This is a genomic window from Mycobacterium sp. B14F4, assembly GCF_039871645.1.
GTDB lineage: Bacteria > Actinomycetota > Actinomycetes > Mycobacteriales > Mycobacteriaceae > Mycobacterium.
On the sequence record NZ_JBDPMF010000005.1, the window covers coordinates 112,911 to 483,027 of the forward strand.

A 370,117-nucleotide genomic window follows, 5' to 3' on the forward strand; every position below is an offset into this window, starting at 1 on the left:
GTACCGGCCACTAGGCGGTTCTGCCCGCCACCGATCGCTCGGATCGCAGGTCTGTGACGTATCGGTGAGTGCGCCTCACGCCAGCGGCTGGCCATCCTTGGTCAGGACGTGCCACTCGCCGCCGAAAAGGTCCAGCCCCTGCCCCTTGGCGTCCGTGTCGATCATGTCACCCGCGTACCGGTACAGCGGTTGACCGCGATAGGTCACCTGGCTGTTGCCGTCGCGACGCGAAACGATATCTGCGGCAGCGACATTGATTCCGATGGCGCCCGCCGGATCGCCTTTGGCCAGTACCGGCAGCCAGGTGTCGGCGCAAGCGTCGTAACAGCTGGGGTCGTTGAGCGCGTCGTTCGAGAACACATACAGGGTGCGCCCGCTGGCGTCGACGACGATCTCGCCGAGGTCAGGACGGTCGTCGATGGCCAACGAGACATCGCCTACCGGCGGGATCCCGTCGTTCGACGGCACCGGGTTCGGCGTGGTGGACGCGTCGGTTCGCAGTGGACCCGTCGTGGTGGTGGTCGCGGTCGTCGACGTGCTGGAAGCGTTGTTGGCGAACGCGGCACAGCCGGTCAGCGCTGCGGTGCTCAGCGCGAACAACGACGTCACCACCGCGACCCGACGCTGCAGGCGCGCGGTTTCCGGATGGTTGAGCGTGGGCATATTGATCTTGTTGCCGACAGCCGAACGGCTCAAACGCCCGGCCGGGCCTACCCGTTCACGGTCGACCAGTCGTATGACGCCGAACACGCAGTCCTGGGCGGACGAGGACCAGCGTAGCGACGATCAGCAGGCCAGCAAGCCAGCCCAGACCGGCCAGCAGCGGCCCGGCCTGGTCGAAGTCCGCGGTGAGCCCGGTGTCGAAGAGGACCCGCGTCCAGCCGTACCCGGGCAACAGCTGCGCCCAAGATTCGGGTTCGGGACGCAGCATCGGGCTCTGGGCGATGCCCAGATCGAGGAACGGTACCAGGAAGGCCATGAACACCCCGGCGACCCGGCCGAACAGCGGTCCGATGATCACGCCCACCAACGCATAGGTCATCCCCAGCAGCAGGTTGGCGCCGGCGTAGCCGACCCACTGCCGCGCGTCGAAAACCGTTGCGGTGACGGCAAGCGCGGCCACACTGACCACGACCACGGCGACAGCCACGACACCGAGTCGTGCCGCCACCACCGTCCGAGCGGGATAGCCGGCCAGCCGCAGGCGCGCGTCACCGCCCGCGGCGTCGACGACCACGAACATGCCCGCGAGCGCAGCCAGGGAAGCAATCGCGATCGGTGTCATGGTGCCGGCGTGCACCTCCGGGAACCAGTACGCGGTTTGCACCGTGCCGCCACCCTCGGTCACGCCGAGAACGAGCTCCCGCGCGGGCGTCGTGGCCTCGGCCAACAGCACGAACAGCACCGGCACAACCGCCAGAAGGACCAGTAGCTCTGGGTTGCGGCGCAGATCGACGAATCCCAACCGCAGAGCGGTGGTCAATCTGCCCCGTGCTCGTCGACCGCTGCCGGCGGTGCGTGAGCTCGCGGCCAGTACCACTCCTGCGGCCACGACGGCACCCACCACCCAGATCAGCGCGATCCCGAGATCACCCGGCCGCCCGGCATGGTGCGACGGCAGATCGACCATCCACAAGGTGACGAAATGGGTCGGGAAGAATCGCGCCAACACCATCGTGCCGCCGCTGCCTCCGGGGCCGAAGAACACGTCGACCATCCAGATGAAGAGGATCACCACCGCCCCGTTGACCGGGTTGCGCACCGCAACACCGACGAGCGCACCAATCGCCATGTAGATGAGCGCGAACATGACTGTGCCGGCGATCACTCGACCCGGACTCTCGATACCGGTCCGGAGCGCCAGTGCGATCAACGCCACCGCCGAAGCCAGTCCGGCCAGCAGTAATCCCGTGCTCGCCCGGGCCGAGATAAGCCGGCTCCGAGATAGGCCGGCCAGCAGCATCCGCGTGTCCGCGGCGCGGGCCGAGCGGATCTGGAAATACATCGCCAGACCGGACAGGAAACCGGCCGCCCAGCCCGCGGTCGTGGTCTCCAGCGCCGGCCCGATCTGCCCGCCGATCAGTTCCATCGCATCTGCCAGCGACTCCGCCGCGAACACAACGAAAACCAGCGGCACGAGAACGAGGACGACCAAGTTCACCGGGTTGCGCACATAGTCGGCGACGAAGCACCGCGTCAGCAGGAGCGTCGGGCGCCACTGCTCATGGACAGCGGTGGTCATCGCGGAACTGCCTGGTCGTCACACAGTTGCCCGTCGCACAGCTGCACGACCCGGTCGAAGCGGTGCTCGTCGGCGACGAAGTGACTGATGATCAACACCGACTTCGCCGCGTCGCGGCGCTGGCTCACCAGCTCCCAGAACCTCAAGTAGGTGTCCCAGTCGAATCCGGCATAGGGCTCGTCGAGCAACAACACCTGCGGATCGGCGAGCATCGCCAGCGTGAGGTTCAGCTTGGCAAGGGTGCCCCCGGACAGCCGGTCGGCCCTGGTATCCGCGTACCGCTCGAATCCCAATGCGGCGTACAGGTCTCGCCGGGCGCGACGTTCGGCCTCGTGCGTCATTCGGTAGGCGCGCGCGAACAACTCGATGTGCTCGTCGCATGTCAGCCGCTCGTAGACCACCGGTTGCTGCGGGCAATATCCGAGAACACCCGCGCGTGTGACCGTGCCGGAGTCGGGCGCGAGTTCGCCCACGAGGATCTTCATCATCGTCGACTTGCCCGAGCCGTTCTCTCCCACCAATCCGACGACCTCGCCCGGGCCCAACGTCAAGTCGATGCCACGCAATACCGGCTGCCGGTGCGAGAGTGGCCACATCCCCCTGCGGAACGACTTCTCGATGCCCTCCGCCGACAGCACCGCCGCGGATTCAGCCGGCGCCTTCGTAGCCGCTGCTGAGTAATTGGGTTTCATCACGGCCGCCCTCCTCGCTCGACTTGGTAGCTGCGACGCATGACTGCGCGTAACGTTGCCGCGCGGGGTTGTGTGCCGCCTAGAGGATCAGTGCGGCCCTGCCTCCACACGACGCTTGAGGTTGAGCAATTGTCGTCGCTGCATGCCGAAGTGGATCGGGCGCCAGACGTACCGGATCATCAGTGCACCCGCGAGACTCTCGTACCACGACCGGACACGAGCGATGAGGCGGGTGCTCGTCGCGTCGATCGGCTCGAGAACGAAGACCCAGCTGAACGAGCCAGAATCCTCTCCGAGGACCAGTGCCCGCTCCGGCTCGACCGCCCGAACGATGAAACCGTCCTCTGCCGTCGGTGTCCACGGGAGGATGTCTCCCACCTCGATGTGTTGGAACTCGGGGAGGATCCGTTCCGCGCTCGGCACGCCGCCATTATCGAGCCCGTCGTAGCTGTATACGCCGGCCCGCCGGCAGCCCGCCTGTACCAACCAGGGCCAGATCTCGGCGGGGCGTGCGTGAATGGTCACGCCATGGGTCTGTTGCACCTTGGCAGGCACCAACTCATCGCCCGGAAGCCACCGGTCGGCCTCGTCGCACAGGGGCCGAACCGGGCGCCGCGACAGGACGCCGGTCGCCATCACTGCTCCGAGCCTGATCGCATCGGGGAGGCGACTGACGAAGGAGGTGTCCCCTTTCAGCCAGCGCAATCCGATGTCCCAATTCTCCCGCGGCGACGCGGGCTGTCCAGGGATGACGCTGCGCTCCAGCCGTGAAGGAACGTCGCGCTTGCGAGCGTTGCTGATCTCCGACATTTCGCCTACTCCTCCGCGTCGGGGGATCACTTCCCACAGCCGTACCAAGCGTTCCTCATCCGACCACCCCCACACCGCCGGGCCTAGTGCCGGAACGCCTCGAATGCGGGGACTTACGTCACTCAGGCCGCTGTCCGGCCGCACTGCAGACTCGACGCGAATCAGACCGTGAGGCCGTCGGCGACCCGCGGTACCCGGTCGGCGTCGGCGTTGTCCAACACCATCGCCGCGACCCGATCCCGATGCTGCTCGGCGCTGCCCAGCAGCACAGCATCCGTGGCCGCGCGCTTGTAGTAGAGGTGGGCCTGATGCTCCCAGGTGAAGCCGATTCCGCCGTGCACCTGAATGGTGTCGTTGGCGACATGGCTCAGCGCGGCCGAACACACCGCTTGTGCGATGCTGGTCGCCAACGCCGGGTCGTCGGACCCGTCGATCAACGCCCAGATCGCGTGATAGGCAGTCGATCTGGCGTGCTCGACATCGACGAGCAGGTCCGCGAGCCGATGCTTGACCGCCTGGAAGGATCCGATCGGCCGGCCGAACTGCAGCCGCGACTTCGCGTACTCGACCGAGAGGTCCAGCAGATGCTGCGCGGCCCCGACCTGTTCGACAGCCAGCAGTGCCGCACCGACCTGCAGCGCGTGCTCGAGGACCCGCGGGGTTTCGTCGGGTCCGGCGATCAGGGTCGCAGGGGCGTCGGAGAACGTGACGTTCGCCTCGGGCCGGGTCAGGTCGAGGGTGGCCAGCGCCGTGCGCTGCACCCCATCGGCGCCGGCGTCGAGCGCGTACAGGCCGACGCCGTCCGCTCCACGCGCGGCGACCAGTAGGACGTCGACGACGCCGCCGTCGACCACCTGAGTCACTGTGCCCGACAACGTGTCCGGCGCGGCCGTCACCGTGACCGCGTCCAGTTCGAGGGTCCCGGCCCGGTCGGTCACCGCGACGGCCGCGGTGCGCCGCCCCTCGACGAGGTCGCCGAGCAACTCGTCGCGCGCGGCACTGGACGGGGCGGCCACCAGCGCGGGGATGGCGAGGTAGACCGTGCCGAACAGTGGCCCGCACGCCAGCCGTGCGCCGAGTTCCTCAATGGCGACGGCTTGATCGACCAGGGTGCCGCCGACGCCGCCGTCGCTTTCGGGCACCGACAGGCCCAGCACGCCGAGTTCGCCGCCGAGCCGCGCCCAGACCTTCGGGTCGAAGGGCGGGTCGGACTCCATCAGCTGGCGGATCTTGTCCTCCGCGAAGTGCTCGGCGCCGAATTTGCGCACCGCGTCGCGCAATTGGGCCTGTTCGTCGGTGAACCTGAACTCAGCCTGGACTTCGGGCTGGTCCGCACGCTTCTCAGCCACGGGGAATCTCCTTCCACGGCATGCCGGTGTCAGCGCGCAGGTCGCCGGGTAGTCCGAGAATGCGTTCGCCGAGGATGTTGCGCATCACCTCGGACGTGCCACCTTCGATGGTGTTGGCGCGGCTGCGCAGGAAGCGCTGCTGGACCGGGCCCTGCCAGTCCCGCTCGCCGGTGGCTGCCCCCTGCTGGTACCCGTGATATAGAAGTCCTTCTGGCCCAAGGAAATCCATGCACCACTGATAGATGTGCTGGTTGAGTTCGGCCCCGACCAGTTTGCCGATCGAGCCTTCCGGGCCCGGGCCGCCGACCGTCGCAGCTGCGCGGGAGCGTTCTGACGTTAGCCGTTGCGCCTCCGAGCGCAGCCACAACTGCGCCAGCCGGTCGCGCAGCACCGGTGTCTGGCGCTCCGGACGCGACGCCCACAGCCCGGTGGCGTCGGCGATGGTGCCCGCGCCCCGTCTGCTGCCGCTGCCGCCGAGTGCGGTGCGTTCGTTCATCAGGGTGGTCATCGCCACGGCCCAGCCGTTGCCGACGTCGCCGAGTCGGTGCTTGTCGGGGATGCGGGCGTCGGTGAAGTACACCTCGTTGAACTCGGCCTGGCCGGTCATCTGGCGCAGCGGCTTGGTCTCGACTCCGGCGCCGTGCATGTCGATGACGAAGTAGGTGAGGCCCTTGTGCTTGGGCACGTCCGGATCGGTGCGCGCCAGCAGCAGCCCCCAGCGCGCCCGGTGCGCCAGGCTGGTCCAGACCTTCTGGCCGTTGACGACCCAGTCCTCGCCGTCGCGCTTCGCCGTGGTGGCCAGCCCGGCGAGGTCGGAGCCGGCACCGGGCTCGGAGAACAGCTGACACCACAGATCCTCGGTGGTGGCCAGGGGACGCAGCCACTGGCGCTTCACGTCCTCGGTCTGGGCGTGCTCACGAATGGTCGGCGCGGCCATGCCGTATCCCATCGGGTTCAGCCCGAGCGGCACCGGCCCGCCTGCACCCTGCAGGACGCGGTCGGCGACCGCCTGCAGGCCGCGCGACACACCCAGGCCGCCGAGGCCCTCGGGAAAGTGCACCCACGACAGGCCGGCGTCGTAACAGGCGCCGAGAAACTCCTGGACCGGCACCGTCTTCGGGTCGTGCTCGGCGACGACCCCGCGCGCCAGTTCGGCGACCCTCTCGGCATCAGCGTCATTGCTCATGCCAGTCACGATAGAAACTCGACACCCGTCGAGAAACACCGGGATATCAATCGGGCCGATTCGTTACCGAATGGCCAGACTTACCGGCGATTCGCCCCGAGGTCCCATGTGGTGGTCTCGGCGACCGAACGGCGCGCCCCAGCCGGAAGAGCGGTCGCACCGCGGGGCGCCGGACCGAGACGGATCAGCACTTGCGGATAGGCCGCCCCGTCGAACGCCTCGCATGCGAGCGCCAGCCGGTGCCGCGCGTCGCGCAACGGCTCGGTCAGCGGACAGCATGCCAATCCGAGCGCCGTGGCCGACAACAGCAGGTGGCTCATCGCCTCTCCCGCGCGCACCTGCGAGATCTCGTCGTCGACGTCGGTGGCGAGCACTAACAAGACGCCGTCTCCGGCGCCGGACTGATCGTGGGCATCGGCTCCGTAGCGCAACTCGATCCGGCCGTCTTCGAGCCGACTCCAGCGGATCCTGGGCACGACGCTCATCTGCACCCCGAAGCGTTCCGCGCGAACAAGGAGAAGCTCGAGCGTCGCCGACGGCGGCTGCCCGGGGCCGTAGCTGCGCCGATCCGATCGGCGCCGCGGAATCGCCTCGGCCAGTTCGATTGTCGCGTCGCTCGGCGCGCGATCGATCAACTCGAAAGACGCAAGGTGGCCGCGGCCATCGCCCTCCGGGAATCGGCGAATACGTGGCTGCCATCCGGCCGCCTCGAGCGCGACCGCGCAGTGATCCAGGACGGCGCCGCAGCTCAGCAGGACGTCGCGCCGGTCGGACTGGGTGTCACCGAGGCGCCGACTCCAATCTGCGTCGAGGTGGAGACCGGCGGCGTCGACCTGCCAGTGCCAGGGCTGGGAGTTCTGCGCCGACGGCGCCCCCGCGGCGACCTCCAACGCCGCTTCGAGCGTGGCGGTGTCGGGGATTGCGTTCGGCATCCGCCTCACCTCCGCGTTGGTGGACCGTCGAATGGCGATCGTACTGTCGGCTGTGATTTGGCGAGGTCGTCAGGCGTGGCATCGGCACGCTGCCGCCTCTTGAGCGGGCCCGGGCTCGGACGGCGCCGGTGTGGTGTCCGGTCGCCAGTCGAACGGGAAATGTTTGCTCGAGCCGCCCCGGTGTTCGTGGGACCAGTCGAATCCCACGGCGTGATCCCGTTCGACGACTCCCCAAGTGGCCACCTGGCCAGGGCCGACCTCGGCTCCGGGGGCATTGCTCGTGGTGACGCGTCGATCGGGGTCGGAGGTGGGGCCGGTCAGCGCGGCGACGCGCAGATCCACCTTGCCGGGGATTTCGGCACGCCAGTACGTCAGGTCCTCGGCGGCTTCGAAGGTGATGGGGGCGTGCTCGATCCCCCGCAAGTCGCCGATGAGGCTGGCGAACTGGGCCGGCCAGCCGCCTTCTCTGCCGGTGAAGATCCGTTCCAGGGCGTCGCGCTGTGCGGGGTCGGCGGCTGCGTCGATGTAGAACATCAGCGACATCATGGCGTTGGGGTCGCCGACCCACATGTTGCCGGTGAACTCGCCGAGTGAGATCACGTTGAGCCCGGCCAGGTCGACGTCGGCGTAGTGGCCTTCTCGGATATGCCATGCCAGCGTGAAGAGGCAATCGCCGTGGGTGGGTTCCTGGGCGAAGCTACACGGGCATGGCAGCTTGCAGCTGCAGACGTCGAACCAGTCCCCGCGAAGGTGCCAGTCGGCGTTGGTCACATCGGTTGTCATCGCGTCCTCCTTTTGTAGATACCCCCTGGGGGTATAGGGTCGACTGTAGACCTTTGGCGCGCCCGAGCACAAGTACCCCTAGGGGGTATTGTCACTGTCATGGAACACCCACCGATACGGCATCCGTCCGTTGTTCGACCGGGTCGGCTGGTCCTGGCACTGCTGGCGGCAACGCTCAGCATCGTTACTGCGCTCGCATCGGGCTGCGCACCCGACAGACCTGCGCCCGCGCCGACGCCCCAGGAGCAGGAACCCGCCGCGGCGCGACTTGTGGGGCCGGCCGAGTTCGCCGCCGCCGTCGCCGAGCCCGATCGGGTGACGGTGAACGTGCACATCCCGTTCGAGGGCGATATCCCGGGGACGGACCTGTCGATTCCGTTCGATCAGATCGCCGCACACGCTGACCGACTGCCTGCCGATCGCGCAACGGGGCTGGCGATCTACTGCCGGTCAGGTCCGATGAGCACCACCGCGGCCGCCACGCTTCGCGACCTCGGCTATCAGGACATCGTCGAGTTGCGCGGCGGCATGCGCGCGTGGCAAGCCGACGGCCGTCCGCTGCTCGGTGTCTGAGCACTTCGCCGCCAAATCCAAGCTCCGGTGCGGTGATTCACTGCGGTCGGTAACGACGGCGTCTCAGTGCGACTGAGATGTGATGTCGCCTGCTCAATCTTCGGGTGCGCCCTGTCATCATCGTCCGAGTGGCACCAACCGCAGTGACAAGGACCGACAGCGGGCTGGCCGCTCGCCTTGCCGCGATCTCTTCGTTGGGCGCGGCCGCGATTCATTTCGCGGTGCTCCCGACGCACTGGCAGGAGTGGACACCAGCCGGCGTGTTCTTCGCGTCCATCGCGCTGTTTCAGTTGGTTTGGGCGTTCCTGGTTCCGGTTCGACCGACAGCGGCGTTGTTGGTTGCCGGAATTCTGGTCAATGCCGGGGCCGCCGGACTCTGGGTGGTGTCCCGGACGGCGGGCGCACCGTTCGGTCCGCACGCCGGCCAGGCCGAAGTGGTCGAGGCCGCCGGCATCTGTGCACTGCTGCTCGAGTGCTACGTCGTCATGGGCGCGGGCTGGATGTGGCATCGGGGGCGCCTGACGGCGTCGATCTCGGGCTTCGGCAACGCGATAGTGCTCCTCGGAGCGGGCGCCGTGGTTGCGGCGGCGTCGGCGGCGGGAATGGCGTCCGGCCTGCAACACGGCCAGCACGCACCGGCCGGCGCGGAAGCCGACCACCACGCGCCGATCGGCGGTCATGACCACGGACCACACGAGGTCCCGAAGCCGGTGGCGCCACTGGACATCCAGGTCGACCCCGCGCCAGCGCCGCGGGCCCCTGTCGACACCCCGCCTCCGGCCGCGGACACGTCACACGAGCCCGACGGCCATCACGGCCACGAGTGACCGTCGCGGACGGCCGAAACCTCTACCGCGGACGTGCGTTACTGGCCAGTTCGATCGCGTAGTGATTCACGAAGCTGCCCACCGGCGGATCACCGCGGCCGCACGTTCCGTCGGATTCGCCCGGACGCTTGATCCACAGGTAGGCGTCGGTGTGCGGACCCGCGGTCTGCGTGGTGGGCGCAACGCCCAGCGCCCGTCCGTCGGGGTTGCACCAGTACAACTCGCCGTCGGCCGCCCCGGCGCCGTTGCGAGACGTGTCGATCACGTAGTGCTTGCCGTTCGTGAGTCCCGAGATGGCTTCGCCGTAACCGATCTCCTCTTCGGTGGTGAAGAAGTTCGCGACGTTGAGGCTGAAGCCCCGCGCGCGCTCGACGCCGGCCTGATTGAGTCGGGCAGCCATCTCTTCGGCACTGTGCCAGCGCAAATGGCCGGCGTCGACGTAGACCGCCGCGGCCGGATTGCGGGTCAGGGTGTCGACGGCGTAGCGGATCAGGTCGAAGCGTTCCTGGCGCTGATCTCCGGAAAGGCAGTCGGCCATGGCGAGCGCGTCCGGTTCGACGATGATCGCCGCCCGCGATGCGCCCACGTCGGCGGCGATGCCGTCGATCCAGCCCCGATAGTCAGCGCCCGACGCGAAGCCACCCGCGGCGAAGCTGCCGCAGTCGCGATGCGGGATCCCGTAAAGGGTGAGCACCGGAATGGCGCCGGCCGCCGCCGCGTCGCCGACGTACTTCCCGACCGTCGCTGCGGACCCGCCGGGGGTGAGCCAGTACGCCTGCGGCGTGTTGGCGATCGCGGTCAGTTCGGGGCTCGGTGGGTCGGCGCTGTTCGCGGCGCGCATGGCCACCGATGCCGGGTTGACGTAAAACGGCGCGCCGACGAGCGGGTTCGCCTCGCTGGCCAGGCGAACCGCCGGCTCCGGACCCGTCGGGGCGGCCAGTAGTCCGGCGCACACGGCGACCGCGGTCAGGAGTGCGGCCAGCGCACGAGCAGGGGAGACAATCACTCGATGAACATAGCGGCTCGGCCGTCAGTGCCACGTGGTGGCGGCGTCGCCCAGGGCACGCAGGGCAGCCGATGAGGACAAGGCTCAGAACTGGCTCGAGGGGCTGGTGGCCTCCGACCGCTACGTCGAGGACGTATGGGCGGGATAACCGATGGTGCCCTCGGCGCTACTGGCTCGTGTTCAGGGGTGCCGCGTCGGCCATCCTTCGCAGCTCCTTGCGGTCGGCGTCAGCGCCGCCGATCGTTGGCAGGCTGAAGCTCGTATACATCACTCGCCGTTCGTGCTTCACGGGCGGCTGGGCCATATGCAGAGTGCATGAGCAGTGCACCGTGACATCGCCTGTTTCGGTCGCGAGGTCGACGATCGGTAGGTCGAGGCCCGGCTGAAGGCTGGGTGCGGGCCACACCAGGGCTCGCTGCGAGCCGGCGACGACGCGGAGCTGTCCCGACATGGCGTCGGCGCCGGTCACCGAGATCCCGACCGTGAGGCCGCAGCAGTCGTAGCTATGCCGGCCCAGAGAGCAGTCCTTGTGCCACGGAATGTCCGAAATCCCTTGGGTAACACCGATCGGCTTGAAGAGTGCCTCAAGTCGGTTGCCGTCCCATCCGCTGGCGACGTGACCGTCTCCCGTCAACGCGGCGATGCGGGTGAGACGTTCGTCGGTGACGAGATCGGCGGCGACCCGAGATTCCTTGTCGAATCGCTGCATCCGCACCAACGCGCGCGATCCGTCCTTGAGGCTGGCCCACCACGAGCGTCCGTCGCCGTCGGAGTAGCGCGGTGCGACGAGGTCCATTTCGCTCGAAACAGCGGCCATTTCCTCTTCGCTGTACAGGCCTTTGACGTGGAGGAAGCCGGCTTGTTCGAGGAACCAGGCCATTTCATCGGCTGGATCATCGGGCGTGAACGAGCGGCCGAGATTGAGCTGTCCGCCGTGACGATCCTTGAATTCGATAGCGCCGGTTCGATGCGGTGTCGTGCCGTCCAGCGAGGCCCGCAGAAGCAGCCACCAATTCAGGACGTCCGACAGGTGCCCGTCCATATCCAGGGAGCCGGTCGTCAACCAGCCCATCGGCGTGACTTTGTCGGCGACGAGCGCGGCGATCTGCTCGGCGTCGACCCGAAGAACGGTGCCCGCTGTCGGACCTTTTGAGACGGTGACGCGATCATCGTCGACGTCGAGCGACCAGCACTGGCCGTTGACATCGATGGTCAGCGGTCGCGGCCGCAATTCCTGCAGCGACGGACTGAGCCGGTCCTGCGCTTCGGCGAACAGGTGGGGCAGCGTGACGGTGAAGAGCTCGGCGGGCCCGGTTCCTGCGAGCTCGCCGTCGACCCGGATGCGCCTATCGACAGTCATGTCTGCAATCAGCGTAAGCGCCTCCTCGGCGCAATCCCACGATTCCGGCATACCGGCACGCGCGCGTTAGGGTGCTTCGGTCGGCCCCGGCGAACAGGCCGATGGAAGAGTTGAGCAATCGATGACCACAGCAGCAGAATCGTCGCCGCTCGAAGCGCGGGTCGGCCACTGGTACCAAATGGACGGCACCTACCTGGTGGGTCGCGAGAAGGTGCGCGAGTACGCCCGCGCAGTGCAGGACTATCACCCCGCGCACTGGGACGTCGCCGCCGCCGCTGCGCTGGGCTTTCCGGACGTGGTCGCACCGCTGACGTTCACGTCGACCCCGGGCATGACCTGCAATCGCCGCATGTTCGAAGAGATCGTCGTCGGCTACGACACCTACCTTCAGACCGAAGAGGTCTTCGAGCAGCACCGCCCGATCGTGGCGGGCGACGAACTGCGCGTCGACGTGGAGTTGACGTCCGTGCGCAGAACGGCGGGCCGCGATTTCATCACCGTGACCAACACCTTCACCGACGGGGCCGGCGAGCGGGTGCACACCTTGCACACCACTGTCGTCGGCGTGACCGCCGAGGATGTCGATCCGGCGATCAAGACGGCCGTGCAGAACGCGATGATGCACGATGTGGACTTCTCCGGGATCGGCTCGCTCGATGCCGCCTACCAGAAGACGGTGCGCCCCGAGGGCGAGGTCCGGATCGCCGAGGGGTGTGCGACCCGCACGCCGGGGACGCCCGCGTTCGACACCGTGAACGTCGGCGACGAGCTACCGGTGCACCACACCCGACTGTCTCGCGGCGACCTGGTGAACTACGCGGGCGTGGCCGGCGATGCGAACCCGATCCATTGGGACGAGGACATCGCCAAGCTGGCCGGGCTGCCCGACGTCATCGCCCACGGGATGCTCACCATGGGTCTGGGTGCCGGATTCCACTCCGCCTGGTCGGGCGACCCCGGGGCCGTGACCCGCTACGCGGTACGGCTGTCCGCGCCCGCGATCGTGTCGGCCAAGGAGGGCGCCGACATCGAGTTCAGCGGCCGGATCAAGTCACTCGACCCGGCGACCCGGACCGGCGTCGTGGTCGTCGCGGCGAAGTCCGACGGCAAGAAGATCTTCGGCCTGGCGACGCTGAACGTCCGCTTCCGCTGACCGTCAGGCCGATGCGCTCAGCATTTTGTCGGCGCGCTTCTCGGCCTTGCGGGCCTCGCGTTCGAGGCGGCGCTGCTTGGACTCCTCGAACTTCTGCGACGCCTCCTCGAGCTCCTCGACGAGCACGCCGAGATCGTCGCGCATCCGCGCGGCCTCGCCGGTGAAGTCCTCGCGCTCGAAGATCCGCCACTTCTTCAGCACCGGCATGACCACGTCATCGAGGTGGATGCGGGGGTCGTACACGCCGCCGACGGCGATGATGACGGCCTTACGCCGGAACTCCGGAACCGTGTAGCCGGGCATCTTGAAATTGCGCAACACGCGATGGACCGACGTCATGGCCTGGTTCGGGGCGATCTCCAGACCGGCCTCGGTGATGTCGCGGTAGAAGATCATGTGCAGGTTCTCGTCGGCCGAAACCCGTTGCAGCAGTTTATCGGCGATCGTTTCGTCGCACGCCCTGCCGGTGTTGCGGTGCGACACCCGGGTGGCCAGCTCCTGGAACGAGACGTAGACGACGGAGTCGAACAGGCTCTCGGCGAACAGATCACCCTGCTGGTTCTGGCCCGGGGAGAAGCCGCGGGTCATCTGCTCGATGCGCAACTGCTCCAGCTCGATCGGATCGACAGCGCGGGTGACCACCAGATAATCGCGAAGCGCGACACTGTGGCGGTTCTCCTCGGCGGTCCACCGGTTCACCCACTGGCCCCAGGCGCCGTCCATGCTGAAGTTCATCGCGATCTCGCGGTGATACGAGGGCAGGTTGTCCTCGGTCAGCAGGTTCTGCACCATCGCCACCTGGGCGACCTCCGACAGCTCAGACTGCTCGGGCTCCCAGTCCTGGCCGCCCAGCGCGTAGTAATTCTTGCCGTCGGACCAGGGGATGAAGTCATGGGGACGCCACTCCTTGAACATCGACAGGTGCCGGTTGAGCAGTCGCTCGGCCACCGGCTCGAGCTCGTGCAGCAGCTGCGCATCGGTCAGGTCCTGTGCCATGACCCCTCCTAGTTACCTGTGTCTATCGGTAGCACTAACAATACCTGTGTCATTCGGTTACACACAAGTCGGCGCGCCGCAGCGCCTGCCTTGAGGTCAGCCCTCGGCGATGCCGGCGAGCTTCTGGATGACGCGAATCTCGTCGGCGTCGTGGGGCCGTCCGTCGGGGTGAATCAGGTCGCTGAACCACGTCTCCGGTAGCTCGTTGTAGGGGTCCTGCCAGGAGTCCCACGGCAGATATGTCTGCGTTCGCCCGGCGACGAAGCCCCAGTTGTAGGCGCCGACATTGCGCCGCTTGGCCACCGGCAGGATCCCCTCCACGGTGCTGCCGAGATTGCGCGCCAGATACTCGGTGCACAGGATCGGCCGCCCCAGGGGAGCGAGTTCGTCGATACGAGCCTCGAATTCGGCGGGATCGCCGTAGCTGTGGAAGCTGATCACATCCGAGTGCTCGAGCTGCAGGCTGCAGATCTTGCTGCGGCTGGCCGGGTCTCGCCAGTGGCCCTGCCACACGCCGCTGGTCAACGGCTGCACCGGGTTGACGGCGCGAACCCACTTGAAGACGTGCGGGAGGAACGCGGCGACCAGTTCCTGCTTGTCGGCGTGTTCGACGTCGCGATAGTCCTTGGCGGGGTTGTCCGGTTCGTTCCACACGTCCCAGCCGAGAACGCGGGGATCGTCGCGGAAGAGGCCCACCACCCCGGTGACGTAGCTCTGCAGCACCCGCGTGTAGGCCGGATCCTCCAGCCGCGCGGCTCCCGGGCTCTGTACCCATCCGGAGTTGTGCACTCCCTTGATCGGCGGGCGCTGGCGACCGGCCCTGGCCCGCGGGTCCCAGCACGAGTCGAACAGGACGAAGAGCGGCTTGATGTTGTACTTCGCCGCGATGCCGACGAACTGAGTCAGCCGCTGGCTGAATCCCGCCCGGTCGGTCGCCCAGAGTTGATCGTGCAGGAACACCCGCATGGTGTTCATTCCGATCCGGCGGGCCACGCTGAGTTCGCCGTCGATGCGGCGCGGATCGTAGGTGCCCGCCTGGAACATCTCGATCTGGTTCACCGCGTTCGACGTCACATAGTTGGCGCCGATCAGCCAGCCCTGCGCCGCGTACCAGGCCTCGGCGCGATCGGCCGACCAGCGAGGCGTCGCGGCGGCAGCGGGAGCAACCTTGGTCAGCGCGGCGGCCGCTGCCAGGTACAGCGGCAGCTTGAGCGCGGTTCGCCGGTGCACTCAGGTGACCATAGTGTCCGCGGCCGAATTGTCGGCGCTTGTGTCTCATGCTGCAACGCAACAGCTTTCGAATCGTTATCCACTGGGGCTCATCACCGGGTGATTCATCCGGTGATTCACCCGGTGATCGGGACGGTCGGCGCGATCCGCCGCGATCACCTGCGCGCATGCGGCCCGCGGGTGCACACTCGCGTCTACCGCCGGCACATGATGGAGAGGTAGGCCGCGATGAGCACAGCGATTCCACCGCTGGATCTGGGTTGGCTGTTGCTCGAGTCGCCAGGAAGCACGACGCATGTCGGAGCGATGCTGCTGTTCAAGAAGCCGCCCGGCCACAGCTCACTGGTGCGCGAGACCGTGGAGGCCTACCGCGGCTGCCGGCCGCTGCCGCCCTTCAACTATGTGCCGGAGCTCATCGGCGCGGGCGCGCCGCACTTCCGTGAGGTCGACAGCTGGGATCCGCACTATCACGTCCAGCACCTCGCGCTGCCGGCTCGGAGTTCCTACGAAGATCTGCTGCGGCTCGTCGCGGACCTGCACGAGCCGATGCTCGACCGCCATCGCCCGCTGTTCCGGTGTTGGGTCATCGACGGGGTGCCCGGCGGCAGGTTCGCCATCTACACCAAGACCCACCACAGCATCATCGACGGAGTGTCCGGGCTCAAGAAGCTGTACGAGGGGCTCAGCCTGTCCGACGAGCCCGCCATCCCGGCGCCGGCCTTCGCCCTGCCGGTCCCGACGCCGGAGCCCCGGACGCCGCCACCCGCAATGCACCGGCTCACCGACGCGATCCACGGGGCCGTCGCGCAAGTGGGTGCGCTCAACCAGATCTCGCTCGGCGCACTGCGCAAGGCCCTGCGTTCGGCACTCGGATCGCATGTGGAGGGGAGCCTGCCGTTCGTGGCCGGCCACGCCCCGACGAACGTACCGCTGCGGCAAGCCCGCGGTTTCGCGACGATGTCACTGCCGTTGGAGGAGATGCACCAGATCGGCCACCAACACGGCGCCACGCTCAACGACGTCGCGGCCGCCGTCATCGACCACGGTCTGCACAACTATCTGCGGGAGGCGGGCCAGGCTTACCCACACGAGTTCATCGCGATGTGCCCGGTGTCGCTGCGCGGCGACGACGACAACGCCCTGGGCACGCGGGTTTCGGCGATCTTCGTGCGCCTCGGCGAGCCGGAGTCGTCGATTGCCGAACGGCTGGGTCAGGTGGTGCACTCGGTCACCACGGCCAAGAAGGAACTCGGCGCGATGTCGGCGGATGCGGCGATGACCTACGCCGTCGCCCTCGTCGCCCTGGCCGGCGCCGGCGCCTCGACTCACCTCGAGCGGGTCGGCCATCCGGCCTGCAACCTGGTCATCTCGAATGTTCCGGGTGCCAAGGAGACTCGCTACCTCAACGGCGCGGAGTTGACCGGGATCTTCCCGGTGTCAGCGCTGGCCGCGTCGATCGGCCTGAACGTGACGTTCAGCTCCTACCGCGATCACATGGACTTCGGGTTCGTCGCGAATGCGGCCGCGATCGGCGACGTGCATGCGCTCGCTGAACACACCCGCACGGCCTACGCGGAGCTCAAGGCGCAGACTCGGCAGCCGTCGCATCGATGACCCGCAGTTGACCTGAATCGCTGTTGAGGTTTTACCGTCGTGAGTCATGACCATCGTTGACTCACAACTGACTCCAGAAAGCACCACTCGTTTACGGGCCTCCGATGTCGGGCTGCTGCTGTTGCGCGTCGTGTTCGGCGGACTTCTGGCCGCGGCCGGCCTGCAGAAGCTTTTCGGCTGGTTCGGCGGGCAGGGTCTCGACGAGACCGGCATGTTGTTCGAGCAGATCGGTTACGGCCCAGGCATTTTCTTCGCTGCGGTCGCCGGTCTGCTCGAGGTGGCCGGCGGCCTGCTGCTGGCGCTGGGACTGTTCACCCCGCTGGCCTGTTCGATCGTCATCGGCGTGATGATCAACGCCGTGAGCGCGACCTGGTCGGGCGGGCTCTTCGGTCCGGCCGGCTATCAGCCGGCGCTGCTGTACGCCACCGCCGGTGCGGTCGTCGCCTTCACGGGCGCGGGTGTACTGGCACTGGACCATGGTCGGGTATGGCAGCGAAGTGGCGCGCGATGGGCCGTGGCCAGCATCGTGACCGGCATTCTGGCCGCCGTGACCGTCCTGCTTGTCAAAACGGTGGTCTAGCACCGGTTCCCGTGTGGCGTGGTCCGCCTACGATGCACTCACACGACGTCGGTGATCTGTCCGGCGACGTCCGCGCGCACCTGCTTGCCGCTGCGTTCGCCCTCGACGTTGATCAGCATGACCACGTTCGCGTCGAACGGCAGGTTCCGTTTGATGATGACGCTCTGGACCTGGCCGCCGTCGATCCCGCTTGCTGTCACGGCGTTCTCGATGGCGGTGACGATGGCGCTCGTGGGAACGTCACTGATCGCGAAGAGGTTCTGCTGCAACGCTTCGACGTCGTCGTCGTAGTCGACCGGACGGGACGGCCCGACGGCGCCTGCGGTGTAACTCCACTGATTGAGTTCGGAGGGCGCGCTAGGGTCGAGGGCCTGCAGAGTGAGCACGCCGGGGATGATCGTCACTTCGACCACCTGCATTGGCGCGGCGCCGACCTTCTCGGCGATCGCCGAGTAGGCCGTGTCGATGCCGTCCGCGGTGTAGAGGTCGGCTGACACCGCGTCGATGACCTGCTCGGTGCCCGACGTGACCACCTGCTCGGCCGCGTTGGTGGCGACCTCCCGGAGCTCGGTCACTTTCGCGCATCCGCTCAGTGCGGAGGCCGCAATCAGAGCAGCTGTCAGGGCAATGCGGACGCGGCTGGTGTTCATCGGTTCCTCTCCTGCCTCCGGTGTCCCGGGGCTCTTCGTCCCCGTGGTACGCAGGAGAGTGTGGTGGCGCGAACCCACTACCGATCACAACTACGGGTCGTGATCGCCGAGGCCGGGATCCCGGCCCGTGGCCGACATGCAACGAATCGAATACAAACTCACCTCGCCGGCCTGTCGTCGACCTATTCACGACAGTCACTTTGGTAACTTCGCGCCGTGCGGGTATCCCGGCGTGACGCGCTGCGCTACGCCACGGCGATGTCGGCACTGGTCGGCCTCGGTGCAGTAGTGGGTGAGCCGCCTCGGGCGGCGGCGGCCCCTCCCACGCTGATCGACTACGCCATGCGCCAGATTCCGGCGCAGGACATCCGGGCCGCCGGCCACGCCGGGGTGATCAACTACGTCTCGACGTCGCGGCCCGGCTCTTCGTTCGGCGCCAAGCCGATCACGCTGCCCTATGCGAAGTCGCTGAGCGCCGCCGGTTTGGTGATCGTCAGCAACTACCAGTACGGCAAGCCGGGCGGGACAGCGCCGTCGGACTTCACCCGCGGGTACGCCGGTGGCGTCGCAGACGCTCGCACGGCTTGGCACCTGCATACCGCCGCAGGTGGCGGCCGTAGTGCGCCGATCTTCTTCAGCGTTGACGACGACATCGACCGCGAGACATGGAACAACGTAGTGCGGCCCTGGTTCCGTGGAATCAATTCGGTGATCGGCGCGCAGCGCACCGGGATCTACGGGGGCATCAAGGCGTGCCAGTGGGCTGCGGCCGACGGCGTCATCGGCAGGTCACGCTCACCCGGTCGCGTCTGGGCCTGGCAGACCCGGTCATGGTCGGGTGGTCAGGTCTACCCGGCCGCAGTGCTGTACCAGCGCATCATCGACACCGCCTCGAATCCGGGACCGGTGGTCGGCGGCATCCGCGTTGACGTCAACGACGTGCTGGGCCAGGACTGCGGCCAGTGGAACTTCCATCCGTGACGGATGGGCGATTCAGCCGCGGGGCGTCGTGGTGATGTGCACGTGGTCGTAGTGACCGTAACCCGTCGCCTGCGGACCGCCTGGCGTGTAGTACGTGCCACGCCAGATCACATCCTGTAACCCGAATCGGGCCGCATTGGCCATCGCGAACGCGTGAATCTGGTCGCCGAGGGCGATGCCCTCGGGGCTATCGGGGTTGGGAATCATGATGTCGATCGCCAGGCCGCGAGGATGCCACGGCTTCGAGTCCGGCCGGACCCCGTCGATGCTGCCGATCTGGGGGAACCGCGCGCTGATGGCCCGGGCGGCCAGGACGGTGTTGGGCTGTAACCCGGCCTCGTTGGCGACGCCGACGGGCAGCGCCTCCGGGATGTCGACGCGGGCTGCTGCGAGGGATGAAGCCGGGTCGCCGGGAGGTTGGCCAGGCATCGCGGCGATCGCCTCCGGAGCGGGCGGACTCTGCGGCGGTGGCGGGACGGCGTTGTCGATCACCGCTTGCTGTTGCGGTGTCAACGCGGCGTACTGCGCTTCCGCCGCGGCGATCTTGCGCAGCAGGTCACTCCATTTGGCCTGTAATTCTGCGCGTACCGCGGCGGCCCGCTCGGCCGCGGCGCGGGCGTCGGCGGCCGATCTCTCAGAAGCCTGCGCGGCGGCGGTCGCGCGCCCACGCGTCGCGTGGAACGCCTTCATCTGATCGGCCGTCGTGGCGCCGACCACCCGCTGCAGTGACAGCTTGTCGATCAGCCGCTGCGGCGAGGGCGCCGTCAGCAGCGCCGCCATCTGACCGTCGCCGCCACTCATGTAGTCCATCGCCGCAAGCCGGTCGACCGCCGCCTGATACGGCGCAAGCTGGGAGTTCGCGACCGCGAGGGCTTCGAGGTCGGTGCGGTGGCGGTCTTCGGCCGCTGTCTGGGCAGCCAGTCGTGCGTCGGCGTCGCGTTGCGCGGCCGTGACGGCCTGGCGAGTCTGCACCGCCTGATTGGACAACTCGTTGAGCCTGGCCAGTGCGTCAGCCGCCGGGTCCGCCGTCACGCCGCTCATCGACAGAACCAGCACCAGGACAGCGGCGGCCGTACCGCACGCCGTTCGCCGAAGTGAACGGCGCACCCGGGTCATATGGATTGCCACGGCCCTCCGCTGCAGGGACCGAACTCGGCCCGGCTTCTACGTCCCGGACAGGTTACGAACTGGTCTCGACGATGTCCACCCGTCCCTGACGTATTGGGGACCGCCGAGTCTGCTCGCGCGACGGTAGCAGCGTGCACGGCGTGCGGACCACCCGTGGCCTTTACTTGGCAAGCGAACTCCCCGAAACAGCATGCGGGTCGTGGTGATGCCGGGTCGCAGCTCGGTCGCCGGAGCGGACATGTCTCGTGTGGCGTCGTGATGAGTTTCGTCCTGCGGTGCAGTCTGATCTCCATGGGCAAACTCATCTATGGCTTCAACGTGTCGGTGGACGGGTACATCGCCGACGCGAAAGGCAGCATCGACTGGTCCGATCCGAGCGAAGAACTGCACCAGTACTGGAACGACTTCGAGCGGGAGACCGCCCTGTCGTTCTACGGGCGGCGGCTCTACGAACTGATGTCCGCGTACTGGCCGACCGCCGACAAGACCCCCGACGCCACCCCTCTGATCGTCGACTTCGCCCACATCTGGCGCAACATGCCCAAGGTCGTGTTCTCGCGCACCCTGGAGTCCGTCGACTGGAACTCCCGCCTGGAACGCGGCGACGCGGTCGAGGTGGTAACGAAGCTGAAAGCCGAAACCGACGGCAGGCTGGAGGTGGCCGGCGCGACGCTGGCCGCACCGATCGTGCAGGCCGGACTGGTGGACGAGTACCGGATCGTGGTCGCGCCCACCGCCGTGGGCGGCGGCACCCCGTTCTTTCCAACACTGCCGTCATGGATCTCGCTGCGACTGTTGGAGAACCGCACCTTCCCGGGTGGCACGGTCCTGCTGCGCTACGAAGCCAAACACGACTAATCGAACACCCAGCCAGACGACTGCAGACGCACTACGAGCTACACAACTGGGCGCGCCACCCCATCCGCTGCTGCACGGCGTCCTGTTCGACCTCCACCAGCAGTCCGGCGAACTCTTAACCGCGAGACTCGCACACGAATATGACTGCGCTGCAGCGCCTTAACACAACTATCGATAAGACCGCGGCGAGGAACTGATACCAACTATTGCTTGGCCATGTTGGCGAAGCGGCTCAAATGCAGTTGATGCGCAACGGTGATGGTCTTCGTGGGACCGTTGCGGTGCTTGCCGAGGATCAGGTCGGCCTCGCCACCGCGCGGGTCGTCCCGCTCAAACGCATCCGGCCGGTGCAACAAAATTACCATGTCGGCATCTTGTTCGAGCGAGTTGTGAACTGCAATCCCTTGTGCCACAAAACAGCTCGTGCCAGGCACCGTTCCATCGTACACGTCGTGATAGCCGATGCTCGTGATCTCGACGACCTCATCCCAATGAACATCATTCGTGGCGAGGTCGTGGAGTTCCCGGTCCTCGAGGGCCGCGGCCGCACGATGCAGGCGATCACGGCTTGGCGGTACCTGCTTGGCAGCCATTGTGCGCTTCACCCGATCCCATACCTCGACCGGCACGGTATCCCTGCCCGCGCGGCGCCCCCGCGAAGTGAGCTCGGCCAAGACTTGCTTCGCCTTGACGCCACGGGCTCCATGCACGCCAACCTTCGTCAGGAAGACCCTCTGGTTGTCAGACCATTCGACATAGAGGAACCAGCGGTCGCGGTAGCCATCCTTACGGGTCCTTGCGATCCGGCTTTGCACACCCAGCCGTAGTAGTAGTTGCTGCACATCATCGACCAGCCGGCGACTTGTCGATGCATAGTAGATGCGGCCATCCTGCTGCTTCGCATCCCATCGCACGGATCCGTCCGTCGCCCACAAATGCCGTAGGAGCAACGCGATCTGATCATTCGGCAGTGCGAAAACCTTCTGCGGCACGAATTTCTCGTGGCTCCGCTTCCCGAAAAGCCCGAGCTTGTCCAGCCACGCCGCGATCGGGTTCCGCTTGCCTCGGGCAAGCCGGTACGGCGCCGGCAGCCGGAGCGTCGTCACCCGCGCCGCCGCATAGTCGTCGCGGATCGGCTGCCGCTGCACACACGACCCGTCGCCGATCATGTGCGCCAGCAGGATGACCTCGGAGTCGTCCATTCGCTGCGTCTGCACCGGCTCCGGCACCCAGCGCGGCACCGCCAGCCGGTCACCAACCTTCAACTCGCCCAAGGGCGTCCAGCCGTCGAACGTCATGAACGGGTGGTTGGCCGTCGCCTCCACCTCGCGACCCGACGCCAACCGCAGTTTGAACACTTCCTTGTGCCCGCTGTAGAACACATTCGTCATCGGCCGAGCGACCATGCGCTTGCGCTCATCGAGCGACCACACCAGCGGCGGCTCCCCCGTCCGCATCAGTTCGCCAAAGGTCACCTCGGCGCCGGTGTCCGCCCGCAGGATTCGCGTGTCGGCCGTGAGACAGCCTGACTCGCGAAGGTCCGACACCATCGGCTTCTTGTCGGTGCGCTGCTCCGGCCCGCGGTTCAACTGGCTGATCGCGACGACCGGCACGTCGAGTTCCTTGGCCATGAGTTTCAGGCTTCGCGAGAAGTCCGACACTTCTTGCTGTCGCGACTCGTACTTCTTGCCCGAGGTCATCAGCTGCATGTAGTCGACGACGATCAACCGCAGTCCCGCCTTCTGCGACAGCCGCCGGGCCTTCGCGCGGATCTCCATCATCGTCAGGTTCGGCGAATCGTCGATATACAGCGGCGCTTCGCTGATCTCGCTCATTCGCCGCGCCAACCGAGTCCAGTCGTCGTCGCTCATCCGGCCCGAACGCATGTCGGCGAGCTTGATCTTCGCCTCGGCCGACAACAGCCGCATCACGATCTCGGACTTACTCATTTCCAGCGAGAAGATGACGCTCGGCATCTGATGCCTGATCGAGCACGACCGCATGAAGTCCAGCCCGAGCGTCGAGTTATGTGTCGGCACCATGTCGCGTCCTGCGAGATACAGGTGCTCGGCGTTGGCGACCTCGACGCACCGCACCGGCACACTAGGGACCCGGCGCACCGACTCGATGCCCCACGCCGACTGGTGCCGTCCGCCGACCGTGGCGAGGGCCGGCACCCGCGTCGCACTGATCACGTCCACGCCGGGCCGCAGCGCTGTGGTGATCTGCACGCCCCGGCTCGTCGGCCACTGGTGGAACGCGTCGGCGACAAGCCTGCTGCCGTCCGTGAATTCGACCTCATAACAGGGTCTTCCGAGCATGATTTCGGTCGACGCCACGACCCGCGTCGGCTCCCCGTCGGCTCCGAGCAGGTGATCGCCCACCGAGACGTCGCCCATCGTCGTCCACCCGGTAGGTGTCGGCAGCGGCGTATCCAGCGCCAGCGCCTTACCGACACCGGGCCTGGCCGCGATGATGATCATCTGGCCGGCGTGCAGACCGTTGGTCACCTCGTCCAGCTCGACGAAGCCCGTCGGCACACCGCGCGCGATGCCACCCTGCGAGGCGATCGCATCGATCTCGTCCATCGTGGGCTGAAGGATCTCCTCCAGCACCACGAAGTCCTCGGCGGCGCGTCGCTCGGTGACGTCGTAGATCTCGGCCTGCGCCCGGTCGACGATCTCGTTGACGTCGGCGCCCTCGGCGCCCGCGTAGCCGTACTGCACGACGCGGGTGCCCGCCTCCACGAGCCGCCGCAGCAGCGCCTTCTCCGCGACGATGCCCGCATAGAACCCCGCGTTCGCGGCCGTCGGCACCGTCGAGATCAACGTGTGCAGATAGGGCGCCCCGCCGATACGGCGCAGCAGCCCGCGACGATCGAGTTCGGCGGCCACCGTCACCGCGTCGGCCGGCTCGCCCCTGCCGTAGAGGTCGAGGATCGCGTCGTAGACGTTCTGGTGCGCCGGGCGGTAGAAGTCGCCGGGACGCAGCCGCTCGAGCACGTCGGCGATGGCGTCCTTGCTCAGCAGCATGCCGCCGAGCACCGCCTGCTCAGCGGCTTGGTCCTGAGGGGGTTGCCGTCCGAAGTCCTCGCTCGGCGGCGGTGTATCCATGCCCGGATGGCCGAGGTCATCCACGACAGCCACGAAGCGTCTCACCCCCTCAGTTGTCTATCGAACGCCAGTTCGATAGACGCTACTCGCGACTGTAAGCCAGACCCCCGACAACCCGCGACCGCGACCTCGGATCTGCCCTGCGACGGCCAACGTTAGAGGTTGCTGGGCGGGACGCAAGCCGACCCTGTTCATAGACCTGTGGATGGGGTGTGGATAGGTCTGGACAGCCATGTTGAGTCGTTGGGGAGAACCTGTGCATGAACCACTTCGTCCATCCCATCACTGCAGATGGCAGCACCATAAGCCCATGGGAGCGTTGTGGATGAGAATTACCTCGGCGTGTCGGGCCGGGTTGCCAAGTCGGGCGTGTTGTGTTGCGGGCAGGGGCCGGGGAGGTTAACAGCTCGTTAGCTTCGCTGCTGTCTAAGTACTCCGCAAAGTTCGCCAGCGCGCAGAGCAACGGCCGGGTGAAGATCGATCATGGCTTCACCCGGCCGTATTTACGCTGTGGTTATTTCCCGGCGACGACTTCCAGCGACACCGAGGCGTCGATATCGGGATGCAGACGCACCGCGATGGCGTGCGTGCCGGTGCTCTTGATGTGCGCCTTCGGCAGCTGCACGGTCCGCTTGTCCAGGTTCGGGCCGCCGGCGCTCTTGATCGCCGCGACGACGTCAGACGTCGTCACCGAACCGAACAGCTTGCCGCTGTCCGCGGCCGCCTTCACCGGCAACTGCACGGGGCCGAGGCCCTCGATGGCGGCCTTCAGCTCGACCGCGTGTTCACGGCCCTTGACGGCCTTCTGCTCGCGGGCCCGGCGGATCTCCTCGGCCTGGCGCTCCGCACCGCGGGACGCCACGATGGCCATCCCCCTGGGCAGCAGGAAGTTTCGGCCGTAGCCGTCCTTGACCTCGACGATGTCGCCGGAGACGCCGAGGTGTTCGACGTCGGCGGTGAGAATCAGCTTCATTTCGGTGTCCTGCCTATCGCGTCGACGAGCTGAACGGCAGCAGCGCCACCTCGCGGGCGTTCTTGACCGCGATAGCGATGTCGCGCTGGTGCTGCACGCAGTTGCCGGTCACGCGGCGCGCGCGGATCTTGCCGCGCTCGCTGATGTAGGTGCGCAGCAACGCCGTGTCCTTGTAATCGATGATCTGCCCCTTGCCCTTCTTGGAGCAGAACACACACTTGCGAGTCTTGACCGGCTTCTCGGGGGCCGGCCGACGCTTGGTGCTCTTGGCCATGTGTCTTTCTCTTTCTTACTGATTGATGTGAGTCAGAAGGGTGGCTCGTCGTCGCTGCCGGAGAAGGAACCCGACGCCGGGGCGCTGCCCCACGGGTCGTCCTTCGGCTGCTCGGCCGGGCGCGACTGTCCGCCGCCGCCACCACCGAAACCGCCGCCGCCTCCGCCGCTGCGGCTCGCCTTGTTCACCTTGGCGGTGGCATAGCGCAGCGACGGTCCGATCTCGTCGACCTCGACCTCGAATACGGTGCGCTTCTCGCCCTCGCGGGTTTCGAACGACCGCTGCTTGAGCCGGCCCTGAACGATCACCCGCGAGCCGCGGGTGAGGCTCTCGGCGACATTCTCGGCCGCTTCGCGCCAGATGTTGCACCGCAGGAACAGTGCCTCGCCGTCCTTCCACTCCCCGCTCTGGCGGTCGTAGATGCGCGGCGTCGACGCCACGGTGAAATTGGCGACGGCCGCACCCGACGGCGTGAACCGCAGTTCGGGGTCAGCGGTCAGGTTTCCGACGACGGTGATGGTGGTGTCACCAGCCACGAGCTCCTCCTGGGGTTTGCGTGTCCGTGCTTGCGCGAAGCCTACGCAGCGGCTCCGACGCCTGACACCCTTTAGTGCTTGTCGGTCCGCATCACCTTGGTCCGCAGCACGGACTCGTTCAGGTTGAGCTGGCGGTCGAGTTCACTCACGGTCGCGGGCTCGGCTTTGACATCGACGACGGCGTAGATGCCCTCGCCGTGCTTGCGGATCTCGTAAGCCAGCCGGCGCCGGCCCCAGATGTCGACCTTGTCGACCGAGCCGCCGTCCTTGCGGATCACGTTGAGAAACGTCTCCAACGACGGAGCTACGGTGCGCTCGTCGAGAGTGGGGTCAAGAATGACCATGATTTCGTATGGACGCATAGAAACCTCATCACCTCCTACGGTCTGGGTCGGCCACGGTCGCTCCGTGGCAGGAGGGTTACCTGCGTCGGCAACCGGCCCAGGCTACAGGAACGCGCGCTGATCTGCGAAATCGCGCTGTTCGGCGGCTTCGAGTGTGCGCTTCGATACGGCTGCGACGGCGTGTCGCGTATGAAACCGCACAAACGACGTCACCCGCGGCTAGCGGGAGTCGGCGAACTCCGGTTCGTCCTGCGCCGCCGCCGCGTCGACCCGGATCCGGTCGCCGTCCGGGCGCAGCCAGTCGGGCAACCACCGCGGCGGCGCATCCGGCGCGCCGTCGAACACCCCGCCCGCGGGATCGTCGACGGTGCCGCCGGCGCGCACCAGATCTAGCTGGGGACGATAGATCTCGCGAATCACCAACGCACACAGCGCAACCACCGCGATGTCGCGCAGCAACACCGTGATCGTGAACGGCTGCTCGGGCAGCCCCTTGTTCGCCTCGCCGTACAGGTACAGCATGCGCGGCACCCACACCAGCGCGTCGATCGTCATCCACGCCAGCAGGATCCGCCGGTCCGGCAGCGCCAACACCGCCAGCGGCACCAGCCACAGCGAGAACTGGGGGCTCCACACCTTGTTCGTCAACAGGAACGCCGCGACGACCAGGAACGCGATCTGCGCCACCCGCGGCCTCTGCTTCGCCGTCAGTGCGATGTACGCGATTGCGACACAACACGATACGAACAGCAGCGCCGACACGGTGTTCAGCACGGTCGGCGGCTGCCAGAACCCGAGGTCGGTGTCGAAGCCCTGCCATCCGGTGAACGACTTGACGACGTTGTAGATCGAGTCCATGTCGTCGCCGCGACGGGTGTTGAGCCGGAAGAACTCCGACCACCCTCGCGGGAACAGCACCATGATCGGCAGGTTGACCACCAACCACGTCACCACTACGGCCGCCGCGGTCTTACCGACCTCCCGCAGCTTCCCGGTGCGCACGGCCAGCACCGCCAGCGGCGCCAACAGCAGCAGCGGATACAGCTTGGCCGCCACCCCGAGCCCGATCAGCGTCCCGGCCAGGACCGGCTTTCGCCGGGCCCACGCGAGCAACGCCCCGGTAGCGAAAGCCGTTGCCAGCGCGTCGAAGTTGGTGAAGATCTGGAAGATCACCAACGGTGACGCCGCCACCAGCGCGGCGTCCCACACCCGGCGCGAACCGGCCAGCAGCGAGGTCGCCCAGACTGTCGCCAGCCACGCCAGCGCCAGCCCGAGCGCGGCGATGTTGAAGAACATCACCACCTCGGCGATGATCGGCGCCGACACCAGCTTGGTCAGCGCCGTATAGGTCTTGGCCAACGACATCGACACGTACTGGTAGATCCCGGTGAGCACCGGATACTCCATGTAACGCACGGCGAGGTTGCCGTCGTACTGGATGCGCGGTTCGCCGTTGGCGTCCTTCTCCACCCAACTCGACTTGTACGGGAACTTGCCTTGGTTCAACAGTTCCGCGGTGTAGAGCGGCACCGTGTCGGAGTAACACAGCTGAAAATACGCCCGCTGGTTCTCCCAGTTTCCGACCCGCTGATCGGCGGTGCCCGTGCCGGTGGTCTGCAGGCACGCGGCCTTCGTCGAGTACCCCAGCGCCAGGAACACCAGCGCGATGATCAGCATCACCCGCAGCGGGGTGAGGAACCGCTGCCTGCCGATCAGCGCGTGCCTGCCGACGGGCCCGCCGATCGCATCGGCGAGCTGAGATCCGATCGCATCGGTGCGGCTGGGCAGGTCGCGATCGTCGAGACTGCGCCTGTCGTCGGCGAGCCGACCCGGCGACACGACAGGCCGGCTCGGCGGGTCCGTCGTCGGCTCGCCCGCGTCCTCGCCCCCCGGCCCGGTCACGGAGGCGGTAGCGGTGCGCCGGGCGGCGGCAACGGTGCGCCCGGAGGCGGTGGCGGCACCGCAACCGGACCCGGTGCGGGGCCGGCGGGCGCAGGCGCGGGCCCGGGCGGCCCGACGGGCACCGTCGTCGGCGGACCCCACGGGATCGTGATGCCGGGTGCCACCTCGATGGTCGGCTGGATCACCGTCTCCGACGGCGGCGCAACGGTTGTCGGCGTCGGCGGCGTCGACGGCGGAGCGGGCGCCTGCGGCACGCCGGCGTACCCGCCGATTTCCTCGGGCTTGGGGAACGACTCGTTTTCGGTGTCCTCGAGCGCGCCGTCCATCGTGGACTTCCAGATGTCCGACGGCAGCCCCGAGCCGTACACCGGCGAGCCCCACTGGTTCTCCAGCGGCTTAGTGCCCTCCGTGGTGCCCACCCAGACCGCCGTCGACAGCGACGGAGTGAAGCCCACCATCCACGCGTCCCGGTTGGCGCCGGTGTCACCGAGCTGGTTGGTGCCGGTCTTGGCGGCCGACGGCCGGCCACCGGCCAGCGCATGGCCGTTGGAGTAGGCGGCGATGGGCTGCATCGCGGCGGTCACGTTGTCGGCGACCTTCTTCTCGATACGCTGCTCGCCCGAATTGTCCTGCTGCGCCGCGTCGAAGAGCACCTCGCCCTGCGCATTGACCACCTTCTGGACGAAGTGCGGCTTGTGGTACACGCCCGACGCGGCCAGCGTCGCGTACGCCGACGCCATGTCGATGACGCGGGACTGATACTGCCCCAACACGATTCCGTTGTTCGGCGGACCGCCCTGACCGTCCTCGGAGAGCGTGTGCTCCACCCCGGGGAAGCTCTCGGCGATGCCGGCCTGATGCGCGGCCTCGGCGACATCCTCCGGTCCGTTGTCCAGCTTCAGCATCAGCCGGTAGTAGCTGGTGTTGAGCGAGCGCTTCAGCGCCTCGGCGATGTTGCAGGTGCCGCAGCCGCCGCCCTCGACGTTGTTGATCTTGATGCCGTTGACTTCCACCGGCGAGCTGTCCACCTGGGTGCCCAGCCCCATCCCCTGCTGCAGCGCGGCGACCAACGCGAACACCTTGAACGACGACCCGGTCGGCAGGCCGGCCTGGGCGAAATCGAAGCCGTTGGCGTCGGTCCCGCCGTAGTAGGCCTTGACGCCGCCGGTGCGCGGATCGATCGACACGATCGCGGTGCGCATATCGGGGTCCTGGCCGTCGAGGTACTCGGTGGCCGCCTCCTCCGCGGCCCGCTGCGCCTTCGGGTCGATCGTCGTGGTGATCTGCAAGCCCTCGGTGTTCAGCGTCTGCTCGTTGATGTCGAACAGCTCGAGCAATTCCTTCTGGACCTGCCGCTCGATGAGTCCGTTGGGGCCCGTCGTCTGGTTCTGCGACCGCGCGAGATCCGGCGGCACCGTGGCCGGGAACACCTGCGCGGCGCGCTCTTGCGGTGACAGCGCGCCGATTTCGACCATGCCGTCGAGCACCCAGTTCCACCGCGCGGTGGCGCCCTCGAGGTTGACCGCCGGGTCCAGGCCGGAGGGGCGCTGGATGAGCGCGGCCAGCAGCGCGCTCTCGGCGACGTTGAGCTGTTCGACCGGCTTGTTGAAGTACGCGTTCGACGCCGCCGCGATGCCGTAGGAGCCGCGGCCGAAGTAGATGATGTTCAGATACGACTGCAGCACTTGGTCTTTGGACCACTCACCGGACATCTTCGTCGAGATGACCAGCTCCTTGGCCTTACGGGTGATGCCGCCGAGACCGGACCTCTCGGAGCCGACCAGCGCGTTCTTGACGTACTGCTGGGTGATCGTCGACCCGCCCTGCAGGTCCTCGCCGGAGAGGTTGTTCATGATCGCGCGGGCGAAGCCGCTAAACGAGAACCCCGGGTTGGAGTAGAAGTCGCGGTCCTCAGCGGCCATCACCGCGTTGCGCGCCTGCACCGGGATCTGGTCGATGTTCACATCGATGCGATTGCCCTCGGGCGGAACGATTTTCGCCAGCTCGCTGCCGTCGCTCGCCAGGATGGTCGACACCTGGTTGGTGCGGATATCACCCGGCTGCGGCACATCCACGATCAGGTACGCCATCGCGAACGTGACGATCGGCAGCACGATGAACACCGCCGCGGCGATCAACGTGCCCCGGCGCACCCACTTCCAGTTGATCCCCTTGCCTACGCTGCGCCGCGGGCCCTGTGGGCCTTTCGGGCCGCTCGGTGGTCCACCGCTGGGCGGCCGGCGCGGGGGCGCGGGCGGCGGAGCCGGCGGCCTGGGCGGTGGCGTGCCGTCCAGTGCGGCCTTGACGACGTCCACCGGGTCGCGCAGATGCGCCGGGCGGGCCTCGCGGACCGGCGGCAGCACCGCGGTGTGCCGGTCGTCGGGCGGCGGCACCGGCCGGGGCGGGCGCGGTGCGCCGTCGGTGGGCGCGCGGTGGCGCCGGCCGCCGCCGGGCCTGGGTGGTGGCGCGCTCACGCCGTCCGCCCCGAGTCCTGAACGGACCTCGTTGGCTGACCGGTCGTGGCGCCCTTCGCTATTCACTGGCCGTGCGCGCACGATTGCGCGCGGGCTGGGTGCTCTTCGGTCTGCGCGTTCCCTTGGGTGGTGGGACCGCGCCGAGCACGTATGACTTGACCAGATGATTCCAGCTGCAGGTGCGGCATACCTCCACCACATGTACCGAGAACTCGTCGTATCGGGTCGCCAGCAGGACCAACTCCTCGGCGGTGCGGGCCGATCCGGATACCGCACCGAGATGATCGCCGAACACCCACGACACCAGGGTGAGCTGTTCCTTGCGGCAGATCGGGCACATCACCGAACTGGGCTTTCCGTGGAACTTCGCAGCGCGCAGCAGGTAGGGGTTGGCGTCGCACACCTCGGAGACGCCGGTGCGCCCCGAATAGACCTCCGCCAGCAGGGACCGTCGCCGAAGCGCGTAGTCCACCACCTGTCGCTGCAATCGCACGGAGACCAGAGTACGTCGGCGATCCGACCGCCGAGGCGCGACGGCTCCGCTGAGCCCGTCTCTAAGGTGTTTGATCACCGACGTTGGGCCACCCCCCGGAGCAGGAGAATCGATGTTGGACGGGCACGACTTCGCCCTCGACGGCGGTCCGGTCGATGAGCGGACGAGCCGGTTCACGCGCGAGCTCCCCGAACACTGGTGCTTCGACGGGCGGGCGTTCGGCGGATACACCTCGGCACTCGCACTCGCGGCGGTGTTCGCGCACAGCGGGCGCGCGGCCGCCGCCTCGCTGTCGGTGACCTTCGTCGAGGGCGGTGTCCCGGGCCCGCTCGAGATCGAGGCCCGCACCATCCGCGGTGGTCGGACGGCCGCGGCGGTCGAGGCGGTCATCGGCCAGCACGGCCGGACCATCCTGATCGCGAGCAGCTGGCTGGCCGACGGCTGGCTGGGTCCGCCGTCGGTGGACGCGCCGGTGCCGTTCGGCCGCTACGGCACGCCACTGCCCGACCCGGAGTCGGGCACGTCGCTGGACTGGATCGGCGAGACGTATCCGTCGCTGCGGTTCGCCCATCGCCGGGGCGTCGACTACCCGAGGGGCCTGACCGAATTCCAGGACCGCCGGCCGCAGGTAGCGCTGTGGGTCCGCATCGACGGCCGGGACAGCGGGGATCCGGCTGGCGACCCGCTCGAGCATCCGCAGATCGCCGACGTGCTGCACGCCGACGCGCATCTATTCGACGCCCCCGGCAAGGTCTCCGGGTTCGTCGACGCTTGGCTGCTGAGCCTCGACCTGAACCTGGTGTGGCAGCCCGGAGCGCACCTGCGGCCGTCGACCGCGTGGCGGCTGCTCGAAGCCGGCGGATCGGTCGGCAGCGGTGGTGTGACGGCGTACGGCTCGCTGCGGGGGCTCGACGGCGCACTCGTCGCGGTGCTGACATCGCAGGGGCTCATCCGCTGACGGGTCGTCCGAATCACCGATCGGCGGGGGAACTCTTACGATCATCGTCGTGGCAGCGAGCAGGTCCGGGCGGCAAACGGCGGGAACACGGGCGAAGGACAGCGACCGGAACGACACGTGCCAGATCCTCGACAGCGCGCTCGGCGAGGGCCAGCTGTCGATGACCGAACACGGGGAGCGGGTCAAGGCGGCCACCACCGCCACCACGCTGGGTGAGCTGCAGGCGCTGGTGTCGGATCTGCAGACCCGCAATGCGCCGGTGCAATTGCCGCATCTCAAGTCGGCGCGGCCGAAGCTGCCGACCGGAAGCGGCGGCCTGGGATTGCGGCTCGCGGTGGCCGGTGTGCTCGTGGTGCTCGGCATCGCGATCGGCTGGGGCCTGTACGGAAACACCCCCTCGCCGCTGAACTTCACCTCCGACCCGGGCGCCAAGTCCGACGGCATCGCCCCGGTGGTGCTGACCCCGCCCAAGCAGTTGCACTCACTCGGTGGCTTGACCGGGCTCATCGAGCAGATGAAGCAGCGCTTCGGCGACACCATGGGCTACCGGCTGGTGGTATATCCGGAATACGCGTCGCTGACCCGGCCGGATCCCACCGAGGAGCGCCGCGAACTGAACTACACCTACCGCGGCGGCTGGGACGATCCGAGCACGAGCTCCAAGACCAGCGACGCCACCGAGGTGGACCTGGTCAAGTTCGACGCCAAGGCCGTCGTCGGCGTGCTGCGCGGTGCACCCGAAACTCTGGGCATCAAACCCGAGGACGTGAGCAGCACCTACCTCAGCATCGACTCGAGCCGCGATCCGACGACGCCCGGCGCACTGTCGATCGACGTGTACGTGTCCAGTGACTACGGCAGCGGCTACATCGAGCTGGCCGGCGACGGCACCGTCAAGCAGATCAACTACCCCTCCTGACCGCGTGACGTTCGCGGGCGGGTAACCCTTTGTTCGCGCCGAATATATCGGCGCGATACTATGGTGCGAGGTGTCGAATCGCCGTAACGGATGAGCAAAGGGGGTGGCCTCGGTGTTGGAATTGGCCATCCTGGGACTTCTCCACGAATCGCCGATGCACGGCTACGAACTCCGCAAGCGGTTGACCGGGCTGCTCGGCGCCTTCCGGGCGTTTTCCTACGGCTCGCTCTACCCGGCGCTGCGGCGCATGCAGACCGACGGCCTCATCGTCGAGGACGCGGCGCCGGACGGCACCCCGAAGATGCGCCGCGCACGGCGCGTCTACCAGCTCACCGAGAAGGGCAAGCAGCGCTTCACCGAGCTGGTGGCCGACACCGGCCCCCAGAACTTCTCCGACGACGGATTCGGCGTCCACCTCGCCTTCTTCAACCGCACCCCGGCCGAGGCCCGGATGCGGATCTTGGAGGGGCGCCGTCGCCAGGTAGAGGAACGCCGTGAGGGCCTGCGCGAAGCAGTGGCGCGGGCGAGCAGCTCAATCGACCGGTACACCCGCCAGCTACATCAGCTCGGGTTGGAGTCCAGCGAGCGCGAAGTCAAGTGGCTCAACGAGCTGATAGCGGCGGAGCGGCTGAGCCAAGGGCGCTCAGACAATCCAGTGCAGCCGTAGGCATTACCGAATTCAAGTACGACAGGGATTACGAAGGGAAGAGCCGTCATGGCAGCTAATGCGGAGGTAAGGGTCGCGATTGTCGGTGTGGGCAACTGCGCATCCTCCCTTGTTCAAGGCGTGCAGTACTACCAGGACGCCGACGAGACAGCCACCGTTCCGGGGCTGATGCATGTGCGGCTCGGCCCGTACCACGTCCGCGACGTGAAGTTCGTCGCCGCGTTCGACGTCGACGCCAAGAAGGTCGGCTTCGACCTGTCCGAGGCGATCTACGCGTCGGAGAACAACACGATCAAGATCGCCGACGTGCCGCCGACCAACGTCACGGTGCAGCGCGGCCCGACGCTCGACGGCATCGGCAAGTACTACGCCGACACCATCGAGGTCTCCGACTCCGACCCGGTGGACGTCGTCGCGGCGCTCAAGGACGCCGAGGTCGACGTGCTGGTCTCCTACCTGCCGGTGGGCAGCGAGGAAGCCGACAAGTTCTACGCCCAGTGCGCGATCGACGCCGGCGTGGCCTTCGTCAACGCGCTGCCGGTGTTCATCGCGTCCGACCCGGTGTGGGCGAAGAAGTTCGAAGACGCGGGCGTGCCGATCGTCGGCGACGACATCAAGAGCCAGGTCGGCGCGACGATCACCCACCGCGTGATGGCCAAGCTGTTCGAGGACCGCGGCGTGCAACTCGACCGCACCATGCAGCTCAACGTCGGCGGCAACATGGACTTCCTCAACATGCTCGAGCGCGAGCGCCTCGAGTCGAAGAAGATCTCCAAGACCCAGGCAGTGACGAGCAACCTGCAGCGTGAGTTCAAGACCAAGGACGTGCACATCGGCCCGTCCGACCACGTCGGCTGGCTCGACGACCGCAAGTGGGCCTACGTGCGGCTCGAGGGCCGCGCGTTCGGTGACGTGCCGCTGAACCTGGAGTACAAGCTCGAGGTGTGGGACTCGCCGAACTCGGCGGGCGTGATCATCGACGCGGTGCGCGCGGCCAAGATCGCCAAGGACCGCGGCATCGGCGGCCCGGTGGTCGCGGCGTCGGCGTACCTGATGAAGAGCCCACCGCAGCAGCTGCCCGACGACATCGCACGCGCGCAGCTCGAGGACTTCATCGAGGGCTGACTTCGTCTCCGGACCGTTTTGTAGGGTCCTCTCGTGACGGAAATCTCGCCTGACGACGAACTGGCCGCGCTGTCGGAGTTCATCTTCCTCGAGGAGAACGCCCGGCAGGCCGGTCTCGAATCGGTGCCGGCGGTCGAGCGCATCGAGTCGGGCCCGATCAGTGCCCTGAAGTTCGGGGCGGGTTCGCCGCGCATCGTGTTCCTGCACGGCGGCGGCCAGAACGCCCACACGTGGGACACCGTGATCGTCGGGCTGGGTGAACCGGCGCTGGCCATCGACCTGCCCGGCCACGGCCGCTCGGCGTGGCGCGAGGACGGCGACTACGGTCCGAAGCTCAACGCGGTGACCGTCGAACCCGTGGTGCGCGCGCTGGCTCCCGACGCCGCCCTGGTGGTCGGGATGTCACTGGGCGGGCTGACGGCGTTGCGGCTCGCCGTGTCTGCCCCGGAATTGGTACGGCGGCTGGTGCTGGTCGACGTGACGCCGTCGGCGCCGGAGCGGCACACCGAGATGACCGAGGCGCAGAAGGGCACCGTCGCGCTGGTGGACGGGAACCGGACGTTCCCGTCGTTCGACGCCATGCTCGAGGTGACGGTCGCGGCGGCGCCGCACCGTGATCGGGAGTCGTTGCGGCGCGGCGTCTTCCACAACGCCAAGCGGCTCGACGACGGCAGCTGGACATGGCGGTACGACACCTTCCGTAAGGGCGAGGGCTTCTCCGGTTTTCAGGGCCTGTGGGACGACGTGCCCCGGCTCTCGGTGCCGACGACCCTGGTGCGCGGCGCCAACTCGTTCTTCGTCAACGATGATGACGCGGCCGAATTCGCCACGACGGCACCGGGATTCAAGGATGTACACATCGTCGAGGACTCTGGGCACTCGGTGCAGAGTGACCAGCCGCTCAAGCTGATCGAGATCCTGCGCGGAGTGCTCGCCGAGTAGGGGCGCGTGCCACGACTGTAACGTGGTGGCACGTTTGCGCGATCCTGAAGACCGGTGGGGTCGCGGTGCTCGCCGTCGGCGCCGGATCGGTACTCGCGGCCTGTGGCGGCGACGAGCAGCCCGCCGCGACCCCCTCGTCGTCGGCGGCTCCCGGCGGGACGCCGCCCGGTATGCGGTTCGCCTCGGTGGCGCCCAACCGTGAGGATGCGGTCGTCGTCCCCGACGGCTACCGGCAGGCGGTCGTCATCAGCTGGGGCGACCCAATCCTCGAAGGCGCACCGAAATTCGACGTCAACAATCAGACCGGCGCCGCACAGCGCGGCCAGTTCGGCTTCAACAACGACTTCGCCGGCCTGCTGCCGATCCCCGGCCAGCAGAACCGCTTCCTGCTGGTCACCAACTTCGAGTACGTCGACCCGATCTTCATGTTCCCCGGCTACGACAAGGACAATCCGACCCGCGAGCAGTTCGACGTCGAGATCGCCGCCGTCGGCATGGGTGTGGTCGAGGTCGAGCGCACGCCCCAAGGGCTCAAGCCGGTGATCGGCCGCTACAACCGCCGCATCACCGCCGACACCCCGATGACGCTGACCGGGCCCGCCGCAGGCACCGACCTCGTCAAGACGCTTGCCGACCCGAAGGGGCGCACCGTCGCGGGCACCTTCGCCAACTGTGCGGGCGGCGTGACTGCTTGGGGCACAGTGCTTTCCGGCGAGGAGAACTTTCAGGATTACTTCGGCGGCGCGGACGGCGCGCCCGCGCCCAGTCCCGTCGACGCCGACCGCCTCGACCGATACGGCGTCTCCCTCGAGCCCTCCGCGCTCAAGTGGGAGACCTTCGATCCGCGCTTCGATCTGGTGGCAACGCCCAACGAACCCAACCGCTTCGGCTACGTCGTCGAACTCAACCCGTGGGACCCTGACTCGACGCCCGTCAAGCACTCCGCGATGGGCCGGCTCAAGCACGAGGGCGCCAACATCTACATCACCGACGACGGCACCGTGGTCGCCTACACCGGCGACGACGAGCGCTTCGACTACATGTACAAATTCGTGTCGAGCAAGAAGATGCGCCCTGGCGGCCAGAACGGATCGGATCCGGCTGCGATGGCGCACAACATGACGCTGCTCGACGAGGGCACGCTGTACGTCGCCAAGCTCTCCAGCGACATCCCGGCCAACGAGATCGACGGCTCGGGCACGCTGCCGTCGAAGGGCTCGTTCACCGGCACCGGAACCTGGCTGCCGCTGCTGCGCTCCGGGCCGAACGGGCAAGCCGAGTCTCTGGTCGACGGCATCTCGCCGCAGGAGGTCGCCGTCTTCACCCGGATGGCCGCCGACAAGGCCGGCGCGACCAAGATGGACCGGCCCGAGGACTTCGAGGCCGACCCGACGACCGGCAAGGTCTACGTCGCGCTGACCAACAACTCCAAACGCGGCGCGGCCGGCGAGGCCCCGCCCGACGCGGCCAACCCCCGCAACGACAACAAGAGCGGCCAGGTCCTCGAGATCACTGACGACCACGCAGGCACCGACTTCACCTGGGACCTGCTGCTGGTGTGCGGCGACCCCGCGGCCGCCGACACCTACTTCGCGGGGTTCGACAAGACGAAGGTCAGCCCGATCTCGTGCCCGGACAACCTGGCCTTCGACAGCCACGGCAACCTGTGGATCTCGACCGACGGCAATGCGCTGGACTCCAACGACGGCTTGTTCGCGGTCGCGTTGGAGGGCCCGAACCGCGGTGAGACCAAGCAGTTCCTGACGGTTCCGGTCGGCGCCGAAACGTGCGGGCCCGTCATCACCGACGATCTGGTCACCGTGTGCGTACAGCATCCGGGCGAGAACGACGACAACAGCATCGATAATCCGCTGTCGCGCTGGCCCGAAGGCGGCAACGGCACCGCGCGGCCGTCGGTGGTGGCGGTGTGGAAGTCCGACGGGCGGATTGGCGCCTGACCGAACGGGGAATGACGCAGCAGTGAGCCAACCGATCCGCATCGGCGTGCAACTGCAGCCGCAGCATTCCCCGCAATACAGTCACATCCGCGACGCGGTACGCCGTTGTGAGGACATCGGCGTCGACGTCGCCTTCAACTGGGACCACTTCTTCCCGCTCTACGGCGACCCCGACGGCGCGCACTACGAATGCTGGACGATGCTGGGCGCCTGGGCCGAACAGACGTCGCGCATCGAGATCGGCGCGCTGGTGACGTGCAATTCGTATCGCAATCCCGAACTGCTCGCCGACATGGCCCGCACGGTCGACCACATCAGCGACGGCCGGCTCATCCTCGGCATCGGATCGGGCTGGAAGCAGAAGGACTACGACGAGTACGGCTACGAGTTCGGCACGGCGGGCAGCAGGCTGGACGACCTCGCCGCTGCGATGCCGCGCATCACGTCGCGGCTTGCCAAGCTGAACCCGCAACCGATCCGCGACATTCCGGTCCTCATCGGTGGCGGCGGCGAGCGCAAGACGCTGCGCCTGGTCGCCGAGTTCGGCGACATCTGGCACAGCTTCGCCGACAGCAGCGAATACCCGCGCAAGGCCGAGGTCCTCGCCTCGCACTGCGCCGACGTGGGCCGCGACCCCGGCGCCATCGAGCGGTCCGCCGGGGTGTCCGGCAAGACGCATGACGCACTGCTCGCCGAGGCCGACGCGCTGGCGGGCCTGGGCGTCACGATGCTGACCGTCGGCGTCAACGGACCGGCCTACGACCTGTCGGAAGCGGAGGCGTTGTGCCGCTGGCGCGACCGCCGTCAAACCGAAGACGGCTGAAGCTGCGTAACACCTACGGCTGGTGCGTGCGGCGTGAGACACTGTCGCCGCCATGCCCAAGAAGTATGGGGTCAAGGAAAAAGACCTCGTGGTCGCGCATGTTGTCAACCTGGTCCTGACCGGCAAACTTCGGTCCGGGGACCGGGTGGACCGCAACGAGATCGCGCACGAACTCGGGCTGTCCCGGGTGCCGATCCAAGAAGCCGTGGTGCAACTCGAGCACGACGGCATCCTGTCCACCCGCTATCACCGCGGCGCGTTCGTCGAACGGTTCGACGAGGCCGTCGTGCGCGAACACCACGAGCTCTACGGGGTGCTGACCGGGACGGCGGCGGCGCGGGCCGCGACCGCAGCGGATCGCGGCGTCATCGACCGGCTGACCACGCTTCTGGGCGTGATGCGCAACGCCAAGGACTCCCGGGCGTTCCAGGAGGCGGCGTGGCAGTACCGCGGCGTGATCAACGACGAATACGCCGGCCCCCGGTTGGCCGCGATGATCCGCGCCTCGCAATCGTTCATCCCCCGCCCGTTCTGGGTGGCATACCTGCGCAACAGCGACGAGATGCTGCCGATCTACGAGGCGGAGACCGCGGCGATCGAGCGTGGCGACGCCGACGCGGCGCGCGCGGCGTGCGTCGCACGCGCCGATGCGATGGGCCGCATCATGCTGGCCGAACTGGTGCGCCGTGGGGTGTTCCGCGCAGCCGGCGCTCCGTCCGTTGCGTTCTGATTGAGCACAACGCGGTGTAGTTGCGCCGCCGGTCGATACGTTGCAGGGATGACCCGGCTCACCAAGGCGGTCGTTGTAACCCTGACCCTGCTGCTGCTGGCCGCGATGTCGACGGCAGGTCCGGCGCACGCCGACGTCGACCAGTGCGCGCCGCCGGGGATCGAGAGCGCCAGCGCGCTGCCCACCAATCTGGCCGCTGCGGCCACGGGCCCCGACGAAGACAGGTACACGACCGCCGGCGTCGCACCCCTGTCGGCGATCGACGTCGATGCGCTGGGGCTCAGCACGCCCGGCACCCTGACCGTCGGCACCCTGTCCGATGCCCCGCCGAGCATCTGCATCGACTCCGCGGGCACGTTCACCGGTTTCGACAACGAGCTGCTGCGCGCGATCGCCGACAAGCTCGGACTGCAGATCAACTTCGTCGGCACCGAGTTCTCCGGGCTGCTTGCTCAGGTCGCCTCGCGCCGGTTCGACGTGGGCTCGTCGTCGATCACCACCACCGAGGCGCGGCGGCGCACCGTCGGGTTCACCAACGGCTACGACTTCGGCTACTTCTCGCTGGTGGTGCCGGCCGGCTCGCCGATCACCGGTTTCGACGAGCTCGCCGCCGGCCAGCGCATCGGCGTCGTGCAGGGCACGGTGCAGGAGTCCTATGTCATCGACACGCTGGGCTTGCAGCCGGTCAAGTTCCCCGACTACAACACCGTGTACGCGAGCCTGAAGACCCGGCAGATCGATGCGTGGGTGGCGCCGTCGCAGCAGGCGTCGGGCACCGTGCAGCCCGGCGATCCCGCCGAGATCATCGAAAACACCTTCAGTCTGGACAATTTCGTCGCCTGGGCGGTCGCCACCGACAACCGGCCGCTGATCGACGCGTTGAACTCCGGGCTGGACGCTGTGATCGCCGACGGCACCTGGGCACGGCTGTACTCCGACTGGGTGCCGCGCGCGCTGCCGCCCGGCTGGAAGCCCGGGTCCAAGACCGCACCGCCGCCGCAGCTACCCGACTTCAACGCGATCGCCGCGGAGAACCAGGGTGTCCCCGCACCACCGGCGCCACCGAAATCGACTCTGGCGCAACTGAAGGAGTCGTTCCTGGACTGGGAGCTGTACAAGCAGGCGATTCCCGACCTGCTGAAGACCGGGCTGCCCAACACGTTGATCCTGACCGTCAGCGCGGCCGTCATCGGGCTGCTGCTCGGCATGGTGCTGGCGGTCGCCGGCATCTCGCAGCGGCGATGGCTGCGCTGGCCGGCGCGGGTGTACACCGACATCTTCCGCGGGCTGCCGGAGGTGGTGATCATCCTGTTGATCGGCCTTGGCGTCGGCCCGGTGGTGGGTGGGCTCACCGGCAACAACCCCTACCCGCTGGGCATCGCCGCGCTCGGCCTGATGGCCGCGGCCTACGTCGGTGAGATCTTCCGATCGGGTATTCAGAGCGTCGAGTCCGGGCAGATGGAAGCGTCTCGGGCGCTGGGCTTTTCGTACACGACGTCGATGCGGCTGGTCATCGTGCCGCAGGGCGTGCGGCGCGTGCTGCCTGCACTGATGAACCAGTTCATCTCGCTGCTGAAGGCGTCGTCTCTGGTCTACTTCCTCGGACTGGTGGCCGACCAGCGTGAGCTGTTCCAGGTCGGCCGCGACCTCAACGCGCAGACCGGGAACCTGTCGCCGTTGGTCGCCGCGGGGCTGTTCTATCTGATGCTGACCGTGCCGCTCACCCACCTGGTCAACTACATCGACAACCGGTTGCGGCGCGGACGTCGTCCGACGCAGGAAGACCCGCTTCAGCTGTCCACGTCGCAGGAGATGATCTGATGGCGGATTTCGAGCCGGTGTCGTTGAGCGCCAGCGATATTCACTTGTCCTTCGGGCCGAATCCGGTGCTGCGCGGGGTGGACCTCGACGTGCCCGCGGGCACCACGACCGCCGTGATCGGCCCCTCGGGTTCCGGCAAGTCCACTCTGTTGCGGACGCTCAATCGCCTCCACGAGCCCGACCGCGGCGACATCCTGCTGGACGGCCGCTCGGTGCTCGCCGACAATCCCGACAAGCTGCGCCAGCGCATCGGGATGGTGTTCCAGAGCTTCAACCTGTTCCCGCACCGCAGCGTGCTGGATAACGTGACGCTCGCCCCGCGAAAGCTCAAGCGACTCGACGCCGACGCGGCCCGCGAGCTCGGGCTGGCCCAGCTCGACCGGGTCGGGTTGCGCAATAAGGCAGACGTGCGGCCCACGACGTTGTCCGGCGGCCAGCAGCAGCGGGTCGCGATCGCGCGGGCTTTGGCGATGGCGCCGCAGGTGATGTTCTTCGACGAAGCCACCTCGGCGCTCGACCCGGAACTCGTCAAGGGCATCCTCGCGCTGATCGCCGACCTCGGTGCGGACGGCATGACGATGGTGGTGGTCACCCATGAGATGGGCTTCGCCCGGTCGGCGGCGGATGCCGTGGTGTTCATGGATCACGGCGCGGTGGTCGAGTCGGGGCCTCCCGAGCGGATCTTCGACGCGGCCGAGACGGACCGGCTGCAGCGGTTCCTTTCGCAAGTTCTTTGAGATTTACGTGACCGTCATTCCAACCTGGCAGGAGCAGACAGGTTAGACTGACTGAATTATGGCGGACGCGGAACCGCACGTCGCTGAGTTGGCGGGGGAGCTCCAACGGGTGCTCTCCCGGGTGTTCTCCGTGCTGCGCCGAAGTGACACTCATCGCGCGGACACCGGCGACCTCACGCTGGCGCAGCTGTCGATCCTGCTGACGCTGCTGGAGCAGGGGCCGATCCGGATGACCGATCTGGCCGCCCACGAGCGCGTTCGAACCCCCACCACCACCGTCGCGATCCGCCGGCTCGAGAAGCTTGGGCTGGTCAAGCGGTCGCGCGACCCGTCGGACCTGCGCGCCGTGCTTGTCGAGATCACCCCCGAGGGGCTGGCCCAGCACCAGGAGGCGCTGGCCGCCAGGCGCGCTCACCTGGCCACTCTCCTGACCAAGCTCGGGCCCGAAGACCTCGAGACCCTGACCAAGGCGATCGGCCCGCTCGAGCGGATCGCCGAGTAACTAGCCCAGCCAGTCCAGCACCGCTGCGGCGGTCCACGACTGCTGCATACTGCCCAGCGGCTCGCCGGTGAAGGGTTCGTAGTACTCGGCGAACGCGCCGTCGCTGGCCTGGCGCAGGCCCTCCTGTCGCAGCTGCCGGGATCGTTCGGCCCAGCCCCGCCGGGCGAAGCACCAGGAGAACAGCCAGGTCATCACCGGCCACACCGGCCCGCGCCAGTATTCGCGCGGCCGGAAGTCCCGCGAGACCGGCGACGTCGAGGGGACGCAGGCGTACTTCAGGTCCGGATGCCCGCAGAACCGCGGACCCTCGAGCAGCTTCACCAGCGCCCGCTCCCTCTCGTGCGGAAGCCCGCCGCACAGCAACGGCGCGAACTGCGCGACCGTCTCGGTGGCCACCCACCTGCCCGCGCGTACGTCGTAATCCCTTGCCGCACCAGTCCGTTGGTCGGCGGCCTCGATGACGCCGCGGCGGAACCGCTTGCCCCATGCGTAGAGGTCGCGCACGTCGGCGTTCGGGCGGCCGTAGTCCTCGCCGATCTCGGCCAGGACGTCGCAGGCGACCGCGAGGATCGCCGAGACGAAGACGTCCTCGACCGCGAAGCTCATCACCTTGGGCAGCAGGTCGTCGTCGTAGCGCGCCGACTTCATCTCCTCGAGCAGCCACAGGTAGCGGTCGTACTCGGGGTCAGAGGGGCGCTGGCTGGCGTCGGTGACGATGGTGTTGTCCTCGCGCTGGTACTCCGGCACGTTGCCGGGGATCACGTTGGCGTAGGCGCTGTCCCAGCGCGGTGAGTTGTCCATGCCCGATTCCCAGCCGTGGTACAGGGTCACACGGCCGTGTTCGTTGGGGTCGCGGGCCTCGACGAGCCAGCGGTGCCAGCTCACCAGCTCATCCCAGCGGCGGTCGAGGAAGGCCTCGGCGACCGCGCGGGTGGACCGCCCGCGGGTGCACGCCTGGTCGAGGATGCGCTGCACCGCGATCGCGTGCACCGGCGGTTGGGTGATGCCGGAGGTGTGCCGGCTGCGCGGCGCGTGGACGGCGAGGGCCGAGGTGGCCCAGCGCGCGGGGCCCGGGAAGTAGCCGTCGACGCCGTTGGCGAAGACGATGTGCGGGATCATGCCGTTGGTCCACTGCGCCGACAGCAGCGTGTCGAGTTCGACGACGGCACGCTCGACGCTCAGCGGGGCCAGGCCGATGGCCACGAAGGCGGCGTCCCAGCTCCACATATGCGGGTAGAGCAGCGGCGCCGCGGTGGTCATGGTGCCCAGGTCGTTACCCCGCAGCAGGTACGCGGCGCGGGCTGCGAGCTGCGTCGGGGCGAACGTCGGATCGTGGGCCATCCGTTCAATAATGCGACGGGAGTGGTCGGCGTGCAGGTCGGTAGGGTGACCGACATGCCGACGGCGATGATCACGGGCGCGTCGAGGGGGCTCGGATCGGCGCTCGCGACGGCGCTGGCGCCGACGCACACGCTGTTCCTGGCCGGCAGGCCATCGGCGGAGTTGGATGCGGTCGCCGAGCGATTCGGGGCCACCACGTGGCCGATCGACCTCGCCGACGTGGACGCGATGGAAGCCGTCGTCGAGCCGATCGTGGAGCTGGACGTGTTGATCCACAACGCGGGCACCGCGTATCCGGCGCGCGTCGCCGAATCGACCGTCGACGAGTGGCGCGCCACCATGGCCATCAATGTCATTGGCGCCGTTGCGCTTACGCTCGCGCTGCTGCCGGCGCTTCGCACCGCGGGCGGTCACGTGCTGTTCGTCAACTCCGGTGCGGGGATCAACGCCTCACCGGGGCTGGCGTCGTACTCGGCGAGCAAGTCCGCGCTGCGGTCGTTCGCCGATTCGCTGCGGGCCGACGAACCGTCGCTGCGGGTCACGTCGGTGCATCCGGGCCGGATCGCCACCGAGATGCAGGAGGGTCTGGTCGCCTACGAGGGCGGCGAGTACGACCCGTCGCGATTCCTGAGCCCCGAGAGCGTGGCCAAGGTGATCGCCGACGCGGTGCACTCACCGCCGGACGCCCACGTCCACGAGGTCATCGTCCGCCCGCGCGGGTGAGTTGTGCGTGATTTCGTGCTCTGAGCGCTCGTTTTCACGCCCGAATCGCAAAAGTCAGAGGACGATGTTGACCAGGCGGCCCGCCACCACGATCACCTTCTTCGGCGTGGCGCCGTCGATGAAGGCCTGCACCTTCTCGTCGGCCAGCGCCGCGGCCTCCAGCGCGTCGGCCGTCGCGTCGGCGGCCACGGTCACCCGGCTGCGGACCTTGCCGTTGACCTGAACCGGATACTCGACGCTGTCCTCGACGAGGTACTGCTCATCGGCCACCGGGAACGGCCCGTGCGCCAGCGACGTGTCGTGGCCCAGCCGTCGCCACAGCTCCTCGGCCAGGTGCGGGGCCAGCGGCGCGACCATCAGCACCAGCGGCTCGAGCGCTGCACGCGCCGTCACGCCCTGCTTGGTCAGGTGGTTGGTGTACTCGATCAGCTTGGCCGCCGCGGTGTTGTTGCGCAGGTTCGTGTAGTCGTCGGATACGCCGGCGATGGTGCGGTGCAACAACTTCAGCGTCTCGGTGTCGAGCGCCTCGTGCTCCGAAACCCGCTCGCCTCCGGTGTCCTCGTCGACCACCAGCCGCCACACCCGCTGCAGGAACCGGTGCGCGCCGACGACATCCTTGGTGGCCCACGGCCGCGACGCCTCCAGCGGGCCCATCGACATCTCGTACACCCGAAGCGTGTCGGCGCCGTAGTTGTCGCAGATCTCGTCGGGTGACACCGAGTTTTTCAGGCTCTTGCCGATCTTGCCGAACTCCTGGAAGACCTCGGTCTCACCGTCGGCGCCGGCCCAGTAGAACTTGCCGTCACGTTCGGTCACCTCGGCGGCGGGCACGTAGGCGCCGCGTTCGTCGGTGTAGGCGAACGCCTGGATGTAACCCTGGTTCACCAGCCGCCGGTAGGGCTCGCGCGAGCTGATGTGGCCGAGGTCGTAAAGCACCTTGTGCCAGAACCGCGCGTACAGCAGGTGCAGCACCGCGTGCTCGACACCGCCGACGTAGAGGTCCACCCCGCCGGGATCGTCGGCGCCGTGTTCGGCGGGCCGCGGGCCCATCCAGTACGCCTCGTTCTCCTTGGCGCACAACGCTTCGGAGTTGTACGGGTCGGTGTAGCGCAGCTCGTACCAGGAGCTGCCCGCCCACTGCGGCATCACGTTGGTGTCGCGGGTGTACGACTGCAACCCGTCGCCGAGGTCCAGTTCCACGTTCACCCATGACGTCGCCTTGCCCAGCGGCGGTGACGGCTCGCTGTCGGCGTCGTCGGGGTCGAACAACACCGGCGAATAGTCGGGCACATCCGGCAGCTCGACCGGCAGCGCGGACTCCGGCAGCGGGTGAGCGCGGCCGTCGGCGTCGTAGACGATGGGAAACGGCTCGCCCCAGTATCTTTGGCGGGCGAACAGCCAGTCGCGCAGCTTGTACTCGACACGGGCCCGCCCGCGGCCGTCGGCCTCGAGGCGCGACGTGATGGCCTCCTTGGCCGCCGCGACCGTCATTCCGTTGAGGTAATCGGAATTGATGACCTCGCCGTCGCCGCTGTAGGCGCACTCGGTGATGTCACCGCCCGCCACGGTCGCCACGATGGGCAGGCCGAACTCGTGGGCGAACTCCCAGTCGCGCTGGTCGCCGCCTGGCACCGCCATGATCGCCCCGGTGCCGTAGCCCAGCAGCACGTAGTCGGCGATGAACACCGGAATACGTTGTCCGTTGGCGGGGTTGACCGCGTACGCCCCGAGGAACACACCGGTCTTGGTCTTGTTCTCCTGACGCTCCAGGTCCGATTTCGCCGCGATCGCCGCCCGGTAGGAGGCCACCGCGTCGGCGGGGGTGGCGGCGCCGTAGGTCCAGCGGCCGTCGACACCCGCGGGCCACTGGTCGGCGACCAACCGGTCGACCAACTCGTGCTCGGGCGCCAACACCATGTACGTCGCGCCGAACAGCGTGTCGGGGCGCGTGGTGAAGACCTCGATATCACCCTCGTCAGGTGGCGAACCTGCGCGAAACAGCACAGTGGCGCCGGTCGACCGGCCGATCCAGTTGCGCTGCATGGTCTTGACCTTCTCCGGCCAGTCCAGCAGCTCCAGGTCGTCGAGCAGTCGATCCGAGTACGCGGTGATGCGCATCATCCACTGCCGCAGCCGTTTCCGGAACACCGGGAAGTTTCCGCGCTCACTGCGACCGTCGGAGGTCACCTCTTCGTTGGCCAGCACGGTGCCTAGCCCAGGGCACCAGTTCACCAGCGAGTCGGCGCGGTACACGAGTCGATATCCGTCGACGATGTCGGTGCGTTCACCGGCCGACAGCGACGACCACGCCCTGCCGTCGTCCAAAGTCCGTACGCCGGAGTCGAACTCGGCCACCAGCTGAGCGATCGGCCGAGCCTTCTGCATCGACGGGTCGAACCAGGCGTTGTAGATCTGCAGAAAGATCCACTGTGTCCACTTGTAGTAGTCGACATCGGTCGTGGAGAAACTGCGGCGCGAGTCGTGGCCGAAGCCCAGCCTGCCCAACTGGCGTTTGAAGTTGACGATGTTGGCCTCGGTACGGATCCGCGGATGGGTGCCCGTCTGGATCGCGTACTGCTCGGCAGGCAGACCGAACGCATCGAATCCCAACGCGTGCAACACGTTACGCCCGGTCATCCGGAAGTAGCGGGCGTAGACGTCGGTGGCGATGTAGCCCAGCGGATGCCCGACGTGCAGCCCTTCGCCCGACGGGTACGGGAACATGTCCTGGACGAACATCTTGTCCGCGGGCACCCGCGTCCCGTCCGCGGGCGCCAGCGACCCGACCGGATTCGGCACGTCGAACGTGCCGGCCTGGGCCCACCGCTGCTGCCAGGCGCGCTCGATCTCTCCGGCCAGCTCCGCGGTGTAGCGGTGCTGCGGGGTGTCGGTGGTCGGCGCTTCTGTCACGTGAACAGGGTATAAGCACTGCGACGGCGCTCCTGCGCTAGCGGGTGCCACCCCGGCCCCGGCCACGGGTTGGTATCGGTTCCGTTGCGGGGAAGTCAGAACACGGTTGCAGCTCGATTCCAGCCCTGGTGACGCGTGTCCGCAGCTGGTTATGGTCGGCGCCTGACCAATCCCCCGTGCAGTTCGGAAGGACCGACGCTGATGATCGAGATCGCCCCGCGCTGGCGGATTCTGGCCGCGGGCGTGGCCACCGCGACAGCCGGCGTCCTCGGCTTCGCCGGCACGACCGCCTCAGCCGAGCCCCTCCCGCCGCAACCGCCGCAGCCCGCGCCTGCCACGGTCACCCAGACCGTCACGGTGGCACCCCGTGCGCTCACGGATGTGAATTCGGCCACCACCGTCGCGCCCGCCGGCGTAGCGCCCGCAGGCGTCTCCCCCGGTCTGGCGACACCCGGCGCCGTCACGGCAGCACCCGGCGCCGTCGCTGCAGCGCCCGGCGCGGCAGCCGCGCCTGCCGCCATCCCTGCGGTGCCCGCGATCCTGCCGGCCCGGTCCGGCACGCTCGCGGAGTTCTTCGAGTCGAAGGATGTCCAGCGCGAACCGCAGTCCAGCCGCGACTTCAAGGCGCTCAACATCGTGCTGCCGATGCCCCGCGGCTGGGCGCACATCCCCGACCCGAACGTGCCCGACGCCTTCGCGGTGATCGCCGACCGGGTCGGCGGCAACGGCTTGCACTCGTCGAACGCGCAGGTGGTGGTGTACAAGCTGATTGGCGACTTCGATCCGCGGGAGGCCATCAGCCACGGCTTCGTCGACAGCCAGCAGCTGCCCGCCTGGCGGTCCACCGACGCGTCGCTGACCGAAATCGGCGGCATGCCGTCGGCCCTGATCGAGGGCACCTACCGCGAGAACTCGATGACCCTGAACACCTCGCGGCGCCACGTCATCGCGACCGCAGGGCCGGACCGCTACCTGGTGTCGCTGGCGGTGACCACCAGCGTCGATCAGGTGGTGGCCGCCGCCGACGCCACCGACGCGATCGTCAACGGCTTCCGGGTCAGCGTTCCCACACCGCCGGGCGCGACTCCCCCAGCGGCACCCGGCCTTCCTGCCGCGCCGGCGCCCGCACCCGCGGCACCCGCAGTGCCCGCACCCCAGTCCCCTAGCAAGCTGGGGCCCCATTTGGGCCTACCGGGGTAGGCGTGTCCCCCGGGCGAAGCCTGGCGCCCGGGGGACGCCCGTTCGGGGTTCATCGCTGCGCCTCGTATCCTGGGTCGCATGCTCATCGCCGCGGTGCTCAGCCTGTGTGCGGCCGTCGCAACCGCGGCAATCGGGCTGTGGCTGCTGAGCCGCCCCCGCTCCGGTGATCCCGTGCAGGGCGTGCTGCGGTCGGTGGCCCCCACTCAACTGGCCGCCGCCGCGATGCTCGCCGCGGGCGGCGTCGTCGGCCTGACCGCCGCGCCCGGCACCGGCGTGCTGGTGCTCACGGTGTGCGTGCTCGGCGCCATCGGCACGGTGGCCGCGGGATGCTGGCAGAGCGCGAAGGCAGTGGCCCGCACGGAAGCCGCCGCGGGCACGGGCGGTTGCGGCAGCGCATGCGCCAGTTGCACGCTGCCCTGCAGCTGAGCCCTAGTTGCGGCTGATGTCGATCGGATGCGTCGCCAACAGCGACAGCGGCAACGGCTGACGGCGCAACACCCGCGACCACAGGTCGATCCGCGGTTCGAAGAGCACATCGGAAGGCAACGCCGACAACACGATCCAGTCGTCGCGCTCGATCTCGCCTTCGAGCTGACCGATGGTCCACCCGGAGTACCCCGCGAAGATCCGCACCCCCTCCACCACCGGGGCGATCGAATCGGGGTCGGCGTCGAGATCCACCATCACCATCCGGCCCTGGACGTGTCGCAGCCCGGGGGCGCCGGTCGCCTGCATCCCCGCGCGCAGGGTAGCCAGGCACAGCGCCGCGTCCCGTTTGACGGGACCACCGATGAACATGGTCTTGGGCTTGGCGGCGAGCTTCGCCCACTGCGGCAACACGTTGTACACCGCGGTCTCGCTCGGCCGGTTCAGCACCACCCCGAGGGTGCCGCCGTCGTTGTGCTCGACGATGTAGATGACACTGCGGCGGAACGTGGGTTCGAGCAGATCGGTGTTCGCGAGCAGCATCGTTCCGGCCCTGACCCGGGGCGTCGCGGGAGCGACTTCCCCTTTGCGGTCCTCAGGCTCCTCCGACTGCGCCACGTGTCCATCATGGCACCAGCAACAGTCATGATGGCGGACAAGCGCGGCCCGCCGTCATATTTGTACTGTGGGTTCGGTCCCGATCCGCTGCTGATGAGGAACGTGATCTTTCGTGGCCGACGCCCGCGCAGCCATCGCTGCATGGCACTCCGTGCGCGCGCTGCCGGAATTCTGGCGCCTGCTCGAATTGCGGGCGGTCAGCCAGTTCGGCGACGGCCTGTTCGCGGCGGGACTGGCCGGTGCCATCCTGTTCAACCCCGACCGCGCCGCCACGCCGTGGGCGATCGCCGGTTCGTTCGCGGTGCTGTACCTCCCCTACTCCCTGCTGGGTCCGTTCGCGGGGGCACTGCTGGACCGCTGGGACCGGCGCCTCGTGCTCATCGGCGCCAACGTCGGCCGGTTGCTGCTCGTGCTCGGCGTCGGCAGCCTCTTGGCCGCAGGCGCAGATGACATCGCAATCCTGTTGGGCGCGTTGATCGTCAACGGCTTCACCCGGTTCGTGTCCTCCGGCCTGTCGGCCGCGCTGCCCGACGTGGTGCCGCGCGACCGGGTGGTGGCCATGAACTCGGTGGCGACGGCGACGGGGGCGGCGGCGGCGTTCCTCGGCGCCATCTTCATGCTGCTGCCGCGCTTCGTGTTCGGCGACGACGACGCCGGTGCCGCGACGATCATCTTCCTGGTCACCGTCCCGGTCGCGATCGCGCTTGCGCTATCGGTGCGCTTCCCGCCCGACGTGCTCGGCCCGCATGAGAGCAAGCGGTCCATCCACGGCTCGGCGGCCTACGCCGTGGCCACCGGCTGGGCGCACGGCATCCGCACGGTCGCGGCCGTACCCACCGTCGCCGCGACGCTTGCCGGCCTGGCCGTGCACCGGATGGTGTTCGGCGTCAACTCGCTGCTGGTGTTGGTGATCGTGCGGCACAGCGAGGCGCACGTGGTCGCAGGGCTGGGCACCTCGGTGCTGTTCCTCAGTGCGGGAGGGCTCGGCGCCTTCCTCGCGACGATCGCGACGCCATCCGTGGTGCGCCGGTGGGGGCGCTACGGTGCGGCCAACGGTGCGCTGGCGTTCGCCGCGGTCGTCCAGTTGTGCGGCGCCACCCTGTATGTGCCGCTGATGATCGTGTGTGGTTTCCTGCTCGGCGCCGCGGGTCAGGTGGTCAAGCTGTGCGCCGACTCCGCGATGCAGATCGACGTGGACGACGCGCTGCGCGGACACGTCTTCACCGTCCAGGACGCGCTGTTCTGGATGTCGTTCATCCTCGCGATCGGGGTGGCCGCGGCGATCATCCCGCCCGACGGCCGCGAGCCCCTGCTGGCCGTCGCGGGCGTCGGCATCTATCTGATCGGCCTCGGCGTGCACGCCGGCATCGGACGCCCGCGGCGGCGTTAAGGTACCGGCATGGCTGACGCCGGGCCGATGGTGGCCGATCTGCGCGCCGAGAGCGACGACCTCGACGCGCTCGTCGCCGACCTGCCCGCGGCCCGCTGGACCGAGCCGACGCCCGCACCGGGCTGGACGATCGCCCACCAGATCGGGCACCTGCTGTGGACCGACCGCGTCGCGTTGACCGCCGTCACCGACGAGGCGGCGTTCGCCGCCCTGCTCGAGGAGGCGGCCAAGGACCCGACCGGTTTCGTCGATGCCGGCGCCGAGGAGCTGGCGGCCACCCCGCCCGACAAGCTGCTCGCCGAGTGGCGGCAGACCCGCGCGCGGTTGCACGACGAACTGCTCGCGGTCGCCGACGGGCGCAAGCTGCCGTGGTTCGGGCCGCCGATGAGCGCACCGTCGATGGCCACCGCCCGGCTGATGGAGACCTGGGCGCACGGCCTCGACGTCGCCGACGCGCTCGGCGTACGCCGGCCGGCCACCGCGCGGCTGCGCTCGATCGCGCATATCGGGGTGCGCACCCGCGACTTCGCATTCACCGTCAACGGCCGCCGGCCGCCGACGGAGCCCTTCCGCGTCGAACTGCGCGCACCCGACGGCGACACCTGGAGCTGGGGACCCGAGGACGCCACCCAGCGCGTCACGGGTTCGGCGGAGGACTTCTGCATGCTCGTCACGCAACGGCGGCGGCGGGCAGAGCTGGACACCCGGGCCGAGGGCGCCGACGCCGAGCAGTGGCTCGGCATCGCGCAGGCATTCGCGGGCCCGCCCGGCGCAGGGCGGGGTTAGAGCTCACCGGCCGCGTCGGCCAACCCGTCGCCGTCGCCGTCGGTCAGCTTCGTATCCCACCGGCCGTCGGCGTCGGCGTCGACGAAAGCCAGCCCGGGACTCAGCGCGCGATCGGCCAACCCGTCGCCGTCGCCGTCCACGAGGCGGTCATCGGCCTGCCCGTCGCCGTCGACATCGACCAGCGGTCCACCGGAGTGCTCAACGCCGTCCAGCCCGAACCAGCGCAATTGGCCGGCACGGTCCACGGTCACCGCCCAGGTGCCGGTGCCGTCGTCGGTGAAGTAGGCCGCGTCGGCCCCGGCGTGATCGCGCACCAGGTGCTCGGCGACACCGTCGGCGTCGAGGTCGGCCATCGCGTCGTCGACGAGGCCGTCGCCGTCGAAGTCGATGCCCACCGCGTCGAGCCCACCCTCGCCGTCGACGTCCACATCCGGCGGAGCGGTCCACATCGTGGCCGAGCCGTCACCGTCACTCAGGCAGTAGTCCATGCCCGATCAGACGCTGCGCGGACCCCTCGCGTTCCACCACTTCACCAACTCGTCGACGGCTTCCTCGCGGGACAGCGGGCCGCGGTCCAGCCGCAACTCCTTGAGGTGCTTCCACGCCTCGCCGACCTGCGGCCCGGCCGGGATGCCGAGGATCTCCATGATCTCGTTGCCATTGAGGTCCGGCCGGACCCGGGCAAGGTCCTCCTTCGCGGCCAGTTCGGCGATCCGCTCCTCGAGTTCGTCGTAGTTGGCCTGCAGCCGCGCGGCGCGGCGCATGTTGCGGGTGGTGCAGTCCGCCCGCACCAGCTTGTGCAGCCTCGACAGCAGCGGCCCGGCGTCGGTGACGTAGCGGCGCACCGCCGAGTCGGTCCACTTGCCGCCGCCGTAGCCGTGGAACCGCAGATGCAGATACACGAGCTGCGAGACGTCGTCGACCATCTGCTTGGAGTACTTCAGCGCCCGCATCCGCTTGCGGGTCATCTTCGCGCCGACCACCTCGTGGTGGTGGAAGCTCACGCCGCCGTTGGGCTCGTGCCTGCGGGTCGCCGGCTTGCCGACGTCGTGCAGCAGTGCGGCCCAGCGCAACACCAGGTCGGGCCCCGCGTCCTCGAGCGCGATCGCCTGCTCGAGCACGGTCAGCGAATGCCAGTACACGTCCTTGTGCTGATGGTGCTCGTCGATGGCCATCCGCATCGCGCCCACCTCGGGCAGCACCACCTCGCCAAGGCCGGTCTGCACCATCATGTCGATGCCGGCGACCGGGTCGGCGCCCAGCAGCAGCTTGTCCAGTTCGGCGGCGACCCGCTCGGCGGCGATGCGGCCCAGTTGCGGCGCCATCTCCACCAGCGCCGCGAGCACCCGCGGTGCGACGGAGAACTCCAGCTGCGAGACGAACCGCGCCGCGCGCAGCATGCGCAGCGGATCATCGCCGAACGACACCTCCGGTGCGGCGGGCGTGTCCAGCTCACGGGCGCGCAACGCCGCCAAACCGCCCAGCGGGTCGGCGAATTCGGCGGGTCCGTCGGCGCCGATGCGCACCGCCATCGCGTTGGCGGTGAAATCGCGCCGCACCAGGTCGTCGTGGAGGTTGTCGCCGAAGCGCACCTCGGGATGCCGCGACACCTGGTCATAGGTGTCGGCGCGGAACGTGGTGATCTCCAGTCGCTTGCCGTCCTTGCCGACGCCGAGGGTGCCGAAGTCGATGCCGGTGTCCCACAACGCGTCGGCCCACCCCCGCAGGAACTGCTGCATCTGCTCGGGGCGGGCGTCGGTGGTGAAGTCGAGATCCGCCGCGTCGGACAGCCGACCGAGCAACGCATCGCGCACACTGCCGCCGACGAGGAACAGCTCGTGTCCCGCTTCAGCGAACACGCGGCCGATATCGCGCAGCACGTCGCCGTGGCGGTTCAGCGCAACTTGCGCGGTGGCAAGCAGTTCGGCGTCGGTCGCGGATTCGGGCACGTTCCGACAGCCTAGTCAGGCGACGATCAAGCGGCCCCCGGGCCGCGATGAGGAGCCGGACCATCCGACTTCAGTCAGGCGACGATCAAGCGGCCCCCGGGCCGCGATGAGGAGCCGGAGGATCACACGAATGTGCAACGGCTCTGTCACGACCGGTGAGTGCGGGGGGAGCGAATGTCGGTGGCAGCTACTATCGCTTGGGTGTCGGACGGCGAACAGGCCAAACCACGACGGCGCCGCGGGCGACGTCGCGGCCGACGCGCGGCCGGTCCGCCGGAGGCCGCGGCCGAGCAGGGCAACCGTCCCGTACCGGGCCCGCATCACAACAACGGCGCCGCACCTGCCCATAAGGACACCAACGGCGGCCAGCCGAAGAAGTCCCGCCCCCGCCGCCCACCCGACCGGCTGCGCACGGTGCACGAGACCTCGGCGGGCGGGCTGGTCATCGACGGCATCGACGGGCCCAAGGACAGTCAGGTCGCCGCGCTGATCGGGCGCATCGACCGGCGCGGCCGGATGCTCTGGTCGCTGCCCAAGGGCCACATCGAGAAGGGTGAGACCGCCGAACAGACCGCCGTGCGCGAAGTCGCCGAGGAGACCGGCGTGCAGGGCAGCGTGCTCGCCGCGCTCGGCAGCATCGACTACTGGTTCGTCACCGAGGGCCGCCGGGTGCACAAGACCGTGCACCACTATCTGATGCGGTTCCTCGGCGGCGAGCTCTCCGACGAGGACCTCGAGGTCACCGAGGTGGCGTGGGTGCCCCTCAAGGAACTGCCGTCGCGGCTGGCCTACGCCGACGAACGCCGGCTCGCCGAGGTCGCCGGGGAACTCATCGACAAACTGCACTCCGACGGTGAGTCGGCGCTGCCGCCACTCCCCCGCTCGGCCCCGCGGCGTCGGCCCCAGACGCATTCGCACACCCGCCGTCGTCCTGACGGAACCGCACAACCGTCCCTGGAGGCCGAGCGGTGGGGGCAAACGGAGCCCGGCCGGCGGACGAACGGCTGCGGACAGGGCCCGTGACCTCTACCGGGGCGGAATCGCGCATACGCCCCGTCGCACTGCTGCGGCTGCTCGCCGCGCTGACCCTGCTGATGCTGACCGTTGTGCCGGTCGCCCTCCCCCGCGCCGCCGCCGGCCAGCCGGGTTCCACGCCCTTCCTGCAGGTGCGCATCGACCGCGTGACCCCCGACGTGGTGACCACCACCAGCGAGCCCATCGTCACGGTCACCGGCACCGTGCTCAACGTCGGCGACCGCCTGGTGCGCGACGTGGTGGTGCGGCTCGAGGACGCCGCGGCCGTCACCACGTCGGCGGGCTTGCGCAGCAACCTCGCCGGCAACGTCGACCAGTTCGAGCCTGTCGGCGACTTCGTCACCCTCGCCCCGGAACTGCCTCGGGGACAACAGGTCCCGTTCATCCTGTCCTACCCGCTGCGGTCGGCGGACCGGCCGTCGCTGAGCATCGAGCAGCCGGGCGTGTACCCGGTGATGGTCAACGTCAACGGCACCCCCGACTACGGCGAACCCGCCCGGCTCGACGACGCGCGCTTCCTGCTTCCGGTGCTCGGCGTGCCACCCGACCCGGCTTCCGACGCGGCGGACACGGTGAGCGCCGTCGAGGCGCCCGACATCTCCAAACCGGTGCAGACGACGCTGCTGTGGCCGATCGCCGACCGGCCCAGGCTCGCCGCGGGCGCTCCGGGGGGCACCACCCCGGTGCGGTTGATCGACGACGACCTCGCCGCCTCGCTGGCCACCGGCGGCCGCCTGGACACTCTGCTGTCCGCGGTCGAGTTCGCCACCAGCGCGCAGGTGGATCCCGACGGGCGGGTCAGGGCGGCGACCTGCCTGGCCGTCGACCCCGATCTGCTGGTCACCGTCAACGCCATGACCACCGGGTACGTCGTCAATGACGGACCCGACGCCGGCCGCGGCACCCCGACGCGGCCCGGCACCGGACATGACGCCGCCATCGCGTGGCTGAACCGGCTCAAGCTGCTGGCGGTCCGGATGTGCGTCGCGCCGACGATCTACGCTCAGGCCGACCTCGACGCGCTGCGCCGCGTCGGCGACCGCGGCCTGAGCGCGATCGCCACCATCACCGCGGGCGATATCGTCGACCAGATCCTCGGTGTCGCGTCGGTGCGGGGCGCCACGCTCGTCGGCGACGGCCCGCTCACCGGACCCGCCGTGCGACTGTTGTCCGACCAGCGACCCACGGTGGCCATCGCCGCCGCTCAACCGGAGGCCGACGACGGCTCGGGCACCCGCGGGCCCGACACCGCGCCGGTGCGCTACACCCCTCAACTCGTCGCCGCGCCGTTCGACCCGGCTGTCGGCGCGGCGCTGGCCGGTGCGGGCACCGATCCGGTCACGCCGTCGTATCTCGATCCCTCGCTCGAGATTCCACTGCACCACGACTCCGAGGTGGCACGCAGGCAGAACGCACTCGGGGCGCTGCTGTGGCGCGGTTTGGACCCCGACGTCGCGCCGCGCAGCCAGATCCTGATGCCGCCGATGGCGTGGAACCTGCGACCCGACGACGCGCGGGCGGTGTTCACCGCGGTGGCCACCGCGATCAACGCCGGGCTGGCCCAGCCCCGCCCGCTCACCACCGTCATCGCCGAAGGCAATGCCATAGCGCCGCAACAGGTTTCACCGATGCCCGGCGACGAGCTCGGTGATCCCGACGGCCGTATCGACGATGCGGTGGTGTCGGGCATATCCGCGGTGACCGGTCGGCTGTGGGGGCTGACCGCGGCGCTGACCACCGACGCCCGCACCGGCCTGTCCGGCTATTCCTACACCGCGCCGCTGCGCGAGGACATGCTGCGCGCGCTGAGCCAGTCGGTTCCGCCCGACGCGCGCAACGGTCTCGCGCAGCAGCGGCTGACGACCGTCGGCGACACCGTCGACGACCTGTTCGACGCGGTCACCGTGGTCAACCCCGGCGGCTCGTACACGCTGGCCACCGAGCGCAGCCCGCTGCCGCTCGCGCTGCGCAACGACCTTCCGGTGCCGATCCGCGTGCGGCTCAACGTCGAGGCGCCCCCCGGCATGACGGTGACCGACATGGGCGAGCTCGAACTGCCGCCGGGCTACCTGCCGCTGCGGGTTCCGGTCGAGGTGCACTTCACCCAGCGGTTCGCCGTCGACGTCGCGTTGCGCACCGCCGACGGGCTGCCGCTCGGCGAGCCCGTGCGGCTGTCGGTGCACTCGAACGCCTACGGCAAGGTGCTGTTCTTCATCACGCTGTCGGCGGGCGCGGTGCTGGTGCTCCTGGCCGGCCGTCGGTTGTGGCACCGCTTCCGCGGCCAGCCTGACCCGGCCGACCTCGACCGCCCCGATCCGCTCGAGGTCGCGCTGCACTACGACGACGACTCCGCCGACCCGCCGCTGAGCCCGGCCGGCCGCGACGGACCGACCGGCAGGCAGACGTGAGCACCGCCGGGCCGCGCGCGCCCCGCCAGCCACCGCCGCGGTTGCGCCGCGGGCCGGCACCGCGGCGGGGCGCCGGGCGGCCAGAACTGTCGGACTCCGCCGTCGTCTCCCGCTCCTGGGGCATGGCGGTCGCCACGCTGGTCAGCAGGCTCACCGGCTTCGCGCGCATCGTGTTGCTCGCGACGATCCTCGGCGCCGCGCTGTCCAGTGCCTTCTCGGTCGCCTACCAGTTGCCGAACCTGATCGCCGCGCTGGTGCTGGAGGCGACGTTCACCGCGATCTTCATCCCGGTCCTGGCGCGGGCCGAGCGCGACGATCCCGACAACGGCACCGCGTTCGTCCGCCGCCTCGTCACGCTGGCCACCACGCTGTTGCTGATCACCACCGTCCTGTCGGTGACCTCGGCGCCGCTGCTCGTCGACCTCATGCTCGGCGGGGACCCCGAGGTCAACCGTGACCTGACGACCGCGTTCGCCTTCCTGCTCTTGCCGCAGGTGCTGTTCTACGGGCTGTCGTCGGTGTTCATGGCGATCCTCAACACGCGCAACGTGTTCGGGCCGCCGGCGTGGGCGCCGGTGTGTAACAACCTGGTGGCCCTGGCCACGCTCGGCCTGTATGTCGTTGTGCCGGGCGAGCTCTCGCTCGACCCGGTGACGATGGGCAACGCGAAGCTGCTCGTGCTGGGCATCGGCATGACGCTGGGCACGGTGACCCAGGTGCTGGTGCTGCTGGTCGCGATCCGCAGGGAACGCATCAGCCTGCGGCCGCTGTGGGGCATCGATGACCGGATGAAGCAGTTCGGCGCGATGGCGGCGGCCATGGTGGCGTACGTGCTGATCAGCCAGATCGGCCTGATCATCGGCAACCGGATCGCCAGCGGCGCTGCGGCTTCCGGGCCGGCGATCTACAACTACACCTGGTTGGTGCTGCAGCTGCCGTTCGGCATGATCGGCGTGACGGTGCTGACGGTGGTGATGCCGCGGCTGAGCCGCAACGCCGCCGCCAACGACCAGCGCGCCGTGCTCGCCGACCTCTCGCTGGCCACCCGGCTGACGATGGTGACGCTGATCCCGATCGTGGCGATGATGACCGTCGGCGGGCCGGCGATCGGCAGCGCGCTGTTCGCCTACGGCAACTTCGGCGAGGTCGACGCCGGCTACCTCGGCATGGCGATCACCCTGTCGGCGTTCACGTTGGTCCCGTATGCCCTTGTGCTGCTTCAGCTTCGGGTGTTCTATGCCCGCGAGCAGCCGTGGACGCCGATCCTGCTGATCGTCGTGATCACCACGGTGAAGGTCGTCGCCTCGCTGATCGCGCCGCACCTCACCGACGACCCCGACCTGGTGGCCGGCTATCTCGGCACCGCCAACGGCCTCGGCTTCCTGGCCGGCGCGACGGTCGGCTACTTCCTGTTGCGGTCCAACCTCGACCCGCCCGACGGGCGGCTGATCAACCTGCAGGTGGTGCGCACGATCCTGGTCACCATCTCCGCGTCGCTGATCGCGGGCATGACCGCCCACGTCGCCGACCAGTTGCTCGGGCTGGAGGCGTTGACCCGCAACTGGGGCGGCGGCGGGTCGCTGCTGCGGTTGCTGGTGCTCGGGTTGATCATGGTGCCGATCATCGCGGGGGTGATGTTGGCCGCGAAGGTGCCCGACGCGCAGGACGCGCTGGCGTGGGTGCGACGGCGGCTAGGGCGGGGCCCCCGAGGGCGGGAGACGGTAGCCGCGAAGCGACAGACGGCGCCCGACCGGCCACGGGCGCGGAACACCCTCACGTACCCTGATCAGAGGAATTCGTTCGCGTCAGGGCGGCGTCACAGCCCGTCGACCGTCCGGCGTGGACCCCCTGGCTTCGTTGCCGGGGAGCCGATGCGGAAAGGACCAGCGGTGAGCGACGAACCCGCAGGCGGCGCCGCGCCGAGTCCCGACAGCACCGCCACCACCAAGATCCCGCTTCCGGGCGCCGACGAGGTGTCCGCCGACGACTTCCGGCCCGATGTTCCCGAGCCGGAGCACACCGTCGAGTTTCCCGCCGGAGCCGCCCAGCCGGCGACATCGGATACCGGGGCCGATTCCGGGGCCGGTTTCGAGGCCAACGGAACCGCCCGTATCCCGGTGTCGGGCCGGCCGCCCGCCGACTACGGCGGTGATCCCACCCGCGAGCCGCTGGCCTTCGATCCGCCCCGCGAACCGGCCATCGAGGCCGCCACCTCGGACGAGGACGTCCACCTGATCCCCGGCGCCGTGATCGGCGGCGGCCGGTACCGGCTGCTGGTCTTCCACGGCGGCCCGCCCTCCCTGCAGTTCTGGCAGGCGCTGGACACCGCGCTGGATCGGCAGGTCGGGTTGACGTTCGTCGACCCCGACAACACCCTGCCCGACGACGAGCTGCGCGACATCCTCGCGCGCACCCAGAAACTCGGCCGCATCGACATGCCCGGCATCGCCCGCGTGCTCGACGTCGCCAACACCGGCTCGGGCGGACTGGTGGTCTCGGAGTGGATCCGCGGCGGGTCGCTGGCCGAGGTGGCCGAGACGTCGCCGTCGCCCATCGGCGGGGCCAGGGCCATCCAGTCGCTGGCCGCGGCGGCCGAGGCCGCGCACCGCTCGGGCGTCGCACTGTCGATCGATCACCCCAGCCGTATCCGGGTCAGCATCGAGGGCGATGTCGCGCTGGCCTTCCCCGCGACCCTGACCGGTGCGACACCGGAGGACGACATCCGCGGCATCGGCGCGGCGCTGTACGCCCTGCTGGTCAACCGCTGGCCGCTGGAGGAGGCCGGGGTGCCCAGCGGGTTGGCGCAGGCCGAACTCGACGCCGCGAACCAGCCGATCGAACCGCGTGCCGTCGACCGGCACATCCCGTTCCAGATCTCGGCGGCCGCCGCCCGCGCCGTGCAGGAGGGCGGCGGCATCCGCAGTGCGCCGACCCTGCTGAACCTGCTGCAGCAGGCGACGGCCATCGCCGACCGCACCGAGCTGATCTCCCCCGTCGACGAGCCCGGGCCCGCCCCGGCGCGCCGCCGCGGCGGTGCCGACGAGGACCCGGACATGCTGGCCCGCCGCCGCAAGCAGCTGATGGTGGGGCTGGGCGTCGGCGGGGTGATCATCGTGGTCGCGCTGATCGCCTTGGCGACGGTGCTGAGCAGCATCTTCGGCGACGTCGGGGACGGTCTGGGCGGGGACGAACTGGGCCTCAACGCGCCGAGCACGTCCGAGTCGGCCGACGGTTCGGCGGGCAATGCCGTCAAACCGGTTCAGGCGACGGTGTTCTCGCCCGAAGGTGAGGCCGATGCGCCGGCGCTGGCCGGTCTGGCGATCGACGGCGACGACACCACGGTGTGGCCGATCGACACCTACACCGACCCCGAGCCCTTCCCGAACTTCAAGAACGGCGTCGGCCTGATCCTGCAGCTGCCGCAGCCCACCACCGTGGGTGAGGTCGACATCGACGTCAACAGCACCGGCACCGCGGTTGAGATCCGCTCGGCACAGACGCCGACCCCGTCGTCGCTGGACGACACCACAGTGCTGACTCCCGCCACGCAGCTGAAGCCCGGTGAGAACACGGTCAAGGTCGACGGCGCGGCGCCGACGTCGAACCTGCTGGTCTGGGTGTCGACGCTGGGCCAGGTGAACGGCGAGAGCCGCTCCGACGTCGCCGAGATCACGGTGAAGGCGGCGTCCTAGCGTCGGCGGTCCATCCCCAGCCGGACAAAGATGTGTCCGGACCCGCCCGCGGCGCGCCTTAGTGTTCGGCTGTGGGCAGCTTCGAGGCCGATCAACGGCGCAGTGACGCTGAGTTGCTCGCCGCGCACATCGCCGGGGACCGGTACGCCTTCGAGGAGCTGTTCTACCGCCATCACCGCCAGCTGTACCGGCTCGCCAGGATCACCAGCCGCAACCCCGAGGACGCCGCCGACGCGCTGCAGGACGCGATGCTCAAGGCGCACTGCAAGGCGCCCGCGTTCCGGCACGACTCCGCCGTCAGCAGCTGGCTACACCGCATCGTGGTGAACTCGTGTCTGGACCGGCTGCGGCGCAACAAGGTTCGGCCCACCGAGTCGCTGCCCGAATCCGACGTCTGCCCCATCGGAGACCCGGCGCCGCACGTCGACACCGCGATCGTCGTCGAGCGCGCGCTGATGCTGTTGCCCGTCGAGCAGCGCGCCGCGGTGGTGGCCGTCGACATGCAGGGCTACACCGTGGCCGAGACCGCGCGCATGCTCGGCGTGCCCGAAGGCACGGTCAAGAGCCGCTGCTCGAGGGCGCGGGCCCGGCTCGCCGAGGCGTTGGACTTCTTCGACCTCGGAGCCGCCGCCGGCCGTCGCGCCGACTGAGCGCGGAACCGTGCCGGCTTGGCGGCCGTCCAAGGCTTCGTGGTGGAAACTGGCTGACGATGGACCCCGGCACCGACGACGGCACCGACGGCGGCGCGGATCCGGCGATCGAGCGGGTCCGCCGTGAGTTGGCGTACCTCGGTCGCGACGCGGCGTCGGCACCCGACGTGCCCGCCGAGGTGACGGCGCGGATCGGCGCCGCGCTGCGGACCGCACCGGCCCATGGCATCCCGCGTCCCCGCATGCGCCGCGCACATCTGATCGGGCTCCTCGTCGGCCTGCTCGCGGTGGTGGTCGGGGTGATCGTCGCCGCATCGGTGCTCCTCCAGGAGTCGTCGTCCCGGTTCCCCGCGGGTCCCACGGCCGAGAAGATCACGGTGACCCGGCCCGCTGCGGCGTTCCCGCTGGCCGAACCGGACATCCTCGCCCTGCTCACCGCGCAGCCCGAGTACGGCCCGTTGTCGGACACCCAGCGGCGCGCCTCCTGCCTCCAGGGGCTGGGCTATCCCCCGGGCACGCCGGTGCTCGGTGCGCGGTGGCTGGCCGGCGACCGCGTGGTGCTGGTATTGCCAGGAAGGTCGCCCGAGATCCTCGCCGTGCTGCTGGTTGAGCCGCACTGCAACGCGGCACACAGCGGGCTAACGGCCGACACCGTGGTCAGGCGACCGTAGTCTGACGGGCAGCTTCCCCGGGAACACCGGGGCTTACGCTGGTGTTTGTATCCGTGCCGAGAGCAATCGGCAGAAAGGCGCTCATGACCACCACCTCACCGGTTCATGACCTGATCATCATCGGATCCGGCCCCGCTGGGTACACCGCCGCCATCTACGCCGCCCGGGCGCAGCTGTCGCCGCTGGTCTTCGAGGGCACCCAGTTCGGCGGTGCGCTGATGACCACCACGGAAGTGGAGAACTTCCCCGGTTTCCGCAACGGCATCACCGGCCCGGAACTCATGGACGAGATGCGCGAGCAGGCGCTGCGCTTCGGCGCGGACCTGCGGATGGAAGACGTCGACGCGGTCTCGCTCGACGGCCCGGTCAAGACCGTAACCGTCGGCGGCGAGACTCATCGGGCCCGCGCCGTCATCCTGGCGATGGGCGCCGCCGCCCGCCACCTCGGCGTGCCCGGCGAGGATGCCCTGCTCGGGATGGGCGTGAGCACCTGCGCCACCTGTGACGGTTTCTTCTTCCGCGACGAGGACATCATCGTGGTCGGCGGCGGCGACTCGGCCATGGAGGAAGCCACGTTCCTCACCCGCTTCGCCCGCAGCGTCACGCTGGTGCACCGTCGCGAGGAATTCCGCGCGTCGCGGATCATGCTGGAGCGCGCGCGGGCCAACGAGAAGATCACCTTCCTGCTCAACACCGAGGTTCTCGAGATCGAGGGCAGCCCCAAGGTGAGCGGAGTTCGGTTGCGCAACAAGCTCACCGGTGAGGAATCGAAGATGGCCGTCACCGGTGTCTTCGTCGCCGTCGGGCACGACCCGCGCTCCGACCTGGTGCGCGGCCAGCTCGACCTCGACTCCGACGGCTACGTCCAGGTGCGGTCCGGCACCACCAGCACATCGATCGAAGGCGTCTTCGCCGCAGGCGATCTCGTCGACCGCACCTACCGCCAGGCCATCACCGCGGCGGGCACCGGCTGTTCGGCGTCCATCGACGCCGAGCGCTGGCTTGCCGAAACCGGTGTCGGCCCAAGCGATGAAGAGATCACCGCCCCCGTCTGATAGGAGCATCACCATGGCCGACGCCACCGGCACCTCTGGCACCTCTACGGTCGCCGTGACCGACGACTCGTTCTCCGACGACGTGCTGTCCAGCAGCACACCGGTACTGGTCGACTTCTGGGCGACGTGGTGCGGTCCGTGCAAGATGATCGCTCCGGTGCTCGAGGAGATCGCCGCCGAGAAGGCCGGCCAGTTGACCGTCGCCAAACTCGACGTCGACGCCAACCCGGCCACGGCGCGCGACTTCCAGGTCGTCTCGATCCCCACCCTCATCGTGTTCAAGGACGGCGCGCCGGTGAAGCGCATCGTGGGCGCAAAAGGCAAGGCCGCGCTGCTGCGCGAGCTCAGCGACGTGGTCTAGGCGGGGTGCAGCCGCCCCGATTCGGCGGCCGGACACCGGCCTGGGGTTTTCTTGAATGGGCGGCGTGTCTGCGACAATCGTGCCAGCCTGTCAATATCGTCAGCGCCACCGCGCAGCTGACAAACCGTGACCGAAAGGCCGCATATGTCCAGTCTGCGTCGCGGTGACCGCGGGGGTGCGGTCACCGAGATCCGGGCTGCGCTGGCCGCGTTGGGGATGCTCGACAACCCGGACGAGGAGATCACCACCGGCAAGCACGTCGCCGTGGACGTGTTCGACAACGAACTCGACCACGCGGTACGCGCTTTCCAGCAGCACCGCGGATTGCTGGTCGACGGAATCGTCGGCGAGGCGACCTACCGTGCCCTGAAGGAGGCGTCGTACCGCCTGGGTGCCCGCACGCTGAGTCACCAGTTCGGCGCACCGATGTTCGGCGACGACGTGGCCACTCTGCAAGCGCGACTTCAGGATCTCGGTTTCTACACCGGCCTCGTCGACGGACACTTCGGTCTGACGACGCACAACGCCCTGATGTCCTACCAGCGCGAGTACGGCCTGTACCCCGACGGGATCTGTGGCCCAGAGACATTGCGCTCCTTGTACTTCTTGGGCTCACGCGTGACCGGTGGCTCGCCCCATGCGATCCGGGAAGAGGAACTGGTGCGCACCTCGGGCCCCCGGCTGTCCGGCAAGCGCATCATCATCGACCCGGGCCGCGGGGGCGACGACCACGGGCTGATCATGCAGGGTGTCGGCGGCCCGATCAGCGAGTCGGACATCCTGTGGGACTTGGCGAGTCGGCTCGAGGGCCGGATGACCGCGATCGGCATGGAGACGTTCCTGTCGCGCCCGGCGAACCGGGCACCGTCGGATGCCGAACGCGCCGCGACCGCCAACTCCGTCGGCGCCGACCTGATGATCAGCCTGCGGTGCGCCACCCAGCCCAGCCCGGCCGCCAACGGCGTCGCATCGTTTCACTTCGGCAACTCGCACGGCTCGGTATCCACGATCGGGCGCAACCTCGCCGACTTCATCCAGCGAGAAGTAGTGGCGCGCACCGGCTTACGCGACTGCCGCACCCATGGGCGAACCTGGGATCTGCTGCGCCTGACGCGGATGCCGACCGTGCAGGTCGACGTCGGCTACATCACCAATCCGCGCGACCGCGGCATGCTGGTGTCCACCCAGACCCGCGACTCGGTCGCCGAAGGCATCCTGGCCGCGGTGAAACGGCTCTATCTGCTCGGCAAGAACGACCGTCCCACAGGGACTTTCACGTTTGCCGAGCTGCTGGCGCACGAGCTGTCGGTCGAACAGGCCGGCCGGGTCAGTCCCTCTTAATCACCGATACCGGGCTCGCGCCTGCTCCCACCGGCTGCTGGAGCTGCGCGGCCTCCAGCAGTCGCTCGAGCGCCGCTTCCACGTCGGCCTTCCAGCCCAGTCCCTGCTCGAGCTCGAGCCGCAGCCGGGGGAAGTAGCGGTGCTGTGCCACCACGACGAACCCGGCATCGCGCAGCAGATCGACGTCGAGCACGCACTGCTCGACCGAGCAGTCCCCCAGCACCTCGACGACGGGCCGCAGCGCGGGCGTCATCACCGCCGGTGCGTGCAACTCGCTGACCTCCGCGGTGTGGCCGAACGCCTCCAGCGCGCGGGCGCCACGCCGGACCAGGTCGCCGACCACAGCGGCGATCAGGCTGCGCGGTATCCCCTCGGCATCCGCACCGGACTCCACCCCCAGCGACGTGAGTAGCACGGCGTCGGCACTGACCGGGCCGGTCGGAAAACGCTGCGCCCGGGGCACCGCTCCCGGCGGCGCGTAGAACGCGTATCCCAGGCAGGCTTCGTCACCGGTGAGCTCCGCGGGCTCGTCCCCGGCGCCCGCGGGGCACTGCACCGCGATCTGACCGCACGACCCCCACTCGAGCATGACCATCGACAGCCATGCTTCCTTCTCGAACTCGGGGTCGGACAGCTGGTCGTCGGCGGCCAAGGTGAGCGGATCGACCTCCCAGTACACGCACCGGCGGGCGTGCTTGGGCAGCTGCTCGAAGGCTTCGAGCCGCAGGGGCGTGATACGTGCCGTCACTAGACTCCCCGGGTCCTGCGCGATTCGGAAACGCGCGGTTGCCCCTCCAGGATAGAAGGCCGCGGCGTCGGCGGCCCCGTTTCCCCGTCCGGCGCGACGGTCCTCCGAGCGAGGTGCGAAACATGTTGCCACACAGCGGGATTCCTTCTGCATGCGCGCCGGGCCCGGTCAGGTGTCACAGTGACGTAATTCCCGTGTGTCGCCGGTCAGCGCTCGGCGGCGCTCATCAAGTCGACAATGCGCTGAAGGTCGTCGACCGACCCGAACTCCACCACGATCTTGCCTTTGCGTTTGCCGAGGCTCACGGTGACGCGGGTGTCGAACGCCGTCGAGAGTCGCTCAGCAACGTCCTGCAGGCCCGGCATGCTGATCGGCTTGCGCTTCGGGGCCGCGGGGGTCACCGGGCCCGCGTGGTTCGCCAGCGTCACGGCTTCCTCGGTGGCCCGCACGGACAGCCCCTCGGCCACGATCCGGGCGGCGAGTTCCTCCTGCTGCTCTGGGGTTCCCTCGAGCGACAACAGGGCGCGGGCGTGCCCGGCCGAGAGCACGCCGGCAGCGACGCGGCGCTGCACCGCGATGGGCAGGCGCAGCAGCCGGATCATGTTCGAGATCAACGGGCGCGAGCGGCCGATGCGGGCCGCCAGTTCGTCGTGGGTGACGCCGAATTCGTCGAGCAGCTGCTGGTACGCGGCCGCCTCTTCCAAGGGGTTCAGCTGGACGCGGTGGATGTTCTCGAGGAGGGCGTCGCGGAGCATGTTGTCGTCGCCGGTCTCCCGGACGATCGCCGGAATGGTGGCGAGGCCGGCCTCCTGGGCGGCGCGCCAACGCCGCTCCCCCATGACGAGTTGATAGCGCGGGGCACCCGGCTGAGCATCCGTCAGCGCGCGGACCACGATCGGCTGCATGAGGCCGAACTCGCGGATGGAGTGCACGAGTTCGGCGAGCGCCTCCTCGTCAAAGACCTGCCGCGGCTGACGCGGATTGGGCTCGATGGACGACGGGTCGATCTCCCGATAGACCGCCCCGACGGCGGAGGCGTCGGTCGGTCCGCCGATGACGACGTCGGCGGCCGCGTCGCCCAGACGGGGACCGATCGAGGACTGGTCGCCATCCGCGGGTCCGGTGGGGATCAGCGAGGCGAGCCCCCGGCCGAGGCCACTGCGCTTGCGTGCGGGTTGGGTCATGTCCGGTCTCCTGTTCGAGCAACCACTATTCGGCGTTCTGGCGCGGTCTGGGGTTCTTCGCGCAAGCTCTCATCGCCGCTCCGCAATCTCGCGGCTGGCATCGAGATAGCTCATCGCCCCGCGAGAGCCGGGGTCGTAGTCCAGGATCGTCATCCCGTAGCCGGGTGCCTCGGACACCTTGACGCTGCGCGGGATGACGGTGCGGAGCACCTTGTCCCCGAAGTGGCCTCGGACATCTGAGGCGACCTGGTCGGCCAGCTTGGTCCGACCGTCGTACATCGTGAGGATCACGGTCGACACGTCGAGCGCCGGGTTGAGATGAGCCTTGACCATCTCGATGGTGCGCATCAGCTGGCCCACCCCCTCCAGCGCGTAGTACTCGCACTGGATCGGGATCAGCACCTCGGGTGCCGCGACGAACGCGTTGATGGTCAGCAGGCCCAGTGACGGCGGGCAGTCGATGAAGACGTAGTCGAAGTTGTAGTCCTGCAGGCTCGCCAGCGCGGAGCGCAGCCGGCCCTCGCGCGCCACCATGCTGACCAACTCGATCTCAGCGCCGGCAAGGTCGATGGTGGCGGGCACGCAGTAGAGGCGCTCACTGTGCGGGCTGCGCTGCAGCGCGTCCCGCAGCGAGATCTCGCCGATCAGCACCTCATAGGAGGACGGGGTACCGGGACGGTGTTCGACGCCCAGCGCGGTGCTCGCGTTGCCCTGCGGATCCAGATCGATGACAAGAGTCTGTAGTCCCTGCAGTGCGAGGGCGGCCGCGACGTTGACCGCGGTGGTCGTCTTGCCGACGCCGCCCTTCTGGTTCGCGATCGTGAAGACGCGTTGCCGCTCCGGCCGCGGAAGCGTGCCCTTGGCCGCGGCGTGCAGCAACCGGACGGCGCGTTCGGCCTCCGCGCCGATCGGGGTGTCGAGGCCGACTGCCTCGGTCCATCCGCGGTCCGGCGCGGGCGTTTCGGTCCATGTTTCACGTGAAACGTCGGAGCCGGCCGCACCGGCCACCGGCTCAGGCGTCCCACCGGGGGCCGCGCTCATCCTCTTCTCCTGCCCGTCGAACGGTGCGCGACCGGCCTCTGCCGTCGTGCCACGACCACGGTCGCGGGAGGATCCAAGTAGTCCGCGCCACACCTCATCACCCTTACATCGGCCGCCCCGAGCGACGTCATCACACGCCGGTGGTCACGGATCTCTTCCTCGGCTCGCTCGCCCTTCATGGCGAACATGAGGCCATCGGCACGCAACAACGGCATGCTCCATCGCGTCAGCTTGTCCAGGGAGGCCACCGCCCTGGAAACGACCGCGTCCATCTCCCCCACCTGTTCTCTCACCGCCGGCTCCTCGGCTCGTCCGCGGACCACCGCCACCTCCAGGCCGAGCTCGTCGACCACCTCATGGAGAAAGTCGCTGCGGCGCAGAAGAGGCTCGATCAACGTCACCTTCAGGTCGGGCCGAACCATCGCCAACGGTATCCCGGGGAGTCCCGCCCCACTACCGATGTCGGCGACCCGGGCCGCCCGCGGCATCAGTTCGCCGACGGCGGCGCTGTTGAGTACGTGGCGGTCCCAGAGGCGATCGACCTCGCGCGGACCGATCAAGCCGCGCTCCACCCCGGCGCCGGCCAGGATCGACGCATACCGCTCCGCGTGCTCCAGATGAGAACCGAACAAGGCGCCGGCCGCCTTGGGCGTCGCCGGCGCCTCGCTGTGTTTCACGTGAAACATCCTCCGGGAACTCATGCCGGACGGACGCCGGCCAGACGAACTACACCGATGTAACTCAGTTCAGTCGGCCAGCACGACGACGCGGCGCGCAGGTTCCACACCCTCGCTCTCGCTGTGCACACCGTCGACAGCCGCCACCGCGTCGTGCACGATCTTGCGCTCGAACGGCGTCATGGGCGCGAGCTCTTCGCGCTCCCCGGTCTCCAGCACCCGGTGCGCGACCTTGTCGCCCAGCGCGGCCAACTCGTCGCGCCGCCGGCGGCGCCACCGCGCGATGTCCAGCATCAGCCGGCTGCGCTCGCCCGTCTTCTGATGCACCGCGAGCCGCGTCAGTTCCTGCAACGCGTCGAGCACCTCGCCCTTGCGCCCGACCAACTTGTTCAGGTCGCCGCCGCCGTCGATGCTGACGACCGCGCGGTCGCCCTCGACGTCGAGGTCGATGTCGCCGTCGAAGTCGAGGAGGTCCAACAGCTCCTCCAGATAGTCGCCCGCGATCTCGCCCTCCGCGACCAACCGCTCCTCCAGGTCGTCCTCGACGACCGTCGCGGTCCCCTGCTCCTCACCGCGCTCTGCGGTATCAGCGTCAGTCATGACTGCCTCTCTCATCCACGTGATCCACCCTTGCGGGTCAGCGTTTGCGTTTCTTCGGGCGCGCGCCCGGCCGGGGATTGGCTCCGGGGCGCGGGGTGCGGTTGTTCGCACCCGTCGTCGTCTTGCCGGGCCGAGCGCTCGCCGGTTTCTCCTCAACCGCACTGTCGCCGGTGTCGCCGTCGGTGCTCTCGGTGCCCGCGCTGTCGGTGATGTCCGGAGACGCCGGGGTGGACTTGCGGTCGCGCTTGGGCTTGGCGCCGGGCGCCGGGGCGTTCTTCGCCTGTCGCTCCTGAGCGGCGAGCTTCTTCGCCTCTTCTTCCTTCTCGATCTTGCCGAACACGTAGTGCTGCTGACCGAAGGTCCAGATGTTGTTCGCCAACCAGTACATGATCACGGCCAGCGGCAGGAACGGCCCGCCGACCACGACGCCGAGCGGGAAGACGTACAGCGCCAGCTTGTTCATCATCGCGGTCTGCGGATTGGCGGCGGCCTCGGGACTCTGCCGCGCCACCGACGCTCGGCTGTTGAAGTACGTCGCAATGCCCGCGAGGATCATGAACGGCACGCCCACCGCGATCACCGCGGCGCGGTTGAACTCCGTGAACGCCTCCAGGCCGTGCTGCTGGATCATCGTCGCGCCCAGCGGCGCACCGAACAGGTTGGCATCGAGGAAGTGTCCGACGTCGGTCGCGCTGAAGATGTAGTTGCCCAGCGAACGGTTCTCCTCCACCGACAACCCGAGCCGGCCGATACCGGTCTGGGTCCGGTTGAACGACATCAGCACGTGGTACAGCCCCAGGAAGACCGGGATCTGCGCCAGCATCGGCAGGCATCCGAGGATCGGGTTGAAGCCGTGCTCGCGCTGCAGCTTCTGCATCTCCAGCGCCATCCGCTGGCGGTCCTTGCCGTACTTCTTCTGCAGCGCCTTGATCTGCGGCTGCAACTCCTGCATCTGACGCGTCGTGCGGATCTGCCGGACGAACGGCTTGTAGAGCAGCGCGCGCAGGGTGAAGACGAGGAACATCACCGACAGCGCCCAGGCGAAGAAGTTGTCCGGACCCAGCAGGAAGCCGAACAGCTTGTACCAGACCCACATGATCGCCGACACCGGGTAATAGATGATGTCGAGGCTGAACCAGTTAAACACGCGTCTCGCTTCCTGATCGCAGTGCCGGGTCATCCCCGATCACGTCGGCCGGGGCCCGGTCGGCTTCGCCTGCGCGGGCGCATGATTCGTGCGCGTCGCCGGGGCGCTCCGGTATCGGGTCCCATCCTCCCTTATGCCATGGTCCACATTTCAGCAGCCGGATGACCGCCAGCCACCCACCGCGCACCAGCCCGTACTCGCTCAGCGCGTCGACGGCGTACTGACTGCACGTCGGGGTGAACCGGCACGTCGGCAACCGCAGTGGCGAGACGGTGTGCCGGTACAGCTGGATCAGATAGACGACACCGCGGACCGCGATCGCACCCGGCCGTCTCACCGGCCCGCCTCACTCTTCGGGCGCGTCCGACGCAGCGCGGTGCGCAGTTCCTGTTCCAGTCGCGCGGAGATCGCGTGCCGGCTACTCGGCAAGGCACGGATCACCACGCGGTCCGCCGGGTCCAATTCGTCGATCACCGTGAGCGCCACATGACGCAGCCGCCGGGCCACGCGGTGCCGTTGCACCGCGCTGCCCACCGATTTCGACACCACCAGACCGATCCGTGGCCCGTCGAACGTAGTCGCACGCGATGCGTGCACGACGAGGTCGGGCTGCACCGCCCGCACCCCTTTACTGACCGTGGCCCCGAACTCAGTCGACCGCGTCATCCGGTACCGCACCGGAAGCACCGCGCCAGACCCCGCCTCGAATCACGCAGTCAGCTTGCGACGGCCCTTGCCGCGGCGGTTGGACACGATCGCCCGGCCGGCCCGGGTCCGCATGCGCAGCCGGAACCCGTGCACGCGCGCGCGGCGCCGGTTGTTCGGCTGGAAGGTCCGCTTGCCCTTGGCCACGGCTGTCTCTCCTCTGCGTTTGGCACCCGCAGCCCGAACCGATCAACACGCAGATCGGTGGGACACGGTCGCCGTTGGTAAGCTCGTCCGTCTCGCTTGCTAGCCGGCGCGGTCTCCGGACGGTTCCGGGTCGCAGCCGTATCGCCTCTTGCGGGCGACTGTTCGAGGGTACTGACGAGATTTCGCTGGGTCAAACCTGCTCAGGCGACTGCGCAAACCGTAACAATCGCATCACCCGTCACGGACTCCGGAGGAGCAAAAATCTGCCCCCGCAGAATGTTGCAGAACGGTTGGCACCCGCTCGGAAAACTGTTAGCTTCTGCCAATGCCGATTCGATAACGAAACGGCGACGGACAACGAAGCGAGGATGCCCGACGTGTCGTGAGCCCACAGAACATCGAACCTGTGACGCGCTTCGGCCCGCGGCCTCCCCGCCGGTAGACAACAGAACGACGACGGCTGTCCCATTTCCACAACCTGTGGATAACTTTGTGGACAGATCGTCTTCGTCCCATTGGTCGTCCCTGGATTGGCCTCGAGGGGGTACTCGTCATTGACAGCTGACCCCGACCCACCGTTCGTGGCCGTTTGGAACACGGTCGTGGCCGAACTCAACCGCGGCCCCGAACCCGGCGGAGCTCTTAATGGCGGCAGCCACCTGCCAACCCTCACTCCCCAGCAAAGAGCCTGGTTGAAGCTGGTCAAACCCCTTGTCATCACCGAAGGGTTTGCTCTCCTGTCGGTTCCCTCGCCGTTCGTACAGAACGAGATCGAACGCCACCTACGCGAACCGATCATCTCGGCGTTGAGCCGTCAGCTCGGCCAGCGCGTCGAACTAGGTGTGCGTATCGCCGACCCCGGGACCGACGACACCGACGACGCTCTCAACGGTCTGTCCGCCGTGGCCACCCCGGCCGACGCCGACGAGGTCGACGAGGACCTCGAAGCCCGCGCCAGCGCCGAGGAGAGTTGGCCCACCTACTTCTCCAACCGGCCGCCCAACACGCTCACCGACGACGCCACCGCGGTCAACCTCAACCGGCGCTACACCTTCGACACGTTTGTCATCGGAGCGTCGAACCGGTTCGCTCACGCCGCGACGCTCGCGATTGCTGAGGCGCCGGCCCGGGCGTACAACCCGCTGTTCATCTGGGGCGAGTCCGGGCTCGGTAAAACCCACCTCTTGCACGCGGCAGGCAACTACGCACAACGGTTGTTTCCCGGGATGCGAGTCAAGTACGTCTCGACCGAGGAATTCACCAACGACTTCATCAACTCGCTGCGCGACGACCGTAAGGCGTCCTTCAAGCGCAGCTACCGCGACATCGACGTGCTGCTGGTCGACGACATCCAGTTCATCGAGGGCAAGGAAGGCATCCAGGAGGAGTTCTTCCACACCTTCAACACCCTGCACAACGCCAACAAGCAGATCGTCATCTCCTCGGACCGGCCGCCCAAACAGCTGGCCACCCTCGAAGACCGGCTGCGCACCCGCTTCGAGTGGGGGCTGATCACCGACGTACAGCCGCCCGAGCTCGAGACCCGGATCGCGATCCTGCGCAAGAAGGCGCAAATGGACCGGCTCGACGTGCCCGACGATGTGCTCGAGCTCATCGCCAGCAGCATCGAGCGCAACATCCGCGAACTCGAAGGCGCACTGATCCGGGTGACGGCGTTCGCCTCGCTGAACAAGACGTCCATCGACAAATCCCTGGCCGAGATCGTGCTGCGCGATCTCATCTCCGACGCCAGCACGATGCAGATCAGCACGGCGGCGATCATGGCCGCCACCGCCGAGTACTTCGAGACCAGTGTCGAGGAACTCCGCGGGCCGGGTAAGACCCGCGCGCTCGCGCAGTCGCGACAGATCGCGATGTACCTGTGCCGTGAGCTGACCGACCTGTCGCTGCCCAAGATCGGTCAGGCGTTCGGCCGGGACCACACGACGGTCATGTACGCGGAGAAGAAGATCCGCGGCGAAATGGCCGAACGTCGCGAGGTCTTCGATCACGTCAAGGAACTCACCACCCGGATCCGCCAGCGCGCCAAGCGCTGATTCGTCATTCCTCTTTCCGCCGCCGCGGCGCCCGACCGGGTCCGCCAACGGTCGGCTGCCAAAAAATTTCCGAAAAATCTTCTGCCTCGACTGCACCATTCGTCACACCGCCGGCTTGTGCACAGTGATGTGCAGAACCTGAGATCAACGGCAGAATGACTGAGGTTTTCCTGCACAACCGGCCGCCCGTCCCCAGCCTCCCCCACCCCGGCACTCGGTCATCCACAACTCACCCACACCCGTGCGCGGCGGTCAACTGCATCAACCCCCGTTCATCCCCAGCCTGCACAGGCCCTAATACTGTTGCTTGTAAATCTCCGAAGAATGTTCTTCGAAGAAGGGGCCTGGGGAAGCACCCACCCCCTCGCGACGCACGCCGTTCCCGAGCGCCGATGTCACCGGTATCGATTAGCTTTCAAGTTCTGACGGAAAGCTCTACGGTGATTCATCGACAGCCGTTACGGTCGTCGGGACGCATCGGGTCAGACGCGTGGTGAGACACCGGGAAGCCGCTGCTAAATGCTTGTTGTGGTAGTGATCGAAGGGACCCTATGGACGTGGCGACGACAACGGTTGGTGTCACCGATCTGAAGTTCCGGTTGGTCCGCGAGGACTTCGCCGATGCCGTGGCCTGGGTGGCGCGTAACCTGCCCAGCCGGCCGACGGTTCCGGTGCTGGCCGGCGTGTTGCTCACCGGATCCGACGACGGTCTGACGATCTCGGGATTCGACTACGAGGTGTCCGCCGAGGTGCAGGTACCCGCCGAGATCGCCTCCCCCGGCAGTGTTTTGGTGTCCGGGCGGTTGCTGTCCGACATCACCCGAGCGCTGCCGGCCAAGCCGGTCGACGTCAGCGTGGAGGGCACTCGCGTGTCCTTGACGTGCGGTAGCGCCCGGTTCTCGCTGCCGACGATGGCAGTGGAGGACTACCCGACGTTGCCCACGCTGCCGGATGAGACCGGCGTCGTCTCCGCGGAGTTGTTCTCGGAGGCGATCGGCCAGGTGGCCGTTGCCGCGGGCCGCGACGACACCCTGCCGATGCTGACCGGCATCCGCGTCGAAATCGCCGGGGAGAAGGTCGTTTTGGCGGCGACCGACAGGTTCCGCCTCGCGGTGCGCGAGCTGACGTGGTCGACCACCAGCGCCGGTATCGAGGCGGCGGTGCTGGTCCCGGCCAAGACCCTGGCCGAGGCGGCGAAGACGGGCACCGACGGTGGTGACGTGCATCTCGCGCTGGGGGCAGGCGCCGCGGTGGGCAAGGAGGGTCTGCTCGGTATCCGCAGCAACGGCAAACGCAGCACCACCCGGCTGTTGGACGCCGAGTTCCCGAAGTTCCGCCAGTTGCTGCCCACCGAGCACACCGCGGTCGCCACCATCGGCGTCGCGGAGCTCACCGAGGCGATCAAGCGTGTGGCACTCGTGGCCGACCGGGGCGCGCAGGTGCGGATGGAGTTCACCGAGGACGCGCTGCGGCTGTCTGCGGGTGCCGACGACGTCGGGCGTGCCGAGGAGGATCTACCGGTGGAGTTCGCCGGCGATCCGCTCACCATCGCGTTCAACCCCACCTACCTGACCGACGGCCTGGGTTCGCTGCATTCCGAGCGTGTGACGTTCGGTTTCACGACACCGAGCCGTCCTGCGGTGTTGCGCCCGGCAAGCGAAGATGATGGAAGTGTCGCTGCGACCGGGCCCTTCCCCGCCGCGCAGACCGACTACGTCTACCTGCTGATGCCGGTGCGGCTCCCCGGCTGACCGGCCCGACGCCACGGAAGGGGCGTATACATGCAACTGGGTCTGGTCGGCCTGGGAAAAATGGGCTTCAACATGCGCGAACGTCTGCGAGACGGCGGGCACGAAGTCATCGGATACGACCCGCGCCCGGAAGTGACCGACGTACCGACGCTGGCCGCGCTCGCCGATGCCCTGGATGCGCCACGTGTCGTGTGGGTGATGGTGCCGTCGGGCCCGATCACCCGCGAGACCATTACCAGCCTGGCCGGTGAGCTCAGTGCCGGTGACTTGGTGATCGACGGTGGAAACTCCCGCTACACCGAGGACGCGCCGCACGCGAAGTTGTTGAGCGACAAGGGAATCGCCTTCATCGACGCCGGCGTGTCGGGCGGTATCTGGGGCTTGAAGGAAGGTTACGGTCTGATGGTCGGCGGCAGCGACGCCGACGTCGACCGGGCCATGCCGATCTTCGACACCCTGCGCCCGCCGGGTCCGCGGGAGGATGGCTTCGTGCACGCAGGACCGGTCGGGGCGGGTCATTTCGCGAAGATGGTGCACAACGGCGTCGAGTACGCATTGATGACCGCCTACGCCGAAGGCTACGAACTCCTCGCCGCCGAGGATCTGGTGAAGGATCCGCAAGCGGTGTACCAGGCGTGGACCAACGGCACGGTGGTGAGGTCGTGGTTGCAGCAACTGCTTGCCAAGGCCCTCAAGGAAGACCCCGGATTCGAAGAGATCTCCGGCTACACCGAGGATTCCGGTGAGGGCCGCTGGACGGTGGAAGAGGCGATCCGGCTGCGGGTACCGGTGCCGGGCATCGCCGCGTCGTTGTTCGCGCGGTTCCTGTCGCGCCAGGACGACTCGCCCACCATGAAGGCGGTATCGGCTCTGCGCAACCAGTTCGGCGGTCACGCGGTCAAACGGATCAGCGAGTCGGGATAGGTAATGGGGTGTACGTTCGTCGCCTCGCGCTGACCGACTTCCGTTCCTGGCCGCGCGTCGAACTGGATCTCGAACCCGGCCGCACTGTGTTCGTCGGCTCCAACGGCATCGGTAAGACGAATATCATTGAGGCGCTGTGGTATTCGGCCACACTTGGGTCACACCGCGTCGCCACCGACGCACCGCTGATCCGCTCGGGCGCCGACCGCGCCGTGGTGTCGACCATCGTCGTCAGCGAGGGTCGCGAACTCGCGGTGGATCTCGAGATCACCGCCGGCCGTGCGAACAAGGCGCGGTTGAATCGCTCCCCCGTCCGGACGGCCAGAGAAATCCTCGGCGTGCTGCGCGCGGTGTTGTTCGCCCCGGAGGACCTGGCGCTGGTGCGCGGCGACCCAGGGGAACGCCGCCGCTATCTCGACGAACTGGCCACCACCCGGCGCCCGCAGGTCGCGGCGATCCGCGCGGACTACGACAAGGTGCTGCGCCAGCGGACAGCGCTGCTCAAGACCGCGTCGAGCGCCCGATCCCGCGGCGACAGAAGCGTTTTCGACACCCTTGACGTGTGGGACGGCCATCTCGCGGAGAAGGGCGCACGGCTGATCGCAGCGCGGGTCGAACTGGTCAACCAACTCGGTCCGGAGGTGGAGAAGGCCTACCAACTTCTGGCGCCGGCATCTCGGCCGGCGGCGATCCGCTACCGCAGCGGCGTCGAGGTGGTCGAAGCCGAAGCCGCCGCGGGCACGGGCAGCGCGGAACTGTTTGAGGCGGCGTTGCTGGATGTGTTGGCCCGCCGCCGCGACGCCGAACTCGAGCGAGGCGTCTGTCTGGTGGGCCCACACCGCGACGATCTGGAGCTGCAGCTCGGTGATCAGGTCGCGAAAGGCTTTGCCAGCCATGGCGAATCGTGGTCGATGGCGCTGTCGCTGCGGCTGGCGGCCTACGAGCTGCTGCGCACCGAGGGCACCGATCCGGTCCTGTTGCTCGACGACGTATTCGCCGAACTCGACACCGCGCGCAGGCAGGCGCTGGCGGCGGTGGCGGCGTCCGCCGAGCAGGTGCTGGTGACCGCCGCGGTGGCCGAAGACATCCCGGCGGACTGGGATGCGCGCCGCATCGGGGTGGCGATGCACGATGACGATTCCGGACGGGTCTCGGTGCTGCAGTGAGTGACGACAACGACAACGACGACGCCGTGCGCCCGCCGGAGCATCTGGCGCATCTCGAAGGGATGGACCTGGTGCGCCGCGCGCTCGAGGAGGCGCGCGGTGCGGCCCGCAGCCAGGGCAAGGACGTCGGACGGGGACGCCGGTCGATGCCGCGCAAGATCGCCAAGAGCAGTCGGCGGCGCTGGTCCGGTCCCGGCCCCGATTCACGCGACCCGCAGACCTTCGGCGCGGCGGCCAGCGCCCTGGCGCGCGACCGAGGCTGGTCGGGCCGGGTGTCGGAGGGCGCGGTGTTCGGTCGCTGGACGGAGGTCGTCGGTGAGGGAATCGCTGCGCACGCCATCCCGACATCGCTGAACGACGGCGTCCTGACGATCTCGGCGGAGTCCACGGCGTGGGCCACCCAGCTGCGCATGGTGCAGGCCCAGGTGTTGGCCAAGATCGCCGCGGCGGTGGGCGACGGCGTGGTCAGGTCGCTGAGGATCGTCGGCCCGGTGGCCCCGTCGTGGCGCAAGGGGCGCTATCACATCAGCGGCCGCGGGCCGCGGGACACCTACGGCTGAGAAGCCTGTTTCGCCTGTTGGCTGAGAGCCACGAGAACGCGGTGATCATAGTTCTCAAGCGTCCTCACGCACCTCGGATCGAGAAATTCCACAGGCGGCTCAAATAGGTGTGCAGAAACGCCGCCTCAGAATCGGTCCTGTGGGCCTCTCCCGGTAGGATGGGAGCAGATCCGCAGACGGTCGTCCACCGTCTAGCCAGCCTTCCCCGGCAAGAGACCAAGGAGACGCGTCCAACGTGGCTGCCCAAAAGAAGAATGCTCCCAAGGAGTACGGCGCCGATGCAATCACCATTCTCGAAGGTCTCGAAGCTGTCCGCAAACGCCCGGGCATGTACATCGGGTCCACCGGTGAGCGCGGCCTGCACCACCTGATCTGGGAGGTGGTCGACAACGCGATCGACGAGGCGATGGCCGGCTACGCCACCCGCGTCGACGTGCGCATTCTCGGCGACGGCAGTGTCGAGGTGACCGACGACGGCCGCGGTATCCCGGTCGAGACCCACAAGCAGGCGGGCATTCCCACCGTCGACGTGGTCATGACGCAGCTGCACGCCGGCGGCAAGTTCGGCGGCGAGAACAGCGGTTACGCGGTCAGCGGCGGTCTGCACGGCGTCGGCGTCTCGGTGGTCAACGCGCTGTCCTCGCGGGTCGAGGTGACGATCCTGCGCGACGGCTCCGAGTGGTTCCAGTACTACGACCGCTCGGTGCCCGGTGAGCTCAAGCAGGGCGGCAAGACCAAGAAGACCGGGACGACGGTCCGGTTCTGGGCCGACCCCGACATCTTCGAGACCACCGAGTACGACTTCGAGACCGTCGCTCGCCGCCTGCAGGAGCAGGCGTTCCTCAATAAGGGTCTGACCATCGAGCTGACGGACGAGCGGGTGACCGCCGAAGAAGTCGTCGACGAGGTGGTCAGCGATACCGCCGAGGCGCCGAAGAGCGCCGACGAGAAGGCCGCCGAGGCGTCGGGTCCGCACAAGGTCAAGCACCGCACCTTCCGCTACCCCGGCGGGCTGGTCGATTTCGTCAAGCACATCAACCGCACGAAGACGCCGATTCAGCAGAGCATCATCGATTTCGACGGCAAAGCCGCCGGACACGAGGTCGAGATTGCGATGCAGTGGAACGCCGGCTATTCCGAGTCGGTGCACACCTTCGCCAACACCATCAACACCCACGAGGGCGGCACCCACGAGGAGGGCTTCCGTGCGGCGCTGACCTCGGTGGTGAACAAGTACGCCAAAGACAAGAAACTGCTCAAGGACAAGGACCCCAACCTCACCGGCGACGACATCCGCGAGGGACTGGCCGCGGTCATCTCGGTCAAGGTCTCCGAGCCGCAGTTCGAGGGCCAGACCAAGACCAAGCTCGGCAACACCGAGGTGAAGTCGTTCGTGCAGAAGATCTGCAACGAGGAGCTCACGCACTGGTTCGACGCCAATCCTGCCGAGGCCAAGACCGTCGTCAACAAGGCGGTCTCGTCGGCGCAGGCACGGATCGCGGCGCGCAAGGCGCGTGAGTTGGTGAGGCGCAAGAGCGCCACCGACATCGGCGGGTTGCCCGGCAAACTGGCCGACTGCCGGTCCACCGATCCGCGCAAGTCCGAACTGTATGTGGTGGAGGGCGATTCGGCCGGCGGCTCGGCCAAGAGCGGCCGCGACTCGATGTTCCAGGCGATCCTGCCGCTGCGCGGCAAGATCATCAACGTCGAGAAAGCTCGCATCGACCGCGTGCTGAAGAACACCGAAGTCCAGGCGATCATCACCGCGCTGGGCACCGGCATCCACGACGAGTTCGACATCGCCAAGCTGCGTTATCACAAGATCGTGCTGATGGCCGACGCCGACGTCGACGGCCAGCACATCTCGACGCTGCTGCTGACGCTCTTGTTCCGGTTCATGAAGCCGCTCATCGAGAACGGCCACGTGTTCCTGGCGCAGCCGCCGCTGTACAAACTGAAGTGGCAGCGCAGCGAACCGGAGTTCGCGTATTCCGACCGCGAGCGCGACGGCCTGCTCGAGACCGGTCGCGCGGCAGGCAAGAAGATCAACGCCGAAGACGGCATACAGCGTTACAAGGGCCTCGGCGAGATGGACGCGAAGGAGCTGTGGGAGACCACCATGGACCCGTCCGTACGCGTGCTGCGCCAGATCACCCTCGACGATGCGGCCGCCGCCGACGAACTGTTCTCGATCCTGATGGGCGAGGACGTCGAGGCACGCCGCAGCTTCATCACCCGAAACGCCAAGGACGTTCGCTTCCTTGACGTTTAAGCCGAAGCTCACCCGAATACCAAAGGCTGAAATCATATGACTGACACCACGTTGCCGCCTGGCGACGAAGCCGGAGACCGCATCGAACCGGTCGACATCCAGCAGGAGATGCAGCGCAGCTACATCGACTACGCGATGAGCGTGATCGTCGGGCGTGCGCTGCCCGAGGTCCGCGACGGCCTCAAACCGGTGCACCGCCGGGTGCTCTACGCGATGTTCGACTCGGGTTTCCGTCCCGACCGCGGACATGCGAAATCCGCTCGCTCCGTTGCCGAGACGATGGGCAACTATCACCCGCACGGCGACGCGTCGATCTACGACACCCTGGTCCGCATGGCGCAGCCGTGGTCGCTGCGCTACCCGCTGGTCGACGGCCAGGGCAACTTCGGCTCCCCGGGCAACGACCCGCCGGCCGCCATGCGCTACTGCGTGACGGGTGACGCGCTGGTGCGGCTGCCGTTCGGGCAATCGGTCCGGATCGCGGACATCGTCCCCGGTGCCCGTCCCCACACCGACAACGTTGTCGATGCCAAAGTTCTGGACCGGCACGGTAATCCAGTCGCGGCCGATTGCCTCTTTCATTCAGGCGAGCACCAGACATATACCGTGCGCACTGTAGAGGGTTTTGAGGTCACCGGTACCGCGAATCACCCATTGCTGTGCCTCGTCGATGTACGCGGCGTCCCCACACTGTTGTGGAAGCTGATCGAAGAAATTCAGCCAGACGACCGAGTCGTCATACAGCGGACCGCCCCGGCGGAGTTCGGCCCCGCCGACTGGCACGACACCTTCGAGGCCCTCCTGTTGGGCGCCTTCATCAGCGAGGGATTCGTATCGGAACGACGCGCAGGGTTCAACAACCTCGACCGTGACTACTTCAACATGGTGGTCGCGGCGTACGACGCCGTCGTCGGCGGTCCGCGATACGTAGCCGAGCGCACGATCGTTTCCGGCTCGCGCCTGTTTGAACTCGACATTCACAATTTGGAGGCGTTGCGCCGGACACGCCTGGCTGACCTGGTTGGGCAGCGTTCGGCGGATAAAGCCGTGCCAGAGTGGCTTTGGCACGCCCATGCGGCTGTGAAGCGGGCGTTCCTGCAGGCACTGTTCGAGGGCGACGGCTCGTGCTCCTCGCTTCCGCGCAACACCGTGCAGATTTCCTATTCCACTCGCTCCGCGCGCCTCGCCAAAGATGTGCAGCAGATGCTGTTGGAGTTCGGCGTCATCTCACGTCGTTACCTGCACGCCACGGGTGAGCACAAAGTGGTCATCACCAATCGGGCTCATGCAGAAGCGTTCTCACGCCAGATTGGTTTCGGCGGTGCTAAGCAGTCAAAGTTGGCCGCCGTCCTGGCGGCCCTGCCCGTGCGAGCTGCGGGTCGAGACACCGACACTGTGCCCGGTCTTGCGGCATTCGTTCGTGGGCACAGCGGCGGTCGGTGGGCCGACAAAGAATGGCTGCGCAAGCACAACATCGACGGAATTTCGCGTTGGCAGCATTCCAGCGCGGAAATTCTCGAGCATATCGGCGATCCGGATGTCCGAGCCATCGCATCCGACCTGACTGACGGGCGCTTCTACTACGCACGCGTCGCGTCGATCACCGACGCGGGCGTGCAGCCCGTGTACAGCCTCAGAGTCAACACTGACGACCATTCGTTCATCACCAATGGATTCGTCAGCCACAACACCGAAGCACGGCTCACCCCGCTGGCCATGGAAATGCTTCGCGAAATCGACGAGGAGACAGTCGATTTCATCCCCAACTACGACGGCCGGGTGCAAGAGCCGACCGTGCTGCCGAGCCGGTTCCCCAACCTGCTCGCCAACGGCTCGGGCGGCATCGCCGTCGGCATGGCCACCAACATCCCGCCGCACAATCTGCGGGAGCTGGCCGAGGCTGTCTACTGGTGCCTGGAGAACCACGAGGCCGACGAAGAGGCGACCCTGGCCGCGGTCTGCGAACGGGTGAAGGGCCCCGACTTCCCCACCCACGGCTTGATCGTCGGCTCCCAGGGGATCAACGACGCGTACACCACCGGGCGGGGCTCCATCCGGATGCGCGGCGTCGTCGAGATCGAAGAGGACAGCCGCGGTCGCACCGGCATCGTGATCACCGAGTTGCCGTATCAGGTCAACCACGACAACTTCATCACCTCGATCGCCGAGCAGGTCCGCGACGGCAAGCTGGGCGGCATCGCCAACATCGAGGACCAGTCCAGCGACCGCGTCGGACTGCGAATCGTGGTGGAGCTCAAGCGCGACGCCGTCGCCAAGGTGGTGCTGAACAACCTCTACAAGCACACCCAGCTGCAGACCAGCTTCGGCGCCAACATGCTGTCGATCGTCGACGGGGTGCCGCGCACCCTGCGCCTCGATCAGATGATCCGCTACTACGTCGAACACCAGCTCGACGTCATCGTGCGGCGGACCCGCTACCGGCTGCGCAAGGCCAACGAGCGGGCCCACATCCTGCGCGGTCTGGTCAAGGCGCTGGACGCGCTCGACGAGGTGATCGCGTTGATCCGGGCGTCGGAGACCGTCGACGTCGCCCGCCAGGGCCTGATCGAGCTGCTCGACATCGACGACATCCAGGCCCAGGCGATCCTGGACATGCAGCTGCGCCGCCTGGCCGCCCTGGAACGGCAGCGCATCGTCGACGACCTGGCCAAGATCGAGGCCGAGATCGCCGACCTCGAGGACATCCTGGCCAAACCCGAGCGGCAGCGGGCCATCGTTCGCGACGAGCTCAAGGAAATCGCCGACAAGTACGGCGACGACCGTCGCACCCGGATCATCCCCGCCGACGGCGACGTGGCCGACGAGGACCTGATCGCCCGCGAAGAGGTGGTCGTGACGATCACCGAGACCGGCTACGCCAAGCGCACGAAGTCCGATCTGTACCGCAGCCAGAAGCGCGGCGGAAAGGGCGTGCAGGGCGCCGGCCTCAAGCAGGACGACATCGTCAACCACTTTTTCGTGTGCTCGACGCACGACTGGATACTGTTCTTCACCACGCAGGGGCGGGTCTACCGGGCCAAGGCCTACGACCTGCCGGAGGCGTCGCGCACCGCACGCGGCCAGCACGTCGCCAACCTGCTGGCCTTCCAGCCCGAGGAACGCATTGCTCAGGTCATCCAGATCAAGAGCTACGAGGACGCGCCGTATCTGGTGCTGGCCACCCGCAACGGCCTGGTCAAGAAGTCAAAGCTGACCGACTTCGACTCCAACCGCTCCGGCGGCATCGTGGCGGTCAACCTGCGCGACGGCGACGAACTCGTCGGCGCCGTGTTGTGCTCGGCGGACGACGACCTGCTGCTCGTGTCCGCCAAGGGCCAGTCCATCCGGTTCTCAGCTACCGACGAGGCGCTGCGCCCGATGGGTCGCGCCACCTCCGGTGTGCAGGGCATGCGCTTCAACACCGACGACGAGTTGCTGTCGCTGAACGTGGTGCGTGATAACACGTATCTGCTGGTCGCGACGTCTGGCGGCTACGCCAAGCGCACGGCGATCGAGGAGTACAGCCCGCAGGGCCGCGGCGGCAAAGGCATCCTGACGATCCAGTACGACAAACGCCGTGGCAGTCTGGTGGGTGCGTTGATCGTCGATGACGACACAGAGTTGTATGCCATCACCTCGGGTGGAGGCGTCATCCGGACGGCGGCTCGCCAGGTTCGCAAGGCCGGGCGGCAGACGAAGGGTGTTCGGTTGATGAACCTGGGCGAGGGCACCACACTGATTGCCATCGCGCGCAACGCGGAGGAAGGCGACAGCACCGACGAGGTCAACACCGACGTCGGCGAGTGAGGTCGGCGTCGTGACCAGGAGGAGTCGTAGGTGAGTTCACCGAACGAACCGGGATACCCGCGCGCCGGCGACGGTCCGGGCGACGCCAAGGGCTCGCCGCCCAGCCACGACACGAGTGCACTCGGAGGGTCCAGGCCGGGCGGGTCCGACTCGGGCGACGTCCCGCCCTGGCAGCGCGGACCGGCGGCGCGCGCGACCCAGCCGGGGCCGCGGCGGCCGGAGGCGCCACGACGGGGTCCCGCGCCACGCGGCGGGGAGAGTCCCGCTCCGCGCAGCGGGGACGACGGCGGCCACACCGCTGACCGGCTGGCCGACGATCGCGGTCCCAACCACTCCCCCGGCGTGGACGCCCGACTGAACCGCTTCATGGTGGGTGTCGGTGGGTCGGCGCCCACCGAGGAAGTGCCGGCCCGCGGGGAGCGCAGCGAGGCACCGCGCCAAGAGCCGCGCACCGAGGCCTACGCCAGCGAGCTGCCCGACCTGTCCGGACCGCTGCCGCGGCCACCGCAGCAGCAGCAGCGCAAGCCGGCCGAACGCCCGGCGACCGAACCGGCGAACCGCCCGGCACCCACCAGCCGCGTGCAGGTCGGGTCCCGCAACAAGGGACCGGTGCGGGCCACCATGCAGATCCGCCGGATCGACCCGTGGAGCACGCTGAAGGTCTCGCTGGTGCTGTCCGTCGCGATGTTCTTCGTGTGGATGATCGCCGTCGCCTTCCTGTACCTGGTGCTCGGCGGCATGGGGGTGTGGAGCAAGCTGAACAGCAATGTCGGCGACCTGCTCACCAGCGCCAGCGGCAGCTCCGGCGGCGAGTTGGTGTCCAGCGGCACCATTTTCGGCGGGGCGGCACTGATCGGCTTGGTCAACATCGTGTTACTGACGGCGATGGCCACCGTGGGCGTGTTCATCTACAACCTGACCACGGATCTGGTCGGCGGCGTGGAGGTCACGCTCGCCGATCGGGACTGACCTCATCAGGTTTGGGTCCGAGCCCACCATTGCGGTAATCTCGTCGCTCGGCCGTACCGGCGTTACGGGGCTATAGCTCAGGCGGTTAGAGCGCTTCGCTGATAACGAAGAGGTCGGAGGTTCGAGTCCTCCTAGCCCCACGGAAAGGTTCACACCATGAGGCTGGTGCTGCTGCTCGCGACGGCGATCGCGGCCTCGGCGGCCGTCACGGTCTGGCGGTCCCGCCACGCTGTCGAGGTGTGGCACGTGGCGCCCGATGCGCCGTCCTGATCCAGGGGCCTTAGCTCAGTTGGTAGAGCGCTACCTTTGCAAGGTAGATGTCAGGAGTTCGATTCTCCTAGGCTCCACACACCCCACTCGGACGGCACCGGCCGCCCTCTTCACGGCCTCGGCGTGACCTCCACGCTCGGCGGCAACGGCGAGGGCTCCGGTTGCGTCGAGCGCCGGATGATCGAGAAGGCCACCGCTCCCCCGGCCAGTGTCACCACACCCACCGCCGCGAGCAGAAGCGGCCGGCGCCGGCGCTTGGGCTTACGCGCGTCGGCGATGACCGAAGGCAGGTTCGCAAGGACCTCCTGAGCCACGGCGAGTTCCTGCGCGATGGCGCCCTGGGCTTCACCGATCTCCCTGGCGAGCCGGCCCTTGTCGAGGTTGTGCCGGAAGCGCGTCGCCGCCGACTGCACCCCGTGCACGCTGAGCCCCACCGCACCGCGGGTGACGTCCACCGGTCCGACGGCGGTGTACTTCAAGCCGCGGGACAGCCGCTGGCCGGGGGTCAACCCGATGTCCGTCTTCGAGCTCATGGCGTACCTCTTTCACGGCGTGGGTGGGATCGACAACAGCCTGCCATCTCTTGCAAGGCAACGGTGCCCGTTGGGCGGTGAAGGCGGCGTGGCACACTGGCATCCCGTGACGAGCCCCATTCAGACAGCGACCGCGACCCTGCACACCAACCGCGGCGACATCAAGATCGCACTCTTCGGAAACCATGCTCCCAAGACCGTCGCCAACTTCGTGGGACTGGCACAGGGCACCAAGGACTACAGCGGCGAGAACGCCTCGGGCGGTACCTCCGGCCCGTTCTACGACGGCGTCGTGTTCCACCGGATCATCGAGGGCTTCATGATCCAGGGCGGCGATCCGACGGGCACCGGCCGCGGCGGACCGGGCTACGAGTTCGCCGACGAGTTCCACCCTGAGTTGCAGTTCGATCGGCCCTACCTGCTGGCGATGGCCAACCGCGGTCCGGGCACCAACGGCTCGCAGTTCTTCATCACGGTGGGCCCGACGCCGCACCTGAACCGCAAGCACACCATCTTCGGTGAGGTCGTCGACCCCGAGTCGCAGAAGGTGGTCGACGCGATCGCCACGACGGCGACCGACCGCGGCGACCGGCCCACCGATCCGGTGGTCGTCGACTCCATCACGATCGCCTGACCGCGGCGGTCAGGAACCGGCGCCGGCGTAGCCCGCGTCGGTCAACGCGTCGAGCACGTGCAACGGATCGGTGCCCAGATCCCAACGGGTGAATACCAGTAACCGATCGTCGACGGTATCGATCTCGAGCAACCGGACTTTGCGGGCGAGCCTGCGGAACTCGGTGATGCGGATCAGCTTGACGTCCTCGCGGCGCAGCACCTGAGTGCCGAGCCAGCCCCGGGTGACGAGGCCGTCATCTCTGATTGCCAGCTTGGGCCGCGCGCGCCACGACACGCTTGCAAACAAGATCAATCCCACCGCGGCAACCCCCACTAGAACCCGCCCCGGAGGGTCTGTGATCAGGGTCACAGCGCCGACAGCCAAGATAAGTCCGGCTATGCCGGCGACGACGATGCCGGGAGTCGCCGGACTCCACTCAGTTTGCTGCACGCGTTCTTCACACCCCTCTACCGCCTCGAACGGGGTTATCCACAAGTGCTATCCCCAATGGGGATGAATCACATCCGTGTGATCCGATTACCGCAAGGTTGCTGAACGGGTAACGATCGGCGACCGAGTTGAATGCATACCCCTAGGTCTGTCCGCTCAGCGCCACCGCATCGTGAGCAACAGACCGGTGATCATGAAAGCAAAGGCGATCGCGTAGTTCCACGGACCCAGATCCGCCAGGAAGGGAATCGCCGAGGACGCCAGTTGGAAGACCAGCAACCACACCAGCCCGATCAGCATCAGGCTGATGAACAGTACGACGAACCAGGTGCTCGACGGGCCGGCCTTGACCTTGACCGGGGTCCGGCTCACCGGGTTGACGGTGAAGTCGTTCTTCTTGCGAACTTTGGACTTGGGCATGGTCACCTTCGAGAATCGGGGGCGTCTCAGCTGTGGCCGGGACAGCTCAGTGCGACGATGTACTTACGAGCCTAACGCAGGCGCGGCACAGGAGAGTAAGCCAATGGCGACGTCACGTCGGACAGCCTGGCGGTTCGGCGTGCCGGTGGTCTGCCTGCTCGCCGGACTGCTGTTGGCCACCACCCACGACGTGTCCGGCGGTGACGACATCCGCCGCAGCGACGCGCCGCGCCTGGTCGACCTGGTGCGCGAGACCCAGCAGTCGGTGGACCGGCTCAGCGTCGAGCGCGACCTGCTCTCGAACGACATCGACACCCACCACGGCGGCAGCCCCGGCGCCGACGCGGCGCTGGCCGCGATCACCAAGCGTTCGACGGCGCTCGCGTTCGAGGTCGGCCTCGAAGCGGTCCGCGGACCGGGGCTCGTCGTGACGCTCAACGACGCCCAGCGCGACGCCGAGGGCCGCTTCCCGCGCGACGCCTCCCCCGACGACCTGGTGGTCCACCAGCAGGACATCGACGCCGTGCTCAACGCGATGTGGAGCGCCGGCGCCGAGGGCATCCAGATGCAGGACCAGCGCATCATCGGCACGTCGGCCCCCCGCTGCGTCGGCAACACCCTGCTGCTCAACGGTCGCACCTACAGCCCGCCCTACGTGATCACCGCGGTCGGCGACGCGCGGGCCATGCAGGCCGCGTTGGCCGCGTCCCCCCTCGTCACGCTCTACCGCCAGTACGTGGTGCGGTTCGGGCTGGGCTACTCCGAAGAACCTCGTGCCGCGCTCGAACTGGTCGGGCACAGCGGACCGATCCGGATGAAGTTCGCCGAGCCGGCCGGACCGATCGGGTACTGATCGCGACCAGTAACCTGGGCTGATGCAGGTCTTGGTCGTCGACAACTACGACAGCTTCGTGTTCAACCTCGTCCAGTATCTGGGCCAGCTCGGGGTGCACGCGCAGGTCTGGCGTAACGACGACGAACGACTGGCCACCGACGAAGACATCGCCAGGGCCGCCGAGCAGTTCGACGGCGTGCTGCTGAGCCCCGGTCCGGGCACCCCGGAACGTGCGGGCGCGTCCATCCCGTTGGTGCACGCGTGCGCATCCGCCGCGACGCCGCTGCTGGGCGTGTGCCTGGGACACCAGGCCATCGGCGTGGCGTTCGGCGGGACGGTGGACCGGGCACCGGAGCTGCTGCACGGCAAGACCAGCGTGGTGCACCACTCGAACTCCGGTGTGCTGCAAGGCCTCCCAGATCCATTCACCGCGACCAGGTACCACTCGCTGACGATCCTGCCGGATACGGTGCCCGCCGAACTCGAGGTCATCGCCTGTACGGAGGGCGGCGTGATCATGGGCGTGCGCCACGTCGACCTGCCGATCCACGGTGTGCAGTTCCACCCGGAGTCGATCCTCACCGAGGGCGGTCACCGGATGCTGGCCAACTGGCTCGGCTACTGCGGCGCAGCGCCCGCCGAGGGGCTGGTGCGTCAACTCGAGGACGAGGTCGCGGGCGCCGTGCAGGCGGCTACGACGCGAAGCCCAGCGTGATCGTCGAGCCGAAGTTCACCGCGGCACCCGCCGACGGGATCTGCGTCACGACCGCGTTCGTGCGCTGACCGCTGTTCTGCACGTCGGCGCCCTTGTCGAGGAAACCGGTCCAGCCCAGCGCGCGCAGCCGCGGTTCGGCGTCGGTCCAGAACATGCCCCGCAGATCCGGCATGACGAATTGGTTGCAGCCCGACAGTTGAAGCTGGATCGGGGTGTCGATCGGCAACTCCTGGCCCCCAGGCGGGAGTGTGCCGAGCACCTGTCCGCAGGTTTTCGTGCTGTCGACCTGCACCGTCACTACATTGGGGAATCCTGACGCCGTGAGGATCTGCCGCGCTGGCGCCTCGGTCTGGCCCGTCACGTCCGGAAGCAGCCTGCTGTCGGGGCCCGTGCCCACAATGACGGTGATCTCGTTGGTGATGGCCGAGGTCTGGTTCGCCGGCGGGTTGGTGCCGATCACCTTGTCCTTGAGCTCCGGCGTTGACGGCGACGCCGACTGCCTGAACCGCTCGAAACCGGCCTCGGTGAGCCGCTGCGTGGCCTGGGTGTAGGTGAGGTTGCGGACGTCGGGCACCTCGCGCTGCTCGGGCCCCGTCGACACGTTCAAAGTCACCTCGTCGCCGGCCTCGGCCCAGGTCGCGGTTCCGGGTTCGGTGTTGATCACGTGATCGGGCGGCACGGCGGAGTCGGGCCGCTGCTGCGTGCGGATCTTGAACCCGCGGTTCTGCAGTTCGGCGATGGCGTCGGCGGACGCCTGCCCGCGCACGTCCGGCACCTGCACGCTGCGGGTGCCGTTGCCGAACATGTTGATGGCGACGGTGACGATGACCGTCAGCACGGCCAGCACCGCCACCGCGATCAGCCATCGGCCCACCGAACCCCGGCGCTCGCGGTCGGCGTAGGCGGGCTGCGGCCGCGGCATCGGATCGAGGGGCTCGGTGCGCTCATGGGACGGCGGGGCCGACAGCCACGAACTGCGCTCGGCGTCGGTGAACACCTTCGGGGCGTCGGGCTGCTCACCGCTGTGCACCCGGACCAGATCGGCGCGCATCTCGGCGGCGGTCTGATAGCGGTTGTCGGGGTTCTTGGCCAGCGACTTCAGCACGACGGCGTCGAGTTCGGGGGAGATGTCGGCGTGGCGCTGCGACGGCGGCACCGGATCCTCGCGGACATGCTGATATGCCACCGCGACGGGGGAGTCGCCGACGAAAGGCGGTTCGCCCGTGAGGATTTCGTAGAGCACGCAGCCCAGCGAGTAGACGTCGGAGCGGGCGTCGACCTTCTCGCCGCGCGCCTGCTCGGGCGACAGGTACTGCGCGGTGCCGATCACCGCGGCGGTCTGCGTGACACTGCTGGCGTCGGCCAGCGCGCGGGCGATGCCGAAGTCCATCACCTTCACCGCGCCGGTCTTGCTGATCATGATGTTGGCCGGTTTGACGTCGCGATGGATGATGCCGTGCTGGTGGCTGAAGTTCAGTGCCTGGCACGCGTCGGCGATCACCTCGATCGCCTTCTTCGACTCCATCGGCCCGTCGTTGTGCACGATGTCGCGCAGCGTCACCCCCTCGACGTACTCCATGACGATGTAGGGCAGCGGGCCGGTCGGCGTCTCGGCCTCGCCGGTGTCGTAGACGGCCACGATCGCGGGGTGGTTGAGCGCCGCGGCGTTCTGCGCCTCCCGGCGGAACCTCAGGTAAAAGCTGGGGTCGCGGGCCAGGTCGGCACGCAGCACCTTGATCGCGACGTCGCGGTGCAGGCGCAGATCGCGCGCCAGGTGAACTTCGGACATACCGCCGAAGCCGAGGATCTCACCGAGTTCGTACCGGTCGGACAGGTGCTGAGGGGTGGTCATCGCGGTTTCTGTTTCAAGGCCGGGTGTCGTGAGCCGTCCGGAACCGGCGCCCACGGCGTCACCTGCGTCGTTGCCGGCGACTCGATCGCTTGTAGTCGTATTACCCCGAATTCTCCCGCACCATGGCCGGCGCCCGGCGCTCCGGGCATCGCCCCCGGCGACTCGAACGGCGTCGTCTCGGTGATCGTGTTGGTGATCGTCGGCGGCGGAGCCTGGCGGTCCTGGCGGTCCTGGGCGTTGAGCACGATGAGGATGGCGATGACGATCGCCAGCGCTCCCAGCACGCCCGCGGCCCACAGCAGGGCGCGCTGACCCGAGGAGAACGTGCGCCGCGGCGGCGGCGGGCGGTGGCTGCCGGTCGCCGCGCGCGGCCGGGCCGCGGTCACCGGCGCGCGACCGGTCATATCGGCGGCCGCGCGCGCCTGGGTGGCCGACGGGACGGCGGCGGGGGCGGCCCGCCCGAGCGAGGGTGCGGCGTTCGGCCGCGGGGGTCGACGGCCGGACCGCACCGCGGCCACCGCGTCGGCGAACGGGCCGCCCGAGCGGTAGCGCATCCCGGGGTTCTTGACGAGGGTGATCTCGATCAGCTCGCGCACATTCGGCGGCAGGTCGGCAGGCAGCGGCGGCGGCGTCTCCTTGATGTGCTTCATCGCCACGGTGAGCGCACCGTCCCCGGTGAACGGCCGCTTGCCCGAAACCGATTCGTAGCCAACGACACCCAGTGAGTAGACGTCGCTGGCGGCGGTCGCGTCGTGGCCCAGCGCCTGCTCGGGTGCGATGTACTGGGCGGTGCCCATCACCATGCCGGTCTGGGTGACGGGCGCGGCGTCGACGGCCTTGGCGATGCCGAAGTCGGTGAGCTTGACCTGTCCGGTCGGCGTGATGAGGATGTTGCCCGGTTTGACGTCGCGGTGCACCAGACCCGCACTGTGGGCCACCTGCAGTGCGCGGCCGGTCTGTTCGAGCATGTCCAGCGCGTGCCGCAGCGACAGCCGCCCGGTTCGCTTGAGCACCGAGTTCAGCGGTTCGCCGTTCACCAGTTCCATCACCAGGTAGGCGGTGCGGCCCTCGCCGTCCATGTCGGTCTCGCCGTAGTCGTACACGCCGGCGATGCCGGGGTGGTTGAGCATGGCGACCGTGCGCGCCTCCGCGCGGAACCGCTCGACGAACTCGGGGTCGGTCGAGTACTCGGCCTTGAGGACCTTGATCGCGACGCGCCGGCCCAGCCGGGAGTCGACGCCTTCCCACACCTGGCCCATGCCGCCGGTGGCGATCAGCCGCTGCAGCCGGTAGCGGCCCGACAGCGTGACGCCCACGCGGGGACTCACGAGGCCCCCCGAAGCGCCGCGGCGATGGTGGCCCGTCCGATCGGTGCGGCGAGCGCGCCGCCTGTGGCCGACAGCCGATTGCCGCCGTTCTCGACCAGCACCGCGACCGCCACCTTGGGGGCCGAAGCGGGCGCGAAGGCGATGTACCAGGCATGCGGCGGGGTGTTGCGCGGGTCGGTGCCGTGCTCCGCTGTGCCGGTCTTGGATGCGATCTGCACGCCGGCGATGGCTCCCTTCTGCTGCGTCACCTGCTCGGCGGCGACCATCAGATCCGTCAGTGTATCGGCGACCTGCTGCGACACCGCCCGCCGCTCTTCGGCCGGAGCGGTCGTGGCGACCTCGGCCAGGTCGGGTCCCTTCAGGCTATCCACCAGATAGGGCCGCATCGCTACCCCTTTATTGGCAATGGTCGCGGCGACCATCGCGTTCTGCAGCGGGGTGAGCGCGACGTCCTTCTGCCCGATGCTCGACATCCCGAGCGCGGCGGCGTCCGGGATCGGGCCGACGGTCGACTCGGCCACCTGCAGCGGAATCATCGGGGGAGGAGTGTCGAGCCCGAACGACCGGGCCGTCGACCGCAGCGCTTCGGCGCCGGTGTCGATGCCCAGCTGGACGAACGCCGTGTTGCACGACTTGGCGAAGGCCTCCCGCAGCGAGGTGGTGGGGCCGCCGCCGCACGTCGACCCACCGAAGTTCTCCAGCGTTGCGGTGCTGTCCGGCAACGGAATTCGGGCCTGCGACGTCAACTGGGTGTCCATGTTGGCCCCGCGCTGAAGCGCCGCCGCGGTGGTGATGACCTTGAACGTCGAACCCGGCGGGTAGGCCTCGGAGATCGCCCGGTTCAGCAGCGGTGATTCGGGGTTGTCGCGCAGTGTCTGCCAGGCCGCCGACTGCGCCGCCATGTCGTGCGTGGCCAGCAGGTTGGGGTCGTAGGACGGCGACGACACCATCGCCAGGATCTTGCCCGTCGACGGTTCGAGCGCGACCACCGAGCCCTTGCAGGGGCCGTTGCAGCCGTCCTCCATCGCGTCCCAGGCCGCTTGCTGCACTTCGGGTTTGATCGTGGTGTCGACATTGCCGCCGCGCGGGTTGCGGCCGGTGAAGAAGTCGGCGAGCCGGCGGCCGAACAGCCGCTGATCGGAACCGTTGAGGACGGTGTCCTCGGCGCGTTCGAGCCCCGTGCTCGAGTACTGCAGCGAGTAGAAGCCGGTCACCGGGGCGTACGCAAGGGGATTGGGGTACACCCGGAGGAACCGGAAGCGGCCGTCGGTGGAGACCGAGTAGGCCAGCAGCTGGCCACCCGCCGAGATCTGGCCCCGCTGACGCGAGTACTCGTCGAGCAGCACCCGCTGGTTGCGCGGATCGGTGCGGTAGCCGTCGGCCGTGAACACCTGCGTCAGCGTGGCGTTGGCCAGCAGCAGCACGATCAAGGCCATGACCGTGACGGCGATGCGGCGCAGCGAGGTGTTCATACCTTCTCGATCACCTCGGTGCTGGCCGCCGCGATGGGCGTCGACGCCTGCGGGCCGGCGACGATCGGGCGGCGGGCGGCATGCGAGATCCGCATCAGGATCGCCAGCAGTAGGTAGTTGGCCAGCAGCGACGATCCGCCGTACGACATCCACGGCGTGGTGAGGCCGGTCAGCGGGATCAGTTTCGTGACGCCGCCGACGACGATGAACAGTTGCAGTGCCAGCGTCGAGGCCAGGCCTGCGGCCAGCAGCTTGCCGAAGCTGTCGCGCACGGCGATCGCGGTGCGCAGGCCGCGGATGATGACGATCGTGTAGAGCATCAGGACCGCGGCCAGGCCGACGAGTCCCAACTCCTCGCCGACGGCGGCGATGATGAAGTCCGTCGATGCCGCGGGCACGGTGCCGGGCTGGCCGTTGCCAAGGCCGGTGCCGAAGATGCCGCCCGTCGCGAAGCTGAACAGCGACTGCACCATCTGGTAGCCGGCGCCTTCGGGGTCGGCGAACGGGTCGAGCCAGGTCTGCACGCGGACCCGCACGTGATCGAACAGGTAATACGCCGCAACGCTTCCCGCCGCGAACAGCGCCAGGCCGATGATCACCCAGCTGAGCCGGTCCGTCGCCACGTACACCAGCACCAGGAACGACGCGTACAGCAGCAGCGACGTGCCGAGGTCCTTCTCGAAGATCATCACGCCGACCGAGGCGATCCACGCCGCGAGCAGCGGCGCGAGGTCGCGCGGGCGGGGCAGGTCCATGCCGAGCACATGCTTGCCGGCACTGGTGAACACGCTGCGTTTGGACACCAGCACCGCGGCGAAGAACACCAGCAGCAGGATCTTGGAGAACTCGGCGGGCTGAATCGAGAAGCCGGGCAACTCGATCCAGATCTTCGCGCCGTTCTGCTCCGACATCGACCGCGGCAGCACGGCAGGGATGGCCAGCAGGACCAGACCGGTGAAGCCGCACACGTAGCCGTAGCGCGCCAGCAGACGGTGGTCACGCAGGAAGATCACGACGAGCGAGAACCCGATGACGCCCAACAGCGTCCACAGCATCTGCTGGTTGGCGGTGCCGCCCAGTCCGTCCTGAGTCAGCTCGCCCTGGGCGAGGTCCAGGCGGTGAATCATGACCAGTCCCAACCCGTTCAGCAGGGCGACGACGGGCAGCAGCAGCGGGTCGGCGTAGGGCGCGAACCGTCGCACCGCGAGGTGGGCGCCGGCGAACAGCGCGAGGTAGGCGACGGTGTACTGGGCGAGATCCCAGTGGATGCCCTGCTCCTGGTTCGCCTCGACGAGCAGCAGGGCGACGGTGGTGATCACGGTGGCGAAGCCGAGCAGGAAGAGTTCGGCGTTACGCCGGTTGGGCAGCGGCGGCGTGACCGAGATTGCGGCCTGCGGCTGGGTTGTCATGCCTCGACTCCCGCTCGCCTTCGGGCCGTCATGACACTTCCCGGCAGTTGGTGCCCGGCTCGGGCGGCGGTGGCGGTAGCGCGGTCACCGTCGGGGGTGGCGGCGGCTTCGGCGACGGGCTGGGCGTCGGCGGGGCGGGCGACGGGGACGGCGTGGCGGTATCCGGCGGCGGCGGTGTGACGGTGCGCGGTGTCTCGGGCGCCGGGGTTGCGGTGCCGCCAGTGGCGGGCGGATTGTTCGGAACGCCAGGCGAATTGGTCGGCGCCGGGCTGTGCGGCACCGCGCTGGTGGCAGGCGGCGGGGCAGCTGGCGCGCAGACGGGTAGCACCGAATCGCGGGCGAGCTGGTGAATCTGGGCGATCGCCTCCTCGAGGGTGCCGCCGGGCAGGCCCGCGACGACCTGTGCGCGTTCCGAGGGCCGCATGTCGTTGACGCTGAGCATGCGGCAGCTGCGGTTGTTCCGGGGTTCGTCGGCCCCGATGAGCGACAACTCGTTTCGGTCGTTGAGGCAGCCGAGCCGATACGGTTCCTGCAGCGCTACACCGAGAAAGGAACCCTGAACACCCCGCATGATCGACACCGTGCCGTCGTGGGCGGTGACGTAGTAGTTGTTGCGGACGATCTCCCGAGCCACAGCGAGGCCGGCCACCACCACCAGAACTAGAACGGCGGCGGCGATGAACATTCGGCGCCGCGACCGAGGCGGGCGCGGCGGCTCCTCAGGTTCGGGCAGTGGGCGTTTGACCTCGTTGCGTTTCGGGTTGAACGCCGACGCCCGCCCCGCGGCGGTGTTGGGCGGCGGCTGATCGTCGTCGCCGGACACCGCCCCGGCCAGGATCGGCTGCGTCTGGCCGTAGTCGTAGTCGACGACGTCGGCGACCACCACGGTCACGTTGTCCGGTCCACCGCCGCGCAGCGCCAATTCGATGAGCCGGTCGGCGCTTTCGGCGACGTCGGAGATCTGCAGCGCTTCGAGAATGGTTTCGTGACTGACCGGGTCGGAGAGCCCGTCGGAGCACAGCAGATAGCGGTCGCCGGCGCGGGCCTCGCGCATGATCAGTGTCGGTTCCACCTCGTGCCCGGTCAGGGCGCGCATGATCAGCGAGCGCTGCGGGTGGCTGTGCGCCTCCTCGGCGGTGATCCGGCCCTCGTCGACGAGCGTCTGCACGAAGGTGTCGTCCTTGGTGATCTGGGTCAGCTCGCCGTCGCGCAGCAGATACCCGCGTGAGTCGCCGATGTGCACCAGGCCAAGGCGGTTGCCCGCGAACAGGATTGCGGTCAACGTGGTGCCCATGCCCTCGAGCTCCGGGTCGGCCTCCACATGCGTCGCGATCGCCGAGTTGCCCTCGCGGACGGCGGAATCCAGCTTGCTCAGCAGGTCGCCGCCGGGCTCGTCGTCGTCGAGGTGCGCCAGGGCGGCAATCACCAACTGGGAGGCGACCTCACCGGCCGCGTGCCCGCCCATCCCGTCGGCGAGCGCGAGCAACCGGGCGCCGGCGTAGACCGAGTCCTCGTTGTTCGCCCGGACCAGGCCGCGGTCGCTGCGCGCGGCGTATCGAAGCACAAGTGTCACGGGCGCAGCTCAATTACCGTTTTGCCGATTCGAACCGGCGTGCCCATCGGAACGCGTACCGCCGTCGTCACCTTCGCCCTGTCGAGGTATGTGCCGTTGGTCGATCCTAGGTCTTCGACGTACCACTCCGAACCTCGAGGCGACAGCCTGGCGTGCCGCGTGGAGGCGTAGTCGTCGGTGAGCACCAGCGTCGAGTCGTCGGCCCGACCGATCAGCACGGGCTGGCTGCCCAGCGTGATGCGGGTGCCTGCCAGGGCACCCTCGGTGACGATCAGGTGCCGCGCCACGTTGCGTCGGCCGCGGTTGGGTAGCAGCGATGCGCGCAGCGGCAGCCCCCGCCGCACCATGACCGCACCCGTCGGCGCGTAGAGGTCGGTCCGCAGGATCCGCAGCACCGACCAGATGAACAGCCACAGCAGCAAGAGGAAACCGACGCGCGTCAGTTGCAGTACCAACCCCTGCATCTGACGTCCTCTCCGTCCCCGTCCCGTTTTCCGTCGCGTCGGCACCGCACAGTCCGCCTCGGCACCGTCACGATACTTGGACGGTTACCGACGTGAGGGGGAAGCGAAGAGCTTCCCCGGCCACGGCCGGCCGCAGCGATCAGTGCACGCGGACGATGATCTCGGAGTGGCCCAGCCGGATCACGTCTCCGTCGGCGAGCTGCCACTCCTGCACCGGCGCATTGTTGACCGTGGTGCCGTTGGTGGAGTTGAGGTCGGACAGAAGCGCGACCTGACCGTCCCACCGGATCTCCAGGTGCCGCCGCGACACGCCGGTGTCGGGCAGGCGGAACTGCGCATCCTGGCCACGCCCGATCACGTTCGTGCCCTCGCGCAGCTGATACGTCCGGCCGCTGCCGTCATCGAGCTGAAGCGTGACGGTGGCCGCCCCGGCCGGGTAGTCGCCCTGGCCGTAATCGGCGTAGCCGCCCTGCTGGCCGTAGTCGTAGCCACCGCCCGCGGGCTCGGCGTATCCCGGCTCGGCGTAGCCGCCACCCGCCGGCGGCGGGGCGTCGGAGTAGCGGCCGTAGTCGGGCTGCGCTCCGTATCCCTGGTCCGGGCGGCCGTAGGACTGTGCGCCGTAGCCGCCCTGGTCCGGGTAACCGCCCTGGTCGGGATAGCCGCCCTGATCCGGGTAACCGGGCCGCGGCTCGGGCCTGCCGTAGCCGCCGTCCTCGTGCCGGCCCGGCGCGGGCGGACGGCCGTAGTCGTAATCACCCGCGGGGGCACCGCCGTAGCCCGGCTGGCCGCCGCCCTGGGGCGGACCGTAGCCGCCGGGGGCCTGGCGGTAGCCCTGGTCCGGCGGGTAGCCGCCGCCGGGAGGCGGTCCGTACCCGGCGGGCGGACGCTGCTCGTAGGACGGCGGCGGATAGCCGCCCTGGTCCGGGTAGCCGCCTTGGTCGGGGTAACCGCCCTGGCGCGGCGGGTAGCCCGGCTCGCCCTGTGGCGGGTAGCCCCCCTGCTCCGGTGGGGGATAGCCGCCCTGGTCCGGCGGGGGATAGCCGCCCTGGTCCTGCGGCGGGTACTGGCCGCGGTCGTCTTGACGGCCGTATCGGTCGTCGTAATATTCGTCGGCGGGCCGCCCCGGTCCTTGGCCGCCGCGGTAGCCGGGATTGTCGCTCATCGGTGGTACTCCTGATTCTGCGCTGGACGCACGTTCTCGAGGTGGTGGGGCGGGTTCGCCTGTGGTCGAGTCAGGATTGACCGCGCCACGCGCGCGAAACTGTCCGGTGTGCAGTTGGGGTGACTGCTCGAACCTGACGACCACATCACCATACGTTTGCCACCCCTGGTCATGGATGTATCCCTCCAAGTGCTTGGCAAAAGCGGTCGTCGTGAGGTCTGGGTCGGCGCTCACCTTCTTGTAGTCAGGCACACTGAGGGTAATGACGTAGTCGTTTGGGGCCAAAACTCGGCCGCCGTGCACGTCGCGCGTCCCGGTGTCGGCCTCCCGGCGCAACATCGCCTCGACCTCGGCCGGAACGATCGATCCGCCGAACATCCGGGCCGACGCGTCGCCGACGGTGGACTCGAGTTTGCGCTCGATGCGGTCGATCAGACCCATATCACCGCCCGCCTCACTCGTCGTTTCCGTCGACCGTGCTCGTGCGCACGCGAGCCAGCGTGTCGCACTGGCCACTTTGCTTATTGCATGGTATCGGCCCAGCACGCCGCTGCGGGACCAACAGAATTCTGAGAATCGAATTGCGACTGGTCAGGGTCCTGTTCGTGATGCTTCCGCCGCCTGGGATTGGCACTGGTGGGGGAGCCGGTACGGTTGGGGAACGGGGTGGCCAGCGTGATAGGCTCCCCCGGTCGTTGGGGCGAGTGGCGGAATGGCAGACGCGCTGGCTTCAGGTGCCAGTGTCCTTCGGGACGTGGGGGTTCAAGTCCCCCTTCGCCCACAAGAGAGCGGTTCGACGAATCGCAGCGCACAGAGGTCACGAACTCGAAAGAGGTCGTGACCTCTGTGCTTGGTGGTCGTTCCTCCGCGTGTGAAGAGTGCGGCCACACCCGGTGACGCGACGTTGAGTGCTTCGAGTTGGTGACGGGGTGCCGCTCGAGTCGCGGAGTGCATGCGCAGGTCGCCCGGTCAACAGTCGCAGCGAGAGCCATGACGGCAGTGTTGGAAAGAACGGGGTGCCGCCGCCCACGGCGGTGGGCGCGACCACGATCCGGTACTCGTCCAGGAGTCCGGCCTGCACGATCGGTGCGGCCAGCGTCGCGCCGGCCACCTCCACGCGCCAGCACGACAACGGGCTTGAAGACGAGTACGTGTCGGGTCTGGCCGCGGCGATCCGGTGGAGCTTCGATCGCGCCAAGCGGGGAAGCGTCGGTGTAGCCCCACAAAGTGCCTGTCGTCGGCACGCCTGAGCCGAATGGATTGTCGGCACGGTAGTTTTCTCGAGATGCGTCATGCATATCTTGTGCTCCTGTTGGCTGTCGCGCTGGTGTGCGCGGCGTGCGGTTCCACGGTGCAGGGGACGGCGGTCAAGTCGACCGGAGGCCCGACGGGCCCCGCGCTGAACTTCGACTCGCTCGATCCCGGTCGGTACCCGACGAAGCCCAGGGAGCCGCTCGGCGTGACCGGTGATCCCTTGGTCGGCGCGATTGTCGAGGCCCAGCGGATGGCCAACCACGTCATCGGCCCGTGGGAGGTCGACCCGGTGCTGACGGGATACTTCGCCTTCGGCGCCGTCGTGATGCCGGCGGCCGAGACGCTGGCGCTGATCGGGCCGATGGACCTGGCCGCGGCTGCGGGCAGGCACAGCATGGTCAACGCGTTCGCTTCCGCTCGTACGGAGGAGAACCGCCGGATCCTGCTCAACGCGGTGTTGCGGTTCAGCGACGAGGGCGCGGCGTCGGCGGCCGCCACCGACATGGGCGAGACCGCGATGCGGCAGCAGGGCGCCGACGGGCCGGCGCGCAAGCAGGAGATCCCCGGGCATCCCGAGGCGCAGGCGAACAGCTACACCACGGCCGACCGCAGCGCCGGACGGTGGAACGCGGTGCGGTCGTTCACCGCCCACGGCCCGTACGTCCTGATGCAGTTGGCCCAGTCGGCCGACGGGATGGACCAGGCCGCGCAACTCGTGGCCAAGAGCCTCGACCTGCAGGTGCCCGAGATCGACAAGTTCCGCGCCACCGACCCCAGCGAGTTCGCCGACATCAGCCTGGATCCGTCGGGTCTGCTCGCGCGCACCATTCCCCTGGAGCGCCGAGATCCGTCGTTCGCCAAGAACGCGACCTACGAGAAGCGCGGCGCACTGCACTTCCAGTCCGACGCGAACCGGTCGGCCAAGCTGTTCGACGACACCGGCGTCGACCTCGTCGCGATGGCGGACACGAACGTCTACGAGACACGCGACGCCGACGGCGCCAAGGGCGTCGCGGAGGGCTTCTACGCGGAGGTGTCGCCGACCGCCAAGCCCGCCACCGCGGTGCCGAACATGCCTGGCAGCCGCTGCCTGCAGTTGACCGACGGCGCGTTCTACTGCCTGGCCACCGCCGACCGCTACGCGCTGGAGGTGAGCGCGCCGACCCTGCTGGCCGCGCAGCAGATGACCGCCGCGCAATACATCATGCTGATGAGCCAGTAAGCACGCCGCGCAGCACCAGCTCGCTGAGATCCGTTGCGGCCGCGTCGATGTCGCGGACCCGTCGGACACATACCGCATACCACGCGCCGCCCGCGATCACGTCCAGGATCGTGTCGGCGTTGATGCCCTTGCGCGCGACGCCCGCGGCGACCGCGTCGCCGACCCGCTCGCCGAGTTGGCTGCGCGCGGTGGCCTCCAGCCGGTCGGAGAGCACCCGCCGCATCCGACGATCCGAGCGTAAGTCGTTGAGCAGACCGGGAATCGACTCGCGGACCGCCGCGTCGCCGTACATCGCGAGCGCACCCCGGCACAGCCGCCGGATCTCGGCGGCGAAGTCGTCGCACGGCGACTCGGGTCCCAGGTCGGGAAACAGTGCCTCGTGCACCAGGTGCGCCTTCGAACTCCAGCGGCGGTAGACCGCGGGCCTGCTGACTCCGGCGGTTGTCGCGATCAGGTCGATGGTGGTGGCGGCATAGCCCCGCTGGGTCAGCAGCCGCCGCGTCGCGGCCAGCACATCGGCATCGATCGACGGGTCGCGCCGCGAACCCTGGCGCCGGTGCCGCGCCGTCGTGGTGTCGGCCATTCGCCCGCCCCCTCGCCGATTTGTCGTTACAGTCTGTCACAACAAGTGGAAGAACGTGGAGGCCGCGATGACCGCCGAACTCAGCACTCCGCTCGCCGCACCCGGGCAGGACGGTCGCCACCTGTACACCTGCCCGCTGTGCGAGGCCATGTGCGGCTTGGAGATTCAGGTCGATAGGGGACGGGTGGCCCGCATCCGCGGCAACCGCGACGACACCTGGAGCCACGGCCACATCTGCCCGAAGGGCGCCACGCTCGGCGCGGTACACGAGGATCCCGACCGGATCCGGCGACCGATGGTCAAGGTCGACGGGCAGTGGCAGGAGGTCAGCTGGGACGCCGCCTTCCGGCGCTGCACCGAACTGCTGGCACCGGTGATCGAGAAGCACGGCATCGGAGCGGTCACCTGCTACACCGGAAACCCACTGGCGCACTCGTTCTCGCTCGGCCGCTACACCGGTGTGCTGCTGGGCATGTCCGGTATTCCGCTGTCGTATTCGCCCGGCACCGTGGACCAGTGGCCGAAGAACCTCTCGTCGCATCTGATGTACGGCGGATGGTGGACCTTCCCGGTGCCCGACATCGAACGCACCGACCTGCTCGTGGTGATGGGCGCCAATCCCGCCGCATCGCAGGGATCCCTGCTGGCCGCCCCGGACGTGATGGGCATCATCGACGCAATTCGCAAGCGCGGCAGGGTGATCGTCGTCGACCCCGTGTGCACCGCCACCGCGGCCAGGGCCGACGAATGGCTGCCGATCACCCCCGGGACCGACGCGGCGCTGCTGCTCGCGGTCACGCATACGTTGTTCGCCGAGGACCTGGTGTCGCTGGGCGAGCCGGCGCCGCACGTCGAGGGGCTTGACCGGATGCGCGAGGCGGCCGCCGACTGGTCACCGGAGCGGGTCGCCGGGGTGACCGGTATCGACGCCGAACGGATCCGGGCGTTGGCCCGAGAGCTGGCCGGCACCGGGCGCGCCGTCGTCTACGGCCGAATCGGGTTGTGCAACCAGGAGTTCGGCAGCCTGGCGAGCTGGCTCGTCGACGTCGTCAACATCCTCACCGGCCACTTCGACACCCCGGGCGGGTCGATGTTCCCGCGCGCGGCGGCCTGGTCGATGACGGTCCAGCCGATCCCCGGTCTGGAGGACGGCGCTCCGGACTTCGGCCGGTTCCGCACTCGCGTGCGCGGCGCCAAGGAGGTGCTCGGCCAGGTGCCGGTGTCGTGTCTTGCCGAGGAGATCGCGACGCCGGGGGAGGGCCAGATCAAGGCGCTGATCACCGTCGCGGGCAACCCGGTGCTGTCGACGCCGGCGGGCCACAAGCTCGACGAGGCGCTGCCGATGCTGGACGCGATGATCGCCGTCGACCTGTGGATCAACGAGACCACCCGGCACGCGGACGTGATCCTGCCCGCGCCGTCGCCGCTCGAACAGCCGCACCACGACGACCTGATTCTCAACTTCGCGATCAACAGCATCGCCAATTACTCGGCGCCGGTGTTCGAACCCGAGGACCGTGACCGGCCGCAGGAGTGGGAGATCCTGATCCGGCTGACCGGCCTGTGCACCGGCACACCCGCCGAGGACGTCGACGTCGCCGCCATCGACGACGGCTTCTTCGACTACCTGGCGTTCACCCAGGGCCTCGACGGCGCGGAGTTGCGGAAGCAATACGCACATGGTGGACCCGAGCGGATCCTCGACCTCACCCTGCGCACGGGCCCGTTCGGCGACCGCTACGGCGAGAACCCCGACGGCCTGACGCTGGAGAAGCTCAAGGCGCAGCCGAACGGCATCAACTTCGGGCCGATGGTGCCGCGGGTGCCGGACGTGCTGGGCACCGCCGACAAGAAGATCCGGCTCGCGCCGCAGTACCTGTTGGACGACCTGCCGCGGCTGGCCGGCAGGCTCGACCGCGCGCCCGAGGAGTTGGTGCTGGTCAGCCGGCGCCATCTGCGGTCCAACAACTCGTGGCTGCACAACGTCGCGCCGTTGATGAAGGGCGCGGACCTTGCGCACGCGAGGAGCATGAGCAACAGATGCACCCTGCTGATGCACACCGACGACGCGGTCAAGCGCGGCGTCGCGACGGGCGACCTCGTCACGGTGACGTCGGAGGGCGGCCGCATCGAGGTGCCAGTCGAGGTGACCGACGCGATCAAGCCCGGCGTGGTGTCCATGCCGCACGGGTGGGGCCACGGGCAACCGGGAACGCGGATGGCCGTCGCCAACGAGACGCCAGGCGTGAACACCAACATCCTGTCGCCCCCGATGTTCATCGACGAGCCGTCCGGCAACGGGGCGCTGAACGGTATCCCGGTGACGGTGACCGCGTCGGCGACCTGACAGTATTCGATCCGTGGGCAAGAACGAACGCGCAAAGATCGTCATGTCCGACGACGAGATCGCCGAATTCATCGAGCGCAGTCGCACCGCGACGATGGCGACCGTGCTGCCGGACGGCAGGCCGCACCTGGTTGCGATGTGGTACGCCGTGCTCGACGGCGAGATCTGGTTCGAGACGAAGGGCAAGTCGCAGAAGGCCGTGAACCTGCGCCGCGATCCGACGGTGACGGTGATGATCGAGGACGGCGACACCTACGACACCTTGCGCGGTGTCTCGATCGACGGCCGCGCCGAGATCGTCGACGACCCGGGAACCGTTCTGCGCGTGGGCATCAGCGTGTGGGAGCGCTACACCGGACCGTACTCCGACGACATGCGCCCGTTCGTCGACCAGATGATGAACAACCGTATCTGCGTGCGGGTGGTGCCGACCAGGACGCGCAGCTGGGACCACCGCAAGCTCGGCATGCCCGCCATGCCGGTGGGCGGCAGCACGGCGCAGTACCTGTCGAAGGAGGCGTGATGGACCCGGCCAACAAGCCGAAGCAACTGAACTCGCCGGTGATTTCGAAGATCATGAAGTACGCCGGCAAGGCGCACGTCTGGGTGTACCGGCGCTCGGGTGGCAAGATCGGCGCGAACTGGCGGGTGGGCGCCGGGTTCAAGAAGCCGGTGCCGACGCTGCTGCTCGAACACACCGGGCGCAAGTCGGGCCGCACGCTGGTCTCGCCGCTGGTGTTCATCCATGACGGTGAAGACGTGATCGTCGTGGCGTCCCAAGGCGGTCGGGACACCGATCCGCAGTGGTACCGCAACCTGGTCGCCAACCCCGACGCCCACATCGAGATCGGGGCGGACCGGCGCGCGGTGCGAGCTGTCACGGCGTCACCCGAGGAGAAGGCCCGGCTGTGGCCGAAGCTGGTCGAGGCCTATGCCGATTTCGACACCTACCAGGCCTGGGCCGACCGCGATATCCCGGTGGTGGTCCTCAAGCCGCGCTAATCATCCCCGACGTGATTGCCGATGAGATTCATGTCACAGTCCTGACGCGTTCGACTCCCCCCAAGGGCCGGGTAGCCCAGTAGACAGGTGCGCCTCAAGCGCCGACCCAAAACCCAGAAATGCCTTAGGGGGCAATGACGTATGACGACGACACAGACCGAAACCACGCTGCTCGCGCAACTGCGCACGATTCTCGACCTGACCCACACCGAGATCCAGGTCGCCGAGACCCGGGTCGCGCAGGCCAGGACCGATGCGGTGCGCCGGGAGCTGACCGAGAACGCGGAGAACGGGCGGATCCGTTCCGAGGCGATTCAGAAGGCGATCCGCGACCTTGGCGGATACCCCGACACGATCGGGCCGTTCCTCGGCCGCGCCGCCGCCGCGGTGAAGGCTCTGACCGAGCAGGCCCAGCCGTTCGACGAGGCGCTGCTGGGTGATCTGGCGCTGGAGGATCAGCTGCTGGACCGCGCCCGCTACATCAAGGCCCTCGCGGTCGCGGCCAAGAAGCCCGACGTGCAGGACCTCGCCGATCGCCTGATCACCGCGCACTCGGCGACGGTGAACTGGCTGACCACCGTGCTGGCCGAGGATGCGCTCGGCGGACCGGCCGCGCTGCAGCGCACCCCGCTGCAGGCCGCCGCGGGTACCGCGGTGAAGCTGGCGTACCTGCCGGGACAGTGGTCGGCGCAGTCGGTCGAGCGCATCGCCGAGCTGCTGCGCTCCGCCGGGCCGGCCGTCGAGGATCTGCGCCAGCGTGCCCAGCGCGCCAGCGAGATCACGCTCAAGGCGCTCAGCGCCTCGCGTGATGGTGCGCTGAAGCGGGCCGAGGATGTGGTCCGGCGCGAGGGTGCCGAAAACGCGGCCGACGCGCTGCACAGGGCCCGCGCCGAGGGTGGCGTCGTCGACGCCGACGAGCTGCCGATCGCGGGTTACGACGAGTTGAACCAGACCGAGGCGGTGGCCGCGGTCAAGGAGCTCGACGATCCGAGCGACATCCGCACGATCATCGCCTACGAGGAGATGCACAAGAACCGGCAGCGGCTGGTGTCGGCGGCGCAGACCCGCCTGGCCGACATCGCGCAGGAGGTCGTCGGCCTCAGCTAGCCCGATCTACCGGCAACACCCCGCGGCTTCGGCCGCGGGGTGTTCGCTTGTGCTGCTAGGGATGTGGCGGGTTGAAGCCGGGGTTGGCCAACGCGTTGGCGACGCCGCTGCCGATGGGGCCGTGCTGGTCGACCATGGTGGCGACGCCGGTGGCCACCCCGCCGTGGCTGTAGTGGGTCAACGCGGTCAGCCCGAGATACGGACCGTCGGGCAGGCGGGCGAGCGTCAACGTGTAGTCCGCGTTGATGTACTGCAGGCCGCTCGGACCGTAGTGGGTCAACGAGCTGACCATGTCGCCGGCCATCGCGGCGCGGGTGAACGGCGTGAGCTCGACGCCGGCGACCAGCGGCCGGATGTCGCGCACCCAGATGTGTTTGGGCCCCGAGTGCTGCCAGGCGGCCAGCCCGAAACCCGGTCCGGGGGTGTGGTCGTCCTTCCCGTAGGTCCACACCAGGGTGGTTAGGCCGCGGGGGATCGGGTCAGGCGTCGGCGGCACCGGCGGCATGGTGACCGGCGAGGTCCAGATCTCGTCGGCCGGATGGTCGCCGCGGCGCAGGAAAAGGGCCGTGGCCCTGGCGACGACCGTGTCCCCCTGCGTCATCACCGCGTCGATGAGTTTGAGGCGCCTGCCCGTGCGGGCGACGGTCGTCTCGACGCGCACCGGGGCCAGCGCGGCGGGGCGGAACAGGTCGACGGTGAGGCGGGAGGGTTGGAAGTCCGGATCGCCGCCATCGCGTTCGAGCACGTGGCCGAGCAGGCCGCCGGCGTAGTTGCCGCTGATCGTCTGACCCCACGGACCCCGCGCGATCGGCTCGGGCACGAATGAGTCGCCGTCGGGGGTGAAGAAGGCCGTCCGCGGTGAAGTCACCGCGCCGACGATAGCGGCCTAGCTCATCTAACGATTCGCCAGCCAGCGTTTGACGTCGGTGGACACCGGGTCGACGGCGTCGGCGAACTCGTCATGCCGCTCGACATAGCCCGCCACCATCTCGCAGACGGGCACGATGCGCAGTCCGGCGTCGCGGGTCTGCTGCAATGCCTCGCCGATGAGGATGGTCGCCAGCCCGCGGCCCTCGAAATCCCCGTCGACCTCGGTATGGATGAAGATCCGCTGCCCGTCGCGGTCGGCGAACTCGGTGAGACCGACCCTCTTTCCTTCGACGGTGATGGTGTAGCGGTCGGCCTCGGCGGCGACCTCGGTCGGGGCGCCGGTCTTGTCGGGGGTCATGGCTTCTCTATACCCCGCGGTTGGACCGGGGACGCAACGTCGTGTTCGGCAGGCGAGGGGCGGGCAGGCGGGAGATCGCACCGCGGTAGCCCCGCACCGCACCGAAGCGGTCGTCGCCGTCCTGCCACTGCTGTCGGTACCCGGCGATGTCGGTGTGGCTGCGGCCGACGAAGTTCCACCACATCACCAGCTCTTCACCGAACGGCTCCCCGCCGAGCACGAGCACGCGGGCGGGTACCTCCCCGCGGCTCTCGACCACCAACTCGTGGTGGCCGGCTGACTGGAAAGCCAGATCGGCTACACCGAGCGTGGTACCGCCCATCGCGACGTCACCGTCATCGAGCAGCACCCCGTGTTCGTACGCCGGGTCGACGTCGAAGACCAGGTGGGCGCGTGGCGCAAGGTCGACCTGAGCGCCCAACAGCGGCGTGAACGTGTGCACCGGTGAGCGCACTCCGGCCAGCTCACCGAGGAACACGCGCACCGTCGCGCCTTCGACGGGCCGCGGCGGCGGCGCGAAGTGCACGAAATCGCGCGCAGTGTCGCGAGCGGCGTCCGGGAGGGCCACCCACAACTGCACACCGTGCAGCACCGTCGTCGCCGGAGTCGACACCTCGGAGTGGCAGATGCCCGCTCCGGCGGTCATCAGGTTCAGTTCGCCGGGCCGCACCATGGCGTGCACCCCCGCGCTGTCGCGATGCTCAACCTCCCCGTCGAACAGCCAGCTGACCGTCTGCAACCCGGTGTGCGGATGTGGTGGCACATCCATCCCGGGGCCGGAACGAACGTCGTGTGGGCCGTAGTGGTCGGCGAAGCACCACGCCCCGATCAGAGAACGCGCCCGCTGGGGCAGCGTCCGTCGCACCCGGATGGCGCGCGGCCCACCCAACGGCACGTCGCGGGGGTGTAGGACACCAGCGAACGGGGTTGCCGCGCAGGCGACTTCGTCGGGCGCCGCTTCGGTGTTGCTCACCAGACCACAGTAGGCCTCAGCCCGTCATCGCCAAGCGGATCACCTCCAGGTCGTGGTCGTCGATCCTGAACACGCCGAAGCGGAACTTGTAGCCCCAGCGTGACTTGTCCTCGATGAAGTCCAGCCGATCGATCAGCGGGCGGATCGGCGTCTCGGTGCACTCGAGGAAGTCGACGTTGCGCCGCCACGGCTGGAACTCCGGCGACACGTCGACCTGGTACGGCTCGTCGTCGGCGATCTGCCCGATGGCCGTGAACGCCTGCAGCGGTGGGCCGTCGGGGTGGACCGTCCTCGGTGAGTAGAAGACGATCCAGTCGCCGCGCGCCATCTTGCGCAGCATGTTCGGCTTGCCGTGGTTCGCCTGCGTGAAGCGGCCGCGCACCCCGAGTGCGACGTGCTCGCGGCTCACAGTGTTCATCCAGTTGGTCATGACCGCACGCTAAGCGCGCGGGCCGACAGTCGGGCATCCGCTGCGCCGGGGCTGTGGATAACTAGCATCGGACGTCGTGAGTGACGAGCCGGTCCGCGACGATCACGCCGAACTGCTGCGCCGCCGCGCGCTCACCGAGGACACCGCCCGCCCGGACGCCGTGCAGCGCAGGCACGGCGCGAATGCCAGGACGGCGCGGGAGAACATCGCAGACCTCGTCGACGCGGGCTCTTTCGTCGAGTACGGCCGGTTCGCCATCGCCGCGCAGCGGCACCGCCGCGACCTCGCCGATCTGATCGCCCGGACACCGGCCGACGGGCTGATCGCCGGCACGGCGCGCATCAACGGCGACCTCTTCGGTGACGAGCGCAGCGCCTGCGCCGTGCTGTCCTACGACTACACGGTGCTCGCGGGCACCCAGGGCGCGCTCGGTCACCGCAAGAAGGATCGGTTGTTCGAGCTGATCGAACGGATGCGGCTGCCGACGGTGTTCTTCGCCGAGGGCGGCGGCGGCCGGCCCGGCGACACCGACATCCCGGTGGTGTCCGCGCTCGACGCCCGAGCCTTCAAGCTGTGGGCGGCGCTGTCGGGCGTGGTGCCCCGCATTGCGGTGGTCAAGGGCCGCTGCTTTGCGGGCAACGCGGTGATCGCGGGCTGCTCCGATCTGATCGTGGCGACCGAGGACACGTCGATCGGAATGGGCGGGCCCGCGATGATCGCCGGCGGTGGGCTCGGCGACGTGCCGCCCGACGAGGTCGGCCCCGTCGCGGTGCAGGCGCCCAACGGCGTGGTCGACGTGGTCGTCGCCGACGAGGCGGAAGCCGTCGCGGTGACGAAGAAGATGCTGGCCTACTTCCAGGGCTCGACAGCGCCCGCGCCGGCGGTCGACCAGAAGCGGTTGCGCACGATCGTTCCCGAACGTGCCCGGCGCGCCTACCAGGTCGCCCCGATCATCGAGACGCTCGCCGACGAGGGCTCGGTGACGTTCCTGCGCCCGAGGTTCGCGGCGGAAATGGTCACCGCGCTGGCGCGCGTCGGCGGTCGTGCAGTGGGCGTCATCGCGAACAACACGATGGTGATGGCCGGCGCGATCACGGCCGCGGCGGCCGACAAGGCGGCTCGCTTCCTGCAGTTGTGCGATGCGTTCGGGCTTCCGGTGGTCTCGCTCGTGGACTGCCCGGGGTACATGGTGGGCCCGGCCGCCGAGGCCGAGGCGCTGGTGCGGCGCGGCTCGCGGATGCTGGTCGCCGGCGCCGCTCTGGAGGTGCCGCTCGTCGCGGTCGTGCTGCGGCGCGGCTACGGGCTCGGTGCGCAGGCGATGACCGGCGGCAGCCTGCACGAGCCGGTGCTCACCGTCGCGTGGCCCGGCGCGCATCTCGGCCCGATGGGGCTGGAAGGCGCGGTCCGGCTGGGGATGCGCAAGGAACTCGACGCCATCCCCGACGCCGACGAACGCGAGGAGCGGGTCCGCCAGGCGACGGCTGCCGCGCAGGAGAATGCCAAGGCGCTCAACGCTGCCCAGCTCTTCGAGATCGACGACGTCATCGATCCGGCGGACACCCGGGACATCATCATCAACACATTGGCCGCGGCCACCGCGCACGCACCTCGCGGTGTGGGTCGACGGTTCGTCGACACCTGGTAGCCGCGGCGGATACTCGGGGGACGGTGCCGCCTGCGCCTCTCGGCGAGTGGTCGCTCGGGTGACGCATGACGAACTTGGATATCGCTGACATTGCTTCAATCGACGCGAAACTCCGCCTACTCGCAGCCTTGCGGCGGGTGGCGGCGGAGCATGCAGTGGTGCCGTCCATCGAACCTGTTGACCGTCTACTTGACGAACGGGCCGCTGCGGCCGCCAGATAACCCTTCGCATCTACGCAGCCCCTGGGTTTACGCTGGAATGTCGCGCTGCCACCAGGGTGTGCAGCGTTTCTACGTCACATCTGGAGGGGATTCTGGCTGAGGGCACGATGACTGACGAAGACTGGCACGCCACGGATCAGGGACGCGCCATTGATGCGTTCCTCAAGTACTCCATGAGCATTGCGCTGTCATGGGCCGGTAGCGAATTGGGCGGGCTTCTTACGGGAGTAATCGGGGTGATGGGGAAGTCAGTGCTCGATAACCCCGAACTCTGGCGCAAGCTCGGCAGAACGCAAGAGCAGATTGAGCGACTCCAGTCGCACGAGAAGTATATACGGATGCTTGACCCCAAATACGATCAAGCAGTGCGTAGTTCGATCCTCGTGATCGGAGCATGTAGCGCTATCGAGGCGTGCATCGAAGACATGTCAAAGGGGATCATCCGCCGCGATCCGTCGATACTGGACGGGACACGGTACGACGCCACCGCTGTCGCACAGAAGCACGTGTTGACCGATGCCGACGAGACCCTCGACAAGCAGTGGCGTCGTATCGAGAACACAGTCGATAAGGAGTTGTCGCTCTGCGAACGATTTGAAGCAATGCTGGCAGTGATTCACCGTGACGGCCCTGTGCCTCAGGTGATCGCGGACGACTTCAACACGGCATACGCGATTCGCAATGTGTGGGCGCACAACGCAGGCTATGCGGACGCCAACTTCATCGCCAAGGCTCCTCAGCTCGAGTTCCAGCTTGGCGACTTGGTGACTTTCGACGTGAAAGACGGTACGACAAGTCGCTACCTGTCAGTAGTGCTCACATACGGCATGATCGTCGCGAACCGCGACCGGGCGGCGCATGGTCTCGACCCGATCCCCATGGAAGGCAAGCCGGGAGAGACTGACTTCGGCCAAGCCTACAGGGGGTTGTACGCCTAGCCGTTGGTTTCCGATTGAGCCACCCGTGGCTCACGGTGGCCACCCGCGACCCGTCCCACTGGGGAGGAATGGGGGCAATAACTAGGCGGGCCGTCCAAGACTGTTGAGACGGGTCATGACGTGGAAGATTCCGTCAAGCGCGGCCGGCCTCACTCGGTTCGGCGGGGTCTGTCGGGCGCTTCTCGGTGCGGTCCCGCCATCGGCCATAATCATGACCACTCGACTCGGTCAATGCTGACGAACAAGCTGTGACCAGTACCGCCATGCGTGAACCGCGTGCCGACGCTGCTGGCCTCGACCGTCCATGAAAGGGCCCGGTAGGTGCCGTAGTCGAGTGTGACGACCGGAATGTCGCCGAGATCGCCGACCACCCAGTCGTAGCTGCCATCAGACATGAAACGAATGCCATTCGCGCGCATATCTTCCACGAACGGCGTGTTGGTGAAGGGCGCTTGGCAGTCAACCTCGATGGTGGTGATCTGGCACCGCGTCTTACCTGACTTGGTGATGATGTACACGTAGCCGCCATTCGGTTGCAGCGCCGTCACACGCGGCGGAGCAGGCGATGCGGTCGGCGGCGGCGGTGCTGGGCTCTGCGGTGCAGGCGGCGCCGCCGGAGGCGATGACCGGTTCTCAGCCTCGGAAGCGTCACCAAGCTGAAGTTGCACCCCCTCGCGCGCTTCCGACTCGGTGAAGTTGACCTCGCCGCGATGCGATGCCTCAACCTTGTAGAACTTCTTCCCGCCCGGAACATCGGTGACGCGAAAAGACCATGAACACCAGCCCTGTTCACCGTAACCAGCGCCTAGCGCCCCCTTCGCGAGAAGAGTCCCGTCCTCGTCTGAGACGGTCACGGCGGTACCGGGTCCGATGTCGCTGTAGCCACCGGTGCCGCGGCAGCCAGGACCGCCCGTCAGCCCGACGTCGCTGTAGACAGCCAGCGCGCCCTCGAGGGTAAACGGGCGCGACTTCAGGTAGTGGTTGATGCCGAAGTATCCGGCGACGCCGAGGAGAGCGAGCGCGAGAGCCGCGACGAAGCCGATAACAATTCCTCTGCGATACCACTGCTTCGGCGCGACGTCATCCGAAGGCCAGTTCGCAATCGGAGATGTTGCATCAGTTGGCGACTGCCAAGACTCTGTCATCGCTCGTTACCCGCCCCCATGCTCGTGATGTTAATCCGCACCGACGGCCGCCAGACCTGAGTTAGGGCAAACTAGTCGAGTGACCGCGGCTGTCCCATTCCCTCCGGCGCCGATGCTGGCAACCGCCGCCGCCAGGCGCGACGCGCTTAGAGACACCTTGCTGGCCTGCAACGGCATCCCGGCTTCGATGCGGAAAGCCCCTAGAGTCCACAACCTGCGCCACGCTAAGCCGGCGAGGCGGGTAGTTGTCTCCGCGGGTGGGGTTGGGAGAGGGCGTCTATGTTGCTCGGCTAAGGGGTCCTTGCGTCAACAGCTCCCACCGGCCAATGTCCATCGATGCGCCGGCTTCACCGCTTCGTCAACGCGAGGGCTGATGTCGGGGCCTACTTCGGTCGTCAGTTTGCGGGAAGTATTCGGCTAGTAAGGCAGCGATTTCGAGGAATCGGCGTCTGGTCGCCGGGGACAGGTCGTTGATCCCGTCGATGACACCGCCCGGTCGGAGGTGCCCGTCGTACGGCACCTCGACCACCTTCTGGCCTTGGCTCGAAAATTGTTGCGCCAGAATGGTACGCGTCCGCTTGTCGGCGTGGCCGTCGGAGTCGTTGAGGACGATGACCGTGCGCTGCAACAGACTCGTCAAGCCGCGGGCGGCCAACCAGTCCAACGTCTGACCGGCTACGGCGGCGCCGTCGACCCACGGCGACGACACCACGATCAGCGCGTCGAGGTCCCGCAATACCTCCTGGGTGACCGGCGAGTCCATCGTCGAACTGCAGTCGATGATCGAGATCGTGAAGTAGCGGTCGAGCCGTGACGTGGCTTCCCGGTAGATCGCGGGATCGAGCACGCGGCGCCGGGCCGGTGTCGCCTCCCCGGCGAGCACGAACAATCCGGCGGCGTTATTGCCCACCCGGCTGCGGATGTCGGCGAAGGTCTCCAGGTGTTGATCGGAGGCCAACTCCCAGTACGAGCCCTGCGCTCGGGGGTCCACGCGGCTGCCGAGCTTGCCGAACGCGGTGTCGGCATCGATGGCCACCACCCGGTCGTCCTGGCGGAGTTCGGCAAACACCGAGCCGATGCTCGCGGACACCGTCGTCTTGCCGACCCCACCCTTGCCCATGACGCCAACCTTGTAGTGGCCCCGCAGCATTGATTTGATCTTGGTTTCCAGCTCTGCCTGGCGAAGCTCGTCCGGACCTGGGCCCAGGTTGACCAGTCCGAACGTGGCGCGATACAGCGCCCGTCTCCAGCCCCGGCTCGGGCGTCTCTTGCGGACAGGGACAAGTTCGTCGGCCCGGATGCGCTCGGCGTAGGAACCGCTCGGCGGCTGCACCGGCCGGACCTCCGTGCCGCCCCCACCACTGGGCCGAGTGCTTGGCGGCGCCGCCGAACCCTGCTGCGGTGAATGAATCGGTTGTGGGGGGTGGGCCGGTGATGGGGCTGGGCGCGATGGAGGAGGTTGGCCCGGATCGTGCTGTGGCCGGGGTGGCTGCTTGCTCGGCGGCGGGCCCCAGTTGCTGGGAGGCAGCGGACCGGTGTCGCGGGGCGTCCCGGGTGGGGGACCGTACCGCGGAGGAGGTTGGCGGAAATCCTGCCGCGCATCCCGAGAAGCTAGTGGAGGTTCTGGTTCAAGCACGCGCGACGGCCAGAGTTCGGGACCCTCCTCGTCGGGTCGCGCCGAGTCAGAGGAGGTCAGGTCGTTAGGCGGTCGCGATGGCACCGGTTGGCTAGACGAAGCTATCGGCTCCGACTGGGACACAGCTTCGACGTCGCTTAGCTCGTCGGAAGCCATCCAACCAGGGTCATTCCGGAACTCGTCATCGCGGTCTGTCAAAGTTCTCCTCCGGTTGATGTGCGACCTGGTTCCTATGCAGTATCAATCACGAGGCCATACGCCTCCGTGGTGGACATCCTTGAGCAGTACGTAGCGAACGTGAGCGGCCACCATAGGTAGCGATCAATGTTTGGGGTCTCGTTTGCCCTACGAGGCCTAGATCCCGTGGCTCTTCATATTTTGCATACTCTGGGCGACATCGCCAATCCGCTAGTTTGCTAGCGGATTGGCCTTCGCCGCCGTTGTGCCCAGGGGATGCGGCGTACTGCAGCGGCAACTCCAACGGACGACCCTAACTGCGCCGCTGTATAAAGCCATCCGATCCGGGTTTAGGTACGAGGACCGATTCGGGAAATCACTGGTCGAAAAGCCTGCATGCTTCCTCAACGTGCTTGATTGTGTATCTCGGCGCAGCGCATTGACGAACGGCGCCGCCGTCGATTGTCCGGAACACTGGTCGCTAATCATCATCGGCCATTAGCTGAACTCACGGTCGATCAAGCGGCAAAGGATTGCCTGAATCGAGCGCGAACATTACGGAAAAAAAGTAGCTGCTTCAGCGCTGCGACTCGTCGCTCTCGACTCGTCTAGCTGAATGACCTGCGGATGGCTGTGGTGATCCCGATGGTGTTGTGGATCGCCGTGTACGACCTACTGCGCAATCTGCGGTTCTAGCTCCACGGCGTGACGGGACGCTCCCGCCGCACGCCGTCGACGGTGACGTCGACCCGCTCGTCGAAGAAGCAGATCCGGTCGCGCACCAACTCCGCGTCGTGCAGCGGGTCGTGGTAGGTCCACGCCACGTCGCTGGGCCCGTCGGGCACCGAGAAGTACGACGCGCGGCCCTTGTAGGCGCAGTAGCTGGCGGTGTCGCTGTGCTCTAACCGGACCTTGACGTCGTCGTAGGGCAGGTAGAACCGCACCGGCAGCATCGTCTCGAACAGCAGCTTGGGCCGCGAGGATTCGGCGAGCAGGGTGCCGTCGACCTCGATGCGAACCAGGCGGCTGCTGGACAAGACGTCGATCCGCTTGAACGGATCGCGCGGGTGGCTGACGATCGGTTCGTCCTCCTCGCGCCATTCGAACCCGTCGAAGTCCAGCACGACGTAGTCGGCGAGGTCCGGGTCGTCGGGCCGAAACGCCGCCGCGGCCGCGGTGTCCTCGCCGGCGATCACGTCGAACTCGGTGCCCCCGCAGGTATGGGCGCCGAACGGCACGCTCGGATCCAGCACCGGGCGGTCGTCGGCGTCGTCGTCACCGGACTCCGCGCCCGCCGGCATCAGATGGCCCGAGATCGCGGCGATCGGCACCGCATAGGCGGGCACGATGCGGCGCGGCTCCCAGACCAGCAGCGCATCCTGCGTGTCGGCGACCGCGTCCCCGGACAGGCAGACCCGAATGCGTTTGGCGGTGGGCTCGAACCGCAGCTCATCGAGATTCCCGCTGAACAGGTTCATCATCCTGACGGCCATTGCGGCCCTTCTTTCACTTGCGGGGCGGGCGCAGCACGTTCATCGCCAACCGCATTATCGGCGCGGGGACGCGATCCTTGGCCGAAAGCGCGGCATCGGCGGCGCGCCCGCGCAACGGGGTGCCGCGACCGAACATGCGGTTGATCGGGCCGCCGGTCGGTTCCAGGTCGAAGTGCAACGGCGGCTTGCCGTCCGCCGCGCCGAGCGCGTTCGAGATCACGACGCGCTGGATCTCGCTGGTGCCCTCGAAGATGGTGTACAGCTTGGCGTCGCGGTACCACTTCTCGACGGGGTGGTCCGTGATGTAGCCCCAGCCGCCCATGGTCTGGATCGCCCGCTCGGTGGCGCGCACCGCGACCTCGCTGGCGGCCAGCTTCGACATCGATCCCTCGCCGCGTTCGAAGGGCACGCCGCTGGCGGCCATCCACGAGGCACGCCAGGTGAGCAGCCGCGCACCGTCGAGCGCGGTGGCCAGATCGGCGAGCGGGAACGCGATGCCCTGGTTGTCGATGATCGGGGCGCCGAAGGCTTCCCGGCGGTTGGCGTACTCGGTGGCGTATTCCACTGCCGCCCTGGCGATTCCGAGGGCCTGCGCGGCGACCATCGGGCGGGTCTGCTCGAACGTGCCCAGCGTCGCCGAGCCGGAGTGCTTGCCGCCCTCGACGGCCTCGCGGGCCTTGGCGAGTTTGTGGTCGAGCTTCTCCTGCCCGCCGAGCAGGTTCGCCGCCGGGACGCGGACGTTGTCGAGCTTGAGTTCCGCGGTGTGCGACGCGCGGCAGCCGAGCTTGTCGAGTTTGCGAACCATCTCCAGGCCCGGTGTGCCGCCGGGCACGATGAACAGCGCCTGACCTTTGTGGCCGAGTTCCTCGTCGACGACGGCGTTGACGACGTGCACGTTGGCGATGCCGCCGTTGCCGATCCACATCTTGTGGCCGTCGATGATCCAGTCCGCGTCGTTACCCGTGCCGTCGCGGTGCGCGCGGGTGCGCAGGTTGCGCACGTCGCTGCCGCCCTCGGGCTCGGAGATCGCCAGCGCGGCGAGCTTGAGATCACCTGGTGTGCCGAAGCATTCGGGCGCCCATTCGAGCATCTGCTCGGGTGAGGCGGCCTGACCGATCGCGGACAGCGCCAGCGCCGGCATCACGATGGCGAGGCCGATCCCCGCGCAGCCCCAGAACAGCTCCTCCATGAACATCGGCAGCGACAGTCCGGTCGGGTCGCCGATGAGGTCGCGGTAGAACAGCGGACTGTAGAAACCCCGGGCAGCCGCTTCCTCCAACACCGGCCACGGGAACTCCTGGCGCTGGTCGTACTCGAGGGCCACCGGCCGGATGCACTGCTCGGCGAATTCGTGCGTTCGCTGTGCCAGGTCGTGCTGCGCGGCGGTGGGCGTGATGTCGAAGGCCACGTGTGTTCAGTAGCCGCGCACGGTCAGGTCGAAACACTTGTTCGCTGAAATGCGCGAGCCCCCGATGCCGGGCATCGGGGGCTCGCCTCACCCGGGGTTACTTCACGTCGACGTAGACGGTCTTGTTGATGACCCGGGTGGTGAGGTTGTCACCGACGCCCAAGCTGTCGGTCTGGGTGTAGGTCTGACCGGGGCGTACCGCAACGACGGTCGCCTGATGCAGCGGGGCGTTGCCGATCCGGTTGACGATCACGGTGTAGCCCTGCGATTGGAGCTGGTTGATGGTCTGCTGGGCATTACCCGGTCCGGACGGTGCGGCCTGAACCGGTGCGGCCAGCCCGACCACGGCGGCGGCCATGGCGCTAGCGGCGACGGTGGCGATCCCGAACTTCTTCATGGTGGAGCCTTCTTCTTTCTTGCGTCTCGTATCCGAGCCGTGGCTTGTGTCGCGGTTCGTAGCTGCAGCTGATCTTGTAAACCGTGCGGTAAAGGGTTTAATTCCGGTGGCAGAAATTGATTGCCGGTTGGCAGGAATCTGCCTGCGGGACAGCCGATTGCCCATGTTCGGGCCGCCGGATTGGCCCACCGCGGGCAGACTCGGAACGGTGAAGCTCGCCGGGCTGAGGCTGCGACAGCGCGACGGGGTGACGTGTGGTCCGACGGTCGCGGTGGTCGCCGGCGCGCTGCTCGACCCGCGTCAGGGTGCGGCGTTGACCGAGCCGCGGTCCGGGCCGGCGTGGTTCGCCGCCGAACAGGCGCGCCTGCACGCGGAGATCAACGTGGTGTGGCCGCGACGGCTGGGCACGACACCGTGGGGGATGAGGCGGGCGCTCACCGCACACGGCGAGCGGCTCGGGGTGCGCTATCGGTGGCGGCTGTTCCGCGGGCGCCGGGACCGGCTCGCGGATGTGCGGCGTGCAGTCGGTGGCGGCTGGCCCGTCGCGATGCTGCTCGGCCGGTTCCTCCCGCGGCATTGGGTGCTGATCGTCGCCGACGTCGATGCCGGTTTCGAGTGCTACGAGCCGTCGTCGGGTGACGTCCGGGTCGTCGGCCTCGACAGCGTCCGGCACTCCCGGGTGGGCGGCCTGGGATACCCCCGGCCATTCGCATTCGTGCTCCCATATTCGAACGTATGATCGAACAGTGGGCGAGCTGAAGGGGATCGGGTACAACGGCCAACCCGTGCAGCAGGCCTTCCGTCGGGTCGACCCGCCGGTCACCGTGCTCGTCGACCTGGCCGCGGTCTTCCCCCGCGAGCCTCACTCCACCGGCGGCTACAACCCGGCCGGCCTGCAGATGCACGCGGTCGTCGAGGGCCGGCTGACCTGCTGGGGCATCTGCGAGCAGGGCTATTGGTGGGGTTTGGTCACCTACGAGATCGCCTACGGCGCCCGGCGCAGGGCCGTGACCCACTGGATCCCGGCGTGGACGCTCAAACGCACGTCGGACTGACGCCTACGGTCCCTCGTGATCCCCAGGTAGCCGTGCCTACCAGACGCGTATCCAGTCGACGAGCATCTCCGCCGGATAGGTACCCGGCCGGGGATCGCCGCCACCCGAGCCGGCAACCGCAAGATTCAAGATTGGAAACAGCCGATAGCCCGGGTCGTTGAACGGCCAATCCGCGATGGAATGCGCCGGAACATTGAAGTATGGCTGCGCCCCGTCGACGTAGTCCTTCCAGAAACGCATACCGGCGTCATCCCATTGCACTCGCCACGTATGCCACGCGCTGTCGAACGTGAGCTTGTGGGTTGCCCATTGGCCTCCGTTCGCTCTTGTGTGGACCGTGGTTCCCGAAGCCCAGGTGCCGTTGCCGTACCACTCGAGGATGTCAACTTCGCCCTGAGCATCGCTGGACAGCCAGAAGGCGGGCCAGCAACCCGCGGTGAGGCAGTTGAGTTTGATCCGGGCTTCCCAGGTGGTGCCGATGCCGCCTTCAAACGGGCTATAAACCTTGCCGCTGTAGTAGGTAGCGCCGTCTTTTGCGGCGCGGATGACGAGATTGGACTTGCCGTCGAGGAACACATTTCGGCGATCGTCGCGATACTGCCCGACATTTTCCGGTAACTCCCAAAACGTCGGGTCCTGCATCGACTCCCGGGCGCGCGACACCGACCACTTCGACCGATCGGGGGCCGAGCCGGCCGGGCCATCGAAGTCGTCGTGGAAAAGGTAGGCTTCCTTACCCGCGTCACCGGGCGGCGCCGCGGGCGGTGGCACCCGATCCGCCGGGGCATCCCGTCGCGACGGGTAAGCCCCGGCCTCAGGGACGGGGATCGCGGCTGCGGCTGCCAGCGCGCCGATCCCAGTCATCAGCATCATGCGGCGACGATCCATCTCATGCACAGTTAGACATGAAAGCCGGAACGTCGGCGCCGGCGCAACTCGCTGGAGCGGTGCCCTGAGAACAGTGACGTATACGAGTGCTGAGCGCACTCCTGCGCCTATGGCGCCAAGTGTCCATACGGAGAAGCTCGGCCATCGTCTCCAGTGCGGCGTACGCCGCGAACTCGGCCTCTCAATCCGTCACGCCGCCCTCGCTCATGGCTAGCCGGCCGCCTCGCTGAGCCGTCGCTGGACTTCACCGGGCGAGATCCGCAGGCGCCTGGCCACGTCCTTTGCCTGCGGACCGCCCTCGGCCAGCAGCCGGCCGACCAGCCGACGGTCGAGCGCGGCCCGCTGCCGGTCCAGCTTGTCGAGCCTTTCGAGCAGCGCGTACAGGTCCGTGCGCGACAACTTCTCCAGCCGCAGCGCGGCCACTTCCTTATACGTATCCTTCACGGCGGTGAGCACTTCTACCACTTGATTCGAACGCATGTACGAAGGCTAGCGCGCACCCCCGACATCGCGCACTCACCGAAAACGCGCGCGGGAATGAATCGGACCACAGTCCGGTTGATTCGGACATGCCTGCCATCACCGCCGACACGCTGGTGCTGCCCCGGATCTGCGGCCCCGCGCCGACCGACGTCGAGCGGCCCGTCCGGTCCATCACCACCGGGCCCCGCGGCTTCGAAGGCGAGGGGTTCCCCGTCGTGCGCGCCTTCGCTGGGGTGCCCGCAGCCGAACTCGACCCCTTCGTCCACATGGACCAGATGGGCGAGGTCGAATACGGGCCGGGTGAGCCGAGGGGCACCGACTGGCATCCGCACCGCGGGTTCGAGACCGTCACCTACATGATCGACGGCCGGTTCGCCCACCAGGACTCCCACGGCGGCGGCGGCCTCATCACCGACGGCGCCACGCAGTGGATGACGGCCGGCTCGGGGATTCTGCACATCGAGACCCCGCCCGCCGAACTCGTGGAGAGCGGCGGCGTGTTCCACGGCATCCAGTTGTGGGTGAACCTGCCCCGCAAGGACAAGTTCGCCGCGCCGCGATACCAGGCCATCGAGGGCGAGCAGGTGAGGCTGTTGTCCTCCGCCGATGGCGGAGCGCTGCTGCGCGTCATCGCCGGCACCATCGACGGTCACGAGGGCCCGGGTGCCACGCACACCCCGATCACCTTGGCGCACGCGACTATTCAGCCCGGCGCCCGGCTGGAGACCCCATGGAACCGGGACTTCAATGCGCTGGTGTACGTGCTGTCCGGTCGGGGGACCGTCGGCGGGCGCCCCATCCATCAGGGTCAGCTCGCGGTGCTCGGAACCGGCGACCGGATCGCCGTCGGCGCGCGGGCGCATCAGGACGGTAACCGGCCCGCGCTCGAGGTGCTGCTGCTCGGCGGGCGGCCCATCCGCGAGCCGGTGTTCCAGTACGGGCCGTTCGTGATGAACAGCAAGACCGAGCTGATCGGTGCGCTCGAGGACTATCAGGCCGGCAAGTTCGGCACCGTCCCACCCAACGCGCTCATGCCGCACCGTTCCTAGCGGCATTGGGGGGCTTGGTCGCGTCGGCCTTCGGGTACAGCAGCTCCAGCTCGCCGAGATGGGCGGCGACGGTCACCAGCGGCAGCGCTGCAGGCACGGCCAGGTCGCCGTCAACCGCCTCGCTGCGCAGCGCGCGCACGAAGTCGTCGCTGATCGGCAGTGGCGAGCCGGAGCCGCTGCCGGTCACCTGATCGCACACGACGTCGGCGTGTGCCTCGACCACGGCCCGGGTCTGCGGATAGACCCCGAGTGGTGGAGGCACGACGTCGGCGATCAGCTCCGCGGCGGCGCGCAACCGGACCGCACGGTTGGCCGATCGGACCACCGGCGCCCGGACGTCGGTCGGCCCGCTGCTCTCCGAAAGATATTGCCGCACAGAATCATCCACGGTGCGAGACGCTTCCAAAGCGTCGTGACTGAGGGCGATGACCCGGTCGGTCGCGTCCTCGGAGGCGCCGCGGGTGACGCGCAGCACCGCGGCCCGCAGGAACGTCGCGCCGACCGCGAATGCGTCGTCGATCGCCTCGGAGACCCGGGATCTCGCCCCCCGCGGCCACAACAGCACCGACACCATGGTGCCCACGAGTGCGCCGACCGCGACGTCTTCGACGCGGATCAACCCGACGCTCCATCCCGTGGGCGCAATGAGGTTGAAGATGATCAGCACCATCATGGTGAAGGCGGCCTGGCCGGCGATGAACGAGGCCACCTCCGGTACGAACGCCGACCCGAATGCCACCACCGGCAGCAGCATCCACATGACGATCGGATCCACGCCCACCAACTCGATCAGGACGACGCCGAGCAGGAATCCGAGCGCAGTGCCTGCGACGGCACGGACCACCCGCGTGCCGGTGGTCAGCGCGCTGCTGCGCAACACCGACATCGCGCCCAGCACCACCCAGAAGCCGTGCTGCAGCGGGAAGAGATGGGTGACCGCGACCGCCAGCGCCAAGCCGAGTCCGGTGCGAAGGCTGTTGCGCAGCACCACCGCGCGGGTCGCGAGGAAACCGCGGGTGATCGCCGCGACGGCCGTCGTCTCCGGCATCACCCAGTCCGCGGTGCCGGTCTCGGGCAGCCGGCGGCCCAGCACCCGCGCCCACACCGGGCGGGCATCGGCCTCCGCCGCGTTGCGGATGATGCGGCCGGTGACACCGACGGTCGCCGAAAAGGTCCGACAGCCCAACAGCTTGCGGCCCACCGCAACGGCGTCGGCGTCGTCCGGCGAGGCGAGGATCTCGAGGATGTCCTCGCGGTAGCGACCCTGCGCGATCGCGCGCAACTCGGTCAGCGCGGCGTTGAGATCGGCGTTGCGCGGACCACGCGCCGAACGGTCCGACACCCGCAGCACCGCAGCGGAATCCCGCAGCACCCGGATCAACGGCTCCTTCATGTCGCCGAGCAGCCGGCCCGTGTCGTCGGTGATCCGGTCGGCCAGCCAGCCCAGATCGTCGACGACGCGCACCAGTGCGCGACTGCCCGCCGTCAGCGCGACGGGCCGGAAGTCGGCATTGAGGAACGTCGCCCACAACCGGTTCATCGCCCGGGTGGCGTCGCGGGCCGTCGCGGTACCCGCCAGAGCGTCGGCCAGCCGGATGCACACCCGGGCCGCGTCACCGCGCAGTTCGTCGTGGTGGCGCGGCGGCAGGACGAAGAGCGCGGCGGGCACGCACACCGCCAGCGCGATGAGCCAGCCGAGAAGCCGGTCGGGGATGGGACCGACCGGCGTACAGGCGGGCAGCACGAACGTCAGCAGCGTGGCGCGCTGGCCCGCCGCGATGATCTCGCTGAGCACGCCGGAGAACGTCACCACCACTCCGAGGACGAACATCACCGCGACGCTCACCCAGGGATGCGGCGAGACCAGCGTGCCGAGGGTGATCAGGACGACGCCGTTGATAGCCAGTCCGGCGTAGGCGAGCGCGCGGGCGGGCCGGTTGCCGGGGAAGTCCACCAGGATCAGCAGCGCGACGGAACCGAAGATGGTGAACAGCGGCGTCTGGGAGTCGCCCGCGACCGCGAAGCTCACCGCGGCGGCGACGGGAAGCACCACGGCCGCGCGCGCCGCGCGGCGCAAGGCGTCGAGTTCGGGGTCGCGCCGTCGGATCCGGTCGATGGTGCGGCGCCACAGCCGGACCATCTCAGTGCGCCAGGATCACGAGCACCAGCGCGCCGATGCCCGCCGGGCCGAGGACCGCGAGCAACGTGATCACGGCGAGCTCGCTGCCCGCGCTACCCACCGTTGGGAACCGACTCGAAACGGCCCGAGTCCAAGGCGTCTGTCAGCTGTCCGGTGATCCAGCGCAGTGCCGAGATGTCAAGGGGCAGGGTGGCCTGCTCGTAGCCGACCAACAGGTACACCGCCCACGCCGCGAACAGCTGGGCCTGCCGTTTGTGCTTGAGGATCTCGAAGGCCGACTCGTACATGATGTCGAAGCGTTGCTGATCGACCGCGGACTGCACCGCGTACACATGCGGATCCACCGAACTCCACACCCGGATCGCCGCCTCGGCCCCGAACGGAAGTTCCAGTCCGGTCTCGATCAGCGCGTCGATGCGCCTGCGTGGATCCGGTTCGGCCCGCAGCCCCTCGATCACCCGGACGGTGCGGACCTGCATCCAGTGCGCGACGAGTTCCTTGGTGTAGGCGGGCCAGTTCGGGAAGTAGTGGTAGAAGGACCCGGTCGTGACGCCCAGCCGGTTGCAGACCTCGGCCAGTTTCAGGCCGCCGTAGCCGCGGTCGGCCAGTACTTCGAGCCCCGTCTCGAAGTAGGCCTCACGCGATGCGACGCTCGCCATGGGACGGCACACTAGTTGCTCTGGACGCCCGTTCTCTACGGGAAACACCGGCCGAATCCCCTGATCGATTTGCTGAAACGAATCACAAGATCGGCCCGGCTGAGCCTGCGTCAGTCAGGTCCAGTGACGTGTGGCACAATTTGACCGTGCCGCATACGGCGAGTAGAGGTCCGGGCCGTCCCCCCGCAGCGAAGGCGGCCGAGACGCGGGAGCGCATCGTGCAAGCCGCTCGCGAGGTCTTCAGCGAACTCGGGTACGACGCTGCCACCTTCCAGGCGATCGCCATTCGCGCCGATCTGACGCGGCCGGCGATCAACCACTATTTCGCCAGCAAGCACGTGCTGTGGCGGGAGGTCGTCGAGCAGACAAACGCCGCGATCGTCAGCGCCGGCAGGGCGCGCGCCCAGAGCGAAACCAGTTTGCTCAGCCGATTGTCGGCATACTTCACGGCGGCCATGCAGGCCGAGTCCGAGGACCGTTCGGCCGCAGCGTTTCTCGTGACGTCGGTGCTGGAATCGCAACGGCACCCGGACCTCGGCGGCGACGAGCACGATTCGTTGAAGAACTCGCGGGAGTTCGTGGGCTGGGCGGTCAACGACGCGATCAGACGCGGCGAGCTCAGCACCGACACCGACGTCACGTCCCTGGTCGAGATGCTCGTGGCGGTGATGTGGGGGATGGGGTTCTACGCCGGTTTCGTCGGCACCCACGAAGAGCTCAAGGCCGTTGTGCACAATTTCGAGTTGCTGATGGCCAACAAGCTCTGGCAGTTGCGGGATTAGCCCGCCGGCGGGCTGGCCGCCGCACAGTTCGCACAGCTAAGTTATTCGATAGCATCGGTGGCGATGAGTTCGTTGCGCACACACGATGACACCTGGGACATCGCCACGAGCGTGGGAACGACCGCCGTGATGGTGGCCGCGGCCCGCGCCGGTGAGACCGAACGAGACGACGCGCTGATCCGCGACCCGTTCGCCAAGGTGCTGGTCGCCGGCGCCGGCGGCGGGGTGTGGGACATGATCCTCGACCGCGACTTCGGCGCCAAGGTCGCCGAGATCGATCCGGACGTCGCAGCGATCTTCGAGCACATGGGCAACTACCAGGCGGTGCGCACGCACTACTTCGACGAGTTCTTCGACGGGGCCGTCGCCGCGGGTATCCGCCAGGTCGTCATCCTGGCGTCGGGGCTGGACTCTCGCGCCTACCGCCTGCAGTGGCCCGAGGGCACGGCGGTGTACGAGATCGACCAGCCCAAGGTGCTCGAGTACAAGGCCGCGCGGCTGGCCGAGCACGGTGCGCAGCCGTCGGCGCAGCGCATCGCGGTGCCCGTCGACCTGCGCCACGACTGGCCGAAAGCGTTGCGCGAGGCCGGGTTCGACGCCGACGCCCCGACGGCGTGGCTGGCCGAGGGGCTGCTGATGTACCTGCCCGCCGAGGCCCAGGACCGGCTGTTCGAGCAGATCACCGCGCTCACCGCGCCGGGCAGCCGCGTCTGCGCCGAGACCGTCGGCGTGCGGGCCGACGAGCGTCGCGCCGAGATGCGCGCGCGGTTCGAGCGCATCGCCGCGCAGTTCGGTATGGAGGACACCCTCGACGTGGCCGAGCTGATGTACAACGACCCCGACCGCGCCGACGTCGCGCAGTGGCTGGATGCCCACGGGTGGCGAGCTCAGACCGTCACCTCGCGGCAGGAGATGCGCCGGCTGGGGCGATGGGTGTTGCCCGACGAGTACGCCGGCGACGACGGGTTCTCGTCGTTCGTCACGGCCGTCATGGGCTGACTCCGCGCGCAGGCCCGCACGCCCGCGGTAACAGGCCCTTCTGAATGACCCAACCGGTTGGTTAGGATCGGGTACTCCTGAGGTCAGAAAGGACCACCGACCATGACCACAGAATTCGCCGCGCCCGCGCCTGCCGCCGCCGACATCCCGAGCGTCGTCCGCCGGCTGCGGGACACCTTCGCCTCCGGCCGGACCCGCAGCATCGACTGGCGCAAACAGCAGTTGAAGGCGATGGAAAGGCTCGTCCTCGAGAACGAGCAGGCCATCGCCGCCGCCCTGGAGCAGGACCTCGGCCGCAAACCGTTCGAGGCGTGGCTCGCCGACATCGCCAGCGTGGCGGGTGAGGCAAAGGACGCCGCCAAGAACGTGGGCAAGTGGACCCGGCGGAAGTACCGGATGCTGGAGATGTCGCAGTTGCCCGGGCGCGGCTGGGTGGAGTACGAACCGTTCGGCACGGTGCTGATCATCGGCGCATGGAACTTCCCGTTCGCGTTGACCCTCGGGCCCGCCGTCGGCGCGATCGCCGCGGGCAACACGGTGGTGCTCAAGCCGTCCGAGGTGGCGCCGGCGTCGTCGGCGGTGATGGCCGAGCTGGTGCCGAAGTACCTGGACAGCGACGCGATCGCGGTCATCGAGGGAGACGGCGCGGTGAGCCAGGAGCTCATCGCCCAGGGCTTCGACTACCTGCTCTACACCGGTGGCACGGAAATCGGTCGCAGGGTGTACGAGGGCGCCGCCCCGCATCTGACGCCGGTCACCCTCGAACTCGGCGGCAAGAGCCCGGTGATCGTGTCCGCGGACGCCGACATCGACGTCGCCGCCAAGCGCATCGCCTGGACCAAGCTGATCAACTCCGGCCAGATCTGCATCGCGCCGGACTACGTGCTGGCCGACGCGAAGATCCGCGACCAGTTGGTCGACAAGATCAAGGCCGCGGTGGAGACCTTCGAGTCCAAGGACCCCGACGGTAAGCGCATCGTCAACGAGCGCCATTTCGGGCGGCTGACCTCCGCGCTGGCCGAGACCAAGGGCAAGGTCGTCATCGGCGGCGGCTCGGACGCCGCCAAGATCAGCATCCAGCCGACCGTGGTCGTCGACCCGGACCCCGCCGAGCCGCTGATGACCGACGAGATCTTCGGACCGATCCTGCCGATTGTCACCGTGCAATCCCTGGACGACGCAATCAATTTCGTCAACTCGCGGCCCAAGCCGCTGGCGGCCTACCTGTTCACCAAGACCAAGAGCATTCGCGAACGCGTCATCAAGGAGGTGCCCGCAGGCGGCATGGTGGTCAACCATCTGCTGTTCCACTTCGCGACGCACAAGCTGCCGTTCGGCGGCGTCGGCCCGTCGGGCATGGGCGCCTACCACGGCAAGTTCGGATTCGAGACGTTCAGCCACAAGAAGTCGGTGATGACCAAGACGACCCGACCCGACGTCGGCGCCTTCATCTATCCCCCGTATACAGAGAAGGCTTGGAAGCTGGCGCGCAAGCTGTTCTGATCTCACACCGCGCCAGGACCGCCGGACCCGGAGAAGAGGGAGAACACCAGTGCCAGGAGTGCAGGATCGCGTCATCGTCGTCACCGGGGCCGGAGGCGGACTCGGGCGTGAGTACGCCTTGACCCTCGCCAAAGAGGGCGCCAGCGTCGTCGTCAACGATCTCGGCGGTTCGCGTGACGGCACCGGCGCCGGCCACAACATGGCCGACCACGTCGTGCAGGAGATCCGCGATGCCGGGGGCCGAGCAGTCGCGAATTATGATTCCGTCGCCGAGCCGGAGGGCGCCGCGAACATCATCAAGACCGCGGTCGAGGAGTTCGGCAAGGTCGACGGCGTGGTCAGCAACGCGGGCATCCTGCGCGACGGCACCTTCCACAAGATGGAGTTCGCCAACTGGGACGCCGTGATCAAGGTGCACCTCTACGGCGGCTACAACGTGATCCGCGCGGCGTGGCCGCACTTCCGGGAGAACAACTTCGGCCGCGTCGTCGTGGCCACCTCGACCAGCGGCCTGTTCGGCAACTTCGGCCAGGCCAACTACAGCGCCGCCAAGCTGGGCCTGGTCGGGCTGATCAACACGCTGGCCCAGGAGGGCGCGAAGTACAATGTCAAGGCCAACGCCGTCGCGCCGATCGCGGCCACCCGGATGACCGAGGACATCCTGCCCAAGGAGGTCCTCGAGAAGCTGACACCGGAGTATGTGGCGCCGGTGGTCGCGCAGCTGTGCACCGAGGAGCTGCCCGAGACCGCGTCGATCTTCATCGTCGGCGGCGGCAAGGTGCAGCGCACCGCGCTGTTCCAGAACGAGGGGCTGACTTTCGACCACGTGCCGTCGGTCGACGAGGTCGCGGCCAAGTGGGGCGAGATCACCGACCTGTCGGCGGCCAAGCAGGCTACCTTCAGCCTCGGCTGACTTGATGAAGGCGCTTGTCGCGCAGGAGCTCTCCGGGCCAACCGGGCTATGCTTTACCGACGTGGAAGACCCTGCCGACGTGGTCGGCAGCGACGACGTGGTGGTCGTCGACGTCGGTGCCGCCGGGGTGAGCTTCCCGGACCTTCTGCTCCTGCGGGGCGAGTACCAACTGCGGCTGGAACCGCCGTTCATCGGTGGCATGGAGGTCGCCGGTGTGGTTCGCTCGGCGCCGGACGAGTCGGGATTCGTTGCCGGTCAACGGGTTACGGCCCTGTCGATGCTCGGCGGCTGGGCCGAACGGGTCGCCGTGCCGGTGGCCAACGTGATGGCCACCCCTGAGGAGTTGGACGACGCCGAGTCGGTGGCGCTGCTGGGCAACTACCAGACGATGTATTTCGCGCTGGCTCGTCGCGGTGCGCTGCGGCCGGGCGAGACGGTGCTGGTGCTGGGCTCGGCAGGTGGGGTGGGCACCGCGGCGATCCAGATCGCGAAGGCGTTGGGCGCGCACGTGATCGCGATGGTGCATCGGCCGCAGGCAAGAGACTTCGTCGAGTCGCTGGGTGCCGACGTGGTGCTGCCGCTGACCGACGGCTGGTTGCAGACGGTCAAGGACCACACCGACGGCCGCGGCGTCGACCTGGTGGTGGACCCGATCGGCGGCGAGACGTTCGACGACGCGGTCCGTGCGCTGGCCGTCGAGGGTCGCCTGTTGGTGATCGGCTTCGCGGCGGGCGGCATCCCGACCGTGAAGGTGAACCGGTTGCTGCTGCGCAACGTCGCGGTGATCGGCGTCGGCTACGGCGAGTTCGTCAACCGCACGCCGGGTGCGCAGTCGATGTTCGAGTTCGGCGTCGCGCAGTTGGTCAAGGCCGGTCTGCGCCCGCCTCCGCCGGTGCGCTTCCCGCTGTCCAAGGGCGCCGAGGCGTTGCAGACCCTGGCCGACGGCGGGGTCATGGGCAAGCTGGTGCTGGAGCCGTAGGTGCCACCGCGTGCGTTGGCGTTCGACACGTTCGGCACGGTCGTCGACTGGCGTTCCAGCATCATCCGCGAACTCGAGGAGTTCGGCCGGGCCCATGGCGTGCAACGGGATTGGGCGGCCATGGCCGACGACTGGCGGAAGGGATACCCGCCCGCGATGGACCGGGTGCGACGTGGCGAGCTGCCGTGGACCAAGCTCGACGATCTGCACCGGATGATCCTCGAGGAGATCCTCGGCGCGGCGGGCATCACGTCGATCTGCGTTAAGGAGGTCGACCACCTCAACCGCGCCTGGCACCGCCTGGATCCGTGGCCCGACGCCGTCGCGGGGCTGACGCGGCTGAAGTCGCGCTATGTCATCACGACGCTGTCGAACGGCAACGTCTCGCTGTTGACCAACATGGCCAAGCGGGCCGGCCTGCCGTGGGACTGCGTGATCTCGGCCGAGCTGTTCCGCCACTACAAGCCCGACCCGGAGGCGTACCTCGGCTGCGCCGATCTGCTCGACGTGGCGCCCGCCGAGCTGATGTTGGTGGCCGCCCACGCCAGCGACCTGCGGGGGGCCAAACGTGCGGGACTGATGACCGCATGGGTCGACCGGCCGCTGGAGTACGGGGCGGGTCGGCGGCGCCCGTCGAAGATCGAGGACGGTGAATTCGACGTGATGGCCCACGATTTCGGTGACCTGGCTGAGAAACTGGGCGCATGAGCACCAGCGAGGAGCCGAAGGCGGATCGCGCATGAGCACCAGCGAGGAGCCGAAGGCGGATCGCGCATGAGCAGCGGCGGAGTCGTCCTCGTGGCGCTGGCCATCGCGGTCGGCATCGTCGGCATCGTCGTGCCGGTCTTACCGGGCACCCTGCTGGTGTTCGGCGCGATCGCGGTGTGGGCGGTCGTGGAGAGCAACACGACGGCGTGGGTGACGCTGGGCGTGGTGAGCGTGCTGCTGGGCGCGACGCTGCTGATCAAGTACGCCTGGCCGGTGCGGCGGATGCGCGAGGCCGACGTGCGCACGCTGTCCCTGGTGGCCGGCGGCGTGCTCGGCATCATCGGGTTCTTCGTGATTCCGGTGATCGGCCTGGTGATCGGCTTCGTGCTGGGTGTCTATCTGGCCGAACTGGCCAAGCGGGGCGACCAACGGGTGGCCTGGACGTCGACGAAGCACGCGCTCAAGGGCGTCGCGCTGTCGGTGGGCGTGGAGATGGCCGGGGCGCTGCTCGCGACGGTCGTTTGGGTCATCGGGGTGTACCTGACGCAGTAGCTTGCAGGCATGGCCAAGCTGCGCTTCGGATACTTCATCGCACCCTTTCACCGCGCCGGCACCAACCCGACGCTCGCGCTGCAGCGCGATCTGGAGTTTGTCGAGCACCTCGACGCGCTCGGCTACGACGAGGCGTGGATCGGCGAACACCATTCGGCGGGCAGCGAGATCATCGCCTCGCCGGAGGTGTTCATCGCGGCCGCGGCGCAGCGCGCCAAGCGCATCCGCTTCGGCACGGGCGTGATCTCGCTGGCGTACCACAACCCGCTGTGGACCGCCGACCGGCTGATTCTGCTCGACCATCTGACCCACGGCCGCATCATCGGCGGCATGGGGCCCGGGTCGCTGCCCACCGACTCGGCGATGATCGGCCTGACCCCCACCGACACCCGCGAACTGCTCGAGACCAACCTCGACATCGTCGTCCGGTTGCTCGCCGGGGAGACCGTCAGCGCGAAGACTCCGACGCACGAATTGTTCGACGCGCGACTGCAACTCGCGCCCTACTCCGAAGGCGGCATCCCGCTGGCCGTCGCGGCGGTGGCGTCCCCGACCGGCGCCCGGCTCGCGGGCAAGCACGGCATCGGCCTGCTGTCGATCGGTGCGACGCTCGTCGTCGAGGGCTTCGACGCGCTCGCCCACCACTGGGGCATCGCCGAGGAACGCGCCGCGGCATTCGGCACCACCGTCGACCGCGGGAACTGGACGCTCGTGGGGCCGATGCACATCGCCGAGACCGACGAACAGGCGCGCGCCGACGTCCGCTTCGGAATCGAGCCGTGGTTCAACTACTTCCAGAAGGTGGCGGCGTTTCCGCAAATGACGATGCCCGGCGACCGCATCGACGACATGATCGACGTCATCAACGAGGCCGGCGCGGGCGTCATCGGCACACCGGAGCGGGCCAGGGCCCAGGTGCAGCGGTTGTGGGATCAGTCCGGCGGGTTCGGCTGCATGTTGCAGATGGGCCACGAGTGGGCCAACCCCGCGGCCACCAGGCGTTCGGCGGAACTCTTTGCCGCCGAGGTGATTCCGCACTTCCAGGGGCAGGCGCAGCCGACGCTCGACGCGGCGACGCGCGCCAGCGAGGTCCGCGAGGACTTGGCGGCCACGCAGATGAGCGCAATCGAGCACATGACCAAGAAGTACGAGCAGGAGAAGGGCTCCTGACCCGCTGGCTCTGCGGTCAGGGCGCAGAAGTGTGAGTGGTCACCGCCCGTAGCGCAGAGTCAATGGTTCTCAGCCCAGCAGCGCCGCGCGCAGCCGCGCCACCGCGTTGTCGGTGACACCAGACGCTTCGAGGTAGCCGCGGAGCGAGCCGAAGTTCTCCTCGATCGAGCGGCGCGCGGCGGAGAGGTACTCCTCGCGCACCCCGAGCACCGCGTCGGTCAGCCGGGCCTCGACGAAGGTGACTTCCTCGTCGGTCTCGGTCCGGTCGCGAACCGACCGCAGGATCTGCTCGCGCAGCTGCGGCACCGCGTCGTTGCTGCGCAGGAAGTCGGCCAGCACCGCGTCACGGTCCACCCCGACGGCTTCGAGCACCGTGGCCACCGTGAATCCGGTGCGGTCCTTGCCGGCGAAGCAGTGCGCGATCACCGGCCGCTCGTCGGCCAGCAGCGAAATCACCTGGCGCACAGCCCGTTGCGCGCCGCCCAGCGTGGGGAAGCGCTGGTACTCCTCGGTCATGAACCGGCCGGCGGCGACCGTGATGTCCTCGTCGTCGGGCTTCTCGGTCATCATCTTCTGGAAGGCCGACTCGTGCGGCGCCTCACCGTTGACGGCCTCGAGTTCGTGAAAGTGCAGCAGGTGCACCTGCACGCCCGCGGGCACCGCACCCGTGCCGTGACGTTCGACCTCGCGCGCCGAGCGGAGGTCGGCGACGTCGGTGATGCCCAGGCGTCGCAACACCTCGCGGCCCGCATCGTCGAGGCTGGTCAGCTCGCTGGACCGGAATAACCGCCCGGGCCGTACACCGGTCTCCTTCGCGACGTCACGGAAGTTCCATGCGCCCGACAGCACACCGACCCCGACGGTCATTGCGATGTCACCGCCGTACCCGATCGGCGGCACGCCGCCGCTGCGAAAGCGCTCTTCTCCCTACCGAGTTCGGCACGGGCGATGGTACGCATGTGCACCTCGTCTGGCCCGTCGAACAGTCGCATCGCGCGGTGCCAGCTGTAGAGGCGGGCCAGCGGCACGTCGTCACAGACGCCCATCGCGCCGTGCACCTGGATCGCGCGGTCGATCACGTTGCAGGCCATCTGCGGTGCGACGGCCTTGATCTGGGCGACCAGCACCTGGGCTTCCTTGCTCTTGTTGCCGTGCTCGTCGATGGTCCAAGCCGCCTTGTGGCACAGCAGCCGCGCCGCGTCGATCTCGTTGCGCGACTGCGCGATCTGCTGATGCACCACGCCCTGCTCGGCCAGCGGCTTGCCGAACGCGATGCGGGTCTGCACCCGGTCGATCATCAGCGCCATCGCCCGCTCGGCCGCGCCGATCGCGCGCATGCAGTGATGGATACGGCCCGGTCCCAGCCGCGCCTGGGCGATCGCGAAGCCGCTGCCCTCCTCGGCGAGCAGGTTCGACGACGGTACCCGCACGTTGTCGAACGTGATCTCGCAGTGCCCGTGCTGGTCCTGCCAGCCGAACACCGGCAGCGACCGTTCGATGGACACGCCGGGGGTGTCGACCGGCACCAGGATCATCGACTGCTGCTGGTGGCTGGCCGCCTCGGGGTTGGTGCGGCCCATCACGATCAGGATCTTGCAGCGCGGATCGGCCGCGCCGGTGATCCACCACTTGCGGCCGTTGATGACGTAGTCGTCCCCGTCACGCAGCATCGTCGTCTCGATGTTGCGGGCGTCGCTGGAGGCGACCGCGGGCTCGGTCATCGCGAACGCACTGCGGATCTCCCCGGCCAGCAGCGGCTCGAGCCACTGCTTGCGCTGCTGCTCGGTGGCGAACAGGTGCAGCGTCTCCATGTTGCCGGTGTCGGGGGCCGCGCAGTTCGTCACCTCGGGCGCGATCTCCATGCTCCAGCCGGTCAACTCCGCCAGCTGCGAGTACTCCAGGTTCGTCAGGCCGGACTCGGCGGGCAGGAACAGGTTCCACAGGCCCCGTTCCCTGGCCAGCTTCTTGAGGTCCTCGACGACCGGCGGGACGGTGTGGTCATCGGGTCCGGCCTTGGCGCGGTATTCCTCGTAACTCTTCTCCGCCGGGAAGACGAATTCCGTCATGAACGCGGTCAACCGCTCGTGGTATTCCTGCGCCTTGGCCGACATCGCGAAGTCCATGCCAGTCACGATATGACACCAGTCGAATCGGGGATTCGCGGGAGACGTTCAGTCCGTCGGGGAGCGGTGCGGGGTGGGGCTCTGCCCGGACTCCCACTTGGACTGCAGCGACCGGGTGACCGTCGTGCCCGCGGCATAGCGCACGTCGAAGGTCTGCGCGTCGGGCGCCTCCAGGGTGACGAGGTAACCGTCGTCGACGGTCTCCTTGTGCACCACCTTGCACGCCTGGCCGCCGCCTTCGCGGTCGACGGTGATGAGGTCGCCCGGCGCGACGTCGTCGATCAGGTCGTTCGAGATGTTCGACATGCCTCGACGTTAGCCGCACGCGACGGGGCCCTCTCCGCGAGTCGGCGGAGAGGGCCCCGGGCGCAGGTGCTCAGGGGTGGTAGCTCGGCTCGAGGTTCATCAGGTGGTCGATCCGGTTGTGGTGATGCGTGCCCGGCAGCGCCGACGGGGCGGGGTGCGCCTTGACGGTCGGGCTCGCCACGATGGCCGGATCGGGCTGCGAATAGGTGCCTGCGTTGGCGGCGCCGGCGAAACCGAGGGCGCCTGCGATGATCCCGGCGGAGATGACCGGCAGGGCGAAGAAGCGGGCGGTGCGGCGGGTGGCGTTGGCGTTCATTGCGAATCCTTCTGTGTGAGTTGGCTTTTCGTTCTGTCCGCCGGTGTGTTCCGGCGATGTATCAAGGATGCGGCACCGCGGCGGCGTTGTCTGTCGGCCGACCGGCCCTCGCGGCGGATGAACTGAGTGTCCCCCAATCGGGGGAAGCCGGCCGGCCGCTGTGCCAAGCTGACGGCGTGACCAGCCAGAAGGTGCGCGTGGTGGTGGGCGACGACCACCCGATGTTCCGCGAGGGCGTGGTCCGGGCGCTGGTGTCGAGCGGGCAGATCGACGTGGTCGCCGAGGCCGACGACGGGGTGACGGCGTTGGCGGCCATCCGGTCGCACGCGCCGCAGGTGGCGCTGCTCGACTACCGGATGCCGGGGATGGACGGCTCCGAGGTGGCGGCCGCCGTCGCGCGCGACGAACTCCCCACCCGGGTGCTGCTGGTGTCGGCGCACGACGAGTCGGCGATCGTGTACCAGGCGCTGCAGACCGGCGCGGCGGGCTTCCTGCCGAAGGAGTCCACCCGGTCGGAACTCGTCACCGCGGTCCTCGACTGCGCCAAGGGCCGCGACGTCGTCGCGCCGAGCCTCGCCGCGGGGTTGGCCGGCGAGATCCGCAGACGCGCCGAGCCCGATGGGCCGGTGCTGAGTCCGCGGGAACGCGAGGTGCTCAGGCTCATCGCATCGGGAAGCAGCATCCCGGCGATGGCCAAGGAGCTGTTCCTGGCGCCGTCGACGGTGAAGACCCACGTGCAGCGCCTCTACGAGAAGCTGGGCGTCAACGACCGCGGCGCCGCCGTCGCCGAGGCGATGCGCCGCAAGCTGCTGGACTGAGATGGCGGCGCTGGAGCGCATCGCGGCCGCCGTCGCCGCGGAACCCGTTCGGGTGACCGCGTTCTTGCGCCTGCCGCTGATCGCGTTGATCGGCGTGCTGGTGTGGATCTGGGAGGTCGACCATTGGCTGCCGGGGGTCTACGCGGTGGTGCTCGGGCTGTGGGCGGTCGCGGCGCTGATATGGATCGCGGTGGTGCTGCGCGGTCCCGTGCCGCGCTGGGCGGACTGGGCGTCGACAGGCGTCGACGTGCTGGTGATCGTGGTGCTGTGCCTGGTGTCCGGCGGCGCCACCGCGGCGCTGCTGCCGGTGTTCTTCCTGCTGCCGATCGCGGTGGCGTTCCAGGACCGCCCGACGCTGACCGCGATCCTCGGTGTCGGCGCCGCGCTGGGGTATCTCGCGGTGTGGATCGTGTACTCCAAACGCGACGACACGGTCGGCATGCCCAACGTGGTGTACACGCAGTTCGGTTTCCTGCTGTGGGCGGCGGCGGCGACGACGGCGCTGTGCCTGGTGCTGGTCAGGCGGCAGGCTCGCGTGCTGAAGTTGCAGCAGGTGCGACGGCAGCTGGTGTCCGAGGCGATGCAGGCCGACGAGCGGCACAACCGCGAGGTCGCCGAACACCTGCACGACGGACCGCTGCAGACGCTGCTGGCCGCACGCCTCGACCTCGGCGAGGTGCGCGAGCGCTCCGACGATCCCGCGCTCGCGTCGGTGCACGCCGCGCTGCAGCAGACCGCGGCGGCGCTGCGGTCCACCGTGACCGAACTGCACCCGCAGGTGCTGGCACAGCTCGGGCTGACACCGGCGCTCCGGGAGTTGTTGCGGCAGTTCGAGTCCCGTGGCGACTACGTCGTCGAGGCCGACCTCGAGGATGTCGGTAAGCCGGCCTCGCAGCAACTGCTCTACCGGGCGGCGCGGGAACTGCTCGCCAACATCGGTAAGCACGCCCGCGCGACGACGGTCCGGGTCGGGTTGTCGCGGCGCGGCGACCGCGTCGTGTTGACCGTCGGCGACGACGGCGCCGGATTCGACCCGGCGATCGTCGAGCAGTACGTCGCCGCCGGCCACATCGGGCTGGGGTCGCTGCTCGCGCGGTTCGACGCGATGGGCGGGTCCTTGCAGATCGACTCGCGCCCCGGCCACGGCACCCTGGTGACGGTCACCTCTCCACCGGAGACTTCTCGCGGCTAAGTGGTGAGGCCCCTGGCGATGACCAGGCGCTGGATCTGGTTGGTGCCCTCGAAGATCTGCGTGATCTTCGCTTCGCGCATGTAGCGCTCGACGCGGTAGTCGCGGGTGTAGCCGGCGCCGCCGAAGACCTGCACCGCGTCGGTCGTCACGTTCATCGCGGCGTCCGTCGCGACCAGCTTGGCGACGCTGGCCTGCTGCGAGTACGGCCGCCCGGCGTCGCGGCGGCGGGCCGCGTCTAGATACGTCGCCCGCGCGGTGGCGACGTCGGCGGCCATGTCGGCCAGCAGAAAACCCAACCCTTGGTGGTCGATGATCTTGCGGCCGAACGTCGTTCGCTCGTTGGCATACGCGACGGCCTCGTCCAGCGCGGCCTGCGCCAGCCCCGTCGCGACCGCGGCGATGCCCAACCGTCCGGAATCCAGCGCGGAGAACGCGATCTGCAGACCCTGGCCTTCGGCGCCGATCAGCCGGTCGGCGTCGAGATGCGCGTCCTCGTAGAACGCCGACGTCGTCGGGATCGCGTGCAGGCCCATCTTCTCCTCGGGCTTGCCGAAGCTCAGCCCGGCGAGATCGCCCGGCACCAGGAAGCACGAGATGCCGCGCGATCCTTCGCCCGTCCGCGCGAAGAGCGTGTAGAAGTCCGCGCGCCCGCCGTGGGTGATCCAGGACTTCGAGCCGTTGAGCACGTAACCGCCCTCGGCCTTGACCGCCGCGCAGCGCAGCGCCGCGGCGTCGGAACCGGCCTGCGGCTCGGACAGGCTGTAGGCGCCGATCTGCTCACCGGACAGCATCGACGGCAGCCACCGCTGCTTCTGCTCGTCGGTGCCGAACATCAGCAGCGGGTGCGACGACAGGCTGTGCACGCTGACCGCCACCGCGACGGCCGCCCAGCGCGCCGCGAGTTCCTCGAGCACCTGCAGGTAGACCTCGAACGGTTGGCCGCCGCCACCCCACTCCTCGGGTTGGGGCAGGCTCAGCAGCCCCGCCGAGCCGAGCTGTGCGAACAGACCCTCCGGATAGGTTTCGGCCTTCTCGTGTTCGTCGACGACCGGGTCGAGCAGTTTGTCGGCGATGTTGCGGGTGAGCGCGATGAGGTCCGCCGCCTCCTGGGACGGCAGCAGCCGGTCGACAGCCATCCGTTGGCCTCCTGTGGTTGTGCTGTTCGAAGTCACCATAGGCGTCCGCCGGCCCCCTCGGCCGGTCAGTCGCTCCGCCTCCACCAGCGGTTCAGTCGCCGCACCTCGCCGATGGGAAATCCGCGACCACCCGTACCGATATAGCTGTGACCGGCGGTCGCGGTTAGGGTGTCACGTCATGACGCAGACGAAGCCGGATGCCGCCACCGGTGCGGCTCCGACGGTCGGGGTAGTGCGCGAGTCCGGGGCCGACGAGCGCCGTGTCGCGCTGGTGCCGAAGGCGGTCGCGTCGCTGGTGGCCAGCGGCGTGGCGGTGGTGGTGGAATCCGGTGCCGGGGACCGCGCACTGCTTCCCGACGACTTGTACACCGAAGCGGGCGCGACGATCGGCGACGCCTGGGCGGCCGACGTGGTGGTCAAGGTGGCGCCGCCGAGCGCCGCCGAGGTCGCCAAGCTGACGTCGGGCCAGACGCTGGTCGGATTCCTGGCCCCCCGCAACGCCGACAATCAGATCGAGGCGCTCAAGCGGGCAGGCATACAAGCCTTCGCCGTCGAGGCGATCCCCCGGATCTCCCGTGCGCAGGTGATGGACGCGCTGTCCTCGCAGGCCAACGTCGCCGGCTACAAGTCGGTGATCCTGGCGGCGACGGAATCGACCCGCTTCTTCCCGATGCTGACCACCGCGGCGGGCACGGTGAAACCCGCGACGGTGCTGGTGCTCGGCGTCGGCGTGGCGGGTCTGCAGGCGCTGGCCACGGCCAAGCGGCTCGGCGCGCGCACCACCGGCTACGACGTCCGCCCCGAGGTCGCCGACCAGGTGCGCTCGGTGGGTGCGCAGTGGCTGGACCTGGGCATCGAGGCCGCCGGTGAGGGTGGCTACGCCCGTGAGCTGTCCGAAGAGGAACGCGCGCAACAGCAGAAGAAGCTCGAAGAGGCCATCACCGGTTTCGACGTCGTGATCACCACCGCGCTGGTGCCGGGCCGGCCCGCGCCGCGACTGGTGACCGCCGCGGCCGTGGAGGGCATGAAGCCCGGCAGCGTGGTCATCGACCTGGCCGGCGAGACCGGCGGCAACTGCGAGCTGACCGAGCCCGGCCAGACCGTCGTCAAGCACGGCGTCACGATCGCCTCGCCGCTGAACCTGCCCGCGACCATGCCCGAGCACGCCAGCGAGCTGTATTCGAAGAACATCACCTCGCTGCTGGACCTGCTGATCAGAGAAGGAGCCCTCATGCCGGATTTTGAGGACGAGGTGGTCCTGGGCTCCTGCGTGACCCGCACCGCGAACGGTGCCGAAGGCTAGAGGGGAAGACTGATGTACGACCAGTTGTTGGCCAACCTCGCGATCCTGGTGCTGTCCGGGTTCGTCGGGTTCGCCGTGATCTCCAAGGTGCCCAACACCTTGCACACGCCGCTGATGTCGGGCACCAACGCCATCCACGGCATCGTGGTGCTCGGCGCGCTCATCGTGCTGGGCAAGCTGCCCGCCGACGCGCACTGGGGCGTGCGGACCATCGCGTTCGTCGCGCTGGTGTTCGGCACGCTCAACGTGATCGGCGGCTTCCTGGTGACCGACCGCATGCTCGGCATGTTCAAGGGCCGCAAGCCCGAGAAGCTCGAGGCGGCCAAGAAGTGAACCACCTCGTCACCGTTCTCTACATCGTCGCGTTCGGGCTGTTCATTCTCGGCCTGTCCGGGCTGACCGGTCCCAGAACCGCGGTGCGCGGCAACTGGATCGCCGCCACCGGTATGGGCATCGCCGTCATCGCCACGTTGATCGCGGTGCGCGACACGGCGCCGATCAACTGGATCCTCATCGTGGTCGGTCTGGCGGTGGGCGTGATCCTCGGTGTGCCGCCGGCCAAGAAGACCAAGATGACGGCGATGCCGCAGCTGGTCGCGCTGTTCAACGGCGTCGGCGGTGGCACCGTCGCGCTCATCGCCTGGGCCGAGTTCATCGAGACCGACGGCTTCGCGCACTTCACTCCCGAGCAGCACCCGACCGTCGCGCTCGTCGTCGGGTCGCTGTTCGCCGCGATCATCGGTTCGGTGTCGTTCTGGGGTTCGCTGGTGGCGTTCCTCAAGCTGCAGGAGTCGATCCCCAAGAACGTCGACCGCCGACTCGTCGCCTCCGCCAGGGTGTTTCAGGCCGCCAACGTGCTGCTGCTACTCGGCGCCGTCGTCACCGCGGTCTTCATCGGGCTGAACGCCGGAGAGGGCAGTCCCGGCTGGATGATCGTGCTGGTGCTCGTGCTGGCGGGCGCGATGGGCCTGTTCGTGGTGTTCCCGATCGGCGGCGCCGACATGCCGGTGGTCATTTCGCTGCTCAACGCGCTCACCGGGTTGTCGGCCGCCGCAGCGGGGTTGGCGTTGAACAACACCGCGATGATCGTCGCGGGCATGATCGTCGGCGCGTCGGGTTCGATCCTGACCAACTTGATGGCCGTCGCGATGAACCGCTCGATCCCGGCGATCGTGTTCGGTTCCTTCGGCGGGGACTCGGCCGCGGCCGTGGGACCCGGCGGTGAGCAGGGCACCGTCAAGGCCACCAGCGCCGCCGACGCCGCGATCCAGATGGCCTACGCCGGTCAGGTGATCGTGGTGCCGGGTTACGGCCTGGCCGTCGCCCAGGCCCAGCACGCGGTCAAGGAGATGGGCGATCTGCTCGAGTCCAAGGGCGTGGAGGTCAAGTACGCCATCCACCCGGTGGCGGGCCGCATGCCCGGGCACATGAACGTGCTGCTGGCCGAGGCCGACGTCGAGTACGACGCGATGAAGGAAATGGACGACATCAACGGCGAATTCGGGCGCACCGACGTCACGTTGGTGATCGGCGCCAACGACGTCACCAACCCCGCAGCGCGCAACGACTCGTCCAGCCCCATCTACGGCATGCCGATCCTCAACGTCGACCAGTCCCGTTCGGTGATCGTGCTCAAGCGGTCGATGAGTTCGGGCTACGCCGGCATCGAGAACCCGCTGTTCTTCGCTGACCAGACCTCCATGCTGTTCGGCGACGCCAAGAAGTCCGTCGGCGACGTCATCGAAGAGCTCAAAGCGCTGTAACCCGCGATGCCCGAACGCCGTTCGCCAGTGGAGGTGCTGTTGGCGCGCGCGGGGGGGATCCGCGGGCTGGTCTACTCCGCGCTGCCGGTGGCCGTCTTCGCCGCGACGAACCCGGCGGCCGGTCTGCGCGCGGCGATCGCGGCCGCGGTAGGCGTGGCGGCGGTGATCCTGGTGTGGCAGCTGCTGCGGCGGGAGTCGGTGCGCCCCGCGCTGTTCGGTTTCGCGGGGGTGGCCGTGTGCGGCGCCTTCGCGTTGATCACGGGTCAGGCCAAGGACTTCTACCTGCCGGGGATCTGGATGTACCTGGCCCTGGCGATCGTGTTCACGACGTCGTTGGTGATCCGGCGGCCGCTGGTCGGCGTGGTGTGGGCGTGGATCACCGGTCGCGACGGTGCGTGGCGGCGGGTGCGACGGGTCCGCACGTCGTTCGACATCGCCACGGCGGTGATGGCGACGGCTTCGTGGTCGCGCTTCCTGGTGCAGTACCACCTCTACGACACCGACCAGGCGGGCCTGCTCGCGCTGGCGCGCGTCGCGATGGGCTGGCCCATCTTCCTGGTCATCTCGACCGCCATCTACCTGGCGATTCGGACCGCTGTGCGCGCACTACCGCGCGCAGCCTGACGCTCGGGGGACGCCGCCGCCGTTTGGTGCTCGCAAGCGGCGGGAAGCCTCGAATCAACGGGTGCGTCAATCAGGATGCCTCGACGAAACCCCAGTGTCGCGTTCGCGGGCCGGCGTATGTCCGTGAGCGCGGCACTGGCCCGTCGACGGTTGTGCCGCAATCCCCGCTTGAACTCCGTGAAGTCGGGAACATTGAAGGGGATCCGACGGAGGGGATGTCCTCGATGGCCGACCACATCGCCAGCTGCGCCTATCCCGCGGCGAGAAGGCGGCCGTGATGCTGGACTGGGGGCTCACGATCGTCGGGATCGCCTTGGTGCTCGTGGTCGTGCGCGACGTCTTCCACACCCTGTTCCACCCGATCGGCCACGGCAGCATCGCACCGCAGGTGATGAAGCTGGTGTGGCGGGTGCTGCGGCTGTTCCCGGCCGATCGCCGCATCGCGTCGCTGACCGGTCCGCTGGGCATGGTGGCGGTGATCGGGACCTGGGCCGTCGGGGCGGTGCTCGGGTGGGCGCTCATCTACCTCGCCCAGATGCCCGAAGGGTTCACCTACGGGTCGGAGATCGATCCCGCCGCGCGCAACCACCTGTTGGATTCGCTGTACTTCTCGCTGGTCACCATCGGAACCCTGGGCTTCGGCGATATCGTGCCCTCCTCGCCGTGGCTGCGGGTGGCCGTGCCGTTGGAGGCGCTGCTCGGCTTCATGCTCATCACGGCCGCCGTCTCGTGGGTGCTGCAGATCTACCCGGCGCTGCATCGACGCCGGGTTCTGGCCCTGGAACTCTCGAGCCTGCGGCAGGCGCGTGACGCCGTTTCGGGATGCGACATCGACGACCTACCCACCGATGTCCTCACCACCCTCACCGCCAGCGTGGTGGAGGCGCGCAACGACTTCACGCAGTACGGGGCGACCTACTACTTCCGCGACCTCGAGGCCGATGCGTCGCTGGCCGCCTCGCTCGCATACGCCGTCGAGCTCGGCGCCGAAGCCGAAGCGAGCTCGCAGCCTCAGACCCGGGTCACAGGGGCGATGCTGACCGCAGCCGTGGAGAGCCTGGTGCAGCTGCTCGACGACGAGTTCCTACACCTCGGCGGCGGCACCCAAGCCGTCATCGACGCCTACGCCGACGATCACGGGCACGGCCGGTAGTGGAGGGGCTCAGACCGGGGGATAAGCGGGTGGCGGATACACGCCGCGCAGGATCCACGCGAACCAGTTGATGCCGTATTCCAGCTCGTCGCTGGCGTCATAGTCCGGGTTCGGATCCATGTCATCACCTCTCGAATACGGCTGGTTCCGTTCGGAGTCTAGTACCCGCCGTCCCGTCGGCGACACCCTTCAGATTTAAACTTCCCAACCAGTTGATTGATCCCCCGGACGGCGTCCGGGCCTGCATATAGTGAGTCGCCATGTCCTCAGGAGAAGCCGCACCCAACGGGATGTCCCGTCGCGAGGAGCTGCTGGCCGTCGCCACCAAGCTCTTCGCCGCGCGCGGCTACCACGGCACCCGGATGGACGACGTCGCCGACGCGGTCGGCCTCAACAAGGCCACGGTGTACCACTACTACGCCAGCAAGTCGCTGATCCTCTACGACATCTACAAGGGCGCCGCCGACTTCACCGTCGACGCCCTGCACGACGATCCGTCGGCGTCGGCCCGCGAGACGATCTACCACTTCACCCGCCGGCTGCTGGTCGGCATCGCCAGCGACGTCGAGCGCGCGGCGGTGTACTTCCAGGAGGGGCCGTACATCACCGAGTGGTTCACCGAGGACCAGGTTGCCTACATCCGCGAGAAGGAGACCCAGGTCTACGAGCACGTCCGCGACGTCATCGACCGCGGCATCGCCGACGGTGAGTTCTACGAATGCGATTCGCACGTGCTCGCCCTCGGCTACATCGGGATGACGCTCGGCGCCTACCGATGGCTGCGTCCGCACGGCAGGCGCACCGCGCAGGAGATCGCCGTCGAGTTCAGCACGGCGCTGCTGCGCGGCTTGATCCGCGACGAGACCGTGCGCGCGGAATCACCCCTCGGCATCGACGTCGGCGAGGTGACCGGGGCGTCGCGTGACTGACGTGTTCCGCCTCGACGGCAAGGTCGCCGTCGTGACGGGCGGCGGTCGCGGCATCGGCGTGATGATGGCCCGCGGCCTGCTGCAGGCCGGCGCGCGGGTGTACCTGTCGGCCCGCAAGGAGGCCGAACTGGCCGGGGCGGTCGCCGAGCTGTCACCGCTGGGCGCGGTCGAGGCCATCCCGGCAGACCTCGGCACCGCCGAGGGCGTGGATACGCTCGCCGCGGCGCTGACCGAGCGCGAGGACGCGGTGCACGCGTTGTTCAACAACGCGGGCGCGAACTGGGGTGCCCCGTTCGACGAGTTCCCGGAGTCGGGGTTCGACCGGGTGTTCGACGTCAACGTCAAGGGTGTCTTCCTGCTCACCCGGGCGATGGTGCCGCTGCTGACGGCGGCCGCCACCGACGACGATCCCGCGCGGGTGATCAACACCGGCAGCATCGACGGCTTCCACACCCCCGAGCGTGGGCGCAACAACTTCTCCTACAGCGCCAGCAAGGCCGCCGTGCACATGCTGACCAAGCACCTCGCCACCGAACTGGCGCCGCGGATCCTGGTCAACGCGATCGCGCCCGGGCTGTTCGAGTCGCGGATGACCAAGGTGCTGCTGGCGCCGGGCGCCGACGCCGTCGGAAAGGCGTTGCCGCTCGGGCGGATCGGGGCCGCCGACGACATGGCGGGCATCGCGGTCTTCCTGGCCAGCCGGGCCAGCTCCTACATCACCGGCGCGGTGATCCCGGTCGACGGCGGGGTGAGCACCATCCGATGAAGTCGCATCTACTGTCCCGGCGAGATCTCGACTTCCTGCTCTACGAGTGGCTGCGCGTCGACGAGCTCACCGAGCGCGAGCGCTTCGCCGAGCACTCGCGCGACACCTTCGACGCCGTGCTCGACCTGTGCGAACAGCTGGCGACGCGGTACTTCGCCCCGCACAACAAGACCAGCGACGCCAACGAGCCCACCTTCGACGGCGAGAAGGTCACGCTGATCCCCGAGGTGAAGGAGGCGTGGGACGCCTTCGCCCGGGCCGACCTGCTCGCGATGTCGGCCGATCAGCGGCTGGGCGGAGCGCAGCTGCCGGTCACCGTCGCCGAGGCGGCCATCGCCTGGTTCTACGCCGCCAACATCAGCAGTTCCGGCTACCTCATGCTGACCATGGCCAACGCGAACCTGTTGTCGCGCTTCGGCTCCGAGGACCAGATCGCGACGTTCCTCGAACCGATGCTGAGCGGCCGGTTCTCCGGCACCATGGCGCTGTCGGAGACGCAGGCGGGCTCGTCGCTGGCCGACATCCTCACCCGCGCCGAACCCCAGGAGGACGGCACCTACCGATTGTTCGGGTCGAAGATGTGGATCTCCGGGGCCGAACACGAGCTGACCGACAACATCGTCAACCTGGTGCTCGCCAAGATCCCCGGCGGTCCCGCAGGGACCAAGGGCATCTCGCTGTTCATCGTGCCCAAATACCTGGTCGCCGACGACGGTTCGGTCGGTGAGCGCAACGACGTCGTGCTCGCCGGGCTGAATCACAAGATGGGGCAACGGGGGATCACCAACACGGTGCTCAACCTCGGCGAAGGCACCTTCACGCCGGGTGGAAAGGCCGGCGCCGTCGGCTACCTCGTCGGTGAACCGCACCGCGGGATCACCTACATGTTCACCATGATGAACGAGGCCCGGCTCGGCGTCGGGATGGGCGCCGTGGCGCTGGGCTACACGGGCTACCTCAAGTCCGTCGACTACGCCCGCGAGCGACCGCAGGGCCGCCCGATGACGGCCAAGGACCCGTCGGTCCCGCAGGTGCCCATCATCGAGCACGCCGATGTCAAGCGAATGTTGCTGGCGCAGAAGGCTTATGTCGAAGGGGGTCTGGCGCTGCTGCTGTACTGCGCCAGGCTGGTCGACGTCGGCCACAGCGCACAGTCCGACGAGGAGCGCGACACCACCGCGCTGCTGCTCGAAATGCTGACCCCGGTCGGCAAGAGCTGGCCCTCGCAGTGGTGCCTGGAGGCGAACAACCTCGCCATCCAGGTGCACGGCGGATACGGCTACACCCGCGAGTACGACGTCGAGCAGCACTACCGCGACAACCGGCTCAACCCGATCCACGAGGGCACGCACGGGATCCAGAGCCTGGATCTGCTCGGGCGCAAGGTGACCATGCGCGGCGGCGCCGGCCTTGCCGCGGTCGGCGCGGCGATCGCCGAGACCGTGGCGCAGGCCACGTCGATCGGCGGCGAAACCGCCGGGCAGGCAACTCAACTCGGCAAGGCGTGGCAGCGGCTGGTCGAGGTCACCGCTCAGATGTTCGCGTCCGGGGACATCGACGCCGCGATGGCCAACAGCGCCGTGTACCTCGAGGCTTTCGGGCACATCGTCGTCGCGTGGATGTGGCTGCAACAGGCGATCGCCGCGCACGGCCGCGAGGGGGACTTCTACGACGGCAAGCGGCAGGCGGCCCGCTTCTTCTTCCGCTACGAGCTGCCGAGGACCGCGCCGCAACTGGACCTGCTGGCGAGCCTGGACCGCACGACGCTCGAGATGCGCGACGGCTGGTTCTGACCCGCCTCTACTCGAACCGGATGACCTGCCGCACCGCCTTGCCGTCGGCGAGTTGGTCCATCGCCTCGTTGATCTCGTCGAGTGTGATCGTCGAGGACACCAGCGATTCGACCGGCAGTCGGCCCGCGCGCCACAGCCCGACGAAGTAGGGGATCTCCCGCGACGGCACGGCCGAGCCGAGGTAACTGCCGATCAGCGACCGGCCCTCGGCGACGAAACCCAACGGCGACAACGAGACTCGGGCATCCGGCCGCGGCAGGCCGACGGTCACCGTCCGCCCACCGGGCGCCGTCAACTCGACCGCCGTCTCCAGTGCCGCCGGATGCCCGACGGCCTCGATCACCACCGCGGCCTTGAGCCCGAGCTCGCGGGCCTCGTCGGGGGTGTGCGACTCGTGCACGCCCATCGCGCGGGCCCGCTCGAGTTTGTCGGGCAGCTGGTCGATGCCGACGACCCGGACGTCGTCGTGCGCCAGCGCGGTGAGCACGGCCGCCATTCCGACGCCGCCGAGGCCGACGACGGCCACCGTGTCGCCGGGCCTCGGGCGGCCGGCGTTGACGACCGCGCCACCGCCTGTCAACACCGCGCAGCCGAGCAGGGATGCGACGACCGCGGGCACATCCTCGGGCACCGGCACCACCGACCTCCGGTCGACGACCGCGTGGGTGGCGAACCCGGAGACGCCGAGGTGGTGGTGGATCGGGCGGCCGTCGCGGGACAGCCGACGCTCGCCGGTCATCAGCGTGCCTGCGCCGTTGGCGGCGCTGCCGGGTTCGCAGGGCGTCAGCCCGTCGGTGGCACACGCCGCGCAGCGTCCGCACCGCGGCAGGAACGTCATCACCACGCGTGACCCGACCGGAAGGTCGACTCCGGCGCCGACCTCCTCGACGACGCCGGCGGCCTCGTGTCCGAGCAGCATGGGCACCGGTCGCACCCGGTTGCCGTCGACCACCGACAGATCGGAGTGGCACAGCCCGGCGGCCTCGACGCGCACCAGCAGCTCGTCCGCACCGGGTGGCGCGAGGTCGAGCTCGCCGACCGTGAGCGGCTTCGACTCCGCGAACGGCCGGGCCCGGCCGATCTCTTCCAGCACAGCACCGCGAATCCTCATGACCACCAGCCTGCCGTGACTGGGAGACTGCTGCCATGACCAGAAGCCACGAAGAGTTCGCCGCAGGCGACTTTCCGGTGCACTGGCCGGTGTCGACCCGGTGGATGGACAACGACATGTTCGGCCACCTCAACAACTCGGTGTATTACGGGCTGTTCGACACGGCGATCAACGGCTGGATCAACACCACGTGCGGCATCGACCCGCTGGCGGTGTCGTGGCTCGGCGTGGTCGCCGAGTCGGGCTGCCGGTATCTGGCCGAGGTGCGTTTCCCCGACCCGCTGGTGGTCGGCCTGGCGGTGACGCGGCTGGGCACCTCGAGTGTCACCTACCGGCTGGGCATCTGGGCCGACGGCGGGCCGGTCGCGGCGCTCGGTCACTGGGTGCACGTCTACGTCGACCGCACCACGCGCAGGCCGGTCCCGATGCCCGACGTGATCCGCTCGCTGCTGGAGAAGGCGCGCGTCGACCATCTGGCGTAGTCGATATGCTCGTCCGATGCCGCTCGTGAGCAAGACCGTCGAGGTTGCGGCCTCGACTGACGCGATCATGGGAATCGTCGCCGACTTCGAGGCCTATCCCCAGTGGAACGAGGAGATCAAGGGCTGTTGGGTGCTGGCGCGCTACGACGACGGCCGGCCCAGCCAGTTGCGGCTCGACGTCGTGGTGCAGGGGATGGCGGGCACGTTCATCACCGCGGTCTACTACCCGGGCGAGAACCAGATCTTCACGGTGCTGCAGCAGGGTGACCACTTCGAGAAGCAGGAGCAGAAGTTCTCGGCGGTGCCGATCGGCGCGACGTCGCTGCTGACCGTCGACCTCGAGGTGGAGACCAAGCTGCCCATTCCGAAGCCGATGGTGAAGAAGGCGATCGGGGACACGCTGGACTACCTGGCCGACAACCTGAAGGCCCGCGCAGAGCAGTTGGCCACCAAGTGATTCACCGAAACTACGGTTTCTGACGGCTTTCAGCCTATTGCCGTCGTTTTCGTAGTCTCGCCGGCCGGACCGCAGCTCCAGAGGCCCGCCTGGTCGAGCCGCGCGATCAGGCGCCGCGCGCCGTCGGTGAACTCGCCCGCGGTCAGCCGCACGACCGTGTCGACGTCACGTCTGCGCAGTGCCTCGGTCAGCTCGCGGTGGCCGGCCACCGCCGCCACCCCCCACTGCGGGTCGCCGGCGTAGATCTGGCCGGGCAGATACCGCGCGACATGTAAGAGGAACCACGCCAGCTTGATGCGGCCGGTCGTCAGGTTGAACGCCCGGTGGAACGCGAACTCCGCCGCCGCGATCTGACCGGGGTCATGCTGCTCGACGGCGGCGGCCAGGTCGTCGTTGAGCCGGTCCAGCTCGTCGATCTCGGCGTCGGTGATGCGCTCGGTGGCCGTCGTCGCAAGCTCCTTGGCGATCGTCGCCTGCAGCCAGAAGATGTCTTCGACGTCGGCACGCGTCAGCGGCACCACCACGTGCCCGCGATGCGGTTCGAGCTGCACCATGCCCTCACCGCGCAGCGTTCGCAGCGCCTCCCGCACGGGTGTGATGCTCACCCCGAGCGCCGCCGCCGTCTCGTCGAGCCGGATGTAGGTGCCCGGCCGGAGCGTGCCGGTCATGATGTCGGCGCGCAACCGCGCGGCGACCTCGTCGGACAGCTGTTCGCGCCGTACGGCACGCCCCGGTCTGGCGCGCAGTCGAGACGGTGCGTTCACTGTGCTCTCCGGTCTGCTGGCAGGGGTTGTACCAGAGCCCGCCTAGGTCCTAGTGTGACCGGGGCAACTCCATGTTTGATCAAATGTCAAAGTCGCGCAACCCGTACGGATGGAGCAGCAGACCGTTGACTGGCCCTCTTACGCCGGACCCCACCGCTCAGCCGTATCTCGCCCGCAGGCAGAACTGGATCAACCAGCTGGCGCGGCACGCGTTCATGCAGCCCGACGACGTTGCGCTGCGGTTCCTCGGTCAGACCACGACCTGGCGCGAACTCGACGCGCGGGTCGGCAGCCTCGCGGGCGCGCTGAGCCGGCGCGGGGTGGCCTTCGGCGACCGCGTGCTGATCCTGATGCTCAACCGCACCGAATTCATCGAGTCGTTCCTGGCGGTCAACAGGCTCGGCGCCATCGCCGTCCCGGTGAACTTCCGGATGACCCCGCCCGAGATCGCCTTCCTGGTCGCCGACTGCCAGGCCAAGGTCCTCATCACCGAATCCGTGCTTGCCAACGTCGCGCGAGCGGTGCGCGATATCGACCACGCCCTGACCACCGTGATCGTCGCAGGCGATGCGACCGACCAGGGCGTCCTCGGCTACGACGACCTCATCGCCGAGGCCGGTGACCTGCCTGCGGCCCTCGAGATTCCAGACATCCCCAACGACTCGCCTGCGCTGATCATGTACACCTCGGGCACCACCGGAAAGCCCAAGGGCGCGGTGCTCACCCACACCAACATCGCGGGCCAGGCGCTGACGTTCCTGTTCACCAACGGCGCCGACATCAACCACGACGTCGGCTTCATCGGCGTGCCGCTGTTCCACATCGCCGGAATCGGCAACATGATCCCCGGCCTTCTGCTGGGCAGGCCGACGGTGCTCTACCCACTCGGCGCCTTCGATCCCCACGAGTTGCTCGACGTGCTCGAGGCCGAAAGAGTCACCGGCATCTTCCTGGTGCCCGCGCAATGGCAGGCGGTGTGCGCCGCGCAGCAGTCGCGTCCCCGGCGGCTGCGGCTGCGGGTGCTGTCCTGGGGCGCCGCACCGGCGTCGGACACGCTGCTGCGCCAGATGGCCGAAACCTTCCCGGGCACACAGATTCTCGCCGCGTTCGGCCAGACGGAGATGTCACCGGTGACGTGCATGCTGCTGGGTGAGGACGCGATCCGCAAGCTCGGCTCGGTGGGCAAGGTGATCCCGACGGTGGCAGCCCGCGTCGTCGACGAGAACATGACCGACGTGCCCGTCGGCCAGGTCGGCGAAATCGTCTACCGTGCGCCGACGCTGATGGCCGGCTACTGGAACAACCCGCAGGCCACCGCCGAGGCGTTCGCGGGCGGCTGGTTCCACTCCGGCGACCTCGTCCGCCAGGACGAGGAGGGCTACGTCTGGGTCGTCGACCGCAAGAAGGACATGATCATCTCCGGCGGCGAGAACATCTACTGCGCCGAGGTGGAGAACGCGCTGGCCGCCCATCCCGCCATCGCCGAGGTCGCGGTCATCGGCCGCCCCGACGAGAAGTGGGGTGAGGTGCCGGTCGCCGTCATCGCGCTCGGCGCAGGCGACCAGCGTGACCTCGAGCTCGCGGAGTTGGACGGATTCCTGACCGAACGACTGGCCCGGTACAAGCATCCGAAGGCCCTCGAGATCGTCGACGCGCTGCCGCGCAACCCGGCCGGCAAAGTGCTCAAAACGGAACTGCGTGCACGTTTCGGCGCCGAAAAATCGATTGACGCGCGCGAAAGTTCCACTCCCTCAACGGTTTCTGCTGCGGCGCAAGAGAATTAAGGACAGTGGGGCAATTTGCTAACGGTTACGCGCTCAATCCGGCGGATGCCATGCACTGCGGTCAGGGCATCGGGTACATTCCTGTGGTCCGTCTTACTACCCATGGGTAGTAAGACGCAGGTCACATTCGCCGGGTCGGGACAAGGAGGGCACGTGCGACAGGGGCTGCCGTTGCGCCACGACAGTCGCCGCCGCGCCGTGGGAGAACACCGGTGACCGCGCAGTCCGGCGTGACCGGCTACGTGCGCGATCAGGTCAGGCCCGGGCTCGAGGCAGTCGGTGGCTTCGTGCGCATGTGCGTGCTGACCGGAAAGGCGCTGTTCAAGCCGCCGTTCCAGTGGCGGGAGTTCATCCTGCAGAGCTGGTTTTTGATGCGGGTGGCGTTCCTGCCGACGCTGGCGGTGTCGATCCCGCTGACCGTGCTCCTGATCTTCACGCTCAACATCCTGCTGGCCGAGTTCGGCGCCGCCGACGTCTCGGGTGCGGGCGCGGCCATCGGCGCGGTGACGCAGCTGGGCCCGCTCGTCACCGTGCTCGTGGTGGCCGGGGCGGGATCGACGGCCATCTGCGCCGACCTCGGGGCGCGCACCATCCGCGAGGAGATCGACGCGCTCGAAGTGCTGGGCATCGACCCCATTCACCGCCTGGTGGTGCCCCGCGTCGTCGCGTCGACCTTCGTGGCGGTGCTGCTGAACGGCGCGGTGATCACCGTCGGCCTGGTCGGCGGCTTCATCTTCGGCGTGTACCTGCAGAACGTGTCGGCGGGCGCCTATGTCTCGACCCTCACGCTGATCACCGGCCTGCCCGAGGTGCTGATCTCGATCATCAAAGCCATGACGTTCGGGCTCATCGCGGGCCTGGTCGGGTGCTACCGCGGCTTGACCGTGTCCGGCGGCGCGAAGGGCGTGGGCACTGCGGTCAACGAGACCTTGGTGCTCGCCGTGATCGCCTTGTTCGCCGTCAACGTGGTGCTGACCACGATCGGTGTCCGGTTCGGAACGGGGAGCGGCTGACGTGTCCACAACTCAGGTCTTGAGGTCCCGGTTCCCGCGGGCATATCAACGCACCAAGGGGCTCGCGAACGCCCCCGGCCGCGGGCTGGACAGCATTGGCCACGTCGCCTGGTTCGTGGTCAACGCCGTCGGCTCGATCCCCCATGCGCTGCGGTACTACCGGAAGGAGACGCTGCGCCTGCTCGCCGAAATGGGCATGGGCACCGGCGCGATGGCGGTGATCGGTGGCACGGTCGCGATCGTCGGCTTCGTCACCCTGTCGGGCTCCTCGCTGGTCGCGATCCAAGGATTCGCCTCGCTGGGCAACATCGGGGTGGAGGCGTTCACCGGCTTCTTCGCCGCGCTGATCAACGTGCGCATCGCAGCGCCCGTCGTCGCCGGGCAGGCCCTGGCCGCCACCGTCGGGGCCGGCGCCACCGCGGAACTGGGCGCCATGCGCATCAGCGAGGAGATCGATGCGCTGGAGGTGATGGGCATCAAGTCGATCTCGTATCTGGTGTCCACCCGGATCATGGCCGCCTTCGTAGTGATCATCCCGCTGTACGCGATGGCGATCATTCTGTCGTTCCTGTCCGCACAGGTCACCACGACGTTGTTCTACGGCCAGTCGACCGGCACCTACGACCACTACTTTCGGACGTTCCTGCGGCCGGAGGATGTGTTCTGGTCCTTCGTGCAGGCGGTCATCATCTCGATCATCGTGATGCTCAACCACTGCTACTACGGCTACTTCGCCAGCGGCGGCCCGGTCGGCGTCGGCGAGGCCGTCGGCCGGTCGATGCGCGCCTCCCTGGTGGCGATCGTCTGTGTAGTCCTGTTCGCCTCGTTGGCGCTCTACGGCGTCGACCCGAACTTCAACCTGACGGTGTAGCGCCATGACCGCACCCCTGAACAATCCGCGCACCCCGCCCTACAAGCTGGCCGGGATCGTCCTGTCGCTCATCACGATCGTCGCGCTGGTCTTCGTGTACTTCCAGTTCCGCGGCGAGGTCCCGTGGATGCCGCGCGAGAAGCTCACGATGATCTCGGCCCGCTCCGGCCTGTCGATGGACCCGGGCGCCAAGGTCACCTACAACGGCGTCGAGATCGGGCAGGTGGGCACCGTCGACGCGGTCGACATCGGCGGCGAACCCAGAGCCAAGATCATCCTCGAGGTCGACCCCAAGTACCTCAACCTGATCCCGCAGAACGTCGACGCCAGCATCGACGCGACCACCGTCTTCGGCAACAAGTACGTCAACTTCTCAAGCCCGAAGGACCCGGCGAAGCAACGCATCTCGACCTCCGACGTGATCGACGTGACCTCGGTGACCACCGAGTTCAACACGCTGTTCGAGACGGTGGTGTCGGTGGCGGAGCAGGTCGACCCGATCAAGCTGAACCAGACGCTGGCCGCCACCGCCGAGGCGCTCGACGGGCTGGGCGACCGGTTCGGGGAGTCGATCATCGACGGCAACGAGATCCTCACCGACGTCAATGCCCGCATGCCGGAACTGCGCCGCGACAACAGGTTGTTGGCCGACCTCGGCGAGGTGTACGCCAACGCCGCACCCGACCTGTTCGACGGTCTGCAGAACGCGGTGACCACCGCGCGCACGCTCAACGAGCAACGGGCGAACCTGGATCAGGCCCTGGTGGCCTCGATCGGATTCAGCAACACCGGTGCCGACATCTTCAACCGCAGCGCCCCCTATCTGATCCGCGGTACCGAGGACCTACTGACGACGTCGAAGACACTGGACGAGTACAGTCCCGCGCTGTTCTGCACGATCCGCAACTATCACGACGTTGCGCCGAAGGTCGCCGCCGCGCTGGGCGGAAATGGGTACTCGCTGCGTGCGCACGCAGGGATCGTCGGATCGCCCAACCCGTACGTCTATCCCGACAACCTGCCGCGCGTGAACGCGAGGGGCGGCCCCGAGGGCAGGCCGGGCTGCTGGCAGCCGATCACCCGTGATCTGTGGCCCGCGCCGTACCTTGTGATGGACAGCGGTGCGTCGCTCGCCCCTTACAACCACTTCGAACTGGGTTCGCCGTTCGCCATCGAGTACGTCTGGGGCCGTCAAATCGGGGAGCACACGATCAACCCATGAAAATCACCGGTACCGCCATCAAGCTCGGCGCCTTCTCACTGGTGCTGCTGCTGTTCACCGCGATCATCATCGTGGTGTTCGGCCAGATGCGGTTCGACCGCACCACCGGGTACACGGCGATCTTCTCCGACGCCAGCGGCCTGCGTTCCGGCCAGTTCGTCCGCGCGTCTGGTGTCGAGGTCGGCAAGGTCTCCAACGTCTCCATCATCGAAGGCGGCTCGAAGGCCAAGGTCGAGTTCAAAGTCAACCGCTCGCTGCCGCTGTTCGAGGGCACCACGGCGTCGGTCCGCTACCTCAACCTCATCGGTGACCGCTACCTGGAGCTCAAGCGGGGTGACAGCGACAAGCGGATGCCCGGCGGCGGAACGATTCCCATCGAGCGCACCGAACCGGCACTCGATCTCGACGCGTTGATCGGCGGGTTCCGCCCGGTGTTCCGCGCGCTCGACCCCGAGAAGGTCAACACCATCGCCCAGTCGATCGTCACGATCTTCCAGGGCCAGGGCGGGACCATCAACGACATCCTGGACCAGACCGCGTCACTGACGTCGGCGCTGGCCGACCGCGATCAGGCGATCGGAGAGGTGATCCGCAATCTCAACACCGTGCTCGACACGACGGTCAAGCACCAGCAGCAGTTCGACGAGACCGTGCAGGACTTCGAGGCGTTGATCACCGGGCTGAAGAACCGGGCCGATCCCATCGCCACGTCGGTCGCCAGCATCAGCGACGCGGCGGGCACGATCGCCGATCTGCTGGCCGACAACCGGCCGCTGCTGCAGAGCACGATCAGCCACCTCGAGACGGTGCAGCAGCCGCTGGTCGACCAGCGCGACGACCTCAACGACTTGCTGACCCGGCTGCCCATCGCACTGAGGCATATCGGACGACTCGGCGTCTATGGCGACTTCTTCAACTTCTATGCCTGTGATATCTCACTGACTCTGAACGGCTTGCAACCCGGCGGCCCGGTGCGCACCGTCAAGCTCATCGACCAGCCATCGGGTAGGTGCACGCCGCAATGAGGACGCTCGAAGGTTCGAACCGGGTTCGCAACGGGTTGATGGGCATCGTCATCCTGGTCATCGTCATCGGCGTGGGTCAGAGCTTCGCCAGCGTGCCGATGCTGTTCGCGCAGCCGACGTATTACGCGCAGTTCGCCGACACCGGCGGCATCGGCGAGGGCGACAAGGTGCGCATCGCCGGCGTCGATGTCGGCGTGGTGAAGAGCATGGAGATCGACGGCGACAAGGTCGTCATCGGCTACTCGTTGGGCGGCACGCAGATCGGCACGGCCAGCCGGGCGGCCATCCGCACCGACACCATCCTCGGCCGGCGCAACCTCGAGATCGAACCGCGCGGCGACGATCCGCTGCGCGCCGACGGCATGCTGCCGCTGGGCCAGACCACCACGCCGTACCAGATCTACGACGCGTTCTTCGATGTGACGAAGGCGGCGTCGGAGTGGGACACCCAGACCGTCAAGCGCTCGCTGAATGTGTTGTCGGAGACCATCGATCAGACCTATCCGCACCTGAGCGCGGCGCTCGACGGCGTAGCCCGCTTCTCCGACACCATCGGCAAGCGCGACGACGAGATCAAGAAGCTCCTCAACAACGCCAACGAGATCGCGGGCATCCTCGGCAACCGCAGCGAGCAGATCAACAAGCTGCTGGTGAACGCGCAGACCCTGCTGGGCGCGATCAACGAGCGCAGTTACGCGGTGAGCCTGCTACTCGAACGCGTCGGCGCCTTCTCCGAACAGGTCAAGGGCTTCATCGATGACAATCCGAACCTGAATCGGGTGCTCGAGCAGCTGCGCGTCGTCAGCACGGTGCTCAAGGACCGCAAGTACGACCTGAATAACACCCTGGTTGATCTGAGTAGTTTCCTTGTGTCCCTCGGTGAAGCAGTGGCGGCCGGACCTTATTTCAAGACTTTGTTGGTCAACCTGTTGCCGGGCAACATCCTGCAGCCGTTCGTCGACGCCGCATTCAAGAAGCGCGGGATCGACGCGCAGAAGTTCTGGCGTGACGCGGGTCTGCCGGCTTTCCGGTTCCCGGACCCCAACGCCCAGGGCTTCGAAAACGGTGCTCCGCCTCCGGCACCGGCGGTCATCGAGGGCACGCCCGAGAACCCCGGACCCGGTGTGCTCAAGGGCTCGCCGTGCTCGTACACGCCACCGGCCGACGGCCTGCCGACGCCGGGTAATCCGCTGCCGTGTGCCGGCCTGTCGGTGGGACCGTTCGGTGGTCCGGCGTACCCGCCGCCGAACGTCGCGACGTCGGACCCGAACATCCACGGTCCGCAGCCATCGCCGGGGGTGCCAGCCGCGGCAATCCCGGGGCAGATCTCGCCGCCCGTGCCGGGCGCGGACATGCCGCTGCCCCCGGCGCCGCCGGGAGCCCGCACCGTCCCGGTCGGACCGCAACCGCCGCTGCCGCCCGACTTCACGCCGGGCATCGCCCCGCTGCCACCGGCGCTGCCGCCGCCACCCGCACCGGGCCCCGGCCCGCAACTGCCGCCGGCCCAGACACCGCCGCTACCCGGCAATCCGCCGTTCCTCCCGCCAGGGTCACAGCAGGGTTAGGGGGAAGAGCAGATGTCGACGATCTTCAACGTCCGAAACCTGAAGTCGCCCGGTGTTTCTCGGGCCACCGTCATCATCGGTGCGCTGATCGTGGTGCTGGTCTTGGTGGCTGCCTTCGTCGGGTGGAACCTCTACAAGAGGCTGACGACGAACACCGTGGTTGCCTACTTCACCGACACGCTGGCGCTGTATCCCGGCGACAAGGTGACGATCATGGGCGTGCGCGTCGGTGAGATCGACAAGATCGAGCCGGCCGGCGACCGGATGAAGGTGACCTTCAACTACGCCAACAAGTTCAAGGTGCCCGCCAACGCCACCGCGTCGATCCTGAACCCGAGCTTGGTGGCGTCGCGCAACATCCAACTGTCGCCGCCCTACACGGGCGGACCGGTGCTGGAGGACGACGCGGTGATCCCGATCGACCGCACCCAGGTGCCCGTCGAGTACGACGAGTTGCGCGACTCGATCAATCGGATCCTCACCGACCTGGGTCCGACGCCGGACCAGCCCCGGGGCCCGTTCGGCGACATCATCGACTCCGCGGCAGACGGATTCTCGGGCAAAGGCGAACAGCTCAACAAGACGCTGAACAACCTGTCCGAGGCGCTGTACGCGCTCAACGAGGGCCGCGACGACTTCTTCGGCGTGGTCAAGAGCCTGGCGCTGTTCGTCAACGCGCTGTACCAGAGCGATCAGCAGTTCGTCGCGCTGAACGACGACCTGGCCGAATTCACCAACGCGTTCACCAACACCGATCGCGAGGTCGCCAACGCACTGCAGGACCTGGACCAGTTGCTGTCCACCACGCGCGCCTTCCTCGACGAGAACGCCGAGGTGCTGACCACCGACGTCAACAATCTGGCGGAGGTGACCAACGCGATCCTGCAACCCGAACCGCGTAACGGACTGGAGACCGCGCTGCATGTGTTCCCTACCCTCGGCTCGAACGTCATGAACAGCGCGTCGCCGCTCGCTGCCGGGCCGGTCGCGCAGCCCGTGCTTGCGAACTTCGCTAACCCACTACAGTTCATCTGCAGCTCAATCCAGGCCGCCAGCCGACTGGGATATCAGGAGTCGGCGGAGATGTGCGCGCAGTACTTGGGGCCGATTCTCGACGCCATCAAGTTCAACTATCTTCCGTTCGGTGTGAACACCGCGTACACCGCCGAGGTTCTACCGAAACAGGTAGCCTACTCGGAGCCGAGACTTCAGCCGCCGCCCGGCTACAAGGACACGACGGTGCCCGGCATCTGGTCGCGCGACACCCTGTTCTCCCACGGCAATCACGAACCGGGCTGGGTCGCCGCGCCGGGCATGCAGGGCGTTGACGTGCAGCCCTTCACCGCGAACATGATGACGCCGGAGTGTCTGGCCGAACTGCTGGGCGGACCGAACTGCGTGATCCCCGGCGCGCCGCCGGCATTCGGCACGACCCGCAACGGCAACCTGCCCGGTCCGCCGAACGCGTTCGACGAGCGGAACCCGTTGCCACCGCCGTGGTATCCGCAGCCCGGACCTCCGCCGCCACCGGCGCCCGGCGTCATCCCGGGTGATCCGGGTGGCTCGGTGCTGTCTGCGCCCGTCGGACCGGGGCCCGGCCCCGCGCCAGCCCCGCCGGCCGCACCGGCAGGACCGCCGCTACCAGCCGAGGCAGGCCGCTGATGAAGAACAGAGGGCCGATGATGAGCGGTCGCAGGTGGGGCAGGATCGCACGCCGCACTGTCGCGCTCGGCGCGATCTCGCTGGTGCTGAGCTCGTGCGGCTCGTGGAAGGGCATCGCGAACGTGCCGCTGCCCGGCGGGCCGGGCGCCACCGGCGACAGGACCACCATCTATGTGCAGATCCCGGACACGCTGGCGCTCAACGTCAACAGCCGGGTCCGGGTGGCCGACGTTTACGTCGGCCGGGTGCGGGCGATCGAGCTGAAGAACTGGGTCGCGACCCTGACGCTGGATCTGCAGCCCGACATCGAGCTGCCTAAGAACGCGCTCGCGCGCATCGGCCAGACCAGCCTCCTGGGTTCGCAGCATGTCGAGCTCGAACCGCCGCCCGACCCCTCCTCGGAGCGTCTGCGCACCGGCGACACCATCCCGCTGCAGAACGCCTCGGCCTTCCCGACCACCGAGCGGGTACTGGCCAGCATCGCGTCCATCCTGCAGGGCGGCGGCGTGCAGAACCTCGAGGTCATCCAGACCGAGATCTACAACGTGCTCAACGGCCGGGCCGACCAGATCCGCGAGTTCCTCAACAAGCTCGACGTGTTCACCGACGAACTCAACCAGCAGCGCCAGGACATCACCCGCGCAATCGACGCCACGGATCGGCTGCTGAGCATCGTCGCCGAGCGCAACAACACGCTGGACCAGGTGCTCACCGAGTTCCCGCCGCTGATCAAGCATTTCGCCGAGACGCGCGACCTGTTCGCCGACGCCGTCGAGGCACTGGGCCGGATCAGCGTCGCCGCCGACAACGCGCTGGCACCAATCAGTGACGACCTCAACACCAACCTGGCCAACCTGCAGCGGCCGCTCAAGCAGCTGGGCCGGGCGGCGCCCTACCTGATCGGTGCGCTCAAACTGATGCTGACGGCGCCGTTCAACATCGAGAACGTGCCGAAGGTAGTGCGGGGCGATTATTTGAATGTGTCCATCAACCTGGACCTGACCCTCAGTACGGTCGATAACAACGAGTTGTCGGGCACAGGCCTATCGGGCATGCTGCGCGCCCTCGAGCAGGCATGGGGTCGCGACCCGGCGACGATGATTCCCGATGTCCGGTTCACGCCGAACCCGCACAACGCGCCGAACGGGCCGCTTGTGGAAAGGGGTGAGTGAGCAGTGCTGACGAGGTTCATCAAGATCCAGCTGGTGCTGTTCACCATCCTGACCGTGATCGCGCTCGTGGTGCTCGGCTGGTACTACTTGCGGATTCCGAGCCTCGTCGGGATCGGGCAGTACGAGCTGAAGGCGCAGCTGCCGCGCTCCGGCGGCCTGTATGCGACGGCCAACGTCACCTACCGCGGCACGCAGATCGGCAAGGTCACGTCCGTCGAGCCGACGGAGACGGGCGCACTGGCGGTGATGAGCATCGACGACCGCTACAAGATCCCGGCCGACGCGAGCGCCAACGTGCACTCGGTGTCGGCGATCGGTGAGCAGTATTTGGACTTGGTGTCGACCGGGGATCCCGGTCAGTACCTGTCCCCGGGGTCGACGATCACCGACAGCACGGTGCCCAGCGAGGTCGGGCCGGCGCTGGATGCCGCCAACAACGGCTTGGCGGTGTTGCCCAAGGAGAAGATCGACACGTTGCTGACCGAGACCTCGAACGCCGTGGGCGGCCTAGGGCCGGCGCTGCAGCGGCTCGTCGACTCGACGACCAACATCGCACAGGGCTTACAGGAGAACCTGCCGCAGGTCAATGACATCATCGAGAACGCGGGGCCAATCCTGCAGAGCCAGGCCGACTCCGGCGACAACATTGAGCAGTGGTCGCGCAATCTCAACGTGATCGCGGCGCAGGCGGCCGAGCAGGATGCGGCGCTGCGCAGCGGTCTGCAGCAGGCCGCTCCGACGGCGGATCAGGTCAACGCGGTGTTCAGCGGTGTGCGCGAATCGCTGCCGCAGACACTGGCGAACCTGGCGATCGTCTTCGACATGCTCAAGCGCTACAACAAGGGCGTCGAGCAGTCGCTGGTAATCCTGCCGCAGGGTGCGGCGATCGCCCAAGCCTCTACGGCGCCATTTCCGGGAGAGGCCCTGCAGCATTTCGGGCTTGGTCCCGTGTTGGTAGGTGTTGCGACGTCGCTCTTGACGCAGAACATCGTGCCGCCGGGATTCGGGCAAAGTCTTAATTCTGCCCCGCCATGCTTGACCGGCTTCTTGCCTGCATCGGAGTGGCGCTCGCCCGCAGACACCAGCATGGCGCCACTGCCGCGCGGTATGTACTGCAAGATTCCGAAGGACTACCAGGGCAATTCGGTTCGGGGTGCGCGTAACTATCCGTGTGCCGACGTGCCGGGCAAGCGCGCGGCGACGCCGACGGAATGCCGCAGTCCCGAGCCGTACGTGCCGTTGGGCACCAACCCCTGGTACGGCGACCCGAACCAGGTCCTGTCGTGCCCGGCGCCCGCGGCACGCTGCGACCAGGGCGTGAACCCGGGTCGCGGTGTGCTTCCGGCCCCGTCGGTGAACAACGGCAGGAACCCGCTGCCCGCCGACGAGTTGCCGCCACCGAACTCGACGGCGCCGATCAGCGACCCGCTCAGCCCGCCCGGGCAGGGCAGCGTCACCTGCAGTGGACAACAGCCCAACCCCTGCATCTACACTCCGGCACCGGGGCCTCCCGGCTCCACGGCGGTGTACAACCCACAAAGCGGCCAGGTGGTCGGCCCCGACGGCGTGAGGTACAACGTCAGCAACTCGATCAACCCAGGAGACGACGGATGGAAGGAGATGCTGGCACCGGCCAGCTGAACCCTGCCCCCGATGCTGATGAGACGCCCGACGAGTCGTTAGCAGTATCCCCACCCGAACCGGAAGAACCAACCCAGACCGAGGAATCGCCAGGTCCGTTCCGCCGCCCGTCGCGAATCGGCCGCGGCATGGCCGCCAGCGTGTGCGCACTGCTATCGCTGCTGGCCCTCGCCGGCGGCGTCGGCGGCTACTTCCTGCTGAAGGCCAACGCGGAGGCCGACACCTCCGCGCGCGCCGAGGCGGCCGCACTGCAGGCGGCCAAGGACTGCGTGGCGGCGACCCATGCGCCGGACACCGCGGCGATGACGCAGGCGCAGTCCAAGATCATTCAGTGCTCGACGGGTCAATTCGCGGTGCAGTCGACGCTCTACAGCGGTGTGCTGGCCGACGCCTACCAGGCCGCCGACGTCAAGGTGCAGGTCTCCGACATGCGGGCTGCGGTCGAGAAGCACAACGACGACGGATCGTTCGACGTGCTGGTGGCCGTGCGGGTGAAAGTCACCAACTCCGACATTGCCGACCAGGAACAGGGCTACCGGTTGCGGGTGCAGATGGCGCCGGACGAGGGTACCTACAAGGTCGCCAAGCTGGACCAGGTCACCTCGTGACGGCCGTGCTCGACACCTCGCCCGACACCGACGCCACCGACGTGGCCGTCGCGGAGCCGGTCGCGTCATGGCCGGCGCGCGCGGGTGCGTTCGCGATCGACGTGCTCGTCGGTGTGGCGGTCGTGGCGACGCTCGCGCTGGTGGCGCTGACGGCGCCGCAGGGCAGCCCGCTGTGGTGGGTCTACACCGCGGCGGCTGTGGCCGTGGTGCTGGCGATGGTGGTCAATCGCGTTGTGCTACCGACGAAATGGGGGTTCAGCCTGGGCCGGGCCGTGTTCGGCATCGCGGTGCGCACGCGCGACGGTGCGCCGGCCGGCTTGTGGCGGCTGTTGGCCCGCGACGCCGCTCACCTGCTCGACACCGCCGCGTTGTTCGTCGGCTGGCTATGGCCGCTGTGGGACCGGCGCCGCCGCACCTTCGCCGACCTGCTGCTGCGCACCGAGGTGCGCCCGGTCCCACGGCCCGCGCGCGACGTGCGCCGGTGGGCCGCGATCGCGATGGTGGTCGCGACGCTGATGTGCGCGGCGGCCATCGGCCTGAGCTACTGGGTGGTGTACCGGCATGAGCAGGCCGTCGAGTCCGCCCGCGAGCAGATCACCGAGCAGGGGCCGCGCATTGTCGAAGAGATGCTGAGCTATCAGAAAGACACGCTGCAGCAGGACTTCTCGCGGGCGCAAGAATTGACCACCGAGGGGTACCGGCCGCAGTTGATCGATCAGCAGCAGGCGGTGCAGCAGTCGGGCATCGGTTCCAACGCGTACTACGCGGTGAGCAGCGCGGTACTGTCGGCGACGCCGGACCGGGCGTCCATGCTGATGGCGATGCAGGGCCAGCGCGGTGCCGACGCCAAGGATTTGAAGTTCATCACCGCGACGGTGCGCGTGGACTTCGAGAAAGCCGCCGACGGCAGGTGGCTGGTCAGCAATCTCACCGTGCTGAAGAAGCCGATGATGAATGCGCAGGGCCAGTGAGCCCGCGGCGCAAGGTCGCGGCCGACGAGCCGGACTACTTCGAGGTGACGCCGAAGCCGCCGCGGCGGTGGGGGCTGCCGATCGTCGCGCTGGTGACGTCGTTGCTGCTGGCGGCCGGGATCGTGATCAGCAGCCTGATGCTGGTCAGCCACGAGCGCGACCGCAGTGCACAGGTGCGCGACGCGGCCGCACTCGGCTACGTCAGCGAGTTCATGATCAATTACACGTCCCTGGACCCGTTCAATGCCAATGCGTACGTGGACCGGATCCTGTCGCAGGGCACCGGTGACTTCGCCAAGATGTTCAAGGAGAAATCGCCGCAGATCCTGATTCAGGTCGCCCAGGCCGAGCCGACGTCCGGTGAGGTGGTGGCCGCCGGGGTGCAGCGCTGGAACGACAACGGCAGCGCCGACGTTCTGGTCGCGACGAAGGTGACCAGCAAGTCGCCCGACGGCAAGACCACGGTCGAGAGCGGAAATCGTTGGGTTGCAACGGCAATCATGGAAGGACAGCAGTGGAAGATCAGCCAGCTGATCCAGGTGATCTGACCACCGACGCGCAGACCTCCGAGGAAGCCGGGACCACGGCGCCCAAGCGGCGCTGGTTCTCGAGGCGTAGGAAAGTTGCTGCGCCGTTCGGGGATTCGGCCGCCGAGGAGACCGTCGAAGCGCCTGTCGAGGAGCCGGCGCCGGCGCGCCGTGTGCCCACCGGCAAGGCGGCGCGCGTCAAGACCGAAGAGCCGGAGGAGGCCGTCGACGAGCCGGTCGAGGCCGAAGAGCCGGTGGGGGTTGCAGAATCCGTCGCGGCCGAGCCCGAGCCCGAGCCGCTGCGGGAGGTGACGTTCGTACCGCACCGGCCCGCCGGGAAGCGGTTGATCGCGGCGGCCGCCGCGGCCGGTGTGCTGTTCGTCGGCGCCGCCGCGTTCGCCGGCGCGGCCCTGCAGCCGTACCTCGCCGAGCGGGCGGAGGTCGACACCAAACTCGACGTGGCCCGCACGGCCGCGAGCGCGATCTCCACGTTGTGGACGTACACGCCGGACAACATGGAGACCCTGCCCGACCGGTCTGCGGGCTTCCTCGGCGGCGACTTCGCCTACGAGTACCGCAAGTACATCGACGCGATCGTCGCGCCGAACAAGCAGGCGCAGGTGACGAACACGACGCAGGTGCTCGGCGCGGCGGTGGAGACACTCACGCCGTCGGAGGCCACCGCGCTGGTCTACACCAACTCGGTGGCCACCAGCCCGATGACGAAGAACATCCCGTCGCTGCGGTATCTGTCCTACCGGCTCACCATGGAGCGCCGGGACGCCAAGTGGCTGATCACCCGGATGTCGACCGTCACGTCGCTGGACCTGACGCCGCAGCTGTAGGTCCCTGGCGGTGCCCGTCGAATCCCCTGTCTCGCAACGGTTGACGGTCACCAGCCTGCTGCTGCTGACCTTCGCGACCGGACTGGTCGACGCGGTCAGCGTGCTGGAACTCGGCCACGTGTTCGTCGCCAACATGACGGGCAACGTCGTGTTCCTGGGGTTCTGGCTCGCCCCGCGCACGGTCGTCGACGTCACCGCCGCACTGGTCGCGTTCGTCAGTTTCGTGACCGGTGCCGTGCTCGGCGGTCGGCTGGCCCGCCATCTCGACACCGACGTCCGGCGGTGGCTGGTCGTCGCGCTCTCGTCGGAGGTGGTGATGCTGCTGACGCTGGCGATCCTGGCCGGAGCGGGGGTGCTCGACTACCGCGACAACAGCAAGCTGATCCTCATCGCGGGCCTTGCGGTCACCTTCGGGGTGCAGAACTCCACCGCGCGCCAGTTCGGTATCCAGGAGTTGTCCACCACGGTGCTGACCACGACGATCTCGGGCATCGGCTTCGACAGCAGGCTCGCCGGCGGCACCGGAGAGCGGGGCAGGCTGCGGGTCGGCATCGTCGCGACGCTGTGCGCGGGGGCGGCGGTCGGCGCGTCATTGACGCGATTCGCCGTCGCCCCGGTGATCGCGGTCGCCGCGGCGGTGGTGGCGGTCGGCGCGTCGCTCTTCTGGTTCGGCAGCAGGCCGGCGCACGGCTAGTCTGCCTGCATGCCGTCAGCACTCGTCACCGGGGCGTCACGGGGTATCGGTAGGGCGATCGTCGAACACCTCGCGGCGCGCGGGTGGTCGGTGATCGCGGGCGTGCGCACCCAGCAGGACGCCGACACCGTCACCGCGCTCAACCCGCAACTCATCTCCGCAGTGCTCCTCGACGTCACCGACGCCGACCACATCGCGGCGCTGCCCTCCTCGCTGCCAGCGCGGCTCGACGCCGTCGTCAACAACGCCGGCGTGGTCGTCGGCGGTGCCATGGAGACCGTGACACCCGACGAGTGGCGAAAGCAACTGGAGATCAACGTCATCGGCCAGCTGGCGGTCACGCAGGCGGTGTTGCCCCGGTTGCGCGAGTCCCGTGGCCGCATCGTGTTCATCTCCAGCGTCAACGGACGGCTGTCGATGCCGCTGATCGGTGCCTACGCGGCAAGCAAGTTCGCGCTCGAGGCTGCGGCCGACGCGATGCGAATGGAGCTGCGGCCGTGGCGGATTCCGGTTGTCATCGTCGAACCCGCACAGACCGACACCGACATGTGGCGTACCGCCGACACGATGGTCGACGACCTGGAGGCGGGGCTGAGAGCCGAGCACCGGCAGCTCTACGCCAAGCACATCGCCGGTTTCAGGAAGATGGTGCCGGTCTCCCAACGGCTCGCGGTGCCCACCGAGAAGGTGTGCAGCGTCGTCGAACAGGCCCTGACGGCGCGCCACCCCCGCGCGCGTTACGTCGTCGGCCTCGGGCCAAGGCTCCAGGCCGTCCTGCTGACCAACATGCCGACCACGGTCCGAGACCTGGTGCTGCGCAAGGTGTCCGGCCAGCCCTAGGATGCCGCCGTTCGTCAAGCGCAATGCGGCCGCGCCCGCCGGCTTCTTCGCCTGCGAAGCCGCAGGCCTGCGCTGGCTCTCGGCCGTGAGCGGCGGCGTGCCGTGCGCGGCCGTGCTGGCCGTCGACGCCACCAGCCTGACCCTCGGACGGCTCACGACCGCCGCCCCGACCCGCGCCGCCGCGCACGAGTTCGGCCGCCGGCTGGCCCGCACGCACGCCGCGGGCGCGGACGCGTTCGGTGCCCCGCCCGCGGGCTGGGCCGGCCCCGGTTTCTTCGGTCCCCTGCACCAGCCGCTGCCGATGTCGCTCACCGGTCACGGCCGGTGGGGCGCGTTCTACGCCCGTGAGCGGTTGGCGCCCATGGCCTCGCACGCGGCGGGCCGACTCGACGCGAGGACCCGTGTGGACGTCGAGGCCGTCACCGCCCGGTGCGAGGCCGGCGACTTCGACGACGGCGAACCGCCCGCCCGCCTGCACGGCGACCTGTGGAGCGGCAACGTGATGTGGACGCCCGAGGGGGCGGTCCTCATCGACCCGGCCGCGCACGGTGGCCACCGCGAAACCGACCTGGCGATGCTTGCGCTGTTCGGGTGCCCGTACCTCGACGCCGTGGTCGACGGCTATCAGGCGAAACGGCCGCTGCGGGAGGGCTGGCGTGCGCGCGTCGGCCTGCACCAGCTGTATCCGCTGCTGGCCCACGTCGCGCTGTTCGGTGGCGGCTATGCAGGTCAGACGGCTGCCGCCGCGCGCCGCGCGCTCGAGGCGTGAACGCGAACGATGACGCCGCCGACTCGGACGACGGAGCCTCAGGCGCCGCCGCTTAGTTGAACGCCAGCCAGCTGGGCAACGCGCGCTCGCGGGAGTCGCACAACACCTGACGGGTGTCGCACGACCCGCGCGGGACGCCGGCACCCGCCCACATGCCGCCCGTGTCGCGCCGCAGCACGATGGCCGACGAACCGCCGCCGTCGAGCAGCACGGCGGAGTCGCTGCCCAGGCCGCGGAACAGATCTTGGATCTGGTCCGGTGTGTAGCTGCCGCCTTGGAACACGTACATCTCGTCCTTGTCCTTGGCGTACGCGATGGCGGTGCGCGCGGCGCTGGGACCGCCGTCGTTGAGTTGGCCGGTGTCGCCCGGCGCCAGCAGCCCGATCCCGGCGACCGCGACGAAGCGCACGCCTTCGTCGAGCAGCCGCTGCACCACCGGAGAGGCCGCGTCGTAGTCGTCGGGACTCGATGGCGCCACCACGTACGGCGCCCCGGCCACGGGCAGGATCATCGTCGAGAGCGCTTTCCAGTGCTCGTTGCCGCCGGAGAGTCCCTGCTTGCCGGCGTAGGCCAGGGTGCCGGTGATCGCGGCGTTGGCGCGCCCCTGACCTCGGGTGCTGTCGACATAGGCGCCCAGCGGTGAACTGCATCCCGTCGACTTCCAGGACCCGCCCTTCTGACCCCGTACGTCGAAGAAGTTGGCGTTGATCGCGATCGTCGGCTGTCCCAGCGCCTGCCAGGCCTGCAGCGGGGTGAAGATCTCCGACGCCTGCCACAGGCCCTCGCCGGTGCGGGCCCGCGGATCGCGTTCGCAGCGGGCCTGAAACCCCCTGTGCGAGTCCACAAGCAGTCGCGGGGCCAGGCGACCGGACGCGGACTTGATGATCATCAGGTGTCCGCCGTTGTCCATCTCGTACCAGTTGCCGCCCGCGTTGAGCATCGGCGCGGGATGACCGCCGCCGAAGTTGTAGACGAGGTAGGACCCGCGGGTGCCGGCGATCGCATTGGCAAGCAACTCGCGCGCGCCCGCGGCGCGCACCGTCGGAACGCCTGCCGTGAACGACAGCACGGCACACAACAGCAGGGCCGCGGCGGACGCCGCGAACCTGCGGATGTTTGCGGTTGTGGTCGACACGGTTGCCCCTTCGCGGACACAGCGAGAACAACACCACAGTAATCACAGCAAACACACTGTCAACTTTGATAACAGCAGCATCACGCATTGATTTCGGCATCGACAACCCTTTTCGTCGCGCACGACTGCAGTTCGCCGAAATGGACGCGGCGCGAGTGTTACGTATAGAAGACATCGTTTTGGGAACAAGTCCTAGGCGCTTGTAACCGAAGAAGGAGAAACTATGTGGACCATCATCGTCGCCCTCATCGCGGGCATCATCCTGGGAGCGCTCGCGCGCCTGATCATGCCGGGTAAGCAGAACATCGGCGTCCTGATCACCATCGTCTTGGGCGCCGTCGGTGCCCTCCTCGGTTCCTGGATCTCCAACGAATTGTTCGGCACCGGTGACAAGATCTTCTCGCCGATTCCTTTCCTCATCGGACTCGTGGTGGCGATCGTGCTGATCGCGATCTACGTCGGTATTGCCGGGCGCCGCGGCACCCGCTCGCGGGGCCCCGGGGTCCGCTAGCTGCCGGGTGGGGCCAGCCGGTAAACGGCGTCGGCGTAGTCGTCGGTGATGTAGACGGCGCCGTCGGGGCCGGCCACCGCGGCCACCGGGCGGCCCCACCGGGACCCGTCGTCGGCCTGGAATCCGCCGACCAGTGTCTGCTGATCGCCGAGTCCGCCGTCGCGCCACTCGAAGAACGACACCTCCGGCGCGCGCGGCGGATCGGCGTTCCAGGACCCGTGCACGCCGACCAGGGCCCCCTGTGAATACGGTTCCGGCAGCACGCTGCTGGTGAAACTCAGCCCCAGCGGCGCGGCATGGGCGCCGAGGCTCTGCTCGATCGGCGGCAGTGCCGCACAATCCATTCGGCTCCCGTCGGCGTTGGTCTGCACGTCGCGGATCAGCGGCAGGTTGGCCGGTCCGCCATCGGGATTGCAGTAGGGCCAACCCAGTTCGCGCCCCGGCGTGAGTCGCGCCAGCTGTTCGGGCGGATGGTCGGTGACGTACTCCTCGATCACCTTGCCGTAGTCCGGACCCGGCCCCGGGTACGCGACGTTGTCGCGGCCGTTGTTGGCCGTCCACACAGAACCGTCCTGGGCGACGGCGAGGCCGGTGCCGTTGCGCACCCCCGTCGCGAACGGCTGTGGGGGACCGCCGCCGGGCGGCACCCGCATGATCGTCGCGCGCGGCGGGTCGGCATCCCGATCTTCGGCGGAGATGTTGCCCGTCGATCCGATCGAGAAGTAGACGCTGCCGTCCGGTCCCACGGCGACGCTCTTGAGCGCGTGGGCGTAACGGCCCTTCAAGTCGGGGCTCTTGGCGTCGGGTAGGCCGTCGGCGACTATGCGCGCGTTGGTGACTCGGCCGTCGGCGTAGTCGTAGGCGTCTATCTGGTCGCTCTGCGCGACGTATAGGGTGTCGCCCGAGAACGCCATCCCGTGCGGCTGGTTGAGCCCGTCGAGCAGCACCGACTGCTGCGCGCCCCCAGCCGTCGGCCTCAGCAGCACGATCTGACCGGTGCTCGGCAGTGAGACCAGCAGCGCGCCATCGGGTGTCCACGCCGCCAACCGCGCCGCGGGCAACCGCGCCCAGACCGACATCGTCCAGCCGGGCGGCACCATGGCCCGGCGCGGTTCGTCGAACGGCGCGGCGTTGCGATCGTCTGCCACGTCGACCGTGACCGGTGCCAGTGCCGCCGCGTCCGCCGTCGGCGCCGACGAGGTCGGCTGCGGACTCGGGGCGCGCGCAGGCTCGGGGTCGGTGGCGCAGCCCGCCAACAGGACAACCCCGGCGACGCTTCCGATTGTGTTACGCCACAGCCAAACTCGCATGCATCTCCCAGGCCAGGATCTCTGCGGGCGCGGCGGCCGTGACGCACTGGCCGCCCGAGCCGGTGAATCGCACGGCGTCACCCTCGTGCAGCGCGCCTACGCCTTCGAGTGTCACCTCGCCGCGGGCCACGAACAGGTGCACGTACGGCGCCTGCGGCAACTCGACGCTGTCGCCGGGCTGCATGCGGGCGCCGTGCAGCGCCGCGTGCCTGTTGCGGATGGTGATCGCGGTCTGATCGCTGTGCTGGGGCATGCCCGACGCGATGGTCACCAGCTTGCCGCGCAACAACTCGTCGTCGATCTCGAGCTGCTGGTAGCCCGGCTCGATGCCGGCTTCGTCGGGCACCACCCACATCTGGACGAAACGCACCGGCTCGTCGTGTGATTCGGAGCCGGTCAGCCGCCACGAGTCGTTCTTCTCCGAGTGCAGGATGCCGCGACCGGCCGACATGCGCTGGGCGAGACCGGGATAGATGACGCCGGAGTGGCCCGTCGAGTCCTGGTGGACGAGCGAACCGCGCAGCACCCAGGTCACGATCTCCATGTCGCGGTGCGGGTGGGTGTCAAATCCCGTCCCGGGTTTGACGATGTCGTCGTTGTTGACCAGCAGCAGGCCGTGGTGGGTGTTCTCGGGCTCGTAGTGGCTGCCGAACGAGAAGGAGTGCTTGGAGTCCAGCCAGGAGATCCTGGTCCTCGCGCGGTCGTCGGCGCGCCGGATGTCGATGGTGACTGGATCGATGCGCGATCCGCCTGCGTTTGTCGCTGGCGTCATGATGTGCCTCTCGGTCGGGGCCCAGCCTAGGTGGGGCTACTGGACGCGACAACATAGATGATGTGTCATGTATTCCATGTGGTTGACAAGCGAGGAACAACGGGTCTGGCGCCGGTACCTGACGATGACCGGCCGCCTGCAGACGGCGATGCACCGGCAGCTGCAGCAGGATTGTGAGCTCTCGCTGGCCGACTACGACGTGCTCGTCGCGCTCTCGGAGAAAGGAGCGCTGCGGATCAACGACCTCGCCGACGTGCTGGGCTGGGAACAGAGCCGGCTGTCACATCAGCTGCGGCGCATGCGCGGCCGCGGGCTGATCGTGCGCCACGGCAGCGGGGACGACCGGCGGGGGGCGTCGGTCGAGCTGACCGACGGCGGGGTCGCCGCCCTCAGGACCGCCGCGCCCGGGCACGTCGCGCTGGTACGCGAGGTGGTGTTCGACGGGCTCTCGCCCGCGCAGTTGAGCGCCTTCGACGCGGTGCTGTCGAGCGCGCTGGAGCGGCTGGCTACCAGTCCGCCTCGTCGTAGGTGATGACGCCGCGGATGTTCTTGCCGTCGATCATGTCCGCATAGCCGGAGTTGATGTCCTCGAGGCGGTAGGTCCTGGTGACCATGTCGTCGATGTTGAGCAGACCGGACTTGTAGAGGCCGATGAGTTTCGGCGTTTCGATGTGCGAGCTGCCGCCGCCGAAGATGTTGCCCTTCAACGTCTTCTGCAGCATCGTGAACAGGAAGAGGTTGAGCTTGACGTCGACGTCCATCATCGACCCCATCCCCGTGACCACGCAGGTGCCGGTCTTGGTGGTCAGCGTCAACGCCTCTTCGATGTACTCGCCCTTCATGTCACCGACCGCGATGATGGTCTTGTCGGCCATGACGCCGTGGGTGAGGTCGATGACGGGTGCGATGGCCTCGGCCATCGACGGGTAGACGTGGGTGGCGCCGAACTTGATCGCCTGGTCGCGCTTCCATTCGTTCGGGTCGATCGCGATGACGTTGCGGGCGCCGGAGATCACCGCGCCCTGCAGTGCGCTCATGCCGATGCCGCCGACGCCGACGATGACGACCGTCTCGCCGGGTGCGACCTCGGCGACGTTGGTGGCCGAGCCGAAGCCCGTCGGCACCGCGCAGCCCATGATGGCGGCGGTCTCGAACGGGATGTCCTTGTCGATCTTGACCACCGAGTCCTTGTGCACCGTCATGTACGGAGCGAAGGTGCCGAGCAGGTTCATCGGCGAGACCTCGGTGCCGCCGGCGTGCACGCGCGAGGTGCCGTCGGCGATCGCCTTGCCGCCGAGCAGCAACGCGCCGCGGTCGCACAGTGAGCGGTGGCCCTTCAGGCACGGCGGGCACTCGCCGCAGGCGGGGATGAACGCGAGGATGACGTGGTCGCCCTCCTGCAGGCCGGTGACGTTCCTGCCGACCTTGGTGATCACGCCTGCGCCCTCGTGACCGCCGAGTGCCGGCAGCGCGATCGGCGTGGCGCCGGTGGTCAGGTGGTAGTCGGAGTGGCACATGCCCGCCGCGTGCATGCGGATCTGCACCTCGTCGTCGACGGGGTCGCCGATCTCGATCTCGTCGATGCGGAACGGGGAGTTCAGCTCCCACAGCAGGGCGCCCTTGGTCTTCATGACCGGCGATCATAGAACACGTTCCAGAACAGGTGTCAACTAGCACCCTGGCCTGGTGATTTCCCGCCTACACCCCGTCTAGTGTCGGGTTGGCCGACGGTTATCCACAGATCGCGTCCGACAAGCCGACATTCGTCGTTCCGTATGCCACGGTCGATCAATGGGGGAATGGAACCGACCGTTCGTCGGCAGCGAAGCCCGTGCCGCCGGCACTGCCAGCGAGCGCGCTCTTCGGACCCGGCACGTCATGCTCTACCGAAACGTCTACCTGCCGAAGCACGTCCCGATCACCGCCGCCATCCGTGCGGAAGCCGCGTGGTTGTGGGCACGCCGCGAGGCCACCGTGGCAGGGCTTTCGGCCGCCGCGCTGCACGGGTCCAAGTGGATCGACGCCGAGCTTCCCGCCGAATTGATCCGTCCTGTCGGGTGCAAGGTCGACGGAATACGGATCCATCGCGACCGCCTCGGGGACGGCGAGATCAGCGTCGTCGGTGAAATCCCGGTCACCACGCCCGCGCGCACGGCCTACGACCTGGGTCGTCGGGACGGACTCGTGCAGGCCGTCGTCAGGCTCGACGCACTAGCGAACGCGACGGGGCTCAAACCCGCCGGCATCGTCGAACTGCTCGCCGATCATCGCGGCGTCCGCGGTCTCGAGCAGCTTCGGGTGGCGGTGGACCTGATGGACGGTGGGGCTGAGTCGCCGCAGGAGACCAGGACCCGATTGTTGTTGACAGCTGCCGGCTTCCCACGTCCGCGAACCCAGATCGTGGTCTGCGACGAGTTCGGGCACTTCGTCGGCCGCGTCGACATGGGCTGGCCCGACTGGAAGGTCGGGGTCGAGTACGACGGACCACAACACTGGGCCAGCCCAGCCGACCATGCGCGCACAATCGAGCGGATCGCCGATCTTGAAGACCAGGGCTGGACCGTCGTCCGCGTGAGTCGGGACATGCTCCGCTATCGCAGCGGCACTCTTCTGGCTCGAGTGCGCGATGCCATGCGCTCTGCCGGATGGCCCGACCACGCCAAGGTCGACCTCGGGTGTCGGCTTGACCGACGCTGGGAGGCGCAAAGCGTCGGTCAGCCCGCCACTCGGCCCCTCAGAGCGAGGCGGGCAGGCCGAACTTCTCGAACGACGTCATGTGGAACGCGACGACGTGCGTGATGCCGTCGGCGCCGACCTCGAGCACATGCATCTGGAACGGCTCGTGCACACCGGTCTGCCGGTTCAGCATGTACAGCGCGCCCGCGGGCTGACCGTTGGCCGTCGTTCGGACGAACCGCATATCGCCGGGGCCCTCGGCCGGGCAGTGCGTCTTCGACAGCAGCACGATGTTCTCCGGACCCTGGTACCAACCGTCGAACGGCGGCATCTCCCACACCGCATCGGCGGTGAACAACTCGACGAGCTTGTCGATGTCGTAGCTCTCGAACGCGTCGATGTAGCGGGTCAGCAGATCCTGCGCCTCGGGCGACTCCGGGCCCTTGACCTCGTCGTCCTCACTTGGACCGACGGCCTCCAGTTGCGCGCGCGCCCGCTGCAGCAGGCTGTTCACCGCCGCCGTCGACGTGCCGATCGCGTCGGCCACCTCGGCCGCCTTCCACTGCAGTACCTCGCGCAACACCAGCACCGCCCGCTGGCGCGCCGAGAGATGCTGCAGCGCGGCGACGAACGCCAGCCGCACCGACTCGCGCGAGCCGACGATGACCGAGGGGTCAGCCGGGTCGTCCGCCTGATCGGGCAGCGGCTCCAGCCACGGCACCTCGTCGCGGGAAGTGATGTCGTCGACCGGGTCCGAGCTCGGCGCGCCGAGCCCCGTCGGCAGCGGCCTGCGCTGCCTGCTCTCCAGCGCCGTCAGGCAGGTGTTGGTGGCGATCCGGTACAGCCACGTCCGCACCGAGGATTTGCCCTGGAAACCCTTGTACGACTTCCACGCGCGCAGATACGTTTCCTGCACCAGATCCTCGGCGTCGTGCAGGGAACCGGTCATCCGGTAGCAGTGCGAGAGCAGCTCACGGCGGTACTGCTGCGCATCGGCCAGGAAGGCGTCCTCGGCTCGCTTGTCGTCAAGTTCGTGGGCCAGCACCGTCACGCCGCCGATCTTAATCAGTGCATGTGACAACAGATAGTCTCCCTGAGTGGCCACAACCCGCAGCGAACACACCTTCGACGGTGTCGGTGGGGTGCGCATCGTCTACGACGTGTGGACCCCCGAGACCGAACCCCGCGGCGTGGTGGTGCTCTGCCACGGATACGCCGAGCACGCCCGACGTTACGACCATGTCGCCCAGCGGTTCGGCGAGGCGGGGCTGATCACCTACGCCCTCGATCTGCGCGGCCACGGCCGCTCCGGCGGCAAACGCGTGTTCCTGCGCCACATCGGCGAGTACACCGGCGATTACCGTACCCTCGTCGGCATCGCCGCCGACGATCACCCCGATCTGCCGCACATCGTCCTCGGTCACAGCATGGGCGGTGGCGTCGTGTTCGCCTACGGCGTCGAGCACCCCGGCGACTACACCGCGATGGTGCTGTCCGGGCCGGCCGTCTACGCGCACGACGCGGTGTCGTCGTTCATGATCGGCGTCGCCAAGGTCGTCGGCGGCGTCCTGCCGGGCCTGCCCGTCGAGGAACTGCCGACCGAGGCGGTCTCCCGCGACCCTGACGTCGTCGCCGCCTACATGGCCGACCCGATGGTGCATCACGGCAAGCTGCCCGCCGGCATCGCCAAGGCGCTGATCAAGGTCGGCGAGACCATGCCGCAGCGCGCCGGGTCGCTGACCGCGCCGCTGCTCGTGGTGCACGGCGAAAACGACAAGCTCATCCCCGTCGCGGGCAGTCACCATCTGCTGGAGTGCGTGGCCTCGACCGACGCGCATCTGAAGGTCTATCCCCAGCTCTACCACGAGGTGTTCAACGAGCCCGAGCGCGCGCTGGTGCTCGACGACGTCACCTCGTGGATCGAGGCCAAGCTTTGAGAACTGTTGCGGCGCTCCTGGTCTCGTTGCTGCTGCTGGCCGGGTGCTCGTCGAGCGACGAGCCTCGCTGGGTGGATGCCGACGTCAGCTTCGCAGCTGACGGGCTGACCATCTACGGCACCTACCGTTACCGGGAGGGAGCCGCGCCCGGACCCGCCGCGCTGCTGATCTCCGAGAGCGGCGCCACCGACCGCAACGGCGACAACGCCGTAGCCGGCCCAGTCGGCAACATGCGCCAACTGGCCGAACTGCTCTCCGACCGCGGCGTGGCCAGCCTGCGTTACGACAAGGTCGGCACCGGCAAGACCGGGCTCGGCCCGTTCGCGCAGCGGCCGACCGAGGTGGTCAGCGCCGTCTACACCGCGGGCGCGGCCGCGGCGCTGCGCCATCTGGCCGACCAGGCCGGTACCGACAAGGCCCGCGTGTCGGTGTACGCGCTCGGCGAGGGCTCGATCCACGCCATGTCGTTGGCCACCGCGTCCGACGCGCCGAAAGTGCACGCGCTGGGCCTGTTTCAGCCCTTGCCCGGCCGCTATCTGGACATCATCACCAACCGGGTGCGCGCCAACGCCGGCCCCGAGGCACTGTCGACCTGGCTGGCCGCCGTCGAGCAGGTCCGCACCATCGGCACCGTGCCGCCGAACCTGCCCGAGGGCCTCGGCGCGCTGCTGAACCAGGGCAACGTCCGCGCGGTGATCGAGGCCGACAAGATCGACCCGGTGGCGCTGGCCGCCAGGTTGCCCGCGGACATGCCCGTGCTGGTGACGTGTTCGGATGCCGACGCCCAGGCCAGTTGCGACGCGGTGCGACCGCTCGTCGACGCGCTCGAGCACACCGCGCCGACGCTGGTCGAACTCAAGGGCGTCAACCACGTGTTGCGCGACGACGCAAGTGACAACGTCGCCAACTACGCCTCCCAAGACCCGCTTTCTCCACAGGTCACCCAAGCGCTCGACCGCTTTGTCGCCAAGTAGCCCTAGTCTGGCCCGCATGAGTGACGACAAGATGCTGGCGCGGATCGCGGCCCTGCTGCGCCAGGCCGAGGGCACCGACAACCCGCACGAGGCCGACGCGTTCATGGCCGCCGCCCAGCGGCTCGCCACCGCGACGTCCATCGACCTCGCGGTCGCGCGTTCGCATTCCGATCAGCGCTCGAAGGCCCAGATGCCGGTTCAGCGCACCATCACCATCGGCACCGCGGGCGCCCGCGGCCTGCGCACCTACGTGCAACTGTTCACCGTGATCGCGCTCGCCAACGACGTGAAGTGCGATGTCGCGTCCAACTCCACCTTCGTCTACGCCTACGGCTTCGGCGAGGACATCGACTCCAGCCACGCGCTCTACGCCAGCCTGGTGACGCAGATGGTCAAGGCGTCGCAGGCCTACATCGCCTCGGGCGCGCACCGCCCGACGCCGACGATCACCGCGCGGATCAACTTCCAGCTGGCGTTCGGCGCGCGCATCGGGCAGCGGCTCGCGCAGGCCCGCGAGGAGGCGCTGCGCGACGCCACCAAGGGCGCCGGCAGCCAGCCGGGCACCGCTATCGCCCTGCGGGACAAGGAACTCGAGCTCAAGGATTTCTACCGAGAGACGTCACCGGCGCGCGGTACCTGGCGGGCCACCAGCGCGACGGCCGGCTACTCGTCGGCGGCGCGACGGGCCGGTGACCGCGCGGGCCGCAACGCCCGGCTGGGTCCCAGCCCCGAACTCGCGGGCGCCCGCGCTTCGCTGGAGAAGTGACCGCCAGGGACAGCCAGCGAGCGAAGGTCTACGCGGCCGAGGAGTTCGTCCGGACCCTGTTCGACCGGGCCGACGAACGCGGCAACCGCGTCGTCGAGTTCTTCGGCACCCAGCTGACCCTGCCGCCGGAAGGCCGGTTCGCGACGGTCGATTCGGTGCAGCGGTACGTCGGCGACGTGCTCGCCATGGCGGCGGTGCGGCACCGATGGCCGCAGCGCGGGCCGCTGACCGTGCGCCCCCGACGCGGGGTCACCGCAGCGCACTACGAGGTGCACGGCGACGAGGCGACCATCGCCGTACCCGAGCGCGGAAGCCGGTGGGCGCTGCGGGAGTTGGTGGTGCTGCACGAGATCGCCCACCACCTGTGCGACGCGTCGCCGCCGCACGGGCCGGAGTTCGTCGCCACGTTCTGCGAACTCGCCGACGCCGTGATGGGTGCCGAGGTCGGCCACGTGCTGCGCACCGTGTACGCCAAAGAAGGTGTGCGCTAAGGAGTTCCGGGTAATTCGGCGGTGATCTGGGCGACCGCCTTGTCGATGCGCTCGCGGTCGGCCTCAATGGACGCGGTCGCCGCCGCCGTCGCGTTCTGCAACGCCTCGTTGAGCCTCTGCTGCACCGTCTCCACACCCAGGCGCAGCAGGCCGTCCTCGATGACCGTCCCGGTCAGGTGGTGATGGCCGTTGAGCGTCACCTCGACGGTCTCGGACTCGTCTGTGGCCGTGAAGGTTTGGGTGTTCATCCGATGCAGCTGGTCGTCCATGATCGACTGCAGCCGCTGTGCTTGTTGCAGCACGGCGGCCACCTGCGGATGCATCTGCTCGCTCACTGCGAGTCCTTGCCGTCTCTGCCGCGCTCCTGATCGCGCCTGCGGCGCTGGCCGATGACGGCCTCGGTCCACGGCCGGTCCTCGGTGTAGAGGTCCTCATCGGGCGCCAACCGCGGATCCCGGCGCTTCTCCTTGCCCTGCTGCGCCCCGGCGCCGTGGCCCATCGGCGCCATGCCCGCTCCCATCCCGCCCATGGCCGAACCACCCGCCGGGCCGGGAGCCGCCCCTGCGCCTGTCGGAGCCGTCGGCGCCGGGCCGACGGTCTCCGCCTTCACCGCCGCCGACATCGGCGTCGACGGCAGCCCGCCGCCGCCACCACCGGCGCCGCCGCCCGACCAGCCACCACCGGACGCCGCGGCGGGCCGCAGGCTGGGATCGGTCGGCAACTTCGGCGTCGGGGTCGACGGCGCGCCCCCGGGCACCCCGCCCGGCAACCCACCCCCGCTGCCGCCCGACGGTGCGCCGGCACCCGACGGCGCACCCCCGCCGGACGGGGCGCCCGCGCCCGCGGGAGTGCCGGCACCGGTCTGCGGTGCCCGCAGCGACTGCGCCGTCTTGTCGGCCATCGCGGACGGATCACCGGTGGGCTGGCCGCCACCTTCGCCCGCGCCGCCGCCTCCCGGCGATGGAGCGGAACCGGACGACGGCGAGAACGGCGGCGCGTCCACCTGCACCGGATCGAAGGTGGCGTTGTCGGCGTACTCCGCGCGCACCTCGTCGGAGCGGCGCTGAAGTTCCGCCATCTCCTCGGAGATTCGCGTCATCTCGTTCTGCGTCGCGACCGCGTTGCCCGGACTGACCAGCGCCGCCAGCTCCTGCATGCGGGCCTCGAGGAACTTGTACCGCGTGTAGATGTTGGTGTGCTCGGCCAGTGCTGCCGTGTGCGAGGCCTGTACCCGCACGGCGGCCTGCGAGAGGCGTTGCCATGCCGCCGAGAGGTCGGCCAGCCAGTCGCTGAACTTGTTCATCCGGTCGCGCGCCGCGTCGGCCGCATCGCCTTCCCAATTCGTCACCTTCGGCGGGGCGGCGTGGGCCTGCGCACTGGTTGCGGCCAGGCCCCAGTGCACCTCCGCGACGTCCAGCGAGGCGCCGTGATCGCCGGCGCTCAACAACTGCTGGGTGGTGTTGACATCGCTGTAGTCGCCCGCGCTGAGCGCCTGCATGGCGGGCGGGCCCTCGGGCAGCGGCGGCATCGGCGTGGCGGGCACGGGCACCGAAACGGCGTCGAGATCGGCTGCCCTACCGGGGTCGTCGAAGTTCTCGGCGTACTTCCTGTCGACGTCGTCGTAGGACTTGGCCGCGGTGCGCAGCATCTCGGCGGTGCGCTTGTTCTCGGCCTCCGCCCACTTCTGGTACTGCTCTAGAACGCGGGCGTTCTCGTTGAGGTTGGCCGCGGCGCTCTTGGCCACCTGCAGTTCGTCGGGCGCGACGACCCGAACCGACGGCGAGAACCACGGATTGCCCTCCATGCCGGTGGCCAGGCCGTCCAATTCCGCTGTGACGACGCCCAATCCGTTTCCCATGGCTACCCCTCCAACACCATCTGGTAACGGCTTTCCTCGCGCGGGTTGATCAACCGGATCGGCAACTGCCGGTGGCGCGGTGTGTCGATGAAGTTGTCGCGCAACACGACCCGGCCGATGCCGGGATGCGGACCCAGGTAGGTGGTGGCATGGGGCCACGAGACCTTGGCCACCTGCCCGATCCGCGCGTTGACGTACTGCGCGAACTCGTTGAACTGGGGCAGCAGCGTGATGACGGCCCCCGCCGCCGCCGACCGCACGATGAACTGGGTGAACAGCCGCGCGTCACCGAGGTTGATGCTGACGTCGACGTCGTCGAACGGCATGTACACCGGATAGCGGTCCGCCGTCTCGCCGACCATCACCCCGGCCGAACCGATCGGCAGTTCGTAGTGGCGGTCGGTGACCGGGCTGATGCCGTGCAACGCCGCACGCTGTCCGCCGAACAGACACGAAAAGCCGCGCGGTGTGGTCGGATTCGCCAGGGTGGTCAACAGAACCGTCGCCGTCGGCGCCGCGCCTGGCCGAATACGCACGCGGGTGATGGTGTGGTCCGCGCGCGCCGACCACCACACGTCGGGACCCCCGGGCGCGCAGTACGCGGAGGTGAAGGTGCTGCGCCCCTTGATCGCCGACCACGTCTCGCGTTCGAAGCTGATCTCGGTCGCGCGATCGAGATCGTCGAAGCTGCGCATCGGCCTGGCGTCGATCCCGTTGCCCGCCAACTGGTCGGCGATGCGTGTCGTGGAGGCCACCAGATACCGCGCCAGTCCCGCGACGCCCGCCTCCCGGCGCTGCGACGACTTGCGGGTGTCTTCCGGGTCGGCCCGCAGCACGATCCACGTGCGCCGGTTCGCCGGAGCCGGGTACGGACCGACCACCTGCTCGTAAAGCGACACCAACGTCGCGGGCGCGGTCTTGCCCACCCGGTAGCCCGCCGACACCACGTCGGCCTCCAGGTCGGGGCAGTGCGCCGCGACCAGTTGCTCGACGAGGCGGGTGTGGACCACGTCGTCGGTGAAGGCCTCGCCGTTGACGATCACCGTCGGGGTGAAGGGTCGCGGCACCAATTCGATCGCCGAGACCAGGTAGTCGTCCTGCCACCGCACGGCGACGTGGTCACCCGGCAGCACCGTCGCCCCGACGGCGGGTTCGGAGGGTCGTTGCGGTTCCCTGCGGTGGCGCCTGCGCCAGGCGAACACCGCGGCCACCCAGCCGGTGGCCCGCCTTCCGCGGACGGTCAGCACCGATCCCAGCGCGATGAGCACGGCAAGCGTGATGCCGAGCCACAGCAGGTGCAGCCGGGCGAACAGCACGATGGCCGCCGGGATCAGCGCGGCCGCCCAGATGGCGTGACCGGTCGTGAAGCGCAGGCCCAAGACGCCGAGGAGCCGTTTCATCTGCGCCTCAGCGCCCGTCGTGCCAACGCGCCCAGCCCCAGCAGCGCCGCGAGGCCGGCGCCGGTGAGCACCACGGCCGTGATCGGGCCCCGGTCCGGGGGCGGGATGTAGGCAGGCGGCGGGATCTCCTTGACCGTGTACGGCGCGCGCACCGGGCCGGCGGGCACGTCCCAGGTCAGCGCCGCGACGGGGTCGATGACACCCGCACCGACGTAGTTGTCGACGCCGCCGCCGGGGTGCCGGGCCGTCGCGGTGATCCGGTTGATGATCTGCGCCGGGCTGAGCGCGGGGAAGCGTTGTTTGAGCAGGGCCGCAAGGCCGGAGGCGTAGGCCGCGGCGAACGACGTGCCGCTGATCGGGATCAGGCCGTCCTCGCCTTGCAGGGCGTTGACCGGGTTGCCGTCGTAGCCGAGCGCGACCATGTTCTCGGCGGGTGCCGCGGCGCCGACCCACGGTCCGGACATCGAGAAGTTGCTCGGCTGTCCGTTCTGGCCGATGCCGCCGACGGTGAGCACCAAAGGCGAGTACCACGCCGGGCTGACGATGGTCTGCACTTCCTGCCATCCGCGCGGGTCGGCGGGCACCGCAGCGTCCGGCGGCGGGTTCTGGCTACAGTCCTGGCCGGTGTTGCCCGCCGCGACCACGATGACCGCACCCTTGACGTTGACCGCGTAGTTGATCGCCGCGCCGAGGCCGGTCTCGTTGATCGGGCGGGTGACCTTGTAACAGGCCGCCTCGCTGATGTTGATGACCGCCGCGCCGAGGTTGGCCGCGTGCACGACGGCGCGGGCCAGGCTGCGTAGTGAGCCGGCGGTCTGCGTGGTGTTCGGGTCGTTGGGGTCCTGCCGGGCTCCGACCGGCTGGAACGCCTCCGACGTCTGGCGCAGCGACAGGATGCGGGCGTTGGGCGCGACGCCGACGAACCCGTCCGTGGGTGCCGGCCGGCCGGCGATGATCGACGCGGTCAGCGTGCCGTGGGCGTCGCAGTCGGACATGCCGTTGCCCGCCTGGTCGACGAAGTCACCGCCGGGTTCGGCGAGCACCCGCGCCGAACCCTGGACCCCGGTGTCGATCACCGCGACGGTCACGCCGGTACCGGTCGCGAACTTCTGCGCCTCGGCGAGCCGCAGATAGTCGTTGGCCCACGGTCGGTCGGCGAAGTTGGAGTTCGGGAACACCATCGGCGCCGAGCAGACTCGGCGCAGTTCCATCGGCTGGTCGGGTCCGGTCTGGTCCGGCGGAACGGCCGCGGGATCGATCGCCGGGGGCTCGATCGCCCCGGCGGGCGGAGCGCTGAACAGCGCCAGCAGCAGGGCCGCCAGCAGCACTGTGGCGCGCTGGAAGATGCGCTGCACGCGCTACGCACCTCCCCGGCGAACAGTGTGCTGCACGGGCCGCAGCAAACTCCGCGTCGGCCACTGGGCGGCGCGTATTGTCACGTCAAGCCGATCGGCCGAATGCACGCAGCCAATCTTAAGGGTCGGTCGGGGGCACCGATTCCGCTATTCCGTCACCACGGCCGAAGCTCGCCGGCTTCTCGCAGGTCATCCGTGTGGGCCGGGGGGTGGGTGCGCGGTGAGCTCCGATCGGGTCGATGGTCGCGCGCGGATGGCGCCACGGCCCGGTCAGGGCGGATGTCGAGGTGGATCACCGGCTTCGCGACCGATCACTTGTGCGGACCCGGTCCCCCGACCCCGACGCGGCCAGCGACGACGACCGGGCCGCGGTGCGACGGCCGGGACTCCGGGTGCGGGAGCCCCGGGCGCGGTGGCGGGCAACGTCGTGCGCTCTTGCTGCGCGGCGTGACGGCCGTGCGGTCAGTAGGGTCGCCGTCATGGCACGCAAGTACGCCACGGCCGACGTCGTCGACCGGCGCGGGCTGCTCGACTTCGTCCGGCCGCGACATCGCATGCTGCTCACGACCTTTCGTGCCGACGGCTCGCTGCAGAGCTCACCGGTGACCGGCGGCGTCGACGACGAGGGCCGCATCGTGATCGCGAGCTACCCGCAGCGGGCCAAGTCGGCCAACCTGCGCCGCGACGCGCGCGCCAGCGTCGTCGTCCTCTCCGACGAGTTCGACGGGCCGTACGTGCAGGTCGACGGCGACGCCGAGGTGATCGACCTGCCCGACGCCGTCGAACCCCTGGTCGACTACTTCCGGGCCGTCGCAGGCGAGCACCCCGACTGGGACGAGTACCGCCGGGCGATGGACGACCAGGGCAAGTGCCTGATCCGGATCACCCCACGCCGCTGGGGCCCCGTCGCGACGGGTGGATTTCCCGCGACGAGTCGGCAATAGCGGTGTCGAGCCCGTCGAGGTCCAGCGTCATGCTGCCGGCCGGGTCGGCCCGGAACTTCCCGCTGCCCGCGGCGTTGGCCAGCTCACCGGTGCCCGACGCGATCCGCACGTCCGCGCTGGCGACCCCGTCGCGGTAGAAGCCGTCGTGCAGCAGCACCAGGCTGCCGGTGCTGCCGCCGACAGTCCCCGCGATGTGCTCGATGCCGACGAACAGGGCGCTGCGGTCCGGTGCGTAGGCCAGCAGCCACTTCGTCGTCGAGGTGCCCTGGATGTCGCCCTCGTAGCGTTTGGCGACCAACGCCTCGGTCAGCTTGGTGGAATCATTGCCGTCCTCGAACGGCGTCTCGTCCCAGCTGCCGATCGAAAACGTCGCCTCGATATGTCTACTCATGAGGGACGGATACCCCATCGGCGCGGCTCTGTCCCGCTGTGATAGTCAAGTGCAGGACGGCCGCGTTGCGTCCGATAGCACGTCAAACTATAGTCTGGACACATGTCCAGAGGGTTCGGAGTTGTTGCGTGACACGATTTATCCAGCCCAAACGCCCTGGATGTGGCCGTCTCTGCGCATTGTCGTGAGCTGAGCATGCGCATCGCCTTGTTGTCGTACCGGAGCAAGACCCACTGCGGGGGTCAGGGTGTCTACGTCCGCTATCTCAGCCGCGGACTGGTTGAACTGGGTCATGACGTGGAGGTGTTCTCCGGTCAGCCCTACCCGGAGGGGCTCGATCCGCGGGTCCGGCTCACCGAGGTGCCCAGCCTGGACCTCTACCGCGAGCCGGATCCGTTCCGCATTCCGTGGCCCAGCGAGATCAAGAGCCGGATCGACCTGCTGGAGTTGCTGACCACCTGGACGGCCGGCTTCCCGGAGCCCAAGACGTTCAGCCTGCGCGCCGCCCGCATCATGGCCGCGCGCCGCGACGAGTTCGACGTGGTGCACGACAACCAGTGCCTGGGCACCGGCCTGCGCAAGATCGCCGATCTCGGGTTGCCGGTGGTGGCGACGGTGCACCACCCGATCACCCGGGACAAGGTGCTCGACGTCGCCGCGGCGAAGTGGTGGCGCAAGCCGCTGGTGCGCCGCTGGTACGGCTTCGCGGAGATGCAGAAGCAGGTCGCCTGCGACATCCCCGAACTCCTCACGGTCTCGTCGACCTCGGCTGCCGACATCTCGGAGGACTTCGGGGTCGCACCCGGTCAATTGCACGTCGTGCCGCTGGGGGTGGACACCGCGATGTTCAAGCCCGCCGAGCGCCGGGTGCGCAACCGCATCATCGCGATTGCCAGCGCCGACGTGCCGCTCAAGGGCGTCAGCCACCTGCTGCACGCGGTCGCGCGGCTGCGCGTCGAGCGCGACCTCGAACTGCAGCTGGTCGCCAGGCTCGAACCCAACGGCCCGACCGAGAAGCTCATCGCCGAGCTGGGCATCTCCGACATCGTGCACAGCTCGAGCGGCCTGACCGACGGCGAGCTGGCCGACCTGCTCGCCTCGGCCGAGGTCGCCTGCATCCCTTCGCTTTACGAGGGCTTCTCGCTGCCCGCCGTGGAGGCGATGGCCAGCGGCACCCCGATCGTGGCCAGCCGCGCGGGCGCGCTGCCCGAGGTGGTCGGCGCCGACGGTGAATGTGCCCGGCTGGTGCGGCCGGCCGACGTCGACGAGCTCACCACCGTGCTCGGTGAGCTTCTGGACTCGCCGCGGGAGCTGGCCCGCCTCGGCGCGAACGGCCGCAAGCGCGCACTCGAGGTCTTCAGCTGGCAGTCCGTCGCGGCGCAGACGGTCGCGGTCTACGAGCGGGCGCGGGATCGGGTCGGCGCATGCTGACCGTGGACTTCGACCGGCTCGGTGTGGGTACGGGCACGAAGGTCATCGACGTGGGATGTGGCGCGGGCCGGCACAGCTTCGAGGCGTACCGCCGCGGTGCCGACGTCATCGCGTTCGACCAGAACGCCGCCGACCTCAACGACGTCGACGAGATCCTCAGCGCGATGCGCGAACAGGGCGAGGTGCCGTTGTCGGCCAAGGCCGAGGTGGTCAAGGGCGACGCTCTCCATTTGCCCTATGCCGACGGCACTTTCGACTGCGTGATCGCTTCGGAGATCCTCGAGCACGTCCCGGCCGACGACGAGGTGATCGCCGAACTGGTGCGCGTGCTCAAGCCGGGCGGCGCGCTGGCGATCACCGTGCCGCGGTGGCTGCCCGAAAAGGTGTGCTGGGTGCTGTCCGACTCCTACCACGCCAACGAGGGTGGCCATGTGCGGATCTACCACGCCGACCGCCTGCGCGACAAAGTCCTGGCCCATGGGCTTCGGCTGACGCACACCCACCACGCGCACGCGCTGCACTCGCCGTACTGGTGGCTGAAATGCGCGGTGGGAACCGAGAACTCGGATTCGGTAGCGGTCAAGGCGTACCACCGACTGCTGGTGTGGGACATGATGAGCCGGCCCTGGCTGACCCGCACGGCCGAATCGATGCTCAACCCCGTGATCGGCAAGAGCGTCGCGTTGTACTTCTCCAAGCCGGTGGTCGTCGGTGCCGACTCCTGACCTGCCCGCCGTGCCCGGCGTCCTGACGCCCGACGAGTGCCGCCAGACCGCGAAGTCGATCTCCGCCACGCAGGAATCGTCCGGCGCCATCCCGTGGTTCGAGGGCGGCCACACCGATCCGTGGGACCACATCGAGAACGCGATGGCGCTGACTGCGGCCGGACTGCTGGAACCGGCGCGCGCGGCGTTCGAGTGGTCGCGCACCACGCAGCGGCCCGACGGCTCGTGGCCCATCCAGTTCCGCAACGGCGTCATCGAGGATGCCAACAGCGACAGCAACTTCTGCGCCTACATCGCCACCGGTGTGTGGCACCACGTGCTGATCACCGGCGACCGCCGGTTCGCCGCGACCATGTGGCCCGTCGTCACCAAGGCCGTCGACTTCGTGCTCGACATGCAGCTCGCCGGCGGTGAGATCGCCTGGGCCAGAAGCGCTTCAGGACTCGAGCCGGAGGCGCTGATGACGGGTTGCGCCAGCATATACCACAGCTTGCGCTGTGCGCTGGCGCTCGCGGACTACTTCGACGATCCCCAGCCCGAGTGGGAGGTCGCCGTGGGCAGGCTCGGCCACGCGATCGCCGACCACCCGGACGCCTTCGCGGTCAAGGACCGTTGGTCGATGGAGTGGTACTACCCGGTGCTCGGCGGTGCCGTCCACGGCGCGGCGGCCCATGAGCGCATCAACGAGCGGTGGGACGACTTCGTCGTGCCCGGCCTTGGCATCCGCTGTGTCGACGACCGGCCGTGGGTGACCGGCGCGGAGACCTGTGAACTGGTGATGGCACTCGATGCGATGGGCGAAACCGCCCGCGCCCGTGAGCAGTTCGCGGCCATGCACCATCTGCGTGAGCAGGACGGCTCCTACTGGACGGGCCTGGTGTTCGCCGACGGTAAGCGCTGGCCGGAGGAACGGACCACCTGGACCGGTGCGGCGATGATCCTGGCCGCCGACGCGCTGTCGCGCACGACGCACGCCAGCGGCATCTTCCGGGGTACCGAACTTCCCCGCGGGCTGGAAGGCGAGTACGACTGCGAATGCGCCACCAGCGACCGCTGACCGGCCGCTAGATCGGCTGCCCGACGGCGCCGCCGGTGCGCTCCAGCACCCGCATCGACCCGGTGGCCGACACCTCGCGGAAGTCGCCGGTGTCCAGCGCGCGGCGGTAGATGTGAAACGGCGCCTGCCCGCCCTCGTCCGGGTTGGGGAAGACGTCGTGGATGATCAGCGCGCCGCCGATTTCGACCCACTTCGCCCAGCCGTCGAAGTCGCGTTGCGCGGCCTCCTCGGTGTGACCGCCGTCGATGAACAACAGCCGCAACGGAGTTCGCCAACCACGGGCCACCACCGGCGATCGGCCGACGACAGCGACGACGTGATCGTCGAACCCCGCGGCGTCGAGTGTGCGCCGGGCGGTCGGCAGCGTGTCGAACAGTCCGGTGACGGCGTCGACCATCGACTCGTCGTGGTATTCCCAGCCTGCCTGATGTTCTTCGGAGCCGTGGTGGTGGTCGACGGTGTAAACCACGCCGCCGGTCTGCTGGGCGGCGGCGCCGAGCAGGACGGTGGACTTGCCGCAGTAGGTACCGATCTCGACGCCGATGCCGTCGGCGAGGTACTTCACCGCTGCGTCGAACAGGGCGCGGCCCTCGTCGGCGGGCATGAATCCGGTGACCTGCTCGGCCAGGGCGAAGAGTTCTTCGGTGGTGCTCATCGTGGTCCAACCTACTCGGCGGCCAACCGGCCGGTCGTTGCTGGTCCCGGGTCGTTGTAGTAGCGTCCGGACATGTGTCCGACGCGGCTCTGGAGTCGACTCGGCGCCGACTGACCGCCAAGCAGGCCGACACCGTCGATCGCCTGGGCAGGGCCGCGGTCGAACTCCTGCGCCGCGAGGGTTTCGCCGGGCTGACCGTGCGGCGGGTGGCCGCCGAGGCCGGGGTCGGCGCGGCCACCGCCTACACCTACTTCTCGTCGAAGGAACACCTTGTCGCGGAGGTGTTCTGGCGCAGACTGGCCGGATCGCCCGTCGCCGCCCATGAGTCACCCGACCCGGCCGTGCGGGTCATCGATGTGCTTCGCCACATCGCGCTGCTGGTTGCCGACGAGCCGGAGTTCGCAGGCGCGGTGACCACGGCGCTGCTGGGCCGCGACCCCGACGTAGAGGTGCTGCGGTTGCGGATCGGTCGGGACATCCGCGACCGGTTGGCCGCTGCGCTGGGCGCCGACGTCGACGCCGACGTGATCGACTCGCTCGAGATGCTGTACTCGGGTGCGCTGGTGCGGGCCGGGATGGGGTACGCGTCCTACCTCGAGATCGCGGAGCGACTGGAGAAGTCGGCGCGGCTGATCCTGGGGTGACGGACGCTAGCGCGGGCCGAGCATCGCCTTCGAGGCCGTCACCGCCGGCTCGATGACGCCGCGCACGTCGCGGCCGTCCTCGACGAACAGTGCGGTCAGCTCGCGCAACCCACCCAGCAGGATCAGCGCCAGCGGCCGGGTTACCGGCGGCAGCTGGGCCCGAGCGAAGCCAGGGCTGGCGCTGAGGTCGACCAGCATGTCGGTGAGGTTGTCCATCGCCAGCCGGTGCAGTGGCCGGGCGACGGCGCCGAGCGCGGGTGCCTCCCGGATCCAGGTCAGGGTGATCGCGGGCCGCGCCGCGATGTGGTCGACGTAGGCGGTGACGGCGTTGCGGATCTGCTCCTGCCAGTCCCCGTCGGGGTCGACCGCACCACGGATGTTGGCGATCAGGTTGTCGTTGTTGCGCCGCAACAGCTCGATCAGGCATTCCTCTTTGCTCGCGAACTGTTCGTAGAAGGTCCGCTTGGAGGTGCGGGCGTGCCGGACGATGTCGGCGACGGTGGTGTCGCGGTAGCCGCGTTCGTTGACGGACGCGGACAGGCCGTCGAGCAGCCGATCGCGGAACACCTCGTCGGCGTCGGCGGAGGCCGCGCCGCTGTTCAGCGCTGCTGTCATCTCGCCCCCTCCGAACCCTTGCGCCCAACTGGTACCAACCGGTACCGTACTACACACACTCACGGTACACCGTAGTACCAGGGAACTGGTTGGGAGCGTCATGAGCGATGGGGCCACGCGCGAAGCGCAGGGGACAACCGTCATCGAGGGGGCAGGACCGCCCGTGCGTCCGATCACGGTGCCGCCGCGGCCGCCGATCCCCAAGGCGCTGCTGGGCGTCTCGTTCTCCATCTCGCGCCGGTGGACGGTCGCGCAGATCGCACGTCGCTACGGCTCGGTGTTCACGTTGAACCTGCCGGTGTTCGGGCCCACCGTCGTCGCCGCGGACCCGCGGCTTGCCAAGCAGTTGTTCATGGCCAACACCGACGACGTCGGCAACATCCAGCCGAACCTGTCGCGGGTGCTGGGACCCGGATCGGTGTTCGCGCTCGACGGAGCAGAGCACCGCCGCAGGCGCCGTCTGCTGACACCGCCCTTCCACGGCAAGAGCATCAAGAACTACGAGACGATCTTCGAAGAGGAGACACTGCGCGAATCGGCGAACTGGCCGGAGGGCCAGGCGTTTCCGACGCTCGAACCGATGATGCGCATCACGCTCTATGCGATCCTGCGCGCGGTGTTCGGCGCCGACGGTGAGCAGCTCGACGAGCTGCGGCGCATCATCCCGCCGTGGGTGACGCTGGGTTCGCGGGTGGCGACGCTGCCGACTCCGTCGCGGACCTACGGCCGTTTCAGCCCGTGGGGCCGGCTGGCCGAATACCGCAGGCAGTACGACGCGGTCATCGACAAGCTGATCGACCGGGTCGCGGCCGATCCGAATTTCGAGAACCGCGACGACGTGCTGGCACTGTTGTTACGCAGCACCTACGAGGATGGAACCGCCATGTCCCGCGGGGACATCGGGGACGAGCTGCTGACCCTGCTGGCAGCGGGTCACGAAACGACGGCGTCGACCCTGGCGTGGGCGTTCGAACGGATCACGCGCCATCCGCAGGTGCTGGCCAAGCTGGTCGACGAGGTCGCCAGCGACGACAACGAGTACCGTCAGGCCACCATCCTCGAGGTCCAACGAGCGCGCACCGTCATCGACTTCGCGGGCAGGCACGTCTACTCACCGACGTTCGAGCTGGGCGAATGGGTTATCCCGCAGGGCTATTCGATCCTGGCCAGCATCTCGTTGATGCACGACCGAACCGAGGAGTTCCCTGACCCGGAGCGCTTCGACCCTCAGCGTTACCTCGGAACGCGGCCGCCGACGTTTGCGTTCATCCCGTTCGGCGGCGGTACCCGGCGCTGCGTCGGGGCGGCCTTCGCAGGAGTGGAGATGGACATCGTGCTGCGAACCGTGCTGCGCCACTTCGAGATCGGTACGACCTCGGCGCCCGCGGAGAAAGTGCATTCCCGCGGCGTCGCCTACACCCCCAAAGACGGCGGGCGCATGGTGGTCCACCGCCGCGAGACCCCATTGGGCTAGGAGGAATTGATGACCGACGCCGCAGTCACCCAGTCGGAGGCTCCGTCGACGTCCGGCAAGATGCCGCCGGCGGTGCCGTTGCCAAAACCCGTTCAGCTGATCCTGATGGCGGGCTTCCGCCGCCGGTTCCTGCAGACCGCGATGAAGCGGTACGGGCAGGTCTTCGCCATCAACGTGCCGTTCTTCGGGCGCAGCGTCGTGGTCGCCGACCCGGCGCTGCTGCGGCAGGTGTACCTGGCGAGCACCGATGACCTGATGAACGTGCAGCCGAACCTGAGCAGGATCTTCGGTCCGGGTTCGGTGTTCGCGCTCGACGGTGCCGAGCACCGCAAGCGGCGCAAGCTGCTCGCCCCGCCTTTCCACGGCCAGAGCATCAAGAACTACGAGAAGGTGATCGAGGAGGAGACCCTCCGCGAGATCGCCACCTGGCCGGAGGGCACCGAGTTCGCGACGCTCGAACCGATGAACAAAATCACGCTGAACGTCATCCTGCGCACCGTGTTCGGGGCCGACGGCGCCGAACTGGATTACCTGCGCGAGATCATTCCACCGTGGGCCAAGCTCGGTTCGCGGATGGCGACGCTGCCGGAGCCGCCGTTTCCCACCGGCCGCTTCAGCCCGTGGGGACGGCTGGCCGACTTCCGCCGCAACTTCGACCGCACGGTGTTCACGCTGATCGACAAGGCCCGGGCCGACCCCGGGCTCGACGAGCGCACCGACATCCTGGCGCTGCTGCTGCGCAGCACGTACGAGGACGGCACACCGATGTCACGTCAGGACGTCTCCGACGAGTTGCTCACGCTGCTCGGCGCCGGTCACGAGACCACCGCGTCGACGCTGGGCTGGGCGTTCGAACGGTTGCGCCGCCACCCCGAGGTGCTGGCCAGGCTGGTGGAGGAGAACGAGACCGACGGCAACGAATACCGTCGGGCGTTCATCTCCGAACTGCAGCGCAACCGGACGGTCATCGACTTCTCCGGCCGCCACGTCGCCGCGCCGCACTTCGACCTCGGGCAGTGGCGGATACCGCACGGCTACACCGTGATGGTGGCGCTGGCCAACATGCACGCCAACCCCGACGTATTCCCCGACCCGGAGCGCTTCGACCCGGACCGGTTCCTGGGCAAGCGCCCGCCGACCGCATGGGTGCCGTTCGGGGGCGGCACCCGTCGATGCATCGGGTCCGCCTTCGCCGAGGTCGAGATGGACGTCGTGCTGCGAACCGTGCTGAGCCACTTCGTGATCGAGACCGACAACGCCCCCGACGAGAAGGTGCACTTCCGCGGGATCGCGTTCACGCCGAAAGACGGCGGCCGCATCGTCGTGCACCGCCGCGCGGCGGCCGCCTAGCGTTCCGCGCCGAGACACGGTTTCTGACGGCTTTCGGCCGATTCTCGTCAGAAACCGTAGTCTCGTGGCCGCCGCGGAGCTACTGCGCGGCGGTCTCCCGCTTGGGCAGCTTCCAGCCCGGGCGAGGGAAGTGGCACGTGTAGCCGGCGGGGAAGCGCTCCAGGTAGTCCTGGTGTTCAGGCTCGGCTTCCCAGAAGTCGCCGGCCGGCGTCACCTCGGTGACGACCTTGCCCGGCCACAGACCCGAGGCGTCCACGTCGGCGATCGTGTCGAGCGCGACGCGCCTCTGCTCGTCGTCGACGTAGAAGATCGCCGAGCGGTAGCTGGTTCCGACGTCGTTGCCCTGACGGTTCTTCGTCGTCGGGTCGTGGATCTGGAAGAAGAACTCCAGCAGTGCCCGGTAGTCGGTTTGCGCCGGGTCGTAGACGATCTCGATCGCCTCGGCGTGGCCCGGGTGGTTGCGGTAGGTGGCGTTGGCGTTCTCGCCGCCGGTGTAGCCGACGCGCGTGGACACCACGCCGGGCTGCTTGCGGATCAGATCCTGCATGCCCCAGAAGCAGCCACCCGCGAGGATCGCGGTCTGGTATTCGCTCATGCCTGTGCCTCCTGGTCGAACAGCGTCCTGTACTGACCGTAGCCCTCGGTCTCGAGGTCCCCGAGGTGGATGAACCTCAGCGAAGCGGAGTTGATGCAGTAGCGCAAGCCGCCTTCCGAACGGGGTCCGTCGGTGAATACGTGGCCGAGGTGGCTGTCGCCGTGCGCCGACCGCACTTCGGTGCGGATCATCAGGTGCGAGAAGTCGCGCTTCTCGACGACATTCGCCGGCTCGATGGGCCGGGTGAAGCTCGGCCAGCCGGTGCCGCTGTCGAACTTTTCCGTCGAGGCGAACAACGGCTCGCCGGACACCACGTCGACATAGATGCCGGGCTCGTGGTTGTCCCAGTACTCACCGGTGAACGGGCGCTCGGTGCCGTTCTTCTGCGTCACGTGGTACTGCTCCGGTGACAACGCGTTCACCGCAGCCGGATTCTTGTTGTATTGCTGCGTCATAGTGCCTGTATAACGGCGGGTGTAACGCCGCTGTTCCACGCGAAGATGACGAATGTGTGATGCGTGCGTTCATCGTCACCCTGGCCTGTGTCGGCGTCACCGGTTGGTCCGCGCCGGTGGCGGCGGCGGAGTCGGTGGTCCTGCCCGAGCGCCCCGGCCCGCCCGGCGTCGTCTTCACCGACAACCCCGCGATCGTCGACCCGCATCCCTTGGCGGCCGACTCGTTCAGCCGTGCTGCCGACGACCGGACGATCGCGATTAACTTCATCACCGGAACGCCGGCGTGCTACGGCGTGCACGCAGCCGTGCAGGAGACGGCGCAGACCGTGACCGTCGAACTGCGCGGCGGCACCGTGCCGGAGGCGGTGGGCGAGGCGTGCATCATGATCGCGGTCGCGGGCACGCTCGACGTGGCGCTGCAGAGCGCCCTTGGCGCCCGTCAGGTGGTGAGCGCGTACTGACCCTCGCCTGGCGCTCGACATGGCCAATGGAACGTGTTCTAGTTCTGGGTGTGACGGGTAGCACCTTCAGCCGCGACGAACTCGCCGCGGCATTCGAGAAGTTCGAGGCAACGGTGGACCGCGCCGCCCAGACCCGCGACTGGGATCCGTGGGTTGAGCAGTACACACCCGACGTCACCTACGTCGAGCACGCCGCGGGCACGATGCGTGGGCGCGAAGAGGTGCGCTCGTGGATCTGGAAGACGATGGAGACGTTTCCGGGTAGCTACATGACGTCGTTCCCGTCGCTGTGGACGGTGATCGACGAGCCGACCGGACGGGTGCTCTGCGAGCTCGACAACCCGATGCGCGACCCCGGCGACGGCACGATCATCAGTGCCACCAACATCTCGATCGTCACCTATGCCGGAGATGGGCTGTGGCGCCGTCAGGAGGACATCTACAACCCGCTGCGGTTCGTCAAGGCGACGGTGAAGTGGTGCCGCAAGGCCGCCGAACTCGGCACGCTGCCACCCGAGGCGGAGGCCTGGATGAAGCAGTTCGCGAAATGACCAAGCTCGTCATCGGGGCCAACGGGTTCCTCGGCTCGCACGTCACCCGGCTGCTGGTCGGCGACGGGCACGACGTGCGCGCGATGGTGCGACCGAACGCTAACACCATGGGCATCGAGGATCTGGATGTCGAGCGGTTACACGGGGACATCTGGGACGACGACACCCTGCGCGCGGCGATGTCCGGTGTCGAGGACGTCTACTACTGCGTGGTCGACGCCCGGGGGTGGTTGCGCGACCCCGCGCCGCTGTTCCGCACCAACGTCGAGGGCACCCGCAACGTGGTGGAGATCGCGAAGAATGCCGGCCTGCGGCGCTTCGTCTACACCAGCAGCTACGTCACCGTCGGCCGCCGCCGCGGTCACGTGGCCACCGAGGACGACGTCGTGTCCGAGCGCGGTCTCACGCCGTACGTGCGGTCGCGGGTGCAGGCCGAGAAACTGGTCCTGCAGTACGCCCGTGAGCAGGGCCTGCCCGCGGTGGCGATGTGCGTGTCGACCACCTACGGCAGCGGTGACTGGGGCCGCACGCCGCACGGGGCGATCATCGCCGGAGCGGTGTTCGGCAAGATCCCGTTCGTGATGGGCGGCATCGAACTCGAGGCGGTCGGTGTGGACGACGCGGCCCGTGCGATGATCCTGGCCGCCGAGCACGGCCGCATCGGCGAGCGATACCTGGTCTCGGAGAAGATGATCAGCAACGCCGAGGTGGTGACCATCGCCGCCGAGGCCGCCGGCATGCCGCCACCCAGCAGGACGATTCCGCTGTCGGTGGCCTACGCGATGGCAGGCGTCGGCAGCGTCAAGGCCAAGCTGCGCGGCACCGACGAGCGGCTGTCGCTCAACTCGCTGCGGCTGATGCGGGCGGAGGCGCCGGTGGACTGCACGAAGGCCCGCCGCGAATTGCACTGGGAGCCCAAGCCGGTCGAGGAGTCCATCCGCGAGGCGGCCCGGTTCTGGGCGGGTCTGCGCGACGCGAGGCGCAAGAGCAAAGCGGGCTAACCTCGATCGCGTGAACAACAGACTGCAGGTCGAGTTGTCCGGCGCGCCGCAGACGATGCTCGCGACCCTCTACGCCAAGGCGCTCGACGCCGACCTGCCCCGGCCCATTCTTGGTGACCGGTTCGCCCGCGACGTCGTCGACCGCATCGACTACGACTGGTCGAAGACGTCGATCACGGCGGCCAATTCGCCGTCGGTGACCACCCGCAGCGCGCACTTCGACACCTGGGCTCGACAGTTCCTGGCCGTGCATCCCGATGCGGTGGTGCTGCACCTCGGCTGCGGGCTCGACGCGCGGGTGTTCCGGATCGATCCCGGTCCCGGCGTCGAATGGTACGACGTCGACTATCCCGACGCCGCCGCCCTGCGCAGCCGGCTCTACCCGGCGCGGGATCACTACCGCGTCGTCGCCGCGTCCGTCACCGATCCGGCTTGGATGAGCGAAGTACTCACGGACCGGCCGGTTCTGATGATCGCCGAAGGCCTCACCATGTACCTGACCGAAGGCGACGGGATCGCACTGCTGCGCCGCATCGTCGAGGTGTTCCCTTCGGGGGAGCTGCACTTCGACGCGTTCAACCGGCTGGGTATCCGCTCGCAGTGGATGAACGCCGTTGTCCGGCGCGCGGGCGCGACGCTGTCCTGGGGGATCGACGGACCCGACGACATCGTCGACGCGGTGCCCGGAGTCCGGCTGCTCGCCTGGTCGTCGGCTTTCGACTCGCCGACGTTCGGTGACGTCGCCTGGTACTACCGGCTCATGGCGCGGGTGATGTCGGTGGCCCCCGCGCTGCGTTACATGGCGCAGTATCACCGCTACGCATTCTGAGTCAGTGACGAGACTGAAGTCACGCAGGCGATACGACTGGAATCTGTTGCACAACTTCAGTTTCGGCGCTGCGAAGCGCTAGACGGCCTTCAGTTCGGCGATCACCTCGGCGTAGAGCCGGGCCTTGATAGCTCCGAACACCGCGCCCGCCTTGCCTGCCAGCGCCTCACCGCGGGCGATCGCCGCGTCGAGCACGTCGCCCTCGCCTGCGGTCGCCGTCACGATCCCGGCCGCTCGCGCGTCCTCACCGCCGTACCGGCGGGCCGTCGTCATCGCCTCGTGCGCGGTGGCGATCGGCAGCCGGGATCGGATGAGCGCGTTCATCCCCGCGGTGAACGGGATACCGAGATCGACCTCCGGCAGGCAGAAGTATCCGCGGTCGCCGCGCATGACGATCTGGTCGTGCGCCAGGGCCAGCATCGCGCCCGCCGCGAACGCATGCCCCTGCAGGGCCGCGACGATGGGCGCCGGGAACGCCAGCACCCGCGCGAACAATGCGTGCACCTCGGCCAGGTTCGCCTCGGCGGCATCGGGGTTGGCGGCCATGAAGTCCAGGTCGAGCCCGTTGGAATAGAACTTGCCGACGCCGGTGGTCACGACGGCCCTGGGCCCGTCAGCGGCTTCCACTTCGTCGAGCGCGGCGTTGATCGCGGTCAACCGGTCGGGATGAAACCGGTTCTCGTCGTCACCGAGCGTCAGGACGAAAACCGCGCCGCGTCGGTCCATGGTCGCCGCCGAGGCGGCTGGTTGTTGCAGGTCGGCCATCAGGCGATTACACCACTCCGCGGTGCTGCCAGAATCGGTCGGTGCCCACGATCAACGGCGCCGTCTCACACTGGTTCGCCGGGCAGCCGCCGCTGCGACCCGGGCTGCCCGGCGACCGCGACGCCGACGTGTGCGTCGTCGGCGCCGGCTACACCGGGCTGTGGACCGCCTACTACCTCGCCAAGGCCGACCCGTCGCTGCGCATCGTGGTGCTCGAGGCGCGGTTCGCCGGCTTCGGCGCGTCGGGTCGCAACGGCGGCTGGCTGTCCGGGCTGGTGCCCGGCGACCGGCGCCGGATGGCGAAACTCCACGGCCGCGACCGCGTGCTGGCCTGGCAGCAGGCGCTCACCGACAGCGTCGACGAGGTCATCGACGTCGCGGACCGCGAGACCATCGACGCCGGCATCGTCAAGGGCGGGACTCTGCACATCGCCCGCAACCGTGCGCAGGCCGCGCGGCTGGCCACCGAGGTCGACGAGGAAAGGTCCTGGCAGGTCGACGGTATCGCGCCACTGACCAATCTCGAAGTGGCCGAACGCATCCGGCTCGACGGCGTGGCGGCGGCCTACCACAACCCACACTGCGCGCGAGTCCAGCCCGCCGGATTGGTTCGTGGCCTGGCCGACGCCGCCGAGCGGCTCGGGGTGACCATCTACGAGCAGACCCGGGTCACCGCGATCGGGCAGGGACGCGCGCGGACCCCGGCCGGGTCGGTCACCGCCCCCGTCGTGCTGTGCGCCACCGAAGGCTTCACCGCCGCGCTGCCCGGTCTTCGTCGACGCTGGCTGCCCATGAACAGCTCGATGATCGCGACCGACCCACTGCCCCAACACGTCTGGGACTCGATCGGCTGGCGCCGTCGCGAAACCCTCGGCGACACCGCGCACGGCTTCTTCTACGCACAACGCACAGTCGACGACCGCATCGCGATCGGCGGCCGCAGCGTGCCGTACCGGTACGGGTCGAGAACCGACCGCGACGGGGCCGTGCCGCAGCGCACCATCGCCCACCTCACCGCGGTGCTGCACTCGGTCCTGCCACAGGTTCGTGATGTGCCGATCGCGCACGGCTGGTGCGGGGTGCTCGCGGTGCCGCGGGACTGGGAGGCAATCGTGTCCTACGACAGGACAACGGGTTTGGGGTGGGCCGGCGGCTACGTCGGGCACGGCGTCACCGCCGCCAACCTGGCGGGGCGCACGCTGGCCGACCTGGTGCTCGACCGGCGCAGTCCGCTGACCGAGCTGCCGTGGGTCGGGCACCGGTCGCGCAACTGGGTGCCCGAGCCGCTGCGCTGGCTGGGTGTGCGGGGAATGTACCTGGCCTATAAGGCGGCAGACCGGCACGAGTCGCGCGGCCGCGCGACCACATCACCGATCGCGGTGCTGGCCGACAAGGTCGCCGGCCGACCGCACTAGACCCGATTGTCGGACTCCTCAGCGCGGCTCGTGCCTCGCCGCTTGATCGTCGTCCGACTGGACCTGATTGTCGGACTCCTCAGCGCGGCTCGTGCCTCGCCGCTTGATCGTCGTCCGACTGGACCTGATTGTCGGACTCCTCAACGCGGCTCGTGCCTCGCCGCTTGATCGTCGTCCGACTGGACCTGATTGTCGGACTCCTCAACGCGGCTCGTGCCTCGCCGCTTGATCGTCGTCCGACTAGACCCGACCCGCCTCGGCCTTCTCCTTCAGCCGCTCCAGCGTCCGGCGGATGTGTTCGGTGTTCGCCGCCGTGCGGTCCTTCACCCCGGTCGCCCAGCCCGCGGGCACCCGGAACCACCCGGGGCGCCGGTCCCATGTGCTCTCGGTGACGCGGCACGACCGGTCACCGGCCGCGGTGATGTCATAGCGCCAATGCGCGACGGGGATCACCGCGCTACGCACGTCGAAGGCGAAGGTGCGGCCGGGTTCGGCGGCGGTGACGGTGCACATCGTGCTCCACGTCCGCGACTTGTTGCGATTGTGACCCTTGAACACCGCACCGGGCCGGGCGGCGTCGCCCTTGCGCCACTCCATGGCGTCGGCCTCCTCGGCCAGCGACGCCAACGTGGGCAGGTCGGTGATCAGGCGGTACACCGTGTCGGGGTCGGCGTCGATGGTGATCTCCGCCTGCGCGGTGGCGGGTCCGGGTTCGCTCATGGGCCGATCGTAGGTCGGCGGCGGGGGAAGAATGGCGGGTCTGGACATGTTGCGCTTAACAGCACCCCCGGCGTCAGGAGAACGAGATGGCCAACCGCCCAGTACTCGAGCCCACCGCGGCGCATCCCATCACCGTCGAGCCGACGGGCCGACGCGTCACCGTCCGCGTGCACGGTGAAGTCGTCGCCGAGACCGACAACGCGTTGACCCTGCAGGAATCCACGTACCCGGCCGTGCAGTACATCCCGCGCGCCGACGTGGTGACTGAGCGGCTGCGACCGAGCGGCACGGCGACGTACTGCCCGTACAAGGGCGACGCCACCTACTACCACGTCGCCACCGCCGCGGGTCAGACCGTCGAAGACGTGATCTGGAGCTACGAGACGCCGTATCCCGCGGTCGGCGGGATCGCCGGCCACGTCGCGTTCTATCCCGATAAGGCGGACATCACCGTCGCCTAGCCTGAAGCGGTGAGCGTCTCGGTCAGCGTCGTCTTCGACGGACCCGTCAGCCCGGGACTGACCTTGTCGCCGCTGCGGCGCGGCCGCCGCGATCCGTGCTACCACGACGCACCCGACGGCGCGATCTGGCGTACCAGCCTGATGCGCAGCGGACCGGTCACCGCGCGCATCACCAAGTCCGCCCCCGACACCGTCGAGTGCGAGGCGTGGGGAAGCGGCGCAACGGAATTCGTCGAGACGTTGCCCGCGCAGGTCGGCGCCTTCGACGACAGCACGGGCTTCGAGCCCGACGAGCCGACGATCGCGACCGCGCACCGGCGCGTGCGGCATCTGCGGCTGGGCCGGACCGACCGCGTGCTCGAGGCGCTCATCCCCGCCGTGCTCGAACAGCGGGTGTACGGCAAGGACGCCCGGCGCGCGTGGTATCTGCTCGTCACCAAATACGGTGCGCCCGCGCCCGGTCCGGCGCCCGCGCACATGCGCGTCCCACCGCCGGGCGAGGTGTGGCGGCGCATCCCGTCGTGGGAGTTTCACCTGGCCAACGTCGACCCCGGCCGGGCCCGCACGGTGGTGATCTGCGCCCAGCGCGCGGAGTCCCTGGAGCGGCTCGGCGCACGCTCGCCCGCGGCCGCCCGCGCGGCGATGATGTCGCTGCCGGGGGTGGGCGAGTGGACCGCCGCGGAAACTGCACAGCGGGCGTGGGGCGACGCCGACGCGCTGTCGGTCGGCGACTATCACCTGGCGAAGATGGTCGGCTGGAGTCTGCTCGGACATCCGATCGACGATCCGGCGATGGTGGAACTTCTCGAACCGCTGCGGCCACACCGGCACCGCGCGGTGCGCCTGCTCGAAGTCAGTGGGCTCGCCGTGCTGCCCCGGTTCGGTGCGCGCCAGGCGATACCCGATCTTTCCGATTTGTGACGTGCGCCGACCGGCGGTTATCTCCCGGAGCCAGCGGGTAGTCGGACGGGCGACACCGATTTGTGTGCAAAGGAGCTTTTGATGTCTGAGTTCACCGTTCCGGGCATGACCGACAAAGACGCCGCCCAAGTCGCCGAGATCCTGCAGAAGCAGTTGAGCCGGTACAACGACCTGCACCTGACCCTCAAGCACGTGCACTGGAACGTGGTCGGCCCGAACTTCATCGGCGTGCACGAGATGATCGATCCGCAGGTGGAACTCGTGCGCGGCTACGCCGACGAGGTCGCCGAGCGCATCGCCACCCTCGGCTTCTCGCCCAAGGGCACGCCCGGCGCCATCCAGTCGGACCGGACCTGGGACGACTACTCGCTCGAGCGCGACACCGTGCAGGCGCACCTGGCGGCGCTGGACCTGGTCTATGACGGGGTGGTCGCCGACACCCGCAAGAACATCGAGGAGACCGAGGAGCCGGATCCGGTGACGCAGGACATGCTCATCGGGCATGCCGCCGAGCTGGAGAAGTTCCAGTGGTTCGTGCGCGCGCACCTGGAGAACTCCGGCGGCCAACTGGCCAGCAAGGGCGCCAAGACGGAGAAGGGCGCCGCCGACAAGGCGCGGTAGCTACACCGGTACTCCCTGCTGCTCGCCGACTGCGCGGTCGTCGACCGGATTGCACCGGCCGACGATCAGCGGATCGGTCTTGGTGAACGGGAAGTCCGGGAGATCGTCGACGTGCACGTCGAACGTCGCGGCGAGCACCTCACGGGAGTACGCGCTGGTCGACGCCCGGTAGCCGATGTCGCCCGGCATGGGTTGGTCGAAGAAGATCGCGAAGTGGATGTCGGGCGCGTCGACGACCTCGATGTGGTGCGGGTAGGCGCGCGGGATGAAGTAGACGTCGCCCTCGTTGAGGTAGTACGTCTCCAGTGAGCCGTCCGGATCCATCACCGTCATTCGGCCGCGGCCCTTGTGCACGTAGCCCATCTCGGCGGTGATGGGGTGCCAGTGGGGTTCGCGCATCCCGTCCTCGCGGATGCGCAGCGAGTACATCGACAGGTCCTTGAGCGCCGGCCAGTACTGCGCACGCGCCAGTCGCGCCGACCCGACCGCGATTCCGATCGCCGGGCTCTGCGCTTCGATGGCGAACTTATGCGGATCGTCGAAGCGGGCCGTCGACGCGACATCGGGCGGCCCGGCCCGGCGCGCGAGCTTGCGGTCCGTGGTGTCCCGGCGGATCCCGGCGAAATCGGACGCGGGCAGATCGTAGGTGTTGCCGAGCACCGCGTCGGTCATCGCGCCGAAAGACGCTGCCAGCCCGAAGTCCTCGGGTCGCTCGCTGCGAAACGCGAGGACGAACTCGGCCGGTTCCTCGCCGATGTTCTCGATGTGGTGCAGGGAACCGGAGTCGATGTGGAACATCTCGCCGGCACTGACGGTGAAGCTGGAGAACTTGCTGTAGCTGTCGAGCACCGACACCAGCGAGGTGCCCGAGATGCAGTAGGTGAGCTCGTTGCAGTTGGCGTGCCAGTGCGGCGTGCGCATCGCGCCGGGGTTGATGACGATTCGCTTGATCGACAGCCCGGACAGGATGGGCAGGCTGTCGGCGGTCACCCGCGTGATCGAACCGAGGTCGTTCTGCTCGACGACCTCGCCGTCGGTCAACGAGGTGGCGTGGCGGCTCTGAGTGGACTTCATGGCCGAAGCATGCGCCCCGGGCGGGACCGACGCGCGGATATCGGGCGCATCAACGACGAAGGGCCAGAGCCGTCAACAAGGTCCCGCGATGGCGACCACCCAAAGGTGTGCGGGAAAGCTCGGTTCAGCGGTAGGCGGTCAGTCGCGCGAGGATGGCCACTTCGCCGCCGGGGCCGCCAGCCTGGGCCTCCGCGACACCGGTGCTGCGGCCCACCCGCAGAGCCGTGCCGACATAACGGGATTCGGCCCCGCTGTGGAACGGCCGCAGAAAGTTGACGCGCAGGGACGACGTCTGCAGCGGCCGATCGGACCGGCCGGCGTTGACCGCGGCCGACGCCACGAGTTCGAGCGCCATTGCCGACACGCCGCCGTGCACGATGCCGATGAGGTTGTTCAGCACCGGGTCCTCGTCCTGCAGCAGGACGGCGGCCGAACCACCGCTCTCCGCGACGCGCACCGCCATCCGGTCGGTGAGCGTTCCCGGCGGCATGGGCCCGGTCGGTCCGTCCGGAAACGGCGCGAGGTGACCGGGGGCGCGAATGTAGAACGAGCGCACCGTCGCGGTGGCCAGCAGCGAGTCGCGATGCCGAAGTTCGCACAGGGCCAGCGCGACGTCACTCTTCCGGCCGAAGGGCCGGGCCGTCGCGAGTACCGGCACGTCGGGTGCGGTCGCGATGACATCGGCGGCGCCCGGATCGAGTTCGAGTGACAACTCGCTGGACACCGTCCACTCGTCGGCCTCGCGGCGATGGTGGTTGACCAGGCCGCCGACGTGGTCGACGAGCATCGCGAGGGGGGCGATGGTCGCTGCGCCGGTCAGCGGGTTGGTCATCTCGCCGGCGGGGATGGTCGCCACGCACCCGTGCGGCCCGTCGTCGGACGTGACGATGCCGAACCGGCCGAGTGGGGTGTTCAGCGGATGCGACATCGCCCTACAGCGTGACGGCCGAACGGCAGCCCTATACCCCGCGGGGGTAGACGTTGCCGAAGGCCCGGCGTCAGCTCTGACCGTCGGCTCGGGGCCCACGCTTCGGCGCTCCGCGATTTTCGATGGACTCCTCGTCGGGCATCCGCTCGCGAAGGCTGTCGTAGATCGGCGGCGATCCCACTGCGTACGCGGCGAGCACGGCGGCGGCCGTGGCCGCCATCATCGGCACGAGCACCTCGGTCGTGGCAGTCATCTCGGTGACGAGAACCATCGCCGTCACCGGTGCGCGCACGGTGGCCCCGAAGAACGCCGCCATCCCGACGAGCGCCATCGGAACCGCCAACTGAGTGGCGTCTTCGGGCCAGACGGCGTCGAAGGCTCCGACGAACAGCAGTCCCCACAGCGCCCCGACGGCCAGCAGCGGGGCGAACAGCCCGCCCGGCACGGCGGCCGAGTACGACAGCGGGCCGGCGATGAACCGAACCGCAAGGAATCCGAGGACGACGGTGAGGACGATGCTCTGCCCGCCCAGGATGCGTTGCGTCAGCGGGTCCCCACCGCCGACCGCGAGCGGGTACACGAACATCGCGGCCCCGATGACGGCGCCGATGATCGCGGCCTTCGCCGCGGGAGGGATCCGGCTGATCGCCGCCACGTGGTCGAGGAACCACAACACCAGCCCGTTGTAGGCCGCACCCAGGCATCCGGTCAGCAGTCCGAAGACGACGAACAGAGGCAGCCACGCCAGCGCCGGGGCGCCGATGGGTTCGACGTCGAAGTCGGCGTGGTTCCCGAGAATCAGCCGTGCGCAGGCCACCCCGGTGGCAGCGGCGAGAAGTGTCGCGAGGACGGTCTTCACCCGGAACGACTTCGTGACCTCCTCGAGGGTGAAGAGGGTGCCACCGATCGGCGCGTTGAACGCCACCGCCAGGCCGGCGCCGCCCAACGCCGTCTGCATCATCCTGACCTCGGGGTCGGGCAACCGGGCCCGCCGGGCGGCTTCGGCACCGATCGCCGCGCCCATGTGCACCGTCGGACCCTCGCGGCCCAACACCAGCCCGGATCCGATGCTGAGCAAGCCACCGACGAACTTCGCCGGGAGCAGTCGGATGAGAGGTGGCCGGGCCTCCTGCAGGAAAACCGCCTCGACATGCTGGATACCGCTGCCTGCGGCCAGCGGCTCCCATCGCACGATCAGCGAGGCGAGGGTCGCGCCGCCGGCGGCGGCGGCCATCGGAACCAGCCAGCCGGGCCCCGGTAGATCGTGCGCCCAGTCGACGAAGTCGAGACGCAGATCGTCCGCGGTCTGCAGGCACCAGCGGAACGCGCCGCCGATGAACCCGATGAGCACACCGGCCGCGATCGCCGTGAGGCAGATGTGCAGCGAACCCCGCATCGAATCGTCGGGTTGCTCGGGAACCGCCGGCGGCGACGTCATCGTCTGGCGGCGGCCGACCTGTGTGGACGGCGGTCCTCGATGCCGGGAGGGTGCACGGGCAAGCGTTCTCCTTCACTGCCAGACCGGGGTCCCAGTCTCGCAGATCGGCCGCTCGGACATCGGAGTAGCTTTGGAAGAGTTATCCAGTCGAGGCCGGCTAACAGCCCGAGGTGTCGTCTTAGCAAATAGCGAGAAGCGAATGGCAGCAAGTGTGACGTGTCACGCACTCGACTCGGCCGGCTGCGAGCAGGCCGAATCGCCGACGCCGTTAGGAGTATTGCCAGCTGGCAGGGCCCATAGCGCGTCTACGCCCGGCCGGCCGGGGCGGGTCTAGTTAGGTTCCACTAAGTTGGCATGTCACCCGGTGTTTGTCATATCGTTTTCTCCACTTGAGGCGAGTGGAAAAAGGCCGGCGTTCGATGCTGCACAAAGGCACCTCTGCATGGCCGGGCCGGCGCACTGCCGCTGTCGGCGGCCGGCAGGCGAAAGCCTCCCAAGACGTGCGGGAAAAGGGTAGGTGGGAATGACGCCCCAGATTCAAGGGCTGTCTTGCTCCTCGCGTGCGCAGGGGCTGTACAACCCCGCGTTCGAGCACGACGCGTGCGGCGTGGCCATGGTGGCCGACATGCACGGCCGTCGCAGCCGCGACATCGTGGACAAGGCCATCACCGCCCTGGTCAACCTCGAACACCGCGGCGCCCAGGGCGCCGAACCGAACACCGGCGACGGTGCGGGCATCCTGCTCCAGGTCCCCGACGAGTTCCTGCGCGCCGTGGTCGACTTCGACCTGCCCGAACCGGGCAGCTACGCCACCGGCATCGCGTTCCTGCCGCAGTCGTCCAAGGACGCGGCCACCGCGTGCGAGGCCGTCGAGAAGATCGCCGAGGCCGAGGGGCTGGAGGTGCTGGGCTGGCGCGAGGTGCCCACCGACGAGTCGTCGCTCGGAGCGCTGGCCCGCGATGCCATGCCGACCTTCCGCCAGGTGTTCCTCGCCGGCGCCTCCGGCATGGATCTCGAGCGCCGCGCCTACGTGGTGCGTAAGCGCGCCGAGCACGAGCTCGGCACCAAGGGTCCCGGCCAGGACGGCCCCGGCCGCGAAACCGTCTACTTCCCAAGCCTTTCCGGCCAGACCTTCGTCTACAAGGGCATGCTGACCACGCCCCAGCTCAAGGCGTTCTACCTCGACCTGCAGGATGACCGGCTGACCAGTGCGTTGGGCATCGTGCACTCCCGGTTCTCGACCAACACGTTCCCGTCGTGGCCGCTGGCCCACCCGTTCCGGCGCATCGCCCACAACGGCGAGATCAACACCGTCACCGGCAACGAGAACTGGATGCGGGCGCGGGAAGCACTGATCAACACCGACGTCTTCGGCGGTCAGGATCTGGACAAGATCACCCCGGTCTGCACGCCGGGCGCCTCGGACACCGCCCGGTTCGACGAGGTGCTCGAACTGCTGCACCTCGGCGGGCGCAGCCTGCCGCACGCCGTGCTGATGATGATCCCCGAGGCCTGGGAGCGCAACGAGTCGATGGACCCGGCGCGGCGGGCGTTCTACCAGTACCACGCGTCGCTGATGGAGCCGTGGGACGGTCCGGCGTCGATGACGTTCACCGACGGCACCGTGATCGGCGCGGTGCTCGATCGCAACGGCCTTCGCCCGTCGCGGATCTGGGTGACCGAGGACGGTCTGGTCGTGATGGCGTCGGAGGCCGGCGTGCTCGATCTCGACCCCTCGACCGTCGTGAAGAGGATGCGGCTGCAACCCGGCCGCATGTTCCTGGTCGACACCTCGAAGGGCCGCATCGTCGAGGACGAGGAGATCAAGGCCGAGCTCGCCGCCGAGCACCCGTATCAGGAGTGGCTCGACGCCGGCCTGTTCCACCTCGACGAGCTGCCGCCCGGCGACTACGTGCGGATGCCGCACCACCGGGTGGTGTTGCGCCAGCAGATCTTCGGCTACACCTACGAGGAGCTCAACCTGCTGGTGGCCCCGATGGCGCGCACCGGTGCCGAGGCACTCGGCTCGATGGGCACCGACACTCCGATCGCAGTGCTCTCGGCGCGGCCGCGGATGCTCTACGACTACTTCCAGCAGCTGTTCGCCCAGGTGACCAACCCGCCGCTGGACGCCATCCGCGAAGAGGTGGTGACCAGCCTGCAGGGCACCGTCGGCCCCGAGGGCGACCTGCTCAACCCGACGCCCGAGTCGTGCCGGCAGATCACGCTCTCGAACCCGATCCTGCGCAACGCCGAGCTGTCGAAGCTCATCTGCGTCGACCCCGACCACGAGATCCGCGGGCACAAGCACGAAATGCGCGCGGCGGTGATCCGCTGCCTGTATCCGGTCAACCGGGGCGGGCAGGGCCTGCGGGAAGCGCTCGACAACGTGCGGGCCAAGGTGTCGACGGCGATCCGCGACGGCGCGCGCATCATCGTGCTGTCCGACCGCGAGTCCAACGAGCAGATGGCGCCGATTCCGTCGCTGTTGTCGGTCGCCGCGGTGCATCACCACCTGGTCCGCGAACGCACCCGCACCAAGGTCGGGCTGGTCGTCGAAGCCGGTGACGCCCGCGAGGTGCACCACATGGCCTGCCTCGTCGGTTTCGGCGTGGCCGCGATCAACCCCTACATGGCGTTCGAGTCGATCGAGGACATGGTCGACCGTGGCGTGATCACCGGCATCAGCAGCGATGCGGCCAAGGCCAACTACGTCAAGGCGGCAGGCAAGGGCGTGCTGAAGGTGATGTCCAAGATGGGCATCTCGACGCTGGCGTCCTACACCGGCGCGCAGCTGTTCCAGGCCATCGGCATCAGCCAGCATGTGCTCGACGAGTATTTCACCGGGCTGACCTGTCCCGTCGGCGGCATCGAACTCGACGACATCGCCGACGACGTCGCCGCCCGGCACTCTCTGGCTTACCTGGACCGCCCCGACGAGTGGGCGCACCGTGAGCTCGAGGTGGGCGGCGAGTACCAGTGGCGCCGCGAGGGCGAATACCACCTGTTCAACCCGGACACGGTGTTCAAGCTGCAGCACTCCACCCGCACCGGCCAGTACGAGGTCTTCAAGGAGTACACCCAGCTCGTCGACGACCAGAGCGAGCGGATGGCCTCGCTGCGCGGCCTGCTGAAGTTCCGTGACGGCGTGCGTCCGCCCGTTCCGCTCGAGGAGGTGGAGCCGGCCAGCGAGATCGTCAAGCGGTTCTCCACCGGCGCGATGAGCTACGGCTCCATCTCGGCCGAGGCACACGAGACCCTGGCCATCGCGATGAACCGCCTTGGCGGACGGTCGAACTCGGGTGAGGGCGGCGAAGCCGTCAAGCGCTTCGAGCGCGACGACAACGGCGACTGGCGGCGCAGCGCCATCAAGCAGGTGGCCTCCGGCCGCTTCGGGGTGACCAGCCACTACCTGTCCAACTGCACCGACATCCAGATCAAGATGGCCCAGGGGGCGAAACCCGGTGAGGGTGGCCAACTCCCGGGGGCCAAGGTCTATCCGTGGGTGGCCGAGGTGCGACACTCGACCCCGGGTGTCGGCCTGATCTCCCCGCCGCCGCACCACGACATCTACTCGATCGAGGATCTCGCGCAGCTGATCCACGACCTGAAGAACTCCAACCCGCAGGCCCGGGTGCACGTCAAGCTGGTCTCCGAGAACGGAGTGGGCACCGTGGCCGCGGGTGTGTCGAAGGCACACGCCGACGTGGTACTGATCTCCGGGCACGACGGCGGCACCGGCGCCACCCCGCTGACCTCGATGAAGCACGCCGGGGCACCGTGGGAGCTCGGGCTGGCCGAGACGCAGCAGACGTTGCTGCTCAACGGACTTCGCGACCGGATCGTGGTGCAGGTCGACGGTCAGCTCAAGACCGGACGCGACGTCGTCATCGCCGCGTTGCTCGGCGCGGAGGAGTTCGGCTTCGCCACCGCGCCGCTCGTGGTGTCGGGCTGCATCATGATGCGGGTCTGCCACCTCGACACCTGCCCCGTCGGCGTGGCGACGCAGAACCCGGTGCTGCGGGAGCGCTTCAACGGCAAGCCGGAATTCGTCGAGAACTTCTTCATGTTCATTGCCGAAGAAGTGCGGGAAATGATGGCGCAGTTGGGCTTCCGCACCGTCAACGAGATGGTCGGCCAGGTCGGCTCGCTGGACACCACCAAGGCGGCCGAGCACTGGAAGGCTTACAAGCTCGACCTGACGCCCGTGCTGTACGAGCCCGAGTCGGCGTTCATGAACCAGGACCTGTACTGCAGTTCGCGTCAGGACCACGGTCTGGACAAGGCGCTCGACCAGCAGCTGATCGTGATGTGCCGCGAAGCCCTGGATTCCGGTTCACCCGTGCGGTTCTCCACGACCATCGCGAACGTGAACCGCACGGTGGGCACCATGCTCGGCCACGAGGTCACCAAGGCCTATGGCGGACAGGGGCTCCCCGACGGGACCATCGACATCACGTTCGACGGCTCGGCGGGCAACAGCTTCGGTGCCTTCCTTCCCCACGGCATCACGCTGCGGGTGTACGGCGATGCCAACGACTACGTCGGCAAGGGCCTGTCGGGCGGCCGCATCGTGGTGCGCCCGTCGGACAACGCACCGGTCGACTACGTCGCCGAGGACAACATCATCGCGGGCAACGTGATCCTGTTCGGCGCGACCAGCGGCCAGGCGTTCATCCGCGGTCAGGTCGGGGAGCGGTTCGCGGTGCGCAACTCGGGCGCGCACGCGGTCGTCGAGGGTGTGGGCGACCACGGCTGTGAGTACATGACCGGCGGCAAGATCGCGATCCTCGGACCGACGGGCCGCAACTTCGCCGCCGGGATGTCCGGCGGGATCGCCTACGTCTACGACCCGAACGGCGAACTGCCTGCCAATCTCAACGCCGAGATGGTGGACCTCGAAGACCTCGACGACGAGGACAGTGAGGACGTGGCATGGCTGCACGACATGATCCGTGCCCATGTCGACGCCACGGATTCCGCTGTCGGACAGCGCATTTTGAACGACTGGAAGACGAATTTGAAGCACTTCACCAAGGTGATGCCCCGCGATTACAAGCGGGTGCTCGAAGCGATCGCCGAGGCCGAACGCACGGGCCAGGACGTCGATGAAGCGATCATGGCGGCCGCCAGTGGCTGATCCGCGCGGCTTCCTCAAGTTCACACATCGCGAGACCCCGCAGCGGCGGCCCGTCCCGCTGCGCCTGCGCGACTGGAAAGAGGTCTACGAGGACTTCCCGGTCGAGACCTTGCGCGAGCAGGCGACCCGCTGCATGGACTGCGGTATCCCGTTCTGCCACAACGGCTGTCCGCTGGGCAATCTGATCCCCGAGTGGAACGACCTGGTGCGCGCCGACCGTTGGCGCGACGCCATCGAGCGCCTGCACGCCACGAACAACTTCCCGGAGTTCACCGGGCGACTGTGCCCCGCGCCGTGTGAGGGCTCGTGCGTGCTCGGCATCAACCAGGATCCGGTCACGATCAAGCAGATCGAGGTCGAGATCATCGACCGGGCCTTCGACGAGGGCTGGGTGGTGCCGCTGCCGCCGGATGTCAAGACCGGCAAGAAGGTCGCCGTGGTCGGCTCCGGGCCCGCCGGGCTGGCCGCGGCCCAGCAACTCACCAGGGCCGGGCACGAGGTCACGGTGTTCGAGCGCGACGACCGCATCGGTGGCCTGCTGCGCTACGGCATCCCCGAGTTCAAGATGGAGAAGCGCCACATCGACCGTCGTCTCGAGCAGATGGCGGCCGAGGGCACCGAGTTCCGCGCGAGTGTCAACGTCGGGGTCGACATCACCGCCCAGCAGCTGCGGGCCGAGTTCGACGCGGTGGTGCTCGCCGGCGGCGCGACCGAGGCGCGCGACCTGCCGATTCCGGGCCGCGACCTGGACGGCATCCACCAGGCGATGGAATACCTGCCGTGGGCCAACCGCGTGCAGTTCGGCGATCCCGTGACCGACGCCGAGGGCCTGCCGCCGATCCATGCCAAGGGCAAGAAGGTCATCATCATCGGCGGCGGCGACACCGGCGCCGACTGCCTCGGCACGGTACACCGCCAAGGCTGCGAGAGCGTGCACCAGTTCGAGATCATGCCGCGGCCGCCCGAGACGCGCGCGGACTCGACGCCGTGGCCGGTCTATCCGCTGATGTTCCGGGTGTCCTCGGCACACGAGGAAGGCGGCGAGCGCGTCTACTCGGTCAACACCGAGGAGTTCATCGGCCAAGACGGCCGGGTCACCGGTCTGCGCGGTCACGAGGTCAAGATGAACGCGGGCAAGTTCGAGAAGGTCGAGGGCACCGAGTTCGAGATGGACGCCGACCTGGTACTGCTGGCGATGGGGTTCACCGGACCCGAACGCGAAGGCCTGCTCACCGATCTCGGCGTCGAGATCAACGAGCGGGGCAACGTCGCGCGCAACGCCGAGTTCGCCTCTTCGGTGCCCGGCGTCTTCGTGGCCGGCGACACGGGTCGCGGGCAGTCGCTGATCGTCTGGGCGATCGCCGAGGGCCGCGCCGCCGCCGCCGGCGTCGACCGCTACCTGATGGGCCATTCCGCCCTTCCTGCGCCGATCAAACCGACCGCCGTCCCGCAGCGATGAGCGCTCGCGCGAAGAGCATCCAGCGGCGATGAGCGCTCGCGCGAAGAGCGTCGAGAAGCGTTAGTTGCGTCGGCAACGTTAAGTTGCCGCCCTCAACGGCGTGTCTACGTCACCGGGCAACCGGCGGACACGAGACTGGCGCCGATGATCGGCCGCTACCGAAGCTCGGCCGCCGGGGTCGAATTGAACCGGCGGCACTTCATCGCGGCCCTATCCGCCGTCACGCTGGGCGCCGTCGGGGTGACGCGCTGCAGCACCAGCGGTCAGCCCCAGGTGGCAGGTGTGGCCGCCGAGGCGCCGAAACCGCCGTCGGGCACCGCGGCCGGGCTGCTGCCGCCACCGCCGGAATCGGCTCGAATCCCCGTGCCCCCCGGCGTGCTGAGCAGCCTGCCGGGCGGGGGTGACCTGCTGGCGCTGACCGTCGACGATGGCGTGAGCAGCGACGTCGTGCGGGCCTACACCCAGTTCGCCAAGGACACCGGCATCCGCCTGACGTACTTCGTCAACGGGGTCTACGGGTCGTGGACCGACCACGTCGACCTGCTGCGCCCGCTGGTCGACGACGGCCGGATCCAGTTGGCCAACCACACCTGGACCCACCCCAACCTGACCGAGCTGCCGTTGGTCGACGTCGCCGAGCAGTTCCGGCGCAATCACGAGTTCCTGTGGAACACCTACGGCGTCGACCCGCGGCCGTACTTCCGGCCGCCGTACGGGGCGCACAACGCCCACGTCGACAAGGTGGCAAGCGAGCTGGGCTACACCGTCAACACACTGTGGTCGGGGACACTGGAGGATCACGTGTTGATCCCGGCGGCCGATGTCGTCCGGATGGCCGATCGCTATTTCCACCCGCAGACCATCGTGATCGGCCACCTCAACCACCTGCCGGTCACCGAGGTGTACGGGCAGTTGGTGGACATCATCCGGGCGCGCCGACTACGCACAGTGACCCTCGACGACGTGTTTCACAGGCCCTCAACCTGAGTCCCATCTGTCACAGTAGTAACAGTTAAAACTCTGGAAACAATTTCGGCGTGCCTACGTTAGTTTGCCCAAAGCTGGGTATCTAATGACTACCTAAGGACGCTGCGGTAAGGTTAGCCCCCGGTCAGCAATCGGTATCGACGCAGGAGTAAGTACCGTGTACCTCAACCCGCTATCACGTTCACGGGTGAGTCGAATCGCCTGGTCACTGTTCCGACACCCTCTGAAGAGCCGCGAGTTTCCCGCCAAGGCGGAGCGGCTGATCACTCCGGACGAGCTTCGGCTGTTCGGGGTGTAGCGAACTCCCGGCCGCCCATGAGCGGCGCGCGAACGGCGAGCGACGCTGTGTTTGCCGAATCGTTATATTTTCGTGATCGTCTGACCAATTTGCTAGCTCAATAATCCCGACGCCGTGATCTCGTTCGCGAGCGGCTCCAACACCGCGGGGTCGTACGGCGGCGGTAGATAGACGATCGCCAGGTCGAGCCCCTCCTCGCCGAGCGCGGCGGCTTCAGAGACGACCTTGCTGTAGTCGTGGTCCTGGCCCAACCGCACGTGTGCCGACAGCATGATCTCCTTCGGATCGCGGCCGACGTCGGCGCAGTGCGCGGCGAGCACGTCGCGCTTGCGCGCGAACTCCTGGGGCGGTCCGCCGACGAAGTTCCAGTGTTGCGCGTAACGGGCGGTGATCCGCAGCGTCCGCTTCTCGCCGCTGCCGCCGATGCAGATGGGCGGGTGCGGCCGCTGCGGGCCCTTCGGCTCGTTGCGGGCGTCCTTGAGTCGGTAGTACGTGCCGTCGAACGACGTCGTCTCCTGGCTCAGCAGGCGGGTGAGGATTTCACACGCCTCCTCGAAACGGTCGAACCGCTCCGTGATGCTGCCGAGTTCGATGCCGTACGCACCGGATTCCTCTTCGTTCCAGCCGGCGCCGATGCCGAGCTCGAGCCTGCCACCCGACACGATGTCCAGTGAGGCGGCCATGTTCGCAAGCACGGCTGGGTGCCGATAGTGGATACCGGTGACGAGTACTCCGACCCGCAACCGCTTGGTGGCCTGCGCCAGCGCGGTCAAGGTCGTCCAGCCTTCGAGGCAGGGTCCGGTCGAGTCGGAGAAGATCGGATAGAAGTGGTCGAACGTCCAGCCCGATTCGTAGACCTCGATGTCATCGGCCGCCTGCCACACGGCGAGCATGTCGGACCAGGTGGTGTTCTGCGGTGACGTCTTGAAAGCGAATCGCACTGAATCGAGCCTAGTCCTGTGTAGCTGCCGAGCATTTGTGATGCGGGGCGTTTCCGCGACAGCGGATGTCGGGTTCCGGCAGTTGTCCCCAATGGCGAATGGATCCACAGGCGGGCGTTGTCGGGCGGGTGACGCGTCCTGCACGTCATGATCAGCGACTATCTTCGCTCGTATGTTCGAAGGATTGGTCAACGCGGCCGGCTCCGCCAGGGATGCCGCGGCGGTGGGGGCGTGGGCGCGCGTCGAGAACGCCGCCTGCGCGCGGCGGCTCGCGGCGGCCGCCGATGTGCTCGACCGGGCCTACGCCGCCGACGGGTCGGCCGAGCGGGAGCAGTGGATCCTGGACAACCACGCCGCGGTCACCGCCGAGATCGCCCCCGCCCAGAACGTGTCGCTGGGGATGGCGGCGGCGCAGTTGGAGGTCGCGGTCGCGCTGCGTGATCGCCTCCCGCGGGTCAACGCTGTGTTCCTGACCGGGGCCATCACCTACCGCATGGTCACCGCGATCGTGACGCGGACCTGGCTGATCCAAGACCCGCAGGTGCTGGCCCAGGTCGACGAGCAGGTCGCCGCCCACGTGTCCGACTGGACGACGCTGTCGGTGGAGCGACTGCACGCCGCGATCGACTTCTGGGTCGACCGCTTCGACCCGGCCGCGGTGCGCCGCGCGCAAACGTCGTCTCGGGAACGCTGCATCGAGATCCACAACCCCAAAGACGGCTCCGGACTGGCCTCGATCGAAGGCTACGTCTACGCCCACGATGGCGACCTCATCGATCAACGCCTCGATGCGATGGCTGCCACCGTGTGCGAGGACGACCCCCGCACCGTCGAACAGCGCCGCTCCGATGCCATGACCGCGGTGTTCACCGGCACCCAGAGTCTGGCGTGCGCGTGCGGGTCAGACGAGTGCCCGGCCGCCGGTACCACCGCGACCGCTGTAGTCGTCCACGTGGTGGCCACCGAAGACACCCTGTCCGACCCGACTCCGGTTCGGCTCGACGGGTATCACCCACCCGAGCCCGACGACCAACCCGCCGGCCCCGCCACCAGCGGGCCGGGCTACGTCATCGACAGCGGGGCGGTCATGCCGGCGCCGGTGGTGGCCGACAAGCTGGGCACCGCCCAACGCCAACCGGTGATCCATCCCGGTGACGCTCCGCCGGAGAAGCGGCGCATCCCCTCGGCGGTGTTGGCGTCGTTCATCCGGTGTCGCGACCTGACCTGCCGCTTCCCGGGCTGCGGCAAACCGGCCACCCACTGCGATATCGACCACACCATCCCGTATCCGCGCGGGGCGACCCAAGCGTCGAACCTGAAATGCCTGTGCCGCAGACATCACTTGTTCAAGACGTTCTGGAGGTGGCGCGACTTTCAGCATCCCGACGGAACAGTCGATTGGATCGCACCAAGCGGGCAGAGATATACGACGTATCCCGGCAGCAGACTGTTGTTCCCGACGCTGTGCCGACCCACCGCACCCGCGGTCATCGACCACTCGGTCGAGGTGCTCGACGACACCGTGCGCTGCCTGAAGATGCCGCGCCGCAAACGAACCCGAGCCCAAAACCGCGCCCACGCCATCGCCGCCGAACGCAAACACAACCAACCCCACGCCGACCAACGCCTCGCCGAACACAACCAACCCCCACCCTTCTGAGGGCTGATCACAATCTAATCCGCTTCGCCGAACTCGTTGAACCAGTAGGCGAGCTTGCCGCGACGGCTCACCGCACGCAGTCGGCGCTCGGCCATGGCCCGGGTCTTGGCAGTGGTCACGATGAGCAGTTCGTCCCCGATCGCGATCCGGGTGTCGGGCTGTGGGACGAAGGTGCGCCCGTTGCGAATGATCAGGGTGATGACGCTCGGATCGGGCAGGCGCAGTTCGAGCACAGTGACGTTGTGCAGTCGCGACGGCGCCTGGACCGTCATCGTCAACAACTCGGCGTCGAGAACGTCGAGCGGCGCGGATTCCACCTGGATCTCGCGGGTGGCCTCCTTGGGGATGAGGCCCAGACGGTGCGCGACCGTGCGCAGGCTGGGGCCTTGTATCAGCGTGAAGACCACCACGAGAAGGAACACGATGTTGAGTAGGCGGGTGCTGTCGGGGACCCCGGCGACGATCGGGAAGGTCGCCAGCACGATGGGCACGGCGCCGCGCAGCCCGGCCCAGGACACGAAGATCTGTTCGCGCCACGGCAGGCGGAAACCGGCCAGCGAGACGGCGACCGACAGCGGCCTTGCGATCAACAGCAGTACGAGCCCGATGACGATGGCGGGGACCACCTCGGCGGCGAGGTCGGCGGGATCGACGAGCAGCCCGAGAAGGACGAACAGACCGATCTGCGCGAGCCAGCCGAGCCCTTCGGCGAACGACCGGGTGGCTGAGCGGTGCGGCAGTCCGCTGTTGGCGAGCACCACCGCGGCCAGATACGCGGCGAGGAAGCCGCTGGCGTGTGCGCTGCCCGCCGCGGCGAACGCGACCATGCCGAGGCCGAACGTCGCCAGTGGATACAGTCCCGAGGCCGGAAGGGCGATGCGGCGCAACGCGACCGAGCCCAGGAAGCCGCACCCTATTCCGATCACCGCTCCGACGGCCAGCTCGTAGACGACTGTCAACAGCGTGTGCACGGGCGCCAGTTCCAGCGGCGTCACGCTGAAAAGCAGCACCAGGATGACAGCCGGGGCGTCGTTGAAACCGGACTCGGCCTCCAGCAGTCCCGCGACCCGCCGCGGCAGCGGCACGACACGCAGCACCGAGAAGACCGCGGCTGCGTCGGTGGACGACACGACGGCACCCAGCAACAGAGCCAACTGCCAGTCCATCCCGAGCAACAGGTGTGCGCCCGCCGCGGTCACCACCATGCTGACCGCGACGCCAAGGATGGCCAACGCGCCGGCCGGTGCCAGCATCCGGCGGATGTCGGAGAACCGCGTCGTCAGACCACCTTCGACGAGGATGACCGCCAGTGCCACCGTGCCCAGGTATTCGGCCAGCCTGTAGTCGTCGAACTGCAGTCCCAGCCCGTCCTCGCCGACGATGACACCCACCCCGAGGAACAGCAGCAGGCTGGGCAGACCGACCCGGCTGGCCGCGCGGGTGGCGACGATGCTGGCCAGCAGCACCAGCCCCCCGCCGAGCAGCACCAGATACAGCTGCTCCAAGGTCATTTCATCCCCGATCAGGCCCGCCTGGCTGGTGTGAGGTGCAGTAAACACCTATCGCGCGCGCCGAGTCGGCGGTCCTGCTCGAGAGTCGCGCACGACGTGGTCCGCATGGGTCAGTATGGGTGCGTGTTCCGGCGCAGGAAGAGGTCTTCGGCGGCACCGGCTCCCGCCGACGATCGACCGGTGATGCGCGTGGGCATCGCGGGAGCCGGAGCTGTCGGCCGCTCGGTCGCCCAGGAGCTGCTCGACTACGGACACAAGGTCCTGCTCATCGAGCACGACGTCCGTCATTACGAGCCGAGCACGGTGCCGCGCGCGGAGTGGCTGCTGGCCGACGCGTGCGAGCTGTCCGCGCTCGAGGAGTCCGGTCTGCAGATGTGCGATGTGGTGATCGCCGCGACCGGAGACGACAAGGTCAACCTTGCCGCGTCGCTGTTGGCGAAGACGGAGTTCGGAGTCTCGCGGGTGGTGGCCAGGGTCAACGACCTGCGCAACGAGTGGCTGTTCACCGAGGGGTGGGGTGTCGACGTTGCGGTGTCGGCGCCGAGCGCGATGGTCGCCGCGATCGAGGGAGCCATCGACATCGGCCATGTCGTGCGGTTGATGCAGCTGCGCCAGGGTCAGGTGAGTTTGGCGAAATTGACTCTGCCGGAGGGGGATTCGCTAGTTGGCCAACGGATGCGGGATCTGCCGCTGCTGCAGAACACCGCGCTGGCGATCATCATTCGCGACAGCGGGATCGTGCTGCCGCAGCCCGACGACGTGCTGGAGGCGGGCGACGAGATGCTGTTCTTGACGGGCGGCGTGCAAGGCGAGGTGGCCGCGCTCGTCGACGGCGTCATCAGGCCCCTCGATGACCGGGCTCGCCCCGCCCGCTGACTGATCAGGGCGAATACGAATTCTGGATGTTCTCATCTATCTGATAAACTTTTCAATTGATTGATCGAAAGAAACAGCAATTCTTCAGGAGATCCGTGGAGGCGCAGCCGCTGTACAAGCTCAAGGGCGAGTTCTTCAAGACCCTGGGCCATCCGGCCCGCGTCCGGATCCTGGAGCTGCTGGCCGAGCGGGACCGGTCCGTGGGTGAACTGCTACCCGAGGTCGGCCTGGAATCGTCGAACCTCTCGCAGCAATTGGGAGTGCTGCGCCGCGCCGGGGTGGTGACCGCCCGCAAGGACGGCAACAGCGTCATCTACTCGATTGCCTCGTCGGACATCGCCCAACTGCTCGCGGTGGCGCGCAAGGTGCTGACCACGGTGCTCAGTGACCGTGTTGCCGTACTGGCGGATCTTCGGGCCGGGGATGAGACATGAGCTGGATCGGCAAGATACGCCGTGTCGGCCGCGTTGTGCGGCGGGCCGAAGGCGCACCCGAGGTGGCGATGAAACCCCCTGCCGGCGTCCGGGGCTCGCTGCAGATCCGCCATGTCGACGCTGGTTCGTGCAACGGCTGCGAGGTGGAGATCGGCGGTGCTTTCGGTCCGGTGTATGACGCCGAGCAGTACGGGGCGCGACTGGTCGCCTCTCCCCGGCACGCGGACGCACTGCTGGTCACCGGTGTGGTCACTCACAACATGGCTGAGCCTCTGCGCAACACCGTCGCGGCGACACCGCAGCCCAGGATCGTGATCGTCTGCGGCGACTGCGCGCTGCACCGAGGCGAATTCGCCGACGCCTACGGCGTGGCCGGCGCGGTCGGCGACATGGTGCAGGTCGACGTCGAGATACCGGGTTGCCCACCTTCCCCCGACCAGATCGTCAACGCGCTGCGGTCGGTGACCGGGAAGTGACCGTCACGCTTGCCGCCCCTTCGGAGGCTGAGCAAAAGGCTTTGTCCCGCGACCGTTTCGGTGCCATCGCGGGGCTGACCACCGCGGGTATCGGCGCAGTCGGGGTGTGGCTGGGCCTGGTCGGCATCTTCGGCGAGTCACGGCCCGTGAGCATCGGCTGGTTGTTGCCCCTGTCCGGGGTGCAGTTGGACCTGGATCCGCTCGGCGGGTTCTTCATGGCGCTGACCGGGGCGGTAGCGGTGCCGGTCGGTGTCTACGCAGTCGGCTATGCCCGCCATCTGAGCCGGACACCCGCGGCGGTGCTGCCGTTGTTGGTCGCGGCCATGCTGTTGGTGCCCGCGGCCGCATCGGTGACGACATTCCTATTGGCCTGGGAGCTGATGGCGATTTCGTCGCTGGTGCTCGTGCTCGCCGACCACACCCGGCCCGACGTGCGGTCTGCGGCACTGGTTTACGCGGTGATGACGCAACTCGGTTTCATCGCGATCCTGGTCGGGCTCATGGTGTTGTCGGCCGCGGGCGGCGCCGACCGCTTCGCCGACCTGACCGACGTGCCCGACGGTGTGCGGACGTTGGTCTTCGTGTTGACACTTGCCGGGTTCGGCTCGAAGGCGGGCCTGGTGCCGCTGCACGCGTGGCTGCCGCGGGCTCACCCGGAGGCGCCGAGCCCGGTGTCGGCTCTGATGAGCGCCGCGATGGTCAACCTCGGCATCTACGGCATCGTGCGCATCGATCTGCAGTTGCTCGGCCCGGGCCCGCGCTGGTGGGGGCTGGCGCTGCTCGTGGTCGGCGGGGTGTCGGCGCTGTACGGCGTGCTGCAGGCTTCCGTGGCGACGAATCTCAAACGCCTGCTCGCCTATTCGACGACGGAGAACATGGGGTTGATCACCCTCGCGCTGGGCGCCGCGACACTCTTCGCGAACACCGGCGCGTCGGCACCCGCAACCATCGCGATGGCGGCAGCGGCGCTACACCTCGTCGGCCACGCCGGGTTCAAGTGCCTGGGTTTTCTGGCCGCGGGATCGGTGCTGGCGGCCACTGGGCGCAGCGACCTCGATCGGCTCGGCGGGCTGGCCCGGCGAATGCCCGCCACCACGACGCTGTTCGGGGTGGCCGCCCTCGGCGCGTCTGGGTTGCCGCTCGGCGCGGGCTTCGTCAGCGAATGGTTGTTGGTCCAGTCGCTGATCCATGCCGCCCCGGGCAACGACACGATGGTGTCGTTGACGGCGCCGCTGGCGGTGGGGGTGGTCGCGCTGACCGCAGGGCTGGGGGTGGCGGCGATGGTCAAGGCGTTCGGCATCGGATTCTTGGCCCGCTCCCGATCCGAATCTGCTTACGCGGCGAGGGAATCCTCTCGCACCATGGTTGCGGGGATGACGGCTGCCGCCGTCGCTTGCCTGCTGATCGCGGTGACTCCGCAGGTGGTGGCGCCCGCGCTGCGCCGGGTGCTCTCCACACTGCCGGGCACGGCGGCCGTCGACTTCGCCGATTTCGGTGCTGTAGTTCGGCTGCCGGGTGTACCAGGATCGATCGCGCCGGGCGTGATCGCGGCCGTGCTCGTGACCGCGGTACTGGCCGCAGTGGTGCTGAGCCGATGGCGATCGCGGCGCCGTCCCCCCGCCGAGGAGCTGCCGCTGTGGGCATGCGGCGCCGACAACCTGACCCCCCGGATGCAGTACACCGCGACATCGTTCGCCGAGCCCCTGCAGCGGGTGTTCGACGACGTCCTGCGTCCCGATACGGACATCGAGGTCACACCCTTCGCCGAATCGCAGTACATGGTCGAGGCAGTGAGATACCGCAGCCGGATGGTCGATGCCCTCGAGGAACGGCTGTACACCCCGGTGGTGCGGGCTGTGGCCGCCGTGGCCAACCTGCTGCGCCGAGCACACACGGGCAGCGTGCACCTTTACCTGGCCTACGGTGCAGCGGGCGTGCTGATCGTGCTGGTGGTGGCCCAGTGGACGTGATGTCCTACCTCGCGGGCGCGGCCCAGCTCGCCACGGTCACCATCGGTGCACCGCTGGTGGTCGGGCTGATGCGGCAGGTGCGGGCGCGATGGGAGGGACGTGCCGGCGGCGGAATGCTGCAACCCTGGCGGGACCTACGTAAACAGCTTGGCAAGCAACAGATCACACCGCGCGGCACCACGGTCGTGTTCTCCGCCGCCCCGGCCGTGCTCGCCGGTACGACCTTGATGATCGCCGCGATCGCACCGGTGGTGGCGACCGGGTCACCACTCGATTTCAGTGCCGACCTGTTCGCCGTCGTCGGGCTGTTGTTTATGGGCACTGTCGCGCTCACGCTCGCGGGGATCGACACCGGCACCTCGTTCGGCGGAATGGGCGCCAGCCGCGAGATAACCATCGCTGCTCTGGTCGAGCCGACGATCTTGCTCGCGGTCTTCGCGCTGTCGATCCCCGCCGGGTCAGCGAATCTCGGTGCGCTGGTGGCCAACACGATGGAGCACCCCGCCCACGTAGCATCCCTGGCGGGCGTGCTGGCGTTCGTCGCGCTGGTCATCGTGATCATCGCTGAGACGGGTCGGCTGCCGGTGGACAACCCCGCGACCCACCTCGAGCTGACCATGGTGCACGAAGCGATGATTCTCGAATATGCCGGTCCGCGACTGGCGCTGGTGGAATGGGCGTCGGCGATGCGGCTCGCCGTGCTGCTGGCGTTGCTGGCGAACCTGTTCTTCCCGTGGGGGATTGCCGGTTCCGCTCCCACGGCCACCGCCGTCGTCATCGGAGTTGTCGCCGTCGCCGTGAAGGTCGCCGTGCTGGCGGTTCTGCTGGCCAGTGCCGAGGTGTTCATCGCCAAGCTGCGGTTGTTCCGGGTACCAGAGCTGTTGGCCGGCTCGTTCCTACTCGCCCTGCTTGCGGTGACCGCGGCCAACTTCTTCACAGTGCAGGGGCCGGCATGACCGACGCCAACTTCGCGATTCTCATCGACTTCGCCGCGGGCGGACTCGTTCTCGCGGCGATCCTCATCGTGTGGCGCTGTGACCTGCGCGCCATCGTGCGTCTGTTGGCATGGCAAGGCGTGACTCTGGCCGCGATCCCGATCGTGCGGGGACTGCATGACGGTCACGCCGAATTGGTGGTCGTGGGCTGCGCGGTGCTGGTGCTGCGCGCCGTGCTGTTGCCGTGGCTGCTCGCCCGGGCGCTGGCCGCCGAACAGGAGGCGCAACGGGAGGCGACGCCACTGGTGAACACCGCCACCTCGCTGTTGATCACCGGGGTGCTGACCGTCGTTGCGTTCGCGATCACCCGCCCTCTGGTGAACCTCGAGTCGGACGCCGTCGTCAACGCGGTCCCCGCAGCGTTCGCGGTGATTCTCATCGCGCTGTTCGTGATGACGACACGGCGCCACGCCGTATCGCAGGCGGCGGGATTTCTGATGCTCGACAACGGGATTACTGCGGCGGCGTTTCTGCTGACCGCCGGCGTGCCGTTGATTGTCGAGCTCGGTGCATCGCTGGACGTGTTGTTCGCCGTGCTGATCATCGGAGTCCTGACCGGACGTTTGCGCAGGGCGTTCGGCGGCGCGGACCTCGATCACCTGCAGGAGCTGCGGGACTGATGACCACCCTGATTCTCGCCCCCATCGTCGTGCCGATCGTTGCGGCGCTGGTGAATCTCCTTGTCGGCTGGCGTCGTTGGACTGCCATGTTGTCGGTCGCTTCGGCCGCCACGGTGCTGGTGTGCGGCGCCGTGCTCGCCATGCGGGTCGGGTCCGCTCAGCACGTGGCAATGGGTGGTCTGCTGCGCGCCGACGCACTGTCGGTGACCATGCTGATCGTCATCGGCGTGGTTGCCATGCTGACCACGTGGGCCGGCATCGGCTACATCGGCGCCGAACTCGCACACGACCACACCGACGCCGGCGGCGCCCGGCTCTACGGGGTGTTGACGCCGGGGTTCATCGCGGCAATGGCGTTGGCGGTGTGCGCCAACAACATCGGTGTCATCTGGGTCGCGATCGAAGCCACCACTGTCGTCACCGCTTTCCTGGTGGGACACCGCCGCACCCGCACCGCACTGGAGGCGACGTGGAAGTACGTAATGATCTGTTCGGTCGGCATTGCGCTGGCCTTGCTGGGCACCGTGCTCTTGTACTTCGCCGCCCAGCACGCGGGCGCACCCGATGCGCACGCACTGAATCTCGACGTGCTCGCCGCTTACGCCGCGGGCCTTGATCCGGGGGTGACCCGGCTGGCCGGCGGTCTGCTGCTCATCGGATACGGCGCCAAGGCAGGCCTCTTCCCGTTCCACACCTGGCTGGCCGACGCGCACAGTCAGGCCCCGGCACCGGTGTCCGCGCTGATGAGCGGGGTGCTGCTGTCGGTGGCATTCTCGGTGCTGCTGCGCATCAAACCGATCGTCGACGCCGCCACGGGACCGTCGTTCCTGCGCAACGGATTGGTCGTCCTCGGTCTGGCGACTCTGCTCGTCGCGGCGTCGATGTTGACCGTCACCGGCGACATCAAGCGCATGCTCGCGTACTCCTCGATGGAGAACATGGGTCTGATCGCGATCGCCGCCGCGGCCGGGACGTCGCTGGCGATCGCGGCCCTGCTGTTGCACGTGCTGGCGCACGGCGTCGGAAAGACCGTGCTGTTCCTGGCGGGTGGCGAACTGCAGGTTGCCCACGACTCCACCGCCATCGGCGACATCACCGGCGTCGTACGGCGTTCCCGCCTGGTCGGCAGCTCCTTCGCGGTCGGGCTGATCGTGCTGCTCGGGCTGCCTCCGTTCGCGATGTTCGCCAGCGAACTGGCCATCGCCCGTTCCCTCGCCTACGCCAATATGGACTGGGTGCTGGCCGCGGCGATGCTGCTAGTGGCGATCGCATTCACGGCGTTGGTGCGAAATTCGGGCCGGATGTTGTTCGGTACGGCAGCCGCAAGTGCCCCCGCGATCGTCGTGCCCCGGTCCGTCGCGGCGGCCCTGCTGGTGGGTGTGGCCGCCTCGGTTGCGCTCGGTGTCACGGCAGGCCCACTCACCGGTTTGTTCACCGACGCGGCGGATCTGCTCGGAGGTCTGCGATGAGCGACTACGTGCGGCACCGCATATCCCGGGACATGCTCGGGGACAAGGCCGAAGAACTCTTCGGGTCTGGGTTTCGACTGGCGTTGGTGGCTGCCCACGACGACGGTGACGCGCTGCGGGTGGTGTATCTGTTCCTGGCCGCTCAGCCCGATCGCCGGGTCGAAATCGAATGCGCCCTGCCGCCTGGTGATCCTGTGCTCCCGTCGCTGGCCTACCTGTCTTTTCCGGCCGGCCGATTCGAGCGGGAAATGGCGGATCTCTACGGCATTCGGCCCGCCGGGCATCCCCGGCCTCGTCGGCTGGTAAGGCACGCGCACTGGCCGGAGGACTGGCATCCCATGCGCCGAGACGCGGGGTCCGCTCCGGGATTCGAGCCCGCCGGCAATTTTCCGTTCGTCACTGTCGAGGGCGCCGGTGTGTACGAGATCCCGGTGGGTCCTGTGCACGCAGGGTTGATCGAACCGGGTCACTTTCGGTTCTCCGTCGTCGGCGAAACCGTGCTGCGGCTCAAGGCACGGCTCTGGTTCGTGCACCGCGGACTGGAGAAGCTGTTCGAGGGCCGGCCCGCCACATCGGGGATCGGCTTGGCCGAACGGGTCAGCGGTGACACGTCGGCGGGTCACGCGCTGGCCCACGCGCTGGCGGTCGAGCACGCTCTCGGCGTCACGCTGCCCGACGACGTGCACCGGCTACGGGCCCTGGTCGTCGAACTCGAGCGCCTGTACAACCACGCCGCGGACCTGGGCGCGTTGGCCAACGACGTCGGCTTCGGGCTCGCCAATGCACATGCGCTGCGGATCCGGGAAAGCCTGTTGCGCCTGAACGCCGAGGTGACCGGCCACCGGCTGCTGAGGGGCGCGATCCACCCCGGCGGGGTAGCGCTGCGGACGCTGCCCGACCCGGCGATCCTGCGCGAGGTCGCCGCGGACCTAGCCGAGCTGGCCGACCTCACGTTGCGAAACGGCATCGTCTACGACCGGTTCGCGGGCACTTCGGTGCTTTCCTACGACGACGCGCACGCACTGGGGTGCCTGGGCTATCCCGCCCGGGCGAGTGGGCTGCGTACCGACGCCAGGATCGATCACCCGACGACCGAACTGCCCGTGATCGAGGTCGGCGCCACCGACGGAGATGTGCTCGCTCGCTACACAGTCCGTCGCGACGAGTTCGCCGCATCCGTCGAGCTGGCGTGCGTGCTCATCGAATCGCACAGCACACCGATCGAATATCGCGCACAGTTCGATCACCGCGTCGGAGCGTCCAGTGGCGTCGGCATCGTCGAGGGTTGGCGCGGCACCATCGTGCACCGCGTCGAGGTGGATCACGGCGGGAACTTCACGCGGGCCAAGATCGTCGACCCGTCGTGGTTCAATTGGCCGGCGCTGCCGGTCGCGATGTCCGACACGATCGTTCCGGACTTTCCGCTGACCAACAAGAGCTTCAATCTGTCCTACGCGGGAAACGACCTCTGAGCCGTCGATGAGTTCAGCCCGGTCCGCCGGTCATTACCGGCATGATTGAGTTGACCCAGGCCTGCCAGCGCACCGCCGACGTGTTGGCGAAGGTGACCGATGAACAGCTGAGAGCGCCGACACCGTGCGAGAAGATGCGGCTCGCCGAATTGGTCGCGCATGTCGGCGGCTTGGCACTGGCCTTCACGGCGGCGGCGCGCAAAGACTTCGGGCCGCTGACCGATACGCCGCCGAAGGTGGGCGCGCAGCCGCTCGACGACGACTGGCGCAAGTCATATCCCGCACGGCTCGCCGAACTGGCTCGCGCCTTCGGCGACCCGTCGGCATGGGAGGGCATGACGCGGGCAGGGGCCGTTGACTTCCCCGGCGAGGTGGCCGGGATCATCGCCCTCACCGAAGTCGTGGTTCACGGGTGGGATGTGGCTCGTGCGAGCGGGCAGTCGTATGGCATCGACCCCGGTACCGCGACCGCTGTGTTGCCGCACGTCACTCAAATTGCCGCAGCCGATCCCGTCGAGGGACTGTTCGAGCCTGCGGTGCGCGTCGCCGATGATGTCCCTGTGCTCGACCGGATCGTCGCGTTGACCGGGCGTGACCCTGGATGGCGTGCGCCCTGAGCGGGCACACTGAAACCATGGACCCCGTCGTTGCCCTTCGGCAGATCGCGTACTACAAGGACCGCGCACGCGAAGATCCGCGCCGCGTGATGGCCTACCGCAATGCCGCCGACGTCGTCGAGGCCCTGTCCGACGCCGACCGGGACCGTCACGGTGCGGCCAACAGTTGGCAGTCGCTGCCCGGCATCGGTCCGAAGACCGCAAAGGTCATCGCGCAGGCATGGGCCGGTAAGGAACCCGATGTGCTGATCGACTTGCGTTCCAGTGCAGAGGATCTCGGCGGTGGTGACGTACGCTCCGCGCTGCGGGGGGACCTGCACGTGCATTCGAGCTGGTCGGACGGATCCGCGCCGATCGAGGAGATGATGCTCGCCGCACGGGAATTGGGCCACGAGTACTGCGCGTTGACCGATCACTCGCCTCGGCTGCGGGTCGCCAACGGGTTGTCGGCCGATCGGCTGCGCAGACAACTCGACGTCATCGACGAACTTCGTGAGGCCGCGGCGCCGATGCGGATCCTCACCGGCATCGAAGTCGACATCCTCGAGGACGGCTCGCTGGATCAGGACGAGGAGTTGCTCGAACGCCTTGACATCGTCGTCGCCAGCGTGCATTCCAAGCTGTCGATGGATGCGCCGTCGATGACGCGCCGCATGCTCAAGGCCGTCGCCAACCCGCACACCGACGTGCTCGGCCACTGCACGGGCCGACTGGTCACCGGAAACCGTGGCATACGCCCTGAATCGAAATTCGATGCGGAGAAGGTCTTCACCGCCTGCCGGGACAACGGCACCGCGGTCGAGATCAACTCCCGCCCGGAACGGCGCGATCCGCCAACGCGGTTACTCAATCTGGCATTGGAGATCGGTTGTGTGTTCACCATCGACACCGATTCGCATGCCCCCGGGCAGTTGGAGTTCCTCGGTTACGGCGCGCAGCGGGCAGTGGACGCCGAAGTGCCCGTCGAGCGGATCGTCAACACCTGGCCCGCCGACAAGCTGTTGGAGTGGACCACATCCTGAACACCTCACACAGCGACGGTTAACCGCGTCGAACGGGGTACACCTGCACGACAGTGGTGACGTAACTCGACGTGATGGAGTCGGCAGTGGTGAAACGAACGATCGGTGACAGAGCCGCGGCGTTGGCGGCAGGACTTGCCGCGGCCGCGGGTGAGACGACCGGGCGACTGGTGGCACGGGTCCGCGGTGTAGCCGAGGAGGCGGCCGAGAAGGTGGGCCTCGGCGAATCACCGAAAGCGCAGGAACTCGCGGAGAAAGCCGCACCTGCGAAGAAGGCACCTGCGAAGAAGGCACCTGCGAAGAAGGCATCTGCGAAGAAGGCACCCGCGAAGAAGGCACCTGCGAAGAAGGCACCCGCCAAGAAGGCACCCGCCAAGAAGGCCGCCGTCACGAAGGCGCCGGCCAAGAAGGCGCCCGCCAAGAAAGCGGCCGCCAAGAAAGCGGCCGCCAAGTCGGTGAAGACCGAGGCCGCCAATCCGCCTCCTGCTCCGATCAAGAAGTCGGCGGCCAAGAAAGCGCCGGCGAAGAAGGCAGCCGCCAAGAAGGGGCAACCGCGCAAGGCCCCGCCGAATGATCCCCGGCGCTAGTCGGGTAGATGCGGCATCTCGAGTCCGGGGTCACGGTTCACCAGCACCCCTCGGGTGAGCGCCGTGTTGCCGTAGCGCGATCGCACCTGATCGACCGCTGCGTCGATCAAGGTGGTGTCGTGGTGTTCGGAGAACGGCAACTCCATCTGCTGGGCGCCGTCGCGGTCGATGTTGGACACTGAGAACCCGACGAGTGTCAGGCCGCGCTCGGCGATCAGGGGTGCGGCCGCATCGACGAGATCGCGGGCGGCCTGCAGGATCGCCTCGGTCGACGCGGTGGCCCGCGGCATCGTGTGAGAGCGCGTGGCCCGGCCGAAGTCGTCGAACCGCAGCCGTAGCACCACGGTGCGACCGGTACGGCCGGCCTTGCGCATCCGACGCGTGATCCGGTCGACGAGGTTGATGACGACGGCGTCGATCTCCGGCGGCGACATGGTGGTACCCGCCCGGCCCAGCGCGCGTTGCGCCCCGACCGAGCGTCGCCGCACGCCCGTCACCACCCGGCGTCGATCGATGTTGCGGGACAACGCGAACAGCCGGCCACCCATCGCACCGCCGACGAGTGAGGCCAGCGTGGTCTCGCTCAACTCGGCGACGTCGGACACCGTGTCGATACCGTACGAGTGCAGCTTCTCGGCCGTCTTCGCGCCGACGCCCCACAACCGTCGCACCGGCAGTGGATGCAGGAACGCGAGTTCTCGGTCGGGCGGCACGAGCAGCAGGCCGTCCGGCTTGGCCTCCTGACTGGCGACCTTCGCCAGGAACTTCGTCCGGGCAATGCCCACGGTGATCGGCAGGCCGACGCGGTCGCGGACCTGCGCCCGCAGCCCGGCGGCGATCTCGACGGGCGTGCCCGACACCCGCCGCAGACCAGACACGTCGAGAAACGCCTCGTCGACCGAGAGCGGTTCGACGATCGGGGTGGTGTCGTGGAAGACCGCGAACACGGCCTCGCTGGCCTGTGAATAGGCCGACATCCGTGGCGGCACGACGATCGCGTGCGGGCAGAGTTGGCGCGCCTGGCGTCCGCCCATCGCGGTGCGCACCCCGTAGGCCTTGGCCTCGTAACTCGCCGCCAGCACCACGCCGCCGCCGACGATCACCGGACGTCCGCGCAGCGAGGGGTCATCACGCTGCTCGACAGACGCGTAGAACGAGTCGAGGTCGGCGTGCAGGATGTCTGCGGTGGCGCGTGACACGAACATATGTTCGCATCGGGGACCGACTAGTTCGGACCCTTGCCGTAGATGCTCGTCACCCAGATGTGGGCCAGGGTGTCGACGAGCTGCTCCGACGACACGGCGGGCTGCTCGGCGGCGAAGGCCGCCAGCATGGTGCGCTCGTTCATCAGGTTGAGCGACGTCGCCAGGTCCTCGGCCGGAATGGTCTCGGGGGCCGCGCCGCGGGAGCGCTCGGTCTCGATGGACGCGGTGGTGTGGTCGATCCACTTCTGCATGAACCGCGACCACAACGCGCGCACGTCGGTGTTCGTCGGCCGCGCGTCGGCGCCCGCCAGCGTCACCGCCCGGTGCGATCCGAACGTGCTGAACAGGGCGTTGATGGCCTTCCAGACGCCGGGCGGGTCGACGGCGGTGTCCATGCCGCCCATCGCGGCGTCGGCATTGGCGTCGGCCTCATTGATCACCTTCTCGAACAACGCGAGCAGAACTGCGTCCTTGGACGGAAAGTAGAAGTAGAAGGTCGGCCGCGAGATCCCGGCGCCCTTGGCCAGGTCGTCGACCGAGATGTCGGCCAGCGCCCGCCGCTCGAGCAGCTGCTCGAGCGTGGTGAGAATGGCCTGCTCGCGGTCGTCGCCCGAGGGTCGGGTGGAACGACGGCCGCGTCCGCGGGCCTGGCTGACAGTGGTCACAGTCCGATACTTTACACCGTGTCGAGTTTCTCAACACACTGTTGACCGACTCGACACGGCGTTGATACGCTCCGGTACCATGAGCGAACACCTCGACGTCGTCATCGTGGGAGCCGGTATCTCCGGCATCAGCGCCGCCTGGCATCTGCAGGACCGCTGTCCCGGCAAGAGCTACGCGATCCTTGAGCGCCGCGAGAATCTCGGCGGCACCTGGGACCTCTTCAAGTACCCCGGCATCCGGTCGGACTCCGACATGTTCACCCTCGGCTTCCGGTTCAAGCCGTGGACGGCGGACAAGGCCATCGCCGACGGGCCGTCGATCATGGCCTACCTCGAGGAGACCGTCGCCGAGTACGGCATCGACAAGCACATCCGCTACAGCCACCGCGTCCTGAGTGCCGACTGGTCCGACGCCGACAACCGGTGGACCCTGCGCGTCGACCGTGACGGTGAGGAAGTCGAGATGACGGCGTCCTTCCTGTTCGCCGCCAGCGGCTACTACAACTACGACGAGGGCTACACCCCGCAGTTCGTGGGCCGCGAGGATTTCGAGGGCACGATCATCCACCCGCAGCACTGGCCCGAGGACCTCGACTACCAGGGCAAGAAGATCGTGGTGATCGGGAGCGGCGCCACCGCCGTGACTCTGATTCCCGCACTTGCCGATTCGGGCGCGGGACACGTCACGATGCTGCAGCGCTCGCCGACCTACATTGGCGCCCTACCGCAGGTCGACCCGTTCGCGGTGCAGACCAACAAGCTGCTGCCCACCAAGCCAGCGTATGTCTTGAACCGGTGGAAGAGTCTGCTCTTCCAACTGGCGCAGTACCGCATAAGCAGGCGTTTCCCCGACTTCATGCGCAAGGCACTCATGACGATGGCGGAGAGACGCCTGCCTGAGGGCTACGACGTCAAGAAGCACTTCGGCCCGAAATACAACCCGTGGGACGAGCGCCTGTGTTTGGCTCCCAACGGCGACCTGTTCAAGACGATCAAGTCCGGCAAGGCCGACGTCGTCACCGACACCATCGAGCGGTTCACTAAGACCGGCATCAAGCTGAGCTCTGGTGAGGAGCTGGCCGCCGACATCATCGTCACTGCAACGGGTTTGAACCTGCAGCTGTTCGGCGGCGCGCAGATCATGCGCAACGGCGTGGCGATCGACCTGAACGACACCATGGCCTACAAGGGCATGATGCTCACGCACATGCCGAACATGACGTTCACCATCGGCTACACCAACGCCTCGTGGACGCTGAAGGCCGATCTGGTGTCGGAATTCTTCTGCCGCGTGCTGAACTACATGGACGCCAAGGGTTACGACACGGTCGAGCCGCAGCATCCGGGCAACCGCGTCGAGGAGCGCCCGCTGATGGACTTCACCCCGGGGTACGTCCTGCGTGCACTCGACTACCTGCCCAAGGCCGGACACATCGCGCCGTGGCGGCTCAAGCAGAACTATCTGCTCGATCTGCGACTGATCCGGCACGGCAAGGTCGACGACGAGGCGCTGCAGTTCAGCAAGCACCGCGCCCCGGTGACGGCTTCGGCCTAGTCACCCTCCTCGCGCTAAGGGGTGACCACGACGATGCCGTCGTCGTCGCTGTAGGCGATGTGGCCCGGCTCGAACACCACGCCGCCGAACTCGACGACGACATCACGCTCGCCATCGCCGGTCTTGCTGCTCTTGCGCGGGTTCGTGCCGAGCGCCTTGATGCCGATGTCGAGCGTGCGCAGTGTAGCGGCGTCCCGGACCGCGCCGTTGATGACGAGGCCCACCCAGCCGTTGTCGACACCGAGGCCGGCGATCACATCGCCGACCAAGGCGGAGTGCAGCGACGCGTCGCCGTCGATGACCAGCACGCCGCCGTTACCCGGTTCGGCGAGAACCGATTTCAGCAAGGCGTTGTCCTGGAAGCACTTCACCGTGGTGATCGGGCCCGCGAACACAGGGCGGCCACCGAACTGACGGAACTGGGTGTCGCAGCTGCGGACGTCGGGGCCGATCTCGTCGACCAGGTCTGCGGTGGGGCGGGGCTCGATGCTCACCGCTCGATGCTAACGACCGGCCCTGGCCGCGATTATGTCGTGCACGAACTGCGCCAGGCCCGGCTCGGCGTCGTCGTAGTACCGGGTGAAGCGTTCGTCGGCCAGGTACATCTCGGCCAGTCCGACGTGCATCGCGTCGTCGACGTCATAGAACCGGTCGATCGACGCCCGGTGCCGCTCGGCCAGCGCGTCGGCCTCCGCCGACCCCGGCGCGACACCGCTGCGCTTGGCCGCGGCCAGCGCCTGTAGCAACGCGTCGCCCTCGGCCTTGATGTCGATCCAGTCCTGCTTGCCGAACTTCGAGGCCCGCTGCTGTGACTGCTTCCACGCGTCGGTGTTGCCCCACCGCTCCTCGGCCTCGGTCGCATACTCGTCGCCGAAAGCGGTCGTGCCGAAGATCTCTACCTGTTCCTGCGCGGTCAGTTGAATCCCGCTGCGATGCGCACTCATCAGTTCCTCCACTGCCTTGATCGTGTGTTGTAGCCGGTCGGCCTGCTCCAGCAGCAGCCGGTGCTGTCGCCGAAGGTGTTCGAGCACATCCGCGTCCGCATCGTCGAGCAGAGTGCGGATCTCCTCGAGTGGTATCCCGACGGACCGGTACACCAGCACCAGGTGCAGCCGCTCGATGTCGGCGTCGGTGTAGCCGCGGTATCCCGCCGGGGTCCGGACGCTCGGCACCACCAGGCCGATGTGGTCGTAGTGGTGCAGGGTGCGCACGGAGACACCCGTGAGGGTGGCTACCGCGCCGACGGTGTTGGCGTCCATTGCGCCACTATCGACCCTGACGCCGCGTCAGGGTCAAGCCGTTTCGTCAGTCGTCGGCGGAATAGCGGCGCACCAACAGCACCACCAGGATGGCCAGCACGCCCGCCACGATGGCCGCGGCCACGGGCAGCCGGGACGGCTGCGGGCCGATCAGCGGGACCGGTGCCGGACCGGACACCGGGTTGCTCGCGGTGGCGACCGTTGACTTGGCTTGCGCCGCAGCTACTTTCGCGGCCGAGGTGAGGTTGTCGTCGGCGGCTTTCACCGGTTCGGCAACGGGGGGCGCCTCTTGGGCGGGCGCCTTGTTCGCCGGAGCCTTCTTGGCCGGCGCGGCCTTCTTCGCCGCTTTCTTGGCCGGCGTCGCCTTGGCGGCCTTCTTCGCGGCGGCCTTGGCCGGAGGCTTCTTCGCCGCCTTGGCCGGAGCCTTCTTGGCCGGAGGCGGTTCGGCGGCGGGTGCGCCGGGCTCCGGGGCAGGCGAGTGCGGCGTCGACTGGGCAGCCGGTGTCGCGCCGTCCGCTTCCCCGTCGGGTCGGCCCTGCTGGTCTGCCATCGGACTGCTCCTTCGCAGTGTCTTGTCTCTCCGCCGGCGTGGGCCGGGGGACCGGCACCCATCATGCCAGGTCGGGTGTGGCGTCAACCGGTGACGGCCAGTCCTGCGGCCAGCGCCAGCGCGACGGTCATCAGCGCGGTTTCGCCCCGTGAGCGCGCTGCGGACACATCCACCGACGTCCGATGGGTTCTCGCCGCGGGCAACCACATCGTGCGGTTGCGCCATCCCAGCACCACCAGCACCACCGTCATCGCGATCTTGGCCCCCAAAACGCGGCCGTAGCCGGAGGTCCACAACTCGGCGAACGCACTCATGCGCACCGCGGCGCCCACCAGACCGCCCAGCAGCAGGACCGCCACGCACCACAGCGACAACCGGGAGAAGCGTGGCAGCATCCGCGCCCACTGCCCGCGATGCTCGACGGTGAGAACCATCGCCGCCAGCGCACCGCACCACAGCGCCGCGGCCAGCGTGTGCATCGTGACCGCCAGGCCCCCGACGGCGTCGTCGGCGAAGTGTCCGGTGAGCTGACGGGTCACCACCCCGACCACGGCGAGACCGGCCACCACGACGTTGGTCGAGGCGGACCGCCTCAGGGCCGGCAGCACCGCAGCGACCGCCGCGGCCACCGCCACGGAGATCAGCCCCGCCCGGCCCGGTGCGGTCGCGGTCGCGAACTCGACGGTGGTCCGCAGCCCGAGGGCCGGCAGCGGCACCGCCGCCGTCTGCGCGGCCGCCACGATCAACCGGGCCAACTCCGCCAGTACCCAGAGCGCCGCCGCGGCGGTCAACGGCGCGGTCGCTCTGCTCAGCACCTCGCCACGGTGACGCGGGTCGTCGAGTATCGGCAGCACCGCCAGCCCGAGGCAGAGGACGGCCGCGCAGTCGGCGACCGTGCGAACCACCGTCGGGGTCAGCGCCGCCTGCGGGTAGGCCACCGCCCACGCGGCGACCGCGGCGGCCACCGCGAGCAGTGACCCCGCGGCCACCGCGCGTCGACGCGTCACGTGCGGCGCCGCACCGCCCACACCGCGCCCGCGGCGATCACGACGGTCGCGCCGGCGTAGAACGGCCACACCGGAACGCCGTCGTCTTCGTCGGGCGCCTCGGTCGGGGTGACCGGCGCGGGGACCGGTGTGCCCGGGCCGGTCACGGTCAGCCGGAAGGACCACGAACCGGTGACGACGTGCCCGTCGGCCGACGTCGCGCGGTAGTTCACGGTGTAGGTGCCCGACGGTCCCAGTGGTCGCACGCCCACGCTGATCACCGCGCCCTGCACCTGTGGCTCGCCGGTGGACCACAGTTTCCCGTCGGGCCCGACGACCGTCATCGCCGCGAACCGTGGTTGCATCGCCTCGCTGAACGTCGCGCTGACCGTGGCAGGGGCTCGGGTCAGCTCCGCGTTCTCGACGGGATCGCTGGCGATGCGGGTGGCGTGCGCGCCCGCGGCACCCGCCCCCGTGAGCGCCGCCACCGCAAGTCCGATCATGAACAACGCCACGGCGACAGAGGTCCTGAGGGCGCGCAAGGTCGGTCAGACCAGGCCGAGCCGGGCCATCAGGTCGGCCTCGATGCCGTCGAGTTGTCGCTCGATCGCGGCATGGGCGGACCGGCGGCGCGTCGTGGGCATGTTCTCGGCCGCGGTCACCGCCGCGGACAGGTCGCCGAGGCGCTCGGTGATCGCCGCGACGAATTGCTTGGTCTCGGCGTCCTTGGGCTTCTTGTCCGCGACCAGGCGCAGCGAGTGTTCGGCGCCGGCGATGCGCGCCGAGAGCTGGGCGCCATGACCGGAGAACTGGCCGATCTGGCTGAGCGGAACGCCCAGCCGGTCCGCACGGCGCTGGTCGACGTAACCGCGGGCGGTGATGGCGCCGCGGTAGAGCACCGGCACCGCGATCGGCGCGATCAGCCGCGTCACCGTGATCACCCGGCGAATCTTGGTGGGGGAGAACAGCTTGCCCTCCTGGGCGGCCTTCAGCTGTGTCTGGGCCACCTTGAGCGCGGTGCGGTCGCTGTCGCGCTGTGCGCTCAGCTGGGCCTTGAGCGCCCTGGTCTCGGCGCGGTGCGCGGCGTTGATCCGGCGGCGTTCGTTCTTGGCCGACAACCGGGCCTCGAGCTTGGCCTTCGCCTTGATCGCCCGGGCCTCGGCTCTGCGGGTGGCGCGGGTCTTGCGTCGCTTGAACAGGCCCATCCCGGCTGCCTCCCGGACTTCTCTTCGGCTGCTATGTCATGAGGGTGCTTGGAACCGCGACACAACACTATCGTTCGGGGTTTCCAGACCGCGGGTGTGTCCCGGCGGCGCGAAGCCGCGAAGGACACGCGGTGGTCAGGGCCGTTTGTGCGAGAATTGACGGATCTTTTGATTGCCCCGTCAGTGATGCGTCGAAGGGTGGCACCGAAGTGGCTTCGCGGGTGCGTATCGCCACGGCGACCTGTCTGGTGGCCTCCGGGCTGCTGGTCGGCGGTGCGGGCGGGGCGCTCGCGTTCGCCGATCCCGCCCTCGACGGCGGCGACGCGGTGACGGGCCAGACGGAGGGCGACCCTCCCGGGCCCGACGCAGCGCGGGACGTCCAGGACGCGGCGGGGTCCGAGGAGAAGCCGGATACCGGCACTGTCGGCGAGCCGAAGGTCGATCCGCGCGGCGACGACAAACGCGACGGGGGCGGCGGGCCGCCCGACGACGAGGGTGACGACGGGCACTTCGGAAGCGAGCACGATGACGCCGACACCGCCGACACCGCCGACACCCCCGACAGCGAGGACGACGAGCCCATCCCCACGGTTACCGAGACACCGGAGCCGACGGAGACCGAGGCGCCGCTGACCGAGACGCCGGCGCCGCAGCTCGGCGAGTGCGAGAAGAAGAGCGACGACGACTGCGCGCCGGGTGGGTGGTGGCCGTGGTGGCCATGGCCCACGCCGCGACCGCGCCCACCCGTCGACGCACCGGGGACGGGTGGCGGTGGCGGCGTCGCCGGCCAACCGCCGGCGGGGCTGCCGGACCTGCGGCCGCCGGAGATGCAGATCCCGCCGGGACTGCGTCCGCCGATCGACCCCGTCGAACCGCCCGAACCACTGAACGCGGTGCCCGGGGCCGGCGTGCCCGCGCCGGGGCTGACGGGTCCGATCACGTTGCCGGTGATCGCCGCGCCCCCGGCCGGCCTCGCCGGTGGGTCCGCGGCCGGCGCGACGGCACCGTTGCCCAGAGCACCCCGCGTGGTCGAGGCGGAGCCGCCCGCGGGCCGGCAACCTCCGCAGGCGGGCGCGTTGAGCAATGCGTCCGGGCAGGCGACGTCGTACCGGGCCGGCTACACCGACTATTTGCGGAGTGCGGGCCTGTCGCAACTGGTCGCCTTGGCAGCGCCGGGGCTAACGGGCATCCTGGTACTAACCGGCGCCGGCGGTCTCCTCGGTTATCGCCAGGCAAAGGCGGGCCACGCGGTTCGCGCCGGCGCCGTCGCAAGGTTCGTCAACTGATGAGAAACTGCCCGCCGACAGGGGCGGACAGCGCATAGTGGACTCGTCGAAAGGGGGCTGTATGTCTGCCAGCCGCCGCGTTACCCGCGCCGTTAGTGCGGTGCTCGATCTCGCTCCACGGCATGGGGAGGTGTCACTGACCCGGCTCGTCGATGCCGTCGCCGAGGACCGCAACCGCTCCATCGAACTGAAGATGGCCGATCTCCCGCCGGGGGTCTGTGGCCAGTGGCGCCAGTACACCGACCGGGACGTGTTCCTCATCCAGAAGGGCCTGCCCGCATGGGATCGGACCCTGGCGCACGAACTCGGTCACCTCGTGCTCGGCCACGAGGGCATCCCGGTCGTGGATGCGGCCCGTCAGAACGCCGAAGTCGCCAGCTTCGACCTGATCGGTTACATGCTCAACCAACGGACCGGCTGCATGGGCCCCGCCGGTGAGGACGCCGAGCAGGAGGCCGAGGACTTCGCCGCCCTGCTGCTGTACCGGCTGGGCCGGCTGCCCTCCGATCGGGCCTCCATCGTCCAGGTCCGGCTCGGAGAGGCGTTTGGTTGATCGTCTGGGTGATCGCCGGTCTGCTCGGATTGGCCACCGGCCTGCGCATCGGATGGGCCCTGGTCAACAAGCAGTCGCTGGTGAGCACCGCGATGATCCTTGCGTTGGGCAGCCTGGGGTTGGTCGCCGCGCTGAACTGGCAGCCGCTCACGCTGCTGCTCGACACCCTGCTGCGGTGGCCCAACATCTCGATGGGGCTGTCACAGGTGGCGCTCGTCGCATGCGCGGCGGGCAGCTGCGTCATGATCACCACCGTCGCGTCGGTGCGTAAACCCGCCACCATCCGCAAGATCGCGATGGCGCAATATGCGATTGCCGCCGTCATCGCGGTGGTGAGCCTGGTGACCTTCTTCGCCGCCGGTCAGCAACCCGAGATGGCTCCCGAGGAGTATCTGCGCCAGACGCTCAACTCTGGCGGCAGTTCTTTGCCATGGTTGCTGCCGCTGTTGTACGTGCTGTTAGCGCTGTCCTTGGTGTCGTGGGCGGGCCTGCGGTATTCCAATCGCAGCCGCCGCGGCCGTGCCCTGTTCGTCTTCACGCTCGGCATCGTGCTCATCGTCGCCGCTTCCGGGTTTTTCCTGCTGCGGGCGGTCGGCACGACCGGACCGGTCGGGGTGGGCGCCGCGGCGACGCTGCTGGGCTGCGCGATGCTGGTGGTCGCCACCGGCTCGCTGTTGCCCAGCGTGGAGGACTGGTTCGGCGCCCGCCGCGAGCTGCGCATCATTGCGCCGATACTGGCCGAACTCGGCCGCAGGCATCCCGACATCGGAATCGGGGTGCGGCCCCGCGGCCCCCTGGTGTTCCGGGTGGCCGAGCGGATGTCGCTGATCTCCGACGCCCTGTTCCTGGAGGCCACCGCCGCCGACCACAAACGCCGGCTTCGGGTCGATCCGTCGGGCGCGGTGTCCGACGCCGAGGACGACGATGCCGAGCTGGAGTCTCCGCAGGTTCCGCCGAAGGAACAGGCGCAGGCGATCGCACGGTGGATCTATGCCGGGAGTGAAGCCGCTCCGGAGGTCATGCGGGCGAGCTTTCCCGGCCTGGGCTGGCTGCGCCAACCCAGTGCCTACTCGGATCGGGAGTGGATCCTCGAGATCGCCCAGCAGTACCGCGCACTAACCCGCCGCGGTGACGCGGCGGGTTAATCCTCGTTCGGTTCGTTAGCGTGGCCTTGCTTCGCCGGTGCCGGCGTTGGAGGCCACCGCGGGCTAATCGTCCAGGTGCTCGCGGCGACGCAGCTCGTCGACCTTCTGAACGATGTCCTGCTGGGCCTCCGCGGACAGGCCGACCGTGCGTGCGGCAATACGGCGCACACCCTCGTCGCGCATGTTCGCGAGCCAGGTCAGTTCCTTGTCGAGCTTCTCGTAGTACTCGTCGTCGGTGAAGTACGCCGGCTTGATCCGGAAGAAGTTGGCAAGGGCGGCCATGGTCGCCGCAGACGGGTTGGTGCGGTTGCCTGAGCGAAGCTGCGACAGGTACGGCGCGGACATCGTGACGCCCTCCGCCTTCAGTGCAGCGATCACCTCAGCGGACGTGTGCGGACCGCGTCCTGGCGGGTAGACCGTGTCGAACAGGCGGTTCAGACGGTCGGCGAACGTCGTGCTCATCGATTAGACCTCCACATGCATTGACGAGCGGACCTATTGGCGGCGTATTTGCTGATCATCGTAGCGAGTGTTGAGGCCACAACCAAGTGCAAACCGCGTAAAAGTTAGCCCGCCTTTTCCGTTGTCGGTGCTCGCAGGTAGTGACCGCGAGGTGCATTGCGTGCGCCGATCGCTCCACCTTAAGGTGCGACGAAGCAAATACTAACGGCGGTGTCGAACTTCTTTTGCCAGAGTTCTGGACACCGGCGTCACAGTAATCACGCTGGGTCCCACCGGCAACGTTGATCATGAGCGTCGGAGAGAATTTCGGTGTTTGCTATTACGCAACTAAGCGTCGCGGAACCGAATAGCTGAAAACGTCGGCGCCTGCGCAGGAAGGCGTCGTCGCCGGGCCGGGTGAGCAGCGAGGTGGCAACTCCGCGACGATTGCCAGCAGATGGTCAGTTGGACCGGGGCGACGATGCCGCCGGGGCGGTGTCCGCTCCACGACCACGCATCACAACGACCGCCAGCGCGGCCACGCCGGCCGTGGCGGTGATCGCGACGGCGGCCCACCGCAGCCCCAGGGCGCCGTCGAACAGCAGCCACAGGCCGAACAGCAGGAACAGCACGCTGGCCAGGCCGTGCAGGAATCGCGCGGGCAGCCTCGTGTGCATCATCCGGCCCACCGCGATGGCCACTCCGTCGGCCAGCACCATGCCAAGTGTGGCGCCGATCCAGACGCCGGCCCAGTTGTAGTCGCTGGCGAGCGTGACAGTGGCAAGCATGGTCTTGTCGCCGAGTTCGGCGAGGACGAACGAGGACACGATCGCGAAGATGACGAATCGCGGCTCGGCGACCCGGATGTTGTCTTCAGCGTCGTCGCGGCCTTCGCGCCAGGTCCACACCGCGAACAGCAGGAAAGCGATCGCCGCGACGAAGGCGATCGGGCGTTCGGGCAGCGTCAGCCCGAGGAAGTGGCCGATGGCCACCGATAGGCCGTGGACGAGCATCGAGGCGATGGCGACACCGGAGAGCACCACCCACCACCGATGCCGCAGCGAGTACGTCATGGTGATCAGCTGCGACTTGTCGCCCAGCTCGGCGACGAACACCACGGCGAGGCTGACCAGAATGGCGGCGAGCATTCGATGACCTTTCGACGCGTCGCCCACGGGCCGAATGCTCACCCGTCAGGCTTCGGTCGAAGGTCTCGCCCACCGCAGTCGAGTGCGGTTCGCCGGCCGGGCTGGCGTCACCGTGCTGCTCGTGGTGCGCGCCGCCAGTATGTCGACACGACGATTGGGGGCTACTCCCCTTCGCTGACATCCTCGACGATAGCCGTCAATGCGCGGGCTGGCCACCGCGGGGCCGGTTTCGGGTGGCCGAAAACCGTTATGCGGCAAGCAGCATGGCGAGGATGGCGGTGTCGGGGTGGGTGATGGGGTCGACGCCCACCCGGCTGACCATGGACGTCACGGTGCCGTCCGCCTCGGCTTCCACCCAGGCGGCGCGGTGTTCGAGTCCCAGATGGGGCAGCCCGGGTAGGAGTACGCAACCGGAAGCGGCGCCGTTGCACTCCGGCAGCGACGGTGTGGTCTCCGACGGCGGATGCAACATGAGCAGGGCCGGGGGCTGGTGCTCGGCGAAATAACCAGGGGGCACCGCCGACTCACCCACTACCGGACCTTCAGCCACGACCAAGCCCACGGTATTGGGTTCCGGCTCATCGGGGAGTTCTTCACGGGCTCCGAAAATCGTTGTGGTGGAGAGCAATCCAGGCAGTGACGCGACGCGCACGGCGACCATCAAGAGCTGCGCCCATTCCTTGGTGGAGTCGGGCCAGCGGCCGGAGATCACGAAGCCCTTGAGCGATCCGCGTGAATGGAACGGGGCGATCTCGATCGCCCGACCTGAGCTCATCTCCATCTCACGCCTCCGCGCCTACGGTGTTCGGTTACCCGACACGGCTATGAGTCGATTTGACCAGAATGAGGCAGGTCAAACCTGCTAGCAAGCCGGACACGGGGAGTCAGCGGGCGATTTCGCCCTTCACCGTCCACACGACGCGGTAGGAGCCCGCGGCGGGCACCCAACCGAACTCGTGGGAGTCCGCCGCTCCCGCCGCCCCCGGATTGTCCGACCGCGCTTCGAATATGGCGCTGCGGCCCGACCCGTGGACCTCACCGATTCGCTTGACGAGCCAGCGTGACGATCGTCTGGGATCGGGGAACACCCGGAGTTGTCCGCGCCGGGGACTTCCACCGCGTAACGCGAGCAGCCCGTCGCCGGGGACGAGAGTCGGTCGCATCGACTCGTCCACCACCTTGAAACGCATCAGCGGCCATCGCCGTAGTGGATGGTTTTCCGACACAGTCGAAGGGTAGGTTAAAGCCATGCTGCATCGACTTTTCAACAACGCCACCGAAGCTCATGCCCACTGCGATCTGTACTGCGGCGTCTACGACCCCGCGCAGGCCAAGATCGAGGCGCTCTCCTGCCTGAAGACGATCCAGAAGTACCACGACTCCGATGACGAGCACTTCAAGGCGCGCGCCATCATCATCAAGGAGCGTCAGGCCGAAGAGGTCAAGCATCACCTGATGGTGCTGTGGGCCGACTTCTTCACCAAGGATCACTTCGAGCAGTTCCCGAATCTGCATCAGCTGTTCTGGGATGGTGTGCACGGGGCGGGCGACGTCAAGAAGTCGCTTGACGCCGCCGTCGCCGAGAAGCTGCTCAAGACCATCGACGAGATCGCCGACATCTTCTGGCAGACCGACAAGGGCAAGCAGATGGGCGTCTACCCGCCCGCCTGAACCCCCGCGACGAGAAAGAGCCGCCGAGTCGAAGACCGGCGGCTCTTTTGGTTGGTGCGATCAGAAGAGCACGATGAGCGCGAGTACGCCGAGCAGCACCAGAGCGATCACGCCGGCACGTAGGAATGCCATCAACTGAGACCGGGTGTAGACGTGCGCCGACGATTGCCACTCAGAAGGCGGCAGCGCGGACCCCGAACCCATAGAAGATGACATCAACCCCTCCTGACCTGCACGTTTATCGCTCTCCCCCGTGAGATCTGTCACAACATCAAGCTGTGACGCCGATCATAACCCCTGATGTCGGATCGAAAAAATCGTGCCCCCAACGAGGCTGCGGCGCGTCGCGCAGCGGTCGACCGCGTGGTTAGCCGACCTAGGAATTTCGCTCTCCGCAAGGGGGCCTGTTGATGAGTGCGTCGGATCGCCCGCTTCTATCCACAGAATTCTCAGCCCGCGCACAGAATCAGCGGCTCAAACCGCTTTGACGCCGCTGACAGCCTGTGGATGAACCTGTGGAAACTGTGGATAGCTGCGCATTGCTGGCGGTGCCGCCCTGGACGACCGACGGCGGCGTCGGCCGACGTGCGCCCGGTCGTCGCTACGCTGAAGAGCGAAATGATCACGCGGACGCGAGGAGCGAAATGATCACGCGCACGCGAGGAGCGAAATGATCACGCGCACGCGAGGAGCGAAATGATCCAGGTGTGTTCCCAGTGCGGGACGCGGTGGAACGTGCGCGACCGGCGCCGCGCGTGGTGCCCGCGCTGCCACGGCGCGCTGCTGGCTCCGTCCGGCCCTGCGCCCGGGGCGGAGTGGAGCGCCCGGCCAGGGTCGACGTCGGCACGGAATACGCCGCCCGGCGGCCCTCCGCTGCCTGCGGGGTACCGGTGGATCGCCGTGCGGCCCGGTGCTGCACCGCCGCCGCGCCGCAGACGCCGTGATCTCGGACCGACACCGCGCTACGCCGAGATTCCCCGGTGGGGTCTGACCGAGCACTTCGAGCCGGCCGATCAACCGCAGGTCGAAGCCCGCACTGGGCCGTCGTCGGCGATGCTGCAAGGCACCCTGCTCCTGACGATGGTCGCGCTCGGCGCCGCCGCACTGATCCACCTCGTCCGCTACGTCCTGCTGATCGTCAACCGCTCGGTGCTGCTGCACCCGTGGGTGGCGGGCGGGGCGACGTGGATGGGCGTCGTCCTCAGCGTGATCGCCATGTTCTCGGTGCTCGCGAGCGTGATCATGTTGGCGAACTGGCTCGTCGCCCGGCGGGCGGCCGCATTCGCGCACCGCGGACACCAGGACCCCCGCCCCGCCTGGCTCCTGCGCGCGGGCTGCCTCACTCCGTTCGTCAACCTGGTGTGGGCGCCGGTGTTCGTACTCGAACTCGCGGGTGTCGAGGAGCGGCTGAGTTGGCTGCGCCGGCGCATCGTGGTGTGGTGGCTGGCCTGGGTGGCCAGCTACGCGGTGTCGATCTTCTCGATCGCGACGAGCTTCACCACCGACGCGCAGGGCATCGCCGACAACACGGTCACCACCACCGTCGCCTATCTGCTGGCGCTGGCCACCCTGCTGCTGACCACCAAGGTGGTCCTCGGGTTCGAGCGGCAACCGGTCGAGCGGCCCAGCAGGCGCTGGGTGATGGTGCCCGACGAGCAGCCACCGACGGAGCAGCCGGATTCCAAGCCCAAAAGCGAGGCTCCGGTTGAGTCCGAAGGGCAGAACCCGGCAGCATAGGCAGCTATGAACCCGGGCGACGCCGAAGCCGCCGGTGCAGCGACATCGGGACCGCTCAGCGGCCACCCCTTCGTCGTGGCGCACCGCGGCGCGTCGGCGGACCGCCCCGAGCACACCCTGGCCGCCTACGAGTTGGCCCTGAGGGAGGGTGCCGACGGGGTGGAATGCGACGTGCGGCTCACCCGCGACGGTCATCTGGTCTGCCTGCACGACCGCAGGGTGGACCGGACGTCTGACGGGACGGGCCTGGTCAGCGAGATGACGCTCGCACAGCTTCGCGAATTCGATTACGGCGCTTGGCATCCCAGCCGCAACCGCGGCGGCGGGCAGGGCGAGACCGGCCTGCTGACCCTCGACGAGCTGGTGTCACTGGTGCTGGACTGGAACCGCCCGGTCAAGCTGTTCATCGAAACCAAGCATCCGGTCCGCTACGGCGCGCTGGTGGAGAGCAAGGTGCTGGCACTGCTGCACCGCTACGGCATCGCGTCACCCGCGTCGGCGGATCTGTCGCGCGCGGTGGTGATGTCGTTCTCGGCGGCCGCGGTGTGGCGGGTGCGCCGCGCGGCACCGCTGCTGCCCACGGTGCTGCTCGGCGAGACGTCGCGCTACCTGGGCGGAAGCGCCGCGACGACCGTCGGCGCGACGGCCGTGGGCCCGTCGATCGCGACGCTGCGCGAGCATCCCGAGTTGGTGGACCGGGCCGCCGCGCAGGGCCGCGCGATGTACTGCTGGACCGTCGACCACTTCGAGGACGTGCACTACTGCCGTGACCTCGGGGTCGGCTGGGTCGCCACGAACCACCCCGGCCGCACCAAGGACTGGCTGCAGAACGGGCTCGCCGGGGCGGGTCGCGACTAGGAGACGGTCACAGGGTGCCGCCCGCCGCCTTCGGCGCATCGGCGTCGTTGGGCGCGGACCCGAGTTCGCGCGCAACGAAGTCCTCGAGGTGAAACAGGTTCGCCCCGGCACGGTCGGCGATGCGCACCAGCGTGGTCATCAGCGAGACCTCCTCGACCTGTTCGCCGAGGAACCACTGCATGAACTGCTCGCCGAGGTAATCCCCTTCGTCACGAGCGACGCCGGCGAGTCGGCCGATCTGCTCGGTGACCGTGCGCTCCTGGTCGAGTGCTGTGTGACGCCGCTTACCCGACGGATTCGATGTTTGCTGTAGGCCTATGGCTCGGTGTCGATCACGTCTGCGGGGACCGGAGAATCCGAGCGCAGCGCATCGAACAACTGCCCGGCCGCCGCGTCGTTCCACACCACCACTGAGCCCGAGTCGCCGCCGCTGAACTGACCGATCGGCACGGTGGTGGTGACGACGTCTCCGCGTAGCGCCCAGGCCAGCCGTGCCAGGTCCCAGATGTGGTCGTCCTGGTCCACCGCGACGGCGTCGCCCGCCGCGTGCGCCATCGGGTACCACCTGAGCGGATTGAGCAGCACCGCGGGGCTGGCGGCACGGTGCAGCAGTGCCGACATGAAGGCCCGCTGGTTGAGCATGCGGTCGAGGTCGGCGCGGGGCGTGGCCCGGGTGCGCACGTAACCGAGGGCGGTGCGGCCGTCGAGTTTCTGGCAGCCGGCGGGCAGGTCGATGCCGGCGAGCGGGTCGCTGATCGGTTCGGTCGGGCACATGGTCACCCCGCCGACGGCGTCGACCATGGTCGCGAAGCCGTCGAAGCCGATCTCGGCGTAGTGGTCGACCCGCAGGCCGGTGGCCTGCTCCACGGTCTGGGCGAGTAACGGGGCTCCGCCGACGGCGAACGCCGCGTTGATCTTGTCGCTGCCGTAGCCGGGGATCGACACGTAGGAGTCGCGCGGGATGGACACCATCGTGGTGTGCGTGCCCGACCAGGGGGCCGGGATGTGCACCACCAGGATCGTGTCGGTGCGGCCGTTGCCGACGTCGCCGCCGGTGGCCAGCTGCGCCTGCTGCTCGGGGGTCAGATGCTGGCGGCTGTCGGACCCGACGAGAAGCCAGGTGGTGCCCGCGCCCGACGCGGGGCGGTCCGGGTAGTCCGCCAGCGCAGGGATCCGGTGCAGTGACGAGTCCATCCAGAGAACACCGGCCACGGTCGCGACGAGGAACACAAGCATCATCGCCAGCAGGATGCGTCCCCAATGTCGTTTGCGCCGTGGGCTTTTCGGCTTAGGCGGTGCCGGCGGCCGGGCTTGCCGGGGAGCCGGGGGCGCGGGTCTGCGCGGGGGCGGCCTGCCGCTCGGTGGGGCCGGTCGCGGCGGCCTGCCGCTCGGTGGGGCCGGTCGCGGCGGAGTCGGCGGGTTCGGCGGCCAAGCGGGCCGATAGTTGGGGTCACGGCGGATCACCTGTGACGGTTCCCGGCGAGCCCCTCCCGGCCCGCCCGCGGGCCGGGGAGGGCCGTAACCGCGGCGCGGCTGCCGGTCGTCGTTCACACAACGGAATGTACGTGGCCGACGGCCGGCTTCACTGCAGCCAGCTCAGGTGGCCCGCGGCCAGTGCGTAGCCGACGAAAGCCACGGCGTCGATCAGGGCGTGGGCGATGATCAGCGGCCACAGCCGCCCGGTGCGCACGTAGACGTAGCCGAACACCAGGCCCATCGCGAGGTTGCCCAGCCCCGCGCCGAAGCCCTGGTACAGGTGATAGAGCCCGCGCAGCACGCTCGTAACGACGACCGCGGCCGTCGGGCTGAGCTGCAGTTGGCGTAGCCGGGTCAGCAGGAAGCCGACGACGACCACCTCCTCGGCCCAGCCGTTGGCGAACGCGGTGAGCAACAGCACGGGGATCCGCCACCAGGTGTCGTACAGTTCGGCGGGTTCCACCGACGCGTTCATCCCGAGGATGCGGGCGATCTGGTACAGCGCGAGGCCCGGCAGTCCGATCAGCGCGGCCAGGCCGAGCCCGCCGAGCAGGTCCGGACGCCACCGCGGCCGACCCAAGCCGATGGACGCTGGTCCGGAACCGCTGCGCCACAACAGATATACGGCCAGCGCGCCCCACGCCAGCAGTTGAAACACCCAAGCCAGGTTGAGCCCGAGGTCGATGAGGTCGAACGGCGAGCGGCGTGGATTGAGCGCGACGACCTGTCCGGAGAGGCCGAGCAGCACCGACTCGGTCAGGTTGAGCAGGGCGCTGTACGCGGAGAGGCCAAACGTGACCGCCAGCACCACCGCGACCTCGATGCGCAGCGTCCGCCGCTTCGGGTCGCTGGGCTCGTCCGGGCCGGTCACCGGAGTTACGGTAGCGGGCCGCGGGAGATCTACAGCCTGCGCGCGCGCAGGCCGTTGAGGAACGGACAGCCCATCAGCACGCGGATCGCCTGGCTCAGTCCGGTGACGTCGTCCACGGGCTTGGCGAAGGGCAACCGCACGTCGTGGTCGCCGTCGTCGGTCTCCACCCGTAACCGCACGCCGTAGCGATCCAGGCCGAGCGGGCGGACGCGGCCGCGGCGCAACGTCATCGGCAGCCGGCTGGCCAGCCGCTCGACGACGTCGCGGTGCGCCGACTCCATGTGCTGCAGCCAGCACGACTCCATGGCGCAGAACGGATCGGGCCGCGCGCCCAGCAGCGTGCTCACCCCGACCGACTCCGCACCGGTGGAGTCGGCGACGACCACCGACTCGATCTCGAGCCGCAGCAGGGTGTATCCGGTCTCGCTGCCGCCGCGCTCGGTATTGACTTGTAGCAGCGCCGGATTGGGGTCCTGCGATGCGACCAGGTCCAGCAGCGCCGACACCTCGCCAACGGGCACGTCGCGCAGTCGCCCGCTGATCCACACCAGTGAGCGCACGGGCTCGCGCAGCGGCAACGGCGCGTAGTCGGTCATCTCCAGCACGGCCTGCACCCCGGTGTCGGCGGCGGAGGCCACCTCGCCCGCGACCACGCTGTCGACCGGCACTGTGATCGCGACCGAACCGTCGTCGAGCAGATGGTGGACCGGGGATTCGGTGGGTCCTCCGCTGTGGCACCCCTCGACCGCCAGCATCGCGCCGCCCGCCCGAGCGCAGGCGCTGCGGATCCGCTCGGCCGTGGTCGGTGCCGTCATCATCGCCGTCATGCCGCCTCCAATCAGATAAGGTGAGCCTAACTTAACTAGACGCCCCGGAATCCTGCAAGGCTTTCGTGCAGGGGAACGGCATTACCACGGTGAGCCGTTACTGTTGGGGCGTGCCGCGCATCGCCTATCTGGGACCCGAGGGAACCTTCTCCGAGGCGGCGCTGCTCAGGTTGACGACCGGGCGCATGCTGCCCGGTGGGCCGAACCCCGACGGGGTGACCGCGATCCCGACCGACAGCACGGCGGCCGCACTGGCCGCGGTCCGGGCCGGCGACGCCGACTACGCCTGCGTGCCGATCGAGAACTCCATCGAAGGGTCGGTGCTGCCGACGCTCGACAGCCTGGCCACCGGGACGCCGCTGCAGATCTTCGCCGAACTCACCCTCGACGTGTCGTTCACGATCGTGGTCCGCGACGGCGTGCCCGCCGAGCGCGTGGCGACCGTGGCGGCGTTCCCCGTCGCGGCCGCCCAGGTGCGTCGTTGGCTGGCCGATCACCTGCCCGCGGCGCGCATCGTGCCCGCCAACTCCAATGCGGCCGCCGCCGCGGACGTCGCCGACGGCCGGGCGGACGCCGGGGTGAGCACCGCGCTGGCCGCCCAGCGTTACGGGCTGGCGGCCCTCGCGTCCGACATCGTCGACGAGCCCAACGCGCGTACCCGCTTCGTCTTGGTCGGCACGCCGGCCCCGCCGCCCGATCGCACCGGGGCCGACCGGACCTCGGTGGTGCTGCGGCTGGCCAACGTGCCCGGCGCGCTGGTGTCGGCGATGACGGAACTGGCGATCCGCGACATCGATCTGACCCGCATCGAATCACGGCCCACCCGAACCGAATTGGGCACCTACATCTTCTTCCTCGACTGTGTCGGCCACATCGACGACGATGCGGTCGCCGAGGCACTCAAAGCGCTGCACCGTCGTTGTTCCGATGTGCGATTCCTTGGTTCCTGGCCGACGGATGCGGCCGCGGGCGCTGTGCCGCCCCAACTCGACGAGGCCACCCGCTGGCTGGCCCGGCTGCGGGATGGCAAGCCGTGAGCGGGCGCCTGGTGCTGGTCCGCCACGGACAGTCCCACGCCAACGTCGAGCGTCGACTCGACACCCGGCCGCCCGGGGCGCCGCTGACCGACCTGGGCCGCGATCAGGCGCGCGTCTTCGCCCGCGACCTGGTCCATCCGCCGACGCTGCTCGCGCACTCGGTGGCGGTGCGGGCGGTGCAGACGGCCGGCGAGATCGCCGGTGAGCTGAGCCTGGACACCGTCGAACTCGAGGGCGTCCACGAGGTGCAGGTCGGTCACCTCGAGGACCGCAACGACGACGAGGCGATCACCGCGTTCGAGACCGTCTACCAGAGGTGGCACGAGGGCAACCTCCACGTGCCGATGCCCGGCGGTGAAACCGGCGACGAGGTGCTGGAGCGCTACGTCTCGGCCATCACCCAGTTGCGGCTGCGCCACCTCGACGACGACTCCTGGCACGGCGACATCGTGGTGGTCAGCCACGGCGCCGCGATCCGGCTGGTGTCGTCGGTGCTGGCCGGGGTGGAGAGCAGCTTCGCGCTGGACCACCACCTGAGCAACACCGAGTCGATCGTGCTGGCGCCGATCACCGACGGACGCTGGAGCTGTGTGCAGTGGGGATCGCTGACACCGCCGTTCTACCCGGAGCCCGACGTGCATCCGGTCCAGGACGCGCTGCAGTCAGCCGACCCGATGGGCTGACGCCCTGACGGCGCACATGCAGCCGACTGCCTCGCAGTCGATGGCGAACGAGTGCACCACCTCGGGTGTCACGCAGTCCGGTTCGGTGCACTCGGTGCGCGCTGCGGCGTGGTGGATGACGGTGCCGTGGCAGTGCTCGAGGCCCGCAACACACTCGCGGCACCGGAACGCATCAGCCATGACTTCTTGATAGCACCGCGCGGCGACAACGCGCGGTTGCCGCGCTGCTCAGCCCCACCCCAATTCGTGCAGCCGCTCGTCGTCGATGCCGAAGTGGTGGGCGACTTCGTGGATCACCGTGATCGCCACCTCGTCGACCACCTCCTTGTCGGTGTCGCACACCTCGAGCAGCGCCTCGCGGAAGATCGTGATGGTGTCGGGCAGCGATCCGGCGTACGACGAGTCGCGTTCGGTCAGCGCGATGCCCTCGTAGAGCCCGAGCAGGCCCGGTTCCTCGTCGTGGCGGGCCTCGACGAGCACGACGACGTTGTCCAGTGCGGCGGCCAGTTTCGGCGGTATCAGGTCCAGTGCCTCGGAGACCAGCTCGTCGAACCGCCGCGCGCTCATCCGCACGGGCACGCGGTTACGGCACCGGTGGCGGCGGGGGCGGCAGCGGCGCGCCGGGCGGCGGCGGTGCGGGTGCCGGTGGCGGCGGCGGTGGAGCCGGAGCACCGGGCGGCGGCGGTGGCACGGGCTCACCCGGCGGCGGGGCGCCGGGGGGCGGCGGTGGGCCGTTCATGAACGTGTTACCCCCGGCGGGCGGGGCCTGCGGCGCCTCGGTCTCCGTGGCCTCGCTGGACTGTTGCGGGCCGTGGGTCGTCTGGCCGCTGCTGTCCGAGGAGCTGCTGCTGTTGCTGCTGCTCGACTGGTCGCTGGTCACCTGCGACGTGGTGTCATCCTCGCCGTTCTCCGGCATCGGGATCGGCGGGAAGTTGAGCCTTTCCTCGGGAATGTCCGGCGGAGGCACCGGCGGCTGGCCGTTGATGAGTAGCGGACCCTTGGCGCTGTTGAGCAGCGTGGACCAGCCGCCGTTGCCCAGGGTGGCGCCGATGCTGCAGGACACCTGGTGGCTGCCCGCCGACCAGCTCGGCAGCGAGATGGTGCTGTAGATCAGGGTGAGCGTGGTGCTGCGCAGCTGGATCGGCGCCAGATAGGCGTCGGTGAGCCGAGTGCACGCGTCCTTGATGAAACTGTCCTGTTCGGGCTCCGGCGGCAGGCCGGCGGGGAACTTCTCGGCGACGTTGACGGCGCCGGTGACCTCCATGGCGTGTGGTGCCGCGCAGTCGACGGGGATGTCGGTGGGCTGGTTGGTGGTCGGGTCGATGCCGAGGCAGGTACCGACGGGCCACACCTTGGACTGGTCGATCTCGGCCACCTTGCCCGCGAACGCGAGCTGCTGGTTGTTGGCGCCGGGCAACTGCAGGCCGCACAGCATGCGTCGCTCGCCGGACTGGCGCCAGGCCTTCTCCCCCGACCACAGCATGCTGACGGTGAAGCGGCTGTTGGGGTCGAACCGGGGCCCGAGATAGCGCTTGACCGACGCCGAGCACTGCTCCTGGCTGATCTGCTGAATGCGCGCGGCCGACGGCGGTGCCGCCTCGGGGCCGTACTCGCTGCCGGGGAACGTCCTCATGTCCACCGACTCCGCCACCTCGAACCGGTGCTCGGCCTTGCAGTCGACGATCTCGGCGGCGTCGGGCGTGCGGTCCGGCCAGTTGAGGCAGTCACCCGGCTTGGCGTGCTTGAAGGTGTCGTTGCCGCGCGGCCCCAGCGAGATCGTGCTGGCGGTCAGGCCGCTGGCGCCCTCAGTCTGCGGCAGCGCGGTGATGAAGCCGGCGATCAGCAACGCGCCGAGGGCCGTCAGCAACAGCGCGCGGTGCGTGGACGTGGCGTGAATCCTTGTCCACCACGCCACCCGCTCCGAGCCCTGCTCGTCGTCATGATCGGACAGCGCGCCTGCGCTGCCCGAGCCGTCGGGTGCCTGCAACATCCGCTCCATTGTGACAGGCGTGTCAGGTGCTGTGACAAGTGTTGCGGTTGTAAAGTTATACGGTTGTGTTTGCTGGGCCGGGTGACCAGTAGGGTTGCGCCCGTGATCGACCTCAAAGTGCTGCGCGAGAACCCGGATATCGTCCGCGCCTCGCAACGTGCCCGTGGCGACGACCCGAGCCTGGTCGACACCCTGCTCGAGTCCGACGCCGCCAGGCGGGCGGCGGTCTCGACGGCCGACAACATGCGCGCCGAGCAGAAGGCGGCCAGCAGGAAGGTCGGCAAGGCGTCGCCCGACGAGCGGCCCGCGCTACTCGAGCAGGCCAAGGCGCTGGCGGAGAAGGTCAAGGCCGCGGAGGCCGAGCAGGCCGCCGCCGAACGGGCCTTCACCGCCGCCCACATGGCGATCTCCAACGTGATCATCGACGGCGTGCCTGCCGGGGGCGAGGACGACTTCGTGGTGCTCGACACCGTCGGCGAGCCGCCGCCCCTGGAGAACCCGAAGGACCACGTCGAGCTCGGTGAGTCGCTCGGCCTGATCGACCTCGAACGCGGCGCCAAGGTATCCGGCGCGCGGTTCTATTTCCTCACCGGTGCCGGTGCGCTGCTGCAGCTCGGGCTGATGCAGCTGGCGGCCAGGCTGGCCACGGAGAACGGCTTCACGCTGATGATCCCGCCGGTGCTGGTGCGCCCGGAAGTCATGGCCGGCACCGGGTTCCTCGGCGCCCACAGCGAGGAGGTCTACCGGGTCGAGGCCGACGACCTGTACCTCGTCGGCACCTCCGAAGTGCCGCTGGCCGGATACCACGCCGACGAGATCCTCGACCTGTCCGGCGGGCCGCGGCGCTATGCGGGCTGGTCGTCGTGTTTCCGCCGCGAAGCAGGCAGTCACGGCAAGGACACCCGCGGCATCATCCGCGTGCACCAGTTCGACAAGGTCGAGGGCTTCGTCTACTGCACGCCCGAGCAGGCCGAGGCCGAACACGACCGGCTGCTGGGCTGGCAGCGTCGGATGCTGGCGATGATCGAGGTGCCCTATCGTGTGATCGACGTCGCCGCAGGCGATCTCGGTTCGTCGGCCGCGCGCAAGTACGACTGTGAGGCCTGGGTGCCGACCCAGCGGACCTACCGCGAGCTCACCTCGACCTCGAACTGCACGACCTTCCAGGCGCGCAGGCTCGCGGTGCGCTACCGCGACGAGAACGGCAGGCCGCAGACCGCGGCCACCCTGAACGGGACGCTGGCCACGACCCGCTGGCTGGTGGCGATCCTGGAGAACCACCAGCAGCCCGACGGCAGCGTCCGCGTCCCGGAGGCGTTGGTGCCGTTCGTCGGAACCAATGTGCTGACGCCGACGGAGTAGTCGTTAGTCGCCCAGTAGTTCGTCGAGGCTGGCCAGGAACTCCCTGGGTCGCTGCGGGGTGAACGCCGGTTGCGGTCGCGCGCCAGGCACGTCGAGGGTCACCAGCGTCGACTTGATCGGCCGCCACATGTCCAGCGGTAGCCACCGGCGCAGATCGGAACTGCCCCAGATGCGGAACCGGTGGGTCAGCATGCCCAGCGGCTCGGCCTTGTACCCGCGGATCGACCGCAACGGAATGATCTTCGACGTGCCCGACGGAAAGTGGTAGCGCCGCAGCGTGATCGCCTCACGGTCCAGCTGGATCAGACCGTCGTCGTAGTACTGGCGCGGGCCGGTCATCTCCCCCTCCGCTCCGACCGCAGCTCGTGGCCCCTGGTGGTCAGGCAGCGGCCGCTGTCCAGGTTCCACTGCCAGCCGTGCAGGTTGCACGTCAGCGTCGAGCCCTCGACGACGCCGAACTTAGACAGGTCGGCCTTGAGGTGCGGACAGCGGCGCTGAATCTCCCAACCGTCCAACGTGATCGACGACGAGTCGTCGTGCGCCTCGGCGAACCAGCCGTCGGCGTAGGCGATGCGCTCGTCGGTCAGGCACTTGAAGAACGTGTACAGGAACTCGTTGTAGCCGCCGACCCGCCAGGCCCGAAAGCGCGTGGACAAGAAGATGGTGTTGACCCAGTCCGGCTCGTTATCCCGCAGGACGGTGCGCACCAGATCCGGCGCGATGGCGAACCCGTAGCGAAACTTTTCATTCGGTATGGGTTCGCGCACAACACGTTTCGGGAAGTCCAGCACGACGGTCTCGTCATGCCCGCCGCCTCGTAGCCGCAGCTCGACCGGGTAGCCGATGCCGTCGCAGATCTGATCGCTCTGGATCATGATCGGCTCGAAGAGCGTGCGCAGCGGTTCCAGCAGGGACTCACCCGCGGCGGGCGCCCAGCTGGCCTTCTCCGCGGCCAGCACCGGCGCCATCCGCTCGGCGTAGTCCGCGATGTAGGCCGCCTTGCCGGTGGTGAAGATCGCCTGCACCTCGTCGTCGGGCAGCGGGTGCGTCAGCGAGTCCAGTTGCGCGCCCGTGAAATTCGCGGTCGAGCCGGGAACCATCAGCAGCCCGCCGTCGTGGCCGTGCGTGCGCATCTGGTCGAGGAACACGACCTGGTCGGGGAAGATGTTGGCCGGATCACCGTGGTCGTCGTTGAGGTCGCGCAGCTCGGGATCCAGGAAGCACGGCGGACCCGCGGACGGAATCACCCAGGTGGCGCCGACCTGCGCGATGTACTGGCGGCAGCGGTCCATCTGGCGCTGCCGCTTCTGCACGCCGAACGCCTCCTTGGCGCGGTCGGGCATGTCGTAGACCATCGGGTACCAGATCGCCCCGGAGTACTGCAGCATGTGGACGTCGACGTGATCGAAGTCGGCGTGTACCACGTCCAGGTCGACCGGCCGGGCGTCGTTCATATTGAAAACGGTGGTCGCGCCATCCGAAACCACCAGACCCGAGTCGCCGATCGGCCCGTCGGCAGGCGCGCGCAACGCGATGATCATGACGTCGAGGTCGCCCTTGGGTCCGCTGACGCGGTGGCTCACCGAGTCGGTGGTCTCGAAGAACCGGTGGAAGCCGAGCTTCTCCAGTTCCCGACGCAGATCGGGCACCGGGAAGTCGGGCAGCAGGACCACCGCGTCCTTGTTGACGTGCTCGCGCAGCAGCCGGGGGTCGAAGTGGTCGCGATGCAGGTGCGAGACGTACAGGTAGTCGCAGTCGCCGAGCGCGTCCCAGTCCAGGGCGCTGTTGTCGGGGAACGGGAACCAGGACGCGAAGTAGGCCGGGTTGACCCAGGGGTCGCACAGGATGCTTCCAGCCTTGGTGTCGATGCGGAATCCCGCATGTCCCACGCTTGTGACCTGCACTGATGCCCCTTCGTCGCGCTCAACGTGCCCGGGACGAGCTTAGCGGCAGCACACAGCCGAAGTCGTATCCACGCCCGCGCACTACGCTTGCGGTCGTGGAACCGGTCTACGGCACAATCATCCAACTCGCGCGTTTCGTCTGGCGCGTCCAGGGGCTGAAGTTCACCGTCACCGGCGTGGAGAACCTGCCGAAGACCGGCGGCGCAGTGATCGCGATCAACCACACCAGCTATTTCGACTTCACCTTCGCCGGGTTGCCCGCCTACCGCCAGGGCCTCGGCCGCAAGGTGCGGTTCATGGCGAAGCGAGAAGTCTTCGAGCACAAGGTCACCGGCCCGGTCATGCGCAGCCTGCGACATATCGAGGTGGACCGCGACAGCGGCGCCGCCTCGTTCGACGAGGCGTGTCAACGGCTCAGGGAAGGCGAGTTCGTCGGCGTCTACCCCGAGGCCACGATCAGCCGCAGCTTCGAGATCAAGGGCTTCAAGTCCGGCGCCGCGCGGATGGCCATCGACGCCGACGTGCCGATCGTCCCGCACATCGTCTGGGGGGCGCAGCGGATCTGGACCAAGGGCCATCCGAAGAAGATGTGGCGGCCGAAGGTGCCGATCTCGGTGGCGGTGGGGGAGCCGATCATGCCGACGCTGCCCGCCGCCGAGTTGACCGCGCTGCTGCATTCGCGCATGCAGCACCTGCTGGAGCGGGTGCAGGCCGACTACGGCGAACACCCACCGGGTGAGTTCTGGGTGCCGCACCGGTTGGGCGGTGCTGCGCCGACGCTGGCCGAGGCCAACCGGATGGACGTCGAGGAAGCCGCCCAGAAGGCGCAGGCGAGGGCCGCCCGCCGCACCGAACGTCCCGACCCCGCGGGAGCGCCGGAGTAGCCGCATGGAACCGGTTTTCCGCACGCTCGAGATCGCAGCCAGGGTCGCGAGGAGGGCCATCGGTACCCGAATCGACTTTCGAGGCCTCGAGCACCTCCCGGCGACCGGGGGCGCCGTCGTCGCGATCAACCACACCAGCTACATCGACTTCCTGCCCGCGGCCATGGCGGCGATGTACCGCAAGCGGCGGCTGCGCTTCATGATCAAGGCCGAGATGGCCGAAGTGAAGTCGGTCGGCTGGCTGATCAGACACACCGGGACCATCTCGGTGGACCGCAGCGCGGGTGCGGGCGCCTATGCGGTTGCGGTTGACCGGCTGCGCGCCGGGGAACTCGTCGGCGTGTACCCGGAGGCGACCATCAGCCGCAGCTTCGAGCTCAAGGAGTTCAAGAGCGGTGCCGTGCGGATGGCCATTGAAGCGCAGGTGCCCATCGTGCCGCTGATCGTGTGGGGTGCGCAGCGCGCATGGACCAAGGACCATCCGCGGGCGCTGAGCCGCAGGAAGCTTCCGATGATCGTGTCCGTCGGTGAGCCGATTCCGCCGGCCGTTGACAGCGCCGAACTCGGCACCGCGATGCGCAGCGCCATGACCGAGTTGTTGCACAAGGCGCAGCTGGACTACCCGCACCCCGAGGGGGCGTTCTGGGTGCCCCGCCGGCTGGGCGGCACCGCGCCGACGCCGGCGGAGGCCAGGATGCTCGACGAAGCGGAGCTGGCCGAGCGGGCCCGCAGGCGCGCCGAGCGACAAGCGAAGAGCCACCGGTGAGCCGATGACACTGCCCCGGCTCATCGCCTCCGACGTCGACGGCACCCTGCTCGACGACGACGAGAAGGTCACCCCGCGCACGCGGGCCGCCGTCACCGCGGCCGTGCAGTCGGGCGTGCGGTTCGTGCTCGCGACCGGACGCCCCCCGCGGTGGGTGCGACCGGTGGTCGACGCGCTCGGCTTCGCCCCGATGGCGGTCTGCGCGAACGGCGCGGTGATCTACGACCCGGCCGTCGACCGCATCGTGTCCGCCCGGACCCTGACCGCCGAAGCGCTCGCCGAGCTCGCCGAGATCGCCACCCGGGTGCTCCCCGGCGCCGGCCTGGCCGTCGAACGGGTCGGCCGCACCGCGCACGACGCCGCGACCCCGCAGTTCGTCAGCTCTCCCGGTTACGAGCACGCGTGGTTGAACCCCGACAACACCGAGGTCTCCTTCGAGGATCTGCTCGGCGAGCCCGCCATCAAGCTGCTCATCCGCAAGGCGGGCGCGCGCAGCGACGACATGGCGGCCGCACTGTCGAGACATATTGGCGCGCAGGGTGATATCACGTACTCGACGAACAACGGCCTGATCGAGATCGTGCCGTCGGGCATCAGCAAGGCCACCGGCGTCGACGAGCTGGCGCGTCCGCTGGGCATCAGCGCCGAAGAGGTGGTGACCTTCGGCGACATGCCCAACGACATCCCGATGCTGCGGTGGGCGGGCCTCGGTGTGGCGATGGGCAACGCGCACCCGGACGCGGTGGCCGCGGCCGACGAGATCACCGCGGACAACAGCGACGACGGCGTGGCGCGCGTGCTCGAACGCTGGTGGCTCTGACCGCCCGCCGGCGCTAGGTGCTGATCGGCGGGGTGAACCGCTCGAGCTGGACGGGCGTCTTGTCGGCCGAGGGCTTGGGCAACTCCACCGGGATCCCGTCGATGACCCGGGTCACCGTGCTCTTCTCCCGGTCGAAGTTGAGCGTGCCGTGCTGGAAGTTCTGCACGATCCACTGGGGCTCGTGGATCTCGCCGCTGGTCGGCAGTCCGAGCGCGCCGCGTTCGAAACCCAGTGAGCCCCAAGCCTTGTAGATTTCACCGGTGACCGGCTCCGCACCGCTGACCGGTGACCAGTAGACCGCGCCGCGCTCGAAGGTGACGTACCGCGCCGCGCCCTCGCCTGCGGCCTCCAGCGACGTCGGCCTGCCCAGCGGGCTGTTCATCCCGCCCATCGACTCCCAGCGGGCGAAGATGGCACCACCGCGCAGCGACTCGGCCAGATCCTCGGGTCCCGGCGGATCGTTGAACCGGGCCGCGATGTCGCGGATGCGGTCCATCAGCGCGTACGCCGCATTGCCGGGGCACTCCGTCGCGCCGACGTCGCGGTGGGTGAAGATCGCGGGCAGTGCCGGAGTCGCGCCCGTCGGGAACTTCGCGAACGATCCCCCCGCAGACGCCAGCACCACGCGGCCGCGCGGGTCGACGCGGTCCAGACCCAGTCGCCAGCCCAGCAACCGGCCCGTGTTGCGCAACTGGATCGGCGTCGGCGGCACCACCTCGAAGTTTCCCATCATCGCCACACCCCAGGTGTCGCGGTTGAACCCGCCGGTGTGCGCGCCCTCGACGGGTCTGTTCATCCCGCCCGCGCGGCCCTCGAAGACCTGGCCGTACTTGTCGACCAGCGCGTTGTAGGCCAGGTCGCACCAGCCCAGCGTGCGGGTGTGGTACTCGTAGATCGATCGCACGATGCCCGCCGAATCCTGCGGAGCGTATTCGTTGCTGCCCGCGGTGTGGTGCACCACGCCGGCTCGAATCCCCATGTCGTAGCGGGGGTTTCCGCATTTGATCGACTCGTCGGCGCCCCACTGGGCGCGGTTGATGATGGTGGGCGGCATGCCGGGGGCGTTGACCGCCGACGGCATCGGGAGATTGTCCACCGGCGGCGCCTGCGGCGGGCTGATCAGCACGGCGTTGAGGTTCTGCCCGAACGGTTGCTCGACGTTGGCGGGCACGTAACCCAGACCCGGTCGGGGCGCGGGCCGGTTCGCGCCCGTCGTCACCGGCGCGTCGGGCGGGCGGGTGACCGCGATCTGCACGGTGGTGGTGCGGCCGACGAACACCGGTTCGGTGCCCCGCACGGCATCGGTGTCCAGCCCGACCCCCGCCATCGGCTCGGCCTCGTACCAAGGGCCCCAGCTGCCGTCGGCCTTCTTGGCCCGCACCCGCGCCGTGGTGCCCGCGAAATCCTGGGCCGTCAGCGCGACCATGGAGAACGGGACGTCCTGGTGGATCTCGCGAACGGTCTCTCCGCCGCCGAGGTCGGTGAGTGGTTGCTGCGCCAGGTGGGGCGCCTGCGGCGCCGGAGGTCCGGCGTCGTCACCGGGCACGCCGAAGATCGCCATCGGCAATATCACGACCGTTGCCGCAACCGCGGTGAACAGCAGCGATGGCGCGGGCCGCGCTCGCGAGGAGCGAAAACCAGGACTCGGCACGGCCTGATGTTACGTATGTGTCAGTTGATGCCGCTGTTTCGACACGGTTTCAGCGCCGCAAATATCGGCAGACCCTGTAACGGCACCGCAGAGCCCGGGGGATGGCTTCTGCGGTGCCGTCGGGTGACAGGTCTCGTGGGCGGAGCGCCCGGGGTCCTAGGCGCCGGGGACGGGCGCCGGCCCGGCACCGGGCATCGCGGGTGCGCCCGCCGGCAGTGCCGGCGCGACGGCCGGAGCGCCCGGCGGCTTCACCGCCGACATGATCGCCGGCATCACCATGCCCTTGAGCAGGTCGATGGCCTGGCCGGCACCCAACTGCTCGGCCATGCTGTTGATCTCGCCGAGGATGCCGCCGCTACCGGTACTGGGCGCCGCAGCGGGCATGGTCGCCAGCGACGGGTCGCCCAGTATCGGGTAGGTGCCCGCGGCGGGGTCGAGGCCGATCGGCGCCGCGATCGGAACCTCACTCGGGGCCGGCAGGCCCGCCGCCGATGAGATCGGTGTGGTGGCCAGCGCCGGATCGGTCAACGCCGGCGGCGTCGACAACCCCGGGGTGGCCAGGTCCGGCAGCGCGCCGGCGGGGCTCGTCAGCGCCGGACTGGTCAGCGCCGGGTTGGTGAGCGCGGGGTTGGTCAGGGCCGAATCGGTGAGCCCGGGACCGGTCGCGGTGACCGGCGGCAGCGTGGCGCCGGGAGCGGTCAGGCTCGGCGCCGTCAGCCCCGGGGTGGTGAGGCCGGGCGCCGTCAGCTCCGGTGTGGTCAGGCCCGGCGTGGTGAGCCCCGGCGAGGTGAGGGTGGCGGGCGTGCTGGCGCCCGAGCCCGTCAGCAGGCCGGTCGGCATCGGCGGCATGTTGATGCCGAACTGCGAGAGACCCTGCGACAGGGCCGACATCAACTCGCTGGGCAGGTCGGTGATCATCGCGGCCTGAACGAACTCACGGTGCTGTGCCGAGGGCGTCGTGCTCTCGGACAACTCGCTCACGGCGACGACTGCGGCGGGACTTGCGACTGCCAGGGCCAGGACTGCGCTCGTGGCCGTCGAGAGCCTGCGTCGGCGACGGTTCGGCACGGAAGTCTCCTCAATACATGGACTACATCGGCTAGGTGATCGTGTGAACAACCCAGGTCTGACGCTGTCGGCCAAGAGCCAACGTGAACGACGGTACTGGCGTGACCTCTGGGGTTGAAGTGACGATATGGAATCGTGAGCCGATCGAAACCTTCCGCATCCGTGGCATTCGGGGTGTGATGTCGCTGTCCGATACCCTTGCTGCCGATGACAGCTCGTTTTGACCTCTTCGTCGTCGGTTCCGGTTTTTTCGGCCTGACGATTGCCGAGCGCGTGGCAACGCAGCTGGACAAGCGGGTGCTCGTCGTCGAGAGACGGCCGCACATCGGCGGCAACGCCTACTCCGAGCCCGAACCGCAGACCGGGATCGAGGTGCACAAGTACGGTGCGCACCTGTTCCACACCAGCAATCAGCGGGTGTGGGACTACGTGCGGCAGTTCACCGAGTTCACCGGCTACCAGCACCGCGTGTACGCCATGCACGGCGGCCAGGCCTACCAGTTCCCCATGGGCCTGGGCCTGGTGTCGCAGTTCTTCGGCAAGTACTTCACGCCCGACGAGGCGCGGCGGCTCATCAAGGAGCAGGCCGCCGAGATCAAGACCGAGGACGCGCAGAACCTCGAGGAGAAGGCCATCTCGCTGATCGGCCGGCCGCTCTACGAGGCGTTCATCAAGAACTACACGGCCAAGCAGTGGCAGACCGATCCCAAGGAGCTGCCTGCGGGCAACATCACCCGGCTGCCGGTGCGCTACACGTTCGACAACCGGTACTTCAGCGACACCTACGAGGGACTGCCGGTCGAGGGCTACACCAGGTGGCTGGAGAACATGGCGGCCGATGACCGCATCGAGGTGCGGCTGGACACCGACTGGTTCGACGTACGTGCAGAACTCCGCGCCGCGAATCCCGACGCCCCCGTCGTCTACACCGGTCCCTTGGACCGCTACTTCGACTACGCAGAGGGCCGGTTGGGCTGGCGCACTTTGGATTTCGAGCTCGAGGTGCTCGACACCGGAGACTTCCAGGGCACCCCGGTGATGAACTACAACGACGCCGACGTGCCGTACACCCGCATCCACGAGTTCCGCCACTTCCACCCGGAACGGGCGTACCCGACCGACAAGACGGTGATCATGCGGGAGTTCTCGCGGTTCGCCGACGACGACGACGAGCCCTACTATCCGATCAACACCGAGACCGACCGCGCGTTGCTGGCCGCGTACCGGGCCCGGGCGAAGGCCGAAACCGAATCGGCGAAGGTGTTGTTCGGTGGCCGGCTCGGCACCTACCAGTACCTGGACATGCACATGGCCATCGCCAGCGCGCTCAGCATGTACGACAACACCCTTGCGCCGCATCTGCATGACGGTGCACCACTGACCGAACCAGGCCCGTGAGGAGCAACAGCGCATGAGTGACATCCCGTCCGGCGCGCTCGACGCCGCGGAATCGAAGGCGGTCAGCCTGCTGGCGCGCGTCATCCTGCCGCGTCCGGGTGAGCCGCACGACGTCCGCAAGCTCTACATAGAGGAATCGGAGACCAACGCCCGCCGCGCGCACGCCCCGAGCAGGACCACGCTCGAGATCGGCGCCGAGTCCGAGGTGTCGTTCGCGACGTACTTCAACGCGTTTCCCGCGAGCTACTGGCGACGGTGGTCGACCCTCGACTCGGTGGTGCTGCGCGTCGAACTCGTCGGCAGCGCACGCGTCGACGTCTACCGCTCCAAGGCCACCGGCGCGCGCATCACCGTCGGCGGCGCGCCGGTCGCCGGCGCCGCCGAGGGCGAGTTGGGCGCGGTCGAGTTCGAGATCGACCTCACGCCTTTCGAAGACGGGGGCTGGATCTGGTTCGACGTCACCACCGATTCCAAGGTCACGGTGCACAACGCGGGCTGGTACGCGCCGGTGCCGGCGCCAGGACGCGCCAACGTCGCGGTCGGCATCCCCACGTTCAACCGCCCGTCGGACTGTGTAAACGCGTTGGCCGCGCTGACGTCGGACCCGTTGGTGGACAAGGTGATCGGCGCCGTCATCGTCTCGGATCAGGGCACGCGCAAGGCCAAGGACCATCCGGGCTTCGCCGACGCCGCCGCACCGCTGGGCAACCGGCTCTCGATCCACGACCAGCCCAACCTCGGTGGCTCCGGTGGCTACAGCCGGGTGATGTACGAAGCCCTGAAGAACACCGACTGTGAGCAGCTCCTGTTCATGGACGACGACATCCGCATCGAGCCCGACTCGATACTGCGCGCGCTGGCGATGAACAGGTTCGCCAAGGCGCCGACTCTGGTCGGGGGTCAGATGCTCAACCTGCAGGAGCCGTCGCACCTGCACGTGATGGGCGAGATCGTCGACCAGGAAAACTTCATGTGGACCAACGCTCCCAACACGGAGTACGACCACAATTTCGCGAAGTACTCCCTCGCCGACGAAGAGGAGCCGCGCAGCAAGCTGCTGCACCGCCGCGTCGACGTCGACTACAACGGCTGGTGGATGTGCATGATCCCGCGCCAGGTAGCCGAGGAACTCGGCCAGCCGCTGCCGCTGTTCATCAAGTGGGACGACGCCGACTACGGCCTGCGTGCCGGTGAGCACGGCTACGGCACGGTCACCCTGCCCGGCGCCGCGATCTGGCACATGGCGTGGAGCGACAAGGACGACGCCATCGACTGGCAGGCCTACTTCCATCTGCGCAACCGGTTGGTGGTCGCGGCCATGCACTGGGACGGCAGCGTGCGCGGGTTGCTGGCGAGCCATCTGAAGGCGACCATCAAACACCTGCTCTGCCTTGAGTATTCGACCGTCGCCATCCAAAACAAGGCGATGGAGGACTTCCTCGCCGGGCCCGAGCACATCTTCTCCATCCTCGAGTCGGCACTGCCCGACGTCCGCAGGATGCGCGAGGCCTACCCGGACGCGGTGGTACTGCCGGGCGCCACGGCGCTTCCGCCGCCCTCGGACCGGCGCCGCAAGAAGGTCAAGATCCCCACCAATTCGCTGGCGATCGCGACCCGCTTGGCCCGCGGGCTGATCCACCAGTTCAAGCCGCACGACCCCACCCACCATCGCCGGCCGCAGCTCAACGTGGCCACCCAGGACGCGCGCTGGTTCCTGCTGTGCAAGGTCGACGGTGTCACCGTCACCACCGCCGACGGCCGCGGTGTGGTGTACCGGCAGCGTGACCGCGAGAAAATGGTTGCGCTGCTTCGCGCTTCGCTGCGCCAGCAGATGCGCCTGGCGCGCAAGTTCAACCGCATGCGCAAGGTGTACCGCGACTCCCTTCCGGTGCTGGCCAGCAAGCAGAAGTGGGAATCGGTGCTGCTCGAATCATCCGCACATGGCTGAGAGCCCGCGCGGCGAGGAAGCCGCGCTGGTCGCGGTGCAGTCGGTTCTGTCCGATCGGCCCGGGGTGCTGGCCGGCGCCAGGGCGCTGTCGCATTTCGGCGAGCACAGTCTCGGCTGGATCGTCGTCGCGGTGGTGGGAGCCGTCGTCGCACCCCAGCGCCGCCGCGCCTGGCTGGCCGCGGGCGCCGGAGCATTCCTGGCCCATGCGGCCGCCGTGGTGATCAAGCGAGTGGTCCGCCGGGAACGCCCGCACCACCCGGCGATCGCGGTGAACGTCGGCACACCGAGCCGGTTGAGTTTCCCGTCGGCTCATGCCACCTCGACGACCGCGGCGGCGGTGCTGCTGGCCCGGCCCACCGGCCTGCCGTTGCCCGCGCTGCTGGTGCCGCCGATGGCGTTGTCGCGCTTGGTGCTCGGCGTGCACTACCCGTCCGACGTGCTCACCGGCGTCGTGGTCGGGGCGGCCGTCGCGAAGGTGGTCGGCACGGTGGCGGACCGGAGCGGAAGAAACCGATGAGCATCTCGAGTGACAGCAGCGCAGAGAGCGTACGGCCAATGAGTGAGAAACCGCCGCCGGTCAAGGGGCCGCCCCGCAACACAGCCACCGGCCTCGTCAAGGCGATTCGGCCCCGGCAGTGGGTGAAGAATCTGCTGGTGCTCGCGGCCCCCATCGCGGCCCTGGGCGGCGACGTGGACTACGACTACCGCGAGGTCGCGATCAAGATCCTGATCGCGTTCATCGCGTTCTCGCTGGCCGCGTCGTCGATCTACCTCGTCAACGACGCGCGCGACGTCGAGGCCGACCGCCAGCATCCCACCAAGCGGTTCCGCCCGATCGCCGCAGGCGTCGTCCCCGAGTGGCTGGCCTACACCGCCTCCACGGTGTTGGGCCTTGCGGCGCTGGGCATTTCACTGCTCGCCTCGACCAACCTGACCGTGGTGATCGCGGTGTACATCGCGATGCAGTTGGCGTACTGCTTCGGCCTCAAGCACCAGGCCGTGCTCGACATCTGCATCGTCTCGTCGGCGTACCTGATCCGCGCCATCGCGGGCGGCGCAGCGGCGGGTATCCCGCTGTCGCAATGGTTCTTGTTGGTCATGACGTTCGGCTCGCTGTTCATGGTCGCCGGGAAGCGCTATGCCGAACTGCAACTCGCCGAACGGACCGGGGCCAAGATCCGCAAGTCGCTGGAGAGCTACACGGCGTCCTACCTCCGGTTCGTGTGGACCCTGTCGGCCACCGCGATGGTGCTGTGCTACGGCCTGTGGGCGTTCGAACGCGACGGTTCCACGGCGTCCTGGTACGCGGTCACGATCATCCCGATCACCATCGCGATCCTGCGCTACGCCGTGGACGTGGACGGCGGCATGGCCGGTGAGCCCGAAGAGATCGCGTTGAAGGACCGGGTGCTGCAGTTGCTGCTGCTGGCTTGGATCGGGACCATCGGTGCGGCCGTCTTCCTTAGCTGAGCGACCCGGCCCACTCGCCGCGGACGGCTGGGTCGGCAAGCTCGATCGCCGGATGGCCCGCTGGCCCGCCCTTCGTTACGACACGACCGTTCGGCTGAGCCTGTGGCTGAGCGTGCTGGTGGTCGCCGCACTGTTCGGCTGGGGTGCCTGGCAGCGCCGCTGGATCGCCGACGACGGGTTGATCGTGTTGCGCACGGTTCGGAACCTGTTGGAAGGCAACGGCCCGGTCTTCAACGCCGGCGAACGCGTCGAGGCCAACACCTCGACGGTGTGGACCTATCTGATCTACCTCGGGGGGCTGGTCGGCGGTTCGGTGCGCCTGGAGTACGTGGCGCTCGTCTTCGCACTGGTGCTGAGCGTGCTCGGCGTGGTGCTGGCCATGCTCGGCACCGGGCGGCTCTACGCACCCAGCCTGCAGGGCCGCCGGGCACTGATGCTGCCCGCGGGCGCACTGGTCTACATCGCGGTGCCGCCTGCCCGCGACTTCGCCACCTCGGGACTCGAAAACGGTTTGGTGCTGGCCTATCTCGGTCTGCTGTGGTGGATGATGGTGTGCTGGGCACAGTCGTCGCGCTCCTACAGGGCCGTACCCGCACCGCTGTCCCGCGGTGGCGCCCCGACCATCCGCAGGCAGCCGCTGGCGCAGCAGGCGCCGCCGCAGCCTGCGCGCACCGACACCCGCTTCTTCGACGCCGCACTGGCCTTCGTGGCGGGGCTGTCCGTTCTGGTGCGCCCCGAGTTGGCGTTGATCGGCGGGCTGGCCCTGGTGATGATGCTGATCGCGGCGCGCGACTGGCGCCGGCGCGGGTTCATCGTCCTCGCGGGCGGTCTGGTCCCGGTGGCCTACCAGATCTTCCGAATGGGCTACTACGGCTTGCTGTTTCCGGGCACCGCGCTGGCCAAGGACGCCTCCGGGTCCAAGTGGTCGCAGGGCTTCGTCTACCTGGCCAACTTCAACCAGCCCTATCTGCTGTGGGCGCCTGCGATCCTGCTGGCGGGCCTGGCCGGCGTGGTGTGGGTGACCCGCGGCCGCACCCGGTCGGTGCGCAGCATCAGGTCCTCCGGCGACGGCTGGCTGGCGCGAATGGTGCAGAGCCCGGCCGCCGTGGTGATCTTCTTTCTCCTCAGCGGACTGCTGCAGGCGCTGTACTGGATCCGCCAGGGCGGCGACTTCATGCACGGCAGAGTGCTGCTGACGCCGCTGTTCTGCATGCTGGCGCCCATCGCGGTGATCCCGGTGGTGCTGCCCGACGGCAGACGGATGGCCCGCGGGGCCGGCTGGCTCTTCGTCGGCGCCACCGGTGTGCTGTGGCTCGCGGTCGCGGGATGGGCGCTGTGGGCGGCGAATTCGAGCGGAATGGGCAGCGACGCCACCCGTGTGACCTATTCGGGCATCGTCGACGAGCGTCGGTTCTACGCGCAGGCCACCGGCAACGCGCACCCGTTGACGGCCGCCGACTACCTGGACTATCCGCGCATGCGCGCGGTGTTCGAGGCGATCGACAACACCCCCGACGGCGCGCTGCTGCTGCCGTCGGGCAACTACGACCAGTGGGACGTGGTGCCCGCCCTGCCGCCCCCTCCCGACGCGCCGAAGAACCAAAAAGGCCCGCACACAGTCTTTTTCACCAACCTCGGCATGCTCGGCATGAACGTCGGCCTCGACGTGCGGGTCGTCGACCAGATCGGGCTGGCCAATCCTCTTGCCGCGCACACCGCGCGACTCGAAGACGGCCGGATCGGTCACGACAAGAACCTGTTCCCCGACTGGGCCATCGCCGAGGGGCCGTGGCTGAAGGAACCGCCGTTCATCCCCAGCTATGTCGACGAGGACTGGGTCAAGCAGGCCGAGGCCGCGCTGAAGTGTCCGGCGACCGACGCGATGCTGACGGCGGTGCGCGGGCCGATGGGGCCACGGCGGTTCCTGTCGAACCTGATGCACGCCTATCAGCTGACGCAGTACCGCATCGACCGGGTGCCGCTCTACGAGCTGGCCCGCTGCGGTCTGGAGGTGCCGGCACCGACCAGCGAGCCGTACACCGGCATGCCCGCTGCAGGACCGTGATCGATCTCACACCCGGTAACACCTCGTGTCGTCGGGTCGATAGAGCGGTCGCGCACCGCGCGCCGTGTGGCACAGGTCGGTATGCGACCAGCGACGACACACTTGGAATGGAGGTCTCACACCGAGGTGTGGTTGACTGCACGGGTTACGCGGCAAGCCCGACGGGCGATTCCGCGTGCGGCACACGACAGATGGGATAGAAGAAGCATGAAGTTCGTTGGCAAGATCCGGGGTGCCTGGGTCCGCCGGCTCGCGGGGGCTGCGCTTGCGGCTGCCGTGTTGCCCGGCCTGGTCAGCGCCATCGGAGGCTCGGCGACTGCGGAGGCTTTCTCTCGTCCGGGTCTGCCGGTCGAGTACCTCCAGGTTCCGTCCGCCGGGATGGGACGCAACATTCTGGTGCAATTCCAAAACGGCGGCCCTGATGCGCCGGGTGTCTATCTTCTCGACGGCCTTCGCGCCCGAGACGACTTCAACGGCTGGGACATCGAGACCGCGGCGTTCGAGTGGTACCTCGACTCCGGTCTCGCGGTGATCATGCCGGTCGGCGGCCAGTCCAGCTTCTACAGCGACTGGTACAAGCCGGCCTGCGGCAAGGCGGGTTGCTCCACCTACAAGTGGGAGACGTTCCTGACCCAGGAACTGCCCGCATACCTCGCCGCCAACAAGGGCGTGAACCCCAACCGCAACGCGGCGGTCGGCCTGTCGATGGCCGGCTCGGCCGCTATGACGCTGGCGATCTACTACCCGCAGCAGTTCCAGTACGCGGCGTCGCTGTCGGGCTTCCTGAACCTCTCCGAGGGCTGGTGGCCGATGCTGGTCGGGCTGTCGATGGGTGACGCGGGCGGCTACGAGTCCGAGGACATGTGGGGCCCGTCGAGCGATCCGGCGTGGAAGCGCAACGACCCGATGGTCAACATCGACCGGCTGGTCGCCAACGGCACCCGCATCTGGGTGTTCTGCGGTAACGGCAAGCCCGCCGACATCAACGGCAAGGTCGAGGGCGACAACTTCAACGCGAAGTTCCTCGAGGGCTTCACGCTGAGGACCAACGAGACCTTCCAGGAGCAGTACCTCGCCGCGGGCGGCAAGAACGGCGTGTTCAACTTCCCGCAGAGTGGCACCCACAGCTGGGGCTACTGGGGTCAGCAGCTGCAGCAGATGAAGCCGGACATCCAGCGGGTGCTCGGTGCCACGCCGCAGCCGACGACGCCGATCGCGACGCCGGTGTCGGCCGAGGGCGGTAACTGACCCTCTCGTCAGTAAATACGTTGCAGGCGGCGGCGATCCTTCGGGGTCGCCGCCGTCAGCCGTTTCCGGCACTGCCCGCAACGGAGGTTTTTTGCGCGGCCCGCCGCGGTGGTGTGATTGACTTCTCGCGCGGGGACAGCAGACGAACGTGAGGTGGGTCAGTTGATGCGTGGGTTTGTCCGGACGATCATGACCGTGGCACTGGCCGCAGGCCTATGGACCGCGACAGCGCCGGCGGCGAACGCCCAAGTCGAGATGCTGATGGTGCCCTCGGCGGCCATGGGCCGCGACATCCCCGTCGCCTTTCAGGGCGGTGGGCCGCACGCCGTCGTGCTGCTCGACGCCTTCAACGCCGCCCCCGACGTGAGCAACTGGGTGACCGCGGGCAACGCCATGAACACGCTGGCCGGGCAGGGCATCTCGGTGGCTGCGCCCGCAGGCGGCGCGTGGAGCATGTACACCAACTGGGAACTCGACGGCAGCCGCCAGTGGGAGACCTTCCTGGCGACCGAGCTGCCGAACTGGCTGGCCGCCAACAAGGGCCTCGCGCCGGGCGGGCACGGCATCGTCGGCGCCGCTCAGGGCGGTTACGGTGCGATGGCGATGGCCACCTTCCACCCCGACCGCTACCGCTTCGCCGGATCCCTGTCGGGCTTCCTCGCACCCGAGCGCACCGGTGTCGACGGCGCCATCACCGCCGGGCTGGCGAAGTATGGCGGCGTCGCAACCCGCAACATGTGGGGCATGCCACAGCTGGGCCGCTGGAAGTGGCATTCGCCCAACGTGCACGTCCAACTGCTGGCCGACAACAACACGCGATTGTGGGTGTGGAGCGCGCCGGCAGGCGGGTGCACCGATCCCGCGGCGATGATCGACTACTGCGACATCGCGCAGGGCACCAACCGGGAGTTCTACCAGCACTATCGCGCCGTCGGCGGGCGCAACGGCCACTTCGACTTCCCGGCCGGCGGCAACCACGACTGGGGTTCGTGGAGCGGCCAACTCGCCGCCATGTCCGGCGAGTTGGCGACCACCATCAGGTAGTCAGCGAACGTCGTTTCGCTCACCGGGGACCCGTACGGGCAGCCGGTACCGTGGAAGCGTGCGACGCGCGGTGTGGACAACAGTGGCAGGGCTGCTGCTGATCGGCACGGCCGTCGCTGCGCTGTCCGCCTGCTCCGGCGAGGACGTGATGGCGACCATCGGCATGCCGACCACCGAGTCGGCACCGGCCCACGGCACGTCCGATGCCGCACCGCCGGGACCGCCGCCCGCGGGCGGGCAGTCGAACGCACTTGTCGTCACCGACCGGCAGCGCGGCTACCTCGACGCGCTGACCGCCGCGGGCGTCGAACCGTCCAGCGACCTGCTCGCGTTGAGCATCGGGTCGTACGTGTGTCAGGCGCGCGCCGCCAGACACGACGATCAGGAAGTGTGGGACTCCGTGTACCCGCTGGTGCGCAGCGACGTCACAGACCGGATGGCGCCGCCGGCGCCCGACGTCAACGCGGTGACGTCCGACTACATTCGCATCGCATCCGACCGACTCTGCTAACAGGAGCCCCACCGATCCATGGCCAACACCAGCCGGCGGAAACGCCATCGCATTCTCGCGCTCGTCGCCGCCGGGGCGATGGCGCTCGTTGTGGTGTTGCTCGTCGCCATCATCGTCGTCGTGCTGCGCAAGCCCGAGACACCACCCAGCGCCGTACCGCCGTCGGCGGTGCCGCCGACGGGCACCCAGACGACCAAGAAGCCGCGCCCGGAGTTCCAGGACGCCAGCTGCCCCGACGTGCAACTGCTGTCGATCCCGGGCACGTGGGAGTCGGCCCCGCAGATGGACCCGTTCAACCCCTCGCAGTTCCCGATCGCATTGCTGCTCGGCGTCACCAACCCGGTCCGCGGACAGTTCGGCGACGACCGCCTCGAGGTGTTCACCGTTCCCTACACCGCCCAGTTCCACAACCCGTTCGCCCAGGACGGGCAGATGAGCTACGACGACTCGCGTGCCGAGGGCACCCGCGCGGCGGTCCAGGCCCTCACCGACATGAACAACCGCTGCCCGCTGACCAGTTACGTGCTCGTCGGCTTCTCCCAGGGCGCGGTCATCGCCGGTGACATCGCCAGCGACATCGGCAACGGGCGCGGCCCGGTCGACGAGGATCTCGTGCTGGGCGTGACTTTGATCGCCGACGGCCGCCGTCAGGCAGGCGTCGGCAAGGACGTCGGTCCCAACCCGCCCGGTCAGGGCGCCGAGATCACGCTGGCCGAGGTGCCGATGCTGGACGGCCTGGGCCTGGCGATGACGGGGCCGCGGCCCGGCGGGTTCGGTGCGCTCAACGACCGCGTCAACGAGATCTGCGCGCCCGGCGATCTGATCTGCTCGGCGCCGCCGGAGGCGTTCAACATCGTCAACCTGCCGAAGACCATCGACATCCTCGTCGGCGGTGCGGGACAACCCATCCACGCGATGTACGCCTCGACGGAGTTCTGGAATGTGGACGGGGCGTCGTCGACGCAGTGGACACTGGGTTGGGCGCAGGGTTTGATCGATAACGCCCCGCGGCCGAAACATGGCTGACCTGTGACCGCAGCGATTTGGACTGCGTCAACCGGTCGCCTAACATTAAGAAAAAACTAAGACCAGTTGGGCGAAGGCCGACCGGTACGATCTTCGGGGTTTGGGGTGGTCCCCGGACGTCATGTGCGATCGGCATCAAGACGAGTGTGCCTTTGACAGGAGAGTGAAATGGGGTTCCACAACCCGTTCATCAAGGACGGACTGATCAAGTTTCCCGACAACGGAAGCCTGGTCGGCCGCGTCGAGCGGTGGGCGAAGGTTCGTGGGGACAAGCTCGCCTACCGCTTCATGGACTTCTCGACCGAACGCGACGGTGTCGCGCGCGATCTGCGCTGGGCCGACTTCGGTGCCCGCAACCGCGCCGTCGGCGCCCGCCTGCAGCACGTGACCCAGCCGGGTGACCGCGTGGCGATCCTGTGCCCGCAGAACCTGGAGTACCTCGTCGCGTTCTTCGGCACGCTCTACTCCGGCCGCATCGCCGTGCCGCTGTTCGACCCCAATGAGCCGGGCCACGTCGGGCGGCTGCACGCCGTGCTCGACGACTGCCACCCGTCGGCGATCCTGACCACCACCGAGGCCGCCGAAGGCGTGCGCAAGTTCTTCCGCAGCCGTCCGGCCAACCAGCGTCCCCGGGTGATCGCCGTCGATGCCGTGCCGGACGAGGTCGGGGCCACCTGGGAGCAGGTCGACGTCGACGAGCACACCATCGCCTATCTGCAGTACACGTCGGGATCCACGCGCATCCCCACCGGCGTGCAGATCACCCATCTCAACCTGGCCACCAACGTGGTGCAGGTGATCGAGGCGCTCGACGGCGAGGAGGGCGACCGGGGCGTGTCCTGGCTGCCGTTCTTCCACGACATGGGCCTGATCACGGTGCTCCTCTCGCCGATGATCGGCCACTACGTGACGTTCATGACGCCCGCCGCGTTCGTGCGCAGGCCGGGTCGGTGGATTCGCGAGATGGCGCGCAAGGAGGGCGACACCGGCGGCACCATCTCGGTGGCGCCGAACTTCGCGTTCGACCACGCCGCGACCCGCGGCCTGCCCAAGGACGGCGAGTCGCCGCTGGACCTGTCGAACGTCAAGGCGGTCCTCAACGGCAGCGAGCCGATCTCGGCGGCCACCGTGCGCCGGTTCAACGAGGCGTTCGGTCCGTACGGCTTCCAGCCCAAGGCGATCAAGCCGTCCTACGGTCTGGCCGAGGCGACGCTGTTCGTGTCGACCACGCCGTCCGCCGAGGAGCCCACGATCATCTCGGTCGATCGCGACGAGCTGAACATCGGTCGCTTCGTCCCGGTGCCCGACGATTCCCCGAAGGCGGTGGCGCAGGCCTCGGCCGGCAAGATCGGAGTCGCGGAGTGGGCGGTGATCGTCGACAACGACACCGCCACCGAGCTGCCCGACGGGCAGATCGGCGAGATCTGGATCAGCGGCCAGAACATGGGCACCGGCTACTGGGGTAAGCCCGAGGAGACGATCGCCACCTTCCAGAACATCCTCAAGTCGCGGACCAATCCGTCGCACGCCGAGGGCGCGACCGACGACGCGACGTGGGTGCGCACCGGTGACCTCGGCGCCTACCACGACGGCGAGCTCTACATCACCGGCCGCGTCAAGGATCTGGTGATCATCGACGGCCGCAACCACTACCCGCAGGACCTCGAGTACTCTGCGCAGGAGTCGACCAAAGCGCTGCGCACCGGGTTCGTCGCGGCGTTCTCGGTTCCCGCGAACCAGCTGCCCGACGAGGTGTTCGAGAACGCGCACTCCGGTCTCAAACGCGATCCGGACGACACATCCGAGCAGCTCGTCATCGTGGGCGAGCGCGCGCCGGGCGCCCACAAGCTCGAGATGGGCCCGATCGCCGACGACATCCGCGCCGCGATCGCGGTGCGCCACGGCGTCACCGTGCGCGACGTGCTCCTGACCCCCGCGGGCGCGATCCCGCGCACCTCCAGCGGCAAGATCGGCCGCCGTGCCTGCCGCTCGGCCTACCTCGACGGCAGTCTGCGCAGCGGGAGGGTCGCCAACGCTTTCCCCGACGAGACTGACTGAGACTGAATCGAAAATGGCTGATACGCAGGATAATTCGACTGAAACTGAATCGAACGTCGCCGCCGAGGCGGTACCCCGCGAGCGGGAGGTGCCCCCACCGGAAGTGCAGCTGGCCCCCGAGAAGCCGCTGACCCCGCCGAAGACCGACATGACCGTCGCCGAGATGCGCGCGTGGCTGCGCAACTGGATCGGCAACGCCACCGGCCAGTCGCCCGACTCGGTCAGCGAATCCGCCCCGATGGTCGAGCTCGGCCTTTCCTCGCGCGACGCCGTGGCGATGGCCAGCGACATCGAGGACCTGACCGGGGTCACGTTGACCGCCACGGTCGCGTTCCGCCACCCCACCATCGAGTCGCTGGCGACGGTGATCGTCGAGGGCGAACCGGAACTCGAGATGTCCGACGAGGACGAGGAGTCGTGGAGTCGCGACGACACAGCCTCCAGGGACATCGCCATCGTCGGCCTGGCCACCCGGTTCCCAGGCGATATGAACACCCCCGACGAGACGTGGCGGGCGCTGCTGGAGGGCCGCGACGCGATCACCGATCTGCCGGAGGGCCGCTGGGAGGAGTTCCTCGGCGAACCGCGCATCGCCGAGCGGGTCGCCAAGGCGCGTACCCGGGGCGGCTACCTCACCGACATCAAGGGCTTCGACGCCGAGTTCTTCGCGCTGTCGAAGATGGAAGCCGACAACGTCGACCCGCAGCAGCGGATGGCGCTCGAATTGACCTGGGAGGCACTGGAAAACGCCCGGATCCCGGCGTCGAGCCTGCGCGGTGCCAGCGTCGGCGTCTACATCGGCAGCTCGCTGAACGACTACAGCTTCCTCGCGATGTCGGACCCGTCGATCGCGCACCCGTACGCGATCACCGGCACCGCCAGTTCGATCATTGCCAACCGGGTGTCGTACTTCTACGACTTCCGCGGCCCCTCGGTGGCCATCGACACCGCCTGCTCGAGCTCGCTCGTCGCCGCGCACCAGGGTGTGCAGGCGCTGCGGTCGGGCGAGGCCGACGTGGCGATCGTCGGCGGTGTCAACGCACTGATCACCCCGCTGGTCACGGTCGGTTTCGACGAGGTCGGCGGGGTGCTCGCGCCGGACGGCCGGATCAAGTCGTTCTCGCAAGACGCCGACGGTTACGCCCGCTCCGAGGGTGGCGGCATGCTGGTGCTCAAGCGGGTGGCCGACGCGCGCCGCGACGGCGACGAGATCCTCGCCGTGATCGCGGGCAGCGCGGTCAACCACGACGGCCGCTCCAACGGGCTGCTCGCACCGAACCCCGATGCGCAGGCCGAGGTGCTGCGCAAGGCCTACAGGGACGCCGGCATCAACCCGCGCGTCGTCGACTACATCGAGGCGCACGGCACCGGCACCATCCTCGGCGACCCGATCGAGGCCGACGCGCTCGGCCGCGTCGTCGGCAGGGGCAGGGCCGCCGACAAGCCCGCGCTGCTCGGTGCGATCAAATCCAATGTGGGCCACCTGGAGTCGGCAGCGGGTGCGGCGAGCCTGGCGAAGATGACGCTGGCGCTGCGCAACGACAAGATCCCGCCGTCGATCAACTACACCGGCCCCAACCCGTACATCGACTTCGACGGGGTGCACCTCAAGGTCGCCGACACCGTCACCGACTGGCCGCGTTACAGCGGGCACGCGATCACGGGTGTGTCCGGTTTCGGGTTCGGCGGCGCCAACGCGCACCTGGTGCTGCGCGAGGTGCTGCCGTCCGATCTCGTCGAGCCCGAACCCGACGAACCCGTCGCCGAGGCCACCGCGGCTCCCTCGGAAGCGACCGCCGTTTATGTCGGCGGTGTCCGGATGGACGAGTACGGCGAATTCATCGATGACGACGAGGACGACGACGCGCTGGACCGGCCGGCCGTCGCACTGGACGACGAGCCGGAACTGCCCGGCCTGACCGATGAGGCGCTGCGGCTGCTGGAACTCGCCCGCGAGGAGCTGGAATCCGGCGAGCAACCGACACCGCTTGTGCCGCTGGCGGTTTCGGGATTCCTGACCTCGCGCAAGAAGGCGACCGCGGCGGAGCTGGCCGACTGGATCGACAGCCCCGAGGGCCGCGAGTCGTCGCTCGAGTCCATCGGTCGCGCCCTGTCGCGGCGCAACCACGGCCGGTCGCGCGCGGTGGTGCTGGCCCGCGACCACGACGAGGCCGCCAAGGGTATGCGCGCGGTCGCCGAGGGCAAGCAGCACCCGAGCGTGTTCAGCGCCGACGGCCCGGTGACCAACGGGCCGGTGTGGGTGCTGGCCGGCTTCGGCGCCCAGCACCGCAAGATGGCCAAGAGCCTGTATCTGCGCAACGAGGTCTTCGCCGAGTGGATCAACAAGGTCGATTCGCTGGTGCAGGACGAGCGCGGTTACTCGATCGTCGAGCTGATCCTCGACGACTCGCAGGACTACGGCATCGAGACCACGCAGATCACGATCTTCGGGATCCAGGTCGCGCTCGGCGAGCTGCTCCGCCACCACGGCGCCAAACCCGCTGCGGTGATTGGCCAGTCGCTCGGCGAGGCTGCCGCGGCGTACTTCGCAGGCGGCTTGTCGCTGGCCGACGCGACCAGGACCATCTGCTCGCGCTCGCACCTGATGGGTGAGGGCGAGGCGATGCTGTTCGGCGAGTGGATCCGGTTGATGGCCTTGGTCGAGTACTCGGCCGAGGAGATCGAGACCGTTTTCGCCGACTTCAAGGACCTCGAGGTGTGCGTGTACGCCGCACCGACACAGACGGTCATCGGCGGCCCGCCCGAGCAGGTGGACGCGATCATCGCCCGCGCCGAGTCGGAGGGGAAGTTCGCGCGCAAGTTCCAGACCAAGGGCGCCAGCCACACGTCGCAGATGGACCCGCTGCTGGGCGAGTTGGCCGCCGAACTGGTCGGCATCGAGCCGCATCCGATCACGATCGGCTACTTCTCGACCGTGCACGAGGGCCGCTACCTCCGGCCCGGCGAGACCATCCACGACGTCGACTACTGGAAGAAGGGGCTGCGGCACAGCGTCCACTTCACCCAAGGCATCCGCAACGCCGTCGACAACGGCCACACCACGTTCCTCGAGTTGGCGCCCAATCCCGTTGCGCTGATGCAGGTCGGGTTGACCACGGCGGCTGCTGGGCTGCACGATGCGCAGCTGATCGCGACGCTGGCGCGCAAGCAGGACGAGGTCGACTCGATGACGACCGCGATGGCGCAGCTGTTCGTGCACGGTCACGATCTGGATCTGCGCACGCTGTTCCCGCACCGGTCCAAGGGGTTGGCCGGGGCACTGGACTTCGCCGACATACCGCCGACCCGGTTCCGTCGCAAGCCGCACTGGCTCGACGCGCGGTTCACCGGCGACAGCTCGGTGATGATGCCGGGCAACCACGTCGCGATGCCGGACGGCCGCCACGTCTGGGAATACGCGCCCAAGGGCGAGCCCGACCTGGCCGGTCTCGTGAAGGCCGCTGCGGCGCAGGTGCTTCCGGACGCCAAGCTGGTCGCCTCCGAGCAGCGGGCGGTACCAGGCGAGGGTGCCCGGCTGGTGACCACCCTGACGCGGCACCCCGGCGGGGCCAGCGTGCAGGTGCACGCACGCATCGACGAGTCGTTCACCCTGGTGTACGACGCGGTCGTGAGCCGTAACGGCGCCGTCGGCGCACTGCCGGCCGCCGTCGCGACGGGAGCCGCTGTGACCGAAGAGGTTTCCGCGGTACCCGCAGAGGCCGAGCCCGAGGAAGATGCCGAGATTCTGCAGGACAACCTCACCGCGGGCGCGGGTCTGGCGGCGGGCTTCGCGAAGTGGTCGCCGGATTCCGGCGAGACCATCGGCCAGCGGCTGGGCGCGATCGTCGGCGGTGCCATGGGCTACGAGCCCGAGGACCTGCCGTGGGAGGTGCCGCTGATCGAGCTCGGGCTGGACTCGCTGATGGCCGTGCGAATCAAGAACCGGGTGGAGTACGACTTCGACCTGCCGCCGATCCAGCTGACCGCCGTGCGTGACGCCAACCTGTACGCCGTCGAGAAGCTGATCGCCTACGCGGTCGAGCACCGCGACGAGGTCGACCAGCTCGCCGAGCACCAGAAGTCGAAGACCGCCGAGGAGATCGCGGCCGAGCAGGCCGAGCTCATGGGCGGCGCGTCGACCGTGGCCGAACTGGAGCAGAAGCTGGCCGAGCGGACCGGAGAGTCCCCGCTCACCAGCGCGGGCACCGCGACCGTCAGCGACATCCCCGCGCCGCCGACCGATCCGTCCGGCCCGGCCGCGACATCGGGTCCGTCGCAGTCCACGGTCGCCGCGGCCGCCAAGGCGCTCAGCCAGGAGGCGGTCACCGAGGCGCTGGGCGCCGACGTGCCGCCGCGCGACGCGGCCGAGCGGGTGACGTTCGCGACATGGGCGATCGTCACCGGCAAGTCGCCCGGTGGCATCTTCAACGCGCTGCCCGCTATCGACGACGCCACCGCAGCGAAGATCGCCGAGCGGCTGACCGAGCGGGTCGACGAGGGCACGGTCACCCCCGACGACGTCCGCGGCGCCAAGACGATCGAGGACCTGGCCGTCACCGTCCGGGAGTACCTCGAGGGCGGCAAGGTCGACGGTTTCGTGCGCACCCTCCGGGCCCCCAAGGAAGGCTCGGACCATGTCCCGGTCTTCGTTTTCCACGCCGCGGGCGGATCGACCGTCGTCTACGAGCCGCTGCTGAAGCGCCTGCCGCCGGACACGCCGGTGTACGGCATCGAGCGCGTCGAGGGCTCGATCGAGGAGCGCGCCCGCGAGTACGTGCCGAAGTTGTTGGAGCTCAACGGCGATAGACCGTTCATCCTGGCCGGCTGGTCGCTGGGCGGCGTGCTGGCCTATGCGTGCGCGATCGGGCTGAAGCAGGCCGGCGCCGATGTGCGGTTCGTCGGCCTCATCGACGCAGTGCGCCCGGGCGAGGAGATCCCGCAGACGCAGGAGGAGACCCGCGCCCGCTGGGATCGCTACGCCCGCTTCGCCGAGCGCACATTCAATGTCGAGGTGCCCGAGATCCCCTACGAGGAGCTCGAGAAGCTCGACGACGAGGGCCAGGTGAAGTTCGTCCTGGACGTGGTGAGCCAGAGCGGCGTGCAGATTCCCGGCGGCATCATCGAGCACCAGCGCACGTCGTACCTCGACCAGCGCGCGATCGACACCGCCGAGATCAAGCCCTACGACGGCAAGGTCACGCTGTACATGGCCGACCGCTACCACGACGACGCGATCTACTTCGAGCCGCGCTACGCCACCCGCCGGCCCGACGGCGGCTGGGGCGAGTTCGTCTCCGAACTGGAGGTCGTGCCGATCGGGGGCGAGCACATCCAGGCGATCGACGAGCCGTACATTGCCAAGGTCGGCGCACACATGAGCGAGGCGCTCGCGCGCATCGAGGCCCGCTACGAGGATCAGGAGAAGCAGGCGAAGTGACCGCTGAGCCAGTTCCCGCCCCCCACCCGAAGACCACCGCTCAACAGCTGGCCGAGCTCCGCGAGAAGTTGGAGCTGGCCAAGGAGCCCGGTGGTGAGAAGGCCGTCGCCAAGCGTGAGAAGAAGGGCATCCCGAGCGCCCGTGCCCGCATCCACGCGCTGCTCGACCCGGGCACGTTCCTGGAGATCGGCGCGCTGTGCAAGACGCCCGGCGATCCCAACGCGTTGTTCGGCGACGGTGTGGTGACCGGCCACGGTCAGATCAACGGCAGGCCGGTGGGCGTGTTCAGCCACGACCAGACGGTGTTCCAGGGTTCGGTCGGCGAGATGTTCGGTCGCAAGGTGGCCAAGCTGATGGAATGGGTGGCGATGGTCGGCTGCCCGATCATCGGCATCAACGACTCGGCCGGCGCCCGGATCCAGGACGCCGTGACCTCGCTGGCGTGGTACGCCGAGCTGGGCCGCCGCCACGAGCTGCTGCGCGGCCTGGTGCCCGAGATCTCGATCATCCTCGGCAAATGCGCAGGCGGAGCGGTCTATTCGCCGATCCAGACGGATCTGGTGGTGGCCGTGCGGGACCAGGGCTACATGTTCGTCACCGGCCCGGACGTGATCAAGGACGTCACCGGTGAGGACGTCTCGCTCGACGAGCTCGGCGGGGCGGACGCCCAGGCCCGCTACGGCAACATCCACCAGGTCGTGGAGAGCGAGGCGGCGGCCTTCCAGTACGTGCGCGACTACCTGAGCTTCCTGCCGCCCAACACGTTTGACGACGCACCGATCGTCAACCCCGGGCTGGAGCCCGAGCTCACACCGCACGACTACGAGCTCGACTCGATCGTGCCGGACAGCGACAACATGGCCTACGACATGCACGAGATCCTGTTGCGGATCTTCGACGACGGCGATGTGTTCGAGGTGGCCGAACAGCAGGGGCCTGCGATGATCACCGCGTTCGCGCGGGTCGACGGCAGGCCGGTCGGCGTGCTGGCCAACCAGCCGATGCACCTTTCGGGTTCGATCGACAACGAGGCCTCGGACAAGGCGGCGCGGTTCATCCGGTTCTGCGACTCCTACAACCTGCCTTTGGTTTTCGTCGTCGACACCCCGGGCTTCATGCCCGGCGTCGAGCAGGAGAAGGGCGGCATCATCAAGCGCGGCGGCCGCTTCCTCAACGCCGTCGTCGAGGCCGACGTGCCCAAGGTGACGATCACGATCCGCAAGTCCTACGGCGGCGCGTACGCCGTGATGGGCTCCAAGCAGCTGTCGGCCGACCTGAACTACGCGTGGCCGACGGCGCGCATCGCGGTGATCGGCGCCGAGGGTGCGGCGCAGCTGCTGGTGAAGCGTTTCCCGGATCCGACCGCGCCGGAGGTGCAGAAGATCCGCGCCGACTTCATCGAGGGCTACAACCTCAACATGGCCACGCCGTGGATCGCCGCCGAGCGCGGGTTCATCGACGCGGTGATCCAGCCACACGAGACGCGACTGATGCTGCGCAAGTCGATGAACCTGTTGCGTGACAAGCAGATCACCCGCGTGCAGCGCAAACACGGCCTCACGCCGATTTAATGTTGGTTTTCCGCGAGCGTGGGTGTTTGCTCACGAAACGCCGCGGAAACCGCAGCACTCTGCGCACCTTCGGGACGGTGTCACGGTGCGCATCTTCGCCTCGGTTCTCAGGACGTGGTCGGCTCGGTGCGGTTTGATTGACGACTGTGTCAAACCACTTCACGGGCCTGAGCCTCGGTCCGCCGCTGGGCGATCAACGGCTCGACCTCTGCGATCTGTACGCCTTTCAATCACCCGCCGATCCCACTCGGACGGTGCTGATCCTCAACGCGAATCCGAACGCAGACGCGCTGCACCCCGACGCGATCTACCGGCTGGCCATCGACAACGACGGTGACCTGCGGAACGACATCGCGTTCAGTTATGCCTTCTCGTCCGTGAACGATGGCCGGCAGACCGTCGATGTCTTTCTGGCAACGGGTGAGGAGGCCGAGGAGCCCGAAGCCGTCGGCGAGAAGATCTTCGACGCCGTCGACGTTTCGTTCGGTAAGACTCCCCATATCGCCCTGTCAGGCGATTTCACGTTTTTCGCCGGCGCCCGCAGCGACGCGTTCTTCTTTGATTTCGACGGCATCAAGAACCTGTTCGACATCTCGGGAACGCGGAACTTCACCGCGCCTCACCTCGACGCGCTCGCCGGGAAATCACCATGGACCGGCCGGGATTCCAATACGACGGCCAATGTCTTCTCGACAGTGTTGGAACTTCCGACCGTTTACCTGGGTGCGGACCCCGACGTGCGGATCTGGGGACGATGCAGCCTGCGCCGCGAGGGCAAGCTGGAGCACGTCGACCGGGCCGGTCACCCGTCGGTGAGCAGCTTTTTCAACACCGACGACACCAAGTTGGAGTACAACGCCAGCGAACCCGTCAACGACCGGGAGCGGTGGATCGACCAATTCATTCACCTCATGGGACACACCGGCGACTACACCCGCGCAGAAGCCATCGCGGCGATCGACGACGAGGGCATCCTGCCCGACATGCTCACCTTCGACCCGTCCGAACCCGCCAAGTATCCCAACGGCCGGACCTTCACCGACGATGTCATCGACTACCGACTGGCCTTCCTGACCAAGGGCGAATGCCCGCCCAGCGGTTTGCGCCCGCACGTCGACACCACGAACGAGTTCCCGTACCTGGGCACGCCGCACTGACACCCGGTCCAGCGACGATCAGATCGGCGGGAGCTTCAGCCAGCCCGGCAGGTCGTCGACCTACCATTCGATGACGCGGGTCAGCGTCGAGTCACTGCGCCGGATCCGGTCCACCGCCTCAGGCTAGAGAGCCACGCGCATAACGCACGTCCAGCGTGTCCGGGCGGCTGCCGGGTCGCGTCGATCGCGGACCTTCACAGTCGTCGACCAGCGACTTACGCTTGATGTCATGGAGAGGCAAGTCCTGGTGCGCGCGGTGGCGCTGCTGGGCTCGTGGGCGATCGGATTGCTGGTGGCGGCCTGGGTGGTGCCCGGCGTCTCGGTGACCGTGCCCGCGTTCCTCGTCGCCGTGGTGGTGTTCTCGGTGGGCCAAGCGCTCACTTCGCTGGTCCTTCTCAAATTGCCACACGATTACGCGTCGCTGCTCCTCGGCGGCGCCGGGTTGGCGCTGACGGTTCTCGCGCTGGCGGTCGCCGCCGCTCTGACCCACGGGCTGAGCATCGACGGGTTCGCGTCGTGGTTGACCACGACGCTGGTGGTGTGGCTGGTGACGACCATCGGTGCCATCTCGCTGCCCGCGACCCTGGCCCGGGAGCGTACCGGCACAGCCTGACCGGTACGCCAAGCCGTCCGACCACGGAGGGAGGCGTGATGGGAACCACGCATCACGATCCGACAGATCACCATCGGACCACGCAACCCCACGCCGGCATCACCATGAAGGACAACTTCTACTGGCCCGGGTTGATCCTGCTGGCGCTGTCGGCGGCGGCGTTGATGGCCACGGTCGCCGTCGCTGCATACCAACGCTACGAGTGGATCTACTCGACGGTGCTCATCGCCGTGCTGGGAGCGGTCGCCGGCGCCATGTGGATCGTCGTCGAGAACCGCCGAGTGGTCCGGCTCGAAAACCGGTGGGAAGCCGAGAAGCGCAAGCCGAGCCGCTAGACCCGCACGTCCGCAGCTGCGCGTGGGCCCACGCGACAACGGGGCGGCGACGGGTCAGGGTTTGATGCGGATGTGGCCCGGGCTGTACAGGCCGCTGCGGGTGGCCGTGCCGAGATCCATGGTGGCCGATTGCGCGTCCGCGGCCTCGGGGGTCATCTCGAACTTGCGCAGCGAACCCCAGTCGCGGCCCCAGTCCGCCGACAGGTAGGTCGCCATCACCCGCGCGCGCAGCAGCAGGTCCGTGATGCCGAGCAGACCGCCGTTGATTCCGTCCTGCCAGCTGTCGGTGTCCTTGCGCTTGGCGTTGTAGTCCGGGGTGATGCGGAACTTCGGAATATCGGTGACGCCGTTGGCGTGCAGCATCGGCTGCTGGCAGGGGAAGGCCAACCCGACGGCCCAGTCCATCAGCACCGGTTGCTCGGAGCCGACGAACTCCTGTACCGACCGAAGCTCGGTCACGCGCGGCGGCGTCACCGCGACCCAATCACCCGGCGTCAACGAAAGATCCTCGGCGACAATGCGTATCGCAACCGCGTCGGCCGGGATATCGGCGCGTGGGAACCGCAGATTGCGCCACGACGGGATCGGTCCCAGGTCGTAGGGCACCAGTCTGCCCGCGGGTACCGGTGCACCGTCGGGGCCGGGCCGCGCGAACTCCAACTCGACCGTCTGGCCCTCGGTTCGGGCGTTGAAGACGCTGTCGCCGGTGATGGTGCCCGCCGCGGTGACCACCACGAGCGGATGCGCGTCGTCGGCGGGCGGAAGCTGGTACCACGCTGAGGTCAGCCGACTCTCCTGCTGCGCACCTTCGACGTAACTGCCGGCCACCGGAACGCGGGCCGGGTCGAGCCCGTAGGGCAGCGGCACCGTCGACCCGTTGACGCCAGGTGTCTTGAGCTTGGTCGGCTGATCCCAGTCGTAGTCGGTGCCCGGCATCGGCAGGTTCACCCGAATCGCCTCGGCGACAATCTCTTCCGGCACACCGTCGGGGTCGAACCCGGTGGGGTCCACACCGCCGAGCGCGCCCAGCGGACCGTATTCTCCGGCCAGCGGCGTCAGGAAGCCGTCGTTGGGATCGGGTTCGACGAGCACGTCGTCGGCCAAGCCGCAGCCACCGGTCAACGCCCGCAGGTTGGCCCACGCGTTGGAGTACGTCGGGTATTGCCTTACCACGCCGACCAGCATGGAGCCGACGAACACCACCACCATGAAGCCGGCCGTGACCGGGATCGGCGCGGCGGTCAGCGCCCGCGCGATACGCCCCTCACCGCGGGTGCGCGGCGAGAAGTGCAGCCACAGCGCGTACAGCCCGGTGACGGCGAACAGCGCGAAGAACACGGTGCTGACCGTGAGTCCACCGAGCGCAGGCATGTCGTTGTTGAACGGCACGCCGTAACTCGACACGTACCACCAGCCGTTCGTGGTGGCGAAACACAATGACAACAGAGCCAGCAGGGCAGATAAGAACGCCATCCGGTTGCGTGACCACCTCAGCACCGCCGGCGAGACCAGCACCGTGGCCAGCGCCGCCATCGCCGCGCCCACCGCGGCGAACAGACCGAAGTGGTGCACCCACTTGGTGGGGGTGAACATCAACACGAACACCGTCGCGAGGATGATTCCCATCAGCCGCCACGCCGGCCCGCGCGCGACGCCGGGAACCCGCTTGCGCCGCAACATGATGAACATCGACGCGAACAGCGACAGCGCGGTGATCAGGAACCCGAACCGCCGCGACAGGGAGCCGTCGACCGTCGGCAGGATCAGATAGAAGTAGCGCAGGTTCTCGGTGTACCACTCCTGGTTCGGGCCGACGTCCGTGCGGATTCTGGTGGCTTCCAACACCGTTGCGAACGTCTGGTCGAAGAAGATCACCGTCAGCACCACCGTGCCCGCGGCCAGCAGCGGCAGCACCAGCGGCCAGGTGCCAACCAGGCGCCGCCGCTTCATCAGAATCCGCAGTATCGGACGGCCACCGGCGAGCAGGGCGGCCACCGCGATCAGGCCGGTGGGCTGGATGCCGAGGGTGAAGGCCGCCGTGACGATCGCCAGCGCGGCCGGCGTCAACCGACCGGACGTGATGGCCCGCTCGATCAGCACGTAGGTGATCAGCGCGCCGGTCGCGATCTGGCCCTCGGGCCGCAGGCCGTTGTTGAACGGCATCCACGCCGCCAGCAGCACCAGGCCCGCCGCCCACAGCGCCGGCTTGCTCGCCGCGACCGCGGGCCCCAACCGGGGCAGCACCTCGCGGGACAACAGCACCCAGCAGACGATCCCGCAGACCAGATCGGGCAGCCGGATCCAGATGCTGGCGTCGCTGACGCTGGTCATCATCGCCAGCACGTTGTAGTACCAGCCGAACGGATCCTCGGGGCTGCCGAACCAGCGGAAGTAGTTCGACATGTAGCCCGCGTGCCCGGCCACGCGCGCCATCGCGAGGATGTAGCCGTCATCGGAGGAGTTCGCGCCGATGACGTGCCACCCGACGAACCCGCCGACCACCACCACATCGGTGGCGGTGAACGTGCGCCAGCGCTGCGGAATCCAGCGGTGCATCCGTCGTCCGTCGATGCGGTCCAGCCGCCACAGCGCGAGCAGCGCCAGTATCGTCGACAGGATCGCCAGCACCATCGCCGCCAGCTTCAACGGCGTTGGCTCCGTGGTGAACCGGGTGTCGATGACAGCCGACAGGCGCATGTCCGGCGGCGCGGGACCGGTCAGGTCGGTGAACACCCCGACGATCGCAGGACGCAGATTCGGGTCCGGGAAGCCGCTGTACTGTTCGCTGCCGTCCGCCTTAGTCAGGCCCTCGAAGGTCGCGAAAGTGCCTGCCTCCGAGGACGTTATCTCGATGCTCGAACATCCCGGGGCGGCCCCGGCTCCTGCCACCCGCGACCGCGGCACGCTGGCCACCACCACGTTGCGGTCGGTGACGTCGACGCGCTCCGCGGTGACGGTGACGAACAGGCCCTGCAGTGCGGCCTGCTTGCCGTCCTTGGGTGCGGTGCCCAGCACCACCCCACCGCGGGGCGGCATCGTGCCGATCACGTCGCACGGCACGGTCACCGACATCGAGACCGGCGCCTGCGAGATGAGCGGCGCCGTAACGCTGTTCAGCTGACCGCCCTGCGGCCAGTTCAACTCCGCGGTCGACTGTTCGACCGGCAGCAGCGGGGTCGCCACCGACAGCACGAACCCGAGCAGGCCGGCGATCATCGCGACCCAGCGAGCCGTCCGCACGTCGCCGCGCACCGTCGTGTCGCTGCTCACGGGCCGGCTCATGGCAGCGCCCTGATCGGTCCGTTGCGGCTCCACCCGAATGCCCGCTGCGTGCCCTGCTCGATTGCCGCCTCCGGCGCTTGCGCGGCGGGCACCACGCGGTCATAGCGTTCGATGGAGCCCCAGTCCCGGTACCAGTCGTTGCGCAGGTAAGTCGGAACGGCCGATGTCCGCAACAACGCCTGGATGAACAGGAACGGGCCACCGTCCTGGGCGGACTGCCACATGTTCGACGACGACACCACCTGCGTGAAATCCGGCAGGATGCGGTATTCCGGCAGTTCGGCCACGCCGAGCCGCTCGGAGAACGGCCGCTGGCAGGGGAAGTTCGCGGCCGTGGCGATGTCCATCAGCACCGGCGTCACGGAGCCGAGGTACTGCTGCGCGGTTTCGAGGACCGGCACGCGCGGCGGTGTGAACGCGAACCACTGGTCCTCGGACAGGTTGGGATCATCGGCGACAATGCGCGCGACGTTGGCCTCCGGCGGCGCCGTGGCGAGCGGGAAACGCAGGTTGCGCCAGGCGTTCTGGCGGAAGATGTCGATCGGCTGGACCTCGTTGAGCGCCTGGTAGATGCCGTCGGGCCGGTGCACACCCCACTGCAGCTTCAGCGACTGCCCGTAGCTGAATGACCCGTCCTCCTCGTAGTACCAGATCGCGCCCGCCGCAGCCACTGTCACCAGCGGTCGGTCCTCGGGGCGCTCGCCCGCGGCGAACGGCAACCGGTACCACGCGGAGGTGACCTTGGCAGCGACGGTGTTCTCGTCATAGCTGCCCATCACCGGCGTCCGCTCGGGGTCGAGGCCGAACGGCAGGAACACGTTCGAGCCGTTGACACCGACCGGTCCGTAGCCGCCGCCGGTGCCCGCCGCGAAGCCGATCCCGACGACGGGTTCGTTGGCGTTGCCGTCGGAGTTGACCAGACCGGGCTTGACGGCGACGGGCTCGGCTGGGTCGAGTGTGTCGTTGACGCCGTTCGGGGTGAAGCCCACCGGGTCCTCGCCGCCGAGCGGTCCGTGCTCGCCGAACCGCTGGCCCGGAACCGGTTGCAACAGACCGGCGTTCGTATCGGGTTCGACGAGCACGTCGTCGGCCATCCCACAGCTCGAGCCGGATGTCAGGGCCGCGAGGTTGGCCTTGCCGATGGTGTAGACCGGGTAGCGCTGCACGAAGCCCTTCGCCATCGAGCCCACCTCGAGCACCACCATGACGACGGCCACCACCAGTAACGGTGTGGACGCCAGCACCCGGTTGCGCCGGGTGTCGGCGACCTCGGTGTGGCCGGTGTAGTCCATCCGGAAGTGCAGCCACCCCGCGAGCAGACCCGTCGCGATCGCCAGCGCGAGGAAGATCCCCGTGACCGGAATCCCCGCGATCACCGGTTGCTTGTCGAACCACGGCACACCGTAGTTGCCGACGTAGAACCAGCTGTTGAGACCCGATGTCGCCCAGGCCAACGCGAACAGCAGCGCGGTCACATACAGGGCGAGGTTGCGGCGGCTGTGCAGTCCCACGCGGGCGAACGCGAACGCGGTGACCGCGCCCAGCGCGCCTGCCAGTCCGGCGAACGCCCCGAACTGGACCGCCCACTTCGTCGGAGTGAACGTCAGCAGCAGCAGGCCCACCGCGGTCGTTCCGATCAGCCGCCAGACCGGACCACTCGCCATTCCGGGCACGCCGCCGCGGCGCAACAGCACCGCCAGCATCCCGAACAGGCACAGCAACATGACCAGCACCGCGAACCTGCGGGTCAGCGACGAGTCGATGCTCTCCTCGACGGTGAGGAAGTAGTAGCGGAGGAACTCCTGATACCAGGCGATCGTCGGTCCCACCACGTACTTGATGCGCGCCGATTCGGCGACCGTCGCCAGGGTCTGGTCGCGGAACACCACCACGAAGATCAAGGCGGCCGACGCCAACAGCGGCAGCCATGCGGACGCCTGGGGGTACCTCCCGCTTGCGGGGGATATCCCGTCGACGGGCTTGCGGCCCCGGACGGTGCGCACGATCCCGCGGGCACCCACCAGAAGCGGCGCCATCGCGATCAGCCCCTGCGGCGCCAGGGTGACGCTGAACACCGCGACGACGACCGCCAACGCGGCGGGCCACAGCCGCCGGGTCGCGATCGCGTTCTCGACCAGCACCCAGGCCGCGATCGCGCCGAACGCGATGAGCGGTTCCGGCCGCAGGCCGTTGTTGAACGGCAGCCACGCCGCCAGGAACACCGCGCCCGCGGTCCACACCGTGACCCGGTTGACGGCCAGCGGGCGGCCCAGTCGCGGGAGCACACAACGGCTGACGATCAGCCAGGTGCCGATCGCGGCCAGCGTCGCGGGCACCCGCATCCACACGCCTGCGGTGCTGATCGAGGCGAATTGGGCGAGCACCGACTGGTACCAGTCGAACGGCGCTTCCGTCGCACCGAAGAAGCGGTAGTAGTTCGCGGTGTAGCCGGCCTCGGCCGAGACCCGCGCGATCGTGAGGTTGTAGCCGTCGTCCGACGACGTCGCCCCGATCAGATGCCAGAGCAGCAGCGTGCCGATGACCCCGATGTCGGCCAGCCAGTGCGACGGCCCGACGCGCCAGAACCGCCGCCACGCGCCGGGCGCACGGCGGCCACCCCGGCGGTCCAGCACGGCCAGCGCCGCGATCGACGCGATCACACACGCGACGCCGAGCACCATCGCCGCGAGCTTCAGGGTGGTCGGCGAGGTGATGAACCGGGTGTCGACGTCGATGCGCGCCGACAGCCCTGGTTGTGCGGCCACCTCGAGGTCGGTGAAGACGCCGACGACCTGGGGTTTCTCCTCGGCGGGCAGCGTGCCGGTGGCACCGGGGATTCCGACGAAGTCGGCGCCGACCTGGCCGGGGTCGGCCCAGATGCGCAGGGTGCTGCAGGCCTCGCCGGCCACCGCATCGCGGTTGGCCACCGCGGCGACCGAGTCGCGGAACGCGACGAACACCACGTCGGTGGTGGCGCGCACGAACAGGCCGTTGCGGCTGGCGTCGATGCCGCCCGGCGGCACCGTCGACAACACGAGCCCACCGGCGGCGGGCAGGGTGGCGATGGCCTGGCAGGGGATCGAGATGTCGAGGGACTGCGGCGCACCCGACACCAGCGGGGCGGTGACGTCGCTGACGAAGCCGTCCGGGCCGGGCGCCTGAGGCCACACGATGGTCGCCGTCGTCTGCGTGACCGGCAGCAGCGGGACCACTCCGCACAGCAGCACTCCGGCGATGCCGGCGACGACGGCGATCAGTCGGGCGAGGCGGTGGATCCGCTCATTACCGTCGCGTGGCACGAGGGTCGATGGTAGGCGAAGCGATCAGTGACGCAGCGGCGCCGGGCTCCACAGGCCGCTACGCGTTGCGGAACCGAGATCCAGCCGGGCCGGCTGCGCGTCGGGGTAGTACGGGGTGAGCTGCTGCAGCGCCCCCCAGTCGCGGAACCAGTCGTCCTTCAGATACGTGGGCACCGTGGTCGCCCGCGCCAGCAGCTCGGTGATGCCGAGCGGTCCGCCGCCGAGGTTGTCCATCACCGGCGAGTTGGCCTCCGCGCCGAACCGGTCGGGCAGGATGCGCCACTTCGGCACCTCGACGACGCCGTTGCGGTGGCCGAAGGGCCGCTGGCACGGGAACGCCAGACCGACCAGCCAGTCCAGCAACACGGGGTCCTCGGAGCCGACGACGTCCTGCAGCGTGCGCAGCTGCGGCGTCCTCGGCGGCGTCAGCGCGATCCAGTGCTGAGGGTTCAGGTCGTCGTCGGTGGCCACCAGCCGGACCTGGGTGGCCTCGCGCGGGATCGCGGTCATCGGCGCCCGCAGGTTGCGCCACGCCGGCGCGGAACCGACGTCGGCGAAACCGACGCCACCGCCGGGTTCGTCGTCGGCGGCCTGCTCGTCGGTCGCCCACTCCACGACGACCTCGCCCGGATCGAACCGGCCGGCCGCCGCGACGACCAGCAGTGGTCCGGCCTCGTCCCGTGGCGGCAACCGGTACCACGCCGAGCGCAGCTCCGCAGGCTGCTGGGTGCCCGAGCGCCAGCTGCCCATCACCGGCGTGCGGGTCGGGTCGAGGTCGTACGGCAGCCGGGCGCGTGATCCGTTGACACCCGCCGCGGCCGTGGTGCCGCCCTCGGTGCCCGCCTCGCCCGCCTGGTCCTCGCCCTCGGGGGTGTCGGCGAAGTTGGTCGCGGTGCCGGGCCCGCTCATCACCTCGTCGGCGGAGATGTCCGAAGGAATCCCGTTGGGCCCGAAACCCCGTGCGGTCACCGAGAGTCCCTCGCCGATGGGCACGCCGACAGGCGTCAAGATCGCGGCGTTGGGATCCTGCTCGACGAGCACGTCCTCGGCCATCCCGCACGTCTTGCCGGTCAGGGCCTCGAGGTTGGAACGGCCCACGCTCCAGGCCGGGTACTGGTCGATCATCGCCAGCGTCAGCGACAGCACTTCGAACACCACCAGCACCCAGGTGGCAATGGCCAACGGCGCCTGGATGATTCGCTGCGCCTTGGATGGGCCATGCGGGGGGACGGGCGGGGACGCGTCCCTGCCGGAGAAGTGGAACCAGGCCGCGGCGAGCAGCGCGACGATCGACAGCGCCAGCAGCAGGGTGGTGAAGCCGAACTTCCACTCGGGGAACTGGTTCGACCACGGCACCCCGAAGTTCGAGACGTACCACCAGCCGTTGACCGTGGCGAACGACAGCGCCATCGCGAACAGGACCGCCGCGGCGAAGACGGAGCGGTTGCGGCGCGAGCGCATCGCGGCGGCGGTGACGGCCACCGCCGCCAGCGCGCCCAGCGAACCGGCCAGCCCGGCGAACACGCCGAAGTGGTGCGTCCACTTGGTGGGGGTGAACATCAACGCCAGGAACGAGATGATCGTGATGCCGATGATGCGCCTGCTCGGACCCAGTGCGGTGCCCGGAATCCTGAACTTGCGCAACGACATCGCCACCGACACCACCAGCGCCAGCAGCAGCGTCAGCACCGCGAACCGGCGCGCCACCGACCCGTCGGGGCTGGTGGTGAACAACCGCTCGTAGCGGATGTGCTCGTCGAACCAGGACAGGCTGGGACCCACCGCCGACTTGAAGGAGTTGGCCTGCAGTTCGCCGATCAGCGTCTGGTCGCGGAAGATCAGGATGATCGTGACCGTGCACGCGGCCAGGATCGGAGCCAGTAGCGCCAGATAGCCGAATCGCGAGAGATGCGCGGCCACGATGGTTTTCAGTGGTCCGACGGCGACCAGCAGGGCGCCGACGGCCGCGATGCCGGTCGGTCCGGAAAACAGCGTCAGGGCGCCGATGATGATGGCGATCGCCACCGGCAGCAGCCTGCTGGTCGCCACCCCGCGCTCGACCGAGCACCAGGTGAGCAGGATGCCGAGGGCGATGATCGGCTCGGGACGCAGACCGTTGTTCAGCGGCAGCCAGAACGCCAGGAACAGCCCCGCGGCCGTCCACGCCGCGGCCGGCGTCGTCTTGACCGCGCGGCCCAGTCGGGGGATGACCTCGCGGCTGATCACCCACCAGCAGGCCAGCCCCATCACCAGCGTCGGCAGCCGCATCCACACGCTGTTGGTGCTGACCTGCGCCCAGAGCGCCAGCAGGTCGTAATACCAGCCGAACGGCGCCTCCGGGGTGCCGAACCAGCGGTAGTAGTTGGCCATGTAGCCGGCGCGCTCGGACACCCGGGCCATGGTCAGGATGTAGCCGTCGTCGGCGGTGTTGGCGCCGACGAAGTGCCACCACACCAGCACCGCGGTCACCACGCCGTCCAGCGGCCGCAGCGACCACCACCGCGGCGGCAGGAGGCGCTTGACCCGCCGGCCGTCGGCGCTGTCCAGCACGTGCAGGGCGCCCAGTGCGACGACGGTCATCGCGACGCCGACGATCATCGCCAGCATCTTCAGTAGCGTCGGCGTGCTGCTGTAGCGGGTGTCGAGGGTGGCCGAGAACTGCAGGCCCGGGGGCGCGCGTCCGGACAGATCGGTGAAGACACCGACGATCTGCGGGCGGAAGTCGTAGCCGCTGCGTTCCCCGCGCAGAGGTTCGCCGGGGTCCTCTGAATCGGGTCCCTGCACCAGGCCGACGAACTCGCCCGTCACCTTGTCGGCGTGCGCGGTGAACGTCAGCCGCTCACATTGCGGGCTGAGCACCCGATCGAGCGGCGCGCTGACGACCGGGGTGTTGCGGACGATGACGAGCAGGTCGTTGTTGACCCGTTCGATGAGCAGACCGCGGTCGACCGCCTTCGGCGCCTGCTTGGGCACCGTCGACAGCAGCACGGTACGGCCCTGGTTCTGCGGTCCGGCCAGGCCCGCCGCGACGCTGCACGGCACGCTGATCTCCAGGTCGGTGGCGACGTAGCCGATCAGCGGCGCGTCGACGCTGGCCAGCACGCCGTTCTGCGGCCAGTTCAGCTGCGCGATGGTCTGCGTGACCGGAAGCAGCGGGGTCGCGATCGCCAGCACAGCGCCGAGCAACCCCGCGACGATCGCGATGAGCCGCGCGGTCCGATGGTTCGTCCCAGCGGCAATCACGGGGCCTGATCTTAATTGGGCGTGCGGATCGCGAGAACGAACGGCCCGATGCTGGACACCTCGAAGCGGGGGTCGTCGAACAGCGCCTCGTCCAGCGCGACGTGATAGCGCCGCACGTTGGGCTGGTTGGGATAGACGTCGGAGGCCAGCCGCAGCGTGTAGGTGTCAGCCGAACCGGACGGGCCGCCGCGGCGCATCAGGAAGACCGTAGGCGGCTTCCACGGCAGGGCGTCCAGGGCGGCGATGAACGCATCGGCGTCGGTGAGCGTCGCCCAGCTCTCGATCGCGTCGGCGCGCTTCTCGAACTGAGCCAGCGGGTTGGCGTAGTGCGACGTCAGCCCCTGGAACCCGTAGTAGGGGTAGTACGACAGGAAGCTGTAGTCGGCGGTGAGCACGACCGTCTCGTCGCGCGGTCGGCCGGTCGCCTCGGTGATCCGGGCGTCGATCTCGCGGTAGTAGCGCTCCGCGCCGGGCGGGCGGCGGTCCGCGCGCTGACCGTAGCCGTCGGTGTCGGTGTAGGCGACGACGATGTCGGAGCGCAGCACGTCGGGGATGTCCTGGCTGAACGTGACGGCGCCGATCGCGCCCAGGGTGGCCGCGGCCGCGACGACGCGCCGGGCGGTCTGCGGCCGGTACCGGTGGGCGACGGCCAGCGTCGTCTCGAGGAAGCCGAACGCGCCCGCGGCGGTGAGCAGCACGGTCAGCGTCGGCTGCAGCCGGAACGACAACAAGGTGGTGCCCGCCAGCGTGGTCAGCATCGACAGCAGTGACCAGGCGTAGACGGCGAGCACCGCGATGGCCAGCGCACCGGCCCGGGTCGAGAAGCCGGCCCGCCAGACCAGCCACAATGTGCCGACCATGCACAGCGCCCCCAGCAGCGTGAAGTGCAGCATCGGGAACTCGAGCTGCGCGCCGGCAGACGGCAGGTAGTGCTGTGCGGTGCCCGAGTCCGCGGGCTCGCCCGTGGCGGCGGCCAACAGCCACGGGCCCAGGCCGATCAACCACATGGCCGCCGAGATCACCGCGATGACGAGCAGTCTCAGGAGCGGTTCGATGCTGCGGCGTGCGACCGCCAGCAGCACCGCCATGATCGTCAGCGTGAACGCGGCGTAGCCGAGCAGCAGCGAGTAGAACAGCGCCGCGACACCCAGGAAGATCCCGGTGCCGATGACCGCCGCCCAACCGCCGCCCCTCGCCCGGCCCCTCAGCCCGGACCACGCGAGCACGAACACCGGCGGCAGCAGCACGGTGATGATCGCCGCGTACGGTTCGGCGGGCGAGTAGGCCAGGGTGACCGCGGCCGTGGCGGTCGCCACCACCAGCGCGTACTCGAAGCGGATCATGGCCGCCCACAACACGAATGCCACGGCGATCGCCGCGGTGATGGAGATGATCGCCCACGGTTTGAACATCTCCCAGGCCGGCGTCCCGGTCAGCGCGGCCAGCCGGCCGCCGACCCAGAACCAGCCGGGCGGGTAGAACGGCGGCAACCCGTGGTACGTCATGTCGCGCAGCCCCGGCGCATCGGCCAACCGCGTGAGGTATTCGGTGCGGAACTGCTGATCGACGGAGATACCGAACAGGTACAGCTTGGTGGCACCCAGCGGCATCGCCAGCGTCACGACCGCGAACGCCGACAGGAACACCGCCGACGCGCCGCGTGCGAGCGTCCGCCGACCCCGGCGCCACATCCAGCCGCTCGCGAACAACCCGGCCAGACAGGCGAATTGACCCACCGTGGTGAGCGCGTGCAGTTGGTTCGACGAGTTGTAGGCGGGCCACTCGACCCGGGCGATGGCGAGCAGGGAGACCACCGCGACCACGGCAGCGACCGCGGCGGCCGCCGTCATCTGGCCGGCCACCTTGACCGGCAGGGCCTGGGGGCCCCGCATCAGATGGGAAGCTTGCGGAAGATCGGCCGCGGGATGTGGCGCAGCACCATCATCACGTACCGGAACGCTCCCGGTGCCCACACCAGTTCCCTGCCCTTGGCCGCCGCCGTGACCGCCAGTTCGGCGACGTATTCCTTGTCGACGGTGAACGGCGCCTCCTTGGCGCCGGTGGCCTTCCAGTGCTCGATCGTCGTCGTGGTCCGCACCTGACCCGGCCGGATCACCAGCACCCGAACGCCGCACTCGCGCAGCGCTTCTCCCAGCCCGAGGTAGAACCCGTCCAGACCGGCCTTGGTGGAGCCGTAGACGAAGTTGGATCGTCGCACCCGCTCGCCGGCGGCCGAGCTCATCGCGATGATCTGCCCGAAGCCCTGCGCGCGCATCTTCTCCCCGATCAGCACGCCGACGGAAATCGCTGCGGTGTAGTTGATCTCGGCGATCTGCACCGCCTTGCGCTGATCCTGCCACAGCTCCTCGGCGTTGCCGAGCAGGCCGAACGCCACGATTGCCACGTCGACATCCCCACCTGCGAACGCCGCGTCGATCACCTTCGGGTGGCTCTCGGTGTCGAGCCCGTCGAAGTCGATCCACTCGACCGACTTCGCACCGGCCGCGGTCATCTCGGCGATGGCGGCGTCCTTGCCGGGGTGGTTGGGCAGGTCGGCGAGCACGATCCGGGCCTGGGCGGTGCGCAGGTAGCGCGCGCAGATCGCCAGCCCGATCTCCGATGTGCCACCGAGCAGCAGGATGGTCCGCGGGTTACCTACGGCATCGAGCACCATCTACAACAGCTCCAAACGTCGGGCCATGTCGGAGGCGAACACGCCGTCCGGATCCACCTTGCGGCGCACGGCAATCCATTCGTCGATTCGCGGGTACATGGCGTGGAAGGTCTCGGCACAGGCGCGGGAGTCCTTGGCGGTGTAAAGCCGGCCGCCGAACTTCAGCACCCGCTTGTCGAGGCCGGTGACGAACTCACCCAGCCCGGGCTTGATCGGGAAGTCGACGCACACGTTCCAGCCGGGAATCGGAAAGCTCAGCGGCGCTTGGTTACCCGGACCGAACAGCTTGAAGACGTTGAGGAAGGAGTAGTGCCCGGAGCGCTGGATGTCGACGATGATGCTCTTGAACTCGTCGACGGCGGCGGTCGGCACGACGAACTGGTACTGCAGGAATCCGGCGGATCCATAGGCGCGGTTCCACTCTCCGAACATGTCGAGCGGGTGGTAGAACTGCGTCAGGTTCTGCACTTTGTTGCGGTAGGTACCCGACTTGCGGTACCACAGCTCGCCGATCGGACCGAACGTGAACTTGTTGCCCAGGCCGTTGGGGAAAATGTCGGGGAATGTGAGCAGTTGCGGCGCATCGAATTTCAGCGGGTGCTTCTGCAGCTTCTCGGGCAACTGGTCGAGCCGCGCCAGTGAGCCGCGCGAGATCGCGGCACGCCCCAGTTTCGGTGGTGCGCTGATCGCGTCGAACCAGGCGCTGGAATACGTGTAGTTGTCCTCGCTGCCGTCGCTGTGGAAGGCGATGGTCTCGTCGAGGCTGCCGGTGACGTCGCCGTCGGCGATGAAGTACGCGGTCTCGGTGGGCGTCATCTCGATCGTCGCCCGCAGGATGATGCCGGTGAGCCCGTTGCCGCCGACCGTCGCCCAGAACAGTTCGCCGTCGGCCCCGTCCGGGGTCAGTCGCCGTATCTCGCCGTCGGCGGTCAGCAGGTCCATCGAACGGACGTGGTTGCCGAAACTGCCCGCGCTGTGGTGGTTCTTGCCGTGGATGTCGCAGGCGATGGCGCCGCCCACCGTGACCTGCCGGGTGCCCGGCAGCACCGGCACCCACAGCCCGAACGGCAAGGCCGCCTTCATCAGCGTGTCCAGGCTCACCCCCCCGTCGACGTCGACCATGCGGGTGTCGGCGACGATGGAGTGGATGCGGTTGAGCGCGGTCATGTCGATGACCAGCCCGCCGCCGTTCTGCGCGTTGTCGCCGTAGGAACGGCCCAGCCCGCGGGCGATGACGCCACGCTGGCCGGCCTGGTTGACGGCCTTGGCGATCGTCTCGACATCCGGCGTCGACAACACCTGCGCGACCGTCGGGGCGGTGCGGGCCCAGCCGGTCAGGCGGCGCGAGGTCGTCACCAGGATCTCGGACATCGTGACGAGGGTACCGTGCGCCCGACAGCGCGGTCCGTCACTACTGAAGGCGGAAGATGACCGCGCGCTGCACCACGAAGTTGATCACCGTCGCGGTGCCCTGGGCGATGACGAACGCCACGGGGACGCGCCACGGCCGGTCCTCCCACGCCATGTACAGCAGGTAGTTGATGCCGACCTGCGCCGCGTAGGTGACCGCATACAGCGCGACGACGGCGACGAAGCGGGCCGTGCTCGGCGGCGCCTGAAACGTCCACCGACGGTTGATCAGGTAGGCGGTGGTGGTGCCGGCGACGAAGCTGACGGTCTTGGCGACGTTGACGTGCAGGCCCGCGGCGAGCAGCGTCACGTAGAGCCCGAAGTCGACGACGGCGGCGAGCCCGCCGGTGACGACGAACCGCCACACCTGGGTGCCCAGGCTCAGACTGGGCTGCATGGGGGGCTCGGCCACCCGGGCAGCTTACGGCGCGTGCGGCGGCGAGCGGGTCAGCGGCTCAGCCCGCTCGACGCGAGCAGGTCGCACAGGGCGTCGACCCCGGCGCCGAACGCGTGCTCGGCGGGTGTGCCGAAGCCGATGATGACGCCGTCGGGAGCCGCCACGTCCGCCCCGGCCAGCGGATGGCGCATGAGCGAAAGCCCTTGCAGCGCAATACCCGCCTCGCCGGCGCGCTGGAGCACCTCGGGCTCGGCGCCGTCGGGGAGCGTCAGCAGCAGGTTGAGCCCGGCGTTGAGGCCGGTGATCCCGATGTCGAAGCGGCCCAACGCCTCGACCAGCATGTCGCGGCGGCGCCGGTAGCGCAGGCGCATACGCCGGATGTGCTTGTCGTAGGCGCCGCCTGCGATGAAGTCGGCCATCGTGAGTTGGGCGATGCCGTTGACGTAGAACTGGTCTCCGCCGCCGGCTTCGAGCACCGGTTCGACCAGGTCGCCGGGCAGCACCATCCAGCCCAGCCGCAGCACCGGCGAGAGGCTCTTGCTGGCCGAGCCGAGGTAGACGACGCGGTCGGGGCCCAGGGCCTGCAGCGCGCCGATCGGCTGGCGGTCGTAACGGAACTCGCCGTCGTAGTCGTCGTCGATCACATAGCCGTTGGTGCGGTGGGCCCACTCGATCGCGGCGGCGCGCCGCGAGGGGTGCAGTGCCATGCCGAACGGGCTGTGGTGAGCGGGCGTCAGAAGCGCCGCGGGAACGTCGAGCGCGTCGAGATCGCCCACGACGGCGCCGCGCTCGTCGACGCCGATCGGCACGGTAGTCATCCCGAGGGCGGCGATGGCGTCACGAAAGATGAACAGCCCGTAGGCCTCCACGGCGATCGGGCGCTCACCGCGGAACACCCGTGCCAGCACCTCTACGCCGTGCCGGGTACCCGCGCAGATGACGATCGTCTCGGCAGAGTTGCGCACCCCGCGCACCCGGGCGAGGTAGTCGGCGACGGCCTCGCGCAGTTCGGGACGCCCGCGAGGGTCGCCCATGCGCAGCGCCTCGGTGGGTGCCCGCGCCCTGCCGTGACGCGAGCCAGCCCTCGGCGACGAGTTCGGCGTAGGCCTCGGCGACGGTGTTGCGGGCCAGCCCGAGGTCGGCGGCCAGGCTGCGCGACGGCGGCAGCACCGTTCCGGGGGCCAGCCGGCCCGAGCGCACGGCGTCGCGCAGGGCGCCGAGCAGCAGGTCGCGCGCCCCCCGCGTGCCGGGGGTGATGCGCTCGCGCAGGTCCAGGTGCAGATCGCGAGTGCCCGGATTGGCCCACGTATTCACGAATGGATTGAACCATGCACATGGGACATTGCGCATCAGCGTCGATGCTATGACACAGACACTGCAATCCCGCGACACCGCCGACCGCCTCAAGATCTACAAGACCTCGCCCGAGATGCTCGACGCGATGATGGCGCTGAGCAACGCGGCGGCCAAGGACGTCGATGTCGAACTCGGCGAGCTGATCAAGATCCGCGCGTCGCAGCTCAACCACTGCGCGTTCTGCCTCGACATGCACACCCGCGACGCCCGCAAGCACGGCGTCAGCGATCAGAAGCTCGATGTGCTCGCCGCCTGGCAGGAGGCCGGTGACCTGTTCAGCGAGCGGGAGCGCGCGGCCCTGGCGCTCACCGAGGCCATCACCGAATTGCGCTACGGCCCCGTGCCCGACGATGTGTACGCGCGCGCCGCCGCGGAGTTCTCCGAGCGCGAACTGGGACAGGTCATCGCGATGGCCGTCACCATCAACGCGTGGAACCGCATCAACGCCGCGGTCCGCCAGGAACCGCCGCGCCGCTAAGTTCCAGGTGTGCAGACCCGGTCCGGTGCGGAGATCGCCGTCGACGGTGACGTCGTGTCCAAGCTGCACCGACCCGGGACCGATCCGAGGGCTCTGACGGTCCGGCTGGGCATCGCCGCCCGGTCGGACTGTCTGCTGTCGCCGCTGGTGATGGCGCCCGAGCCGGTGGGCGAGCGGTGGCGGACCCGGTGGCCACGCGTGGAAACCGTTGCGCCGCAACCGGAGTGCGTGCCGTGGGCGGATGCGGGCGCTCTACTGGCCCGGCTGCACCGCGAACCCCGGCCGCCGCGGGTGCCGCCGCACGGCTGGCCGGAGCGGGTGCGCAGGGCGGTCGATGTGCTGCGCGACGGCGGCGACCCGGTGATCCGGCGTGCGGCCGCCGACCTGCCCGACGCGGCGTGGCGGGCCGGGTCGGCGGAGCGGCCCCGGACGCTGGTGCACGGCGACTGGCACCTGGGCCAACTCGGCCGCCGCAGTGCGGACGCGCCGTGGCTGCTCATCGACGTCGACGATCTCGGCGTCGGCGACCCGGCATGGGATCTGGCCCGCCCGGCGGGGTTCTGGGCGGCCGGGCTCGTCACCGACCAGGATTGGGTGCTGTTCGTCGACGGCTACCGCGACGCGGCCGGGCCGGCGTTGCCGGACGGCGACCCGTGGCCGGTGCTCGAACCGTACGCGCGCGCCGCGGTGGTCCAGGCCGCCGCGCACCATCCCGACGACGACCTGCTGCGCGCGGCATGCGCCCGGATGAGCTCTTTCGACCACCGACTGTGAACCCACTGCGAAATTTCGTGCGGATCTTCGAAGTCCATTCACAGTCGGGAGAATCGCCTCACTAGCTGGAGAAGAACAGCCGGCCGAAGCCCTGCTTGCGGTAGTACTTGTTGCCGCGATGACCCCATCCGGGCCCGTAGCCGTAGCCGGCTTGCGCAGGCGGTGGCGGCGGCGGGGTTTGGGCGAATCGGTTCTCCATCTGCGTGAGCGCCTCGAGCTCACCGAAGTCCAGGAAGATGCCGCGGCAGGTGTCGCACTGCTCGAGGTGGATGCCGTTGCGATCGTAGGTCTTCATGGCGCCGGCGCACTTCGGGCAGGTCATCGTCCCTGCACTTGCCGGCGTGGACGACGGTGGTTGATATGGCGGGATGCTCATAACTGCATAACGCCGCGCGAAGGCTGTCGGGTTCCGCGCCCGCCCCCTACAGCTGCTCGCGGAGCAAAGTCAGACCCAGTACGGTACGCGGGCACGGTACTGGCGCATGGCGAAGGCCGCCATGATCCAGCCGATCACGGTGAGCACGATGACCACCAGCCAGTGCCGCAGCTCCTGGTCGGCGCCCAGCAGCGGCGCTCGCACGATGTCGAGATAGTGCAGCAGCGGGTTCAGCTCGACGACCTTCGCGTAGGACGCGGCGCCCTGCTGCTGCAGTGTGGACTCGTTCCAGATGATCGGCGTCATGAAGAACAGCAGCTGCACCAGGCTGAACAGCAGCGGGCTGATGTCGCGGTAGCGGGTGGCCAGGATGCCGAAGCACAGCGACACCCACACGCAGTTGAGCACGATCAGCGCCAGCGCGGGGATGACCGCGAGGTCGGTCCACGTCCACGGCTTGGGGAAGATGATCGCGATGATGACGAAGATGATGATGTTGTGCGCGAACAGGATCATCTGCCGCCACACCAGCCGGTAGACGTGCACCGACAGCGGCGTCGGCAACTGTTTGATCAGGCCCTCGTTGGCGACGAACACGTCGGCGCCCTCCAGGATCGCCGCGTTGATCACGTTCCACACGATCAGCCCGAGCGTCACGTATGGCAGGTGTTCGGACAGCTCGAGTTTGAACAGCTTGGAGTACAACAGCCCCATCGCGACCGCGGTCGCTCCGGTGGCGATCGTGATCCAGAACGGTCCGAGCACCGAACGGCGGTAGCGCTGTTTGATGTCCTGCCAGCCCAGGTGCAACCACAGTTCGCGCTTGCCGAAGCCGGCGACCAGATCGCCCCAGGCCCTGCTCAATGTCCTCGACTGCGCGGCAGCGTCGGTGAACGTCACTGTGGCGGCCTTCCGAACCTCTCCTTGCGACCTGTACGACGTAATTCGATCCAGTCCCGGAACCCACGGAGATCCCGGCGGGTGACCAGGAAGAACCACCCGAAACGGACCCATTCCTGAGGGATGTACTTGCGCAGCCCGGCCTGGTTCTGTAGGTAACCGCGGTTGCGATAGGTGAAGTAGCGCTTGGTCTCGTTGTCCGGGTACTGCGTGTGCATGCGGCCGCCGAAGATCGGTTTGAACTCGTCGGATCCCTGTGGGTGCAGGAAGACCGCATTCAGGCAGGTGCCGAAAGGAAGCCCGGACCGCAGCAGACGTCGGTGTACCTCGACTTCGTCTCCGCGCACGAACAACCGCAGATCGGGCACGCCGATTGCTTCCACCGTCGAAGCTCGAAACAGCGCACCGTTGAACAGCGACGCGATGCCGCGCAACAGGTCCTGTCCTGCACCCTCGGTGCGCAGCTCGTCGACCCGACGGCGCCAGACCAGACCCCGCCGCAATGGGAAGGCCAGTAGCTTCGGGTCGGCCATGTCGCCCACAATCGGTGACACGGCGGCGAGGCCATGCAGCTCGGCACACGCGAGCAGGGTCGAAAGCACCTCGGAATCGGCTGGCCGACCGTCGTCGTCGCCGAGCCATAACCAGTCGGCGCCCAGAGCGAGGGCATGCAACATCCCCAGCGCGAACCCGCCGGCTCCCCCAAGATTGCGCATCGATCCCAGATAGGTCGACGGGAGGGGCTGCGCCTGCACTAATTCCCGGACCCGCGGGTCGTCGTCGTTGTCGACCACCACCAGATGGTCCGGCTGGCGGGTTTGCGATGTCAGCGCGTCCAGCGACTTGGCGAGCTCATCGGGACGCCGGTGCGTGACCACAACGGCGAACACCGTGTCAGTCATGCGGCACGGACTCTCGCCGGGTCTCCTTGAGCGTCTCTCGAACATGCCTCGCGGCATCCTCGCCCTCGTAGGCACGTATCACGTCTTCAATGCCGCCCGTCATCTTGATGGTGCCGTGGTCGATCCACATCGCCGTCTTGCACAACCGGGCCAGGAACTCATTGGAGTGACTGGCGAACACCAGTATCCCGGATCGCTCGACCAGTTCCTGGAGGCGACTCTGCGCCTTCTTCAAGAATTCGGCATCGACCGCGCCGATGCCCTCGTCGAGCAGCAGGATCTCCGGGTCGATGCTCGTCACCACGCCCATCGCCAGGCGCACCCGCATACCGGTGGAGTACGTGCGCAACGGCATCGACAGGTAGTCGCCGAGTTCGGTGAACTCCGCGATCTCGTCGACCTTGGCCAGCATCTGTTTGCGGGTCTGGCCGAGGAACAGCCCGCGGATGATGATGTTCTCGAAACCGGAGATCTCCGGGTCCATGCCAACGCCGAGGTCGAACACCGGCGCCACCCGGCCGGTCACGGTCGCCACGCCGCGGGTGGGTTCGTAGATGCCCGACAGCAGCCGCAGCAGCGTGGACTTGCCCGCCCCGTTGTGTCCGACGAGGCCGACCCGGTCGCCGTGTTCCAGCGACATGGTGATGTCCCGTAACGCCTCGATGACCACGACGTTGGACTCGTTGCGGCCGATCGCGCCGCCGGCCTTGCCGAGGAAAGCCTTCTTCAGCGAGCGCGATTTCGCGTCGAAGATGGGAAACTCCACCCACGCGTTGTGCGTCTCGATATGGGGGGTCAACTCCAGCTCCTACAGGTACTGGCCGGTCCCGTGTTGCCCGGGGCCGCCTCGCATCGCGACGCCGGGCGGCAGCGCGCCCTGCCCCCGCATCTGCTCGAGCTGCTGGCGCGCGGCCATCTGCTGGGCGAACAGGGCGGTCTGGATGCCGTGGAAGAGCCCCTCGAGCCAGCCGACCAGCTGGGCCTGGGCGATGCGCAACTCGGCGTCGGACGGCACCCCGTCCTCGGTGAAGGGCAGGGTGAGCCGCTCGAGCTCCTCGCGCAGTTCCGGAGCCAGGCCGTCCTCGAGTTCGCGGATGCTGGTGCGGTGGATCTCCCGCAGCCGGTTACGGCTGGCCTCGTCGAGCGGAGCGGCCCGGACCTCTTCGAGCAGCTGCTTGATCATGGTCCCGATCCGCATCACCTTGGCTGGCTGCTCGACGAGGTCGGTCAGCGACTTGCCGTCGCTCTGCTCGTCGCCCTCGGCCTCATCGCCGCTGATGATCTCGATGTTGTCGTCGTCGGTCATTGCTCGTGCGTTCCCTCTAATCTGCGCGCCATTCGTCGATGCGGGCCGTGGATGTGGGCCGGCCGTCGTCGTCGATCGTCACCCACGATCGCGAACCACCTAGCGACACTAGTCCGTCGAGTGGGACAACCCTGCGCACCACCGGGTCACCAGCAACGACGGTCCGATTAGCCCTCCGAACCCGAAGCTCACTGGACTAGTATGGCTGCCCAGATGACCCAGTCCGGCACGGCGGGTCAGGGCCGGAACGGCCGGAATCGTGTCGGTTTGTGCACTTCACAGACGCTCTAAGGTGGACTGGCATGGCATACGACGTCGCCCGGGTGCGGGGCCTGCACCCGTCCCTGGGCGACGGCTGGGTGCGTTTCGACGCCCAGAGCGGCATGTTGCTGCCCGACACGGTCGGTCGGGCGGTGTCGACCGCCTTCCGTGGCTCGATGCCCACCCCGATGGGTCCCCATCCCTCGGCGCAGCGCAGCGCGGCGGTGCTCGAGGCCGCCCGTCAGGCGGTGGCCGATCTGGTCAACGCCGACCCGCGCGGCGTGGTGCTCGGCGCGGACCGCGCGATTCTGCTGACCTCGCTGGCAGACGCGTCGTCGTCGCGGGTCGGGCTCGGCTACGAGATCGTGGTGACCCGGCTCGACGACGAGGCCAACATCGCCCCGTGGCTGCGGGCGGCGAACCGGTACGGCGCCAAGGTGAAGTGGGCCGAGGTCGACATCGAGACCGGCGAACTGCCGAACTGGCAGTGGGAGAACCTGATCACCCGGCCGACCCGGCTGGTCGCGATCACGTCGGCCTCCGCGACCCTGGGCACCGTCACGGACCTGCGTGCGGTGACCAAGCTGGCGCACGACCTCGGCGCGATGGTGGTCGTCGACCACTCCGCGGCCGCGCCGTACCAGTTGATCGACATCGACGACATCGACGCGGACGTGGTCGCGGTCAACGCGCTGGCCTGGGGTGGCCCGCCGATCGGCGCCCTCGTCTTCCGCGACCCGTCGATCATCGACACGTTCGGCTCGGTGTCGCTGAACCCCTACGCCACGGGCCCGGCGCGCTTGGAGATCGGCGCGCATCAGTTCGGTTTGCTCGCCGGCGCGGTGGCCAGCATCGAGTACCTGGCCTCGCTGGACGAGTCGGCTCAGGGCACCCGACGCGAAAGGCTCGCGGTGTCAATGCAATCGGCGAGCTCGTACATGAACCGGCTGTTCGACTACCTGTTGATCTCGCTGCGCTCGTTGTCGACGGTCATGGTGATCGGCAGGCCGGAGGCGCGAATTCCGGTGCTGAGCTTCGCGGTCAGCGACGTGCCCGCCGAGCGGGTCGTGCAGCGCCTGGCCGACAACGGCATCCTGGCCATCTCCAACGCGAGCTCGCGGGTGCTCGACGTCATCGGGGTCAACGACATCGGCGGCGCCGTCACCGTCGGCCTCGCGCACTACACCACCGCCGCCGAGGTCGACCAGCTGGTTCGCGCTCTCGCGTCGCTGGGCTGACTTCGGCCTCAATCGGCAACGCGCAGAAGGACTTTGCCCGCGACCTCGCCGGACCCCAACAGCTCGTGTGCGGCGCGCGCCTCTGCGACGGGGAATTCGGCGCCGATGATCGGACGCACCTGGCCGCTCTCGATCATCGGCCACACATTGGCGACCACCTCGGCGACGATGTCACTCTTGCTCCCCGGCCCGCTGACCGGGCGCGACCGCAGGGCGGTGGCGATGACGCCGGCGCGCTTGCCCAGCAGCTTGCCGAGGTTGAGTTCGGCCTTCACGCCGCCCTGCATCCCGATGACGACCAGTCGCCCATCGACGGCGAGCGCGTCGACATTGCGGTCCAGGTACGCCGCTCCCATGATGTCGAGGATCACGTCGGCGCCACCCTCGGCCCGGATCCGCTCGACGAAATCCTCGTCGCGGTAGTTGATCGTCAGATCGGCGCCCAACTCGGCGCACAGGTCGAGCTTGTGCTGCGAGCCGGCGGTCGCCGCGACGCGGCTGCCGAGCGCGCGAACCACCTGGATGCCGTGGGTGCCGATGCCGCTGGCGCCACCGTGGATCAACACCAACTGTCCGGCCCGCAGTCCAGCCGTCATGACCAGGTTCGACCACACGGTGCAGGAGACCTCGGGGAGTGCGGCGGCTTCGTGCGGCGTCACCGACTCCGGCACCGGCATCACCTGTCCGGCGGGAACCGCGACGTACTCGGCGTAACCCCCGCCCGCCAGTAACGCGCACACAGGTTGCCCGACGGTCCAGTTCGTCACGCCACCGCCCACGGCGGCCACCGTGCCCGACACCTCCAGGCCGAGGATGTCGCTCGCGCCGGGCGGTGGCGGGTACTTGCCCGCCGCCTGCAGCAAATCGGCCCGGTTCACCCCGGCGGTTGTCACCTCGATCAGCACGTCACCGTCGGAAGGCGTCGCATCGGGAACTTCGCGCCAGTTCAGCCGGCCTTGCGGCTCCGCCACGATCGCATGCATTCAAATAACGCTACAGCCTGCGAAAAGAGTCTGACGAAATCCGTCACAGCAATCTTTCTGGTGTTTACTATGACCGCATGGAGGGGATCATTTCGGGGCGTACCGCTAGTGATATGCCGGGGTTGGACATCGCTGAACAGCGCTCGTGGCAAAATTTCTTGGACTCGGCGCTGAGGTTGTACGCGACCTTGAACCGGTCGCTGGTCGATGCGCATCATCTGACGCTCAACGATGTGCGGCTGCTCGACATGCTGGACAAATCCGCGACCGGCTCGGCGCGAATGGGGGATCTCGCCGAGGGGCTGATGTCGCTGCCGAGCAGGGTCACCAGGCAGATACGCCGGCTCGAGTTGCAGGGACTGGTGCGTCGCGGTGCCAGCCCGGACGACGGCCGCGGCGTGCTGGCCAGCATCACCGACGACGGTAGGAAGGCGGTGCGCACCGCGATGACCACCTACGGCGACGGGGTGCGGGCGCACTTCCTCGGCAGGCTGTCGCGTCCGCAGGTGGCGGCGATGGGCGACAGCTGCAGGCGGATCAGCGTCGCGCTGAAGAGCGGGGCGCCGAACGCCAAGGTCGGCCGCGTCTGACGCTCGTCGCGTCCACGCGACCCCCGGGCCGTACTCTTGTCGGCGGTGGCGTGGCAGAGCGGCCTAATGCACTCGCCTTGAAAGCGAGAGACGGCTAACACCGTCCGGGGGTTCAAATCCCTCCGCCACCGCTCAGTCGATCGCCCGCGCCAACGCCTGCACGCCCGAAACGATCTGCGACTCGGTGAGATTCGCGTAACCCAACAGCAGGCCGGGCGGTGCGGACGCGGGGTCGGCGTAGCACGGCGCCAGCGCCTCGACGCGGACCCCGCGCTCCGCTGCCCGCCGCACCAGTTCGTCGACCGCGAACCCGTCGGGAAACCGCACGGTCAGATGGACGCCGGCGGCCGCGCCGAGCACCGTCGCCTGCGGCAGGTAACGCGCCAGCGCCCGCAGCAGCGCATTGCGGCGGGCCAGGTAGCGGCGACGCATCTGGCGCAGATGCCGGTCGTATCCGCCCGCCGACAGCAGGTGTGCGAACGCCAACTGATCCATCACCGAACTCCCCGTGTCTGCGAGCCCCTTCGCCCACGTGACCGCGCCCACCAGGTGCGGGGGCAGCGCCATCCAGCCGATGCGCAGGCCGGGCGCCAAGGTCTTGCTGGTCGACCCCAGGTACACCACGCGGTCGGGTGCGATGCCCTGCAGCGCACCGACGGGCGCGCGGTCGTAGCGGTACTCCGCGTCGTAGTCGTCCTCGATGACCAGATGACCGCCGCGCGCCCAGTCGGTCAACGCGGCGCGGCGCGCGGCCGAGAGCACCACACCGGTCGGGGACTGATGCGCCGGTGTGGTCAACACCGCCTCGGCGCCGCTGTCCGCTAGCGCTGCGACGTCGATGCCGTCGCCGTCGATCGGCACCGGAATCGGGTCGATGCCGTTGTGCCGCAGCACCATTCGGTGCAGCCAGAAGCCCGGGTCCTCCATCGCCAGCGGCGCCGGGCGCAGCGACTGCGCCAGCAGCGCGACCGCCTGCGTCGCCCCCGTGCACAACACGATGTGCTGCGGGTCGGCGTGCACCCCGCGGGCTCGGCGCAGGTAGTCGGCGACCGCGACGCGGGCCGCGAGCAGGCCCTGCGGCGCGACGTACCCGAGCGCATCGGACCCGATCTCGGCCAGGCCCTGCCGCAGTGCGCGCAGCCAGGCGTGCCGGGGGAAGCTGTGCAGATCCGGCGAGCCCGGTTGGAAGTCGACGTCGTACCGCGGCGTTTCATCGATGGCACCGGTGGCCGGCGCCGTGGCCGTGGCGGTATCCACGGTGGCGACCACGGTGCCCGACCCGTGCCTGCCGAGCAGGAAACCCTCGGCGACGAGTTGGCCATAGGCGTCGACCACCAGTCGTCGGGACACTCCGAGATCGGCGGCCAGTACCCGCGTCGACGGTAGCCGGGTCTGCGGTGTGAGCCGGCCCGTCCGGATGGCCTCGCGCAACCCGTTGACGAGTTGGCGGTGCAGGGGTTGCGCACCGGAGCGGTCGATTTCAACCAGCAGTTCTGGTCCTGAAGTGGTACCCGAAAGAGCCATCGAAGTGGTGCCTATCTTGAGGCCAGTGACGAATTAGCGTGACCGTATGACAACTACGCCGACGCGCACAAGAGCCGGATTCGTCGAGGTGACCCTCGTCGTGTTCGGCATCTACGCCCTCGCCATCGGGCTGTTCATGATCGTCGCTCCCGGAACGTTTTTCGACACCCTCGGCGCCTTCGGGGTCCGCAACGACCACTACATCTTCGACAACGCGTCCTTCGAGGTGCCGCAGGGGTTGCTGCTGCTGGCGGCGGTGCGCTGGCCGTCGTGGCGTGTCCCGGCGCTGGCCTTCGCGACGCTGCACTGGGCCATGCACTCGGCCAGTCACCTCGTCGACCCGCATCACGCCGCGGGCGATTGGGTCGGTTGGCTGGAGGCGGGCGGCCTCGTCGTCACCACCGCGATCCTCGCGCTCGCGTTGCGCGCCGCCATGACCGCCGAGCGGAGACGCTGATGCGCGTCCTGGTCGCGGGCGCGACCAGCGTCCCGGGACTGCCGCTGCTGCGCGAACTGCTTGGCCGGGGTCACGACGTCGTCGGGCTGACGAGATCGGCGGGCAAGACCGCCGACATCGCGGCCGCGGGCGCCAGGCCGGTCGTGGCGGACGTCTTCGACGCCGATCAGATCGACAAGGTCGTCGCCGACGTCGGGCCGGAGGTGGTGGTGTCGCTGCTGACCACCCTGCCGAAGTGGGGACCGTTGCGCTATAAGGACTTCGAGCCCGCCCGCGAACTGTGGGGCCGCGGCGCACCGAATTTGGTCCGCGCCGCCCAACGGGCCGCCGTGCGCCGGGTGGTCGCCGAGTCGGTGATCTTCGCCTACGGCTATCCGACGAGTGGTCCCCCGTCGATCGACGAGACCGATCCCTATCCGGGACCGCCGCCGAAGGGCGGGGAGGCGATGCTCGCGGCGCTGCGCAGCATGGAGCAGACGGTGCTGACGTCGGGTGAGACCACCGACACCGAGGGAATCGTGTTGCGCTACGGCGCTTTCTACGGTCCCGGCGTACCGCATGACGAGCTGATCACCCGCTTGGCGAAGTGGTGGGCCGTCCCGGCGATGACCGGCGGCGGCATCGTGTCGTGGGTGCACATCGACGACGTCGCGACCGCGACGTCCGATGCGCTCGAGCGCGGGCGCGGTGGCCAGATCTACAACATCGTCGACGACCGGCCGCAGTCGTTCGGCGACTACGTCCGGGAGCTGTCCGCGAAGCTGGGCCGACCGCGTCCGCTGCCGCTGTCGCCCCGGCTGGCGCGCCTGGCGCTGCCGTACGCGGCGACGGCGTTCGGCACCACGTGGCTACCGCTGTCCAACGCCAAGGCCAAGGCCGAACTCGGCTGGACGCCTATTCCCCGGTGAACTGCGGCGGCCGCTTCTCGAACGTCGCCTTGAGGCCCTCGGTCAGGTCCTTGCTCGGCAGGAACGCGGCGTTCCACGCGGCGACGTAGCGCAGCGACTCCGACACGCGGGCGATGCGCTGCTGGTCGAGCACGTCCTTGACGCCGTTGACCACCAGCGGCGGATTGGCGGCGATCTTGGCCGCGGTCTCGTGCGCGGCGGCCAGCGATGCGTCGGCGTCGGCGTAGACGTCGTTGACCAGGCCGATCTTCTCGGCCCGCGCTGCGTCGATGTCCTTGCCCGTCAACGCCAGTTCCCGCAGATGGCCGTCGGACAGGATCAGCGGCAGCCGCGCCAGGCTGCCCACGTCGGCGACGATGGCGATCTTGACCTCGCGGACGGAGAACTTCGCGTCGGCGCTGGCGTAGCGGATGTCGACGGCCGAGATCAGGTCGACGCCGCCGCCGATGCACCAGCCGTGCACCGACGCGATAGTCGGGGTGCGGCAGTCGGCGACGGCGTTGATGGCGCCCTGCATCCGCAGGATCGTGGCGTGGAAGTCCGCGCGCGGGCGGGCCGTCGCGCCCTCGGCCAGCACGTCTGACAGCGAGCCGCCCATCGCAAGCAGGTCGAGGCCGTAGCTGAAGTTCTTGCCCGATCCGGTCAGCACGATCGCCCGCACCTCGCGGTCGGCGTCCAGCTTGGCGAACACCTCGGGCATCTCCGCCCAGAAGGCGGGCCCCATGGCGTTGCCCTTCCCGGGACCGATCAGCGTCACCTGCGCGACGTGGTCTTTGATGTCGACGGTGACGGATTCGTACGTATCGGCCATGAGCAAGAGGCTAGCGACTCACCCGCCGGGGATTCCGATGACCACCTCGTTGACCTCGGCGTCGGGCATGAACTGGCACATCGCGTCGGCCATGAGCAGCGCGGCCAGCTCGCCCTCCGGTCCGGGCGGGTTGGTCTCCCCGGCGATGATCGCGCGGATGACGGCCAGCTTCGTCGCGTCGTCGAGGTCGTTGTACTCGCTGCACGACATGGTCGTCGCGTTCGGCGGTGCGGGCACCTCGGGCACGTCGGTGTTCGGCAGGCCCGGTATCTGGATGTCGGGCAGGCCCGGGATGGTCGGCAGACCCGGGATGGTGGGCGAGGACGGCGAGCGTGACGTCGTCGGCGAGGACGTCAGCGGCGGCCCCGGCTCGGTGGTCATCGCGACCGACCCCTCGGTGGTCTGCTGGCATGCGGTCACGCCAAGAAGGAGCAGCGCCGCTGCCGTCACCCGAACGCGCGTCTTCATCCCGGCAACGATATGCCCAAGTGCGACGTAGCGTGGGGCTCATGCCCGACGACTTGCGAGCAGGACCGGATTCACCGCCGACCGACGAGCTGCGCAGCGCCGAGAGGTCGTTCGCGGTCTTACAGCACGTGCTGCACGGCCTGGCCGCCGACGATCTGCACAAGCAGACCGCCTGCCGGGAGTTCGACGTCGCGGCGCTGACCGATCACCTGATGAACTCGATCACCACCATCGGCGGGATGGCCGGCGCCGAGTTCGGTGAGCGCGACCGGGACTCGTCGGTGGAGCAGCAGATCGTGACCGCGGCGCGACCGGCGCTGGACGCGTGGCAGCGACGCGGGCTCGACGGCACCGTCGCCTTCGGCGGCAACGAGGTGCCCGCCAAGGTGATGATCGGCATCCTGTCGCTCGAGTTCCTGGTGCACGCGTGGGATTACGCGGCGGCGGTCGGTCGCGAGGTGAGCGCGCCGGAGTCGCTGTCCGACTACGTGCTCGGCCTGGCGCGCAAGATCATCACCCCGGAGGGCCGCGTCAACGTCGGCTTCGACGCTCCGATCGAAGTGCCCGACAACGCGGCCGCGCTGGACCGTCTGCTGGCATACACCGGCCGCCAGCCCTCCTAGGCACTTCGCGAGGCGTACACCAGGGCCGTTGATTCCACCCAATGCACGACCCTGGTGTTGATCTCGCGAGCGCTCAGAGCCGCTCGAGGTAGAAGTACAGGTGCCTGCCCTCGTCGAGGGCGCCCTTGCCGTTCATGATGCCGACGACGGCGTTCTCGTCGACGACCTTGAAATGGTCGTGCACCGGGGCGCCGTCGTAGACCATCGAGGCGACGACCTCGCCGCGGAACTCCTCCATCCAGAGGCTCGCCTCGCCATTCATCGCCTCGGTGTTGGAGAACTTGTTGCCGTCGGCGTCCAGGCACACCAGCGGTTTGGCGTCGGCGGCCGAGTGGAAGGTCTTGCCGAACCAATTGAGACGTTCCATGAACCCGTTGGCTTTGTGGCCGGTGTGGAACTCGCCGCCCTTCCACTCGCCGAGCATAAACTCGATGGTGGCCGGCTGAAGCGTGGCCCAGAATTCGTCGAGCTCGGTGTCGGAGATCTGCTGCGTGCGCTCCTTGAGATCGGTGAACGTCTCCCGGGCGGTGCGCGTCGAGGTCATGCGTTTCCTTTCCAGCGGCGGGCGAACTCGATGAAGGCGTCGTTCTCGTGCGGCGCGGCCACGGTGACACGCACGCCGTCGTCGCCGTAGGGGCGGACGATGATGCGGTTGTCCGCTGAGGCCTCGGCGAACTCCTGGGCGCGGCCGGGCAGCGGCAGCCAGACGAAATTGGCCTGCGAGTCCGGCACGGTATATCCGGCGTCGCGCAGCGCCCCGGTGATCCGCGTGCGTTCGGCGACGACGGCGTCGGTGCGCGCCAGCAGCTCGTCGGCGGCGTCCAGCGAGGCGATCGCGGCGGCCTGCGACACGCTGGTCGCGGTGAACGGGACGTACACCTTGCTCAACGCGGTGATGACGTCCGGATCACCGATCGCGTAGCCGACGCGCAGCCCGGCCAATCCGTACGCCTTCGAAAACGTCCGCAGCACAACGACATTGCTGTGCGCGCGGACCAGCGCCAAGCTGTCGGGCAGCAGCGGTTCGCGGATGTACTCGACGTAGGCCTCGTCGATGGCGATCAGGATGTGCGGTGGCACCGCCGCGACGAACCGGGCCAGCGCGTCGGGTTCGACGACGGTGCTGGTGGGGTTGTTCGGATTGCACACGAAGATCAGCCGCGTGCGGTCGGTGATCGCGGCGAGCATCGCGTCGAGGTCGTGGGTGTGATCGGTCAGCGGTACCTGCACGGGCGTCGCTCCGGCGGTGCGGACCTGGAGCGGGTAGATCTCGAAGCTGCGCCACGCGAACAGCACCTCGTCGCCGACGGTGGCGGCGATCTGGATCAACTGCTGGCACAGGCTGACCGACCCGCAACCGACCGAGATGTGCTCCGGGGCGAAGGCCCCGTTGCCCACGTGCTTGGCCAACCGCTCCCTGAGTTCGACGTAGCCGTTGTCGGGGTAGCGATTGATCGTGTCGGTGGCCCGCGCGATCGCGGCGCGCACGCTCGGCAACGGACCCTGGACCGTCTCGTTGCTCGCGATCTTGATTGCGCCGGGAACCGTCCTGCCCGGCGTGTAAGCGGGCAGGTCGGCCATTTCGGGGCGCAACCGGACAGTCACAGAACCAGTCTATGGGGCACCCACCTGCGCTTTGCCTGGTGCCATTGCCGATGTGTACTCTGTCGGATCGGCGGTAAACGTTCGGGAGGCGTGCCAGAGCGGCCGAATGGGACTCACTGCTAATGAGTTGTCCCCCTTACAGGGGACCGGAGGTTCAAATCCTCTCGCCTCCGCAGCGGCTGACAACGTCAGCCGGACAACTGAAAACTGAAGATCGACCATGCGCCCGTAGCTCAACGGATAGAGCATCTGACTACGGATCAGAAGGTTAGGGGTTCGAATCCCTTCGGGCGCGCTCAACATTTGTGGAAACCCTCTGCGCGGCGAGTCTGACACGCCCATCAGTTGATCCTTTCCTGACACTTCTGCTCCGCTACCGGCTTCGTGGACGCGTTCTCGCAGTCGCGTGCGACTTGCCGGAACTCGATGCGCGCGGAACCGGCCCCGGTTTCGTTTGGGTGTTCATGGGCGGCAACCATCGATGCGGGCGGCGACAAGACGGCGTTTGATCGTTTACGCCTTGGTCAATACGAAGTGGGACGGCGATGGTCGTCGGGGTCGAGCGCCGCCAACGGCAAGACGGACAGCACTCCGATCAGTCCGTCGCCAGTCCGTTTCATGCTCGGTGACGATCTCGCCGTCGGGCTTTACACGGGGGAAGGAAATGAGCGCCTATCAGACCGTGGTGGTCGGCACCGACGGCTCGGACACATCGTTCCGTGCGGTGGAACACGCGGCAGCTTGCGCAGCGAGAGACGATGCGACGTTGATCATCGCGATGGCGCACTTGCCGAACGTGGACAGGGGAGGCTGGGGAAGGCCGGCCCGGCCGGATCGTGTGATTGATGGCCGCGCCGAGGTCACCCTCGGGGGCGAGGGGGACTTCAAGGTGCACGGGATGGCCCCGATATACGCGATCCTGCAGGAGGCCCGCTCCCGGGCCAGGGCGGCCGGGGCGAAGAATATCGAGGTGCGACCGGTTCGGGAGGGTGTTCTGGGCGGTCCAGCACAGGCGCTTTCTCACTTCGCCAAGGAAGTCAAGGCCGATCTGTTAGTGGTTGGCGACGTCGGATTGGACACGCGCATCGACAAGTGGCTGGGCTCGGTGCCCGGCAAAGTCTTGCGCAGGGCCAAGACCGACGTTCTGATCGTCCATACCGCAGACTGAGGATGGCTGGCACTGTGGGGGTGGGAGTCGACATCGAGGCGTCGGGTCTGCTCGACGGCCTTGAGGGAAAGGCACGCCAGGACCGCGCAGAGCTCATTGACTGGTTGCTCGGTCGCGGCTTCAGCACGGAACAGATCCGCGCGTCGCGCGCGGCCCCCATGCTGCTGCCTTCGTACCGAGTCTTGGGCGACGATGGCACTCTGGTGTCTGCCCGTCAGATCTGCGAATCGACCGGCATCGATCTGGATCTCTTACAGCGTCTGCAACGAGCGGCCGGCCTGCCCCGAACAGAGAATCCCGATGCCGCCGTTCTGCCGAGAGCTGACGTGGAGGCCGCCGCCCGAGCGAAAACTCTGATCGACTTCGGCGCTGAGCCCGATGATGCGGTGGCCGTGGTGCGCGTGCTGTCCGACGGGCTGCGCCGTACTGCGGCGACGATGCGCGAGGCTGGTTTCAAGATCTGGGTGAAACCCGGCGCCAGCGAAACTGAGTTGGCTCAGGCGGCTGAGCGGATGGCAGAGCTCGCCGCGCCGCAGCTTGGCCCACTTGTTGTTGGCATGCTCATGCTCCAGCTACGCCACACGTTCGAAACGGAGTGGGTGAGCGCCGCCGAGCTGTCAGCCGGGAAACTCCCCGGCGCTCGAACAGTTGCGGTGGCATTCGCCGACCTCACCGGTTTCACTCGCTTGGGAGAGGTGCTTCCTCCCGAGGAACTCGAGCATGTGGCCAGGCGTCTCACCTCACTTGCCCATGAATTGGAAAGCGGCCCGGTTCGATTCATCAAGACGATCGGCGACGCCGTCATGTTCGTGTGCCCTGAACCCGATCCGCTGCTGAGGACAGCCCTCGAATTGGTGGACCTCGCGGCAGAGGAGGGATTGCCGAGGCTGCGGGTCGGCGTTGCGGCGGGGAAGGCAGTCAGCCGCGCCGGTGACTGGTTCGGCAAGCCGGTCAATGTGGCCAGCCGTATTACCGCAGTCGCACGCCCCGGCACCGTGCTGGCCGCGGAGTCGGTGCGCCAATCTGCCGGCTCAGCTTCTTTCACGTGGATCCCCGCCGGCACACGTCACCTCAAAGGTGTACGGGGTGAAGTAACGCTCTTCCAGGTAAGCCGCGCCACTACTGAGTCCAGGTAAAGCTCCGTCACCCGAGGGTGTGTTGACCACACGTTCTTGGGCACGGATGCCGACATATTCGTACTTCATCGTTCCGGAAACCACCCTGCTGGACGCAAACCCGCCGGCTGACGCGGCTAAATTGGCAAGTGTGCGGCTCCTGCTCATCGCCGATACGCATGTTCCCAAGCGCGCCAGAGATCTGCCCGCGCGTGTGTGGGACGAGGTGTCGACAGCCGACGTTGTCGTGCACGCCGGCGACTGGGTGGAACCCGCGCTGCTCCACAGCGTCGAGGCTCGCGCCAAGCGGCTGGTGGCGTGCTGGGGCAACAACGACGGCGCCGAACTGCGACGGCGGCTGCCCGAACGCAACGACGTGACGCTCGCAGGCCTGCGCTTCACCGTCGTGCACGAGACCGGCGCGGCCGCCGGGCGTGAGGCGCGGATGGCCAGGCAGTACCCCGACACCGACGTGCTGGTGTTCGGCCACAGCCACATCCCGTGGGACACCACAGCGAAATCCGGCTTGCGGCTGCTGAATCCGGGCTCGCCGACCGACCGGCGCCGCCAGCCGCACTGCACCTACATGACGGCAACGGTGCACGACGCCGCGCTGTGCGACGTGGTGCTGCATGCGGTGGACCGCCATGCGTGAGCGGGCTGCGCGGGTGGCCGACGTTCACGAGATCGCCTGCGCCATGCCGCACACCAAGCGCATCGAGGGGCCCAAGGGCAACGCGATCTATCAGGTCGGCGGGAAGTCGTTCGTGTTCTTCCGCACGCCTCAACCCGATGCCGAGGATCCCGAGACCGGCGAGCGCTATGCCGACGTGATCATGATCTGGGTGGAGTCGGAGATGGACAAGCTGGCGCTCATCCAGGACCCCGCATCGCCGTTCTTCACCACCGACCGATTCGACGGCCACCCGTCGGTTCTCGTGCGTGCCAGCCGATTACCCGAGATCAGCAGGACGGAATTGACCGAGCTCATTCAGGACGCCTGGCTGTCGCGTGCGTCGCGCCGCCGGGCCGAGGCGTGGCTGGCCGAGCACCAGGGCTAGCCGACCTCCGCGGCACAGATCAGCTCGATGTGTCTGGTAGCCCAATCACCCAGCGGGCCAAGCGCTTCCAGCAGCTCCTCGCCAGCCGTGGACATCGAGTACTCCACCCGCGGCGGCACCTCGTGGTAACTCTCGCGGTGCACGACGCCGTGGCGCTGCAACTCCTTGAGGTGTTGCGTCAGCATCTTCTGCGATATCCCGTTGAGGCTGCGGTGCAGGGCGTTGAACCGCTTGGGGCCGTCCTGCAACTCCCAGAGGATGAGCGGCTTCCACTTCCCGTCCACCACGGCCATCGCAGCGTCCAGCCCGCAGGTGAACTTGCCCAACGAAGCCACTGCTCACCTCCATTACTTTCGGTTAGGAAAGTATCGCACTATCAAGTGGGTACTTGCCGAAAAGTTCGTGTCGACTACACGATGGTCTCATGACAACGACACAGCAGGCGGTCAGTTTCCTGGGCCTCGGTGACATGGGATCGGCGCTTGCCCGAGCCGCGCTCGCGGCGGGTTATCCCACGACGGTCTGGAACCGCAGCCCCGGCAGGGCAGCGGAATTCGGTGAGGCGGGCGCCCGCGTGGTCGGCACGGCAGCAGAGGCCGTCGACGCTTCGGAGTTGATCGTCGTGTGCCTGTTCGATCACCGCTCAGTCCATGAGGTGCTCGACCCGCTCGCGGGCCAGCTCGGGGGTCGCCGGGTCCTCAACGTGACCACCACGTCGCCGGACGGAGCACGCGAACTCGCACAGTGGGCGGCGAAGGCCGGCGCGGACTATCTCGACGGCGGCATCATGGCGACGCCGGAGATGATCGGCACCGCCGAGTCCAGCGTCCTCTACAGCGGTTCCCGCCGGCTCTACGACGAGCACCGTCGGTTGCTCGAAACATGGGGTGGCGCGGAGTATTTCGGTGACGACGCAGGGATGGCGTCGGTGTGGGATCTGGCGCTGCTGTCGGCGATGTACGTGATGTTCGCCGGCTTCTTCCACGGTGCTGCGATGGTCGGCGCCTCCGGTGTGCCCGCCAAGGAGTTCGCCGTACGCGCGGTGGACTGGCTGCGCGCGGTGGTGCCCGCGGTCGTGGAGTACGCGGACGTCATCGACGGCGGCGACTACTCGGTACCCGGCCAGCAGAGCCTGGAGTTCTCCGACATCAGCGACATCGTGGCGGCCAGTCGCGCGCAGGGCATCAGCACCGAACTGGTCGACGTGGTCCAGCGGCTGATCCACCGGCAGATCGACGCCGGCCACGGCGCCGACGGCGTCGCGCGGATGATCGAGAGCATCAAGCGTGCGGAGGTGGCGGCATGACGGCCACCGTCACGGTGCTCGGCCTCGGCCCGATGGGACAAGCGCTTTCGACCGCCCTTCTGGACCACAGCTATCGCACGACTGTGTGGAACCGCACCGAGGCGAAGGCGGACGTCGTACGCGCCTGCGGCGCGGTATGGGCCGCCGGCCCCGCCGACGCCATCCGCGTCGGCGACCTGACGCTGATCAACGTCGTCGACCACGAAGTGGTGGACGAACTGCTGATCGCTGCGGGCGACGCCGTCGACGGCCACACCATTGTCGGCCTGAGCTCCGATACCCCGGACCGGGCGCGCCAGACCGCCAAGCTCGTCGCCGACGCAGGCGGCCGCTACCTCGACGGCGCGATCATGACGCCAACGGACACGATCGGAACCGAAAACGCCAGCATCCTTTTCGCCGGTCCCGAGCACCTCTTCGAGGCACACCGCGACGTACTCGCGGCCCTCGGCTCGCCGACCTGGCTCGGCGAAGACCACGGCCGTGCCGCGGCGTACGACATGTCGCTGCTCGACCTGTTCTGGCCGGCGCCCCGGTGTCATCGGTCGCGGCCTCGATCCGGCACCTGATCGCGGCGTCGCAGGATGCCGGCGTCGACGCCGGGATGCTCGAGGTGTTCCGGGATCACGTCGACGCCGTGGTCGCAGCCGGGCAGGGCGCCGACGATATCAGCCGTATAGCGGCGGTGACGAACGGCCGGAGTTAGTCTGCGCTTCTCGCCGAGGAGAAATGGGGCGGACATGGCACGGGCGGAGACCGTCGACGGCAAGGTCGTCGCGATCACCGGCGGCGCGCGCGGCATCGGCTACGCGACGGCGAGAACGCTGCACCGGCTGGGGGCGCGGGTCGCGATCGGTGACATCGACGAGGTGGCGGTCAAGGCCGCAGGCACCGATCTCGATATCGCGTTCCACGCCCGCCTCGACGTCACCGACCGGCAGTCGTTCACCGCGTTCCTCGACGATGTCGAACGAGAAGTCGGGCCGGTCGACGTGCTGATCAACAACGCGGGCGTGTGCCCCACCGGCCCGTTCGCCGACGAGCCCGACGACGTCACACAGCGCACGTTCGCCATCAACACCTTCGGTGTCATCCTCGGCACGAAGCTCGCCGCCGACCGGATGGTGAAGCGGCGCAGGGGACACATCATCAACATCGCCTCCCTGGCTGGCATCAACGCCGTGCCCGGTATCGCCACCTATTGCGCGACCAAGCACGCGGTGGTCGGATACACCGACACGGCACGGCTGGAGCTGCGGGGCACGGGGGTGACGGCGTCCGTGGTGCTGCCGACGTTGACGAACACCGCGATGATCGACGGTGTGGCCGGCATGCCGGGGATGCGCAACGCCGAACCCGACGACATCGCCTCGGGCATAGCCGCTCTCATCGCCAAGCCGAAACCGCGTCTGACGGTCACCCGCCAGGCGGGGGTGATGATGGCCGTCACCAAACGGCTGCCGTTGAGGCTGAGCGAAGCCGTCACCCGTGCGCTGCGGGCCGACCGGATCTTCGCCGACGCCGCGGGCACCGAGGCGCGCCGCGATTACGAGGACCGCGCCCGAAGCTCGTGACCTAAGACCACTACGCGCCGCCGCGATCGTGAATATCGTGTCGCCATGGAGCCGAAGCCGCCCACCGCCGTCATCGAGACCGCCCACCGCGAGCACCTGACCGCACTGCCGTTCGACGACACCGCCGACTTCGCCGACGCCGACCGCGGATTCCTTGGCGCACTGAGTCCTTGCGTGGTCAAGGCCGCCGACGGCCGCGTCGTCTGGGACAACGACGCGTATGCGTTCCTGGCCGGCGAGGCACCCACCTCGGTGCACCCCAGCCTGTGGCGGCAGAGCCAACTGTGCGCCAAACAGGGTCTCTACGAGGTGGTCGAGGGCGTCTACCAGGTTCGCGGCCTCGACCTGTCGAACATCAGCTTCATCGAGGGCGACACCGGCGTCATCGTCATCGACCCGCTGATCTCCACCGAGACCGCCGCAGCCGCGCTGGCGCTCTACCGTCAGCACCGCGGCGACCGGGCGGTCACGGCGGTCATCTACACGCACAGCCACGTCGACCATTTCGGCGGCGTGCTCGGCGTCACGACCCAGGCCGACGTCGACGCCGGCCGCGTCGTCATCATCGCCCCGGAGCACTTCACCGAACACGCGGTCCAGGAAAACGTGTACGCGGGCACCGCGATGGCCCGCCGCGCCGGCTACATGTACGGGGCGGTGCTGGCGCGCGGACCGCAGGGCCAGGTCGGCTGCGGGCTCGGACAGGTCGGGTCGGCGGGGGAGGTCGCGCTGCTCGTCCCCACACTGGACATCCGGCGCACCGGCGAGACGCACACCATCGACGGTGTCGAGATCGAGTTCCAGATGGCCCCCGGCACCGAGGCACCGGCCGAGATGCACTTCTACTTCCCGAAGTTCCGCGCGCTGTGCATGGCCGAGAACGCGACCCACAACCTGCACAACCTGCTCACGCTGCGCGGGGCCCTGGTACGCGACCCCCACGGCTGGGCCGGTTACCTGACCGAAGCCATCGACACGTTCGCCGACCGCGCCGACGTCGTGTTCGCCTCGCATCACTGGCCGACGTGGGGGCGCGACAACATCGTGGAATACCTCGCGCTGCAACGGGATCTCTACGCCTACCTGCACGACCAGACGCTGCGGCAGCTGAACCAGGGCTACACCGGCATCGAGATCGCCGAGACGTTTGATCTGCCGCCGGCGCTGGACAGGGCGTGGCACGCGCACGGTTACTACGGCTCGGTGAGTCACAACGTCAAGGCCGTCTATCAGCGCTACATGGGCTGGTTCGACGGCAACCCCGGCCGGTTGTGGGCGCACCCGCCCGAAGCCATCGGGCCGCGCTACGTCGAGGCGATCGGCGGCATCGACCGGGTGGTCGAGATCGCGCAACAGGCCTTCGACCACGGCGACTTCCGTTGGGCGGCGACATTACTCGATCACGCGATCTTCACCGACGAGAGCCACCCGGGCGCCCGCGAGCTCTACGCCGACACCCTCGAGCAGCTGGCCTACGGCGCCGAGAACGCCGTCTGGCGCAACTTCTTCCTCTCGGGAGCCACCGAACTGCGCGACGGCAACTTCGGCACCCCCGCGCAGACTACGTCGACGACCCTGCTTGCCCAGCTGACGCCCGAGCAGATGTTCGACACGTTCGCGATCAACGTGAACGGCCCGCGCGCGTGGGATCTGGATCTGGCCGTCGACATCACGTTCCTCGACACCGCCACCAATTACCGGCTGACTCTGCGCAACGGCGTGCTGGTCTACCGGACGGCCGCCGTGGATGAGACCACCGCGCACGCGACCGTCCGGCTCGCCGACAAGCTGCGGCTGCTGGCGCTCGCGGCGGGCGACAACGACTCACCGGGCCTGGAGATCGGCGGCGACGCCGCCGCGCTGCAGTCGCTGATCGGCGCGCTCGACCGTCCCGACCCAAGCTTCAACATCGTCACGCCGTAGCCACTCGGCGCGCAAAACTCAGGGGATGCCGCCGTCGACCCGGATGATCGAGCCCGACGTATAACTCGACGCGTCGGACGCCAGATACAATGCGGCGCCGATGATCTCGTGCGGCTCGCCGAGCCGCTTCAGCGCGAAGTGCTGCGCGCCCTTCGTCGTCGCCGGGATGTCCCACGCCTTGCTGATGTCGGTGAGGAACGGGCCGGGCATCAGCGTGTTGACCCGAACCGTCGGCCCGTAGGCCAACGCCAGCCCTTCGGTCAGCGCGTTGAGCCCCGCCTTGGCCGCCGAGTAGGGCAGCTGCTCGGGCTTGGGCCGCCGCGATCCGCTCGAGCTGACGTTGATGATCGACCCGCCGCCGTCGGCGACCATGCGCTCGCCGACGAGAGTCGACAACCGGAACGGCCCCTTGAGGTTGAGGTTCACCACCGCGTCGAACAGCTTCTCCGTCACCGACGGCAGCGACTCGTACAGCGGCGACATGCCGGCGTTGTTGATCAGCACGTCGACCTTGCCGAACCGTTCGTAGGTCGCCTCGACCAGCCCGTCGAGCTCGTCCCACCGGCCCACGTGCACCTGATACGGGAAGGTGGCGCGGCCGGTCGCGGCGGCGATCTCCTCGGCGGTGGCCACACACGAGTCGTACTTGCGGCTGGCGATGATCACATCGGCGCCGCAGCGCGCGGCGGCCATCGCCATCTCCTTACCCAGGCCGCGGCTGCCGCCGGTGACCAGCACCACCCGGTCGGTCAGGTCGAACAGTTCGTCGGCGTACCCGCGAGAAGTCACCGCCATATGGTGGCACGGTGCAGTTGCTCATCATCAGACATGCGCTACCCCTCCGCAGCGAACCGGGTCAGGGCTCGGACCCGCACCTCTCCGAGGACGGCATCGAACAGGCCAAACGCCTGCCCGACGCGCTGGCCCGGTTCCCGATCTCCCGCCTGGTTAGCAGTCCTCAACTGCGCGCCGTGCAGACGGCCGAGCCCGTCGCCGCCGCGCTCGGCCTGCCGATCGACGTCGACGACCGCCTCGCCGAGTACGACCGCGACCTGTCGCACTACACCCCGGTCGAGGAGATCTCCGAAGCCGACATGAAGCGCCTGGCGGCGGGCCACCTGCCCAGCGGGGTGGACCAGCCGGCGTTCGTCGACCGCGTCAAGGCGGGCGTCGAGGACATCGTGTCCAACGCCGACCGCGGGGACACCGTCGCGCTGTTCAGCCACGGTGGCGTCATCAACGCGCTGGTCCACGACGTCATGGGCACCGAGCGGCTGCTGTGTGTGCAGGTCGACTACGCGGGCATCACCCGGCTGCTGTGGTCGTCGCGCCAGGAGAAGTTCTTCGTGGCGGGCGTCAACTCGACCGAGCACGTATGGGACCTGCTGCCGCGGAATCAGCAGTGGTGAGCGCTTGCGCGAACCGCCCATCCGACGAGTGGTAGACATTTGCGAATGACCGCTGTGCCGCGCCCGCCCGATCCCGCCCGGCTGGAAGGGCTCGACCTCGACGCCCTGGACCGTCATCTGCGCTCGGAGGGCATCGCCCGCTCGGGCGACCTGCGCGCCGAGTTGATCTCCGGCGGCCGGTCCAATCTGACGTTCCTGGTGGCCGACGACGCCTCCAAGTGGGTGCTGCGCCGCCCGCCGCTGCACGGCCTGACGCCGTCGGCCCACGACATGGCGCGCGAATACCGCGTCGTCGCTGCGCTGCAGAACACCGCGGTCCCGGTCGCCCGCGCGGTGACCATGCGCAACGACGACTCCGTGCTCGGCGCGCCGTTCCAGATGGTCGAGTACGTGCCGGGCCGCGTCGTCCGCCATGCCAAGGACCTGGAGGCGCTCGGCGGCAAGGACGCCGTCGACGCCTGCGTCGACGCCCTGATCAAGGTCCTCGCCGACCTGCACGCAATCGATCCGGAGGAGGTCGGCCTCGGCGACTTCGGCAAACCCACCGGTTACCTCGAGCGCCAGGTCAAGCGCTGGGGTGGCCAGTGGGAACTGGTGCGCCGCGAGGACGACGAACGCGACGCCGACGTCAAGGGGCTGCACGTGGCGCTGGGCGAAGCGATTCCGGCGCAGAGCCGTAGTTCGATCGTGCACGGCGACTACCGCATCGACAACACGATGCTCGACGCCAACGACGGCACCAAGGTGCTGGCGGTGCTCGACTGGGAGATGTCGACGCTGGGCGACCCCATCAGCGACGCCGCCCTGATGTGCGTCTACCGCCACCCGATGTTCAACCTCGTGCACGCCGACGCCGCATGGGCCTCACCGCTGATCCCGTCCGCCGACGAACTCGCGCAGCGCTATTCGGTGGCATCGGGTCAGCCGCTGGACCACTGGGAGTTCTATATGGGGCTGGCGTACTTCAAGCTGGCCATCATCGCCGCCGGCATCGCCTATCGCGGCCGGGTGGGCGGCACGGCGCCCGACTTCGTCACCATGGTCGACGACGCGGTCGCGCCGTTGATCGCCGCGGGGCGCAGCGCGCTGAAGGGCTGACATGCGCAGGCTGATCCGCGTCACCGTCGGCCTGCTGGTGGTGCTGCTGGTGGCGTCGACGGTGGTCAACCACACCTGGGCGAAGCTGCCGCCGATGCCCGCGGCCGACGGCGAGTTCATCAGCCTGCACAGCCGACAGATCCACTACGTCGAGCACCCGGGACGAGGCGTCCCGGTGGTGATGATCCACGGTCTGCCGGGCACCCATCGGGACTTCGATCCGATCCTCCCGAAACTTGCTGGGCTGCATGTGATCTCGATCGACCGGCCGGGCTTCGGGTGGTCCCGCGGCGGCTGGCTGCCGTTCGCCGATCAGGTCGACGTCGTGCACGAGTTGCTGACCAAGCGCCGGCTCGGCCCGGCCGTGCTGGTGGGACATTCGTTCGGTGCCGCGGTGGTGCTGGCGCTCGCGCGACGCTATCCGCAGGATGTCGCCAGGATGGTCCTCGTCGCACCGGGTGCCGGCGGAATGCGCTCGGCGACCCCGGATCTGCTGCAGGCCCGCTACATCCAGTTCAGCCAACTACCGATCGTCGGCACGGTGATCGACGCCGTCGCGGGAGACCTCATCAAGCGGGTCTCGGCGACCTCCGGTGCGGTGCACGCCTTCGAGCCGCAAGCGGTCGACCCCGGCTATGAACAGCGGCTGCTGTCGGTCACCATGACGCCGGGCAACCTTCGCGCATTCGCCTCAGACCAACTGGAGTTCGACGCCACCTCGGAGTGGGTCGACGCGAACGTCGGCCGGATCGAGGCGCCGTCGGTGATCGTCGGCGCCGAGGACGACCAACTCGTCGGCATCGAGCACGTGCGCCGACTCGCCGAGACGCTGCCCGGTGCCGCGCTGAAGACCGTCGAGGGCAGCCACATGATCCCGTACAGCCACCCGGACGTGGTGGCAGCCGAGATCCGCCGCGCTACAAGCCGGCCTTGAGGTTCTTCTTCGCGGCCCGGCGCAACTGGACGATGCGCGCGACGCCGACCGCGAAGGTCAGCAGCCCGCCGCACACCGCCGACAGCAGGATCGCCACGCCCAGGGGTAGATTCCACTCCCAGCCGAAGAAGTCGATGGAGATCGAATCGGTGTTCTGCATGATGAACACCAACAGGATGATCAGGATGACGAAGCCCGCGGCCAGGGCCGACCACAGCGCCGCGGCGCGGGTGAACTTGACCGCGGACTCGGGCTTGGGCGTCGGCGTTGCCGATCCGGGCGGCGGATCGAGCGGAACCGCAGGCACTTCGCCGGGAATCGGATCGGGCGGCGGGACGCTGGTCATGGGTCCATCTTTGCCCCTTCCGGTCCCCGACAAACCACCTTTGGCGTTCGCGACCGGATTCACGCCGAGACAAACCCGGGCGTAGCTGCGGCGATGTGGATAGTGTCGGATTCATGACCTCGATGCCGCGACGCCGGCGTGGGCCCCTCGTTGCGGCGGTGATGGTTCTTCTTGCCCTGGTCACGGCGGCCTGCGGCAGCTCCAACCCGCTCGGCGGCGGGGAGATCTCCGGCGACCTGAAGACCATCGCCGTCGGCTCGGCGGACTTCACCGAATCGAAGATCATCGCCGAGATTTACGCCCAGGCGCTGGAGGCCAACGGCTTCACCGTGCGCCGCCAGTTCGGTATCGGCAGCCGCGAAACCTACATCCCCGCGGTTCAGGACCACTCCATCGATCTCATCCCCGAGTACACCGGCAACCTGCTGCAGTACTTCGACGAGGACGCCACCGCCACCACGCCCGATGCCGTGCTGCTCGCGCTGTTCAAGGCGCTTCCCGGGGATCTGTCGATCCTGTATCCCTCCCCGGCAGAGGACAAGGACACCCTGGCGGTGACCGAGGCGACCGCGCAGCGGTGGAACCTCACGACCATCGGCGACCTCGCCAAGCAGTCCGCCGAGGTGAAAGTCGGTGCGCCGTCGGAGTTTCAGACGCGCGTCACCGGCCTGGTGGGGCTGAAGGACAAGTACGGCCTCGACGTCGCCCCCGCCAACTTCGTCGCCATCTCCGACGGCGGCGGCCCCGCGACCGTGCAGGCCCTCACGAGCGGGGCGATCACCGCCGCGAACATCTTTAGCACCTCGCCGGCGATCGAGCAGAGCAAGCTGGTGGTGCTCGAAGATCCCGAGAACGTCTTCCTCGCCGCCAACGTGGTGCCGCTGGTGGCGTCGCAGAAGATGTCCACCGAACTCAAGACGGTGCTCGACGCGGTCAGCGCGAAGCTGACCACCGAGGCGCTCATCGAACTCAACACCGCCGTCGAGGGCAACCGGGGCGTCGACCCCGACGAGGCGGCCGAAAAGTGGGTCACCGAGCACGGATTCGACAAGCCGGTACAGCGGTGATCACCTTCACCAACGTCACCAAGACGTACCCCGACGGCACCGTCGCGGTCGACGACCTGACCCTGGAAGTGCCCGAGGGCACGCTGACGGTGTTCGTCGGTCCGTCGGGTTGCGGCAAGACGACGTCCATGCGGATGATCAACCGGATGATCGAGCCGACGTCGGGCACGCTCACCGTCGACGGCAAGGACGTCAGCAAGGTCGACCCGGTCAAGCTGCGGCTCGGCATCGGCTACGTCATCCAGAGTGCGGGTCTGATGCCGCATCTGCGGGTGGTCGACAACGTTGCCACCGTTCCGGTGCTGCGCGGCGAGTCACGGCGCGGCGCACGCAGATTGGCGCTGGAGGTGATGGAACGCGTCGGCCTCGACCCCAAGCTGGCCAACCGGTACCCCGCCCAGCTCTCCGGCGGTCAGCAGCAGCGCGTGGGGGTGGCCAGGGCGCTGGCCGCCGATCCGCCCATCCTGTTGATGGACGAACCGTTCAGCGCCGTCGACCCGGTGGTGCGCGAGGACCTGCAGGCCGAAATCCTGCGGCTGCAGAGCGAATTGCGCAAGACCATCGTCTTCGTCACCCACGACATCGACGAGGCGGTCAAGCTGGGCGACAAGGTGGCGGTGTTCGGTCGCGGCGGCGTGCTCGAGCAGTACGCGGCACCACAGTTTCTGCTGTCCAATCCCACGAATGATGAAGTGGCGGCGTTTATCGGCGCCGACCGCGGCTACCGCGGGCTGCAGTTCTTCCACGCGACGGGGCTGCCGCTGCACGACATCGCGCACGTCGCCGAGGACGGCGTCGCCGGGCTCGAGCTCCAGCCCGGCGAGTGGTGGTTGGTGACCAGGGCCGACGGCACCCCGTACGCCTGGGTCAACGCCGAGGGCGTCGCACTGCACCGCGGCGGCAAGAGCCTCTACGACAGCACCGTCGGCGGCGGGTCCCTGTTCCGGCCGGACGGCACCCTGCGGCAGGCGCTCGACGCGGCGCTGTCGTCGCCCAGCGGGCTGGGCGTCGCGGTCGACGAATCCGGTCAGTTGCTCGGCGGGGTGCGCGCCGACGACGTGCTCGACGCGCTGGACAAGCAACGCCGCGTGCCGGAGTTGGGGTAGCGGATGCGCTATCTGCTCACGCATCTGGACGACCTGTGGGCGCTGACGGTCATCCATCTGCGGCTGTCGCTCATCCCGATCGTGCTGGGGCTGGTGATCGCCGTCCCGGTGGGCGCATTGGTGCAGCGGACCACCGCGCTGCGCCGGCTGACGACGATCACCGCGAGCATCGTGTTCACGATCCCGTCGCTGGCGTTGTTCGTGGTGCTGCCGTTGATCATCCCGACGCGCATCCTCGACGAGGCCAACGTCATCGTCGCGCTGACGTTGTACACGTGCGCGCTGCTGGTGCGGGCGGTGCCAGAGGCGCTCGACGCGGTGCCCGAGCCGGTGCGTGACGCCGCCACCGCGGTGGGCTACCGACCCTTGGTCAGGATGCTGAAAGTCGAACTGCCGCTTGCTGTTCCGGTACTGATTGCCAGCCTGCGCGTCATCGCCGTCACCAACATCTCGATGGTGTCGGTGGGTTCGGTGATCGGCATCGGCGGGTTGGGCACCTGGTTCACCGAGGGCTACCAGGCCAACAAGAGCGACCAGATCGTCGCGGGCATCATCGCGATCTTCGTGCTGGCGATCGTCGTCGACACGCTCATCATGCTGGCGGGCCGGGCGCTGACCCCTTGGACACGTGCGTCACGCGCGCCGCGCACCGGTCGGGCGAGGGGGGTCGCCGCGTGAGCCCGATGAGCTTTGTGACCGATGCGCTGTCCTACATCTTCACCGGGGCCAACTGGGCAGGCCCGGCGGGCCTCGGAGCGCGGATCGCCGAGCACCTGCAGTACACCGCCGCCGCGGTGTTCTTCTCGGTGCTGATCGCCGTCCCGGTCGGAATGCTCATCGGCCACACCGGCCGCGGCACGTTCGTCGTCGTCACCGGGGTGAACGCGTTGCGCGCGCTGCCGACGCTCGGGGTGCTGCTGCTCGGTGTGCTGCTGTGGGGCCTGGGCCTGGTGCCGCCGACGGTGGCGCTGATGCTGCTCGGCATTCCGCCGCTGCTGGCTGGCACCTATGCGGGCATCGCGAACGTCGACCGGTCGGTCGTCGACGCGGCGCGGTCGATGGGGATGACCGAACGGCGCATCCTGCTGCGCGTGGAGACGCCGATCGCGCTGCCGCTGATCCTCGGCGGGTTGCGCACCGCCACGTTGCAGGTCGTGGCGACCGCGACCGTCGCCGCCTACGCCAGCCTCGGCGGCCTGGGCCGCTACCTGATCGACGGCATCAAGGTGCGGCAGTTCTCCGTGGCGTTGGTCGGCGCGCTGATGGTGACCGCGCTGGCGCTGCTTCTCGACGCGGCGCTGGCGTTCGCGGTGTGGGCGTCCGCTCCGGGCAGCGGTCGGTTGCGGCGCATGCCGCAGCCGTTGCTGGGTGACGAAGTCCTCCTCGAATCGCGTCCGCGCGCAACATCACACGCAGTCTCCAAAAGTGCCGCGACGGCACGTTACGAACGAGGGGATCCTTCGCCTACGGTATAGGGGTGAGTGAAGCAGTCGGCTCCGATGCACAGGGAAACGCCTGGCCGGCGATCCTGACCTGGCGGGCGCACGATGTGCCGCGGATGGAATCGGTTCGGGTGGGGTTGTCGGGCAACCGGATCAAGGCCTACGGCCGGATCGTGGCCGCCGCGACGCCGTCGCACCCGGCCTTCTCCGCCTCCTACGATCTGGTCACCGACGAAGCAGGCGCCACCAAGCGACTGTCGATGACCGTCACGCTCGCCGAGCGGGAGCGCCAGCTGTCGATCGCCCGCGACGAGGAGAACATGTGGCTGGTGCAGGACCACACCGGCAAGTCGCAGCGCTCGGCTTTTGACGGCGCTCTCGACGTCGACGTGATCTTCAGCCCGTTCTTCAATGCGCTGCCGATCCGGCGCACCGGCCTGTACCGGCGGTCGGACTCCGTCAGCTGCCCGGTGGTCTATGTGCGGCTGCCCGAGGTCTCCGTCGAGACGGCCGTCATCAGCTACAGCAGCGCCGGCCCCGACAACCCGGACGGGATCAAGCTGCACTCCCCGGCCGCCGAGACCACCATCAGTGTGGACTCCGACGGGTTCATCCTCGACTACCCAGGACTGGCAGAGCGGATCTGATCACGCCGCCCGCGCGGCCGGCGGCGGCGAGTTCGTCGCGCCAGCGATCCTCGCCGATGACGGTCGTGACGATGTCGGGCCTGCCGAAGCTGTCGTAGCGGACGCGTGCGGCGTGGCCGGCGTCCACCAGGTCGCTGAGCGGCTCCCGACGGGCCAGCGCCTCGCGGGCATGGGTGAGCAGTTCCAGCGCGCGGTCGAGTGCGGGCAGCACTTGGTCGGCGTTGGCCTCGCACATCGCGCGGACCAGGTCGGGCGCGCTCGCGGCAACCCGGGTGCCGTCGCGGAACGAGCCTGCGGCGAGCGCGAACGCCAGCGGCGCCTCGCCGGCGGTGACGGCGAGCGCCTCGGCCAGCAGGTGCGGCAGATGCGAGATGATCGCCGCGGCCGCGTCGTGTTCGTCTGAGCGCGCGGGCACGACGACCGCTCCACAGTCCAGTGCCAGGTTCATCACCAACGCCCACACGCCGGGGTCGACGTGATCGTCGACGCTGACCACCCAGGGCGCGCCGACGAACAACCGGGCGTCGCCGGCCTGCCATCCGGAGTGTGCTGTGCCGGCCATCGGATGTCCACCGACGAACCGGTCGAGCAGGCCGAAGAATCGGACCTCCTGCTCGACAGCGCTTTTCACGCTGGTCACGTCGGTCAGCGGGCATTCGGGAGCGAGGTCGCGGATGTGGCCCAGCATCTGCGCAAGCGCGGGAACCGGCACGGCGAGCACCACCAGAGCGTTGCTGGCGGCGGCCCTGGTGAGCACGGTGTCGATGTTCTCGTCGGCGTCGAAGCCGTCGGCCTTCGCCGCCTGGACGGATTCCAGCGACCGGTTGTAGCCGAAGACCTCTCGTCCGGCGGCGGCCGCGGCGCGCATCACCGAGCCCCCGATCAGTCCCAGACCGAGCACACAGACCGGCGTGTTCGTCACCTCACCAGACTGGCATATCGACCGCATCGACCGACGTCAGGCTTGGTCGGGATTCCTGGTCAATGGCCTGGTCGGCGACTACCGTAACCCGACATGGGAGCACAGCGTGCGCCGGCGCAGGAGCAGTCCGTCGATACCCCCGACGGCTTCGGCGTGGCCGTCGTCCGGGAGGACGGCAAGTGGCGGTGTGCACCGATGCACCGTGTCGTGTTGACCAGCCTGACCGCCGCGGAGACCGAGCTGCGGGAAATCCGTAGTGCCGGAGCGGTATTCGGGCTCATCGACGTCGACGACGAGTTCTTCGTGATCGTGCGCCCCGCGCCCGCGGGGACTCGGCTGTTCTTGTCCGATGCCACGGCGGCGCTGGACTACGACATCGCCGCCGAGGCGCTGGAGATGCTCGACGCCGACATCGAGCCCGAAGAGCTCGAAGAGGCCGAGCCGTTCGAGGAGGGCGACCTGGGGCTGCTGTCCGACGTCGGCCTGCCCGAGGGGGTGCTCGGCGTCATCCTGGACGAATCCGACCTCTACGCCGACGAACAGCTGGGCAGGATCGCCCGCGAGATGGGGTTCGCCGACGAACTGTCCGCGGTGCTCGACCGTCTGGGTCGGTGAGTCGGAGGCGTTGAACACCAGCGACGAGCAGCTGATCCGGGCCGCGCTCGAGGCGGCGCGCGCCGCCGGACCCCGTGACGTGCCGGTCGGCGCGGTCGTCGTCGCCGCCGACGGTACCGAACTGGCCCGCGCCGCCAACGCGCGCGAGGAGCTCGGCGACCCCACCGCGCACGCGGAGATCCTGGCGATGCGGGCTGCGGCGGCGGCCCTTGGCGACGGCTGGCGGTTGGAAGGCACCACGCTGGCGGTCACCGTCGAACCGTGCACGATGTGCGCGGGCGCGCTGGTGATGGCCCGTGTCGCTCGTCTGGTTTTCGGCGCGTGGGAGCCCAAGACGGGGGCGGTCGGCTCGTTGTGGGACGTGGTGCGCGACCGACGCCTAACCCACCGGGCCGAGGTTCGCGGCGGCGTGCTGGCCGACGAGTGCGCCGCGCCGCTGGAGGAGTTCTTCGCGAGGCAGCGCTGAGCGACGAGCGGCCCCCACGTTCGCGAGGCGTACACCAGGGTCGCGGTCAGGTCCAACTTCACGACCCTGGTGTACACCTCGCGAAGTACACATGTCGCACGGCGCGATTGGAGTAGAAGCACCGGTGCCCGGTAAGCTGCCACACGGTGGCGTGTCCGAGCGGCCTAAGGAGCACGCCTCGAAAGCGTGTGACGGGTAACCCCCGTCCGAGGGTTCAAATCCCTCCGCCACCGCCAAAGTGTCTGCAGGTCATACGTTATTTGGCCCTCTTCGCTCACTTCTGTGCACATTTTGAGCACGTTCCCGCCCAGAGCCCGCCCGTGCTTAGCGGCTGTGCGAACCTTCCGCCACCGCGTCCAGGTCGTCGTCGAACAGATCGGCGTAGGCGTCCTGTGTCATCTTGGCCGAGGTGTGGCCCAGCATCCTCTGCAGAGCCGGCACGTTGACGCCAGCGCTCAACGCCAGAGATGCACAGGTGTGACGCCGGACCTGGGCTGAACGGGCGAAGCAATCGGCAAGCGTCATGCTTACAGGCAAGCGGGTCGTGCGTAGAGGGGTGGCTGACACTATGCCCAGGCGCTACCTCTCAGAGGTTCCTCACATGTGTGTGCCGTCCTCGCCTACGGTTGACGTTGGTCGAGCGCACGACACCACCGTTCACCACGCAGGGGGCGGCATCAGGACGGTGTCGATGAGGTAGAGCGTTGCGTTAGCGCTGATGATCCCGCCGCAGAGCACCAGTGCGTCGTTGACCCAAAGGCGATCAGCAGGACCTGTGACGGATAGCTCGCCGCCCTGCAGGGTCGTGTGCGTGCCGTTTATGTCGGTGGGGCTGAACCGTCCGGGGATCACGTGGTAGGTCAGCAGTCGCGTCAGCCATGCTGCGTTGGTCTGCATTGCGGCGGTCACCTCAGGGGGCAGTCGGGAGAACGCATTGTCTACCGGCGCGAAGATAGTGACCTGGCCCGCGTTGAGGGTGTCGACCATGTTCACGGCGGGGTTGAGCTTGCCGGACAGTGCCGCGCTCAGAGCGCTGAGTTTGGGGTTGTTCGCGACCGCCATGCTCGGCGGCTGCTGTGCCACACCAGCCATTGAGCCCGCGCCCGCTTGACCCTCTGGTACATAGACGGCGCACGAGGGACCGATGGGCTCAGCCACCGGATCGGCGCTGGCGCTCGCCGTCGACAACACCAGAAGTGTTGCGACGGCCATCGCTGTCGCACCTGGGCGGTAGTGCCAGAAACTCACCCACACGTCCGGTGGCTTACCCGTTCTCACCGTAGAAACGCATTAAGGCTGGGGCTAAGACGTTGCTGAATAGGTTCAAACCCCTCCGCCACCACCATATTTCTTCTGCTATTGCGGTCCCGCGCCGATCGCGAGCAGGGCGTCGTCGTCGTCCAACGTTGGGGTCCCGGCCCCGATCCGCGCCACGGTCAGCCCGTCGGTGTAGAGCAACTGCGTTCACCGGGTTTGAGCAGAATGTGGGCCGCCGCGAAGCGAGGGTGCTCGCCACTTACTATCTGCGTATACGCAGCTAGCGGTCCGGTTCGGCGCGCCGCCCTCAGTGCAGTCGATCGGCACAGGTACTTTTGCTGAAATTGGGGCGACATAGATACCGGAGAGCCCATGTCGAGCGACCTGACCGATCTGCAACTCCTGAAGGCGCTCGAACCGGTGGTGGAGAGCAACCTCAACCGGCACCTGTCGATGCGCAAGGACTGGAATCCGCACGACTACATCCCGTGGTCGGACGGCAAGAACTACTACGCTCTGGGGGGCCAGGACTGGGATCCCGAGCAGTCGAAGCTCTCCGAGGTCGCTCGGGTGGCGATGATCCTCAATCTGCTGACCGAGGACAATCTGCCCTCGTATCACCGTGAGATCTCACAGAACTTCGGCTTGGACGGCGCGTGGGGTCAGTGGGTGAACCGCTGGACCGTTGAGGAGAACCGTCACGGCATTGCGCTGCGCGACTATCTGATCGTCACCCGGGCAATCGATCCCGTTGAGCTCGAGCAGCTGCGCATCGAGCAGGTGACTCGCGGTTTCTCGCCCGGCCAGAACGATCAGGGCGAGGACATCCTGTTCGCCACCCGCTTGTTCGACTCGGTCATCTATGTGACGTTCCAGGAACTCGCGACGCGCGTTTCGCACCGCAATACCGGTAAGGCGTGCAATGAGACTATCGCCGACCAACTGCTGCAACGAGTTTCGGCCGACGAGAACCTGCACATGATCTTCTACCGCGACGTCTCAGAGGCCGGCTTAGAGATCGCGCCGAATCAGGCGATGCACTCGCTGCACCATGTGTTGCGCAACTTCAAGATGCCCGGGTACACCGTTCCTGACTTCCGCCGCAAGGCCGTGACCATCGCCGTCGGCGGCGTCTTCGACCCGCGGATCTTCCGCGATGACGTGGTGATGCCGGTGCTGAAGAAATGGCGCATCTTCGAGCGCGACGACTTCACCGGCGAGGCGGCGCGCGAGCGTGATGACCTCGGAGTGCTCGTCGAGGAACTCGAGGACGCCTCGCAGAAGTTCGAGGAGTCCAAACGGCGTCAGCTCGAGCGCCAAGCCCGTGCCGGCCACCGGGTGCCGGTCGCCTCGAATCAGGCCTGACCTGATCGCATTCCCGCGCCGATCGCGAGCAGCGCCCCGTCGTCGAAGCGGTGCGGCACCACTTCGGTGTGCGCTTCGGTCGGGCCGTCGGTGTAGAGCAGCAGCGTGGCGCGCGCACACTCGCACGGCCGGAGGGGTGCGACATAAACGCTCGGCGACTTCAACGGCCCAGTTCGGGGTGGCCGGGCGCGCTCGCGATGGTCGGGGCGATCGCCTGCGACCAGCCGAGGTAGTTGCTGTAGCGCGGCGAGGGCGCCACGAGCACCGAGGATCGGCACGTTGTCGCGGACCTGCGCGTTCATCGCGACCACCTTCCGTCGTGCGGGGAACCTGTCACCAACGGCGACGGCTAGGTGCCGAACGGGTGATCGAGGTACCCTCGTAACACTCGGGGGAGTCACCAGGGCGGCCAGTTCAGAGCCGACGAGTTTCGATCGTCTCTGCCGCTGAGCCATCCCTGCGGACGCTATTGTCAGTTCGTCACTAAAGCAGGGGTCAGGGCGACCGCGGTGACCATCGCGAAAGAATTGGTTGCAGATGCGCGCGCTTCATGACCATGGCCCGGCGCCCATGTCCGGCGAGGGCTCCGCGCTGCACACGTTCCACGTCCTGCTCGTCGAGGACGACCGGGGCGACGCCATCCTGGTCGAAGAGTTGATCGCCGACGCCGACGCTGACATCAACGTCGTGTGGGCCCCGTCGATGGAGGACGCCGAGCGTTACCTCAACCACGCCCGGCCCGACTGCGTGCTGCTCGACCTGAACCTGCCCGACGCCGACGGCATCAAGGCGCTCGACCGGGTCGCCAGGCGCGACGGCACCCTGCCGATCGTCGTGCTGACCGGACTCAACGACGAGCACTTCGGCATTTCGGCGGTCGCCGCGGGTGCGCAGGACTACTTGGTCAAGGGCCGGGTCGAACCGGAGACGCTGCGCCGCGCGCTGCTGTACGCGGTGGAACGCAAACGCGCCGAGCTGACCGCCGTCGAGCTGCACGCCAGCGAACTGCGCGCCATGGAGAACGCCCGACTCGAGCGGGGACTGCTGCCCTCGCCGCTGCTGCTCGACCCGCCGGGGGTCGACATCATCGCCGAGTACCGGCCCAGCCGTCAGCACGCGCTGCTCGGCGGCGACTTCTACGACTTCGTGCAGACGACGGACCGCACCGTGCACGTCATGGTCGGTGACGTCGCCGGGCACGGGCCCGACGAGGCCGCGCTGGGCGTCGCGCTGCGCATCGGCTGGCGGGCGCTCACGTTCGCCGGCCTGCGCGGAAACGAGCGCATGCGCCAACTGGAACGCGTCCTGAGTACCGAACGGCCCGGCTCGAGCATCTTCGCTACGGTGCTGTCCGTCGCGATATCGCCGGACAACCTGAGCTTCAACGTCGTGTCGGCGGGCCACCCGGGGATGCTCGTGCACGGCCCGGGCACCGTGGAGTGGCTCGAGCCGGAGGTCGGTCCGGCACTGGGCCTCAACGGCTACGAGTGGCCGCTCAACATCTTCGAACTACCGAAGGGCTGCGGCCTGGTGCTGTTGACCGACGGCCTGTTCGAGGGCTACTCCGGGCACGGCAACGAGCGACTCGGCGAGAAGGGCCTGCTCGAGGTGGCCAGGACGTATGCGCACCTGCCGGGTGCCGAGTTCGTCAGGACGCTCATCGACGACGTGGAGCGCCGTGCCCAGTCCGTCGGCGGCATCAGCGATGACATCGCCGTCGTACGGGTCCAGCGGACGGCGACTGAATGAGGTCTCGCTTCACGGTCCAGGGCTGGCAGAACCTAGTGCTCGCGGCGATGGGTGTGGTGGTGCTGGCCGGCGCAATCGCGGGCGCGTTCTTGTTGAACCGCACCGACGAGGTCTCGTCCGAGATCACCGGTGAGATCGGGCCGATGCGCATCGGCGCCTATCAGCTGCAGGCCGCCCTGCGAGACCAGGAGACGGCGGTGCGCGGCTACGCGATGTCCGCCGACCCGCAGTTCCTCGAGCCGTACTACGCCGGGCAGCGAGCCGAAGAGGCTGCGGCGCAACAGGTTCGCGACTACGCCGCAGACCGGACCCAGGTGCTCGACGACCTCGACGCCATCGAGCGCGCGGCCGTGGTGTGGCGCGGCGTCTACGTCGAGCCCGTCATCGCGGCCGTCACGCCGGGCCGGGTCGTCGTGCTGCCCCCGGAGACGGCCCAGCGCGGTGAGGTGGCGTTCGGCAACCTGCGGCGGCTGTTCGACCAGCAACTCGTTCAACTGCAGCAGGCCCGCACCACCGCCGACGAGGAACTCGCGCAGATCAAGCGGTGGCGCGACAGCGTGCTGATCTCGATCGTCGCGGCGTTCCTCGTGGCCGCGGCGCTGCTGGCGGTGGTGGTGCGCATCGCCGTCACCCGGCCGCTCGCCGCGCTCGCCGCGTCGTGCCGCAGGATCACCGAGGGCAGCTTCGACGAGAGGATCGTGCCGCGCGGGCCGCGCGACATCCGCGCCATCGCCACCGATGTCGAGGACATGCGGCAGCGGATCGTCGACGAACTCGATTCGTCGCACCAGGCCCGGATGCGACTGGCCGACCAGGCGCTCGAACTGCAGCGCTCCAACGCCGAACTCGAGCAGTTCGCCTACGTCGCCTCGCACGACCTGCAGGAGCCGTTGCGCAAGGTCGCCTCCTTCTGCCAGCTGCTCGAGAAGCGCTACGGCGACAAACTCGACGACCGCGGCAAGGAGTACATCGGCTTCGCGGTCGACGGAGCCAAACGCATGCAGATCCTTATCAACGATCTGCTGACCTTCTCGCGGGTCGGCAGGCTGAACTCGACCGAGATCGAGGTCGACCTCGGGGCCGCGCTGGACGATGCCGTCGACAATCTGGCCACCTCCGTCGAGGAGTCCGGCGCCGAGATCGTCCGGCAGGGCGAGCCGTTGCCGCGCGTCACGGGCGATCCCACGCTGCTGACGATGTTGTGGCAGAACCTGATCGGCAACGCGGTGAAGTTCAGGCGCCCCGGCGTCACACCGTGCATCGTCATCGAGTGCGCCACGGGCACCGAGTCCCAGGACGGCTCGTGGGTGTTCACCGTGACCGACAACGGGATCGGCATCCCCGACGAGTTCGCCGAGAAGGTGTTCGTGATCTTCCAGCGCCTGCACGGTCGCGACGCCTACTCCGGCACCGGAATCGGTCTGGCGCTGTGCCGCAAGATCATCGAGTACCACGGCGGCACGATCTGGATCGACACCGCCTACACCGGCGGCACCCGGTTCCACTTCACCATCCCCACCGCTGTCGACGAGACCGTCGCAGCCGACTTGGAAGGAAGTACTGCATGACGACCGAGGCCAGGGCGATCGACGTACTGCTTGTCGAGGATGACCCCGGTGACGAGCTGATCACCCGGGAAGCGTTCGAACACAACAAGATCAAGAACAATCTCCACGTCGCCCACGACGGGGAGGAAGGCTTGGACTTCCTGTACCGGCGCGGCAGGTTCGAGAATGCGCCCAGGCCCGATCTGATCCTGCTCGACCTGAACCTGCCGAAGTACGACGGCAGGCAGTTGCTGGAGCAGATCAAGTCCGACGCCGACCTCAGTCACATCCCGGTGGTGGTGCTGACGACGTCCTCGGCCGAGGAGGACATTCTGCGCAGCTACAAGCTGCACGCCAACGCGTATGTGACCAAGCCGGTCGATCTCGACCAGTTCATGAACGCCGTCCGGCAGATCGACGAGTTCTTCGTTCAGGTGGTGCGGCTGCCGCACTCCTGAACGGCGCCGGTGCGGAAGGTGATCCGCACCGTGGTGCCCGCGGAGGTGCGCGACAGCTCGACGCGGTCGCTCGTCGCCTCGATGATCGGCAGCCCGCGGCCGCGGGTGGAGGGTCCGTCGCTGGGTCTGCGCCAGGCGCCGTGATCGCAGACGCAGACGATGATGTCGTCGTCCTCGACCGATGCCTCGACCTCGATGATGCCGTCACCGGAGTTCCGGTAGGCGTGCTCGACGCTGTTGGTGCACGCCTCGTTGACCGCGAGCACTATGTCGGCGACCACCGCTTCGGGCACGCCGAGCGGTTCGATCCAGGCCAGCAGTCGACGGCGGATCTGCGCCAACCGGTCCGCGGTCGCCGGCACTTTGATCCGCAAAGGGTCCGCCCATCGCGGACGCGCGTCGATCCCCACTCCGTGGTTGTACCCCGCGGGGACCGATTACTCACGTAGGCCACGCGTACGCTGTCGATCTCGAAGCGGTAGCGAGGCCAACATCACAGCGAAAGGGCGTTTACATCATGCCGGTGCTGACCCCGCAGCACGAGGACTTCCCGCGGTGGTACCAGGACGTGCTGACCAAGGCGAAGCTGGCCGAGAACGGCCCCGCCCGCGGCACCATGGTGATCAGGCCGAACGGCTACGCGATCTGGGAACGCATGCAGGCCGAAATTGACGCGCGCATCAAAACGGCTGGCGCACAGAATGCTTACTTCCCACTGCTGATTCCGATGTCGTTCTTCGAGCGTGAGGCCGAACACATCGAGGGGTTCAGCCCCGAACTCGCCGTCGTCACGCACGGCGGCGGCAAGGAACTCGCCGAGCCGCTCGCCATCCGGCCCACCAGCGAGGCGGTCGTCGGCGAGTACATGGCCAAGTGGATCGACAGCTACCGCGACCTGCCGCTGCTGCTCAACCAGTGGGCCAACGTCGTCCGGTGGGAGATGCGACCGCGAATCTTCCTGCGCACCACGGAGTTTCTGTGGCAGGAGGGCCACACCGCGCACGCCGGTGAGGCCGACGCGCGGGCCTACGCCCGCGGCATCCTGCACGACGTCTATCGGCAGTTCCTGCGCGACGTCATGGCCGTGCCGGTGATCGTCGGGCGCAAGACGGCCAAGGAGCGGTTCGCGGGCGCGGCCAACACCATGACGTGTGAGGGCATCATGCGCGACGGCAAGGCGCTGCAGATGGCCACGTCCCACGAGCTCGGCCAGCGGTTCAGCCGCGCCTTCGACATCACCTACTCCAGCGCCGAGGGCACCTCCGAGCTGTGCTGGACCACGTCGTGGGGCGCGTCGACCCGGATGATGGGCGGCCTGATCATGTGTCACGGCGACGATTTCGGGCTCGTCGTGCCGCCTGCCCTGGCGCCGGTGCAGGCCGTCGTCGTGGTGGTCAAGGACACCGACGGCAGCGACGGCCCCGTCACCCGGGCCGCCGCAGCGCTGACGGACCGACTCGAAGGGCGCGGTGTGCGGGTCCTGCTGGACGACAACGTCGTCACCGGCTTCGGCCGGCGGGCCACCGACTGGGACCTGCAGGGGGTTCCGGTGCGGGTCGAGCTGGGGCCGCGCGACATCGACAAGAACGCCGCGCTGCTCTACCGGCGCGACACCCGCGCCAAGAGCACCGTCGGCCTCGACGCCGTCGCCGACGAGGTGCAGCGGGTGCTCACCCGGATGCAGGCCGACATGCTCGACGCCGCGACCGCCAGGCGCGACGCGCACGTCACCGACTGCTCCACGCTCGACGAGGCCCGCGAGGCCGCCCAGACCGGGGTCGCGCGGTTGCCATGGGAGCTCGTCGGCGACTCGGGGGAAGAGGAACTCGCCGCGGCGGGTGTCACGGTCAGATGCCTGCAGCGGGGCGACGGCACGCTGCCCGATGACTCGCTCGAAGACACTGCCGACGACGGCGTGCTGGCCTATGTGGCGCGGGCGTATTGAGCCTCATCAGCCGTAGAACGTGACGGTGAAGTCCTGCGTCCAGGCGCCGTCCTTACAGCTCAGCGGGAAGCCGTCGGGCGTCTGGGCCACTCCGGTGGAATCACCGCACGGCAACCGGTTGGTGCGGACGCCGACCAACGGCGGCGATGCGATCCAGGTGCCTCGCGAGTTGCACGCCAAGGTGTTGCCCGAGGCGTCGATGCCGAAGTTGTAGCGGGTGTTCTGCGCGCACTCCGTGCCCTCGACGGCGGTGCGGTCCACATAGGGGACGCAACCCGCGCCGTCGCAGTACCCGGGTGACGCCGGCGCATTCGCGGCGGTGAACAACGGTGCGGCGACGAATACGCATGCGAGCGCAGCTGCAGCCATGAGCCTCATGCGCTTAGCCTAAGTGCCCGACAAACGGGGTGGACACCGAATAGGCTCATCGACCATGAAGCGCGTGACCGGAGTTCTCGCCGCGGCTCTCCTGGTGGGCCTGGCCGCCCCCGCCGCCCCGACGGCAGACGCCGACACCGTGGCCTATCTGGTCAACGTGCATGTGCGACCGGGCTACAACTTCCCGAACGCCGAGGCCGCGATCGGCTACGGCAGGTCGATCTGCGACCGGGTCGCGGCGAAGATGAGCTACGCGCAGCTCGTCGACCAGGTGAAGGCCGACTTCCGCACGACGGACTACTACCAGGGCGCCTACCTGATCAACCAGGCGGTCAACGAGTTGTGCCCCGCGCAGATCTGGCAGCTGCGCGAGTCCGCGGCCGGTTACACCGGCCGGTAGCGGGCCCGCCGTCATGACGACGACGGCGCCCCGCAGGGACGCCGCCGCCGCCTGACGAACTCTGTGCGCCGCTACGGGCAGGAGACCTCGATCTCGAACGGCTTGTTCACCGGCTGCATCGGGTTGGCCATGTCCACACCCGTCGCCGTGCCGGAGATCTTGTAGGTGTTGCCGTCCTTCTCCACCTTGGCCTCGCCCTGGCCGGTGCCGCTCGTGTAGCCGAGCGTCACGCCGTTGACGTTGCCGAGTCCAACGGACTGCACGGTGGGCTCGTCGCCGGAGCTGACGACCGCGCCTATGCCGGTGGTGGCGTCGCCGATCGCGATGTTGGTGTTGCCGCCCATGCTGCTGCACACGACGGTGCCCTGGACTTGCTGGTCCTGGCCGTCGATCGTGACGGTGGTCTTGCCCTCGGCGGCAGCGGCGGTCGACGTCTCACCCGAGGTCGACGACTTCTCTTCCGACGAACAGCCGGACAGGCCGGCGATCACGATCGCCGCACCCCCGACGGCGACCACAAATCCACGCTTCACCAGTGTTCTCCTTCGTTTGTCGTGACCCGTCAAGATCGGATCATCTAGAGCAGTATGGTGCGCGGCCACCGCCCCAACACTGAATTGCGGAAAATGGTGTCTTCAGCAGGACACCCGAACCGCGAAGGTGCCCGGTACGCGGAAACTCGGCGAATCGGTCTTGAAGCCGTCGGCGGTGCCGGTGATGTCGTAGGTGCGCCCGGTCATCGTCACCTCCGCGGCGCGATCGGCGAGGCCGTTGGCGTAGCTGCCGGTGAACCCGCCGAGATCGTTGATGCGGACGAACTCGGCGGTCAGCGCGTCCTGGTTCGACACCATCGCCGTGACTCCCGAGTTGTCCTCACCGATCGTGATGGTGCTCAGCGGACCGGTGGTGGTGCAATCGACGGCGCGGATGACGCCGACGTCGTTGCCGTTGACGGTCACCTCGGCGGTGCCTGCGACGAGTTCCCCCGCGGGCGGGCTGTAGTCGGGTGGGTCCGATGAACACCCCGCCAGCATCAGCGCCGTCGCGGCGGCCGCCACCCACGGATTCCTCACAGTGCAGAATCTACGACGTGGCCGACCCGAATTCTGCGTCTCGTCAGAATGAGTCGGCCCCGGATTTCAGCGTCGACGCCGAACTGCCGGGACGATTCGGGCGCGCCGGGGTGATCCGCACCCCCCACGGTGAGATCCACACGCCGGCCTTCATCCCCGTCGGCACCCAGGCCACCGTCAAGGCGGTGCTGCCGGAGGCGATGAAAGAGCTTGGCGCACAGGCGGTTCTAGCCAACGCCTACCACCTGTACCTGCAGCCGGGACCGGACATCGTCGAGGAGGCCGGCGGGGTGGGCGCGTTCATGAACTGGCCAGGGCCGACTTTCACCGACAGCGGCGGGTTCCAGGTGCTCTCGCTGGGGGCCGGCTTCCGCAAGGTGCTGGCGATGGACACCGAGCGGGTGCAGGCCGACGACATCATCGCCGAGGGCAAGGAACGACTGGCCGACGTCGACGACGACGGCGTGACCTTCCGGTCGCACCTCGACGGCTCCACTCATCGGTTCACCCCGGAAACCTCGATCGGCATCCAGCACCAACTCGGTGCGGACATCATCTTCGCGTTCGACGAGCTGACCACCCTGGTCAACACCCGCGGCTATCAGGAGCGCTCGGTGCAGCGCACCCACGAGTGGGCGGTGCGGTGCATGGCCGAGCACCGCAGGCTGTCCGCGGCCCGGCCGGATAGGCCGAGACAGGCGCTGTTCGGCGTGGTGCAGGGCGCGCAGTACGAGGACCTGCGCAGGCAGGCCACCCGCGGGCTGGTGTCGATCGGCTTCGACGGTTACGGCATCGGCGGGGCGCTGGAGAAGCAGAACCTGGCGACAATCATCGGCTGGGTGTGCAGCGAACTGCCCGCGGACAAGCCGCGCCACCTGCTGGGCATCAGCGAGCCCGACGACCTGTTCGACGCCGTCGCCGCGGGTGCGGACACCTTCGACTGCGTGTCACCGTCGCGGGTGGCGCGCAACGCCGCGGTGTACTCGGCGACCGGCCGCTTCAACATCACCAACGCGCGGTTCCGCCGCGACTTCCGCCCGATCGACGAGGGCTGCGACTGCTACACCTGCGGGCACTACACGCGCGCCTACGTGCACCACCTGTTCAAGGCCAGGGAGATCCTCTCGGCGACGCTGTGCACCATCCACAACGAGCGGTTCGTGGTCAGGATGGTCGATCAGATGCGCGTGGCGATCAAGGCGGGCGAGTTCGACGAGCTGCGCGCCGAAACGCTCGGCCGGTACTACTCGACGCGTGCACAATAAAGACGTGACCACCAGCACCGACGCGCAGGAGCTCCTGCTCCGGCTCCTCGACCCGTCGAACCGGTCCGACCCCTATCCGATCTACGACGAGATCCGCGCCCACGGTCCGCTGCAGATGCCGGACATGCACCTCACTGTGTACTCCTCGTTCGCCGACTGCGACGCGGTCTTTCGCCATCCGTCGTCGGCCAGCGACCGGTCCAAGTCCACCGTCGCCCGGCGTCAGATCCAGACCGGTTCCGCGCAGGCGGAGCCGCCGAGCTTCTTGTTCCTCGACCCGCCCGACCACACCAGGTTGCGGCGGCTGGTCAGCAAGGCCTTCGCGCCGAAGGTCGTCAAGGCGCTGGAGCCCGACATCGACGCGCTGGTCGACTCGCTGCTCGACGACGCGGATGCCGAGTTCGACGTCGTCGACGGCCTCGCCTACCCCCTGCCCGTCGCGGTGATCTGCCGGCTGCTCGGCGTGCCGATCGAGGACGAGCCGCAGTTCCGGCGAGCGTCGACCATCCTGGCTCAGGCGCTGGACCCGGTTTTCACCTTCACCGGGGAGACGCCGCAGACCTTCGCGGAGATGGTGGACGCGGGGATGTGGCTGCGCGGCTATCTGCGGGAACTGATCGCGCGCCGCCGGGCCGATCCGGCCGACGACCTGATCTCGGCCCTGATCGGGGTCGAGGAGTCCGGTGATCAACTCACCGAGGCCGAGATCGTCTCCACCTGCAATCTCCTGCTGATCGCCGGTCACGAGACGACGGTCAACCTGATCGCCAACGCGACCCTGGCGATGCTGCGGCGCCCGGATCAGTGGGCGGCGCTGGGCGCCGACCCCCAGCGGGTCTCCGCCGTCATCGAGGAGACGCTTCGCTACGACCCGCCGGTGCAGTTGGTGGGCCGCATCGCCGCCGACGACATGACGGTCGGCGACATCACGGTGCCCAGGGGTGACGTCATGATGCTGCTGATCGCGGCCGCTCACCGCGACCCGGTGGCGTTCGACCGGCCCGGCGAGTTCGACCCCGATCGCGGCGCGATCCGCCACCTCGGCTTCGGCAAGGGCCCGCACTTCTGTCTCGGTGCCCCGCTGGCCCGGCTCGAGGCCTCGATCGCGCTCTCGGCGCTGACCGCCCGGTTCCCCGCCGCCCGGCTCGCCCGCGAACCGGAGTACAAAGCCAACCTGACGCTGCGCGGTATGGCTTCGCTTTCAGTTGTCATATAGCGATCGCACAACGGATTCCTTGCAGGTACGGTCTACCGGCATGCGCGTTCTCTTGGTCGGCGCGGGCGGTGTGGGGGCGGCGTTCTGCTCCATCGCGGCGCGCCGCGACTTCTTCGATCACGTCGTGGTCGCCGATTACGACGAGAGCCGGGCGCGCCGGGCCGCCGATACCGTAGGCGACGTCCGGTTCACCGCGGCGCGCGTCGACGCGACGTCGGCCGATGCGATCGCCGATCTGGTCCGCCGCCACGACGTCACCCACGTGATGAACGCCGTCGACCCGCGGTTCGTCATGCCGATCTTCACCGGCGCGCTGGCCGGCGGCGCCGACTACCTCGACATGGCGATGAGCCTGTCGCAGCGCCATCCCGACCAGCCGTATGCACTGACCGGCGTGAAACTCGGCGACGAGCAGTTCGCTCTGGAAGAGCAGTGGCGCGAAGCCGGGCGGTTGGCGTTGGTCGGCATCGGTGTCGAGCCGGGACTGTCGGACGTGTTCGCGCGGTACGCCGCCGACCATCTGTTCTCCGAGATCGACGAGTTGGGCACCCGCGACGGGGCCAACCTCACCGTCGACGGCTACGACTTCGCGCCGTCGTTCTCGATCTGGACCACCATCGAGGAATGCCTCAACCCGCCGGTCGTCTGGGAGGCCGACCGGGGGTGGTTCACCACCGAGCCGTTCAGCGGGCCGGAGATCTTCGATTTCCCGGAGGGCATCGGACCGGTCGAGTGCGTCAACGTCGAGCACGAGGAGGTGCTGCTGATGCCGCGCTGGATCAAGTGCCGGCGCGCGACGTTCAAGTACGGGCTCGGCGAGGAGTTCATCGACGTGCTCAAGACACTGCACAAGCTCGGCCTGGACCGCACCGAGAAGGTGACGGTCGGTGGCGTCGAGGTCAGCCCCCGCGATGTGGTGGCCGCGTGCCTGCCCGACCCCGCGACGCTGGGGCCCAAGATGCGCGGCAAGACGTGTGCGGGTCTGTGGGTGACGGGCACCGGCAGGGACGGCAACCGCCGGTCGACGTACCTGTATCACGTCGTCGACAACGAGTGGTCGACGGCTGAGTACGGACACCAGTGTGTGGTCTGGCAGACCGCGATCAATCCCGTTGTGGCGCTGGAACTTCTGGCCGACGGCACCTGGAGCGGCACCGGGGTGCTGGGCCCCGAGGCGTTCGACTCGGTCCCGTTCCTCGACTTGCTGACGGCCTACGGCTCGCCCTGGGGGCTCCGCGACCTATAGCGCGACCATGCGTAGTAAGTGAACTATGTCGCGGAAAAGCAGCAGTTTGCGCACACTCGCGGCAGCCGAACCTGCGCAGACGGTTAAGATTCCGCGCCATGCCCGAAGAGCTGACCGCCGAGCAGGCCGCCGCCCGCCTCGCGACCGTCGACAGTCTGGGAATCCCGCTCGGCCCCGGCCAGCCGCCGGCGTTTCTGCGCGCTCTCGGGGAGCGCACGGACTGGACCGGGTTGAACGTCTACGGCGCGCTGCTCGCCGTCGGTACCGAGCTGTTCTCGCGGGCCGGGGTGCACTACCTGTCCGGCTTCTTCGGGCCGCTGGAACGGGCACTGCGCGACAGCGGCGCCAACATCGAGTTCGTGCCCGCGGACTTCCGTCGCTTCGGGCCGTTGCTCGAGCGGCAGGCGCCGCGGGTGATGACGACCGTCGCGACACCACCCGACGCCGACGGCTGGTGCTCGCTGTCGCTGCACGCCGGCGGCACGGTCGACGAGCTACGCCGCGCGGGCGCCGACACCGAACGCGTGCTGGTCGTTGAGGTTTCGGACGCCTACCCGCGCACGTTCGGGTTGGGGGAGCGGCATCGCCACGCGCTGCACGTCGACGAGATCGACCTCCTGGTGCGCTCGGCCGACGCGCCCCTGGCGCTGCCCGAGGGGCCGCCCACCGATGTCGACAAGGAGATCGCGCGGCACGCGGTCGGCTTCGTCGAGTCCGGCGCGACGCTGCAGACGGGGATTGGATCGATCCCCAGCCAGATCGCCACGCTGTTGGCCGAGGGCGACTGCGGCGGCTTCGGCCTGCACAGCGAGATGTTCACCGACGGCTGCATGCGACTGCACCGGGCGGGCAAGGTCACCAACACCGGCAAGGGCCAGTACGACGGCGTCAGCGTGACGACGTTCGCCTTCGGCTCACCGGAACTCTATGCGTGGCTGGACGACAACGACGACGTCGCGTTCCTGCCCGTCGACGTCGTCAACGCGCCCGACGTGATCGCCGCCAACCGCGACATGATCTCGATCAACGGCGCGCTCGCCGTCGACATCCACGGCCAGGTGGTCGCCGACACGATCAACGGTGAACAGTTCAGCGGCATCGGCGGCGCCGAGGATTTCGTGGCAGGCGCGGGACTCGAACTCCCGGACCGCTCACTGATCTGCCTGCCCTCGACGTTCGAGAAGGACGGCGTGCTCCGGTCGCGGATCGTGCCGTGGTTCGGGCCGGGCGCCGTGATCACCACGCCGCGGCACCACGTCGACGTGATCGTCACCGAGTACGGCGCCGCCGAACTGGAGGGCAAGACCGTCCAGCAGCGCGGCGAGGCGCTGGCCGCGATCGCCCACCCGCAGTTCCGCGACGAGCTCATGGCGGCCGCGGGACGCGCGGCCAAGGGCCGCTCGCCCGTCGAATAGCGGCGCATCAGGGACGGTAGATCCACGGGTGGGTCGGCAGCCGCGCCGGGTCGAACTCGGCCAACATCTCCTCGACGGTCGACGCCCGCCAGCCCAGCGACGAACTGATCTGCCGCACAGCGCGTTCGACGCCGATCTCGGCGAGCGTCACCGCACCATCGCGTTTGGCCAGCCGCGCCCCGTCCTCGTTGAGGACCAGCGCGACATGGGCGTAGGTCGGCTCCGGGTACCCCAGCATGCGCGCGAGGTAGGCCTGCCGCGGCGACGACGGCAGCAGGTCGTCGCCACGCACCACCTGGTCGACGCCCCGCGTGGCGTCATCGACGACGACGGCGAGGTTGTAGGCCGGCACACCGTCGCCCCGGCGCACCACGAAGTCGTCGACGATACCGGTGTAGTCGCCGTGCAACACATCGTGGACGGTGTAGGTGATCACGTCGGTGCGCAGTCGCAGGGCGGGCGGCCTGCCCGTCTCGGCGCGCCGCACCGCGCGCTCGCCGTCGGTGAGCTCACGGCATGTGCCCGGATAGGCGCCCTGGGGGGCGTGTGGGGCCCGCGGCGCCTGCGCAATATCCCTTCTGCTGCAATAGCATTCGTACAGTAGCCCGCTGTCGTCCAGGGCTGCGACGATCTTGTCGTAGCGATCGCGATGCTTAGACTGCCACTCCGGTGGCTCATCCCAGGTGAGCCCGATCGCGGCCAGATCGTCGAGTTGCCGCTGTCCGATCTCGGCGTGGGTGCGGTCGTCGAGGTCGTCGACGCGGATCAGGAAGCGGCGGCCGGTGGACCGGGCGAACATCCACGCGAGCACCGCGGTGCGCAGGTTGCCGATGTGCAGATCGGCCGACGGGCTCGGGGCGAACCTGCCGGCGGTCATCCCCGCAATGTAGCCAGCCGCGCCGGGCGCGTCGCTTGACGGCACGGTTAATTTCCGCCCAGCCGGGTAGTCCTTGCGTTACTCGAGGAGCGGAGCCGGTCGCGAACCTGCTGCGCTTCACCGGCCCTGATCCTCCGAAGTGAGGAGGCCAACATGCAAGCTCTCAATCGCCTGGTCGGCGTGGTACTCGGAATCCTGGGAGCCGTGCTCGGTGTCGTGCTGGGCATCGTCGCGGCGCTGGTGTGGCTGGTCGGGGCGGTGCTGTGCGTGACGATCCTGTTGATACCGCTCGGCATTCCGGTCATCAAGTTGGGATCCCGCCTCTTCAGCCTCGCCGGCGACATGATGCACATCGGAGGCTGACATGCGGATCCTGAGAGGACTGCTGGGCGCGCTGCTTTGGATAGTCGCCGCGCTGCTCGGGCTTGTCGGCCTTGTGCTCTGTGTGACGGTTATCCTGCTCCCCTTGGGGATTCCGCTCCTCGGGGTCGCGCGCCGGCTTCTGACGCGATCCGTACAACTGATGCTTCCGGCATCGTTGGCGCACCCCACCAACGAGGCGAGCAAGGTTGTGCGGAAGAAGGGCCATGCGGCCGAGGCCGCTACCGAGAGCACCGTCGGCGCCATCGGCAAGAAGACGCGCAAGTTCGCGCACGAGCAACGTAGATCCCTCGCGTAACCCTCGAGAAGGCTTCGAGGTTCGTCGTGAGCCGCCTTCCGGATGCGGCGCGGACGGATTTCAGCGAATATTTACGCGTCCGCTGAGCGGAATGTTTGTCGGGGTAAGTAGCTACGCGAACCGGAAACCGCCACTATCGTCGTGTGACCACTATCACATGTAACCGGTGGCTACCCCGCGGTGTTTGCGCATACTGACGAACGCGAAGAAATATGTTTTCACCAGCGATTTCTTATGGTTTGGCGGTCCGGTCCCCGGGTAGTGCTGCTCCTATACAGCGATTGCGGCCCCGGAGAGTGGGAGACGACCCGTCCGCTTGCGTCGGCTGTACCAAAACCAAACGACGAGTGGAAGGAAGGCGCCTCATGGCAAACGGAGCCAAAGTCGCGCTTGCTGTCGGAGCCGGCTACTTTCTGGGCAGGACGCGGAAGATGCGCATCGCCCTGATGTTGGCGGCGGCCGGCGTCACCGGCAAGTTCCCGCCTACGCCCGGCAGCCTCATGTCCCAAGGGCTCAAATCGCTGGGGGCCACCGAGCAGTTACACGACCTTTCCGAGCAGTTGCGTGGCGAGGTTCTGACGGCCGCGAAGGCGGCCACCCTCGCCGCCGCCACGAATCGGGTTGATGCGCTCAGCAATCGCCTCCAGGGCGTGGTGCCGACAGAAGACGTCGGCAGGGCCGCCGGGTCCGCCAGCCGTGGGCTGACGTCCGTTGCGGGACGTACCGGCCCGGCGAGCGACGGCGTCGTCGACGACGACTACGGCTACGGCGACGAAGAGCCGATGGACGTCGACGAAGCGGACCTCGACGAGGACGACTACGACGAGGCCGTCGACGAAGGGGATCTGGAAGACGACGACGTCGAGGACCAGGACGTCGACGACGAGGAGATCGAAGCCGAAGTCATCGACGACGAGGTTGCCGAAGAGACGCCACCCCGCCGCCGAGCATCGCGACGGGCCAGCACACCACGGGCCTCGGTACGCCGGTCAAGGGCGACGACCGCCGATCACAACGGTGAACCGCCGAAGGCGCCATCGCGTCGCGCACGGGCATCGACGGCCCAAAAGCGGGCCCCTGTGCGGCGAGGCAGGTGAGTGAAATGACAAGACAGGCAACGACCCAACGGAAAGACTCGACGCACGGAGCACCCCCTGCCAACGGTGCCAACCCGCTGCAGGAATCCCTGCAGCGATTGGCCGGATCCGTGACCGACCGTGCGGTGACCTCGGTGTCCGGGCGTCTCAGTGGGGCGTCCGGGCGGTTGACCGACTACGCGCAGAACGGCGGCGGAGGTCTGCTGTCCGCCGTCACCGGCGTCGACGATCTCACCTCGCCCGTCAAATCGGCTGTGCGGACCGGGGTTGGGCGCGCGAAGGGAAAGGTGACGGACTCGCTGAAGGGTGTCAAGGATTCGGTGAGCGAGGCGCTGGGCGGCAAGGGCGGCAAAGGGGGCGGCGAGAAGATCAAGGTCACCAACATCGTTGAGCAGATCGACGTCGGTGTGCCGATCGACGTCGCCTACCGGCAGTGGACTCAGTTCACCGACTTCCCGAAGTTCATGAAGAAGGTGGAACAGGTCGAGCAGATCTCCGACGAGAAGCTGCGCTGGAAGGCGCAGATCTTCCTGTCGCACCGCTCCTGGGAGTCGACGATCGTCGAGCAGGTCCCCAACGAACGCATTGTCTGGAAGTCGAAGGGCGACAAGGGATACATCGACGGCGCGATCACGTTTCACGAGCTCGCGCCCGACCTGACCCGGGTCGTCGTGGTTCTCGAGTACCACCCGCAGGGTCTCTTCGAGAAGACCGGCAATCTCTGGCGTGCCCAGGGCCGTCGAGTCCGACTCGAACTCAAGCACTTTCAGCGTCAGGTCATGACCGACACCCTCCTGCACGCCGGCGATGTGGAGGGGTGGCAGGGTGAGATCCGTGACGGTGAAGTCGTTTCGGACGGGGATGCTGAGGAGCCCGATGAGGACGACGAGGCGCCCGAGCCACCCAAGCGGCGGCGACGGAAAGCAGCCGCGGCCAGCGAGTCCGATGACGCCGAGTCCAGCCGATCCGGCACGGGGAGGCGTTCGGCTCGATCGCCGTCGCGTACCCCAACGGCTGGTCGATCGAAAGCGCCCCAGGCCGCTTCGGGCCGACGACGCTCACCGGCCAGGAAGACGGCACGCTGATGACCACGGCCATTCAGCCCGCGGGCGGCAGCGACGTCGGCGGCGGCGCTGGAAGCTCCAGCAGCGGCCTGGCCGACGTGATCGACACCATCCTCGACAAGGGCCTCGTCATCGATGCCTACGTGCGGGTTTCGCTCGTGGGCATCGAGTTGGTGACCATCGACGCGCGTGTGGTGGTCGCCAGTGTCGACACCTACCTGCGCTACGCCGAAGCGGTGAATCGGCTGGATATCGCGCAAGAGGATCCCAAGTCCGGCCTCACCGACATCGTCGGCGAGGTGACTGAAAGCGGCGCCAAGCACCAGACGAAGGGGGCCCTGGAGGCCGCCGGGGAGAAGCTCGGAGATCTACTTGGCGACGCGCAGACGCCGGCGCGGGAGCGGGCTCCGCGCCGCTCACGCCGAAGGGAGGAGTGATGGCAGCCGGTGACCGCCGCGGCGGCGTCGAAGAGGCGACCGCGGTCTACGTGTACGGAATCGTCCCCGCCGACGTCGAGGTGGAGCCGGAGGCCGAAGGCATCGGCAGGCCACCCGCAGCCGTCGAGGTGGTCCGGGAGGGAGACATCGCAGCACTGGTGAGTGTCATCTCCCCCGACGAGCCGCTGGGCAATCCGGAGTGCCTGCAAGCGCACGCCCGACTGCTCGATGGCACTGCATCGGTGGCGCCGGTGTTGCCGATGCGGTTCGGAGCCGTGATGACCGACAAGGAGGCGGTCGCCGACGAACTGCTCAGAGACAATCACGACGAGTTCGCCGCGGCGCTGCGTGCTCTTGAAGGTCATGCGGAATACATCGTGAAGGGGCGTTACGAGGAACGCGAGATCCTGCGCGAGGTGATCTCGGAAAGCCCTGAGGCACAGCAACTTCGCGAGCAGCTGGCCGGCATGTCGGAGGAGGCGTCCCGGCAACCGCGGATGGCGCTCGGAGAGCTCGTCGTCGACGCGATCGACGCGAAACGGGCCGCCGACACCGAAGCCGTGCTCAAACAGCTCAACGACGTCGCCAAGCAGGCCAATGTCCGCAAACCCACCCATGAGCTCGATGCGGTCAATGTCGCCGTGCTCGCGGAAGTCGACCACCAGGACGAACTGCAGGGCATCGTCGATGACATCGCCGAAACCTGGCGCGGCAGGGTCGCACTGCGCCTGCTGGGGCCGTTGGCGGCCTACGACTTCGTTGTCACCCACAGGTCGGAGGGCTGACCGTGGGCATCTTCTCATCGCTGTTTCTGTTGCCACTGGCTCCGGTTCGTGGCGTTGTTGCGCTCGGCGAGCTCATTCAGCGGCAGGTGGATCTCGAAGTGAACGATCCGGCACGGACGCGGCGCATGCTCGAAGACCTGGAGGAGGCCAGCAGTCGCGGGGAGGTTTCCCCCGAACAGGAACGTCAGGCACAGAAGGAGATCCTGAAAAGCAGGATCTCACCGGGCACGGCTGGCAACACACCGCATGAGGATGGGTGAGAGGAATGGCCCAACGTACGCGAACGCAATCACACGAGGACGGGCATACCGAAGAGGCGCCGCTCAACGCAAGAGACGCGGCGGCGACCGCGCGGGAGTGCATCGCGGAGTTGATCGGCCGTGACCCGGCCGCGATGACGTCGGTGGAACTGACCGACCAGGATGGCTGGGTCGTCGAATTCGAAGTGGTCGAGGATCGCAGGATTCCATCGTCGTCAGACGTCTTGGCGCTCTACGAAGTCGAACTCGACGCCGATGGTGAGCTCCTCGGCTTCCGCAGGACCAGCCGGTACCTGCGGGGCCAGACCCGAAACGGAGGTGGGGCGACGTGACGATCGGAGACGACAGTCTCGTGCCGCGTGGTCAGGGTGGGGCCCTGTCCAGCCCGCAGTCGACCAACCTCGGTGACATCCTGGAGCGGGTGCTCGACAAAGGCATCGTCATCGCCGGCGACATCCAGGTCAACCTTCTCGACATCGAGCTGCTGACCATCAAACTGCGGTTGGTCGTGGCCTCCCTCGACACCGCGAAGCAGGTCGGCATCGACTGGTGGGAGAACGATCCGTGGCTGACCGGCAAGAAGTCGCAACTCGAAGTCGAGAACGAACGGTTGCGGGCCCGCCTCGAGCGGCTCGAACAGGGCAACGGCGAACGCCCCGCGGTGACGGCGCGATCCAGGGAGTACGAGGATGAGCGCTGACGGAGTCTGGGTCTACGCGGTCCTCGGACGCAGCCGCGCCGCGGTCCGCGTCGCGGGCCTGCACGGCGTGGCGGACGAGCCGCTCCACGTCGTGACAGCCGGCGACCTGGCCGCCGTCGTCGGGGCGGTCAAGCTCGAGGAGTACGGTCAGGAGGCGTTGCGCCGCAACCTCGAAGACCTCGACTGGGTAGCGAGCAAGGCCCGGGCACACGATGCCGTCATCACCGCAGTCGCCAGATTCGGCTCCGCCATCCCGGTGCGGATGGCGACGGTATACCTCAACGACGCCCGGGTCCGCGAACTGTTGAACGATCGGCGCCCGGAGTTTCTGGCGACGCTGAGCCGACTCTCGGGACGTGCCGAGGTCGGGGTCAAGGTGTACGCCGATCCGAAGCGCTCGATCAGGCCGGACAGCGAGCCCACGGCCGCCGAAACTGGAACGGGCACCGCCTATCTGCTGCGCCGCCGCCAGCAACTCGCTTCGCGCGAGGAGGCATATCAAGCCGCTGCCGCCGAGGCCGAGCGCATCCACGGTGCCTTGATGCGCTATGCCGTCGATGGCAAGCGCAAGCCGCCGCCGGACCGCAGCCTCTCGGGTCGAGCCGAGATGATGGTGCTCAACGGCACATACCTGGTGGAGTCCGACGCGGTGGCGTTGTTCCGCGAAGCCGCTGCGGCGCTGGTGAACTCGACGGAGAACCTGACTTTGGAGACCACGGGACCGTGGCCGCCGTACTCGTTCGCGGGTGAATCGGTCGCGGGATGACCGAGGTACTGCCCGCGCAGGAGGATCGGCGGATCGCGCTGGTCGACCTGCTCGATCGGGTGCTGGCCGGCGGTGTGGTGATCAGCGGTGAGGTGGTCCTGTCGATCGCCGACGTCGACATGGTCGTGATCTCGCTGCGGGCCCTGGTGTCCTCCGTCGGCTCCTTGATGTCCGCCGAACAGGTGCCGGGAGATGGTCTTGACGGACTTTGAACCGCACAGTGAACCGCTCTCACCGCGGCAACGGATCAACTCCGATCCGGCCAATGTCGAGCGGGGTCTGGTCAGCCTGGTGCTGACGCTCGTCGAACTGCTGCGCCAGCTGATGGAACGCCAGGCGATCCGCCGGGTCGACGCCGGAGTGCTGACCGACGACCAGATCGAGCGCATCGGAACCACGCTGATGCTGCTGGAGGAGAAGATGGCCGAGCTGCGTGAGCATTTCGGACTCGAGCCGGAGGATCTCAACATCGACCTCGGGCCGTTGGGGCCGTTGCTCCCCACCGATCCGGGCTGACGCGACTACCGGCGCTGCAGACTGACCGGGTCCTGCCGCTGCAGCACATTGGGATCGTTGCACGCGCCGGGTCTCGGGGTGTAGCGCAGCGTCCCCGCCAGAGTCGCCGGGTCGAACGAATAGACCTGGTCACCCGGGCCGGTGGTTCCATCCGGACAGATCCACCCGTTGAAGACGTCGTTGCGGTCGACCGTCCACGGCCCGCCGGGGACTTTCTCGATCGCCGCGACGAGCCCGGTGGAGGTCGACACCGTGCCCCCGCACTTTCCCTCGGGATTGCACTGGGTGGTGATCGTCGACGTGTTGATGGTCGGGCCGTTGACGAAGGCGTAATCACCGTCGAGTGGCTCGTCCGCCCTTGCCGGGCCTGCCGATCCGACGGCGATGCCGGCGAACGCCAGCGCTGAGCAGCCGGCGACGGCCAACGCACGCGTGATCACCATCGAACTCCACCCTCATCCGACCCGAGTTAAGGAAGCATCACACGTCCGCGCGGTTGGGGCCACAAGACCGCCGATTGAGGAAGGTCAACCCAGTCCGGGCACGATATCGCCGAGCTTGAAAGCGACGGGCTGTTCGAGTTGTTCGTAGGTGCACGACCGCGGATCACGATCGGGCCGCCAGCGGCTGAACTGTGCGGTGTGGCGGAACCGCTCGCCCTCCATGTGGTCGTAGCGGACCTCGACGACGAGTTCGGGTCGCAGCGGCGTGAACGACAGGTCCTTGCCCGCGTTCCAGCGAGATCCTTCGTTGCGGCGCGGGGTGCGCTCACCGGCCGTGTGCGCGGCCCAGTTCCACGGATGCCCGTCGAAAGTGGTGACCAGGGGCTGAAGTTCGGTGAACAATTCGCGTCGTCGGGCCATCGGGAACGCGCCGATGACCCCGACCGACGCCAGCGTGCCATCGGTGGAGTACAACCCGAGCAGCAGCGATCCGACAGCATCGTGGCCGGATTTGTGCAGCCGGTAGCCGGCGACCACGCAGTCGGCCGTGCGCTCGTGCTTGATCTTGAACATCACACGCTTGTCCGGCTGATAGGTCAGCGACAACGGCTTGGCCAGCACGCCGTCCAGGCCGGCGCCCTCGAACTCGTCGAACCAGCGCCGCGCGGTGGCCAGGTCGGTGGTCGCGGGCGTGACATGCACCGAGGGGCCCGACGCGGACAGCGCCTCGACCAGCGCGGCGCGCCGCTCGCTGAACGGTCGCCCCGTGTAGTCCTCGTCGTCGAGCGCGAGCAGATCGAACGCGATGAACGACGCGGGCGTCCGCTCGGCCAGCATCCGCACCCGCGAGTCGGCCGGATGGATGCGCTGCTGCAGCGCCTCGAAGTCCAGCCCGTGGTCGGTGGCGATCACGATCTCACCGTCGACCACGCAGCGCTGCGGCATCTCGGCGACGACGGCGGCGACGAGTTCGGGGAAGTACCGGGTCAGCGGGCGTTCGTTGCGGCTGCCGAGTTCGACGTCGGCACCGTCGCGGAAGCAGATCGACCGGAAGCCGTCCCACTTGGGTTCGTACGACGCATCGGGCGGAATCGCCTTCACCGACTTGGCCAGCATCGGCGACACCGGCGGCATGACGGGCAGGCGCATGCGGGCCATTGTCCCAGCCGGGTCGAGCGGTCGGTCAGAACAGCCGCCGCATGACGGACAGGGCTCGTCTGCTCTGCGGTGGATAGACGAAGGTGGGGTCCGGTTTCGCCTTCTTGGCGAGCACGGCGCGTCGATGGCTGAGTGTCTCGAAGCCCCACCGGCCGTGGTAGGCGCCCATCCCGCTGGCGCCGACGCCGCCGAACGGCAGCTGGGGCGCCAGGCAGTGCATCGCCACGTGGTTGATCACGGCGCCGCCCGAGGGGATCCGGTCGATGAGGTCCCGGGCGAGTTGCGGGGACGAGGTGAAGACATAGAGGGCCAGTGGCTTGGCCTTCCTGTTGACGAAATCGACCGCGGCACCGAGCGAATCGACTCTCAGTACGGGCAGGATCGGGCCGAATATCTCGTCGGCCATCACCGGGTCGGTGTGCGGCGGGTCCACCACGACGGTCGGCTCCATTCGCAGGTTGGAACGGTCGAAGGTGCCACCCGCGGCGATGCGACCTCCGGTGCCGCTGATCAACGACGCCAACCGGTCGAATTGTCGCTCGTTGACGATTCGAACGCCCGTTTCCGCTTGCCGGAACTCGCGGAGGTATCCGACGATCTTGCCTACCAGCTCGTCGGCGATCGCGTGCTCGGCCAGGATGTAGTCCGGCGCGACGCACGTCTGCCCGGAGTTGAGCAGCTTGATCCATGCGATGCGCCGTGCCGTGACGTCGATGTCGGCGTCGGCGGCGACGATGACCGGGCTCTTGCCCCCGAGTTCGAGCGTCACCGGGGTCAGGGTCGCCGCGGCAGCCGCCATGACCTTGCGGCCGACCTCCGTCCCGCCGGTGAACAGCGCGTGGTCGAAGCCCTGGGAGAGTAGCTTCTGGGTCACCGCCGCGTCTCCCTGGACCACCCGAATCGCCTCGGAATCCACGTATTTCGGCAGCAGTTCGGCAAGCAGCGCCGAGCTGGCCGGGGCGAGTTCGGACGGTTTGATGACCGCGCAGTTGCCGGCGGCCACGGCCGCGACCAGCGGTGCCAGGCACAGGTAGAACGGATAGTTCCACGGCCCGATGATGAGAACGACGCCGAGCGGGTCGTACTGCACCCAACCGCGGCCGGGGCGTTGCGCCAGCGGCAGGGATACGCGGCGCCGACGCATCCATCGTCTCAGATGCCGCCGCGCGTAAACGGCCTCCGCGCGGGTCGAGGCGACGTCACCCAGCCACGCTTCGGCGGCCGGCCGACCCAGATCCGTCGCCAGCGCCGCCGCGATGGCCGGTTCGTGGTCGGCGACGAGGCGTTCGATGCCCCGCAGTTGCCGGCGCCGCCACTGCGGCGAGCGAGTACGTCCGGTCTCGAAGACCCGACGGGTCTCGGCGAGGACGCTTATTTCACTCGCCTGCCGAATGTCCTGAACGAGCACCATCAGTTCTCCCCTCAGTAGCGGATCAGACCGCGCAGGTTCAGGCCGTTGTGCATGTCCTCGTAGCCCTGGTTGATGTCTTCCAGGTCATATTCGCGAGTGACCAGCTCGTCGAGCTTGAGCGCCCCGCAGCGATACAAGTCGAGCAGCTTGGGGATGTCGTGACGTGGGTTCGACGATCCGAAAAGCGAACCGCGGACCTGCTTCTCGTAGAGAGTGAGGTCGAACAGCGACATGTCGACGGTGGTATCGGTCGGGTGCGGAATCGCGGTCATCACCACCCGGCCCCGCTTGCCCACCAGGCTCAGGGCCTGGGCGACGTAGGCGCCCTCGGCGCAGTCGGTCGTCACCACGCAGACGTCGGCCATCTGACCGTGGGTCAGATCGGTGACGAGGGCTTGCGCTTCGTCGATCGTCGCCGCGGTGTGGGTGGCGCCGAACTCCGATGATCTGGACCGCTTGTAGGACACCGGATCCAGCGCGACGATGTGGCGCGCCCCGGCGATACGGGCGCCCTGCACCGCGTTGATCCCGATGCCGCCGACGCCCATCACCACAACGGTGTCGCCGTCGCGGACCTCCCCGGTCCGCACGGCGCTGCCGTACCCGGTGGTAACGCCGCAGCCGACCAGCGCCGCCGTGTCCAGCGCGGTGTCCGCATCGACCTTGACCACCGAGGACGTCGGCACCACCGTGTACTCGGAAAACGTTCCGAGAACGCACATCTGGCTCAGGTCCTGGCCGCGGGCGTGGAAGCGGAAGGTGCCGTCGAGTTGGGGGCCGGCCACGATGGCGGCGCCCTGTACGCACAGGTTGCTCATGCCGCGGGCACACGGCACGCAGCGCCCGCACGCGGGGATGAAGCTCAGGACGACGGCGTCACCCTCGGCCACCTCGGTGACGCCTGGCCCCACCTCGACGACGGTCCCGGCCCCCTCATGGCCGCCGACGACCGGCAGTCGCATCGGCATGTCACCGGTGACGAGGTGGTCGTCGGAATGACACAGCCCGCTGGCGGTCAGCTTGACCATCACTTCTGCCTCTTTGGGACCGTCGAGATCGACCTCCTCGACCTCCCACTTCTGGTGCAGGCCCCACAGCACAGCGGCTTTCGTCTTCATCGGGGGGTGCTCCTCTCGGGGGTCCAGGTGGCCGGCAGGCTGTTGATGCCGTTGATGAAATTGGCGAGCGCGAAGTTGGGCTCGGGCGCCGAGATGTCCGGAATGCGGGTGTACACCTCGGTCAGCAGGGATTTCAGCATCGTGCGCGCCAGCGCGGCACCCAGGCAGAAGTGCGGGCCGCCGCCCCCGAAGGCAATGTGCGGGTTGGGGTTTCGGAGAATATTGAATGTGTGCGGATCGGAGAACACCTCCTCGTCGCGGTTGCCCGAGTAGTACCAGAGCACCACCTTGTCGCCGGCCTTGATCTCTGCGTCCCGCACGGTGACGTCGCGGGTGGCGGTGCGGCGCATGTGCAGCAGCGGTGAGGCCCACCGCAGCACTTCCTCGACCGCGCTCGACACCCGGCCGGGCACGTCCTCGACCAGCAACCGGCGCTGGTCGGGGAACGCCGATAGTGTCGCGATGGCGTGTGCCGAGGCGTGCCGGGTGGTGTCGTTGGCGGCCACTCCCATCAACACGAAGAACGCCCGCAATTCGTCGTCGGTCATCTTCTTGCCGTCGAACTCGGCCTGCACCATCCAGGTCAGCAGGTCGTCACCGGGGTTGGCCCGCCGCTGGGGAATCAACTCCGTGGCCACCGCATGGAGGTCCATGACGGCGCCCATGAACAACTCCAGCTCCGTCTGGTCGCCGCGAATCTGCGGGTCCGTCCAGCCCACCAGCCGCTGCGCTGCGGTGACCGCTTTGTCACGGAGTTCGCCTTCCGGCAGCCCGAAGAAGCTGCCGAAGATCCGGCCGGGCAACTTCACCGACACCAGCTGGACGAAGTCCCCCTCGCCCAGGTGTGCCATCTCGCTCACCAGGTCGTGGGCGTGGCCACGGATCCAGTCCTCCAGCCGGCGCACGTTCTTCGGCTTGAAGGCTTCCGTCGTGATGCCGCGCAGTTGGGTGTGCCGCGGTGCGTCCATCGCGATGAAGGACTGAGCGATTTCGACCGCCTCCGGGGCGAAGTCCTCCATGGTGATGCCCTGCGCCGAGGAGAAGATCTCCGGATGGCGGCTCGCGTATCGAATGTCGCCCATCTTCGTCAAGGACCAGAATCCCTTGGTGTTGAGTTCATCTGGCAGCAATGCCGACTCTGCCGGCCGGCTCCACGGAACCGGGTTCTCGGCGCGCAACGTGGCGAAGGCCTGATCGCGCTCTGCTGTCGGCCTCGCCCAGAACGATCGCGCGGACAGGTCGATGTCTTTGTGCGTGGTGGTCACCGCGGTGGTCATGAGTGGTCCTTCCGTTCGGCCTGCCGCGCATCGGTGCGGCCGTGAGCCCAATCACATGGTGCGAGCCAGGCGGCAGGCACGGCACCGCCGCGCGTGCCAAACCGTGGCCTCGGCGGGCCAACCCGGAAGAGCCGCGGGTCAGTCGATCGGGACGACGACGGTGGCCTCGAGCCCACCGCCGTCGCGAGGAGAGAACGTCAACCGGCCGCCCATCGCCTCGACGATCTGCTGCACGATCCACAGCCCGAGCCCGGCGGTTCCACGTTGCCCGCCCGCGCTGACGAACTTCGCCGTCAGTTCGCCCAGGCTTTCGTCGGGGAGACCGGGTCCGCGGTCCGAAACGGTGACCGTCAACTCGTCGCCGTGTCGTGCGCACGTCACGTCGACCGGCGCACCTCGCCCGTGCCGGGACGCGTTCTCCAGCAGATTGGTCAGTACGCGACGCATCCCCTGGGCGTTGATCACGACCGCGTGCACGTCGTCGCCGATCGTCAGCCGCAGTCGCGGCGGGTGCAGATCGACCGCATCCGCGGCTGCGGTGATCAACTCCGCGACGTCGACACGGCGCAGTCGGCCGGAGGAGAACGTGGGACGGCGGCTGAGCGCCACGTCGGCGAGCGCATCGAGCATGTCGCGCAGGTGACGGGCGTGGCGTTCGGCGAGCAGCAGGCCGGCTTCGCGATCGCTTTCCGACAGCCGCGTCGACGGATCGGTGAGCGCGCGGGCCAGCGCCTCCAATGACGCCACCGGCGTGCGGAATTCGTGCAGCAGAACCTGCAGACCGTCCTGTTGGGCTTCGTAGGACCGCAGCAGCCGGGCCCGGAGGTCGCGTTCCTCCTCGGCGACGGCGTGCTCGGCTTCCGCCTCGAAGATGGCCCGCAGGCGGGACTGCTGCTCGCGTTCGGCCAGCGCCGAGAGTCCCGCCCCCAGGACCGCGATGAACAGCAGGTACAACGCCCACCACACGCCCTGCAGCGTGCGCGACGGCGCGGGGACGGTGTCGGGTCCCGTGGTCAGCGCCACGACGATGTAGCAGGCGCCGAGAAGCACGGTGAACAACACTGTCTCGGCGACCGACAACCGGGCCGCGGATGCGATCACGGCCAGCACCAGGACGACGGCGACGGGGCTGTGCACGCCGCCGGTGAGGGCGATCAGCGCCAGGGTGAAGCCCGAGTCGACCGCCGTGAGCAGCCACGCGTAGCGGGTGCGCCGCACCTCCAGTCGAGGGTTCAACAACAGGGCGGCCGCGTAGAGCATCGCCGCGGCCAGCACCGCCGCCGTGACGGCGGTGTGCTCTCGGACCCAGTACGGGCCGGCGGCGAGCAGGACGGCGATCGAGGCCACCACCGCGGTGCGCACCGCGACGACGGTGCCCGCCAGCCCGTAGTCGTCGGCGCCGGGCGGGAGCGCCGAGCGGAGGCGATCCAGCGGTCCCACCTGCCCGACCATAGGGTTGGCGCTAGCATCCGGCAATGGCCGAAAAGCACTATGTCGTCGTGATCGTCGATGATCACGAGCTTTTCGCCCAGGGCCTGGCACTGCTGCTCAGCCGCGAGTGGGGCGAGTTGTTCACCGTCGGTGGCCAGACGACCTATGTCGAGGAAGCGGCCGAACTGGTCGCCAAGACGAACGCCGACCTGGCGATCATCGACCTGTCCATGCCGCCGCTGGGTGGCGTGGCCGCCATTCGCCACGTCAAGGCGCGCCACCCCGCGACGAGAATCCTCGCGCTGTCGGGAACCGAGGATCTGGGGCTGGCCGAGGAGGCGCTGCGCGCGGGCGCCGACGGGTTTCTTCGCAAGACGGCCCGACCCGAGGCGTTGGCGGGTCCGCTGTGGACGATCGCGGAGGGCCTGCGCGTCGTGGACGGCGCCGTGCTCGAAGCCCTTCTCGGCAGCACACGCAAACCGCCGGCGGCGTTGGCCGACTGCCTGTCTCCGCAGGATCTGCGGCTGTGGGGGCTGGTGGCCACGGGCATCTAAACCGTCGACATCGCCAAGCGGATGCTGGTCTCCGAGCGGACCGCCAAGCGCATGGTCGCGGCGCTGCTGCACAGACTCGGGGTCGGCAATCGCATCGCCGCGGCCGCGCTGGCCGGGCAGTACGGATTGCTCGACGACGCCGTGGATACCCCTCTTCCGCCGCGATAGCAGATCGGCCTGCGCAGGCCAGGACTGGCCTGTGCGGGCATTGGCCGCAGGCGTCGAGCGGCCGCAGAGTCGACGTCATGGACAGCACCATGGCCGACGTCGCGTTGAACGTGTCGGCGACACCTTCATGTGGAACAACCAGGAGCACCTCGAGGCCTACTTCGCCGTGCCATCGATGGGCGCGGTGCTGCACACACTGAACATTCGGCTGCCCGCCGAACAGCTGGTCTACATCGCAGATCAGGCTCAGGACGAGGTCATCCTCGTGGACGTGTCACTGGCGTCGGCCCTGGCGCCCGTCCTCGACGGCCTGCCCGAGGTGCACACCGTCGTCGCGGTCGGCGACGGGGACATCCACGCGCTGGTGCGCAGCGGCAAGATGGTCAGCCGGTACGAGGATTTCATCGCCGGTGAACCGACCACGTTCGCGTGGCCCGAGTTGGACGAAAAGGCAGCGGCGGCAATGTGTTACACCAGCGGCACCACCGGTGATCCGAAGGGTGTGGCGTACAGCCACCGGTCCATGTATCTGCATTCGATGGCGTCGTGCAGCGCCAACGGCCTGACGGTCGCCGACGGTGACCGCGTACTGCCGATCGTGCCGATGTTCCACGCCAACGCGTGGGGCTTGCCCTATACCGCCCTCATGGCCGGAGCGGATCTGGTCATACCCGACCGCTTCCTGCAGGCGCCCCACCTCATCGACATGATCGAGTCTGCGCGGCCCACGATCGCCGCTGCCGTGCCGACCATATGGAACGACGTCGCCGAGTGTCTGGCCGACGATCCCGGCCGCGACATCTCGAGCCTGCGATTGGTCGCCTGTGGTGGGTCAGCGGTACCACCGGCGATGATGAGGGATTTCGAGCACAAGTGCGGTGTCGCGATACGGCAGGCCTGGGGGATGACGGGGACCTCGCCGCTGGCGTCCCCCGTACCTCGGTCGGCAAGTTCGACAAGAAACTCGTGCGTAACCTTCACGCCGACAACGCTTTCGACTTCATCGAGTGTCACGACTGAAAACGTCAGTCGACGACGGTGAGTGCCTGCGCTGGGCACATCGCCGCGGCGCGGATGATCGCGTCTTCGTACTTCTCTGGCGGATTCGGGTTCAGCAACACCACCTGCTCGGCATCGTCGGGCAGGTCGAAGACATCGGGAGCGGCCAACAGGCATTGCCCGTGGCCCTCGCAGAGGGTGTAGTCGACGGTGATGTGCATGAGTGTCTCCAGGTCGATGTGTTCCTGAGAGCGATTCTTGCGCCGGTGGTCGACGGCGGGGCGGACCGCGCGCGCCAACACTGGCCCGGCCGTGCCACGACGGCGGCCGGCGTGCACGGCGGTCACCGCGACGGGGACAGCCAGTGGTAGCAGCACGAGTGCGAACACAGCTGTCGCCGCCAGGTATTCGGATGCGATGGTGCTGCTCCCATGTTGGTTGCGGACGTACGGAAAGGCCATCGACCGGGTAGTCCGGCTGAACGATGTCGCCAGTTATCGGGTGTGGACTCATGGTTATTCACCGTGGGCGCCTGAGTACCGGCCGCTCGGGCCATTTACTGGTCTGGCCGGGCCAGAGAACCGGAAAGCATCCGATGTTGGCGCAGCGCGGCATGTGAACTGAGCCGAGCGCCCCCCGCGTCCGTGCCGGAGACATCGACACCTCGGGCGCCGACGATGAGATTGCCCGATCTCGCCGGTCTAGGTGAGTATGGACACCGTGCCCTTCTCCGTAGACCTTCCGGTCATGCCGCCACTGGAGCCGATGCTGGCCAAGGCGCAGGACAAGGTGCCGCCGGAGGAGGGGGTGTGGTCCTACGAGCCGAAATGGGACGGCTACCGCGCGCTGGTCTTCCGTGACGGCGACGAGCTGGTGCTGCAGTCACGCAGCGGAAAGGACCTCGGCAGATACTTCCCCGAACTGCTCACCGCGTTGCGCGACGAGTTGGCACCGCGCTGCGTCCTCGACGGCGAGGTCGTGGTGCCCCGGGAGATCGGCGGCCGCGTCCGCCTGGACTGGGAGTCGCTAAGTCAACGCATCCACCCGGCCGCCAGCCGGATCACGCTGCTGGCCGAGCAAACCCCGGCGCACTTCATCGGCTTCGACGCGCTCGCCGTCGGCGATCGGTCGCTGCTCAAGGAACCCTTCCGCGTTCGTCGGCAGGTGCTGGCCGACGCCGTAACCGACCGCCTGTCAGTTCGGCAAGCACAGTGCCACGTCACGCGCACCACCGTGGACCCCGAACTCGGGGCCACGTGGCTCGACACGTTCGAGGGTGCGGGGCTGGACGGGGTGATCGCCAAGCGGCTCGATGGCCCGTACCTGCCGGGCAAACGGGAGATGGTCAAGGTCAAGCACGCGCGCGACGCCGACTGCGTGGCCATCGGTTACCGCATCCACAAGAGCGGCGAGGGCATCGGGTCGATCCTGCTGGGCTTGTACCGCGACGACGGTGAACTCCAGATGGTCGGTGGCGCAGCAGCTTTCACTGCCAAAGGTCGGGTCAAGCTGCTGGCCGAGCTCGAACCGCTGCGCGAGGGCGACGAGGTGCGCGAGGGCGACCCGAGTCGGTGGAACTCGGCCGCCGACAAACGTTGGATCCAGATTCGACCGGAGAAGGTCTGCGAGGTCGCCTACGACCAGATGGAGGGCAACACCGTGCACGGCCAACGCTTCCGCCATGCGGTCAAGTTCCGACGGTGGCGGCCCGACCGCGATCCGCGCAGCTGCACCTTCGACCAGCTCGACGTTCCGCTCAACTACGATCTCCACGACATTCTGGAAGAGCACTGATATGGCCGGGAAGAGCAGTGCCGCAGAGGAACTCGACGTCGATGGCGTCAAGGTCCGGCTGACCAACCCGGACAAGGTGTACTTTCCCAAGCTCGGCAAGAACGGCACCAAGCGCACGCTGGTCGAGTACTACCGCGCCGTCGGCTCCGGCCCGATGCTCGCTGCGCTCAAGGACCGTCCGACGCATCTGCAGCGCTTCCCCGACGGCATCGCGGGTGAGGAGATCTACCAGAAGCGCGTCCCGCAGAAGCACCCCGACTATCTCCAGACGTGCACGGTGACGTTTCCCTCGGGCCGCACCGCCGACGCGCTCAAGGTGACCCACCCGTCGGCGATCGTGTGGGCCGCGCAGATGGGCACTGTCACCCTGCACCCCTGGCAGGTCCGCTGCCCGGACACCGAGCACCCCGACGAGTTGCGCGTCGACCTCGACCCGCAACCCGGGACGGACTTCCAGGACGCCAGCGCAATCGCGGTCGACGTGCTCAAACCGTTGCTCGACGAGCTCGGCCTGGTCGGTTACCCCAAGACGTCGGGGGGTCGCGGCGTGCACGTCTTCCTGCGCATCAAGACCGATTGGGACTTCATCGCGGTCCGGCGCGCCGGCATCGCGCTGGCCCGTGAGGTCGAGCGTCGCGCGCCCGATGCGGTGACCACGTCGTGGTGGAAGGAGGAACGCGGCAAGCGGATCTTCATCGACTACAACCAGAACGCCCGCGACCGTACGTTCGCCTCGGCGTACTCGGTCCGCAAGACCCCGATCGCCACGGTGTCGACACCGTTGACGTGGGACGAACTCCGCCACGCCGATCCCGACGACTACATCATGGCTACGGTGCCCGATCTCGTTGCCGGACGGTCGGATCCGTGGGCCGAGATCGACGTGAAGGCGCAGTCGTTGCAACCGCTGCTCGATATGGTCGAAGCCGACGAGGAACGCGGACTCGGCGATCTGCCGTATCCGCCGAGCTATCCCAAGATGCCGGGCGAACCGCCGCGGGTGCAGCCGAGCAAGAAGGTCGCCGCCAACTGGGACGACCAGGGCAATCCCGTGAAGGGCTGACGCGCTGGAGCATCCCCGGTGCGTCGGAAGACCGGCGATGTGGGGCGCATCGATCCGGTACGGCGTTCTCTGTGGCTACAGTTGCGGGTGAACCAGGCGGAAGGATGGCAATGCCTCAAGGAGCGGACAGCGAAATCGACGTAGTGGCACCGAAACTGGCCGGCGGTGAGACGTTGCCGTTCGCACCCACCCCCTCGGCGAGCATCGCGGGCCGCACGCTGCAGGAATCGACGTACGCTCAGCGGGTTGTCCCCCGACGTCTGCACGAGGACTCACCCAACATCGTGATCGTGTTGATCGACGACGCCGGACCGGGTTTGCCGAGCACGTTCGGGGGTGAGGTCCGCACCGACACCATGGACCGCGTCTGCGCCGACGGTGTCGTCTACAACCGGTTCCACACGACGGCCATGTGCTCGCCCACCCGGGCGTCGTTGTTGACGGGTCTCAACCATCACGAGATCGGCAACGGCCAGATCGCCGAGCTCGCCAACGACTGGGACGGGTATGCGGGCAAGATACCGCGCAGCAGCGCGACGGTGGCCGAGGTACTGAAACAGTACGGCTACGCCACGTCGGCGTTCGGTAAGTGGCACAACACGCCCGCCGAAGAGACGACGGCTGCGGGTCCGTTCGAAAACTGGCCTACAGGACTGGGATTCGAGTACTTCTACGGATTTCTCGCCGGTGAAGCATCACAGTACGAGCCGCACCTGGTCCGCAACACCACCGTCGTCGCGCCACCCAGGACACCCGATGAGGGGTACCACCTCTCCGAAGATCTGGCCGACGACGCCGTCGCGTGGTTGCGTAGGCACAAGGCGTTCAACGCCGACAAACCGTTCTTCATGTACTGGGCCAGCGGTTGCCTGCACGGTCCGCACCACATCATGAAGGAGTGGGCCGACAAGTACGCAGGCAAATTCGACGACGGTTGGGACGCCTACCGGGAAAGAGTGGTCGAACGCGCCAAGGACAGGAGTTGGATTCCGCAGGACTGCAACCTGACCGAACGTGACGAATCGCTGGCATCGTGGGAGAGCATCCCGGACGACGAGAAGCCGTTCCAACGACGGCTGATGGAGGTGGCGGCCGGGTACGCAGAGCACGTCGACGTCCAGGTCGGTCGTCTCGCCGACGAACTCGACGCGCTCGGATACGGTGATAACACCCTGTTCTTCTACATCTGGGGTGACAACGGCTCCTCCGGCGAAGGCCAGAACGGCACCATCGCAGAACTGCTGGCGCAGAATGGGATTCCCACGACGGTACGCCAGCACATCGACGCCCTCGACGAACTCGGCGGTCTGGACGTACTCGGCTCCCCGCTGGTCGACAACCAGTACCACGCGGCGTGGGCGTGGGCGGGCAGTACGCCCTACAAGGGCATGAAGTTGCTGGCCTCGCATCTCGGCGGGACCCGCAACCCCATGGCGGTCAAGTGGCCCGACAGGATCCAGTCCGACACCAGGCCCCGTGACGTCTTCCTGCACTGCAACGACATCGTGCCGACCATCTACGACGTCGTCGGCATCCAACCACCGTTGGTGGTCGACGGCACGCCACAGATCCCGATCGCCGGCGCCAGTTTCGCGCGTACCTTCACCGACCGGTCCGCGCCCGGCGGCAAGGAGACGCAGTACTTCGAAATCATGGGGAGTCGGGCGATCTACCACGACGGGTGGATGGCCAGTGCGCGCGGACCTCGATTGCCCTGGGTGCCGGGCCAGCCCGCGGGGATCGAGACGTGGACACCCGACGGTGACACCTGGGAGCTGTACCACCTCGACGAAGACTGGTCGCAGGCAAACGATCTCGCCGACCGACATCCCGACAAGCTCGCTCAGATGCGCGAGATGTTCGCCATCGAGGCTGCCCGCAACTCGGTGTTACCCATCGGCGGTGGGCTCTGGGTGCCCGTCTACCATCCGGAACTGCGCATCGCGCCGCCGTACCGGGAATGGGAGTTCTCCGGTGACACCGTCCGGATGCCCGAATTCTGCGCCCCGGCCCTGGGAAACAAGAACAACACCGTCACCGCCGACGTGGAACTGCCCGAGAACGCGAACGGGGTGCTGTACGCACTCGGGGCGGCCGCCGGCGGACTGACCTGCTATCTGGACGACGGCTACCTGTGCTACGAGTACAACCTGTTCATTCTGCAGCGCACCAAGATTCGCTCGGCGGCGAGACTGTCGCCCGGGGCGACGACGATCACCGTCGAGACACGCTATGCCGAGCAGCGTCCAGCAGGTCCTCTTGACATCGCTCTGCGGGTCGGCGACGAGACCGTCGCCACCGGCCAGGTCCCGGTCAGTGCGCCGCTGCTGTTCACGGCGAACGATTGTCTGGACATCGGGACGTGCCTGGGCTCGCCGGTGTCCCTCGACTACCGCGAGCGCGCCCCGTTCCCATTCGAAGGTCAGATCCGGCGCGTCCGCGTCGCCTATACCTGAGATCGGCAGGCCGGTGCAGGGCCGGCATAGGGGATGCAGGAGGGGCACCCGCCGGATCCGGCCAACGCCATGCCCGCGAAATCCTGCGCGTCGGGGCGGGCAGAGGGTTACCTAGTCGCATGCGCGTTTCGTCGACAGTACGCAGGTGGTCCGCCGGGTTGGCGCTGTTCGCGATGCTCGCCGGCGCCGTCGGCGTCGCGGCGGTGATGATCTTCGGCAGCATGAACTCCCAGCAGACGCCACAGGCGGCGACGCCGCGCACGACCCTGGCCCCGCCCACGCCCAAGATGCCGACGCCGGTCGAGTTCGCCGTAAGCGTCGTCGTCACCGACACTCAGTGCCCCCCGGATGCGCCGGCCTGCACGTACACCTACACGATCGAGCCCAAATACGTTGGGTTGCATCCCTTACCGGATACGCCGTTCACCGTGGTGTACGAGGTCGTCGGCGGCAACGTGCCTCAGAAGGGCGAGTTCACGGTGCACAACGACCAGGCCAAGATCTTGAAGGACGTCGTCGTCGAAGGGCCGCCCGCGGCACAGCTGCAAGCCAACGTGCTGGACGTGACCGATGCTCCGGCTCCGCCGCCCCCACCACCCGGTCCCCCGCCGGCGGGGCCGTAATCGGAGCGCGGCTAGCCGGCCGGGACGACGCCGCGGGCCTGAGGCAGGGGCAGGTCGTTGTAGGTGGCGATGCCGGGGGCCGCCGCGACGACGGCGGGGATCGCGTGGATCGGCGGCATCGCGGTCATGATGTGGCCCAGCACGAAGAAGTCCTCGATCGTCTTGGCGTTCTCGATCATGTCCGCGGGGGGCAGGAAGCCGACCGCCATGTTGACCGTCGGCCGCCCGTCGATGGTGATCTTCCAGCCGTCGCCGTCGAGCTGCCAGTCGGGTTCGAGCGTCTGGCCCTTCTTCCACCGGACGTTGATGTCGATGACGGTCCTGCCGTCGACGACGCCCTGCCAGCTGGCGTACACGCCCGCGACGTGACCGGCCGGGATCGTCCACGATGCCATCTCGAGATCCTCTGTGGTCTGGGCGTATTCGGACACACACTTGATCTCGTCGAGCGCGACGCCCATCGCCTCGGCGACCAGGCGCACGGCCTCGGCGAACACCGCGGTGCCGTTCTCGGCCATCGGACCCAGGTTCGGATCGTCGATCGCGGTGCCGAACCCGACGGGACGCTCGGTATCGGGGGAGTCGTAGAGCGTGGTGTCGGCGGACTCGGCGATCGTCACCTTGTCGACGCGGTCGCATGCGGTGGCGGCCACGATGGCGAGCAGTTCGGCGAAGCCGGGGCTGACGCCGGAGCCGAAGAGCGTCGAACTGCCTCTGCGACAAGCGTCTTCGAGCCTGTCGCGGCCGTCGCCCAGATTGTGGCCGGTGATGAAGGATGCCGATGCGACGACGTTCACGCCGGCCTCGAGGATCCGGACGAGCTCGTCGACGTCGATCCACATCGGGTTGTAGACGACGACATCGGGCTTCAGGGCGAGCAGCGCGTCGACGTCGTTGGTCGCCGTGACGCCGAGCGGTGTGATACCGGCGAGTTCGCCGGCGTCCTTGCCGACCTTGTCCTGCGACCAGGCGAAGAGGCCGACGAGTTCGTAGTTCGGGTTCTTGGCGATCGCCTCGACCGAACTCTTGCCGACATTGCCGGTGGTCCACTGGACGACGCGATAAGGGGTGTTGGGCACGCGCACAGGATAGGGCCGCCGGGTCCTCGTGCGTAGCGTTTTTTACCGACTGGCGAAAAATCTTGGGCCTGCCCCTTAGGCTGCCGGAGATGACGCGTCCGAGCAGGGGTCGCCCGCCGCGGATCAACCGTGAGCAGATCGTCGCCGCGGCCCGCAGTGTGACCGCGAAAGCCCTGACCATGCAGGCGGTGGCCGATGCGCTCGGCGTCAGCCGCAAGGCCCTGCACTACTACGTCGGCGACCGTGAGGGACTGCTCACGCTGGTGGTGCTGGACCACTTCGAACGCGAACTCGACCGGGTGGAACTGCCCTGGGACGACGACTGGCGGGCCGTGTTACGGGCCTATGCGGTCGCGTTCCGCGACGGCCTCGTGCAGGTCGGCATCCAGATCGGCATCGCGACCGACTTCACCCGGCTTCGTGGAATCGGTGCCGCGGCCGCGCTTGCGCTCGCCGATCGCGTCCTCGACGCCCTGTTGACTGCCGGTTTCGACCCCGACACCGCGCGGCACGGGCTCACCGCTGCGTCGAACATCGCGCAGTCGGCCGCCCACAGCGTCGCCGCGCAGACGGCAACCGGGGTGCACCGGCATCGCGCCCAGACCTCCGAGGCCCTGCAACACGAACCGCAGGACACCTATCCCGCGCTTCGCGCCGTGCTCGCGTCGGCCGAGACGGAGGCGCGTGACGCCGAGCGGCAGTTCGACTTCGAACTCGACGTGCTGATCGCCGGTCTGGACCGGTTCGCCTAGCGCCTTAGAGCGTCGCCTTGCCGGTGCGCTCCAGGCCGTTGCCGTCGACCCAGGTCAGGTCGATGACGTCGCCGGGGTAGTGCCGATCCAGCACGTAGGTCAGCGTGGTGGCGGAGTCCAGCGGGGTGCCGTCGATGACCGTGAGGACGTCGCCGTCGACCAGGCCGGCCCGTTCGGCGGGGCCGCCGCGCAACACCTCCGCGACGAACACGCCGGGTCCGCGCTGCGTCGTGCGGACGCCAACACCGAGCAGCACGGGCGGCCCGATGTGGACATCGGGGGACGGCGCCCGCGAGCGGATCTGGTTGGCGATGCCCATCGCGTCGTTGATCGGGATCGCGAAACCCTCGCCGCCGGGGCCGAACTGGAAGGTCACCGACGCCGCGGTGGTGACGCCGACGACCTGGCCGAGGCCGTTGACCACCGGTCCGCCGGAGTCGCCGGCCACCACGGGAGCGGCGAACTCGATCAGGCCGGTGAGCTCCTCCTTGCTACCGGTCAGCGCGTCCTCGGCGCTAACGGTGCGGCCGAACGCGGTCACGGTGCCGGTCTCGCGGGTCAGCGGGCCGCCGGTGCCGTTGGCATTGCCGAGGGCGACCACGGGTTCACCGGCCGCCAGTTGCGCGGAATCGCCGATCGGCGCGGTCGGCAGACCGGCGGCGCCCAGCAGCTGCAGGACCGCGATGTCACGCCTGCGGTTGTAGCCGACGAGCTCGGCAGGGTAGGAGCGGCCGCCGACGGACGCGGTGATCCGGTCGGCGCCGGAGACCACGTGGAAGTTGGTCAGCACCTGACCGCCCGGGTCGATCACGAAACCTGCGCCGTTGCCGAATGCGCCCTGGTAGTCGATCTCGGTGTCGATCTGCACGACGGCCGGCTCGACCTGCGCCGCGGACCCGATCGGGTCGCCGGGAGCGGCCACGGCCACCGGTGCGACCAGTGTGAGAAGTGCGCCCAGCGCGATCAGCAGCGTGCTGTACGAGCGGCGCACGGCGATATTGCCCATGCGCCCATATTGCCCGATGCCGCGAACTGCTAATCCTCGACGGCGACGCCGCCCCGCAACCGCCTGCGGCGACGCCGTGCCGGGTCGGTCTTGCCGGACGGTCTGCGGTTGCGCAGTTTGCCGTCGTCTTCTTCGGCCTCACCAGGCGTTTCGGTCTCGGTCGACGGCGTCTCGGCCGTCGCTTCCTCGGTGTTCTCCGCTGCCGAGTCCTCGGTGTCCGGCTCGGATTCCTCGGCGGTCACCTCGACCGATTCGGGCTCGTCGGTGTCCTCGGCCTCGTTGGCGGCCTCGTCGGCCTCGTCGGCGTGTGCGACGGTGTCCCCGGTGCCCCGGCGTCCCGGTCGGCGCTGCTTGGGCTCCTTGACCTTGAGCGGCTTGGGTGGCGGCGGCGGCAACTCGGCCACCGAGGCCAGGTAGAACGCGAAGATGCCGAGCAGGGCGATGGCCGCCGCGGCGCCGTAGATGCCGAACAGCCACCGGCCCGCGTCGTCCAGCGAGAGCCAGATCTCGCTGATTGCCGCTCCGATGATCAGCGTCCCCGCGAGCACCTGCAGGATGATCGAGGCGTTCCGCAGGGTCAGCGCCAGCTGCGGCGTGCCGAACTCCGGTCTGCGGGTGCGCAGCAGCGTGAACACCACGGGCAGCGCCGCCAGGCCGATCAGCGCGCCGACCACGATCCGCAGCGCGGTTCCGAGCGTGTGGGAGGTGTCGCCCACCAGCTCGGGCCAGCGGGGCAGGACGAAGAAGAAGTACAGAACACCGGCGGCAATACAGAACGACGCGTGCCAGATCACCGCGACGGTGCGGCTCATACTCCTCCTAGACGCTTATTGGGCCGGGATGCGACCGGGCCGACGGCCAGCTGGTCGCACCCCGGGCCGAGTGCGGAGGATGCGGGATTTGAACCCGCGAGGGCTATTAACCCAACCCGCGTTCCAGGCGAGCGCCATAGGCCACTAGGCGAATCCTCCGCGGGCCATGGTAGCCGACCTCGAACATGAGCCGATCCAGATGCTCGCGGCACTGGTATTAGACTCGCCGTGGACCCCGCGCGGCGTCCATCCTGTGAACTCCCCCAGGGCCGGAAGGCAGCAAGGGTCAATGGGCTCTGGCGGGTGCGCGGGGTCCCCTCTATCTCTCGCTCCAGTCGAAAGGCGCCCCGTGTCGTTCCTGTCGCTCGGCCGAGACGACCTCTCCGCACAGCACGAGCAGCAGAAGCGCAACTACGCCGAGCTGCAGGCCAAGGCGCTCAAGCTCGACCTGACCCGCGGTAAGCCGGCGCCCGCGCAGCTGGACCTGTCCAATGGGCTGCTTGAGCTGCCCGGCAAGGACGACTTCCGCGACGGTGACGGCACCGACGTGCGCAACTACGGCGGCGTGCACGGCCTGCCGGAACTGCGCGCCATCTTCGGCGAGCTGCTCGGGATACCGGTGCAGAACCTGATCGCGGGCAACAACGCCAGCCTGGAACTGATGCACGACGCCGTGGTGTTCTCGCTGCTGTACGGGGGCGCGGACTCGCCGCGGCCCTGGGTCGAGGAGCCCACGCTGAAGTTCCTCTGTCCCGCCCCCGGCTACGATCGGCACTTCGCGATCACCGAGAGCCTGGGCATCGAGATGATCACCGTGCCGATGCGCGAGGACGGCCCGGACGTCGACCTGATCGAGGAGCTTGTCGCCGCCGACCCGGCCATCAAGGGCATGTGGTGCGTGCCGGTGTACTCCAATCCCACGGGCATCACGTATTCCTGGGAGACGGTGCGCCGCCTAGTGCAGATGCGTACGGCCGCAACGGATTTCCGGCTCATGTGGGACAACGCCTACGCCGTGCACACCCTGACCCACGACTTCGTCCGCAATGTCGACGTGCTCGGGCTCGCCGAGGCCGCGGGCAACGCGAACCGGCCGCTGGTGTTCGCCTCGACGTCGAAGATCACCTTCGCCGGCGCCGGGGTCGGCTTTCTCGGCGGATCGCTGGGCAACATCGCCTGGTACTTGCAGCACGCGGGCAAGAAGTCGATCGGCCCGGACAAGGTCAACCAGCTGCGCCACCTGCGCTTCTTCAAGGACGCCGACGGCGTGCGCCTGCAGATGCAGCGCCACCAGCTGCTGCTGGCCCCGAAGTTCGCCGCCGTGCTGGAGATCCTCGAAGACCGGCTCGGCGAGTCGAAGATCGCGTCGTGGACCGAGCCCAAGGGCGGGTACTTCATCAGCCTCGACGTGCTGCCGGGCACCGCCCGCCGCACCATCGCGCTGGCCAAGGATGCCGGCATCGCGGTGACGGAGGCTGGTGCGACCTTCCCGTATCGAAAAGACCCCGAGGACAAGAACATCCGCATCGCGCCGACCTTCCCGGCCGAGCCCGAACTGCGCGCCGCGATCGACGGCCTGGCCACCTGTGCGCTGCTGTCGGCCACCGAGTCTCTGCTGAGGAGCTGATGGACGAGTCGGCCTCACCTCGTCGGACCGCGCCGGTAGCCTGCTGAGCGTGGCGCTCTACCGCAAGTACCGGCCAGCGACGTTCGCCGAAGTCGTCGGCCAGGAACATGTCACCGAGCCGCTGTCGACGGCGCTGACGTCGGGCCGGATCAACCACGCGTACCTGTTCTCGGGCCCCCGTGGGTGCGGCAAGACGTCGTCGGCGCGCATCATGGCCCGCTCGCTGAACTGCGCCGAAGGGCCGACGGCCACGCCGTGCGGGGTGTGTGACTCCTGCGTGGCGCTGGCCCCCAACGGCCCGGGCAGCGTGGACGTCGTCGAACTCGACGCCGCCAGCCACGGCGGCGTTGACGACACCCGCGAACTGCGTGACCGGGCCTTCTACGCGCCCGCGCAGTCGCGCTACCGCATCTTCATCATCGACGAGGCGCACATGGTCACCACGGCCGGCTTCAACGCGCTGCTGAAGATCGTCGAGGAGCCCCCGGAGCACCTCATCTTCGTGTTCGCGACCACCGAACCCGAGAAGGTGCTGCCGACCATCCGGTCGCGCACCCACCACTACCCGTTCCGGCTGCTGGCGCCGCGCACCATGCGATCACTGCTCGAGCACATCTGCACCCAGGAGAACGTGACGGTCGACGACGCGGTGTACCCGCTGGTCATCCGGGCCGGCGGCGGATCGCCGCGCGACTCTCTGTCCGTGCTCGACCAATTGCTCGCCGGTTCCGAATCGGGTCCGGCGGGCAGCCACATCAGATATCAGCGGGCGCTGGCGCTACTGGGTGCGACGGACGTCGCGCTGATCGATGACGCGATCGACGCGTTGATCGCGGGCGACGCCGCGGGGCTGTTCGGCGTCGTCGAGGCCGTCATCGACGCGGGCCACGACCCGCGCCGCTTCGCCGTCGACCTGCTGGAGCGGTTCCGTGACCTGATCGTGCTGCAGTCGGTGCCGGACGCCGCGGCCCGCGGTGTGGTCGACGGGCCCGAGGATGTGCTCGAGCGGATGCGCGACCAGTCGACCCGGCTCGGCACCGCGACGCTGACCCGCTACGCCGAGGTGGTGCACGCCGGGCTGGGCGAGATGCGCGGCGCGACGGCGCCGCGGCTGCTGCTCGAGGTGGTGTGCGCCCGGCTGTTGCTGCCGTCGGCCAGCGATACCGAGGCCGCGGTGCTGCAGCGCGTCGAGCGCATCGAGACCCGGCTGGACATGTCGATCCCCGCCGACGAGGCCGCGGCCTCGCAACCGGCCGCGCCGCCGAAGCAGTACGCCCGCAGGAGCAGGACCGCCGAGACGACGGCGTCCAAGGCCGAACCGCCACGGGCCGAGCCCGAAGCCGTCGCACCCCAGCCCGTGGCAGCGCCGCGACCGGAACCCGCACCGGAGCCCGAGCCGCCGCCGTCGCCACCGCCGGTGCGGCCGCCGTCGGACCCCGTGGTGGCCGCGCCGCCGCCCCCGGCGGTGACCGGCGAGCCCAATGCCGCGGCCGTGCGCAGCATGTGGTCGACGGTGCGGGAGAAGGTCCGCGAGCGCAGCCGCACCACCGAGGTCATGCTCGCCGGGGCGATCGTGCGCGCGGTCGAAGGTCACACCCTCGTGCTCAGCCACGAGTCCGCCCCGCTGGTCAAGCGGCTGAGCGAACAGCGCAACGCCGACGTGATCCGGGACGCGCTGAAAGACGCGCTCGGGGTGGACTGGCAGATCCGCTGCGAGACGGGTACCGCGACACCCGAACCGGCCGCGCCTGCCCCCATGGCCCCGGCGACCGCACCGCCGCCGCGCGACGACGACGAGGAGGAGTTGCTGGCCGAGGCCGGCGCCGACACCTCCGACGCGCCGCGCCGCGATCCGGAGGAAGCCGCCCTCGAGCTACTGCAGAGCGAACTCGGCGCCCGCCGCATCGAAGGCTGAATCCCCCGCCGAAACTGAAGTTCTGCAGGCGAAAACCCCGGCAGATTCATACGGTCACTGCAATATCGCCGTTTGGAGGTTGCAATGCCGTCTGGATACCCCGTCCCATTGGCGGTGCGGAGACAGTTCGTCGACCTGGTGTGTGCCGGCACTCCGGTGCTCGAGG

The 370,117-nt window shown here is 68.4% G+C and carries 358 protein-coding genes, 8 tRNA genes, 1 other RNA gene and 7 pseudogenes; 218 read left to right on the forward strand and 156 right to left on the reverse strand.

What is annotated here, in order from left to right; all coding sequences use genetic code 11:
• Positions 1–75 precede the first annotated feature (75 nt).
• The 8 genes from ABGB19_RS15520 to ABGB19_RS15555 form a co-directional block, all read right to left on the reverse strand.
• Positions 76–663, reverse strand: coding sequence for a hypothetical protein (locus ABGB19_RS15520; protein WP_347686865.1), 588 nt, complete (start codon positions 661–663; stop codon positions 76–78).
• Between the two features lie 55 nt (positions 664–718).
• Positions 719–2,242: an ABC transporter permease gene (locus ABGB19_RS15525; RefSeq protein WP_347686866.1), complete on the reverse strand. Its 1,524-nt coding sequence runs from the start codon at positions 2,240–2,242 to the stop codon at positions 719–721.
• Positions 2,239–2,934, reverse strand: a complete 696-nt coding sequence (locus ABGB19_RS15530) for an ABC transporter ATP-binding protein (RefSeq protein WP_347687202.1) — start codon at positions 2,932–2,934, stop codon at positions 2,239–2,241. The genes ABGB19_RS15525 and ABGB19_RS15530 overlap by 4 nt, the downstream gene beginning before the upstream one ends.
• 87 nt (positions 2,935–3,021) lie before the next feature.
• Positions 3,022–3,744 (reverse strand): hypothetical protein, encoded by a 723-nt coding sequence (locus tag ABGB19_RS15535; RefSeq protein ID WP_347686867.1) that lies wholly within the window; start codon positions 3,742–3,744, stop codon positions 3,022–3,024.
• Between the two features lie 161 nt (positions 3,745–3,905).
• Positions 3,906–5,093 (reverse strand): acyl-CoA dehydrogenase family protein, encoded by a 1,188-nt coding sequence (locus ABGB19_RS15540; RefSeq protein ID WP_347686868.1) that lies wholly within the window; start codon positions 5,091–5,093, stop codon positions 3,906–3,908.
• Positions 5,086–6,279, reverse strand: a complete 1,194-nt coding sequence (locus tag ABGB19_RS15545) for an acyl-CoA dehydrogenase family protein (RefSeq protein WP_347686869.1) — start codon at positions 6,277–6,279, stop codon at positions 5,086–5,088. Before ABGB19_RS15545 ends, ABGB19_RS15540 begins: the two co-directional genes overlap by 8 nt.
• 80 nt (positions 6,280–6,359) lie before the next feature.
• Complete coding sequence (locus tag ABGB19_RS15550; RefSeq protein ID WP_347686870.1) at positions 6,360–7,211, reverse strand: nitroreductase; 852 nt, start codon at positions 7,209–7,211, stop codon at positions 6,360–6,362.
• A 69-nt stretch (positions 7,212–7,280) separates the two neighbouring features.
• Positions 7,281–7,994: a DUF1326 domain-containing protein gene (locus tag ABGB19_RS15555; protein ID WP_347686871.1), complete on the reverse strand. Its 714-nt coding sequence runs from the start codon at positions 7,992–7,994 to the stop codon at positions 7,281–7,283.
• 99 nt (positions 7,995–8,093) lie between these two features.
• On the opposite strand from ABGB19_RS15555, the gene ABGB19_RS15560 reads away from it, so the two are divergent.
• Complete coding sequence (locus ABGB19_RS15560) at positions 8,094–8,567, forward strand: rhodanese-like domain-containing protein (protein ID WP_347686872.1); 474 nt, start codon at positions 8,094–8,096, stop codon at positions 8,565–8,567.
• Positions 8,568–8,695: 128 nt separating this feature from the next.
• Entirely contained in the window at positions 8,696–9,394 is a 699-nt protein-coding gene (locus ABGB19_RS15565) for a hypothetical protein (RefSeq protein WP_347686873.1), read from the forward strand.
• 22 nt (positions 9,395–9,416) lie between these two features.
• Here the strand turns inward: ABGB19_RS15565 and ABGB19_RS15570 are convergent, their stop codons facing one another.
• Positions 9,417–10,364, reverse strand: coding sequence for a glycoside hydrolase family 6 protein (locus ABGB19_RS15570; protein WP_347687203.1), 948 nt, complete (start codon positions 10,362–10,364; stop codon positions 9,417–9,419).
• Between the two features lie 202 nt (positions 10,365–10,566).
• Positions 10,567–11,811, reverse strand: coding sequence for a phytanoyl-CoA dioxygenase family protein (locus ABGB19_RS15575; protein ID WP_347686874.1), 1,245 nt, complete (start codon positions 11,809–11,811; stop codon positions 10,567–10,569).
• A 70-nt stretch (positions 11,812–11,881) separates the two neighbouring features.
• Here ABGB19_RS15575 and ABGB19_RS15580 point away from each other — a divergent pair, with 70 nt between their 5' ends.
• Positions 11,882–12,913 (forward strand): fused (3R)-hydroxyacyl-ACP dehydratase subunits HadA/HadB, encoded by a 1,032-nt coding sequence (locus ABGB19_RS15580; protein ID WP_347686875.1) that lies wholly within the window; start codon positions 11,882–11,884, stop codon positions 12,911–12,913.
• 3 nt (positions 12,914–12,916) lie between these two features.
• Here the strand turns inward: ABGB19_RS15580 and ABGB19_RS15585 are convergent, their stop codons facing one another.
• Together ABGB19_RS15585 and ABGB19_RS15590 are read right to left on the reverse strand one after the other, a co-directional pair.
• A complete protein-coding gene (locus ABGB19_RS15585) occupies positions 12,917–13,909 on the reverse strand; it encodes an acyl-ACP desaturase (RefSeq protein WP_347686876.1) in 993 nt (330 codons plus the stop codon).
• Positions 13,910–14,005: 96 nt separating this feature from the next.
• Positions 14,006–15,139, reverse strand: a complete 1,134-nt coding sequence (locus tag ABGB19_RS15590) for a 1,4-beta-xylanase (RefSeq protein WP_347686877.1) — start codon at positions 15,137–15,139, stop codon at positions 14,006–14,008.
• A 228-nt stretch (positions 15,140–15,367) separates the two neighbouring features.
• On the opposite strand from ABGB19_RS15590, the gene ABGB19_RS15595 reads away from it, so the two are divergent.
• Both ABGB19_RS15595 and ABGB19_RS15600 read left to right on the forward strand, forming a co-directional pair.
• Positions 15,368–16,753 (forward strand): wax ester/triacylglycerol synthase family O-acyltransferase, encoded by a 1,386-nt coding sequence (locus ABGB19_RS15595; protein WP_347686878.1) that lies wholly within the window; start codon positions 15,368–15,370, stop codon positions 16,751–16,753.
• A gap of 46 nt (positions 16,754–16,799) precedes the next feature.
• The gene (locus ABGB19_RS15600; RefSeq protein ID WP_347686879.1) at positions 16,800–17,333 is read left to right on the forward strand and encodes a DoxX family protein; all 534 of its coding nucleotides are present in this window, start codon (positions 16,800–16,802) and stop codon (positions 17,331–17,333) included.
• A 38-nt stretch (positions 17,334–17,371) separates the two neighbouring features.
• On the opposite strand, the gene ABGB19_RS15605 is transcribed toward ABGB19_RS15600, so the two are convergent.
• Entirely contained in the window at positions 17,372–17,908 is a 537-nt protein-coding gene (locus tag ABGB19_RS15605; RefSeq protein WP_347686880.1) for a hypothetical protein, read from the reverse strand.
• A 333-nt stretch (positions 17,909–18,241) separates the two neighbouring features.
• Here ABGB19_RS15605 and ABGB19_RS15610 point away from each other — a divergent pair, with 333 nt between their 5' ends.
• A complete protein-coding gene (locus tag ABGB19_RS15610; protein ID WP_347687204.1) occupies positions 18,242–18,964 on the forward strand; it encodes a DUF1906 domain-containing protein in 723 nt (240 codons plus the stop codon).
• 12 nt (positions 18,965–18,976) lie between these two features.
• On the opposite strand, the gene ABGB19_RS15615 is transcribed toward ABGB19_RS15610, so the two are convergent.
• On the reverse strand, positions 18,977–20,080 hold the full coding sequence (locus ABGB19_RS15615; protein WP_347687205.1) for a glycoside hydrolase: 1,104 nt from the start codon (positions 20,078–20,080) through the stop codon (positions 18,977–18,979).
• A gap of 303 nt (positions 20,081–20,383) precedes the next feature.
• Here ABGB19_RS15615 and ABGB19_RS15620 point away from each other — a divergent pair, with 303 nt between their 5' ends.
• Complete coding sequence (locus ABGB19_RS15620; protein ID WP_347686881.1) at positions 20,384–20,950, forward strand: dihydrofolate reductase family protein; 567 nt, start codon at positions 20,384–20,386, stop codon at positions 20,948–20,950.
• Positions 20,951–21,153: 203 nt separating this feature from the next.
• Here ABGB19_RS15620 and ABGB19_RS15625 read toward each other — a convergent pair whose 3' ends face one another.
• The 8 genes from ABGB19_RS15625 to ABGB19_RS15660 form a co-directional block, all read right to left on the reverse strand.
• The gene (locus tag ABGB19_RS15625) at positions 21,154–24,096 is read right to left on the reverse strand and encodes a replicative DNA helicase (RefSeq protein ID WP_347686882.1); all 2,943 of its coding nucleotides are present in this window, start codon (positions 24,094–24,096) and stop codon (positions 21,154–21,156) included.
• A gap of 481 nt (positions 24,097–24,577) precedes the next feature.
• Positions 24,578–25,036 (reverse strand): 50S ribosomal protein L9, encoded by a 459-nt coding sequence (rplI, locus tag ABGB19_RS15630; RefSeq protein WP_347686883.1) that lies wholly within the window; start codon positions 25,034–25,036, stop codon positions 24,578–24,580.
• A gap of 13 nt (positions 25,037–25,049) precedes the next feature.
• Positions 25,050–25,310 carry a 30S ribosomal protein S18 gene (rpsR, locus tag ABGB19_RS15635; RefSeq protein ID WP_347686884.1) on the reverse strand — a complete coding sequence of 87 codons (261 nt, stop codon included), beginning with the start codon at positions 25,308–25,310 and terminating at the stop codon, positions 25,050–25,052.
• A gap of 32 nt (positions 25,311–25,342) precedes the next feature.
• Complete coding sequence (locus tag ABGB19_RS15640; protein ID WP_347686885.1) at positions 25,343–25,846, reverse strand: single-stranded DNA-binding protein; 504 nt, start codon at positions 25,844–25,846, stop codon at positions 25,343–25,345.
• 71 nt (positions 25,847–25,917) lie between these two features.
• The gene (gene rpsF / locus ABGB19_RS15645) at positions 25,918–26,208 is read right to left on the reverse strand and encodes a 30S ribosomal protein S6 (protein WP_347686886.1); all 291 of its coding nucleotides are present in this window, start codon (positions 26,206–26,208) and stop codon (positions 25,918–25,920) included.
• A gap of 201 nt (positions 26,209–26,409) precedes the next feature.
• Positions 26,410–28,029 carry a glycosyltransferase family 87 protein gene (locus ABGB19_RS15650; protein ID WP_347687206.1) on the reverse strand — a complete coding sequence of 540 codons (1,620 nt, stop codon included), beginning with the start codon at positions 28,027–28,029 and terminating at the stop codon, positions 26,410–26,412.
• A 59-nt stretch (positions 28,030–28,088) separates the two neighbouring features.
• Positions 28,089–30,485 (reverse strand): transglycosylase domain-containing protein, encoded by a 2,397-nt coding sequence (locus tag ABGB19_RS15655; RefSeq protein WP_347687207.1) that lies wholly within the window; start codon positions 30,483–30,485, stop codon positions 28,089–28,091.
• Positions 30,486–30,624: 139 nt separating this feature from the next.
• Positions 30,625–31,059 carry a DUF5318 domain-containing protein gene (locus ABGB19_RS15660; protein WP_347686887.1) on the reverse strand — a complete coding sequence of 145 codons (435 nt, stop codon included), beginning with the start codon at positions 31,057–31,059 and terminating at the stop codon, positions 30,625–30,627.
• Positions 31,060–31,171: 112 nt separating this feature from the next.
• Here ABGB19_RS15660 and ABGB19_RS15665 point away from each other — a divergent pair, with 112 nt between their 5' ends.
• The 11 genes from ABGB19_RS15665 (at position 31,172) to ABGB19_RS15715 (ending at position 42,241) form a co-directional block, all read left to right on the forward strand.
• The gene (locus tag ABGB19_RS15665; protein WP_347686888.1) at positions 31,172–32,017 is read left to right on the forward strand and encodes an acyl-CoA thioesterase domain-containing protein; all 846 of its coding nucleotides are present in this window, start codon (positions 31,172–31,174) and stop codon (positions 32,015–32,017) included.
• Positions 32,018–32,066: 49 nt separating this feature from the next.
• Positions 32,067–32,936, forward strand: a complete 870-nt coding sequence (locus ABGB19_RS15670) for a DUF1707 domain-containing protein (protein ID WP_347686889.1) — start codon at positions 32,067–32,069, stop codon at positions 32,934–32,936.
• 112 nt (positions 32,937–33,048) lie between these two features.
• Positions 33,049–33,603 (forward strand): PadR family transcriptional regulator, encoded by a 555-nt coding sequence (locus tag ABGB19_RS15675; RefSeq protein WP_347687208.1) that lies wholly within the window; start codon positions 33,049–33,051, stop codon positions 33,601–33,603.
• Between the two features lie 27 nt (positions 33,604–33,630).
• The gene (locus ABGB19_RS15680) at positions 33,631–34,728 is read left to right on the forward strand and encodes an inositol-3-phosphate synthase (protein ID WP_347687209.1); all 1,098 of its coding nucleotides are present in this window, start codon (positions 33,631–33,633) and stop codon (positions 34,726–34,728) included.
• Positions 34,729–34,761: 33 nt separating this feature from the next.
• Entirely contained in the window at positions 34,762–35,670 is a 909-nt protein-coding gene (locus ABGB19_RS15685; RefSeq protein ID WP_347686890.1) for an alpha/beta hydrolase, read from the forward strand.
• Positions 35,671–35,735: 65 nt separating this feature from the next.
• The gene (locus ABGB19_RS15690) at positions 35,736–37,628 is read left to right on the forward strand and encodes a PhoX family phosphatase (RefSeq protein ID WP_347686891.1); all 1,893 of its coding nucleotides are present in this window, start codon (positions 35,736–35,738) and stop codon (positions 37,626–37,628) included.
• 22 nt (positions 37,629–37,650) lie between these two features.
• Entirely contained in the window at positions 37,651–38,451 is an 801-nt protein-coding gene (locus tag ABGB19_RS15695; RefSeq protein ID WP_347686892.1) for an LLM class F420-dependent oxidoreductase, read from the forward strand.
• 52 nt (positions 38,452–38,503) lie between these two features.
• Entirely contained in the window at positions 38,504–39,181 is a 678-nt protein-coding gene (locus ABGB19_RS15700; RefSeq protein WP_347686893.1) for a GntR family transcriptional regulator, read from the forward strand.
• Positions 39,182–39,229: 48 nt separating this feature from the next.
• Entirely contained in the window at positions 39,230–41,002 is a 1,773-nt protein-coding gene (locus ABGB19_RS15705; RefSeq protein ID WP_347686894.1) for an ABC transporter substrate-binding protein/permease, read from the forward strand.
• Positions 41,002–41,739 carry an amino acid ABC transporter ATP-binding protein gene (locus tag ABGB19_RS15710; protein ID WP_347686895.1) on the forward strand — a complete coding sequence of 246 codons (738 nt, stop codon included), beginning with the start codon at positions 41,002–41,004 and terminating at the stop codon, positions 41,737–41,739. Before ABGB19_RS15705 ends, ABGB19_RS15710 begins: the two co-directional genes overlap by 1 nt.
• Positions 41,740–41,797: 58 nt before the next feature.
• Complete coding sequence (locus ABGB19_RS15715) at positions 41,798–42,241, forward strand: MarR family transcriptional regulator (RefSeq protein ID WP_347686896.1); 444 nt, start codon at positions 41,798–41,800, stop codon at positions 42,239–42,241.
• On the opposite strand, the gene ABGB19_RS15720 is transcribed toward ABGB19_RS15715, so the two are convergent.
• The gene (locus ABGB19_RS15720; protein ID WP_347686897.1) at positions 42,242–43,582 is read right to left on the reverse strand and encodes a glycogen debranching protein; all 1,341 of its coding nucleotides are present in this window, start codon (positions 43,580–43,582) and stop codon (positions 42,242–42,244) included. It lies immediately after the preceding gene.
• A 54-nt stretch (positions 43,583–43,636) separates the two neighbouring features.
• Between ABGB19_RS15720 and ABGB19_RS15725 the strand changes: the two genes are divergently transcribed.
• Positions 43,637–44,305, forward strand: a complete 669-nt coding sequence (locus ABGB19_RS15725) for an SDR family oxidoreductase (RefSeq protein WP_347687210.1) — start codon at positions 43,637–43,639, stop codon at positions 44,303–44,305.
• A gap of 54 nt (positions 44,306–44,359) precedes the next feature.
• On the opposite strand, the gene leuS is transcribed toward ABGB19_RS15725, so the two are convergent.
• The gene (leuS, locus tag ABGB19_RS15730) at positions 44,360–47,215 is read right to left on the reverse strand and encodes a leucine--tRNA ligase (RefSeq protein WP_347686898.1); all 2,856 of its coding nucleotides are present in this window, start codon (positions 47,213–47,215) and stop codon (positions 44,360–44,362) included.
• A 201-nt stretch (positions 47,216–47,416) separates the two neighbouring features.
• On the opposite strand from leuS, the gene ABGB19_RS15735 reads away from it, so the two are divergent.
• Positions 47,417–48,415: an LpqN/LpqT family lipoprotein gene (locus ABGB19_RS15735; protein ID WP_347686899.1), complete on the forward strand. Its 999-nt coding sequence runs from the start codon at positions 47,417–47,419 to the stop codon at positions 48,413–48,415.
• Positions 48,416–48,493: 78 nt separating this feature from the next.
• Positions 48,494–48,841, forward strand: coding sequence for a hypothetical protein (locus ABGB19_RS15740; protein WP_347686900.1), 348 nt, complete (start codon positions 48,494–48,496; stop codon positions 48,839–48,841).
• Positions 48,842–48,844: 3 nt separating this feature from the next.
• On the opposite strand, the gene ABGB19_RS15745 is transcribed toward ABGB19_RS15740, so the two are convergent.
• Entirely contained in the window at positions 48,845–49,459 is a 615-nt protein-coding gene (locus ABGB19_RS15745) for a YqgE/AlgH family protein (RefSeq protein ID WP_347686901.1), read from the reverse strand.
• Between the two features lie 112 nt (positions 49,460–49,571).
• Here ABGB19_RS15745 and ABGB19_RS15750 point away from each other — a divergent pair, with 112 nt between their 5' ends.
• Together ABGB19_RS15750 and ABGB19_RS15755 are read left to right on the forward strand one after the other, a co-directional pair.
• On the forward strand, positions 49,572–50,849 hold the full coding sequence (locus ABGB19_RS15750; protein WP_347686902.1) for an MFS transporter: 1,278 nt from the start codon (positions 49,572–49,574) through the stop codon (positions 50,847–50,849).
• 9 nt (positions 50,850–50,858) lie between these two features.
• The gene (locus ABGB19_RS15755; RefSeq protein ID WP_347686903.1) at positions 50,859–51,635 is read left to right on the forward strand and encodes a TIGR03084 family metal-binding protein; all 777 of its coding nucleotides are present in this window, start codon (positions 50,859–50,861) and stop codon (positions 51,633–51,635) included.
• Here the strand turns inward: ABGB19_RS15755 and ABGB19_RS15760 are convergent.
• Positions 51,632–52,123 (reverse strand): pullulanase, encoded by a 492-nt coding sequence (locus ABGB19_RS15760; RefSeq protein WP_347686904.1) that lies wholly within the window; start codon positions 52,121–52,123, stop codon positions 51,632–51,634. The two genes, ABGB19_RS15755 and ABGB19_RS15760, sit on opposite strands and share 4 nt — an antisense overlap.
• Positions 52,124–52,129: 6 nt before the next feature.
• Positions 52,130–53,584 (reverse strand): CCA tRNA nucleotidyltransferase, encoded by a 1,455-nt coding sequence (locus tag ABGB19_RS15765; protein ID WP_347686905.1) that lies wholly within the window; start codon positions 53,582–53,584, stop codon positions 52,130–52,132.
• Between the two features lie 201 nt (positions 53,585–53,785).
• Here ABGB19_RS15765 and ABGB19_RS15770 point away from each other — a divergent pair, with 201 nt between their 5' ends.
• The 8 genes from ABGB19_RS15770 (at position 53,786) to ABGB19_RS15805 (ending at position 64,797) form a co-directional block, all read left to right on the forward strand.
• A complete protein-coding gene (locus ABGB19_RS15770) occupies positions 53,786–54,607 on the forward strand; it encodes an NUDIX hydrolase (RefSeq protein WP_347686906.1) in 822 nt (273 codons plus the stop codon).
• Positions 54,608–54,678: 71 nt separating this feature from the next.
• Positions 54,679–57,027: a hypothetical protein gene (locus ABGB19_RS15775; protein ID WP_347687211.1), complete on the forward strand. Its 2,349-nt coding sequence runs from the start codon at positions 54,679–54,681 to the stop codon at positions 57,025–57,027.
• Positions 57,024–60,719 (forward strand): murein biosynthesis integral membrane protein MurJ, encoded by a 3,696-nt coding sequence (gene murJ / locus ABGB19_RS15780; RefSeq protein WP_347686907.1) that lies wholly within the window; start codon positions 57,024–57,026, stop codon positions 60,717–60,719. The genes ABGB19_RS15775 and murJ overlap by 4 nt, the downstream gene beginning before the upstream one ends.
• 71 nt (positions 60,720–60,790) lie before the next feature.
• Complete coding sequence (gene sigM, locus ABGB19_RS15785; protein ID WP_347686908.1) at positions 60,791–61,369, forward strand: RNA polymerase sigma factor SigM; 579 nt, start codon at positions 60,791–60,793, stop codon at positions 61,367–61,369.
• A 59-nt stretch (positions 61,370–61,428) separates the two neighbouring features.
• On the forward strand, positions 61,429–62,040 hold the full coding sequence (locus ABGB19_RS15790; protein WP_347686909.1) for a hypothetical protein: 612 nt from the start codon (positions 61,429–61,431) through the stop codon (positions 62,038–62,040).
• An 83-nt stretch (positions 62,041–62,123) separates the two neighbouring features.
• On the forward strand, positions 62,124–63,095 hold the full coding sequence (trxB, locus tag ABGB19_RS15795; protein WP_347686910.1) for a thioredoxin-disulfide reductase: 972 nt from the start codon (positions 62,124–62,126) through the stop codon (positions 63,093–63,095).
• A gap of 13 nt (positions 63,096–63,108) precedes the next feature.
• Positions 63,109–63,456 carry a thioredoxin gene (gene trxA, locus ABGB19_RS15800; RefSeq protein ID WP_347686911.1) on the forward strand — a complete coding sequence of 116 codons (348 nt, stop codon included), beginning with the start codon at positions 63,109–63,111 and terminating at the stop codon, positions 63,454–63,456.
• A gap of 144 nt (positions 63,457–63,600) precedes the next feature.
• Entirely contained in the window at positions 63,601–64,797 is a 1,197-nt protein-coding gene (locus ABGB19_RS15805; protein ID WP_347686912.1) for an N-acetylmuramoyl-L-alanine amidase, read from the forward strand.
• Here the strand turns inward: ABGB19_RS15805 and ABGB19_RS15810 are convergent.
• The 9 genes from ABGB19_RS15810 to rpmH all read right to left on the reverse strand — a co-directional run bounded on the left by ABGB19_RS15810 (position 64,784) and on the right by rpmH (position 71,046).
• Positions 64,784–65,545 carry an acetyltransferase gene (locus ABGB19_RS15810; protein ID WP_347686913.1) on the reverse strand — a complete coding sequence of 254 codons (762 nt, stop codon included), beginning with the start codon at positions 65,543–65,545 and terminating at the stop codon, positions 64,784–64,786. The genes ABGB19_RS15805 and ABGB19_RS15810 overlap by 14 nt on opposite strands.
• 206 nt (positions 65,546–65,751) lie before the next feature.
• Positions 65,752–66,729: a ParB/RepB/Spo0J family partition protein gene (locus tag ABGB19_RS15815; RefSeq protein WP_347686914.1), complete on the reverse strand. Its 978-nt coding sequence runs from the start codon at positions 66,727–66,729 to the stop codon at positions 65,752–65,754.
• Positions 66,730–66,798: 69 nt separating this feature from the next.
• Complete coding sequence (locus ABGB19_RS15820; RefSeq protein ID WP_347686915.1) at positions 66,799–67,770, reverse strand: ParA family protein; 972 nt, start codon at positions 67,768–67,770, stop codon at positions 66,799–66,801.
• Complete coding sequence (gene rsmG, locus ABGB19_RS15825; RefSeq protein WP_347686916.1) at positions 67,767–68,456, reverse strand: 16S rRNA (guanine(527)-N(7))-methyltransferase RsmG; 690 nt, start codon at positions 68,454–68,456, stop codon at positions 67,767–67,769. Before rsmG ends, ABGB19_RS15820 begins: the two co-directional genes overlap by 4 nt.
• A gap of 60 nt (positions 68,457–68,516) precedes the next feature.
• The gene (locus tag ABGB19_RS15830; RefSeq protein WP_347686917.1) at positions 68,517–69,047 is read right to left on the reverse strand and encodes a R3H domain-containing nucleic acid-binding protein; all 531 of its coding nucleotides are present in this window, start codon (positions 69,045–69,047) and stop codon (positions 68,517–68,519) included.
• 37 nt (positions 69,048–69,084) lie between these two features.
• Positions 69,085–70,143, reverse strand: a complete 1,059-nt coding sequence (gene yidC, locus ABGB19_RS15835; protein WP_347687212.1) for a membrane protein insertase YidC — start codon at positions 70,141–70,143, stop codon at positions 69,085–69,087.
• Between the two features lie 43 nt (positions 70,144–70,186).
• Positions 70,187–70,531 carry a membrane protein insertion efficiency factor YidD gene (gene yidD / locus ABGB19_RS15840; protein WP_347686918.1) on the reverse strand — a complete coding sequence of 115 codons (345 nt, stop codon included), beginning with the start codon at positions 70,529–70,531 and terminating at the stop codon, positions 70,187–70,189.
• Positions 70,528–70,881 (reverse strand): ribonuclease P protein component, encoded by a 354-nt coding sequence (gene rnpA, locus ABGB19_RS15845; RefSeq protein WP_347686919.1) that lies wholly within the window; start codon positions 70,879–70,881, stop codon positions 70,528–70,530. Before rnpA ends, yidD begins: the two co-directional genes overlap by 4 nt.
• Positions 70,882–70,902: 21 nt before the next feature.
• Positions 70,903–71,046: a 50S ribosomal protein L34 gene (rpmH, locus tag ABGB19_RS15850; RefSeq protein WP_015310228.1), complete on the reverse strand. Its 144-nt coding sequence runs from the start codon at positions 71,044–71,046 to the stop codon at positions 70,903–70,905.
• A gap of 554 nt (positions 71,047–71,600) precedes the next feature.
• On the opposite strand from rpmH, the gene dnaA reads away from it, so the two are divergent.
• The 10 genes from dnaA to ABGB19_RS15900 all read left to right on the forward strand — a co-directional run bounded on the left by dnaA (position 71,601) and on the right by ABGB19_RS15900 (position 84,899).
• Positions 71,601–73,103: a chromosomal replication initiator protein DnaA gene (gene dnaA, locus ABGB19_RS15855; RefSeq protein ID WP_347686920.1), complete on the forward strand. Its 1,503-nt coding sequence runs from the start codon at positions 71,601–71,603 to the stop codon at positions 73,101–73,103.
• Positions 73,104–73,654: 551 nt separating this feature from the next.
• The gene (dnaN, locus tag ABGB19_RS15860) at positions 73,655–74,854 is read left to right on the forward strand and encodes a DNA polymerase III subunit beta (RefSeq protein ID WP_347686921.1); all 1,200 of its coding nucleotides are present in this window, start codon (positions 73,655–73,657) and stop codon (positions 74,852–74,854) included.
• A 30-nt stretch (positions 74,855–74,884) separates the two neighbouring features.
• Positions 74,885–75,778, forward strand: coding sequence for a phosphogluconate dehydrogenase (NAD(+)-dependent, decarboxylating) (gene gnd, locus ABGB19_RS15865; protein ID WP_347686922.1), 894 nt, complete (start codon positions 74,885–74,887; stop codon positions 75,776–75,778).
• Positions 75,779–75,786: 8 nt separating this feature from the next.
• Positions 75,787–76,944, forward strand: coding sequence for a DNA replication/repair protein RecF (gene recF / locus ABGB19_RS15870; protein ID WP_347686923.1), 1,158 nt, complete (start codon positions 75,787–75,789; stop codon positions 76,942–76,944).
• Positions 76,941–77,504, forward strand: a complete 564-nt coding sequence (locus ABGB19_RS15875) for a DUF721 family protein (protein ID WP_347686924.1) — start codon at positions 76,941–76,943, stop codon at positions 77,502–77,504. Before recF ends, ABGB19_RS15875 begins: the two co-directional genes overlap by 4 nt.
• 235 nt (positions 77,505–77,739) lie before the next feature.
• The gene (gyrB, locus tag ABGB19_RS15880) at positions 77,740–79,776 is read left to right on the forward strand and encodes a DNA topoisomerase (ATP-hydrolyzing) subunit B (RefSeq protein ID WP_347686925.1); all 2,037 of its coding nucleotides are present in this window, start codon (positions 77,740–77,742) and stop codon (positions 79,774–79,776) included.
• A gap of 36 nt (positions 79,777–79,812) precedes the next feature.
• A complete protein-coding gene (gene gyrA, locus ABGB19_RS15885) occupies positions 79,813–83,583 on the forward strand; it encodes an intein-containing DNA gyrase subunit A (protein WP_347686926.1) in 3,771 nt (1,256 codons plus the stop codon).
• 30 nt (positions 83,584–83,613) lie between these two features.
• The gene (locus tag ABGB19_RS15890) at positions 83,614–84,552 is read left to right on the forward strand and encodes a DUF3566 domain-containing protein (protein WP_347686927.1); all 939 of its coding nucleotides are present in this window, start codon (positions 83,614–83,616) and stop codon (positions 84,550–84,552) included.
• 66 nt (positions 84,553–84,618) lie between these two features.
• Positions 84,619–84,692, forward strand: a tRNA-Ile gene (locus tag ABGB19_RS15895).
• Positions 84,693–84,826: 134 nt separating this feature from the next.
• Positions 84,827–84,899 (forward strand) — tRNA-Ala (locus ABGB19_RS15900).
• Between the two features lie 33 nt (positions 84,900–84,932).
• On the opposite strand, the gene cwsA is transcribed toward ABGB19_RS15900, so the two are convergent.
• Complete coding sequence (cwsA, locus tag ABGB19_RS15905; RefSeq protein WP_347686928.1) at positions 84,933–85,355, reverse strand: cell wall synthesis protein CwsA; 423 nt, start codon at positions 85,353–85,355, stop codon at positions 84,933–84,935.
• Positions 85,356–85,461: 106 nt separating this feature from the next.
• On the opposite strand from cwsA, the gene ABGB19_RS15910 reads away from it, so the two are divergent.
• Positions 85,462–85,989: a peptidylprolyl isomerase gene (locus tag ABGB19_RS15910; RefSeq protein ID WP_347686929.1), complete on the forward strand. Its 528-nt coding sequence runs from the start codon at positions 85,462–85,464 to the stop codon at positions 85,987–85,989.
• Positions 85,990–85,998: 9 nt separating this feature from the next.
• On the opposite strand, the gene ABGB19_RS15915 is transcribed toward ABGB19_RS15910, so the two are convergent.
• Together ABGB19_RS15915 and crgA are read right to left on the reverse strand one after the other, a co-directional pair.
• Positions 85,999–86,421: a PH domain-containing protein gene (locus ABGB19_RS15915; protein ID WP_347686930.1), complete on the reverse strand. Its 423-nt coding sequence runs from the start codon at positions 86,419–86,421 to the stop codon at positions 85,999–86,001.
• Positions 86,422–86,577: 156 nt separating this feature from the next.
• Complete coding sequence (gene crgA / locus ABGB19_RS15920; RefSeq protein WP_347686931.1) at positions 86,578–86,841, reverse strand: cell division protein CrgA; 264 nt, start codon at positions 86,839–86,841, stop codon at positions 86,578–86,580.
• Between the two features lie 103 nt (positions 86,842–86,944).
• Between crgA and ABGB19_RS15925 the strand changes: the two genes are divergently transcribed.
• Together ABGB19_RS15925 and ABGB19_RS15930 are read left to right on the forward strand one after the other, a co-directional pair.
• On the forward strand, positions 86,945–87,694 hold the full coding sequence (locus ABGB19_RS15925; RefSeq protein WP_347686932.1) for a DUF881 domain-containing protein: 750 nt from the start codon (positions 86,945–86,947) through the stop codon (positions 87,692–87,694).
• Positions 87,695–87,716: 22 nt separating this feature from the next.
• Entirely contained in the window at positions 87,717–88,391 is a 675-nt protein-coding gene (locus ABGB19_RS15930; RefSeq protein ID WP_347686933.1) for an aminodeoxychorismate/anthranilate synthase component II, read from the forward strand.
• Here the strand turns inward: ABGB19_RS15930 and pknB are convergent.
• The 7 genes from pknB to ABGB19_RS15965 all read right to left on the reverse strand — a co-directional run bounded on the left by pknB (position 88,369) and on the right by ABGB19_RS15965 (position 98,092).
• Positions 88,369–90,243, reverse strand: coding sequence for a Stk1 family PASTA domain-containing Ser/Thr kinase (gene pknB / locus ABGB19_RS15935; RefSeq protein ID WP_347686934.1), 1,875 nt, complete (start codon positions 90,241–90,243; stop codon positions 88,369–88,371). The genes ABGB19_RS15930 and pknB overlap by 23 nt on opposite strands.
• Complete coding sequence (locus tag ABGB19_RS15940; RefSeq protein ID WP_347686935.1) at positions 90,240–91,571, reverse strand: protein kinase; 1,332 nt, start codon at positions 91,569–91,571, stop codon at positions 90,240–90,242. Before ABGB19_RS15940 ends, pknB begins: the two co-directional genes overlap by 4 nt.
• The gene (pbpA, locus tag ABGB19_RS15945; RefSeq protein WP_347686936.1) at positions 91,568–93,043 is read right to left on the reverse strand and encodes a D,D-transpeptidase PbpA; all 1,476 of its coding nucleotides are present in this window, start codon (positions 93,041–93,043) and stop codon (positions 91,568–91,570) included. The genes ABGB19_RS15940 and pbpA overlap by 4 nt, the downstream gene beginning before the upstream one ends.
• The gene (locus tag ABGB19_RS15950; RefSeq protein ID WP_347686937.1) at positions 93,040–94,452 is read right to left on the reverse strand and encodes an FtsW/RodA/SpoVE family cell cycle protein; all 1,413 of its coding nucleotides are present in this window, start codon (positions 94,450–94,452) and stop codon (positions 93,040–93,042) included. Before ABGB19_RS15950 ends, pbpA begins: the two co-directional genes overlap by 4 nt.
• Positions 94,453–94,480: 28 nt before the next feature.
• The gene (locus ABGB19_RS15955) at positions 94,481–96,025 is read right to left on the reverse strand and encodes a protein phosphatase 2C domain-containing protein (protein WP_347686938.1); all 1,545 of its coding nucleotides are present in this window, start codon (positions 96,023–96,025) and stop codon (positions 94,481–94,483) included.
• Positions 96,022–96,489 (reverse strand): FHA domain-containing protein, encoded by a 468-nt coding sequence (locus tag ABGB19_RS15960; protein ID WP_347686939.1) that lies wholly within the window; start codon positions 96,487–96,489, stop codon positions 96,022–96,024. The genes ABGB19_RS15955 and ABGB19_RS15960 overlap by 4 nt, the downstream gene beginning before the upstream one ends.
• A 139-nt stretch (positions 96,490–96,628) precedes the next feature.
• Positions 96,629–98,092 carry an FhaA domain-containing protein gene (locus tag ABGB19_RS15965; protein WP_347686940.1) on the reverse strand — a complete coding sequence of 488 codons (1,464 nt, stop codon included), beginning with the start codon at positions 98,090–98,092 and terminating at the stop codon, positions 96,629–96,631.
• A gap of 257 nt (positions 98,093–98,349) precedes the next feature.
• Between ABGB19_RS15965 and ABGB19_RS15970 the strand changes: the two genes are divergently transcribed.
• Positions 98,350–98,432, forward strand: a tRNA-Leu gene (locus ABGB19_RS15970).
• A 189-nt stretch (positions 98,433–98,621) separates the two neighbouring features.
• Here the strand turns inward: ABGB19_RS15970 and ABGB19_RS15975 are convergent.
• Positions 98,622–98,771: pseudogene (locus tag ABGB19_RS15975) on the reverse strand (dihydrofolate reductase family protein); the annotation flags it as partial.
• A gap of 165 nt (positions 98,772–98,936) precedes the next feature.
• Here ABGB19_RS15975 and ABGB19_RS15980 point away from each other — a divergent pair.
• Complete coding sequence (locus ABGB19_RS15980) at positions 98,937–100,127, forward strand: hypothetical protein (protein WP_347686941.1); 1,191 nt, start codon at positions 98,937–98,939, stop codon at positions 100,125–100,127.
• On the opposite strand, the gene ABGB19_RS15985 is transcribed toward ABGB19_RS15980, so the two are convergent.
• On the reverse strand, positions 100,108–100,710 hold the full coding sequence (locus tag ABGB19_RS15985) for a helix-turn-helix domain-containing protein (protein ID WP_347686942.1): 603 nt from the start codon (positions 100,708–100,710) through the stop codon (positions 100,108–100,110). The genes ABGB19_RS15980 and ABGB19_RS15985 overlap by 20 nt on opposite strands.
• Before the next feature lie 67 nt (positions 100,711–100,777).
• Between ABGB19_RS15985 and ABGB19_RS15990 the strand changes: the two genes are divergently transcribed.
• The 4 genes from ABGB19_RS15990 to ABGB19_RS16005 all read left to right on the forward strand — a co-directional run bounded on the left by ABGB19_RS15990 (position 100,778) and on the right by ABGB19_RS16005 (position 105,166).
• Positions 100,778–103,057 (forward strand): molybdopterin-dependent oxidoreductase, encoded by a 2,280-nt coding sequence (locus ABGB19_RS15990; RefSeq protein WP_347686943.1) that lies wholly within the window; start codon positions 100,778–100,780, stop codon positions 103,055–103,057.
• 13 nt (positions 103,058–103,070) lie between these two features.
• Positions 103,071–103,580: a PPOX class F420-dependent oxidoreductase gene (locus ABGB19_RS15995; protein ID WP_347686944.1), complete on the forward strand. Its 510-nt coding sequence runs from the start codon at positions 103,071–103,073 to the stop codon at positions 103,578–103,580.
• Positions 103,580–104,059, forward strand: a complete 480-nt coding sequence (locus ABGB19_RS16000) for a nitroreductase family deazaflavin-dependent oxidoreductase (protein ID WP_347686945.1) — start codon at positions 103,580–103,582, stop codon at positions 104,057–104,059. The genes ABGB19_RS15995 and ABGB19_RS16000 overlap by 1 nt, the downstream gene beginning before the upstream one ends.
• A gap of 141 nt (positions 104,060–104,200) precedes the next feature.
• A complete protein-coding gene (locus ABGB19_RS16005) occupies positions 104,201–105,166 on the forward strand; it encodes a ferritin-like domain-containing protein (protein ID WP_347686946.1) in 966 nt (321 codons plus the stop codon).
• A 55-nt stretch (positions 105,167–105,221) separates the two neighbouring features.
• On the opposite strand, the gene ABGB19_RS16010 is transcribed toward ABGB19_RS16005, so the two are convergent.
• From ABGB19_RS16010 to ABGB19_RS16025, 4 genes are read right to left on the reverse strand one after another with little or no spacing between them, the layout of a single operon-like run.
• Positions 105,222–106,034 carry an acyl-CoA thioesterase domain-containing protein gene (locus ABGB19_RS16010; protein ID WP_347686947.1) on the reverse strand — a complete coding sequence of 271 codons (813 nt, stop codon included), beginning with the start codon at positions 106,032–106,034 and terminating at the stop codon, positions 105,222–105,224.
• Between the two features lie 27 nt (positions 106,035–106,061).
• A complete protein-coding gene (locus tag ABGB19_RS16015; RefSeq protein ID WP_347686948.1) occupies positions 106,062–106,394 on the reverse strand; it encodes a GNAT family N-acetyltransferase in 333 nt (110 codons plus the stop codon).
• A gap of 7 nt (positions 106,395–106,401) precedes the next feature.
• Entirely contained in the window at positions 106,402–107,367 is a 966-nt protein-coding gene (locus tag ABGB19_RS16020; RefSeq protein ID WP_347686949.1) for a pirin family protein, read from the reverse strand.
• 16 nt (positions 107,368–107,383) lie between these two features.
• Positions 107,384–107,797 (reverse strand): EVE domain-containing protein, encoded by a 414-nt coding sequence (locus ABGB19_RS16025; RefSeq protein ID WP_347686950.1) that lies wholly within the window; start codon positions 107,795–107,797, stop codon positions 107,384–107,386.
• A 76-nt stretch (positions 107,798–107,873) separates the two neighbouring features.
• Here ABGB19_RS16025 and ABGB19_RS16030 point away from each other — a divergent pair, with 76 nt between their 5' ends.
• On the forward strand, positions 107,874–109,442 hold the full coding sequence (locus ABGB19_RS16030; RefSeq protein WP_347686951.1) for a carboxyl transferase domain-containing protein: 1,569 nt from the start codon (positions 107,874–107,876) through the stop codon (positions 109,440–109,442).
• Between the two features lie 328 nt (positions 109,443–109,770).
• A complete protein-coding gene (locus ABGB19_RS16035; RefSeq protein ID WP_347686952.1) occupies positions 109,771–110,601 on the forward strand; it encodes a hypothetical protein in 831 nt (276 codons plus the stop codon).
• A 209-nt stretch (positions 110,602–110,810) separates the two neighbouring features.
• On the opposite strand, the gene ABGB19_RS16040 is transcribed toward ABGB19_RS16035, so the two are convergent.
• The 5 genes from ABGB19_RS16040 to ABGB19_RS16060 form a co-directional block, all read right to left on the reverse strand.
• A complete protein-coding gene (locus ABGB19_RS16040; protein ID WP_347686953.1) occupies positions 110,811–111,746 on the reverse strand; it encodes a hypothetical protein in 936 nt (311 codons plus the stop codon).
• Positions 111,747–112,104: 358 nt separating this feature from the next.
• A complete protein-coding gene (locus ABGB19_RS16045; RefSeq protein ID WP_347686954.1) occupies positions 112,105–113,580 on the reverse strand; it encodes a MinD/ParA family protein in 1,476 nt (491 codons plus the stop codon).
• 671 nt (positions 113,581–114,251) lie between these two features.
• The gene (locus ABGB19_RS16050) at positions 114,252–115,052 is read right to left on the reverse strand and encodes a DUF427 domain-containing protein (RefSeq protein WP_347686955.1); all 801 of its coding nucleotides are present in this window, start codon (positions 115,050–115,052) and stop codon (positions 114,252–114,254) included.
• Positions 115,053–115,065: 13 nt separating this feature from the next.
• Positions 115,066–116,460 (reverse strand): acyl-CoA dehydrogenase family protein, encoded by a 1,395-nt coding sequence (locus tag ABGB19_RS16055; protein WP_347686956.1) that lies wholly within the window; start codon positions 116,458–116,460, stop codon positions 115,066–115,068.
• Positions 116,461–116,557: 97 nt separating this feature from the next.
• Positions 116,558–116,857, reverse strand: coding sequence for a hypothetical protein (locus ABGB19_RS16060; protein WP_347686957.1), 300 nt, complete (start codon positions 116,855–116,857; stop codon positions 116,558–116,560).
• A 208-nt stretch (positions 116,858–117,065) separates the two neighbouring features.
• On the opposite strand from ABGB19_RS16060, the gene ABGB19_RS16065 reads away from it, so the two are divergent.
• Both ABGB19_RS16065 and ABGB19_RS16070 read left to right on the forward strand, forming a co-directional pair.
• Positions 117,066–117,596: a hypothetical protein gene (locus ABGB19_RS16065; RefSeq protein WP_347686958.1), complete on the forward strand. Its 531-nt coding sequence runs from the start codon at positions 117,066–117,068 to the stop codon at positions 117,594–117,596.
• A 7-nt stretch (positions 117,597–117,603) separates the two neighbouring features.
• Entirely contained in the window at positions 117,604–117,912 is a 309-nt protein-coding gene (locus tag ABGB19_RS16070) for a hypothetical protein (protein ID WP_347686959.1), read from the forward strand.
• Between the two features lie 36 nt (positions 117,913–117,948).
• On the opposite strand, the gene ABGB19_RS16075 is transcribed toward ABGB19_RS16070, so the two are convergent.
• Positions 117,949–118,809, reverse strand: coding sequence for a glycoside hydrolase family 16 protein (locus tag ABGB19_RS16075; protein WP_347686960.1), 861 nt, complete (start codon positions 118,807–118,809; stop codon positions 117,949–117,951).
• Positions 118,810–119,010: 201 nt separating this feature from the next.
• Positions 119,011–119,280 carry a hypothetical protein gene (locus tag ABGB19_RS16080; protein WP_347686961.1) on the reverse strand — a complete coding sequence of 90 codons (270 nt, stop codon included), beginning with the start codon at positions 119,278–119,280 and terminating at the stop codon, positions 119,011–119,013.
• 89 nt (positions 119,281–119,369) lie between these two features.
• Here ABGB19_RS16080 and ABGB19_RS16085 point away from each other — a divergent pair, with 89 nt between their 5' ends.
• Positions 119,370–120,332, forward strand: a complete 963-nt coding sequence (locus tag ABGB19_RS16085; protein ID WP_347686962.1) for a pirin family protein — start codon at positions 119,370–119,372, stop codon at positions 120,330–120,332.
• Here ABGB19_RS16085 and ABGB19_RS16090 read toward each other — a convergent pair.
• Positions 120,313–122,472, reverse strand: a complete 2,160-nt coding sequence (locus tag ABGB19_RS16090) for an FUSC family protein (protein WP_347686963.1) — start codon at positions 122,470–122,472, stop codon at positions 120,313–120,315. The genes ABGB19_RS16085 and ABGB19_RS16090 overlap by 20 nt on opposite strands.
• A 92-nt stretch (positions 122,473–122,564) precedes the next feature.
• Complete coding sequence (locus ABGB19_RS16095; RefSeq protein WP_347686964.1) at positions 122,565–123,131, reverse strand: TetR/AcrR family transcriptional regulator; 567 nt, start codon at positions 123,129–123,131, stop codon at positions 122,565–122,567.
• A gap of 146 nt (positions 123,132–123,277) precedes the next feature.
• Here ABGB19_RS16095 and ABGB19_RS16100 point away from each other — a divergent pair, with 146 nt between their 5' ends.
• The 8 genes from ABGB19_RS16100 (at position 123,278) to ABGB19_RS16135 (ending at position 130,737) form a co-directional block, all read left to right on the forward strand.
• Positions 123,278–123,913 (forward strand): TetR/AcrR family transcriptional regulator, encoded by a 636-nt coding sequence (locus ABGB19_RS16100; protein ID WP_347686965.1) that lies wholly within the window; start codon positions 123,278–123,280, stop codon positions 123,911–123,913.
• Positions 123,914–123,976: 63 nt separating this feature from the next.
• Entirely contained in the window at positions 123,977–124,912 is a 936-nt protein-coding gene (locus ABGB19_RS16105) for a class I SAM-dependent methyltransferase (protein ID WP_347686966.1), read from the forward strand.
• Positions 124,913–125,014: 102 nt separating this feature from the next.
• Positions 125,015–126,415, forward strand: a complete 1,401-nt coding sequence (locus ABGB19_RS16110) for an aldehyde dehydrogenase family protein (protein ID WP_347686967.1) — start codon at positions 125,015–125,017, stop codon at positions 126,413–126,415.
• Positions 126,416–126,464: 49 nt separating this feature from the next.
• A complete protein-coding gene (locus tag ABGB19_RS16115; RefSeq protein ID WP_347686968.1) occupies positions 126,465–127,328 on the forward strand; it encodes an SDR family oxidoreductase in 864 nt (287 codons plus the stop codon).
• Positions 127,329–127,332: 4 nt separating this feature from the next.
• Entirely contained in the window at positions 127,333–128,307 is a 975-nt protein-coding gene (locus ABGB19_RS16120) for an NADPH:quinone oxidoreductase family protein (protein WP_347686969.1), read from the forward strand.
• The gene (locus ABGB19_RS16125; RefSeq protein ID WP_347686970.1) at positions 128,308–129,015 is read left to right on the forward strand and encodes a haloacid dehalogenase type II; all 708 of its coding nucleotides are present in this window, start codon (positions 128,308–128,310) and stop codon (positions 129,013–129,015) included.
• Between the two features lie 66 nt (positions 129,016–129,081).
• Positions 129,082–129,567, forward strand: a complete 486-nt coding sequence (locus ABGB19_RS16130; protein ID WP_347686971.1) for a DUF456 domain-containing protein — start codon at positions 129,082–129,084, stop codon at positions 129,565–129,567.
• Between the two features lie 9 nt (positions 129,568–129,576).
• Positions 129,577–130,737 carry an LLM class flavin-dependent oxidoreductase gene (locus tag ABGB19_RS16135; protein WP_347686972.1) on the forward strand — a complete coding sequence of 387 codons (1,161 nt, stop codon included), beginning with the start codon at positions 129,577–129,579 and terminating at the stop codon, positions 130,735–130,737.
• A 69-nt stretch (positions 130,738–130,806) separates the two neighbouring features.
• Here the strand turns inward: ABGB19_RS16135 and ABGB19_RS16140 are convergent, their stop codons facing one another.
• From ABGB19_RS16140 to ABGB19_RS16155, 4 genes are all read right to left on the reverse strand, one after another.
• Complete coding sequence (locus ABGB19_RS16140) at positions 130,807–131,604, reverse strand: tyrosine-protein phosphatase (RefSeq protein WP_347686973.1); 798 nt, start codon at positions 131,602–131,604, stop codon at positions 130,807–130,809.
• Positions 131,601–132,848, reverse strand: coding sequence for an acyl-CoA dehydrogenase family protein (locus ABGB19_RS16145; RefSeq protein WP_347687213.1), 1,248 nt, complete (start codon positions 132,846–132,848; stop codon positions 131,601–131,603). Before ABGB19_RS16145 ends, ABGB19_RS16140 begins: the two co-directional genes overlap by 4 nt.
• A gap of 60 nt (positions 132,849–132,908) precedes the next feature.
• Entirely contained in the window at positions 132,909–133,166 is a 258-nt protein-coding gene (locus ABGB19_RS16150; protein ID WP_347686974.1) for a hypothetical protein, read from the reverse strand.
• A gap of 70 nt (positions 133,167–133,236) precedes the next feature.
• Positions 133,237–133,482, reverse strand: coding sequence for a hypothetical protein (locus ABGB19_RS16155; RefSeq protein ID WP_347686975.1), 246 nt, complete (start codon positions 133,480–133,482; stop codon positions 133,237–133,239).
• 176 nt (positions 133,483–133,658) lie between these two features.
• Here ABGB19_RS16155 and ABGB19_RS16160 point away from each other — a divergent pair, with 176 nt between their 5' ends.
• Positions 133,659–134,300, forward strand: coding sequence for a response regulator transcription factor (locus tag ABGB19_RS16160; RefSeq protein ID WP_347686976.1), 642 nt, complete (start codon positions 133,659–133,661; stop codon positions 134,298–134,300).
• A gap of 1 nt (position 134,301) precedes the next feature.
• Complete coding sequence (locus tag ABGB19_RS16165; protein WP_347686977.1) at positions 134,302–135,492, forward strand: ATP-binding protein; 1,191 nt, start codon at positions 134,302–134,304, stop codon at positions 135,490–135,492.
• Here the strand turns inward: ABGB19_RS16165 and ABGB19_RS16170 are convergent.
• The gene (locus tag ABGB19_RS16170; protein ID WP_347686978.1) at positions 135,489–136,628 is read right to left on the reverse strand and encodes an acyl-CoA dehydrogenase family protein; all 1,140 of its coding nucleotides are present in this window, start codon (positions 136,626–136,628) and stop codon (positions 135,489–135,491) included. The genes ABGB19_RS16165 and ABGB19_RS16170 overlap by 4 nt on opposite strands.
• 178 nt (positions 136,629–136,806) lie before the next feature.
• On the opposite strand from ABGB19_RS16170, the gene ABGB19_RS16175 reads away from it, so the two are divergent.
• The 5 genes from ABGB19_RS16175 (at position 136,807) to ABGB19_RS16195 (ending at position 141,471) form a co-directional block, all read left to right on the forward strand.
• Positions 136,807–137,931 (forward strand): Re/Si-specific NAD(P)(+) transhydrogenase subunit alpha, encoded by a 1,125-nt coding sequence (locus ABGB19_RS16175; RefSeq protein WP_347686979.1) that lies wholly within the window; start codon positions 136,807–136,809, stop codon positions 137,929–137,931.
• A 12-nt stretch (positions 137,932–137,943) separates the two neighbouring features.
• Positions 137,944–138,264: an NAD(P) transhydrogenase subunit alpha gene (locus ABGB19_RS16180; RefSeq protein WP_347686980.1), complete on the forward strand. Its 321-nt coding sequence runs from the start codon at positions 137,944–137,946 to the stop codon at positions 138,262–138,264.
• The gene (locus ABGB19_RS16185; protein WP_347686981.1) at positions 138,261–139,694 is read left to right on the forward strand and encodes an NAD(P)(+) transhydrogenase (Re/Si-specific) subunit beta; all 1,434 of its coding nucleotides are present in this window, start codon (positions 138,261–138,263) and stop codon (positions 139,692–139,694) included. Before ABGB19_RS16180 ends, ABGB19_RS16185 begins: the two co-directional genes overlap by 4 nt.
• A gap of 6 nt (positions 139,695–139,700) precedes the next feature.
• Positions 139,701–140,318 (forward strand): DUF3159 domain-containing protein, encoded by a 618-nt coding sequence (locus ABGB19_RS16190; RefSeq protein WP_347686982.1) that lies wholly within the window; start codon positions 139,701–139,703, stop codon positions 140,316–140,318.
• A gap of 277 nt (positions 140,319–140,595) precedes the next feature.
• The gene (locus tag ABGB19_RS16195) at positions 140,596–141,471 is read left to right on the forward strand and encodes an ion channel (protein WP_347687214.1); all 876 of its coding nucleotides are present in this window, start codon (positions 140,596–140,598) and stop codon (positions 141,469–141,471) included.
• Between the two features lie 9 nt (positions 141,472–141,480).
• Here ABGB19_RS16195 and ABGB19_RS16200 read toward each other — a convergent pair.
• A pseudogene (locus tag ABGB19_RS16200) lies at positions 141,481–141,591 on the reverse strand (CAP domain-containing protein); the annotation flags it as partial.
• Between the two features lie 140 nt (positions 141,592–141,731).
• On the opposite strand from ABGB19_RS16200, the gene ABGB19_RS16205 reads away from it, so the two are divergent.
• From ABGB19_RS16205 to ABGB19_RS16215, 3 genes are read left to right on the forward strand one after another with little or no spacing between them, the layout of a single operon-like run.
• A complete protein-coding gene (locus tag ABGB19_RS16205; protein ID WP_347686983.1) occupies positions 141,732–142,400 on the forward strand; it encodes a TetR/AcrR family transcriptional regulator in 669 nt (222 codons plus the stop codon).
• Entirely contained in the window at positions 142,393–143,166 is a 774-nt protein-coding gene (locus tag ABGB19_RS16210; protein ID WP_347686984.1) for an SDR family oxidoreductase, read from the forward strand. Before ABGB19_RS16205 ends, ABGB19_RS16210 begins: the two co-directional genes overlap by 8 nt.
• The gene (locus ABGB19_RS16215; RefSeq protein WP_347686985.1) at positions 143,163–144,959 is read left to right on the forward strand and encodes an acyl-CoA dehydrogenase; all 1,797 of its coding nucleotides are present in this window, start codon (positions 143,163–143,165) and stop codon (positions 144,957–144,959) included. The genes ABGB19_RS16210 and ABGB19_RS16215 overlap by 4 nt, the downstream gene beginning before the upstream one ends.
• Positions 144,960–144,966: 7 nt before the next feature.
• Here ABGB19_RS16215 and ABGB19_RS16220 read toward each other — a convergent pair whose 3' ends face one another.
• On the reverse strand, positions 144,967–146,070 hold the full coding sequence (locus tag ABGB19_RS16220; RefSeq protein WP_347686986.1) for an alcohol dehydrogenase catalytic domain-containing protein: 1,104 nt from the start codon (positions 146,068–146,070) through the stop codon (positions 144,967–144,969).
• Positions 146,071–146,105: 35 nt separating this feature from the next.
• Here ABGB19_RS16220 and ABGB19_RS16225 point away from each other — a divergent pair, with 35 nt between their 5' ends.
• Together ABGB19_RS16225 and ABGB19_RS16230 are read left to right on the forward strand one after the other, a co-directional pair.
• Positions 146,106–146,552 carry a thioesterase family protein gene (locus ABGB19_RS16225; protein ID WP_347686987.1) on the forward strand — a complete coding sequence of 149 codons (447 nt, stop codon included), beginning with the start codon at positions 146,106–146,108 and terminating at the stop codon, positions 146,550–146,552.
• 16 nt (positions 146,553–146,568) lie between these two features.
• The gene (locus ABGB19_RS16230; protein ID WP_347686988.1) at positions 146,569–147,009 is read left to right on the forward strand and encodes an SRPBCC family protein; all 441 of its coding nucleotides are present in this window, start codon (positions 146,569–146,571) and stop codon (positions 147,007–147,009) included.
• 29 nt (positions 147,010–147,038) lie between these two features.
• Here ABGB19_RS16230 and ABGB19_RS16235 read toward each other — a convergent pair whose 3' ends face one another.
• Positions 147,039–147,773, reverse strand: coding sequence for a GntR family transcriptional regulator (locus ABGB19_RS16235; protein ID WP_347686989.1), 735 nt, complete (start codon positions 147,771–147,773; stop codon positions 147,039–147,041).
• A gap of 83 nt (positions 147,774–147,856) precedes the next feature.
• Here ABGB19_RS16235 and fadD5 point away from each other — a divergent pair, with 83 nt between their 5' ends.
• From fadD5 to ABGB19_RS16315, 16 genes are all read left to right on the forward strand, one after another.
• On the forward strand, positions 147,857–149,557 hold the full coding sequence (fadD5, locus tag ABGB19_RS16240) for a fatty-acid--CoA ligase FadD5 (protein ID WP_347686990.1): 1,701 nt from the start codon (positions 147,857–147,859) through the stop codon (positions 149,555–149,557).
• Positions 149,558–149,769: 212 nt separating this feature from the next.
• A complete protein-coding gene (locus tag ABGB19_RS16245; protein WP_347686991.1) occupies positions 149,770–150,570 on the forward strand; it encodes an ABC transporter permease in 801 nt (266 codons plus the stop codon).
• A gap of 1 nt (position 150,571) precedes the next feature.
• Positions 150,572–151,441: an ABC transporter permease gene (locus ABGB19_RS16250; RefSeq protein ID WP_347686992.1), complete on the forward strand. Its 870-nt coding sequence runs from the start codon at positions 150,572–150,574 to the stop codon at positions 151,439–151,441.
• A gap of 4 nt (positions 151,442–151,445) precedes the next feature.
• Complete coding sequence (locus ABGB19_RS16255) at positions 151,446–152,663, forward strand: MCE family protein (protein ID WP_347686993.1); 1,218 nt, start codon at positions 151,446–151,448, stop codon at positions 152,661–152,663.
• On the forward strand, positions 152,660–153,688 hold the full coding sequence (locus ABGB19_RS16260; RefSeq protein ID WP_347686994.1) for a virulence factor Mce family protein: 1,029 nt from the start codon (positions 152,660–152,662) through the stop codon (positions 153,686–153,688). The genes ABGB19_RS16255 and ABGB19_RS16260 overlap by 4 nt, the downstream gene beginning before the upstream one ends.
• Entirely contained in the window at positions 153,685–155,253 is a 1,569-nt protein-coding gene (locus ABGB19_RS16265; protein WP_347686995.1) for an MCE family protein, read from the forward strand. The genes ABGB19_RS16260 and ABGB19_RS16265 overlap by 4 nt, the downstream gene beginning before the upstream one ends.
• Before the next feature lie 12 nt (positions 155,254–155,265).
• Entirely contained in the window at positions 155,266–156,915 is a 1,650-nt protein-coding gene (locus ABGB19_RS16270; protein ID WP_347686996.1) for a virulence factor Mce family protein, read from the forward strand.
• Between the two features lie 20 nt (positions 156,916–156,935).
• Positions 156,936–158,087: a virulence factor Mce family protein gene (locus ABGB19_RS16275; protein ID WP_347687215.1), complete on the forward strand. Its 1,152-nt coding sequence runs from the start codon at positions 156,936–156,938 to the stop codon at positions 158,085–158,087.
• Positions 158,088–158,090: 3 nt separating this feature from the next.
• Positions 158,091–159,728 carry an MCE family protein gene (locus tag ABGB19_RS16280; RefSeq protein WP_347686997.1) on the forward strand — a complete coding sequence of 546 codons (1,638 nt, stop codon included), beginning with the start codon at positions 158,091–158,093 and terminating at the stop codon, positions 159,726–159,728.
• Positions 159,698–160,336 carry a hypothetical protein gene (locus tag ABGB19_RS16285; RefSeq protein ID WP_347686998.1) on the forward strand — a complete coding sequence of 213 codons (639 nt, stop codon included), beginning with the start codon at positions 159,698–159,700 and terminating at the stop codon, positions 160,334–160,336. The genes ABGB19_RS16280 and ABGB19_RS16285 overlap by 31 nt, the downstream gene beginning before the upstream one ends.
• Positions 160,333–161,307, forward strand: a complete 975-nt coding sequence (locus tag ABGB19_RS16290; RefSeq protein WP_347686999.1) for an RDD family protein — start codon at positions 160,333–160,335, stop codon at positions 161,305–161,307. The genes ABGB19_RS16285 and ABGB19_RS16290 overlap by 4 nt, the downstream gene beginning before the upstream one ends.
• Positions 161,304–161,855: a mammalian cell entry protein gene (locus ABGB19_RS16295; RefSeq protein WP_347687000.1), complete on the forward strand. Its 552-nt coding sequence runs from the start codon at positions 161,304–161,306 to the stop codon at positions 161,853–161,855. The genes ABGB19_RS16290 and ABGB19_RS16295 overlap by 4 nt, the downstream gene beginning before the upstream one ends.
• Positions 161,822–162,679 (forward strand): mammalian cell entry protein, encoded by an 858-nt coding sequence (locus tag ABGB19_RS16300; RefSeq protein WP_347687001.1) that lies wholly within the window; start codon positions 161,822–161,824, stop codon positions 162,677–162,679. Before ABGB19_RS16295 ends, ABGB19_RS16300 begins: the two co-directional genes overlap by 34 nt.
• A gap of 10 nt (positions 162,680–162,689) precedes the next feature.
• A complete protein-coding gene (locus ABGB19_RS16305) occupies positions 162,690–163,373 on the forward strand; it encodes a YoaK family protein (RefSeq protein ID WP_347687002.1) in 684 nt (227 codons plus the stop codon).
• A 9-nt stretch (positions 163,374–163,382) separates the two neighbouring features.
• Complete coding sequence (locus ABGB19_RS16310; RefSeq protein ID WP_347687003.1) at positions 163,383–164,213, forward strand: SDR family NAD(P)-dependent oxidoreductase; 831 nt, start codon at positions 163,383–163,385, stop codon at positions 164,211–164,213.
• 1 nt (position 164,214) lies between these two features.
• Positions 164,215–164,982, forward strand: a complete 768-nt coding sequence (locus tag ABGB19_RS16315; RefSeq protein WP_347687004.1) for a fructosamine kinase family protein — start codon at positions 164,215–164,217, stop codon at positions 164,980–164,982.
• Positions 164,983–165,034: 52 nt separating this feature from the next.
• On the opposite strand, the gene ABGB19_RS16320 is transcribed toward ABGB19_RS16315, so the two are convergent.
• A complete protein-coding gene (locus ABGB19_RS16320; protein WP_347687005.1) occupies positions 165,035–166,117 on the reverse strand; it encodes a phosphodiester glycosidase family protein in 1,083 nt (360 codons plus the stop codon).
• Between the two features lie 223 nt (positions 166,118–166,340).
• Between ABGB19_RS16320 and ABGB19_RS16325 the strand changes: the two genes are divergently transcribed.
• Positions 166,341–166,628 carry a GlsB/YeaQ/YmgE family stress response membrane protein gene (locus tag ABGB19_RS16325; RefSeq protein WP_347687006.1) on the forward strand — a complete coding sequence of 96 codons (288 nt, stop codon included), beginning with the start codon at positions 166,341–166,343 and terminating at the stop codon, positions 166,626–166,628.
• On the opposite strand, the gene ABGB19_RS16330 is transcribed toward ABGB19_RS16325, so the two are convergent.
• Complete coding sequence (locus ABGB19_RS16330; protein ID WP_347687007.1) at positions 166,625–167,938, reverse strand: gluconolaconase; 1,314 nt, start codon at positions 167,936–167,938, stop codon at positions 166,625–166,627. The two genes, ABGB19_RS16325 and ABGB19_RS16330, sit on opposite strands and share 4 nt — an antisense overlap.
• The gene (locus tag ABGB19_RS16335; RefSeq protein ID WP_347687008.1) at positions 167,916–168,710 is read right to left on the reverse strand and encodes a pirin family protein; all 795 of its coding nucleotides are present in this window, start codon (positions 168,708–168,710) and stop codon (positions 167,916–167,918) included. Before ABGB19_RS16335 ends, ABGB19_RS16330 begins: the two co-directional genes overlap by 23 nt.
• Before the next feature lie 67 nt (positions 168,711–168,777).
• On the opposite strand from ABGB19_RS16335, the gene ABGB19_RS16340 reads away from it, so the two are divergent.
• Positions 168,778–169,242, forward strand: coding sequence for a MarR family winged helix-turn-helix transcriptional regulator (locus ABGB19_RS16340; protein WP_347687009.1), 465 nt, complete (start codon positions 168,778–168,780; stop codon positions 169,240–169,242).
• Here ABGB19_RS16340 and ABGB19_RS16345 read toward each other — a convergent pair.
• A complete protein-coding gene (locus ABGB19_RS16345) occupies positions 169,217–170,341 on the reverse strand; it encodes an NDMA-dependent alcohol dehydrogenase (RefSeq protein WP_347687010.1) in 1,125 nt (374 codons plus the stop codon). The genes ABGB19_RS16340 and ABGB19_RS16345 overlap by 26 nt on opposite strands.
• 160 nt (positions 170,342–170,501) lie before the next feature.
• On the opposite strand from ABGB19_RS16345, the gene ABGB19_RS16350 reads away from it, so the two are divergent.
• Entirely contained in the window at positions 170,502–171,509 is a 1,008-nt protein-coding gene (locus ABGB19_RS16350; protein ID WP_347687011.1) for a hypothetical protein, read from the forward strand.
• On the opposite strand, the gene ABGB19_RS16355 is transcribed toward ABGB19_RS16350, so the two are convergent.
• The gene (locus tag ABGB19_RS16355) at positions 171,445–172,467 is read right to left on the reverse strand and encodes a sigma-70 family RNA polymerase sigma factor (RefSeq protein ID WP_347687216.1); all 1,023 of its coding nucleotides are present in this window, start codon (positions 172,465–172,467) and stop codon (positions 171,445–171,447) included. The genes ABGB19_RS16350 and ABGB19_RS16355 overlap by 65 nt on opposite strands.
• A gap of 16 nt (positions 172,468–172,483) precedes the next feature.
• Between ABGB19_RS16355 and ABGB19_RS16360 the strand changes: the two genes are divergently transcribed.
• The 4 genes from ABGB19_RS16360 to ABGB19_RS16375 are packed head-to-tail and all read left to right on the forward strand — an operon-like array spanning position 172,484 to position 175,554.
• Positions 172,484–173,323, forward strand: a complete 840-nt coding sequence (locus ABGB19_RS16360; RefSeq protein ID WP_347687012.1) for a lysophospholipase — start codon at positions 172,484–172,486, stop codon at positions 173,321–173,323.
• On the forward strand, positions 173,320–174,297 hold the full coding sequence (locus ABGB19_RS16365; protein ID WP_347687013.1) for a hypothetical protein: 978 nt from the start codon (positions 173,320–173,322) through the stop codon (positions 174,295–174,297). The genes ABGB19_RS16360 and ABGB19_RS16365 overlap by 4 nt, the downstream gene beginning before the upstream one ends.
• A 16-nt stretch (positions 174,298–174,313) precedes the next feature.
• A complete protein-coding gene (locus tag ABGB19_RS16370; RefSeq protein ID WP_347687014.1) occupies positions 174,314–175,063 on the forward strand; it encodes a DUF2786 domain-containing protein in 750 nt (249 codons plus the stop codon).
• On the forward strand, positions 175,060–175,554 hold the full coding sequence (locus ABGB19_RS16375; protein WP_347687015.1) for a TIGR04338 family metallohydrolase: 495 nt from the start codon (positions 175,060–175,062) through the stop codon (positions 175,552–175,554). Before ABGB19_RS16370 ends, ABGB19_RS16375 begins: the two co-directional genes overlap by 4 nt.
• Here the strand turns inward: ABGB19_RS16375 and ABGB19_RS16380 are convergent.
• From ABGB19_RS16380 to mycP, 4 genes are read right to left on the reverse strand one after another with little or no spacing between them, the layout of a single operon-like run.
• Positions 175,551–175,889, reverse strand: a complete 339-nt coding sequence (locus ABGB19_RS16380) for a YbaB/EbfC family nucleoid-associated protein (RefSeq protein WP_347687016.1) — start codon at positions 175,887–175,889, stop codon at positions 175,551–175,553. The genes ABGB19_RS16375 and ABGB19_RS16380 overlap by 4 nt on opposite strands.
• The gene (locus ABGB19_RS16385) at positions 175,886–177,412 is read right to left on the reverse strand and encodes a hypothetical protein (RefSeq protein WP_347687017.1); all 1,527 of its coding nucleotides are present in this window, start codon (positions 177,410–177,412) and stop codon (positions 175,886–175,888) included. The genes ABGB19_RS16380 and ABGB19_RS16385 overlap by 4 nt, the downstream gene beginning before the upstream one ends.
• Positions 177,413–177,414: 2 nt before the next feature.
• Positions 177,415–178,812: a type VII secretion protein EccE gene (eccE, locus tag ABGB19_RS16390; RefSeq protein ID WP_347687018.1), complete on the reverse strand. Its 1,398-nt coding sequence runs from the start codon at positions 178,810–178,812 to the stop codon at positions 177,415–177,417.
• Positions 178,809–180,167 carry a type VII secretion-associated serine protease mycosin gene (mycP, locus tag ABGB19_RS16395; RefSeq protein WP_347687019.1) on the reverse strand — a complete coding sequence of 453 codons (1,359 nt, stop codon included), beginning with the start codon at positions 180,165–180,167 and terminating at the stop codon, positions 178,809–178,811. Before mycP ends, eccE begins: the two co-directional genes overlap by 4 nt.
• A gap of 479 nt (positions 180,168–180,646) precedes the next feature.
• Here mycP and ABGB19_RS16400 point away from each other — a divergent pair, with 479 nt between their 5' ends.
• Positions 180,647–181,111: a PPOX class F420-dependent oxidoreductase gene (locus ABGB19_RS16400; protein WP_347687020.1), complete on the forward strand. Its 465-nt coding sequence runs from the start codon at positions 180,647–180,649 to the stop codon at positions 181,109–181,111.
• Here the strand turns inward: ABGB19_RS16400 and ABGB19_RS16405 are convergent.
• The gene (locus tag ABGB19_RS16405) at positions 181,050–181,502 is read right to left on the reverse strand and encodes a DUF3224 domain-containing protein (RefSeq protein WP_347687021.1); all 453 of its coding nucleotides are present in this window, start codon (positions 181,500–181,502) and stop codon (positions 181,050–181,052) included. The two genes, ABGB19_RS16400 and ABGB19_RS16405, sit on opposite strands and share 62 nt — an antisense overlap.
• Before the next feature lie 195 nt (positions 181,503–181,697).
• Here ABGB19_RS16405 and ABGB19_RS16410 point away from each other — a divergent pair, with 195 nt between their 5' ends.
• From ABGB19_RS16410 to ABGB19_RS16420, 3 genes are read left to right on the forward strand one after another with little or no spacing between them, the layout of a single operon-like run.
• Positions 181,698–182,933: a glycosyltransferase family 4 protein gene (locus ABGB19_RS16410; RefSeq protein WP_347687022.1), complete on the forward strand. Its 1,236-nt coding sequence runs from the start codon at positions 181,698–181,700 to the stop codon at positions 182,931–182,933.
• Entirely contained in the window at positions 182,927–183,658 is a 732-nt protein-coding gene (locus ABGB19_RS16415) for a class I SAM-dependent methyltransferase (protein ID WP_347687023.1), read from the forward strand. The genes ABGB19_RS16410 and ABGB19_RS16415 overlap by 7 nt, the downstream gene beginning before the upstream one ends.
• Positions 183,645–184,715 carry a prenyltransferase gene (locus ABGB19_RS16420; protein WP_347687024.1) on the forward strand — a complete coding sequence of 357 codons (1,071 nt, stop codon included), beginning with the start codon at positions 183,645–183,647 and terminating at the stop codon, positions 184,713–184,715. The genes ABGB19_RS16415 and ABGB19_RS16420 overlap by 14 nt, the downstream gene beginning before the upstream one ends.
• 7 nt (positions 184,716–184,722) lie before the next feature.
• Here ABGB19_RS16420 and ABGB19_RS16425 read toward each other — a convergent pair whose 3' ends face one another.
• Positions 184,723–185,370 (reverse strand): class I SAM-dependent methyltransferase, encoded by a 648-nt coding sequence (locus tag ABGB19_RS16425; protein WP_347687025.1) that lies wholly within the window; start codon positions 185,368–185,370, stop codon positions 184,723–184,725.
• A gap of 74 nt (positions 185,371–185,444) precedes the next feature.
• Between ABGB19_RS16425 and ABGB19_RS16430 the strand changes: the two genes are divergently transcribed.
• Positions 185,445–186,014: a TetR family transcriptional regulator gene (locus tag ABGB19_RS16430; RefSeq protein ID WP_347687026.1), complete on the forward strand. Its 570-nt coding sequence runs from the start codon at positions 185,445–185,447 to the stop codon at positions 186,012–186,014.
• 6 nt (positions 186,015–186,020) lie between these two features.
• On the opposite strand, the gene ABGB19_RS16435 is transcribed toward ABGB19_RS16430, so the two are convergent.
• Positions 186,021–186,629, reverse strand: a complete 609-nt coding sequence (locus tag ABGB19_RS16435) for a TetR/AcrR family transcriptional regulator (RefSeq protein WP_347687027.1) — start codon at positions 186,627–186,629, stop codon at positions 186,021–186,023.
• A 100-nt stretch (positions 186,630–186,729) separates the two neighbouring features.
• Here ABGB19_RS16435 and ABGB19_RS16440 point away from each other — a divergent pair, with 100 nt between their 5' ends.
• Together ABGB19_RS16440 and ABGB19_RS16445 are read left to right on the forward strand one after the other, a co-directional pair.
• Positions 186,730–188,103, forward strand: a complete 1,374-nt coding sequence (locus tag ABGB19_RS16440; RefSeq protein WP_347687028.1) for a cytochrome P450 — start codon at positions 186,730–186,732, stop codon at positions 188,101–188,103.
• A gap of 9 nt (positions 188,104–188,112) precedes the next feature.
• Positions 188,113–189,453, forward strand: coding sequence for a cytochrome P450 (locus tag ABGB19_RS16445; RefSeq protein WP_347687029.1), 1,341 nt, complete (start codon positions 188,113–188,115; stop codon positions 189,451–189,453).
• Positions 189,454–189,532: 79 nt separating this feature from the next.
• On the opposite strand, the gene msrA is transcribed toward ABGB19_RS16445, so the two are convergent.
• On the reverse strand, positions 189,533–190,048 hold the full coding sequence (msrA, locus tag ABGB19_RS16450) for a peptide-methionine (S)-S-oxide reductase MsrA (protein ID WP_347687030.1): 516 nt from the start codon (positions 190,046–190,048) through the stop codon (positions 189,533–189,535).
• Positions 190,045–190,503: a peptide-methionine (R)-S-oxide reductase MsrB gene (msrB, locus tag ABGB19_RS16455; protein WP_347687031.1), complete on the reverse strand. Its 459-nt coding sequence runs from the start codon at positions 190,501–190,503 to the stop codon at positions 190,045–190,047. Before msrB ends, msrA begins: the two co-directional genes overlap by 4 nt.
• A gap of 59 nt (positions 190,504–190,562) precedes the next feature.
• On the opposite strand from msrB, the gene ABGB19_RS16460 reads away from it, so the two are divergent.
• Genes ABGB19_RS16460 through ABGB19_RS16475 form a run of 4 tightly spaced genes read left to right on the forward strand, consistent with a single transcriptional unit; the run spans position 190,563 to position 193,345 of the window.
• The gene (locus ABGB19_RS16460) at positions 190,563–190,964 is read left to right on the forward strand and encodes a hypothetical protein (RefSeq protein WP_347687032.1); all 402 of its coding nucleotides are present in this window, start codon (positions 190,563–190,565) and stop codon (positions 190,962–190,964) included.
• 50 nt (positions 190,965–191,014) lie between these two features.
• Positions 191,015–191,515: a nuclear transport factor 2 family protein gene (locus tag ABGB19_RS16465; RefSeq protein ID WP_347687033.1), complete on the forward strand. Its 501-nt coding sequence runs from the start codon at positions 191,015–191,017 to the stop codon at positions 191,513–191,515.
• Positions 191,512–192,516, forward strand: coding sequence for an NAD-dependent epimerase/dehydratase family protein (locus tag ABGB19_RS16470; protein WP_347687034.1), 1,005 nt, complete (start codon positions 191,512–191,514; stop codon positions 192,514–192,516). Before ABGB19_RS16465 ends, ABGB19_RS16470 begins: the two co-directional genes overlap by 4 nt.
• A 55-nt stretch (positions 192,517–192,571) precedes the next feature.
• Positions 192,572–193,345 (forward strand): class I SAM-dependent methyltransferase, encoded by a 774-nt coding sequence (locus ABGB19_RS16475; protein ID WP_347687217.1) that lies wholly within the window; start codon positions 192,572–192,574, stop codon positions 193,343–193,345.
• Positions 193,346–193,423: 78 nt separating this feature from the next.
• Here ABGB19_RS16475 and ABGB19_RS16480 read toward each other — a convergent pair whose 3' ends face one another.
• Positions 193,424–194,110, reverse strand: coding sequence for an enoyl-CoA hydratase-related protein (locus ABGB19_RS16480; RefSeq protein WP_347687035.1), 687 nt, complete (start codon positions 194,108–194,110; stop codon positions 193,424–193,426).
• A gap of 41 nt (positions 194,111–194,151) precedes the next feature.
• Between ABGB19_RS16480 and ABGB19_RS16485 the strand changes: the two genes are divergently transcribed.
• On the forward strand, positions 194,152–195,525 hold the full coding sequence (locus tag ABGB19_RS16485) for an FAD-binding oxidoreductase (protein ID WP_347687036.1): 1,374 nt from the start codon (positions 194,152–194,154) through the stop codon (positions 195,523–195,525).
• 240 nt (positions 195,526–195,765) lie between these two features.
• On the opposite strand, the gene ABGB19_RS16490 is transcribed toward ABGB19_RS16485, so the two are convergent.
• Positions 195,766–196,245: an SRPBCC family protein gene (locus ABGB19_RS16490; protein WP_347687037.1), complete on the reverse strand. Its 480-nt coding sequence runs from the start codon at positions 196,243–196,245 to the stop codon at positions 195,766–195,768.
• A gap of 86 nt (positions 196,246–196,331) precedes the next feature.
• Between ABGB19_RS16490 and ABGB19_RS16495 the strand changes: the two genes are divergently transcribed.
• The 3 genes from ABGB19_RS16495 (at position 196,332) to ABGB19_RS16505 (ending at position 198,248) form a co-directional block, all read left to right on the forward strand.
• Complete coding sequence (locus ABGB19_RS16495; RefSeq protein ID WP_347687038.1) at positions 196,332–196,706, forward strand: DUF427 domain-containing protein; 375 nt, start codon at positions 196,332–196,334, stop codon at positions 196,704–196,706.
• A gap of 9 nt (positions 196,707–196,715) precedes the next feature.
• Positions 196,716–197,627 carry a DNA-3-methyladenine glycosylase 2 family protein gene (locus tag ABGB19_RS16500; RefSeq protein ID WP_347687039.1) on the forward strand — a complete coding sequence of 304 codons (912 nt, stop codon included), beginning with the start codon at positions 196,716–196,718 and terminating at the stop codon, positions 197,625–197,627.
• Between the two features lie 81 nt (positions 197,628–197,708).
• Positions 197,709–198,248, forward strand: a complete 540-nt coding sequence (locus tag ABGB19_RS16505) for a DNA starvation/stationary phase protection protein (protein WP_347687040.1) — start codon at positions 197,709–197,711, stop codon at positions 198,246–198,248.
• Here the strand turns inward: ABGB19_RS16505 and ABGB19_RS16510 are convergent, their stop codons facing one another.
• The 3 genes from ABGB19_RS16510 to ABGB19_RS16520 all read right to left on the reverse strand — a co-directional run bounded on the left by ABGB19_RS16510 (position 198,249) and on the right by ABGB19_RS16520 (position 201,688).
• Positions 198,249–199,322: a cupin domain-containing protein gene (locus ABGB19_RS16510; protein ID WP_347687041.1), complete on the reverse strand. Its 1,074-nt coding sequence runs from the start codon at positions 199,320–199,322 to the stop codon at positions 198,249–198,251. It lies immediately after the preceding gene.
• Positions 199,323–199,446: 124 nt separating this feature from the next.
• Positions 199,447–200,250, reverse strand: coding sequence for a PaaI family thioesterase (locus ABGB19_RS16515; RefSeq protein WP_347687042.1), 804 nt, complete (start codon positions 200,248–200,250; stop codon positions 199,447–199,449).
• A gap of 70 nt (positions 200,251–200,320) precedes the next feature.
• Entirely contained in the window at positions 200,321–201,688 is a 1,368-nt protein-coding gene (locus ABGB19_RS16520; RefSeq protein WP_347687043.1) for a ClC family H(+)/Cl(-) exchange transporter, read from the reverse strand.
• A gap of 523 nt (positions 201,689–202,211) precedes the next feature.
• On the opposite strand from ABGB19_RS16520, the gene gltB reads away from it, so the two are divergent.
• From gltB to ABGB19_RS16535, 3 genes are all read left to right on the forward strand, one after another.
• Positions 202,212–206,828 (forward strand): glutamate synthase large subunit, encoded by a 4,617-nt coding sequence (gene gltB, locus ABGB19_RS16525; protein WP_347687044.1) that lies wholly within the window; start codon positions 202,212–202,214, stop codon positions 206,826–206,828.
• On the forward strand, positions 206,821–208,287 hold the full coding sequence (locus ABGB19_RS16530; RefSeq protein ID WP_347687045.1) for a glutamate synthase subunit beta: 1,467 nt from the start codon (positions 206,821–206,823) through the stop codon (positions 208,285–208,287). Before gltB ends, ABGB19_RS16530 begins: the two co-directional genes overlap by 8 nt.
• Before the next feature lie 144 nt (positions 208,288–208,431).
• Positions 208,432–209,274 carry a polysaccharide deacetylase family protein gene (locus ABGB19_RS16535; protein WP_347687046.1) on the forward strand — a complete coding sequence of 281 codons (843 nt, stop codon included), beginning with the start codon at positions 208,432–208,434 and terminating at the stop codon, positions 209,272–209,274.
• A gap of 390 nt (positions 209,275–209,664) precedes the next feature.
• On the opposite strand, the gene ABGB19_RS16540 is transcribed toward ABGB19_RS16535, so the two are convergent.
• A complete protein-coding gene (locus tag ABGB19_RS16540) occupies positions 209,665–210,513 on the reverse strand; it encodes an LLM class F420-dependent oxidoreductase (protein ID WP_347687047.1) in 849 nt (282 codons plus the stop codon).
• 172 nt (positions 210,514–210,685) lie between these two features.
• On the opposite strand from ABGB19_RS16540, the gene ABGB19_RS16545 reads away from it, so the two are divergent.
• Positions 210,686–212,173, forward strand: a complete 1,488-nt coding sequence (locus ABGB19_RS16545; RefSeq protein WP_347687048.1) for a DUF222 domain-containing protein — start codon at positions 210,686–210,688, stop codon at positions 212,171–212,173.
• A 14-nt stretch (positions 212,174–212,187) separates the two neighbouring features.
• Here ABGB19_RS16545 and ABGB19_RS16550 read toward each other — a convergent pair whose 3' ends face one another.
• Positions 212,188–213,684, reverse strand: coding sequence for a potassium/proton antiporter (locus tag ABGB19_RS16550; protein ID WP_347687049.1), 1,497 nt, complete (start codon positions 213,682–213,684; stop codon positions 212,188–212,190).
• A 183-nt stretch (positions 213,685–213,867) separates the two neighbouring features.
• Between ABGB19_RS16550 and ABGB19_RS16555 the strand changes: the two genes are divergently transcribed.
• From ABGB19_RS16555 to ABGB19_RS16605, 11 genes are all read left to right on the forward strand, one after another.
• Complete coding sequence (locus ABGB19_RS16555) at positions 213,868–214,560, forward strand: TrkA family potassium uptake protein (RefSeq protein WP_347687218.1); 693 nt, start codon at positions 213,868–213,870, stop codon at positions 214,558–214,560.
• A 95-nt stretch (positions 214,561–214,655) separates the two neighbouring features.
• On the forward strand, positions 214,656–214,994 hold the full coding sequence (locus ABGB19_RS16560) for a lsr2/espR transcriptional regulator (RefSeq protein WP_347687219.1): 339 nt from the start codon (positions 214,656–214,658) through the stop codon (positions 214,992–214,994).
• Entirely contained in the window at positions 214,991–215,470 is a 480-nt protein-coding gene (locus ABGB19_RS16565; RefSeq protein ID WP_347687050.1) for an oxidoreductase, read from the forward strand. Before ABGB19_RS16560 ends, ABGB19_RS16565 begins: the two co-directional genes overlap by 4 nt.
• Before the next feature lie 65 nt (positions 215,471–215,535).
• The gene (locus tag ABGB19_RS16570) at positions 215,536–217,440 is read left to right on the forward strand and encodes a proton-conducting transporter membrane subunit (RefSeq protein WP_347687220.1); all 1,905 of its coding nucleotides are present in this window, start codon (positions 215,536–215,538) and stop codon (positions 217,438–217,440) included.
• Positions 217,440–218,396, forward strand: a complete 957-nt coding sequence (locus tag ABGB19_RS16575) for an NADH-quinone oxidoreductase subunit H (RefSeq protein ID WP_347687051.1) — start codon at positions 217,440–217,442, stop codon at positions 218,394–218,396. The genes ABGB19_RS16570 and ABGB19_RS16575 overlap by 1 nt, the downstream gene beginning before the upstream one ends.
• Positions 218,393–219,055: a hypothetical protein gene (locus ABGB19_RS16580; protein WP_347687052.1), complete on the forward strand. Its 663-nt coding sequence runs from the start codon at positions 218,393–218,395 to the stop codon at positions 219,053–219,055. Before ABGB19_RS16575 ends, ABGB19_RS16580 begins: the two co-directional genes overlap by 4 nt.
• A complete protein-coding gene (locus ABGB19_RS16585) occupies positions 219,055–220,524 on the forward strand; it encodes a proton-conducting transporter membrane subunit (RefSeq protein WP_347687053.1) in 1,470 nt (489 codons plus the stop codon). The genes ABGB19_RS16580 and ABGB19_RS16585 overlap by 1 nt, the downstream gene beginning before the upstream one ends.
• Complete coding sequence (locus ABGB19_RS16590) at positions 220,521–221,996, forward strand: NADH-quinone oxidoreductase subunit C (protein WP_347687054.1); 1,476 nt, start codon at positions 220,521–220,523, stop codon at positions 221,994–221,996. The genes ABGB19_RS16585 and ABGB19_RS16590 overlap by 4 nt, the downstream gene beginning before the upstream one ends.
• A 41-nt stretch (positions 221,997–222,037) precedes the next feature.
• Positions 222,038–222,613 carry a TIGR03086 family metal-binding protein gene (locus ABGB19_RS16595; protein ID WP_347687055.1) on the forward strand — a complete coding sequence of 192 codons (576 nt, stop codon included), beginning with the start codon at positions 222,038–222,040 and terminating at the stop codon, positions 222,611–222,613.
• Between the two features lie 17 nt (positions 222,614–222,630).
• Positions 222,631–223,635 (forward strand): PHP domain-containing protein, encoded by a 1,005-nt coding sequence (locus tag ABGB19_RS16600; RefSeq protein ID WP_347687056.1) that lies wholly within the window; start codon positions 222,631–222,633, stop codon positions 223,633–223,635.
• 89 nt (positions 223,636–223,724) lie between these two features.
• Positions 223,725–224,222, forward strand: a complete 498-nt coding sequence (locus ABGB19_RS16605) for a hypothetical protein (RefSeq protein ID WP_347687057.1) — start codon at positions 223,725–223,727, stop codon at positions 224,220–224,222.
• Here ABGB19_RS16605 and dinB read toward each other — a convergent pair.
• Positions 224,219–225,427 (reverse strand): DNA polymerase IV, encoded by a 1,209-nt coding sequence (dinB, locus tag ABGB19_RS16610; RefSeq protein ID WP_347687058.1) that lies wholly within the window; start codon positions 225,425–225,427, stop codon positions 224,219–224,221. The two genes, ABGB19_RS16605 and dinB, sit on opposite strands and share 4 nt — an antisense overlap.
• A 20-nt stretch (positions 225,428–225,447) precedes the next feature.
• Entirely contained in the window at positions 225,448–226,092 is a 645-nt protein-coding gene (locus ABGB19_RS16615) for a TetR/AcrR family transcriptional regulator (RefSeq protein ID WP_347687059.1), read from the reverse strand.
• A 79-nt stretch (positions 226,093–226,171) separates the two neighbouring features.
• Here ABGB19_RS16615 and ABGB19_RS16620 point away from each other — a divergent pair, with 79 nt between their 5' ends.
• On the forward strand, positions 226,172–227,647 hold the full coding sequence (locus ABGB19_RS16620; protein ID WP_347687060.1) for an NAD(P)/FAD-dependent oxidoreductase: 1,476 nt from the start codon (positions 226,172–226,174) through the stop codon (positions 227,645–227,647).
• A 14-nt stretch (positions 227,648–227,661) separates the two neighbouring features.
• On the opposite strand, the gene rraA is transcribed toward ABGB19_RS16620, so the two are convergent.
• The 6 genes from rraA to ABGB19_RS16650 form a co-directional block, all read right to left on the reverse strand.
• Positions 227,662–228,141 (reverse strand): ribonuclease E activity regulator RraA, encoded by a 480-nt coding sequence (gene rraA / locus ABGB19_RS16625; RefSeq protein ID WP_347687061.1) that lies wholly within the window; start codon positions 228,139–228,141, stop codon positions 227,662–227,664.
• Between the two features lie 9 nt (positions 228,142–228,150).
• Positions 228,151–228,906 carry a MerR family transcriptional regulator gene (locus ABGB19_RS16630; RefSeq protein WP_347687062.1) on the reverse strand — a complete coding sequence of 252 codons (756 nt, stop codon included), beginning with the start codon at positions 228,904–228,906 and terminating at the stop codon, positions 228,151–228,153.
• A 46-nt stretch (positions 228,907–228,952) separates the two neighbouring features.
• On the reverse strand, positions 228,953–229,456 hold the full coding sequence (locus ABGB19_RS16635) for a hypothetical protein (RefSeq protein ID WP_347687063.1): 504 nt from the start codon (positions 229,454–229,456) through the stop codon (positions 228,953–228,955).
• 83 nt (positions 229,457–229,539) lie between these two features.
• Positions 229,540–230,463 (reverse strand): CopD family protein, encoded by a 924-nt coding sequence (locus tag ABGB19_RS16640; RefSeq protein WP_347687064.1) that lies wholly within the window; start codon positions 230,461–230,463, stop codon positions 229,540–229,542.
• Positions 230,460–230,945: a copper resistance CopC family protein gene (locus tag ABGB19_RS16645; RefSeq protein ID WP_347687065.1), complete on the reverse strand. Its 486-nt coding sequence runs from the start codon at positions 230,943–230,945 to the stop codon at positions 230,460–230,462. The genes ABGB19_RS16640 and ABGB19_RS16645 overlap by 4 nt, the downstream gene beginning before the upstream one ends.
• 45 nt (positions 230,946–230,990) lie before the next feature.
• A complete protein-coding gene (locus ABGB19_RS16650) occupies positions 230,991–231,647 on the reverse strand; it encodes a DUF6474 family protein (protein WP_347687066.1) in 657 nt (218 codons plus the stop codon).
• Between the two features lie 209 nt (positions 231,648–231,856).
• Between ABGB19_RS16650 and ABGB19_RS16655 the strand changes: the two genes are divergently transcribed.
• The 3 genes from ABGB19_RS16655 (at position 231,857) to ABGB19_RS16665 (ending at position 234,631) form a co-directional block, all read left to right on the forward strand.
• Complete coding sequence (locus ABGB19_RS16655) at positions 231,857–232,933, forward strand: hypothetical protein (protein WP_347687067.1); 1,077 nt, start codon at positions 231,857–231,859, stop codon at positions 232,931–232,933.
• Positions 232,934–232,994: 61 nt separating this feature from the next.
• Positions 232,995–233,486 (forward strand): DUF955 domain-containing protein, encoded by a 492-nt coding sequence (locus ABGB19_RS16660; protein ID WP_347687068.1) that lies wholly within the window; start codon positions 232,995–232,997, stop codon positions 233,484–233,486.
• Positions 233,483–234,631: a hypothetical protein gene (locus ABGB19_RS16665; protein ID WP_347687069.1), complete on the forward strand. Its 1,149-nt coding sequence runs from the start codon at positions 233,483–233,485 to the stop codon at positions 234,629–234,631. Before ABGB19_RS16660 ends, ABGB19_RS16665 begins: the two co-directional genes overlap by 4 nt.
• A gap of 63 nt (positions 234,632–234,694) precedes the next feature.
• Here ABGB19_RS16665 and ABGB19_RS16670 read toward each other — a convergent pair whose 3' ends face one another.
• The 4 genes from ABGB19_RS16670 to ABGB19_RS16685 all read right to left on the reverse strand — a co-directional run bounded on the left by ABGB19_RS16670 (position 234,695) and on the right by ABGB19_RS16685 (position 237,410).
• A complete protein-coding gene (locus ABGB19_RS16670; protein WP_347687070.1) occupies positions 234,695–235,093 on the reverse strand; it encodes a helix-turn-helix transcriptional regulator in 399 nt (132 codons plus the stop codon).
• Positions 235,094–235,533: 440 nt separating this feature from the next.
• On the reverse strand, positions 235,534–236,220 hold the full coding sequence (locus tag ABGB19_RS16675) for a TMEM165/GDT1 family protein (protein WP_347687071.1): 687 nt from the start codon (positions 236,218–236,220) through the stop codon (positions 235,534–235,536).
• A 247-nt stretch (positions 236,221–236,467) separates the two neighbouring features.
• A complete protein-coding gene (locus ABGB19_RS16680; RefSeq protein WP_347687072.1) occupies positions 236,468–237,001 on the reverse strand; it encodes a peptidase in 534 nt (177 codons plus the stop codon).
• A gap of 103 nt (positions 237,002–237,104) precedes the next feature.
• Positions 237,105–237,410 carry a S26 family signal peptidase gene (locus ABGB19_RS16685; protein ID WP_347687221.1) on the reverse strand — a complete coding sequence of 102 codons (306 nt, stop codon included), beginning with the start codon at positions 237,408–237,410 and terminating at the stop codon, positions 237,105–237,107.
• A 58-nt stretch (positions 237,411–237,468) separates the two neighbouring features.
• Here ABGB19_RS16685 and sodN point away from each other — a divergent pair, with 58 nt between their 5' ends.
• Entirely contained in the window at positions 237,469–237,891 is a 423-nt protein-coding gene (gene sodN / locus ABGB19_RS16690) for a superoxide dismutase, Ni (protein WP_347687073.1), read from the forward strand.
• 60 nt (positions 237,892–237,951) lie between these two features.
• Here sodN and ABGB19_RS16695 read toward each other — a convergent pair whose 3' ends face one another.
• Positions 237,952–238,107: a hypothetical protein gene (locus ABGB19_RS16695; RefSeq protein ID WP_347687230.1), complete on the reverse strand. Its 156-nt coding sequence runs from the start codon at positions 238,105–238,107 to the stop codon at positions 237,952–237,954.
• Positions 238,108–238,587: 480 nt separating this feature from the next.
• Here ABGB19_RS16695 and ABGB19_RS16700 point away from each other — a divergent pair, with 480 nt between their 5' ends.
• Entirely contained in the window at positions 238,588–239,628 is a 1,041-nt protein-coding gene (locus tag ABGB19_RS16700) for a DUF4328 domain-containing protein (protein WP_347687074.1), read from the forward strand.
• Positions 239,629–239,634: 6 nt separating this feature from the next.
• On the forward strand, positions 239,635–240,486 hold the full coding sequence (locus ABGB19_RS16705) for a glycerophosphodiester phosphodiesterase (RefSeq protein WP_347687075.1): 852 nt from the start codon (positions 239,635–239,637) through the stop codon (positions 240,484–240,486).
• Positions 240,487–240,493: 7 nt separating this feature from the next.
• Here the strand turns inward: ABGB19_RS16705 and ABGB19_RS16710 are convergent.
• The 4 genes and pseudogenes from ABGB19_RS16710 to ABGB19_RS16725 form a co-directional block, all read right to left on the reverse strand.
• Positions 240,494–240,757: pseudogene (locus tag ABGB19_RS16710) on the reverse strand (ferritin-like domain-containing protein); the annotation flags it as partial.
• Between the two features lie 44 nt (positions 240,758–240,801).
• The gene (locus tag ABGB19_RS16715) at positions 240,802–241,950 is read right to left on the reverse strand and encodes an LCP family protein (protein WP_347687222.1); all 1,149 of its coding nucleotides are present in this window, start codon (positions 241,948–241,950) and stop codon (positions 240,802–240,804) included.
• Between the two features lie 118 nt (positions 241,951–242,068).
• Positions 242,069–242,833 (reverse strand): CPBP family intramembrane glutamic endopeptidase, encoded by a 765-nt coding sequence (locus tag ABGB19_RS16720; protein WP_347687076.1) that lies wholly within the window; start codon positions 242,831–242,833, stop codon positions 242,069–242,071.
• A gap of 29 nt (positions 242,834–242,862) precedes the next feature.
• The gene (locus ABGB19_RS16725) at positions 242,863–243,660 is read right to left on the reverse strand and encodes a DUF2470 domain-containing protein (protein WP_347687077.1); all 798 of its coding nucleotides are present in this window, start codon (positions 243,658–243,660) and stop codon (positions 242,863–242,865) included.
• A 110-nt stretch (positions 243,661–243,770) separates the two neighbouring features.
• Between ABGB19_RS16725 and pheA the strand changes: the two genes are divergently transcribed.
• Together pheA and ABGB19_RS16735 are read left to right on the forward strand one after the other, a co-directional pair.
• Positions 243,771–244,697, forward strand: a complete 927-nt coding sequence (gene pheA, locus ABGB19_RS16730; RefSeq protein WP_347687078.1) for a prephenate dehydratase — start codon at positions 243,771–243,773, stop codon at positions 244,695–244,697.
• The gene (locus ABGB19_RS16735; RefSeq protein WP_347687079.1) at positions 244,694–245,380 is read left to right on the forward strand and encodes a histidine phosphatase family protein; all 687 of its coding nucleotides are present in this window, start codon (positions 244,694–244,696) and stop codon (positions 245,378–245,380) included. Before pheA ends, ABGB19_RS16735 begins: the two co-directional genes overlap by 4 nt.
• Here ABGB19_RS16735 and ABGB19_RS16740 read toward each other — a convergent pair.
• From ABGB19_RS16740 to ABGB19_RS16750, 3 genes are read right to left on the reverse strand one after another with little or no spacing between them, the layout of a single operon-like run.
• Entirely contained in the window at positions 245,360–245,560 is a 201-nt protein-coding gene (locus ABGB19_RS16740; RefSeq protein WP_347687080.1) for a hypothetical protein, read from the reverse strand. The two genes, ABGB19_RS16735 and ABGB19_RS16740, sit on opposite strands and share 21 nt — an antisense overlap.
• 48 nt (positions 245,561–245,608) lie before the next feature.
• Positions 245,609–245,959, reverse strand: coding sequence for a metallopeptidase family protein (locus ABGB19_RS16745; RefSeq protein WP_347687081.1), 351 nt, complete (start codon positions 245,957–245,959; stop codon positions 245,609–245,611).
• A 4-nt stretch (positions 245,960–245,963) separates the two neighbouring features.
• Positions 245,964–247,370: a septum formation family protein gene (locus ABGB19_RS16750; RefSeq protein ID WP_347687082.1), complete on the reverse strand. Its 1,407-nt coding sequence runs from the start codon at positions 247,368–247,370 to the stop codon at positions 245,964–245,966.
• Positions 247,371–247,472: 102 nt separating this feature from the next.
• Between ABGB19_RS16750 and serS the strand changes: the two genes are divergently transcribed.
• The gene (serS, locus tag ABGB19_RS16755) at positions 247,473–248,732 is read left to right on the forward strand and encodes a serine--tRNA ligase (RefSeq protein WP_347687083.1); all 1,260 of its coding nucleotides are present in this window, start codon (positions 247,473–247,475) and stop codon (positions 248,730–248,732) included.
• Between the two features lie 3 nt (positions 248,733–248,735).
• Here the strand turns inward: serS and ABGB19_RS16760 are convergent, their stop codons facing one another.
• Together ABGB19_RS16760 and ABGB19_RS16765 are read right to left on the reverse strand one after the other, a co-directional pair.
• Positions 248,736–249,071 (reverse strand): hypothetical protein, encoded by a 336-nt coding sequence (locus tag ABGB19_RS16760; protein ID WP_347687084.1) that lies wholly within the window; start codon positions 249,069–249,071, stop codon positions 248,736–248,738.
• On the reverse strand, positions 249,068–250,636 hold the full coding sequence (locus ABGB19_RS16765) for an MBL fold metallo-hydrolase (protein ID WP_347687085.1): 1,569 nt from the start codon (positions 250,634–250,636) through the stop codon (positions 249,068–249,070). Before ABGB19_RS16765 ends, ABGB19_RS16760 begins: the two co-directional genes overlap by 4 nt.
• Positions 250,637–250,731: 95 nt before the next feature.
• Between ABGB19_RS16765 and ABGB19_RS16770 the strand changes: the two genes are divergently transcribed.
• Genes ABGB19_RS16770 through ABGB19_RS16780 form a run of 3 tightly spaced genes read left to right on the forward strand, consistent with a single transcriptional unit; the run spans position 250,732 to position 253,106 of the window.
• Complete coding sequence (locus ABGB19_RS16770; RefSeq protein ID WP_347687086.1) at positions 250,732–251,520, forward strand: lysophospholipid acyltransferase family protein; 789 nt, start codon at positions 250,732–250,734, stop codon at positions 251,518–251,520.
• A gap of 4 nt (positions 251,521–251,524) precedes the next feature.
• Entirely contained in the window at positions 251,525–252,286 is a 762-nt protein-coding gene (locus ABGB19_RS16775; RefSeq protein ID WP_347687087.1) for a lysophospholipid acyltransferase family protein, read from the forward strand.
• Between the two features lie 4 nt (positions 252,287–252,290).
• Complete coding sequence (locus ABGB19_RS16780; RefSeq protein ID WP_347687088.1) at positions 252,291–253,106, forward strand: HAD family hydrolase; 816 nt, start codon at positions 252,291–252,293, stop codon at positions 253,104–253,106.
• A 13-nt stretch (positions 253,107–253,119) separates the two neighbouring features.
• On the opposite strand, the gene ABGB19_RS16785 is transcribed toward ABGB19_RS16780, so the two are convergent.
• Together ABGB19_RS16785 and ABGB19_RS16790 are read right to left on the reverse strand one after the other, a co-directional pair.
• Positions 253,120–254,667 carry an N-acetylmuramoyl-L-alanine amidase gene (locus ABGB19_RS16785; RefSeq protein ID WP_347687223.1) on the reverse strand — a complete coding sequence of 516 codons (1,548 nt, stop codon included), beginning with the start codon at positions 254,665–254,667 and terminating at the stop codon, positions 253,120–253,122.
• A gap of 246 nt (positions 254,668–254,913) precedes the next feature.
• A complete protein-coding gene (locus ABGB19_RS16790) occupies positions 254,914–255,825 on the reverse strand; it encodes a hypothetical protein (RefSeq protein ID WP_347687089.1) in 912 nt (303 codons plus the stop codon).
• Between the two features lie 198 nt (positions 255,826–256,023).
• Between ABGB19_RS16790 and glf the strand changes: the two genes are divergently transcribed.
• The 15 genes from glf (at position 256,024) to usfY (ending at position 277,706) form a co-directional block, all read left to right on the forward strand.
• Positions 256,024–257,223: a UDP-galactopyranose mutase gene (glf, locus tag ABGB19_RS16795; RefSeq protein ID WP_347687090.1), complete on the forward strand. Its 1,200-nt coding sequence runs from the start codon at positions 256,024–256,026 to the stop codon at positions 257,221–257,223.
• A gap of 13 nt (positions 257,224–257,236) precedes the next feature.
• Entirely contained in the window at positions 257,237–259,171 is a 1,935-nt protein-coding gene (locus ABGB19_RS16800; RefSeq protein ID WP_347687091.1) for a glycosyltransferase, read from the forward strand.
• Entirely contained in the window at positions 259,164–259,688 is a 525-nt protein-coding gene (locus ABGB19_RS16805) for a phosphatase PAP2 family protein (RefSeq protein ID WP_347687092.1), read from the forward strand. Before ABGB19_RS16800 ends, ABGB19_RS16805 begins: the two co-directional genes overlap by 8 nt.
• A gap of 38 nt (positions 259,689–259,726) precedes the next feature.
• On the forward strand, positions 259,727–260,641 hold the full coding sequence (locus tag ABGB19_RS16810; protein ID WP_347687093.1) for a decaprenyl-phosphate phosphoribosyltransferase: 915 nt from the start codon (positions 259,727–259,729) through the stop codon (positions 260,639–260,641).
• Between the two features lie 52 nt (positions 260,642–260,693).
• Positions 260,694–262,706, forward strand: a complete 2,013-nt coding sequence (zomB, locus tag ABGB19_RS16815) for a flagellar motor control protein ZomB (RefSeq protein ID WP_347687224.1) — start codon at positions 260,694–260,696, stop codon at positions 262,704–262,706.
• Between the two features lie 207 nt (positions 262,707–262,913).
• On the forward strand, positions 262,914–263,954 hold the full coding sequence (locus ABGB19_RS16820; protein ID WP_347687094.1) for an alpha/beta hydrolase family protein: 1,041 nt from the start codon (positions 262,914–262,916) through the stop codon (positions 263,952–263,954).
• A gap of 165 nt (positions 263,955–264,119) precedes the next feature.
• Entirely contained in the window at positions 264,120–264,998 is an 879-nt protein-coding gene (locus tag ABGB19_RS16825) for an alpha/beta hydrolase family protein (protein WP_347687095.1), read from the forward strand.
• A gap of 58 nt (positions 264,999–265,056) precedes the next feature.
• On the forward strand, positions 265,057–265,509 hold the full coding sequence (locus tag ABGB19_RS16830) for a DUF732 domain-containing protein (protein WP_347687096.1): 453 nt from the start codon (positions 265,057–265,059) through the stop codon (positions 265,507–265,509).
• An 18-nt stretch (positions 265,510–265,527) separates the two neighbouring features.
• On the forward strand, positions 265,528–266,535 hold the full coding sequence (locus ABGB19_RS16835) for a cutinase family protein (protein WP_347687097.1): 1,008 nt from the start codon (positions 265,528–265,530) through the stop codon (positions 266,533–266,535).
• Positions 266,536–266,703: 168 nt separating this feature from the next.
• Positions 266,704–268,593, forward strand: a complete 1,890-nt coding sequence (gene fadD32, locus ABGB19_RS16840; RefSeq protein WP_347687098.1) for a long-chain-fatty-acid--AMP ligase FadD32 — start codon at positions 266,704–266,706, stop codon at positions 268,591–268,593.
• Between the two features lie 148 nt (positions 268,594–268,741).
• Positions 268,742–274,030: a polyketide synthase Pks13 gene (gene pks13, locus ABGB19_RS16845; protein WP_347687225.1), complete on the forward strand. Its 5,289-nt coding sequence runs from the start codon at positions 268,742–268,744 to the stop codon at positions 274,028–274,030.
• Entirely contained in the window at positions 274,027–275,601 is a 1,575-nt protein-coding gene (locus ABGB19_RS16850) for an acyl-CoA carboxylase subunit beta (protein WP_347687099.1), read from the forward strand. Before pks13 ends, ABGB19_RS16850 begins: the two co-directional genes overlap by 4 nt.
• Positions 275,602–275,747: 146 nt before the next feature.
• Positions 275,748–276,758 (forward strand): DUF4331 family protein, encoded by a 1,011-nt coding sequence (locus ABGB19_RS16855; RefSeq protein ID WP_347687226.1) that lies wholly within the window; start codon positions 275,748–275,750, stop codon positions 276,756–276,758.
• A 229-nt stretch (positions 276,759–276,987) separates the two neighbouring features.
• A complete protein-coding gene (locus ABGB19_RS16860) occupies positions 276,988–277,371 on the forward strand; it encodes a phage holin family protein (RefSeq protein ID WP_347687100.1) in 384 nt (127 codons plus the stop codon).
• 38 nt (positions 277,372–277,409) lie between these two features.
• Entirely contained in the window at positions 277,410–277,706 is a 297-nt protein-coding gene (gene usfY / locus ABGB19_RS16865; RefSeq protein WP_347687101.1) for a protein UsfY, read from the forward strand.
• Between the two features lie 54 nt (positions 277,707–277,760).
• On the opposite strand, the gene ABGB19_RS16870 is transcribed toward usfY, so the two are convergent.
• The 8 genes and pseudogenes from ABGB19_RS16870 to ABGB19_RS16905 all read right to left on the reverse strand — a co-directional run bounded on the left by ABGB19_RS16870 (position 277,761) and on the right by ABGB19_RS16905 (position 293,361).
• Positions 277,761–280,988 (reverse strand): arabinosyltransferase domain-containing protein, encoded by a 3,228-nt coding sequence (locus ABGB19_RS16870; protein ID WP_347687102.1) that lies wholly within the window; start codon positions 280,986–280,988, stop codon positions 277,761–277,763.
• Positions 280,985–284,287 (reverse strand): arabinosyltransferase domain-containing protein, encoded by a 3,303-nt coding sequence (locus ABGB19_RS16875; RefSeq protein WP_347687103.1) that lies wholly within the window; start codon positions 284,285–284,287, stop codon positions 280,985–280,987. Before ABGB19_RS16875 ends, ABGB19_RS16870 begins: the two co-directional genes overlap by 4 nt.
• Positions 284,288–284,311: 24 nt before the next feature.
• Positions 284,312–287,530, reverse strand: coding sequence for an arabinosyltransferase domain-containing protein (locus tag ABGB19_RS16880; protein WP_347687104.1), 3,219 nt, complete (start codon positions 287,528–287,530; stop codon positions 284,312–284,314).
• Positions 287,531–287,541: 11 nt separating this feature from the next.
• Complete coding sequence (locus tag ABGB19_RS16885; RefSeq protein ID WP_347687105.1) at positions 287,542–289,422, reverse strand: galactan 5-O-arabinofuranosyltransferase; 1,881 nt, start codon at positions 289,420–289,422, stop codon at positions 287,542–287,544.
• A complete protein-coding gene (locus tag ABGB19_RS16890; protein ID WP_347687106.1) occupies positions 289,422–290,204 on the reverse strand; it encodes a decaprenylphospho-beta-D-erythro-pentofuranosid-2-ulose 2-reductase in 783 nt (260 codons plus the stop codon). Before ABGB19_RS16890 ends, ABGB19_RS16885 begins: the two co-directional genes overlap by 1 nt.
• Positions 290,205–291,575, reverse strand: coding sequence for an FAD-binding oxidoreductase (locus ABGB19_RS16895; protein WP_347687107.1), 1,371 nt, complete (start codon positions 291,573–291,575; stop codon positions 290,205–290,207).
• A gap of 40 nt (positions 291,576–291,615) precedes the next feature.
• On the reverse strand, positions 291,616–292,011 hold the full coding sequence (locus ABGB19_RS16900; RefSeq protein ID WP_347687227.1) for a GtrA family protein: 396 nt from the start codon (positions 292,009–292,011) through the stop codon (positions 291,616–291,618).
• Between the two features lie 50 nt (positions 292,012–292,061).
• Positions 292,062–293,361, reverse strand: a pseudogene (locus tag ABGB19_RS16905) (PLP-dependent aminotransferase family protein).
• A gap of 13 nt (positions 293,362–293,374) precedes the next feature.
• On the opposite strand from ABGB19_RS16905, the gene ABGB19_RS16910 reads away from it, so the two are divergent.
• On the forward strand, positions 293,375–293,845 hold the full coding sequence (locus tag ABGB19_RS16910; protein ID WP_347687108.1) for a carboxymuconolactone decarboxylase family protein: 471 nt from the start codon (positions 293,375–293,377) through the stop codon (positions 293,843–293,845).
• Positions 293,846–293,854: 9 nt separating this feature from the next.
• Positions 293,855–294,619, forward strand: coding sequence for a phosphotransferase (locus tag ABGB19_RS16915; RefSeq protein ID WP_347687109.1), 765 nt, complete (start codon positions 293,855–293,857; stop codon positions 294,617–294,619).
• Between the two features lie 61 nt (positions 294,620–294,680).
• Here ABGB19_RS16915 and ABGB19_RS16920 read toward each other — a convergent pair whose 3' ends face one another.
• The 5 genes from ABGB19_RS16920 to ABGB19_RS16940 all read right to left on the reverse strand — a co-directional run bounded on the left by ABGB19_RS16920 (position 294,681) and on the right by ABGB19_RS16940 (position 298,103).
• Positions 294,681–294,995, reverse strand: a complete 315-nt coding sequence (locus ABGB19_RS16920; RefSeq protein WP_347687110.1) for a zf-TFIIB domain-containing protein — start codon at positions 294,993–294,995, stop codon at positions 294,681–294,683.
• Between the two features lie 69 nt (positions 294,996–295,064).
• Positions 295,065–295,895: an ABC transporter permease gene (locus tag ABGB19_RS16925; protein WP_347687111.1), complete on the reverse strand. Its 831-nt coding sequence runs from the start codon at positions 295,893–295,895 to the stop codon at positions 295,065–295,067.
• On the reverse strand, positions 295,892–296,797 hold the full coding sequence (locus ABGB19_RS16930; protein WP_347687112.1) for a glycosyltransferase family 2 protein: 906 nt from the start codon (positions 296,795–296,797) through the stop codon (positions 295,892–295,894). The genes ABGB19_RS16925 and ABGB19_RS16930 overlap by 4 nt, the downstream gene beginning before the upstream one ends.
• Positions 296,790–297,596 (reverse strand): ABC transporter ATP-binding protein, encoded by an 807-nt coding sequence (locus ABGB19_RS16935; RefSeq protein ID WP_347687113.1) that lies wholly within the window; start codon positions 297,594–297,596, stop codon positions 296,790–296,792. The genes ABGB19_RS16930 and ABGB19_RS16935 overlap by 8 nt, the downstream gene beginning before the upstream one ends.
• Before the next feature lie 9 nt (positions 297,597–297,605).
• The gene (locus ABGB19_RS16940) at positions 297,606–298,103 is read right to left on the reverse strand and encodes a bacterial proteasome activator family protein (protein WP_347687114.1); all 498 of its coding nucleotides are present in this window, start codon (positions 298,101–298,103) and stop codon (positions 297,606–297,608) included.
• Between the two features lie 302 nt (positions 298,104–298,405).
• Here ABGB19_RS16940 and ABGB19_RS16945 point away from each other — a divergent pair, with 302 nt between their 5' ends.
• Positions 298,406–299,602, forward strand: coding sequence for a cysteine desulfurase-like protein (locus ABGB19_RS16945; protein WP_347687115.1), 1,197 nt, complete (start codon positions 298,406–298,408; stop codon positions 299,600–299,602).
• A gap of 8 nt (positions 299,603–299,610) precedes the next feature.
• Here ABGB19_RS16945 and ABGB19_RS16950 read toward each other — a convergent pair whose 3' ends face one another.
• The gene (locus ABGB19_RS16950) at positions 299,611–300,585 is read right to left on the reverse strand and encodes an NAD(P)H-quinone oxidoreductase (protein WP_347687116.1); all 975 of its coding nucleotides are present in this window, start codon (positions 300,583–300,585) and stop codon (positions 299,611–299,613) included.
• 77 nt (positions 300,586–300,662) lie between these two features.
• On the opposite strand from ABGB19_RS16950, the gene ABGB19_RS16955 reads away from it, so the two are divergent.
• Both ABGB19_RS16955 and ABGB19_RS16960 read left to right on the forward strand, forming a co-directional pair.
• Positions 300,663–301,175 (forward strand): MarR family transcriptional regulator, encoded by a 513-nt coding sequence (locus ABGB19_RS16955; RefSeq protein ID WP_347687117.1) that lies wholly within the window; start codon positions 300,663–300,665, stop codon positions 301,173–301,175.
• 44 nt (positions 301,176–301,219) lie between these two features.
• Positions 301,220–301,306 (forward strand) — tRNA-Ser (locus tag ABGB19_RS16960).
• Between the two features lies 1 nt (position 301,307).
• Here the strand turns inward: ABGB19_RS16960 and ABGB19_RS16965 are convergent.
• Positions 301,308–302,699 (reverse strand): PLP-dependent aminotransferase family protein, encoded by a 1,392-nt coding sequence (locus ABGB19_RS16965; protein ID WP_347687118.1) that lies wholly within the window; start codon positions 302,697–302,699, stop codon positions 301,308–301,310.
• A 46-nt stretch (positions 302,700–302,745) separates the two neighbouring features.
• On the opposite strand from ABGB19_RS16965, the gene ABGB19_RS16970 reads away from it, so the two are divergent.
• Positions 302,746–303,156, forward strand: coding sequence for a hypothetical protein (locus tag ABGB19_RS16970; RefSeq protein ID WP_347687119.1), 411 nt, complete (start codon positions 302,746–302,748; stop codon positions 303,154–303,156).
• Positions 303,156–304,064, forward strand: a complete 909-nt coding sequence (locus tag ABGB19_RS16975) for an NAD(P)-dependent oxidoreductase (RefSeq protein WP_347687120.1) — start codon at positions 303,156–303,158, stop codon at positions 304,062–304,064. The genes ABGB19_RS16970 and ABGB19_RS16975 overlap by 1 nt, the downstream gene beginning before the upstream one ends.
• Here ABGB19_RS16975 and ABGB19_RS16980 read toward each other — a convergent pair.
• Positions 304,051–304,875, reverse strand: a complete 825-nt coding sequence (locus ABGB19_RS16980) for a crotonase/enoyl-CoA hydratase family protein (protein WP_347687121.1) — start codon at positions 304,873–304,875, stop codon at positions 304,051–304,053. The two genes, ABGB19_RS16975 and ABGB19_RS16980, sit on opposite strands and share 14 nt — an antisense overlap.
• Positions 304,876–304,893: 18 nt before the next feature.
• Positions 304,894–305,343 carry a hypothetical protein gene (locus ABGB19_RS16985; protein WP_347687122.1) on the reverse strand — a complete coding sequence of 150 codons (450 nt, stop codon included), beginning with the start codon at positions 305,341–305,343 and terminating at the stop codon, positions 304,894–304,896.
• Positions 305,344–305,384: 41 nt separating this feature from the next.
• Here ABGB19_RS16985 and ABGB19_RS16990 point away from each other — a divergent pair, with 41 nt between their 5' ends.
• Positions 305,385–305,966 (forward strand): TIGR03086 family metal-binding protein, encoded by a 582-nt coding sequence (locus ABGB19_RS16990; protein ID WP_347687123.1) that lies wholly within the window; start codon positions 305,385–305,387, stop codon positions 305,964–305,966.
• Positions 305,967–306,039: 73 nt separating this feature from the next.
• Here the strand turns inward: ABGB19_RS16990 and ABGB19_RS16995 are convergent, their stop codons facing one another.
• Together ABGB19_RS16995 and ABGB19_RS17000 are read right to left on the reverse strand one after the other, a co-directional pair.
• Entirely contained in the window at positions 306,040–306,510 is a 471-nt protein-coding gene (locus ABGB19_RS16995; protein ID WP_347687124.1) for a DUF4334 domain-containing protein, read from the reverse strand.
• Positions 306,507–307,571: a pyridoxal phosphate-dependent aminotransferase gene (locus ABGB19_RS17000; RefSeq protein ID WP_347687125.1), complete on the reverse strand. Its 1,065-nt coding sequence runs from the start codon at positions 307,569–307,571 to the stop codon at positions 306,507–306,509. The genes ABGB19_RS16995 and ABGB19_RS17000 overlap by 4 nt, the downstream gene beginning before the upstream one ends.
• A gap of 84 nt (positions 307,572–307,655) precedes the next feature.
• Here ABGB19_RS17000 and ABGB19_RS17005 point away from each other — a divergent pair.
• From ABGB19_RS17005 to ABGB19_RS17030, 6 genes are all read left to right on the forward strand, one after another.
• Positions 307,656–307,744: transfer RNA gene (locus ABGB19_RS17005), tRNA-Ser, on the forward strand.
• Positions 307,745–307,793: 49 nt separating this feature from the next.
• Positions 307,794–307,866: transfer RNA gene (locus ABGB19_RS17010), tRNA-Arg, on the forward strand.
• A 369-nt stretch (positions 307,867–308,235) separates the two neighbouring features.
• Positions 308,236–308,739, forward strand: coding sequence for a universal stress protein (locus ABGB19_RS17015; RefSeq protein WP_347687126.1), 504 nt, complete (start codon positions 308,236–308,238; stop codon positions 308,737–308,739).
• Between the two features lie 2 nt (positions 308,740–308,741).
• The gene (locus ABGB19_RS17020) at positions 308,742–309,875 is read left to right on the forward strand and encodes an adenylate/guanylate cyclase domain-containing protein (RefSeq protein WP_347687127.1); all 1,134 of its coding nucleotides are present in this window, start codon (positions 308,742–308,744) and stop codon (positions 309,873–309,875) included.
• A gap of 130 nt (positions 309,876–310,005) precedes the next feature.
• Positions 310,006–310,509, forward strand: a complete 504-nt coding sequence (locus ABGB19_RS17025) for a metallophosphoesterase (protein WP_347687128.1) — start codon at positions 310,006–310,008, stop codon at positions 310,507–310,509.
• Positions 310,502–310,915, forward strand: coding sequence for a hypothetical protein (locus ABGB19_RS17030; protein ID WP_347687228.1), 414 nt, complete (start codon positions 310,502–310,504; stop codon positions 310,913–310,915). Before ABGB19_RS17025 ends, ABGB19_RS17030 begins: the two co-directional genes overlap by 8 nt.
• Here ABGB19_RS17030 and ABGB19_RS17035 read toward each other — a convergent pair.
• Positions 310,912–311,250 carry a helix-turn-helix domain-containing protein gene (locus ABGB19_RS17035; protein WP_347687129.1) on the reverse strand — a complete coding sequence of 113 codons (339 nt, stop codon included), beginning with the start codon at positions 311,248–311,250 and terminating at the stop codon, positions 310,912–310,914. The genes ABGB19_RS17030 and ABGB19_RS17035 overlap by 4 nt on opposite strands.
• 89 nt (positions 311,251–311,339) lie before the next feature.
• Between ABGB19_RS17035 and ABGB19_RS17040 the strand changes: the two genes are divergently transcribed.
• The 4 genes and pseudogenes from ABGB19_RS17040 to ABGB19_RS17055 all read left to right on the forward strand — a co-directional run bounded on the left by ABGB19_RS17040 (position 311,340) and on the right by ABGB19_RS17055 (position 315,718).
• Positions 311,340–312,221, forward strand: a complete 882-nt coding sequence (locus ABGB19_RS17040; RefSeq protein ID WP_347687130.1) for an NAD(P)-binding domain-containing protein — start codon at positions 311,340–311,342, stop codon at positions 312,219–312,221.
• Positions 312,218–312,927, forward strand: a pseudogene (locus tag ABGB19_RS17045) (NAD(P)-binding domain-containing protein). The gene ABGB19_RS17040 and the pseudogene ABGB19_RS17045 overlap by 4 nt, the downstream one beginning before the upstream one ends.
• 34 nt (positions 312,928–312,961) lie before the next feature.
• Positions 312,962–313,795 carry an SDR family oxidoreductase gene (locus ABGB19_RS17050; RefSeq protein ID WP_347687131.1) on the forward strand — a complete coding sequence of 278 codons (834 nt, stop codon included), beginning with the start codon at positions 312,962–312,964 and terminating at the stop codon, positions 313,793–313,795.
• A gap of 45 nt (positions 313,796–313,840) precedes the next feature.
• The gene (locus tag ABGB19_RS17055; protein WP_347687132.1) at positions 313,841–315,718 is read left to right on the forward strand and encodes an alkyl sulfatase dimerization domain-containing protein; all 1,878 of its coding nucleotides are present in this window, start codon (positions 313,841–313,843) and stop codon (positions 315,716–315,718) included.
• A gap of 18 nt (positions 315,719–315,736) precedes the next feature.
• Here ABGB19_RS17055 and ABGB19_RS17060 read toward each other — a convergent pair whose 3' ends face one another.
• Entirely contained in the window at positions 315,737–316,507 is a 771-nt protein-coding gene (locus tag ABGB19_RS17060; protein ID WP_347687133.1) for an SDR family oxidoreductase, read from the reverse strand.
• Between the two features lie 17 nt (positions 316,508–316,524).
• Here ABGB19_RS17060 and ABGB19_RS17065 point away from each other — a divergent pair, with 17 nt between their 5' ends.
• Genes ABGB19_RS17065 through ABGB19_RS17075 form a run of 3 tightly spaced genes read left to right on the forward strand, consistent with a single transcriptional unit; the run spans position 316,525 to position 319,159 of the window.
• A complete protein-coding gene (locus tag ABGB19_RS17065) occupies positions 316,525–317,127 on the forward strand; it encodes a histidine phosphatase family protein (protein WP_347687134.1) in 603 nt (200 codons plus the stop codon).
• Between the two features lie 45 nt (positions 317,128–317,172).
• The gene (locus tag ABGB19_RS17070) at positions 317,173–318,225 is read left to right on the forward strand and encodes a phosphotransferase family protein (protein ID WP_347687135.1); all 1,053 of its coding nucleotides are present in this window, start codon (positions 317,173–317,175) and stop codon (positions 318,223–318,225) included.
• A 1-nt stretch (position 318,226) separates the two neighbouring features.
• A complete protein-coding gene (locus ABGB19_RS17075; protein WP_347687136.1) occupies positions 318,227–319,159 on the forward strand; it encodes an alpha/beta hydrolase in 933 nt (310 codons plus the stop codon).
• Here the strand turns inward: ABGB19_RS17075 and ABGB19_RS17080 are convergent.
• Positions 319,143–319,505, reverse strand: a complete 363-nt coding sequence (locus ABGB19_RS17080) for a lipopolysaccharide assembly protein LapA domain-containing protein (protein WP_347687137.1) — start codon at positions 319,503–319,505, stop codon at positions 319,143–319,145. The genes ABGB19_RS17075 and ABGB19_RS17080 overlap by 17 nt on opposite strands.
• A 113-nt stretch (positions 319,506–319,618) precedes the next feature.
• Here ABGB19_RS17080 and ABGB19_RS17085 point away from each other — a divergent pair, with 113 nt between their 5' ends.
• Genes ABGB19_RS17085 through ABGB19_RS17105 form a run of 5 tightly spaced genes read left to right on the forward strand, consistent with a single transcriptional unit; the run spans position 319,619 to position 323,767 of the window.
• On the forward strand, positions 319,619–320,572 hold the full coding sequence (locus ABGB19_RS17085) for an ABC transporter substrate-binding protein (RefSeq protein ID WP_347687138.1): 954 nt from the start codon (positions 319,619–319,621) through the stop codon (positions 320,570–320,572).
• Positions 320,569–321,678 carry an ATP-binding cassette domain-containing protein gene (locus ABGB19_RS17090; RefSeq protein WP_347687139.1) on the forward strand — a complete coding sequence of 370 codons (1,110 nt, stop codon included), beginning with the start codon at positions 320,569–320,571 and terminating at the stop codon, positions 321,676–321,678. The genes ABGB19_RS17085 and ABGB19_RS17090 overlap by 4 nt, the downstream gene beginning before the upstream one ends.
• A 3-nt stretch (positions 321,679–321,681) precedes the next feature.
• On the forward strand, positions 321,682–322,356 hold the full coding sequence (locus ABGB19_RS17095; protein ID WP_347687140.1) for an ABC transporter permease: 675 nt from the start codon (positions 321,682–321,684) through the stop codon (positions 322,354–322,356).
• Positions 322,357–322,361: 5 nt separating this feature from the next.
• Positions 322,362–323,153: an ABC transporter permease gene (locus ABGB19_RS17100; protein WP_347687141.1), complete on the forward strand. Its 792-nt coding sequence runs from the start codon at positions 322,362–322,364 to the stop codon at positions 323,151–323,153.
• Positions 323,154–323,155: 2 nt separating this feature from the next.
• The gene (locus ABGB19_RS17105) at positions 323,156–323,767 is read left to right on the forward strand and encodes a putative glycolipid-binding domain-containing protein (RefSeq protein ID WP_347687142.1); all 612 of its coding nucleotides are present in this window, start codon (positions 323,156–323,158) and stop codon (positions 323,765–323,767) included.
• On the opposite strand, the gene ABGB19_RS17110 is transcribed toward ABGB19_RS17105, so the two are convergent.
• Positions 323,730–324,689: a prephenate dehydrogenase gene (locus ABGB19_RS17110; protein ID WP_347687143.1), complete on the reverse strand. Its 960-nt coding sequence runs from the start codon at positions 324,687–324,689 to the stop codon at positions 323,730–323,732. The two genes, ABGB19_RS17105 and ABGB19_RS17110, sit on opposite strands and share 38 nt — an antisense overlap.
• 93 nt (positions 324,690–324,782) lie before the next feature.
• On the opposite strand from ABGB19_RS17110, the gene ABGB19_RS17115 reads away from it, so the two are divergent.
• The 3 genes from ABGB19_RS17115 (at position 324,783) to ABGB19_RS17125 (ending at position 326,006) form a co-directional block, all read left to right on the forward strand.
• Positions 324,783–325,304 (forward strand): tRNA adenosine deaminase-associated protein, encoded by a 522-nt coding sequence (locus tag ABGB19_RS17115; protein WP_347687144.1) that lies wholly within the window; start codon positions 324,783–324,785, stop codon positions 325,302–325,304.
• Between the two features lie 10 nt (positions 325,305–325,314).
• Entirely contained in the window at positions 325,315–325,770 is a 456-nt protein-coding gene (locus ABGB19_RS17120) for a nucleoside deaminase (protein WP_347687145.1), read from the forward strand.
• 145 nt (positions 325,771–325,915) lie between these two features.
• Positions 325,916–326,006: transfer RNA gene (locus ABGB19_RS17125), tRNA-Ser, on the forward strand.
• An 88-nt stretch (positions 326,007–326,094) separates the two neighbouring features.
• Here ABGB19_RS17125 and ABGB19_RS17130 read toward each other — a convergent pair.
• Together ABGB19_RS17130 and ABGB19_RS17135 are read right to left on the reverse strand one after the other, a co-directional pair.
• Positions 326,095–326,253 (reverse strand): annotated as a pseudogene (locus tag ABGB19_RS17130) (tyrosine-type recombinase/integrase); the annotation flags it as partial.
• Between the two features lie 174 nt (positions 326,254–326,427).
• The gene (locus tag ABGB19_RS17135) at positions 326,428–326,982 is read right to left on the reverse strand and encodes a fasciclin domain-containing protein (protein ID WP_347687146.1); all 555 of its coding nucleotides are present in this window, start codon (positions 326,980–326,982) and stop codon (positions 326,428–326,430) included.
• A gap of 417 nt (positions 326,983–327,399) precedes the next feature.
• Here ABGB19_RS17135 and ABGB19_RS17140 point away from each other — a divergent pair, with 417 nt between their 5' ends.
• Complete coding sequence (locus ABGB19_RS17140; RefSeq protein ID WP_347687147.1) at positions 327,400–328,392, forward strand: acyl-ACP desaturase; 993 nt, start codon at positions 327,400–327,402, stop codon at positions 328,390–328,392.
• On the opposite strand, the gene ABGB19_RS17145 is transcribed toward ABGB19_RS17140, so the two are convergent.
• Positions 328,383–328,694, reverse strand: coding sequence for a hypothetical protein (locus ABGB19_RS17145; RefSeq protein WP_347687148.1), 312 nt, complete (start codon positions 328,692–328,694; stop codon positions 328,383–328,385). The genes ABGB19_RS17140 and ABGB19_RS17145 overlap by 10 nt on opposite strands.
• Before the next feature lie 268 nt (positions 328,695–328,962).
• On the opposite strand from ABGB19_RS17145, the gene ABGB19_RS17150 reads away from it, so the two are divergent.
• Genes ABGB19_RS17150 through ABGB19_RS17160 form a run of 3 tightly spaced genes read left to right on the forward strand, consistent with a single transcriptional unit; the run spans position 328,963 to position 332,146 of the window.
• Positions 328,963–330,141: a SpoIIE family protein phosphatase gene (locus ABGB19_RS17150; RefSeq protein WP_347687229.1), complete on the forward strand. Its 1,179-nt coding sequence runs from the start codon at positions 328,963–328,965 to the stop codon at positions 330,139–330,141.
• Positions 330,138–331,709 (forward strand): ATP-binding protein, encoded by a 1,572-nt coding sequence (locus tag ABGB19_RS17155; RefSeq protein WP_347687149.1) that lies wholly within the window; start codon positions 330,138–330,140, stop codon positions 331,707–331,709. The genes ABGB19_RS17150 and ABGB19_RS17155 overlap by 4 nt, the downstream gene beginning before the upstream one ends.
• Positions 331,706–332,146: a response regulator gene (locus ABGB19_RS17160; RefSeq protein ID WP_347687150.1), complete on the forward strand. Its 441-nt coding sequence runs from the start codon at positions 331,706–331,708 to the stop codon at positions 332,144–332,146. The genes ABGB19_RS17155 and ABGB19_RS17160 overlap by 4 nt, the downstream gene beginning before the upstream one ends.
• Here ABGB19_RS17160 and ABGB19_RS17165 read toward each other — a convergent pair.
• The gene (locus ABGB19_RS17165; protein WP_347687151.1) at positions 332,119–332,508 is read right to left on the reverse strand and encodes an ATP-binding protein; all 390 of its coding nucleotides are present in this window, start codon (positions 332,506–332,508) and stop codon (positions 332,119–332,121) included. The two genes, ABGB19_RS17160 and ABGB19_RS17165, sit on opposite strands and share 28 nt — an antisense overlap.
• 155 nt (positions 332,509–332,663) lie before the next feature.
• Here ABGB19_RS17165 and proS point away from each other — a divergent pair, with 155 nt between their 5' ends.
• Positions 332,664–334,091: a proline--tRNA ligase gene (gene proS / locus ABGB19_RS17170; protein ID WP_347687152.1), complete on the forward strand. Its 1,428-nt coding sequence runs from the start codon at positions 332,664–332,666 to the stop codon at positions 334,089–334,091.
• 6 nt (positions 334,092–334,097) lie between these two features.
• On the opposite strand, the gene ABGB19_RS17175 is transcribed toward proS, so the two are convergent.
• On the reverse strand, positions 334,098–334,469 hold the full coding sequence (locus ABGB19_RS17175; RefSeq protein WP_347687153.1) for a hypothetical protein: 372 nt from the start codon (positions 334,467–334,469) through the stop codon (positions 334,098–334,100).
• Between the two features lie 55 nt (positions 334,470–334,524).
• On the opposite strand from ABGB19_RS17175, the gene ABGB19_RS17180 reads away from it, so the two are divergent.
• Positions 334,525–334,869 (forward strand): DUF732 domain-containing protein, encoded by a 345-nt coding sequence (locus ABGB19_RS17180; protein WP_347687154.1) that lies wholly within the window; start codon positions 334,525–334,527, stop codon positions 334,867–334,869.
• 71 nt (positions 334,870–334,940) lie between these two features.
• On the opposite strand, the gene ABGB19_RS17185 is transcribed toward ABGB19_RS17180, so the two are convergent.
• Together ABGB19_RS17185 and ABGB19_RS17190 are read right to left on the reverse strand one after the other, a co-directional pair.
• Positions 334,941–335,402: a lipoprotein LpqH gene (locus tag ABGB19_RS17185; protein WP_347687155.1), complete on the reverse strand. Its 462-nt coding sequence runs from the start codon at positions 335,400–335,402 to the stop codon at positions 334,941–334,943.
• Between the two features lie 102 nt (positions 335,403–335,504).
• Positions 335,505–335,942: a lipoprotein LpqH gene (locus ABGB19_RS17190; protein WP_347687156.1), complete on the reverse strand. Its 438-nt coding sequence runs from the start codon at positions 335,940–335,942 to the stop codon at positions 335,505–335,507.
• Positions 335,943–335,959: 17 nt separating this feature from the next.
• Here ABGB19_RS17190 and tgt point away from each other — a divergent pair, with 17 nt between their 5' ends.
• From tgt to ABGB19_RS17210, 4 genes are all read left to right on the forward strand, one after another.
• Positions 335,960–337,207, forward strand: coding sequence for a tRNA guanosine(34) transglycosylase Tgt (gene tgt / locus ABGB19_RS17195; protein WP_347687157.1), 1,248 nt, complete (start codon positions 335,960–335,962; stop codon positions 337,205–337,207).
• A 4-nt stretch (positions 337,208–337,211) separates the two neighbouring features.
• The gene (locus ABGB19_RS17200) at positions 337,212–338,423 is read left to right on the forward strand and encodes a cytochrome P450 (protein ID WP_347687158.1); all 1,212 of its coding nucleotides are present in this window, start codon (positions 337,212–337,214) and stop codon (positions 338,421–338,423) included.
• A 40-nt stretch (positions 338,424–338,463) separates the two neighbouring features.
• Positions 338,464–339,669 carry a saccharopine dehydrogenase C-terminal domain-containing protein gene (locus ABGB19_RS17205; protein WP_347687159.1) on the forward strand — a complete coding sequence of 402 codons (1,206 nt, stop codon included), beginning with the start codon at positions 338,464–338,466 and terminating at the stop codon, positions 339,667–339,669.
• A gap of 98 nt (positions 339,670–339,767) precedes the next feature.
• Positions 339,768–341,084 carry an acetyl-CoA hydrolase/transferase C-terminal domain-containing protein gene (locus ABGB19_RS17210; protein WP_347687160.1) on the forward strand — a complete coding sequence of 439 codons (1,317 nt, stop codon included), beginning with the start codon at positions 339,768–339,770 and terminating at the stop codon, positions 341,082–341,084.
• A gap of 7 nt (positions 341,085–341,091) precedes the next feature.
• Here the strand turns inward: ABGB19_RS17210 and gluQRS are convergent, their stop codons facing one another.
• Positions 341,092–341,961, reverse strand: coding sequence for a tRNA glutamyl-Q(34) synthetase GluQRS (gluQRS, locus tag ABGB19_RS17215; protein ID WP_347687161.1), 870 nt, complete (start codon positions 341,959–341,961; stop codon positions 341,092–341,094).
• A gap of 153 nt (positions 341,962–342,114) precedes the next feature.
• Between gluQRS and ABGB19_RS17220 the strand changes: the two genes are divergently transcribed.
• The 12 genes from ABGB19_RS17220 (at position 342,115) to ABGB19_RS17275 (ending at position 348,265) form a co-directional block, all read left to right on the forward strand.
• The gene (locus tag ABGB19_RS17220) at positions 342,115–342,324 is read left to right on the forward strand and encodes a hypothetical protein (protein WP_347687162.1); all 210 of its coding nucleotides are present in this window, start codon (positions 342,115–342,117) and stop codon (positions 342,322–342,324) included.
• Position 342,325: 1 nt separating this feature from the next.
• The gene (locus tag ABGB19_RS17225; protein ID WP_347687163.1) at positions 342,326–342,640 is read left to right on the forward strand and encodes a hypothetical protein; all 315 of its coding nucleotides are present in this window, start codon (positions 342,326–342,328) and stop codon (positions 342,638–342,640) included.
• A gap of 365 nt (positions 342,641–343,005) precedes the next feature.
• A complete protein-coding gene (locus tag ABGB19_RS17230) occupies positions 343,006–343,737 on the forward strand; it encodes a hypothetical protein (protein WP_347687164.1) in 732 nt (243 codons plus the stop codon).
• 5 nt (positions 343,738–343,742) lie between these two features.
• The gene (locus ABGB19_RS17235; RefSeq protein ID WP_347687165.1) at positions 343,743–344,822 is read left to right on the forward strand and encodes an SRPBCC family protein; all 1,080 of its coding nucleotides are present in this window, start codon (positions 343,743–343,745) and stop codon (positions 344,820–344,822) included.
• A complete protein-coding gene (gene gvpJ / locus ABGB19_RS17240; RefSeq protein WP_347687166.1) occupies positions 344,822–345,238 on the forward strand; it encodes a gas vesicle protein GvpJ in 417 nt (138 codons plus the stop codon). The genes ABGB19_RS17235 and gvpJ overlap by 1 nt, the downstream gene beginning before the upstream one ends.
• The gene (locus ABGB19_RS17245) at positions 345,238–346,023 is read left to right on the forward strand and encodes a GvpL/GvpF family gas vesicle protein (protein WP_347687167.1); all 786 of its coding nucleotides are present in this window, start codon (positions 345,238–345,240) and stop codon (positions 346,021–346,023) included. Before gvpJ ends, ABGB19_RS17245 begins: the two co-directional genes overlap by 1 nt.
• A 2-nt stretch (positions 346,024–346,025) precedes the next feature.
• The gene (locus tag ABGB19_RS17250; protein ID WP_347687168.1) at positions 346,026–346,283 is read left to right on the forward strand and encodes a gas vesicle protein G; all 258 of its coding nucleotides are present in this window, start codon (positions 346,026–346,028) and stop codon (positions 346,281–346,283) included.
• A 5-nt stretch (positions 346,284–346,288) separates the two neighbouring features.
• A complete protein-coding gene (locus tag ABGB19_RS17255; RefSeq protein WP_347687169.1) occupies positions 346,289–346,615 on the forward strand; it encodes a gas vesicle protein in 327 nt (108 codons plus the stop codon).
• Positions 346,612–346,983 (forward strand): gas vesicle protein, encoded by a 372-nt coding sequence (locus tag ABGB19_RS17260; protein WP_347687170.1) that lies wholly within the window; start codon positions 346,612–346,614, stop codon positions 346,981–346,983. Before ABGB19_RS17255 ends, ABGB19_RS17260 begins: the two co-directional genes overlap by 4 nt.
• A complete protein-coding gene (locus ABGB19_RS17265; protein ID WP_347687171.1) occupies positions 346,973–347,749 on the forward strand; it encodes a GvpL/GvpF family gas vesicle protein in 777 nt (258 codons plus the stop codon). The genes ABGB19_RS17260 and ABGB19_RS17265 overlap by 11 nt, the downstream gene beginning before the upstream one ends.
• Positions 347,746–347,961, forward strand: a complete 216-nt coding sequence (locus ABGB19_RS17270) for a gas vesicle protein (RefSeq protein ID WP_347687172.1) — start codon at positions 347,746–347,748, stop codon at positions 347,959–347,961. The genes ABGB19_RS17265 and ABGB19_RS17270 overlap by 4 nt, the downstream gene beginning before the upstream one ends.
• Positions 347,942–348,265 (forward strand): gas vesicle protein K, encoded by a 324-nt coding sequence (locus tag ABGB19_RS17275; protein ID WP_347687173.1) that lies wholly within the window; start codon positions 347,942–347,944, stop codon positions 348,263–348,265. The genes ABGB19_RS17270 and ABGB19_RS17275 overlap by 20 nt, the downstream gene beginning before the upstream one ends.
• Positions 348,266–348,270: 5 nt before the next feature.
• Here ABGB19_RS17275 and ABGB19_RS17280 read toward each other — a convergent pair whose 3' ends face one another.
• The 6 genes from ABGB19_RS17280 to ABGB19_RS17305 form a co-directional block, all read right to left on the reverse strand.
• Entirely contained in the window at positions 348,271–348,708 is a 438-nt protein-coding gene (locus ABGB19_RS17280; RefSeq protein WP_347687174.1) for a hypothetical protein, read from the reverse strand.
• An 84-nt stretch (positions 348,709–348,792) separates the two neighbouring features.
• Complete coding sequence (locus tag ABGB19_RS17285) at positions 348,793–349,857, reverse strand: ATP-dependent DNA ligase (protein WP_347687175.1); 1,065 nt, start codon at positions 349,855–349,857, stop codon at positions 348,793–348,795.
• A gap of 34 nt (positions 349,858–349,891) precedes the next feature.
• Complete coding sequence (locus ABGB19_RS17290; RefSeq protein WP_347687176.1) at positions 349,892–351,277, reverse strand: aldehyde dehydrogenase family protein; 1,386 nt, start codon at positions 351,275–351,277, stop codon at positions 349,892–349,894.
• 11 nt (positions 351,278–351,288) lie between these two features.
• On the reverse strand, positions 351,289–352,395 hold the full coding sequence (locus ABGB19_RS17295) for an NDMA-dependent alcohol dehydrogenase (protein WP_347687177.1): 1,107 nt from the start codon (positions 352,393–352,395) through the stop codon (positions 351,289–351,291).
• The gene (locus ABGB19_RS17300; RefSeq protein WP_347687178.1) at positions 352,392–353,672 is read right to left on the reverse strand and encodes a cytochrome P450; all 1,281 of its coding nucleotides are present in this window, start codon (positions 353,670–353,672) and stop codon (positions 352,392–352,394) included. Before ABGB19_RS17300 ends, ABGB19_RS17295 begins: the two co-directional genes overlap by 4 nt.
• Before the next feature lie 138 nt (positions 353,673–353,810).
• Positions 353,811–355,112 (reverse strand): HAMP domain-containing sensor histidine kinase, encoded by a 1,302-nt coding sequence (locus ABGB19_RS17305; RefSeq protein WP_347687179.1) that lies wholly within the window; start codon positions 355,110–355,112, stop codon positions 353,811–353,813.
• A gap of 35 nt (positions 355,113–355,147) precedes the next feature.
• On the opposite strand from ABGB19_RS17305, the gene ABGB19_RS17310 reads away from it, so the two are divergent.
• The 3 genes and pseudogenes from ABGB19_RS17310 to ABGB19_RS17320 form a co-directional block, all read left to right on the forward strand.
• A complete protein-coding gene (locus tag ABGB19_RS17310; RefSeq protein ID WP_347687180.1) occupies positions 355,148–355,657 on the forward strand; it encodes a response regulator transcription factor in 510 nt (169 codons plus the stop codon).
• A 21-nt stretch (positions 355,658–355,678) separates the two neighbouring features.
• Positions 355,679–355,825 (forward strand): hypothetical protein, encoded by a 147-nt coding sequence (locus ABGB19_RS17315; protein ID WP_347687181.1) that lies wholly within the window; start codon positions 355,679–355,681, stop codon positions 355,823–355,825.
• Positions 355,826–355,946: 121 nt separating this feature from the next.
• Positions 355,947–356,765 (forward strand): annotated as a pseudogene (locus tag ABGB19_RS17320) (AMP-binding protein); the annotation flags it as partial.
• 85 nt (positions 356,766–356,850) lie between these two features.
• Here ABGB19_RS17320 and ABGB19_RS17325 read toward each other — a convergent pair.
• On the reverse strand, positions 356,851–357,285 hold the full coding sequence (locus ABGB19_RS17325; protein ID WP_347687182.1) for a ferredoxin: 435 nt from the start codon (positions 357,283–357,285) through the stop codon (positions 356,851–356,853).
• A 250-nt stretch (positions 357,286–357,535) separates the two neighbouring features.
• On the opposite strand from ABGB19_RS17325, the gene ABGB19_RS17330 reads away from it, so the two are divergent.
• The 4 genes from ABGB19_RS17330 (at position 357,536) to ABGB19_RS17345 (ending at position 362,760) form a co-directional block, all read left to right on the forward strand.
• A complete protein-coding gene (locus tag ABGB19_RS17330; RefSeq protein ID WP_347687183.1) occupies positions 357,536–358,618 on the forward strand; it encodes an ATP-dependent DNA ligase in 1,083 nt (360 codons plus the stop codon).
• A gap of 1 nt (position 358,619) precedes the next feature.
• Positions 358,620–359,681 (forward strand): non-homologous end-joining DNA ligase, encoded by a 1,062-nt coding sequence (gene ligD / locus ABGB19_RS17335; protein ID WP_347687184.1) that lies wholly within the window; start codon positions 358,620–358,622, stop codon positions 359,679–359,681.
• Between the two features lie 110 nt (positions 359,682–359,791).
• The gene (locus tag ABGB19_RS17340) at positions 359,792–362,137 is read left to right on the forward strand and encodes an arylsulfatase (protein ID WP_347687185.1); all 2,346 of its coding nucleotides are present in this window, start codon (positions 359,792–359,794) and stop codon (positions 362,135–362,137) included.
• 119 nt (positions 362,138–362,256) lie between these two features.
• Positions 362,257–362,760, forward strand: coding sequence for a hypothetical protein (locus tag ABGB19_RS17345; protein WP_347687186.1), 504 nt, complete (start codon positions 362,257–362,259; stop codon positions 362,758–362,760).
• 11 nt (positions 362,761–362,771) lie between these two features.
• On the opposite strand, the gene ABGB19_RS17350 is transcribed toward ABGB19_RS17345, so the two are convergent.
• The gene (locus tag ABGB19_RS17350) at positions 362,772–363,839 is read right to left on the reverse strand and encodes a dihydrodipicolinate reductase (protein WP_347687187.1); all 1,068 of its coding nucleotides are present in this window, start codon (positions 363,837–363,839) and stop codon (positions 362,772–362,774) included.
• Between the two features lie 89 nt (positions 363,840–363,928).
• Between ABGB19_RS17350 and ABGB19_RS17355 the strand changes: the two genes are divergently transcribed.
• Positions 363,929–364,591: a TetR/AcrR family transcriptional regulator C-terminal domain-containing protein gene (locus ABGB19_RS17355; protein WP_347687188.1), complete on the forward strand. Its 663-nt coding sequence runs from the start codon at positions 363,929–363,931 to the stop codon at positions 364,589–364,591.
• A gap of 4 nt (positions 364,592–364,595) precedes the next feature.
• Here the strand turns inward: ABGB19_RS17355 and ABGB19_RS17360 are convergent, their stop codons facing one another.
• The 3 genes from ABGB19_RS17360 to ABGB19_RS17370 form a co-directional block, all read right to left on the reverse strand.
• Positions 364,596–365,597, reverse strand: coding sequence for a trypsin-like peptidase domain-containing protein (locus ABGB19_RS17360; RefSeq protein ID WP_347687189.1), 1,002 nt, complete (start codon positions 365,595–365,597; stop codon positions 364,596–364,598).
• Between the two features lie 29 nt (positions 365,598–365,626).
• Positions 365,627–366,409 (reverse strand): hypothetical protein, encoded by a 783-nt coding sequence (locus tag ABGB19_RS17365; RefSeq protein ID WP_347687190.1) that lies wholly within the window; start codon positions 366,407–366,409, stop codon positions 365,627–365,629.
• Positions 366,410–366,482: 73 nt separating this feature from the next.
• Positions 366,483–366,568, reverse strand: a tRNA-Ser gene (locus ABGB19_RS17370).
• A gap of 68 nt (positions 366,569–366,636) precedes the next feature.
• Between ABGB19_RS17370 and ffs the strand changes: the two genes are divergently transcribed.
• From ffs to ABGB19_RS17385, 3 genes are all read left to right on the forward strand, one after another.
• Positions 366,637–366,731, forward strand: an RNA gene (gene ffs / locus ABGB19_RS17375) — signal recognition particle sRNA small type.
• A 27-nt stretch (positions 366,732–366,758) separates the two neighbouring features.
• Positions 366,759–368,036: an aminotransferase class I/II-fold pyridoxal phosphate-dependent enzyme gene (locus ABGB19_RS17380; RefSeq protein WP_347687191.1), complete on the forward strand. Its 1,278-nt coding sequence runs from the start codon at positions 366,759–366,761 to the stop codon at positions 368,034–368,036.
• Positions 368,037–368,085: 49 nt separating this feature from the next.
• The gene (locus tag ABGB19_RS17385) at positions 368,086–369,951 is read left to right on the forward strand and encodes a DNA polymerase III subunits gamma/tau (RefSeq protein ID WP_347687192.1); all 1,866 of its coding nucleotides are present in this window, start codon (positions 368,086–368,088) and stop codon (positions 369,949–369,951) included.
• The last annotated feature ends 166 nt before the right edge of the window (positions 369,952–370,117 follow it).

What these genes read in the sequence shown, in the direction of transcription:
- ABGB19_RS15520 (WP_347686865.1), bottom strand. Translation starts at nt 663, where the DNA reads ATGCCCACGCTCAACCATCCGGAAACCGCGCGCCTGCAGCGTCGGGTC.
- ABGB19_RS16310 (WP_347687003.1), top strand. Translation starts at nt 163,383, where the DNA reads ATGCCGTCAGCACTCGTCACCGGGGCGTCACGGGGTATCGGTAGGGCG.
- ABGB19_RS16950 (WP_347687116.1), bottom strand. Translation starts at nt 300,585, where the DNA reads ATGCATGCGATCGTGGCGGAGCCGCAAGGCCGGCTGAACTGGCGCGAA.
- ABGB19_RS16835 (WP_347687097.1), top strand. Translation starts at nt 265,528, where the DNA reads ATGGCCAACACCAGCCGGCGGAAACGCCATCGCATTCTCGCGCTCGTC.
- ABGB19_RS16060 (WP_347686957.1), bottom strand. Translation starts at nt 116,857, where the DNA reads ATGAAGAAGTTCGGGATCGCCACCGTCGCCGCTAGCGCCATGGCCGCC.
- ABGB19_RS17175 (WP_347687153.1), bottom strand. Translation starts at nt 334,469, where the DNA reads ATGAGGCTCATGGCTGCAGCTGCGCTCGCATGCGTATTCGTCGCCGCA.
- ABGB19_RS16885 (WP_347687105.1), bottom strand. Translation starts at nt 289,422, where the DNA reads ATGCGGGGCCCCCAGGCCCTGCCGGTCAAGGTGGCCGGCCAGATGACG.
- ABGB19_RS16800 (WP_347687091.1), top strand. Translation starts at nt 257,237, where the DNA reads ATGAGTGACATCCCGTCCGGCGCGCTCGACGCCGCGGAATCGAAGGCG.
- ABGB19_RS17150 (WP_347687229.1), top strand. Translation starts at nt 328,963, where the DNA reads ATGTCCGGCGAGGGCTCCGCGCTGCACACGTTCCACGTCCTGCTCGTC.
- pks13 (WP_347687225.1), top strand. Translation starts at nt 268,742, where the DNA reads ATGACCGTCGCCGAGATGCGCGCGTGGCTGCGCAACTGGATCGGCAAC.
- ABGB19_RS17210 (WP_347687160.1), top strand. Translation starts at nt 339,768, where the DNA reads ATGCCCGAAGAGCTGACCGCCGAGCAGGCCGCCGCCCGCCTCGCGACC.
- ABGB19_RS16585 (WP_347687053.1), top strand. Translation starts at nt 219,055, where the DNA reads ATGACCACCCTGATTCTCGCCCCCATCGTCGTGCCGATCGTTGCGGCG.
- ABGB19_RS15575 (WP_347686874.1), bottom strand. Translation starts at nt 11,811, where the DNA reads ATGCCGGAATCGTGGGATTGCGCCGAGGAGGCGCTTACGCTGATTGCA.
- ABGB19_RS16780 (WP_347687088.1), top strand. Translation starts at nt 252,291, where the DNA reads ATGACACTGCCCCGGCTCATCGCCTCCGACGTCGACGGCACCCTGCTC.
- ABGB19_RS15720 (WP_347686897.1), bottom strand. Translation starts at nt 43,582, where the DNA reads ATGGCCCACGATCCGACGTTCGCCCCGACGCAGCTCGCAGCCCGCGCC.
- rpsF (WP_347686886.1), bottom strand. Translation starts at nt 26,208, where the DNA reads ATGCGTCCATACGAAATCATGGTCATTCTTGACCCCACTCTCGACGAG.
- ABGB19_RS16860 (WP_347687100.1), top strand. Translation starts at nt 276,988, where the DNA reads ATGGAGAGGCAAGTCCTGGTGCGCGCGGTGGCGCTGCTGGGCTCGTGG.
- ABGB19_RS17355 (WP_347687188.1), top strand. Translation starts at nt 363,929, where the DNA reads ATGACGCGTCCGAGCAGGGGTCGCCCGCCGCGGATCAACCGTGAGCAG.
- ABGB19_RS16130 (WP_347686971.1), top strand. Translation starts at nt 129,082, where the DNA reads ATGAGCAGCGGCGGAGTCGTCCTCGTGGCGCTGGCCATCGCGGTCGGC.
- ABGB19_RS17050 (WP_347687131.1), top strand. Translation starts at nt 312,962, where the DNA reads ATGGCACGGGCGGAGACCGTCGACGGCAAGGTCGTCGCGATCACCGGC.
- ABGB19_RS16630 (WP_347687062.1), bottom strand. Translation starts at nt 228,906, where the DNA reads ATGGACGCCAACACCGTCGGCGCGGTAGCCACCCTCACGGGTGTCTCC.
- ABGB19_RS15830 (WP_347686917.1), bottom strand. Translation starts at nt 69,047, where the DNA reads ATGACTGACGCTGATACCGCAGAGCGCGGTGAGGAGCAGGGGACCGCG.
- ABGB19_RS15965 (WP_347686940.1), bottom strand. Translation starts at nt 98,092, where the DNA reads ATGGGTCTGATCGACCGCATCGAGCGCAAACTCGAGTCCACCGTCGGC.
- ABGB19_RS17135 (WP_347687146.1), bottom strand. Translation starts at nt 326,982, where the DNA reads ATGGCCGTCGCAACACTTCTGGTGTTGTCGACGGCGAGCGCCAGCGCC.
- ABGB19_RS15760 (WP_347686904.1), bottom strand. Translation starts at nt 52,123, where the DNA reads ATGGACTACTGCCTGAGTGACGGTGACGGCTCGGCCACGATGTGGACC.
- ABGB19_RS15710 (WP_347686895.1), top strand. Translation starts at nt 41,002, where the DNA reads ATGGCGGATTTCGAGCCGGTGTCGTTGAGCGCCAGCGATATTCACTTG.
- ABGB19_RS16910 (WP_347687108.1), top strand. Translation starts at nt 293,375, where the DNA reads ATGACACAGACACTGCAATCCCGCGACACCGCCGACCGCCTCAAGATC.
- ABGB19_RS16120 (WP_347686969.1), top strand. Translation starts at nt 127,333, where the DNA reads ATGAAGGCGCTTGTCGCGCAGGAGCTCTCCGGGCCAACCGGGCTATGC.
- ABGB19_RS16265 (WP_347686995.1), top strand. Translation starts at nt 153,685, where the DNA reads ATGAGGACGCTCGAAGGTTCGAACCGGGTTCGCAACGGGTTGATGGGC.
- ABGB19_RS16550 (WP_347687049.1), bottom strand. Translation starts at nt 213,684, where the DNA reads ATGACCTTGGAGCAGCTGTATCTGGTGCTGCTCGGCGGGGGGCTGGTG.
- ABGB19_RS17205 (WP_347687159.1), top strand. Translation starts at nt 338,464, where the DNA reads ATGCGCGTTCTCTTGGTCGGCGCGGGCGGTGTGGGGGCGGCGTTCTGC.
- ABGB19_RS15960 (WP_347686939.1), bottom strand. Translation starts at nt 96,489, where the DNA reads ATGCAGGGGTTGGTACTGCAACTGACGCGCGTCGGTTTCCTCTTGCTG.
- ABGB19_RS16415 (WP_347687023.1), top strand. Translation starts at nt 182,927, where the DNA reads ATGCTGACCGTGGACTTCGACCGGCTCGGTGTGGGTACGGGCACGAAG.
- ABGB19_RS16890 (WP_347687106.1), bottom strand. Translation starts at nt 290,204, where the DNA reads ATGGTGCTCGATGCCGTAGGTAACCCGCGGACCATCCTGCTGCTCGGT.
- ABGB19_RS15790 (WP_347686909.1), top strand. Translation starts at nt 61,429, where the DNA reads ATGGACCCCGGCACCGACGACGGCACCGACGGCGGCGCGGATCCGGCG.
- ABGB19_RS16545 (WP_347687048.1), top strand. Translation starts at nt 210,686, where the DNA reads ATGTTCGAAGGATTGGTCAACGCGGCCGGCTCCGCCAGGGATGCCGCG.
- ABGB19_RS16810 (WP_347687093.1), top strand. Translation starts at nt 259,727, where the DNA reads ATGAGTGAGAAACCGCCGCCGGTCAAGGGGCCGCCCCGCAACACAGCC.
- ABGB19_RS15715 (WP_347686896.1), top strand. Translation starts at nt 41,798, where the DNA reads ATGGCGGACGCGGAACCGCACGTCGCTGAGTTGGCGGGGGAGCTCCAA.
- ABGB19_RS15820 (WP_347686915.1), bottom strand. Translation starts at nt 67,770, where the DNA reads ATGAGCGCGGCCCCCGGTGGGACGCCTGAGCCGGTGGCCGGTGCGGCC.
- ABGB19_RS16315 (WP_347687004.1), top strand. Translation starts at nt 164,215, where the DNA reads ATGCCGCCGTTCGTCAAGCGCAATGCGGCCGCGCCCGCCGGCTTCTTC.
- ABGB19_RS16335 (WP_347687008.1), bottom strand. Translation starts at nt 168,710, where the DNA reads ATGACGCCAGCGACAAACGCAGGCGGATCGCGCATCGATCCAGTCACC.
- ABGB19_RS17095 (WP_347687140.1), top strand. Translation starts at nt 321,682, where the DNA reads ATGCGCTATCTGCTCACGCATCTGGACGACCTGTGGGCGCTGACGGTC.
- trxA (WP_347686911.1), top strand. Translation starts at nt 63,109, where the DNA reads ATGGCCGACGCCACCGGCACCTCTGGCACCTCTACGGTCGCCGTGACC.
- ABGB19_RS16505 (WP_347687040.1), top strand. Translation starts at nt 197,709, where the DNA reads ATGTCTGAGTTCACCGTTCCGGGCATGACCGACAAAGACGCCGCCCAA.
- ABGB19_RS17075 (WP_347687136.1), top strand. Translation starts at nt 318,227, where the DNA reads ATGCGCAGGCTGATCCGCGTCACCGTCGGCCTGCTGGTGGTGCTGCTG.
- ABGB19_RS16400 (WP_347687020.1), top strand. Translation starts at nt 180,647, where the DNA reads ATGGCACGCAAGTACGCCACGGCCGACGTCGTCGACCGGCGCGGGCTG.
- ABGB19_RS15580 (WP_347686875.1), top strand. Translation starts at nt 11,882, where the DNA reads ATGACCACAGCAGCAGAATCGTCGCCGCTCGAAGCGCGGGTCGGCCAC.
- ABGB19_RS15815 (WP_347686914.1), bottom strand. Translation starts at nt 66,729, where the DNA reads ATGACCCAACCCGCACGCAAGCGCAGTGGCCTCGGCCGGGGGCTCGCC.
- ABGB19_RS16945 (WP_347687115.1), top strand. Translation starts at nt 298,406, where the DNA reads ATGGCATACGACGTCGCCCGGGTGCGGGGCCTGCACCCGTCCCTGGGC.
- ABGB19_RS17015 (WP_347687126.1), top strand. Translation starts at nt 308,236, where the DNA reads ATGAGCGCCTATCAGACCGTGGTGGTCGGCACCGACGGCTCGGACACA.
- ABGB19_RS17140 (WP_347687147.1), top strand. Translation starts at nt 327,400, where the DNA reads ATGTCGAGCGACCTGACCGATCTGCAACTCCTGAAGGCGCTCGAACCG.
- ABGB19_RS16175 (WP_347686979.1), top strand. Translation starts at nt 136,807, where the DNA reads ATGACGCAGACGAAGCCGGATGCCGCCACCGGTGCGGCTCCGACGGTC.
- ABGB19_RS16330 (WP_347687007.1), bottom strand. Translation starts at nt 167,938, where the DNA reads ATGCGAGTTTGGCTGTGGCGTAACACAATCGGAAGCGTCGCCGGGGTT.
- msrA (WP_347687030.1), bottom strand. Translation starts at nt 190,048, where the DNA reads ATGAGCGAATACCAGACCGCGATCCTCGCGGGTGGCTGCTTCTGGGGC.
- ABGB19_RS16150 (WP_347686974.1), bottom strand. Translation starts at nt 133,166, where the DNA reads ATGTCGAACATCTCGAACGACCTGATCGACGACGTCGCGCCGGGCGAC.
- ABGB19_RS16480 (WP_347687035.1), bottom strand. Translation starts at nt 194,110, where the DNA reads ATGGCCGACCTGCAACAACCAGCCGCCTCGGCGGCGACCATGGACCGA.
- ABGB19_RS16490 (WP_347687037.1), bottom strand. Translation starts at nt 196,245, where the DNA reads ATGAGCGAACCCGGACCCGCCACCGCGCAGGCGGAGATCACCATCGAC.
- ABGB19_RS17255 (WP_347687169.1), top strand. Translation starts at nt 346,289, where the DNA reads ATGGCCCAACGTACGCGAACGCAATCACACGAGGACGGGCATACCGAA.
- ABGB19_RS17030 (WP_347687228.1), top strand. Translation starts at nt 310,502, where the DNA reads ATGCGTGAGCGGGCTGCGCGGGTGGCCGACGTTCACGAGATCGCCTGC.
- ABGB19_RS16535 (WP_347687046.1), top strand. Translation starts at nt 208,432, where the DNA reads ATGATCGGCCGCTACCGAAGCTCGGCCGCCGGGGTCGAATTGAACCGG.
- ABGB19_RS17275 (WP_347687173.1), top strand. Translation starts at nt 347,942, where the DNA reads ATGGTCTTGACGGACTTTGAACCGCACAGTGAACCGCTCTCACCGCGG.
- ABGB19_RS15560 (WP_347686872.1), top strand. Translation starts at nt 8,094, where the DNA reads ATGGAACACCCACCGATACGGCATCCGTCCGTTGTTCGACCGGGTCGG.
- ABGB19_RS17295 (WP_347687177.1), bottom strand. Translation starts at nt 352,395, where the DNA reads ATGAAGACGAAAGCCGCTGTGCTGTGGGGCCTGCACCAGAAGTGGGAG.
- ABGB19_RS16225 (WP_347686987.1), top strand. Translation starts at nt 146,106, where the DNA reads ATGACCAGAAGCCACGAAGAGTTCGCCGCAGGCGACTTTCCGGTGCAC.
- gltB (WP_347687044.1), top strand. Translation starts at nt 202,212, where the DNA reads ATGACGCCCCAGATTCAAGGGCTGTCTTGCTCCTCGCGTGCGCAGGGG.
- ABGB19_RS16145 (WP_347687213.1), bottom strand. Translation starts at nt 132,848, where the DNA reads ATGTCGGCCAAGGCGCAGGAATACCACGAGCGGTTGACCGCGTTCATG.
- eccE (WP_347687018.1), bottom strand. Translation starts at nt 178,812, where the DNA reads ATGAAACGGCTCCTCGGCGTCTTGGGCCTGCGCTTCACGACCGGTCAC.
- ABGB19_RS16140 (WP_347686973.1), bottom strand. Translation starts at nt 131,604, where the DNA reads ATGACCGTCGGGGTCGGTGTGCTGTCGGGCGCATGGAACTTCCGTGAC.
- ABGB19_RS17265 (WP_347687171.1), top strand. Translation starts at nt 346,973, where the DNA reads ATGAGCGCTGACGGAGTCTGGGTCTACGCGGTCCTCGGACGCAGCCGC.
- ABGB19_RS16600 (WP_347687056.1), top strand. Translation starts at nt 222,631, where the DNA reads ATGGACCCCGTCGTTGCCCTTCGGCAGATCGCGTACTACAAGGACCGC.
- pbpA (WP_347686936.1), bottom strand. Translation starts at nt 93,043, where the DNA reads ATGAACACCTCGCTGCGCCGCATCGCCGTCACGGTCATGGCCTTGATC.
- rsmG (WP_347686916.1), bottom strand. Translation starts at nt 68,456, where the DNA reads ATGTTTCACGTGAAACACAGCGAGGCGCCGGCGACGCCCAAGGCGGCC.
- ABGB19_RS17115 (WP_347687144.1), top strand. Translation starts at nt 324,783, where the DNA reads ATGGGAGCACAGCGTGCGCCGGCGCAGGAGCAGTCCGTCGATACCCCC.
- proS (WP_347687152.1), top strand. Translation starts at nt 332,664, where the DNA reads ATGCCGGTGCTGACCCCGCAGCACGAGGACTTCCCGCGGTGGTACCAG.
- ABGB19_RS16980 (WP_347687121.1), bottom strand. Translation starts at nt 304,875, where the DNA reads ATGGCCGATACGTACGAATCCGTCACCGTCGACATCAAAGACCACGTC.
- gluQRS (WP_347687161.1), bottom strand. Translation starts at nt 341,961, where the DNA reads ATGACCGCCGGCAGGTTCGCCCCGAGCCCGTCGGCCGATCTGCACATC.
- ABGB19_RS15620 (WP_347686881.1), top strand. Translation starts at nt 20,384, where the DNA reads ATGGGCAAACTCATCTATGGCTTCAACGTGTCGGTGGACGGGTACATC.
- ABGB19_RS16785 (WP_347687223.1), bottom strand. Translation starts at nt 254,667, where the DNA reads ATGGCGATCTTCGGCGTGCCCGGTGACGACGCCGGACCTCCGGCGCCG.
- ABGB19_RS16940 (WP_347687114.1), bottom strand. Translation starts at nt 298,103, where the DNA reads ATGACCGACGACGACAACATCGAGATCATCAGCGGCGATGAGGCCGAG.
- ABGB19_RS16435 (WP_347687027.1), bottom strand. Translation starts at nt 186,629, where the DNA reads ATGACAGCAGCGCTGAACAGCGGCGCGGCCTCCGCCGACGCCGACGAG.
- ABGB19_RS16470 (WP_347687034.1), top strand. Translation starts at nt 191,512, where the DNA reads ATGACCAAGCTCGTCATCGGGGCCAACGGGTTCCTCGGCTCGCACGTC.
- gvpJ (WP_347687166.1), top strand. Translation starts at nt 344,822, where the DNA reads ATGACCACGGCCATTCAGCCCGCGGGCGGCAGCGACGTCGGCGGCGGC.
- ABGB19_RS15615 (WP_347687205.1), bottom strand. Translation starts at nt 20,080, where the DNA reads ATGACCCGGGTGCGCCGTTCACTTCGGCGAACGGCGTGCGGTACGGCC.
- zomB (WP_347687224.1), top strand. Translation starts at nt 260,694, where the DNA reads ATGGCCCGCTGGCCCGCCCTTCGTTACGACACGACCGTTCGGCTGAGC.
- ABGB19_RS16410 (WP_347687022.1), top strand. Translation starts at nt 181,698, where the DNA reads ATGCGCATCGCCTTGTTGTCGTACCGGAGCAAGACCCACTGCGGGGGT.
- ABGB19_RS16275 (WP_347687215.1), top strand. Translation starts at nt 156,936, where the DNA reads ATGAGCGGTCGCAGGTGGGGCAGGATCGCACGCCGCACTGTCGCGCTC.
- ABGB19_RS16670 (WP_347687070.1), bottom strand. Translation starts at nt 235,093, where the DNA reads ATGAGCACGACGTTCGCCGACCGTCTGAACCGCCTGTTCGACACGGTC.
- ABGB19_RS17080 (WP_347687137.1), bottom strand. Translation starts at nt 319,505, where the DNA reads ATGACCAGCGTCCCGCCGCCCGATCCGATTCCCGGCGAAGTGCCTGCG.
- ABGB19_RS16285 (WP_347686998.1), top strand. Translation starts at nt 159,698, where the DNA reads ATGGAAGGAGATGCTGGCACCGGCCAGCTGAACCCTGCCCCCGATGCT.
- ABGB19_RS15775 (WP_347687211.1), top strand. Translation starts at nt 54,679, where the DNA reads ATGCTGACCGTTGTGCCGGTCGCCCTCCCCCGCGCCGCCGCCGGCCAG.
- ABGB19_RS16595 (WP_347687055.1), top strand. Translation starts at nt 222,038, where the DNA reads ATGATTGAGTTGACCCAGGCCTGCCAGCGCACCGCCGACGTGTTGGCG.
- ABGB19_RS16370 (WP_347687014.1), top strand. Translation starts at nt 174,314, where the DNA reads ATGAGTGACGACAAGATGCTGGCGCGGATCGCGGCCCTGCTGCGCCAG.
- ABGB19_RS17085 (WP_347687138.1), top strand. Translation starts at nt 319,619, where the DNA reads ATGACCTCGATGCCGCGACGCCGGCGTGGGCCCCTCGTTGCGGCGGTG.
- ABGB19_RS16750 (WP_347687082.1), bottom strand. Translation starts at nt 247,370, where the DNA reads ATGTTGCAGGCACCCGACGGCTCGGGCAGCGCAGGCGCGCTGTCCGAT.
- ABGB19_RS16995 (WP_347687124.1), bottom strand. Translation starts at nt 306,510, where the DNA reads ATGACCTCGACGCGCACCGCCCGGGAGACGTTCACCGATCTCAAGGAG.
- ABGB19_RS17155 (WP_347687149.1), top strand. Translation starts at nt 330,138, where the DNA reads ATGAGGTCTCGCTTCACGGTCCAGGGCTGGCAGAACCTAGTGCTCGCG.
- ABGB19_RS16105 (WP_347686966.1), top strand. Translation starts at nt 123,977, where the DNA reads ATGAGTTCGTTGCGCACACACGATGACACCTGGGACATCGCCACGAGC.
- ABGB19_RS16760 (WP_347687084.1), bottom strand. Translation starts at nt 249,071, where the DNA reads ATGACCGGCCCGCGCCAGTACTACGACGACGGTCTGATCCAGCTGGAC.
- ligD (WP_347687184.1), top strand. Translation starts at nt 358,620, where the DNA reads ATGGCCGGGAAGAGCAGTGCCGCAGAGGAACTCGACGTCGATGGCGTC.
- ABGB19_RS16685 (WP_347687221.1), bottom strand. Translation starts at nt 237,410, where the DNA reads ATGCGTTTCAAGGTGGTGGACGAGTCGATGCGACCGACTCTCGTCCCC.
- ABGB19_RS17330 (WP_347687183.1), top strand. Translation starts at nt 357,536, where the DNA reads ATGGACACCGTGCCCTTCTCCGTAGACCTTCCGGTCATGCCGCCACTG.
- pknB (WP_347686934.1), bottom strand. Translation starts at nt 90,243, where the DNA reads ATGACCACCCCTCAGCACCTGTCCGACCGGTACGAACTCGGTGAGATC.
- ABGB19_RS15545 (WP_347686869.1), bottom strand. Translation starts at nt 6,279, where the DNA reads ATGAGCAATGACGCTGATGCCGAGAGGGTCGCCGAACTGGCGCGCGGG.
- msrB (WP_347687031.1), bottom strand. Translation starts at nt 190,503, where the DNA reads ATGACGCAGCAATACAACAAGAATCCGGCTGCGGTGAACGCGTTGTCA.
- ABGB19_RS15985 (WP_347686942.1), bottom strand. Translation starts at nt 100,710, where the DNA reads ATGGCCGACACCACGACGGCGCGGCACCGGCGCCAGGGTTCGCGGCGC.
- ABGB19_RS17340 (WP_347687185.1), top strand. Translation starts at nt 359,792, where the DNA reads ATGCCTCAAGGAGCGGACAGCGAAATCGACGTAGTGGCACCGAAACTG.
- ABGB19_RS15600 (WP_347686879.1), top strand. Translation starts at nt 16,800, where the DNA reads ATGACCATCGTTGACTCACAACTGACTCCAGAAAGCACCACTCGTTTA.
- ABGB19_RS15950 (WP_347686937.1), bottom strand. Translation starts at nt 94,452, where the DNA reads ATGACAACCCAGCCGCAGGCCGCAATCTCGGTCACGCCGCCGCTGCCC.
- crgA (WP_347686931.1), bottom strand. Translation starts at nt 86,841, where the DNA reads ATGCCCAAGTCCAAAGTTCGCAAGAAGAACGACTTCACCGTCAACCCG.
- ABGB19_RS16325 (WP_347687006.1), top strand. Translation starts at nt 166,341, where the DNA reads ATGTGGACCATCATCGTCGCCCTCATCGCGGGCATCATCCTGGGAGCG.
- ABGB19_RS16635 (WP_347687063.1), bottom strand. Translation starts at nt 229,456, where the DNA reads ATGGCAGACCAGCAGGGCCGACCCGACGGGGAAGCGGACGGCGCGACA.
- ABGB19_RS16085 (WP_347686962.1), top strand. Translation starts at nt 119,370, where the DNA reads ATGCCTGCCATCACCGCCGACACGCTGGTGCTGCCCCGGATCTGCGGC.
- ABGB19_RS15595 (WP_347686878.1), top strand. Translation starts at nt 15,368, where the DNA reads ATGAGCACAGCGATTCCACCGCTGGATCTGGGTTGGCTGTTGCTCGAG.
- ABGB19_RS16985 (WP_347687122.1), bottom strand. Translation starts at nt 305,343, where the DNA reads ATGAAGACGCGCGTTCGGGTGACGGCAGCGGCGCTGCTCCTTCTTGGC.
- ABGB19_RS16895 (WP_347687107.1), bottom strand. Translation starts at nt 291,575, where the DNA reads ATGTCCGAGATCCTGGTGACGACCTCGCGCCGCCTGACCGGCTGGGCC.
- ABGB19_RS16170 (WP_347686978.1), bottom strand. Translation starts at nt 136,628, where the DNA reads ATGGCTGTCGACCGGCTGCTGCCGTCCCAGGAGGCGGCGGACCTCATC.
- ABGB19_RS16005 (WP_347686946.1), top strand. Translation starts at nt 104,201, where the DNA reads ATGACGACGACACAGACCGAAACCACGCTGCTCGCGCAACTGCGCACG.
- ABGB19_RS16590 (WP_347687054.1), top strand. Translation starts at nt 220,521, where the DNA reads ATGAGCGACTACGTGCGGCACCGCATATCCCGGGACATGCTCGGGGAC.
- ABGB19_RS17365 (WP_347687190.1), bottom strand. Translation starts at nt 366,409, where the DNA reads ATGAGCCGCACCGTCGCGGTGATCTGGCACGCGTCGTTCTGTATTGCC.
- ABGB19_RS16205 (WP_347686983.1), top strand. Translation starts at nt 141,732, where the DNA reads ATGTCCTCAGGAGAAGCCGCACCCAACGGGATGTCCCGTCGCGAGGAG.
- usfY (WP_347687101.1), top strand. Translation starts at nt 277,410, where the DNA reads ATGGGAACCACGCATCACGATCCGACAGATCACCATCGGACCACGCAA.
- ABGB19_RS17230 (WP_347687164.1), top strand. Translation starts at nt 343,006, where the DNA reads ATGGCAAACGGAGCCAAAGTCGCGCTTGCTGTCGGAGCCGGCTACTTT.
- ABGB19_RS17070 (WP_347687135.1), top strand. Translation starts at nt 317,173, where the DNA reads ATGACCGCTGTGCCGCGCCCGCCCGATCCCGCCCGGCTGGAAGGGCTC.
- ABGB19_RS17325 (WP_347687182.1), bottom strand. Translation starts at nt 357,285, where the DNA reads ATGGCCTTTCCGTACGTCCGCAACCAACATGGGAGCAGCACCATCGCA.
- ABGB19_RS15990 (WP_347686943.1), top strand. Translation starts at nt 100,778, where the DNA reads ATGACCGCCGAACTCAGCACTCCGCTCGCCGCACCCGGGCAGGACGGT.
- ABGB19_RS17100 (WP_347687141.1), top strand. Translation starts at nt 322,362, where the DNA reads ATGAGCTTTGTGACCGATGCGCTGTCCTACATCTTCACCGGGGCCAAC.
- ABGB19_RS17285 (WP_347687175.1), bottom strand. Translation starts at nt 349,857, where the DNA reads ATGCGCCTGCCCGTCATGCCGCCGGTGTCGCCGATGCTGGCCAAGTCG.
- ABGB19_RS16190 (WP_347686982.1), top strand. Translation starts at nt 139,701, where the DNA reads ATGCCCGAACGCCGTTCGCCAGTGGAGGTGCTGTTGGCGCGCGCGGGG.
- ABGB19_RS16920 (WP_347687110.1), bottom strand. Translation starts at nt 294,995, where the DNA reads ATGAGCATCCCGCCATATCAACCACCGTCGTCCACGCCGGCAAGTGCA.
- ABGB19_RS16180 (WP_347686980.1), top strand. Translation starts at nt 137,944, where the DNA reads ATGTACGACCAGTTGTTGGCCAACCTCGCGATCCTGGTGCTGTCCGGG.
- ABGB19_RS15585 (WP_347686876.1), bottom strand. Translation starts at nt 13,909, where the DNA reads ATGGCACAGGACCTGACCGATGCGCAGCTGCTGCACGAGCTCGAGCCG.
- ABGB19_RS16165 (WP_347686977.1), top strand. Translation starts at nt 134,302, where the DNA reads ATGGCGGCGCTGGAGCGCATCGCGGCCGCCGTCGCCGCGGAACCCGTT.
- ABGB19_RS16900 (WP_347687227.1), bottom strand. Translation starts at nt 292,011, where the DNA reads ATGCAGCCCAGTCTGAGCCTGGGCACCCAGGTGTGGCGGTTCGTCGTC.
- ABGB19_RS17300 (WP_347687178.1), bottom strand. Translation starts at nt 353,672, where the DNA reads ATGACCACCGCGGTGACCACCACGCACAAAGACATCGACCTGTCCGCG.
- ABGB19_RS16955 (WP_347687117.1), top strand. Translation starts at nt 300,663, where the DNA reads ATGGAGGGGATCATTTCGGGGCGTACCGCTAGTGATATGCCGGGGTTG.
- ABGB19_RS16620 (WP_347687060.1), top strand. Translation starts at nt 226,172, where the DNA reads ATGAGCGAACACCTCGACGTCGTCATCGTGGGAGCCGGTATCTCCGGC.
- ABGB19_RS15700 (WP_347686893.1), top strand. Translation starts at nt 38,504, where the DNA reads ATGCCCAAGAAGTATGGGGTCAAGGAAAAAGACCTCGTGGTCGCGCAT.
- ABGB19_RS16090 (WP_347686963.1), bottom strand. Translation starts at nt 122,472, where the DNA reads ATGGTCCGGCTGTGGCGCCGCACCATCGACCGGATCCGACGGCGCGAC.
- ABGB19_RS15735 (WP_347686899.1), top strand. Translation starts at nt 47,417, where the DNA reads ATGATCGAGATCGCCCCGCGCTGGCGGATTCTGGCCGCGGGCGTGGCC.
- rpsR (WP_347686884.1), bottom strand. Translation starts at nt 25,310, where the DNA reads ATGGCCAAGAGCACCAAGCGTCGGCCGGCCCCCGAGAAGCCGGTCAAG.
- ABGB19_RS16260 (WP_347686994.1), top strand. Translation starts at nt 152,660, where the DNA reads ATGAAAATCACCGGTACCGCCATCAAGCTCGGCGCCTTCTCACTGGTG.
- ABGB19_RS16015 (WP_347686948.1), bottom strand. Translation starts at nt 106,394, where the DNA reads ATGACCCCCGACAAGACCGGCGCCCCGACCGAGGTCGCCGCCGAGGCC.
- ABGB19_RS16425 (WP_347687025.1), bottom strand. Translation starts at nt 185,370, where the DNA reads ATGAGCACCACCGAAGAACTCTTCGCCCTGGCCGAGCAGGTCACCGGA.
- ABGB19_RS16575 (WP_347687051.1), top strand. Translation starts at nt 217,440, where the DNA reads ATGTCCTACCTCGCGGGCGCGGCCCAGCTCGCCACGGTCACCATCGGT.
- sodN (WP_347687073.1), top strand. Translation starts at nt 237,469, where the DNA reads ATGCTGCATCGACTTTTCAACAACGCCACCGAAGCTCATGCCCACTGC.
- ABGB19_RS15980 (WP_347686941.1), top strand. Translation starts at nt 98,937, where the DNA reads ATGCGTCATGCATATCTTGTGCTCCTGTTGGCTGTCGCGCTGGTGTGC.
- ABGB19_RS16025 (WP_347686950.1), bottom strand. Translation starts at nt 107,797, where the DNA reads ATGACCAACTGGATGAACACTGTGAGCCGCGAGCACGTCGCACTCGGG.
- ABGB19_RS16820 (WP_347687094.1), top strand. Translation starts at nt 262,914, where the DNA reads ATGAAGTTCGTTGGCAAGATCCGGGGTGCCTGGGTCCGCCGGCTCGCG.
- ABGB19_RS15525 (WP_347686866.1), bottom strand. Translation starts at nt 2,242, where the DNA reads ATGACCACCGCTGTCCATGAGCAGTGGCGCCCGACGCTCCTGCTGACG.
- ABGB19_RS16930 (WP_347687112.1), bottom strand. Translation starts at nt 296,797, where the DNA reads ATGACTGACACGGTGTTCGCCGTTGTGGTCACGCACCGGCGTCCCGAT.
- ABGB19_RS16965 (WP_347687118.1), bottom strand. Translation starts at nt 302,699, where the DNA reads ATGGCTCTTTCGGGTACCACTTCAGGACCAGAACTGCTGGTTGAAATC.
- ABGB19_RS17270 (WP_347687172.1), top strand. Translation starts at nt 347,746, where the DNA reads ATGACCGAGGTACTGCCCGCGCAGGAGGATCGGCGGATCGCGCTGGTC.
- ABGB19_RS16385 (WP_347687017.1), bottom strand. Translation starts at nt 177,412, where the DNA reads ATGGGAAACGGATTGGGCGTCGTCACAGCGGAATTGGACGGCCTGGCC.
- ABGB19_RS17040 (WP_347687130.1), top strand. Translation starts at nt 311,340, where the DNA reads ATGACAACGACACAGCAGGCGGTCAGTTTCCTGGGCCTCGGTGACATG.
- ABGB19_RS16825 (WP_347687095.1), top strand. Translation starts at nt 264,120, where the DNA reads ATGCGTGGGTTTGTCCGGACGATCATGACCGTGGCACTGGCCGCAGGC.
- trxB (WP_347686910.1), top strand. Translation starts at nt 62,124, where the DNA reads ATGACCACCACCTCACCGGTTCATGACCTGATCATCATCGGATCCGGC.
- ABGB19_RS16155 (WP_347686975.1), bottom strand. Translation starts at nt 133,482, where the DNA reads ATGAACGCCAACGCCACCCGCCGCACCGCCCGCTTCTTCGCCCTGCCG.
- ABGB19_RS16565 (WP_347687050.1), top strand. Translation starts at nt 214,991, where the DNA reads ATGAGCTGGATCGGCAAGATACGCCGTGTCGGCCGCGTTGTGCGGCGG.
- ABGB19_RS16000 (WP_347686945.1), top strand. Translation starts at nt 103,580, where the DNA reads ATGGACCCGGCCAACAAGCCGAAGCAACTGAACTCGCCGGTGATTTCG.
- ABGB19_RS16095 (WP_347686964.1), bottom strand. Translation starts at nt 123,131, where the DNA reads ATGGCGAGCGTCGCATCGCGTGAGGCCTACTTCGAGACGGGGCTCGAA.
- ABGB19_RS17235 (WP_347687165.1), top strand. Translation starts at nt 343,743, where the DNA reads ATGACAAGACAGGCAACGACCCAACGGAAAGACTCGACGCACGGAGCA.
- ABGB19_RS16740 (WP_347687080.1), bottom strand. Translation starts at nt 245,560, where the DNA reads ATGGCTGATGCGTTCCGGTGCCGCGAGTGTGTTGCGGGCCTCGAGCAC.
- dnaN (WP_347686921.1), top strand. Translation starts at nt 73,655, where the DNA reads ATGGACGTGGCGACGACAACGGTTGGTGTCACCGATCTGAAGTTCCGG.
- ABGB19_RS16515 (WP_347687042.1), bottom strand. Translation starts at nt 200,250, where the DNA reads ATGTCGCATCCGCTGAACACCCCACTCGGCCGGTTCGGCATCGTCACG.
- ABGB19_RS16475 (WP_347687217.1), top strand. Translation starts at nt 192,572, where the DNA reads ATGCTCGCGACCCTCTACGCCAAGGCGCTCGACGCCGACCTGCCCCGG.
- rplI (WP_347686883.1), bottom strand. Translation starts at nt 25,036, where the DNA reads ATGAAGCTGATTCTCACCGCCGACGTCGAACACCTCGGCGTCTCCGGC.
- ABGB19_RS17020 (WP_347687127.1), top strand. Translation starts at nt 308,742, where the DNA reads ATGGCTGGCACTGTGGGGGTGGGAGTCGACATCGAGGCGTCGGGTCTG.
- ABGB19_RS16775 (WP_347687087.1), top strand. Translation starts at nt 251,525, where the DNA reads ATGGAACCGGTTTTCCGCACGCTCGAGATCGCAGCCAGGGTCGCGAGG.
- ABGB19_RS15805 (WP_347686912.1), top strand. Translation starts at nt 63,601, where the DNA reads ATGTCCAGTCTGCGTCGCGGTGACCGCGGGGGTGCGGTCACCGAGATC.
- ABGB19_RS17225 (WP_347687163.1), top strand. Translation starts at nt 342,326, where the DNA reads ATGCGGATCCTGAGAGGACTGCTGGGCGCGCTGCTTTGGATAGTCGCC.
- ABGB19_RS16440 (WP_347687028.1), top strand. Translation starts at nt 186,730, where the DNA reads ATGAGCGATGGGGCCACGCGCGAAGCGCAGGGGACAACCGTCATCGAG.
- ABGB19_RS16035 (WP_347686952.1), top strand. Translation starts at nt 109,771, where the DNA reads ATGACTGACGAAGACTGGCACGCCACGGATCAGGGACGCGCCATTGAT.
- ABGB19_RS15925 (WP_347686932.1), top strand. Translation starts at nt 86,945, where the DNA reads ATGGCGACGTCACGTCGGACAGCCTGGCGGTTCGGCGTGCCGGTGGTC.
- ABGB19_RS16725 (WP_347687077.1), bottom strand. Translation starts at nt 243,660, where the DNA reads ATGACGGCGATGATGACGGCACCGACCACGGCCGAGCGGATCCGCAGC.
- fadD32 (WP_347687098.1), top strand. Translation starts at nt 266,704, where the DNA reads ATGGGGTTCCACAACCCGTTCATCAAGGACGGACTGATCAAGTTTCCC.
- ABGB19_RS16340 (WP_347687009.1), top strand. Translation starts at nt 168,778, where the DNA reads ATGTATTCCATGTGGTTGACAAGCGAGGAACAACGGGTCTGGCGCCGG.
- ABGB19_RS16040 (WP_347686953.1), bottom strand. Translation starts at nt 111,746, where the DNA reads ATGACAGAGTCTTGGCAGTCGCCAACTGATGCAACATCTCCGATTGCG.
- ABGB19_RS16970 (WP_347687119.1), top strand. Translation starts at nt 302,746, where the DNA reads ATGACAACTACGCCGACGCGCACAAGAGCCGGATTCGTCGAGGTGACC.
- ABGB19_RS15530 (WP_347687202.1), bottom strand. Translation starts at nt 2,934, where the DNA reads ATGAAACCCAATTACTCAGCAGCGGCTACGAAGGCGCCGGCTGAATCC.
- ABGB19_RS16405 (WP_347687021.1), bottom strand. Translation starts at nt 181,502, where the DNA reads ATGAGTAGACATATCGAGGCGACGTTTTCGATCGGCAGCTGGGACGAG.
- ABGB19_RS16445 (WP_347687029.1), top strand. Translation starts at nt 188,113, where the DNA reads ATGACCGACGCCGCAGTCACCCAGTCGGAGGCTCCGTCGACGTCCGGC.
- ABGB19_RS16220 (WP_347686986.1), bottom strand. Translation starts at nt 146,070, where the DNA reads ATGAGGATTCGCGGTGCTGTGCTGGAAGAGATCGGCCGGGCCCGGCCG.
- ABGB19_RS16645 (WP_347687065.1), bottom strand. Translation starts at nt 230,945, where the DNA reads ATGATCGGACTTGCGGTGGCGGCGCTCACGGGGGCGGGTGCCGCGGGC.
- ABGB19_RS16705 (WP_347687075.1), top strand. Translation starts at nt 239,635, where the DNA reads ATGAACCCGGGCGACGCCGAAGCCGCCGGTGCAGCGACATCGGGACCG.
- ABGB19_RS16345 (WP_347687010.1), bottom strand. Translation starts at nt 170,341, where the DNA reads ATGAAGACCAAGGGCGCCCTGCTGTGGGAGCTGAACTCCCCGTTCCGC.
- ABGB19_RS15610 (WP_347687204.1), top strand. Translation starts at nt 18,242, where the DNA reads ATGTCGGCACTGGTCGGCCTCGGTGCAGTAGTGGGTGAGCCGCCTCGG.
- ABGB19_RS16580 (WP_347687052.1), top strand. Translation starts at nt 218,393, where the DNA reads ATGACCGACGCCAACTTCGCGATTCTCATCGACTTCGCCGCGGGCGGA.
- ABGB19_RS17160 (WP_347687150.1), top strand. Translation starts at nt 331,706, where the DNA reads ATGACGACCGAGGCCAGGGCGATCGACGTACTGCTTGTCGAGGATGAC.
- ABGB19_RS17180 (WP_347687154.1), top strand. Translation starts at nt 334,525, where the DNA reads ATGAAGCGCGTGACCGGAGTTCTCGCCGCGGCTCTCCTGGTGGGCCTG.
- ABGB19_RS17145 (WP_347687148.1), bottom strand. Translation starts at nt 328,694, where the DNA reads ATGAACGCGCAGGTCCGCGACAACGTGCCGATCCTCGGTGCTCGTGGC.
- ABGB19_RS17245 (WP_347687167.1), top strand. Translation starts at nt 345,238, where the DNA reads ATGGCAGCCGGTGACCGCCGCGGCGGCGTCGAAGAGGCGACCGCGGTC.
- ABGB19_RS16495 (WP_347687038.1), top strand. Translation starts at nt 196,332, where the DNA reads ATGGCCAACCGCCCAGTACTCGAGCCCACCGCGGCGCATCCCATCACC.
- ABGB19_RS16680 (WP_347687072.1), bottom strand. Translation starts at nt 237,001, where the DNA reads ATGGAGATGAGCTCAGGTCGGGCGATCGAGATCGCCCCGTTCCATTCA.
- ABGB19_RS17345 (WP_347687186.1), top strand. Translation starts at nt 362,257, where the DNA reads ATGCGCGTTTCGTCGACAGTACGCAGGTGGTCCGCCGGGTTGGCGCTG.
- ABGB19_RS17310 (WP_347687180.1), top strand. Translation starts at nt 355,148, where the DNA reads ATGGCCGAAAAGCACTATGTCGTCGTGATCGTCGATGATCACGAGCTT.
- ABGB19_RS16230 (WP_347686988.1), top strand. Translation starts at nt 146,569, where the DNA reads ATGCCGCTCGTGAGCAAGACCGTCGAGGTTGCGGCCTCGACTGACGCG.
- ABGB19_RS16990 (WP_347687123.1), top strand. Translation starts at nt 305,385, where the DNA reads ATGCCCGACGACTTGCGAGCAGGACCGGATTCACCGCCGACCGACGAG.
- ABGB19_RS15755 (WP_347686903.1), top strand. Translation starts at nt 50,859, where the DNA reads ATGGCTGACGCCGGGCCGATGGTGGCCGATCTGCGCGCCGAGAGCGAC.
- ABGB19_RS17280 (WP_347687174.1), bottom strand. Translation starts at nt 348,708, where the DNA reads ATGGTGATCACGCGTGCGTTGGCCGTCGCCGGCTGCTCAGCGCTGGCG.
- ABGB19_RS15725 (WP_347687210.1), top strand. Translation starts at nt 43,637, where the DNA reads ATGCCGACGGCGATGATCACGGGCGCGTCGAGGGGGCTCGGATCGGCG.
- ABGB19_RS16270 (WP_347686996.1), top strand. Translation starts at nt 155,266, where the DNA reads ATGTCGACGATCTTCAACGTCCGAAACCTGAAGTCGCCCGGTGTTTCT.
- ABGB19_RS16700 (WP_347687074.1), top strand. Translation starts at nt 238,588, where the DNA reads ATGATCCAGGTGTGTTCCCAGTGCGGGACGCGGTGGAACGTGCGCGAC.
- ABGB19_RS16975 (WP_347687120.1), top strand. Translation starts at nt 303,156, where the DNA reads ATGCGCGTCCTGGTCGCGGGCGCGACCAGCGTCCCGGGACTGCCGCTG.
- ABGB19_RS16555 (WP_347687218.1), top strand. Translation starts at nt 213,868, where the DNA reads ATGCGCGTGGGCATCGCGGGAGCCGGAGCTGTCGGCCGCTCGGTCGCC.
- ABGB19_RS16050 (WP_347686955.1), bottom strand. Translation starts at nt 115,052, where the DNA reads ATGGCCGTCAGGATGATGAACCTGTTCAGCGGGAATCTCGATGAGCTG.
- ABGB19_RS16510 (WP_347687041.1), bottom strand. Translation starts at nt 199,322, where the DNA reads ATGAAGTCCACTCAGAGCCGCCACGCCACCTCGTTGACCGACGGCGAG.
- ABGB19_RS16255 (WP_347686993.1), top strand. Translation starts at nt 151,446, where the DNA reads ATGACCGCACCCCTGAACAATCCGCGCACCCCGCCCTACAAGCTGGCC.
- ABGB19_RS16215 (WP_347686985.1), top strand. Translation starts at nt 143,163, where the DNA reads ATGAAGTCGCATCTACTGTCCCGGCGAGATCTCGACTTCCTGCTCTAC.
- gyrA (WP_347686926.1), top strand. Translation starts at nt 79,813, where the DNA reads ATGACTGACACCACGTTGCCGCCTGGCGACGAAGCCGGAGACCGCATC.
- ABGB19_RS15740 (WP_347686900.1), top strand. Translation starts at nt 48,494, where the DNA reads ATGCTCATCGCCGCGGTGCTCAGCCTGTGTGCGGCCGTCGCAACCGCG.
- ABGB19_RS17220 (WP_347687162.1), top strand. Translation starts at nt 342,115, where the DNA reads ATGCAAGCTCTCAATCGCCTGGTCGGCGTGGTACTCGGAATCCTGGGA.
- ABGB19_RS15550 (WP_347686870.1), bottom strand. Translation starts at nt 7,211, where the DNA reads ATGCCGAACGCAATCCCCGACACCGCCACGCTCGAAGCGGCGTTGGAG.
- cwsA (WP_347686928.1), bottom strand. Translation starts at nt 85,355, where the DNA reads ATGAGCTCGAAGACGGACATCGGGTTGACCCCCGGCCAGCGGCTGTCC.
- ABGB19_RS17360 (WP_347687189.1), bottom strand. Translation starts at nt 365,597, where the DNA reads ATGGGCAATATCGCCGTGCGCCGCTCGTACAGCACGCTGCTGATCGCG.
- ABGB19_RS17055 (WP_347687132.1), top strand. Translation starts at nt 313,841, where the DNA reads ATGGAGCCGAAGCCGCCCACCGCCGTCATCGAGACCGCCCACCGCGAG.
- ABGB19_RS16695 (WP_347687230.1), bottom strand. Translation starts at nt 238,107, where the DNA reads ATGTCATCTTCTATGGGTTCGGGGTCCGCGCTGCCGCCTTCTGAGTGG.
- ABGB19_RS16805 (WP_347687092.1), top strand. Translation starts at nt 259,164, where the DNA reads ATGGCTGAGAGCCCGCGCGGCGAGGAAGCCGCGCTGGTCGCGGTGCAG.
- fadD5 (WP_347686990.1), top strand. Translation starts at nt 147,857, where the DNA reads ATGTCAAAGTCGCGCAACCCGTACGGATGGAGCAGCAGACCGTTGACT.
- yidC (WP_347687212.1), bottom strand. Translation starts at nt 70,143, where the DNA reads ATGTGGGTCTGGTACAAGCTGTTCGGCTTCCTGCTGGGTCCGGACAAC.
- ABGB19_RS16520 (WP_347687043.1), bottom strand. Translation starts at nt 201,688, where the DNA reads ATGACGTCGCCGCCGGCGGTTCCCGAGCAACCCGACGATTCGATGCGG.
- ABGB19_RS15665 (WP_347686888.1), top strand. Translation starts at nt 31,172, where the DNA reads ATGTTGGACGGGCACGACTTCGCCCTCGACGGCGGTCCGGTCGATGAG.
- ABGB19_RS15555 (WP_347686871.1), bottom strand. Translation starts at nt 7,994, where the DNA reads ATGACAACCGATGTGACCAACGCCGACTGGCACCTTCGCGGGGACTGG.
- ABGB19_RS16650 (WP_347687066.1), bottom strand. Translation starts at nt 231,647, where the DNA reads ATGGGCCTGTTCAAGCGACGCAAGACCCGCGCCACCCGCAGAGCCGAG.
- ABGB19_RS16675 (WP_347687071.1), bottom strand. Translation starts at nt 236,220, where the DNA reads ATGCTCGCCGCCATTCTGGTCAGCCTCGCCGTGGTGTTCGTCGCCGAG.
- ABGB19_RS16135 (WP_347686972.1), top strand. Translation starts at nt 129,577, where the DNA reads ATGGCCAAGCTGCGCTTCGGATACTTCATCGCACCCTTTCACCGCGCC.
- ABGB19_RS16195 (WP_347687214.1), top strand. Translation starts at nt 140,596, where the DNA reads ATGCTGGACTGGGGGCTCACGATCGTCGGGATCGCCTTGGTGCTCGTG.
- ABGB19_RS16460 (WP_347687032.1), top strand. Translation starts at nt 190,563, where the DNA reads ATGCGTGCGTTCATCGTCACCCTGGCCTGTGTCGGCGTCACCGGTTGG.
- dinB (WP_347687058.1), bottom strand. Translation starts at nt 225,427, where the DNA reads ATGTTCGTGTCACGCGCCACCGCAGACATCCTGCACGCCGACCTCGAC.
- gnd (WP_347686922.1), top strand. Translation starts at nt 74,885, where the DNA reads ATGCAACTGGGTCTGGTCGGCCTGGGAAAAATGGGCTTCAACATGCGC.
- ABGB19_RS16080 (WP_347686961.1), bottom strand. Translation starts at nt 119,280, where the DNA reads ATGCGTTCGAATCAAGTGGTAGAAGTGCTCACCGCCGTGAAGGATACG.
- ABGB19_RS16660 (WP_347687068.1), top strand. Translation starts at nt 232,995, where the DNA reads ATGTCTGCCAGCCGCCGCGTTACCCGCGCCGTTAGTGCGGTGCTCGAT.
- ABGB19_RS17315 (WP_347687181.1), top strand. Translation starts at nt 355,679, where the DNA reads ATGCTGGTCTCCGAGCGGACCGCCAAGCGCATGGTCGCGGCGCTGCTG.
- ABGB19_RS16350 (WP_347687011.1), top strand. Translation starts at nt 170,502, where the DNA reads ATGGGGGAATGGAACCGACCGTTCGTCGGCAGCGAAGCCCGTGCCGCC.
- ABGB19_RS16110 (WP_347686967.1), top strand. Translation starts at nt 125,015, where the DNA reads ATGACCACAGAATTCGCCGCGCCCGCGCCTGCCGCCGCCGACATCCCG.
- ABGB19_RS15930 (WP_347686933.1), top strand. Translation starts at nt 87,717, where the DNA reads ATGCAGGTCTTGGTCGTCGACAACTACGACAGCTTCGTGTTCAACCTC.
- ABGB19_RS15705 (WP_347686894.1), top strand. Translation starts at nt 39,230, where the DNA reads ATGACCCGGCTCACCAAGGCGGTCGTTGTAACCCTGACCCTGCTGCTG.
- ABGB19_RS16870 (WP_347687102.1), bottom strand. Translation starts at nt 280,988, where the DNA reads ATGAGCCGGCCCGTGAGCAGCGACACGACGGTGCGCGGCGACGTGCGG.
- ABGB19_RS15535 (WP_347686867.1), bottom strand. Translation starts at nt 3,744, where the DNA reads ATGTCGGAGATCAGCAACGCTCGCAAGCGCGACGTTCCTTCACGGCTG.
- ABGB19_RS17290 (WP_347687176.1), bottom strand. Translation starts at nt 351,277, where the DNA reads ATGGTGCTCGTTCAGGACATTCGGCAGGCGAGTGAAATAAGCGTCCTC.